This window comes from Bosea sp. Tri-49, from assembly GCF_003952665.1.
GTDB lineage: Bacteria > Pseudomonadota > Alphaproteobacteria > Rhizobiales > Beijerinckiaceae > Allobosea.
In genome coordinates this window covers 4,545,001-4,997,285 of record NZ_CP017946.1, presented here as the reverse complement: position 1 = coordinate 4,997,285, position 452,285 = coordinate 4,545,001, and the positions used below count along the sequence as shown (strand labels likewise).

Below are 452,285 nucleotides of genomic sequence, written 5' to 3'. Positions count from 1 at the left end.
ATCAGTTGCGAGGCGCGCAGATCCGATGGGAAGGCCGTCAGCGTCGTCGACCAGACTTCGGGATTGAGAATCGACGGGCCGGCTGCGAACAGCGCCTTGGCGAAACGGTCGCGTCTGAGATCGGCGATCGAGCTTTGCAGCTGCTCCCCTTGCAGCAGCGTCGCGCGGCCGATTTTGAGCGTCTCGTCGGCTTCCGCGAAGGTTTTGGTGCGGGTCTCGCGCTCACGCGCCACGTCCGGCGTCTCAGGCGGCGCATTGGCGTCCGGCTTTGCCCCGAGCTGGTCGAGCCTGAGCTTGGCCTGCTCGGTGCGCGGTCCCTGCTCATCTGTGAGGATACGCAGCTGGTCGAGCAAGGGCTGCAGCCGCAGGCGCTGGCGCTGCAATTCGCTGTCCGACACATTCGGATTGGTGAGTGACGCCTCGATCTGGGTGAGTTCGCCGCGGATCGAATCCAGGCGGGCGCGGGCACTCGCAGGGTCAGTGGGCTGCGCCAACGCCGCCAGGGGCAGGAACAACAGCGCCAGCGCGAACAGCAGGGCGCCGCCGAACTGGCGGAAAGCTCGGAGAAGGCGGGGGATCATCGGCATCTTTGTCCTGCCGGGCTGATTCGCATCGTCGCGCAGCCTCGCCATTGCAGCGGCGCGAAAGCAAGCATGTCCGACGAAACGACAGTATGGCCGGCTTCGCGGCTTTGCCGCGCCGGCGGACGAAGATCGTGCAAGAGCATCACATTCCTGTGAGAACGCGCCGTCGCCGACGCGCCTGACGCTGTGTGTCTTCGACAGAAAACCGGACAGCATCATGGCGGCGCCAGCAAAAGCCGTCCGGATCGAAGAGTCGATGCCCAGAAACAGCCCAACGGGACCGTGATCGCCGGTGAGCGTACAACCTCTGGCGGTAGACGCGCTTCTGAGTTTGAATTCCTCCAAGGAACATCTCTGGCCGCTGACCGGCCAGCCTGATCGAACGGCGAGGCGCGATGGCTCTCTCGCCGACCTTGGAATCGAAACCGGGAGGTTGCGGTGGCTAAGCTCAGCATTAATGGCAAAACGATCGACGTAGCAGTCGAGGACGACACGCCGCTGCTCTGGGTGATCCGCGAGCAGATCGGCCTGACTGGTACAAAATATGGTTGCGGCGTCGCCCAATGCGGCGCCTGCACGGTGCATATCGACGGCGTCGCCACCCGCTCCTGCACCATGCCGGTAAGCGCTCTCACCGCCGAGCAGAAGATCGTCACCATCGAGGGCCTCTCGCCCGACGGCAACCATCCGATCCAGAAGGCCTGGATCGAGCACGACGTGCCGCAATGCGGCTTCTGCCAGAGCGGCATGATCATGGCCGCGGCCGCCCTGCTCCAGGCAAATCCCAAGCCGAGCGATGCCGATATCGCCGCGGAAATGACCAATATCTGCCGCTGCGGCACCTATAACCGCGTCAAGGCTGCCATCAAGGACGTCGCCGCCGGCGGCCAGCTCGGCCGCGGCTGATCTGATTTTCCCTTTTTTCCTGCGCACGGCTCGAGCGCCACAGCCTCGCCGCAGCGCCATCCGCATCAGGAGGACGCCATGAGTCTAGCCTCTGTGACCGATACGAAGCTCTCCCGCCGCACCATCCTGAAGGGCTCGGCCGCAGCCGCCGGCGCCTTCAGCTTCGGCTTTTCCATCCCCTTCGCCGATGAGGCTCAGGCGCAAGGCGCAGTGCCGGAGATCAACGCCTGGGTCGTGGTCCATCCCGACGACAAGGTGGTGATCCGCATCGCCCGCTCGGAAATGGGTCAGGGCACGCTGACCGGCCTCGCCCAGCTCGTCGCCGAAGAGCTCGACTGCGACTGGGCCAAGGTCACGACCGAATATCCGACGCCAGGCCAGAACCTCGCCCGCAACCGCGTCTGGGGCAATTTCTCGACCGGCGGCAGCCGCGGCGTGCGCGAATCCCATGAATATGTCCGCAAGGGCGGCGCAGCGGCTCGGATGATGCTGGTCCAGGCCGCGGCCGATGGCTGGAAGGTGCCGGCTGCCGAATGCAGCGCCGCCAAGGGCGTGATCACCCACAAGGGTTCCAACCGCTCGATCCGCTATGGCGAGGTCGCCGCAGCGGCCGCCAAGCTCCAGCCTCCGGCCAATGTGCCGCTGAAGGACCCGAAGGACTGGATCATCGCCGGCAAGCCGCTGAAGCGGCTCGACACCGCCGACAAGACCACCGGCAAAAAGGTCTACGGCATGGACTTCACGCTGCCGGGGATGCTCAACGCCGCGATCAAGGACTGCCCGGTTTTCGGCGGCAAGGTGAAGAGCTTCGACGCCGCCAAGGTCAAGGACATGCCGGGCGTCAAGCACGTCCTGCCGGTAGGCGACAGCGCCGTCGCCGTCGTCGCCGATACCTGGTGGCGCGCCAAGACCGCGCTCGACGCGCTGCCGATCACCTGGGACGAGGGCGAGCACGCTAAGGTCTCCAGCGAAAGCATCGCCGCCTGGCTGAAGGAAGGGCTCGATGCGCCGCAAGCGGCGGTCGGCAACCAGAACGGCGACGTCAAAGGCGCTATCGCCAACGCCGCCCGCGTCATCGAGCAGGTCTACTCCTATCCGTTCCAGAACCATGCCTGCATGGAGGTGATGAACGCGACGGCGCTCTACACCCCCGAGCGCTGCGAGGTCTGGACGCCCACGCAGAACGGCGAGGCAGCGCTGGCCGCGACCGCCGAGGCCTCCGGCCTGCCACTCGCCAAATGCGAGGCCTACAAAATCGATCTCGGCGGCGGTTTTGGCCGACGAGGCGCCGTCCATGACTGGGTCCGCCAGGTCGTCGCCATCGCCAAGCAGATCCCGGGCACGCCGGTCAAGCTGATCTGGTCGCGCGAGGAGGACATGCTGCACGGGCGCTTCCACCCGGTGACGCAGTGCAAGCTCACCGGCGCGCTCGACAAGGACGGCAACCTGACCGGTTTGCACCTGCGTATCTCCGGCCAGTCGATCGTCGCCGGCATCTTCCCGCAAAACATCCAGAACGGGCGCGACCCGGCCGTCTTCCAGGGCCTCAACCCGCCGGGGCCGGAGGCCTCGATCGGCTACACCGTGCCGAACCTCTTGATCGACCACGCCATGCGCAACCCGCATGTGCCGCCGGGCTTCTGGCGCGGGGTCAACCTCAACCAGAACACCATCTATCTCGAATGCTTCATGGACGAACTGGCGCATGCGGCGGGCAAGGATCCGCTCGAATTCCGCCGCGCGCTGATGAAGAACCATCCCAAGCATCTCGCGGTGCTCAACGCCGTCGCCGAGAAGGCCGGCTGGGGCACCAAGGCGCCGGAGGGCGTCTATCGCGGCATCTGCCAGACCATGGGCTTCGGCTCTTATGTCGCGGCCGTTGCCGAGGTTTCGGTCGATGCCGCAGGCAAGCTGAAGATTCACAAGATCACCGCCGCGACCGACCCTGGTCACGCCGTCAACCCGGCCCAGATCGAGCGCCAGGTCGAGGGCTCCTTCGTCTACGGGCTCTCCGCTGCGCTCTTCGGGGAGTGCACGGTCAAGGATGGGCGCATGGTCGAGGAGAATTTCGACACCTATCCGGTGATGCGCATGGAGGACATGCCGGCGGTCGAGACGATCATCGTGCCCTCGGGCGGCTTCTGGGGCGGCGTCGGCGAGCCGACCATCGCGGTCGCGGCGCCGGCGGTACTGAACGCGATCTTCGCCGCCACGGGCAAGCGCGTGCGCAACCTGCCGCTGAAGAACACGGATCTGCGCAAGGCGTGAGGCTTGCCGCGATCCGGATCGCACTGATCGTGCTGGCGCTCGCGAGCGCGCCGGCAGGCGCGCTCGAAGCCTACACCGTCGTCGGCGACGCGATCCCCGCGCCGCTCGGCGGCAAGGTCGGCGATCTCAAACGCGGGCGGGCGCTCGTGCTCGACCGCGCTCAGGGCAACTGCCTGATCTGCCACCAGGTGCCGGAGCCGAACGAGCCCTTCCAGGGCACGATCGGTCCGGGCCTTGCCGGCGTCGCTACCCGGCTCGACAGCGGCCAGTTGCGTTTGCGCCTTATCGATGCCGGCCTGCTCAATCCGCAGACGGTGATGCCGCCCTATTTTCGTACCGAAGGATTGCGAGACGTTGCCCCGGCCTTTCGCGATCGGCCGGCGCTCACCGCCCAGGAGATCGAGGATGTCGTCGCTTATCTCGCCAGCCTGCGCACCCCCTGAACAGGCGCTCTCGCGCCGCGAGGTCATGGCGGCCGGCGCCGCCGGCCTCGCGCTCGCCGCCCTGCCCGCCCCCGCTCTGGCTGCTGCACCACCAGCGCTCGCCGAACTGATCGCCCGCATTACCGAAGGCGCGGTGCCGGAGCGCAGCAAGATCACCTTCGACATTCCCCAGCTGGTCGAGAACGGCAACTCGGTCGATGTCGCGATCGAGGTCGAGAGCCCGATGACGCAGGCCGACCATGTCCGCTGGATCCATATCATCGCCGAGAAGAACCCGTTCCCCGACGTGGCGCGCTTTCATCTGTCCCCGCGTAGCGGCCGGGCCGATATCCGCGCCACTTTGCGCCTCGCCACCTCCCAGAAGGTCGTGGCGATCGCCTCGTTGAACAGCGGCGGCTACGTCATGGCCGATGCCGACATCGTGGTGACGCTGAGCGCCTGCATCGACGGAGGCTGACCCGATGGCATCGTTCAACGCCCGCATCACCATGCCGGCAGAGGCCAAGGCCGGCGAGATCGTCGAGATCCGTGTCCTCGTCCGCCATCCGATGGATCGCGGCGGCCAGGTCGATGCCGAAGGGCGCGTGGTGCCACGCAAGATCCTGAATCGCCTGACCGTGACCTATGTCGGCGAGCCGGTGTTCCGCTACGACATGCACACCGGCATCTCGGCCAACCCCTTCGTCAGCTTCACCACCCGCGCCGTCGAGACCGGCGACCTCACCTTCGAATGGCGCGAGGATGGCGGGGCGACCTTCACCCGCACCGCCCGTCTCGTCGTGACATGAGCGCCACCCGCCGCGTCCTTGCGGCAGTCTTGATTGCACTGGCCGGGGCAGCCGGTGCCGACGAAATCAAACCGGGCAGCGCCTTCCTCTCGCCGCAGATGCACCAGCAGCAGGAGGACGAGGCTCGCAATCCCGGCTGGCTCTGGGTCGAGCAGGGCGAGGAACTGTTCAGTCGCCGAGAAGGAGCCGCGCCGAGCTGCATCTCCTGCCATGCCGATCCCAAGCAGAGCCTGCGCGGCGCCGCCGCCCGCTATCCGCAGGTCGATACCGACAGCGGCAAGCTGATCAATCTCGAAGGGCGGATCGAGCAGTGCAGGGTCGGACGGCAGAAGCAGCCTGCCTTCGGCTATGAGAGCCAGGATCTGCTCGGCCTCACCGCCTATGTCGCCTCGCTCTCGAAGGGCATGCCGCTATCGGTCTCAGCCGAGGGCGTGGCGAAACCCTTTTACGAAGCCGGCAAATCTTTCTATGAACGCAGGCAGGGCCAGCTCAACCTCGCCTGCACGCAGTGCCATGACGGCCTCGTAGGTCAAAAACTGCGCGGCGACACGATCAGCCACGGCGTCGGCACCGGTTATCCCGTCTACCGGCTCGAATGGAACGGGCTCGGCTCGCTGCACCGGCGCCTGCGCGCCTGCTCGCTCGGCGTCAGAGCAACGCAGTTCGATTACGGCTCCGACGACTATCTCGCGCTCGAACTCTATCTCGCCGTCCGCGCCAAAGGACTCGCGCTGGAGGCCCCCGGTCTGCGACGATAGGCCTTGGCGACAGTCGCGCGAGCCGTCACGATCCCGGCACAGTCCTGTCGGAGACGTCTTGGATGCTTCGCCTGCCTGCCCTCGTCGCCGCACTCCTGATCGCCACGACCGCCATCGCGCAGCCCGACGCCGAGCCGCCGGCTTCCGCTGCCGCCGGCACCGCGACGCCGCCACCCTTCGTGCTGAAAGGCACCGAGGTCAGGACGATCAAGGCCAAGGCGCTGCAGCGCGACTACGAGATCTTCGTCAGCCTGCCGGAATCCTATCAGTCGCAGCCGCGGCGACGCTTCCCGGTGCTGTTCGTTACCGATGCCGACTATGCCTTCCCGTTGGTGCGCAGCATCGCCCGCCGGGTCGGCAACCGGGCCAAGGGTCTGGAGGAGTTCATCCTGGTCGGTCTGTCCTATTCGGTCGGAGACACCCCCGAATACAGCCGCCGGCGCGACTACACGCCGACGCCGAACGGCGAGAAGACCAGGGATCAGTCGGGCCGCCCGCCGGTATTCGGTGAAGCTGAGGGCTATCGCCGCTTCCTCTCCGAGGAGTTGATGCCCTTCGTCGCCGCGACCTACCGCACCGACACCACCCGCAGCATCTATGCCGGCCATTCCTATGGCGGATTGTTCGGTCTCTACGTCCTGCTGACCGAGCCAAAGCTGTTTCAGCATTATATCATCGGCAGCCCCTCGCTCTGGTTCGACCAGAAGGTGCTGTTCCAGCGCGAGCGCGGCTATGCCGAGGCCAACAAGGAGCTGAAGGCGAACGTGCTGATGGCGATCGCCTCCTATGAGACGATCGACAAGGCTTCGGGCGACCCACGCTACAACGGCAAGACCGACATGATCGCCGATCTCAGGGAATTCGAGCAGGCACTGCGCTCGCGCAGTTATCCCGGCCTCAAGCTCTCGACCGAGATCATCCCCGGCGAAGACCATCTCACCGTCTTCCCGGCGATCGTGACGCGCGGCCTGCTCTGGGCGCTGCCGGCCAGGCGGGACTGAGCCTCAATCCTTCTTGTCCTTGCCGTCCTTCGGCTTGTCTTTGTCTTTTTCCTTGTCCCGGCCTTTCGGCTTGGCGCGGTTGTGGAAGCTCGCATTGCCGAGCCCGGTGCCGATGGTCAGCACCGCCCAGTGCTCGACATCCTGCATGAAGGGCAGTTCGCTTAAGCCTTGCACGACGGCGTCGTTGTGCATGGTGACGACGGTATCGTGCTCGCCGATCTCCGGCGCCATCTCGCGGATGCTCTCGACCAGGTTGAAGCGGCTGCTCGACCAGTTGCCGGGCAAGTTCTGCGCGCCGCGGTCGATCGCGCCATCCGGCTCGATCAGGCCAGGGCAGCCGACACCGATGAAAGGCGCGACGCGCAGGCCCTCCTTTTCAGCGTGCCCGATCTGCTCGCCCAGCATCTTGCCGAGCCGTTGCACCGCCTCCTCGCGACTCGTCTCCTCGTCGGCATGGCGCCAGAGCTCGGTTTCCCAGACGCGGGCCTTGCTGAGGTCGGGCGCCTTGTCCTGACGCAGTTCGACGATGCCGGCGCGGATGTTCGAGCCGCCGATATCGACGGCGACCAGGCTGTCATAGGCTTCGAATATCCATTTCGGCGCGAGATGGGCACTGCCGACCAGCCCGGCCTCGTCCGAGTGATGGCGCACCGGCACGAGCTCGATCGAAAAGCCTTCGGTCTGCAGGATGATGCCGGCCCGCGCGATCGCCAGCTCGCCGATCCGGCTCTGCCGGAAACCGCCGCCGACGACGATGCGCTCGACCGGGCTCCAGGCCTTCTGGCGCAGAAACCGGCGGATGACGAAGGCGAGCGACTGGGCGAAACGCTCGACCGCCGAGAGCACCAGCGCCGCCTCGCGGGCCGTTCCCTCAATAATGAGCTTGTCGAGCTCCGACTTGCTCGGCGTCTTGCCGGCGTCCGCCAGCGGGTCCTCGCCTGCCTCAGCGAGATGGCCGCGCAGTTCGGCGAGATGGTCCATGAAGGCGCCGCGGCTCGCCTTGTCGCCAAGGAAGCCGTCGGCATCACGGATTTCGAGATTGTAGCTGGTGACGATGACCGAGGGCAGTTCCTCCGCCCCATGCGGCCCGTTCGCGCTCGTCTTGCTCGCCGTCGCCACTGCCATCGCATAACCCCCGCCTTGAAAGTACCTGAGGAGAACGAGCAGAGTCCCCTGGCGGTTCCTGCGCCGCTGCGCCGCATGGCCCGCCTGCGCTACGGACAGGCCAATTCAACCTGCTGGCGATTGACCAGGCCGGGCGGTTCCGCCTCCATAGCTGCAAGGTCGGTTTGCGGCCGGGGGGACAGATATGCTCGAAGTGATCAGCCGTTCGCTCGTGATCGGCGTCGGCGCAACCGCGCTGCTCGACCTCTGGGCGCTGTTCCTCAATCGCGCCTTCGGCATCCCGCTCGCGAACTGGGCCGCAGTCGGGCGCTGGTTCGCCTATCTGCCGCGCGGCCGCTTCGCGCACGACACCATCGCCGAGACGCCGCCGGTGCAAGGCGAACTCGCCGTCGGCTGGATCATGCACTACCTCATCGGCGTCCTCTTCGCCGCGATCGTGCTGCTGCTCTGGGGCCTGGACTGGGCTCGCTATCCGACACTGCTTCCCGCCCTGATCGTCGGTGTCGTCACGGTCGGCTGCGGCTGGTTCATCCTGCAGCCCGGCATGGGCTTCGGCCTCGCTGCGAGCAAGCGTCCCAATGCCAGCCAGGTCCGGCTGATCGGCCTGATCAACCACACCGTCTTCGGCTTCGGGCTCTGGCTCACGGCGTTCCTGACCCGCTGAACACGACCGATCGAGACTTCATACGCAAGGACGAAAGCCATGGCCGCGACCCTGTTCCACAATGCCCGCATCGTCGACGGCACCGCGCCCGAGCGCAGCGCGCCGGTCTCCGTCCTGGTCGAGGGCGGGCTGGTCCGCGAGGTCGGCAAGACCGTTCGCTCCGACAAGGCAAAGGCTGTCGATCTCAAGGGCCGCACCCTGATGCCCGGGCTGATCGACGCCCATGTCCACGTCATCGCCGGCCTCGCCGATCTCGGCCGCAACGCCGCCTTGCCCGACTCGCTCGTCACGGTGCGCTCGCTGGTGATCATGCGCGAGATGCTGCTGCGCGGCTTCACCACGGTGCGCGATGTCGGCGGCGCCGATTTCGGCCTGAAGCAGGCGACCGAGGAGAACGACTTCCCGACGCCGCGCCTCGTCATCTCCGGCAAGGCGCTGAGCCAGACCGGCGGCCATGCCGATTTCCGCGGCCGCTATGACGACCGGCTCGCGCCGACGACCCGCCATCGCCTCGGCGCGCTCGGCCGCATCTGCGATGGCGAGGCCGAGGTTCGCCGTGCCGCCCGCGAGGAGCTGAAGGGCGGTGCCGACTTCATCAAGATCATGGCCAATGGCGGCTGCGCCTCGCCGACCGACCCGATCCATTTCCTCGGCTTCTCCGTCGGCGAATTGCAGGCGGTCGTGGAAGAAGCCCGCATGGCCGGCACCTACGTCTCCGCCCATGTCTACACCGACGAGGCGATCCGCCGCTGCGTCGAGGCCGGCGTCCATTCACTCGAGCATTGCAATCTGATCCAGGCAGAGACGGCCAAGCTCGCGGCCAAGAACGGCGCTGTCGCCGTGCCGACGCTCGTCACCTATGACAAGCTCGCCAGCGAAGGCGGCAAGCTCGGCTTCCCGCCCGATTCCGTCGCCAAGGTCGAATATGTCCGCGCCGCCGGCATGGAATCGCTCGCGATCATGAAGAAGGCCGGGCTCGCCATGGCCTATGGCAGCGACCTGCTCGGCGAGATGCATCGCCACCAGTCGGAAGAGTTCGTCATCCGTGGCCGGGCCCTGCCGGCGCATGAGGTGATCGGCGCCGCCACCCATGTCGCGGCCAAGCTGCTGAAGCTCGAGGGCAAGATCGGCGCAATCGCGCCGGGCGCCTATGCCGACCTGGTCGTTGTCGATGGCGACCCGCTGAAGGATCTGGCGCTGCTGACCCGCCAGGGCAAGCACATGCCCGTCATCATGAAGGCCGGTGCCTTCGTCAAACGCGCCCGGCTGGATTGACGCGCCGATGAAGCCGTGGACGCAGCTCGACGCCACCTCGATCCCCGGCGGCGGCACGCTCAAGCTCATGCGCCGCGGCGAGGACGAGTTCTCGATCACGCTCGGCCATAACGAGCTGATGAACTCGCGCCTCAAGGGTTCGGAAGAGGCGTTGGCGACGCTCACCATCGACAGGATCGGACAACGCCCAAAGCCGTGCCTCTTGATCGGCGGGCTCGGCATGGGCTTCACGCTCCGGGCCGCACTCGCAGTGCTGCCGAAAGATGCCGAGATCGTCGTCGCCGAGCTCATCCCGGCGGTGGTCGCCTGGGCGCGCGGTCCGCTCGCTGCGATCTTCGCCGGTTGCCTCGACGATCCACGGGTCAGCGTGCGGGAGGCCGATGTCGCTGACGTCATTCGCGACGGAAGCGACCGCTACGACGCAATCCTGCTCGACGTCGACAATGGGCCGGACGGGCTGATGGTCGAGGCCAATGACCGGCTCTACGACCATGCCGGCCTGTCCCATGCGAAGGCCGCCCTGCGGCCGGGCGGCGTGCTCGCGGTCTGGTCGGCCGGACCGGATCGCAGCTTCACCCAGCGCCTGCGCCAGGCCGGCTTCGCCGTGGAGGAAAAGACGGTGCGCGCTCGCGCCGGAGCGGGCGGCGCGAAGCACATGATCTGGCTGGCCGGCACGGGAGGGTCCGCTTCGACCGCGCAATCTGCACTGCCTCCGTCGAAGCAGCGCCGCTAACGTTCGCCAAGCAGGCGCGCCAAGCCGGCCGAGAGCCCGACATTCGGCACCGCCGCCGGCAGCGCGAGGTCGCCCTGGACCGGCTTTGGCAGCGGGTTGCGTGCCGCTTCCAGTACAGCGGCGAAGCCGGCTTCAGTCGAGCAGATCACCGGCACGCCGACATAAGGCTGGACCCGCGCCGCTAGCCCGGCCAGCCCGGCGCCGCCCAGGATCACCGCTTGTGCTCCATCGCGTTCGACCGTTCGCCGGCTGGCTTCCGCCAGCAGCGTCAGCGAGCCATCCGGGTCGGCGGCGATGTCGCCGCCGGTCGGCGCCACCGTCTCGACGGCGGCGAGCCTACCGTCCAGCCCGAGCGCGGCGACAAACTCGGTCAGGATCGCGCCCCAGCGCTCGCCGCCAGTGACGATGGAAAAGCGTCCGCCCTGCGAAGCAGCCTGCTGACAGGCGGCCTCGGCCATGCCGATGACCGGCACGCCGGCGATCTCCTTCAAGGCCATCAGTCCGGGGTCGCCGAAGCAGGCGAGATAGACCGCATCGCAATCGGCACCCTGTTCGGCGAAAGCGTCGAGCGCCGCATGGCCAGCAATCGCTCCGGCGCTGCGGCTGGAGATGTAGCGCGCCCCGAAGCGGCCGGTGGCCGGCTTCAGCGTCACGCCGGCGGGCGTCAACGGCGCCAGAACGTGCAGGACCAGCTCGGTCATCTCGATGCTGGTGTTGGGATTGAGGATGAGAATGCGCAAGATGATCCCGAGAGACGAGTGTTGGCCGGCCTTGGAGTCTTCTTCAAGAGCCGTGCCATGAGCTTTGCCGCGCCCGCCTCTCACCGGCAAGGGCAGGCACCCCGCAGCGTTCGCATGATCGCCACGTGAAGAGAGCCGGCTTGCAGTGGCGGCGTCAGGAACCATCCTGCTCCGATCGGGTTGCACGCTCAACCGAACCTCATATCGGGAGATTGGATTATGCCAGCCAAATCAAAGGCGCAGCAGAAGGCCGCCGGAGCCGCGCTCGCCGCCAAACGCGGAGACATCCCCAAGAGCGAGCTCAAGGGCGCCTCGAAGTCCATGGCCAAGTCGATGACCGAGAAGGAACTCAACGAGTTGGCCTCCACCAAGCGCAAGGGCAAGCCCGAACACGTGGCGAAGCATTGAGGAAGGCGCCTGCGCCTCTCTATGAGGCGTGCCCGGTTCCCGCACCACGATACCGGTAGACTAGGTCCTCAGGATCTGTCCTGGCGGCGCTGGCGTCGAGTTGAGCACCGAGCCTCTCCGCCACAGCGATCGAGCGCTTGTTGCGCGGATCGACATAGCTGACGAGCGTCTCCAAGCCTAGTTGCTCGAAAGCCCAGTCGCGCAGGGCGGCCGCAGCTTCGCTCGCATAGCCCTGCCCCTCATGTCCGGCATAGATCAGCCAGCCCAGCTCCTTCTCGGGAAAGAGCGGTCCGTGATTGATGCCGACCTGCCCGATACAAATACCGCCGGGCAGATCGATCATCAGGGCGCCATGACCGAATAACGTCCACACCGCCACGTCATGGCAGAACACACCCCAGGCACCGCGCTGATCATAAGGACCGCCCATATGCTGCGCCCGCGATGAGCCCAGGAAATCGGCATAATCAGGAAAATCGGCAATGATCGGCGCACGCAGGATCAGGCGTTCGGTCCGAATCGTCGGCACTAACGTCATGGCAAGGTTGACCTCGACATCGGCAGAATCGACCCCGTCCGTCGGACGGGGTGCTGGCGCTTGTGGCAGGATGAGGAAAACTGGCGTCCCGGAAGGGATTCGAACCCCTGACCTACGGTTTAGGAAACCGTTGCTCTATCCTGCTGAGCTACCGGGACGCACGTTCTTGCGTTTAGCATAAAGCCGATGCGGGTGAAGCCTCCCTTTGCAGCGATCTTGCTGGTCCTCGGCAGCATGGCGGCGTCAACCGCTGTTACGCGGGCCGCGGATGACATTTGCGCAACGCCGGAGGCAACGGAGGTGGTCAGCCTTGCTGGTCTTGACCGGCATGGCGACCCGCTCCTCGCCGACGGCAGGACCGTCAGGCTCGTCGGCCTCGCGCCACGGCAGAACGATGCCGAGCGCGAGCGTTTCACTGCGCAGCTGACGCGTTGGCAGGGTCAGGCTTTCCGTTTGGCGCCGCTTGGTGGTGCGGATCGCTGGGGCCGTCTCCCGGCTCGTCTCCTCGCCGCCGAGGGCGCCACCGATCCATTCGCAGGCCAGCCCGACCTGACCGCGGCCCTCCTCGCCGGAGGCGCCGCACTGCGCCTCGCCGAACCCGGCCTCGCCGCTTGCAACGAACTCTGGCGGAAGGCTGAGCCGCGACCGATAGCGGCCGGCCCCCAGAATCGTTCGCCGGCCACCGCGCAGGGAGGTTTTGCCGCAGTGGCTTTCCCGGTCATCGACGGTCATGATGCTGCTGCGATGCGAGCGCAGGCGGGCCGGATCGTCGTGGTCGAGGGGCGTATCGCTGCGGTGGGAGAGCGGGCGCAGCGAACCTATCTCAATTTCGAACGGCGGCGCGGCGCGGGTGGCAGCATCGTCCTGTCGCGCGCGTTGTGGCGTGAATTGCAGCGCAGCGGCTGGACCGCCGCGACGCTGACGGGTAAACGCGTGCGCGTACGCGGCGTGGTCGAGGGGCGCGATGGCCTCCTGATCGAAGCCGAGACGCGCAGCGCACTGGAATTGATCGACTAGGGGCAGATGCGGAGATTTCAGCGACATCGTCAGCCGTTCCGGGGGCGTCTGGCCGCCGCGGTGCTGCCGGCCCTGTTGCTGGCGGCGTGTTTCGGCGATCAGAACTCCGTCCTGGCGCCGCTCAACCAGCCTGGTGGCGAGCCGGCGCCGCGGGTTGCCAACCTGCAGCGCGGCACCGACCGCGAGCACCAGCGCCTGCTTGCTGCCTTTGGCGGCGAATACCGCGCACCACAGGTCAAGGCCGTACTGGAAGAGATCATCGTCAGGCTCGCCAAGGCTGGCGAGGGCCAGATCGGCACCTATGAGGTGACGATCCTGAACTCGCCGATCGTCAACGCCTTCGCGTTGCCGACGGGACGGCTCTACGTCACGCGCGGCCTGCTCGCTCTGGCGAACGATTCGGCCGAGATCGCCTCGGTGATGGCGCATGAGATCGCCCATGTCACCGCGCGCCATGCCGTCGAGCGCGCCGAGATGGAAGCGGAATCGGCGCTGGTCAGCCAGGTCGTGGCGCAGGTGCTGAACGACCCGACGACCGGCGCGGCCGTGCAGCAGAGCTCGAAGCTCTCGCTCGCCCGCTTCTCGCGGCAGCAGGAGCTGACCGCCGACCAGATCAGCGTGCGCAACATCGCCCGCGCCGGCTACGATCCCTATGGCGCCGGCCGCTTCCTGGTCTCGCTCGGCCGCAACACCAGCTTCCGCGCCGGCCGCCAGGGCGGCGGCGACAAGAAGCTCGACATCCTCTCCAGCCATCCCTCGACGCCAGAACGCGTCGCCGCCGTCACCAATGGCGCTCGCCAGATCGGGGCGCCCGGCATCGGCGAGCGCGAGGCCTCGCGCTGGCTCGCCGCGATCGACGGCATCGCCTTCGGCGACGATCCGGCCGACGGCGTGGTCCGCGGCCGCCGCTATCTCAACAGCGCGCTGCGCATCGCCTTCACCGCGCCTGATGGCTTCGAGCTTGAGGCGGCCCGCGAAATGGTGGTCGGCGTCAGCAATGACGGCACGCAGGCGCTGCGCTTCGACTCGGTCGCACTGAAGGCCGGGCAGACGCTCGAATCCTATGTCGCCTCGGGCTGGATCGATGGCGTCGCCACCGCCGAGGTCCAGTCGCTCACGGTTGGCGACCTGCCGGCGGCGGTGACCTCGGGCAAGGGCGCCGATTGGACCTTCCGCCTCGCCGCGATCCAGGCCGGGCCGCGTGTCTATCGCTTCATCCTCGCCGCCAAGGGCCAGAACGATCCCGAACGCGCTATGCGGGCGCTGCTCGACAGCTTCCGCAACCTGAGCGCCAGCGATGCGCAATCGGTCAGCCCGCTGCGAATCCGGCTCGTCACCGCCAGTGCCGGCGACACGCCCGTCAGCCTCGCCGAGCGCATGGCCTCGACCGACCGGCCGCTCGAACAGTTTCTGATCCTGAACGGGCTGGAGCGCAGCGCGAAGCTGACGCCCGGCCAGCGTTACAAGATCGTGAGCGAATAGCGCGCCGCTCGCCTGCCGCTTTCCTTTCGCCTTGTGGTAGCCTTGCCGCATCCGTCAGGACAGGGAGGCAGCCATGGCGCTCGATCGCCGCATCGTCGAACTCTACGACGAATACACCCACAAGCCGCTCGACCGGCGCAGCTTCATGAACCGGTTGATCGCCATCGCCGGCTCTGCGGCGGCCGCCGAGGCCGCGCTCTCGCTCTTGGAGCCCAACTATGCCCAGGCCCAGCAGGTCACGGCGGACGATGCCCGTATCGAGAGCAAGCGCATCGACGAGACCATCGGCGGCGTGAAACTCAAGGGCTATCTCGTCACGCCGAAGACTCAAGCAAAGCGCGGCGGTGTCCTGGTCATCCATGAGAACCGCGGCTTGAACCCGCATATCGAGGACGTCACCCGGCGCGCTGCACTGGCCGGCTTCAGCGCCCTCGGGGTCGATTTCCTCACTCCGCTCGGCGGCACGCCGGCCGATGCCGATGCCGCCCGCGCCCTGTTCCCGCAACTCAAGCCCGAGGATGTCATCGCGCAAGGGCGCGCAGCACTGGCGTTTCTCAAGGCGCGGCCGGACGCGACCGGCAAGGTCGGCGCAGTCGGCTTCTGCTGGGGCGGTGGCGCGGTCAATGACCTCGCCGTCAACGCGCCGGAGCTCAATGCCGGCGTCGTCTTCTACGGCCGCTCTCCCGACCTCGCCAAAGTCCCGCAAATCAAGGCGCGGCTGCTGATCCAGCACGCCGCCCGCGACACCCGCCTCGTCGAGGGTCTGCCGGCCTATGAGGCCGCGCTGAAAGCGGCCGGCGTCAATTACCAGGCGATCGTCTACCCTGACGTCGACCACGCCTTCCACAACGACACCAGCGCCGAGCGCTACAATGCCGCGGCCGCCAAGCTCGCCTGGGAGCGCACGATCGCCTTCCTCGCCGCCGAGACCGGCGCAGCCTGACACGAAAAAGCCCGGCGGAGCGATCCGCCGGGCTTTTCTGTAATCCAGTGTCGGGAAGCTGCCCTCAAGCGGCCTCTTCCTGCAGGTCCTCGTCGCCCTCTTCGGCTTCGGCCGCTTCGGCGGCCTCACCCTTGCCGGCGCGACGCGGCGACTTGGCGAGCTGGCCCTCGATCTTCTTCAGCGCCTCGGTCTCAGTGATCTCCTCGACCACCGCGATCTCGCGGGTCATCCGATCGATCGCCGCTTCGTAGAGCTGACGCTCGGAATAGGACTGCTCGGGCTGCGCCTCGGAGCGATAGAGATCGCGCACGACCTCGGCGATGGCGACGAGATCGCCCGAATTGATCTTGGCTTCGTATTCCTGGGCCCGGCGCGACCACATGGTGCGCTTGACCCGGGCGCGGCCAGTCAGCGTCGCCAGCGCCTTGCCGACGATCTCGGCATCGGCAAGCTTGCGCAGGCCAACGCTCGCCGCCTTGGCCGTGGGCACGCGCAGGGTCATCTTGTCCTTGGCGAAGCTGACCACGAACAGCTCGAGCTTGAAGCCAGCGACTTCCTGCTCCTCGATCGCCGTGATCTGACCGACGCCATGGGACGGGTAGACGACGAACTCGCCCGTCCTGAAGCCCTGGCGCACAACAGTCTTCTTCGCAGTGGACATGCCGTTTCGACTCCTGATTTCCCCGCCGGAGGCGGAGACGCGACTTTCAGTCGCTGGTCGGGATGACCGGCGACTCTCTGCCTGACACGACGGGAACGACCTTCTGGTCTTGTTTCCCCGACGCAACACGCTCCCTCAGCCGATTGTTTCTTGCTGACCGCCAGCCACGAAGACAGCGACACGCCGAGCCTTCTGGCCGGTGGTGCATTGCTGCCGTCTCAGGGGGTGCCCCGTTTGTGTGACCTCGCAGGGGCAGGCGGAACGAACTCGACTGTGGCTTGTAGATACCACAAAAATCGCGCCGAATCAAAGGTAAACGGAATGCAAACACCACCGGGCCGCGTTGCGGCCGGCCATGGTTAATCGCAATTACCGTCTGACGTAAGGTAAGATTCAGTCGCCTTCGCCGGGTTCCGGCGATAGAAGTTCGAGCTTGCCCGGCACGCCGTCGAACTCCTTGGCGTCGGCGGGGCTGTCCTTCTTTTGTGTGATGTTGGGCCAGCTCGCCGCAAACTTCGCATTGAGCTGCAGCCAATTGTCGAGACCAGGCTCGGTATCTGGCTTGATCGCCTCGGCCGGGCATTCCGGCTCGCAGACGCCGCAGTCGATGCACTCGTCAGGATGGATGACGAGGAAGTTCTCGCCTTCATAGAAACAGTCGACCGGACAGACCTCGACGCAGTCCATGTACTTGCACTTGATGCAGTTCTCGGTGACCACATAGGTCATGACGCTGTCCTTCCGATCGGCCGGCGCTTTTTAGAGCCGGTCGAGAGAATGTTTCAAGGCCCTGTCACGACCGGAAACGAGATCAAACTTCCATCGAAACCAACGTTTCGAGAAGATTTTTCGCGGGCGTGCCAGCGCTCGCCACATCTGACACGCGCTCTATCCCGCGGGCTCGTCGGGCGCAAGCGGCGCATCGCCGCGCTCGGGGCCGCTCAGCACCTCGTAGAGCGTCTGCGCCTGCTCATAGGAGCCACGCCGGGCGGCGAAGGCGGTCACTCGCACCACCAGCGTCGCATGCGGCAAAGCGAGCGTCAGCACATCGCCGGGCTTGAGGCCGAGCGCCGGATTCTCGACGCGCTTGCCTGCGACCCGGACATGCCCCTCCTCCACCAGCTGCACGGCAGCGGGCCGAGTCCGCGCGAAGCGCGCGAACCAGAGCCATTTGTCGAGGCGTTGCCGATCTTCCCGCAAGCGGAACCTCGAAGCTACCTAGAACTCAGCTCTTGCGGCCGTCATTGCCCTCGAGCTGGGCCTTCAGGGCCAGGAGCTTGGCGAAGGGCGAGTCCGGATCGGGCTGACGCTCGGCCGGACGCGGCCTGGGCGGCTGCTGGAAGCGCTGTTCCTTGCCGCCGCGCTCGTCGCGGCGCGGACCGCCACCAGGGCGACCGCCATCACGCTTGAACTCCGGCCTCGGACCACGCTCGGGACGTCCATCGCGTGGCTGGGCGTTGCGGCCCGCTCCCTCCGGCGCCGCTGGCGTGCCCTCGCCGCCAGTTGGGCGCGGCCCGTTCCAGCCGCCTTCACGCCAGCGATTGCGGTTCGGCGGACGCTGTCCGCCCGGCTTGCCCTCGCCACCTTCGGCAGGAGCAGTGGCTTCTGCGCCGGCGCGCCGATCAGGCCGACGGCCACGCTGTCCCTGTTCGGGACGCCGGCCGCCCTGATGACGATGCGGCCGCCAGATCTCGATGAGTTCCGGTTCGGCCGGCGGAGTCGCCTCGACAGCCGCAGCAGGCTCAGCCGCCGCGGTCTCGGCTTCGGCTTGAGACACGGCTTCCGTCGCCGGCTCGTCGCTCGGCAGCACCAGCGTCGGCATCGCATCGGCCGACACCGGCTCGGCCAGGCTGACCAGCTCTTCTTCGACTGGTGGCGCGGCAGCGACATCCGCGTCGGTCAGAACCGGAACATCAGGCGTTTCGCCTACTGGCGCCGCACCGTCGGCGCTCTCGGCCGCGACCTCGCTATCGGACGAGGTAGCTTCGTCCAACGCTTCGACTTGCTCGGTCGCCGAGGCCGTGTCGGCCGCGGGCGCCTCAACTTCCGGCGCAGCAGCGGCAACGGGCTGCGGCGCGACGGCGAGCGCCGCGGTGATCGCAGGGCCCGGCCGCTTCTGCGAGACGTAGCCGAGCGAGCGCAGGATCGAGGCGAAATCCTCGCCGGCGCAGCCGACGAGCGAGGTCATCGCCCCGGTCGCGACGAAGCCGTCCTGATCGGCGGTGCCCGCCGGCGGCTGGCCAAGCGTCAGGCCCGGACGATAGGCGATCGCGGGCCGGATCAGGTCCGCCAGCCGCTCCAGGATGTCGACACGCACAGCCCGCTCGCCGCAGACGCGGTAGCCGGCAGCGCGATAGAGCCCCTTGGGCACGTCCTTGTTGGCCGGGAACGAGGTTCGTCCCGACGAGGCGAGATGCGAGATGTCGTCGAGCCCGGCAGCCTCCGGATTGCCGTGCTTCAACGCCCAGAGCTGGGCGGCAAGCGCGCGCGGCGCCGGTTTCAGCAGGGCCGGGACATAGAGATGGAAGGCGCCGAAGCGGATGCCGAGCTGGCGCAGCGCCGCACGACCTTCCTGGTCGAGCGTCTTCATCTCCTCGGCGACCTTGCTGCGCTCGAGCACGCCGAGCGCCTCGGCCGTCTGATAGGCGATGCCGCGAGCAATGCCGGCGGCACTCTCGGCATTCTCCAGGATCTGGAGCGGGCCGAGCAGCTTGGTGATGTGATGCTTCAGCCAGGCGGCCAGTCGGGTCTCGATCTGCTCGCGGGCCTGTGCCGGCAGATGGTCGTCGACCATCAGGCGCAGGCGCGGCTCCAGCACTTTCTCGCCGGCAGTCAGGCGCGCCACCGGCTCGCCGATCCAGCGCACCAGCCCATCATGCGACAGCACGAAGGCATCGTCGCCGGCCAGCACAACGCGCGAGGCGCGTGCCTCGAGCTCGCCAGCCAGCGCCTTCAGCGCCGCAGCATTCAGCGCCTTCGCTTCCGGCCCACCCGCCTTGGGATCGGCCGTGAAGCGAAAGCCTTGCAGCAATCCGACGTGCTGACCCTCGACCAGGACATCGCCGGTCGCGGTGACTTCGGCCTCCAACATTGCATTCTCCCGCAGGCGACGCATCAACACGCTCGTACGCCGATCGACGAATCGGCTGGCAAGCCGTTCGTGCAAAGCGTCCGACAGCCTGTCCTCTACAAGACGCGCCACCCCCTGCCAATGCTCTGGATCGAGCAACCAGTCCGGCCGGTTGGCAACATAGGTCCAGGTCCGGACCTGGGAGATGCGGGCCGAGAGGGTGTCGATCTCGCCATCAACGCGGTCGAGGGCGGCCAATTGGCCGGCATACCAGTCCGGATCGAGCCGGCCATGACGCATCAGGCGCAGATACAAAGTTGTCGCCAGCTCGGCATGCTGCATCGGTGCGATCTTACGGTAATCGGGCAGTCCGCAGACCTCCCAGAGCCGCGTCACAGCCGGTTTGCCCTGGGCCAGTCGCGCGATGTCCGCGTCGCGCGCGAGGATTTCCAGTGTCGTCATGTCCTCGGCAATCAGGGCGCGGGTCAGTCCCTGCTCCTGCGGCTGGACGTTGAGGCTGTCGATCAGGCCGGCGATCGAACGCAGATCGAGATCGGAATTGCGCCATTGCACTTGCCGGACAGATTCGAAGCGATGGTCCTCGATCGCCTCGACCAGTTCCTGCTCGAAGGGCGGCGAGCGCCCGGTGGTGCCGAAGGTGCCGTCACGCAGATGCCGGCCGGCTCGCCCGGCGATCTGGCCGAACTCGGCCGGATTGAGCTTGCGATAATGATGACCGTCGAACTTGCTGTCGCCCGCAAAGGCGATGTGGTCGACATCGAGATTGAGCCCCATGCCGATCGCGTCGGTGGCGACGAGATAGTCGACATCGCCCGACTGGTAGATTTCGACCTGGGCATTTCGCGTGCGCGGGCTGAGCGCGCCGAGCACGACCGCCGCCCCGCCCTTCTGCCGGCGGATCAGCTCGGCAATGGCGTAGACCTCCTCGGCCGAGAAGGCGACGATCGCCGAACGCCGTGGCAGGCGGGTGATCTTGCGGTCGCCGGCGAAGGAGAGCTTCGACAGGCGCGGCCGCGAGACGACGTTGACACCGGGAATGAGCTGTTCGACCAGCGGCCGCATCGTACCGGCGCCGATCAGCATCGTCTCTTCGCGGCCGCGATGATTGAGGAGGCGATCGGCGAAGACATGGCCACGGTCGAGATCGGCGGCGAGCTGGATCTCGTCGATGGCGACGAAATCAACCGCGAGGTCGCGCGGCATCGCCTCGACCGTGCAGACCCAGAAGCTCGGCCGCTCCGGCTTGATCTTCTCCTCGCCCGTGATCAGCGCGACCGCCTGCGGCCCGACCTTGTCGACCACGCGCTGATAGACCTCGCGCGCCAGCAGGCGCAGCGGCAGGCCGATCATCCCGGTCGGATGCGCGACCATCCGCTCGATAGCGAGATGGGTCTTGCCGGTATTGGTCGGGCCGAGCACCGCCGTGACACCGCGGGCGCGGAGCGAAGGCGGAAGGGAACGAGGTTGGATCAAGACGCTGGAGCTTTCCTGCAGTCCGGGCGGCCGCGAGCCCTATCGAGTCGGGCGGCGTAAAAGCAACCCGATTCGTGAACAGAACGAGTCCGGAACGAAGCGGGGGCGAATCGCTGACTCCCACAGAATCAGGTTTCGTTCACGGCGAGATATTGCGGCAAGCGATTCAAAAACCACAAGATTTTGAATCGCCTTCATTATCCATCCTTCGCCGACTTGCGCGCGCGAGGGCCGCTTTCGCTCATGTAGGCGTCGCGGGCGAGAAGACGAGAGGGGCCGCCGAAGATCGCGGCAGGCAACCACGTCCCGATCAGTCCGCGAAGACCTCGGCAAGGACCTGCGCCGCCTCGTCCGGCGCCTCGACATGAACGAAATGGCCGGCGCTCTCGCAGAAGGTCACTTCGACATCGTCGAAATAATGCGACAGGAAAGTCGACCATTCGGATTTCAGGATCGGATCGTGTCGGCCCCAATGCACCCTTGTGCGCTGATGGATCGGCACGGACGGTGCTGGATGACCGTCGATCGCGGCGATCCGCGCCGCATTCTGGCTGCGATACCAGTCGAATCCCCCACGCAGATTGCCGGGCTTCATGAAATTCTCGACGAAGGCGTCGAAGACTGGCGCGAAAGCCTCCTTGCGATGGCACCAATGCGTCAGGAAGTGCCCGAGATAGAGCGCGCAAGCCTCGCGACTGGAACCGATCAACTGCTCCGCCAGCGGTAATTGCTGGAAGGACTGGTACCAGATCTCGTTGACATGGCCGTCGCGGACCCAGGCGGAGCCGACGCTCGGTGTCGGGCAGTTGAAGAACAGCAGCTTCTCGACCCGCTGCGGATGACGCCGCGCCAGACCCTGCGCGACATAGGCGCCGACATCGTGGCCGACGACGCCGACCCGGCCAAGGCCGAGCCCCTCCAACAGCGCCGCCATGTCGTCGGCATGGCTGTTGGCGCCGACATCGCTGCGCGGTCCCACCGATTTCCCGCTATCGCCGAAGCCGCGCAGATCAGGCGCGATCAGCCGGAATTCACCATGCAGCCGGTTCATTAGCGGCAGCCAACTCATCCAGAACTCCGGCCAGCCATGCAGCAGCAGCACCGCCGGCCCGTCGCCGACCTCGGCGACATGCAAGACGGTATCGCGCACGACGACCTGGCGATGCCTGAGGCCGGGAGGCAAGGCGAAATCGCTGGACATGACGGCTCCGGAGGCGAATCGCCGGAAAGGCTATCCCCTCACCCGGAGATCCTGCAATTCGTCGAACGGCAAAGCCTCCACGAACTGCGAGTCAGATGGCAGCTGAAGCGCCGGCGGGGATAGGAAGCGATCTTATCCCCGGCGGTTCCGGCGGCCTCAGAATGGCGCACTCCAAACCAGGGAGCACGCCATGCCGGACCAGCCGCATCATTCAGCCAGTGACAGCGCGCATTGGCACGAGATCGTTCTTCTGCGCCGCCGGCTTGTCTCGCTGAAGGCGCAGACGCGGCTGCTCCGGCACGAGCTCGCCCGCAAATACAATCCGGACCAGCCGCGCGTACCGGCCGGCAGTGAAGGTGGTGGGCAATGGACCAGCGGCGGAGGCGGCGGCGATCCGACGCTGACCGGAACCGACTGGCTCGGCGATCTCGGCAATGCCCTGTCTACCGCGCTGAGTTTCAGCGACACCGTCGCCGACACCAGCGGCGAGGAGAACTGGGCCTTCTATCAGGACGCAACGCGTCCGGATGGCTCCCTGGCCGAACGTGCCATCGTCAATCGCGACGGCTCGACCATCCAGTCCGAATTCGCCGAGCCCGGCCGTCGCAGCGACTGGGACGAGCGCCACACCGTCACTTTGCCCGAGGGCGGCAAGACCACCTTCGAGACCGCGGGTCGCACCCAGACGATCCGGAACGGCGGCCCGGACGGCGAGGTCGTTTCCCGCTCGACCTGGACCGAGCGCGGGCCGGAGCGTGAGGCGACGGTGCAGGAGGCGTTTGCACCGCTCGTGGTCGCTCCGGCCGCCGCAGAAATCACGATCACGACCGCGCTGACGCTCTTCACCTGGCTGTCGGCGCGGAACAAGATCGATGGACTGCAGGCCGTCGCCGGCTTTAGTGCGCGAGAGTTCCAAGGGGATGGAAGCAGTTCACCAAGGCTGGACTTCGTCGCCAACCTGACCGAGCAAGAAGCCGACCGCGCTTGCAATCGCCGAGAGACCGTCCAGGAGCTATTGGACAAAGCAGCTCGCGACGCCGGAAGCCCAAGCAACTACCCGAATGCTGGAGCTTACGGAACCGCCGTGCATACCCGTGTGAAACGCGGCGTCGATAAGGAGAGCGACCCTAATTTTCGAGCCGAGATTTCCGCGTTCAGAGAGGAGGTAGCTGGTGATGGCGCAAGGCGTTACGGACTCAGACATACATTCCGAGCCGATGTCGTCGAAAGAGCCAGCGAGACGACTGCCTGCGGCTACGATCTCAAGACCGGCAACGCTATACTCGGGCCGAAGCGCGCCGCTGAATTGGTCGTCCTGATGAAACGGCTCTATCCGAACGCTCACCGGTTCATCATCATGCAGATGAAGCCACGCAAATGACGACAGCCCGGCAAATTCGCCAACTCTTTGCGCCGCTGCTCACTGAGAATCCGGATATCGTCCTGCACAAGAACTACATCTACCTCAAACCGGTAAGCCACGTGCACCGATGCATCGGCATCGGTCGATCAGGTGGCCGCGACGCTTTCATCGTAACAGCCGCAGTCAATTTTACATTCAACTTGTCAGGCGTGATCTGGGAATGGCCGCTCGGAATTCGAGGCTATGGCTGGTGCTGGAGCGATCCGGATATGCCAGATTTGTTCAAGCGGTTGGTTGGGCAGGCACTCACGCAGTTACGAACGATCGCCACACTGGAGGATTTTGCCCCATTTGCCTCGCGGGACATGACCTTCATCACGAGTCCGCTTTACGCGCACAAGGATTGCCAACTCCGCGTCGACATCGCCCTAGGCAATCTCGACAAGGCGCTCGCTGATTGTCGCGAGCTCGATCGGTTACGCGGGCCTGCACCTCACACGGAATATTTTGCGCGGCTCTGGAGCAGGGTCGTCGACCCTGCTCTACCTCTCCTTGAACGGCGGGATGTGGCCGGCCTGACAAGGCTGCTGCGCGAATGGCAGGCGACCTACATCGAAGTCACGGGTCTGGGGGGCTCTTTCGACCCCACGCCCTTCCCGCTCGAACTTGCAGCCGGCGCCTGACCTCAATTCCGCGTCGCGGTCGCCGTCACGTCCGGATCGACCTTGAAGCTCGAGGCCTCGATCACCGCGGTGCCGATCATCGTCTTCACCGAGATGCGCACCGGCAGCATCATGTTCGTCCCGGCGACGGGGGCGAGCCAGGTCGAGATCTCCTTGTTCTCGGCCATGAATTTGGTCGAGGGCCGCAGGGAGCGGTGGCCGGCGATCGGCACATAGCGCGCCTGGCAGACCGAAACCGGGCCGCTATAGCCGTCGATCTTGATCTCGCGCGTGCCGGAATAGCTCAGCTTGATGTCGTAGCGCGCCGCGCCGTCGAAGATCGCCAGCGTGCGGTTGCAGGCGGCCGCGCCGCCGCTGCGCCCGGAGGTCTCGACCGGCATCAGGAAGGCGCTGAGCGGATCCATGATGTTGCGCTGGTGCTCGTCCTTGAGCGGGACGCGATCGGGCTTGGCGTCGATCGGCGGCTCGATCGCCAGCGCCTGCACGGCGTTGCGGTCGAGCGCCATGCGCACGGTGCGGCTTTCGCTGGAATTGGCCGAGGAAACGGCAAAGGTCGCCGGCGAGAGCCTGCCGCCATTGAGATTGCCGGTCGCCGCGCCCGAGCCGCGCCCGCCGGTGAAGCTGCCGACGAGCCCGGTCAGCTTCGCATTGGCGTCGAGCTTGTAGCTGCCGCCGTCGATACCACCGGACAGGTTGGCCTTGCCGAGAGACAGGCCGAGCAGCGAGACGTCATAGGTCGCGTCGAGCGAGGCCGCCTGCGCGGCCGGCGCCGACAATGCAAGCATCAGCGCCGCGAGGCGGGCGCTGCTGGCAGACGGCAAAGCGAGCTTCATTGCGCAGGCTCCGGGCGCGACCAAGGACGTCGCATGCACTGAGATTCGGTCCGAATCGTGACTGGCTCGCGCCAGCTTGGCGGGATAATGGTTACCGAGATGTTTCCGCAGGCGTTTCCGCGCACGTGCCTTGACGGGCCGCCAGCCGGCGGCTATAGACCCGCCACTTCAATTTGACTTCCGGTGCTTGCCTGCCGGCACGTCGCGTGTCGGCATTTCGCGTTGAGCATTCGGAGATTTTGGGAACACGATCATGGCCCGCCGTTGCGAACTGACCGGGAAAGCCACCCAGACCGGCCACCTCGTCAGCCACTCGAACCGCAAGACCAAGACGGTCTTCCGGCCGAACCTGGTCAACGTCACGCTGCAGTCCGATGCGCTCGGCCGCTCGGTCCGCCTGCGCGTCTCGGCGAACGCGCTGCGCACCGTCGACCATCGCGGCGGCCTCGACGCCTTCCTGGTCAAGGCTCCGGCCGGTGATCTCTCGACCGGCGCGCTGACGCTGAAGCGCGACATCGAGAAGAAGCTCGCCGCCAACTGAGCGGGCTTTTCCCTCGGGACTGAATGAAGCGGCCGCAAGGCCGCTTTTTTCGTTTACTGCGCGAGCTCGAACTCCAGCAGCACGGTCCGCTGCAGGAAGGTCGAGAAATTATCGTCCGAGATCAGGGTGATGATCGTCCGCCCGTTCTCCAGGTGGACCGCCATCCCCTCCATATTGTCGATCTCCTGGCCGAGATCGGCCTCGATCAGGACAGGACCGTCCAACTGCTCGCCCGGCCGAATCGTGCCGGCGGCGATGCGGCGGATGCGCATGCCGACGCCGCGCAGCGGCTTGTACCAGCGCTCCAGCAGCAGCAAGTCGCCGCCCGGCAGGAAGGCGAGATCGGTGATGTCGTAGCCGTCGCGGCGGATCACCTGCAGCGTGCCCGGCTGGCGCCCGCCGATGATGAAGCCCATGGTCGGCTCGTCCTCACGGCCGGAGCGCTCGGAAATCGCGATCAGCGCACCGGCGAGAGGATGGCCGGCCGGCAGCACCCCGAGCGCCTCAAGCCCGCGATTGCTCGGCAGACGCTTCAGCGCCGGCGGGGTCGGCACCAATTGCGCTCGCGCCTCGACGCCATGACGGGCGAAATCGAAGCGCAGGATGTCATGGGCGCGCTCGACGCCGATGAAGGCGACCCCGCCCTGTATGGCCAGCGATTCGGTATCGTAATAGCGGGAACGATGCAGCGGCTTGCCGGAGGCGCCGAGGATCGGCGCGAGCTCGGCCTCCTCCAGGCCTGAGAGCTTGCCCTGACTGCTGCGCGCAAGCTTGGCGGTCAGCCAGAAACCATTGTCGGTGATCGCGACGATCCGCGCCCCATCGGGCGAACGCCAAAGCCCCGAGAAGCCTCCGAAGCGGGGGTGACTGCCCGAAAGCTGAAGTCCGCCGCGGAAGATCAGCTGGCCGAAGCGGGTCTTCGCGGGATTGCCGGGCTCGAAACTCGCGATCGGCCGCGAAGAGACGCTGACCGGAACGCGCGCCGGCTCGAGGCTCTGCGCCCTTGCAGGCAGGCTGAGAGCCGCCGCGCCGAGGCCGGCGATGACGCTGCGACGGCTCAGGCTCATTGCAGGCGGCGCGAGCCTCGCGAGCCCGATCCGGCGGCGGCATCCTCCTCGAACAGCTCCGCCAGCTTCTCGGTCATCACGCCGCCGAGCTCCTCGGCGTCGACGATGGTGACGGCGCGGCGATAATAGCGCGTGACGTCGTGGCCAATGCCGATCGCGATCAGTTCGACCGGCGAGCGCGTCTCGATCTCGGCGATGATATGGCGAAGATGGCGTTCGAGGTAGCTGCCGGCATTGACCGAGAGCGTCGAATCGTCAACCGGCGCGCCGTCCGAGATCACCATCAGGATCTTGCGCTGCTCCGGCCGGCCAAGCAGGCGCTTATGCGCCCAGTCGAGCGCCTCGCCGTCGATGTTCTCCTTGAGCAGGCCCTCGCGCATCATCAGCCCGAGATTCTTGCGCGCCCGGCGCCAAGGGGCATCAGCCGCCTTGTAGATGATGTGCCGGAGATCGTTGAGCCGGCCGGGATTGGCCGGCTTGCCCGATTGCAGCCAGCTCTCGCGCGAGAGTCCGCCCTTCCAGGCGCGGGTGGTGAAGCCGAGCAATTCGACCTTGACGCCGCAGCGCTCCAGTGTGCGCGCCAGGATGTCGGCGCAGGTCGCTGCGACCGTGATCGGCCGGCCACGCATCGAGCCGGAATTGTCGATCAGCAGCGTCACCACCGTGTCGCGGAAATTCGTGTCCGATTCCTGCCGGAAGGAGAGCGGCTGGAACGGGTCGATGATGATGCGCGGCAGCCGCGAGGGATCGAGCGCGCCCTCCTCCAGATCGAACTGCCAGGAGCGGTTCTGCTGTGCCATCAGCCGGCGCTGCAAGCGGTTTGCCAGCCGGGCGACGACGCCCTGCAGATGCGCCAGCTGCTTGTCGAGATAAGCGCGCAGGCGCGTCAGCTCCTCGGCGTCGCAGAGCTCCTCGGCGGTGACGATCTCGTCGAATTTCTGGGTATAGGCCTTGTAGTCGGTCTGCGGCCGGTCGTTGGCGCGGCTGTCGCGCGGACGCGGCGCCTCGCCGGCCTCCTCGGCCTCGGAGTTCTCGTCCTCCTCGTCCCAGTCGCCAGCCGGCGCGTCGGCAGCCTCGGAGGCGCCCTCCTGCAGCTCCTCGGCAGCGTCCTCGCTGGTCTCGGTCTCGGAGCGCTCGCCCTGGCTCTGCTGCTCAGCCTCGCCCTCTTCCTGCTGCTGCTCCTCGGAGGACTGATCCTGATCGTCCTCGTCCTCATCGGACTCGTCGCCCTGACTGCTCTGCTCGGCCATATCGAGCGAGACCAGCATGTCGCGCACGGTGCGGGCGAACCCGCGCTGATCCTCGATCGTCTTGGCCAGCCGATCGAGATCACCGCCGGCCTTGGCTTCGATTTGCTCGCGCCAGAGATCGACCAGCTTCTCCGCCGCCTTGGGCGGCTTCAGGCCGGTGAGGCGCTCGCGCACCAGCAGCGCAAGCGCGTCCTCAAGCGGGGCGTCGGCGCGATCGGTGATCTCCTCATAACGACCGCCGCGATGATAGCGGTCCTCCAGCATGGCCGAGATGTTGCTGGAAACCCCGCTCATCCGGCGCGAACCAACACATTCGACCCTGGCCTGCTCGACTGCGTCGAAGACCGCGCGCGCCGCATCGCCCTCGGGCGCGGCACGGCGATGGACCGCGGAATCGTGACAGGCGAGGCGCAACGCCATCGAATCAGCATGGCCGCGCAGGATCGCGACATCGTTTGCGGTGAGCTTGCGCGGCGGCTCCGGCAGGCGGGCGCGCTCGCCGACCAGCGAGGGTTTGTCGGCCGCGAAGACGATCTCCATCTCCGGCTTGCGCGCGATCGCCTTCATCGCGCCCGAAACCGCGCGCTTCAGCGGCTCCGCCGGCGCTTCCTTCGGGGTCCCGGGCTTGCGGTTGGAGATGCTCATAGCGCCTTCATGAAGTGATGGAAGGTCTGGCCGGCCACCGGATAGTCGTCCATGCGGCCGCATTCGCGATAGCCCATGCGGGGATAGAAGTCCGGCGCCTGAATGCTCATCGTGCCGAGATAGACACCGCGTGCGCCGTAGTCGCGCGCGGCCTGCTCGGCCATGGCGAGCAGCGCCTCGCCGTGTCCGGCACCGCGATGGCCCTCGTCGATCCAGAACAGATCGACATAGAGCCACTCCCATTTCAGCTCGCCGACGAGACCGCCGACCATGGCGCCGGCCTCATCGCGCAGACTCAAGGCCAGGGGCTGCGTATTGCGCGGCCCGACCTTGGACTCGTTATGCGCAGCAAGGCCGCGCAGGACGACCTCGCGCGTCGCGGCAAAATCCGCCTCGCGCTGGATCGTGGCTCCGCGCGCCTGCGGCTCCTCGGCCATGTCGTGTTTGCGGTTCGAGGTGCTCATAGCGTCTTCGTCAACCAGAACCGCGAATGCCCGAGGGGGAAATTCTCCAGCTCTCCGAAAACACGATAGCCCTGCTTCTGGTAGAAGCCCGGCGCCTGGAAGCTGAACGTGTCGACATAGGCCTGCGTCGCACCGAAGGCCCGCGCCTCGTCCTCCAGCCTGCCGATCAGCTCCGCCCCGCGCTCGGCGCCGCGGAAAGCCTCGTCGATCCAGAAAAGCTGAATGAAGAGCCAGCCGCACCAGAGTTGCCCGACAATGCCGCCGACGATCTCGCCGCCCTCGCGCAATGTGATCGCGACGTCCTTCGCGGAGACGGTACCGAGCTTCGAGCGATTATAGTCGCGCAAGCCCTTCAGGATCGCGCGCCGTGCCGGCCCGACCGCGCGCTCGACCCGGATCGCAGCCGGCTCGCCGGCCGCCCGTGTCGCAGCGCTCGCTTTAGGCTTGGCTGGCTTGCGGCTGGCACTCGGCACGATGCACTCCCGCCCTACCGCGCCCGTCCGTCGTACTGGATCGACGCCAGCTCGGTCGGCTCGACGCCTGCCAGGCACCGTACATTGATCGCGATGGTCAGCGTGCCGTCCGGCGCGTTGGCGCGCGCGAAGGATTCCATGCCGCAAGTCTCGCAGAACAGATGCTGGATCTTCTGCGAGTTGAAGCGGTACTCGGTCAGCGCATCCTCGCCCTTGGTCAGAGTGAAGTTCGTCGCCGGGCTGAAGGCCAGCACCGAACCGCGGCGCTGGCAATAAGAGCAGTTGCAGGTGATCGTCTTGGCAAGGTCGGCCTCGACCTCATAGGCGACCCGCCCGCAGTGACAGCTTCCTTCGTACCTTGCCATGCTCGGCCTCCTGCTCGTTGAGCGCGTTCCGATCGCAAAAGTGGCTCCCACTTTTGCGGAACGTGCTTCAGCTCAGAACGACGTTGACCGCGCTCTCCGGCAACTCCTTGCCGAAGGAACGCTGGAAGAACTCCGCCACCAGCGTGCGCTCCATCTCGTCGCACTTGTTGAGGAAGGTGACGCGGAAGGCGAAGCCGATATCGCCGAAGATCGCCGCGTTCTCGGCCCAGGTGATCACGGTACGCGGGCTCATCACGGTCGACAGGTCGCCGTTCATGAAAGCGTTGCGGGTCAGGTCGGCGACGCGAACCATCTTGTTGACGATGTCCTTGCCTTCCGGCGAGGTCTGATAGTGCTTCGACTTGGCGAGCACGATCGCGACCTCGTTGTCGTGAGGCAGGTAGTTCAGCGTGGTGACGATCGACCAGCGGTCCATCTGGCCCTGGTTGATCTGCTGGGTGCCATGATAGAGGCCCGAGGTGTCGCCGAGGCCGACCGTGTTGGCGGTGGCGAACAGCCGGAAGGCGGGGTGCGGGCGGATGACGCGCTTCTGGTCGAGCAGCGTCAGCTTGCCGGACTGCTCGAGCACGCGCTGGATCACGAACATCACGTCCGGACGGCCGGCATCGTACTCGTCGAAGACCAGCGCGATGTTGTTCTGCAGCGCCCAGGGCAGGATGCCGTCCTGGAACTCGGTGATCTGCTTGCCTTCCTTCAGCACGATCGCGTCCTTGCCGACGAGGTCGAGGCGCGAGACATGGCTGTCGAGGTTGACGCGGACGCAGGGCCAGTTCAGCCGGGCCGCGACCTGCTCGATATGGGTCGACTTGCCGGTGCCGTGATAGCCCGAGATCATCACGCGGCGGTTATGGGCGAAGCCGGCGAGGATCGTGATCGTGGTGTCGCGGTCGAAACGGTAATCCGCGTCGAAGTCGGGGACATGCGCCTCGGGCTTGGAATAGGCCGGCACCTCCAGATCGCTGTCGATCCCGAAGACCTGACGCACGGACAACTTCATGTCCGGCATTCCGGGGGCGGAGGCAGTCGTCGTTGTCATCGTTCTTCTCCGGGCGCAGGACAGGGGCCGGCAGAAGATCCGGTGTCCTGGAGCCGACCGAAAGGGAGGCGTGTGGAACTTCCTTAGATCGAAAGCGGCGGAGCGGCAATTCGCAAGAGGCATGCCGACCCTTCGCCGGCATGCATTCGCGCACGGCTCAGGAGCGGCTTGCGAGCAGTCTTGCGATCGCTGCGACGGTGCCCGCCGCGCCGTCGAGATCGACGTCCATGGTCGGCGGCACAGCGCCTTGAACCAGTGTCGCTTCGACGGCAGCAGCCAGAGCCTGTGGTCCTTCGGCAAGGTTCACAACGCGCGCCAGGCCGGCCCGTTCCAGTGCCGCGGCACGCAGAGCCTGCTCGGTCTCGCTGCCGGCATCGAAGGGGATGAGCAGCGCCGGCCGCCCGGCCTGCAGCAGATCGAGCGTGGTGTTGTAACCGGCCTGGCTGATCGAGAGCGCGCAGCCGGCAAGCAGGGCGGGGAAATCCGGCCGGACCCGCTCGACATGGGCATTGGCCGGAGCCGATTGTCGCAGCCTGGCGAAATCGGCCTCGGCTACGCCGTGGCCGACCAAAAGATGAAAGGGGCGTGCCGGCAGCAATCGCGCCGCCACGAGCGCTGCCTCGAAAAGTGGCAGCGCCGCCGCCGAGCCCCCGCCGGAGACGAGGATTGTTCCCGACGAACCTGCTGCCGCCACCGGCAAGGCGAGAGGCTCCGCCAGATAGCCGGTATAGACCAGCTTGCCCGCGATCTCCGGCGTCACCGGCCAGGAGGCTTCGAGCGGCAGAACGCGCGGGTCACCATGCACGAGCACCGCGTCGAACTGCGTCGCGAGCCGCTCGGCTACTTCGGCGAGCCGCTCCGGCCGTTGCGGCGCGACCAGCACGTCGCGGATCGACGACAGCACGAGCGCGCGCGGATTAGCCGCCCTTGCCGCCGCGATCAGCGCCAGGAACTCACCCGCAAGCTGGCGCCGGCCAAAGGGGAAATGCTCGGTCACGACGATGTCGGGCGAAAGCTCCTGCGCCAGAACTGCAAGTTGTTCCCGCCGCGCGACAAGTCGCTCCGGCGTCGCGGCGTGGCCGTTCTCATCGAGCAGATTGCGGAAATCCGTGCCTTCGGTGCGTACCGGCGGCAATTGCACGAAGCGACAGCCCGCTGCAGCCTTGCCGTCCGGCATGCCGCCGCTGGCGAGCGTGACCGCATGCCCGGCCCCGACCAGAGCGCGCGCCAGCTGCCGCGCCCGCACCAGATGGCCGATCCCCAACAGATGCGTAACCGCAATCAGGATGCGCACGCTCATGGCGCGGCATCTCCCTTGCCAGCGACCGCCACCATCAACGCCCGGTAGACCCGCTCCAGACCGGCCTGCGCCGAGAACTCGGTCCCGAGCCGGGCGAGAGCCGCCGCTCCCAGCTTCGCGCGCCATTGCGGATCGCGGCTTAAGCCGTCCAGCGCCTTGGCCAGGGCCGAGACATCGCCCGGCCGTAGCAGCAATCCCTCGCGCCCATGCTGCACAAATTCCGGGATCCCGGCGAAATCGGTCGCGACGATCGGCAAAGCCTGGCTTGCCGCCTCCATCACCACATTCGGCAGGCCGTCGCGGTCACCGTTCTCCGCCTGCTTCGATGGCAGCACGAAAAGATCGGCCTCGCGTAGCGCGGCGATCACCGCGTCCTGCGCCTGCGCCCCGCGCCATTCGATCCGCGACGCGATGCTGAGCGTCTCGGCCTGCGCTTTCAGTGCCGCAAGCATCTCGCCGCCGCCAATATGGACGAGCCGCCAGTTCAGATCAGCGGGCAGGATCGCAAGCGCCGCGAGCAGGTCATCAAAGCCCTTCTTCGCCACCGCCCGCCCGATCGTGATGAAGCACAGCGGATCGGCCGAGTCGGAACCATCGCGCTGTGGTCGTGCTTCAGGCGGTACAGGGAAGCGCGAGAGATCGAGCCCGTGATAGAGCAGCGCGACCTTGTCCGGCCCGTCAGCGAGACGTTTCAGCTCGGCATAGCCGTCGCGAGTACAGGTCACGCCCCAGCGCGCATCGGCGATCTTCTCGCGCTTCTCCCAGTCGGGCGTCGTCCAGATGTCCTTGGCATGGGCGGAGAACGACCAGGAGAGGCCCCGGCTCAGTGCCGCATAGCGGATCACCGAGGCCGGCGTGTGCAGATAATGGACATGGAGATGGCGAGTTCCCGCCGGCAGTTCGCGGGCCATCGCGCAGGCCTGGCCGAAGCGGCGCAGGCGGTTGCGTGTGCGGTCGCGGGCGAGATCGTACATGAAGACGCCGAGTAGCCGCAGGATGCTCGGGCGCCGGAAGGCGCGTCCGATGCCGCGCAGCACGCGCGGCCAGTCGTCATGCAGATATTCCGGCAGATAGTGCAGCGGCGCTGTGATCTCGCGGTGCATCAAGTGCCGCGCGCCATCTGTGGGGTGACGCAGCGACCAGATCGCGAAGGACAGGCCGAGCCGCTGCAGGCCGATCAGTTCCTGGGCGATGAAGGTCTCCGACAGGCGCGGATAACCCTTCATCGCGATCGCGACCGCCGGCCCGGCGGGCTCCTCGCTGCTCATCTGCGGCCGATCAGCATGAAGCGGGTGTAATTCTTGGTCGGCAGCGCACCGGCGAACCACAGTTCCGAAAGCCCGGCCTGCGCCTTGAAGGCGTCGAGCGAAGGAACGCAGCTGCGGTGGTCGGACTCGCGAAAATAATCATTCGATTGCAGCAGCAGCGGCAGCCCGGCGGGAAGGCCAGTGATCCAGCCTGGGACATCGTCGAGATGCTCGCAGCTGGTATTGATCACCAGCCCCGGCCGCCCGCCTTCGGCCCGTTCGAAGTCAAGGCTCATCATGTCGGCCGTCATCGCCCGGAAGCGTCCGGACGCGACATGGCGATGGTTCAACATCTCGGCCACTGGCGCGCAGTCCGGATCGATGTCGAGGCTCACGACTTGCGGGATCGCCAGTCGCTCATCGGCCAAGAGCATGGCGCCGAGCACACCATGCCAGGCACCGAGCACCCAGACCGGCCCGTCCGGCTTCGGCAGGACCTCGGCGAGCGTCTCAACCAGCCAGCGTTTGGAGGCGATCTGCTTGGGATTGAAGGCGATCGAGATATCGGCGCGCACGCCCTTGCCGACCAGCCGGGCGAGATCGCTTACGATCGCGTCGCCGGTCAGCGCCGCGACGCCGCGCAGGATGTCGTGCAGCGCCTCGCGGGAAATCTCGTCGGTCATCGAAGCTCTGGGCTATGCGGCAGATTGTGAAGCGGCCGGACCATAGGCAGGAGCCCTGGCAATTGCCAGCGCCCGCTCGCGGCGCCTGGCTAGCTGGAGCTGTTCCCATCTGTGGCTGTCGGAGTTTTCTCTTTCGCCACTGGGAGCGCGCCTTCAGCCTTTTGCGGCGTGACCTTGGCGTCCTGATCCCCGTCCGGCTTGGCTTCACCGGCCGGCGTGCTGCCGAAGCCGTAGACCTGCATCGGCTTGTCGCGCCCCTTGACCGCGATCTTGTGGGGCACCGTGTCGCGATAACTGCGTCCCGTCGCGCTCACCGTCTCGGCGGAGACGACGATGTCGGACAAAAGGCGCCGCGTCGCGGCCTCGAGCTGGCTCGCGATCATCACCGTCTCGCCGACCGTGATTTCGCGCCGCCCCATGCTTTCGTTCTCGACGGCGCCGACGATCGTCTGGCCGCCATGGATGCCGATGCCGATGCGCAGCGGCAATGGCAGGGCATTGGCGTATTCGCGGTTGAGCGCCTCGACCGCTCGGACCATGTCCCCGGCCGCGGCGATCGCCGCTGCGCCCGCGCGCGCCGGCGTTGCCTCCAGCCCGAACACCGCCATCAGCCCGTCGCCATAGATCGCCTCGATCCGCCCGCCATGCGCCGCGATCGCCTGGGACATCTCGTCATAGAAGCGGTTGAGCAGGCTCATCAGCTCATGGGGCAACTGCCGCTCGGAGAGCGCGGTGAAGGCTCTGAGGTCCGCGACCATCACCGTCAGCCCCTTCTTGCCGATCCGGTCATCGGAATCGAGAGCGCCGGTGGGACCGGCACCGCGCTGCTTGGCGGCGAGCAGGATCTGGACCTGGAGGTCGCGCTTCGGCCGGATCTGGCAGGCGAGCCGGACATGGTCGCCGGCCGAGATCCGGCGCAGGAGCCGCGCCTCGTTCGGGCCGGGCGGCGGCAGATCGTCGGCGCCGTCGAGCACCAGCACGCGGCAGGTGGCGCAGCGCGCCCGCCCGCCGCAGAGCGCGGCGTGCGGAATGCCGAAGCGACGGAATATCTCGAGCAGGGTCGGGCCGGGAACGACACGGCGCACGCCATGCCCGACGAAACGGACCGCGATCGCACCGAGCGCCCGCGCCCTGAGCTCGCGCAGCACGACGAAGCCGGCGAAGCCGCCAATCAAGCCGAAGAAGGCGCGCTTTGCCCAGGTGACCGAGCGGTTGAAGGTGTCGATCTGGATCTCGGTATAGAGCTCCGGCGGCAGCGCCATCATCTGCGCCTCCCGCCCTGCCACCGAAAAGCCGATAATGGCGAGCAGCGGAATCAATACGGCCACGAGCAGAAACGGGTCGCGCCAGCGCACATAGGCATCGCGCGCCCGGAAGGTGAAATGCAGGCCGATCACGCCATGCGTCCAGACCAGCAGCAGCAGCAGGCTCTGTGACAGAGCAAGACCGGGCCAGAGTCGACGCAGGACGGCATGATAGCTCTCGTCCTGGCCGAACAGTGATCCCTGCACCCGGGTGCCGACGATATGGTCGATCAGGAAGATCGGGATCGCGACGCCGAGCACGATCTGGATCACCTCGCGCGCCGGCATGCGGAAAGTCCGCCGCTGCGCCACGCGCAGCAGAGCGAAGACGGGATGGACGATCAGCGCCCCGTAAAGTCCGACCGTGCCGATCCAGCTGTGCCAGAACCAGTAGCGCCAGTCCTGCACCGCCTCCATCGTCGCGACGCCGAAGATGCCGAGCGCGTGATTGAGGAAATGCGTGGTCGCGAAGACCATCAGGATGCAGCCGGAAGCGAAGCGCACGTCGCGGCTCCAGGACGACATCTGGTCGAAGCCGGAGGCGACGGGCCTGCCCCCGGCTGGCGTGCTCGGAACCGCTGTCATCGGCGCACCCGGCGCTTCAATGTGTCTTCTCACCGTGCAGGACGGAATCCGCCAACCGATAGAGCCGCCCGGCCAGATCGCGCGACAGCGCGACGGAGAACTCAGGAATGTTGTCGAGCAGCTCGAAGAACAGCGCCCGCGGCAGCCGCAGCGCCACCACGTCGGTCTTGGCGGCGGAACGCGCGGCATTGGTCTGGTTGCAGAGCAACGGCACGTCGCCGATGATGCTGCCGGTCGCGAGCCGGAAGCTCTTCTGCCGTCCGTCGGAGAAATCGTGCGAGAGCTCGACCTCCCCTTCCAGGATGCAGTAGACCTCCTCGGGCTTTGCGCCTTCCTCGGTGATCACCGTCCCGGCCGGAAAATAGAGCCGTTCACCCATCAGGGCGAGCAGCTTCAGTCGCGGTCCCGGCAAGCCGCGGAACAGGGGGATCGATTTCAGGCAGCCGATATCGCTCTCGAGTGTCATGTCCTCGCCTCGATCGGAACCGCCCCATTGGGGGGCAGCATCTCGTCCTGCTCGTCCGCCTCGTCGACAGATCCGCCCTTGTTGCTCACCCGGGCCACGGCTCCGTTGAAGATGATCTTCTCAGGGATATCGGCAGCCAACCCCTGGTCGGTCAAGAGCAGGAACACTGTCTTGTCATTGCAATAGCTGCCGATCCGGCGGATCAGGCCGCGAGGATCGGCGCAGGTGATGGCGAAGGCGTCGAGATCGAGCACCAGAATGTCCGGCTGTTTGATCAGCGCCTGGGCCAGCGGCACCATCAATCGCAGGCGCAGCGGCAGCAATCGGCCGCGCAGGCCGACATCGGTGTTGAGCCCCAATCGATAGGCCGCCGCGTCAAGCCCAGCCCGCGACAGCGCCGCCCGGGCGATCTCCGCCACCTTGCGTCCGGCATCGGGAACGCCGAAGCCGATGCGCCCGAACAGCAGGTTGTCGCGCACGCTCGCGCCATGGATCACATCGGCCGGATCGTAGAATTCGACCTCGTCGGCTTTTTCGCCGGGAAGATAGGTCTTAAAGCTGTGCCGGGCGCGCAGCACGCGCCGCCGCAGGGCGATGTCGAGCAGGTTGAGCCGGTGCTTTGGCTCGACATAGCCGAGCGCGAGCGCGACCAGCTCGCGCTGTACCGTCGGGTCGAGCGGGCTGCGCCGGTCGTGCCGACGCAGAGCCTCTGCCAGTTCGCCGAGCTTCTCCAGATCCACCTCACCGCCGAAGGCATAGCGCTCGAACAGGACATGGCCCTGCGGCAGGCCTGCGAAGATCTCGACCAGTGTCGAGGCGATGCGCCCGCCGATCTCGGCCAGCGGCTCATCGAGGGCCTCAGCTTGCAGCACCGAGCGGGCGTAAGGGTCCTCGAGCAGAAAGTCGGCCGGCTGACGGCCATTGCGCATGGCGCCGAAGACGAGGTTCTCCGCGATCGTCGCATTGGCGTTGTAGCGCTCGAGATCGAAGGTCTCGATCAGCCCGGCGAGCTTGGTCTTGGTCAGTTCGGCCGCCACCACCTCGCGCGCTTCGATGATGCGTTCGGCCGCGCCTTCCGGCAGCGGCGCGATCACCTTGGCGTCGAGCCCGAGTTCGTAGATCTCATCGGCACAGCCGAGCGTCTCGAGAATAGAGAGGACGCGCTGCTCGAGCGCTTCCTCGCCGTCGAGCCCCACGCCTTCGTAATCGTTCCAGTCCGCGGCGAAAGGCAGCGGCGTGTTTCCCGCCCGCAGCGCCTCGATGAAGCGGCGATGCTCCTCTTGGTCGACAGCCTTGTCCGGCTTCACCACCGGGCGCCTGCGCTTCAGCGGCAGCAGGATGTTGTCGCGCAGGGATCCGTTGATGATCTCGACCTCGGGGCCGGCATAGCCGATGAAATGGCTCGCGCGCTCGACGCTGATCGCGGAGAGTGGCTCCTTGTCGATCATGACGCGACCGGCATAGCTCATGGTCTGCCGGCCGAGAATGCGCCCTAGCGTGTCGCGGCCACCTCCGGCCCCCCCGATCAGCGCGACCGCCCCCGGCCGGTGCAGAGTCAGGCTTAGCGGCGCCAGGAGCGGCTGCCCGCGATTGTCGACCATCTCGACCTTGTCGAGCCGGATCTCGCCGCGGGACGGCAGCCGCGCGATCTCGCCCTTTTCCTCCAGCGTGACCACCTCGGTCGGGCTGAACTGCGCGATCACCTGCTCGTATTTGATGGTGACGTCGTTGCGCTGCTGCTCCCAGTCGATCAGTTCCTTGATCGGCGGAGGCAGGTCGCGATAGGCCGCGATCACCGCGACCAGCTGGCCGATGTCGAGTCGGCCCTGCAGAGCGAAGAAGCCGCCGATCGCATAGAAAAAGAAGGGTGTGACCTGCGCCAGCAGATTGTTCAGGAACTTGACGGCGAATTTGCGCTTGTAGAGCGCATAGCGGATGTCGAACAGCGTGCCGAGCCGCCCGGCGATGTCCGACTGGATATAGGAGGTCGCGCCATTTCCCTGAATGGTCGGTCCGGCATCGACGATCTCGCCGATCCGCCCCGCGAGCTGGCGCGAGACGATCTGGCGCTCGCGGCCGAGGCGGAGCTGCTCCTTGCGCAGGATCGGGATGATCACCGCCTGCATCAGCACGATGACCAGTGCGATCGAGCCGAGCCAGACGCTCTGCATCATGATGAAGGCGAGCGCGGTCAATGCCTGGCTGAGCAGAAAGGCCGGCTGGATGAAGGCATCGCCGACGAAGCCGCCGATCGGCTCGACCTCGTCCTTGATCATGCTCGCAGCTTCAGCCGGCTTGACCGAGCGGATATCCTCCGGCCGGAAGCGCATCAACTGGCTGAACAAATCGTAGCGCATGCGCCTGAGCATGCGCTCGCCGAGTACGCCCTTCTGCAGGTTGACGACGTATTTGAAGCCGCCGTTGATCAGGACGAGCACGAGGAAATAGAAGCTCAGCGTCAGCAGCAGGCCAAGCTGGCCGACCTTGAATCCCTCAGAGATCTGGAAGCTGCCGCCGCCGAGGAATTCTGGCAGGTGCAGCGCCCAGTCGAACACCGTTGCCGTCGTCTTGCCGTCCTTGAAGGCGCCGCCCTGGATCGCATCGTTGACGATGCGCTTGGGCACATCGAAGGACAGCCAGTTGAACGGGATCGAGACGAGGATCACCAGCAGAACGATGATCTGCTCCCGGCGGCTCTTCTGCCAGACGTAACGGAAGAGGCTTCTCTCCAAGGGGCTTTCCCATCCCGCATCCGGAAGAGCGGAAACTCCGCCGGCTTGTCCCCATATGTGGGCAGTTCACGACGCGGCGCAACATGCCCCGGGACTCGACAAGTCCGGCGATTTCAAGTTCGGTCGAAGCAAGCGGCACTGCCGGGAACGCCGCCATGTTACGCGGTCGTCATTGATTGGAGACAAGGACGACGGGGACGGGAGGAGAAAGAATCGCACCGTAGTGGGCAAGGCGGCTTTAACGGCAAATCGATCCGGATGACGGCGCAGATCGTGCATCCGGCAACACGGACATCAGGGGACGACGGCGTCAGCCGCAGATGAATATTCTCGAGATCAACGACCTGAGGATCGGCTTCACCGTTCACGGCTTCGCTCGCGATGTCGTGAAGGGCGTCGGCTTCCGCATTCCCGCCGGCAAGACGGTCGCGCTCGTCGGCGAGTCCGGCTCGGGGAAATCGGTGATCTCGCAGGCGATCATGGGTTTGCTGCCGCGCGCGGGCGCCATCACCGGCGGGAGCATCCTGTTTCGCGATCCAGAAACACCCGATGCCGTCACCGACATCGCCACCCTTCCCGCCGAGGGCAAGGAGATCCGCGACCTGCGCGGTGGGCGGATCGGCATGATCTTCCAGGAGCCGATGTCATCGCTCTCGCCGGTGCACACGATCGGCAACCAGATCGAGGAAGCGCTGCTGCTGCACCGGCCGGTGCCAAAGACGGAAGCACGCGCCCTGATCGAGGCGATGCTGAAGCGGGTCGGCTTCAAGGATCCCGTCCGCGCTTTCGACTTCTATTCCTTCGAGCTCTCGGGCGGCCTGCGCCAGCGCGCCATGCTCGCCATGGCTCTGATCTGCCAGCCGGCGCTTCTGATTGCCGACGAGCCGACGACGGCGCTCGACGTCACCATCCAGGCTCAGGTGCTCGATCTGATGCGCGATCTCCAGGCCGAGATGGGCATGGCGATCCTCTTGATCACCCACGATCTCGGCGTCGTCGCCAACATGGCCGACGAGGTCGTGGTGATCTACCATGGCGAGATCATGGAGAGCGGCCCGGCCGAGGACATCTTCCGCCGCCCGCAGCACCCCTATCTCAAGGCGCTGCTCAAGGCCTCGCCGCATTTCGACATGCAGGAGGGCGAGCGGCTGGTCGCCCTGCGCGAGGCTCGCCCGCGCGTCGCGGCGACGCCGAAGCCCGCTCCGGCGCAGCAGGCGGTCGAACAGCGGGCGCCGCTGCTCGCGGCGCGCCATCTGCGCAAGACCTATACGACCAATTCCAGCCGCTTCTTCGGCAAGGGTACGACCTCGACCGTCGTCGCCGTCGACGATGTCAGCTTCGATATCGAGCGTGGCGAATGCCTCGGGCTGGTGGGCGAGAGCGGCTGCGGCAAGACCACGCTCAGCAAGCTGATCATGCGGGCGCTGACACCGGACTCAGGCGAGATCCGCTTCGACGACGGCAAGGACTGCATCGACCTTCTCTCGCTGCAGGGCGAGGCGCTGCGCAACTTCAGGCCGAAGCTGCAGATGATCTTCCAGGACCCGGTCTCGTCGCTGTCGCCGCGCATGACCGTGATGAACCTCCTGCGCGAGCCGCTCGTGATCCACGAGCGCGGCGACGGCGCCGAGCAGAAGGCGCGGGTCAAGGCGCTGATGGACGATGTCGGGCTCGATCAGCGCTTCCTCTCGCGCTATCCGCACTCCTTCTCCGGCGGCCAGCGCCAGCGCATCGGCATCGCCCGGGCGCTCGCGCTCGATCCGGAGCTGATCATCTGCGACGAGCCGGTCTCGGCCCTCGACGTCTCCGTCCAGGCGCAGATCCTCAACCTGCTCAAGGATTTGCAGGCCGAGCGCGGCCTCACCTTCCTGTTCATCTCGCACAATCTCGCGGTGGTGAACTACATGGCCGACCGCATCGCGGTGATGGCGAACGGCCGCATCGTCGAGCTCGCGCCGCGCCACACCCTCTTCACCGCGCCGGTCCACCCCTACACCAAGGCGCTGCTGAAATCGGTGCCCTTCGCCGATCTCGACCGCAAGCTCGACTTCAAGCTCGCAGCCCCCGGCGGCGCCTCCGATACGCGCCACTGGCCGGCTGGCTTCAAGCCCGATCCGGATGGCGAACCGCTCGCCCATCTCGATCTCGGCGCCGGCCATCTCGTCCTCGCCAAGCCCGGCGCCAATGTCAGGGAGCTCGCCTGATGCGGATCGCGCGCAGGAGCTTTCTTCTCGGAACCGGCGCCGCCCTCGTCGCCCCGCGGCTGGGCTTTGCCGGTGTCGAGACCCTGATCGACAGCCCTGCGCTCGCCGCCAAGGTCGCTGCCGGTGGACTACCGCCGCTCTCCGAACGCCTGCCGAAATCACCGCGATTGATCGAGGTGGCAGCCATGGGTCGCGCGCCCGGCCGGCATGGCGGCACCATGCGGATGCTGATGGGCGACCAGCGCGACATCCGCATGATGACGATCTATGGCTACACCCGCCTCGTCGTCTACGACGACAAGCTCGAACTTGCGCCCGACCTGCTCGAGAGTTTCGAGGTCGAGCGCGGCCGCGTCTTCACCTTGCGGCTGCGGGCCGGCCATCGCTGGTCGGACGGCCATCCCTTCACCGCCGAGGATTTCCGCTACTGGTGGGAGGACGTCGCCAACAACAAGCGGCTATCGCCGGGGGGACCGCCGCAGGCGATGCTGATCTCCGGCCAGCCTTGCCGCTTCGAGATCCTTGATGAGCTGACCCTGCGCTACACTTGGGCGGAGCCGAACCCGGTCTTCCTGCCGGCGGTCGCCGGCGCCCAGCCGCTCTACATCGCTATGCCGGCGCATTATCTGAAGCAGTTCCACCAGCGCTATGCCGGCAAGGAAGAGCTGGAGCAGAAGATCAAGAGCGCACGCGTCAAGGACTGGGGCTCGCTGCACGAGCGCTTCTCACGCCAGTACCGGCCGGAGAATCCCGACCTGCCGACGCTCGACCCCTGGCGTAACACCACATCGATCCCGGCTGAGCGCTTCACCTTCGTCCGCAACCCGTATTTTCACCGGATCGACGAGAACGGTCGGCAGCTACCCTATGTCGACGAGGTCACGCTGACGATCGGCAGCTCCGCGCTGATCCCGGCCAAGACCGCTGCCGGCGACGCCGACCTGCAGGCCCGCTATTTGCGCTTCGAGGATTATACCTTCCTCAAGGGCGCTGCGAAGCGGATGAACTTCGAGGTCAAGCTCTGGAAACGGGCCGAAGGTGCCTCATTCGCGCTGATGCCCAATTTGAACGCGATCGATCCGACCTGGCGCGATCTCAACCGCGATGTGCGCTATCGCCGCGCGCTCTCGCTGGCGATCAATCGCCGCGACATCAACCGTGTCATCTATTTCGGGCTCGCCAAGGAGAGCGGCAACACCGCTTTGCCCGAGAGTCCGCTTTATGATGCGGCGCTGGCACAGCTCAACATGACGCCGGACCTTGCCGAGGCCAACCGCCTGCTCGACGAGATCGGCCTTTCCAAGCGTGACGGCGAGAAGATCCGCCTGTTCCCGGACGGGCGGCGCCTGGAGTTCACCATCGAGACCGCCGGCGCCTCGACCGAGGAGACCGACATCCTCGACCTGATCAAGCAGGACTTCATCGCGATCGGCATCAAGATCCACCCGCGCTCAAGCCAGCTCGACGTCTTCCGCCGCCGCATCCTCGCCGGCCAGACGATCATGTCCGGCTGGACCGGCATGGACAATGCGCTGGTCGCGGCCGAGATGGAGCCCGACGCGCTGGCGCCGACCTCGCCCGCCCAGTTCAACTGGCCGCGCTGGGGCCAGTATTTCGAGAGCGGAGGCCGCGAAGGCGAGGAGCCTACGATTCAGGAGGCGAAGGAGCTCGTCGAGCTCTACCGCAGCTGGCGGCATTCGACGACGCACGAGGAGCGCCGGGAAATCTGGCAGACAATGCTGAAGATCAACGCCGAGCAGTTGTTCACGATCGGCGTGGTCAATGCCACGCTGCAGCCGATCGTGATCGCGAAGGCACTGCGCAACGTGCCGGACAATGGCCTCTACAGCTTCGAGCCGGGCGCCTTCTTCGGCCGCTATATGCCGGACACGTTCTGGTTCGAGGGGAAGTAGCCGTGCTGCTGAAGTACATCTTCAAGCGCATCCTGGTGATGATCCCGACGCTGTTCGTCACCAGCGTCCTGATCTTCACCGTGATCAACCTCCCCGAGGGGGACTATTTCGAGACCATGGTCGCCGAGATGCAGGCGCAGGGCGAGAAGGCGGACATGAGCCGCGTCGAGTTCCTGAAAAAGGAGTACGGTTTCGACAAGCCGCCGGCCGAGCGCTATTTCTGGTGGGTCACCGGCCTCTTACGCGGCGACATGGGCTACTCCTTCGAGTATCAGCTGCCGGTGCGCGACATCGTCGGCGACCGCCTGCTGCTGACCATGGTGGTCTCGTTCTTCACCATCATCTTCACCTGGATCGTCGCCTTCCCAATCGGCATCTATTCGGCGACGCACCAGTACAGCTGGGGCGATTACGGCCTCACCTTCATCGGCATGCTCGGCCTCGCCATACCGCATTTCCTGCTGGCGCTGATCTTCCTCTATTTCGCCAACGTCTGGTTCGGCACCTCGATCGGCGGTTTGGTCGACCCGCAATACCTCAACCAGCCGATGAGCTGGGCCAAGTTCAAATCGGTGCTGGAGCACCTCTGGATCCCGGTGATCATCATCGGCGCCGGCGGTACCGCCGGCATGATCCGCAAGCTGCGCGCCAATTTGCTCGACGAGCTGCAGAAGCAGTATTACGTCACCGCCCGGGCCAAGGGCCTGCCGCCGGGCAAGGCGCTGCGCAAATATCCGCTGCGCATGGCGCTCAACTTCTTCATCTCGGACATCGGCGACATCCTGCCTTCGATCGTCTCCGGCGCCGAGATCGTCGCGATCGTGCTCTCGCTCCAGACCACCGGCCCGCTGCTGATCCGGGCGCTGCAGAGCCAGGACATGTATCTTGCCGGCTCGTTCCTGATGTTCCTGTCCTTCCTCACCGTGATTGGCGTGCTGATCTCCGACATCGCGCTCGCCATCCTCGATCCGCGCATCCGCCTGCAGGGGACGGCGACCAAGTGACCACGCCTTCCGCCCCACAGGCTTCGGAGCCGCTGCCGCATCGCTGGTCGACCGCGCCGTTCGAGCCCTATGCGATCGAGAAGATGTCGCCCGAGCAGGAGCGCGTCTATCTCGCTCCGCAGTGGAAGCTGATGTGGTGGAAGTTCCGCAAGCACAGGCTCGCGGTGATCTCCGGCGTCGTCATCCTGCTGATGTATCTGTCCGTCGCGATCTGCGAGTTTCTGGCGCCCTATCACTACACGACGCGCAACACCGACTTCATCCGCGCCCCACGCCAGGAGCTGCACCTCTTCCACGAAGGCAGCTTTGTCGGCCCTTTCGTCTATCCATATGTCCAGCGCCTCAACATGGAGAACCTGAAGCGCGAATATGACGTCGACGAAACCAAGCCGCAGAAGCTCCGCTTCTTCTGCCGCGCCGACAATTACGAGTTCTGGGGATTGATTCCCGGCAATCTCCATTTGGTCTGCCCGCCCGAGGGCGGCACACTCTATCTGCTCGGCACCGACCGGCTCGGGCGCGACATGTTCTCGCGCATCCTCTATGGCGGGCGGATCTCGCTGACCATCGGCCTGCTCGGCGTCAGCGTCTCCTTCGTGCTAGGCATCATCATAGGCGGCATCGCCGGCTACTATGGCGGCAAGGTCGATCTCATCGTCCAGCGCGTCATCGAGATCGTGCAGTCGCTGCCGCATATCCCGCTCTGGCTCGCGCTGGGGGCGATCATGCCGCCCTCCTGGAGCCCGCTGCTGGTCTATTTCGGTATCACCGTGATCCTCGGGCTGATGGACTGGACCGGACTCGCCCGCGCCGTGCGCTCGAAGCTGCTGGCGCTGCGCGAGGAGGATTATGTCGTCGCCGCCCAGCTGATGGGCGCCAAGCCCGCCCGAATCATCGGCCTGCATCTCGTGCCGGGCTTCATGAGTCATCTCATTGCCGCCGCGACGATCACCATCCCCAAGACCATTCTGGGCGAGACGGCGCTCTCCTTCCTCGGCCTCGGCCTCCGGCCGCCGATCACCAGCTGGGGCGTGATGCTGAACGAAGCGCAGAACATCAACGTCGTCGCGCTCTATCCCTGGCTGCTCTACCCATGCGTCCCGGTGATCGTGATCATCCTCGCCTTCAACTTCCTCGGCGACGGCCTGCGTGACGCAGCCGACCCGTATCGCTGAAGCCTGCTCGCGCCATCGCAAGACCAGCCGTGAAGATCGCTTTCCATACGCCGCTGAATCGCTATGGCGACGGCGCCCCCTCCGGCGACCGGCTGATGGCGCGCCAGCTCGTGACGTTGCTGGAAGAGCTCGGCCATGCCGTCGAGATCGTTCCGGCCGAGCGCAGCTTCATGCGCGAGCCCGATCCGGCACTGCTCGCCGCTCACAAGAAGGCGGCGCAGAGCGTGATCGCGTCACTGACGGAACGTTGGCAGGCGCCGGACGCCCGGCCCGACCTGTTCTTCACCTATCACTGCCACTACCGCGCCCCGGACCTGATCGGCCCAGCCTTGGTCGAGCATTTCGCCCTGCCCTATCTCGTCGCCGAGGCCAGCGACGCGCAAAAACGCTTCGACGGCCCGTGGGCGGGGGCGGCAGCGCTCGCTCGCGAGGCAATCCTGCGCGCCGATCTGCACCTTTGCATGACGGCGCGCGACCGCGAAGGCTTGAGCCGGCTCATCCCGGAGCCGGACCGCCTGATCGAGCTGCCGCCTTTCCTGCTCGGGGTCGAAGAGGTTCCCGAGCACTCCGCCGCACCGCGCGCGGACGGCGAGCCTCTGCGGCTGATCGCAGTCGCGATGATGCGCCAGGGCAACAAGGCGGCCTGCTACCTCTTTCTCGCCCGCACGCTCGCGCGCATCATCGACCTGCCCTGGACGCTGACCCTGATCGGCGACGGGCCGGAGCGCCCAGCCATCGAGGCCGCCTTCGCCAGCCTTCCACCCGGCAGCGTCCGTTTCCTCGGCCGGCAAGCGCGCGCCGATATCCTCGCTGAACTCGCCTCTCACGACCTCTTCGTCTGGCCAGGCCTGAATGAGGCTTATGGCGTGGTCTATCTCGAAGCGCAGGCCGCGGGGGTTCCCGTGGCAGCGCTCGACAGCGGCGGCGTGCCCGCCGTCGTCGCACGTGACCGCACCGCCCTGCTCGCTCCCCATGACGACGAAGCTGCGCTGGCGGCAACGATCGTGCGACTGATCCGCGATGCCGAACTACGCGCTCGCATGGGCGCCGCCGCTCGACGCTTCGCTCGTGAGGAGCGCAACGGCGAAGATGCGCGCGCAATCCTCGCAACAGCGCTTGATGGCGCGATCGCTCGAAACGGCCGCAGGGATTTGGAGCGCGCGCTGTGACCGAGGAAGCAGCCTGGTCCGCTCTCTTCGCCGAGCTCAATCGCTGGGAAACCACCGGCAAGCGCCTCGATCTCTGGCTGCGCGACGACGATGCGACCGTGCCCAGCGACCAGCTCGACCGGCTCGCCGCCCTTGCCGATCGCTTCGCGATTCCGGTGCTGCTGGCCTCGATCCCGCTACTGGCGCAGGAGACGCTGGCGAGGCGGCTGGAAACCGCGCCGCTGCTGCGCCCCTGCCAGCACGGGACCTGGCACCGCAACCACGCCCCTGCCGGTGAGAAGAAGAGCGAGTTTGGCCTGCACCGGCCGCTTCCCGAGCTTCTCACTGAGATCGCTGCCGGCCAGCAGCGCCTGCGAGAGCTCTTCGGCAGCTCCTTCCTCCCGGTCTTCGTGCCACCCTGGAACCGCATCCATCCGGACGTCGCGGCAGAACTACCTCAACTCGGCTTCGCCGGCCTGTCCTGCTTCCGCAATTTCGCGCTGGGACCAGCCGGCGGGCTCCGTCTCATCAACACCGATCTCGATCTGATCGACTGGCATGGCGGCCGCGTCGGCCGGCAGCCCGGCGATCTCCTGGCCGAGATGGTCCAAACGCTCGCCATTCGCCGCTTGGACCCCGAACCGAACCAGCCCTTCGGCCTGCTGTTGCACCATCACGATCATGACAATACGGCGTGGGATGTCCTCACGAATCTGCTGGCGCGACTGTCCGGTCACGCGGCCGTCGCATTCTCCGGTCCCGATGCTCTCTTCGGCGCGGCAACCTACCTGGCAACGGACTTGGATTGACGCGCCGGCAGCGCTATGGTTTCGGGCAGTTCGGGTGCGTTCTGGCGTCCCCCGAAGGCCATCTGACCTTCAAGCAGAGGACGCGACGCACGTGGGGCTCAGTCTGATCGACGATAGCGGCGTGCGCCGCCCGCCGTGCAGTCCGCATGCACCGCGCGTCCTGATCTATAGCCACGACACCTTCGGTCTCGGCCATATCCGCCGCTGCCGCGCAATCGCCAATTCGCTGGTCGCGAGCTACCCTCATATATCAGTGATCATCGTCTCCGGCTCGTCGATGATCTCGAGCTTCCAGTTCGGCGACGGCGTCGATTATGTCCGCATTCCCGGCATCGAGAAGCAGAGCGACGGCCGCTATCTGCCGCACCATCTCAACCTCGAACTCGCCGACACGATCCGCCTGCGCACCGACCTCATCAAGCAGACGGTGCTCTCCTTCGACCCGGACATCGTCATCGTCGACAAAGAGCCGATCGGCCTGCGCGGCGAGCTCATCCCGTCCCTTGAGATCCTGCGCCGGCGTGGCGCACGCATCGTGCTCGGCCTGCGCGACGTGCTCGACGAGCCGGCCAAGCTGCATGAGGAATGGCGCCAGAGCGGCGCGCTCGACGTGCTCGCCAATACGTATGATGACATCTGGGTCTACGGGCTGGAGAGCATCTACCGGCCGCTCGACGGGCTGCCGAACCAGCCGCTCTTCGCCGACAAGATCCGCTACACCGGCTATCTCAAGCGCGCAGTGCCCTCGCCGATGCCGCCGAACCGGCATCCGCGCATCACCAAAGGCCCGTTCATCCTGGTGACGCCCGGCGGCGGCGGCGACGGCGCCGGCGTGATCGACTGGGTGATCTCGGCCTATGAGACCGATCCGACCATCGAATTGCCATCGCTGATCGTCTTCGGCCCGTTCCTGTCGCGCGAAAAGCGCAAGGAGTTCACCGAACGCATCGCGAAGCTGCCAAAGCTGGAAAGCATCGGCTTCGAGCCGCGTCTCGAACTCCTGATGAACCGGGCCCACTGCGTCGTTGCCATGGGCGGCTACAACACGTTCTGCGAGATCCTGTCCTTCGACAAGCCGGCGCTGATCGTGCCGCGCGTCCGGCCGCGCCTGGAGCAGGCGATCCGGGCCGAACGCGCCGACAATCTGCGCCTGATCGACGTGCTGCTCGATCCGACCCAGACCGGCGCGAGCACGCGTGACCCGTGGCAGATGGCAAAGGCGCTGCACGCGCTGCCCAAGCGGATGCCGCCGTCACAGGCCTTCCTGCCAGACCTGCTCGACGGCCTCCCCGCGATCAATCGCATGCTCGCCAACGACCTGTCTCTGCCCGTCCGCGGCCGGGCGCTGGCGCAGAACGCGGCGGCCGGCTGATCGCGAAAGGCGACTCCATCGCGCCATTACGCGCAGGACGCGATGGACACGGCCTGCGAAGCTCATAATATATCAGGAGCTTCGCCGGGAGACGCCGCCATGACGCAGGTCCTGTTCCGCAATTTCGCGATGCTGGAGCCAGGCCATGGCGAATTGCGCAAGGGTCATGAACTGCTTGTCGAAGGCGAGTTGATCCGCGAAGTTTCCGACAAGCCGATCAAGGCCGACAAGGCTGATGTGATCGACTGCGGCGGGCGCACGCTAATGCCCGGGCTGATCGACAGCCATGTCCACGTCATGCTCTCCGAGGTCTATATCCGCCTGCTGGAGAGCGTGCCGCTGACGCTCGCCACCGCCCGCGCCGCACGCCTGATGAAAGGCATGATCGACCGCGGCTTCACCTCGGTCCGTGACACTGGCGGCGCCGACTGGGGCATCAAGGAAGCGGTCGAGAAGGGCGACATTGCCGGCCCGCGCCTGTTCATCGCCGGCGCCGCGATCGGCCCGACCGGCGGCCATAGCGACCCGCGCCGGCGCACCGATTTCGGCGCACGCTGCCATTGCTGCAACGCGATGGCCTTTACGATGAACATCTCCGACGGCGTCTCTTCGGTCATCAAGTCGACGCGCGAGCAGATGCGGCTCGGTGCCGACCACATCAAGATTATGATGTCCGGCGGCGTCGCCAGTCCTTACGACCCGCTCGACTCCATGCAATTCACCGTCGAGGAGGTCACCGCGGCTGTGACCGAGGCCAAGGCCTTCGGCCGCTATGTCTGCGCCCACGCCTATACGCCAGAAGCCATCACCCGCGCCGCGCAATGCGGCGTGCGTGCCATCGAGCACGGCAACCTGATCGACGACGCCTCGGCCAAGCTGATGGCCGAGAACAACATGTTCCTGACCGCCAACCTCGTCGCCTATTACGCGATGAAGGAACGTGCCGCCGAATTCGGTATGAATGCCGAGATGCTCGCCAAGAACGACCTCGTCATCGATGGCGGCCTGAAGTCGCTGGAGATCTGCAAACGCGCCGGCGTGCCGGTCGCCTATGGCTCGGACCTGCTCGGCCAGCTCCAGGCCGAGCAGTCGCGCGAATTCCTGCTGCGCCGCGAGGTGCTGTCGCCGATCGAGATCATCCGTTCGGCGACTACCGTCGGCGCCCAGCTGCTGCGCATGGAAGGCAAGCTCGGCACGCTGCGTGCAGGGGCTTATGCGGATATCATCTTGGTCGATGGCGATCCGCTGAAGAGCCTGGAGCTGTTCCAGAACCAGGGTGCGAAGCTGCCGCTGATCATGAAAGGTGGCGCATTCCACAAGAATACGCTGCATTGAGGACGGGCACGAGACGATGAAGAGGGCAGCAATTTGAGCGCCGCGCGATTGAGCCTGGGACGCATCGCGCTGAATGGCGCCGCCACGCTCTCGCTCGGCTTCATCCTGCTGCCGCTGTTCTTCGTCTTCTGGCTCGCCTTCTTCCGCCAGGAGATCCCCTCCTTCCCGCCGGAAGGGTACTCGCTGAAGTGGTTCCAGGCGGCCGCGAACAACAAACCCTTCGTCGACGGTTTCCTGCTCAGCCTGCAGGTCGGCGTGTCGGCGACCCTGATCGGTCTCGTGCTGGGTGTGCCCGCGAGCCTTGCCCTGATGCGCCACCGCATCGCGCTGGGCCCCGCCATCAACACGCTGCTGCTGCTGCCGCTGGTGATGCCGGGCATCGTGCTTGGTACCTCGCTCTATGTCTTCCAGATCGAGACCGAGATCGCGACCGGCCTGCCGGTGATGGGCTCAGCTGGCGGTCTCGTCGCCGCCCATAGCCTCGTCGTCATCCCCTGGGTGGTGAAGCTCGTCACGGCGAGCCTCGCCGGCTTCGACCGCACCATCGAGGAAGCCGCGCAGAATCTCGGCGCCGGCCCCTGGACGACCTTTCGCCGCGTCACCCTGCCGAGCATCAGGCCGGGCCTCGTCGCCGGCTCGCTGTTCGGCTTCGTCACCTCCTTCGGCAATCTTGAGATGAGCCTGTTCCTGGTCGGACCTGGGCGCACGACCCTGCCGATCGCGATCCTGCAATATCTCGAATGGAAGATCGATCCGACGGTCGCTGCCGCTTCGGTCATCCAGATCGTCCTGATCGGAGCGGCGATGATCATCACCGACCGTTACGTCAAGCTGAGCCGGGTGGTCTGAACATGGCGAAGCTTTCGATCGAGCATCTGCGCAAGGTCTATGGCGAGTTCACCGCCGTCGACGATTGCAGCATCGACATCGCCGACGGTGAGTTCCTCGTCCTGCTCGGCCCCTCCGGCTGCGGCAAGACCACGACCTTGCGCATGGTCGCCGGTTTCATCCAGCCGACGGCAGGCAAGATCACCATCGGCGAGCGCGACGTCACCAACCTACCGCCCTGGAAGCGCAATTGCGGCCTGGTCTTCCAGTCCTATGCGCTGTTCCCGCATATGACGGTGGCTGAGAACGTCGCCTTCGGGCTGGAGATGCGCAAGATCGCGCCGGCCGATCGCGCACCACGGGTCACCGAGGCCTTGCGGCTCGTCCGCCTGACCGGCCTCGACGAACGCTATCCGCGCCAGCTTTCCGGCGGCCAGCAGCAGCGCGTCGCGCTGGCACGCGCGCTCGCCATCGAGCCCGACGTTCTCCTGCTCGACGAGCCCCTCTCCAATCTCGACGCCAAATTGCGCCAGGAGGTCCGCGTCGAGATCCGCGACCTCCAGCGCAAGCTCGGCCTCACCACGATCATGGTCACGCACGACCAGGAAGAGGCCCTCACCATGGCCGACCGGCTGGTGGTGATGGAGAAGGGCAAGGTCCGCCAGATCGGCACGCAGCGCGAGCTCTACGAGAAACCGGCCGACCGCTTCGTCGCCGGCTTCATTGGCCGCAGCGCTTTCCTCGACGGCGCGATGGCCGAGGCTGGGCGCTTCCGCAGCGGCGGCGGCCTCGACATCAGCTGCAAGGCGACCGCTGCCGGCCCGGCGACATTGGCGCTCCGGCCGGAACGTCTCGCCATCGGCGCGGAGGCTGAAAGCTGCCCCAACCGCTTCCAGGCCCGGGTCGAGCACGTCTCCTATCTCGGCGCGCTGCTCGATATCGACGTCCGGCTGACCGAGCAGGACCGCATCCTGCTGCAGGTGCCCAATCGCCCCGGTGCGGCCGAGCCGAAGCCGGGCGACATGATCACGATAGGCTGGGCCGAAGACGCCGGGCTCGTCTATCCACGCGAGCCTTAGGCCCGCTCGACAGGCGTCCAACGGGGAACGAACATGAAAAAGATCGACAGACGCGATGTCTTGAAGGGCCTGGCCGGCGCCGCGGTCGCGATGCCTGCCCTCGGTGATGCCGCCCAGGCGCAATCCGGCGGCAAGGTCGTGGTCGGCACCTGGGGCGGCGACTATGCCCGCCTGCTGACCAAGAACATCGAGGATCCGCTGCTCAAGCCCAAGGGGCTCGAAGTGGTGCAGGACCAGGCCGGCGATGCGCCGCGCCGCGCCAAGATGGTGGCCGAGCGCCGCCTGCCGCGCGGCACCGTCGACATCCAGGGCTTCTCCGCCGCCAACATGTTCGAGATGAACGAGGCCGGCGCGACGGAGACCCTCGACTACTCGAAGATCCCGAACGCCAAGAACCTCCTGCCGACGATGAAGTATCCGTACGGCATCGGACACATCTATTCCGGCAACGTCGTCATCTATAATCCGAAGCTGATCAGCCCGGCCCCGACCGGCTTCAAGGACTGGCTCGATCCGAAATGGGGCAACAAGATCGGCTTCATCGACATCCAGTACCAGGCGATCATGATCGCCGCCTCGATGGCCGCCACCAATGGCGCCAGCATGAACGACATCGAGAAGGCCAAGGAGGTCCTGCTCGCGGTCAAGAAGGCCGGCGCGCGCGTCTACCCGACCAACGAGGCCTTCGCCCAGGCGATGAAGAACGAAGAGGTCGGCATCAGCGCGATCTGGAAGGCGCGTGTGGTGCAATGGCAAAACGCCGGCATCCCCTGCGAGGCGGTCTCGCCAGTCGAGGGCATCCCGGCTTACGTCTCCGGCTTCGTCATCGCCAAGAACGCCCCGAACAAGGACAATGCCTACGCCTATATGAACGCCATGCTCGCTAAGGAGCCGCAGGAGGCCTTTGCCGTAGACATGGGCTATAATGGTACGGTTTCCGGCCTCTCCGTCGCGCCCGACCTGCAAAAGCGCATCGGTTTCACCCCCGATGAGGAGAAGCGCATCAAGGATCTCGACTACGCCTTCCTCGCCAAGAACGACTCGGCAATGAAGGAATGGTGGGACAAGGTGTTCAAGGGGTGAGCATCGCCCCCGAACCCGTCGCGGGTGCCCGCACCAATCTCGCCGGGATGCTCGTCGTCCCGGCGACGATCTTCGTCGCGATCGGGCTGATCGGCCCGGTCGCGATCCTGTTCCGCTATTCGCTCAACCAGTTCATCCCCGGTCAGTTCATGGTCGACGGGCTGACCATCGAGAACTACGTCAAGTTCTTCACCGACGGCTTCTATCTCAACGTGCTCTGGCGCACGGTCCGCGTCGCGGTGATCTGCACGATCATCTGCCTGATCATGGGCTTCCCGCTCGCCTATGTGCTGGCGCGCACCGAGAGCCGCTTCAAGAACCTGCTGATCATGCTGGTGGTGCTGCCGCTCTTCGTCGGCAATGCCGTGCGCGCTGCCGGCTGGATGACCGCTTTCGGCAGCAAGGGCGCGCTCAACGCCTCGCTGATGGGCCTCGGCCTGATCGATCAGCCGCTCGAGATCATGTTCACCGAGACCGCCGTCATCATCGGCATCATCGCGGTCAACCTGCCCTTCATGGTGCTGACGCTGCAGAGCGTGATCGAGGGCATCAACCGCAATGTCGAGGAGGCCGCCTTCAGCCTCGGCGCCGGACCGGCGGCGATGTTCCGCCGCGTGCTCTGGCCGCTCGCCATGCCCGGCATCCTCGCCGGCACGATCCTGACCTTCATCCTGGCGATGAACGCCTATGCCACGCCGGTCCTGCTCGGCGGACCGAAATTCCAGACCATGGGCCCGCTGGTCTACGGCCAGTTCGCCCAGCAGAACAACTGGCCCTTCGGCGGCGCGATCTCCTTCATCCTGATGACGGCGACGCTGCTGCTCACCATCGCCGCCAACCTGATCGTGCAGCGGCGCTATCGCTAGGTTGAAGGCTTTCTCCACCGCTGTGGCGCTTCGCCGCCACGGCCATGCTGGTCAAGCGCCGCCGCGAGGATTAAAGCACGGCGATGACCGTCTCCTCTGCTCTCGTCCCGATCGCTGTTGGCGCCGTCGCCGTCGTGCTGTTGCTCGGGCTGGTCAACATGCTGCGCGGCGGCAGCTCCAACACCTCGCAGAAGCTGATGCGGCTGCGCGTGGTGCTGCAGTTCATCGCGATTCTGGTGATCCTCGGCGTACTCTGGTGGCGCGCCGGTTGATCGTTTTGCGGTGCACAAGGACAGCGTCGTCACATTGCGGCCACCACTCTCTGCGCTTTTCTAATCTTTAAAAGCTCCGCCGAAAGCCCAAATCACCCGCCATGGTTCGCGTCGCGTCGCTGTTCGTTGCCCTCTCGGTCCTGTCTCCGCCCGCGCTGGCGCAGGGCGACCGCAGCGGCAGCCGCGCGCTCGGCTATGCCCCCGCAGCGGAAGCACCTGCTCCGGCCTGGGAGGCCCGCTTCGGCCTCGGTGCCGCCAATCCCGGCGGACGGGAGAGCGGTCTGCTCAACTTTGGCGGCGAGGTTCTGACACCGCGCGTCGCCACGCTGAACGACCGCTTCACCAACGCCTTCGTGCCGCGCTTCCATCTCGGCTCCAGCCTCAACGTCAACGGCACGCAATACGCCTATGCCGGCGCAACCTGGACCTTCGACGTCTCGCAATCGGTTTTCCTCGAAGCGAGCTTGGGCGCCGCCGTCAACAACGGCAAGGCGGGCTTCGTCGTTCCCGAGAACCGCCTGAATGTCGGCTGCAACACCGGCGCACGCAGCGCCGCCGCCCTCGGCTTCCGCCTCAGCGACCGCTGGAGCCTGATCGCGACGCTGGAGCATTTCAGCACCACCGGCTGCTCCGACAATCCGCTCGCCAATGCCGGCAATCCGCGCGGCCCCTCGAATTTCGGCGCCCGCCTCGGCTATACCTTCTGAAGCCGGTCGCTTTGAGCCGGCCCTGATGGGAGGCGGCATAATGAAGCTGCATGGCTATTTCCGCAGTTCGGCCGCCTGGCGTGTGCGTATCGCGCTCAATCTCAAGGGCCTCAAAGTCGAGCACGTCTCGCACCATCTGCGCCATGGCGAGCAGCGCGACCCAGCCTATCTCGCACTCAATCCGCAAGGGCTGGTGCCGACGCTCGAGCTCGACGACGGCACGGTGCTGACCCAGTCGCTCGCGATCATCGAATGGCTCGAGGAAACCCGTCCTGAACCATCGCTGCTGCCGAAAGATCCGATCGACCGCGCCAAGGTGCGGGCCTTCGCCCAAGCGATCGCCTGCGACACCCATCCGGTCCAGAATCTCAAAGTGCTGAACCGACTGCGCGAGCTAGGACACGATAGCGAGACAGCACTCGCCTGGGCGGCCGCGGTGAATGTCGACGGGCTGTCGGCCGGCGAGCAGCTCGCGGCCAACACTCCCGGCCCGTTCTGCTTCGGCGCGCAGCCCAGCCTCGCCGACATCTGCCTTGTGCCGCAGCTCGGCAATGCCAGGCGCTTCAAGGTCGATGTTACCAAGTTCCCGCGGCTGCTGGGCTCCGAAGCGGCAGCGCTGGAACTCGCCGCCTTCCGCGATGCGGCGCCCGACCGTCAGGCCGACGCGGAATAGCTGCGGCTCACCAGCGCCGATAAGGCCAAGGACCCCAATACGGCCCGTAGAAGCCGGATGCTTCCAGCCGAGCCCGCCGTGAGGCCGAGCGGTCGAGATCGACCTCCATGAGGCAGTTGGCAAAGCCCTCCGCCCCCTTGCGGAAGCCATAGGACCGGCAGCGTTCCTCATCGAGGCTGCGCTGCTCGGCTGCGGTGACGCAGCCGCCGAGGGCGGCTGCCAGCCCCAATGCGATAAGCCATGACGCACGCATCGTCAGATCCTCCAGGCCGTGCGGGTTTCGGAAGGATCATGCCATGAAAGAGGTGTTTTGACGTCACCTTTCAAAGCCAGCTGACGAGCACCCGCGATTTCGGAGGATTTTTCTACAGTTCAGAGCGATACGGCCAACCGCCCGACCTCGGCCAGTACCGCCTCGCGCTCGGCGAACGAGACCTGCGCCTCGGCATAATAAGCGGTCACGACCAGCGGCGCCCGCCCCGGCGGCCAGATCACGCCGACGTCGTTGGTCGCGTTGTTGTTGCCAGTGCCGGTCTTGTCGCCGATCCGCCAACCCTTCGGCGTCCCCGCCCGCAGGCGTTTGTCGCCGGTCTTGTTGGCGACGAGCCAAGCCGTCAGTTGCTGGCGCGAGGCCGGTGACAATGCACCTCCGAGAACGGTCTGACGCAGAACGCTGGCCATGGCGACCGGCGTCGTCGTATCGCGGGGATCGCCGGGTGTGGCCTCGTTGAGCTCCAGTTCACGCCGGTCGAGCCGGGAGGCTTCGTCGCCCAGCGAACGCATATAGCCCGTCAGCCCCTTCGGCCCGCCAAAGGAATCGAGCAGCAGGTTTCCGGCGGTGTTGTCGCTCAGCGTCACCGCCGCCTCACAGATCTCGGCGACCGTGAGGCCCTTCTCGACATGTTTCTCGGTTACCGGCGAGTAGGTGACGAGATCGGCCTTGCTATAGCTGACGCGCCGCTCGAGTTCCTCCTCGCCTCGGTCGACCCGCGCGAGCACGAAGGCTGCGGCGACAAACTTGAACGTACTGCACATTGCGAAGCGCTCTTCCCCACGATGAGCAATGACTCGGCCGGTTCCACTGTCGAGGATCGCGACGCCGAGGCGGCCGCCATGCTTGCGATCGAGCGCGAACAGCGCCTCGCGCACCTCCTCTTCGCGTCCTTGGGCCAAGGCGGGCAACCCGCCCAGTATCGGTGCGCCCATCAGGGAGGCGACCAGCAAATCTCGGCGTCGGATCATCGTTTTCTCCATGCGGAAGCCATCGCGCGAGCGGCATGCTCGCGCCGGAGGGAATCGGGTCTGGCGAAGTCATTACGACGGACGGAAGGCCTACCCAGCGCGTCGTCCGGCCCCTTGTCGCCGTCGGCTTGCCCAATCGCAAACGATGATATCTCTATAGAGCCATTAGATTATCTAAGGCTTGCCATGCTCCGCCCGCATCTGCCCCTGAACGCTTTGCGCGCCTTCGAGGCCTCGGCCCGCCATCTCAGCTTCACCCGCGCCGCGATCGAGCTCTGCGTCACCCAGGCCGCGATCAGCCATCAGGTGAAGAGCCTCGAGGAGCGTCTCGGCATCGAGCTCTTCCGGCGCCTGCCGCGCGGGCTCGCGCTGACGGATGAGGGTCGCAGCCTCCTTCCGACGCTGCGCGACAGCTTCGACCGCATCGCTGGGCTGCTCGAACGCTTTGAGACCGGGCGCCCGGTCGAGGTCCTCAATGTCGGTGCGGTCGGCACCTTCGCGCTCGGCTGGCTGCTGCCGCGCCTTGCCGGTTTCCGCCAGGCCCACCCCGAGATCGATCTGCGCCTCACCACCAACAACAACCGCGTCGACCTCGCCGCCGAAGGGCTCGACTACGCACTGCGCTTTGGCGGCGGCGCCTGGCACGGCACGGCGGTGCTGCGCCTGTTCGACGCGCCGATGACGCCCGTCTGCGCTCCCGCCTTAACCGCCGCTCTGCGCCAGCCCGTCGATCTCATGGAGCAGGTCCTGCTTCGCTCCTATCGCGCCGACGAGTGGAAGCTGTGGAGCGAGGCGGCCGGGATCGAGCCGTTGCAGGCGCGAGGCCCCGTCTTCGACACGTCGATCGCGCTCGCCGAGGTCGCCGCCGGCGGGGAAGGCATAGCCCTCATGCCGGCACTGCTCTTCTCGCGCTACTTCGATGACGGCAGGCTGGTCCGGCCTTTCCCGATCGAGGTCTCGCTCGGCGGCTATTGGCTGACCTGGCTGCAATCGCGCTCGTTGACGCCGGCCATGCTGGCCTTCCGTGACTGGCTGCAGGAGGAAAGCCGCATGCAGCTCGCGTCACAGGCGAACTGAACCGCCAAACGAATCGGCCCAAAAAGCAAAACGGCCGCCCGGGTGGGGCGGCCGTTCGTCCTTGAAATCCAAGGAGAAAATGGTGGGCGCGACAGGGATCGAACCTGTGACCCCTACGATGTCAACGTAGTGCTCTCCCGCTGAGCTACGCGCCCGTTTTGCCCGAAGGCATCCGGAACGACACCGGCCCGAAGGCGGCATCGCTGCGAGGTGGAGGGGCTATAGCGGACGAGTGCGCGCCTTGCAAGGCGCTTCGTCGGCTTCTTTGCAGGAAGCCGACACCCCCAGCCGTCACGCCGCCAGCAGCTTCTCGACCTCGTTGACCAGTTCACGCAGATGGAAGGGCTTCGACAGCACCTTCGCGTCCTTCGGCGTCTGCGAATCCGGATTGAGCGCGACTGCCGCAAACCCGGTGATGAACATCACCTTGATGTCCGGATCGAGCTCGGTGGCGCGCCGCGCCAGCTCGATGCCGTCCATTTCCGGCATGACGATGTCGGTCAGCAGCAGCTCGAACGGCTCCTCGCGCAACCGATTGTAGGCGGATAGCCCGTTGTCGAACGAGGCGACGTCATAGCCCGCATTCTGCAGCGCCTTCACGAGGAAGCGGCGCATGTCGTTATCGTCTTCGGCCAGGAGAATCTTCGTCATGGCGCCTTGCTTCATCCGTGCTGTTGCGCCGAGCCCACGCCACCCCGCCCCGTCTGGCTGGAAGTCGATTCGCTCGCTTCGTCCCTCGTACCGGGTGGCTGTCCCTGCCATTCCGGGCTTCGCCGGTCCAGCCCAGCGCACGCGAACTCACCGCCCGCGCACATCAAGTTGGATCAACCAGTTCTATTTGGCGACATTACGGTAAACAACCAGTGAAGGCGGGCAGCAGGAATGACGATAGGGCATCCCCTTCAATCGGCTGCGGCTTTGTGCTTGAGTTCGGTGACATGACGCAGCCAGCCGGATTTCCTTTTCCCCGCCCCGACGACGTGATCGCCGAGATCGAACGGCCGTTCACGCTCTACCAGCCGGCGCTGCAGATCGTTCCCGTCATCGTCGACGTGCCCCATGCCGGGCGGCGCTATCCGCGGGCCTTCGTCGAGGGCGCGCGCCTGCCGCTCCGGGCGCTGCGCCGCTCGGAGGACGCCTATGTCGACCTGCTCTTCTCGGCAGCTGTCGCGCTTGGCGCCCCATTGCTGGTGGCCGAATTTCCGCGCGCCTATCTCGACGCCAATCGCGAGCCCTATGAGCTCGATCCGCGCATGTTCGAGGGCCGACTACCCGGCTTCGCCAACACCCGGTCCCTGCGCGTCGCCGGCGGCCTCGGCACGATCCCGCGCATCGTCGGCGAGGCCTATGAGATCTATCCGGGCCGCATCCCGGTCGAGAGCGCACTGGCGCGGATCGAAGAACTCTACCGCCCCTACCATGCCGGGCTGCGCCATCTGGTGAACCGGACGCAAGCCAGCTTCGGCAGCTGCATCCTGGTCGACGCGCATTCGATGCCATCGACCGGGCTCGATCGCGACGGCATTGCCAAGGCCGATATCATCCTCGGCGATCGCTTCGGCACCAGTGCCTCGAGCTTCGTCGTCGATGCGGCTGAGGAAGCCTTCGCCCGCGCCGGCCTCAAGGTGACCCGCAACCGCCCCTATGCCGGAGGCTTCATCACCGAGCACTACGGCGCACCCGGCTCTGGGGTGCATGCACTGCAGATCGAGGTCAGCCGCGCGCTCTACATGAACGAGGCGACGCTCGAGCCCAATAGCGGGTTCTCCGCCCTTCAGCAGGTGATCAGCACCGCCATGGCCGAATGTTTCGCGCGCTGGAGCGGCTGGAGCGACGATTGGCGTCAGGCGGCGGAGTAAGCCTCCGCCCCACCAACGCCTTACAACCCAAAAAAGAAAAAGGGCCGCACACTTGCGTGGCGGCCCGAAGTCTAGGGAGGAAACGCCCAAGGAGGGCAACGAAGGTTTGAAGCGATCTCCCCTTCGCAGTGCACCATAGCGCGCTGCATCGCAAAAAAGCAAGCGTTTGCGGGGACAAGAACATGCGCCACACGCATATCACTGCCGCATTTTTGCTCGACACTGAACGATCTTGCGGATCAGGGTAGGGCTGAACTGTCCTCGCTCCATCAGCGTCGAGCCAGCAGCGCTTGTCATCCCGCTCGTCTCGCAGCATGAAGACGGCGGCCGACAGAGCCGAAGGAACCCTCGATGAGCGCGGTCGATTTCGCTGAGTTCGTCGCCCGGCTGGCGACACTGTCAGGCCAGGCGATCCTGCCTTTCTTCCGCGCCAGGCATACGACCGAGGACAAGTCCGGCGGCGGTGTCTTCGATCCCGTCACCGAGGGCGATCGCGCCGGCGAGGACGTGATGCGCAACCTGATCAAGCGCACCTTCCCAGCCCATGGCATCCTCGGCGAGGAGTTCGGCGCCGAGAATGCCGAGGCGGACTATGTCTGGGTGCTCGACCCGATCGACGGCACCCGCGCCTTCATCTCCGGCATCCCGGTCTGGGGCACGCTGATCGGGCTGACCCGCAAGGGCGTACCGGTCTACGGCATGATGAACCAGCCCTTCACCGGCGAGCGCTACTCCGGCGATGGCCGCAAGGCGCGCTATGAGGGGCCGAACGGACCGCGCACGCTGCATACGCGCCAAGTGACGAACCTTGCCGAAGCGACGCTGATGACGACCAGCCCGCACCTCTTCGCCGACGGGCAGAAGGAAGCCTACGGCCGCGTCGAGAGCGCCGTGCGCATGGCCCGCTATGGCTGCGACTGCTATGCCTATTGCATGCTCGCCGCCGGCCATATCGACCTCGTCATCGAGAGCGGGCTGAAGCCCTACGATATCGTCGCGTTGATCCCGATCATCGAGGGCGCTGGCGGCATCGTCACCTCATGGGATGGTGGCAGCGCCGCCCAGGGCGGCACCATCCTCGCCGCCGGCAACCGGACGCTGCACCAGGCCGCGCTCGCCCTCCTCAACGGCTGAAGCCGGCTCGACAACCGTCTCGGTCGGCAAATCCTCGCCTGGCACGAAGGCATCGAAGGCGGCCCAGAACTGCGTCCGGATCGCGTCGCTCTCCATCAGGATCTCGTGACGTGCCGTCGGCAGCACCAGGGCTGAGCCGGTCTTGAGACGCGCCGCAAAACGCTCAATCGCCGGGCTCGACACGACAGGATCGCGCCCGGCGGCAATGATCAGCGTCGGCACCCTGACCTCGAGCGGCGCGCGTGGCTGCGCGAGGCGGTCCATCAGCTGGAAAGCGGCATGGACCCAGCCGACGCTGGGGTCGCCGATGGCAAGTTCGCGCGCTGCTGCGGACAGGGCGGCATTGCGAGCATAACGCACGGGATCGGAACTCAGCCGGTTGCCTTCGAACGGCTTGGTGCCGATCGCGGTATCGCCGCCACCGGGTACGAAGGTCTTGCCGAAGCCGAGCCAGTACAGCACACGCGCCAGCCAGCGGGCGCCGCGCGGATTCTCGATCATGCTGATGCCGAGCATCGGCGCGATCGCGACCAGGCGCACGACCGGCAGCGCCCCGCGCCTGGCTGCATCGAGGCAGAGCGCCGCCCCCATCGAATGGGCCAGGACAAAATAGGGTGGCGGAAAGCGTTCCTGCATCTGTGCCACGACCAGAGCGAGGTCACGCTCGTAGTGCACGAGCCGACCGACATGGCCTCGGCGCTGCCGGCCGGTGAAACGCTGCGAGCCGCCCTGCCCGCGCCAGTCGAAGGTCAGGACATGAAAGCCGCGCCGACGCAATTCGGCGATCACCTCGCTATAGCGCTCGATGAACTCGGCCCGCCCCTGCGCGACAAGGATCGTGCCCTTGCTTTGACGCACGCTCGGGCGCCAGCTTGCCAGGCGCAGGCGCGCACCATCGCTGGTCTCAGAGAACCAGACCTTACCGTGGCCGGGCACCGGATAATCCGGCTGGTGGAAGAATTCGGCCTCGGTCATCAGCGCTCCGGCAGGCTCATCGCCTCGTTATGCCCAGCTGGACCCGGTCTTGAAAAGCCGGAAAACGCCACCCAGATCATTGCTGCGCAGGCCGTCAAGCGGCTGCGCGAGCCTAACCCCCAAGCCCGCGCTCATGATGAGGCGGGTGATCAACTGTCGCTTCTTCTGGAGGACAATCATGCGTTCCTACGATCTTTCCCCACTCTATCGCTCGACCGTCGGCTTCGACCGCCTATTCTCGCTGCTCGACCAGGCCACCAGCGTCGATAACGCGCCGAGCTATCCGCCCTATAATATCGAGCGTACCGCCGAGAACGCCTATCGCATCTCGATCGCGGTCGCCGGCTTCGGTGAATCCGACCTCTCGATCGAGAGCAAGGAGAACGCGTTGACCGTTCGCGGCGAGAAAAAGACCGCCGAGGATGCCGAGAAGCGCGAAGTCCTGCATCAGGGCATCGCCGCCCGCGCCTTCGAGCGCCGCTTCCAGCTCGCCGACTACGTCCAGGTCACTGGCGCCAGCCTCGAGAACGGGCTGCTCCACATCGACCTCGTCCGTGAGATCCCCGAGGCCAAGAAGCCGCGCCTGATTCCGATCGGCGCGCAGGGCGCCAAGGTGATTGAGGCCCGGAAGGCCGCGTAGCATTGCCGGTGTGAAAGCACCGCTTGCCTGAAACGAGAGAGCCTCCCCGGGAAACCGGGGAGGCTCTTTGTCTAGGCGTGCTGCACAGCCCTTAGTTCGGCGGATTGACCGGCGCGATCGGCGTCTCCGGCTTCGGCTGCGCCGTCTTCATCTCCTCGATCTGCACCGGCGGCAGGGTCGTGTCGGGTGTCGGAATGCCGCTCGGATGCGCCCGTGCCAGCGGCGGCAGGCGATCGGGCTCGTCGGCCCCCCGGACATCCTGCGGATTGACCAGCTTCGGCTTGCCGATGTCGCTCGGCGCGACCGACGGCACGGCAGTGGGTTTTGCCGCTGGCGCATCAGGCTTCGGGGCCGCCGGTGACGGCGGAACGACGGTCGCGGGCGCACTCGCCTCAGCCGGTGGCTGGGCAGGCTTCAGGACGGCTGGCCGCTCCGGCGGGCGCGGCGTCAATTTCTTAGGCGCCGGACGGTCTTCTTCGCGCGGGTCGAGCCTGACGGTCCGCGGCGGCGGCTGCAACACGATCCGATCGATCAGCTCGCCATTGAAACGGTCGATGACGAGCCGCACCCGCGAGCCATTCGCCGCCAGGCCGTCGACGATGACGGCCGAACGGGTGCGCACCGTCCGCTGCACTTCGCGCAGGCCGAACTCCTGAGCCGCACCCCGTTCCAGCGCGCGCGGCGGGATCGGCGCAGCCCTGCGCGGCACATAGTCGTAGCGCGGACCGTAGCCGTAACCATCGTCGTAGTCGTAGCCATAGCCGTAGCGCGCATAGCCGCTACCGTAGTCATCGAGTTGCGCCAGGGCTGGGCTGCTCGCGCCCGCCACAACCGCTAAAACGGCAATGCCGGCCAGCCGACGGCGCAACGGGCGCGGCACAGCGGCGGACGAAACGAAAACTGCCATGGTCTGTCCTCTGTCAGACGAAAATCGCAGCCTTCAGTTCTCGGTAAGGATTGCGGCGCGCTTGCGGCGTGAATCGGCTGGGAAACGGACCCTTTTCGGCCTTCAGACTGCAGCCAGCACGGCCGCGAGCCGGTCGACCTCGTCCTGCCGCGTCGCGAAGGAACAAACGAAGCGGCCGACGACCTCGCCTGTCTGAAGCTCTTGTCCCACAGGCAGCGCTCCGTCCGACCAAGCAATGTACTGCGTGCCCTGCGCCGTCAGTGCCGCTTGCACCTGCGGCGGCAGCACCAGGAAGACCTCATTCGCTTCGCAGGCCCAGGCCAGCCGCAGCTTGTCTTCGGCCTTGACGACGTCGGCGAGCCGGGCGGCCATCGCATTGGCGTGGCGGGCAAGGTCGAGCCAGTGGCCACCGGCCAGCAACCCCTCGAACTGCGCGCCGATCAGCCGGCCCTTGGACAAGGTGTGCCCGGCGCGCTTGCGGCGCCACAGCATCTCAACCGCATCAGCCGGATCGAAGACGATCACGGCTTCGGCTGCAAAGGCGCCGTTCTTGGTGCCGCCGAAGGAGAGCACGTCGACGCCTGCTTTCCAGGTGATCTCGGCCGGCGTGGAGCCGAGCGCGACCACGGCATTGGCGAAGCGGGCACCATCCATATGCAGCTTCAATCCGCGCGGCCCGATCGCCTGCTTCAGCGCCGCGATCTCGGCCGGCGTATAGACCAGCCCGCATTCGGTCGCCTGCGTGATCGACAGCATCTGCGGCTGTACCTGGTGCACGGCGCCTGCCCGCATGCGCGTGAGCTGGTCGGTGACGACCCCCGGAGTGAGTTTGCAACCATCGCCCGGCAATCCGACGATCTTGGCGCCGCCGGTAAAGAACTCGGGCGCACCGCATTCGTCAGCGGCGATATGCGCCTCGTGATGGCAGAGCACCGCCCCCCAAGGCTGGACCAGGCTCGCCAGCGCCAGCGCATTCGCCGCCGTGCCGGTCGTGACGAGGAAGACCGCGACCTCGCGCTCGAACAATTCCGCGAACATGGCTTCGACCCGCTTCGTCCAGGCATCATTGCCATAGGCTGTGGCAAAGCCGTCATTGGCGGCCGCCATCGCCTGCATCACCGGTGCGCTCGCCCCGGCCAGATTGTCGCTGATGAAATTCATGGAGCTTGTATCCGGCGGGTGGCTGTGAGGGTCCTGACGGATAAGCAGCCTCCTGTCCCTACGCAATCGGCTCTGGAGCCCGTTCCGATCTGCTTGCACCGCAAGCCGATCGGTAAAACGGTCTCTAAGCTTAAAGTGAGAGACGGGTTCACTGATCAGGTTGACTCAACCTGATCAGATCCGGCTCTTGCGCAGGGCAGCCCCGATCTCGGCTACCGACAACTTCCGGCTTGGCTTGCCGGCCGCAGTGATGTGAAAATGTCGAGACCCGAACAGAGATAGCAACAAAATGTCGTTGCAACGCAAAATCGGCGCTTGTGCCCAGATTGGAATTCTGGCAAGGTCAAGGCAATAGGACAGCGATACTGTCCCATTTTCAGAGTGGGCCTCGCCGAGGCCCCGGCGCAGGCGGATGGAGCGGACGATGACGGGAGGTACGGCGAATAAAGCCAAAGCCAACCGTACGACGCGCGCCGCCCGCAAAACGGCGGCGTAACCAGGCGCGGCAGGGCTCGAAGAGCCCGAGGCGCCTGCGGAGGACGCGGGCGCAAGACCAGACCAGCGCAAGCAACCTTCGCAAACCGAGAATAAAGCCGAACCGGCCCGATCCTTGCTCGGCAGGGAGAAAGCCGGAACGGCAGCGGCGCGGCGGCGCGCGGACTTTGGTTGGCTCCCAAGCAGATGCTGCCGGGGCTGAAGGCGGGCGGAGGTGACGATGAGCGAAGGCAGCAAGGCGAGCGCGATGGCCAAGACCGCCACGACGGCCGCTTTCGAGCGCTTCCCCGAAGTGCGTGACCCGGCCATGCCGGCCCGCCAGGGCCTCTACGATCCGTCCTATGAGAAGGACTCCTGCGGCGTTGGCTTCATCGCCGACATGAAGAACCGCAAGAGCCATGCGATCGTCGCGCAGGGCCTGCAGATCCTGCACAATATCGACCATCGCGGCGCTGTCGGCGCCGATCCCAAGCTCGGCGACGGCTGCGGCATCCTCACCCAGATCCCGCATCGCTTCTTCAAGGAAGAGTGCGCCAGGATCGGCATCGAGCTGCCCGAACCCGGTCACTACGCCATCGGCCAGTTCTTCATGCCGCAGGAGGCCGACAACCGCGCCGTCTGCGAGGAGATCGTCGCCCAGACGGTCGAGGAGGAAGGCCTGGTCTTCCTCGGCTGGCGCGATGTGCCGGTCGACAACAGCGATCTCGGCGACGCGGTCAAGGAGACCGAGCCTTGCCATCGCCAGATCTTCGTCGGCCGCCCGGCCGAGATCACCGATGAGGACGAGTTCGAGCGCCAAGTCTATGTCCTCAGGAAGTCGGTCTCGAACAAGGTCTACAAGCGCCATGACCGGGCGACCGCGACCTATTACCCGGTTTCCTTCTCCTGCCGGACCATCGTCTACAAGGGCATGGTGCTGGTCACCCAGCTCGGCGATTACTTCAAGGACCTGACCGACGAACGCTTCGAGAGCGCGCTCGCCCTCGTCCACCAGCGCTTCGCCACCAACACCTTCCCGTCCTGGCGCCTCGCCCACCCCTACCGGATGGTCGCCCATAACGGCGAGATCAACACGCTGCGCGGCAACGTCAACTGGATGGCGGCCCGCCAGGCCTCGGTCGACTCCGAGCTCTTCGGCGCCGACATCTCCAAGCTCTGGCCGATCTCCTATGAGGGCCAGTCCGACACCGCCTGCTTCGACAACGCCCTCGAATTCCTGGTCCAGGGCGGCTATTCGCTCGCCCACGCCATGATGATGCTGGTGCCGGAGGCTTGGGCCGGCAACCCGCTGATGGACGACAGCCGGCGCGCCTTCTACGAGTATCACGCCGCGCTGATGGAGCCGTGGGACGGCCCGGCCGCGATCGCCTTCACCGATGGCCGCCAGATCGGCGCGACGCTCGACCGCAACGGCCTGCGCCCCGCGCGCTATCTCGTCACCGATGACGGGCTCGTCGTGCTCGCCTCGGAGTTCGGCGTCCTGCCGATCCCGGAGGAGAAGATCGTCCAGAAGTGGCGGCTCCAGCCCGGCAAGATGCTGCTGATCGATCTCGAAGAAGGCCGCATCATCGGTGATGACGAGATCAAGCAGACCCTCTGCCTCGCCAACCCCTACAAGGACTGGCTGAAGCGCACCCAGATCGTGCTCGAGGAGCTGCCACCGGTCGAGGCGCGCGCCTCGCGCACCGACGTCGCCTTGCTCGATCGCCAGCAGGCCTTCGGCTACACCCAGGAAGACACCAAGATCCTGATGGCGCCGATGGCGGTGACCGGCCAGGAAGCGGTCGGCTCGATGGGCACCGACACCCCGATCTCGGCGCTCTCCTCGAAGTCGAAGCTGCTCTACACCTATTTCAAGCAGAACTTCGCCCAGGTCACCAACCCGGCGATCGACCCGATCCGCGAGGAGCTCGTGATGAGCCTCCTCTCCTTCATCGGGCCGCGGCCGAACATTCTCGACCTCGAGGGCACCTCGCGCCGCAAGCGCCTGGAAGTGCGCCAGCCGATTCTGACCAATGACGATCTCGAGAAGATCCGCTGCATCGGTCACTACGAGGATCGTTTCGACACCAAGACGCTCGACATCACCTATCCGACGCGCGAAGGAGCGGCCGGCATGGAGGGCGCCATCGCCCGCCTGTGCGAGCGCGCTGAAGCAGCCGTCCATGGCGGCTACAACATCATCATCCTCTCCGACCGCCAGGTCGGCTCGGACCGCATCCCAATCCCGGCTTTGCTGGCAACGGCAGCAGTCCATCATCACCTGATCCGCAAGGGCCTGCGCACCTCGGTCGGCCTCGTCATCGAATCCGGCGAGCCGCGCGAGATCCACCATTTCGCCCTGCTCGCCGGCTTCGGCGCCGAGGCGATCAACCCCTATCTCGCCTTCGAGACGCTCGAAGCGCTGCTGGAGGCCGGCGAGTTTCCGCCGGAGGTCGACCGCTACGAGGTGGTCAAGCGCTTCATCAAGTCGGTCGGCAAGGGCCTGCTCAAGGTCATGTCCAAGATGGGCATCTCAACCTACCAGTCCTATTGCGGCGCCCAGATCTTCGACGCAGTCGGCCTGCGCAGCGACCTGATCGAGACTTACTTCACCGGTACCATCTCCTCGATCGAGGGCGTCGGCCTCGCCGAGATCGCCGAGGAGAGCGTGCGCCGCCATCGCGATGCATTCGGCGACTCGCCGGTCTATCGCGACACGCTCGACATCGGCGGCGAATACGCCTTCCGCCTACGCGGCGAGGCGCATGCCTGGACGCCGGAGAACATCGCACTGCTGCAGCACGCCGTGCGCGGCAACGCCCGCGACAAGTTCAAGGCCTATTCGGAGCTGGTCAACGACCAGAGCGAGAAGCTCTCGACCATTCGCGGCCTGTTCCACGTTAAGATGGCCGATGAGCTCGGCCGCAAGCCCATGCCGCTCGACGAGGTCGAGAGCGCGGTCTCGATCGTCAAGCGCTTCTCGACCGGCGCGATGTCCTTCGGCTCGATCAGCCATGAGGCGCATTCAACGCTGGCGCTGGCGATGAACGCGATCGGCGGCAAGTCGAACACCGGCGAGGGCGGCGAGGAGCCGGAGCGCTTCAAGCCGCTTCCAGACGGGCGCTCGATGCGCTCGGCGATCAAGCAGGTCGCCTCGGGCCGCTTCGGCGTCACCACCGAATATCTCGTCAACTCGCAGATGATGCAGATCAAGGTCTCGCAGGGCGCCAAGCCCGGCGAGGGCGGCCAGCTGCCTGGCCACAAGGTCGATGCCCGCATCGCCAAGGTCCGCCACTCGACCCCGGGCGTCGGCCTGATCTCGCCGCCGCCGCATCACGACATCTATTCGATCGAGGATCTCGCCCAGCTGATCTTCGACCTGAAGAACGTCAACCCGGCCGCGGACGTCTCGGTCAAGCTCGTCTCCGAGCTCGGCGTCGGCACCGTCGCCGCCGGCGTCGCCAAGGCGCGTGCCGACCACATCACCATTGCCGGCTATGAGGGCGGCACGGGCGCTTCGCCGCTGACCTCGATCAAGCATGCGGGATCACCCTGGGAGATCGGCCTCGCCGAGACCCACCAGATCCTGGTGATGAACAAGCTGCGCGGCCGCATCGCCCTGCAGGTCGATGGCGGGCTGCGTACGGCACGCGACATCGTCATCGGTGCGCTGCTCGGAGCCGATGAGTTCGGCTTCGCCACTGCGCCGCTGATCGCCGCCGGCTGCATCATGATGCGCAAGTGTCATCTCAACACCTGCCCGGTCGGCGTCGCCACCCAAGATCCGGTGCTGCGCAAGCGCTTCAAGGGCATGCCCGAGCACGTCATCAACTTCTTCTTCTTCCTCGCCGAGGACGTGCGCGAGATCATGGCAGAGATGGGCGTGAAGAGCTTCGACGAGCTCGTCGGCCGCTCCGACTGGCTCGACAAGAAGGAGGCGATCGAACACTGGAAGGCCAAGGGGCTCGACTTCGCCCGGATCTTCCACAAGCCGGAGCCGGGCGCGGGCGTCGCCATCCGCAATGTCGAGCGCCAGGTCCATCCGATCGAATCGGTGCTCGACCGCACGCTGATCGCCAAGGCGGGTGCCTCGCTCGACACCGGCGCTCCGGTGGTGATCGAGAGCGCGATCCGCAATGTCGATCGCTCGACCGGCGCGATGATCTCGGGCGAGATCGCCAAGCGCCATGGTGGGCTCGGCCTGCCGGAGGACACGATCACGGTGAAGCTCACCGGCACCGCCGGCCAGAGCTTCGGCGCCTGGGTCGCGGCTGGCGTGACGCTCGATCTCACCGGCCAGGCCAACGACTATGTCGGCAAGGGCCTGTCGGGCGGCAAGCTGATCATCCGGCCCGATCCGAAGTCGCGTGCGCTCGCCGAGGAGGCGATCATCGTCGGCAACACCGTGCTCTACGGCGCGATCTCCGGTGAATGCTACTTCCGCGGCGTCGCCGGCGAGCGCTTCGCCGTGCGCAACTCCGGCGCGATCGCGGTGGTCGAGGGCACCGGCGACCACGGCTGCGAGTACATGACCGGCGGCGTCGTCGTCGTGCTCGGCCAGACCGGCCGCAACTTCGCGGCCGGCATGTCGGGCGGCATCGCCTACGTCCTCAACGAGGACAAGAGCTTCGCCAAACGCTGCAACCTCTCCATGGTCGATCTCGAGCCGGTGCCGGAAGAGGAGGAGCTGACCCAGCGCCTCTACCACCATGGCGGCGACCTCGAGTTCAAGGGCCGCATCGACGTCATGGCCAACATGTCGGGCTACGACGCCGAGCGCCTGCATCAGCTCATCGCCAACCACCTGAAATATACGGGGTCGGCGCGAGCGCAGACGATCCTGGAGAACTGGGCGGAGTACCTGCCCAAATTCGTCAAGGTCATGCCGGTCGAGTACCGGCGCGCACTACTGGAAATCGAGCGGGCCCAGGCCGGCATCTCGGTCGCGGCGGAGTGAGACGATGGGCAAGGTAACCGGTTTCCTCGAGATCGACCGCCGCGACCGGAAGTATCTTCCGGCCTCGGACCGCATTCGCAACTACAAGGAATTCGTGATCCCGCTCGGCCAGGAGGCGACCCGTGACCAGGCGGCGCGCTGCATGAATTGCGGCATCCCGTATTGTCACAATGGCTGCCCGGTCAACAACCAGATCCCGGACTGGAACGACCTCGTCTACAACGACAAGTGGCAGGAGGCGCTGACCAACCTGCACTCGACCAACAACTTCCCCGAGTTCACCGGCCGCGTCTGCCCCGCCCCGTGCGAGGCCTCCTGCACGCTGAACCTCGAGGACACCCCGGTCACGATCAAGTCGATCGAATGCGCGATCGTCGACAAGGGCTGGCAGGAGGGCTGGATCAAGCCCGAACCCTCCACCACGAAGACGGGCAAGAAGATCGCCATCATCGGCTCGGGCCCGGCGGGCCTCGCCGCCGCCCAGCAGCTCGCCCGTGTCGGCCACGAGGTCCATGTCTATGAGCGCCAGGGCCGCGCCGGCGGCCTGCTGCGCTACGGCATTCCCGACTTCAAGATGGAGAAGTCGCATGTCGATCGGCGCGTCACCCAGATGGAGGCCGAAGGCGTCGTCTTCCATTACGGCGTCAATGTCGGCATCGACATCGATCCGCAGGACCTGCTCGCTCAGTATGACGCCATCGGCCTGACCGGCGGCGCCGAGAAGCCGCGCGACCTGCCGATCGAGGGCCGCGACCTCGACGGCGTCCAGTTCGCCATGGACTTCCTGCCGCAGCAGAACCGCCGCAATGGCGGCGAACCAGACACGACGGGCAATGCCCGCCCGATCCTCGCCGGCGGCAAGCATGTCGTCGTCATCGGCGGCGGCGACACCGGCTCCGACTGCATCGGCACCTCAGTACGCCAGGGCGCGCTCTCGGTCACCCAGCTCGAGATCATGCCGCAACCGCCGGAGAAGGAGAACAAGCAGCTGACCTGGCCGAACTGGCCGCTGAAGCTGCGGACCTCCTCCAGCCATGAGGAAGGCGCCGAGCGCGACTTCGCCGTCGGCACCGTCAAGTTCACCGGCGAGAACGGCAAGGTGAAGACGCTGCATTGCGCCAAGGTCGATGCCGGCTTCAAGCCGATCGAGGGCAGCGAGTTCCAGCTCAAGGCCGATCTCGTCCTCCTCGCGATGGGCTTCGTCTCGCCGGTTCACGACGGGCTCATCGCCAAGCTCGGCGTCAAGATCGACGGGCGCGGCAATGTCGAGGCCAACATGCTGGCCTACAAGACCTCGGTCGAGAAGGTCTTCGCCGCCGGCGACATGCGCCGTGGGCAATCGCTGGTGGTCTGGGCGATCCGCGAGGGTCGCCAGATGGCTCACTCAATCGACAAGCACCTGATGGGCGAGACCATCCTGCCGCGTTGAGCGGCAGGTACACCAAGCGTCATGCTCGGGCGAAGCCCCGAGCATCTCAAGCCGGAAGAGGCTCCGGTTTGGCGCCTTCTCGTCCCGAGATTCTCGGGTCGTCGCTACGCGCCACCCGAGAATGGCGGGCTCCGCTCACGCCCCCAGCAGATCGACCAGCGGTGGGATCAGCGGCTCGTCGGCCGGCGGCATGGCGAGCTCGCGCAGCTTGCCGGGGCGGACCCATTTCAACGCCTGCCCCTCGCCCGAGATTACCGTCCCCTCCCAGCGCCGGCAGATATAGAGCGGCATCAGCAGGTGGAATTCGGGATAGGCGTAGCTGGCGAAAGTCAGCGGCGCCAGGCAGGCCTCTTTCACTTCGATGCCGAGTTCCTCGGCGAGCTCGCGGATCAGCGCCGGCTCCGGTCGCTCGCCAGCTTCGAGCTTGCCGCCGGGAAACTCCCACAGGCCCGCCAGGGCTTTTCCTTCGGGGCGTTGGGTGACGAGCACGCGATTATCGGAATCGATCAGCGCACAGGCGACGACGAGCAGCAGCTTCACAGCGAGAACTAATGTCCAGAGAGGATGACCTCGACCGGTTCGGTTTCCTTGCCGGTCAGCGTGACCTCGTCATAGACCGAACCGCCCTCGCGGAAAATCGCATCCTCCTCGCCCCAGATCACCTGAGTCGAGACGAAGTAGGTGCCGGGCGCGACCTTGTCGAAGCTGAAGCGTCCCCTGGCCGTCGACTTGGTCGTGCGGGTGAATTCCGCATAACGCGGATCGATCTGGTCGTTCGGATAACGCCAGTGCGGCAGGAACTTGGTCCTGACGAAGATGCGGCTGAAGCGTTCGCGGGCATAGGCCGTCGCCGGGATCAGCCTGACGACCTCCCCGGCCGCGTTCACGACCTGCCCCTTCGAGCGCGTCCGGAAGGCATGGCCGACGATGACCCCGGTCCCGGACTTGCGGATGAACGCCGCTTCCTCTGCCGAGAAGGAGGGGTCCGTCCCCGACCCCTGCGCGACGCAAGAGCCTAGCAGGGCCGCAAGGCCCAGCACGCATGCGATCCTCTTCATCTGGCACGTCCCCCCGCCGGCGCCGTCGATACCAGAAAGACGCCGACGAGGATGATGCAACCTCCGATAATCTGCCGCAACTCCAGCGTTTCGCCGAGGACGAGCACACCCATGACGGCAGCGACCGCCGGAACCAGATAGCCGGTCATCGCCGCCCGCGTCGGCCCGGCGGCGCGGATCAATCGCATGAAGAACGTCACCGGCAGCGCCGTCGCGAGCACGCCGAGCGCCAACACGGCCTGCCAATGCGGCGCCAGCGCCGCGAGCGCCGCTCCGCCGGAGAAGATCAGCGTCAGTAGCAACGCGCTCGAACCGGAAACCATCTGCTGGCCGAGCGCGAGCCGGATCGGATCGCCGGCCTTCTGCGGCACCACGCGCGTATAGAGGTTGGCGCAGGCATAGGAGAGCATCGCGCCGACCATGGCGAAGACGCTGAGCGCCGAGCCACCACCCTCGACCAGCCGCGGCCCGATCAGGATTGCGACGCCGGCCATGCCGACGAGGACGCCGGCGAGGCGGCGCGGGCTCAGCCGCTCCTCGGCGAACAGCAGATGCGCGAACAGCGCCGTGACCAGCGGTCCAGCCGCCTGGATCATCGCCGCCGGGCCGCTGGCGAGCTGGATCAGCGCATAGGCGACGAGCGCGTTCGGCAGCCAGCCATTGCACGTGCCGAGCACCAGCCAGTGGCGGAACTCGTGCCGACGCGGTAGCGGGCTCTGGCCACGCACCATGACGAAGAGCGCCAGCGTCGCCGCGCCGAGCAGGCCGCGCCCGGCAGCGATCGCCCAGGGCGAGACCTCGCCCGCCATCAGCTTGATAAACAGGTAGCTGCTGCCCCAGAGGAAGGAGCAGGCAGCGAGATTGCCGACGATGAAGGCCTTGCTCGGCCCCGTAGGGCCGGCAGGCTCAGGAGCGATAGTCGCCGTTGATCTCGACATAGGCCTTGGTCAGGTCGCAGGTCCAGACAGTGGCCTTGCCGCGGCCGAGGCCGAGATCGGCGGTGATGACGATGTGCTCGCCCTTCATGTAGTCGGAGACAGCCTGCTCGTCATAGGAGCCGGCGCGTGCACCGGCTTCCGCGACCTTGATCGCGCCGAAGGAGATGTCGAGCCTGTCGCGATCGGCCGGCTCTCCGGCCTTGCCGACCGCCATGACGATGCGGCCCCAATTGGCGTCCTCGCCGGCGACCGCGGTCTTGACCAGCGGCGAATTGGCGATCGACAACGCAACCTTCTTGGCCGAGCGCGCCGATTGCGCTCCGACGACGCGGACTTCGACGAATTTGCGGGCGCCCTCGCCGTCCTTGCAGACCAGGTGCGAGAGCTCGAGCAGCAGCGCGTTCAGCGCCCGCTTGAAGCCCGAGAGCCGGGCATCCGCCGGATCGGTGATCTCCGGCACGCCGCGGGCCTTGGCCTTGCCGGTCGAGAACAGCATCAGCGTGTCGGAGGTCGAGGTGTCGCTGTCGACCGTGATCGCGTTGAACGAGCCTTTGACGCCCTTCGACAGCAGCGCCTGCAGCACGGGCGCTGCGATCGGCGCATCGGTGAAGACGAAGGACAGCATCGTCGCCATGTCAGGCGCGATCATGCCGGCGCCCTTGGCGATACCGGCGATGACGACCTCGTGCCCGTCGATCTTGGCCTTGCGCGAGACGGCCTTGGGGAAGGTGTCGGTGGTCATGATCGCCGTGGCGGCGTCCAACCAGGGTCCGTCGGCGGCACGCTTGGCGCAATCGGCCAGCACACCCTCGAACTTGCTGGCGTCGAGCGGCTCGCCGATCACGCCGGTCGAGGCGATGAAGACCTCTTCCGCCTTGCAGCCCGCGGCCTTGGCCGCGATTTTCGCCGTCAGCGCAACCGAGTCGCGGCCTTTGAGACCCGTGAAAGCATTGGCGTTGCCCGAGTTGACGACGATGGCGCGCGCCTTGCCCTGAGCCAGATTCTCCCGGCACCAATCGACCGGGGCCGACGGGCATTTCGAGCGGGTGAAGACGCCGGCGGCCTGCGAGCCCTCGTCAAGCAGGACGAGCACGACGTCGGTGCGGCCCTTGTAGCGGATGCCGGCCTCGGCGGTGGCGAAGCGCACGCCCGGCACAGCCGGAACCTTGGGCTGGCGCTTCGGCGCGAGCGGAGAAACGGGAACATCCTTGCCGGCCATCATGCGCCTCCTCGAAAAGGTGCCCCGATGTGCCGCAGCGGCGGGACGAAGACAAGGGTCTCAGCTCTGCCAAAACGAAACGCCCGGGCATGGCCCGGGCGCATCGCGACGGTATTGTGAAAGACGTGGCCCGATCAGGGCTTCTTCGGCTCGACCGGAGCCGGCGCAGGCGTCGCCGGGGCAGCCGGCTTGTCGAGGCGCTCGACCTTGGCCTTCTCGCGCAGAGCGACGATGAGGTCCTGCTGCGCCTTGCGGACCAGATACTGGTCGATCTGCGGCTTGACCTCGTCGAAACTCGGCAGCGGCTTGCTGCGCTTGTCCTCGAGCTTGATGACGTGCCAGCCGAACTGGCTCTTCACCGGCTCGGAGACCTGGCCCTTTTCGAGCTTGAAGGCCGCCTCGGCGAATTCCGGCACCATCCGGTCCTTGGCGAACCAGCCGAGATCGCCGCCCTCCTTGCCCGAACCCGGATCCTTGGAGAGCTCGGCCGCGACCTTGGCGAAATCCTCGCCCTTCTTCACCCGATCCAGCGCCGCCTTGGCCTGCGCCTCCTCCGGCACCAGGATGTGGCGGGCGTGGACCTCTTCCTCCGGCTTCATCGCCTTGACGGTGTCCTCGAAGAGCTTCTTCGCCGCCTCCGGCGTCGCCGCCTTCTTGGCTTCGGTCGTCAGATACTCGTCGAGCAGGAGCTTGTCGCGGTTATAGGCGAGGCGCTTGGCGAACTCCGGCCCCTCGCCGACCTTGGCGGCCGTCGCGGTCTTGGCACCGAGCTTGAGGTCGACCAGATAGTTGATCAGCTCCTCGCGCTTGCGCTCCTCCGGCATCTGCGCGGTGCGCTCGGCGAGATCCTCCTCGGCGAGCTTCAGGTCACCCTCCGTGATGGTGATCCCATCGACCTTTGCGATGGGCTTGTCCTGCTGCGCGAGGGCCGGCGCGGCGGCGGCGAGCACGAGGCCGAGCGACAGCGTGGCGAGACGGGACGAAACCATGGATCGGCCTTTCGATGAACGGCGCGGAAATGAATCTCGCAGGCTGAGTGCCAGCAGAACGCGGCCTTGGCAAGATGACGCCTCGCACATCAACGCGAGCCGGCCGGCCTGGTTCAATCCACGGCTCCACATCTCGCAACCATGCAAAGCTCTTGGAACCGAAGCGTCCGGACCCTACATGCGCGCGGATAAGCGCGTGCTGGACCATGCGCCTGCGCACGTCTAAACACGCGCGTGAAATTCTGAGGGTTACCGCTTTCGGCTGCGCCTGCTGGTGCCGGCCGGATTCGCCATTGAAAGGCCAGACATGCTTGGCGCGCTTGCAAAGAAACTCTTCGGCTCGTCGAACGATCGGCGGGTGAAGGGCTACCAACCCCGCGTCGCCGCGATCAACGCGCTCGAAGCCGAGGTGGCGCAGCTCTCCGACGAGGCCCTTCGCGCCCGCACCGAAACCTTCAAGCAGCAGCTCGCCGACGGCGCCAAGCTCGACGACCTGCTCGTTCCCGCCTTTGCGACAGTGCGCGAGGCGGCCAAGCGCACGCTCGGCCAGCGCCATTTCGACGTCCAGCTGGTCGGCGGCATGGTGCTCCACGAGGGCGCCATCGCCGAGATGAAGACCGGCGAAGGCAAGACGCTGGTCGCGACGCTGCCGGTCTATCTCAACGCGCTCGCCGGCAAAGGCGTCCATGTCGTCACCGTCAACGACTACCTCGCCCGCCGGGACGCCGAGTGGATGAACCGGATCTATAGTTTCCTTGGCCTCTCCGTCGGCATCATCGTGCACGGCCTCGACGACGAGGAACGCCAGCGCGCCTATGCCAGCGACATCACCTACGGCACCAACAACGAGTTCGGCTTCGACTATCTGCGCGACAACATGAAGTACGAGGTCGCGCAGATGAGCCAGCGCGGCCACCATTATGCGATCGTCGACGAGGTCGATTCGATCCTGATCGACGAGGCGCGTACGCCGCTGATCATCTCCGGCCCGCTCGACGACAAGTCGGACCTCTATGTCGCGATCGACAAGGTCCTGCCTGGGCTGATCAAGACCGACTACGAGGTCGACGAGAAGCAGCGCACCGTGGCGCTGACCGAGGCCGGCAACGAGCATATCGAGGAATTGCTGAGGGCAGCCGGGCTGCTCAAGGAGGGCGATCTTTACGATTCCGCCAACGTCACCCTGGTGCACCATGTCAACCAGGCGCTGCGGGCGCACGCCCTCTTCAGCCGCGACAAGGACTACATCGTCCGCAACGACGAGGTCGTCATCATCGACGAGTTCAGCGGCCGCATGATGCCCGGGCGCCGCTATTCCGAAGGCCTGCACCAGGCGCTCGAAGCCAAGGAAAACGTCACCGTCCAGCCCGAGAACGCGACGCTGGCCTCGATCACCTTCCAGAACTATTTCCGCCTCTACAAGAAGCTCGCCGGCATGACCGGCACGGCCGCCACCGAGGCCGACGAATTCGAGCAGATCTACAAGCTCGAAGTGGTCGAAATCCCGACCAATGTCCCGGTCGCCCGCATCGACGATGACGACGAGGTCTATCGCAGCTTCCCGGAAAAGGTGAAGTCGATCATCAAGGAGCTCGACCGCGCCAGCGAGCGCCTGCAGCCGGTGCTGGTCGGCACCGCCTCGATCGAGAAGTCCGAGCTCGTTGCCGAAATGCTGGTAGAGGCCGGTTTCAAGCAGATCGACTTCGCTCAGCCCGACGCACTGGACAAGCTCTACGCCGCCGCCCGCTCGGGCAAGAGCGCCAAGCAGTTCGCCGTTCTGAACGCCCGCTTCCACGAGCAGGAGGCCTTCATCGTCGCCGAGGCCGGCGTACCCGGTGCGATCACCATCGCGACCAACATGGCCGGCCGCGGCACCGACATCAAACTCGGTGGCAATGTCGAGATGCGCGTCGCGCACGAGACCGCCGGCATGGAGGACGGGCCCGAGAAGCAGGCGAAAATCAAGGCGATCGAAGAGGAAGTCGCGCGCTTCCGCGAGATCGTGCTCAACGCCTCCGAGACCATCGAGCTCGAGCCGGCCAAGGGCTCGCGCCCGGCCAAGACCATGACCCGCCCCGGCGGCCTCTACATCATCGGCACCGAGCGCCATGAGAGCCGGCGCATCGACAACCAGCTGCGCGGCCGCGGCGGCCGCCAGGGCGATCCGGGCCGCTCCAAGTTCTTCCTGTCGCTGCAGGACGATCTGATGCGCATCTTCGGCTCCGACCGGATGGACGGCATGCTGCAGAAGCTCGGCCTGCAGGAGGACGAGGCCATCGTCCATCCCTGGATCAACAAGGCGGTCGAGAAGGCGCAGGGCAAGGTCGAGGCGCGCAATTTCGACATCCGCAAGAACATCCTGAAATACGACGACGTCATGAACGACCAGCGCAAGGTCGTATTCGAGCAGCGCCGCGAGTTCATGCGCGCCGAGACCGTGCGCGAGACCATCGACGACATGCGTCACGGCGTCGTCGAGGACACCGTCTCGCGGCGGATTCCGGAGGACGCCTATCCCGAGCAGTGGGATGCCGCGGGCCTGCGCGAGGACGTCACGACCTATCTCAATCTCGAATTGCCGATCGAGGACTGGGCCAAGGAAGAAGGCATCGCCGACGCCGAATTGCGCGAGCGCATCCGCAAGACCGCCGATGACGACTACACGGCGCGCATCGAGCGCAACACCGAAGAGGTGATGACCTATATCGAGAAGCAGGTGCTGCTGCAGACGCTCGACCATCTCTGGCGCGAGCACCTCGTCACCCTCGACCATCTGCGCCAGGTCATCGGCTGGCGCGGCTATGCCCAGCGCGATCCGCTGAACGAGTACAAGCAGGAAGCCTTCGAGCTGTTCGACGGGCTGATCGGCCGCCTGCGCGAGCAGGTCACCGGCAATCTGATGCGCGTCGAGGTCCGCTTCGAGGCGCCGCCGGAAGAGGGCCTGGATCTCGCCCAGGGCAGCGGTGGTGCCTTGCCGCCACCGCCAGCCGGCTTCCTTGGTGGCCAACCGCAATTCGCCGCGACCGATGGCGACCTCGCCGTCGCCGAGCGCAATCCGACCGATCCCGAGAGCTGGGGCAAGGTCGGCCGCAACGAGCTCTGCCCCTGCGGCTCCGGCAAGAAGTACAAGCACTGCCACGGCCAGTTCGTCTAAAGCCGGTCTCCGGCACCTCACGACCGGATCGAAAAGCTCCGGCCAACAGCCGGAGCTTTTTTCTTGCGGCCCGGCGAGGTGCCTGCATCCTTGCGAGGACAGATCAAGGGTGTGGAGCCGTCCGTGACCGAGGCAGCGTTCGAGATCCGGCTCGACTATTCCGCCGAGGAATTCGCGCAGTACCAGACCATCGACGCAGGCAGGCGACAGGCTCTGGTGAAACCATCGCCCTTGGAGAGCTGGCCTGCCCTGATCAGCCTGGGCTGCGCGGTGGCCCTGCTCGCAGCGGGACTTGCGGTCGCCGGCGGAGCCTCGGATCTGCGCGCCGGCGGCACGATCGCCGCGCTCGTCTTCGCGGCCTTCTGGCTCGGCCTTTGGGCGCCCTCGCTCGCCGCCCGCGCTTCAGCGGCTGACCGGGAGCAGGCAGCCTTCGATGACTTCATGGCGGAGTGGCGTGATTGCCGCGTCCTCGTCACGCAGGCCGGGCTCTGGACACGAAGCCACGCCATGCGCGGCTTCATGCCGTTCTCTGCCATCCGCTCGGCGACGGTCGCTCACGGCCTGCTGTCGCTGTGGCCGGAGGCTGGAGCGCCGATCAGCCTGCCGCTGCGGCTCCTGAATCCGGACCAGCAGGCGCGGCTCGTCGCCCTTGCCGGCAGGACGGAGAAGGCGATTGCGCCGTCCGGTTCGGCTTGAAGCGGAAGCTCAGCTCCGCACACGCTGTGGCAGACGCGGCAGCAGGATGGTCAGCAGTCCCAACAGCGGCAGATAGGAGCAGACGCGGTAGACGAAGGTGATGCCATAGGCGTCAGCGAAGCCGCCGAGGAAGGCGGCGCCGAGCCCGCCCGCGCCGAAGGCGAAGCCGAAGAACATGCCGGCAATCAGGCCGACGCGGCCCGGAACAAGCTCCTGCGCGAACACCACAATGGCCGAGAAGGCCGAGGCGAAGATCAGCCCGATCACACCGCACAGCACGCCGGTCCAGAACAGGTTGGCGTAGGGCAGCAGCAGCGCGAACGGGATGACGCCCAGGATCGAGAACCAGATCACGAAGCGCGCCCCGAAGCGGTCACCGATCGGGCCGCCGGCAAAGGTGCCGACCGCGGCCGCGCCCAGGAACAGGAACAGCATCAGCTGCGCATCGCGGAAGCCGAGCTGGAATTGCTCGATGACGTAGAAGGTGAAGTAGCTCGATATGCTCGCCATGTAGACGTTCTTCGTCGCGGTCAGCAGCACCAGGACGAACAGGGCGAAGGCGACGCGCCGCCCCGGCAGCGGCAAGGCACGGCTGGCGGCCGGGCGGCCGGCATGCTCGCGGCGATGAGCCGCATACCAATGGCCGACCCGGGTGAGGACGACCACACCCGCCATGGCGATGACCGAGAGCCAGGCGACGCTGCCCTGGCCGAAAGGCAGGACGATAAAGGCGGCCAGCAGCGGCCCCAGCGCCGAGCCGAGATTACCACCGACCTGGAACAGCGACTGCGCCAGACCGTGCCGTCCCCCTGAGGCGAGCCGCGCGACCCGCGACGCCTCCGGATGGAAGATTGCCGATCCCAGGCCAATCAGGCAGGCGGCCACAACCAGCACCGCGAAGTTATGGGCATTGCCGAGCAGGATCAGGCCACCGAAGGTCGAGGCCATTCCGGCGGGCGCCGAATAGGGCATCGGCCAGCGATCGGTCACCAGGCCGACGACCGGCTGCAGCAGCGAAGCCGTGACCTGGAAGGCCATGGTCAGCAGGCCGATCTGGACGAAATCCAGCGCGTAGTTGGCCTTGAACAGCGGATAGAGCGAGGCCAGCAGCGATTGCATCACGTCGTTCAGCAGATGGCAGAAGCTGACCGCCAACAGAACGGAAACCGTCGTCTTCTCGAAGCGGGGGCGGCTCCCCTCCATCGTTGCAACCATTGCGGTATTCCCTGCGCGCAAACCTGTCTCGGCGCTCCTTCTACAGGGCTTGCTCGTGACCTGCTTTCGTGTTTCGGTCTAATTGTTTCGCGTTTGGGCCATTCGGTGAAAAAGCTGCCGCAGCAACAGGTCGATGCCCTTCATGCCGACCATCGCCGCCTTCACGGCCGGGTTTCTGACTCGGATGGCGATATCCTGATCCGCATTTCCGATAACCCGGCCGGGTACAGGATCCCGTCGCACTGCCATCGCCATATCCAGCTGCTCTGCGCCTTCTCCGGCGTCGTACTGATCGAGACCGAACGCGGCTGCTGGATGATCCCGCCGGGGCATGCTCTCCTCATCCCCGCCCAGCTGCAGCACTCCGTCGAGATGCTGAGCGATGTCAGCATCAAGTCGGTCTATCTCCTCACCGGCGATGACGAGCTGGCGCTGCGCATGCTGCAGGTCCTCGGGGTCACCAATCTGGCCCATGCGCTGATCACCGAAGCGATCCGCCTGAGTGACGCCCCGCCCGGCAACCGCAAGCTCGAGCTCGTCCTGGGGCTGCTGACGGCCGAGATCGCCGCGCTGCCGATCCAGCCGCTCGGCCTGCCCTTCCCTGCAGACAGGCGCCTTGCCGCCCTCTGCCGCGCCTATATGGCCGCTCCGTCTGTCAGTGAGCGTCTCGACGACTGGGCCGCGAAGCTGGCGATGAGCCGGCGGACCTTCACACGGCTTTTCCAGCGCGAAACCGGCTTGAGCTTCGTCGCTTGGCGCCAGCAGGCCAGCCTTTTCGCCTGCCTTCCGCGCCTGGCGGAAGGTGTCTCGGTCACGGAGGTCGCCATGCTGGCGGGTTATGACAATGTCGCGGCGTTCACGACCATGTTCAGGCGCCGACTGGGCACCGCGCCACGCAACTATATGAAGGCCTCGCTCGCGCGATAGTGCCCGCTGCTCGGTCGCGGCAACGAAAAAGGGCCGCTCTCGCGAGCGGCCCTGTCTGAAGCAGCCCGTGCAACCGAGCTATTACTTCGGCGCGAAGATGCCGACGCTGCTGGCGGTGATATCGAAGGACAGCGTCGCCACCACGGTCGGGTTGCACCACTTCGAGCGACTCGAGCCCGAGGTAATGCCGCGCGGATCGGCGGTCAGCAGGAAGCAATCGCTCTTCGACAGGTTGGTGTCGTGATAGCGCACATCCGCCGTCAGGTTCTTCCAGGTGTAGGAGACACCGGCGTTCCAGTAGGCGTAATCGGGTAGGTTGGTCGGCGGCACTGTCGACCAGATCGCGAGATTGGTCGTGCCAAGCCAGTAATGGCCGAACTCGCCCGAGACCGACAGGCCTTCCAGGAACGGCAGATTGTATTTCGCCGTCACCGAGGCATAGGTGCCGGAGGCGCCGGTGCCGAGCCAGTCCCAGGCGTAGAAGACGTTAGCGCCGAGGATCAGCTTGTCTTCGAAGTTATAGCTAACCTTGCCATAGACCTCGGTGTAGTCGGTGTTCTTCGGCGTCCAGAACACGCCGGCCGTGTCGATATAGGCCTTCTCACCCGGATAGTAGTACTGCCAGACGCCGACATCGACGGTGACCGGGCCGAACTTCGGCCGAATGCCGCCGTAGAAGTCGATCTCGGCCGGCGGGCTGGTCGCCAGATCGACATTCGAGGCGTAGACGCCGACATAGAACAGGTTGTCGTAAATCTGCAGCTCCGCACCACCCTGGATCGCCGGCTTGCGGTCGGTCTGGGAGATGCCGCGGAAATTATAGTCCGTCATGCCCTTCACGCTGACGGCGATGTCGAACCAGGTGATGCTCGGCGCCACCGGCACCGGCGGCGCGCCCTTGCGGCTGGGCAGGTCCGAGGCGAGCGCCGCGCCCGAAACCGTCAGCGCCATCGAAAGCGCAAAGCCCGTCAGCAAGCCGGAAGTTTTCAAGGCAGCCATCGCGAACTCCATCAAGATCCCTGCACGATTCTCGTCATGCATTCGCCATGATTAAGCCTGCGCAGGCGCAATATCGGCAAGGCGAGGTTTTTTGCAACCTGCTCGCGCAATGAGCAATACCGGTGGATTTCGCTGTTTAGACGCCTAGAAAAGCGCCCGCGGCCATTGCTGGCCGCGGGCGTGACTTTTTTACATCAGGCGATTGCCGGGCCGCTCAGCGCGCCACAGGCTGGCTCGCATAGGAGGCGTCGGGCTGCAGCTGGGACGTGCGCAGGGTTGAAGCCCGGCGCGGCGGCAGCGGCGCAGTCACCGTCTGCGGCGTCTCGGGCACGACGGAGGCGACCGGCGCCTGCTCCTTCGACTCGGAGGAGCCGCTGCCGAGAAGCGGCACGAAGCTCAGCGCCCGCTGATAGAAGGAGGACTGCGCCGGCTCGGCCGCAGCCGTCTGGATCGGAGCGGCAGTCGCGGCACCCGGCGTGGCCTTGGCGACCTGCGTCGCCGCATCGCTCGCCGGCTTGGCGGCGGGTTGGGCAGCCGCAGGCTTGGCCGGCGCGGCGGCAACTACGGACTTGGCTTCCTCCGCCTGCGCGCTGCTGACCGCGGCGAGCACAGCGTCGTTGTCAGCCGATTCGGCCCGGACGGTCGCCTTGGTCCGTCCCTTGTCGTCGAGCACGACGACACGCGGGCCGATCAGCGAGTCGACGCGGCTGATGCCGACATCGCGCGAGCCCCAGGCGACCGACCTGTTCATCGAATCGGCGCCGGACTGGGCCAGCTGGCGCTTGAACGAGGAATGCTGGTCGCCGTCATCATAGATCAGCTTGACCGCGGGCGTCCCCTTCGACACCAGCGCCGCAACCTGAATCTCGTCCTGCTGGCGCTTCTCGGAGAGCGCCTGCGTCAGCGACGGATCGACCTGAACGCCGTCGCGATTGAAGGCGTAACGCCCACCGACCACCGAAACCGAAGGCTCGTCCTTGGCCACCTCGAAGAAATCGGAGCCTTCCTTCAGGTTCTTCCAGAAGGCGATGTTCGGGTCGAGCCGGTGCTTGGCAAGGTTCTCCGGCGTCATCCGGAAGGGAAAGGCCTGCATCTGCACCGCCCGCTGCCCACCATTCTGGGCCTCGCGCACCAGAGCATAGATCTCGCCGATCTGGTCGTCCGTCATCGAATAGCAGCCGGCTGACGAGCAGGCGCCGTGTACCATCAGATGCGCGCCGGTGCGGCCATGCGCCCGGTCATACGCGTTCGGATAGCCCATGTTGAACGAGACGTAGAACGACGAATTCGGGTTCATCTGCGCCGGGGCGATAGCGTAGAAGCCCTCCGGCGCCATGCGGTCGCCCTCGCGGACCTTCGGACCGAGCTGGCCCGACCAGCGGCACATCGGGAAGGTCTTGAGCAGCGCATACTTGCCGTCGGCGCGCTTCTTCCAGACCTCAAGCTCCGACTCCTTCTTGTAGGAGCGAATCACGATCGGCTGGCTCTTGCTCATGCCCTTCTCGGACATCAGCGTGTAGGTCGCGGACGGGATCGGGATGTTATGGCGCGCGGAGCCGCGATAGCGGTCCTCTTCGCAAGCTGCCAAAGTGAGGCCAAGGAGCGCCGCCAGCGCGAAATGTCTCACAGCCACGTCGTCAATCCCATCTCGCGCGGACGTTCGGACCCGACAATGCCCAATACAACGCGGCCGAATTATGCCCGTTGCCCGGTTGTAGGACCGTTAGCCTTGACCGTTCCTTACCACAGGGGTTCTGCAGATGGCCATATGGTGAAGCTGCGGTAAAGCCCCTGCCGAGCCATATGCGCGGTTCCGTGCGGCCACTCCCGGCTATAGTGTCCGGCCGATCGCCAGATACTTCTGCGCCCGCCTGTCGATAATCTCGTCGGCGCTCAGTCCGGCGAGATCGGACAGCGCGGCCGCGATCGCCGCACCGGCCCGCTCGATCGCAGCCTGCGGGTCACGATGGGCGCCGCCGGTTGGCTCGGTGACGATTTTGTCGATCACGCCGAAGCGTAGCAGGTCCTGGGCCGTGATCTTCATACCGGTCGCGGCATCCTGGGCGCGCGCCGTGTCGCGCCAGAGGATCGAGGCCGCGCCTTCCGGCGAGATCACCGAATAGATCGCGTGCTCCAGCATCAGCACCTTGCTGGCAGCGGCGATGGCGATCGCCCCGCCGGAACCACCCTCGCCGATCACCAGCGCGACGCTCGGCGTGCGCAGCGCAAGGCAGGTCTCGGTCGAGCGCGCGATCGCCTCGGCCTGGCCACGCTCCTCCGCCTCGATGCCGGGATAGGCGCCCGCGGTATCGATGAAGCTCAGCACCGGCAGGCCGAAACGGTCGGCCAATTCCATCAGGCGCACCGCCTTGCGATAGCCTTCCGGCTTCGGCATGCCGAAATTGTGCCGGATGCGAGTCTCGGTCGAGTTACCCTTTTCCTGGCCCATCACGCAGACCGGCTCGCCGCGGAAGCGACCGAAGCCACCGACGATCGCCTCGTCCTCGCCGAAGGCACGATCACCCGCGAGCGGGGTGAACTCGTCGATCAGTGCCGAGCAGTAGTCGAGAAAGTGCGGGCGCTGCGGATGGCGCGCCACCAGCGTCTTCTGCCAGGGCGTGAGGGCGCCGTAGAGGTCCTTCAGCGCCTGCGAGGCCTTGGCCTCGAGCTTGCCGACCTCCTCGGCGAGCGAATAGCCGTCGCCCTTGCCGTCGAGTGTACGCAGTTCATCCGCCTTCGCCTCGAGCTCGGCGACCGGCTTTTCGAAATCGAGATAGCTTCGCATCGACATCCAGATCTGGTCCCGCTTTCCCAGGGAAAAGGCGGCGGCACGGGCCGCGACGACGGAACGGTCAAAAAAGGCGGCGGACCTTGTCCGCGCCCCGGCGAAATTGTCAACCCGCCGGCCCACCCCCATCATCCTGCCGCGGCATGTGCGAAGAGGAGTGAGCCTGCGGCAGCAGCACCGGCCGGAAGGCGAAGCTGCGCCGCGTCGCGCGCAAGGGCGCGCGTCGGTAGAACTGCTTGGTCGCGTCGATGACATAGACGCCGGCGAAGGGCAGCGACAGCCCGGCACCGACCTTCTCCCAGGCCATCGCCGAGCGCATGAACAAGCGCCGGCGCAGCGGCGGCACATAGAGCGCTTCGACCCAATGCTCGGGCGAGAACATCGCGCGGCGCATCAGCGCCTCGATCTGCGAGCGGCTGAACGGCCGGCCATGACCGAACGGCGTCGTATCCATTCGCGCCCACAGGCCGCGCCTATTCGGGACAACGACGATCAGGCGCCCGCCGGGGCTGAGCACCCGCGAGATCTCCTCGAGCAGGTCCTCGGGACTCTCGGTCTCTTCCAGAGCGTGCACCATCAGCACGCGGTCGATCGAAGCGGTCGGCAGGGGCAGCAGCGTCGGCTCGACCAGGGCTGAAGCCGAGAGGCCTGGCGAAGGCCAGTTCACCACGCCCTGCGCCGCCGGCATGAAGGCGATGACCCGCTCGGCCTCGCCGCCGAGCAGCGGCAGATAGGGCGTCGCGAACCCCAAACCCAGCAGGCGCTGGCGCCGGCAATCCGGCCAGAGCTTCAGCATCACCTTGCCGACGATCCGGCGCGCCACATGCCCGAGCGGGCTGGCATAGAAGGTGCGCAGGTCGACGACGTCCAAGGCCATGCCAACGGAGATGGCGCAGCGGTAGCGCGAGCGCAAGAGCGGCGTTCGGCAACGCGACCGTCTTGATACCGGCGCGCGCTTGCTTCAAGCAGGCGTCTCGACTGCCGATTGCCGGAGTTTGCCATGCCGCTCGACATCCATGTCTTCCGCACGCTCAGCGACAATGCCGGCGCATTGCTGCGCGACCCCGGCACTGGCGCCTGCGCCACCGTCGATGTCCCCGATGCCGACGAGGTGCTCGCCGCCGCCAAGGCAAAGGGCTGGACGATCAGCCAGGTGCTGGTGACGCATGAGCACGCCGACCACGTCCAGGGCATCGCCGCGCTGAAGCAGGCGACCGGCGCCAAGGTGTTCGCACCGGAAGCGGCTCGCGCCGGCGCCCCCGTCGACGTCGTCCTCGGCGAAGGCGACCGCGTCGCTGTCGGCAGCTACGAATTCGAGACCTGGGCGACGCCTGGCCATGCCGAGGGCCATGTCAGCCTCATCAGCAAGAAAGCCAGCCTCGCACTGGTCGGCGACGTCGTCTTCGTCATGGGCTGCGGCCGCGTCATGCCCGGCCGGATGGATGCGATGTGGACCTCGCTGTCGCGGATCATGGTGCTGCCGGACGCAACCACGCTGATCACCGGCCACGACTACACCCTGTCGAATGCCCGCTTCGCCGCGGCGATGGACCCGAGCAACGCCACCGTCGCCGCCCGCCTCGCCGAGGCCGAAGCGGCCAAGGCTGAAAGCCGCTTCTGGGCTGTGACCACGGTCGGCGAGGAGAAGGCGACCAATCCCTTCTTCCGCGCCGGCGAACAGGCGCTGGCCGCAACGCTCGGCATCGTCGGCAAGCCGGCCGGCGAGGTCTTTACGGCGCTGCGCGAGGCCAAGAACAGGTTCTGATCCGCGATGAATACGCTGAGCGGCCTCAGCGCCGCCGAGGTCATCCGCCTGCTCGAACTGAAGCCCCATCCCGAGGGCGGGCATTATCGCGAGACCTTCCGCGATCCCGCTGGGCCGGAGGGGCGCGGCTTCTCGACCGCGATCTACTATCTGCTCGACGTCGGCGAGACCTCGGAATGGCATCGCGTCGATGCCGCCGAGATCTGGCACCATTATGCTGGCGCCCCTCTGGTGATCACGCTCTCGCCGAACGGGCATGACGCTTCGGCCCACCATCTCGGCAAGGACCTCGCTGCCGGCCAGCGCCCGCAGATCGTCGTGCCGGCCGGGCACTGGCAGAGCGCGACCTCGCTCGGCGCCTGGACCTTGGTCGGCTGCACGGTCGCGCCGGGCTTTGCCTTCTCCGGCTTCGAGATGGCGCCGTCTGACTGGCGGCCTACACCGCGTCCGGCCGGAGGCTGACCGTGGACAAGCCCGTCATTGATATGGCGCTAGTGAGCGCCTGCGAGACCCGTATCGTCAACGCTTGGCCCGCACCGACCACGCTCGTCGTCGACCAATGGGTCGTGCGCTTCGCCAACGGCTATTCCGGCCGGGCCAATTCAGCCTCCTCGCTGCGCGAAGATGGCGACATGGACGAGGCGACGCTCGCCTTCGTCGAGGACCTCTATCGCCAGGCCGGCCTGCCGCCACGCATTCGCTTCACGCCTCTGGTCGCCGAAGGCGCCCGCCAGCGCTTCGCCGAGCGCGGCTACCGCATCGAGACCGCTTCCTTCGGCATGGTCGCCGAGCTCGACCCTGGCCTGCATCCGCCCATTCCCGGCATGATCGCGACCACCCAGGCGGACGACGCCTGGATCGATGGCGTCTGCGCTCACCAGACTGGCGCGAAGCGCAACCGCGAGCATCTCGCCGCCATCGTCTCTGGCGTGCGCCTGCCCGCCGCCTTCGCGACGCTGCTGCATGAGGGACGCCCCGCAGCCTATGCGATGAGCGTCGCCGAGCGCGGCATGGCCGAGATCGGCGCGGTCATCGTCGACGAATCCTTACGCGGCAAGGGCCTCGGCAAGCAGCTGATGCTCGGGCTGATGGGCTGGGCCGCGGCGCAGGGCTGCACCCAGGCCTATCTCCAGGTCGACCAGAGCAACGGCCTCGCCTTCGAGATGTACAAGCGGCTCGGTTTCCGCACGGTCTACGCCTACGAGACGCGCATCCTCGACGTTTGAGGCTAGCCGCCAGCGGTCAGCCTCTTCGGCCCGAAGCTCGCGACCAGCGCGCCGACGACGATCAGCACGCAGGAGATGGCGAGGAGCCAACTCGCCGGCGCATAGCCGGCGATGACCAGGACAACGGTCGAGAGCACCGGCGCGGCATAGGAGGCAACGCCAAGGAAAGCGACGTCGCCCTTCTTCATGCCGATGTCCCAGCAGATGAAGGCGAGCCCGATCGAGCCGAGGCCAAGGCCGAGCACGCCGCCCCATTCGACCGCGTTCGGCGCCCACAGGGTCGTCTCGAAGACAAGATGGCAGGCGAAGGCTGGAATCGCGCAGCCGAGCATGGTGATGGCCAGGCTCTCGGACGGCACCCCGGCGAAGCGCCGCGACAGCACCGAATAGCTCGCCCAGACGAAGGCGCCGAGCGCCGCCAGCACATGGCCGAGCTGGATGCCGGCGCCGCCCGCGCCGAGGCTTCCGGAGATCAGCAGCGCTGTGGCGGCGAGGCCGATCAGCGCCCCGACCAGATGTCGGGCCTTGAGCCCCCCGCCCGGCAGCAGCGCCGCGAACAGCACGATCAATAGCGGCCAGAGATAATGGATCAGGTTGGCCTCGGCCGCCGGCGCCGTCTTCACCGCGGCATAATAGAGCGCAGTGTCGCCGAACGGCCCGTAGAGCCCGAGCAGGAAGGAGGCCGGCGTCGGCCGCGCCAGATGCAGCCGGCCCCGCGCCGCCGCGATCGCCAGCACGAAGACGCCGCCGATGACGAATGTCATGCCGACGAGCTGGAACGGCGGCACCCGCCCGGACATGGCGGTGAACAACGCCAGCGTCGACCAGAGCAGGATGGCGACGGAGCCGGTCGCGGTGGCAGTGGGGGAGGTCATGGGACGCGCTTCGGGATTGTGATTGGAAACCCGTTAAGCGCTGCGCCTCGTCATCGCCAGCCCGTTCGCAGCCTATGGCCGGCAGACCATCGGAATCTCACGCAAAAAGATCGCCGGCAGGCCACTGCAACGACCGTACCGGCAATCCTATCAAGCGGGTGGGGCCGATGACTCTGCCCCACCACTTCGCATCAGCCCTTGATGAAGGCGAGCAGGTCGGCGTTGATCACCTCGGGATGGGTGGTGCACATGCCGTGCGGCAGGCCGGCATAGGTCTTCAGCGTGCCGTTCCTGAGCAGCTTGACCGCGAGCGGCGCCGAGTCGGCATAGGGGACGATCTGGTCGTCGTCGCCATGCATCACCAGTACCGGCACCTCGATCGCCTTGAGATCCTCGGTGAAGTCGGTTTCCGAGAAGGCCTTGATGCAGTCGTAGTGTGCCTTGGTGCCGCCCATCATGCCCTGCCGCCACCAATTGTCGACGACGCCCTGCGAGACCTTGGCGCCTTCGCGATTGAAGCCGTAGAACGGGCCGGCGGGAACGTCGACATAGAACTGGGCGCGGTTGGCAACGAGCGCGGCGCGGAAGCCATCGAAGACCTCGATCGGCAGGCCGCCGGGGTTCTTCTCGGACTTGACCATGACTGGCGGCACCGCGCCGATCAGCACCGCCTTGGCGACGCGGCCAGCTTCAGCCCGGGCGACATAGTGGGCAACCTCGCCGCCGCCGGTGGAATGGCCGATATGGACGGCGTTCTTGAGGTTCAGATGGGCGGCGAGCTCGGCGACGTCGGCGGCGTAGGTGTCCATCTCGTTGCCGGTCGCGGTCTGACTGGAGCGACCGTGGCCGCGGCGGTCATGCGCGATCACCCGAAAACCCTGATGCAGGAAGAACAGCATCTGGTTGTCCCAATCGTCGGCGCTGAGCGGCCAGCCATGGTGGAAGACGATCGGTTGTGCGTCCTTCGAGCCCCAGTCCTTGTAGAAGATCTCGGTGCCGTCCCTGGTGGTGATCGTGCTCATCTGTCGCTTCCTTAGGCTTCGGGCGGCAGGATCGTCGCCCTTCGATGTGGACGGTTATAGGCGTGGCGGTGCATGCTGCCGCTTGGCGGAACCGACAATCAGCGGGGCAAAACTGACAGCATGACGACGGGCAAGCAGATTGTCGCAGAGATCGGGCTCCTGCTCTATCCGGATGTGCAGCTCGCGGCCGTCTACGGGCTGACCGACCTGTTCCGGATCGCTGGGGAGATGAGCCGGGAGCGCGCCGGACCGGACGCGCCCGTCATCCGCATCAGCCATTGGAGCCAGACCGCAGATGGCGCCAATGTGGAGTGCGTCTTCGACAGCCATCCCGGCCCTGCGCATGATCCGAGCCACCTGATCGCGCCGCCCAGCCTGATCATGCCGGCAAAGATGCAGCCGATGAACGGCCTCGCAACGTGGCTCGCCGAGCGCCATGGCGAGGGCACGACGCTATGCTCGGTCTGCGCCGGCGCCTTCCTGCTCGGCGAGGCCGGGCTGCTGGAGGGCCGCGAGGCGACGACGCACTGGGCCTTCGCCAAGGAATTGGCGGCACGCTTTCCGGCCGCGAAAGTCGATACCGACCGCATGGTGATCGACGATGGCGACCTCATCACCGCCGGCGGCATCCTGGCCTGGACCGATCTCGGCCTGACGCTGGTCGAGCGCCTGCTCGGACCGAGCGTGATGCTGGAGACCGCGCGCTTCCTGTTGATCGATCCGCCCGGGCGTACGCAGCAGCCCTACAGCCATTTCGTGCCGCGGCTCGACCATGGCGACGCCGCGATCCTGAAGGTGCAGCACTGGCTGCAGGCGAGCGGGGCGCGGGATCACGACGTGCCGGCGCTGGCAAAGCGGGCGGGCTTAGAGGAGCGCACCTTCCTGCGTCGCTTCCGCAAGGCGACGGGCCTGCGGCCGACCGAATATGCCCAGCAGGTCCGGATCGCCAAGGCGCGCGAAGCGCTGGAACTGAGCCGCCGCCCGGTTGCGCAGATCGCCTGGGATGTCGGCTATGAGGACGCCTCGGCCTTCCGCAAGCTGTTCCAGCGCATCACCGGGCTCGCCCCGGCCGACTACCGCCGCCGCTTCGGCGTCGCCGTCGCCTGAACAGGCAGCCGACCTCGCCGATTGAACCAGCGACTACAGGCCAAGCGCCGCGCGAACGCGGTCGCCCAGCCCGCGCAGGCGTGCAACCGGCTCATTGGCGTAGACGAAGCGGATGTATTGCGCGCCATGCGTCTCGCCCCAGCCGGCCATGGAGGTGGCGCAGACGCCCTGGGCTAGCAGCTTCTCAGACATCGCCGCCCCGTCGAGCCCGAAATCCGAGACGCGCAGTAGCAGCGACCAGCCGCCGCCGGGGACTCCGACCGGCAGGCCGCGCAGTTCCTCCAGCACGCAATCGCGCCGCGCCTGCAGTTCGTCGACATAAGGCGTCAGCGTCGTCGCGGAGTTCTCCAGCGCAGCCGCCACCGCGTCCTGCCCGATGCCCACCGGCACGACGACATTGGCCAGCGACACGGCGACCAGATCGGGCATGAGCGCCTCCGGCGCCACGATCCAGCCGACGCGCCAACCGATCATGCGCAGCTCCTTGGCGGAGGAGCCGACCGTGATCGTCCGCTCCGCCATGCCGGGCAGCCCGGCCGGATGCAGCACCGGGCGGCCGTCGAAGACCAGCCGCTCCATCGCCGTGTCGACGATCAGCAGCAGGTCGTGCGCGACGCAGAGCTCGGCTACGAGCGCCCAGTCGCCGGCGTCGAGGCAGCCGCCGGAAGGCATAGACGGCGACATCAGCAGCATCGCCGTGGTCTTCGGCCCGATGCTGGCACGCAACGCCTCGCGATCGAGCCGCCATTCGCCGCCCGGCTCGAAGATGAAGGGCGTGAAGCGCGGCACCCCGCCTGCAAGCCGCACACGGTTGATCAGCCCGGCATAGGTCGGATCGGTGACGATCACCTCGTCGCCGACCTCGATCGTCGCCAGCAGCACATTGAGGATGCCGGAGAGACCGCCGGCCGAGATCACGCAATTGCGCTCGCCACTATAGCTCACCCCCGCCAGCGCCGAGACATGCCGCACCGCGATCTCGCGCAAGCGCGCCTGGCCAATGAAGGGCAGATAGCTGTTGTGGGCATCCTCGCTGGCGGCGCGTACCGTGCGCGCGATCGCCGCGGGATCGGGAGGGATGTCGGTGTCGAGATTCTCCAACCGCAGGAAATCCTTGCCCGAAGCATCGGCGATTGATCCCATGCGGTCGACGCCGATTCCGGCGATATGGCGCAGGCGTGACGGTCGTTGGCGGAGCATATGGACACCTTAAATCATATATTATCTATGAAATCATACAGACCATGAGCTTGCAAGACCAGAGCGACAGCGATCACTCGCTCGCGGGGCGCATCGCGCGCAGCCTGGCGCAGCGCATCGTCACGGGGGCGCTGGCACCCGGCGCGCCGGTGCGGCAGGACCATGTCGCCGCCGAGTTCGGCGCGAGCCATGTGCCGGTCCGCGAGGCCTTCCGCACGCTCGAAGCGCAAGGATTGCTGGTCAGCGAGCCGCGGCGCGGGGTCCGTGTCGCCCCGCTCGAACCCGACCTCGTGCTCGAAGTCACGACGATGCGGGCGGCACTGGAGGCGCTGGCGTTGCGCCAGGGTTTTGCTCGGTTGACGGCAGCCGATCTGGATGAGGCCGCCGCAGCCCTTGCCGAAGCTGAAGCGAGCGGGGAACTGCTGGTCTGGCAGCGCGCAAACGAACGCTTCCACCGCGCGATCACGGCGTCCTGCCGCATGAAGCGGCTGCTCGCGACCATCGACGATCTGCACCGCACCTCGGCGCGCTTCCTGTTCGCGACCTGGCGAGACTTGGCTTGGCAGCCGCGCTCCGATTCAGAGCACCGGCAAATTCTCGATCATCTTGTGGCGGGCAGGATCGAAGAGGCGGCGCGGACCCTGGAAGCGCATATCCTCAACGCAGGCCAGGCCTTGGCGAAGAGGCTCCAGAGCAATCCTGTCCCCCCGCGCTAGACTGATGCCGCCCAGCTTCGGCGTGATGGCCGGCATGCGCCGGGTGCTTCGCCGAGCGATTGACCGCGCTGACATGCGGAGGCAAGCGTCGGGGCATGACGACGATCCCCCTGCCGAGCGCTTCCCGCCCGCTGATGCCGGTCCTGATGGCGCTCAGTGTCGCCCATCTGCTCAACGACCTGATCCAGTCGATGATCCCGGCGGTCTACCCGCTGATCAAGGACACCTATCAGCTCGACTTCGTGCAGATCGGCCTGATCACGCTGGCTTTCCAGGTCACCTCCTCGCTGCTGCAGCCGATCCTCGGCTACCTGACCGACAAGAAGCCCTGGCCCTATGCGATGGTCGCCGGCATGGGCGCGACGCTGGCCGGCCTGCTCTCGCTTGCCTTCGCCCACAGCTACCCGATGGTGCTGATCGCGGCGGCGCTGGTCGGTACCGGCTCGGCCGTATTCCATCCCGAAGCCACGCGCATGGCCCGCCATGCCGCCGCCGGCCGGCAGGGTCTGGCGCAGGGCGTCTTCCAGGTCGGCGGCCATGCCGGCTATGCGATCGGCCCGCTGCTCGCCGCTGCCGTCGTGGTGCCCAACGGCCAGGAGAGCCTGTCCTGGTTTTCCGGCATCGTGCTCGTCGCCATGATGCTGATGGCCTGGATCGGCGCGCGCTATACCGCCTTCCGCCGCGAGCAGGTCGCTTCGAAAAGCCATGCGGAAGACGTCGCCTCGCATGGCATGCCGCGCCGCCGCGTCCTGCTGGCAATGGCGGTGCTGATCGTCATCCTGTTCTCGAAGAACGCCTATACGGCCTCCTTCACCTCCTACTACACCTTCTACCTCATCGAGCGCTTCCAGGTTTCGCTGCAGCTCTCGCAGATCCTGCTCTTTCTCTATCTTGTCGTCGGCGCCGTCGGCGTGATCATCGGCGGCATGATCGGCGACCGGATCGGCCGCCACCGCGTGATCTGGCTGTCGATCCTGGGCAGCCTGCCCTTCGCGCTCGCTCTGCCCTATGCCGACCTCACCTGGACCGTGATCCTGAGCGTCGTCATCAGCTTCATCATGGCGAGCGCCTTCTCGGCGATCCTGATCTACGCGATCGACCTGGTGCCGCACCGGGTCGGGCTGGTCGGCGGGCTGTTCTATGGCCTTGCCTTCGGCCTCGGTGGCGTGGCAGCGGCGGCGCTCGGCGCACTCGCCGACAAGATCGGCATCATCCAGGTCTTCGCCCTCTGCGCCTGGCTGCCGGCCTTCGGGCTTCTGACCTTCCTGTTGCCGAAGGGCGCACGCTCGTAACAGGTTCGCGCCACCGTCTCGCGACAGCGCAGCTCACCAGATGACACGCAATCCGAGATTGCCACGCAGGCTGTGGCCCTTGTCGTCGCCGAGCGCCGTCACATAGCCGCCGGTCACGTAGAGGCTGACATTGGCGGTAATCTTGGCAACCACGCCACCGCCGACCTCGAGCGAAGTTCCCTTGAATCGCGTCGGGATCACATCGGTCGCATCGAACAGGACTTTGTCCGTACGGCTAAAATTGTGCCAGAGATTCGCCGTCAGATAGGGCTGGAGCTCGGCGGAGCCCCACAGGAAGCTCGTCTGCAGACGGGCGCCGACCCGCCCCGTCAGACTGTCGCCATTGTCGAAGGCGACGGCTGAGAACCTGTCACGGATCCGATCCAGCGACAGGTGCTGCCAGATCAGTTGCGCCTGTGGTTCAAGCGTGATGCCGGCACCCAGCGCGATCGGATAACCGCCCTCGAGCGAGGCGGTCACCGAGCTGCCCTCGATGTCGCCGCGCACGCCGCGATTTGAGCGCGCATCGCCATCGAGCCAGCTGTGCATCAGCACGGCATCGACATACCACCCCGTCGGGCCAAGATGCGTCCAATAGGCTCCGAGACTCTTCGAATCGAGCGTGAGCTTGCCGACCGGGCTGCGCCGCTGGCCGACGGCGAAACCACGGATGTCGCCCTCGGCGCGCCCATAACCGAAGAACAGGCCGAACCGGTCACGGTGGCCGCTCGGGTGGTCGATCCCATAGAGGTCGAGGCCAGTCTGCAGCCCCCAGATACGGCCGTCGAATTCCGGATCGACGGTTCCGGACCAGCGCTGCTCCGTCCGTTCGCCGAAGACCCGCCCCCAACCGGCGGCGAAGCTGCCCTGGCCATCCAGCAGGCCCTGCTCGCCGCGCCGCTGATGGAAGGTGCCGAGCGTCGCCACGCCGAGACGTCGCGCCATGGCCGGAACAGCAGCGTAGGCGGCGACCTCCGGCCGATAGAGCGGAATGGGGTCCGAGCCGGCTGGTACATCGGGCAGCGGCGGCGAGCCCGGCGCGGCTTGCGTATCCGAGCCACCCGTTTCCGCGACGACCGTGTTGCGCAGATACCAGTTCTCGCTCGATCCGCCGGTGGTGCTGCCGTGGAACAGGATATATTCATAGGCGCCGGCCGCGACCGGTCCGGCAAGCGAGAAGGCGGCTGCGCTCGTCGTCGCGCCGTTGATGGCATTGACCACCAGGATTCCGTCCCCGGCCGTGGCGCCGCCCGGCCCGCCGACATTGCGGATCGCGAGCCCTGAGGTCCCGCTTGCCGTGCCGCCATTGATCACCAGCAGGTCCGAAGGCGAGCCGTCGCTGCCGAGATAGGTGTTGAGCCCGACGGTGCCGCCGTGCCCGACATAATTGGACACGGTCAGGGTATTGCCGACGCCGGCGCCGCCAACCTGCGCGAGGCCCGCATTGGTCAGCGTGCCTGCGATCGTGAAGTTGCCCGTGCCGCCACCTGCAAAGGCGGCCACCGCATCGGCCACCGCGATCCGGCCATTATTCGTCACAGAGCCCGCGACCCGGCCATAACCGCCGAATGTCGCGCCTGCGAAGACCGAGACAGGCCCGCCCCCCGCCAGCGCCGCACCGCGATTGGCCGCATCGCCGATCGCTAGCGTGCCGGCCGTGACATTCGTCGCACCGGTATAGGTGTTGACGCTGGTCAGCACCGTCGTGCCGGCGCCGTCCTGCGTGACCGCACCGGTTCCGGAGATGATGCCGGCGAACGTCACAAGATCGGAACGGTTGAAGGCGAGCGTACCGTTGTTCGTGACATTGCCGACGATGCTGCCGCTCGTGCCGCCGGCGCCAAGCTGCAGCGTTCCCTGGGCGATGGTCGTGCCGCCCGTATAGGTGTTGCTGCCGGTCAGCACCGTCGTACCGGAACCCACCTGCGAGACCGCGCCGGCTCCGGAGATGATACCGGCGAACGTCACCGCGTTGGAGCGGTTGAAGACGAGCGTGCCGTTGTTGGTGACATTGCCGACGATGCTGCCGCTCGTGCCGCCGGCGCCGAGTTGCAATGTTCCCTGGGCGATGGTCGTGCCGCCCGTATAGGTGTTAGTGCCGGTCAGCACCGTCGTGCCGCCCCCCACCTGCGTGACCGCGCCGGTTCCGGAGATGGTGCCGGCGAACGTCACCGCGTCGGAGCGGTTGAAGACGAGCGTACCGTTGTTGGTGACATTGCCGACGATGCTGCCGCTCGTGCCGCCGGCGCCGAGTTGCAGCGTTCCCTGGGCGATGGTGGTGCCCCCGGTGTAGGTGTTAGTGCCGGTCAGCACCGTCGTGCCGGCTCCCACCTGCGAGACCGCGCCGGTTCCGGAGATCGTGCCGGCGAACGTCACTGCGTCGGAACGGTTGAAGGCGAGCGTGCCGTTGTTCACGACGTCACCGACGATGCTGCCGCTGGTGCCGCCGGCGCCGAGTTGCAGCGTTCCCTGGGCGATGGTCGTGCCGCCCATATAGGTATTGTTGCCGGTCAGGATCGTCGTGCCGGCCCCCACCTGCGTGACCGCGCCAGTCCCTGAGATGATACCGGCGAACGTCACCGCGTCGGAGCGGTTGAAGGCGAGCGTGCCGTTGTTGGTGACATTGCCGACGATGCTGCCGCTCGTGCCGCCGGCGCCGAGCTGTAGCGTTCCCTGGGCGATGGTGGTGCCACCGGTAAAAGTGTTGGCGCCGGTCAGGATCGTCGTGCCGGCGCCGGTCTTCTCGACCGCTCCGGTGCCACTGATCACCCCGGCATAAGTGCCGACATCAGGCTGGGTGAAGCGGACCAGACCGTTATTGGTGACGGTCGGCGTGATGCCCAGCGCCGGACCTTCGAGGATGCCGGCCGGGTCAACGATCGTCTGGCCCGTGAAAGCGGAATTGTCGCCGATCAGCCGTAGCGTGCCCTGCTGCACGTTGACGGTCTGAAAATCAGTCAGTGAACCGCTCAGCGTCCACGTACCGGGTTCGATCTTGTTCAGCCGCTCGAAACCGGTGACCAGGCTCGCATTCATCGCCGTGGGACCGGCCCCGGCGAGCACCAGGAGGTCAGTACCGTCGCCGCCGGTGATCCGCTGCGTCGCCGAGACATGAGCATCGCCGAGATTGCGCAGCGTCGCAGTGTCGTTGCCATCGCCCATGTCGATCAGGCCGCCGATCGTGCCACCCCCCTGCCAGAGGAAGGTGTCGGTGCCGGTGCTCATGCGGATCTCGCCACCGATCGCCCCGCCCGTCACGGTGACGCTGTCGGTGCCGCCGCTGACGCTGATATTGCCGCCGATCGAACCGCCCGAGACCGTGATCGTGTCGTTGCCGAAGCCCGCCACCAGGTTGCCGATGATCCGGCCGCCCGACATGTCGAAGATGTTGTTGTCGAGCTTCATGTCAACGCGGCCGATCGTGCCACCGCTCATCGTCGCGACGTCGCCGTCCTCGAAGGCACCGACGATGGTGCCCCCGGTCATCAGGAAACTGTCGCGCTGGTCGCCCTGCGCCAGCGAGCCGATCGTACCGCCAGTCATGACGAAAGTGTCGATGCCCAAGCCTTGGCTGACGGCGCCGTTGACCGTCCCGGCATTGATCTCGAACCGGTCGGCGCCGACATCGGTCGTAACACCGCCCGTCACTGTGACAGTGCTGCCGCCGGGCAGCGTGATCAGGCTGGTGCCGTCAGCGTTTGTGTAGTTGGCGATGGTTCCCCCGGCGAAGGTGACGGTCTTGGTTCCGGCGCCGCCAGTGATGCCGCCGCTATAGGTGCCGCTGTTGACGGTCAGCGTGTCATTGCCGGCCTGGAGGTTGATCGGCGCGGCAGTCGGATCAGGCGCCGTGCCGGCGTCACAGACGACAATATCGTTTCCGGCAGTGGTCGCTCCGCAGCCCGCGAGGGCGGTGTCAGCGTAGAACGCACAGGCGATCAGCGACGAAGTCGACAGCAAAGCAAGAGGGCGTGTCCGGGCGAGTCTTTGCATACTTCCCTCCTCGCAATGTCGCTGGCGACTCGCCGGACAACGCTTGCGGAGGAGCGAAGGACGATTCGTCGACTATGCCGCCGATTGTCGAAGTGATTCTAATCACAGGTCCAGCGAAAATTGTCCGCGATCATTAAAGCAACCCTAACGGGCGCCACGGGTCGGTCAGGCCGTCATTGCCGGAAGCAGCTGAAAAGGTTGTGTTTCAAAGGGAGCCAAGCAATCGGCATTTCATGACCTGATTGCATTCAGTGGCAGACAACATCTCGTAAAAAACCCGCTGCGCGCTCTCGAACGCAGCGGGCGGATACGAAAAGGCAGGCGATGCCGCTCAGGCCATGTACTGGCCGCCATTGACCGCAAAGGTCGCGCCCGTGGCGAAAGCGCCATTGTCCGAAGCGAGGAAGACCACCGTCTGCGCGATCTCCTCCGGCTTGCCAAGACGCCCGACCGGGATGCCGGCGACGACGCGCGTCAGCGCCTCCTCCGGCATGGCAGCGACCATGTCGGTGCCGATATAGCCCGGCGTGATCGCGTTGACCGTGATGCCCTTGTTGGCATTCTCCTGCGCCAGCGCCTTGACGAAGCCGATATCGCCGGCCTTGGCCGCCGAATAGTTGACCTGGCCCATCTGGCCCTTCTGGCCGTTGATCGAGGAGATCACGATGATCCGGCCAAAGCCGCGCCCGCGCATGCCTTCGATCACCGGTCGCGTCATGTTGAATAGTGAATCGAGATTGGTGCGGATGACGGCTGACCACTGGTCTTTGGTCATCTTGTGGAAGAAGCCGTCCTTGGTGATGCCGGCATTGTTGACGAGAATATCGACCGGCCCGACCTCGGCCTCGACCTTGGCGATGCCGGCGGCGCAGGCATCGTAGTCGCCGACATCCCATTTATAGACCGGAATTCCGGTTTCGGCCTTGAACTTGGCGGCGGCCTCGTCGTTGCCGGCATAGCTCGCGGCGACCTTGTAGCCCGCTTCATGCAGAGCCTTGCAGATCGCCGCGCCAATGCCGCGTGTGCCCCCCGTAACTAATGCAACTTTAGCCATCGTCGCCTTCTCCCTCTTAGACGCGGCTACGAGGCCGCGTTATTCTTTGCTGAGATCGAGACCGGGCTCGTAAGTCCGGTCGACATCCTTGATGATCGCCTGGCCGCAGATCACCCGACCCACCTTCGCGTCATAGGTCAGGGTCGGGTGACCATAGAGGATCCAGCCCCGGCTCAAAGCTTCCGAGACCCGATGACAGAACGAGGCGTCATCGGGGCCGGTGAGATAGCGATAGAGCGTGGTCTGCTTCGGCATGGCGAGGCGCTGTCAGCGCTCCACTGCAAGGGCGATGCCCATGCCGCCGCCGATGCAGAGCGTCGCGAGCCCCTTCTTGGCGTCGCGCTTGGCCATTTCGTGCAGCAGCGTCACCAGCACGCGCGCGCCGGAGGCGCCGATCGGGTGGCCGATCGCGATCGCGCCGCCATTGACGTTGACGATATCGGGGTCCCAGCCGAGATCCTTGTTCACCGCCAGCGCCTGCGCCGCGAAAGCCTCGTTGGCCTCGACGAGATCGAGATCACCGACCTTCCAGCCGGCCTTCTCGAGCGCCTTGCGCGTCGCCGGGATCGGGCCTGAGCCCATGATCGCCGGATCGACGCCGGCCGTCGCCCAGGAGGCGATGCGGGCCAGCGGGGTGAGGCCGCGCTTGCTCGCTTCCTTCGCCGTCATCAGGACGAGCGCCGCAGCGCCATCATTGATACCCGAGGCATTGCCGGCGGTCACCGTGCCATCCTTCGAGAAGGCGGGCCTGAGCTTGGCCATCGCCTCGAGCGTCGCGCCATCGCGGATGTACTCGTCGGCGTCGACGACGATGTCGCCCTTGCGCGTCGAAACCGTCACGGGCGCGATCTCGTCCTTGAACCGGCCGGCCTTCCTGGCCGCCTCGGCCTTGTTCTGCGAGCCGACGGCGAAGCGGTCCTGCTCCTCGCGGCTGATCTGCCATTTGGTCGCGACGTTCTCAGCCGTGGTGCCCATGTGATAGCCGTGGAAGATATCCCAAAGGCCGTCCTTGATCATCGTGTCGATGAACTTGACGTCGCCCATCTTGGTGCCGGCGCGCATATGGGCGGCATGGGCCGAGAGCGACATCGATTCCTGGCCGCCGGCGACGATGATGTTGGCGTCGCCATTGGCGATCTGCTGCATGCCGATCGCCACCGCGCGCAGGCCCGAACCGCAGACCTGATTGAGGCCCCAGGCGGTCGCGCCCTGCGGCACGCCGGCATCGAAGGCCGCCTTGCGGGCCGGGTTCTGGCCCTGCGCCGCTGTCAGCACCTGGCCAAGGATGACCTCGTCGACCTCTCCGGCTTCGACCTTGGCGCGCTTCAGCACCTCCTTGATCACCGCCGAGCCGAGATCGTGAGCCGGCGTGTTGGCGAAGGCGCCGCTGAAGGAACCCACGGCGGTGCGCGCCGCACCGACGATCACGATGTCATTCTCAGCCATGGGGCCCATCCTCCGGTTCTCTTCCGCCGGCCATCCGGCCGTACGACGTGTCCCGCCCACCTTCGAAGGGGCGGACGACGCCGTCAAGACGGCGAGACGGCTAAGCCCATCATCGAGGCAAACTCGGCGCAGCCCCGCCCTGCGCTCAAAAAACTTGCAGCAGGCAGCCGAAGAGCTATCGTCACATTCGGGACCGATTTCCGGCCTTGCCCGATCCCCGGGTTGTGGCCGCAACAGCCGTGTGGGTGTCGATGGCCAGCGACAAAGAACCGACTGTCATCAAGAAATACGCCAATCGCCGGCTATACCACACGGGTACGAGCTCCTACGTCACATTGGAGGATCTGGCCGGCCTGGTGCGCAACGGCGAGGATTTCGTCGTCTATGACGCCAAGAGCGGCGACGACATCACCCGCTCGGTGCTGGCCCAGATCATCTTCGAGGAAGAGAGCAAGGACGGGCAGAACCTGCTGCCGATCGCCTTTCTGCGTCAGCTGATCCGCTTCTACGGCGACAGCATGCAGGCGCTGGTGCCGCGCTATCTCGAATTCTCGATGGACAATCTGACCCAGGATCAGAACAAAATCCGCGAGCAGATGAGCAAGGCCTTTGGTACCGGCGCCATCGACGCGCTCCAGGCCCAGACCCGCGCCAACATGGCGATGTTCACCGAGGCGTTCAGGCTGTTCAATCCGTTCGCGGCGGCAGCCGCTGCGAAAGGCCGCGGCGAGGCGCCCGCAAAGGGGGGCGAGAACGGCGAGCTCGGCGACCTGAAGCGCGAGCTTAGCGAAATGCGTGAGCGGCTGGACCGGCTCGCCAAGGAGAAATGAGACGCCTCTGGCCGTCATGTCCGCTCGGCTGAACCGCCGAGCGGAAAGAGGCTCAGCCCGCGGCCTGCAGCAGCGGCCTGTCGGGCGCGCCCTCCGAGAGCCACAGTTCGGCCTTGCCGACCATGTGGCCTTGCAGATAGGTCACACCCCAATCGCACAACATCGAAGCCTGCAACTCGTCGTCGACCCATTCGGCGACCGTCTCGACGCCGAGGTGATGAGCCAGTTCGAGTAGGGTACGCACGAAGAAGCGATCGTCGGTCGAACGCCGCAGATTTTGCGTGAAGGCGCCATCGAGCTTGAGGATGTCGATCGGAAAGGCGCGCAGGTGCCTGAGCGAGGTGTGGCCCGCTCCGAAATCATCGATCGCAATGCGGGGACCGCATTGCTTGACTCGGGTGAGCAGCTTCGCCATGCGCGCCGGATCCTCGATCGTAGCGGTCTCGGTGACCTCGACGATCAGACGCTTCGCAGCGGCCGGGTTCGCCCCGACCCCAGCTTCGAAGCCCTCGATCCAGTCCGGATCGGTGAGTGAACGCGGCGAGACGTTGATCGACAGCACCGCTTCCGGCCGATCCGCCAGAAGCGACATGGCAAGCTCGAACACGCGATGGTCGAACAGGCCGACCAGCCCGCGTCTTTCGAGCAGCGGCACCAGCTCCGCTGCGGCAAGGAAGCCGCCAACTTGCGGACGTTCGACCCGCAGCAACGCCTCGCTGAAGGCCAGAGCACGGCCCTTGGCCGTCACCACCGGCTGGAGCGCCAGCCTCACCTTGCGCTCGTTGAGTGCGGCGACAGCCTCGAGGTCGAGACGCGGTGCGACCTCGCCCGCTTCGGCCGCGACAGGGCGTTGCGCGATCACGGCAGCGTCGCGGGCGCCTGCCTCGGCGCCGGCGAGCGCATTCTCGGCGGCCTCGACCAGCACCGAGCCGTGGCGGGATAGATCGGGAGCGATCGCGGCCCCGACGCGCAGCCGCGCCAGCGCGATCCCGCGCGAGGTCTCGACTGCGGAGCGCGCCACGGCTTTGATGAAGCGCTGCGCAGCCGCCTCGATCTGATTGGCCGGGCACGCACCGAGGAGGATGGCGAAACGGTTGCCGGCATAGTGCATCAGCTGGTCGCGCCGGCGCATTACCGAGTGCAGGCGCTGCCTGACCTCTTCGATGATCTCCTCGGTCCCCTCATGGCCGAAATCGTTGTTGAGCCGCGCAAGATCGCCGATCGACGCGATGAGCACGACAACGGAGCGCTCCGCCGGAAGATTCTCCGCCAGAGCCTCGTCGACACGCTCGACCAGGGCATCGCGATCGCAGAGATCGCTGCCCGCCATGGCAAGCTCTTCCGGCCGCACTGCGCGCTCCAGCCTGAGCACGCCACGCGCACTTGCCGGGCGGCCGTCGATGCCGGCGAACCACCGCCCCGCATCCTCGATCCACATCTTGCGGCCGGCGAGATCGGCGGCGTAGCGCGTGCGATAGATCGCCCCATCGCCTAGATCCTGCCCGCCCGAGGAGAAGATCGCGTCATAGCGGCTGCGGCCGCTGCCGGGTTCGACCAGCCCGGCGAAGGCCAGGCCCCGCCCCAGTACTGCTGCCGGCACCGGGCCAAGCACCTCCACCGCGTTCGGACCCCAGCTCAACGTGTCGCTGCCGATGTCCCAGCTATATGCGACTTCGCCGATCGAGGAGAGCAGGCTGCGCGGCTCGACGATCCTCTCGTCGCGGGATCCGAACAGGGACGGCGCAGGCATGGGTGCGGCTGCCTCGGGCGATAGGGAAGAAACCGCCCCGTTCTGGATGTGGGATGGCGGGAACTGTCCCGAAACGATGCATGTACCTGCGTTAACGCTGGGTTAAGATTGGCGTCCGGATTGCAAGGATTCGTTCCCGAACCCTCGAATGTTCCGGAGCGGTACAATGGTCGAGGCAGAACGACCCGAGGCAGCCTTCGCCTACGAGGAGGAGCGCACCCCGTGCGTCTCGGCCGCTTTTCTCGTCCAGCTTGCCGCCAGCCACGCCGGAATCGGCCCGTTCGCCCGCCGCGACCGCGAAACCCCATTCATTGGCGCCCGTCGCTATTATGAAGGGATTGCGAGCCGCGGCCTGCCCCGCAGGCTGCTTCGCTCGGCCTGACGCCCAAACGAAAAAGGCCGGCCTCGCGGCCGGCACTCTTCGGTCATGGAGACGGAGCCCGGATGGGCGCGTCGCCTCAGGCCTCGGTCTTGGCCTTCAGCACCTGACGGCCGCGATACATGCCGGACTTCAGGTCGATATGGTGCGGACGGCGCAGCTCGCCCGAGTTCTTGTCTTCGATATAGGTGGGCTGCTTCAGCGCGTCGGCCGAGCGGCGCATGCCGCGCTTCGACGGCGAGGTCTTTCTCTTCGGAACGGCCATCGGTACTCTCCATCATGCCTTCGCGCGAGGCGGGGCTTCTCACCCGCACCACTGTCGCGACGACGTCACATTCGTGATGAGGGCTGGCCTTTACACGCTCGCGCGGGCTCTGGCTAGACCATGCTGCGGAAAAAGTGGCACCCGACCGCTTCCTCAGGAAGGAAGCGCACAGTTGCCGAGCGGCCCGAGCTGGTTCATCCGCCGCTGCACCCGTCCGGCGGCCGACTGCAGCGCGCGGCTCGGCTGCGAGGGATTGCGCAGGATCGGGTTCGGCAGCGCCCCGGCGAGCTTCGCCGCCTCCGCGGGCGTCAATCGGGAGGCCGGCTTGCCGAAATGGCGCAGGGCTGCGGCTTCTGCCCCGAAGATGCCGTCCCCCCATTCGGCGATGTTGAGATAGACCTCGATCACCCGCCGCTTTGGCCAGGCGAGATCGATCGCCAGCGCCATCGGCAGCTCCATCCCCTTGCGCAGATAGGAACGGCCCGGCCAGAGGAAGAGATTCTTGGCCGTCTGCATGGTCAGCGTCGATGCGCCGCGGCTCGGTCCATCCTCGTCCTGGAGCACGGCGTTGAGCTCGCCCCAGTCGACACCGGCATGCGAGCAGAAGCGCTGATCCTCCGAGGCAATCACGGCGCGGATGAGATACGGCGAGATCTGCGCCAGCGGCACCCAATCGCGCTCGACCGCACGGAAGGTCAGCCAGCGGCCGAGCATCAAAGTCGAGGGCGCCGGCACGAAACGATAGAGCAGCAGCAAGGCGACGAAGACGACCAGCAGCGCCATCACCAGCCGGATCAGCGCACGGATGATCCGGCCCGCGAGACTCCCGCGTCGCGGAGCCGGAGTGTCAGCCATGCGCGTCATTCCCCCACGCTTGACGATTACGACTGCCTCCGGCAAGCCCCGCGCGCCAAACTCCGCCAGCCAACGCGAGAAGTGATCATGAGTTCCGTGGAACGGACCGCCCCCGCCGCGGCTTTGGCCAGCGCCCTGTCGGAAACGGCATCGGCAATCGAGGCACTGCTCGAAGCATTGCTGCAGGATAAGCCCGAGGCCGGCGAAGTCCATCGTCCTGTCCGCCTGCTCGCGGCGATGCGCCATGGCGCGCTCGCCGGCGGCAAGCGCCTGCGACCCTTCCTCGTCGTCGAAACGGCGAAGCTCTTCGACGTCCCCGCCGAGCAGGCGCTGCGCGCCGGAGCGGCCGTCGAGCTCGCCCATTGCTATTCGCTGGTCCATGACGACCTGCCGGCCATGGACGACGACGATACCCGTCGCGGCCGACCGACCGTGCACAAGGCCTTCGATGAGGCGACCGCGATCCTCGCCGGCGACGGCCTGCTGACGCTCGCCTTCGACGTCATCGCGGATCCCAAGACACACTCGGATGGCGAGACCCGTGCCGCGATCATCCTGCAGCTCGCCCGCTCGCTCGGCCTCGGCGGCATGGTCGGCGGCCAGATGCTCGATCTCGCCGCCGAAGGGCGCTTCTCCACCGATGGCGCTCCAGCCAGGCTCGGCGAGGCCGAGATTCGGCAGATGCAGGCGATGAAGACCGGCGCCCTGCTCGCCGGCAGCGTCCTGATCGGTGCCCGCCTCGGCCAAGCCGATCCGGCGCGGATGGCCGCGCTGGAGCGCTATGGCAAGGCGCTCGGCGCCGCCTTCCAGGTCGCCGACGACATCCTCGACATCGAGGCGAGCTCGGAACAGATGGGCAAGGCGACCGCCAAGGACGATGCCAAGGGCAAGGCCACGCTCATCGCGGCGCTCGGGCTCGACGCCGCCAAGCGCGGGCGAGATCGGCTGAGCCAGGAGGCGATCGCAGCCCTCGCGGTGTTCGGGCCGGAGGCGGCCATGCTGCGCGCGGCTGCCGAGTTCACCGCCCAGCGCAAGAGCTGACGCCCCTCAGACCGTCACCTGCGTGCCGACCTCGACGACGCGGCCGGTCGGAATCTGGAAGAAGTTGGTGGCGTCGGTCGCGCTCTTGGTCAGGCCGATATAGAGATTGTCCTGCCAGATCGGCATGCCCGATTGCGGGGACGCCTTGATCGAGCGGCGCGACAGGAAGAACGAGGTCGACATGATGTCGAACTTGAAGCCCTGCTTGCGCAGGATGGCCAGCCCCTTCGGCACGTTCGGGCTCTCCATGTAGCCGTAGATCATCTCGACGCGCCAGAAATCGTCGGTGATGCGCGAGAGCCTGACGCGCTCGCTCTCGGCGACGCGCGGCGTATCGGCCGAGCGCACCGTGAGGATCACGTTGCGCTCGTGCAGCACCTTATTGTGCTTGAGGTTGTGCAGCAGCGAGGCCGGCGCCGTCTCGGGGTCGCTGGTCAGGAACACTGCCATGCCCTTGACCCGGTAGGGCGGGCTCTTGGTCAGCATGCCGACCAATTCGAGCAGCGGCACGTCGGTCTTGCGGGTCTTGTCGAACAGGATCTTGGTGCCGCGCACCCAGGTCCACATCAGGAGAACGAGCGCCATCGCGAACAGCACCGGCACATAGCCGCCGCTGAGCAGCTTCAGCAGGTTCGCCGAGAAGAAGGCGACGTCGATGATGAGGAAGGGCAGAATCACGGCTACAGCGGCCGCCAGCCCCCAGCGCCAACCACGCCAGATCACGATGAAGGCGAGCAGCGAGTCGACCAGCATCGCACCGAACACCGAGATGCCGTAGGCGTGCGAGAGGTTGGACGAGGTCTTGAAGGTCCAGACCAGCAGCAGCACGGTGAAGAGCAGCAGCACGTTGATGCGCGGGATGTAGATCTGCCCGGAGGTGTGCTCGGAGGTGTGGCGGATCTCGAGCCGTGGCAGGAGGCCGAGCTGGATCGCCTGCCGGGTCAGCGAATAGGCGCCGGTGATCACCGCCTGGCTCGCGATGATGGTGGCGAGCGTCGCCATGATCACCAGCGGCAGGATCAGCGCCGGCGGGGCGAGCTTGTAGAACGGATTGTCGATCGCAGTCGGGTCGGACAGGATCAGCGCGCCCTGGCCGAGATAGTTCAGCCACAAGGCCGGGAAGACCAGGTAGATCCAAGCGCTGCGGATCGGCCCGCGACCGAAATGGCCCATATCGGCATAGAGCGCCTCCGCTCCCGTAACCGCCAGGCAGACGCTGCCGAGCACGGCCAGCGACAGGCCCGGATGGTCGATGAAGAAGCGCACGCCCCAATAGGGATTGATCGAGGCGAAAACGCCGAGATCGTCGGAGATGTGGTAGATTCCGAGGCCGGCCAGGGTCAAAAACCAGATCGTCATGACCGGGCCGAAGAAATTGGCGACCTTGCCGGTGCCGCGGCTCTGCACCAGGAACAGCGCGATCAGGATCACCGACGCGATGGTGATGACGTAGTCGTTGAGCACCGGCGTCGCCAGCTTCAGGCCCTCGACCGCCGAGAGCACCGAGATCGCCGGGGTGATCACCGCATCGCCATAAAACAGCGCCGCGCCCGCCATGCCGAGGAAGAGCACGATGCCACCGCGCGTGCGCCCGAGCGCACGCTGCGCCAGCGCCACCAGGGTCAGCGTACCACCCTCGCCGTTATTGTCGGCCCGCAGCAGCAGCACGACATATTTCAGCGTCACCACGATGACCAGCGACCACAGGATCAGCGAAAGTACGCCGATCACCACCTCGCGCGGCAATGGGGCAGCCAGTGTAACCGCCGCGCCACCGCCATGCCCGCCGGAGGCTGCGCCGGTCGCGGCCAGGATCGTCTCGCGCAGCGCATAGAGCGGGCTGGTGCCGATATCGCCGTAGACGACACCCAGCGCTCCCAAGGCGAGCGCGGCATAGCTCTGCGTGGAGTGACCGTTGCCGGCCGGCTCGTCGAGCCCGAAGCGATCACCGTCCGGCTTGGAGGCCGGCGAGTGCTGCTGGTCATGACCCATCAGGGCACTCCGCGGGTGCTGCAATGCAGCGAAAAGGCCGGGGCCTCTAGCACGGCATGTCTTTCAGGCAAAGACGCTAGAGCATGTTCCGCGGAGGTGGGAGCCACTTTCGCCCGGCTCGCGTCGTAAATCGCTTCAAACGATTGAATTGCCGTCGGCGCCTACTCGGCCGCAGCGGCCCGGGCGCCGTAGCGCCGCTCGACGTAAGTCTCGACCATCGTCTTGAACTCGGCGGCGATGGCCGGGCCGCGCAAGGTCGCAACCTTCTTGCCGTCGACGAAGACCGGCGCGGTCGGCGCCTCGCCCGTGCCGGGCAGCGAGATGCCGATATCGGCGTGCTTGGACTCGCCGGGGCCGTTGACGATGCAGCCCATCACCGCGACGTTGAGCGCCTCGATGCCGGGATAGCGCGTCTTCCACTCCGGCATGGAGGTCGAGATCCAGCTTTGGATGTCCATCGCCAGTTCCTGGAACACCGTCGAGGTCGTCCGCCCGCAGCCAGGGCAAGCTGCAACCAGCGGCACGAAGGCGCGAAAGCCCATGGTCTGCAGCAGTTCCTGCGAGGCTTTGACCTCGAGCGTACGGTCGCCACCCGGCTCCGGCGTCAGCGAGAAGCGGATGGTGTCGCCGATCCCGTCCTGCAGCAGCACGCCGAGCGCCGCCGAGGAGGCGACGAGCCCCTTCGAGCCCATGCCGGCCTCGGTCAGGCCGAGATGGATGGCGTAATCGCCGCGTTCCGCCAGCATGCGATAGACGGCGATCAGGTCCTGCACGCCCGAGACCTTGGCCGAGAGGATGATCTTGTCCTTACCGAGCCCGATCTCCTCGGCGCGCTCGGCCGAGAACAGAGCCGACTGCACCATCGCCTCGCGCATCACCGCGCGCGCATCGAGCGGTTTGCGCGCGGCAGCGTTGATGTCCATCAGCGACGTCAACAGCTCCTGGTCGAGCGAGCCCCAGTTGGCGCCGATGCGCACGCTCTTGCCGTGCCTGATCGCGAGCTCGACGATCTGGCCGAACTGCTTGTCCTTCTTGTCCTTGAAGCCGACATTGCCGGGATTGATCCGGTATTTCGCCAGCGCCTGGGCACAGGCCGAATGGTCGGTCAGCAGCTTGTGGCCGATATAGTGGAAATCGCCGATCAGCGGCACGTCGATGCCGAGGATGTCGAGCCGCTCGCGGATATGAGGCACGGCTGCCGCAGCCTCGTCGCGATCGACCGTGATGCGGACCAGCTCCGAACCTGCCCGCGCCAGCGCCGCGACCTGCCCGACCGTCGCCGGAATATCGGCGGTGTCGGTATTGGTCATCGACTGCACCACGATCGGTGCGCCACCGCCGACCTGCACGTGGCCGACCATCACAGGCACGGTACGCTTGCGCGGGGCCGGCGCGGCCTCAGGCCCCTCGGGCAAGCAGGTCAGCGGCTGTTCACTCATGAAATGATCCGGATCCTTGGCCGGCAGCGGCACGTCGCGGTTGCACTGCGCCCTCGCTCGGTGCTCGTCAAGCCGCGGCAGCGTCGCGGCAGTGCTCGCAGCGCCCGACGATCTCGACCACCTGATAGGAAGTCTGGAAGCGGCGCCCCTCAGCCATGCCCTTGATCGCCGCGCGCATCGCCGGCGATGCATCCTCGTCGACGCCACCACAGACTTCGCAGATCAGGAAGGCGACCGTCTCGTTGGCGCCGTGGCCATGCGGACAGGCGATGAAGGCGTTGCGCGAGCTCAGGCGATGCACGAAACCCTGCTCGACCAGGAAGTCGAGCGCCCGGTAGATCGAGATCGGCGCCAGCCGGCGCCCGCCCGGCGGCGAGATTCGGTCGGCGAGATCATAGGCGCCGACCGGCTTGTGGTCGCCATAGAGCGCTTCCAGCGCCTTGCGCCGGATCGGCGTCAGGCGCAGGCCGCGCTCGCGGCAAACCACCTCGGCCCGCGCCAGGCCGGTGGCGGCATGGCGCGAATGATCATGGGCATGCTGGCATTGGCCATGCGCGTGGTCGTGATCGTCGCTTGCAGGCTGCATTTTCGTCATGTTGCGTTGCAATAGCACATCGGGCACCGTCCTGGTGACCGACGCTCCCTCGCTGGCGCAATGCCAGCCTCCGCCGGTAAGTTAAGCGTTCTCAGGCCAAATGTCAGGAGCCGCCCCATGTTCCTCAAGGATCGTACCGCCCTCATCACCGGCTCCACCTCCGGCATCGGCCTGGCCTACGCCCGCGCGCTCGCTGCCGAAGGTGCCAATGTCGTGATCAACGGCTTCGGCGAGGCTGACGCGATCGAGAAGGAGCGTGCCGGCATCGAGAAAGACTTCAAGGTCAAGGCGCGCTACTCGGCCGCCAACATGATGAAGCCGGACGAGATCGCCGCCATGGTCGCCGACGCCGAAAAGGAATTCGGTGCCATCGACATCCTCGTCAACAATGCCGGCATCCAGCATGTCGCCCCGGTCGAAGAATTCCCGATCGAGAAATGGGACCAGATCATCGCGATCAACCTGTCCTCGGCCTTCCACGCCACCCGCGCCGCTTTGCCGAAGATGAAGGCGAAGGGCTGGGGCCGGATCATCAACACGGCTAGCGCCCACGCCTTCGTCGCCTCGCCGTTCAAATCGGCCTATGTCGCGGCCAAGCATGGCATCGCCGGCTTCACCAAGACGGTGGCGCTGGAAGTCGCGACCAATGGCATCACCGTCAACGCGATCGCGCCCGGCTATGTCTGGACGCCTTTGGTCGAGAAGCAGATCCCCGACACGATGAAGGCCCGCAACCTGACCAAGGAGCAGGTCATCAACGACGTGCTGCTGCTGGCCCAGCCGACCAAGGAGTTCGTCACCGTCGAGCAGGTCGCGGCGCTCGCCGTCTTCCTCTGCACCGATGCGGCGAAATCGATCACCGGCACGACCCTGCCGATGGACGGCGGCTGGACCGCCGCGTGACCGGCCGCAGGAAGCGCAAGGTCCCGCAGGTCAAAGGCCTGGCGGGGCCGAAAGCCGAGAAGTCGGTCAACCTCGCGCTCCAGGGCGGGGGCGCGCACGGCGCGTTCACCTGGGGCGTGCTCGACGCGATCCTCTCCGATGGCCGCCTCGCCATCGAGGCGATGACCGGCGCCAGCGCCGGCGCGATGAACGCGGTGGTGCTGACCGAGGGCTGGCTCGACGGCGGCAGCGACGGCGCCCGCACGGCGCTGGAGAATTTCTGGCGCCGGATCAGCGTCGACGGCAAATATGGCGGCTCGGAGCGCTCGCTGCTCGACACCATGCTCGGCGCCTGGACGGATGGGCGCCCGCCGGGGTTGATCTGGTTCGAGCTGCTCTCGAAGGTGGCGAGCCCCTATGACGTCAACCCGCTCAACATCAATCCGTTGCGCGGCGTGATCGCCGACCTGATCGATTTCGACAAGGTCCAGGGCTGCGCCGACGTCAACCTGTTCATCTCGGCAACCAATGTCCGCACCGGCAAGATCAAGATCTTCACCCGGCAGGAACTGACCGCCGACCACCTGATGGCCTCCGCCTGCCTGCCGGCGCTGTTCCAGGCGGTCGAGATCGACGGACAGGCCTATTGGGACGGCGGCTATATGGGCAACCCGCCGCTGTTCCCGCTGTTCTACGAGGCTGCCGGCGACGACATCATGCTCGTCCAGATCAACCCGCTCGAGCGTCGCGACCTGCCGACCAATGCGCGGGCGATCCAGGACCGGCTGAACGAGGTCACGTTCAACGCCTCGCTCCTGCGCGAACTGCGCGCCATCGACTTCGTCAACCGCCTGCTCGACGACGGCAAGCTCTCGACCGGCGACTACAAGCGCGTGCTGATGCATCGGATCGACGGCGGCCTGCCGCTGGCGCAGCTGACCTCATCTTCGCGCCTCAATTCCGAATGGAGCTTCCTGCTCAGCCTGCGCGACATGGGCCGCACCGCGGCCAAGCGCTGGCTGAAGCGTAACTACGATGCCATCGGAGTCCAGGGGACCTTGGATCTGAAGGAAGCGATTTCGTAAGACGTGAGGCCGCTAATGCGGTAAGGGCGCAAGGCTTGCAAGCTAGGGCACATGACGGCAGTCTCGGCCCAGCCAAGACGTTCAACGGATGTATGCCAGCGCAGTCTCTTGCCGGGCTACAGGACACGGGAAGTCCAGGACCATGATCATCGACGATAGCAATGCCGAAGCCGGCAAGATCGCTCCGCTCGGACGTCGTTCAGAGCTTCTCAACCGCCGCTCGTTCTTGGCCGGCTCTGCCGCCGGTCTCGGCGCGCTCGGGCTCGGCGGTTGCGCGACCTCCGACGGGATGAGCCTCGCCGAGGCGCAGAAGCTCTATGGACCGGTGCCGGAAGAGAAGTTCCCGATCCCGGCGATCGATGTCACCCATGTCGATCCGAAATATTTCCGCCGGACGGTCGCCTACGACACCAGGGAAGCGCCGGGCACGGTCATCGTCGATCCCGGCAATTACTACGTCTATCGCGTCGAAGGCGACGGCACCGCGACCCGCTATGGCGCCAATGTCGGCCGCGACGGCTTCCGCTGGAAAGGCGATGCCTATGTCGGGCGCAAGTCCGAATGGGCGACCTGGACGCCGCCCAAGGAGATGATCAAGCGCCAGCCCGAGGCCGCCAAATATGCCCGCGGTATGCCGGGCGGCCTCGACAACCCGCTCGGCGCGCGCACGCTCCATCTCTATCAGAACGGCGCCTACACGCTCTACACGATCTACGCCTCGCTCGACGCGGAATCGATTGGAAACGGTATCACGAGCGGCTGCATCGGCCTGCTCACGCAGGACATGATCCACCTGTACAACAACACGCCGGTCAAGACGAAGGTGGTGGTGCTGGCGGCCTGAGGGCCGCGGCGGCGGCGTTCAGGTCCGGGCGCTGCCGTGTCGGTAGCGCCGGTTCCCTTCTCGTCTCAATCCCAAGCTCAATGGTCACGGCGCGGTAGACCGAATAGTCACGCTTGCCAGCATCGTTGGACTGCGTTTCGCTTTTGCGGCAATCGCGCCTGGGCGTATTGTGGGCCAGGCAGCCCTTTGACCTGAAGGGCGCCGGATCTTCCAATCGGGAGGATGCCATGGGACGCAAATTCATCGACTGCCGTGAATTCCCGAGCGAGATGAACTGCTCAATCGCGATCGGCGCCGATACCGAGGGCGAACTGCTGGAGGCGGCCGTCCAGCATGCTGTTAAGGTTCACGGGCACCAGGATACGCCCGAATTGCGGGATCAACTCAGGGGCGTCATCAAAGACGGCATTCCCTCGGAGAAAGCGCCGAGCCGGGCCGCCTGAACGAGAGCCCCCGCCGTCTAGCGCCCTTCGCCCGTCAGTGCCCAGACCGAGCTCTTCTTGATCTCGGCATCCTCAAGCGCCCGCGTCACCGGTACCTGATAGGTCGCGACTTCGGTGAGCCTGTCCTTCGGCAGATAACTGCGGCCGGGATCGCCGATCAGCACGGTCGCGCCGCGCTGTGACAGGGCGCAAAGCCAGTCGATCACCTGCGCCGCGAGCTCGCGCTCATAGCAGATGTCTCCCGCGAGGATGACGTCCCAGCCCTGGTCGAGGCCGATGAGATCGTCGAGCCGGGCTTCGATGGAAACGCCGTTCACCTGCGCATTGAGCCCGATTGCGGCCGCGGCGAAGGCGTCGATATCGGCCGCGATCACCTGCATCGCGCCTGCCTTCGCTGCAGCGATGGCGACGAGGCCGGAGCCGCTGGCGAAATCGAGCACGCGCCGGCCGCGCACGACGTCCGGATGGTCGAGGATATAGCGCGCCAGCGCCTGCCCGCCGGCCCAGGCGAAAGCCCAGAACGGCGGCGGCAGGCCGATCGTCGCCAACTCCTCTTCGGTTTTCTGCCAGAGCTCGGTCGCCTCCTCAGCGACATGAAGTGAAATCTCCGGCGCATGCGGCACAGGCAGAAGCCGCGTATGGGTGCGAATGAAGGCGAGCCGGTCCAGCGTGGCGTTCACTGCGCTCAAGCGACCAGATCCGCCTGCCGCTGGCCGAGCAGGGACCGGTAGAGGCCCTTCACACCGTCCATGACGTCGCGCTCGGTGTAGCCGGCGAGCAGGCGCTCGCGCGCGCTTTGCCCCATGCGCTCGACCTGACCGGGCGAAGAGGCGAGCGTCACCAGCGCCTGTGCCAACGCGGCAATGTCATTGGCGGGGACGACGAAACCATCCTGGCCGGTGCGGACGAAGGAGCGGCAGCCTGGAACATCGGTCGTCAGCAGCGCCCGCCCACAGGCAGCGCCTTCCAGCAAGGTCCGCGGCAGGCCCTCGCCGCCGCGCGAGGGCAGGCAGCAGACATGATGCTTGCGCCAGACATCCTCGATGTCGCGTGTCGGCCCCGCCCAGGTGATGCCCGGCCGCGCCGACCATTCCCGCAAAGTCGCCTCCGGCACCGCCTTGGGGTTGGAGGGATCGGGCGCACCATGCAGGGTCAATTCGACCCGCGCGCCCTGCTTGCGCGCCAAAGTCACCGCCTCGACCGCGAGATCGACGCCCTTCGACCAGAGCATGCGCGCAACGAGCGCGACCTTGAGCGGCGGCTGCGGCAGCATCGGCTCGGGCATCAGGATCAGCGGATCGACCCCGGCGCCGCCGACGATCGCGACTTTCCCGGCATTGGCCGGATCGAGCCCGAGGGTCACCGGGTCATCGGGATTCTCGAACAGGAAGCGCACCTGCGGCCCGTCGATCGCCTCGCGCAGCCACAGCTTCGCCCCCAGCCGCGCCGCATCGGCGAGCCCGCCCTCGCGTGCGCCGAGGAAGCCGAGCCCGGTCAGCGCATAGACACGCCGCTCGACCCCGGCCAGCCGCCCGGCGAGGCCGGCGAGCACGATCGGCTTCAGCGCGATGCAGTGCAGGATGTCGGGCTTTTCGCGCTCGATCAGGCGCTTCAGCGCCATGACCTGCTTGACCAGCGCGACCGGCGAGAGCGAGCGGCGCTCCGCCTCCAACGCGATCAGGCGCGCACCGGTCGCCTCGATCGCCCTGCGATAATTGCGTTCGCGGGCGATCACGGCGACGTCGAGCCCCATTTCGCCGGCGGCCCGCGCCATCGGCAGGAAATGCGAGGCGAAGAACCAGTCCTCGGTGACGACGAAAAGCAGCTTCTGGCGGGCCATGGCGCGCATCAGGCCGATGCCGCGCCGAAAAGCAAGCGCAGAAGAAAGCCATGAGGCAGAGCCGCCATGCCCCACGGTTGCTGGACGCACGAGCCCGTGCTTGCGACAAGGGGCCCGAGAGGTTCCCTCCAGCGAGAAGAAACATGGACAATCGCAACGACCTCTGGCGTCACGTCGACGCCAGCAAAGAGCGCTTCATCGAACTCAGCGACCGGGTCTGGGCCATTCCCGAGGTCTGCTACACCGAGAAGCGCTCGGTCGCCGAGCATGTCGCCGAGCTCCAGCACCAGGGCTTCCGGATCACCGAGAACGTTGCCGACATCCCGACCGCAGTGGTCGGCGAAGCCGGCGAAGGCGGGCCGGTCATCGCCTTCCTCGGCGAATATGACGCGCTGCCGGGTCTCAGCCAGGAATCCGGCGTCGCCAAGCATAGCGAGATCGAGACCGGCGGCCACGGCCATGGCTGCGGCCACAACCTGCTCGGTTCGGCCGCGCTGCTGGCGGCGACGGCGATGAAGAACTGGCTCGCCGAGAACAAGCTGCCCGGTCGTGTGCGCTATTATGGTTGCCCGGCCGAGGAAGGTGGCGCCGCCAAGGCGTTCATGGTCCGCGCCGGCGCCTTCAAGGATGCCGACATCGCCATCTCCTGGCACCCGAGCAGCTTCTGGGAGGTCACCCCCCCGCTCTCGCTCGCCAATACCCGCGCCGATTTCATCTTCACCGGCCGCGCCTCGCATGCCGCCGCCTCGCCCGAGCTCGGCCGTAGTGCCCTCGACGCCGTCGAACTGATGAGCGTCGGTGTCAACTACATGCGCGAGCACATGCCGAGCGACGCCCGCGTCCACTATGCCCTGCTCGACACCGGCGGCATCGCCCCCAACGTCGTCCAGGCCCATGCCCGCGTGCGCTACTCGATCCGCGCCCGTGACCTGCCGGGCATGCTCGAGCTGGTCGGCCGCGTCAAGAAGATCGCCGAGGGCGCCGCACTGATGACCGAGACGACGATGGAGATGAAGATCGTCAGCGCCGTCTCCAACGTCGTCGGCAATGGCCCGCTGGAAAAGGCACTACAGGGCATCATGGAAGATCTCGGCCCGCCGCATTTCGACGACGCCGACAAGGAGTTCGCCAGGCAGATCCGCTCGACCCTGTCGCAGAAGGACATCGATGCGGTCTGGCGGGCGATCGGCGTGCCGAAGACCGACGCCGAGCTCGCCGATTTCACGGTGCCGCTCGATTCGCCGCGCAACCCGGCGATCGGCTCGACCGATGTCGGCGACGTCAGCTGGGTCGTCCCGACGGTGCAGGCGCATGCACCGACCGTCGCGATCGGCACGCCCTTCCACACCTGGCAGGTCGTGGCGCAGGGCAAGATGCCGGCGGCGCACAAGGCGATGATCCAGGTCGCCAAGGCGATGGCGGCGACCGGCGCCGCCGTACTGACCGATCCCCAGCTGATGGCTGCCGCCAAGGCCGATTTCCAGAAGCGCGTCGCCGCCGATGGCGGCTATACCTCGCCGGTCCCGGCCGAGGTGAAGCCGCCGCTGACCATGTCGACCGGCGGCTGATCCGCGGAAGCGCGAAAAAGGCCCGCCGGGTTAACCGGCGGGCGAACTCGTCAGCGCTGCCACGCGCGCCACATGTGCAGGTGCAGTGCGATGAAGAGCGGCACACCGAACAATGGCAGCAGCGGAAATTCCGGCAGGGCCGGATTCGCGGCCAGCCAGGGTACGACAACGGTGACCGCGAGCCGCATGACGTTGAGCAGGTCGAGAAGACCCACGAGATTCCATAGCCACAGATGAAGCCGCGAAGGCTGATCGCCGCGACGCATACGCCACAATAGAAGCCCGGCCCACAGTCCGACCGTCATGTCGCCGATCGCGGCAGGTAGCGCGAACGCGGTGGGCAGCCCACCGGCCAACCACAGCATCGCCAGCAGGAAACCAAAAACGGCGCGCCAGAGAAACAGCGCAAGTAGCGGCGTCAGGCTCGCGCCCCGGAAGAAGTCCCGCACCGACGGGACCGCGTGCAAAGCAGCCGCGATCGCGATCGTCGACAGGATAAAAGCGGGCTGCACCGCTGCGTTGTCTTGCCGCCACGCGGCCAGGCTGGGCATGAACGCGAAAGCCGCAGCTATCGCGAACCACACGGTGAGAAGAGCTGCGATCGCCCGACCGTGCACGCCGTTCGCCCGCGTCAGCGCGAACCATGTGCTGACGCCGAAAACCGGAATCAGAAATTGAATCGTCGCGGCAATGAATAGGGGTGTCATCGTCACCGCCTTCAATATGCATGCACATTGTCAGCGAGGTGACATCGACGAGCAAGAACCTAACCACCGGGAGGCGCGCGACGAAAAAAGCCCGCCGGACGAACCGGCGGGCCAGGATGTCGGGCCGGGGAGGAAGGCCCTTGGTGAAACTCAGTAATAGGTACGGCAGACGCGGCGGGTGCCGATGACCTCGCCATAGTAATTGACGCGGTCGACGAGATGGCAGCGACGGGCCGGGCCGTAGGCATAGGCCGGGGCATAGCCGTCATCGTAGTAGCCATAGGCCGGGCCGCTGGCAGCGCCGGCGGCAAGGGCGCCGAGGGCGAGCGCGCCGACGATGCCGGCTCCGATCGCGGCGCCGCGATAGCGCGGGCGGGCCTCGGCATCAGAGGTGGCGAAAACGGAAGCGCCCAGCGCCAAAGCGGCGACGGCGGCGGCGAAGCTCTTCTTGGTGCGGGTCATGTTCATTCTCCGAATGGATAGCCGGGTGGCGAACTGTTCGCCATGCTGCGGACTTGTCGGTCGCAGGGCCGGAATCGCGCGGTTCGCAGAAAAAATTCGCGGAAGGCCGCTTGGTTCCGCTCGGCTGCCTGTGAGCAGCGGCTTGCCGGCAGGCGCTGGATGTCGTCGGATCAGTCGCCTCTGAATGGAGAACCCGCGCCATGACGATCGGACGGCTCGCTCTCGCCATCGGCTTTGCGACCCTGCTCGCAGCGCCTCTCCGCGCCGAGCAATGGGCGAGCAGCTACACCGCCCACGACTACGCCAAATGCCGCAAGGACAAGGGTAATGGCGATCCCGTCGCGGTCCATCGCTGCCCGGGCAAGGCTGGCATCACCGTGGTCTGGACCGCCGGCGACGATTCATCCGCCGTCGCGTTCGGTGGGAAGGCGTTGCAGGAGACGATCTCGGACAAGGCCGCCTTTTTCGAGGTCGGCAGGACGATCGAATGGCGCAGCCCGAAGGGCAGCCGGCCGCAGGCGGCTATCGTGCGCTATGCGACCGGCCAGAGCGTCGGCAAGCTCGATGGCAGCCGGCTCGTCGTCTATCGGCTCGCGCCGGATGGTGCGTCCTGCATTCTCGGCAGCGTCGACGCCCGCAAGTCGGACGCCAATAACTCAGCTCGCCGTCTCGCCGACGAGAAGTCTGCGAGCTTCCGGTGCGGGCAGGACGCCCGCACCGAGGGTTGAGCTCTCAGCCGTAGAGATATTTCGGCAGCCAGAGCGCGATGCCCGGGAAGACATAGACCAGCACCATCGCCACCAGCACGATCCAGAGGAAGGGCATCACGCCCGAGAAGATCTGGTTGATGGTGACGTGCGGCGGCGCGATCCCCTTCAGGTAGAACGGCGCCATCGCCACCGGCGGCGACAGGAACGAGGTCTGGATGTTCAAGGCGATCAGGATGCCGAAGAACAGCGGGTCGATCTTGAAGAATTCCAGCAGCGGCAGGAAAATCGGCACGAAGATCACGATGATCTCGGTCCATTCCAGCGGCCAGCCGAGCACGAAGATGATCACTTGCGCCACGATCAGGAACATGGTCGGCGACAGGTTGAGCGCCGTGACGAGGTTCTTGATCGGCTCGTGACCGCCGAGGATGGCGAAGATCGACGAGAAGATGAACGAGCCGACGAAGAGCCAGCAGACCATCGCCGAGGTCCGCGCCGTCAGGATCACAGACTCCTTGACCTTGGTGAATGTCAGCGAGCGATACGCGGCCGCCAGGATCAGGCTGCCGAGCGAGCCGATCGCGGCGGCTTCCGTCGGCGTCGCCAGGCCGAAGAAGATGCAGCCGAGCACCGACATAATCAGGATGGTGAGCGGGAAGAAGCTGGTCAGCAGCGCCCAGGTCACCGTCGTCCAGGGCACATCGGTCTGCTCCTTCGGCAGCTTCGGCGCCAGAGCCGGGTTGAGCCAGCAGCGGATCAGCACATAAAGCATGTAGAGCCCGGCCAGCAGCAGGCCGGGAAACAGCGCGCCGGCATAGAGCTTGGGCACGGAAACACCGGCGGTCGCGCCGTAGAGGATCAGCATCACCGAGGGCGGGATCAGGATGCCGAGGCAGCCGCCGGCGCAGACCACGCCGGCCGAGAGCCTGACGTCGTAGCCGGCGCGCAGCATCGCCGGGAAGGCGAGCAGCCCCATCAGTGTCACCACCGCGCCGACGATGCCGGTCGCGGTCGCGAAGATCGCGCAGGTCGCGAGCGTCGCGATGGCGAGCGAGCCCGGCACGTTGCCGAGCGCGAGCTGGATTGAGTGGAACAGCTTGTCGAGGATGTTCGCCCGCTCGATGATGTAGCCCATGAAGATGAAGAGCGGAATCGAGACCAGGACGTCGTTGGCCATCACCGAATAGGTGCGCTGGACCACCAGGTTGAAGACGATGTCGCCCATCGCCCAGTAGCCGAAGCCGACACCGAGAGCCATCAGCGTGAAGGCGATCGGGAAACCGAGCATGATGAAGAAGATGAACAGGACGAGCATCACCACGCCCAGTTCCGGATTGCCCATGCCCAGCATCAGATCGCTTTCCCCGCATCGGGCGCGCCCTGCGCGGCCGCGGCCTGTTCGAGAATGAGCTTCTCGGTTTCCTCGACGTCGTGCAGGCGCGGCGGCCACTCGCCGGTGCGCAGGCAGATGACGCAGCGCGCCACCTCGGCCAGCCCCTGCACCGTCATCAGCACGCCGGCGATCGGGATCAGCGACTTGAAATGGTAGAGCGGCGGCCCGTTCGGCGAGTTCGAGGAATGCTCGCCGATCATCCAGGAGAAGGCCGCGAACTTGTAGCCGGCCCAGGCCAGCGCGATGATGCCCGGGAAGAAGAAGAGAAAATAGAGCGCAAGATCGAGCCGCGCCTGCGTCCGCGGGCTCCAGGCACGGTAGAGGAAATCGCCGCGGACATGGGCGTTGCGGGCGAGCGCATAGGGTCCGGCCAGCATGAACAGCGTGCCGTAGAGGATATAACTGACGTCGAAGGCCCATTCGGTCGGCGCGCGCAATACGTAGCGGGCGAAGACCTCGTAGCTGATTGCCAGCGTCAGGATCAGGATCGTCCAGCCGGCGAGCTTGCCGATGGCGGTGTTGAACTTGTCGATCGCGAGGATCAGTTTCATCCGCGTCCGTCGCCTGCTGTTCTAAGAATGGCAAAAGCGCCCGCCGTCACAAGGACGGCGGACGCGGCTCCGTCAGGGCAGCGGCCTTCAGGTCTTGAAGAAGTGGTTGAAGGCGAGATCGCGCGAGGGCTCATTCAGGCGCTGGTAGGAGACCGTGCGCTTGACCCAGTCCTTCTGGCTGTCGACCACCTTCTTGAAGAACGGGCTCTCACCGCCGAGCTTCTCCAGCACCTTGTCCCAGGCGGCGAGCTGCGCCTTCAGGATCACCTCCGGTGTCGCGACGACGGTGACGCCCTTGCCCCGCAGCATTTCGAGATCCTTGGAGTAGCGGTCGAGCGCCTTCCAGATCATGTCGGAGGAGGCCGACTCGGCCGAGTACTTCACGATCGCCTTCTGCTCCGGCGAGAGTGCATCGAACTTGGTCTTGTTGAAGAGCAGTTCGAAGCTCTCCGCCGCCTGGTGATAGCTTTGCAGCATGTAGACCTTGGCGACGTCCTGGAAGCCGAGGATCGAATCCGAGGACGGGTTATTGAATTCGGCGCCGTCGATGACGCCGCGCTCCAGCGCCGGCACGATCTCACCGCCGGCCAGGATCGTCACCGCAGCGCCCATCTCGCGCATCAGGTCGGCGGCGAGACCGACGGTCCGGTATTTCAGGCCCTTGAAGTCGTCGGCCGTCTTCAGCTCCTTCTTGAACCAGCCGAGCGGCTGGCACGGCATCGGCCCGGAGAAGAAGCCGACGAGATTGAGCTTGAGCTGGTTCTGGACGAGGTCGTTATAGAGATCGTAGCCGCCGCCATGGTTCATCCAGCCGAGGAAGTTGGTGGCGTCCCAACCCAGCGCCGGCGGCGTGCCGAACAGCGAGAACGCCTTGTTCTTGCCGTACCAATAGGCCGAGACGCCATGGCCGCCATCGAGGATGCCGGCCGCGACCGCATCCTGCATCTGGAAGGCCGGCACGACGGCGCCGGCGGCGAGCACGTCGACCTTGAGCCGCCCGCCCGACATGTCGTTGATGCGCTTGGCGAAATCGCCGGCGAATTCGTGGAAGATGTCCTTGGTCGGCCAGGTTGATTGGAACTTCCAGGTCACGGTCTGCGCCCGGCTGACCTGCGGCATCGCGATTGCGCCTGCACCTGCGAGCCCGGCCACTTTCAGGAAATTGCGCCTATTGGCGCGCGTCTTCGTCGCTTCGGACGTCATGGTTCTCTCCCCAGAGAAACGGCGCCGTTGAAGCCGGCGTGCATTGTTTGCGGCTCTGATGGCCGTCAGCCTTCAGAGTTTCGGCCGCACGGGGAGATAGCAAGCGTAGAAGTCATTGCACTTTAGTTGCAGGCGGAAGGGATAATGTTCCCAAGGGAATGAGTGCTGTTCTCCTGCGGAAAGAAACAGCCTGGCTAACGCCTATGCGCCAAAGAAAACGGCGCCGCACAAAGTGCAGCGCCGCCATCGATCGGACGAGTCTGATCGAGAATTCGTGTTCAGCGGCGCTTACCGGCGACCCGCATCTCCATATACTGCACGGCTTCGAGCAGCACGCGGCGCGGCCGCTCGGCATCGCGCTTGGCCTGCTCGGCCTTGCGCTGCACCTCGCGCTCGATCTCGGCCAGACGCTCGGCCTCCTCCTGGGCTGCACGCTCCAGGGCGGCGAGGCGCTCGGCTTCCAGGCGCTCCGCTTCCTTCTTGGCATCGCGCTCGGCCCGCGCGACGGCGATCGCCTCGCGCTCGGCCCGACGCTGCACCATCACCGGATCGTCCGGCCCAGGGCGCTTCTTGAAGCGCTCGAGCAGGGCCTTCTTCGCATTGGCGGAGTTGGCCTGGCGGTCGGTGAAATGGCGGTCGTTCGGATTCTTCAAGGTTGGCCTTCAGGAGTTGCTCGGGCGAAAATGCCGCCCGCGCGCAGCAGATAATGCAGCGCGCGGGGTTTTTGTAGTGAAATCAGCGCGGGGCGGCTGCGCCGGCAGCGCGGGGCTTGAGCACCTTCGGCTTCGGCGCGGCGATCAGACCTTCGCGCTGAGCCTGCTTGCGGGCGAGCTTGCGGGCGCGGCGGACGGCCTCGGCCTTCTCGCGGGCGCGCTGCTCGGACGGCTTCTCATAGGAAGCGCGACGCTTCATCTCGCGAAACACACCTTCGCGCTGCAATTTCTTCTTAAGAACGCGAATGGCCTGATCGACATTGTTGTCGCGCACGAGAACCTGCATCCGTGTCTCCAGCTTTGCAGGATGGAAGGAAAAAGGGCCAGGCTGAGCCCGACCCTTGATGAATTATGCGCCCCGGTAACAGAAATCGGCGGCCAGCGCCACCCCCGTTTTACCCCGTTTTGCGCATGGCAAACCCGCATCGCCTCGCGCCTCTTGGCATGACACGGCCCGCCATGCACCCTTGAGCCTCCCGTCGATCACGCCGGACGCCAATGGATTCGCAAGCCGCCAACGAGCTCTTCCCCCATATCCGCATCGTTATCGGCATGGTGGTCGGCCTCGGCATCACGCGGCTGCTCACCGGCCTCGCCAGGCTGATCCAGCACCCGAAGCGCTATCGGCTGTCGGCGATCCATCTGCTGTGGGTTTTTTCGCTGCTCGTCGAGCTCGCTCTGTTCTGGTGGTGGGAGTTCGCGCTGTCGCGGCTGCCGAGCCTGACCTTCAGCACCTTCATCTTCCTGATCGTCTACGCGCTGACGCTCTTCCTGCTCTGTGCACTGCTATTCCCGGACGATCTCGACGAATATGCCGATTACGAGGACTATTTCCTCAACCGCAGGCGCTGGTTCTTCGGCCTCTTCGCGCTGACCTTCGCCCTCGATGTCGTCGATACCGCGATCAAGGGCTCCGAGCGCTGGAGCCACTACAGCGCCGATTATCTCGTCCAGGTCCCGCTCGGTCTCGGGCTCTGCCTGCTCGCCTCGCTCTTCGCCAACAAGCGCCTGCAGCTCGCAACGGCGTTGCTGCACATCGCCTACCAGGCCTACTGGATCGTCCGGGTGCTCGGCGCGCCGGTATGACAGGCCTGTACCGCGCGCGGCGTAGCGGCAATGCACCCGCACTGCTTTACAATGCCGGCGATTTGGCCAAGGAACGGCGACAGGCACTGTCTTGCCCGCCTTGAAGCCCGGTCCCGCCGTGAATCTGCCCGCCCTCGACCAGTTCCGCCGCATCGTCGTCAAGGTCGGCTCGTCCCTGCTCGTTGATCGTGCACAGGGGCGTCTGCGCCATGCCTGGCTCGCCGCGCTCGCCGAGGACCTCGCCGAATTGCATGGCCGCGGTGCCGACGTGCTCGTCGTCTCCTCCGGCGCGATCGCGCTCGGCCGCACCGTGCTGAAATTGCCGGCCGGGCCGCTCAAGCTCGAGGAGAGCCAGGCTTCCGCCGCGGTCGGCCAGATCGCGCTCGCCCGCAACTGGGCAGAAGCGCTCGGCCATCACGGACTCAATGCCGGCCAGATCCTGCTGACGCTCGCCGACACTGAGGAACGCCGGCGCTATCTCAATGCTCGTGCGACGCTCGGCCGGCTGCTCGACCTGCGCGCCGTCCCGGTCATCAACGAGAACGACACCGTCGCCACCTCCGAGATCCGCTATGGCGACAATGACCGGCTCGCCGCCCGCGTCGCGACTATGGCGGGCGCCGACCTGCTGGTGCTGTTCTCCGATATCGACGGGCTCTATACCGCCCCGCCTCTGTCCAGCCCGGACGCCAGGCACATCCCGGTCATCCCGGCGATCACGCCTGCGATCGAGGCGATGGCCGGCGGCGCGGCTTCCGAACTCTCCCGTGGCGGCATGCGCACCAAGATCGAGGCCGGCAAGATCGCGACCGCCGGCGGCGCCCATATGCTGATCGCCGATGGCCGCGCCAAGAATCCACTGCGGGCCGTCGCCGAAGGCGCACGCTGCTCCTGGTTCCTCAGCGCCTCTACGCCCGCCACAGCGCGCAAGACCTGGATCGCCGGCTCGCTCGAACCGCGCGGCACGCTCCATCTTGACGACGGTGCCGCCCGTGCCTTGCGCGGCGGCGCAAGCCTGCTGCCGGTCGGCGTGACCCGGATCGAAGGCGCCTTCAGCCGCGGCGACGCCGTGGTGATTCGTGCCGGCGACGGCAGCGAGCTCGGCCGTGGTCTCGTCGCCTATGATGCGGACGAGGCGGCGCGCGTGCTCGGCAAAGCCTCTCGCGATATCGAGGCGGTGCTCGGCTATCCCGGCCGCGCCGAGATGATTCACCGGGACGACATGGCGCTGCGCCTCGGCTACGATCCAGGTGTGTGAGGAAACTTCAGGCCCATAATGACCAGCGAAAGCGCCCGGCGCATGCCCGCGCCTGACAACGAGAACGGCGACGTCGCCGCGCTGATGGCGGCGCTCGGCCGGGGCGCTCGCGCCGCGGCGCGCCGGGTCGGCACTGCCCCGGCGGAGCAGCGTAACCGTGCGCTCGCGGCCATGGCAGTCGCCTTGCGCAAGCGTGCGCAAGCGATCCTCTCTGCCAATCGTCAGGATCTCGCTGATGGGCAGGCCGCCGGCCTCGCCGCCTCGTTCATCGACCGACTCGCTCTCGATGAGGCCCGCTTGGAGGTGATCGCTCAGGCCGTCGCCGACATCGCCGCCTTGCCCGATCCCGTAGGGCGCGTGCTGGCGAGCTGGACACAGCCCAATGGCCTGTTCTTCGAGCGCGTCGCCACCCCGCTCGGCGTCGTTGCCGTGATCTTCGAGAGCCGCCCCAACGTCACGGCCGATGCCGGGGCACTCTGCCTGAAGAGCGGCAATGTCGCGATCCTGCGCGCCGGTTCCGACAGTTTCCGGACCTCGAGCGAGATCGCCGCCGCCATGCAGGATGGGCTCACTGCGGCCGGCCTGCCGCGTGAGGCGATCCAGCTCGTGCCGAGCCGCGACCGCGCCGCCGTCGGCGAGATTCTCAAGGGACTCGATGGCGCGATCGACGTGGTCGTGCCCCGCGGCGGCAAGAGCCTCGTCGCGCGCGTGCAGAAGGAAGCGCGCGTGCCCGTCTTCGCCCATCTCGACGGCAACTGCCATGTCTATATCCATGCCGCGGCTGATCTCGACATGGCCCGCGCGATCCTGCTCAACGCCAAGCTGCGTCGCACCGGCGTCTGCGGCGCAGCCGAGACGCTTCTGGTCGACGAGGCCTGCGCCACGACGCATCTGCAGCCGCTCGTCACCGCCCTGCTCGACGAAGGCTGTGCCGTGCGCGGCGATATGGCGGCGCAGGGCGTCGATCCGCGCGTCACGCCGGCCAGCGAGGAGGATTGGCGTACCGAATATCTCGACCGCATCATCGCGGTGAAGGTCGTGCCCGGCCTCGACGCCGCAATCACGCATATCGAGACCTATGGCTCGCACCATACCGATGCGATCGTGACGGGAGACGAGGCAGCCGCAGCCCGTTTCCTCGCCGAGGTCGATTCGGCGATCGTCCTGCACAACGCCTCGACCCAGTTCGCCGATGGCGGCGAGTTCGGCTTCGGCGCCGAGATCGGCATTGCCACCGGCCGCATGCATGCGCGCGGGCCCGTCGGCGTCGAGCAGCTCTGTTCCTTCAAATATCGGGTCCATGGCCGGGGTCAGGTCCGACCGTGAGCGCCGAGGAGCTGCGCCTGCCGCCGCACGCGCCCGGCCTGCGCATCGGGCTGTTCGGCGGCACCTTCAACCCGGCCCATGACGGCCATCGCATGGCGAGCCTGACGGCGCTGCGCCGGCTCCAGCTCGACCGGGTCTGGTGGCTGGTCACCCCCGGCAACCCCTTGAAGGACAACCACGCCTTGCCGCCGCTGACGCAGCGCATCGCGACCGCTCGCGCGCTTGCCGACCACGGCCACATCAATGTCACCGGCATCGAGGCGACGCTGCGTACACGCTACACCGCCGACACGCTGCGCCAGCTGAAGCGCCGTTGCCCGGGTGTGCGCTTCGTCTGGATCATGGGCTCGGACAATCTGGCGAATTTCCACCGCTGGAACGAATGGCGCACCATCGCCAGGATGATGCCGATCGCGGTGATCGACCGCCCGGGCTCGACCCTCCACTCGGTCGCCTCCCCCGCCGCCAACTGGATGGCGCGCTGGCGGTTGCCGGAGAACCAAGGCGCCGCCCTACCGGTGCGCACCTCGCCCGCCTGGATCTTCCTGCACGGCCGGCGCTCCGAGCTGTCTTCAACCTATCTGCGCGAACTCGCCGAAAGCAATTGAACTCAACCCCTCCGGCGCTTAAATTGGGGGTGTCGCGCTGTGAGCGCGTCGTCACGTGAGGATACGACTCTGAACCGTCAATCGATCGGCGAAGCTGCCACTGCGCCGCTTCCCCCGGCTGCCCTGACCGACAATCCGGCTGCGCCCAGCATTGCGCTCGCCCTGCAGGTCCTGGACGACATGAAGGCCGAGGACGCCACCGTGATCGATCTGGTCGGCAAGACCTCGCTGGCCGACGCCATGATCATCGCCTCCGGCCGGGTCAACCGCCATGTCGCCTCGATCTCCGACAGCCTCGTCGAAGCCTTCAAGAAGGCTGGCCATGACACGCCGAAGGTCGAGGGCTTTCCCGCCTGCGACTGGGTGCTGATCGACACCGGCGACCTGATCATCCACATCTTCCGCCCGGAAGTGCGCCAGTTCTACAATCTCGAAAAGATGTGGGGCGCCGATCGGCCGCGCGAGCGCCTTGACGGCTAGCCCCTAGTTTTCGTGCGCCTTTCGGTCATCGCCGTCGGCCGCCTCAAGGATGGGCCGGAGCGCGATCTTTGCGCCCGTTATCAGGACCGCGCCCAGGGCCTTGCCCGTGGACTCGGCTTGAGCGGGCCCGATGTCGTCGAGCTTGCCGAAAGCCGCGGCCGCCGCACCGAGGAGCGCCGCCGCGACGAAGCCAGGCTGATAGCGGAGCGCCTGCCGCCTTCCGGGCTCGTCATCGCCCTGGACGAGCGCGGCAAGAGCCTGGACAGCGACGCATTCGCCAATAGGCTCGCCATGGCGCGCGATGCCGGAACCCCGGCCGCGACCCTGCTGATCGGCGGCGCCGACGGGCTCGACGCCGAGTTGCGCGAACGCGCCACACTGGTGCTTTCGTTCGGAGCGCTGACCATTCCGCACCAGATCGTCCGGGCCCTTGTGCTCGAACAGCTTTATCGGGCAATGACGATCATGGCCGGACACCCCTATCATCGGGCATGACCCGCCTCTCCCGGCTGATTCGGATCTCGCGCGCGCTCCGGCCTTGGCCGGCGCTGCTGTGCGCTTGCCTCGCCACCGGCACCGCCTTGGCTCAGACGGCTGCCGCTCCTGATTCGGAGCAGACCGCCCGCGAGACAGAACAGAAGCGCGAGGAGAAGCGCGCCCGCGAAGCCGAGCTCAAGGCGATCGAGGAGCGGCTCGCCGGCAGCGCCGAGGCCCGCGCCAAGCTGGAAGCCGAGATCGCCGGCATCCGCGCCGACCGGACCAAGCTCAACCAGGCCCTGCTCGATACCACCGCCCGCACGCAAGGAGCCGAAGGCCGCATCGCCGGACTAGAACAGCGTCTCTCGCTGCTGCAGACCAGCGAGACCGCGATCCGGCGCTCGCTGGAAAGCCGGCGCGGCCTCATCGGCGAGGTGCTGGCCGCGCTCCAGCGCATCGGCCACCGGCCGCCGCCGGCGGTGCTGGTCCGGCCGGAGGACATCCTCGAAGCGGTGCGTGCCTCGATGCTGCTCGGTGCGGTCGTGCCCGATCTGCGCCAGGAGATCGCAATCCTCGGCACCGACCTCGCCGAGCTGGTGCGCCTGCGCGAACGCATCGCCGAAGAGCGCAAGGCTATCGCTGCCGAGATGGAAGGCCTGGCTGGCGAGCGCCAGCGCCTCGCCTCGCTGATCGAGGCGCGGCGCAGCCGCGAGGCGAGCGCCGCGCAGGACATCGAGGCGCAGCGCGCCACCGGCAGTGAGCTCGCAACGCAGGCAAAAACCCTGCGCGACCTCGTCGAGCGCATCGAGAAGGACATCTCCTCCGCCACCCGCGCCGCCGAAGCCGCCCGCCGGGCACTCGAGGCCGAGACGCAGGAGCAGCGCCAGCGCATGGCGCAGCTCGCCTTCCGCGATCCCGCCCGGCTCGCCCCCAAGGCGGCCTTCCAGGAACTGCGCGGCATGCTGCCCCTGCCGGTCGCCGGTTCACAATTGCGTGGATTTGGTTCGAGCGATGAAGTTGGCGCCCCAACACGCGGAATTTCGCTTTCAACCCGGCCAAATGCCGTGGTTTCGTCACCTTCGGATGGCTGGGTGGTCTATGCGGGGCCGTTCCGCTCCTTTGGCCAACTCTTGATCCTCAATGCCGGCAATGGTTACTATGTTCTTCTGGCAGGCATGCAGCGCATCGACGTGTCGTTGAACCAGTTTGTGCTGGCTGGAGAGCCGGTAGCGGTAATGGGCGAGACCGCGGAAGCGGCCGCGACGAATGTGGGAGCGGGAACCGGCGAGCCGGTTCTCTATATCGAGTTCAGGAAAGACGGCGTCTCGATCGATCCGACGCCGTGGTGGACGAAATCGCAAAGCGAAAAGGTTCGCGGATGATGCGCAAGGTTTCTCTCGTTCTGGTCGGCGCTATCGCCGGCGCGGGCCTCACTGGTGTCGCCACGCAGACGAGGCTGTTCTCCTCGACCAGCGCGGTCGCGGCCTCGGCCGAGGTCTACCGCAGCCTCAACCTCTTCGGCGACATCTTCGAGAAGATCCGCACCGACTATGTCGAGAAGCCGGATGAGCAGAAGCTGATCGAGGCCGCCATCAACGGCATGGTCTCCTCGCTCGATCCGCACTCGGCTTATCTCGATGCCAAGAGCTTCCGCGACATGGACATCGACATGCGCGGCCAGTTCGGCGGGCTCGGCATCGAGGTGACGATGGAGGACGGCGTCCTCAAGGTCGCCAAGCCGATTCGCGACACGCCTGCATCCAAGGCCGGCATCCTGGCCGGCGACATGATCCGCCAGATCGACGGTGACGAGGTCAAGGGCCTCAGCCTCAACCAGGCCGTCGAGAAGATGCGCGGCATCATCAACACGCAGGTGAAGCTCAAGATCGAGCGCCCCGGCAAGACCGAGCCGCTGGAATTCACCCTGACCCGGTCCAACATCGTCGTGCCGGCGGTCGAGGAGCGCGTCGAGAACGATGTCGGCTATATCCGCATCGGCACCTTCAGCGAGCAGACCTATGAGGGCCTGCGCAAGGCGCTCGACAAGGTCAATGCCGAGATCGGCTTCGACAAGATCAAGGGTTACGTCATCGACCTGCGCAACAACCGCGGCGGCCGGCTCGATCAGTCGGTGCTGGTCTCCGACGCCTTCCTCGAGCGCGGCAAGATCGTCTCGACGCGCGGCCGCAACGCCGAGGAGACCCAGGTCTTCAACGCCAAGTCGGGCGACCTGACCAAGGGCAAGCCGGTCGTCGTGCTGATCAACGGCTCCTCCGCCTCCGCCGCGGAGATCGTCGCCGGCGCCCTGCAGGACCACAAGCGCGCCACCGTCATGGGCTCGCGTTCCTTCGGCAAGGGCTCGGTGCAGACCGTGATCCGCCTCGGCGACAATGGTGGCCTCAGGCTGACCACGGCGCGCTACTACACCCCGTCCGGCAACTCGATCCAGGCCAAGGGCATCACGCCCGACATCGAGATCATCCAGGATGTGCCGGCCGAGCTGAAGGAGAAGATCGAGAACAAGGGCGAGGCCTCGCTCAAGGGCCATCTGCGCAATGGCGACGGCAAGGAGGAGCAAGCCGGCTCGCCGTCCTACGTTCCGATTGATCCGGCCAAGGACACCCAGCTCGCCGCGGCGCTCAACCTGCTGCGCGGCAAGAAGGACGTGGCATTGCCTGCCACGCCGGCCCCCGCACCCGCTCCGGAAGCCGGCAAGTCCAACTGAGCAAGTCGGACCGAGTCGCCGGGCTTTCCAGCCCGATAACTCGATACTTGTGCAACGGCCGCAGGAGATTGTTTTCCCTGCGGCCGATTGACGATTGATTCCCGCCCGAATCATCCGACTCTAGCGATGCGAACTGATTCGCATGCGTGATGACGTCGAAGAGGACGGCGCTTCTTGGTTGGATTGCCGCTCAGCGAACTCGACCAGCCGCTCGGGCAGGCGAAGCGCGTGCACGCGCCGCGCCCCTATGCGCGCTGGCTCTGGCGCGGCCTGACCAGCGCTCTGGCTGTCATCTTCGCCGGTCTCGCACTCTACGCAGCGCTGAAGCGCGACCCCGTCGGCGGCGAGCCGGTCGCGACCGCCATGATCCGCGAGCGTCCTGCGTCTCCTGATGTCGCCAAGGCCCCGCTTCAGCCCACCACGCCTGAGGAAAGGCGCGGTCCCGCCAGCGCCAGCCAGCTCGAAACCGAATCCGGCGTCACCGTCGTCCGGCCAGGTGCCGACGCCCCCGGCGCTATCATCATCACCGTGCCCGATGACGGGGCGATCAAGCTCGCGCCGTCGCCCGACAAGCGCCTCGTCGAACGCACCCGGCATGGTATCCTGCCGAAGATCGGCCCCGATGGGGCGACGCCGATGCAGGTCTATGCGCGTCCGCTCGGCCCCGCCCCTACCAACAAGCCAGCCGGCCGGATCGCGATCCTCGTCGGCGGCCTCGGCATCAGCCAGAGCTCGACCAGCGAGGCGATCGCGCGCCTGCCAGGGGCCGTGTCGCTCGCTTTCGCCCCCTATGGCGCCGATCTGGAGAAGACCGTGCAGCGGGCGCGCAGCGAGGGCCATGAGGTCTTCCTGCAGGTCCCGATGGAGCCCTTCGACTATCCCGACAACGATCCGGGGCCTCATACCCTGCTCACAGGGCAAAAGGGCAGCGATAATCTCGACCGACTGCAATGGGTGCTCGGCCGCGTCACCGGCTATGTCGGCATCGTCAACTTCCTCGGCGGCCGCCTGACCGCCGACGATACGGCGCTGACGCCGCTTTTGCGTGAGCTCGCCGGACGCGGCCTGATGGTCGTCGACGACGGCTCCTCGCCGCGCAGCCTGCTCGCATCGACGGCGACGCGGGCCCAGATTCCGGCGCTCAAGGCCGACCTCGCGCTCGACGCCGTCCCGCGTGCCGAGGCGATCGACAAGGAATTGCAGCGCCTCGAGACGCTCGCCCGCGACCAGGGCGCAGTCGTCGCCATCGCCAGCGCGCTGCCGGTCACGGTCGAGCGCATCACCCGCTGGGCCCGCACGCTCGAGGGCAAGAACCTGGTCATCGTCCCGGTCAGCGCCGCCCGCGGCTTCCGCAACCCTTCGACCACCGGCTCGCTGCGATGACGAAACCTCCCGCCGGCTACCGCCCCTGCGTCGGCCTCGCCCTGTTCAATCCGGCCGGCCTCGTCTTCATCGGGCGCCGCGCCAATCGCAGCCAGCGTGAGCATGTCGCGCCAGGCCATGAATGGCAGATGCCGCAAGGCGGCATCGATGCCGGCGAGCAGCCGATCGAGGCCGCCTATCGCGAACTGCGCGAGGAGACCAATGTCTCTTCGGTCTCATTGCTCGCCGAGGCGCCGGACTGGCTGAGCTACGACTTGCCGCGCGAGATCGGCAAGGAAGCCTGGCGCGGCCGCTATCGCGGCCAGTCGCAGAAATGGTTCGCCTTCCGCTTCGAGGGCGACGAGAGCGAGATCAACATTCTCGCTCCGGCCGGCGGCCACAAGGCGGAGTTCGATGCCTGGCGCTGGGTCGAGCTGGCGCAGACACCGGAGCTGATCATCCCGTTCAAGCGCGATGTCTACCGCGAGGTGGCGCGCCTCTTCGCAGGGCTGGTGCGATGAGCGCCCGGCGCAAGCGGCGGGACCGTCACGAAACCCTTACATGGCGGCCCGATTCTGCTGCAATGACCGATTCGGTGCAGAAGCTCTACGCCGCCGTCCTCTCGGCCCGTGCTCGTGATCCGGCCTTGTCGCGAACCGCCAAGCTTATCCGCGAAGGCGTGCCAAAAATGGCCAAGAAGCTCGGCGAGGAAGCGGTCGAGGTCGGCATCGAGGCGGTGCAGAACAATCGCCCGGCGGTCGTCCGCGAAAGCGCCGACCTTCTCTACAATCTCGTCGTGCTGTGGAGCGAGCTCGGCATCACACCCGGCGAGATCTGGCGCGAGATGGACCGCCGTGAAGAGCTCTACGGCATCGCCGAGAAGCTGCCGAAGTCCCGGCAGGGCGGCCAGCCGCTGGCCGGCGAGACGAGCAAGCGCGAAGCCCCGCATCCGCTCCTCCTGCACGGCAAGCACCGCTGACGACTTCCTGGCAGCCGCCAGGTCCGGGCTCCAAGAGAAAGCGAACGAAGTCGGCAGAACGGGGCTTGCCAAGCGCGGCGCGAGCCTTTAAGTCGGCTTTCGTCAGCCCCGGCGGCCTTCTAAACCGCTCCGCTGTCATGCGCCCGTAGCTCAGCTGGATAGAGCATCAGACTACGAATCTGAGGGTCAGAGGTTCGAATCCTTTCGGGCGCGCCATTACCTAGCTCGGTTTAGAGCACAGTGTTTCCAGGACATTGCCGGACAGAATGAAACCGAAGCCTAGCGGCTCCGGTTGCGATGCTGTTCCTGGTTCTGATGGCTGCGCTCACCCCGTCCTGAGCCGAAACCGCAAGCTTCCGGCCGCCAAGGATCGCCAGCTGCCTTAGCCTTTTCGCGCCGTCAGCACGAACATCGGCACATCGCCGGGATAGGGCGACGCCGGAAAGAGATGCTGCCAGCTCCGCGCCGGCCCGAAGCCCGCTTCGCTCAGCATCGTGCGAGTCTCGTCCTCGGTCAGGCCGTCATGGCGCGGCAGGCTGGCGGCGAGCCCGTCGGGATAGGTTGAGCGGTATTGCGCCGCGACCGACCAGAGCCCGTCCGAGACGAGCACCAGGCCGCTTGGCCGCAGAATCAGTTGCGCCTTGCGCAGCGCCGCCATCGGGTCGGGAAGCGTCCAGAGCACGTTGCGCAGCGTCACGATATCGGCGGAAGCCGGCGCGAACGTTGCCTCTTCGATCAGGGCCTGTTCGAAGGTGACGTCGAGCCCGGACGCCTCGGCGGCCTTGCGAGCTGCAGCGAGCATCCCCTCGGAGCCATCGCAGGCACGCACCCGGTGTCCCAGCGAGGCGGCGATCAGCGCACAGGCACCCGTCCCGGTACCGAGATCGACGACGTCCTTCGCATCTTCAGTCTCGAAGGCGGCAGCGAGAACATCGCGCCAGAGCGAAGCCTGCGCGACATGGGAGGCCGCGCCATCGAAAGCCGGCGCGCGCCGGGTCCAGTAATCCGAGACCTGAGCCTGCGCCTCAGCTGCTTTCACGACTGCCTCCGTTCCGTCTCAACCAGGTATTCGATATGCCGGCGTCCCGACGCCCCCGTGCGGATCGAGACCGCGACGCCAAAGATGCGCTGGATGGCTTCGGCGGTTAGGACTTGGTCCGGAGACCCCGCTGCTTGCAATCGCCCCTCATGCAGCAGCGCGATCTCGTCGCAGAACATCGCCGCGAGGTTGAGATCGTGCAGCGCCATGATGCAGGTGATGCCGAGGCGACGGACCAGCCCCAGGATCGAGAGCTGGTGCTGGATGTCGAGATGGTTGGTCGGCTCGTCCAGGATGAGCTCGCTCGGCTCCTGAGCGAGTGCACGCGCGATATGGACGCGCTGGCGCTCGCCGCCCGAAAGCGTGTACCAGAACTGGTCGTGCCGCTCGGTGAGTCCGACCCGCGCCAGCGCCTCGTTCACGGCCGCCTCGTCGGCGTCGTTCCACGATGCCAGCGCGGCGCGATGCGGCGTGCGGCCGAGGCGGACGACGTCGCAGACAGATAATTGGATCTCGGTGGTTGCCTGCTGCTCGACGAAGGCGAGCCGGCGGGCGAGATCACGCCGCGGCACGCCGGCGATGTCGCGTCCATCGAGCATGACGACGCCGCTGGCGACATTGCGCAGCCGGCAGAGCAGCCTGAGCAGGCTTGATTTGCCCGAACCGTTCGGCCCGATCAGGCCGAGCACCCGGCCGGGAGCCGCCTGCAGCGTCACCCCGTCGACGATCATCCGGCCGGCGGCGCCCCAGCGCACCTCGCGGGTCGCAAGCGTCATGCCGGCTGCCTCGCGCGGTAGAGGATCAGGGCGAAGACCGGCGCACCGAACAGCGCCGTCACCACGCCGATCGGCAGGATCTGCTGCGGGATCAGGATACGCGACAGGATGTCGGCGAGGATCATGAAGATCGCGCCGATGACGAGGCAGGCCGGCAGCAGACGGGCGTGGCCGGAGCCCACGAGGAAGCGAGCGGCATGGGGAATGATCAAACCGACGAAGCCGACCGTGCCGACGATCGAGACCATCACCGCGGTCATCACCGCGGTCGTCGCGAAGAGAATGACCTTCACCCTGGTGACCGCGACGCCGAGCGAGGCCGCGGCATCGACGCCGAAGGCGAAGGCGTCGAGCACCTTGGCGTGCAGCATACAGATGGCAAAGCCGATGAAGGCGACCGGCGCGGCGATCCACAGATCCGGCCAGCGCACGCCGCCGAAATTCCCCAGGAGCCAGAACATCACGCCGCGCGCCTGCTCGGCGCTGGCCAATGTCGTGACGATCGTCGCCGTCGCCGCATTGAAGAGTTGCGAGGTAGCGACACCTGCGAGGATGACGCGATCGCTCGCGCTGCCGGCGCCCGTCGCCAGCAGCGCGACGACCGCAAGTGCGGCGCAGGAGCCGATAAAGGCGCCGGCAGAGACCGTCAGCGCCGTGCCGCCGATACCGACGCCGAGGATCAGGACCGCGACGGCGCCGGTCGAGGCCCCGGCCGAGATGCCCAGCACATAAGGCTCCGCCAGCGGGTTGCGCAGCAGCGCCTGCAGGATGGCGCCCGAGAGCGCGAGGGCGCCACCGCATAAGCCAGCCATCAGCGCCCGGCTCAGGCGGTAATCGAAGATCACGCCCTGCTGGATCGCGCTGACCGGAAAATCGAGGCTGAACAGGCCGTTGCCGAGCGCCCGTAGCGCCGTCTCCAGCGGAATGCGCATCTCGCCGATCGTCACCGCCAGCGCCACCGAGAAGGTGAGCGCCAGCAGAGCCGCCAGCGCGATGGCGATCCGCGCTGGCCAGTTGGGACCGTGGACGGCGTGGCTCAAGGAGAAAGGCCGAAACCGGCGATCGCCTTGGCTAGCGTCTCGATGCCATCGACCGTGTCGAGGCCGGCGCGGGTCGCACCGACATCGATGATGACGACACGGTTGTTCTTCACCGCATCGAGCTTGCTGGCGACGGGGTCGGTCTTGAGGAAGTCGAGCTTCTTCTCGATGTCGTCGGCCGGGAAGCGGCGGCGATCCATCTTCACCGTGACGATCACCGCGGGGTTGGCGGCAGCGATGCTCTCCCAGCCGACCAGTGGCCATTCCTCATTAGTGGTGATGATGTTGCGGGCGCCAAGCTTCGACAGGATATAGGCGGGCACGCCGTTCTTGCCGGCCATGAAGCCGTCGCCCTTGATGTCCTTGCTGGAGAACCAGACCACGACCGGCACGTCCTTGGCCTTGACGTTCGCCACAGCCTGGACCGCCTTGTTCTCGCGCGCCTTCAGCTCGGCAATGAGCGCATCGGCCCGATCGGCGACGTCGAAGATCTGGCCGAACTCGCGGATATTGCGATAGACCAGCTCCATCGTGAACATTTGCGTGCGCACGCCATCGCCGGCGCCGGAATTGTCCTTGCCGACACAGTCGGTCGGCGAAACGTAAGTCGGCACCTTGACCTTGGCGAACTGGTCGCGCTTGCCGACGATGCCGTTGGGCCCGACATGCCATTCGAACATCGCGGTGACGAGATCCGGTTCCTGGGCGAGCACCGCTTCGAAGCTCGGATCGTTGTCGGCGAGACGCTTCACCTTGGCGTTGACCGCCTGATAGGGCTTGGCGACCGGCGAGAACCAGACCGCGGTGCCGACGACGCGGTCGGCGAGACCGAGCGCGTAGAGGATTTCGGTCTGCGTCTGGCCGATCGCGACGACGCGCTTGGGCGGACCGGCGAAGGTCACGCTCTCGCGGCAGTTCTCCAGTGTCAGCGGATACTGTGTTGGCGCAGCAGAAGCTGCACCCGCAAGCAAAGTGCCGAGAAGCACCGCAGCGGGCCATTGCAGCAGGCGGACAAATCGACGCGCAGTCGGCACAGGACGAGCCTCAAATGTAACAATGTTGCATTTCTGATAGAGGGGACGGCACGCAGCCGTCAAGCTCTGCGCCGTCGCGCGCATGGTGGTCGTTATGGACATGGACTTCATCGCTCCCCGAGATGACGGATGGGAGCTGGCAGGGGATGTGGACAGATGGCGGGCTCGGACGACCGCCACCGATGCACACCTCCGGGACACCCCGCCCGAAAGACGTCTTCGACGATCGGGGCAGGTCTCCTGGCTCGCGGGTCGACGCCGGTTCCGCCCGGCCTTCCCGGCGCAAGGAGCACCAGTGGACGATGGACGGAGAGCTCGCCGCTTACAGTTGCGGGGGCAGCCTCGGCTTTGGAGCAAGCGCGCCTCACCGAATTCCCTCTTAGCTCCGGAAGCAACCCGGAGAACCTCGATCGCGCCCACCCTATAAGGCGGCGCTACATCGTCAAGCGCCGTTCAGAGGCTGGGCGTGCTGTAGAGCCGCTTGCCCTGGACGGAAATCTCGACGTCCTGGAGGTAGCTTTTCAGCGCGGTGGTCGCGACCTCGATGCCGAGGCCGGGCGCATCCGGCGCTGCGACCTGCCCCCGCGCATCGCGCTCCAGATGATTGGCGGAGATCGCCGTGGCGAGCGGCTTCGGCATCGCCGGATATTCGCAGATTTCGTGATCGGCGAGCCCGGCATAGGGCTGCAGCGAGGCCGACAGCGCCAGATGCGAGGTGAACGTGTGGTTGACGAAGGTCACGCCCTTCGCCACCGCGTAATCCGCCACCGCCTTCGAGGGACCGATTCCGCCGATCCGGCCGCAATCGATCTGGACATAGCCGATGCCGCCATAGTCGATCAGCTGCTTGGCCATGGTTTCATTGTGGGCGCCTTCGCCACCGGCGAGGCGCACCTTTGGGCTAAGCTTGGCGAGTGCGCCATAGGCTTCAAGCGCGCTGGCGTGGAAGGGCTCCTCGAACCAGCGGACATCCGCCTTCTCCATCGCCGGCAAGCGGGCGGCCGCGCGCTCGACGTCTTCGATGAAGATCTGGCCGGTATCGACGAGCAGTATCCCGTCGGTTCCCAGCCCTTCCCGAGCCGCAACGAAATGCTCGGCATCGGCCTCGACGCTGCCGCGGCCGATCGGTCCCCAGCCGAACTTGGCGGCACGGAAATTCCGCTTCCTGGCATCCCGCGCACGCTCAAGCGTCTCCTGCGCCGTGCCGCCGAATAGCACCGAGGCATAGGGCGTCTTGGGATGGCTCTGGCGATAGCCGAGCAAGCGCCAGACCGGCTTGGAGCGCAGCTTGCCGAGGATGTCCCACAACGCCATCTCGACGCCGGAGAAGGTATGCGGCGCCTGCAGCAGGTCCATCGAATTGTAGGCGACCGCGGCAGCGATACGGGCGATGTCCTCCGGGCCATCCAGCTTCTGGCCGAGGACGGAATCGGCGACGGGCCGGCAGACCCCGTGCGACATCGGGCAGATGAAGGCGGCGATCGACGGCAGCGGGGCTGCCTCGCATTCGCCCCAGCCGACATGGCCGCCGGCGGCGACCCGCACCAGCAGCGCGTCCTGGCTGCCATCGGCCTCGTCGGTGACGACGGGCATGGCGAGATAGAAGAAGTCGACAGCCTCGATTCTGGGCATGGGCGCAGTCCTCACAGATCGTAGATCGTCGCGCGGGGCGCGAAGGTGACGTTGTCGTCGAGCGGATAGACGGGGCGGGCGCAGATGCGGTGGCCGAGGCTTCTGAGGTTCGCCGAAGTCGCGCCAGGCGCTTCGACGTTGAAATTGCGGGCGCACCACTGGTCGAACATGTGGAATTCGGCGTGGGGCGACTTCACCACGATCAGGTCGAAATCCTCGGGATCGAGCCCGTTGGCGTAGTACATTGCCCGGTCGAACAGGCTGACCGAGCGGCTCATCACCACGACGGTGACATTGTCGTAGGTGAGCACCGCGGTCGGGCCGGCCCGGAGCGGCGCCTTCATCGTCTCGAGCGCGGCTTCGCCGTCCGAAAGCAGCTTGACCGTCGCGGTCACCGGCATCGGCGGGAATCGGGCTGGGTCGATCGAGCCGCCGAGCGTCAACGACAGGCTCGCGCCGACGCCCGCCGCATGCGCCGCGGCCGCAGCCGGCGCATCGACGATCTGCGCCAGCACCCGCTTGCCGTAGCTGGCCTGTCGCAATCCGGCGAGGATCGCATTGCTATCGCCCGAAGCGCCCGAGGAGGTCGCATCGGCGGCATCGGTGAAGATCACCGGCCCATCGATGCTGCGCGCCTGCGCGATGGCGCGTTCAAGCGGCACGAGCTTGCCCTGCATGCGGAAGCGCAACGGCCAGAACTCCTGCGCCAACCTTGTCGCCTCCCGCTCGGCGCTCGCTGCGTCGCCATCGGTGAGGATCAAGACCTGCGAGCACAGCTCCGGCACGTCGGTGAAGGGGTTGCCGATCATGATGCCGGCCGCCAGCGCCCGCCCCTCTTCTTCGAGCCGACGGCATTCGGCGAGCAGTTCGCCATAGCAGCCGGTCTTGGTGATGAGTTCGTCGCCGCGGACCAGTGCCGGGATGACGACGCGGGCCGCGACCGGCCTGATGCCGCCAGCCATCAGTTTCAGCAGCAGTTCGGCCGCGCGTCGCCCGGTGTCGGCGAAGTCAACATGCGGATAGGTCCAGTAGATCGCAAAGCCGTCGACCTGGCGCAGCATGCGGTCGGTCAGGATGCCGTGCAGGTCGAGCGAGATGACGATCGGCATGTCCGGGCCGACGCGCTCGCGCAGCTTCTCCAGCAGATAACCTTCCGGATCGAGCTCGCCATCGGCGCCCATCGCGCCATGCAGCGAGACATAGATGCCGTCGATGCCGTCCAGCTTTGCGAAGATCGCGGCCAGCACCTCCTCGGAAAGTCTCTTCCAGCCCTCCGTCGAGAGCAGCCCGGCGCTGCCGGCGCGCGCGCAGATCGTCGGAACGATCTCGATATCGGGCCGCGCCTCGAAGACCGCGAGCGCGCCGCCGAGCTCCTGGTTCTGGCCGCGCTGCTCGTAGAGCCCGTTGCCATGGCGGATCAGGAAGTTGTCGTACCCTGACGGCAGCGGGTTGAAGGACGAGATCTCCTGCTTGCAGTCGGCGATCAGGATGCGCTTCATCGGCGGGCTCCGGTGGCTCAGAATTTCAGGCGAGGGTCGAGCACGTCGCGCAGGCCATCGCCGAGCAGGTTGAGGCCGAGCACGCAGACGATGATGGCGAGGCCCGGGAACACCGTGATCCACGGCGCTTCGCGCATGAAATCGCGGCCCTGGGCGATGATCGAGCCGAAGGAGGCGGCCGGTGGTGGCGGCCCGGCACCGACGAAAGAGAGCGCCGCCTCGGCCAGCACTGCGATGGCGAAGACATAGGTCAACCGCACGATCAGTGGCCCAGCCGCGTTGCGCAGCACGTGCTTGAACAGGATGGTCAGCTCGCCGGCGCCGATGGAGCGCGCGGCGGAGACATAATCCAATTCCCGTTCCAGCAGCACGGAGGCGCGCACGATCCGGGCGGTGTGCGGCGTCGTGGCGATGGCGAGCGCGATCACGACATTGGTCAGCGACGCGCCGAGCACGGCCGAGACGACCATGGCGAGCACGATCGAGGGGAACGCCATCAGTGCGTCCATCACCCGCATGATCGGCTGGTCGAGGCGCGGGAAGAAGCCGGCGACCGCGCCGCTCAGCGTCCCGGCGATGCCGGCGAGAATGGCGGTGAGGGCCCCGATGGCGAGCGAGATGCGCGCCCCGATCATCACGCGCGAGAGGATGTCGCGGCCAAAATGGTCCGTGCCGAACCAGTGGGCGGCGTCCGGCGCCACCAGCCGGGCGCGGATATTGCTGCGCAGCGGATCGAAGGGAGAAAGCAGGTCGGCGGCGAGCGCGACCAGCACCATGGCCAGCACCAGCACGCCGCCGATCACGAAGGAGCGGTGGCGCAGCAGGCGCCGCAGGGCGGCGCGGCCGACGAGCGGTTCAGCCGTGCTCATGCCAGTCTCACCCGCGGATCGACGACGGCGTAGAGGATGTCGACCACGAGGTTGATCGAGAGATAGACGACCGCGAGGAACAGGAGCCCACCCTGCAGCACGGGAAAATCGCGCGAGGCGATGGCGCCCACGATCAGGCGGCCGATCCCCGGGATCGAGAAGACCTGCTCGACGATGACCGCGCCTCCGAGCAGTGCGCCGGAGACGATGCCGATCACGGTGAGGATCGGGATCAGCGCGTTGGGCAAGGCATGGCCGAGCACAACGCGCAGCTTGGCCAGGCCCTTGGCGTCGGCGGTCCGGACATAGTCCTGGCCGAGCGTGTCGAGCATCGAGGCGCGCGCCATCCGGGCGATGAAGCCGACCTGGACGAGCCCGAGCGTCAGCGCCGGCAGGATCATGCAGCGCAGCCACTCGCTCGGTGATTGCGTGAAGGACGTGAAGCCACCGCTCGGCAACCAGCCGAGCGAGACCGCGAAGACGAGAACCATCACCAGACCGAGCCAGAAATCCGGAACCGAGAGGCCGAGCAGCACCGCCGTCATCACCGCCTGGTCGGGCCAGCGGTTGTGGTTGACCGCCGCGACGAGGCCAGCCGTGACGCCGACCACCACCGCGAAGGCGAGGGCGAGGGCCGCCAGCACCAACGTCACCGGCAGGCGCTCGATAAGCGCGGCGCTGACCGAGCGGTTGAGCAGGATCGACTGGCCGAGATCGCCGCTGAGGATCCGCCCGTACCAGCCCAGCATCTGCTGGGGCAGCGACAAATCGAGCCCGAGCGCGCTGCGCAGGGTGGCGATCTGCTCCGGCGTCGCCGAGGCGTCGAGAAAGGCCGCCGCCGGATCGCCCGGCACCAGCCAGATCAGCGCGAAGGACATCAACGAGACCAGTGCGAGCACGAGGAAGGCGCCCGCGAGCCGGCGGATCAGGAAGCTACCCATGCCGCTCCTCAATCAACGAAATGACGGCAGCCATCGCCGTCGGCGCAGCCTGCGGGATTTGGTCCCGCAGGCTGAAAGTTCAGCCGCTTGGGCTCACGGCTCGAGCCAGACGCCCCACATCCGGGGAATGCGATAGGGCTTGAAGTTCTTGAGCTTGGCCGTGGAGGCTTGGAAGATCCCGTAATTGCCGGCCTTCATAGCGACGGCGGCGTCGTACATGTGCTTCTGGAAGGCGTCGTAGAGCGCCTTGCGTTTGCTCTCGTCGAGCTCTGCGTTGAAGGCGGCGGCGATGCGGTCGATCTCCGGGTCCTTGGCCTGCTGCGAGAGGCCGTTCACCCAGGGCGCCATCACCGAGCCGGGCCCCTCATAGGGCTCGATGCCGAAGCCATGCGTCCAGAACGTCCAGTTCGTCGGCGTGAAGCCGATCTTCGAGACAGTCGGCCAGTCGGAGACGGCGATCTCAACCTCGATCCCGATCTCCTTGAGCTTCTGCTGCACCACGGTTGCGGTGTCGACATTGGCGCGCAGGTTGTCGACGATGAAGGTGACCTTGCCGCCCTTGTAGGAGGACTTGCCGAGCAGCTCCTTGGCGAGCTTCAGGTCAGCCTTGTTGTACTTGTCGCCGCCGATGGTCGAGTGGAAGGCGGCGCCGGGATAGAGCCAGCTCGGATCCATCTGGTAGATGTCGGCATAGGAGATCGCCATGATCTCCTCCATGTCGAGCGCCGCCTGCACGGCAAGGCGGAAATTGACGTCGTTGGCCGGCGGCTGCGCCTGGTTGAACTTGATCACCTGCAGGCCGAACGGCACGACCTTCTGGACAGTGAAGCGCGCATCGGTGCCGAGCCGCTTCGCCGTCGGCCCGTCAACGGTCTCGTTGAACTGGATCTGCCCGGCCTCGAGCGCGGCGGTGCGCGCGCCGCCCTCGGGCATGAAGCGGAAGACGACGCTGTCGAGGAAGGCTTCCTTCTTGCCGGCGAAGCCGTCGCGTCCGGTCCCCTTTGGATTGGGCGCATAGGCGTCATAGCGCGCGAGCTTCACATGGCTGTCCGGCTTGTACTCGACGAACTTGTAGGGGCCGGTGCCGATGATCTCGATCTTGCCGGCCTCCTTGGCGGCCTCGCTCGCCGGATAGATCGCGATCGGCGCACGCGGCGAGGAGAGATTGTCGAGAAAGGTCGACTGGGCCTGCTTCAGCGTGACCGTAACCTCATGCTCGCCGCTCGCCTTGACCGTGTCGATCGCGGCGACGAGCGCAGGCGAGGCGCCGATCTTGCGATAGCGCTCGAGCGAGGCGACGACGTCGGCGGCATCGAGCTTCTTGCCGTTGTGGAAGGCCACGTCCTTGCGGATCGGGAAGACATAGGTCTTGCCGTCCGGCGAGATGGTGACGCCTTCGGCGAGTTCCGGCACCGGCTTGGCGTTCTCGTCGCGGGCGTAGAGCGTCTCGAAGATGTGCAGGGTGACGTTGCGCGCGGCTTGCGCCGAGGTGATCTGGGCATCGAGCGAGGGCGGCGCCTGGCTGATGCCGATGGCGACCTCACCGCCCTTGCGTTGTGCGAGCGCTGCTTGAGCCCCTCCCAGGGCGATGACCGCAATGACAGCTGCTTTGAGAATGATGTGCTTTGCCATGTTCTTATCCCCTCCGGATTGATGGTCAGGCACGAAGGCAGTCAGGCCGCGGCGCGCACGGCGTCGTAATCCTCCATCAGCACGGCCACGGCATCGCCGCGCTGCACGCGGCCGGGTCCCGCCGACATCCACAGCACGCCGTCGCGGCGATAGCGCACCTCCAATGGCGCGCGGTCGATGTCCTCGACGAAATGCAGGTAGCCGGCGAGTTCCCCGGCGCGGCAGGCGTCGCCGACGACGTTACGCGGCTCGAACAGACCGCCAGCGGGCGCGAAGGAGTAGCCGGCTGAATCCCGCACCATCATATGGCGCGTACCTGGAGAACCGTCGCGCTGGCGCGTATCCGGCTCGCCCTCCATCAGCCCGAAATGCTTGAGGATGTTGGTCAGGGCCCGGTCGGCGATGCGCACGCCCTCGACATTGACGCGCCCCCAGCCGCCGAGCTCAGTGCCAAGCGAGAGGATGCCGCGGCGCTCGACCGACGATGTCAGCGTCGCGCCTTCATCGACACCCCAAAACACGACGTTGTAGGGCGCGCCGAAGGCGGCCGCCGCAGCCATGGTGCGCTCGCGCAGGGCGGTGTCGGCAACGTAATGCATGTTGGTCGAGAGCGCGGAATCGCCGGAATGCCCCGCGGTGTGGAGATCGACGGAGATATCGACCAGCGGCAGCAGCACCGCATCGACGAAATGGGCCAGCATCTCCGAGAAGGTGCCCTTCGGGTTGCCGGGAAAGCAGCGGTTCATGTCGCGATTGTCGACCGGCGAGAGCCGCGTGTCGTTCATCACCGCCGGGATGTTGAGCGCCGGGATCATAATGACGCGGCCCTGGATCGCAGCGGGATCGAGGCGGCGGGCGAGCCGCGAGATCGCGATCGGCCCTTCGTATTCATCGCCATGGACGCCGCCGGTGAACAGGATCGTCGGGCCGCTGCCGTTCTTCACGCTGACGACCGGAATTTCGACGACGCCCCAGCCAGAGGTATTGCGGGAGAGCGGCGCACGCAGATAGCCGGCCTGACGGCCGCTCGCCTCGAAATCGATCTCGCAACGAACCCGGCTTGTGGACGACATTGCGAGCCCCTCCTTGCTCTTGCTATCGTATGATTGTATACGATCATACGACGTGTCAAGCGAGAGAGAGTTGCATGCCGGAGGCAAGCGAGCGCATGGAGACGACCGGTATGGCAGAGCGGGCCGGGACTCCGGCTCCCGATTGGCAGCCACTCCAGCCGCAGACCCTCGTTGATCATGCGATCGAGGCGATCATCGCCGGTGCCGCCGCCGGGCTGATCCTGCCGGGCGACCGCATCGTCGAGGTCGATCTTGCCCGCAAGCTAGGGGTCAGCCGCGTGCCGGTGCGCGAAGCCTTGCGCCTGCTGGAGAGCCAGGGCGTTGTCGTCAGCGAGGCCTATAAGGGTATCAGGCTGCGCCCGGTCACCAATGAGCGCGTCTCCGATCTGATCGAGGCGCGCATCGCGCTCGAGGCCAGTGCGACCGCCCGCGCCGTCGCCGCCGGGCGCAATCGCGGCAGTCACCTCGACGAGCTGCGGAACGCCGTCGCCGAGATGGAGCTGATGGCGGCGCGCGGCAGCGCCTATGGCGTCGCCGTCGCCGATACGCGCTTCCACCGCGCGCTCTGCCGGCTTGGCGGCAACAGCGTCACGCTCGACTTGTGGGAGACGCTGGCGCCGCAATGCACGATCATTTTCGGCCTCGCCACCTTCGGCAAGCCGATGGCCGGCGTCGTCGAGGAGCATGTCGATCTCCTCGCCGTGTTCGAGGCCGGCGACATCGAGGCGATCGAGCGCACGCTCGATGAGCACATCACCGTGATGAACCACGCGATGGACTACGAGGCCATCGTCGCCAGGCGCCGCAGGGAAAGGGACGCACAGTGAACGATCAGGCCACCCAGCAGACACGCGCAGGTAATCGGCCGGCAGCGCTGCCGCCGTTCAGGATCACCCGCATCGAGGCCGCCCCGCTTTTCGGCGAGAGCCCGAAAGGCGGCTGGTCAGCCGAGATCCGGCCGGAGGATTCGATCCATGCACTGATCGCGGTTCATACCGACCAGGGCATCACCGGCTATGGCAGCGTCTTCACCGACGGGCGCCTGGTCCAGGCCGGGCTCAAGGTGCTGGAGCCGCTCTTCCTTGGAGCCGATGCGCTCTCCCCCGATTTAGTCAGCGAGAAGCTGCACCAGAACACCTTCTGGATGGGCCGCGGCGGCACGCTGACGCACACGATCAGCGGCATCGACATCGCGCTCTGGGACATTCTCGGCCAGGCCACCGGCCTCAGCGTCGGCCGGCTGCTCGGCGGCCGCTATCGCGAGCGCGTCCAGCCTTATTGCTCGCTCCTGATGGAGGAGCCCGACGCGATGCGGGATGTGGTCGCAAGCTATCGCGACAAGGGCTTCACCGCCTTCAAGATCGGCTGGGGTCCGTTTGGCCGGGCCCTCGACACCAAGCTCGACGAGGCGATCGTGCGCGCCGCGCGCGAGGCGGCCGGCGAGCGCTCAAAACTCTTCGTCGACGCCGGCGCCAGCGACGCGCTCTGGCCGCACGGACTGAAATGGGCCAAGCGCACCGCCGAGATGCTGGCCGATTATGATGTCGGCTGGTTCGAGGAGCCGGTCCGGCCGGACGCGATCGACGATTATCGCGAACTGCGCCGTTCATCGCCGGTACCGATCGCCGGCTGCGAGGTTCTGACGAGGCGCCAGAGCTTCATTCCCTGGCTGACCACCGGCGCCGTCGACATCATCCAGCCGGATGTCACCAAGGTCGGCGGCATCTCCGAGCAGCGCCGCATTGCCTGGATGGCCTATGATCTAGGCATCAGATATGTCGGCCATGGCTGGAACACGGCGCTTGGCCTCGCCGCCGACCTGCAGATGGCGACAGCATTTCCCGATGCCGATCTCGTCGAATTCATCGGCGGCAGCCCCTATGTCGACGGCATCCTCGCGAGGCCCTTCGACCTCGACGCGGAAGGCTGGCTGACGATCCCGGACCTGCCGGGCCTCGGCGTCACCATCGATCGCGACAAGCTCGCCAAGTACACGCCCAACCCAGGAGCGCTCTTCGCCTGACGGCATGAGCCAGGCCTAGAACCGCTTCGTCGAAAGCACGTCGAAAGTCCGGCCGATCGTCGCCACGGCCTTGTCGTAATCGGCGAGCGACAGGCAGGCGATCAGGGCGTCGATGACCGCGAGCTGGGCGATCCGGCTCGTCATCGCCTCGGTGCGGAACTGGGTCTCGCGCGCCATGGTGTTCAAGACGATGTCGGCATAGGCGAGCAGCGGCGACTTGCCGAAATTGGTGATGCAGATCGTCGTCGCTCCGGCTTCTCGGGCGAGCCTGGTCGCGGTGACGGTCTCATGCGTCGAGCCCGAATGCGAGATCGTGATTGTCGCGACATCCGGGCCGGTCAGCGCGGCGCTGATCGCCTGGACGTGCGAATCGACCACGACCTTGGATTCAACGCCGATGCGCAGCAGCCGGTAGTTGGCGTCCTCCGCGATCGGGGCAGCGCTGCCGATGCCGTAGAGCTCGACGCGGCGCGCCCCACGGATCGCGGCGACGGCGCGCTCCATCGCTCCCCGGTCGAGCACCTTCATGGTGTCATGCAGCGCCTGCAGATCGCTGCCGAAGATCTTCTCGATCACGGTGCCGGTGTCGTCGGTGCGGGCGAGATCCTCGTGGATGAACTGCACCGGCTGCACGAGGTCGCGGGCCAGCGCAATCTTGACCTGCTGGAAGCCGCGCGCGCCGAGCTGCCGGCAAAGCGAGATCACGCTGCCTTCGCTCGCTTCCGCCCGTTCGGCCACCTCCGTCACCGACATGTGCACGACCTCGGCCGCATGGGCGAGGAAGACATCGGCGATGCGGGCGGCCGTCGGCGGCAGCGTCGGGCGCAGCGCCGTCAGCCGCTCGATCACGCCATCGAAGCCGTCATGCCCGCCATTGCGCGCCCGATCGGGATTGTCCGTCACTGCGTCAACATCCGGCTTACGTTGAGAGGTGGTCATGCCGGCAAGGCGAACACGCCTTCCTCCCACGGGCAAGCCGTCTCAGCATCCACCTGCGGGAAAACCCCACCGGCGACCTCGACATAGCGCAGGCCGAAGCGGCGCGCGCCCTCGCCATCGGTCCTGGGATTGTCGCCGAGCATCGCGACCATCCGCTTCGGCAGGTCGAGCAAGGCGAGCCCCGCGGCGAACAGGGTCGGTTCCGGCTTGCCGACGAGGCGATAATTCACCGGGCCGGTGCAGGCGAGGAGCGCCGCCAGAAGCGCTCCGGTTTCAGGCACGATCGTGCCGTCAGGGCCTGGATGGACGAGATCAGGATTGGCGACGACGAGTTCGGCCCCCGCCCGCACGGCATTGGCCGCAAGCGCCAGCCGCGCATGGCTGAAGCGCCGATCGCGGCCGAGGAAGACGACATCGGGCCGCATCCGGACCGGAACGAGGCCGCGCTCACGGGCATAACGCACCAGACTGTCGCTCGCCAGCATGAGCACGCGCGCGCCCGGCCGCCGCGAGGCGATATCGTCGAGCGCGACCGACCCCGCGAGCACGATGCGGCCCGCTGGAACCTCGAGCCCAATCCGTCGCAGGCTGCTCGCCAGCTCCGCCGGAGTGTGCTCGGCGTCATTCGAGACCACGACGAAGCGGCCGGCGCAGGCGTCCAGAAAGGCTCTCGCCCCCGGCATCGCCCGGCCACCGCAGATCAATGTGCCGTCGAGATCGATCAGCCAGCCACGAATATCGTCCGCTGCGTGCACCGCAAACTCCGCGTCGAAGTCGGGCATGCATGGACTGAGATTATCTCAGTGTCAAACCTGATATCGAATGAGTTATATTCATAACTCTGTCATGGAAGGCTGCCAGAAGGCTCGGGTCTCGGCTGGCCCAACCGGCCGCGTGGCGACACCCGCAGCCCGTCCCAGAGGACGTCATGCTCGCATTCCTAGGCAGCCGTCTCCTGCGCATGACGATCACGCTCTGGGCGATCGTCACCGCCGTTTTCCTGGCGACGCGACTGACCGGTAATCCGATCGATTTCCTGATGCCGGAGGGTCTCGATGCCGTCTCGCGCGCCGAGATGATCGCCTATTGGGGCCTCGATCGCCCGATCGCCGAGCAATACCTGCTGTACTGGAACTCCCTGCTCTCAGGCGATTTCGGCCTTGGCCTGATGGAGCGGCGGCCGGTCGCCGCGATCTTCGGCGAAAGGCTCTGGCAGAGCGCCTCGCTGCTGCTTGCGACGCTCGCGTTGACCGTCGCCGTCGGCGTCCCGCTCGGCATCCTCGCCGCGCTCTGGCGCGGGCAACCGCGCGGCCAGGGCGTACTCTTCGTCGCCTTCCTCGGCTACGCGGTCCCGAACTTCGTCCTCGCCATCCTGCTGCTGCTCATCTTCTCCTACACGCTGCATTGGCTGCCGAGCGCCGGCTCCGCCACCTTGCTGCATTATGTGATGCCGACTGTGGCGCTCGCCGCCTATTTCGTCGCGGCGCTCACCCGCTACACCCGCAACGCCATGCTCGACGTCCTCTCCGAGGACTATATGCGCACCGCCCGCGCCAAGGGCCTCTCCGAGAGCGCGATCATCCTGCGGCACGGACTGCGCAATGCGCTGATCCCGGTGATCACCGTGCTCGGCCTGCAGATCACAACCCTCGTTTCCGGCGCCGTCGTGGTCGAGACCGTCTTCGCCTGGAACGGGGTCGGCGACCTTCTCGTCGGCGCGACGCTGCGCCGCGACTACCCCGTGCTGCAATTCGGCGTCCTCGTCGTCGCCGGCGCCGTCATCCTCGTCAATTTCGCGATCGATCTCGCCTATGCGGCGTCCGATCCGCGCGTGCGCCTCGTCGGAGCCTGACCCGCCATGACCGAGATCGCAGACGCCAAGCTGATGCTCCCGCCACGCCGGCTGCCGCGGCTCAGGCTTCCCTCCTTGGGCGGCGCCAACATGCTGGTCACGGCCGCGGCGCTGCTTGGGTTGGTGCTGCTCGCGCTCGCCATACTCGCGCCGCTGATCTCGCCCTTCGAGCCCGATCAGCAGCGGCTCTTGGCGCGGCTAAAGCCTCCGATCGGCAGCACCGGCGCCAACCCTCTCTATTGGCTCGGCACCGACCAGCTCGGCCGCGATCTGCTGTCGCGCTGCCTCCATGGCCTGCGCCTGACGCTCGCACTCGCGCTCTTCGGCACCTTGCTCGGCCTTGCGCTGGGCGCGGCGCTCGGCCTCGCTGCCGGGCTGCTGCGCGGCTGGGCCGATGCGCTGATTATGGGTCTCGTCGACATCATGATGTCGTTGCCCTTCACCCTCGTCGCGCTCTTCGTCGTGGCGCTCGCCGGCACCGACGTCACCGTGCTGATCTGCGTGCTCGGCATCGCCTACTGGGCGCATTTCGCCCGGCTGATCCGGGCCCAGGTCCTCAGCCTGCGCGAGATGCCCTTCGTCGAGGCCGCCCGCGCTGCCGGCGCCGGCCCCTGGCGCATCGCCACCGTCCACATGATCCCGAACCTGATCTCGCCGGTCGTGGTCATGGCGAGCCTCAACTTCTCGAACCTGATCCTGCTGGAATCGGCGCTCTCCTTCCTCGGCCTTGGCGTCCAGCCGCCGACGGCGACGCTCGGCTCGATGGTCGGTCAGGGCCGGGACTACATGGCCTCCGCGCCCTGGATCGTCGCCATTCCCGCCCTCTTCATCGTCCTCGTCAGCCTCGTCGCCATGCTGCTCGGGGATGCGTTGCGCGACCGCCTCGACCCACGCCTGCGCGGGCGCTGACTGCCTGCTCCACACGCCTGCCGTTCACCCCAACAAGGGACTGAAAACATGCTCAAGACCCTGAAAACGCTTGCCGCTGCCGCGCTGTCGGCGACCGCGCTCGTCGGCCTCGCCCAGGCACAGGAACTGAAGGTCGGCGTCCAGAACATGGCGCCCTGGCTCGACCCTGGCCGCGACTTCTCGAATGTCGGCTCGCAATTCTACTTCAACGCCTTCGACCCGCTGATCGGCAAGGACGCGACCAAGGCCGAGAGCGTCTGGCAACCGGGCATCGCCATCAGCTGGACCCAAGTGTCGCCGACCGTGATCGAGCTCAAGATCCGCCAGGACGTAAAATTCCACAATGGCGACCCGATGACGGTCGAGGACGTCGTCTTCTCCTTCGACCGCATCATCAACGCGACCTTCCCGCCCTATGGCATCCGCAAGCGCGACACGCTGCCGAACATGGCCAAGGTCGAGGCCGTCGACGGCGAGACCGTGCGCGTCACCGCGACCAGGCCCGAGCCTCTGTTCGAGACATTGCTCAACGTCCAGCAGGGCATGATCGTCCCGAAGAAATACGTGATGGCCCTGACCGGCGATCCGAACGTCGCGGAAGCCTCCGATTTCGAGGCCTTCGCGCTGAAGCCGGTCGGCACCGGCCCCTACAAGATCGCCGAATTCGTGCCGAACCAGCGCCTGGTCTATGAGCGCTTCGACGGATTCTGGGGCGAGAAGGCGCCGTTCCAGAAGGTCACCGTGACCCGCATCCCCGAGCTTTCGGGGCGTCTGACCGCGCTCAAGAACAGCGAGGTCGATCTCATTACCAACGTCCCGCCGGATCAGCTCGAGCCGGTCGCGGCCGATCCGAAACTCAAGGTCGAGGGCATGCAGACGCCGCTCTTCCACGTCGTCATCTTCAACACCCAGAGCCCGAAGATGGCCAATCCCAAGCTGCGCCAGGCCCTGTCCTACGCCATCGACCGCAAGACGCTGAACGAGGCGCTCTGGTTCGGCAAGGCCAAGGTTCCGACCTCTCATAGCTTCGCGCAGTTCGGCCCGCTCTACATGCCGGAGCTCGCAACCTTCGAATACGACCCGGTCAAGGCCAAGGCGCTGCTCAAGGAAGCCGGCTATGACGGTTCGCCGATCCGCTACGACATCCAGGCGGCCTACTACACCAACGGCCTGCTCGCGGCGCAGGCGATCCAGGAAATGTGGGGCGCCGTCGGCGTCAAGATGCAGCTCAATGTCACCGAGCAATGGACCGGTTCCGACCCGACCATGATGGCGCGCGGCTGGTCGAACCCGATGTACTTCCCCGACCCGGCAGGCGCCTTCGGCATCATGTGGGCGCCGACCGGCAACTCAGCCTCGGAAGGTCGCTTCAAGGCCGATGACGCCTATATCGCGCTCTGGGACAAGTTCCGCTACTCGACCGACCTCGCTGAACGCAAGCAGGCCTACGCTTCCCTGATGCAGGCGATCAAGAACGATCCGCCGGTGCTGCCGCTCTACCAGCCCTACGAATCCTACGGCATGAAGCGCTCGCTCGTCTGGCGGCCGCTGCAGGGGCACATCCCCTATGTGCTCGATTTCCGCGCCGGCCGCGTGACGCTCGCTGCACGTTGATGCGACTGCGGGAGCCGGCAGCGCCGGCTCCCGCCCTCTTTTCCTGCCCCTGCTCGACGAGCCTCGCCATGACCCGATCCCTCCGCCTCGCCTTCGTCGCCGACATCCATCACGGCGAAGACCATTTCACCAAGGTCAGCAGCGCAGCCCTGCCGCTGATGGAAGAATTCCGCCGCTTCGTCGCCGAGACCAGGCCCGACGCCGTGATCGATCTCGGCGACCGCATCTCCGATGTCGACCACGCCACCGACCTCCGGCTGGAACGCGAGGTCGCGGAGGCCTTCGCGCCGATCACGACGCCGCGCTTCCACATCTGCGGCAATCACGACCGCGACCATCTCAGCGTCACCGAGAACGAGGAGATCCTTGGCCAGCCGCTCGGCCATCGCACCGTCGATCTCGGCGACTGGCGTCTCGTGCTCTGGGCCGCGGATTCGCGCATCCATCGGCCGGGCGGCTTCGTATTGCGCGAGGCCGACCTGATCTGGCTCGCCGCGACGATCGAGGCGGCCGACCGGCCGCTCGTGGTGATGAGCCATGTTCCCGTCTCCGGCCATGGCCAGACCGGCAACTACTATTTCGAGCGCAATCCGGCCTCATCGACCTATCCCGGCGCCGAGCGCGTCCGTGCCGTGCTGGCCCGGGCGAAGGTGCCGATGGTCTGCATCGCCGGCCATGTCCACTGGAACACGCTGACGACGGTCGACGGCATCCCGCATCTGACCCTGCAGTCGCTGACCGAGAGCTTCACCACCCTGCCGAAGCCGGCCGGCGCCTTCGCCCTGCTCGAGCTCGGCGACACCATCGCCTGGATGGTGCATGGACAGGACCCCTTCACCGCTCGGATCGACAGCAAGCAGACGCTCCGGCGCTGGATGACGCCGCTTCAGCCCTTCGACGAGCATCCCGAATTGCGGCAGAGGCGGGTCGCTCAGGCTGCCCTGTTGGGCACACCGGCCTGACCGCCCTGCCCTAGCGCGGATCGATCGGCGTCTTCGGCAAGGCGAGTTCCCGCTCGATCCAGGCCGCCAGCCGGAACAGATCGGCCTCGCGCCGGGCATGCGACAGGATCTGGATGCCGATCGGCAGGCCTTCGCGCGAGAAGCCGATCGGGATAGCGATGGCCGGCAGGCCGGTGAGCGACCAGATCGCGGTGATCGAGATCCAGTCGACATAGTCCTGCATCGGCCGTCCATCGACGACCGCCGGGAACAGCGTCTCGATGGCAAAAGGCATGGCCTGCGTCGCCGGGCAGATCAGGAAATCATGCTCGTCGAGGAAATCGACTGTCCGGCGATAGAGCTCGCTGCGATAGCGGTTAGCCGCGACGATGGCATGGCCCGGCTGATCGCGGCCGCGCAGCAGATCGGCCAGGACCGGCGCCGGGAACATGGCGCGATGCGTATCGAGAAGCGGCTCGAAGGTCGCGTAGAACCCTTCTCCGCGCAGCACGCGGAAGGCGTCCATCGCGCCCGCCACATCCGGTGCGCTGCGCGTCACCGCGACGCCCGACTTCTCCAGCGTTGCGGCAAAGTCCGAGAGGGCCTGCCTGATCGGCTCCTCGATCGGCAGAAGACCGAGATCGGCCGATATGGCGATGCGCGCCGGTTTGCGCGGCGCCTGCGCGGCTTCGAGGAACGGCCGCTCGCCGGTCGGCGCGGTCAGGATGTCGCCAGGATCATAGCCGGTCATCGCGCCGAAGAAGAGCGCGAGATCGGCGACGTCGCGCGCCATCGGCCCCTCGACGGCGATGGTGTCGAACGGGTCAGCCAGGCGCTTGCGCGGCACCCGGCCCGGCGTCGGCCGCAGGCCCGTCACATTGCAGAACGCAGCCGGGATGCGCAGGCTGCCGCCATAGTCGTTGCCGTGGGCGAGCCAGGCCTCGCCGGTCGCCAGCGCCACCGCCGCGCCGCCCGAGGAGCCACCGCAGGTCAGGCGCCGGTCGTAGGGGTTGCGCGTCGTGCCATGAACGCTGTTGGTGGTCTGCGCGCCGCCAAGCTCCGACAGGTTCGACTTGCCCAGCGTGATGGCGCCGTTCGCCTCCATCAGCGCGACGGTCCGATCCGATTCGGCCGAAATGCGATCGCGGAAGATCGACGTGCCGCCGGTGTTGCGCACGCCCTCCACGTCGTTGTTGTCCTTGACGACGATCGGCAGCCCGCCGAGCAGGCTTGTTCGCCCGGCCCGCCGCGCCGCATCGGCGGCACGCGCCTGCTCCCGCGCCCGGTCGAGGCAGAGCGTCGGCACGGCGTTCAGTTGCGGCTCGACGATGGCGAGGCGCGCCGCGGCGGCTTCGACGAGCTCCACCGAGCTGACCTCACCGGCCATGAGGAGGTCGCGCACGGCGAGCGCGCTGAGCTTGGTGAGTTCATCCGACATGGGCAGGCAATCCGCTGGCAGGTGCACCGCACGAGCGGCGAATGACGAGGCGCGGCGCCATCACGGTGGTCGTTCCGGGGCCGGACAAGCTGCCGGCAAGACGCCGGAGCAGGAGATCGAGCGCCGCCTCGCCCATGGCGCGGACCGGCTGGGCGACGGCGCTGAGCCTGGGCGAGACCGCCTCGGCCCAGGGCAGATCATCGATGCCGATGACGGAGATATCCTGCGGGCAGGCCAGGCCGCGATCCGCTAGCGCCTTCACGACGCCGACCGTCATCAGGTTGTTGGTGGCGAAGACGGCGCTCGGCGGCTGCGGCAAGGCCAGCAATTCGGCCATCGCCTGCTCGGCCGGCTGCTGGCGGAAGCCGGCGTCGCGGATGAGTTCGGGGTCCAAGGAAAGGCCTGCGGCCAGCAGCGCCTCGCGATAGCCCGCAAGACGCTCGGCGGCCGTGCGCAGAACCTCTGGTCCATTGACCAGCCCGATCCGCCTGTGCCCACAGCCGATCAGATGCTGCGTCGCCTCGAAGCCGGCGCGCCGGTTGTCGAGGACGACCGCATCATAGCCCAGCCCCTCCATGGCGCGGTCGACCAGGACGATCGGCACTTCCAACTGCGCCAGCAGCGAAGCCCGGTTCATCGAGACCGCGCCCGTCGGCGCGAGGATGAGCCCATCGATGCGCTGTGTGCGCAGCATGCGCAGATGCGCCTCCTCACGCTCGCTCCGTTCATTGGAATTGCACAGCAGCACGAGCTGGCCGCTGGCGGCCGCGGCATCCTCCACAGCCTCGAACAGGTCGGAAAAGAACGGATTGGTGATGTCGCCGACGACGAGGCCGATCAGCCCGCTGGAACGCTTGCGCAGCGAGCGCGCCCCGGCATGGGGCGTATAGCTCAGCTTCTCCATCGCGGCGCGGACCCGCGCCAGAAGCTCGGGGCTGACGCGATCGGCGCTGTTGAGCACGTTCGACACGGTCGCCACCGACACATCAGCCAGACGCGCAACATCCCGGATCGTCGCCATCCAACCTCACCAGTGAAACGGTTCAAAACTTCGAGCCAGCTTTGCGGAGCATCCTGCAAACCGCAAGCGCAATTTCTCATTCGAAAGCCACTTGCGGCGCTTCTGCCTGTGTGAGAGCTTGATTGAAACGTTACAAAATTAGCCGGGAGGCCAAATATGGTCGCGCATGTTTCCGCCGTGGACAGCCGGGCGCGGTCATGACCTCCTTTGTCCTGCGTCGGCTCACTGCGACGATCCCGGTGCTGGCCTTCGTCGGCCTCTTCGTCTTCTTCCTGCTGCGACTGACACCGGGCGACCCGGCCATCCTGATTGCCGGCGACCAGGCGACGATCGAGCAGATCGCCACGATCCGCACCCAGCTCGGCCTCGACAAGCCGCTGACCGAGCAGCTCTTCGCCTGGGCGGGCCAGCTCGCCCAGGGCAATCTCGGCCGCTCGGTCTTCTCCGACATGGAGGTGACGCGGCTGATCGGGATGCGGATCGAACCGACGGCGATGCTGGCGCTCGTCGCGATCCTGATGGCCCTCGCCATCGCGCTCCCGCTCGGAACCTTGAGCGCGCTCAAGGCCGGCAGCCGGATCGACCGGATGGTCATGGCCTTCGCCATGGTCGGCTTCTCCTCCCCGGTATTCGTCATCGCCTTCTTCCTGGTCTATGTTTTCGCGCTGACACTTGGCTGGTTCCCGACGCAGGGCTATGCGCCGCTCGCCCAGGGCCTGCTGCCCTGCCTGAACAGCCTCGTCCTGCCCGGGCTTGCCCTCGCCATGCTCTATGCGGCGCTGCTGGCGCGCGTCACGCGGGCGAGCCTGCTCGAGATCCTGGCGGAGGACTTTGTCCGCACCGCCCATGCCAAGGGTCTCAAGCCTCGCATGGTCGTGCTGCGCCACGCACTGAAGAACGCTGCGATCCCGGTCGTGACCGTCGTCGGTGTCGGCATCGCTGCGCTGCTCGGCGGCGTGGTGGTGACCGAGACCGTGTTCAACATTCCCGGTCTCGGCCGCCTGACCACCGACGCGATCCTGCGCCGGGACTATCCGGTGGTGCAGGGGCTGATCCTCGTCTTCTCGCTCGTCTACGTCACCGTCAACCTGCTGGTCGACCTCAGCTATGTGCTGTTCGACCCGCGCATCCGCTATTGAGGGCGCCGTGACGATGACCGTGGCCGGCCCCGTCGCGAAGGCGCCCAACGCCCTGGATGCCATGCGCCGCTTCCTGTGCATGAACCCGACCATTCTCGTCGGTCTTGCAGTCCTGGCAGCCTTCACCCTTGTCGCGCTGATCGCGCCCTACATCCTGCCCGACCCGGTGCGGGTGAATCCGATCCAGCGCCTGCGCCCGCCGGGAGCGGAATTCCTGTTCGGGACCGACCAGCTCGGCCGCTCGACCTTGTCGCGAACGCTGAATGGTACCCGGATCTCACTGACGATCGGCGCCCTCGTCACGCTCCTGACCGTCACCTTTGGCCTGCTCATCGGCCTCGTCGCCGGCTATGTGCGCTGGCTCGACGGCACAGTGATGCGCGTCATGGACGGCCTCATGGCGATCCCTGGCATCCTGCTCGCCATCGCGCTGATGTCGCTGTTCGGGTCGAGCGTCCAGAACGTCGTCATCGCGATCGGTGTCGCCGAGATTCCGCGGATGGCCCGCGTCGTCCGCTCCTCGGTGCTGGTGCTGCGCGAGCAGACTTATGTCGAGGCCGCGATCACCAACGGCGCCGGTCTCCCGCGGATGCTGTTGCGCCATATCCTGCCCAATGCGGCCGCGCCCGTGATCGTCCAGGCGACCTATGTTTTCGCCTCCGCGATGATCGTGGAATCGATCCTATCGTTCTTGGGCGCCGGCACGCCGCCGACGATCCCGAGCTGGGGCAACATGCTGGCCGAGGCCCGCCCCTTCATGCAGCGCGCCCCCTGGATGATCGCCTTCCCGGGCGTGGCGCTCGCGCTGCTGGTACTCACCGTCAACGTGCTCGGCGATGCGCTGCGCGATGCCATCGACCCGCGGCTCGCCCGCAAAATCAGGGTGTAGCGCCGCAGCCGACGACAAGAACCGCGAGACAGTTCAGAGGGAGGGAAAAGATGACAAGCCTGACGAGAAGACTGGCGCTGGCAGCGGGCCTCGTGCTGCCGCTGGTGGCGCTGCCGGCCGCAGCCCAGATCGTGCTCAAGGTGCGCCCCTTCGGTGACCTGCGCACGCTCGATCCGATGACCACCTCGGACTATATGGTCCGCAACCACGCCTACATGGTCTACGACACGCTCTTCGCGGTCGACGCCAAGGGCCTGATCAAGCCACAGATGGCGGAGAGCTTCACCACCTCTACCGATGGCCTGACCTGGACCTTCGTGCTGCGCGGGGGCCTCAAATTCCACGACAACGCGCCGGTGACGAGCACGGACGTCGTCGCCTCGCTGAAGCGCTGGGGCGAGCGTGACGGCCTTGGCCAGCAGCTCCTGGCCCACACGGCCTCGCTCACGGCGACAGATCCCAAGACGATCACGCTGGTGCTCAAGGATCGCTGGGGCCTGGTGCTCGATGCACTCGGCAAGCCAAGCTCAATGCTGCCTGTCATTATGCCTGCGCGCATCGCCGCCACGCCTTCGAACCAGAACATCACCGACGCGACCGGGTCGGGGCCCTTCATGCTGGTCAAGGAGCAATGGTCGCCGGGCTCGAAGATCGTCTACGCCAAGGCGCCGACCTACCAGCCGCGCAAGGAAGCGCCCGATGGCCTTTCCGGCGGCAAGCTGGCGAATGTCGATCGCGTCGAATGGCTGATCATGCCGGACGCGCAGACGGCGCTGAACGCGCTGCAGGCCGGCGAGATCGACATCTTCGAGGAGATGCCGCCGGACATGATCTCGCTGGTGAAGGGCAATGCGAAGATCACCGTCTCGAAGCTCGCCGCGCTCCAGGGCGTCTTCCGGATGAACCAGTCGCAGCCGCCGTTCAACAACCCGAAGCTTCGGCAGGCGATGCTGCTCCTCGTCGATCAGGAGCAGGCGGTGCGCGCCTATGTCGACGACAAGGCGCTCTTCACGGTCTGCCCGTCCTTCTACATGTGCGACTCGCCCTATTTCACCGACGCGTCCTGGCCGAAGCCCGATCTCGCAGCAGCCAGGAAGCTGATCGCTGAAAGCGGCTACAAGGGCGAGAAGATCGTGGTGCTCGATGCCACCGAAACCGCGCTCAGCCCCCAGACCCTCGTCATCTCGCAACTGATGCGCGATGCCGGCCTCAACGTCGATTACCAGGCGATGGACTGGGGCACCTTGTCGAGCCGGCGCACCAGCAAGAACCCGGTGACGCAGGGCGGCTGGTCTACCTTCGCCTCCGGGCCGGCCGCGCCCGACATGACCGAGCCGGTCGGCCATTTGGCGTTGCGCTCGAACTGCGAGAATGCGTGGTTCGGCTGGCCTTGCGACGAGGCGATCGAGAAGTTGCGGGCCGAGTTCACGATGGCCCCCGACCTCGATGCCCGCAAGGCGATCGCACGCAAGATCCAGGAGCGCGCCGTCGAGACCGTACCGTATGTGCCCGTCGGGCAGCTCTGGCTGGTGCGCGGCCAGCAGGCGAGCCTCAACGGCCTGCTCTCTCCCGGCGTCCCGGTCTACTGGAATGTCGCGAAAAGCCGCTGAAGCGGAGTGTAACGGGAATGTGAGCCTGCAATCGGCGCGGCGATATTGGAAAGCTCCGAGCGGTGACTAGCTCCTTCGATGGGCGACTAAGTCAAAACAGGAGAGTGTCATGCTCTCACGCAAGACCATCACCATCGCGGCAGCGCTTCTGCTTTCGGGAGCGAGCTCCATGGCTTATGCCACCGAGCTCGGTGCCGAGAGCATTGTGCACGAGCAGGCGCAGAACCAGCGTGCTCTCGCCGAGCAGGCCCAGTACCTCGCCTACCACGAGCACTTCAAAAACGTAGAGGCCGAGCCGGGCCGCGGCGCAGGCGTGTTGCCGCACCACAACTGAGCATTGGACAATCATCAGGAAGGGGCCGCCATAGCGGCCCCTTTTCGTTGCGCCTATCGGAAGCCGCCAGAATCTGGAAAGACTGGCCGCGGCGCGCCGCACGAATTGGGAGTTGGGCCGGAGCTGGCGCCGTTCGACAGGAGCGCCTGAGACACGGCCATGATCATCCGCCAGCTCATCTATCTCGACGCACTCGCCCGCGAGAAGCATTTCCGCAAGGCGGCCGAAGCCTGCCACGTCTCGCAGCCGACGCTGTCGGCCGCGATCGTCCAGCTCGAAGAAGAACTTGGCATCCTGATCGTCGAGCGCGGGCGCCGCTTCCAAGGATTGACCAGGGAAGGCGAGGTCGTGCTCGCCCATGCCCGGCGCATCCTCGCCGAGGCCGATCAGATGAAGGACGCAATCGCCGAATTGCGCGAGGGCGTCAGCGGCCGGATCAGGCTTGGCGCGGTCCCCACCGCACTGCCGATGATCGCCCATATCACTGCACCGTTCTCGACCCGCTATCCCGGCGCCTCGCTGACCGTGCTGTCGCTGACCTCGACCGAAATCCAGAACGGGATCGACAATTTCGAGCTCGATGTCGGCCTGACCTATCTCGACAACGAGCCGCTCGAACGCGTCGTCTCCAAGCCGATCTACCAGGAATCCTATGTGCTGCTGACGCGCGAGGACGGGCCGCTCGGCGCGCGCGAGACCATCACCTGGGCGGAGGCCGCCGAGCTCAAGCTCTGCCTGCTCACCGCCGACATGCAGAACCGGCGCATCATCGACGGTATTTTCCGCTCGGTGGGGCATGCGCCGAAGCCGGCGATCGAGACCAATTCCATCTTCAATCTGTGCTCGCATGCCGGCATCCAGGGCGTTTCCAGTATCGTCTCGATCCAGCTCCTGGAGTTCTTCGGCGTCCCCCTCGGCACCAAGGCGCTGCCGCTCACCGAGCCCGACGCCAAACGCACGATCGGCCTGATCATGGCCGATCGCCAACCCTCGGCACCCCTGGCTCGCAACCTGCTGATGATGTCCGAGACGGTGACCGAAGCAGCCCTGCCGCGGCGCCCGATCATCAAATAGCCAAAGACTATCGAAGGGGCCGAAACATCAGACAGCGAGCCCGGCTGGCTACGTGATAAGCTGAGGTTATCAGCATTTTTCTCGCTCACCGGGACGGCTGGCAGGCTGGCGTCGCCGATGTTGATAGTCTAAAACTATCAATTAGTCAGAACAAACGATTTGAAATCATCCTAAACTTCCCCATCCTTCCTCGAAAGGCGCAGGCCGGGCGAACAGGCTGCGTGGAGGAGGGACGATGGTCCACTACCCAGCCTGGGATCAGGACGAGGCGCGCTCGATTGTGTCGGGCCTGTCTCATCTCGAAGGAGCCACTTTGCCGATCCTGCACGCGCTGCAGGAGGAGTTCGGCTATGTCGATCCGCAGGTCGTGCCGCTGATCGCCGAGGTGCTCAACCTGTCGCGGGCCGATGTGCACGGCACCATCTCGTTCTACCACGACTTTAGGACCGCCCCGCCGCCGCGCCGCATCGTCAAGCTTTGCCGCGCCGAAGCCTGCCAGGCGCTGGGCTGCGACACGGTTGTCGAGGAACTGGCGCGCGAGCACGGCATCGTCGTCGATGATCACGGTAGCCAGGAAGCAGTGGTCGAAACCGTCTATTGCCTCGGCAACTGCGCGCTCGGTCCTTCCGCTTTGATTGAAGGCGAGTTGATCGGACGGGCCAATGCCGACCGCATCGCCGCTTTGTGCGGAGCGCGGCAATGAGCGAGGCGATCCGCATCTTCGTCCCGATCGACGCCGCTGCCCTCTCGGTCGGCGCCGACGCAGTGGCGCAGGCCATCGCCAGGGAGGCACAGGCGCGTAGCGTCGCCGTCGAGATCGTCAGAAACGGCTCGCGCGGATTGCTCTGGCTGGAACCGATGGTCGAGGTCGAGACCCTGGAGGGGCGCATCGCCTACGGCCCGGTCGCGGCCAGGGATGCCGCTGCGCTGTTCGAAGCCGGCTTCCACAAGGGCGATGTGCATGCGTTGCGGCTCGGACCTGTCGACGAGCTCGACTGGCTGAAACGCCAGCAGCGCCTGACCTTCGAACGCGTCGGCGTCACCGACCCGCTCTCGCTCGCCGACTATCGCGCCCATGACGGGCTGAAGGGCCTGGAGAGGGCACTCTCGCTCACCGGCGCCGAGATCGTCGAGGAGGTCCGGGAGTCCGGCCTGCGCGGGCGCGGCGGCGCCGGCTTCCCGACCGGGATCAAGTGGAAGACCGTCCACGACGCCAGCGCGACACAGAAATACATCGTCTGCAATGCCGACGAAGGCGACAGCGGCACCTTCGCCGACCGGATGCTGATGGAGGGCGATCCCTTCCTGCTGATCGAGGGCATGACGATCGCCGCGATCGCCGTCGGCGCGACCCGGGGCTATATCTATCTGCGCTCGGAATATCCGCACGCCCACAAGGCGCTGCAGCGGGCGATCCTCAAGGCGCGCAATGCCGGCCTGCTCGGCGCCTCCGTGCTCGGCTCGGGCAAGGCCTTCGAGCTCGAGGTCCGGCTGGGAGCCGGCGCCTATATCTGCGGCGAGGAAACCTCGCTGCTGGAGAGCCTGGAGGGCAAGCGCGCCATTGTCCGCGCCAAGCCGCCGATCCCGGCGCTGCAGGGCCTGTTCGGCAAGCCGACCATCGTCAACAACGTGCTCTCCTTCGCCGCCGTGCCCTGGATCCTGACCCATGGCGCCAAGGCCTATGCCGATTACGGCATGGGCCGCTCGCGCGGCACGCTACCGGTGCAGCTCGGCGGCAACGTCAAGCGCGGCGGGCTGATCGAGCTCGCCTTCGGCATTTCGCTGCGCGAGATCATCGAGGACATGGGCGGCGGCACATTGTCAGGCCGGCCGATCCGGGCCGTGCAGGTCGGCGGCCCGCTCGGCGCCTATCTCACGGCACAGCAGCTCGACACACCGATGGACTACGAGGCGCTGGCGGGCATCAAGGCGATGCTCGGCCATGGCGGCATCGTCGTCTTCGACGACAGCGTCGACATGGCCAAGCAAGCGCGCTTCGCCTTCGAGTTCTGCGCCAAGGAGAGCTGCGGCAAGTGCACGCCCTGCCGCATCGGCGCGACACGCGGTGTCGAACTGGTCGATAAGATCATCGCCGGTCACGAGCGGCCGAAGAACCTCGCCGTGCTGCGCGATCTCAACAAGCTGATGACCGACGCCTCGCTCTGCGCGATGGGCGGGCTCACCCCCATGCCGGTGATGAGCGCGCTCAACCATTTCTTCGAGGATTTCGACCGTCCGCCGGCCGAGCGCCTGCCGCTGGCGGCCGAGTGAGGAGACATCGATGAGCCTGATCAAGGAAATCGATTTCGGAACGCCGATCCGGGTCGCCGAGAAGACGGTCACGCTGACCATCGACGGCGAGAGCGTCACCGTCCCGGCCGGAACCTCGGTGATGGCGGCGGCGATGAGCCTGGGCACCAAGATCCCCAAGCTCTGCGCCACCGACTCGCTCGAACCTTTCGGCTCCTGCCGGCTCTGCCTGGTCGAGATCGAGGGGCGGCGCGGCACGCCCGCTTCCTGCACGACGCCGGCGGAAGAGGGCATGGTCGTCCGTACCCAGTCGGAGAACCTCGCAGGCCTGCGCAAGGGCGTGATGGAGCTCTACATCTCCGACCATCCGCTCGACTGCCTGACCTGCTCGGCCAATGGCGACTGCGAATTGCAGGACATGGCCGGCGCGGTCGGCCTGCGCGAGGTGCGCTACGGCTATGACGGCGAGAACCACGTCAAGCCGGCGAGCCCCGAGGGCTACGCTAACGAGAACTGGCTGCCCAAGGACACCTCGAACCCTTATTTCACCTACGATCCCAGCAAGTGCATCGTCTGCAATCGCTGCGTGCGCGCCTGCGCCGAGGTGCAGGGCACCTTCGCGCTGACGATCACCGGCCGCGGCTTCGACTCGCGCGTCGCAGCGGGACCGACCCATTTCCTCGGCTCGGAATGCGTCTCCTGCGGTGCCTGCGTCCAGGCCTGCCCGACCGCGACGCTGATGGAGAACAAGGTGATCGAGCTCGGCCAGCCCGAGCATTCCAAGGTCACGACCTGCGCCTATTGCGGCGTCGGCTGCTCGTTCAAGGCCGAGATGCAGGGCGACCGCGTCGTGCGCATGGTGCCCTATAAGGACGGCAAGGCGAACGAGGGCCATTCCTGCGTCAAGGGCCGCTTCGCCTGGGGCTATGCGACCCACAAGGACCGCATGACCAAGCCGATGATCCGCGAGAAGATCACCGATCCCTGGCGTGAGGTCTCCTGGGAGGAGGCGATCAACTACGCCGCCAGCGAGTTCAAGCGCATCCAGGCCAAATATGGCCGGGAGTCGGTCGGCGCCATCACCTCCTCGCGTTGCACCAATGAGGAGGTCTACCTCGTCCAGAAGCTGGTGCGCGCCGGCTTCCGCAACAACAATGTCGACACCTGCGCCCGCGTCTGCCACTCGCCGACCGGCTATGGTCTGAAGACGACGCTCGGCACCTCGGCCGGCACGCAGGACTTCAAGTCGGTCGAGAAGGCCGACATCATCCTGGTCATCGGCGCCAACCCGACCGACGGCCATCCGGTCTTCGCCTCACGGATGAAGAAGCGCATCCGCCAGGGCGCCAAGGTCATCGTCGCCGACCCGCGCCGCATCGACATGGTGAAGTCGCCGCACGTGAAGGCCGAGTACCATCTCCAGCTCAGGCCCGGCACCAATGTCGCGCTGGTCAACGCCCTCGCCCATGTCATCGTCACCGAGGGGCTGATCGACGAGGACTATGTCCGCGAGCGCTGCGATCTCGCCGATTTCGAGATCTGGGCCCGCTTCGTCGCCGAGGAGCGCAACTCGCCGGAGGCGAGCGAGCAATATACCGGCGTGCCGGCGGCCGATCTGCGCGCCGCGGCCCGGCTCTACGCCACCGGCGGCAACGGCGCGATCTTCTACGGCCTCGGCGTCACCGAGCACAGCCAGGGCTCGACCATGGTGATGGGCATGGCGAACATCGCCATGGCGACCGGCAATATCGGGCGCGAGGGCGTCGGCGTGAACCCGCTGCGCGGCCAGAACAATGTCCAGGGCTCCTGCGACATGGGCTCGTTCCCGCACGAATTCACCGGCTATCGCCATGTCTCTGACGATGCCACACGCGACATCTTCGAGAAGCTCTGGGGCGTTGCGCTCGATTCCGAGCAGGGGCTGCGCATCCCCAACATGCTCGACGAGGCGGTCGGGGGCAGCTTCAAGGGCCTCTATGTCCAGGGCGAGGACATCGCCCAGTCCGATCCGAACACCCAGCACGTCACGGCTGGCCTCGCCGCGATGGAATGCGTCGTCATCCAGGATCTCTTCCTGAACGAGACGGCGAAATACGCCCATGTCTTCCTGCCGGGCTCCTCATTCCTGGAGAAGGACGGCACCTTCACCAATGCCGAGCGCCGCATCAACCGCGTCCGCCAGGTGATGGCTCCGCTGTCGGGCAAGGCCGAGTTCCAGGTCACGATCGACTTGGCGCGGGCGCTGGGCCTCGAGATGAATTACGGCCATCCGAGCGAGATCATGGATGAGGTTGCCCTACTGACCCCGACCTTCGCCGGCGTCAGCTACAAGAAGCTCGATGAGCTCGGCTCGGTGCAGTGGCCCTGCAACGACAAGGCCCCGACCGGCACGCCCTTGATGCATGTCGATCGCTTCGTGCGCGGCAAGGGCAAGTTCATGATCACGGAATACGTGCCGACGCAGGAACGCACCGGCCCGCGCTTCCCGCTGATCCTGACCACCGGGCGCATCCTCTCGCAATATAATGTCGGCGCTCAGACCAGGCGCACCGAGAACCAAGCCTGGCATGACGAGGACGTGCTGGAAATCCACCCCTTCGATGCCGAGAGTCGCGGCATCAAGGACGGCGACCTCGTCGCGCTCGCCAGCCGCTCCGGCGACATCTCGCTGCGCGCCGAGATCTCGGAGCGGATGCAGCCGGGCGTGGTCTACACCACCTTCCACCATGCCGAGACCGGCGCCAACGTCATCACCACCGACTATTCCGACTGGGCGACCAACTGCCCGGAATACAAGGTCACGGCGGTCGAGGTCCGGCGGACGAACTATTACTCACAATGGCAGGAGCGCAATCGCGAGGAGGACATCTCGCTGCGCCTGATCGCAGGACGCCTGCCCGATGCCGCGGAGTAGCCCGCCCGCCCAGCCCCCGGCGAGCCATGCGGTCGCGGTCCGGACCATCAGGTTCGGCGCCGCCGAGCATGCAGCTGATGTCAGCGCCGAGGTTGCGATCGAGGCGCCGGTCAACATCGTCTACGGCAACCTGCCCTATGCGGTGATGATGGCGACCCCGTCGGACATCGAGGATTTCGTCGCCGGCTTCAGCCTGACCGAGGGCATCGTCCGCAGCGTCGACGAGATCAGGTCGATCGCGACTGCACCGCAGCAGGACGGCATCATCGTCACGGTCGAACTGGCGCCCGGCCGCTTCCGCGAGCATCTGGCGCGCCGCCGCAATCTTTCGGGCCGCACCTCATGCGGGCTCTGCGGCGTGGAAGCGCTCGCTGAGCTGCCGATGGCCGAGGCTCGCGCCGCCATGGCGACGCCGATCACGCCGGCGGCGATCGGCGCAGCGCTTGCCATGCTCGAACGCCAGCAGCCGCTGCATCGCCTGACCCGTTCGGTCCATGCCGCCGCCTGGTGCGACCGTGATGGGACGATCCTGGCGGTGCGCGAGGATGTCGGCCGTCACAACGCCCTCGACAAGCTGATCGGCGCGCGCCTGCGCGCCGGCCATGATGCGAGCGATGGCTTCGTGCTGGTCACCAGCCGCGCCTCCTTCGAGATGGTCGAGAAGGCGGCGATCTTCGGCGCGGGCACGCTGGTCACGATCTCGGCGCCGACCTCGTTGGCGATCGAGCGGGCGAACGTTCTCGGCCTGACGCTGGTCTGTATCGCGCGCGCCGACTCCGCCACCGTCTTCGCCGGGCGCCTGGCCGACACCGTGGAGAGCGAAGCCAGATGATCGAGGCGAAGAGCAGCGACGTGACGACCCGGGATCATGCAGGCGAGAATCTCGCCAAACTTGCCGCCATGGCCAACCAGATCGGCGACTTCTTCAAGTCTTACCCCGACGAGGAGGCGATCCCCGCGATCGCCGATCACATCAACCAGTTCTGGACGAAGCGGATGCGCGAGGATTTCCGCGCCGGCTTCGACACGGATATGTCGGTCCTGTCACCGCTCGTACGGCAGGCGCGCGACAAGGTCAGGCCCGCGCCAAGCGGGTAGACGGCCGCGGCGGCCGAAATCGCCGCTCTCATCCGCCCGCAGCGTAGCTCGCGCGATCACTTGCGTTGACCGCGCGGACTTCACCCGCCGGCGCGACGCTAGCGCCCGGGCGTTGCCGCAGGCGAACCCGCCGCGGCTCGCCCGGCGCGAGATGGAACCAGTTCCGCTCCGGCCGCCAGCCGTGATCGACGATCTCAACCGATTGCGCGGAGCGCTGGGTGGATAAAACGAGCCACCAATCGTCACCGTCGCGCTCCAGCTGCGCGACAAGCCCGCAGTGATGGCGCTCATGGCCGCGCCCGAGCGGAAAATGGAAAGCTTCCGCCAGCACCTCGCCACTCGCGGCGTCCCGCAGCACCGCCGAGGTCACGTCATGACCGGGCGGGCCGAAGCGATAGGCATAAGCAATGTCAAAGAAGCGGCCAATCAGATCGAAAGCCGAGAGCGTCGTCGCCGAATGCGGAGCGAGCGCAATCTCGCGCTTAGCCTGGATGACCGCGACCTCGCCGGCCCGCCAGCAGATCAACTCGACGGTTGCGGCTAGCGGCTCGGGGCGCTCGTTCAGGACATGCAAGCCAAGCCCGTTGACACCTTCATCGGTGAGCGCAAGCTGGACCGGCCGGAAGGCGCGGGCGAGCCCGTACCAGGCCGATTTAGGCTCACCGTCGCTGGCGATCACGCCCCAGCCGGCGCCGGGCTGGAGATCCTGCAGCAGCCAGACCAGCGCGCCGCGCGTCGGCGAGCCCGGCCGGCGCCATTCAGCGAAGGTCTCCTCCATCACCTCGGCGACGGTCGCGCGCGACAAGGCGAAATAGCGCTCCGGATCCTCGCGCCGCAGACGCGCCGGATCGAGCCCATAGAGCCGCTCCAGATAGTGATCGCGCACATCCTCGAAATCCCAGGAGGCGCCGGCATCGCGCGGCACGCCACGCTTCCAGTCGGGATGGTGGGTGATCGAAGGCGGCTTGCCTGCGCGTAGCGAGACCTCCTCCGGCACATTGGCGAAGGCGAGGCTCTCGGCGGCGAAGCGGACATTGGCGCGGCGGGCATCGTCGAGGCCGCGCATATAGGCGCCGACGCCGTAGTAATGCGTCGCGCCCTTGTCGGCGACGAAAGGCAGCGGCCCGCCCGAAGGCGAATTCGGGACATAGGCGATGTCCGGGCGCAAGCGGCCGACCGCCTCCGGCAGCACCTCGTCGAAGATCGGGCCGGACCAGGCCTCGGGTGGCGCGCCCAGCATCGCCGATTGCTGAAAAACCTCGCTGCCGCCGCAGAGCACGGCGAGGCTCGGCGAGCCCTGCGTCCGGCTGAGCAGTGCTTCAACCTCCGCGGTGATCGCTGCGCGGAAGCCGGCATCGCCCTGCGGATAGTCGAAATTGGCGAGCATCATCTCCTGCCAGACCATGATGCCGAGCTCGTCGCAGAGGGCGAAGAAGGCGTCATCCTCATAGGTCATCACGCCGGGCAGGCGGATCATGTTCATGCCGGCCTCGCGGGCCAGCCTGAGCCAGGGCTCGTAAGCGGCGCGGCCGCCGGCCAGCGTGGTGACGTCGGCATTGCTCCAGCAGGCGCCGCGGCAGAACACCGGAACGCCGTTGACGACGAGGCCGCAGCCCTCGCCGTCGCCGCCGCGATCGACTTCAAGCGAGCGGAAGCCGACGCGGCCGAGCTCGATCGTCTCGCCGCCGAGTTCGAGGGCGAGGTCGTGCAGCGCCGGTTCGCCATGGGTGTGCGGGAACCAGGGCTTGATGCCGGGTAAGGATAATGTGCCGGCTAATCTCCCCTCGCCATCCACTTGCAAAGCCGCCTCGCCATCGGCGCAGCACATGACAGCGCGATCTGGTCGCGGTGCGTTCTCAGACAGCGTCAGGGCGAGCGCAACGGTCCCGGTCTGCCCATCATAGCTCGTCCGTAGATCGACGGCTTCGATCTGCAGCTCATTCACTTCGCTCTCGATCCGCAGCACCGGCCGGTACGGCCCGGTCGGCAGGCCGGGCGGGCACCAGCCCGGCATCGAGCCAAGCGCACTGGTGCGGAACCAGCGCAGGCCGTTGGGCTGGATCATCGCCGGCCGCCAGCGGGAACGGCGCGGGGCAGCGGCGAGCTTCGGCGCCAAGGCGCGGAAGCAGAGCGCGATCTCCGTCCCGGCCGGGCAATCGATGGTGAGCTCGACAGCCGCGAACATCGAGACGCTGTCGGCCTGCTTGATGCCGCCGACCCAGATCTCCGTGACGGTCGCCAGCCCTTCGAAGCGAAGCCGCCCGTTCAGCGGCTCGGTGAGCTGCGTGCGATACCAGTGATCCTGCTGGCCAATCGCATTGGCGCTGGCGTCGTCGAGCCGGCCGAGCGAGCGCAGCGTGCCGGCGACCGTGCCCGGCACGGCGGCGTCCTGCCAGTCGCCGTTCTTCGGCAGATCGGCCGGCGCCGCAGCCACATCGGCCATTGTCGCGAGCCAGGACCAGCCCTCAAGCGGCAGAGCTCGTTCGCCGGTACGCGCGACGATGCGGGCCATGCTCAGCCGGGGAAGCGCTGGACGAGCGCTTCGCTGACTTGATCGTATTCGCCCACGAGGCCGGCAAGCGTCGCGTCGAAGCGCTCGAAGCGCTTCTGCTTCATCGCCCGCGCGAGATGGAACTGCGCCACCTTGGCGCCCTCGGAGATGCGCAAGGCGCCGTCGCGGGCCACGTCCAGCCCTTCGACGCTCTGGCCGAGCCAGGACAGATGGCTGGCGAGCAGCTCGAAATTGGCGCCGAGCTGGCGCAGCGTGTTGAAGGCGTAGTGATGGAAGGCCGCGCCCGGCCGTTCGGCCAGCACCTTGGCCTGCGCGGTGGCGACAGTGCGGAAGGCTGCGACCGGATTGTCCGTCGGCCGGCGCGCGACATGGCGAGCGAGCAGCTTGAGCGCGGTGGCGCGCAGGACTGCCTCGTCGGGCCGACGCTGCGGCAGGCGCACCATCTCCGCATAGGGGAAGAGCGTGTCGTCGCGCATCTGCCCCGGCAGCAGCCGGAACAGCCCGTCGAAGTCCTCGCCTTCGGCGCGGTGCAGGCCGTCATTGTGGAAATAGTCGAGCTCGCGGGCAGCGCGATCGAGCCGGTTCACCGCGATCGTCGTCTTGCCGTGGCTGTCGCGATAGGAGACACCGCGCGTGTCGGGCATGTAGAAGGAATCGAGTTCGAGCAGGACGAGGCGGCCGAGCCCGATCTGCTGCTCGATATGGCCGATCAGATCGTCATAGAGCGCAAGCTCCGTCGCCCGCAGGCCATAGAGCGCTTCGAGATCGTCGAGCGGCGGCTTGAAGAAGGTGAACTGGTCGCCCTCGAAATCCTGCGTGATGGTGAAGCCGAAAGCGGCAGCCGGCTCCAGGCCGAGCGCATGCAGGATCTCGATCCAGAGATCGGCATAGCAATTGGTCTGCGGCCAATGCCGCTCGCCGGCATGCATGGCATGCCTGTCATAGGCGAGCGGATCGACCGGCAGAAGCCGGCCCGCCATGGCGGCGGGCGCAGCGATCTTTTGCTGGGCCGTCATCGCACTCACGGCCAGAGCACGTTGCGGACCGCGACCGGCCAGCGCGCGACGTCATAGCCATGGTGCTTGAACAAAGCGAGCGCGACCCGCTCCATACCGAAGCCGACGCAGGCGGTGTGCGCGGTCTCGCCGGCCGAAGTCTCGATGCCCCAGGTCGTGCCGAAATGGTCCTGATGGTAGTTGAAGGAGAGGCAGGCGGTCGGCTTCTCCTCGCTCTCGATCGGGATCAGGAGCTCGAACTTCAGGCGCTGGTCGCGCTGGTTGTTGGCGAGCATGCGCCCGGCGCGGCCGAAGAACGGATCGTTGGCGACGTCGACATGCAAGGGCACGCCGAGGGAGGCCATCATCTCCTGACCGCGTTCGAGCCAGAGCGCACGGAACTCCGTAACCTGCTCGGGCGTGCCGAAGCGGACATATTCGCGCATCCGGAAGAGCTGCATCCGGGCCGGGTCCTTCGAGGGCTCATGCCGGAAGCAGTAGGATTGCAGGTCGAACAGCGCACCGTCCGGCTTGAGCGGCCCGCGCTTGGCGACGACCGGATAGAGCACGTAGCAGGCGGCCGGCGTCAGCACGACATCGGTCGATTTCTGGCCACCGGTCCAGTCATGGCCCTCGGCGACATTGTGCAGCAATTCGGCATGGGCGCGCTCATCGCCGTCGAAGGAATGCACGGTGCCGGCGAGCTGCGGGAAGCTCTTGAGATAGCCGCTCTTCTCGAAAGCGCTGCGGCTCATCGCGGGCGGGAAGCGCGCGACCTCGGCGCCGTCCTTGCCGCCATAGCGGGTGATCAGCAGGTCGAACTGGGCAATGACCTCCTCGAACAGGCCGCTGCGGCCATAGAGTCCGTCGACGCCGGTGTCGATCAGCAGGCCGTTATCGATCAGTTCCGCAAGGAAGCCCTGCGGCTGGGGGCAATTCTGGCACATGCGATCACCGGGAAAGGCTGGGGTCGTGCTTGTAGACCGCCAGCAGGTTGGAGGTGTTGCCGAGGATTCGGTCGTTGTTGATCATGATCGGCGCCGAGAGCGCATCGCGCATCAGGCGCGCCAGGCTCGCCGGGCTGTCGTTGCGATAGCCCTGGATGCCGCAGATCAGGAAGGCCTGCATCACGATCTCGCCGACGCTCTGCGAGGCCACGACCTTGATGCTGTTCATCGCCACGACGAAGCCCATCGAGGAGAGCTCATCGGCATCGCCGCGGGCGCGCTCGTAACGGTCGAGCCCGGCGACGACCAGCGCCTTGAATTGCTGCAGGCGGGCGAGCAATTCGGCCAGGCGCAGCGCGCTCGGCGGGGTCGAACCCGGGCGCTTGCGTGCCTCGCTGCGCACGAAACCCTCGGCGCGGGCGACGGCCTCGGCCGCGATGCCGTACCAAACCGAAGCCCAGAGCAGATGCGCGTTGGGCAACATCGACTGCGCCGCGATCTCGGCGAAGGATGTCGGGATGATCTGCTCAGCTGGGGCGCGGCCGGCAAAGGTGAAATTGTCGGAGCAGGTGCCGCGCATGCCCATCGTATCCCAGGCCGCGCTGCGCTCGAGCGTGTACTGGTCCTTGGTCAGCACGGACATGACCTGGTCGGAGGGCGGCGCCTCGGGCGTGCGCCGCGAGGTGATCAGGATGGCGTCGGCCTGCGCCCCGTAGGAGATCAGGCAGCCTTCCTTATCCAGCGTGAAGTCGTCGCCCTCGCGCACCACGCCGCAGATCGAGGAGCGCAAATCGCCACCGACGCCGCCGCCCTCGGTCGTGGCCGAGGCGAGCAGGAGTTGCTCGCGGGCGATGCGCGCCATGAAGGAGCCGTGCCAGGGATCGTCGCCACAATGCACCACCAGGCTCGACGCCTTGATCTGGTGCATCGAATAGATCATCCCGGTCGAAGCGCAGGCTTGGGCCAGCACTGCGCAGATCTCGGAAATCGTCGAAAGGCTCGCCTGCTCGCCGCCATAGACAGCCGGGATCATGATGCCGAGCAGGCGTTCGCGCTTCAGGGCCTCGAAGGCCTCATGCGGGAACCGCGAGTTCGCGTCGACGTCGCCAGCGTGCTCGGCCGCAATCTTGGCGATCTTGCGCGCGGTGGCGATCATTGCCTTCTGCGCCTCGGCACTGGCGCCGGGCATTTCGGAGCTGAGCTGGTAACCGGCTTCGGCAAGGCGGGCGAGCGTCGTCATCAGACGTGCTCGCTCTGGATAGTGCGGATCGCGCTCTCGATCGCCGCGATCGAGGCGAAGTTGCGCCGGTTCATCATCATGTCCGGGAATTCGACCTCGAAGGCCTCCTCGAGCGCCATCATCAGCTCGACCGTGCCGAAGGAGGTAAGGCCGGCATTGTAGAGATCGGCCTCGTCGGCGAGCGTGGTAACGTCGACCGGCAGCTTGCCGGTGGTCTTGAGGATTTCGCGGATCCTAGTCTTCATGATCTCGTCCTGCCCTGTAGTGACCGGACCTCGGCGTGCCGCAGCACACGCTGGCGCAGTGCGCTCGCGATCGCTGTCGAGGGGCTTCGGTCGGTTGGTTTGACGCCGTGTCGTTCGTTGCGTCAGGCCTAACGCATAAAATTTAAAGTTACCTTGCGGCCGCCACAGAAAGACTGCGGAATGTATTTCGCAGGCCGAGGTCCGCGGATGTGGTAAACAGCATATTGCTGCGAATACTCGGTTTTTCGAGCATTCAGCCTGCCGCGGCGGTGGAATAGTTCGGCGCCGTAACGCGTTGGTTGGCCGGAGCGGGCTCGGCGCCGGCATCGGCATCGCTCGATCCCGTCATGAACCAGAGCAGCGCCGCCGTCTTGATCGAGTAGACGGAGTCGCTGACGATCATCAGCAGGCAGATATAGGTCGCGACGCAGACCTTGAAGCGCCAGGCGCGGGGCGATCGCTCCGGCGCGAAGATGAACAGGCTCCAGAAGCCGATGACCCCGAGCAGCCCGATCTGGTTGAGCGAATAGGCGTAGCCGGAATCCGAGAGGAAGGGCTTGTCCGGTGATAGGCCCCAGACGGCGGCCGGCGAAAGTGAGGTGATGAGGCGCGCTGTCCAGAGCATGCGCCCCATGAAATTGTTCTGCCAGTTCACCTCGGCGCTGATGAAACCGTAGATCGCAAGCCCGATCAGCGCGACGAAGGGCGCAGCCAGCCAGATGAAACGCGGCGTGCGCGGCGCCACCAAGTAGGCGACCGTCGCGACGATGCAGACATTGGCGCCAAAGCGCGAGTCGCTGAGGACGATCGCCGTCAGCCCCGTGGCCATGGTCAGCCAGCGCTTCGCCATGCCCGGCCGGTTGAGCGTCCAGATATAGAGGATCGCGCCGAAATTGCCGGTTGAGATCGGCTCGAGGAAGACCGAGGAGGCCCGGTGCGGCCCAAGGAACGGCAAGAGCGTGCGCGAGTCTGGTCGCAAGCCGCTGGCGAAGAGCGCGCCGGTCTGGCTACTGACATCACTCGGCGCCACCGTGCCGCGCGCCACATAGTATTTGATGATGTTGAAATAGGAGACGTAGACGTCGAGCGCCAGGAACTCGAACAGGCCGAAGGCGACGACGATGAGCCCACAGACAAGCGCGGCGCGGTCGGCCAGCCGTATATCATTGCAGCTCTTGCCGAGCAGGTAAAAGGCGATCGGGATCAGGAAATCACGCACCGCCTTGGGGTCGATCAGCGGCCGCATCGCCATCAGCAGGACGGCGTAGGATAAGAAGATCGCCAGCAGCAGATAGGGCGCGGCGTTGCGGCCGAGGCCAAGATAGAGCGCGGCCGCGACCAGCACCACCTCGCAGCCCATCACCATGGTATCGTTGATACCCATGACGTTGGTGTTGATGAAGCACAACGCCATGTTGAAGGTGAGCGCGCCGATCAGCAGCGCTATCGGCAGGGTCGGCAGAGGCCGGCCCGGCTCGAAGCCGTCAGCCATGGCCGAGGGCCTGCTCACGCCGCCGCCTGCGCCGGCCGCCGCAGCCAGCGCGCCGCCAGGCCGGAGGCACCGGCCCCCGCATTCTCGGGAACAACGAGCGCAACAATGTGTTCGCCGGCGGGGTCTACCGCCGCAGCCTGATCGACGAGGCTGCGGGTGGTCTCGCCGGCGAGCGAGGCCGTCAGGACAATCGCGTCCGGTCGCGCGCTCGCCTTGCCGTCGGTCGGCGACGTCTGTCGCATGATGATGAAGTTGCGCCGCCGCCCCGGCCGAGCCGGCACGGTTCCGGTCGGCTCGATCCGGCGGATGTTCATGTCGCGGCCGGTCCCCTCCTGGCAGAGCAGCACGCTCTCGCCATGCGCCGCGAGGCTGTTGGCGAGATGCTCGGCCAGCGCCGCATGCGTCGCGTCGTCGGCCGAGCCGGCGATCATCACCGAAGCCGGTAGATGCTGGCCGAGCGTCTTCTGCAATAGCCGCGTCACTGGAACGAGCGCATCTTCGCGGCGAGCAGCGGCGGCAGGCAATGACACCACAGTGCCGACGCCGATCGCCCGGCCGGCTGCTTCCGGCGTAAGCGGCTTTGCCATCTGGGGCAGGAGCCGCGACGTCGGCAGCCATTCGATGAGATAGGCTGCCCCGAGCCCGGCGCAGCTGCCGAAAAGCAGCGCGGCGGCGATCACCAGCAGGGCCGGCGGCTGGCTGGCGACCGCCGGCGCGACCGCCTCGGATAGCATGCGCGAGTTGTTGGTCTCGATCCGCTTCTGCTGTTCGAGCTCCTTGGCGCGCTGCAGCGAGGCGCTATAGACCACGCGGACCGCCTCGGCCTCGCTTTCGAGCTGGCGCAGCTTGATCTGGGCGGCGCCGCTGACCTCCTGCGACTTGGTCAGCTCAGTCGCCCGCTTCCTGAGATTGGCGAGATTGGCCTCGGCCTGACGATAGCCTTCCTGCACTGTGGCGCGCAGGCGGACCAGCTCCCCGGCGAGCAGCCGGCGCGTTTCGGCGAGCTCGGCCCGGATCTCGATGAGGCGCGGATGTTGCGGCGCGAGTGTCTGGGCAAGGCTCGCCGCCTCGCGCGCACTCTGGGCATATTGCCCCCGCAGCGAGGTCACCACCGACGAGGTCAGCGCCTCCGGCAACGTGTCAGAGAGCGGGTCACGGTTCTGATAGCGGGCGAGCTGGTCGCGCCGCGCCTGCTGGCGTGCGAACTCGGCCTCGGCCTGGCTGATCTGGCCGTAGAGATCGCGCAATTGCTGCGAGATGATGAGCCCGCCCTCGCCGGTGCTGACGAGGCCGTGCTGGCTGCGGAAGCCCTGGACGGCGCGCTCCGCCATATCGAGCTGCGTCCGCAGGCCGGAGATCTGGTCGATTAGCGTCACGTTTGCGCGTTCGACGACAGAACGACGCCCGTCATTGCCCTGACGGAAATAGACCTGGGCCAGCCCGTTGGCGATATCAGCCGCCTTCTGCGCCCGCGGATGCGAGACGATGATGCGGAAAACCAGCGAGTTCTCGACGCGCTGGATCACGATCGCCTTCTTGAGCGCATCGACAGTCTGCGCCAGACGCTGGTCGGCCGTCGGCTGCACGAGCCGGCCGAGCAGCCGCGAGATGAGGCCGGGCGGACGGCTGAAGGCGGGATCATTCTCGAGATCGAGATCCTCGATGACCTGGCGCAGCACGCCGGTCGAGGTCATCACCAGCGCCTGGCTGTCGACATTGGCGAAGTCGATCGAGGCCGAGGTGTCGGTGCGCACGATGTCCTTGCCGACGACCTGCAGCGCCTGCGGGTCGACGAGGAGTTCCGCCGTGGCCCGGTAGATCGGGGTCTGGACCGAAAGATAGGCAAGTGCCAGCAACAGGCAGAGGCCTGCGCTCGCGATCACCAGCCAGAGGCGGCGGCGCAGCAGCTGGAGCAGTTCGGGCAGGCTGAAGGCAGCAGCGGGCCGGCCCGGCGCGGGCGCGTCGTCTCTTCCACCTGCCTCGAGCGCAGCCGGCACCGCAAATCTCCTCGAACCATCACGATACCGCGCGCATCCGCGCCCGGATGCGCCGACCGGATCGGCTGGAATTCCACCGCGCATCCTGTCGAGCTGTGGTTAATATTTCGGTAACAAACTAATTACGATTTTAGTCAAATATTATAAGTCACGAATATTTGAAAATTAACTAAATAACCAGCGCATGCAAAAGGAATATTTCGCTTTGCTGCGGTCGATGATAGTTCAATATTTACGAAAGTTGGCGGCATCGGAAGCCTTTTTCGATTGCGCAGCCGCGATCCGCGCGATCCCGTTCACGCCCCGTTTACAACAGGGAGAAATCCCCCGGCCACGCCAACGTTTGCTTAGCTCGTGCCGGGTATCCCTACCCAAGGGAAAGGCCGGCTCAGCAAACGCGCCGTGACGAGGACAGGTCCAGACCATATGCGTATCCTGATGGCCTGTGCAGCATTCCCGCCGTTCATCGACGGCGGCGGACCGATCTCGGCGATGATCGTCGCCAAGCTGCTGCGCGCCGCCGGCCATGACCTGACCGTGGTGAACGTCGCCGGCGAGGATCGGCACGAGATCTATGACGGCGTGCCGGTGCATCGGCTGCGCTCGCTCAATATCGACTGGAACTACCGGCTGCCGCGCCCGGCCTGGAAGAAGGCGATCTGGCATGCTCTGGAGAACTTCAACCCCCGCGCCTTCCTCGTCATGCGGCGCGAAATCCGGCGACTCCAGCCCGACATCGTGCTGACCGACTCGATCGAGAACATCAATGTCGCGACCTGGGCGGCGGCGAAGAGCTGCGGCGTGCCGGTCGCTCACATCCTGCGCAGCACCTTCCTGCTCTGCTGGAGGGGCAGCATGTGGCGCGGCAGCGACAATTGTGGCCGCGCCTGCTCCTCTTGCCAGGCGACGTCGTATGGCAAGAAGCTGTCTTCACGCTTCGTCGACGCCGTGATTGGCGAGACCGATTTCATCATCGGCCGCCACACCGAGCACGGCTATTTCCCGAACGCGACCACGCACGCGATTCCCGGCGCGATCGCGCCCGTTCCCGGCGCCCTGCCCCGCTCTGCGCCGCCGGCGGATCGCCCGCTGCGCGTCGGATTCATCGGTGTCCACGACCCGGTCAAAGGCCTCGACACGCTCGCAGCTACTGCTCATCGTCTCAGAGATCAGCCGGTCGAGTTCCTGATCGCCGGAACCGGTCATGGCGACTACGCCAAGGCGCTGCCCGAGCGCTTCCCGACGGAGAACACCCGTTTCCTCGGCTGGACCAGGCCGGACGAATTCCTGCCGCAGATCGACGTCCTCGCAGTCCCCTCACTGTTCCGCGAGCCCTTCGGCCGCGTGGTGATCGAAGCCTTCGCCCATGGCGTGCCGGTGATCGGCGCTAGGTCCGGTGGCATCCCCGAAACGATTCAGCCGGGCATCAATGGCGCCCTGTTCGCTCCTGGCGATGATACTGCGCTCGCCGCGGAGATCATGAATCTTGTCCAGGACCGCGCGCTGGTCGCGCAGTGGTCGGCCGGCGCGCTCGCCGCCACGGGGCGCTACGCACCTGGCAGGATCGCGGCAGCCTATGGCGCCGTCTTCGACAGCCTCGTCGGCAAGCCGACCGAAGGCGCCCTGCTGCAACCGCAGGAAGCGCGCCCATGAAGGCGCTGCTCGAACTCGCCTGGACCGGCGCGGGTCGCTTCCTTCCCGCCTTCTCGTCGCGCTTCAGCAGCACGCTGCTGAGCTTCCTGGTGCTGCTGGCTGCAAGCCATTTCCTGCCGACGCAGGAATACGGGCTCTATGTCTTCCTGTTCTCGATCGGCAGCGCGCTCGGGCTGATCGCCGTGCTCGGCCAGCAGATCCTCGTGGTGAAGCATTATCGCCGGACCGAGGCGAGCGGTCATCCGCTCAACCAGGCATTGCTCGGCGTCAACGCCCGCTGGCTCGCACTCGGCTGTTTCGCGCTGCTGGCCGCCGCCCTGCCGCTCTGGCTCTTCGCCGAGGAGCTACCTCCAACCTATCGCTATCTCTGGCTCGCCTTCGTCTTCGCCGCGATCTTCGCGCTCAGCGAGTATCTGCAGAACTATTTCCGTATCCACGGCCGGATCAACATGTCGCTGGTGCCACGCGAGATCGTCTGGCGCGGTAGCTCGATCCTGTGCATCGGTGCGGCCGGCCTTGCCGGCATGCTGGTCGGCGGCGCAGGCGCAATGGCGATCGTCACCGGCCTGCTCGCCGCGACCACGCTCTACCAATGCGTCTGCTTCCTGCATGACGAAGGGCTGAGCTGGCTCAAGGCCCGCGAGCAGGTGCCGGCGGAGACCCATGGCGAGTGGCGTCGCGAAAGCGGCTACTTCATCGCCAACAATGTTCTCAACTCCGCCTCGGCCTATCTTGAGACCATTCTGATCGGCGTCCTGATCGGCCTGGATCAGGCCGGCTTCTATTTCGTGGCGCTGCGCATCTCGATGCTGCTGCTCCTGCCGCTCGCGGCAATCGACACCGTCGGCATTCCGATGATCGCCGCCCGCTTCCAGAAATCCGATACGGCCGGCGCACAGCTGCTGATCGGCCGGCTCTCCTTTGCGAGCTTCTGCATCTCGCTGCTGGGGGCGCTGGCGCTCGCCGTCGTCGCGCCCTTCATCCTGCACTTATTCAATCCGGAATTCGTCCAGCATGAGAACGTGTTGGTCGCGCTCTGCGTGCTCTCGGTCTCGCTCGCCTTCTTCGGCCCTGGCTCCTGGCTGCTGATGATTGGCGGCGGCGAGCGCTTCTTCCTGATCGCGCGGGCGATCATGTTCGTCATCTATCTCGGCCTGCTCTACGGGCTGGCCCGGATCGGCGGGCTGATGGGCATCGCCATCGCCGGGCTGATCTTCAATACCGCTTCGAGCCTCGCCGCCTGGTACTGGATCAAGCAGAAATGGCGGATCGACAACATGGCCACCGCCTTCTTCCGGCCCTTCCTTTTCGGTGGCGCGCCGGCCGACAAGACCGCCCCGCCGCCGACGGATCGCGCCAGCGAAGGAGCCGGCCGATGACGGCGGTCGCGGCCTATCGCGTCGACCCAGCCGGCGAGGCGGCGGCCTCGCCCTATGGCACGCCGGTAACCTTTGGCCGCAGCATGGGCGTCCTCCATCCCGGCCAAGCGCCGTTCGCGGTGCTGATGCTCGGCGCCATCGGCTATGAGGAACTCTGCCTGCGCGCCACCTGGCGCAGCCTCGCCCAGGCTCTCGCGGACAAGGGCATCGCCTGCCTGCGCTTCGACTATCCCGGCCAGGGCGATGCGCAGGAAGCTGCCGACCCGCAGGGCCTCGACGACTGGTTCGAGACGATCAGCGCCGCCGCGGATCTGCTGCGGCACGCCAGCGGCTGCGAGCGCCTCGTTCTGCTCGGTCAGGGGCTCGGCGGGACACTGGCGCTCAAGCTCGCCGAAAATCTCGCTCCGGTCGCCGCCAGCGTGCTGATGGCCCCGGTTGGTAATGGCAAGCGCTATCTGCGCGAGCTTGCGGCCTGGACGCGCATCGTCTCGGATCGGATCGGCATCGGCACCGACCCGGACGACGACACGCGCTGCGCCGTAGCGGGCTTGCGCATTGCCCCCGGCCGCCTGCCAGCGATCGCAACCCTCGGAACAAGCGCACCCCGGCAGGCGCCGTCGGAACAGGTTCTGTTGCTGTCCCGGCCCGGCCATTCCGGCGACGCGGCCCTGGCCGAGACCCTCGCCGGCCTTGGCAGCACGGTGACGCAACGTGCCTATGAAGGCTACGAGACGCTGACCACCGACCCGACGGCGGCCCGTCCGCCAAAGGCGACGATCGCCGGTATCGTCGACTGGATCGCCGGGCGAGCCGAAGCGGAGGGCTCTGCTGCCACCGGCAGCAGCATGCCCCGGTTACCTGGCCCGTCAGAAGGCGTGCTCGGCGACGGCTTCACCGAGCGCCCGATCCGTTTCGGCCCGGATGGGCGCCTATTCGGCGTGCTCTGCGAGCCGCTCGGCCCTGCGGCGCGCGAACCCATCGTCTTCGTCAATGCCGGCCGCGATTATCATATCGGCTGGGCCCGGGTCAGCGTGAACCAGGCCCGCGCCTTCGCGGCACGCGGCATCGCCTCGCTGCGCTTCGATGCCAGCAGCGTCGGCGACAGCGGCGTGGCAGCCGACGGGCCGGAGGAGATACTCTATTCCCAGGCGCAGATCGACGATGTCCGCCTCGCCATCGACGCTATGCAGGCCCGCGGTTTCGAGGCGCCGGTCCTGATCGGGCGCTGCAGCGGCGCCTATGCCGCCTTCCATGCCGCCGTCGCCGACGAACGCATCCGCCGCCTCGTCATCGTCAACAATGAGCGCTTCGTCTGGGACCCCGACGAAAGCGTCGAGGATGCGATCCGCTATGCCCATCGCAGCGCCGGCGATCTCGGCGCGACGCTGGCCCGCAAGGACGGCTTGCGCCGCCTGCTCACCGGCAAGCTCCGCGTCGGGCCGGCCGGGCGCTATCTGATCTACCGCTATCGCAAGCGGCTCTCGGTCAAGCTCGCGCCGATCTTTGGACGCCTGACCAAGCATGGCCGGCTCCATCACCAGTGCCATCGCCATTTCGCCACGCTCGCCGCGCGCAAGGTCGAGCTCTCGCTGCTCTATGCCGACGGTGACGTCGGCCTGGCCGAGCTCCAGACCTATTTCGGCGAGGCGGGCAAGGGCCTCGCCGCCTATCCGAACGCCTCGCTGACCATGCTCGCCGACGCCGACCACAACTTCACGCATCTCGCCGCCGGGCGCCGGCTGCTCGATGCGCTCCTGCGGATCGTCGCGCCATGAGGGCGGCCGTGTTCGCCTTGGCGCTGCTCGCCGCTCTGCCCGCATGGGCGGAGACCTGTCTGCGTGGCGTCAACCTGTCGGGCGCCGAGTTCGGCGATACGCCCGGCAAGGTCGACACCGACTACACCTATCCCAGCGAAGCGGCGATCCAGCGCCTCGGCAAGCTCGGTGCGAGCGCCGTCCGCCTGCCCTTCCGCTGGGAGCGCCTCCAGCCGCAACTCAACGGCTCGCTCGACATCATGGAGCTCGCCTATCTCGACCAGACAGTCCGCCGGATCAACGAGGCCGGGCTGGTCGCCATCATCGACCTGCATAATTACGGCTACTACGCCAAGAAGCAGCTCGGCTCGGCCGAACTCCCGGCCGCAGCGCTCGCCGATGTCTGGGGCAAGCTCGCGCAGCATTATCGCGACCGTCCCAAGCTCGTTTTCTCGCTGATGAACGAGCCGCACGACATCAACAGCGCGAACTGGGCCAAGATCCAGAACACCGCCATCGCCGCGATCCGCAAGGCGGGCGCCAAGCAATTGCTGCTCGTCACCGGCACGGCCTTCGGCGGCGCCCATAGCTGGACCTCCGATCTGCCCGTCGGCAACAACGGCCGCGATCTGCTCGGCGTCGTCGACCCGCTCGACCGTTACGCCTACGACTTCCATCAATATCTCGACGCCGACTATTCCGGCCGCGCCTCGGAATGCTCGGCCGCCGCCGGTGCGCTGAAGGGCATCGACGACGTCACCGCCTGGCTCAAGACACATGGCCGCCGCGGCTTCCTCGGCGAGTTCGCCGCTTCGAACCGGCCCGAATGCCTCACTGCGCTGCGGCAGATGGTGACGAAGCTCGATGCCAACCCGCAGCAATGGCTGGGCTGGACCGCCTGGGGGGCCGGGGCTTGGTGGCCGGCGGACTATGTCTTCAACCTCGAGCCCACCCCGGCTGGCGAACGCCCGCAGATGAAGCTGCTAACTCAGCGCTTCAAGGCGAAGAAGCCTACTGCTATTTGCGGTCCGGAGGCCAAACCGTGACCGCTCCCTTCTCCCATCGCTCGGCGTCCGCAGTGCCGGCAGGCACCCGCATCGTCCATGTCGTGCGCCAGTTCCTGCCAAATCGCGGCGGCCTCGAGGACGTCGTCGCCAATCTTTGCCGGGCCCAGCTCGCCGTTGGCCTGCGCCCGTCCGTCGTGACCCTCGATCGCCTGTTCTCACGGCCGGAGCTCGTCCTGCCGGCGAGCGAGGTGATCGACGGCATCCCCGTCAGCCGCATCCCCTTCCGCGGCTCGACGCGCTATCCGGTCGCGCCTGACGTCTTCGCCCATCTGCGCGAGGCCGATCTCGTCCATGTCCATGCGATCGATTTCTTCTTCGACGCGCTGGCGCTCGGCTGGCTGCTGCATCGCAAGCCGCTCGTCGCCACTACCCATGGCGGCTTCTTCCACACCGCCGACTTCGCAGGCTTGAAGAAGCTCTGGTTCAACGGCCCGACCCGGCTCTCGGCGCAGATCTATCGCGGCATCGCCGGCTGCAGCACCAACGATGCCCGCATGTTCGAGCGGCTCGCGCCCGGCAAGGTCCGGGTGATCGAGAACGGCGTCGACCTCGATAAGTTTGCCGGCGCCTCCAGCCCGGAGCCGCAGCGGCGCCTCGTCAGCATCGGCCGCTTCTCCAAGAACAAGCGCCCCGACCGGCTGATTGCGATGATGGCGGCGCTGGCGCGGCGCGAGCCGAGCTGGCAGCTCGATATGCTTGGCGTCACCTCGGACTGGACCGAAGAAGCACTGCGCGGGGCGATCGCCGACGCCGGCATGGAGCAGAATGTGGCGCTCCATCTCAGCCTCGACGATGCCGCGGCGCGAACGGTGATGAGCCGTGCCTCGCTCTTCGTCTCCGCTTCGGAGTTCGAGGGCTTCGGCCTTGCCCTGGTCGAGGCGATGAGCGCCGGCCTCGTCCCGATCGTCCAGCCCAATGCGGCCTTCGCCGGCCTGGCGAGCAAATTCCCTGTCGTCCGCACCGTCGATTTCGCCGATGTGGACGAGGCCGCTCTGGCCGTCGAACAAGCTCATGCCGATCTTGTCCGCTACCCCGGCAATACGCGCCCGCGCCTCTCGGACCTCGCATCCTATTCCTGGCACGAGGTCACGCGCCGCTATCTCGAATTCTACGCCGCCGCACTCTGACCCTCCGACGCCATGGCGCTGTCACCGCGCAAGCCCCTTGCGCGTCGCCCGATTCTAGCTTTGTAATAGTGGATACACTCATACAGAGCGGTTGATCGAGTGCAGACGGCTTGCGAGGGAACGGGATGAGCTTCGCCTCCAAGGGCATGGCCGCGACGGCGCAGGACGAGGCCTATCGCGCCATCCTCCAGGACATCCGCAGCGCGCGCTATCAGCCCGGCGAGCGCTTGATCCCGGAGACGATCGCGCGCGAGCTCGCCATGAGCCGCATGCCGGTGCGCGAGGCTTTCCAGCGCCTCGCCAATGAGGGGCTAGTCCTCATCCGCCCCAATCGCGGCTGCATCGTCTCGGGTCTGACCATCGAGGAAATCTACGAACTCTTCGAGATCCGCTCCGTGCTGGAGGGACTGGCGGTCCGCTTGGCCATGCCGCGCTTCGACGCCGCGGCACTGGCCGACCTCGACGACCATGTCGTCCGCATGCATCGCGCCGGCGCAGCCGGCGGCGCCGACTGGCTCGGCAAACACCAGGAATTCCACGCCTATATCTGTGGCCTGAGCCGGCGACCCAAATTGATCGCCCAGATCGCGGCGCTGCACATCGCCGTCGAGCCCTATATGCGCGTCTGGCTCCACCATGTCGCCCAGCCGGCCCATGCCACCGAGCGCCAGGACGAGGTGGTCGAGGCCATCAGGACCGGCGACGCCGAGCATGCCGAGGCGGTGATGCGCGACCACGTCCTGCGCACCGCACCTCGCCTCGCCGAGTTTCTGCGCAGCCGCGGTCAGGCAGCCGGAGCTCCATCGGCCCTGCCGGCCAGCGCCCAGCTCTGAACCGAACCACGCAGCGGCCCGCCAGAAGGCCGCGCTCCCGAGGACGCCCGAGGGTCAGCCAGAACAATGAGGGGATCAACCATGGATCGACGCCAGTTCCTGAAAGCCTCGGCAGCTGCCGCCTTCCTGCCGGCAGCACCGCATCTCGCCACGGCGCAGGATGCCAAGACCCTGCGCTTCGTGCCCTATTCCGACGTCGCGATCATCGATCCGATCTGGACCAACGGATATTCGACCCGCACCCACGCCCTGCTGGTCTGGGACACGCTCTACGGGCTCGACGACCAGTTCCAGCCCCAGCCGCAAATGGTCGAAGGCCATGTCGTCGAGGATGACGGCAAGCGCTGGATCCTGACGCTGCGGCCAGGCCTCGTCTTCCATGACGGCAGTAAAGTGCTGGCGCGCGATGCTGTCGCCTCGATCAAGCGCTGGGGCGTGCGCGACACCTTCGGGCAGGCGCTGATGGCGGCGACCGACGAGCTCTCGGCGCCTGATGATCGCACTATCGTCTTCCGGCTGAAGACGCCCTTCCCGCAGCTGCCGGCGGCGCTCGCCCGCCCGAGCGCCCTTGTCGCCGCGATCATGCCGGAGCGCCTCGCCGCGACCGACCCGTTCAAGCAGATCCCCGAGGCGATCGGCAGTGGCCCGTATCGCTATCTCACCGCCGAGCGCATCGCCGGCGCCCGCCATGTCTATGCCAGGCACGAGGCTTACGTCCCGCGTTCCGGGGGCACGCCGAGCTTCACCGCCGGCCCGCGCTCGCCCTATCTCGATCGCATTGAATTCGTTGTCATGCCTGATGCCGCGACCGCGGTCGCCGCGCTGCAGACCGGTGCGGTCGACTGGGTCGAGCAGCCGATCATCGACCTCCTGCCGCTGCTGCGGAAGGACCCGAACATCGTGGTCGAGGTCAAGGATCGGACCGGCATGGCCGGGCAGCTCCGGCTCAACCATCTGCAACCGCCCTTCAACAATCCGGCGATCCGGCGCGTCATCCTCCAGGCGATCGACCAGGAAGAGTGCATGAACGCGGTCTGCGGCGGCGACCCGCAGGTCGAGCGCGGCAGCATCGGCTTCTTCCCGAACAATTCGCCGATGGCGTCCGACGTCGCCGCCAAGGCCCTGAAGGGCCCGAAGGATTTCGGAAAGCTCAAGCAGGAGCTCGCTGCCGCCGGCTACAAGGGCGAGCGCGCCGTCTTCCTCGCGGCGCAGGACGTGCCGCGCATCTCTCTGGTCTGCGACGTCGCCGCCGACGCGCTGCGCAAGATCGGCGTCAATGTCGACTTCGTCGCAGCCGACTGGGGCACCGTCCTGCAGCGCATCAGCAATCGCAACCCGGTCGAGCAGGGCGGCTGGAGCTGCTACGTTACCTACTGGGCAGGGCTTGACCTCGGCTCGCCGGCGACGAGTTCGCCCTTGCGCGGCAACGGCGCCAAGGGCAGCCCGGGCTGGCCCGACAGCCCGCAGATCGAGGCCCTGCGCGCCCGCTTCCTAACCGCCGGCGACCCGGCGCAGCAGAAGGCGATCGCCCGCGAGATCGAGCTGCAGGCGATGCAGGACGTGCCCTATGTCCCGGCCGGCCAGTATCTGCAGCCGGTCGCCTATCGCAAGACCCTGACGGGCATGCTCAACGGCGTCCCGGTCTTCACCAATCTGCGCAAGGGCTGAGCGCCCTTCGCTTCCTTCCCCAAAAAGGCCGGCGGCGAACGCCGGCCAGATTGCCACGAAAGCTAGTCCATGCGCGATCTTGAACTTCCCGGTCGGTCCCTCGCCATCAGCCGCAATGCGATGGCGGCGACCTCGCATCCCGCCTCGACGCTCGCCGCGCTCGACATCATGAAGGCCGGCGGCAATGCGATCGATGCGGCGATTGCCGCCTGCGCCGTGCAATGCGTCGTCGAAGCCGGCTCAACCGGGATCGGCGGCGACTGCTTCGTGCTCTATGCGCGCGGCGGCTCGACCGATGTCCTCGCCTATAACGGCTCGGGCCGCACGCCGGCCGCCGCGACGCTGGATTGGTACGAGAAGGCCGGCATCACTACGCTGGAGCGGCATTCGCCGCATGTCGTCACCGTGCCGGGCGCGATCGATGCCTGGACCCAGCTCAACAAGGACCATGGCCGCCTGCCGCTCGCGGAGGTCCTCGCGCCGGCTATCGCCTATGCCCGCGACGGCTATGCCCTGACGCCGCGCGCCGCCTACGACCTCGCCGCCCAGCGCGATCTCCTGATCCAGGACACGAACGCCGCCGCGACCTTCCTCGTCGACGGGCAGGCCCCGCGGGCCGGCACTGTCCAGCGCCAGCCGGCCCTGGCCGAGACGCTCGAAGCGATCGGCCGCGAGGGCCGTGACGCCTTCTATCGCGGCGAGATCACCCTGGAGATGGTCGATTATCTAAAGGCCGCCGGCGGCCTGCACACGGCTGACGACTTCGCCACGGCCGAGGGCGAATACGTCACGCCGATCAGCGCAAGCTTCCGTGGCCGCACCGTCTATGAGTGCCCGCCCAACGGCCAGGGCGTCATCGCCCTGCTGATCATGAAGATCCTCGAGCGCTTCAAGCCCAAGGGCGGCCCGCTCGCGGTCGAAAACCTGCATATCGAACTGGAAGCGACCCGCCTCGCCTACGCCGCCCGCGATCGCTTCCTCGCCGACCCCGCCAAGGCCGAGGTTCCGGTCGAGCACCTGCTCTCGAATAAGCTCGCCGACGAACTCGCCGGCATGATCGATCCGGAGCGCGCGCTCGATCCGCTGCCGGTCGTCCCCGGCGGCGCCGAGCACAAGGACACGGTCTACATCAGCGTCGTCGACAAGGACCGGAACGCCGTCTCCTTCATCAACTCGATCTTCTCGCCCTATGGCAGCGGGTTGATGACCAAAAAGTCCGGCGTGCTCTTCCATAATCGCGGCCAGAGCTTCGTGCTGAAGCAGGGCCATCCCAACGCGATCGCGCCCCGCAAGCGCCCGATGCACACCATCATCCCCGGCATGCTTGCCGAAAACGGCCGCGTCGTCATGCCCTTCGGCGTGATGGGCGGGCACTATCAGGCGATGGGCCAAGCCCATTTCTTGGCCAAGCTGTTCGATCATGGCCTCGATCTGCAGGAGGCGATCGACCTGCCGCGCCTCTTCCCGCTGCCGGGAACGAACACGGTCGAGACCGAAAGCCGCCTGCGCGACAGCGTCGGCGCAGCGCTTACGGCGCGCGGCTTCGACGTCCAGCCGCCGAAATCGCCGATGGGCGGGGCCCAGGCGATCTGGATTGATTGGGAGAAGGGCACGCTGACCGGCGGCTCCGACCCGCGCAAGGACGGCTGCGCCCTCGGCTACTGAACCCAGTGCGAGGCCGTCCTGCATCGGGCGGCCTCGACAGCGCCGGCGATCCCGGCAAGCTTCTCCTCAGAACAAATCCAGGGAGAAGCGGGCATGGCAGGCGAGAAGCCTAAGGGACGCGGCATCGCCGGCGGGCTGACCAACTATGGCGACCCGGACTTCGCCGCTTATCTGCGCCGCTCCTTCGCCCGCTCGATGGGCTATTCCGACGAGGCGCTGGCGCGTCCGATCGTCGGCATCGCCAACACCTATAGCGGCTTCAACAACTGCCACCGGCACTTCCCCGAACTGCTGGAGGCGGTGAAGCGCGGCGTGCTGATGGCCGGTGGCCTGCCGGTCGAATTCCCGACGATCTCGCTCGGCGAGGTCTTCCTCAACCCGACCAGCCTGAAGTTCCGCAACCTGATGGCGATGGGCACGGAGGAGATGATCCGGGCCCAGCCGATCGACGCCGTCGTGCTGATGGGCGGATGCGACAAGACCGTGCCGGCGCAGTTAATGGCGGCGCTCTCGGCCAATGTCCCGACCGTCGAGCTCGTCGCCGGGCCGATGTCGACCGGCCGCCATAAGGGCGAGCGGCTCGGCGCCTGCACCGATTGCCGCCGCTTCTGGGCCCGCTTCCGCGCTGGTGACGTCGACCAGGAAGAGATCGACATGGTCGAGGGCCGGCTCGCCACCACCGCCGGCACCTGTGCCGTGATGGGCACCGCCTCGACCATGGCCTGCATCGCCGAGACGCTGGGCTTGGCCCTGCCGCGCTCGGCTGCGATCCCCGCCGTCCACGCCGACCGGCTGCGCTGCGCCGAGGAAAGCGGCAAACGCGCCGTCGCATTGATCGGCACGCAAACCCTGCTTCCGCGCCAGATCGTCACCGAGCAGGCGATCGAGAATGCCTGGCGCGTGCTGCTGGCGATCTCCGGCTCGACCAATGCGGTGGTCCACCTCACCGCCATCGCTCGCCGCGCCGGCATCAAGGTCGACCTCAATCGCCTCAACCAGCTCTCCGACGAGACGCCGGTGCTGGTGAACCTGAAGCCGGTCGGCGACAACTACATGGAAGACTTCTTCGCCGGCGGCGGCGTGCCGGCTGTGCTCCGCGAACTCCGGGACCTGCTCCATCTCGACTGCATGACGATCACCGGCAAGACGCTGGGCGAATTGATCGACGAACCCCTGCTCGACCAGCTCGACCGCACGATCATCCGCTCGCGCCAGGACCCGGTCGATCCCGATGGCGGGCTCGTCGCGGTGTTCGGCTCGCTTGCGCCGCGCGGCGCCATTGTGAAACGGGCTGCGGCCGAGAAGCGCCTGCTCGAGCATGAGGGCCGCGCCGTCGTCTTCTCGTCATTGGAAGACCTCTCCGCCCGCATCGACGATCCCGATCTCGACGTCACGGCCGACGACATTCTCGTTCTGCAGAATGCCGGTCCCAAGAGCGCCGCCGCCATGCCGGAAGCCGGCTATCTGCCGATCCCGCGCAAGCTCGCGTCCAAGGGCGTCAAGGACATGGTCCGCATCTCCGACGCCCGCATGTCCGGCACCGCCTATGGCGCGATCGTGCTGCATGTCGCACCGGAAGCGGCGGTCGGCGGCCCGCTCGCGCTGGTCCGCAACGGCGACCGGATCAGGCTCAGCGTTGCCGAGCGGCGGCTCGACTTGCCGGTCGACGAGGCCGAGCTCGCGGCGCGCCGGGCCGCACTGTCTCAACCGCCCGCGAAGGCGCGCCGTGGGTATGACCGGCTTTATGACGCGCACGTGCTCCAGGCCGATGAAGGCGTCGATTTCGACTTCTGCTGAGCTTCGGCCGTCTTTCCGGGGCTTCGCGCAGCGAAGAGCCCGGAACCCATGAACACGACCTTCCCGTCATGGTCGGGCTTGTCCCGACCATCCACATCTTCATTTGGGCAAGACGGCGCTCAAGACGTGGATGCTCGCCACAAGGGCGAGCATGACGAGCTGGACCAGCGTCGTGTTCATGGGTTCCGGGCTCACCACTTCGCGGCGCCCCGGAATGACGGCGCAGTTCCGTGATCGGACGAAAGTCGTTCAAGCGAGGTGACAGGCGATTTCGAGCGCGCCTTCGCGGCGCAGCGCCGGTGCCTCGACACGGCAGCGCTCGACCGCCTGCACGCAGCGCGGATGGAAGGCGCAGCCCGGCGGCGGCGCGATCGGGCTCGGCACCTCGCCCGACATCGGCCGGCGCTCGCGGTTCGGCTTTTCAACGTCGGGGATCGTGTCGAGCAGGAGCCGCGTATAGGGATGGCGCGGCCGGGCGAAGACCTCTTCCGCCGGCCCGCTCTCGACGAAGCGGCCGAGATACATGATCGCGAGATGGTCCGACATGTGCCGGACCACCGAGAGATTATGGCTGATGAAGAGATAGGTCAGCCCGAACTCCTTCTGCAGCCGGACCATCAAATTGAGGATCTGCGCCTGCACGGAGACGTCGAGCGCCGAGGTCGGCTCGTCGCAGACCAGGAAGTCCGCCTCGGTCGCCAGCGCCCGAGCGATCGAGATGCGCTGGCGCTGGCCACCGGAGAACTCATGCGGGAAGCGACTCGCATCCGCTCGCGACAGGCCGACGATCTCCAGCAGGTCGCCGACGCGGGTCGCCGTCTCGCTCTCGTCCTTGCGCAGCTTCAGTTCGCGGATCGGCTCGGCGATGATATCGCCGACGCGCCAGCGCGGATTGAGCGAGGCATAGGGGTCCTGGAAGATCATCTGCACGCGCGGCGGCCCGACCGAGCCGTCGGCGCGCTTGATGTCCTTGAAATCCAGCATGCCCTGCGTCGGCCTCTGCAGCCCGACGACCATGCGCGCCAGCGTCGACTTCCCGCAGCCGGACTCGCCGACGATGCTGAAGGTGGTGCCGCGCTGGACGCTGAACGAGACGTTCTCGACAGCGCGTAGCACGCGGCGTGGCTCATGCGAAAACAGCCGCGACAAGGCCGGTGCCGAGACGTCGAAGCGGCAGGAGGCGGCGGAGACTTCGAGGATGGTGTTCGCCTCAACCATGGGCCATCTCCCGCAGCGGGAAATGGCAGGCGGCGGCATGGCCAGAGATCGGCAGGCCGGGCTTGGTCTCGCGGCAGAGATCCGTGGCGAAGCCGCAGCGCGGGTTGAAGGCGCAGCCGGCGGGAATGGCATTCAGCCGCGGCATCGAGCCGTCGATCTGGTTGAGCTGCGCATTGCGGCGATGCACGCTCGGGATCGAGGCCATCAAGCCGGCGGTGTAAGGATGGCGTGGCCGACGCGTCACCTCCTCGACCGGACCGATCTCGACGACGCGCCCGGCATACATCACGGCGACGCGGTCGGCGGTCTCGGCGATCACGCCCATGTCATGGGTCACCAGCATGATCGCGGTGCCATGCTCGCGGCAGAGCCGCTTCAGCAAGGTGGTGATCTGCGCCTGGATGGAGACATCGAGCGCCGTCGTCGGCTCGTCGGCGATGATCAGCGTCGGCTCGGCGCAGAGCGCGAGCGCAATGACGACGCGCTGGCGCATGCCCCCGGAGAACTGGTGCGGGTAATGGTCGATCCGCGTCTCGGCCGCGGGAATGCCGACCTCCTTGAGCAGATCGAGCGCCCGCTTGCGCGCTTCCGCCTTGCCGACCGGCAGATGCGTGGTGATGGTCTCGACCAGTTGTTCGCCGACGGTCAGCAGCGGGTGCAGCGAGGTCAGCGGATCCTGGAAGATCGCGCCGATCCGGCGGCCGCGCAGCTTGCGCATCGCCTCGGCCGGCAGGTTGTCGATGCGCTGGCCCGACAGCCTGATCTCGCCGCCAGCCAGGCGTCCCGGCGGATCGAGCAGGCCGATCACCGCCGTTCCGGTCAATGACTTACCGGCGCCGGACTCGCCGACCACTCCGAGGATTTCGCCCGGTGCGATCTCGAAAGAGACGCCGTCGAGCGCCGTCAGCGGGCCACGCCGCCCGTCGAAGACGATGCGCAGGTCGCGAACCGAGAGCAGCGCTGGCTGGGCGTTCACGCGGCGTCCTCCTGGCGTTCGATCGCGTAGCTGGACGAGAAGATCTCGCTCATCGGCGGGTGCCCCAGGGTGCGCTCCGGATAGCGCGCCATCACGCCTTCGAACTGCTTCTGGGCGCGGATGTTGTCGGCGGCTTCGTCCTGGCCGGGAATGGCCCGGTTCTCCATGACGAAGCGGCCGTCGATCACCACCGCCACGAAGTCGCGACCATGGCCGGTCAGCATCATCGTCTGGATGGGATCGATCACCTGCCCGCTATGCGGCCGGTCAAAGTCGAAGACGGTGATGTCGGCGCGGGAGCCGGGCTGGAGACGGCCGAGATCGGGCCGCTGCAGCGCGTTCGCGCCACCGATGGTAGCGGCGTCGTAATAATCCTCGGAACGTACGGCGCCGACATTGCCGGCCATGGTGCGGGCGAGGATCATGCCGACCTGCAGGTTCGTCACCATGTCCGGCGGGGCGGTATCGGTCCCCATGGCGATGTTGAGGCCCATGGCGCGGTAGCTGCCGAAATGGTTGATGGTGCCGCCATGCCGGCCCGAGACCAGCGGGCAATGGACGATGCTCGCACCGGAATCGCGGATGATTTCGAGGTCGCGGCCAGGGCGGTCGACCAGGCGGCTGCCGGAGACGACCGTGCCATGCGGCAGCAGGCAGCGCTCGTCGAGGAAGCCGAGGCTCTCCAGCCATTCCGGCGAGCTCATGCCGTGCTGGGCGAGGACGAGATCATATTCGATCTTCGACTGGCAGCAGTGGAGCCGGACAGGACTATCGAGTTCGCGCGCCGCGGCGGCGGTGCGGCGCAGCAGCTCGGCCGTCGAGGTCTCGATACGGTCGGGCGCGAACATCGCCCGGATCAGCCCGCCGGCCGCGCCTTCATGACGCCCAGCGAAATCGATGGCGGCGTCGAGCTCGGCGAGGCCGCGGGGCTCGTCGTAATGGGTGACGATGCGCCCGTCCGCCTCGACCAGCTGGTTGCCGGCGCGATAGGCCGGGCCGAGATAGGCGCGCAGGCCGAGATCGGCGGCCGCTTCCGCCGCGTCTTCGAACTCCTGCACCGTCTCGCCCCAGGCGCGGTAGAACAGCGAAGCGATCGGCAGCGCCGTGGTGATGCCGTTGCGGATCAGCTGGGAGAAGGCATAGCGCTTCTGGAAGGCCAGCTCCTCGCGCGAATACATCTCGTAAGGGCCGGCCTCGAGATAGCTGCGCGGCCAGACGCGACCCTTCTTCCAGGCCGGCTGGTTGTCATAGCCGAGGATGGTGGTGTCGAGATCCGAGAGCGCATCGCAATCGATGAAGCCCGGCCCGATCAGAGCATGGCCGTAATCGATACGCCGGGCGACCTCGCGCGGGAAGCCGTGGCCGACGAAGACGATCTCGCCGTTCTCGAACACGACCTCACCGTTCTCATAGAGGCGATGGCGGCCGTCCTTGTGGCCGACGACCCAGCGCGCGGTCAGCAGGATGCGGCCCTCCGGCCGCTTCTTGGCTTGCAGGGTCACGGCGCGGTCCTGATCGAGACGCCGTCGCGGGCGACGACCTTGCCGCGCTTGATCACGCGACGCTGGGCCGGACGGGTCGCGACGGCTTCGGCGATCGACTCGGTCGGCAGCAGGACGAGGTCGGCGACGCAGCCGACATCGAGCCCGTAGCCCTCGATCTCCATCACCTTGGCGCCTTCGGTCGTGCAGACGTCGAGCGCCAACCTGACCTCGTCGTCGCGGCGGAAGTTGTTGCGCAGGCCGACGAACATGGCCCGCTCCAGCATGTCGGCATTGCCATAGGGGCTCCAGGTGTCGCGGATGCCGTCGGAGCCGGAGCAGACGCGCACACCCGCCTGCAGCAACTTCTTCACCGGAGGAGCGGGACGGCTCGCCGGTGCGGTCGTCATGATCGCGATGTCGAGTTCGGCGAACTGATCGATCAGCGGGTCGATCAGGGCCGGGTCGGGCGTGCCCAGGCAGAAGGCGTGGCTGACCGTGACCTTGCCTTTCATGCCGAGCGCGCGGGTACGCTCGATGATCATGTCGAGCGAGAAGGCGCCGACCTCGCCGGGCTCGTGCAGGTGGATGTCGAGCGGCTTGCCATAGCGCTGGCAGAGCTCGAACACGGCGTCGAGATGGCCCTTCGGATCGCGGTCGATCGTGCAGGGGTCGAGCCCGCCGACGATCTCGCAGCCGGCCTTCATCGCCTCGTCCATCAATTCGAGCGTGCCCGGCCGGCGCAGCAGCCCCGATTGCGGGAAGGCGACGAGCTCGATGTCGACGATGTCGCGATACGCATCGCGCGTCTTCATCACGCCCTCGACGCCCCACATGCCATGCTCGGTATCGACATCGACATGGCTGCGGATATGGGTCGTGCCCTTGAGCGAGGAGAGGATGCTCTGGCGGGCGGACTGGCGAGCGGGATCGATGTCGAGCCGCTTCTTGTTCATCCGCTCATTGTCGATCTTGTCGAGCAGCTTCGGGCCGACTTCGTTGGTGTACCAGGGCAGGCCGAGCAGGCTCTTGTCGAGATGGGTATGGGCCTCGACCAGGCCGGGGATGACGATATCGCTCTTGCCGTCCTCGACCGCGACGCCGGCGGGCGCGGCGAGGTTCGCGCCAACCTGCGTGATCTTGCCGTTCTCGATCAGGAGATCGACGGCCTTGCCGGCATAGGGGCGGACATTGCGGAGCAGCAGGGAAGCGGTCATCGCAGGCGGATCCTCGTTTTGGCTTCTTGTCGTCAGCGCAGCTTCGGGTTCAGCGCGTCGCGAAGCCAGTCGCCGAGCAGGTTGACCGAGAGCACGATCAGGCCGAGCTGCAGCGAGGGGAAGACGACGAGCCACCAGGAGCCGGAGAACAGATACTGGTTGCCGATCCGGATCAGCGTGCCGAGCGAGGGCTGGGTGATCGGCATGCCAACGCCGAGGAAGGACAGCGTCGCTTCCGAGAGGATGGCGAGGCCGAGATTGAGCGTCGCTGCGACCATCACCGGGGTCAGCGTGTTCGGCAGGATGTGCCGACGCATGATCCGCCCGGCCGGCACCTTGATGATCCGCGCCGCCAGCACGTATTCCTTGCGCCGCTCGACCATGGTCGATGCCCGCACGGTGCGGGCATACTGCACCCAGCTGGTCAGCGCGATCGAGACAACGAGCACCGCCGCGGCAAAAGGATCGCGCAGCGCCGGCGGCAGCAGTTCGCGGAAGATCGCCGAAACCAGGATCGCCATCAGCAGCGTCGGGATCGACAGCACGGTGTCGCCGAGCCGCATCAGGAGGTTATCGATCCGCCCGCCATAGAAGCCGGAGACCAGGCCGATCGAGACGCCGATCAACATCGAGACCATGACGGCCGAGAAACCGATGATCAGCGACACCCGCGTGCCGTAGAGGATGGCGGAGAAGACGTCGCGCCCCTGCGGGTCTGTGCCGAGCAGGAAGGGCCATTCGCCGTCCGGCGACCAGATCGGCGGGATCTCGGCCTTGTCGATGAAAATCTGCGCGAGGTCGTGCGGGTTCTGCGGGGCGATCAGCGGGCAGAGCAGCGCGGTCAGGATCAGGACCGACAGCACCAGCGCCGAGAGCCAGGCGGCCGGTGTGCGCCGGAAACTCCAGCCGATGTCGCTGTCGAGAAAGCGGCGCAGGCGCCCGGGCTTGGCGGCGGCTTCAGCGGGCATTGGCGCCTCCCGAGAGCGCGTCCTCGCGCAGGCGCGGATCGACCCAGGCATAGGTCAGGTCGACCAGCGTGTTGAGCGAGACGAAGATGAAGGAGACGACGATCAGGTAAGCCGCCATCACCGGGATGTCGACGAAGGTGACGGCCTGGACGAAGAGCATGCCCATGCCCGGCCACTGGAACACCGTCTCGGTCACCAGCGCGAAGGCGATCAGATTGCCGATCTGCAGCCCGGTCACCGTGATCACCGGCATCAGGCAGTTGCGCAGCGCGTGGCGGAAATGCACGGCGCGCGACGGCAGGCCACGCGCCCTGGCGAAGCGAATGAAATCGGTCCGCATCGTCTCCAGCATCTCGGCGCGCACCAGCCGCATCACCAGCGTGATCTGGAACAGCGAGAGCGTGATGCCGGGCAGGATCAGCGCCTTGCGGCCCGACGCCGTCAGGAAGCCGGTGCTCCACCAGCCGATCTGGACGACCTCACCGCGGCCGAAGGCCGGCAGCCATTGCAGGTTCACCGAGAACACCAGGATGAACAGGATGCCGAGCGCGAAGCTCGGCAGAGAGACGCCGAGCACCGAGATGAATTGCAGCGCCTTGGCGAGGAGACTGTCTCGTTTGATCGCGGTGTAGACGCCAAGGGGTATGCCGACCGCCAGCGACAGGAAGGTCGCGACCAACACCAGCTCGAAGGTCGCCGGGAAGCGCTCGGCGATCAGCGTGAACACCTCCTGCTGATTGCGATAGGAGATGCCGAAATCGCCGCGCACGGCATTGCCGACGAAGGTCGCGAACTGCAGGACGAAGCCCTTGTCGAGCCCGAGCCTGGTACGCAGTTCGTCGCGCTGCTGCTGGCTCGCCTGCTCGTTCAGCATCAGTTCGACGGGGTCGCCGACGAAGCGGAAGGTCAGGAAGGCGAGGAACGCCACCGCCAGCATGACGCCGGCGGCGTTGACGAAGCGCTTGAACAGGAAGGCGGGCATTGGGGAAACTCCGCTGCCGAAGGTCTTGACGTCATTCCGGGGCTTCGCGCAGCGAAGAACCCGGAACCCATGACTGGGTGAGATGAGTCAGAGCGGCGATCGCGGCCGCTCGCCCGGTCGTGGGTTCCGGGTTCGCGCCTGCGGCACGCCCCGGAATGACAGGCAGATCACTTCATCATGGTCAGCCACAGGCGCGGCTTGTTGTCCGAAGCCTGGACCGTCGAGGCCATGGTGTTGCGCATCGCCCAGGCCATCGGCTGCTGGTGCAGCGGGATGAAGAGGTGCTCGGCCTTGGCGATCTTCAGCGCCTCCTTCATCATCTCGATGCGCTTTGGCGTATCGAGCTCGACACCGGCCTTGTCGGTCAGCGCATCGATGCGCGAGTCGCCCCAATTGCCCCAGTTGAAGACGCCGCCCGTGCCGCTCTTCGAGCGCAGCACCTGCACCAGCAGCGAATAGGCGTCGATCATCGGCTCATTGGCCCAGCCGAAGGAGATCAGGTCGAAATCGCCCTTCACCCGCTTCGGCGCCTGCTGGCTGCGCGGCGCGAGGCTGAGGTTCGGCTTCAGGCCAGCGCGCGACCACATCGCCGCGACCGCCTGGCAGAATTCCTCTTCGTTGACGAGCGAGTCGCTCTGGCAGTTCATCACAAAGGAGAAGCCGTTCGGATAGCCGGCATCGGCGAGCAGCTTCTTGGCGCCGTTGAGGTCGAAAGGCAGGCGCTGGTCCTGCGACGGCTCGTAGCCGGGGATCGCCGGCGCGACGAGCGCACCGGTGTTGCGCGAGAGGCCGCGCATCGCCCGCTTCTGCACCGCGTCGATGTCGATGGCGCGATAGAGCGCCTCGCGCACCTTGATGTCCTTGAAGGGGTTCTTGTCTTTGACGTCGCTCTCGACCAGCTTGTCGGTCAGGTTGAAGGCGAAGAAGACCGAGCGAAGTTCGTTGGTCTGCAGCACCTTGACCTCGCTCGAGGCCGTGAGGCGCGGCAGGTCCTGCAGCGGCGCGACATTGGTGAAGTCGATCTCGCCGGAGAGCATCGCCGCGACGCGGGTCGAGGACGAGGTGATCGGGATGAACTCGATCACATCGATGTTGTGCTGCGGCTTGTCCCACCAGCTTGGATTCTTGGCGAAGATCGTCTTGGAGTCGGCGCGCCGGCTCTCGACCTTGAACGGACCGGTGCCGTTGGCATTGTCGGTGGCGTAGCCCTTCACGCCCTTGCCGGAATCGGTGGGGAGCAGCGAGTTGTTCGCCTCCATCCACTCCTTGTCGAAGACGAAGATGTTGGTGAGGTCGTTGAGCAGCAACGGATAGGGACCGTTGACCTCGATTTCGACGGTGTAGTCGTCGATCTTCTTTGAGCTCTTATAGGCGGGAAGGTTGCCCTTGAGCGGCGAGGTGTCGTGGGTGACGCGCTGGAGCGAGGCGATGACGTCGTCGGCCGTGAACGGATTGCCGTTGTGGAACTTGACACCTTGGCGCAGCTTGAAGCGCCAGGTCGTCGGCGTCACAGTCTCCCAGGATTCCGCCAAAGCCGGCTCGATCTTGAGATCGCCGGTATAGCGCACCAGCCCCTCATAGACATGGTTCAGGACCGAGAGCGTGAAGGTCTCGCCGAAGGAGTAGGGATCGAGCGAGGCGATCTCGCGCGCCGAGCCCCATTTCAGCGTCTTCGCCTCGACCGCGCCGTTCAATGCGAAAGCGGCGACGGCCGCCAGCAACCAGGCCTTCTTCATCGAACACTCCCCTTTTTTGCTTGCCGCCGGCCCGCTTCGCGCGCCGGGGAATACCGTTCAGTTGCCGCCTCTGTGATCATCGTGGCGCTTTCCGCGCCATCTCGTGTGCGATCATTGAGCAAACTTGCATACGATACAAGCACCGTATTGTATGCGATTATTGAAGACAAGCCGAAACTCAGCCGATGCCGCGCCCGACCCGTCCATCCCGAGCGAAGATGCCGATGACCAATGGCAAGGAGACCGAGACACGCGGGCCGGTGCCGCGCGCGCAAGCGGTCTACAAGGCGTTGCGGCGCGCCATCATCGAGCAGGCGCTGAAGCCGGGCATGAAGCTCCCCGAGGATTCGATCGGCGAGCAGCTCGGCGTCAGCCGGACCCTTGTGCGCGAGGCCTTCGGGCGGCTCGCCGTCGAAGGGCTGGTCGAGCTCAAGCCCAATCGTGGCGCCAATGTCGCCTATCCGACGCTCGAGGAGGCGCGCGACGTCTTCGATGTCCGCCGCGGGCTGGAACGGCTCGTCGCCGAGAACCTGGCGGGGCGGCTGACCGCGGCGCAGGCCACCGAGCTCGAGGCTCATGTCCGGCTCGAGGAAAAGGCGCACGGGCAGGATGGGCCTGAATCGATCCGTCTTTCCGGCGAATTCCATATCAAGCTCGCCGAGATGACCGGCAACGCCCTGCTCCTGCGCTATGTCCAGGAAGCATCGTCACGCTGCTCGCTGATCCTCGCCATCTACGGCCGGCCGCACTCCTCCGAATGCGCCGTCTCCGAGCATCGCCAATTGATCGAGGCGCTGCGCGCTGGTGACGCTGCCCGCGCCGCCGCGCTGATGGACCACCACCTGCAGTCCGTCGTCACACGCGCTCTGCTCGCGCCCCGCGCTGAGCGCGATATCCGCGACGTGCTCGCGCCCTATGCCTTGAGTGAAGGATTGACCCCATCGTGACCCAGACGCTGACGCAGGACCGGCCGGCCGCCGCCGAGATCGTCACCTTCGACTTCGCTGCGTTGACCCCGCGCGAGCGCTACAAGCTCCTGATCGGCGCGGTGGTGCCGCGCCCGATCGCGCTGGTGACGACGATCGATGCCAACGGCATCGTCAACGCAGCGCCGTTCTCCTTCTTCAACTGCCTTTCGGCCGATCCGGCGATCCTGGCGCTCGGCATCGAGTACCGCCAGACCGGCGGGCAAAAGGACACTGGCCGCAATGTCCGCGAGAGCCTCGCCTTCACCGTCAACATCGTCTCCGACGCGCTGCTCGATGGCATGAACGCGTGCGCCGTGCCATTCGAGCCCGGCACGGACGAGCTCGCCGAGGCCGGCCTTACCGCCATGCCCGGCGTCAAGGTGCCCTGCCCCTGGATCGGCGAGGCGCCGGCCGCCTTCGAGTGTCGCCACCACACCACGCTCGGCATCGGCAATTCGCGCGAGATCATCCTGGGCGAAGTCGTCTACGCCCATTTCCGCGCCGACACGGTCGATAAGGTGAAGCACTATGTCGACCCGGTCGCGCTCGACGCGATCGGCCGCATGGGGGGGCATGGCTACGCCACAACGCGCGACTATTTCGACCTGCCGACCATGTCGGTCGCCGATTGGCGCGGCGATCGCTCCAGGGCGCGACGTACCCGGCCCGCCCGGCGCTGAGCGAATGCGTCGTCTGCTCAGGAGCGGTTGACCCGGACAGGATTTCCGCCAGCAATGCGGCCTCGTAAAATCAGTTCGACGAGGCCCCATGAACAAGCACGTCTCCGGCATCGACGCCAACAAGCTCGATCGGTTGGCCGAGGTCGCGATCAAGGTCGGCCTCAACCTGCAGCCGGGCCAGGACCTGTTCCTGACCGCCCCGGTCGCGGCGCTGCCGCTGGTCCGGCGCATCGCCGAGCAGGCCTACAAGGCCGGCGCTGGCCTCGTCACGCCCATCCTCTCTGACGAGGCGCTGACGCTGGCGCGCTATCGCTTCGGCCAGGATGCCAGCTTCGACCGCGCTCCGTCCTGGCTCTATGAGGGCGTCGGCAAGGCTTTTTCGGCCAACACCGCCCGCCTCGCCATCGTCGGCGACAATCCGATGCTGCTCGCCGAGCAGGACCCGGCCAAGGTGGCGCGCGCCAACAAGGCGAACTCGATTGCCTACCAGCCGGCGCTGGAGAAGATCGCCAATTTCGACATCAACTGGAACATCGTTTCCTATCCCGGCGCGGCCTGGGCGAGCCAAGTCTTCCCGGGCGATGCCGAGGAGGTAGCGGTCGCCCGGCTCGCCGAGGCGATCTTCGCCGCATCGCGCGTCGATCGCGACGATCCGATCGCGGCCTGGGCGCAGCACAACGCCGCTTTGGCGCAGCGGACCAAATGGCTGAACGGCCAGCGCTTTTCTGCGCTGCGTTTCACCGGGCCAGGCACGAACCTCACCATCGGCCTCGCCGACGGGCATGATTGGGAAGGCGGCGCCTCGACTGCCAAGAACGGCATCACCTGCAACGCCAACATCCCGACCGAGGAGGTCTTCACCACCCCGCATGCCCGCCGTGTCGAGGGCCATGTCTCCTCGACCAAGCCGCTCTCCTATCAGGGCACGCTGATCGACAACATCCAGGTTCGCTTCGAGGCTGGGGCGATCGTCGAGGCCAAGGCGAGCCGCGGCGAAGAGGTGCTGAACAAGGTGCTCGACACCGACGAGGGAGCGCGCCGGCTCGGCGAAGTCGCGCTGGTGCCGCACTCCTCGCCGATCTCGCAGAGCGGCATCCTGTTCTACAACACGCTCTTCGACGAGAACGCCTCCTGCCACATCGCGCTCGGCCAGTGCTATTCGAAGTGCTTCATCGACGGCACCAAGCTGACACCCGAGCAGATCGCGGCGCAGGGCGGCAACCGCAGCCTGATCCATATCGACTGGATGATCGGCTCCGGCGAGGTCGACATCGACGGCATCAAGCCCGACGGCAGCCGCGTTGCGGTTTTCCGCAAGGGCGAGTGGGCCTGAAGGCAGCCTACCGCCTGAAGCGGTTGCGGTAGGCTGCCGGCGACGTCCGGGCGATCTCGAAGAAGGCCTTGCGGAAGCTCTCCGGCGAGGCGAAGCCGCAGGCGGCGCCGATATCGGCGAGCACCATATCGCTCTCCTCGAGCAGCTTCATCGCTCGGCCGATGCGCTCGCGCCTGAGCCATTTCAGCGGCGTCACGCCGGTGCCATCACGGAAACGGCGCAGGAAGGTGCGCTCGCTGAGGCCGGCATGACGCGCCATCGCGCCGATCTCCAAGGGCTCTGCCACGCGCTCGCGCGCCCAGTCGAGCACCGCGGCGATCGAGCGGCCGGGCCTCGCCTGGATCGGCGCCTCGACATATTGCGCCTGACCGCCATCGCGATGCGGCGGCATCACCAGCCGGCGTGCGACGATATTGGCGATCCTCGCGCCATGATCGGCCCGAATCAGGTGCAGGCAGGCGTCGATGCCGGCACTGCTGCCGGCTGAGGTGACGACGCCTTCATCCTCGACATAGAGCACATCATCGACCAGCGTCGCGCCCGGGCAGGCGGAGGCGAGATGCGGCGCGTGCCGCCAATGGGTCGTTGCCCGCCGCCCGTCGAGCAGGCCGGCCGCCGCCAGCACGAAGGCACCGGAGCAGATCGAGAGCAGACGTGCCCCACGCCGGTGCGCCGCTTGCAGCGCCTCGACCAGCGCAGACGACGGCGGCTCGTCGCGATTGCGCCAGCCGGGGATGACGATGGTCTGGGCTTCGCTAAGGATCTCCAGGCCGGCATCGACCTGCAGCGAGAAGCCGCCCATGGCGCGGATCGGCCGCTCGGCAGCGGCGACGCGGAAGCGGTACCAGGGAAAGTCGAACTCCGGCCGCGGCAAGGCGAAGGCCTCGACGACGATGCCGAACTCGAAGGTGCACAAACCGTCATAGGCGATAGCGACAACCTCGTGCGGCGTAGCGAGACGGTCCATTCCAGCGTCAACATGCATTTGGCGGAAACCTGCCAGACATTGTCATTTCCGCTACTGCCGCAAATCACCGCCGGCCGCTACCCCTGTCGCCATCGCAAGCCCAAGAGGATCGCCATGGCCACTGCAGTCACCGAAATCCCCGCCGCTCCCTCGCACATCGCCCGCGCCCATTTCGAGGCGATGCTGTCCTTCGAGACCGATTGCTGGGATACTCATGAGGCGCTGAAGGCGAATGACCGCGACTTCGTCCTCGTCGACGTGCGCTCGCCCGCGCTCTACGCAGAGGGCCATATCGACGGCGCGATCAACATCCCGCATGGCAAGATGACCGCGTCCAGAATGGCCGAGCAGCCGGAGGGCAAGACCTTCGTGGTCTATTGCGCCGGCCCGCATTGCAACGGCGCCAACCGCGCCGCGGTCCGGCTCTCGCGCCTCGGCCTGCCGGTCAAGCTGCTGATCGGCGGCGTCACCGGCTGGATCGACGAGGGCTTCTCGCTGACCGCTTCCAGTTGATCTAGTCGATCTGCCCCAGCGCCTGCTCGATCGCGGCGAAGATCTCCTCGATCTCGGCAGGCGCGATCAGCAGCGGCGGCGACAGCACCAGCGTGTCGCCGGCATTGCGGATCAGCACGCCGGCGTCGAGGCAGAGCGTGTTGGCCTCCCCGCCCCTTGCGCCATCGGCGCCCGGGCGCGGCGCGAGGTCGATCGCACAGAGCAGGCCGGCGGTGCGGATGTCGACGACATGGGCCGAGCCCTTCAGCCGGTGCGCCCGCTCCTCCCAGAGCGGCAGCACCTTGGCGACTTGCCCCAAGATGTCCTGCTCGGCGAAGACGTCGAGCGTCGCGAGACCGGCGGCGCAGGCGAGCGGGTGGGCCGAATAGGTGTAGCCGTGCAGCAGTTCGATCGCCTCGGGCGGGCCGGCCATGAAAGCCTCGTAGACGTGGCCGGCAACGAGCACGCCGCCCATCGGCACCGCGCCATTGGTCATGCCCTTGGCGCAGCTCATCAGGTCGGGGCTGACGCCATAGGCCTGTGCCGCGAAAGGGCTGCCCAGCCGGCCAAAGCCGGTGATGACCTCGTCGAAGATCAGGAGGATGCCGTGCCGGTCGCAGATCGCGCGCAAGCGTTCGAGATAACCGAGCGGCGGCGGATAGACCCCGCCCGAGCCCGTAACCGGCTCGACGATCACGGCTGCAACCGTCGCGGGATCGTGGATCTGCAGCAAGCTCTCCAGTGCCTCGGCCGCAGCGAGACCGCCGTCCGGCCGCCCGCGCGAGAACGCCATGCTGGCGCGATCGTAAGGCAGCGGCAGATGCGCAACATCGGGCAAGAGCGGCCCGAAGGCGGCCTTGTGCCGGCCGATGCCGGACACCGAGAGCCCGCCCCAGCCCATGCCGTGATAGCCCTTGGCCCGGCCGATCAACTTCGTGCGCCCGGCTTGGCCGCGAGCCTGATGATAGGCGCGCGCGATCTTCAGCGCAGTGTCGACCGCTTCCGAGCCGGAATTGACGAAGAAGACATGGTCGATGCCCTCAGGCGCGAAGTCGCAAAGCCGCGCCGCATAATTCTGCGCGCCCGGGTGGCTCATCTTGAAGGAGGAGACGAAGTCGAGCCGGCCGGCGGCCTCGCGGATCGCTTCGGTGATCCTGGTCTGACCATGCCCGGCATTGACGCACCAGAGCCCGGCCATACCGTCGAGCACGCGCCGCCCGTCCGGCGTGATGTAGTGCATGCCCTCGGCCCGCTCGAACAAGAGTGGCGCCTGGCGGAAGGCGCGCATCGGCGTGAACGGCATCCAGAACGCGTCGGGAGCGTTGTCACGGCGGCTTTCGGCGGTAAATGCATGCGCAGTCATCGGCGGGTCCTCGCTCTAGATCGCCACATGATGTCTTTCTTAATCTCAAAAGACAATAGTGGGATTGCCGAGCAATCTCAGTCAAGCCCATCCGGCCGGCGCAGCTGCATCGCGCGCTGGAGATGGCTGCGCATCAGGGCGCTGGCGAGCTGATAGTCGCCGGCCTCAATCGTCGCGAGCATCTGCAAGTGCTCGCGACTGTTCACCACGACGCGCTCATAGCCATAGGTCCAGTCATAGTTGGAGAGCCGGCGCATCTGGTTCTGCCGGCGTATGGCGGAGTGGATGAAGCGGTTGCCCGAGGCCGCCGCCAGTCCCTCGTGGAAATCGGCGTTCATCTCGTAGAAGCCGATCGCCGAGCTTTCCTTCCAGGGCAGCGACAAGGTCAGCTCGTGCCGGGCCCGCATCTCGTCGATCCAGTCTTGGTCGAGCGAAAAGCCGGGCTCGAGGAAGACCATCGGCTCGATGAGCAGGCGGAAGCGGTAGCGCTCGTCATGGGCCGACTGATCGCGCGCCTCATGCAGGAAACGCCAGCCATAGCCGCGCTTGCGCTCGACCATGTCGAGATCGGCGAGCCGCGCCATCAGGCGCTGCACCTCTGGCCGGCCGAGCTCATAGCGCCGCATCAGTTCGAGCTCGGAGATCTCGTCGGGCAGGCGCCCGCCATGGCGGTCCTGCGCCACCTTGACCATGGTAAACTCGGTCGCATCGGTGCTCGCGCCGGGGTCGGCAGACGCTTCGGGCGCGCTGAGCAGCTCGACGCCCTTGTTCGGATGCCGGCGCACCAGCCCCTGCCGGGCGAGATGATCTATCGCGGCCCGCACTGGCGTGCGCGAGACGTTGAGGCGCCGCGCCGCGCTGTTCTCGTTGAGCCAGGCGCCCGCTTCGAGCCCATCCTCGCGGACCATGCGAAGAATCCGCTCGGCGATCTCCTGCTGCAATCGTGTCGGCGGCGTCATCGAAAGGCTCTTGATTGTCTTAGTTCAAAATGAAATACATTATAGCCAGACACAGCGCCAGCGCGAACCGCGGAGATCCGGTCATGGTCGAGCCCTTTCCCTTCGTCGATGTCTCGGGCACGCCCTATGAGCGCGGTCGCCAGCATGGTCAGGCGGTCCCCAAGCGCGTCAAGCGCTCGATCGAGCTTTATGGCAGCCAGCTCGGCGAGCTCGGCTATGACACCGCCGCAAAGTCGCGACTGATCGGCGAATTCGCCCGCGAGATCGAGGCCTTCGGTAAGCATTACATCGAGGAGATGCGCGGCATCGCGGATGGTGCCGGGGTCGCGCTCGAAGACGTCATCATGATCAATGCCCGCACCGAGGTGATCGCCAAGGCCAAGCTGGAAAAGAGCAAGCCGGTCGGGGCGGAGGAAGAGCTCGACGACGGCTGCACCGGCGCGATCATCCTGCCCGAGCGCAGCGCCTCGGGCGAATTGATCCACGGCCAGAACTGGGACTGGAAGGCCGAATGCGCGGAGACGGCGATCGTGCTGCGCGTACGCCGCGACGACGGCCCGGATTTCCTGACCTTCGTCGAGGCCGGCGGCCTTGCCCGCTGCGGCATGAATGCGGCCGGCATCTCGATCACCGCCAATTATCTCGAAAGCGAGCGCGACTTCACGCAAGTTGGTGTGCCGCTCGCCTTGATCCGCCGCAAGGTGCTGGAGCAGGAGCATTTCGCCTTCGCGATCAAGGCGGTCGCGACGACTCCAAAGGCCTGCTCGAACAACATGATGCTCTCGACCGTCGCCGGCTTCGGCATCGACTTCGAGTGCGCGCCCGACGCCGCCTTCCCGCTCTATCCCGAGGACGGGCTGATCGTTCACGCCAACCATTGGGTCGGACAGGTCGCGCTGACCAAGATCACCGACACCGGCACCCCGCGCGTGCCCGAGAGCTTCTACCGCGACTGGCGCGTCCGGAAGCTGCTGAACGACGCCGGCCGCAAGCTCACGGTCGATGATCTGAAAGAAGCCTTCTTCGACGATTTCCTGACCCCGCATTCGGTCTGCCGGCCGCCGCGGCCGAACGATACCGGCAATCTCTCGGCCACCGTCTCGATGGTGATCATGCAGCCGGCCAAGGGCACGATGGAAGTCGCGCCGCTGCCAGCCCTCAACCGCATTTTCACCCGCTACAGCCTCACCGACGAACCAATGACGCTGGCGCAAGCCGCCGAATAAGGCGGCAACGACAGCATCCAAGCCAAAACCATAAGACAAGGGGAACCAGCCGATGCACAGCCGACGCCGCCTTTCCCTCGCCCTCGCCGGATTGGGTCTTGCGACCGCCGCCGCCTTGCCGGCCGCGGCCGCAACGCTGCGGGTGCACCTCAATGCCGACATCCGCAGCATCAATCCCGGCGTCAACCGCGACGACAACACCGACTCGGTCGTCCTGCACATCGTCGAGGGCCTCGTCGCCTATGGCGAGGACTCCGAGGTCAAGCCGCTTCTGGCTGAGAAGGTCGCGGTCTCGCCGGATGGGCTGAGCTACACATTCACCCTGCGCAAGGGTGTGAAGTTCCACAACGGCGCCGAGCTCACCTCCGCCGACGTGGTCTGGAGCTGGAACCGCTATATCGACCCGAAGATCGACTGGCGCTGCCTGTCGGAGTTCGACGGCCGCGGCCGCGCCAAGGTCGAGGAGGTCACTGCGCCCGATCCGGCGACTGTCGTCTTCAAGCTCGACAAGCCGAGCTCGCTCTTCCTCGCCAACATCGCCCGCACCGACTGCGCGATGACCGCGATCCTGCATAAGGATTCGCTCAAGGCCGACGGCTCCTTCGACAAGCCGATCGGCACCGGCCCTTACAAGCTCACCGAATGGAAGCGCGGCGAGTTCGTCCGCCTGACGCGCAACGAGGCCTATGCCAGCCTGCCCGGCGCGCCGGACGGCTATACCGGCGGCAAGCGCCCACTCGTCGACGAAGTTCGCTTCATGGTCATCCCGGACGGCGCGACCGCCAAGGCGGCGCTGCTGCGCGGCGATATCGACATCGTCCCCGACGTCGCCAATGCCGAGGTCAAGGAACTCAAAAAGGACAAGCGCGTCGAGCTTTCAATCTCGCAGAATATGGGCCTGGTCGGCATTCTCCTGCAGACCCGCGATCCGCTCCTCGCCAACGTCAAGCTGCGCCAGGCGATCGCAGCGGCGATCGACACCGAGGAGCTGGTTGCGCAGGTCACCGACGGGCTCGGCAAGCGCAACAACTCGATCGTGCCGGCGCTGTCGTCCTATTACGATGCGGTCCAGGCCAAGGGTTACAAGCACGACCTCGCCGCCGCGAAGAAGCTGCTCGCGGAAGCCGGCTACAAGGGCGAACCCTTGGTGATGCTCGCCAACAAGCGCTACCCGCAGAGCTTCGACGCCGCCGTGGTCTCGCAGCAGATGCTGCAGGCCGCCGGCATCAACGTCCAGATCGAGGTGCTCGAATGGGCGACGCAGCTCGACCGCTATTCCAAGGGCAATTACCAGCTCCAGGCCTTCCCCTATTCGGCAAGGCTCGATCCCGCGCTGTCGTTCGAATCCGTGACCGGCCCGAAGGCGACCCAGCCGCGCAAGGTCTGGGATAATCCCGAGGCGCAGGCGCTGCTCGACAAGTCGATGGTCGTCTCGGACAAGGCCGAGCGCCAGAAGCTGTTCGACGAACTGCACCAGCGCTTCATCACCGAGGTGCCGATGGTGATGCTCTATAACGGCATCGACGCTGGCGCCTATGGCAAGCGGATCAAGGGCTACAAATCCTCGATCCTGTCGAAGCCGCGGCTCTGGGAGGTCACAGTCGCGGATTAAGCGGCGCCGTTAACCTCTATCAAATCCTTGATGATGTGATGGGCGGTGAGTTCCGCGAGGCGCTCGCGGTCCCCGGCGCGGATCGCCGCGACCATGGCATGGTGGTCGGCGTCGCTGGCGAGCAGGGCCTGATGCGAGGCCCAGACCGTGACCGCCGATCCGCGCGAGCGATCGCGCAGGCTCCAGATCGTCTCGGCCAGCACCGGATTGCCGCAATGGGCGTAGATCAGGCTATGGAAGGCGCGGTTGATCTCGCTCTGCTGCGGACGCGTCCCGCTCCGCACCGCCTCGCTGAATTCATGGGCAAGCGCATCGAGCCTGGCGATCACGTCATCGTCCATCCTGTCGATCACGAGGCGGGACGCAGCACTCTCCAGGATGATGCGGGTGTCGCGGATCGCGCGATAGGTGGCGATATCGATCTCGGCCACCCGATAGCCGCGATTGGGCACATGCTCGATCGTCTTGCGCACCGCGAGTTCGTCAAGCGCGGCGCGGACGTCGAAGCGCGTCGCCTGGAATGCATCTTCGAGATCGATCTGCCGCAGCCACTCGCCCGGCCGATAGGCGCGGCCATGGATCGCCCGGGCAATCTCGTTGGCGAGTTCGCCCTTGGCGCGCTGGGTCTTGGGGCGGGTGGCCATGATGGGTCTCTAGAGCATTTCAACGATGCTTGTGAACAGGTTCAAGCGCATCGCGCACAGCCGACACTGCCCCTGTTGAATCCGACTTGCAGCGCCGATCATATCATGCAACAAAATTGGCGCCAATCTTATAACCAATCAGGAAACGCCGCATGACTGCTCCCGTCGCAAGCCAGGCCAAGCAGGACGATGCGGCAGCGATCGCCCGCGCGCTCTACGATCTCGGTCCGACCCCGGTCACCGCCTGCAAGGCCGATCCGCGCTTCAGCTATTGCCTCTATGTGCCGAAGAGCCTCGGCAAGGGCGGCCAGGCGCCTGAGCTCGTCGTCGCCATGCACGGCACCGGCCGTGGCTTCACCGGCTATCGCGACGCCTTCGAGGCCTTCGGCCGCTGGAACAACTGCATTATCCTCGCCCCGCTCTTCCCGATCGGCGTGATGGGCGACGGCAATCGCAACGGCTTCAAATACATGCGCGAGGGTGAGGTCCGCTACGACCACATCCTGCTCGCCATGGTCGAGGAGGTCGCCCAGCATTACGGCCTGCGCTTCGACCGTTTCGCTTTGTTCGGCTATTCCGGCGGCGGCCATTTCACCCACCGCTTCCTGATGCTGCAGCCCAAGAAGCTCTGGGCTGCTTCAATCGGCGCGCCGGGCTCGGTGACCCTGCTCGACCCGACCCGCGACTGGTGGGTCGGCACCCGCAACATGGCCGAGCTCTTCGGCACCGCCCCCGATATCGAGGCGATGCGCCAGGTCCCGGTCCAGATGATCGTCGGCGCCGCCGATCTCGAGACCTGGGAGATCACCCACCAGCCCGGCAACGCCAGCTGGATGCCGGACGCCAACCATGCCGGTGCGAACCGCCCGGAACGGCTCGACACCTTGCGCCGGAATTTCGAGGAGCACGGCATCACAGTGCGTTTCGACCTGGTGCCGAACATGCCGCATGACGGGCTGAAAGCCGTCTCGCGGGTGGAGGACTTCTTCGCGGATGCCCTCGCCAAGCGCCGCACCGGCGCGGCCAAGGCGGCCTGACCCGCCAGGACCGGGAAGACGGACAACGAGGGGAACGACAATGAACCGCCAGCTCGCCTCCGCCTTCGCCCTGCTTGCTCTCGCAAGTCCCGCTGCGGCGCAAACGATCAATGTCGCGCTCAATGCCGACATCCGCTCGACCAATCCGGGCGTCAACCGCGACGACAATACCGACGCCGTCGTCCTGCATATGGTCGAGGGCTTGGTCGGCTATCGCGAGAACGGCGCGGTCGCGCCATTGCTGGCGGAGAAGATCGCCGTCTCCGCGGACGGGCTGACCTACACGTTCAGCCTGCGCAAGGGCGTCAAGTTCCACAACGGCGCCGAGATGACCTCGGCCGACGTCGTCTGGAACTGGGCCCGCTACATGGAACCCAAGACCGACTGGCGCTGCCGCAGCGAGTTCGACGGCCGCATCGGCATGAAGGTGACCGGTGTCGCCGCGCCCGACCCCTCGACCTTCGTGATGACGCTGGAGAAGCCGAGCGCGCTCTTCCTCGACACCATGGCGCGCACCGACTGTGCCATGGTCGCCATCATCCATAAGGACTCGCTGAAGCAGGACGGCTCCTTCGACAAGCCAATCGGCACCGGCCCCTTCATGCTCGGCGACTGGCGCCGCGGCGAGTTCGTCTCGCTGAAGCGTTTCGATGCTTACGTCTCGCCGGCCGGCGACAAGCGCGACGGCTATGTCGGCCGCAAGAATGCCCTGGTGCCGGAGGTCAAATTCCTCGCCATCGCCGACGGCGCGACCGTCAAGGCCGGGCTGATCTCCGGCGCGCTGCATGTCGCGGATATTCCCGATGCCGACATGCCGGAGATGAGGAAGGTCCCGAATCTGCAGGTGCTGAGCGCCCCCAGCGCGACCAAGCACGCTTTGCTTCTCCAGACCCGCGATCCGTTGCTCGGCGATGTCAGGATGCGCCAGGCGATCGCGGCTGCGCTCGATCTCGACGAACTCGTCGCTCAGGCCTCGAACGAGCTCGGCAACACCAACAACTCCGCGGTCTATGTCAGCTCACCCTATTACAGCGAGGTCCAGCGCCAGCGTTACCGCCACGACCCGGCGCGCGTGAAGACGCTGCTCTCAGAGGCCGGCTACAAGGGCCAGACGATCAAGCTGATCGCCAACAAGCGCTCGACCGTGCCGAGCTTCCCGGTCGCGATCATGGCACAGGCCATGCTGCAGGCAGCCGGCATCAACAGCGAGATCGAAGTGCTGGAATGGGCGACGCAGCTCGACCGCTACAGCAAGGGCAACTACCAGATGATGTCCTTCAGCTATTCCGCCCGCATCGATCCGGCCCAGAGCTACAACCAGTTCAGCGGCCCCAAGGACACCTACCCGTCCAAGGCCTGGGACAGCCGGCGCGCCGACGAGCTGATCGAGAAGGCGACCATCACCGCCGATGAGGGCGAACGCCAGAAGCTGTTCGACGAGCTGCACAAGCTGATGCTGGCCGATGCGCCGCTGATCTTCCTCTACAACCAGGTCGACACGTCCGCCGTCTCCAAGCGGCTAAGCGGCTTCGCGCCCTGGGTTGCCGGGAAGCCGCGGCTCTGGGAGGTCAGCCTCGCCAATTGAACCGTCGCGGACGCGGCGGCCTGACGATCACAACGACAAACGAAAAAACGACAGGGGACCGAGATGAAGTATCTTTTTGCGCCGGCCGCCGCTCTCATCGCTACCGCCGCGCTCGCCGCGCCGGCCATGGCCCAATCCATCACCGTTGCGGTCGCCGCCGATATCCGCAGCAACAATCCCGGCGTCAACCGCGACGACAACACCGACGATTTCGCGCTGCAGCTGGTCGAAGGCCTCGTCGGCTACAATGAGGGCGGCGTCGCGACGCCGCTTCTGGCCGAGAAGGTCGATCTCTCCGCCGACGGCAAGACCTACACCTTCACGCTGCGCCAGGGCGTGAAGTTCCACAACGGCGCCGAGCTCTCCTCGGCCGACGTGCTGTGGAACTGGACCCGCTACATGGACGCCAAGACCGACTGGCGCTGCACTTCGGAATTCGACGGCCGCTCCGGCCTCAAGGTCGAGTCCGTGACGGCGCCCGACGCGCGCACCGTGGTGATGCAGATCGAGAAGCCCAACGCGCTCTTCCTCGACACGCTCGCCCGCACCGACTGCGCCATGACCGCGATCCTGCACAAGGATTCGGTCAAGGCCGACGGGTCCTGGGACAAGCCGATCGGCACCGGCCCCTATAAGTTCGGCGAATGGAAGCGCGGCGAGTATTTCACCATGACCGCCTTCGAGGGCTACAAATCGCCATCGGGCAGTCAACGCGATGGCTATGTCGGCTCCAAGCGGCCGCTGCTCAAGGACGTGAAATTCCTGATCGTCAAAGACCCAGCGACGGTCAAGGCCGGCCTGGTCTCAGGCGCGCTGGATATGGCTGATATCCTGCCAAGCGACGCCGTCGAGTTGCGGAAGAACCCGAAGCTTGCCGTCGCGGTTGAGCCGAACGCCGTCCGCCACGTCTTCCTGATCCAGACCAAGGATGCGGTCATGGGCAACCAGAAGCTGCGCCAGGCGATCGCCGCTTCTCTCGACATGGATGAGATCGTCGCATCCTTCTACAACGACCTCGGCAAACCCAACACCTCGCCGATCTACTCCGGCTCGAGCTATTTCGGCGAGGTCGAGAAGAAGGGCCACAGCTACGATGCGGCCCACGCCAAGAAGCTGCTGCAGGAGGCCGGCTACAAGGGCGAGAAGATCATCATCCTCGCCAACAAGCGTCCGGTCGTTCCGAGCTTCCCAGCCGCGGTGGTGGCGCAGCAGATGCTGCAGGCCGTCGGCGTCAACGCGGAGATCGAGGTGCTCGACTGGGCGACCCAGCTCGACCGCTTCAACAAGGGCAACTACCAGATGCAGTCCTTCTCCTTCTCGGCCCGCTTCGACCCGGCGATCGCCTTCGAGCAGTTCTCGGGACCGAAGGACAAGCAGCCGCGCAAGGCCTGGGACAATCCGGAGGCGCAAAAGCAGATCGATAAGCTCTACGTGACCTCCGACCGGGCCGAACGCCAGAAGATCGTCGACGAGCTGCACAAGCGTGTCATCGACGAAGTCCCGATGATCTTCGCCTTCAACGGCCTCGACATCATCGCTCACGCCAAGCGCGTCCAGGGCTTCAAGCCGTGGCAGTCGAAGCTGCGCATGTGGGAAGTGACGCTGGCGAACTGATCCCGCCCGTATCGTCCGCACACCGGGAGGAAACCGATGCTGCGCTTTGCGCTGACGCGCATTCTGATGTCTGTGCCGACACTGTTGATCGTGTCGGTCTCGGTCTTCGGGTTGATCCGACTGATTCCGGGCGACCCGGCCTCGCTGATGCTGGGCGACCTGGCGACTCCGGCCTCGATCGCCGACCTGCAGGCGAGGCTCGGTCTCGACCAGAGCGTGCCGGTCCAGTTCGGCATCTGGTTCGGCAACCTGCTCAAGGGCGATCTCGGCCAGTCGATCAACTCGCAACAGGCGGTGCTGCCGCTGATCCTGCAGCGCTTCTGGATCTCGGCGCAGATCGTGCTGGTCGCGGTGCTGCTGGCGAGCCTGGTGGCGGTGCCGGCCGGCGTGCTCGCCGCCTGGAAGCAGGACACCTCGCTCGATCTCTCGCTCGTCGCCGTCGCGACGCTGCTGCTCTCGATCCCGACCTTCTGGCTCGGTCTGCTGCTGCTGCTCTTCTTCGGGCTGAAGCTCGAATGGCTGCCGGTGGTCGGCTATGTCTCGATCGCCGAGAACCCGTTGGCCGGCATCCTCTATCTGGTCATGCCGATCTTGACGCTGTTCCTGCATGAGATCGGCGTGATCCTGCGGATGGCGCGCGCCTCGACGCTGGAGGTGCTCAGGCTCGACTACATCACCCATGCCAGAGCCAAGGGCCTGACCGAGAGCGCCGTGCTCTGGAACCACGCCTTCAAGAATGCCTTTGGTCCGACCTGGACGCTGATCGGTCTCGTCCTCGGCAACCTGCTCGGCGGCATCGCGGTGGTCGAGACGGTCTTTACCATCCCCGGCCTCGGCCGCCTGCTGGTCGATTCGATCTTCGCCCGCGACTATCCGGTGATCCAGGGCTGCATGCTCTTCGTCGCCTTCACCTATGTGCTGGTCAATCTCGTGATCGACCTCTGCTATCCGATCTTCGATCCGAGGGTGACGGCGCAATGAGACTGCCAGCTCCCAACGCCCTGGTCGGCGGCACGCTGATCGGCTTCCTCGCCATCGTCGCTTCGGTCAGCGCGCTCTGGACGCCCTATGACCCCTTGCGGCTCTCCTTCCGGGCCAAGCTCGCGGCGCCCTCGGCGATGCATTGGCTCGGCACCGACGAGTTCGGTCGCGATGTGCTCTCGCGGCTGATGGCGGGCGCCGCCACATCAGTCTGGATCAGCCTGCTGACCGTCGCGCTCGCCGTCTCGCTCGGCACGGTGATCGGCCTGTTCTCCGGCTATGTCCGCGGCTGGGTCGACCGCACCATCATGGCCTTCAACGACGCGCTGCTCGCCTTCCCCGGCATCCTCCTGGCGCTCGGCCTGCTCGCCGTGGTCGGCGCCAACAAATATGGCATCATCCTGGCGCTCGGCATCGCCTATGCGCCATCGGTCGCCCGAATCGTGCGCGGCACCGTGCTCTCGCTGCGCGAGCGCGAGTTCATCTCGGCCTCGCGAGTGATGGGCAATTCCGAGGGCTTCACCATGCTGCGCCACATCCTGCCGAACTGCATCGCGCCGCTCACCGTGCTGGCGACCTCGATGTTCGGCTGGGTGCTGCTGGCCGAGAGCTCGCTCTCCTTCCTCGGCCTCGGCGTGCCGCCACCGGCGCCGACCTGGGGCAACATGCTGGCGGGCTCACGCCCCTATATCGGCCAGGCCGTCTGGCTCGGCATCTTCCCGGGCCTCGCCATCTCGCTGACCCTGCTCGGCATCAACCTGCTCGGCGATGCGCTGCGCGACAAGCTCGATCCGCGGATGAGGGGTGCGCGATGACCTCCACCACCAAGCCACTGCTTGAGGTCGAAGGCCTGACGCTACGGATCGGCGCAAGCGGCCGCACCGTCGTCAACGATGTCAGCTTCTCGGTGTCGCCCGGCGAGATCGTCGGCATCGTCGGCGAATCCGGCTCGGGCAAGACGCTCGCCGCCCGCGCCGTGATGGGCTTCATCCCGCCGGCGGTGCGCCTGATCTCCGGCTCGATCCGCTTCGACGGCGAGGAGGTCACGACCATGGCGCAAAAGCGCCTGCGGGCGATCCGCGGCGCCAAGGTCGGCATGGTCTTCCAGGAGCCGATGACCTCGCTCAACCCGTCCATGCTGATCGGGCGGCAGCTCGAAGAGGGCCTCGCGCTGCATCGCAAGCTCGATGCCAACGGCCGGCGCGAGCTCATCCTCGACATGCTCCGCCGCGTCGGCATCCGCGATCCCGAGGGCGCCTTCAACGCCTATCCGCACCAGTATTCCGGCGGCATGCGCCAGCGCATCATGCTGGCCTCGGTGATGCTGCTGAAGCCGGCCTTGCTGCTCGCCGACGAGCCGACCACGGCGCTCGACGCCGTCGTCCAGCGCGACGTCATGGAACTGATGGTCGACCTGACCAAGGAGAACGGCACCGCCGTGCTGCTGATCTCGCATGATCTCGGCATGGTCGCGCGCTATTGCAGCCGCATCGTCGTGATGTGCCAGGGCGACGTCGTCGAACATGGCAACAGCGAGGATATCCTCGCTCGCCCGCAGCACCCCTATACCCGCAAGCTGCTGGCGGCGATGCCGCATCGCGAGCCGGCGCGCGAGGTGCCGGAGGCGGGCACGCCACTCGTCGCGGTCAACGACCTCGTCGTCGACTATGGTGGCCGCCAGGGCTTCTTCCGCAAGGAACAACCCAAGCGCGCGCTGCACGGCATCAGCCTGTCGGTGAAACCCGGCGAGGTCGTCTCGGTCGTCGGCGGCTCGGGCTCGGGCAAGACCACACTCGGCCACGCCATCGCCGGGCTGATCAAGCCCAGCGAGGGCGCGATCCTGTTCAACGGCAAACCGATTGCGAAGAGCGAGACCGCCTATTGGGACTATCGGCTGAACTGCCAGATGGTCTTCCAGGACCCGTATTCCTCGCTCGATCCGCGCATGACCATCGGCGAGCTCGTCGGTGAGCCCTTGCGGCTGGTCAAGGGCATGGGGGCGGCCGAGAAGAAATCGCGGCTCGCCGAGGTGCTGAGCGAGGTCGGGCTCGGCGACGGCTTTGCCGAGCGCTATCCGCATGAGCTCTCCGGCGGCCAGCGCCAGCGCGTCGCCATCGCCCGCGCCATCATCCGCCGGCCGAGTTTCGTCATCGCCGACGAGCCGGTCTCGGCCCTTGACGTGACCGTGCGCGCTCAGGTGCTGGAGCTCTTCGCCGAATTGCAGCGCAAGCACGGCTTCTCCTGCCTGTTCATCAGCCATGATCTCGGCGTGGTCGAGCAGGTCTCGGACCGCGTCATCGTCATGCATGAGGGCCGCATCGTCGAGGAAGGCACGCGCGACCAGATCTTCGACGCGCCCCAGCACGACTATACCCGCAAGCTGCTCTCGGCCGTGCCCGGCCTGGAGAGCACGCAGGATGGCGGCGTCCGCCTGTTCTGGCGACTGGCCGAGACGGCGTGAACCACTATCGGGAATGAGGCCTCCGGCATGAAGAACGGAATGATCGTCGCCCCGCAACCGGAAGCCGTCGAAGCCGGCGCGGCCGTGCTGGAGCGCGGCGGCAATGCGATCGATGCGGCAATCGCCTGCGCCTTCATGCAGGGTGTGGTCGATCCGCTGATGTCGGGCATAGGCGGCTTCGGCTCGATGCAGCTCTACATGCCCGGCAAGGGCGTCCATGAGATCGTCGAGTTCTACGCCCGCGCCTCCTATTCGGCGAAGCCGGACATGTGGCAGGACAAGCTGCGCGGCCAGTCGCGCGACGGCTTCGCCTTCCTGCTCGAGGGCGGCATCAACGAGTTCGGCCATCTCGCCGTCTGCACGCCAGGCAGCGTCAAGGGCTACGACCATGTGCTCTCACGCTTCGGCACGATGGACTGGGCGGATGTCATGGCCCCGGCGATCAAACAGGCACGCGAAGGCGTGCTGGTGCGCCCACACATGCACTGGTTCTGGACGCAGGATCAGAGCGGCTCCGGCCAGGTCAACACATCGGACAAATTGCGCTACAGCGCGACCGGCAAACGCCTCTATTTCCGCCCTGATGGCAGTGCCAAGCGCCCTGGCGACGTGATCGTCAACACCGACATGGCCAACACGCTGGAACGGCTAGCCAAAGGCGGCGCCGACCTGTTCTACCATGGCGAACTCGCCGAGGAGATCGCTGCCGACTTCACAGGGCATGGCGGACTGATCTCGCGCGAGGATCTCGCCCACTACGAGCTCTCCATCGCCGAGCCGATCTGGGGCTCCTATCGCGGGCACCGCATCTCGACCTCGCCGCCGCCGGCGAGCGGCATGTCGATGCTGCAGATCCTCAACATGCTGGAGCCCTTCGACATCGGCTCTCTGCCCCATGGCGGCTCCGAGCATGTCCGCCTGCTCGCCGAGGCGATGAAGCGCATGACCATCGACAAGGACCAGTTCATGGGCGACCCCGCCTATGTCGACGTCCCGGTCGAGCGTCTGATCTCGAAGGAGCATGCTGCGGAGCAGGCGCAGAGCATCCGCCGCGGCGAGCGCGCCGATGTGAAGCGGCTGGAACGCTCCTCCCAGCGCGAGACCACCCATGTCACGGTGGTCGACCGCCACGGCAACGCGGTCGCTTTGACCCATACGCTCGGCAGCCCGTCCGGCGCGATCACGGAAGGGCTCGGCTTCATCTACAACGGCACGATGAGCCGCTTCGACCCGCGCCCCGGCCGCGCCGGTTCGATCGCGCCCGGCAAGCGCCGCTCTTCCTCGGCCGCGCCGACCATCGTCTTCAAGGACGACAAGCCCTTCATCGTCATGGGCGCGCCGGGCGGCAGCTATATCGCCCCGGCGATGGCGCAGGGCATCATGAACGTCATCGATTTCGAGATGTCGATGCTGGAGGCGGTGGCGGCGCCGCGCGTCATGGGCGTCTCCAATTCGATCGACATCAGCAACCGCATCCGTCGCAGCGTCGAGGCCGAGCTCAAGGCCAAGGGCTATGATGTGAAGCGCTCGGCCCAGAGCTATCCCTTCGCCGCGCTCCATGGCGTCAAGATCGAGGACGGACTTGCGACCGGCGGCGCCGACCCGCAACGCGACGGCATGGCGATCTCGGTGCCGGCGTAAGTCTGCTCACACCGGCGCGATCTGCAGCGGATCGACCGAGATCGCCCGCTTCAGCGCGCGCAGGCCAAAGGTCGTGCGCGATTGCCGCATCCCCGGCAGGCGGTAGATTTTCTCGCGCAGGAAGCGCTCATAGTGCTCGGTGCCGCTGACCACGGCCTTGACCAGATAGTCGTAGTCGCCGGTGACGAGATAGGCCTCGACCACCTCGGGAATCCGCGCCAGCGCCTCGCCGAAGCGGTCAAGCAGCTTGTCGTCATGCTTGTCGAGCGTGATCTCGATGAAGACGACGTTGTCGAGCCCGAGCGCGCGGTGGTTCAGCACCGCGACATATTTCTCGATCGCGCCGCTCTCCTCGAGCCGTTTCACCCGCGTCCAGCACGGCGAGGGTGAGAGACCGACCTTCTCGGCCAGCGCATTGATCGTCAGCCGGCCATCCTCGTTCAGGGCCGAGAGGATGCGCCGGTCGATCTGGTCGATCTCCTCGCCGCGCCGCGCTTTGACTGCCATCGATCGAATTTTCCGCCAAATGTCGAGATGGCAGAATAATCCTCTGATCATGGCCGAATCTCAAGGCTACTTCGGCAAGAAATCGACGATGCGCCACCCTAACATGCTCGAATAACGACGGCGGCTCGACAGACGCCCCCGCAGACATGCCTTGCGGCAATGGCCGCATGGCGGAATGCTGGGCAAAGCGAGAGCCTAGGGAGCGCGGACATGACAGACCCCTCACCGCTTCGGTTCCACGTCCCCGTTCCGGCCAGTCGCCCTGGCGAAAAGCCTGATTTCTCGCATGTCGTGATCCCAAAAGCGGGCTCGGTTCAGCGTCCGCCGGTCGATATCGATCCCCGCGAGATCCGCGACCTCGCCTATTCGATCATCCGCGTCCTCGACCGCGAGGGCGAGGCGGTCGGGCCCTGGGTGCCCGATCTCTCCAAGGACGACCTGATCCGGGGCCTGCGCCATATGCTGACGCTGCGCGCCTTCGATGCCCGCATGCAGATGGCCCAGCGCCAGGGCAAGACCTCGTTCTACATGCAGCACACCGGCGAGGAGGCGGTGAGCTGCGCCTTCCGCATCGCGCTCGGCAAGGGCGATATGAACTTCCCGACCTATCGCCAGGCCGGGCTGCTGATCGCGCATGACTACCCGCTCGTCGAGATGATGTGCCAGATCTACTCGAACGAGCGCGACCCGATGAAGGGCCGGCAATTGCCGGTGATGTACTCCTCCAAGGAGAACGGCTTCTTCTCGATCTCGGGCAACCTCACCACCCAGTACATCCAGGCGGTGGGCTGGGCGATGGCCTCGGCGATCAAGGGCGACAACAAGATCGCCGCCGCCTGGGTTGGCGACGGCTCGACGGCGGAATCGGATTTCCACGCCGCGCTCGTCTTCGCTTCGACCTACAAGGCCCCGGTCGTCCTCAACGTCGTCAACAACCAGTGGGCGATCTCGACCTTCCAGGGCATCGCCCGTGGCGGCTCCGGCACCTTCGCCGCCCGCGGCCTCGGCTTCGGCATCCCGGCGCTGCGCGTCGACGGCAATGACTACCTCGCGACCTATGCCGTGGCGCAATGGGCGATCGAGCGCGCCCGCCGCAATCTCGGGCCCACCCTGGTCGAATACGTCACCTACCGCGCCGGCGCGCATTCGACCTCGGACGATCCTTCCGCCTACCGGCCCAAGCACGAATCCGACGACTGGCCGCTCGGCGACCCGGTCGTCCGGCTGAAGCAGCACCTGATCGGGATCGGCGCTTGGTCGGAGGAGCGCCACAAGCAGACCGAGGCCGAGATCCTGGCGACCGTGATCGCCGCGCAGAAGGAAGCGGAGAGCTTCGGCACGCTGCACGCCGGCGGCAAGCCCTCCTCGCGCGACATGTTCGAGGACGTCTATGCCGAGCTGCCGCCGCATCTGCGCCGCCAGCGCCAGCAGATCGGAGTCTGAACCATGGCCCGCATGACCATGATCGAGGCGATCCGCTCGGCCCTCGACGTCTCGATGGGTCGCGACGACAATGTCGTCGTCTATGGCGAGGACGTCGGCTTCTTCGGCGGCGTCTTCCGCTGCACCCACGGCCTCCAGCAGAAATACGGCGTCAACCGCTGCTTCGATGCGCCGATCAGCGAGCTCGGCATCGTCGGCACCGCGGTCGGCATGGCGGCTTACGGCCTTCGCCCCTGCGTCGAGATCCAGTTCGCCGACTACATGTATCCGGCCTATGACCAGATCGTCTCCGAGGCGGCGCGCCTGCGCTACCGCTCGGCCGGCGATTTCACCTGCCCCTTGGTGATCCGGATGCCAACCGGCGGCGGCATCTTCGGCGGCCAGACCCATAGCCAGAGCCCCGAGGCTCTGTTCACCCACGTCGCCGGCCTGAAGACGGTGGTGCCGTCCAATCCACGTGACGCCAAGGGTTTGCTGATCGCTGCGATCGAGGACCCCGATCCGGTGATCTTCCTCGAGCCGAAGCGGCTCTATAACGGCCCCTTCGACGGCCATCACGACCGTCCGGTCACGCCCTGGTCGAAGCATGAGCTCGGCGAGGTCGACGAGGGACATTACACCATCCCGCTCGGCAAGGCGGCGATCCGGCGCGAGGGTCAGGCCGTCACCATCGTCACCTACGGCACCATGGTGCATGTCGCGCAGGCCGCCACCGAGGAGACCGGGATCGATGCCGAGATCATCGACCTGCGCACCCTGGTGCCGCTCGATCTCGATGCGATCGTCGCCTCGGTTTCGAAGACCGGCCGCTGCATCGTCCTGCACGAAGCGACGCTGACCTCCGGGTTCGGTGCGGAGCTGGCCGCACTGGTGCAGCAGCACTGCTTCTACCATCTGGAGGCGCCGGTCGTGCGCGTCACCGGCTGGGACACGCCCTACCCGCACGCCCAGGAATGGGCCTATTTCCCCGGCCCCGGCCGCGTCGGCGCCGCGCTGCGCGAGATCATGGAGAGCCGCTGATGGCCGAGCGCATCATCAAGCTGCCGGATGTCGGCGAGGGCATCGCCGAGGCGGAGCTGGTCGAGTGGCACGTCAAGGTCGGCGACATCGTCCGCGAGGACGACCTGATCGCCGCGGTGATGACCGACAAGGCGACTGTCGAAATCCCCTCGCCGGTCGAAGGCGAGGTCACCTGGGTCGGCGCCGAGATCGGCGACACCGTCGCGATCGGCTCGGCTCTGGTGAAGCTCAAGGTTGCCGGGGGCAGCGCTGCCGCCGAGGAACCGGCGGAGATCGAGACACCGGCCGAAGCACCGAAGGCAAAGCCGGCTGTTGCAGCAACGCCGGAGCCCGCGCCGATATCGGAGCCCGCCCCAAAGCCTATGCCGACCCCGAAGCCGGCTGCGGCTCCCGCGCGCCCGGCGCCGATCCTCGCCACGCCCGGCCCGCGCCGCCCCGTCGGCGAAAAGCCACTGGCATCACCGGCCGTTCGCCTGAAGGCACGTGAGGCCGGCATCGACCTGCGCCAGGTCCAGGGCTCCGGCCCGGCCGGCCGCGTCACCCATGAGGATATCGACGCCTTCATCCAGCGCGGGCCGGAGGCACCGGTCGCGGGCAGACTAGCGCCGAAGACTGCGGTCACCGACGTCAAGGTCGTCGGCCTGCGCCGCCGCATCGCCGAGAAGATGGCGCTGTCGAAATCGCGCATCCCGCACATCACGATTGTCGAAGAAGTCGATGTCTCCGCTCTCGAAGACCTGCGCGCCGCGCTCAACAAGAAGCCGACGGCCGAGCGGCCGAAACTGACGCTACTGCCCTTCCTGATGCGGGCAATGGTCAAGGCGCTGGGCGAACAACCCGGCCTCAATGCGCTCTATGACGACGAGGCCGGCATCGTCCACCAGCATGCCGGCATCCATATCGGCATCGCGACGCAGGCTCCCTCCGGCCTGATGGTCCCGGTCGTCAAGCATGCCGAGGCGCGCGACCTCTGGGGCTGCGCCATCGAGCTCTCGCGCCTCGCCGAGCGGGCACGCGACGGCTCGGCGACCCGCGACGAGCTTACGGGCTCGACCATCACCATCACCTCGCTCGGGGCGCTCGGCGGTATCGCTACCACCCCGGTGATCAACCATCCCGAGGTCGCGATCGTCGGCGTCAACAAGATGATGGTTCGCCCGGTCTGGGACGGCACCACCTTCGTGCCGCGCAAGATGATGAACCTCTCCTCCAGTTTCGACCACCGCGTCATCGACGGCTGGGACGCGGCGGTCTTCGTGCAGCGGCTGAAAGAGCTGCTGGAGACGCCGGCGACGCTGTTCGTGGATATGTGAGCGGCGGGAGAAAGCCATGACCGAGATCACCTGCAAGCTGCTCGTCATCGGCGCCGGTCCCGGCGGCTATGTCTGCGCCATCCGCGCCGGCCAGCTCGGCATCGACACCGTCATCGTCGAGAGCGGCAAGCTCGGGGGCAGCTGCCTCAATGTCGGCTGCATCCCCTCCAAGGCGATGATCCATGTCGCCGAGGAGTTCGAGAAGGCCGCCCACGCCGCTGCCGGCAAGACGCCCTTCGGCCTGACCGCGGCCGAGCCGAAGCTCGACCTGAAGCAGGCCGTCGCCTGGAAAGACGGAATCGTCCAGCGTCTCAACAACGGCGTCGCCGGCCTGCTGCGCAAGGCCAAGGTCAAGATCGTCCACGGCCAGGCCCGCTTCCGTGATGGCAAGACCGTCGCAGTCGAGACCGAGACCGGCCCGAAGGTGATCAAGGCCGAGACGATCGTGATCGCAACCGGCTCCCTTCCGGTCGAATTGCCCTTCCTGCCCTTTGGCGGCAACGTCATCTCCTCGACCGGCGCGCTCGCGCTGACCGAATTGCCCAAGCGCCTCGTCGTGGTCGGCGGCGGCTATATCGGGCTCGAGCTCGGCACCGCTTTCGCCAAGCTCGGCAGCAAGGTCACCGTGGTCGAGGCGCAGGACAAGATCCTGCCGCTCTACGATGCCGAATTGACCGCGCCGGTGGCCAAGAGCCTGTCGGCGCTCGGCGTCGAGGTTCTGCTCGGCGCCAAGGCGCTCGGGTCCACCGCCAAGGGTGACGGCCTGCGCATCGAGACGGCAGACGGCAAGGAGCATGAGCTGCCGGCCGACAAGATCCTGGTCACGGTCGGCCGTGCCCCCGCGACGAGCAAGCTCGGCTTGGAAGAGCTCGTGCTCGACATGGACGGCCGCTTCATCCGCATCGGCGAGCGTTGCGACACCTCGATGCGCGGCATCTACGCCATCGGCGACGTCACCGGCGAGCCGATGCTGGCGCACCGCGCCATAGCGCAGGGCGAGATGGTCGCCGAGATCGTCGCCGGCGAGCTGCGGGTCTGGGACAAAGCCGCGATCCCGGCGATCTGCTTCACCGATCCCGAGATCGTTTCTGCCGGCCTCTCGCCGGCAGAAGCCAAAAGCGCCGGCTTCGAGACCAAGATCGGCCAGTTCCCCTTCCAGGCCAATGGCCGGGCCATGACCCGCCATGGCGAGGCCGGATTCATCCGCGTCATCGCCCGGGCCGACAACCATCTTGTCCTCGGCATCCAGGCGGTCGGGCAGGGAGTCTCGGAGCTTTCCGCCGCTTTCGGCCTCGCCATCGAGATGGGGGCAAGGCTCGAGGACATCGCCGGCACCATCCACGCCCATCCCACATTGGGCGAGGCCTTCCAGGAATCGGCGCTCAAAGCGCTCGGCCACGCCCTGCACATCTGAGGCGAACGCGGGCCGGGACTCAACCCGGCGAGGGTTGACGCGGCGGCTGAGGCCGCTTCGACTGGCAGTGCGGACCGAGACGGGCCCGCGCTGACTGCCGGAGCCTTTTGCCGTGACCGAACCCTGCGATCTCGATGCCGTCACCGCCCGCCGCCTGATCGGCGAAAAGAAGCTCTCCGCCACCGAACTGCTCGAAAGTTGCCTGGCCCAGATCGACGCGGTCGACCCTGCCGTCAACGCCATGGTCGCGCGCGACGACGAGCGGGCGCGGGCGACGGCGAAGGCCGCCGACGCTGCTACCATGCGCGGCGACGAGCTGCCGGCGCTGCACGGCCTGCCGATCGGCATCAAGGATCTCGAGGACGTCGCCGGCCTGCGCACCACCTATGGCAGCCCGCTCTTTGCCGAGCATGTGCCGACGAAGGACCAGGGCATCGTCGCCTCAGTGCGGAAGGCCGGCGCCGTCATCGTCGGCAAGACCAACACCCCTGAATGGGGCGCCGGCGCCAACACCCGCAACGCCGTCTACGGCGTCACCGGCAACCCGTTCGATCCCTCGCGCTCGGCCGCCGGCTCCTCCGGCGGCTCCGGCGTCGCGCTGGCGACCAATATGGTGCCAATCGCCACCGGCTCGGACACCGGCGGCTCGCTGCGCAATCCCGCAGCCTTCAACGGCATCGTCGGCTTCCGGCCGTCGCCGGGGCTGGTGCCGAGCGACAAGCGCGCGCTCGGCTGGAATCCGCTCTCGGTGCTAGGCCCGATGGCGCGCACCGTGCCCGATCTCTGCCTGCTGCTCTCGACCATGGTCAGCGACGACGGCGTCGATCCGCTGGCGACCACGATCCATGGCAAGCAGGTGAGAAGGCGCGAGGACTTCGCCCAACCGGACCACTGCGATCTCGCTTCGCTCAAGGTGGCCCTCACCCCGGATTTCGGCTTCGCGCCGACCGAAAAGCACATCCGCGAGGTCTTCGCCGACAAGGTAGGCCGCTTCAGTAAGGTCTTCGGCCGGGCGGATGAGGCAACGCCCAATTGCGCCGGCACCGACGAGAGCTTTGAGGTGCTGCGCGCCGTCAACTTCCTCGCCGGGCAATATGAGCGTGTACGCGACACGTCCGACAAGGTCGGCCCCAATGTCCGCGCCAATGTCGAGGAAGGCCTCCGCTACAGCGCGCTCGACATCACCCGGGCGCTGAAGCAGCAGACGGTGCTCTACCATGAGTGGCAGCGCTTCTTCGACCGCTACGACGTCATCCTTTCGCCCGCGATGACGCTCTCCCCGCGGCCCTGGTCGGAGCTCTATCCCGCCGAGATCGACGGCAAGCCGACGCGCACCTATTTCCACTGGCTCGCCATGGCCTATGCGGTGACGATCGTCGGCCATCCCGCGATCTCGCTGCCGGTCGGGCTCGATCGCAACGGCATGCCCTTCGGCCTGCAGATCGTCGGCCCGCGCGGCGGTGACGCCAAGGTGCTTGCGGTCGCGGCAGCGCTCGAGTCACTCTTGGCGAGCGATCCGCTGACGGCGCGCCCCGTGCCCGACATCGCCAAGCTGAAGGCCGCGCCGAGGCTCGCGGACAGCCCGAATTTCCTCGGCTTCGACTAGTCGAAGCACGCAACTTTCCAAGCCACAACAGCAGGACGACCGCAGTTTGTAGCCGCACGATCCAACCATAAAAGGGGAGAGACCATATGAAGCGTCGTCAGTTCCTGCAGGGCACGGCCGCCGCCGCCCTGTTCGCTCCAGCGCTCGCTCGGGAGGCGATGGCGCAAGCGCCGAGCGCAACCGTGCTCAAGATGGCGCCACAAGCCAACCTCACCTCGCTCGATCCGATCTGGACGACGGCGACCGTGACCAACAATCACGGCTACTACGTCTACGACACCCTCTATGGCGGCGATCTCGACCTGAAGCCGCAGCCGCAAATGGCCGAGGGCCACGAGATCTCCGCCGACGGCAAGGTCTGGAAGATCAAGCTGCGCGAGGGCCTCGCCTTCCATGACGGCCAGCCGGTCCGCTCGGCCGACTGCATCGAGAGCCTGAAGCGCTGGTGCCAGCGCGACCCCTACGGCCAGCTCCTGATCAAGGCCGTCGAGGCCTGGGGCGCGCCGGACGAGCGCACCATCGAGATCAAGCTGACCCGGCCCTTCCCGATGATGCTCGACTGCATGGCCAAGGCGGACAATCCGCCCTTCGTCATGCCCGAGCGCCTGGCCAAGACCGAGGCGACCAAGCAGGTCACCGAGATGACCGGCTCGGGCCCCTACAAGTTCGTCGCCAGCGAATATGTCTCGGGCAGCCGCGTCGTCTACGAGAAGAACGAGGCCTACAAGCCGCGCAGCGAGCCGCCCAGCCGCAATGCCGGCGGCAAGGTCGCGCATTTCAAGCGGATCGAATGGCCGATCCTGCCCGATCCAGCGACCGCCGCCGCGGCGCTGACCAAGGGCGAGATCGATTGGTGGGAGCGCCCGCTCGCCGACCTGCAGCCGCTGCTGGCCCGGAGCCCGGACGTCGTCCGCGAGGTCATCGACAAGAACGGCCGCGGCTCGATCATGCGGCTGAACCACCTACAGCCGCCCTTCAACAACCCGAAGGTGCGTGCCGCGGTCCGCCTCGCGGTCAACCAGGAAGACTACATGCGGGCGTCGCAGGGCGACGACACCACAGCCTGGCAGGTCTGCCGGAACCTGTGGTGGCGCGGCACGCCCTATTACACCGGCGAGCTCGAGGACCTGATGCCGCAGAGCCTCGACAAGGCTAAGGCAGCGCTGAAGGACTCCGGCTACAAGGGCGAGAAGGTCGTCATCATCAACCCCACCGACTTCCCCGATATCGGCCCGCTCGGCGACGTCACCTACGAGCTGCTGAAGTCGATGGGCATGAATGTCGAGATGGCGGCGAGCGACTGGGGCACGGTGATCCAGCGCCGCAACAGCCGCGAGCCGGTCGAGAAGGGCGGCTGGAGCATCTTCCACACCACCGGCGCAGCGGTCGGCTGGGGCAACCCGGCCCTGTCCAACCTTGTGCGCGGCCCTGGCGAGAAGGGCTGGTTCGGCTGGTGGACCAACGCCAAGGCCGAGGAGATGGCCGAAGAATGGCTCTACGCGCCCGACGAGGCCAAGCAGAAGCAGGTCGCGGTCGCGCTCGGGCGGCTGGCGCTCGAGGAATGCGCCACCATCCCGCTCGGCCAGTTCGTGATCAAGACAGCCTATCGCAAGGGCCTGACCGGCATGCTGCCGGGCTCGGCGCCTTATCCGTGGGGGCTGAAGCGAGTGTGATAGCCCGCCGTCATTCTCGGGCGGCGCGCAGCGCCGACCCGAGAATCTCGTGACGAGAAGACACCGGTTTCAGAGATGCTCGGGCCAAGCCCGAGCATGACGAGTGCTAAGCCGCCGCCACCGCAGCCGACCAAGGCGAGGCGGCGTCGCTGATGCCCTCCTGTCCGTCCTGTCCGGTCCGCACGATGTTCGGGCAGGCGAAGTTGAGCGGCAGCACGCCGTGCTCGACCACCGTCAGCGGGCCGGCCGCCGCCAGCGCATCGAGCGTGCCAACAGGCAGGCGCGCATCGGCGCTGGTGCCGTCGGGGCCGGAGACATCGATGCGCGGCTGGTGCGCGGCATCCTCCAGGCTCATGCCGCTGTCGAGGGTAAAGGCCAGCATCTGGTAGACGCTGGCGAGGATCCGCCGTCCGCCCGAGGCGCCTGCGCCATGGCGCGGAAAGCCGCCATCGGCCGGCGTCACCACCACCGGGCACATGTTGCAGAGCGGGCGGGCGCCGGGTGCGATCGCATTGGCGCTGCCCGGGCGCGGGTCGAACCACATCATGCCGTTGTTCATCAGCACGCCGGTCTCCGGTAGGACTAGACGGCTGCCCATCGAGGAGAGCAGGGTCGTGGTCAGCGCGACGATCGTGCCCTCGCCGTCGACGACGGTGAGATGCGTGGTGCAGGTCTCGGCCGACTCCTTCGCCATCTGCGCCGCGCCGAGCCCTTCGAGCCGGCTGGCATAAGCTTCGCGCATCACCTGCGAGAGCCTCGCAAACCAGGCCGAGTCCGGCCCGCCCTCCGGCGGCGGGCTCGCGGCCATCCCCTCGACCACCGCCTGCAGAGTCGGCGCCGCAGTCAAACCACCGGCCGTGTGGATCCGGTGCGTGCCGCGCCAGTCGATCACCGGCGCCTCGCGCACGGTCGCATGACAGCCGGCCAAATCTTGCGCATCGACCACGCCACCGGCAGCGGCGATGTCGGCAGCCAGCCGCGCTGCCAGCTCGCCGCGGTAGAAATCGTCGAGCCCAGCCCTGGCGAGATGCTCCAGCGTCGCGTCGAGATTGCCAAGCTTCCTGAAACCCGGCACGCCCTGATAGGGCGGCACCGGCGGCAGGCCGTCCGGCAGGTAGATGCGGGCACTCTCTTCATAGAGCCTGAGCACCGAAGCCGAGGAAGCGATCTTCAGCGTCGTGTACCAGTCCTGCGCCAGCCCGCGCCGGGCCAATGCGATCGCAGGCGCGAGCAGTTCGGAGACCGGCATACTCGTCCCGAAACTCTCCTTCAGTTTCGCGTAGCCGGCGACCGAGGACGGGATGCAGAAGGAGAGCGGGCCGTGGATGTTGCGATCGTCGACCACGCCCGGCCAAGCGAACAGGTCGAGCTTCATCTCGCCGGTCAGCGGATAATCGGCCGGATCGGCGCGGCGTGGCGCGACTGGGCCGAAATCGACGACCTGTGCCCGGCTCTCGCCGGCCTTGAGCACGACGCCGAAGCCGATACCACCGAGCCCGCTGTTCCAGGGCTCGACCGCAGCCAGCGCAAAGGCCGCCGCGACCGCGGCATCAGCCGCATTGCCACCGGCTTCGAGGATCGCCACCCCGGCCGCCGCCGCCTCATGGTTTTGCGAGACGACGATGCCATTGCGTCCGCGCGCCGAAGGCTTGGTCAAGCTCCAGTTCTGGGTGCGATAGGCGCGTTGCGACGAAGCAGCAGGCATGGCGGTCTCGGTTGAGGATGAAGGCGACCGGCATCGTGGCACGCATGTTCGGAAAGGTCATCGCCCGGTGATGCGGAGCGGCTCCGCGCCGCGCGTCGGTCCCGCTGCGCCATCCTGCTGGATCGACCGGGGCGTTCTGTGCGAGGTTTGCCACTCCTTCTCTATCGTCTGGAGGGGGAAATCCGGGCGGCGCGGCGATGGCAGTCGGCGCGCCGCCTACTGTTTGCGCCTACTTCGCCGGCGTGACCTTGCCGGGCAGGCTGAGATTGCCCGAGGCGACCTTGAAGACATTGGCGACGCAGAGCAACGGCGCATGCAGGTTGGCGTTGACGCGCAGGCCCGCGGTGACGCCGTCGAAGGAGGCGCCCTTCAGCGCGCCGAGCTTGTCGAGCGGGACATGGACCTCGACCGTGCTGCCGGAAAGCGCGGTCTTGTAGGCCGGGCTGTCGATCAGGAGCGGCACGCCGGGCCAGGTCTCGGGCACACGCGGCTTTGCCCCATCGGGAATATCGCGCACCTTCAGCCCGCCACCGCAGGCCTTGTCCTCGGCTAGCACGACCCAGTGCGGGTGCCAGACGTCGCGATTCCTGGCACCCTTGGCGCCATCGTCGAAATCGGGGTGGAAGGTGACGGCGAGCGCGACGATGCCCTGGCCCTTGTCGAAGCCGACCTCGGCGCTGTCGAGCGAGGTCGGCCAGACATAGGCATAGACCTCGGAGCCGGCGAACTTGCCGGTCGCGGCGGGCTTGGCGGCGCCGGCATCGCCACGCAGGCGGCTGCGGAAGATTGCATGGCCGTGATCGGTGGTGATCGCAGTCTCGACGATGTCGAACGAGGCCTGCACGGCCTGATTGCCGGCGCTCTTGATCTCATGTGCCCCGGCAGCGCCGATAAGGCACAGCGCGGCCGTTGCGGCGAGGCCGATGCCCCGCAGCCCAAATCTCTTCATGGTGTTTGGTCCTTCCTAGCGGTTCGTCTGGAGGGGTGCGGAAGCCGTTGTGAAAGCCCGCCAGGTGGCAGCCTGGGCGGACGGCTCCGCGGTTTCATGCTCGCCGCAATCGAGCCGGAGATGCCGGGTCCCGAAAGCGGCGTTCACGAAGGCGCAATGATGCGGCGTATCAATGCCGGGATGGGCGTTCGGCCGGAAATGGCGGCAGGTCACACACGTCCGCTGCTCCGGCAGGGCGCCTGCAATCTGCAGCGAGCGGATCAGCTTGACGACGAGCAGGAGCAGATCGGCCTGCTCGGCGGCGGACAGGCCAGCCAATGCTGTATCGGTCGCCATGGTGGAAAGCCCGATCGCCTTGACCGCATCGCGTCCCGCCTCGGTGACCCGTACCGCGACGGCACGCGCATCGCTGGCATCCGGCCCCTTGGTGACCAGCCGCTTGCGCTCCAGCGCCGCAATCGAATCCGTCGCGGTCGGTTGCGTCACCCCGAGATGCTCGGCGATCGCCCGGACGCGCATTCCCGCTTCACCGCGACCGGCCAGAAATGAGAGGACATGGGCCTGGGTCGGGTTGAGCCCGGCCGCATTGGCCGCCGACCACTGATCAGCCTTCAGCACGCTCGCCAGCCGCTCCAGCCCATCCCGGAGACGGCGCGGCAGGGGTTCGGAGCTGGCATCGAAGAACGACATGCCTATTGAATAGGATTCCTATTTAAAACCGTCAAGCTGAATAGTAGCCCGCCCGCCCTCAGCCGACAGATTGCTCTAATGCGCCTGGCGCTCCTCGCCCGGCAGATGCACCACCGCCTTGATCGGCAAGTGGTCGGAGGCCAGCCGCGACAATGCGGTGTCGTGGAGTTCAACCTGGGTGATGGTCTCGGCCGGGTAGGCGACGATACGATCGAGCGCCCAGATCGGGAAACGCGAGGGGAAGCTCGGGATCGCAGCCTGCAGCGGCCCGAATTTCGGCGCGAGGCCGTGCAGCGTCGACTTCTTGCCGACCCGCCATTCATTCAGGTCGCCCATCAGGAAGATCGGCCGGCCGTCCGTCGGCTTGGAAGCGGCGATCAAGGTCTCGACCTGACGCGAGCGCGAATGGCGCAGGAGCCCGAGATGGGCGGCGACCACGCGGATCGGCGCGCGGGAGATGGTCAGATCGGCGATCAGCGCGCCACGCGGCTCGACGCCGGGCAGGACAAGCTGCCGAGTCGCGGTGACCGCCCCATCACGGAAGAGCACGACATTGCCGTGCCAGCCATGGCCCTGCCAGGCGCTCTGCACCGGCACCGGCTTCAGCCCGGTGCGACGTTCGAGGCGGACAAGGTCGAGCAGCCCGGAGCGCTCTCCGAAGCGCTGGTCGGCCTCCTGCAGCGCGACGACATCGGCGTCGATCTGCCTGAGCACCTCGATGATCCGGTCCGGATCGAAACGGCGATCGCGCCCCACGGCCTTGTGGATGTTGTAGGAGGCAACCCGCAATTCCGCCGCCGGTGGTGCACTTGCAAGCGCCTGCTGTCCGACGGCCTCGCGCGTCCAGCTCGACATCTGCGGTGGGCGCAGCGCCCGGATCCGGCGCAGACCGCGCCCTTCGAACTCTAGCATCGAGCCGGCATCTCCAATCGTTCGCCCCGGCTCGTTAGCAAGAGCCTTGCCAAGATCAATCCCCGAGAGGCGCGACGGTTCGATCGGCACCGGGCGAACGACTCGCCTGATTGAGCGTTAGCGGAAAAACCGGACCGGCGCAGCTTGCGGTTCGTCACGTCTGCGGCATCGCGGTCGGCCGCCTATGACGCGGCAGCGCTATTTGGTGCGGCAGGCGGGGCTGGCTCGGCCATGGCGGCATTACGCACCAGCCGCGGCGCGATCGCATCGAGCAGGGGCAGCGCCGCAGCCCCGAGCGCCGCCGTGAGCTGTCCGGTCGTGCCGCGTTGGAGGCGGGGCGTGGCTCGGCCATCGCGGCGGGCGACAGACAGGGGCAACGGCTCGACTGCGGCGATCAGGGCATCGATGACGCTGTCCGGCAGCCCACCTCCAAGGATGATCGTCTCCGGGTCGAACAGATTCTCCAGCATGGCGAGCACCGGTGCGAGCAGTGGTCCGGCCTGAGCGATCCACCCCAGCACGGCCGGATGCCCTTCGGCGTGAAGCCCGGCGACGCTGGCCGCATCGACCTGGGTGATCCCCGCCTGCCGCAGCGTGCCCTGCAAGGCCGAAGGCGAGACATAGCTTTCAAGGCAGCCCTGCCGGCCGCAGATGCAGGGCAGCCCCTGCGGCACCACCGGGACATGGCCGAGCTCGCCAGCATTACCGAAGGCGCCGCGATAAGGCTCGCCACCGAGCATCAGCCCAAGGCCGAGCCCGAGCCCGAAATAGACCAGGCAGAAATGCCGGAGGTTCCGGCCAATGCCATAGAGATGCTCGCCGACGGCCGCTGCCGTCGCATCGTTCTCGACCGTCACGGAGGTCGCCAGCGCGGCGCTCATCAGCGCGGTGACGTCGCGTCCCGTCCAGCCAGGCAGCGCCGTCGAGCCGACGGTGATCGTCCCTTCGAAATCGAACGGGCCGGGCATCACCACGCCGCAGCCGAGCAGGCGCTCCGGCAGGCCTCTCGTCGCCCGCGCCCGCTTGAGCTCTGCCGCCGCCAGAGCCTGCACCGCTTCGACCGAGATATCCGGCAAAGGCACGACGCGCTGCGCCCTGATCTCGCCGGTGAGATCGACCAGCACGGTCGTAATGTGGTCGGCAGCGATTTCCATGCCGGCGCTCACGCCGCCATCGGCATTGAGCGCGAACTCGACCGGGGGCTGGCCACGCGCCGTGCGCCGGCGGCCGAGCTCAACCAGAAAGCCCTCTTCCAGCAATTCGGCGACGATGTTCGAGACCGCCTGTGCCGTCAGCCGCGTCAGATTGGCGATGTCGGAGCGGCCGAGCCGGCCATGCTGGCGCAGCGTCTCGAGCACGACGCGCCGGTTATGGTGGCGCGCCCGTTCGGGATTGGCGCCGAGGGCGACGCTCTGCGCGGCTGGAGGTTTGCGGTGCGGCATCGTGGGTCGGCCCGTCCTGTGCGCACAAGCTGCGACGGTCATTAATCAAACTCAAGTGAATTAATCTATTGACAGAGGACGAGCTGCGGGAAAGCATGCCTGCCGAACGTCCGGCAGCCGGGAGCGAGCATGCGATCGGACGTCGCAACGAGACGGGGAGGAAGACCCATGCGCGGCTTTCGTGGACTGGTTCTGGGTGTGTTGATGTCGGTCGGCGCCATTGCTGGCGCCCGCGCCCAGGCGGTCGAGATTGAGTACTGGCAATATGTGTTCGACGCCCGCATCAAGGCGATGAACGAGCTGATCAAACGCTTCGAGGCCGCCAATCCCGGCATCAAGGTCAAGCACACGACCTTCCCCTATGCCGACTACCAGACCAAGATCGCCGCCGCCGTGCCGGCCGGCCAGGGCCCGGACGTGGTCCAGCTCTATTATGGCTGGCTCGACAATTTCGTCGGCGCCAAGTTCATCCAGCCGCTGCCGCGCGACGCCTTCCCGCACGATGTGATCGAGAAGGAATTCTACCCGATCGTCCAGACGATGAAGCGCGACGGCGAGTATTACGGCCTGCCGACCGCGGTCCGCACGCTGGCGCTGTTCTACAACAAGAAGCTGTTCCAGGAGGCCGGGCTCGACCCGAACAAGCCACCGCAGACGCTCGACGAATATCTCGAAGCCGCCAAGAAGACGGTGAAGCGCGATGCCGCTGGCAACATGCTCTCGGCCGGCGCCGTGATCGACATGCCGGGCCAGGACCTGCACTGGTGGCGCGAGGTGCTGCTGCGTCAGATGGGTGGCAAGCCCTATTCCGACGACAACAAGACCGTCGCCTATGACAGCGAGGCCGGTGCCAAGGCACTGAACTGGTATGCCGACCTGCAACGCGTCCATAAGGTCGGCCAGGCCGGCTTCATGGACGAGGGTCAGGCGGCCTTCCGCGCCGGCCGCGCCGCGATGACGGTCGACGGCTCGTTCCGCCTCGGCGCCTTCGGCGGTATCAAGAACTTCGAATGGGGCGTCGCCGAGCTGCCGGCGAGCGCCGACGGCAAGCGCTCGAACTTCGCCAGCTACTGGGTCAACGCCATCACAGCCAAGCCGACCGGCGCCAAGCTCGAAGCCGCCAAGAAGTTCATGGCCTTCACGACCTCGCCGGAGGCCATGCAGGTCTGGCTCGACATGGTCGGCGAGCTCCCCGCCCGCAAGGCGGCGGCCGAAACCGAGAAGAACCTCGCGCACCCCATCTACGGCCCCTTCCTCAAGGCGCTGAACTATTCGCAGGCGACAGTCTTCGTCGACGAACTGGCCCAGCGCCAGGTCGGGCTCGACATGGCCAACCGGGTCTTCATCCAGAACCAGGACGCCAAGGCCTCGCTCGCCGAAGCGGCCAAGGCCGAGCAGGCGATACTCGACCGCTTCTACAAGAAGTGATCGCGGCTGCCTGAAGCCACCCCGACACGGCAGGACACGCCATGACCGCCAATACCGAAGTCGCCCGCTCCAGCGGGCGCCTCTGGCAGGGCCTCACCTTGCAGCAGAAGCAGGTGGTCTGGGCCTGGGGCTTCCTTGCCGTGCCGATCCTGTTCTATGGGCTGATCCGCTTCTACCCGACGGTCGAGGCTTTCGTGATCTCGACCACGAACTGGAACCTGATGAATTCGCCGTCCTTCGTCGGGCTGGCGAACTTCAAGCGACTGATGGCCGATCCGGTGTTCTGGCAGGTGTTCCGCAACACCTTCCTCTATCTCATCATCGGCACGCCGCTCAGCCTCGTCCTCGCCTTTACCATCGCCTACCATCTCGACCGCGTCCGCTTCATGCACGGCTTCATCCGGGCGCTGTATTTCCTGCCGTTCCTGACCACGGCGACGGCGATGGCCTGGGTCTGGCGCTGGTTTTACCAGCCCGTGCCGATCGGCCTGATTAACGACGTCATCTCCTCCCTCGGCTTCTCCCAGCAGCCCTTCCTGCGCTCGACGACACAGGCGCTGCCGGCCGTGCTGGCTCCCGCGATCTGGGCCGGCCTCGGCTTCCAGGTCGTGATCTTCCTCGCCGGCCTGCGCGCCATCCCGACGACCTATTACGAGGCGGCGCGGATCGACGGCGTCTCCGACTTCGCCATCCTGCGCAAGATCACGCTGCCCTTGCTCAAGCCGACGATCATCTTCCTGGTCGTCTTCTCCTCGATCGGCTTCCTGCGCATCTTCGACCAGGTCTACAATATGACCAGCGGCGATCCCGGCGGCCCGCTCAACGCGACCAAGCCGCTGGTGCTGATGATCTATCAGACCGCCTTCTCGTCCTTCGACATGGGCTATGCGGCGGCACAGACCGTCGTGCTCTTCCTCGTCCTGCTCTGCGTCTCGCTGCTGCAGCTGCGCCTGCTGAGGGATCGCTGATGACCGGCTCCTCTCTCATGCAGCGCTTCGCGCCCGGCCGCGTCCTCGTCTGGCTGCTACTGCTGGCCGGCGGCCTCCTGATGCTGACGCCGCTGCTCTTCATGTTCTCGACCTCGCTGAAGGATTCGGCCGATATCTACGATCTCCGGCTGATCCCGGCGGCGCCCACCCTCGACAACTACAAGACAGTGCTCTCGGACGGGCGCTTCCTGCGCTGGTTCTGGAACTCGCTGGCGATCGCGACCATCGTCACCTTGTCGAATGTCTTCTTTGACAGCCTCGTCGGCTACACCCTGGCGAAGTTCCAGTTCCGCGGCCGCTATCTCGTCTTCCTGGCGATCCTCTCGACGCTGATGATCCCGACCGAGATGCTGGTCATCCCCTGGTACGTCATGGCCAAGAACTTCGGCTGGCTCGACAGCTACTGGGGCATCATGTTCCCGGGCATGATGACGGCCTTCGGCACCTTCCTGATGAAGCAGTTCTTCGAGACGGTGCCGAACGACTTCCTCGAGGCGGCGCGCGTCGACGGCCTCAACGAGTTCGCGATCTTCTGGCGCATCGCCCTGCCGCTGGTGACGCCGGCGCTGTCGGCGCTGGCGATCTTCACTTTCCTCAGCAACTGGACGGCCTTCATCTGGCCGCTGATCGTGACGACGAGCAAGGAACTCTACACGCTCCCGGTCGGGCTCGCCTCCTTCGCGGTCGAATCGCAGATCCAGTGGGAGCTGATCATGACCGGCGCGGCGCTGGCGACGATCCCGACGCTCGCCGTCTTCCTGCTGCTCCAGCGCTACATCGTCCGCGGCGTCGTGCTCGCCGGGCTCAAGGGATAGTTGCGATGACCGCCCATACCGATCCGCGCACCAGCGACAGCTCCGTCTTTCCCGATCCGGTCTACAAGGAGACGGTGCTGCGCCCGCTCTTCGACGCGGTGAAAACGCATCATATCGAGGGTTTCCGCGCCGTCGATCGCGCCCATCTCGTCATGCTCGCCGAAACAGGCATCCTCCCGCGCGGCACAGCTGCCGAGATCGCCCGCGCCCTGATCGAGATCGAGCGCGAGATCGACCCGGCGGCGCTGACCTATACCGGCGAGGTTGAGGATTATTTCTTCCTGGTCGAGGCAGAGCTGCGCAAGCGCCTGAAAGCTGATGACAACGGTCGCCTGCACACTGGCCGCTCGCGCAACGATATCGAGCACACCCTGTTCAAGCTGGCGTTGAAGCCCAGGCTCGACAAGCTCGCTGGCCAGCTGCGCGCCCTGATCGGAGCCGCGCTGACGCTGGCAGAGCGCGAGAAGGCGACATTGATCGTCGCTTATACCCATGGCCAGCCGGCTCAGCCCTCGACGCTCGGCCATTACCTTTCGGCCGCGATCGAGGTGATGCTGCGCGACCACCAGCGCCTGGTGCAGGCGCGCGAGCTTCTCGATCTCTGCCCGCTCGGCGCCGCCGCGATCACCACCTCGGGCTTCCCGCTCGACCGCCACCGCACCGCGCATCTGCTCGGCTTCAAGGCGCCCTTGCAGAATTCCTATGGCTGCATCGCCGCCGTCGACTACGTCACCGGCGTGTTCAGCGCGGTCGAGCTGGTCTTCCTGCATCTCGGACGGCTGATCCAGGACCTGCAGTTCTGGACTGCCTTCGAGGTCGGCCAGATCTACGTGCCGAATGCCTTCGTGCAGATCTCCTCGATCATGCCGCAGAAGCGCAATCCGGTGCCGATCGAGCATCTGCGCCACCTCGCCTCGCAAACGGTGAGCCGCGCCCGGCTCGTGCGCGACGTCGTCCACAACACGCCGTTCACCGACATGAACGACAGCGAGGGCGAGACCCAGGAAGCCGGCTACCAGAGCTTCGAGAGCGGCGGACGCGTGCTCGACCTGCTGGCAGCACTGCTGCCGGCGCTGTCGGTCGACGGCCGCCGCGTCGCCGAGACCATCCGACGCTCCTGCATCACCATCACCGAGCTCGCCGACACCCTGGTGCGCAAGGAAAACCTCTCCTTCCGCGCCGCCCACGAGGTCGCTTCGTCCGTGGCGCGCGCTGTCGTCGCTCGCGATGGCGACCTGCCGCGCGATGGCTATGAGCCCTTCGCCGAGGCCTTCCGCCACGTTGCCGGCCGTGAACCGGCCCTGACGCGCGACGACTTCGCCACTGCGGTCTCGCCCGAGAACTTCGTCGCCCTGCGCGAGCGCTTCGGCGGACCGGGTCCCAAGGCACTCGGCGAGGCGCTGGCCGGCTACCGGGCCGAACTCGCCGCGACCGAAGATACCGCCGCAGCCATTGCCAAGCGCGAGCAGGCTGCACGCAACGAACTCGACGCCGCCTTCACCGCCCTTGCAGGAGCCGCCTGATGGCCGGGATCGCGATCGACAAACTGGTCAAGCGCTATGGCGCGACGCAGGTCGTGCACGGCATCGACTTGACGATCGAGGACGGCGAGTTCGTCGTCTTCGTCGGCCCCTCCGGCTGCGGCAAGTCGACGACCTTGCGCATGATCGCCGGGCTCGAGGACATCAACGACGGCACGATCTCGATCGGCGGCCAGGTCGTGAACCGGCTCGAGCCGAAAGAGCGGAACATCGCCATGGTGTTCCAGAACTACGCGATCTACCCGCATATGAGCGTCGCCGAGAACATCGCCTTCGGACTCTACACCTCGGGGCTCGACAAGGCCGCCAAGCGCAAGCGCGTCGAGGAGGTCGGCGAGGTGCTCGGCCTGACGCCGCTGCTGGAACGCCGCCCGTCCGCGCTTTCCGGCGGCCAGCGCCAGCGCGTCGCGATCGGGCGCGCCATGGTGCGCGACCCTGCCGTCTTCCTGTTCGATGAACCGCTCTCCAATCTCGACGCGCAATTGCGCGCGCAGATGCGGCTCGAGATCAAGCGCCTGCACCAGCGGCTCGGCACCACCATCGTCTTCGTCACCCATGACCAGGTCGAAGCGATGACGCTGGCCGACCGGATCGTGGTGATGCGCGATGGCCATATCCTCCAGGTCGGCGCGCCAATGGAGCTTTACGAGAAGCCGGCCGACGTCTTCACCGCCCGCTTCATCGGTTCGCCGACAATGAACGTCGTTCCCGCAAAGGCGACCGCGGAGGCTGGCCGCAGCGTGCTGCAGCTCGGCGAAACACCGCTCGCCTGGCCTGCAGCGCTCCCGACCGATGTCCTCGTCGGCGTCCGGCCGCAGGAACTGCGCGTGCTGGAGCAAGGCGAAGGTGCCGACCTCGTCCTGTCCGGCACGGTCGCGGTCGTCGAGCCGCTCGGCCCGGAGACCTTCGTCCATGTCGAGGCTGAAGGCGGGCTGCTGCTCGCCTCGGCTTCGGCCAAGAACCCGCCCGCCGTCGGCAGCGCCGTCAGGCTCGGCGCCCCGGCTTCGGCGCTGCGCCTGTTCGACGCCAAGAGCGAGCGCGCCTTGTGACGTCCCGGCTATCTCGGCCGGACGGCCTCGTCCTGAGCACCGGCCGGCTCTATTGCGATCTTGTATTCCGCGGGCTCGACGCGATGCCGCGCCTCGGCGAGGAGCGCTTCGCCGACGACATTGCGATCGTACCGGGCGGCGGCGGCTTCATCACCGCCGCACATCTCGTCGGGCTCGGCCGCGCTGCCGCTTTGCTGGCGCGCCTTGGCGAAGACCCATTCTCGCAATCGCTCCTGCCCGCGCTCGAAGGCAGTGGCGTCGATCTCGCCTTTCTGGAGCGTGCCGCCGATGCCGGCCCGCAGCTCACCGTCGCCATGGTGCAGGATGGCGAGCGCGCCTTCCTCTCCAGGCGCGCCGGCTCCGCTCGTCCCGCGACGCTTCCCACCGCACTCGGCGATGTCCGCGCCTGCCACCTCCATATCGCCGAATTCGCGACGCTGGCCGAGATCCCGCCTCTGGTGACCGACGCCCGGCATCATGGCCTCACCGTCTCGCTCGATCCGAGCTGGGACGACACGCTGATCCGCTCGCCCGACCTCGTCGAGCGCTGCACCGGCGTCGATATCTTCCTGCCGAATGCATCCGAAGCCCGCGCGATCGCGGCCTGTAACGATCTAGACGAAGCAGGCCGGCGGCTCGCCCGGCATTTTTCGCTGGTGGCGATCAAGGATGGTGGCGCCGGCGCTCGCCTCTACCAGGGCAATGAGTGCCTTACGCTTCCCGCCGCGCCGTGCCAGGCCGTGCTCGACACCACCGGCGCAGGTGACGCCTTCAACGCCGGCTTCCTCGCCGCATGGCTCGCCGGGAGGATGCCCGAACGCGCCCTCGCCGAAGGCATCGCCTGTGGTACGCTCTCCGTCCAGAGTGTCGGCGGCGCCGGCCGCAAGCTGGACCCGCGCCAGGTCGCTCTCATCGCCGACCAATTGCTCGAAGGGCCCTTGCGCCGCCATGGCTGAAGCCCTGCTCACTTGCGAGGCGGCGGAAGCCGCCGCTGTCGCGCGCCGCCAATTCATGGAGAACGGCGCGATCGTCGCCGATCTCGTCCAGCGCCTGCGCATCAAGCGGCCGGCTTTCGTCGCGACCTGTGCACGCGGTTCCTCAGACCATGCAGCGAGCTATGGCAAATACCTGATCGAGCGCGCGCTCGGCCTGCCCGTCGCTTCGTTGGGGCCGAGCCTCGCCTCGGTCTATGGCGGCGAGCTCGACCTCTCCCGTGCTCTGTTCATCGCTGTCTCGCAATCCGGCCGCAGTCCCGATGCGCTGCTGCTGACCGAGGCGGCTAAGCGCGCCGGTGCACTCGTTGTCGGCTTCGTCAACGACGAGACCTCGCCCCTCGCCGGCATGGTCGACATGCTGGTGCCGCTGCGAGCAGGGCCCGAACGCAGCGTCGCCGCGACCAAGAGCTTCCTCGCGACCTGCCTTGCTTTCCTGCACCTCACAGCGGAATGGGCGCGGGACGACGCCCTGCGCGCCGCGCTTACACAGGCGCCCGAGGCGCTCGACGCCGCCGGGCACTGCGACTGGAAACCGGCTCTGTTGTCCTGGCGCGAGGCCCGCAGCCTCTATCTGATCGGCCGGGGCCTCTCCTTCGGCATCGCCCAGGAGATCGCCCTCAAGTTCAAGGAGACCTGCCGCATCCACGCCGAGGCCTTCAGCGCCGCTGAGGTTCTGCACGGTCCGCTGGCGCTGGTCGAGCCCGGCTTTCCGGCGCTGGCGCTCGATCCGGGGGACGAGGGCAGCGAAAGCGTCTGCGACGCCGCCACCGCCTTCACGGGCCTCGGCGCCGATCTGCGCTATGCCGGCCGCAGGGCCAACCCAGAAGAGAGCCTGCCGCTGCCACCAGACCTGCCAGCGGCTTTGCTGCCGCTGGCGCAGGTTCGCGCCTTCTATGGCGCGGTTGCGGCGCTGGCAGAGAGCCGCGGCCTCGATCCCGACCGTCCGCCCCACCTCTCCAAGGTGACGCGGACAGTCTGAGCCTGCCTCACTTGCCGAGCACCAGGTTCGGCAGCCAGGTCGAAAGCGGCGGCCAGAGCGTGATCGCCACCAGCGTCGCCAGCAGCGGCACCAGCCAGGGCATGATCGCCTTCGACATCGCCTCGAAGCTGATATTGGCGATCTTGGCGGTGACGAAGATGACGACGCCGACCGGCGGATGGATCGTCCCGAGGATCAGGTTGAAGATGAACATCAGCCCGAAATGCACGGGGTCGATGCCGTAGGACAGCGCCGCCGGGACCAGGATCGGGATCAGGATCAGCATCGCCGCCAGCGCTTCCATGAAGCAGCCCACCACCAGGAGGATGATGTTGCAGACCAGCAGGAAGACCAGCGGGTTGGTGATGTTCTCGACGATCGCCGGCGTCAGCGTCTGCGGCACCCGCGAGATCGACATGCACCAGCCGAGTGCACCGGCCACCATGACGAGGCACATCACCACGCCAGTGGTCTCGACGGTGTCGACGATGATCTTCGGCAGGTCCCTCAGATCAAAGTCGCGATAGACGAAGAGGCCGAGGATCAGCGCATAGACGGCCGCGACGGCGGCCGCTTCGGTTGGCGTGAAATAGCCGCTCATCATGCCGCCGAACAGGATCACCGGCGCCATCAGCGCCCAAAAGGCGTCGAGAAAGGCCTTCCAGACCCCGGAGAAGCCGGGCCAGGGATGGCGCGGCAGATTGCGCTTGGTCGCGATGTACCAGACCATCGCCATAAGCGCGGCGGCCATCAGCAGGCCGGGGATGACGCCCGCCAGGAAGAGCGCGCCGATCGAGACGTCGGCGCTGACGCCGTAGATCACCATCGGCAGCGAGGGCGGGATGATCGGCCCGATCGTCGCCGAGGCCGCGGTGATCGCCGCGGCGGTCGGCCGGTCATAGCCCTCGTCGATCATCGCCTTGATCTCGATCGTGCCAACGCCGGCGGCATCCGCCACGGCCGAACCGGACATGCCGGAGAAGATCACGCTGGCGATGATGTTGGCGTGGCAGAGCCCGCCGCGCATCCAGCCGACCACGGCGGTGGCGAAGGCGAAGATCTTCTCGGTGATCCCTGCCGAGTTCAGGATGTTGCCCATCAGGATGAACAGCGGCGCCGCCAGCAGCGGGAAGGAGTTGGCCGCCTGTGCGATCTTCTGCGGTACGATCGAGAGCGTGAGATCGCCGAAGAAGACGAAGGCGAAGGCAGCGAGCCCCATCGAGGCGAAGAGCGGCACCCCCGCCAGCATGGCGAGGAACCAGACCCCGCCGATCTGGAACATCAGCGTGGTCATTCGATCACCTCGCTGGCGACCGGGGAGACAAAACGGCGCCCGGCGAGTGCGTCGCCGCCCTCGACCAGTGCCTGGAGCACCACATAGAGGCCGACCAGCACCATCGGCGCGTAGATCCAGGCGACCGAGATCGGCATCGCCGTCGCCTCGAGATCGTAGTTCCGCTCGACCAACTCGGCTCCCTGCCAGATCATAAGCAGGCCGAACAGCGCGACCGCGAGCTGGATGAGCACCTCCGCCGCCCGATGCAGGCGTTCCGGCAGGAAATCGACGAAAAAGGTGATGCGGATATGGACGCGCCGGCGCGAGGCCAGCACCCAGCCGAGCGCCGCCGCCCAGACCAGGAGATAGCGCGAGAGCTCGTCGGTCCAGATCAGCGGGTCGTCGAGCGCCCTGGTGATCACGCCGAGCATCACCGCCGTCAGCATGGCGATGAGCACGATCACGGCGAGGATTTCGATGGCCCGGTCGGACCATCGGGCGATCTGCTGGAGCATGATGGCTGTTCCGGAGAGGGCGTGGTGTCGTGTCGTCCCGGGCGAGCTCAGTTCGACCCGAGGTCCATGCCGGAACGGTTCGGCGTGGACATCGGGTCGGCGCAGCTATCGCCGCTTGTCCGGGACAACCCGTCTGGTCAAGAGAGGCAAGGTCACAGGCCTTGGATGCGGTCCCAGAGCCCCTTGCCCCATTTGCTTTCGAACTTGGCCGGCAAGGTCGCCAGTACCGGCTTGCGGAAGCTTTCGAGGTCGGGCGTGATCACCGTCATGCCGGCCTTGCCGAGGGTATCGGCGAGGCCGTTCTCCTGCGTGATGATCTCCTTGTCCTGCCAGGCGGCGGAAGCGTCGACCGCCGCCTTCATCGCCGCCTGATCGGCGACCGAGAGCTTCTTCCAGGCCGCCTCGTTCACGATCACCAGCCGCGGCGTGATGATGTGAGCGCTGAGGATCAGGTATTTCTGGACTTCGCCGAGCTTGGCCGAGGCGATGGTCGGCAGCGGATTCTCCTGACCGTCGACCGCGCCTTGCGACAGAGCGAGATAAAGCTCGCTGAAGTTCAGCGGCGTCGGCTTGGCGCCCCAGGCCTCCGCCATCGCCTTGAAGGTGTCGACCTCCGGCACGCGCAGCTTGAAGCCCTTCATGTCCTCGGCCGAGCGGATTTCCTTCTTGCCGCTCGTGATGTGGCGCACGCCGTAATAGTTGACGCCGATGACGCGCATGCCGCGCTTCTCGATCAGAGCCTTGTTGAGCTCCTCCATCAGCGGCGAGGACAATGCGCGCGTCATGTGCGCGGGATCGCGCCAGATATAGGGCGCCTCGATGATGGAGAGCTGCGGCACGAACTGGCCGAGCTGGGCGGCACCTTCCGTCACCATGGTCAGCGCGCCGGAAGCGACCGACTCGACCATATCGCGGGAGGAACCGAGCTGGCCGCCCGGGAAGCTCTGGATCTCGATGCGCCCGCCGGTCTTTTCCTTGATCTCCGCCGCTGCCCTGAGCGCCGCCTGCGGCGAGGGATGCGTCACCGGCTGGCCGTCGCCCCAGCGCATCACGATCGCCTGCGCCCGCAACACGCTCGGCATCGCAATCGCCGTGCCGGCTGCAGCAGAACCCGCGAGAAAGGCGCGTTTCGTCAGCTTCGTCATCGTCGTTCTCCTCCCTGCGCGGCCGGTTTTCCGGCTCGCTTCCAGCGCCTTGTTCTCGATCGGCGCCTGATCGTGGTCAGTAGCTCATCGCCCTCGTCCGGGCGTTGTTGATGTGCGCGCTCATCTCCGCTGCGGCCGCGTCCGGATCGCGCGCCTCGATCGCCGTGATGATCTTGAGATGGTCCTGCATCACCGGGATCAGGATGTGGTTCTGGATGCGCGTCTCGTATTGCCGGATCAGCCTGATCTTCAGCCAGGTGACGCGGAAGGCCTGGCTGACGATGTCGTTGTCGAGATGATCGATGATCATCTCGTGCATCAGCCGGTCGACATCCTCGGCGTCCTCGATCAGCGTCTCGTCGCCACCGGCCTCGGCGCGGCGGATGATCGCCTCGTGCCGCTGGCGCTGCTCGGCGATCTCGGCATCGGTCGCGTTCTTGGTATAGGCGGCGGTCGCCTCCTTTTCGAGGAAGAGGCGGAACTGGAAGGCGTTGCGGATCAAATTGAGGTCGACATGGGCGACCTGCATGCCGCGCTGCGGCACCGTCTTGATCAACCCCTCAGCCTCCAGCCGCGGGATCAGCTCGCGGATCGCGCCGAGCGGAAAGCCCGTCATGGCGACGAGCTCACGCTGGGTGACGAACTGGCCCGGCCGAATCTCGCGGGCGAGCAGCCGCTCGGTGAAGCTGGCATAGGCCCGCTCCCTGAGCTTCAGCGGCTCGCCGTCGCGGTCCGGATCGGGCTGGCTCATCGCGTCCTCCTTTAAGCGGCCTTCGCTCGGGTGATCCGGTCGAAGGCGGCGAACAGCGCCTTGCGCTGCCCCTCGTCGAGCGCGGTGAGCGGCGCCCGCATCGGGCCGTAGCCGTCATCGCCATGGAGATGGCCGACCAGCGCCTTCACCGCCGGCAGCACCGGATAGGAGCAGATCTCGTCGACCAGTTCGTTCACCACCGCATTCTCGGCGCCCTCGTAGACGATCGGGCGGAGCAGATGCGGCACGAGATTGGCGGCGCCGCAGATCGAGCCCTGCGCGCCGGCCCGCACCGCACGGCCGAGCAGGCGCTCATCGCCGACCAGGATGGCAAGCTCGCCATGGGCCTTCAGGAAGGCCTCGGTCGTCGGATAGTCGCAGGAAGAATCCTTGACGCCGGTGACGACGCCCGGAAACGCCTTCTTCAGCCGCTCGACCAGCCCGACCGAGATGTCGACCGCCGTGACCGAGGGGATGTGGTAGAGGATGGTGTTGCGGGCCGCGCCGCCGAGCTTCTCGAAGAACTGCGCGAACCAGGCATAGAGCCCTTCGTCGCCGACGCCCTTGAAGTAGAAGGGCGGCGCGACCAGCAGGCCCTTGGCGCCGACATTGAGCGCCGTCTGTGCCTGATCGACTGCCTCATGCAGCGAGGAAGCGGCGACGCCGGCATAGATCTGCGTCGCCGGGTCGAGGCCGGCGCCGACGAGCGCGCCGAGCATGGCGGTGCGGGCTGGGCTGCCGAGCGCAGCGCCCTCACCGGTGGTGCCGAACAGCGTAACCGAGTCGCAGCCATTGGCGAGGACGTGGCGGGCATGATGGACGAGCCGCGGCAGGTCGACGGCGCCACCCTCCCGCATCGGCGTGGTGATGGCGCAGGAGAGGCCGAAGCGATTGGGGTTCAGAGCCATTGCGAAGCGTCTTTCCGTGAGATGTCCGGTTGAGGCGTTGAGAAGGTCAGGCGCGCAGCAAGATCAGCGCCAGCGAGGTCAGCCATCCTTGAGCCCTCCGGCGGAGAGGCCCGCGACGATCTCGCGCTGGGCGAGGACGGTCAGCAGCAGGACGGGCAAGGTGACGAGCAGCGCGGCGGCTGCGAGCGGCCCCCAGGAGATCTGCTCGAAGGTCAGCGAATTGTAGACGGCCGAGGGCAGCGTCCGGCTCGCCTTGCCCCCTAACACCACCGAGAAGATGAAGTTGTTCCAGGAGAAGATGAAGGCGAGGATGCCGCCGACGACGATGCCCGGCCGGGCCAGCGGCAGCGCGACATGGCGGAAGGCCTGCCAGGTCGTGGCGCCGTCGATGCGCGCCGCGTCCTCGAGCTCCATCGGCACGTTCTCGAAGTACCCGATCATGATCCAGACGATGATCGGGATGGTGATGACGAGATGGGTGATCACCAGCGCCGTGATCGTGCCGACCAGCCCGGTGATCTGGAAGAGCAGGAAGAGCGGGATCAGATAGGACAGCGCCGGCGTCATCCGCGCGACCAGGATCAGGATCGCGAACTTGTGCGCCTTGCCGCGCGCGATGCCGTAGCCGGCGGGCACGCCGACGGCGAGGCCGATCAGCACCGCACCGCCCGTGACCAGGATCGAGTTCCAGAGATAGAGCGCGAAATTGTTCTTCTCGAACACGTCGAGATAGTTGGCGAAGGTCGGCGGATTCGGGATGAACACCGGCGGGAAGGCGGTGTTGTCGAGCTCGTTCTTAAACGAGAGCGAGATCATCCAGAGGAAGACCAGCACCGCCGGCGAGACCAGCACGAAGACGGAGGCATAGAAGCCGAGTTTGGTGGCAAGGCGCTTCATCACGCGTTCCACTTCGACTTCTGGCGCGCATAGAGCAGCAGCAGCGACAGCATGATGATGATCACGAAGAAGATCACCACGACGGCGGAGGCGTAGCCGATCTTGTAGAACTGGAAGGCCTGCAGATAGAGGAAGATGTTGAGCGTCTCGGACGCCGTTCCCGGCCCGCCCTGGGTGATCACGAAGATCGTGTCGAAGGCCTTCAGCGCATCGATGGTGCGGATCACGATCGCCACCATGATGAAGGGCCAGACCAGCGGCAGCGTGATATGGCGGAACATGTGCCAGGCATTGGCGCCGTCGATCAGCGCGGATTCGTAGGGTTCGCGCGGCAGGCCGGCGAGGCCGCCGAGCACGATCAGCATGACCAATGGCGTCCAGTGCCAGACCTCGACCAGGATCAGCGTCGGGATCACGGTATTCGGCGAATAGACCCAGGCCTGCGGGCCGATGCCGACCAGTGAGAGCAGATAGTTCAGCACGCCGAGCTGGGGATGGAACATCATCGTCCAGACCAGCGCGACGGCGACCGGCGTCGCCATCATCGGCATGACGAAGATGGTGCGCAGCAGGCCGCGGAACGGGAATTCGCGATGGAAGACCAGCGCCGCCGCCGTGCCGAACAGGATCGGCAGCACGACGGCGAGCACGGTGAAGTAGAAGGTGTGCCCCATCGATTCGATGAAGCGTGCATCGCGGAAGAGCTCGGCGAAGTTCTGCAGACCGACGAATTCCGGCCCGCCGCCGATCTTCCAATCCTGGCTCGACATGTAGAGCGTGAACAGCCAGGGGAAGACGATCACGCCGGCGATGATCAGCACCGCCGGCAGGGAGAACAGCCAATAGCGCGGCGTGAAATCTGCCGAACCCGCCGCAGGAATCTGCGCCGGGGTCGCGAGGCTGCTGGCTGGCAAGGTGGTGCTGGTCATCTGTGAAACCGTCATGCTCGGGCTTGCCCGGGCATCTCTTCAAGAATGCACTTTGGTCACGTCATGGCCGGGTCGCGCCGGCCATGACGCGTGATGAAACGCCTCAGCCCTGCTCGCTCTTGACCAGCACAGGCGCGAAGGCTTCCGTCGCCTTCTTCAACTCGGCCGCGACATCGGCGCCGCCGATCGCATTGGTCAGCGCCACCCCGAAGACGTCGCGGAACTCGGTGACCGGGACGATCTGCGGCAGCGCGGCGCGGGCGATCTTGGCCGAGTTCAGCAGGCAGTCGAAATACTGCTTGCCGAACTTCGACGCCTCGATCGTCGCCTTGTCGAGATAGGCCGATGACCGTGCCGGGGCGCCGGCACCCGCCTTCAGCATGGCGAGCTGCTGCGCCTTGTTGGTCATGAACTGGATGTAGAGCCAGGCTGCTTCCTTCTTCGAGGAACCGCGCGAAATGCCGATGCCGTCGCCGAACATGCCGGCATGGTGCGCCTTCGGCCCGGGCGGGGTGACGCCGTAGCCGACCTTGCCGACGATGCGCGACTTCGAGGGATCCTCCAGCGGAGTGGCGAAGCCGATGCCGTCGAGCCACATCGCGGCGCGGCCCTGCATGAAGGTGGTCTGGCATTCGTTCCAGTTGAAGCCGACCTGCCCAACCGGGCCGGTATCCTTGTTGAGCTTCTTGTAGAGCTCGCCGGCCCAGATCGCTTCGGGCGTATCGGTCAGCAGCTTACCCTCGGCCGAGGTCGTCTCGATGCCCTGTCCGAGCACCAGGCAGGCCCAGACCGGGACATTGGCGTTCTTCAGGCCGCGCGAGACGAAGCCGGCAACGCCCTTGGCGGGATCGTGCAGCTTGGCGGCAGCGACCGCCATCTCGTCCATGGTCTTGGGATAGGCCACGCCCTTCGCGTCGAAGAGCTCCTTGTTGTAGTAGACCATCCAGTAATCGACGAAGAAGGGTAGCGTATCGAGCGCCCCGTCGCTCTGGCGGGCATAGGCCACGGCGCCGGCGCCGAAATCCTCGAAGTTGAAGTCCGGCGAGGTCAGCGAGGCATCCTTGATGAAGGGCGTCAGGTCCGCGAACCACTTGCCCTTGGCGGCCATGCGCTTCTGCACATGCAGCGAGATGCCGCTGACGTCGAAGCTCGGCTTGCCTGAGGCGAACTCGATCACTGCCTTCTGGCGCTGCTGTTGTTCCGGCACCTGCTCGGCCGAGACCTTGATGCCGGTGAGCTCGGTGAATTCCTTCTCGGCGGCCTGCATCAGGTCGGAGCGAGGATTCTTGACCAGGAGCACGTCGATCGACTGGCCCGAGAAGCGCTTCCAATTGAAGGCCGCCTGGGCACGCGCCTCGCGCAGCACCAGCGGCGAGGCGATGGCGCCGGTCGCACCGAGTGCTGCGGCTCCGCGCAGCAGGCCACGCCGCGTCGGCTTCAAGATCTCGGTCATGGATGTCCTCCCCTGGACTGAATACGCGGCCCTTGCGGGCCGTCTTGATGCGGTTCCCGCAGGCAGGCTCAATGTCGCCCATTGCCCGCCGGAATGGAGCGCACGCTAGTCCGGAACGAAGGCGGTTGCAAGCTAACATGTTGACGTGCACATAGTGACGCAACGCGACCGAGCACCCGGCTTCCGATGACGATTTCCACGCTCCCTGTTCGACCGCTCGGCCGCTCCGGCCTTGAGGTCACGACGCTCGGCTTCGGTGGCGCGCCGCTCGGCGATCTCTATGCAAACCTCGACGAGGCGACCGCGATCGCAACGGTCGAGGCGGCGTTGGCGGCTGGCATCAACCTGATCGATACTTCGCCGCTCTACGGCCACGGCCTCTCCGAGCATCGCATCGGCGCGGCCTTGCGTCGTTCTGGGCGAAAGGACGTGGTGGTCTCGACCAAGGTCGGCCGGGTCGCCGAGCCCTTCGCCGGGCGCGGCGACGGCTCGGGCTATCTCGGCGGTCTGCCGCACGGACTTCGCTTCGACTATTCCTACGATGGCACCATGCGCTCACTGGAGCAGTCGGCACTGCGCCTCGGAGTCGACCGGATAGACGTCGTGCTGATCCACGACGTCGACATCTGGACCCATGGAGCCGATGCGATCGGGACCCGCTTCGTCGAGGCGATGGACGGTGCTTATCGCGCTCTCGACAAGCTGCGCTCCGCCGGAGCGGTCAAGGCGATCGGCGTCGGCGTTAACGAAGCCGAGATGTGCGAGCGCTTCGCACATGCCGGCGATTTCGACACCATGCTGCTGGCCGGGCGCTATTCCCTGCTCGAGCAGCCGGGGCTCGCCTCCTTCATGCCATTGGCGCAGAAAAAGAATATCGGTCTGATGCTGGGCGGCGTCTTCAACTCCGGCATCCTCGCCACCGGGCCCATCGCCGGCGCCAAGTACAACTACCAGCCGGCACCACTCGATATCCTCGCCCGCGTCGCGGCGCTCGAGGCGGTCTGCACCCGCCATGGCGTGCCGCTGCGCCGTGCGGCCCTGCAGTTCCCGCTCGGCCACCCGGCGGTGGCGAGCCTGGTCATGGGCGCGGTCAAGCCGGAGGAGGTCGAGGATCAGGCTGCCGAGCTGTCCGCTCCGATCCCCTCTGCCCTCTGGACAGAATTGAAAGCCGAAGGCCTGCTCGGCGTCGATGTCCCGATTCCGGAATGACGCCATGCGCATCGACGCCCATCAGCACTTCTGGAACCTCGCCCGCGGCGATTATGGCTGGCTGACGCCGGCGCTAGGCGTAATCCATCGCGATTTCGGCCCCGCTGATCTTGCGCCGCTCCTGGCCGCACAGGCCATCGATCGCACCATCCTGGTCCAGGCCGCGCCGACCGACGCTGAAACCGTCTTCCTGCTCGAGATCGCCGCGAAGACGCCCTTCGTCGCCGGCGTCGTCGGCTGGGCCGATTTCGATGCGCCCAATGCGGCGGAACGCATCGCTACCCTGGCCGGCGATCCACTGCTCGTCGGCCTGCGGCCCATGGTCCAGGACATCGCCGACGACAACTGGCTAGCGCGCCCTGAACTGGCGCCAGCCTTCGAAACGATGATTGCTCATGGCCTCGTTTTCGACGCGCTGCTGAAGTCGCACCATATCGCGCCGATGCTCACGGTGCTGGAGCGGCATCCCGAGCTCGCCTGCGTCATCGACCATGGCGCCAAGCCTGATCTCGTCACCGGCGACCTCGCCGGCTGGCGCAACGGCATGAGCGCGCTCGCAGCGCATCCAAGCCTCACCTGCAAACTCTCCGGCCTCGTCACCGAAGCCGGCCCGGACTGGACGCCGGAGACGCTTCGCCCGGTCGTCGAGCATCTCCTCGCCACCTTCGGCCCTGACCGGCTGATCTTCGGCAGCGACTGGCCGGTGGTGACGCTGCGCGCCTCCTATGCACAATGGCTCGAAGCTGCCGAAATTCTCCTCGCCGGCCTCACCGAGGCGCAGCGCGCTGCCGTCTTCGGCGGCAATGCCGCAAAACTCTACCTCTCGCAGCGCGGACGCCAGTGACATGCTCAAGGATATCGACCCTGTCCTGTCCGCCGATCTGCTCTGGGTGCTCGCCGCCATGGGCCATGGCGACGATCTCGCTTTGGTCGATGCCAACCACCCGGCGGAAAAGATCGCGCGCGCCACCACCAGCGGCCGGCTGGTGCGCCTGCCGGGCCTGAGCATGGCACGCGCGGCTCGGGCCATCCTCTCGGTGCTGCCGATCGACGAATTTGAGCCTCAGCCGGCCCGGCGCATGCTGGTGGTCGATGATGCCGCCGCGATCCCGGACGTCCAGCGCCAGGTCCAGGCCGAACTCGATCGCGCGCTCGGCCCCAGCCAGCCGCTCGCCGGCATCGAGCGCTTCGCCTTTTACGAAGCCGCGAAGCAGGCCTTCGCGGTGGTACAGGTCGGCGACCCCCGCCCCTATGGCTGCTTCCTGTTCCGCAAAGGTGTGATCGCGGGTGAGCCCGGCTGAATGGCTCAGCCCTGAGCGATCAGGGCGAGAAAACCGCCCGCGATCGCCAGGTTGGCGACGAAGCCGTTGATGCGGTTGGCCCGGTCCAGACCCTGGTGATCCCAGAAATTGTTGAACATCGGCGTCGCGGCCACGAGGAAGGCGAGCAGCATCACCGCCGCCAGCGCGACCTGAATGCCGCACAGGATCATGACGCCGGCGACGAGCTGCCAGGCGATCCCCAGCCACAATGTCGCGGCCGGCAACGGCACGCCACGCGCGCCGATGAGGCTCGTCAGCAGATTCCTGTTGATGATGTTGCGCAGGCCGGCGAAGGCGAAGGTCCCGCCCAGAAGCAGCCGTCCAGCGACACCCGCCGCATCAGCCAAAAAGTTCTCCGGTCCCATGGTCCGTCCTCGTCTGGTGGCACGCGCTTCCCAAAGGCGACATTGCCGCTGAAGCACTTTCCACAAGGACGAGGCAGCTTGGCCTGTTGTGACATGCCAACAGGAATTTTTCGCGAGGCCGCGGACACCAGCAAGCGCTACGGCTTCGCAGCAGTCCCCGGCATCGAGATCACCTTGCCGTCGGGCAGGATGATGTCGCCCGGCTTCTGGCCCGGCCCGCAATCACCGACGCGCCTGGCCTCGACCACGAGCTTGCGCTCGACCGGCCCCGGCTGCCCGGGCATGCCGGTGAGCTTGGTGCTGCCCTCGGTGCGGACGATCGTCTGGAAGTCGCCGGTGACGACGCTACTGCCAACCGCATTGATCTGGCCGATCGTGCACTCGGTCGCAACAGCATAGCCGGTCGCAGTTTTCTTGACCTCGATTTTCGAACAGGCGCCGCCGGTCATGCCGCCCAGCATGGCGCGGTCCGTTCCGGGGCCGACGCATTGCTTGGCGGTTGTCTCGCCCTCGGCACCCTTCGATCTGGTCTCCCACAACCCGGCTTTGCGCTGCGGAAGCTCCTCGGCGAATACCGGAACGGACCCGAGAATGCCGGCCGCGGCGATGATGGCGTGTGCCCTCATGTCTGTCTCCTCAATACCGGAAGGATCGATTCAGGGCGCAGACAGAGCCGGGGTGGGCGGCGATTTTAGGGCGGCCGACCAGCAACGGTGAGGGAGCGTTCCGGCACCTTGGCGACCACGCAGAGGCGGCGATGCGTCACGACCCCTGTTGACGCTTTTTGTGGCACATGTCTTGCTGCCGCCCCTGACGAAGAAAAAAGAGGCGAAGGCCTCGTTCGGATCAGACTGATCGATATCAGCAGAGGGGATCAACGATGGACGAACACAAGTTGCGCGAGCTGGTTGCGGGCGTGAAGGATGGTGCCGTTTCGCGGCGTGCCTTCATTCAGCGATTGGCTGCCGTCGGCATCACGGCGCCGATCGCGTCGCAGATCCTGGCGTGGAACGACGTCGCCATGGCGCAGGCCTCGCTCGCTTACAAGCCGACCAAGGCCGGCGGCGGCGGGCCGCTCAAAATCCTGCTCTGGCAAGCGCCGACGCTGCTCAACCCGCATTTCGCCAGCGGCACCAAGGATCAGATCGCCGGCCGCATCTTCTTCGAGCCGCTCGCCGGCTGGGACAAGGAAGGCAATCTCACCCCGCAACTCGCGGCCGAGGTCCCGACCCGGGCCAATGGCGGCCTCTCCGCCGACGGCACCGTCGTGACGTGGAAGCTGAAGCAGGGCGTCAAATGGCATGACGGCAAGCCCTTCACCGCCGACGACGTCGTCTTCACCTGGGAATACGCCGCCGATCCGGCGACCGCCGCCTACACCACCGGCTCCTACACCAACATCAAGGTCGAGAAGGTCGACGACCACACGGTCAAGGTCATCTTCAAGGAAGCCACCCCGTTCTGGGCCGACCCCTTTGTCGGCGTCGTCGGCCAGATCATTCCGAAGCACCATTTCGGCGAGTACAAGGGCGCCAAGTCGCGCGAGGCGCCGGCGAACCTCAAGCCGGTCGGCACCGGCCCGTACAAGTTCGTCGACTTCAAACCGGGCGACATCCTCATCGGCGCGCGCAACGAGGACTACCACGTCAAGAACCAGCCGCATTTCGACACGATCGAGGTCAAGGGCGGCGGCGATGCGGTCTCGGCGGCGCGCGCCGTGCTGCAGACCGCCGAGTTCGATTATGCCTGGAACCTGCAGGTCGAGGACGAGGTCCTCAAGCGCATGGAGACCGGCGGCCGCGGCAAGGTCAGCGCGGTCGCCTCGGGCGACATCGAATTCATCATCCTCAACACCACCGATCCCTGGACCGAGGTCGACGGCGAGCGCTCCAGCATCAAGACCAAGCACCCGACCCTGTCTGATCCCAAGGTGCGCGAGGCGATCAACCTGCTGATCGACCGGGATTCGATCCAGAAGTTCATCTATGGCCGTGGCGGCACCGCGACGGCGAGCTTCGTCAACGAGCCCAAGCAGTTCAAGTCGCAGAAGCTGAAATACGAGTTCAACGTCGACAAGGCCAACAAAATCCTCGACGACGCCGGCTACAAGAAGGGCTCCGACGGCATCCGCGAGAAGGACGGCAAGAAGCTCAAATACGTCTACCAGACCTCGATCAATGCCCCGCGTCAGAAGACGCAGGCGATCATCAAGCAGGCCTGCCAGAAGGTCGGCATCGACCTCGAGCTGAAGTCGGTGACCGCGTCGGTGTTCTTCTCCTCCGACGTCGCCAATCCCGACACCTACACCAAGCTCTATGTCGACATGGAGATGTACACGACGACGCAGCCGCAGCCCGATCCGGAGCGGTTCCTCAACCAGTTCGTCTCCTGGGAAATCGCCAACAAGGAGAACAAGTGGCTGGGCCGGAACGTCTCGCGTTATTCCGACCCGGAGGCTGACAAGGCCTACAAGGCTGCCCAGAAGGAGCTCGACCCGGTCAAGCGCGCCGCGCTGCTGATCAAGGTCAACGAGATCTTCTGTGAAGCGAACGTGATCCTGCCGCTGCTCTCGCGCACCCGCGTCGCCGCCTCGGTGACCAACCTGATGCACGACCACAGCGGCTGGGACGTCGACACCTGGAACGTGGCTGCCTGGTATCGCAGCTGAAGCTGGCTAAATCCGCTCGCGGACGACCGATATCGTCCGCGAACGGCCCTCTGCCGCTTCCGCTAGAGCCGATCCGGTCCGTTGGTGTCTCATCGCCATCGGCTCGCTCCGGCGACACCCCGCTTCACGGGAACCCTTGATGGCGACTTATCTTCTACGGCGATTGCTGATCGCCATTCCGAGCCTGCTCGGCATCAGCCTGATCCTGTTCACGGTCCTGGCGCTGGCGCCGGGCGATCCGTTCTCGGAGATGGCGACGAACCCCAACGTCCCGCCCGAAGTACGCGAGGCCCTGCGGGCCAGCTTCGGCCTCAACGACCCGGTCATGGTGCGCTATCTGCGCTGGCTGTCGGCGATGGCGCAGGGTGACTGGGGCTTCTCCTTCGCCAGTCGCATCAATGTCGACGACCTGATCCTGCAGCGCGTGCCAACCACGCTCTTCGTCGTCGGCACCTCGCAGATCCTGGCGCTCTGCATCGCGCTACCGGTCGGGATCTATGCGGCGACGCGGCCCTATTCGGTCTTCGACCAGATCGCCAACACGCTCGCCTTCGTCGGCTTCTCGCTGCCGACCTTCTTCACCGGCCTGCTGCTGATCCTGCTGTTCTCGATCAAGCTCGACTGGTTCCCCTTCGTCTACCGCTCCGACATCGCCGCGAGCGGCTGGCGCTGGTATTGGGAGATGTTCCGCCAGGCGATCATGCCGATCACCGTGCTCGGCCTGTTCCAAGCGGCATCCTATACGCGCTATGTCCGCTCTGCGGTGCTCGACGTGATCCGGCTGGATTATGTCACCACGGCGCGCGCCAAGGGGCTCGGCGAGAAGACCGTCACGCTCCGGCACATCACGCGTAACGCACTGATCCCAGTGGTGACGCTCGTCGCCCTGCAGATGCCGGCCGTCTTCGGCGGCGCCATCGTCACCGAGCAGATCTTCCGGATTCCCGGCATCGGTTCGCTGCTGATCGATGCGATCCTCGCCAACGACACGCCCGTGATCATGGCCGTCACCTTCGTCTTCGCCTGCCTGGTCGTCCTCTTCAACCTCATCGCGGATTTGCTCTATGGCTGGCTCGACCCTCGCATCTCCTTCCGTTGATCCGGTTGCGGCGGTGATCGCGGCAAGCGTATCGGTCTCGCCCGGGCGCGAAACCTGGCGGCGCTTCCGCCGTCATCGCCTTGCGATGGCAAGCACCGTCATCCTCGCCTTGCTGATCCTCGGTGTCGTCGTCGGCCCCTGGCTCTGGCCGGTGCCGATCAATGACATCGACTTCTCGGCACAGCTGCAGGGCCCGTCCTGGGCGCACCCCCTGGGCACCGACGATCTCGGTCAGGATATCCTGGCGCGGATGATGTATGGCGGGCGCATCTCGCTCGCCGTCGGCCTCGCCGCCATGGTGGTCGCGACCATCGTCGGCGTCGTGATCGGCGCCTCGGCCGGCATGTCGCGCAAGATCGCCGACCCCGCGCTGATGTGGGTGACGGATCTCTTCCTGTCGCTGCCGCAGCTGCCGCTGCTGCTGCTGATCATCTACCTGTTCCGCGAGCAGCTGAAGGCGGTCTTCGGCGTCGAGGGTGGTGTCTTCATCCTGATCGTCGTCGTCATCGGCGGCCTGCGCTGGATGCCGGTCGCCCGGCTGGTGCGGGCGCAGTTCCTGTCGCTGCGGGAGAAGGAATTCGTCGAGGCCGCCAAGGCCCAGGGCGCCACCAAGTTCCGCCAGATGACGCGCCATATCCTGCCCAACGCGGTTGGCCCGGTCATCGTCGCCTCGACGATCGAGGTCTCCTCGGCAATCATCGCGGAATCGACGCTCTCCTTCCTCGGCCTCGGCTTCCCACCTGATATTCCGACCTGGGGACGTCTGCTCTTCGACGCCAAGGACCATCTCGATACGGCGCCGCACTGGGCCCTGTTCCCGGGCGCAGCGATCTTCCTGACCGTTCTGTCGATCAACTTCATCGGCGACGGCCTGCGCGATGCGCTCGACCCACGCCGCGTGATCTGAAGGATGGAATGCGAATGCCGGGCCGGCTTTCCGACCCGCCGGTCAGAGCGTCTGCCGCAGATGAAACGTGACATCGCGAAGGCCTGAGATTCAGGCCTTCGCGGCAGGCTACAATGCACCACCCGTCGCCAAAGGTCTCCAGAGTTGCCCTCGATCGGCCTCGGTGGAAAGGTCGATCGTGACCCGCGTGTCGGTTTTGACCCGCCGCCGCAAAATGTCGGCACGGTCCGAATTTGTCCGAAGCGTGCCTCCGTCGTGAAGTGTTTGGAGCCGCGCGCGAGAGATTTTCAGCTCGGACGCCAGCAGACGATCAAGGCGTGTACCGATCGGAAACGGAACCATCAGTTCCAGCTCCAACATCGTCCAGTTGGCTGTTTCGAGCAGGATGTCCTTTTCGATCTTAAACTCGGAGAATTCATCGACGCGTGGCGAATCGCGCCTCAGACCTTCGAGGTTGAACGTCTCCCTCTGGATCCATTGCAGATCATTGGACTGCAGCGCTTCCAGGACGAGAGGATCGATGTCGCGGACATTTCGCCGCTCGAAGATCGGCCGGTTCCACGTCTGCTCGCAGGTCGAGCACTTGTAGATGAGCCACGCATCGAGCTTGCGACCGTTGGCGTTGAGCCGGATTTTGCCGCTGGATTGAAAGGCTCTCAATCCTCCACACCCGCTGCAAACAAACCTAGGCTGAGGAGCTGTCAGGGGAACGATGGTCCATCGGACCCGAAGTACATTGCACATACCGTCTTGGTCTTCCATTCGGAAGTCCACCAAGGCGATGCGCGAGAAAACCCTTGCGGGCGCGGCGTGGCGATGTTTCGGGCGGCTGAAGAGCCGAGACAGCGGAGCTGCTCGAGGCACGGGCTGACAATGCCAAACCGGTCTCTTGCCACCACCCGATGAACAGAATCATGCGCCGACGGCATGTTGCCATCGGACAGCACGGGTGAACCTGGATTGAGACCGGTATTTACTTAGGCAAAGTCGACCTCGATGAGCCACTGCTCTTCACCTGAAGCGATAGCAAATGCTCCGCTCGAAATGGAGTCCCTCGACGCATCCAGACGCTGAATGCTGTGGCAGCGCGGCGATTATGCAACTTTGCGATGCAAACGGGCCCGGTGCTGCTTCGCTTCATCAGCCGGAACGTGCCGACACCACCTCGCCCCGAACCGCATCGCCGATCGCAGCCTGCAGGCGCTCCGGCGCGACCGGCTTGTGCAGCACTGTGTGGCCGGTCGCAGTCAACTCGCGTAAACGCTCCGGCGAGGTATCGCCGGTCACGATCAACGCCGGCACGGGATAGCCGAGGTGCTCGATCAGCTGCGCGATCGCCTCGCTGCCGCTCATCCCGCCCCCGAGCCGATAGTCGGCAATGATTAGGTGCACGGGCTGCTGGCCGGCCCCAGCGTGGCGGCGGCACAGTGCTTCGACATCGCGCCCGGCAAAGGATTCGTAACCCCAGGCCGCCAGCAGCATCGCGATGCCATCGAGCACCGGCATATCGTCGTCCAGCACCATGATGCCGAGCTTCGCGCGTGACGCCCTATTGCGTACAGGCGCCGGATTCACCAAGGCGGGCGGAGCGAACGGCACTCGCACCGAGAAGGTCGAGCCCTTTCCGGGCGCGGAGCTCAGCCCGATCCGGTGCCCAAGCAGGTCCCCGAGGCGTCGCACGATGGCGAGGCCAAGGCCGAGTCCCTGCTCGCGGTCGCGCTGCGGGTTATCGAGCTGGGCGAACTCCTCGAACACGGCTTGATGCTGATCGGCCGCAATGCCTGGTCCGGTATCGACGATCTGGATCTCCATGGCCCCGCCGCGGCGCCGGCAGCCGATCAGCACGCGGCCACCAGGCGCGTAGCGCAGGGCGTTCGAGAGGAAATTGTCGAGGATCCGCTTGAGCAGGACCGGATCGCTCTCCACCCAGGCATTGCTGGCGACAAAGCGCAGATCGATGCCGCGCTGCTGCGCCTGCGGCGAAAACTCCTCGCGCAAGCCGCTCAGCATCCGCAGCAGGGAGATCGGTTCCCGGCGGACCGGGATGAGACTGGCATCGAGCCGCGACACGTCGATCAGCCCGTGGAGCAATCCGCCGAGCGAGGCGAGCGCCGCTTCGAGCTTCTCGGCGATGCCCTTCGCCGCCGCGGCCTTGACGTCGCCGCGGCGGGCAAAGGCCGCAAGGCTCGCCGTGAACAGGGCGGCCGCATTGATCGGCTGGCGCAGATCATGGCTGGCGGCGGCGAGGAAGCGCGTCTTGGCCCGGTCGGCAGCCGTTGCACGGTCGCGCTCGCGCTCGAGCCCCTCGACTAGCGCCAGATTCTCGAAGCGCAGTGATACCGTCTCCCTGAGCGTCCTGTAGGTGATGAGGCTGTAATAGAGATAGACGCCGGCCAGGCAGGCGGCGAAGGTCAGATAAACCGAGTAGATCGCCTCATCCTGCTGCAGGCAGCGCAGCACGAAGGGCAGCTGCATCGCGACGAGTAGGCCGGCATAGGCCGGCGGATAGGCCGAAAGCGACGGCACTGCCCCACCCGACATGCCCGTCAGCACGATGCAGATGAAGGCGATCAGATGTGGCTGCTCTGGCACGAAGCCGATCCAGCCGATCGCCCCCCAGAGCAAGCTCGACAGGATCGAAAGCGCGGCAAAACGACGGGCCCAGACATGCGGGTCACCAGCATCAGCGCCACGCCTGGCATAGCCGCGGGCCAGCAGGAGGCGAGCGCCGGTCAGCGCATAGATCGCGCCGATCCAGACCAGGAGCTGCTCTCCTGGCACCGCCTCGCGCAGCACGTAGGCGACCGGCCAGGGAATGACGAAGTTGGCGAGCAGGATCGCGCGGGACTGGCGAAAGAGCAGATCGACCAGCCCGGCCTGCACACGCCGTTCCCGATCCACGGGCCGCGGGCCTTCCATCATGCATTCGCTCCGGGCCGATGGTTCGGCCGTGCGGGTACCATGCGCAGGTCGATCACGCGACAATCCGTCCGATGATTCGCCGCCCACTATCGACCCCGCCTGCCGGGACGGGGCAGCCTGGTCTTCGCATTGTTCTCGCCGACGATCATGCCCTGATCCGCGAGGGCCTGAAGCTGTTGATCTCGACGCTGGGGGAGCATGAGGTCGTCGGCGAGGCGGCCGACGGCGGAAGCCTGCTGCAGCTGCTGCCGGCAGCCACGCCGGATGTCCTGGTCCTCGATCTCGGTATGCCGGGGCTGACTGGGCTGTCCTACATCCGCGGCCTGCGAGAGGGTTTTCCGCAGCTGAAGATTCTCGTCCTGACAGCCAATGCCGAACCGCGAACCGTGGAAGGCGCGCTCGGTGCCGGCATCGCTGGCTATCTGATCAAGGGCGGGGATCTCGATGAATTTCTTGAAGCGCTTGCAGCCCTCCAGCAGGGAGAAATCTATGTCAGCGCCCCGCTCAAGGCCGTCCTGGCATCCGATGTACAAACCGCGACGCCGGCTGAAGCCCCGTCCGAAGCGCTCTTTCACGTCCCGCTCACCCGCCGGGAACGCGAACTGCTCATGCTGATCGCCAGAGGTGCCAACGCGCGCGAGGCTGGCGCCCTTCTCGGCATCAGCCCGCTGACGGTCCGCAAGCATCGCGAGAATCTCATGCGCAAGCTCGACCTCCACAGCGCAGCCGAACTGGCCGCATTCGCGGTCCGACTCGGGCTTCCCGTCGGATAGAGCAAGGTGCGGGCGCTATCGCCAGCCTCGCAAGCACCGGCCATTGAGGGCAATACGGCAGATTGCGTAGTTGCCGATCGCCAGGCGCACCAAGCGGCGGAATTCTTGTGGCCGCCCTGCTGACGAAAGCCCGTTGAACGCCAGCATCCGGCGTTTTGGTGCGACGAAGCGGAGCGAAGTCGAACCCGCGCGATGGGTTAGTGGGCGGCATCGCGCAAGGAAAAATGGTGCCCCTGGCCGGAATCGAACCAGCACTCCTTGCGGAACTCGATTTTGAGTCGAGCGCGTCTACCAATTCCGCCACAGGGGCCCCTTGCGGGCGGGGCGAACTATAGCGATCGGCAAGGGCCGGTCAATCTCGCGTGAACACTCGTTGATGTAACGTCCGCCCCATGGACGGGCGCACGCGCGCCCGCTAAGGGGCGGCGATGTTCGAACGACTTTACCTCTGGACGCTCTCGCTCGCCGCGCGCCGCAGCGCGCAAGCCTGGCTCGCCGTCGTCGCTTTCATCGAGAGCTCCTTCTTCCTGATTCCAGCCGATGTGCTGTTCGTGCCGATGGCGCTGGCCAAGCCCGAGCGGGCCTACCGCCTTGCCTTGATCGCGACCGCCTTCTCGACCCTCGGCGGCATCGCTGGCTACGCGCTCGGTTACTACGCCTTCGACGCGCTGGCGCGGCCGGTGCTCGCCTTCTACGGCAAGCTCGACGCCTTCGAGCAATTGCGCGCCTGCGCCGGTCCCGACACGACGCTGATCCTTTTGACCACCTCGGGCCTGGCGCATCTGCCGCCGATCAAGGTGGTGACCATCCTGGCCGGCGCCGTCCATATCGGGCTCGGCTTCTTCGTGCTCTCCTGCGTGCTCGCGCGCGGCGCCCGCTTCTTCGCGCTCGCCTTCCTGCTGCGCCGCTATGGCGAAACGATCCGGCATTTCATCGAGAAGCGACTGAAATTGATCGCGCTCGGCGGTGCGGCGGCACTAATCCTGCTCTATTTCGGCCTCAAGCTGCTGACAGGCTCGGGCCAGCTCCTCTCCTGCTGAGTTACGCCATGACCGGCTTTTTCCCGCGCCTCATTACCGATCCTCGCCGCCTGACCGCGCTGATCGGGCTCGCGAGCCTCGCTCTGATCGCCGGCGCCTGGTTCTTCGAGCTGGTCCTGTATCTGCGCCCTTGCAAGCTCTGCCTCGAGCAGCGGGCGCCGCACTACGCTGCGATCGGACTTGCCGCGTTCGCGCTGGTCTTTGCCCGCTCGCGCCGGCTCCAGATCGCGGCGCTGATCGGCCTGGCACTGCTGATGGCCTGGAGCACCGGGCTCGGCATCTACCATTCCGGCGTCGAATGGGGTGTCTTCGCCGGTCCCAATGATTGCGGCGGCACGCCCGCCCCCGCAGCGGCCGGCGTCCAGGACCTGATGAAGCAGCTGCAGACGACCCGGATCGTCTCCTGCACGGAAGCCGCCTGGCGCTTCCTCGGCCTCTCGCTCGCCGGTTGGAACGCACTGGCCTCGCTGGGGCTGCTGATCGCGGCGTTGCTCGGGTTGAAAGCCGGAGTGAAGGGCCTCGGCGGCTCGCAGATTTGAACCGCTAGCGCGGGCTCCTAGACATCGTATCGCAGCGCTGATTGCGGCTGGTCTGCGCCGGCCTCGGCCTTGAGCCAGGCAAGCAGCTTTCGCGTTGCGGCTTTCGGCTCGCGACGACGGTGCGGGAACGCGACGAGCCCACCCTCGACCGTCAGGACGCCGAGTGGCGCGATCAGACGGCCATCGGCGAGTTCAGGTTGTGCGAGACGCGTCTCCACCAAGGTGACGCCGAGGCCGCCGACCGCAGCCTCGATGCACATATGGATGTGAGGAAATCCGAGCGTCCGTTCCGCGATCGGCACGACGAGCGGATGATCGCGATAGGAAGGTTGAATCGTGATCGGCCAGCGGCCGACAAGCTGCGTCTCGGCCAGCAGACGGCCTGCTTCCAGCCGAAACCGGTAATGGGGAGCGCAGACGAGCGCGAAGCTGACATCGCCGAGCACATGGAAGGCCTGATCGTCCGGCAGATTGTAGCCTAAACGATTCCAGCTCGTGACAAGGTCGTAGTCATCCACCTCGAGAATCGACGCGCCGACCATCGTCAACCGCAGCGAAATCTCCGGGTGGAGCGCGTAGAAGCGAGGCAGGCGCGGAACCAGCCAACGCGTCGCAAAGCTCGAACCGATAGCCAGCGTCACGGTCTCGCCGCCTTGGGCCGGCCGGAGTTGCCCCATGCAGCTGTCGAGCGCCTCGAATGCCATGCGCGCCGTGGCATAAAGCGTCTTGCCGGCGGCGGTCAGTCCCAGCGGCGCCGTGCCTCGGTCGAGGAGTTCCAGGCCCAAAGCCTCCTCCAGTGCCTTGATCTGCCGGCTGATCGCACTGTGGGTGCGGCCGAGCTCCTCGGCGGCAAGCGTCATCGACCCCAACCGGGCGGTGGCCTCGAAGGCGGGCAGGGGTGAAAGCGGCGGTAACCGGAGCTGGCCGGCCGCGCTGTTCGCGAAACGCACGCCGATGTTCGAATTCGTCGTGTGCGCGTCGCTCTCGCTGCCGTTACCGGTCATCACATCACGTCTTTCGCCGGGAGGCTGCAATGGGCGACACCCTATCCGCGCAAGTCATTTCAATGGCCACACAGACGGGGATGAAGCGCGGGCGGCTCCTCCATCATGACGCAAGCGTCGTCAACGGCGAGCCCACCACTGTCAAGAGCAGGCGGACAAGTCGCACCGCCAACACCGATCTGCTGCGGCCATCGTTCGAAACCGAGCTCACGGCGAGGCCGCGGCTCTGGCTGCGACGCCTACTCTGGCGCCGCCAACTGCACGCCGCCTTCCATGATGAAGCCGATGCGGTGCTGGAGGATTTCGGCCTGTCACGGGAGCGCCTGGAACGCTATCTGGCGCAGCCCTTCTGGCGCGCATAGGGAGCAGCGCGACTACGGCTCCAGTTCGGAATCCCAGTAGAGATAATCGAGCCAGCTCTCGTGCAGATAATTCGGCGGGAACAGCTTGCCATTGCGGTGCAGGTCGTTGATCGACGGCGCGAACGGCTTCTGCGTCGGGATCATCCCGACCGCAGCCGGCATCTTGTCACCCTTCATCAGATTGCAGGGCGAGCAGGCCGCGACGACGTTCTCCCAAGTGGTGAGCCCGCCCTTGGAGCGCGGCACGACATGGTCGAAGGTCAGTTCCTCGCGCGTGCCGCAATACTGGCAGGCGAATCGGTCGCGCAAGAAGACGTTGAAGCGGGTGAAGGCCGGGGTGCGCGACGGCTTGATGTAGGTCTTGAGTGAGACGACCGAGGGCAGCTTCATGTTGAAGCTCGGGCTGTGCACGACGGTGTCGTATTCGGAGACAATGTTGACGCGGTCCATGAAGACCGCCTTGATCGCGTCCTGCCAGCTCCACAACGAAAGCGGATAGTAGCTCAGCGGCCTGAAATCGGCGTTGAGCACCAGCGCCGGACAACCGTCCGGCGAGGCCATCGGATGCATAACATGCGCCGTCACCCGTATCGCGCCTCCGCCTGCTGGGCCGCACGAATCCTGTAACGCATCAATGTAAGCGCGAGACGACAGGAATGTGAAGCCGCGATGTTGCGGCGCGATGTGCAGGCGTCAGCCGTCATTCCCGGGCGGAGCGCAGCGCCGGCCCGGGAATCTCGTGCAGAAGAAGGAACTGGATTCCGAGATGCTCGGCTCAAAGCCGAGTATGACGTGCGGATCTCAACGTGTCGGAACGGGCTTCTCGCCGCGATAATCATAGAAGCCGCGCCCGGCCTTGCGGCCGAGCCAGCCGGCCTCGACATATTTCACCAGCAGCGGGCAGGGCCGGTATTTCGAATCGGCCAGACCGTCATGCAGCACCTGCATCACCGACAGGCAGGTATCGAGACCGATGAAATCGGCGAGCTGGAGCGGACCCATCGGGTGATTCGCGCCGAGCTTCATCGCCGTGTCGATCGCCTCGACCGAGCCGACGCCCTCATAGAGCGTGTAGACGGCCTCGTTGATCATCGGCAGCAGGATGCGGTTGACGATGAAGGCCGGGAAATCCTCGGAAACCGACGCCGTCTTGTGCAGCTTGGCGACGAAATCCTTGGCACGCTCGAATGTGCCATCGTCCGTGGCGATGCCACGGATCAGCTCGACGAGCTGCATCAGCGGCACCGGGTTCATGAAATGAATGCCGATGAAGTGCTCGGGGCGATCGGTCGCCGCGGCGAGCCGCGTGATCGAGATCGACGAGGTATTCGAGGCCAGGATCGCGTCGGGCCGCAGATGGGGACAGACGGAGGTGAAGATCTTGCGCTTCACCTCCTCGCTCTCGGTCGCGGCCTCGATCACGAGGTCGCAGGAACCCAGATCCTCCAGCTTCGGCGCCGAGACGATCCGGCTCATCGCCGTGCGGCGATCCGCATCGGCGATAGCGCCCTTCGACACTTGCCGGGCCATGTTGCCATCGATCGTCGCCAGCGCCGCGTTGATCCGGTCCTCGGCGATGTCGTGCAACCTGATGTCGAAACCCGCGACCGAAGCGACATGGGCGATGCCGTTGCCCATCTGCCCGGCCCCGATGATGCCGACGGTCTTGATCTGGTGGTCCATGTGACGCTTCTGTTCCCCGAGGGAGCTGGCGCGAGCGGCTCATCGCCGCCCGCGGCGCGACTTACTGTCCGGTTACTTGCCGGCCTTTTCGAGCTCTTTCTCGAGCTCGGGCATGATGGTGAAGAGATCGCCGACGAGGCCGTAATCAGCGATCTGGAAGATCGGCGCCTCCTCGTCCTTGTTGATCGCGACGATGACCTTGGAGTCCTTCATGCCGGCGAGATGCTGGATCGCGCCGGAAATGCCGACCGCGACATAAAGGTCCGGCGCCACCACCTTGCCGGTCTGGCCGACCTGCCAGTCGTTCGGGGCGTAGCCAGCGTCGACCGCGGCACGCGAGGCGCCCATCGCGGCACCGAGCCGATCCGCCACCGGCTCGATGACCTTGGCAAAGTTCTCGGACGAAGCGAGCGCGCGCCCGCCCGAGACGATGATCTTGGCCGAGGCCAGCTCCGGCCGGTCGGACTTGGCGACCTCCTCGCCCTTGAAGGACGAGGTGCCAGGGTTCGCAGCGGCGGCAACGCTCTCGATCGGAGCGGCGGCAGCACCGTCACCGGTCGCCTGGAAGGAGGCACCACGCACGGTGATCACCTTCTTGGCGTCGCCGGACTGCACCATCTGGATGGCGTTGCCGGCATAGATCGGCCGCTCGAAGGTGTCGGCCGAGACGATCTTGGTGACCTCGGAGACCTGCATCACATCGAGCAGCGCGGCGACGCGCGGCATCACGTTCTTGCCGGTGGTGGTGCCGGGCGCGACAAGCGCGTCATAGCCGGGCGCGAGCGAGACGATCAGCGCCGCCAGCGGCTCGGCGAGGCGATTCTCGTAAGATGCGTCGTCGGCGAGCAGCACCTTCTCGACGCCATCGAGCTTGGCCGCCGCCTCGGCGACCGCTTTGGCGCCATGGCCGGCGACCAGCACATGCACGGGCGCGCCGAGCTGCTTGGCCGCAGTCAGCGCCTTGCGGGTGGCTTCGTTCAGGCTCTTGTTGTCGTGCTTGGCGAGCAGAAGGGTCGGCATCAGATCACCCCGGCAGTCTTGAGCTTGGAGACGAGTTCGGCAGCGTTGGCCACCTTGATGCCGGCCGAGCGCCCGGCGGGCTCGCTGGTCTTGATCACCTTGAGACGCGGCGCGATATCGACGCCGAGCGTCTCTGGCGTGGTCTCGTCGAGCGGCTTCTTCTTCGCCTTCATGATGTTGGGCAGCGAGGCATAGCGCGGCTCGTTCAGGCGAAGGTCCGTGGTCACGATCGCCGGCAGCTTCAGCGACACCGTCTGCAGGCCGCCATCGACCTCGCGGGTGACTTCAGCCGAACCGTCGCCGATCACGACCTTCGAGGCGAAGGTGCCTTGCGGCCAGCCGAGCAGCGCGGCCAACATCTGGCCGGTCTGGTTGCTGTCGTCGTCGATCGCTTGCTTGCCCAAAATGACGAGCTCCGGCGTTTCCTGCTCGACGATCTTCTTCAGGAGCTTGGCCACCGCCAGCGGCTCGACGGGAGCGTCGGTCTTCACCAGGATGCCGCGATCGGCGCCCATGGCGAGGCCAGTGCGGATCGTCTCGGCCGCCTGCGCGGGGCCGACCGACACGACGATCACTTCGGTCGCCTTGCCCGCTTCCTTGAGCCGCAGCGCCTCTTCGACCGCGATCTCGTCGAACGGGTTCATCGACATCTTCACATTGGCCAGCTCGACGCCCGAGCCGTCACCCTTCACGCGGATCTTCACATTGAAATCGACTACCCGCTTGACGGGGACAAGAATCTTCATGGGCGCTTCACCGGTTACGGAGAGAGGGAGGCCGATCCGCCCGAGACGGCGATGGTCGGCATCGCGGCTCTCGGCTGAAATGCGGACGGACCGTAGCGATGGGGATTTGGGCTTGTCAACGCCATGAAAGTCACGGCTTGCCCCGCACGAGGCGGCCAAACAGGCGCAGCTCGCGCCGGATCAGCAGCGGCGTCAGCGCCGCTCCGGCACCAAGCCCGCCGAGATGCGCCCACCAGCCGACCGCGCCCTGCTGATCGAACAGCGCCGAGAGCAGCTGGAACAGGATCCAGGCACCGAGCGCGTACATCGCCGGGATGTGCAGCGGGATCCATTTGAAGGCGAGCCCCCAGATCCGCACGCGCGGGTAGAGCATGAGATAGGAGGCGATCACGCCGGAGATGGCGCCCGAGGCGCCGATCAGCGGCTGCTCCGATTCGGGGTTCATCAGCGCGTGCAGCAGCGCCCCGGCCATGCCGCAGAGCAGGAAGAAGATGAGGAAGCGCAGATGCCCCATCGCATCCTCGACATTGTCGCCGAAGACCCAGAGAAACAGCATGTTGCCGATCAGATGGGCGAAGCTGGCGTGCAGCATGATGCCGGTCATGAGCGTCAGCCAGGCCGGCGCCCTGAGCAGCTCCGGCGGCAATTGCGCCTCGCCGAACAGCACCGCGGGAATCGTGCCGAAGCCGGCCATGACCGCAATCTCGCTCGCCTCGCTGGTCCAGTGCATCAGCATGAGCCGCAGCACGATGCAGATCGCGATTAGCGAATAGGTGACATAGGCGACGCGGATGAAGCGCATCGGCACGCCGTCATGCAGTGGCACGAACATGGCGCTAGCGGTTCTGGCCGGGCGTCCAGAGCACGTCGCCCCCTGCCCTGGCATTGAGGTGTCGGGAGGCGACGAACAGGAAATCCGAGAGCCGGTTGATGAACTTCAGCGCCGGCTGGGCGACAGCCTCGCCCTGCGACAATTCGACCATCAGCCGTTCGGCCCGCCGGCTGACCGTGCGGGCGAGATGCAGATGCGCCGCACCGGGCGTGCCGCCCGGCAGGACGAAGGAGCGCAGCGTCCCGAGCGGCCGGTTGAGCTGGTCGATCTCGGCCTCGAGACGGTCGACCTGCGCCTGCACGATCCGCAACGGCTCGAAGGCCGGCTTCTCGCCGGTGTCGGGCGAGGCGAGTTCGGCGCCAAGGTCGAAGAGATCGTTCTGGATGCGGCCGAGCATCGCGTCGAGCTCGGAATCCTCGCCGGCGCAATGCAGCCGTGCCATGCCGATGCAGGCATTGGTCTCATCGACAGTGCCATAGGCGGAGACACGCAGGTCGAACTTGGCCCGGCGCGCGCCTGTGGCGAGCGCCGTGGTGCCGTCGTCGCCGGTGCGGGTGTAGATGCGATTGAGAACGACCATCACTGAGTTATAGCGCGCCGCAGCGCCGGCGGAAGAGGCATCCTCACACCATCGCCAGCGGCAGAAGTCCCGGCTCCTTCAGCGTCTCCAGCGCGATCTCCGAGCGCACCCGCGCGACGCTTTCATGCGGCAGCAGCACCTCGTTAACGAGGCGCGCCAGCTCCTTGAGGTCGCCGACCGCGACTTTCAGCATGTAGTCGGCCTCGCCAGTCAGCGCATGCGCCTCCAGCACCGAGGGCGTCAACTTCACCAGGTCTCGGAAACGCCGGGCATTGTCGCGCGAATGGGTGTTGAGCGCGACATGGATGAAGACGGTGACGGAGAGGCCGATCGCCTCCGGATCGATCAAGGCGCGATAACCACGGATGGCGCCTGAGTTTTCCAGCGCCTGCCGCCGCCGCGAGACCTGGCTGGCAGAGAGGCCGACGCGCTCGGCGAGGGCGCCATTGGTCAGCGAGGCATCCTGCTGCAGGGCTTCGAGCAGGCGCCAGTCGAAAGCATCGAGCTGCGGCATTCCGTGAGCCTTCCTGCGCTTTCATGCACGATCCGTGCAAATTCAATCGCAGAGCGCGGGATTTTGCAAACCCTTCGCCATCCAGATGCGCGAGGATCGGTCAACCAAGCATTCTCAGGAGGACACCGCATGGGACCGTTCCCGCACGATTCAGCCCCGCCGGCCATTTCCGACGCCAATCCGATGGGCACCGACGGCTTCGAGTTCGTCGAATACGCCCATCCCGAGCCGGAGAAGCTCGGCGAGCTCTTCGAGACCATGGGCTTCACCAAGGTCGCCAGGCACCGCTCCAAGAAGGTGACGCTCTACCGCCAGGGCGACGTCAATTTTATTGTCAACGCTGAGCCCGATTCCTTTGCGCAGGGCTTCGCCGCCGAGCACGGCCCTTGCGCCTGCGCCATGGCGTTCCGTGTCGTCGATGCCAAGCATGCCTTCGAGCGAGCGGTGTCGCTCGGCGCCGAGCCCTATGAGAGCAAGGTCGGCCCCGGCGAACTGCAGATCCCGGCCGTGAAAGGCATCGGCGGCTCGCTGCTCTATTTCGTCGACCGCTATGGCGCGAAGGGCTCGATCTACGATGTCGACTTCGAATGGCTCGCCGACAAGGCCCCCCACCCCGAGCAGGCCGGGATGTATTATCTCGACCATCTCACTCACAACGTCATGCGTGGCCGCATGGACCATTGGGCCGACTGGTATGGCGAGCTCTTCAATTTCCGCGAGATCCGCTTCTTCAACATCGAGGGCAAGCTCACCGGCCTGATCTCGCGGGCGCTGACCTCGCCCTGCGGCAAGATCCGCATCCCGATCAATGAATCTCTCGACGACAAGAGCCAGATCGAGGAGTACCTGCGCCAGTACAAGGGCGAGGGCATCCAGCATGTCGCACTCGGCGCGCGCGATATCTACACCAGCGTCGAGCAGCTCCGGCAGAACGGCTTGCCCTTCATGCCCTCGCCGCCCGAGACCTATTACGAGAAGGTCGACGGTCGCGTGCCGAACCATGGCGAGCCGGTGCCGCGGCTCAAGCAGAACGGCATCCTGATCGACGGCGAGGGCGCGGTCGCGCTCGGTGAGAAGGCTGGCCGGATGAGCAAGGTGCTCCTGCAGATATTCTCGGCCACCGTGGTCGGGCCGATCTTCTTCGAGTTCATCCAGCGCAAGGGCGATGACGGCTTCGGCGAGGGCAATTTCCGCGCCCTGTTCGAGTCGATCGAGGAAGACCAGATCCGCCGTGGCGTGCTGAAGCCGCAAGCGGCAGAGTAGCGTATTCGTCCTGCAATGACTTGCGACCTTCTCCCGCGCAAAGGGAGAAGGCTCTCGCTTTCAAGTGATCGTCATGGCTTTGACCTGAACTTGCCGCCTCCCGGGAATGGGCGTAGCCCTTCTCCGACGCGCCGGTCCGACCGACGCGTCAGCAAGAGGAAGCGCCATGGCGACGACGTCGGCGGAGGTCCTGCGGGGCCATCAGGGCCCTTGGTGGACCCATCTTTATGTCCAGGTATTAACCGCGATCGCCATCGGCGTGCTGCTCGGCCATTTCTACCCCCAGACCGGCGAGGCGATGAAGCCGCTGGGCGACGCCTTCATCAAGGCGATCAAGATGATCATCGCGCCGATCATCTTCCTCACCGTCGTCCACGGCGTCGCCTCGATGGACGACATGAAGAAGGTCGGCCGGGTCGGCCTCAAGGCGCTGATCTATTTCGAGGTCGTCACCACGCTGGCGCTGATCGTCGGCCTCGTCGTGGTCAATCTCTGGAAGCCGGGCGCCGGCATGAATGTCGATCCCTCGACGATCAACACCTCCGGGATCGCCGCCTTCACCGCCAAGGCGCATGATCAGAGCACCCTGGCCTTCCTCATGAACATCATCCCGGACACGGTGGTCGGCGCTTTCGCCAACGGCGAGATTCTGCAGGTGCTGTTCTTCGCGCTGCTCTTCGCCTTCGGCCTGCAGATGCTCGGCGAGCGCGGCAAGCCCGTGCTGCACTTCATCGACGACATCGCCCAGATCTTCTTCAAGATCGTCGGCATCATCATGAAGGCCGCCCCGATCGGCGCCTTCGGCGCCATGGCCTTCACCATCGGCAAGTTCGGCGTCGGGACGCTGGTCTCGCTCGGCTCCTTCATGGCCGCGTTCTATGCGACCTGCCTGATCTTCATCTTCCTGGTGCTCGGCACGATCGCGCGGCTGACCGGCTTCTCGATCCTCAAGTTCATCGCCTTCATCAAGGAAGAACTGCTGATCGTGCTCGGCACCTCCTCCTCCGAGAGCGTGCTGCCGCGCATGATCGCCAAGATGACCCATCTCGGCTGCAAAGAGAGCGTCGTCGGCCTGGTCATCCCGACCGGCTACTCGTTCAATCTCGACGGCACCTGCATCTACCTCACCATGGCCGCCGTCTTCCTGGCGCAGGCGACCAACACCGACCTCTCCCTCGCCCAGGAGATCGGCATCATCGCCGTGCTGCTGCTGACCTCGAAGGGCGCCGCCGGCGTCACCGGCTCGGGCTTCATCGTGCTGGCGGCGACGCTCGCCACGGTCGGCCATATCCCGGTCGCCTCGATCGCGCTGATCCTCGGCATCGACCGCTTCATGTCGGAAGCACGCGCCCTCACCAACCTGATCGGCAACGGCGTCGCCACCATCGTCGTCTCGAAATGGGAGAACTCGCTCGACGAGGCCAGGATGCAGCGCATCCTCGCCAAGGAGACCGGCTACGACGCCGACGAGCCGGAGCGGATCGCGGTCTGACCCTAAGCGCTCAGGCTACCAGGCGCGGCGACGCCATCGCCTCGCGCAGCGCCTGCGCGAAGTGGCGCGCCGCGATGCTCGCCTGCGGTGCGATCACCAGCGCGACCGAGAGCTCGAACAGCGACGGCAGGTTCTCGGACGGCTCGAGCCGGCGCAGGGAAGCCGGCGCAGCACTCTCGGTGATCGCGGTGACACACAGGCCAGCCTCCACCGCCGAGAGCAGGCCGGCCATATGCGACGATGAGAACACCAGCCGGTGCGACCGCTCCGCTGCCTGCAACGCATTCAGGATGCGCGGACGGGCCCGGCAGCCCTCGTTGAACAGGCCGAGCGGCAAGACCTCGCTGAGCTCCGGCCGGTGGCCGCGCGCCGCGACCCAGATCAGCGGCTCGCGCCGCAGGCGCTCGCCCTTGGGCCGGCCGGGATCCTGGGTGATCACCGCAAGGTCGAGCTCACCCGCCGCCACCGCCGGCTCGATCCGCTTCGAGAGCTCGCAATGCACCTCGATCTCGACGCGTGGATGCTCCTCGGCGAAGCGGACGATCAGCGGCCTGAGATATGCGTCGACATAGTCGTCGGGCAGGCCGATGCGCAGGCGACCCACGGCCTTGTCGCCCTCGAGCTCGGCCCGCGCCTCGCGCTCGATCGCAAGCAGACGGCGGGCCTGGGCGAGCAATCGCTCGCCGGCCTCGGTCGGCGTGACGCCGCGACGCGAGCGCTCCAGCAGTTGCTTGCCGAGCGTTGCCTCCAGATCCTGGATGCGGCCTGAGACGGCAGATTGCGTGCGTCCGAGCTTTTGGCCCGCCGCAGTAAAGCCGCCGGTCTCGGCGACGGCAACGAGCATGGCGAGCGCATCGAGATCGAGATGGGTCGACATCATCGCTCCAACGGAAATGACGATAGATGAATCAGAATAATCCGTTTTTCCGATTGCCGAAAGCGTCTTATATTCCGGGGATAGGTTGACCGCCCTTCCAGACAGGCCGTGCAGCGGCGCAGCTCCGAAGTCCATCAGGAGGCGTGGAAAGCCTCGGATGGATTCCGGCGCTTGGCTGTGCTCCGGCCGGAATGACGGCGTCCTGTCGCAATCGGTCAATCCTGGCCGCTACCGAAAGCCGTCCGATGTCCGCCCCGAGCCTTGCTGTGCCAGATCGTCCCGCCACGCCGGCGCTCGCCATGTTCCTGGCGCTGCTGCTCGGCGCAACCTGCATCGGCTTCTCCGGCATCTTCGTGCGCTTCGCCGATGTCGGCCCGGCCGCGGCCGGCTTCTGGCGCATGGCCTTCGCACTGCCGGTCCTCGCCGCCTGGATGGCGCTGGAGGATCGCGGCGGCAACGCGGATCGCGTCAGGTCCGGCGCCATGTTGCCGATCGCGCTTGCCGGCCTCGCCTTCGGCGTCGATGTCGTTCTCTACAATGCCTCGATCGGCTTCACCTCGATCGCCAATGCCTCGCTGCTCGGCAATCTCTCGCCGGTCGGCGTCATTCTCGGCGGCTGGCTGCTGTTCCGCGAGAAGCCGACGCGGCGCATCCTCGGCGCCCTGCTTCTCGCCGTCAGCGGCGCAGGCCTGCTGGTGCTGCCGAAATTGTCGGGAAGCGTAGTGACGCCGCTCTCAGGCACCGGCCTGTTCGGTGACGGCCTCGCCATCGGCGCCGCCTTCTCCTACGCGGCCTATATCCTCGCCGTGCGCCGCGCCCGCAACCGCGCCGCCGCCGGCCGTATCAGCCTGATCTCCAGCGCCATCTGCGCCGTGTTCTGCCTCGTCGCAGCGCTCGGCCTCGGCGAGACCATCCTGCCTCAGACGCTGACCGGCTGGCTCGCCGTCGCCGCGCTCGGCCTGGTCTCGCATGCCATGGGCCAGGGCCTGATCACGCTGGCGCTCGGCCATTACGGCGCCAATGCCGCCTCGCTGGTCATGGTCTGGCCGGCGCTGGTCTCGGTGCTGGCGGCCTGGGCGATCTTCGCCGAGCAACCCTCGCCCGCCCAGGCCTTCGGCGGCGTCGCGATCCTGGCTGCGGTGCTGATGGTGCGGAAGGGATAAGCTATCCCTTTAGTGCTGTCGGGCGGTCAGGCCTCGTCTGGCCCCATGTGCAGGGTCGCCCTGCAGTTCCAAGGAGACATGGCGAGAGCAGGTTGCCACCGTCGCCTGACACAGGCATGAAACTCCTGCGAACAGCTGGAGACGTCATGCATCGGAATGCGCGAATCGTAGCGACAGTGGCGATAGCCGCCACTCTCATTCCGAACGTGTCGGTTATCTGCGCATATGCGTACTTCAAGGCCGAGGCGGTTGCAGAGACACAACGCCAGGAGCTCCCGGCCTTTTTTGCGAACAGCATCAAGCACGCCTTCGCTGCCGGCGAGACATATGCGCTGTTGCGCGACGTGGGGGTTCCGCGCGGCCCAGCCTCTTATGCGGTCTACCGCTTGGGGCAGCTCAACGAGTATGCCGAGTTCTACGGTCGCCCTGTTCGCAAGCGGGACCCAACTCGCGAAATCTATAAGGATCTTTGGAACAACGCGTCGGGTGTGCTTGCTGCGGATTGGGTTGATCGACAAGGCCTGAGCGGCAGCAAGAACCGGCTCAAAGCTATTGGCCTGATGTCGGCACGCGACACTCTGCTCGGCACGTTCATGGACTCTCGTATCCCGGAGCGTGTGAGCGGCAAACGCCCAGAAACGTCCGATCTTCAGCAAGCTCTGAAAGCATTCAGGCAGGACCGGTCGCCCGTATACGGCATAATCGAGCGAGCGCTTCCGCCAATACGAGTCCGGGATCGCCCAGGTAGCCAGGCTTTTGCCTGATCAGACTGGCTGAACCCAGCCTCGAACCACGCGATCAAAGGGCGACAGCAGCGAGTTCGCCACCCCACACTCTACCGCTCGCGTAGTCGAATTGGCGCAATGCAAAATAAAATGCTGTTTGACCGCCGACATTTCCGGCGCACAGTTCAACCAGCCTCATCCTGAGGCGGGGGAGAGCTAGCCATGATCGCTCGGGTTTCCGCTTTTATCTTCACTTGCCTCTTGGTCAGCACTCCAGCCGGCGCGCAGCCGCGGCAGTTCGGGCCGGCGACCGGAACCGTCTCGATCCGGCAGGTGCAAGTGGCCTTCATCGGCTCGGGCGCGATCGGCGGCGGCACGCTCCGCTTCAACAAGCGCAATTATGACATCACCGTCGGCGGCCTCGGCATCGGCGGCATCGGCGCCTCGCGCCTGACCGCGACCGGTTCGGTCTACCGCCTGGCCAATGTCGAGGATTTCACCGGCGCCTACATTCAGATCCGCGAGGGCTGGGCGATCGGCGACGAAGGCCGCGGCACACTCTGGCTTCGCAACGCCAAGGGCGTGGTCATGCGCCTCGCCACCAAGCGCCGGGGACTGCAGCTCTCGCTCGGCGCCGACGGCGTGCTGATTGGCTTCAAGCAATAGATCGCCGCGGCCACGCAAGCCCGGCAGGTGGGCGCTGCGGAGGGTTGGAACTCCATCCCGTCCGCAGCGGATCGCCATTCCATCAGTGTTCCGGCGCGTAACGCAGGATCACCGTACCGTTCTTGAGCGGCCGGTTCTCCAGCAGATCGAGCTTCTGGCGCTCGCCACCGGCCTTGAAGAACGGCGTGCCCGCGCCGAGCCGCACCGGCACCACCGCCAGCATCAACTCGTCGATCTGCTTCGCCGCCAACAGCGTATCGATCAGCTCGGCGCTGCCGAAGACCAGGACGTCCTTGCCCGGAGCAGCCCGCAGCTTGGCAATTTCGCCAACGATATCGGCGGTCACCCGCGTATTGTTCCAGTCCGAGCTCGTAACGCTGCGCGAGGCGACCAGCTTGGGCAGCGCGTTCATGTAGCGCGTGACCTCACTGTCCTTGGCGGTGGTCCAGTGTGCCTTCATGCCGTCATGAGTGACACGGCCGAAGACGAGACATTGGGCACGCTGGCCGAACTCCTTGCTGAGCGCGTCGAGTTCTTCGCCCCAGGCTTCGTTGTGAAACGAGAGATCCCACTTCTCCGTCCCTTCGAAATATCCGTCCAGTGTCACGAGGTTCCAGGCGATCACCTTGGCCATCACATCCTCCAGGCAGGCGCCGCCTCGGCGCCGTCAAAACCACTTGCGATTTGCAAGCAGTTGGCTTCTAGCGAAACCGATTGTAGAATGCAAGCGGTTTTGGAGATGCACATGCGAGAGACCGGCCGCTCGGGCTGCCCGATCAATCTGACATTGGAAATCCTCGGGGATCGCTGGAGCCTGATCGTCCTGCGCGACATGATGTTCGGCAATCGCCGGCATTTCCGCGAACTGCTGGCAAAATCGGACGAAGGCATCGCCTCGAACATCCTCGCCGACCGGCTGAAGCGGCTGCTCGAAAACGGCCTGATCTCACGCCGCGACGACGCCTCCCATAAGCAGAAGGGCATCTACAGCCTGACCGAGATGGGGATCTCGCTGGTGCCGGTCTTCGCAGCCATGGCCGACTGGGGCCGGCGCTTCCTGCCCGTGACGCCCGAGATGTCGATCCGCGCCGAGATCCTGGCCGAGGGCGGTCCGGCGCTCTGGCAGAAGTTCATGGCGGAGCTGCGCTTCCTCCATCTCGATGCGCCGCAACCGGCCCAATCCGTGCTCGACGAGCTGACCGAGGCTTATCGCTGCGCGGTGGAGCGCAAGCGTGCGGCCGAAAGCGAGCCGGAAGCGGTGTGAGGCCCGCCGATCGGGCCATCTCGCCGGCAGATTGATCAAAATCCCTCCTGAGACGTTTAGCCGGCAGGAGGAACGATCATGACGCGACATCACCTAGCGAAGGCGGTCGCTGCGGCGGCGCTGTTGGTGCTGGCTCAGCCAAGCACCGCACAGCAGGACACTGGCAGCAGCGAAGTGAGCTTCCTGAGTTCCCTCGAAGGCCGCTTCAGCGGCAATGGCACGCTTCAGAACGCCGGCGGCACCAGCCGTTCGCTGAAATGCCAATTCGATGGCGACCAGCAGGGATCGGGTCTGAGCCTCAACGGCAGCTGCACCACCGCAGCCATCCTCAGCGCCACGATCAAGATCGAGCTGCGCCACGATCCGGATACCGGCCGCTATATCGGCACGTTCAAAGAGAGTACCGGCACAGTGGCGAAGCTCGCCGGCACGCGGCAGGGCCAGCGGCTGACGCTCGCCTTCAACGAGACGGCAGAAAGCGTCCGTCCGAACCCGCCCGCGACCCTGACGATCTCGCGCCAGCAAGACGGCGTGGCGCTCACCTTGCGCGGCAGTCAGCCGGGACAGGGACAGAACCTCGATCTGTCGCTGCGGGAGAATTGATCCGCCAATAAAAAAGAGCCTGCCTTAGGCAGGCCCTTGGTTCTCACTCCGCCGCCAGCCTTGGCGGCGGCAGCTTGCCGGCCATCGCCTTGGCACTGGCTTCGCCGGGGGTCTCCTCGTCGCTCATCGGAGCCCAGGTGCTCTCATCCTCGGCCTTGCCGAGGAAGCGGCCGAAGATCCAGCCGGTGAGTCGGCCGAGATCGTCCATCACCACATAGAAGGACGGCACGAAGACGAGGGAGAGCACGGTCGAGACGATCAGGCCACCGATCACTGCGATCGCCATCGGCGCGCGGAACTCGCCGCCATCGCCGACGCCATAGGCCGAGGGCAGCATGCCGGCGGCCATGGCGATCGTGGTCATCACGATCGGCCGCGCCCGCTTGTGGCCGGCTTCCAGCAGCGCCGTCAGCCGATCCTTGCCGCGCGCGACCTCCTCGACCGCGAAGTCGACGAGCATGATCGCGTTCTTGGTGACGATGCCCATTAGCATCAGCAGGCCGATATAGACCGGCATCGAGACCGGGTTGTGGGTGGCGAGCAGCGCGATTACCACGCCGCCGAACGAGAGCGGCAGCGACAGCAGGATGGTGATCGGCTGGAAGACCGAGCCGAACAGCAGGATCAGCACCGCGAGCACCAGCATCAGGCCGGTGGTCATCGCGGTGACGAAGCCCTCGACCACCTCGCCCTGGATCTCGGCGTCGCCGGTGGCGGCGATGCGCACGCCCTCGGGCAGGCCGACCTCCTTGACGATCTCCTGGAACTTCTCCTGCGCCGTGCCGAGCTCGAAGCCGCGCTTCAGGTCGGCGCCGATGGCGGCGCGGCGGACGCGGTCATAGCGGTCGATCGAGGACGGCCCCTCGCCGAAACCGATCTCGGCCACTGCGGTGAGCGGGATCGAGACGCCGGCCGTGTTGGTCACGCGCAACGCCGCGATGTTGCGGATGTCGGTGCGGGCCTGCTCGTCGAGCTGGACGCGGATCGGCACCAGCCGGTCGCCGGCATTGAACTTGGCGAGGTTGGGGCCGATGTCGCCGATCGTGGCGACGCGCAGCGCCTCCGAGATCGCCTCGGGCGTGACGCCGAGATTCGCGGCCTGCTCCAGCTTCGGCGTGACGCGCATCTCGGGCCGGCTCAGCGAGCCGGCGGTCGCGACGTTGAGGTAGCCGTCGACCTGGCGCATGCGCGCTTCGATCTTCGCCACCGTCTCGTCGAGCGCATCGCCATCCTTGGACAGGATCGAGAACGCCATCTCGCGCTCGCCGCGCTCGTTGACGTACCAGGCGCGGACATCGGGCACACTCGCCAGCTTCTCGGCGATGGTGACCTTGAGCTCCTTCTGCGGGACGTCGCGCTCGGCCTTCGGCGTCAGCAGGATGAAGACCGCGGCGCGGCGGACTTCGCGCTGCCCTGTCGGCGAGGCGCCGCCGAGCACGAAGACGTTCGTGACCTGTGGAATCTCACGCAGCTTGTCGACGATCTTGTCGGTGGCGACGGTGGTGTCCTCCAGCGTCGCGCCGGGCGGCAATTCGACCGAGGCGACGATGCGGGCGGTGTCTTCCTCGGGGAAGAAGCCGGTCGGCAGCAGCGCCGTCGCCTGGATCGAGACGAACAGGAAGCCAAAGCCGGCGATCAGCGTCAGATACGCCGTGTTGAACGGCAGCCTCCGCCATGTCCGCGAACCGTCGAAGCGCGGCAGCACCGGTATGCGCCGCTTCCTGAGCGAGGCCTCGAGCAACCAGGCGTAAGCGCGCATCACGAAGCCGTCCCTGGCATCGTGGTGCTTCACCGGCTTGAACAGATAGGCCGCCATCATCGGCGTGATCAGGCGCGCGACCAGGAGCGAGAACAGCACCGCGATCGCGACCGTCAGGCCGAACTGGCGGAAATACTGGCCGGCGATGCCGCCCATGAACGAGACCGGCGCGAAGATCGCGACGATGGTCAGCGTGATCGCGATGACCGCGAGGCCGATCTCGTCGGCCGCCTCCATCGCGGCGCGATAGGGCGATTTGCCCATCTTCATGTGCCGGACGATGTTCTCGATCTCGACGATGGCATCGTCGACCAGAATGCCGGTCACCAGGGTGATGCCGAGCAGGCTGACCAGGTTGAGCGAGAAGCCGAGCAGCTCCATCGCCCAGAAGGTCGGGATCGCCGAAAGCGGCAGCGCGATCGCGGTGATCAGCGTGGCGCGCCAGTTGCGCAGGAAGATGAAGACGACGAGCACGGCGAGCGCCGCACCCTCGAGCAGCGTCTCCATCGCCGCCTTGTAGTTGCCGTAGGTATAGGCGACGGCATCGTCGATCGGCTTCAGTGCGATCGTCGGATAGCGCTTGTTGAGGTCGTCGAGCTTGGCCGCGACGACGTCCTTGACCGAGAGCTCGCTCGAGCCCTTAGAGCGGAACACGGCGAAGGAGACGACCGGCTGCTTGTTCAGCCGGCCGAAGGCGCGCGGCTCCGAGCTGGAATCCTCAACGCGGCCGAGCTCCTTCAGGCGGACCTCGCGCCCACCGGTGAGCTGGATCTTGCTGTCGGCGAGCTCCGCGACGGTCTTTGCGCTGGCGAGCGTGCGGATCGCCTGCTCCTGGCCACCGACCTCACCGCGTCCACCGGCGAGATCGACATTGGTGGCGCGGATCTGGCGGTTGACCTCGCCGGCGGTGGTGCCGAGCGCCAGCAGCCGGTCGGGATCGAGCGAAATCCGGATCTCGCGGTCGACGCCGCCATAGCGCTCGACCCGGCCGACGCCTTTCAGCCCCTGCAATTCACGCGAGACGACATCGTCGACATGCCAGGAGATCTGCTCCAGCGTCATGCCGGGCGAGGAGGCGCCATAGGTCAGGATCGATTGGCCCTCGACGTCGATGCGCTGGATCACCGGCTCGTCGATGGTACGCGGCAGCTCGGCCCTGATCTTGGCGATCGCATCCTTGACGTCGTTGACGGCGCGGTCGGTATTGGTTTCGAGCCGGAACTCGACCAGCGTCACCGAGGAGCCGTCGGTCAGCGTCGACATAACATGCTTGACGCCGGTGATGTTGGCGACCGCGTCCTCGACGCGCTTGCTGACCTGGCTCTCGAGCTCGGCCGGGGCAGCGCCGGACTGGGTCACCGTCACCGAGACGAAGGGCACGTCGATGTTCGGGAAGCGCGTCACCGGCAGCTTCGAGAACGACAGCAGCCCGAGCACGCAGAGCACGACGAAGAGCAGGATCGACGGAACCGGTTTCCGGATCGACCAGGCGGAGAAATTGACGTTCACGCGAGGCTCCGTCAGTTCGTCGCGATCGGCGTGATCATGTCGCCGTCACGCACGAAGGTGCCGGCGCGTGCAACCACGCTCTCGCCCTCGGCGAGGCCGGAGGCGATCTCGGCGCGCCCGCCGCCGATCAGCCCGAGCGTGACCTTCTTGGTCGTCACCTTGCCGTCCTTGACGGACTGGACCATGGCGCCACCGCGCGCATAGGTGATCGCCGAAAGCGGCAACACGATGCTTGTCTTGCGGCCGGTCTCGATCACGCCCCGCGCGAAGGAGCCAACGGCAACCGGCGGATTGCCCGTCAACGTGATTCGCAGCCGCCCGAGCCGCGATGCCTTGTCGACCTCCGGCGAGATCAGCCGGATCTGGCCGACGAGCGGCTTGTCGGATCCGGCCGGCGTGACCGCGACCGCCTGGCCGACCTTGAGATTGGGCAATTCAACCTCGGCGACATCGGCTTCGAGCTCGATCGCGCCGTCGGCGATGATCTTGAACAGCGGCTCAGCGGCCGCCATCGTCGCCATCGCGCCGAGCCTGGCGTTGCGGCGGCTGACGATACCAGCCTTGGGCGCCTTGATCTCGGTGCGGGCGAGCTTGACGTCGATGTCGCGTCCCTGGGCCTGGGCCAGCGCCAGATCGGCCGTGGTGATCGCCAGCGCCTGCTTCATCGAGTTCAACCGCGCCTGCCCGCCCCGCGCCGCAGCGGCGCGCTGGTCGAAGGTCTCAAGGCTGGCATTGCCATTGTCGCGCAGCGCCTTGGTGCGGTCGAAGGCGTTGTTGGCCTGGACGAGATTGGCCTCGGCCTCGACGATCTGCGCCTTGGCCTGGTCGACCGCCGCCTCGGCACGCTTGATCTGCGCCTCGTTCTGGGAGCGTTGCACTTCGAGCGTGGTGCGCGACAGCCGCGCCAGCACCTGGCCGGCGGCGACGCGATCGCCCTCCTCGGCGAGCAGCTCGGTGATGACGACGCCGTCGATCTCGGGCGCAACCATGATCTCGTCGCGCGCAATCATTGAGCCGGAGACGACGACGCTCTGCACGATCTCGTCGCGCTTGGCCGACGTCACCGTGATTGCAGGTCCAGCAGAGGGTTGCTGTGTGGTGGCGGCGGAGGCCGGCGCCTGGGCAAAGGCTGCCCCGGGCGCGCATGCGAGCGCGACGAGCGGCAGCAGGATCAGGTTTTTGGTCGAGATGGGCATGGTCGGCCTTCTTACGAGGTCTGGCCGTCGGCGGGCGGCAGCAGCATGGTCTGCGCCAGTCCCCGCATCGCGGCGAACAGGGCTTCGGCGCCGGCAGCGGCGTCGAAATCGGGATCGACGGCGCGCCGGCAGAAGAAGCCGTCCGCCATCATGAACAACGCCAGCAGGAAGCGCGCTTGATCGAGATTGCTCGGCAGTTCGCCGCTCGCCTTGGCCGCCTCGACGGCTGCGCCGAGCCCCTGCTCGACCGTCTCGTCGAAGCCGGCACAGATTTTCGCCATCTCGGGGGTACGCGAGGCTTCCGCCCAGATCTGCAGCGCGATGATCGCCTTCTCGCGCGGCTTGCGCACCATGTGCTGACGGCCGAGCTCATCGAGCTGGTCGAGCAACCGACCCTTGCTTGGATCGAGCCCGGCGAAATCGGCCGCGATCTCCATGCGGTCGCGTTCGCTCATACCGGCGATGATCGCGTCCTTCGAGGAGAAGTAGCGGTAGAGGTTGCCCGGGCTCATCCCGGCTTCGACCGCGATGTCATTCATCGTCGCTGCATGGAAGCCGGCGCGCGCGAAGACGCGCTCGGCCGCATCGAGGATGCGGACATGGCGCTCCGAAAGGCCGCGCTCGGCCGGGAATGAGGTGACAACCTGCGACATACTTCTTCTGAGCGGTGAGAATGAACGTTCATTCTCATGCCCAAACCTGACTCGAAAGTCAACCGGCATCGTCACTGGAGGTTGCATTGCCAGAAGACTATTGATGGAAGATTGCACGAAGCATGCACGGCGCTGGCCTCCGTCATGCCTGCCATGGCGCATAATTTGCTTGCCGCGAGGGCCCACAAGCCGCATTCTGAGGCGATCCGGCGCGGAGAATCCGATCTCGGGAGCGCAATCGAACGTCGCGATGAACGACTTGTCCTATCGCTTCCCGACCCGTCGCCGGCTCCGCACCCGCCTCGACGCCCTGCCACCGCGCAAACCGGTGCTGATCGTGCTCCATCAGGAGCATTCGACGCCTGGCCGTGTCGGCCGCCTGATCGCCGAGCGCGGCCATGCCCTCGACATCCGCAGGCCGCGTTTCGGCGACCCGCTGCCGCAGACCATGCAGGGTCATGCCGGCGCGGTGATCTTCGGCGGGCCGATGAGCGCCAACGACTCCGATGATTTCGTCAAGGCCGAGACTGACTGGATCGGCGTCTGCCTCAAGGAGGACGCGCCCTTTCTCGGCCTCTGCCTGGGCGCGCAGATGCTGGCCCGCCATCTCGGCGCGACTGTCTACACCCATGCAGAAGGCAGGGCCGAGATCGGCTATTATCCGCTCAGCCTGACCGAGGCCGGACATGCTGACGCTGCCGCTACCGGCTGCATCTGGCCGGGCACGGTCTACCAATGGCACCGCGAGGGCTTTGACTGCCCGACCGGGGCCGAATGTCTGGCGACCGGCGGCGATTTCCCGGTCCAGGCAGTGCGTGTCGGCAGCAAGGCCTATGGCGTGCAGTTCCACCCCGAGGTGACGCTGGCGATGATGTGCCGCTGGTCGGTGCGCGCTCATGAACGCACGCTGATGCCGGGCGCGCAATTGCGCCACCAGCACCTCGCCGGCTGGTACCAGTACGATCCGGCCGTGCGCACCTGGCTCGACGGCTTCCTCGATCATTGGCTCGCCGAGCCCGCCCTCTCCTCGGACCAATCCAAGTGAGCCGCAGTGTCATCGTCCTCGGCGCCGGCATGGTCGGCGTCTCCTGTGCGCTTGCCCTGCAGAAGCGTGGGCTCAAGGTGACGCTGATCGACCGGCGCGAGCCCGGCCGCGAGACCTCCTACGGCAATGCCGGGGTGATCAGCCGCTCCTCGATCATGCCGCTCAACAATCCCGGCCTGTGGAAGAACCTGCCGAAATACCTGAGCAACCGGCATGCGGCGGTGCGCTATCGGCTCGGCCATCTCCTTGGTAACCCCGGCTGGATCCTCGGCTTCCTCAACGAGGCCAGGCCGGAGCGGCTCAGCCACCGCGTCGCGGCGCTGCAAAGCCTGACCGCGCCCGCCTTGCCCCTGCACAAGCGCTTGATGACCGAAGCCGGGATTGCCTGGCGCTTGCGCGACACCGGCTTCCTCGAGCTCTGGCGCAGCGAGGCCGGCGGGGCCGCCGCCGAAGCGCGCCGAACCTTCCTCGAAGATCACGGCGTCCGCGTCGAGGCGCTCGACCGCCAGGCCCTCTCAGCGCTGGAGCCCAGCCTGAACCCGATCTTCTCGGCGGCCCTGCACCACAAGGACAGCGCTTCGGTCGATTGGCCGGGCGCGGTGGTTGAGGCCTATGCCGCGCTGTTCGCCGCCCGTGGCGGCACGGTCCTGCGCGATGAGGTCACGGGCCTGTCGCAGCAGGGCGATGGCTGGCGCGTCACCGGCAAAAACACGCATTACGACGCCGATCTGGCAGTCGTCGCGCTCGGTCCCTGGAGCGCCGACCTGCTGCGGCCGCTCGGGCTCAAGGTGCCGCTCAATGTCGAGCGCGGCTATCACCGCCATTACAAGCCGGCGCAGGGGCGCTTCCTGAACCGTCCGATCTATGACGTCGAAGCCGCCTACATGCTGGCGCCGATGGAATTGGGCCTGCGCCTGACCAGCGGCGTCGAGCTCGCCCATCGCGACGCGCCCGACGACCACGCCCAGATCGAGCAGGTGCTGCCGCGGGCCCGCGAGGCCTTTCCGCTCACCGAGCCAGCCGAGGACACGACCTGGCGCGGCTCGCGCCCGACCCTGCCGGACTCCTTGCCGATGATCGGCGAGGCGCCGCGCAATCCCGGTCTCTGGCTCGCCTTCGGCAACCAGCATATCGGCTTCTCGACCGGGCCCGTGACGGGGGAGATCCTCGCCGCGCTGGTCTGCGGCGAAGCGGCTCCGGCCGACCCGGCGCCTTTCGCGCCGGGTCGCTACCTGTCTTAGGTGTCATACCGGCGCAGTCGGCCGCGCCGGATCGCTGGTGACAGTTTTCGCCACGCTGTCACCAAGGCCTGACCAGTTGACCCTAGCGGTCGCCAGCATCAGCGTCGCCAGCGCGACGAAGGCGCCGATGGCCCCCGCGAGCAGGGCGAAATCCTCCGATTTCAGTAGGGCGTAGACCAGTCCGTAGCCGGTGGTCAGGATCAGGCCAAGCACCGCGCCGCGTGCGAAACTGCGCAGGACGAGGCCGATATAGAGCGCGATCAGCGCCGTCGTCGCAGCTGCCGCGACGAGATAGGCGGTCAGGAAGCCGAGATGCTCCGCCAGCGACAGCAGCAGCACGTAGAACAGCACCAGCGCGAAGCCGACGAGCGTGTACTGCACGGCATGGAGGTTATCGCGCGCCACCAGCTCCAGCCCGAACACGGCGAGGAAGACCGCCCCGACGAACAGGATCGCGTATTTGATGGCGCGATCGACCAGCTGGTAGAGATCGACAGGCTGGTAGAAGCGCGCGCCGACGCTGCCGGCGAGGAAGGTCGCATCGGTGCGCCGGTTGTCATGGCTGAAGGCCAGCGGCAGGTTGCGCGCCAGATGCGAGACCCGCCATGAGGCCGAAAAGCCGTTGGCGTCAATCACCCGGTCATCCGGCAGATGCGCGCCGGAAAAACTCGGATGCTGCCAGTTGGAGCTCATCCGGATCGCGCTGTTCTTGGCCAGCGGCACGATCGACAAGCTGCGCGAGCCATTGAGATCGAGCGCGACCTGGACCGAGAGTGGCTTGGTCAGGTCGACCTCGCGCAAGGCGGCATGAATGCCGTTGCCTTCGCGGATGCCGGCGCCGAAGGTCGGCTCGAACTCGATTACTGCGCCATCACGGATCTGAGCCGTGGCGCGGTTCTTCAAGCCGCGGACATCGGCGACCCCGACGGCCAGCACCGCCTCGTTCCAGAGCGGCTGTACCGTATCCGAGGTGATCGCCTTGAAATCGGGTGGCAGGAAGCGCGCGTTCAGCGTGACCTTGCCGCGATAGACCGGCACGTCGAAGATCGAGCGGCGCCGGATTTCGGTCTGCGCTTCCGAGCTGGCCTGGAGGTCGTCCGGCAGGAAGACCGCGACCTCGCGCGTCGGCGCGGCATTGGCGATCTTGGGCGGCACTAGATAGGGCACCATCAGCACCGGCCCGCCGACGATCTGCTCGCGGCCCCAGGCCTCGCCGATCTCGCGCGCCGCCTGACTGGCGGTTGCCGAGCGCTCGCTGCGCAGCCCGGAGACGAACATCAACGGGATCAGCAGCAGCAATGCCAGAAAGCCGATGACGAAGAATTTCAGGCCGGGACTGCGCCCGAACCGCCTCGGGTTGATGCCGGCGGGAAAGGCCGGAGGTTCAGGCTTGCTCTCGTTCTGGTGCTCTTGCTCTTGCGACATGATTCGCCCTCATGCAGTGACTTAGCGTCAGCAGGAGAGCGCGGCGTCTTGTCGCGGGCGTGATCGATTGAGGGCCGAAAACGGCGGAATCGGCGGCGGAATTGCGGAAAGCCGCCGGAAGCGCAGGCCGTCACGTCAGACGGCCGCGCCAGTAGATTCAGACCGCCTCAGACCTGGCGGGTCACCATCATCTTCTTCACTTCCGCGATCGCCTTGGCCGGGTTGAGGCCCTTCGGGCAGGCATTGGCGCAGTTCATGATCGTGTGGCAGCGATAGAGCCGGAACGGGTCCTCGAGATCATCGAGGCGCTCACCGGTGGCTTCGTCGCGGCTGTCGATCAGCCAGCGATAGGCCTGCAGCAGCGCCGCAGGGCCGAGATAGCGATCGCCGTTCCACCAATAGCTCGGGCAGGAGGTCGAGCAGCAGGCGCACAGGATGCACTCATAGAGGCCGTCGAGCTTTTCACGGTCCTCCTTGGCCTGCGACCACTCCTTTTCCGGCGCCGGCGTCGTCGTCTTGAGCCAGGGTTCGATCGAGGCGTGCTGGGCGTAGAAGCGGGTCAGGTCCGGAACCAGGTCCTTGACCACCGGCATATGCGGCAGCGGGTAGATCGCGACCTTGCCCTTGGCCCCGCACTCGTCGATGCCGGTGGTGCAGGCGAGGCCGTTCTTGCCGTCCATGTTCATGGCGCAGGAACCGCAAATGCCCTCGCGGCAGGAACGCCGGAAGGTCAGCGTCGGGTCGACCTTGTTCTTGATCCAGATCAGGGCGTCGAGCACCATCGGCCCGCAATCCTCGCGGTCGACATAATAGGTGTCGGTGCGCGGGTTGGCGGTGTCGTCGGGATTCCAGCGATAGATCTTGAACTCGGTGACCTTCTTGGCGGCAGCCGGCTTCGGCCAGGCCTTGCCCTCGGTAAGGCGGGAGTTCTGCGGAAGAGTGAATTCGGCCATCTGTCAGATCGTCCTCAGTACACCCGCGCCTTCGGCTTGATGTATTCGATGTCGTTCGAGAGCGTGTAGGTGTGCACCGGACGGTCATCGAGCGTGACCGTGCGCTTCTCGTCATCGATCCAGGCGAGCGTGTGCTTCATCCAGTCCTTGTCGTCGCGGTCCGGATAGTCCTCGCGGGCATGGGCGCCACGGCTCTCCGGACGCTGCAGGGCCGAGTCCATGGTGACGACCGCCTGGGTGATCAGGTTCTCGAACTCCAGCGTCTCGATCAGGTCCGAGTTCCAGATCAGCGAGCGATCGGTGGTGCCGATGTCGGTGATGCCGCCCCAGACCTCGTGGATCAGCTTGTGGCCCTCTTCCAGCGTCTCGCCGGTGCGGTAGACCGCGCAGTTGGCCTGCATGATCCGCTGCATCTTGTCGCGCAGCACCGCCGTCGGCGTGCCGCCCTTGGCGTTGCGGTACTTGTCGAGGCGGGTGAGCGAGAGATCGGCCGAGTTCGCCGGCAGCTCCGGCTGCTTCTCGCCGGCCCTGACGGTCTCGGCGCAGCGCAGGCCCGCCGCACGGCCGAAGACGACGAGGTCGATCAGCGAGTTTGAGCCGAGGCGGTTGGCGCCGTGCACGGAGACGCAGGCGGCTTCACCGATCGCCATCAGGCCTGGCACGACCCGGTCCGGATCGCCGTCGACCTTGGTCAGCACCTCACCGTGGAAGTTCGTGGGGATGCCGCCCATGTTGTAATGCACCGTCGGAATCACCGGGATCGGCTCGCGGGTGACGTCGACGCCGGCGAAGATCTTGGCGCTCTCCGAAATGCCGGGCAGGCGCTCGTGCAGGATCTTCGGGTCGAGATGGTCGAGGTGCAGGTAGATGTGGTCCTTGTCCTTGCCGACGCCGCGGCCGGCCCGGACCTCCATCGTCATCGAGCGTGAGACGACGTCGCGCGAGGCGAGGTCCTTGGCGCTGGGCGCATAGCGCTCCATGAAGCGCTCGCCCTCGGAATTGGTGAGATAGCCGCCCTCACCGCGCGCGCCCTCGGTGATCAGGCAGCCCGAGCCGTAAATGCCGGTCGGGTGGAATTGCACGAACTCCATGTCCTGCATCGGCAGGCCGGCGCGCAGCACCATGCCGCCGCCGTCGCCGGTGCAGGTATGGGCCGAGGTCGCCGAGAAATAGGCGCGGCCATAGCCGCCGGTCGCCAGGATCGTCTGCTGCGAGCGGAAGCGGTGCAGCGTGCCGTCATCGAGCTTGAGCGCGAGCACGCCGCGGCAATGCCCGTCCTCGTCCATGATCAGGTCGATGGCGAAGTACTCGATGAAGAACTCGGTGTTGTAGCGCAGCGCCTGGCCATAGAGCGTGTGCAGCATGGCGTGGCCGGTACGGTCGGCGGCGGCGCAGGTGCGCTGGGCCGGCGGGCCGTTGCCGAAATCGGTGGTCATGCCGCCGAAGGGGCGCTGGTAGATCTTGCCGCTCTCGGTGCGCGAGAACGGCACGCCCCAGTGCTCGAGCTCGTAGACGGCGGCGGGCGCGTTGCGCACGAGATACTCGATCGCGTCCTGGTCGCCGAGCCAGTCCGACCCCTTGACGGTGTCGTACATGTGCCACTGCCAGGTGTCCTTGCCCATATTGCCGAGCGAGGCGGCGACGCCGCCCTGGGCCGCGACGGTGTGCGAGCGGGTCGGGAAGACCTTGGAGATGCAGGCGGTACGCAGGCCGGCCTGCGAGCAGCCGACCGTGGCGCGCAAGCCCGCGCCGCCGGCGCCGACGACGACGACGTCGAAAGTATGATCGGTGATGGCGTAGACCTGGCCGGTATAGGCCGGGACGGGGCGGGCGCGGGTGATCGCCATGATCAGCCTCCGAACGAGATCTTCAGGAGCGCGAAGGCGCAGGCGGCGCCGACGGCGATCGCAAAGAAGGTGTTGGCCATCACGGCGACGAGCTTCAGCCCCTCATGATGGACGTAGTCCTCGATGACGACCTGCATGCCGAGGCGCATATGGACCGCGCCGGAGATGACGAAGAGAAGCATCAGGATGGCGACGATCGGGTTCGACAGCGTCGCGATGGCGGCGCCGTAGGGCTTGCCGATCAGCGAGATGACGACGCACAGGAAGGCGAGCGTCAGGATGACGTTGGCGACACCCGTGACGCGCTGCAGCCAGAAATGGCCGGTGCCGGACTTCGCCGAACCAAGGCCGCGGACGCGGCCGAGCGGGGTGCGCATCGAGGAGTTGGAGAGCATCTTCGTGTTCCTCAGCGCGTCAGGACGACGAGCCAGACCAGCACAGTGAGCACGCCGGAGGCGACGAGGTTGTACTTGGCCAGGTTCATACGGGTCTGCGGGTCGAAGCCGTAGCCGAGATCCCAGACGAAATGGCGGAGCCCGCCGACCATATGATGCAGCAGCACGAAGGTGTAGCCGAACAGAACGAGGCGGCCGAGGATCGAGCCCGCGATCCACTGCGCAGTTTCGTAGGCGGCTGGGCCGGACGCGGCCGCGATCAGCCAGAGCGCGATCAGCAGGGTGCCGCCATAGAGAGCCACGCCGGTGGCGCGGTGGGCGATCGACGCCGCCATGGTCCAGGACCAGCGGTAGATCTGCAGATGCGGAGAAAGCGGGCGCGCCGCCGGTCTGGACTCGGCCAAGTTCGAAACTCCCGACCCTTCAAGCTCACGAAGCGAAGATCGCTTGGTATCGTTCTAGAGTGAATGGCTGTCTAACGAAACCATCCTCGTGCTGCAATGCGGCAAGCGAATGGTCGGTTACAGAAAATCAAATCTGTAACTTTACCTGATCCTCGACCAGCCCGGAGGCCTGCCGGCGAAAAGCACCTAAAGCCGGACAAGCGCAGCTCGCCACCTTCCTCAGGACCGTATCGCACAGGGCGAGGACCATCCATGAAACTGGGTATAAGCCTTCCACAGTTCGACACCGAACTGAATACCGACACTTGCGATCCCTACAACAATGCTGAGTTGACCCTGACGCTCAAACTCGGCTTCCGGCAGATCAATCCCGCCGGCGGAGCGGCCGACGGCACCTACCACGACTATGGCCGCGCCACCGCGCCGACCCGCAAGATCGTCAAATGGACGGTCGGCAGCTGGAATCTGTGGCGGAAGAATTTTGTCGACACCGCAGCTCGCTTCTGGAACGGCAAGTTCTGGCTGTCCAACAATTTCCCGGTCTACGAACTCGAAAAGAACGGCACGAAATACCGCCCCAACATCTGGTGCCTGCTGAAGATCGAGGATCGCGACATCGCGCTCGGCGGCCACCATCACGTCATTGACGTGGTCCGGCTGCACAAGAGCGAGACCTGGTTCGGCTCGCATGCCAAGCTCTATGACAGCCTCGACACCAACTCGGTGCAGAAGGGCACCAACAGCAAGGGCAAGGCGATCATGCAGCGCGCTCATGTCCACGAGGTCGGCCATCTGCTCGGGCTGGGCCATGTCGACATCGGCAAGGCGCATTGCCCGCCAGGCGGCGATACCAACGCCTCGAATTGCTACGGCGTCGCCGACGTCGACAAGTATTCCGTCATGGGCCAGGGCATGCAGCTGCGCCTGAGCCACGCCATGCCCTGGCGCAAGGCGATGGTCGCGCTCTCCGGCAAGGGCAATGTGCTGACGGCGACCGATTGGGAGGCCAAGATGCAGCGCATCTATCCGCGCATTCCCGCCGAGGTCGCCAGCAATGCCATGCTCACGCACCGGCCCTTGCGCAAGTAAGCTTACTCAACCCGGCTGGACCGCCATGCCACGAACCACCTCACGAAACCTTTCGATGCTCATTCTCGTTCTGAGCGGAATGGCCGGCCTGCTCGGCCCCGCCCACGCCACAGGAAAGCGCTGCCAGATGAACGCGATCGAACGCTCCAAATGCATCATCGAGGCGATCCTCGCCGATATCAGCCGCACCTATAAGCAGGTCGGCGGCGGCGGGATCAGCGCGATCAAGCAGAATTCAACGACCTCCTTCACCGTCTCGATCTCGCAGGAGGAGCGCATCGACCTCTTGACCTACGAGGCGACGGTCGACGGCAAGGGCAAGGTCAGCGTCAAAAAGACAGGCGAAGGCACTCAGTAAGGTTTCCCCTCGGCGTCAGCGCGGCAGCAGCGCCCAGTAGTCGAAGTCGAGGATCACGCCGTCGGCATACTGGTCGCCATGCTTGAGCGGGTGCTCGTTGCAGGGCAGGTTCTTGGTCGCGACGAGGCGCAGGCGCAGCGCCCCGACATCCTCGCGGCCCGGCAGTTCGGCTGCCTCGAGCACTTCGCTCCAGGCGAAGACGGTATCGCCGGCGAACAGCGGCGAGACATGGCGCCCGGCATTGATCGCAGCGATATGGAAGGCGTTGCCGAGCCCATTGAAGGACAGGGCCCGCGCCAGACTGATGACGTGGCCGCCATAGATCAAGCGCTTGCCGAAGCGGGTCTCGCGCGCGCCATAACCGTCGAAATGCACCTTGGCGGTGTTCTGGTAGAGCCGGGTGGCAATCTGGTGCTCCGCCTCCTCGACGGTCATGCCGTCGACATGGTCGATGCGCTCGCCCGCCCGGTAGTCGCCCCAGCGGAAGGGCGAGCCGGCGAGTGCGTCGTCATAGGCTGCCAGATGCAGCGGCGGGCAGCCTTCACCGAGCGCCTCCGGGGCGACGCTCTTCGGCAATTCCGGCACCAGCTCGAAGGCGGCGGGAGTGCCTGGCTGGCGCTTGCGCACCAGCACCCAGCGGGCATAGCTCAGCACGATCTCGGCGTTCTGATTGCGGCCGATCGAGCGGACATAGACGATGCCGGCATCGCCGCCCGAGGTCTGCTTCAGTCCGATCACCTCGGACGTCGTCGAGAGTGTGTCGCCGGGGAAGACCGGTTTGAGGAAGCGCCCATCAGCATAGCCGAGATTGGCGACCGCATTGAGCGAGATGTCCGGCACCGTCTTGCCGAAGACGATGTGGAAGACGAGCAGATCGTCGACCGGAGCCGCCGGATAGCCGACCGCCTTGGCGAAGGCATCTGAGGACTGCACGGCGAAGCGCGGCCCATAGAGTGCGGTGTAGAGCGAGACGTCGCCGGCGGTCACCGTGCGCGGCGTCGCATGCACAATCGTCTCGCCGAGCCGGAAATCCTCGAAGAAGCGGCCGGGATTGGTCTTGCTGGGCGTGTCGGACATCGGCTTAGCTCTCGCGGCGGGCCTTCATTGTGCGCCGCGGCGAGGCTCGCCGTAAAGCTGCCCCGAAGTCGATGACTACCGGAAGTCGCGCGGCCTTAAGCCCGCATGGAACCAGGTGATCATCGAATAGATGTCGTAGACCGGCAGCCCCGTCGCCGCCTGCACCGCCGCCGCATAGGGCGGCATGTTGGTGCATTCGAGCACGATGGCGCCGACCTCGGGGTGTTTCTCGACCAGCCGCAGGGCCGCTTCGACCACGTCCTGCTCGGCAAGATCGATGTCCATCTCCTCCTTCTCGGCCTTGATCAGCACGCGAAAGAATTCACGGCCGTTCTCGGTGCCGGTCACCGGCATGTCGGCGGGAACGCCGACCGCCGTCAGGTGCTGCGGCGTCAGCGTCGCGGCCGAGACGGTGACGAGGCCGACGCGCTTGCCGGGCGGCAAGGTCGCCTGCACCCAGGGCACCTGCATCAGCGAGGAGGTCGCGACCGGCACGCCAACGGCAGCCGCGAGCTCCTGCTGAAACAGCGAGAGGAAACCGCAATTGGTGGTGATCGCCTCGGCGCCGAGCCGGACCAGCTCCTGCGCCGCCGCGATGAAGTCTGGGAGCAGCCCGGCCGCGCCCTTCAGCACCACCTTCTCCGGGCTCGCGCCCGAAACCACGCGATAGAGCACCGGGAAGGGCCAGGTCGCGGCATTGCCCATGTCGCCGAGGATGCGCGGAAAGCGCGCCTCCAGCATCAGCACGCCAAGCGGCGCGCCATAGACCGCCTTGCCACCCTTCGCTATGCCCCGCTTCGTCATGCCGTGATCTCAACCAGCTTCGTCAGATCGATATTGGCACCGCAGACGAGGACACCGAGGCGCTCGCCGGGCTGCGGCTTGTAGGAGCCGCTGATCAACGCACCCAGCGCAGCAGCACCGCCGGGTTCGACCGCCAGCCGGAAATCGCGCCAGAGCACGCGCTGCGCCTCGGTGATCGCCGCATCCGGCACCAGCGCGACATGGTCGACCGTACCTTCACAGACATCATAGACCAGTTGCCCGACATTGCGGGCACCGAGCGAATCCGCCGCGACAGAAGCGACCGTCACCGTCACTGGCGCCTTCGCTTCGAGCGCGGCTTGCAGCGCCCGCGAACCCTCCGGCTCGACGCCAACGACCTTGATGCTCGTACCAGCGAACCAGGCGGCAATGCCTGAGATCAGCCCGCCGCCACCGACCGCGACGAGGACGGTGTCGAGATCGGGCTCCTGGCTCTGCCATTCGCGGCCGAGCGTGCCCTGGCCGGCAACCGTCTCCTTGGCCGAGAAGGGATGGATCTTCAGCGCGCCGGTCTCGGCCACGAACTTGTCGCAGGCGGCCTGGGCGTCATCATATTGCGCGCCGCCGATCCGGACCTCGGCGCCGAAGCGGCGGATCGCCTCGATCTTCGCCGCCGGCGAGATCTCCGGCACGAAGATCGTCGCCTTCACGCCGCGCTTGCCGGCCGCATAGGCGACGGCAGCGCCATGATTGCCGCCGGAGGCCGCGGCGACGCCGGCAGCGGGCACATCCAGCGAGAGCAGGTTGTTGAAGGCGCCGCGTGTCTTGAACGAGCCGGCATGCTGCAAACATTCGAGCTTGAGCGAGACGTCGGCGCGCGAGCCGAAGGCGCCGGTGCCAAGCCGCATCACCGGGGTGGTGCGGGCATGGCCGGCAATACGATCAGCCGCGGCCTCGATCATCGGGCGCGGCACGGGCTTCTCTGTCATGGTGGGATCCTGGACGAGGGAGCGATCCGCGACATAGGTCCAGATCGCGATAGGTAGGCCTTGGCTATCGCGTCCCGGTGGATCGGGGAAGGGCTTGCCGCGCCCGGCGGCAATGTGCCGGGCGACGACCAACGCCGCAAGCGCATCGAGCGCATCGTCGGCCGCAGCGCCGCGCGGCGGTTTCGCTTGGACGATTCCCTCCGGCAGCCCGGCCGTCAGCAGCAAGGCGCGGCGCTCGGCCATCCCGGCCGGGTTGACGACGCCCTTGATCTTCTTGGGATGCACGAGAGGCGCGCCGCGCATGGTCCGAAAGGCGAGTTCCGGATGCGTTTCGAAGATGCGCTCCCGCCATTCCGGTTCGGTCCGCAGCAGCGCATCGATCTCGCGGATGCGCGGGAAGAGATGGAAGCCCTGTTTGGAAACCTTGCGCGGCGGCTCCGAGGTCGCCAGCGCCAGGCCGCAGACCTCGCCATAGTCCTCCGCCTGGACCGCGCTGCGCGAGGGGATCGAGAACACCGAGGATTGCCGCTCGCCAAGCAGCGCCCGCACCGCCTGCTCCGGCCCACGCCCCGAGTCGATGATCCGGTCCGGCAGCCCGATCGGCATGTCCACCGCAATCAGGGCCGGCACAGGCGAGCCGGCAAGCAAATCGGTCCAGCGCTGGAAGATGCGGAAGAAGGGCGGCTCCTGCCCCACCTGGTCGGCGAAGGCCGCGATCCAACCCGCCTTGCAGCCGTCGACACCCGCAATCCAGCCCTTCACCAGTCTGTCATCCATCTTTTGCAGAACTGACATTGCATTGCGGCGCGATCTACTGTGCACTGCAGCGAACCCGGCGACCCTCAATCCGGAGAGACACTATGACTGACATCCGTCCGCGCCGCAGCGTCCTCTATATGCCGGGCTCCAATGCCCGCGCGCTGGAGAAGGCCCGCGAGATCGCCGCCGACGCGCTGATCCTCGACCTCGAGGACGCGGTCGCTCCGGATGCCAAGGAGCTGGCACGCGAGCAGGTCTGCGCCGCGGTGAAGGCCGGCGGCTATGGCCGGCGCGAGCTCGTCATCCGTACCAACGGCATCGACACGCCTTGGTTCGACGCAGACCTCGCCGCCGCCACCGAAGCCGCGCCCGACGCGATCCTGATCCCGAAGGTTTCTTCGCCCGAGACGCTCATCGAGATCGGCCACCGCCTGACCGGACTTTGGGCCAAGCCGGAAACGCAGATCTGGGCGATGATCGAAACGCCTCTCGCCATCCTTGATTGCGAGAAGATCGCCAGTGCTGCCCGCGATCCCTCAACACGCCTCGCCTGCTTCGTCCTCGGCACCAACGATCTCGCCAAGGAGACGCGGGCCCGCTTTGTGCCCGGCCGTGCACCGATGCTGCCCTGGCTGACCACGGCGATCCTCGCCGCCCGCGCCCATGGCGTCGACGTCATCGACGGCGTCTACAACGATCTCAAGGACGAGGCCGGCTTCAAGGCCGAATGCGAGCAGGGGCGCGATCTCGGCTTCGACGGCAAGACCCTGATCCATCCCAACCAAGTCGCGTTGGCGAACACCGTCTTCGCGCCTGAAGAAAGCGAGCTGACCCGCGCCCGCGCCATCATCTCCGCCTTCTCCGAGCCCGAGAACGCCGACAAGGGTGCAATTCAGCTCGACGGCCGCATGGTCGAGCGCCTGCATGCCGAAATGGCCAAGCGGGTCGTCGCGCTGGCCGAGGCGATCGCTGCCTGACCGACCCGACAGAGTGCAGATGCAAAAAAGGGCCGGGAGGAAGCTCCGGCCCTTTCCAATTCTTCCGAAGCGACAGGCGGCTCAGGCGGCCTTGCGCTGCTCGAACACGCCCTTGAACTCGCGCAGCTGCACGAGCTGATCGTGCAGGCGCTTCTTCTCGGCCTCGTCATGCGAGCCTGCATGGCGGGTCTCGGCGGTCAGGATTTCCTGATCGAGCACGGCGTTGTCGACGTCCTCGATGAAACGGGCCTGCTCGGCCAGGATCGTCACGCTCGTCGCGTTGACCTCGGCGAGACCGCCCGAGACGAAGAATTCCTTGCCGTTGCTGGCGCCGGTCTGGACCAGGACGATGCCCGGCTTCAGCACGGCGACGACCGGCGCATGACCGGCGAGCACGGTCATCTCGCCTTCGACCGACGGCACGATGACGCTGACGGCATCACCCGAGAACAGGATGCGCTCCGGCGAGACGAGTTCGAATGTGAAGGTGGCCATCGTATCTCTTTCCTCGGCTCGTCATGGTCGGGCTTGACCCGACCATCTCGGAAACCAGCGCCCTCTGGTCGAGAGATTCTCGGGACAAGCCCGAGAATGACGACCTTAATGACGCGAGTCGGCAGCCTTAGGCCGCTTCGGCGGCCAGGCGCTGAGCCTTCTCGATGGCTTCGTCGATCGAGCCGACCATGTAGAAGGCGGCTTCCGGCAGGTGATCGTACTTGCCCTCGACCAGGCCCTTGAAGCCCTTGATCGTGTCTTCGAGCGCGACGAGCTTGCCCGGCGAACCGGTGAAGACTTCGGCGACGAAGAAGGGCTGCGACAGGAAGCGCTCGATCTTGCGGGCGCGGGCGACGGCGAGCTTGTCCTCTTCCGAGAGCTCGTCCATGCCCAGGATCGCGATGATGTCCTGCAGCGCCTTGTAGCGCTGGAGGATCTGCTGGACCTGACGGGCGACGCCGTAGTGCTCGTCACCGACGATGGCGGCAGAGAGCATGCGCGAGGTCGAGTCGAGCGGGTCGACCGCCGGGTAGATGCCCTTTTCCGCGATCGAGCGCGAAAGCACGGTCGTGGCGTCCAGGTGGGCGAAGGAGGTCGCGGGCGCCGGGTCGGTCAAGTCGTCGGCCGGCACGTAGATCGCCTGCACCGAAGTGATCGAGCCCTTGTTGGTGGTGGTGATCCGCTCCTGCAGGTTGCCCATGTCCGTGGCGAGCGTGGGCTGATAGCCCACCGCCGACGGAATGCGGCCGAGCAGCGCCGACACTTCCGAGCCGGCCTGGGTGAAGCGGAAGATGTTGTCGACGAAGAACAGCACGTCCTGGCCGCGGTCGCGGAAGTCTTCCGCGACGGTCAGGCCGGACAAGGCGACGCGCATGCGGGCGCCCGGAGGCTCGTTCATCTGGCCGTAGACGAGCGCGCACTTCGAGCCTTCGCCGCCGCCCTTCTTGTTCACGCCCGACTCGATCATCTCGTGATAGAGGTCGTTGCCCTCGCGGGTGCGCTCGCCGACGCCGGCGAACACCGAATAACCACCGTGGGCCTTCGCGACGTTGTTGATCAGCTCCATGATCAGAACGGTCTTGCCGACACCGGCGCCGCCGAACAGGCCGATCTTGCCGCCCTTGGCGTAAGGCGCCAGGAGATCGACGACCTTGATGCCGGTGACCAGGATCTGCGCTTCCGTCGCCTGCTCGGCATAGGACGGAGCCGGCTGGTGGATGCCGCGGGTGCCCGAGGTCTTGATCGGACCGGCTTCATCGACCGGCTCGCCGATGACGTTCATGATGCGGCCGAGGCACTCGTCGCCGACCGGAACCGCGATCGGGGCGCCAGTGTCGGTCACCGCCTGGCCGCGGACCAGACCTTCGGTCGAGTCCATGGCGATGGTGCGGACCGTGTTCTCGCCGAGGTGCTGGGCAACCTCGAGGACGAGGCGATTGCCGAGGTTGTCGGTCTCGAGCGCGTTCAGGATCTCCGGCAGCACGCCGTCGAACTGCACGTCGACGACGGCGCCGATGACCTGGGCGACGCGGCCGGTGCCGGTGTTGGCGGACTTGTCGGCGGTCTTGGTCTTGGTAGCGGCTTTGGCCATGGTTCGAACCTCGGATTCGCGTTCAGCGTGTCGGATGGCCGGCACGCCGGCCTGAAATTAGGCGGTTAGAGCGCTTCCGCGCCGGAGATGATCTCGATCAGTTCCTTGGTGATCATCGCCTGGCGCGAGCGGTTGTAGAGCTGCGTCTGCTTCTTGATCATCTCGCCGGCGTTGCGCGTGGCGGAGTCCATCGCCGACATGCGCGCGCCCTGCTCGGAGGCGGCGTTCTCCAGGATCGCCCGCAGCACCTGCACCGTGAGGTTGCGCGGCAGCAGCGTCTCGAGAATCTCGCTCTCTTCCGGCTCGTAGTCGTAGACCGCGTCGGTCGTCTTGGCGCCGGCCGGAATCTCGGCCGGAATGATCTGCTGCGCGGTCGGAATCTGCGAGATCACTGACTTGAACTTCGAGAAGAACAGCGTCGCGACATCGAACTCGCCATTGGCGAAGCGCGTCAGGATGTTCTGCGCGATCGTCTCGGCATTGGCGAAGCCGAGCTGCTTGAAGGCACGCAGGTCGACGACTTCGATGATGTCGGCGGCGAACTGCCTGCGCAGGATATCGAAGCCCTTCTTGCCGACGCAGATGATCTTGACGGTCTTGCCCTCGGCCTTGAGCGCGTTCGCCTTGTCGCGGGCGAGACGGGCGATCGAGGAATTGAAGGCGCCGCACAGGCCGCGCTCGGCCGTGCAGACCACGAGCAGCTGGACCTTGTCGGAGCCCGTGCCGGCGATCAAGCGCGGCGCGCTGCCATTGGCGAGCCCGCCGGCGAGATTGGCCAGCACCGCCTCCATGCGCTCGGCATAGGGACGCGCAGCCTCGGCGGCCGTCTGCGCCCGGCGCAGCTTAGCCGCCGCGACCATCTGCATGGCCTTGGTGATCTTCTGCGTCGCCTTGACCGAGGCGATGCGGTTTCTAAGGTCCTTCAAGGACGGCATTTGGCGCTCTCACCCCGTCATGGCCGACCATAAGCCGACCATTCACGATTTGAACCTCATTCTCGCTCACCACGCCGTCGCGACAGCGACGACGTGACCGGCCGGGCAAGCCCGGCCATGACCTTCGTCAGGCGAACGACTTGGCGTAGCCCTCGACGATGCCCTTCAGCTTCGCCGCATTCGCATCCGAAAGGTCCTTCGACGAGCCGATCTCGCTCAGCAGGTCGGCATGCTTGCCGCGCACCAGCGAAAGCAGGCCGTCCTCGAAGGCACGGACCTTGTTGACCGGCAGCGGATCGAGATAGCCGTTGACGCCGGCATAGATCACGACCGTCTGCTCTTCCATCTTCAGCGGCGAGAACTGGCCCTGCTTCAGGAGCTCGGTCAGGCGGGCGCCGCGGTTGAGCAGGCGCTGCGTGACGGCATCGAGGTCGGAGCCGAACTGGGCGAAAGCGGCCATCTCACGATACTGGGCGAGCTCGCCCTTGATCTTGCCCGCGACCTTCTTGGTCGCCTTGGTCTGCGCGGCCGAGCCGACGCGCGACACCGAGAGACCGACGTTCACCGCCGGGCGGATGCCCTGGTAGAACAGGTCGGTCTCGAGGAAGATCTGGCCGTCGGTGATCGAGATCACGTTGGTCGGGATGTAGGCCGAGACGTCGTTGGCCTGGGTCTCGATGACCGGCAGCGCCGTCAGCGAGCCGTTGCCGGCAGCGTCGCCCATCTTGGCGGCGCGCTCGAGCAGGCGGGAGTGCAGATAGAACACGTCGCCCGGATAGGCCTCGCGGCCCGGCGGGCGGCGCAGCAGCAGCGACATCTGGCGATAGGCGACGGCCTGCTTCGAGAGGTCGTCATAGATGATGACGGCGTGCATGCCGTTGTCGCGGAAATACTCGCCCATGGCGCAGCCGGCGAAGGGCGCCAGGAACTGCATCGGGGCGGCGTCCGAGGCGGTCGCCGCGACGACGATCGAGTACTCGAGCGCGCCGCGCTCTTCGAGCACCTTCACGAACTGGGCGACGGTCGAGCGCTTCTGGCCGATCGCGACATAGACGCAGTAGAGCTTCTGGCTCTCGTCCGTGCCTTCGTTGATCGCCTTCTGGTTCAGGATCGTGTCGAGCGCCACTGCGGTCTTGCCGGTCTGGCGGTCGCCGATGATCAGCTCGCGCTGGCCGCGGCCGATCGGGATCAGGGCGTCGATCGCCTTGAGGCCGGTCGCCATCGGCTCGTGCACCGACTTGCGCGGGATGATGCCGGGCGCCTTCACGTCGACGCGCGAACGGGCCTTGGTCTTGATCGGGCCCTTGCCGTCGATCGGGTTGCCGAGCGCGTCGACGACGCGGCCCAGCATTTCCTTGCCGACCGGCACGTCGACGATGGCGCCGGTGCGCTTGACGGTCTGGCCTTCCTTGATCTCGCGGTCGGAGCCGAAGATCACGACGCCGACATTGTCGCTCTCGAGGTTGAGGGCCATGCCGCGCACGCCCGACTCGAACTCGACCATCTCACCGGCCTGGACCTTGTCGAGGCCGTAGACGCGGGCGATGCCGTCGCCGACGGAGAGAACCTGACCGACCTCGGTAACCGAGGCTTCCGAGCCGAAGTTCGAGATCTGCGACTTCAGAATAGCGGAGATTTCAGCGGCGCGGATGTCCATCAGCCGACCTCTTTCATGGCAAGACGAATAGAATTGAGCTTGGTTTTCAGGGACGCATCGACCATCCGCGAACCCATCTTGACGATGAGGCCGCCGATGATGGCCGGGTCGACCTTCACGGAAACGTCGACATCCTTGCCGGCGACATCCTTGAGGGTCGCGGCGATGTCCTTGAGCTGGGTGGCCGAGGGCTGCTCGGCGAGCGTGACCTCGGCGCTGACCACGCCCTTGGCTTCGGCGACCTTGGCGCGGAAGGCGCGGATCATGCCCGGCAGCGCGAACAGGCGGCGCTTGCTGGCGACGAAGCCGATGAAGTTGGCGGCACTGCCGGAGATGCCGGCCTTGGCGGTGAGCGCGGCGACGGCGGAAACCTGATCCTGGGTGGAGAAGGCGGGGCTTCCGATCAGGCGCTTGAGATCGTCGCTCTCGGCGATCATCGCGCTGAAGGTGTCGAGATCCTTGGCGACGGCGTCGACCGTCTTGGCCTCACTGGCCAGTTCGAACAGAGCCGTCGCATAGCGCTCGGCCACGCCCGAGACAGGGGATTGTTCCTGCGATCCGCCCTCGGCCACGCTCTCGCTCTCTCTTCCAGGGGACTGCTCCGGCGACCTTCTGACGAAGGTGGAGTGCATATCCCCGACGCTGCGGTGATCAAGCGCACGACAAACCTGTTCCAGGGCTTTCGGCGCTTGGATTGCGGCGGTGCGATAGCATGGGGTTTCGGGGGGCGCAACCGACGAAGTACCCGCCTCTCATGCTTTGGATGCGGTCGAAAGAAGCAGCCGGCGCAGTGCGCGGCGGCCAGCACACCCGCACAGCACGAATTCGGCTAAAGGAAGCTTTGCGGATCGACATCGACCGCGACCCTGACCGAGCCCTTCGGCCGCGGCGCGCGCTTCAGCCAGGCGCGCAGGTAATCCTGCAGGTTGATCTCGCGTGAAGTCCTGACGATCAGCCGCATGCGGTGACGCCCGCGCAAGATCGCGAGCGGCGCCTCTGCTGGCCCGAGGACGGCGACGCCGGCTGGCGCCTCGGCGCAGCGGGCCAGCGCCCGCGCATGTGTCTCGGCCTCGGCTTGCGCATTGGCCGAGACGATCAGCGCCGCGAGACGGCCGAAGGGCGGCAGGCCCGCTGCCTCCCGCGACGCCGTCTCGGCGGCATAGAAGCGCTCGGGATCGCCGGAGATCAGCGCTTTCAGCACCGGATGGCCCGGATCGTGCGTCTGCAGCAGCGCCCGCCCCGGCTTCTCGCCGCGCCCGGCCCGGCCAGTGACCTGCCGCAGTACCTGGAAAGTGCGCTCGGCCGCACGCGGGTCGCCCGAGGTCAGACCGAGATCGGCGTCGATCACTCCGACCAGCGTCATTCCCGGGAAATTGTGGCCCTTGGCGACGAGCTGCGTGCCGATGACGATGTCGAACTCACCTTCAGCGACCGCCATCAGCTCCTGCTTCAGGCGCTCGGTGCCACCCGGAAAATCGCTCGACAGCACGATCGAGCGCGCCTGCGGGAACAGGGTCGCAACCTCTTCGGCGAGACGTTCGACGCCCGGTCCGCAAGCGACGAGGCTTTCGGGCTGATGACAGGCCGGGCATTCATGCGGCCTTCGCTCGACATGACCGCAATGATGGCAGACCAGCGCCCTCCGGAAACGGTGGTCAACCAGCCAGGCCGAGCAGTTCTTGCACTGGAAGCGATGGCCGCAATCGCGGCAGAGCGTCAGCGGGGCATAGCCGCGCCGATTGAGGAAGAGCAGTGACTGCTCCTTCGCCTCGAGATTGGCCTCGACCGCCTTGATCAGGCCTGTGGAGAGCCAGCGTCCCCGCTCCGGCTTGTCCTTGCGCAGGTCGACCAGGCCAAGTGTCGGCAATTCGCGCCCGCCATAGCGCTCCGGCAGCTTGAGATGGGTGTAGCGGCCGCGCTCGGCATTGACGCGGGTTTCGAGCGAAGGCGTCGCCGAGGCCAGCACGACCGGCGCGTTCTCGATCTTGCCACGCACCACCGCCATGTCCCGGGCATGATAGGCGACGCCATCCTCCTGCTTGTAGGCGGCCTCGTGCTCCTCATCGACGATGATCAGGCCGAGATCCCGGTAGGGCAGGAACAGCGCCGAGCGCGCGCCCGCCACCACCAGCGCCTCACCCTTGGCGATCGCCGCCTGCAGGCGCTCGCGCCTCCTCCCGCTCACGGCGGAATGCCACAGGCCCGGCCGCACGCCGAAGCGCGCCTCGAAACGGTCGATGAACTGCGCGGTGAGCGCGATCTCCGGCATCAGAATAACGCTCTGGCGCCCGAGCCGGATCGCCTCGGCGACGGCCTCGAAATAGACCTCGGTCTTGCCCGAGCCGGTGACGCCTTCGAGCAGCGCGACCTGCCAGGATTGCTTGCGCACAAGCTCGGCCAGCGCATCGCCGACCGCCCGCTGGTCGTCCGAGAGCTGCGGTCTGGCATGGTCGGGATCGGGCCGCGCCGCGATCGCCTCCTGCGGTAAGGGCTCTACGGAAAACGTGCCGGCATCGACGAGCGAATCGATCACCGCGGTGCTGACCGAGGCCGCCTCGGCCAGCGCCGACTTGCCGATCAGCAGCCCGCCCTCGGCGGCGGCCATGGCGCGCGCCCGGGCCGGCGTCATCCGCGCCGGCGGCGCCCCTACCAACCTGACGCCGAGCTTCGGTCGCTCCGGCGTATCGTCGGGCGGGCGGCGCAAGGCCAGCGCCAGCACCGAGCCCTTGGCGGCGAGCGTGTACCAGGCGACCCAGTCGACCAGCTTGCGCAGCGCCGGATCGAGCGGCGGCATGTCGAGCTTGCCGACGACCTTCTTCAGGTTGCCGCCGCGGCCGGAACCACGCTCCCAGACGACGCCGACCGTCTCGCGCGGGCCGAGCGGCACCTGCACGACATCGCCCGGCGCGAGCGTCAGCCCCGGCGGCACGGCATAGCTATAGGCCTGGTCGAGGCCGAGCGGGATCAGCACCTCGACCGTGCCGCCGCCCTGCCCTTCGTCGAGCGCATCGTCCATGCGCCCGTGTCTAGCACTGATTCGGCGCGAGAGCGGGCAGCAGCCTTCAGGCGGTCGCCGGCCGCTGCGCCATCAGCTTGCGCGTTGCCCAGACGAAGACCGGCCAGAGCAGCGCGCCGAAGGTCATTGCCGCCAGCACCGAGGAGACCGGCCGGCTGAAGAAGGGCAGGATCGAGCCGTCCGACTTGATCAGCGAGGTCACGAAGCTCTGCTCCACCATTGTGCCCATGACGATGCCGAGCACCATCGCCGCGACCGGATAGCCGTTCTTCTCCATCACGAAGCCGATCAGGCCGAAAATGGCGACGCAGTAGACCGCGAACAGGTTGTTGCCTGCCGTGGCGAAGGCGCCGACCGCGCAGAAGATCATGATCACCGGCATCACCGCCGAGCGCGGCGCGCCGACCACCTTGCTCGCCAGCCGGATCATGATGATGCCGAGCGGGATCATGATGATGTTGCCGATGATGAAGATGATGTAGAGCGCGTACATGCTCGACGCCTGCGATGTGAACAGCGTCGGGCCGGGGTTTAGCCCCTTCATGTAGAGCACGCCGATCGCGATCGCGGTGATCGTGTCGCCGGGGATGCCGAAGAGCAGCGCCGGCACCCAGCCCGAGGCGAGCGAGGCGTTGTTGGAGGCGCCGGCCTCGATCAGCCCCTCGGGATGGCCAGTGCCAAACTTCTCCGGCGTCTTCGAGAAGCGTTTGGCCATGGCGTAGCTGACCCAGGCCGCCATGTCAGCGCCGGCGCCTGGCAGCACGCCGATGATGATGCCGATCAGGTTCCCGCGCGCCTGCTGCTTAGGGTATTTCTTGGTCAGCTCCCATTGGCCCTTCAGGATCGAGCCGAGCCGGCGGTTCTCCAGCTTCGGCGGATCGCGCTCGGTCAGCGCGCGCATCACCTCGGCCAGCGCGAAGACCCCGACCAGCGCCGGAATCACCTCGATGCCGCCAAGGAGGTCGGTCGAGCCGAGGGTGAAGCGCGGCACGCCACCGGGATTGTCGATGCCGATGCAGGTGATCAAGAGGCCGAGCAGCATCGCCGCAATCGCCTTGATCGGCGAGGAGCGCGCCACCAGCGTCGAGCACATCAGCCCGAGCATGGCGAGCCAGAAGTTCTCATAGGTTGAGAAGGACAGCGCCATCTCGGCCAGCAGCGGCGCGATCAGCATCAGCGAGAGCGTGCCGGCGATGCCGCCGAGCGCCGAGAACCACAGGCAGATGCCGAGCGCGGTCTCCGCCTCGCCCTTGCGCGTCATCGCATAGGCTTCGTCGGTATAGGCGGCCGAAGCCGGCGTGCCGGGGATGCGCAGCAGGCAGCCGGGAATGTCGCCGGAGAAGATCGCCATCGCCGAAGCCGTGATGATGGTGGCGACTGCGGCGATCGGCGAGAGGTAGAAGGTGACGGGCACGAGCAGCGCCGTCGCCATCGTCGCCGAGAGGCCAGGCAGCGAGCCGACCAGAAGCCCGTAGACGGCGGAAGCGAAGATCGCGATCAGCACATCCGGGGCGAAGACGAGGCCGAAGGCCTGGATGACGGTGTTCATCGCGGCCTCACCAGGGGAAGGGCAGCAGGCCGCCGGGCAAGGGCACGCGCAGCAGCTTGAGGAAGATCAGGTTGATGACGAAGGGCGCGATCAGCGCGAGCGGCACGGCGAGCTTGAGTCTGGCGCCGAAGGCGAGGCTCGCGGTCAGCACCATGATCGCCGCCGTCGGCAGGAAGCCGAGCCGCTCGGAGACGAGCGCATAGAACAGCAGCAGCGCCGGCGGCAGCAGCGCCAGCCAGTTGCGCCAGGCCGGCAGCGGCTCGAGCAGCTCCGGCGCGCTATGACTCGCGACATCAGCCTCGGCGACCTCCTCGAAATGGCGGCCGACACCGAGCACGATCATCACGCCACAGAGCACCAGCCCGGCGCCGACCACCATCGGGAAGGCCGAGGGGCCGACCTGCTGGCCGGGCACGGGCGGCAGTTTCGAACCATAGAAGAAGGCGGCAGCGCCGAGCGTCGCGATGACGCCGCCGGTCACGCGGTCTGACAACAACATGCTGCGAATTCTCGTCGAACTGTGATTGCGCCGCGCCGGCGCCGACTGGAGCGGAGGAACGGGCGGGCGTCGTTCGCCCGTCCGCCCTGCTTGTGAGCGATCAGGCCTTGGCCAGGCCGGCAGCCTTCATCGCCGACGCCATCGAGATGTCGCTGTCGGCCATGAACTTGGCGAAGCCCGGACCGTCGGCGAACTTCATGCCGAAGCCGCGCGAGTTCATGAAGTCCTGGTACTCCTTGGAGTCGAAGGCCTTCTTCAGCGACGCCGTCAGCTTGGCCTGGATGTCGGCAGGCACGGCCTTGGGCGCGCCGATGCCGCGCCAGGCGCCGACCGAGTAGTTGATCCCCAGCGACTCGTTCAGCGTCGGCACGTCCTTGAACTGCGGATTGCGCGCGCTCGCCATGATCGCCAGCGCCTTCGCCTTGCCGGCGTCGATCATCGCCCGTGCTTCCGGCACCGAACAGGTGACGATGTCGATGCCGCCGGCCGCCAGATCCTGCATGCCGGGCGCGGCGCCGTTCGACGGCACCCAGGCGACATGGTCGGGTTTCAGCCCCATCGCGACCAGCCAGCCGACCAGCGCGAGGTGCCAGATGCCGCCCTGGCCGGTGCCGGACGCCTTGAGCTTACCATGCGGCGCAGCCTTGATCGCCGCCGCCAGCTCCTTGATGTCCTTGTAGGGGCTGGAGGCCGAGACCTGCACGCCCGGCGGATCCTCGTTCATCAGGCCGAGCGCGGCATAGTCGCTCGATTTCAGCTCGGTCAGGCCCTGATGGCGCATCATCGCGATCTCGACCGTCAGCATGCCGATCGTGTAGCCGTCCGGCGCTCCGGACGCGATCGCCTGGTGTCCGACGACGCCCGAGCCGCCGGTGCGGTTCACCACGTTGAAGGGCTGGCCGAGATCCTTCTCCAGCAACTGCGCGACGATGCGCGCCGTCGCATCCGTACCGCCGCCCGCACCCCACGGGCAAATCAAGGTCACCGGCCGGCTCGGATACTGTGCCTGGCCGATCGCCGGGCCTGTGATCAGCCCTGCCGCGCTTGCTGCCGCCGCGCCTTTGAGGACCGAACGCCTGCTGATTCTGCTCATTTTATCTCCCTCCCGTTCAATCGATTTAAAATTTGAAAGCTTCTTCGCCTCACGGCGCGGCTTCCTTGGTATTCTCGCTATCAGAGCCGATTGCCGCTGGCGAGGCAACCATCTTTGTATGCTGTATGCACGCCCTGCCCGGCGAGCGTCAAAGCCCGCAGGAGACGGGCACGACGCTCTTGCCGGAGGCCTCCGCGATCGCTCCGGTGCTCAGCTCGCCGCCAGCCGCCGCGGCAGCAGGCTTGGCATCGGCCTTCTCCAGCATTGCCCTGAGCTGCGCGACGCCGGCGATCGTATGATTGCGCTGCGGCGCGACGCCGGCAATCAGCCCTTTGTCCGAGGGGTTGGCGGTGACCAGTCCCGCCAGACGGCCCTGTCGGTCGAAGACCGGGCTGCCAGCCCCACCAGGCTGCAACGGCGCGAGTACCACATCGCTCATCACTTCTCCCGGCAGCGCGACCGCTGTGCGCGCGGCGGCGGTTCCGTCATAGGCGAGCACGACCACGGCCTCCTTCGCCGTCGGCGCAGCCTCCCGCAACCCGGGCACGACCCCGGAAGCCAATCCGGGCACGTCGAGCAGCGCGAGCCCGCTCGCCTGATCCTGCAACCGCAACTTTGCTGGCCGCGAGCCGACCTTGAGCCCCTTGCAGGGATCGACCGCTGCGCGCGCCGTCAGCACGAGCTCCTTGCCGACGAGGAGGCCGACGCCGAAGCGCTCGGTCACCGGCTGGGCTGGTGCAGTGGCAACTGGAGGAGCACCCGGCACTGCAGGCGTCGGAGCGAGAACTGGCGCCGGACCGCTCGGGAACGGCTCGAAACTGTCGGCGATCGCGGTCACCACCTTGTCGAAGGTTGCGGAGACCGCCTTGTCGTAGCCGATCGAGAAGCCGCGCAGGCCCGTTGGCCCCAATGCCTGCCGCCGGAAGAATTTCCCGGTCGGCGTCTCGCCGGCGACGACGAAGAAGCTCGGCTGCAGCAGCTTGTAGGTGACCTTGCGCTGGATGTTCGGATTGACCGCGATCGCCCGGTCGAAGATCGCCTGGAGCGGCTCGGTCGCAGGGCCTGCGCTGACATCGAGCGTGACCTTGCCATCTGCGCTCTGCCAGCGGCTGCCGCCGGCCGCCGTCGCCTCGCGCTTCGGCAGGAGCTTTTGCGGAATGCCGATACGCACGCCGGTCGGCTGGTCGGTGATCACGGCGAAGCCCGCCGCATCGCGCGCCGTCCTGGCGAGACGCGCAAGCTCCTGCCGTTCCGCCGGGGTCAGTTGCCCGTCAGGCTGGCCGCGTCCGGCCTTGAAGCCGTTCACGGCGCGGAAGGTCAGCGATCCGAAATTGCCGGTGGCGGCACTGTTGAGATGTCCGGTCCAGATCAGGTCTGACTGGATCGCCTTGCGCTCGACCTCCGGCAGCGCGGCATAGGCCTGCGTCGCCGCGGCCAAGCGCGGATCGGCCGGCTGCTGCGCCTGCGCGGCATTGAGGCAGGCAAGGATGGCGGCGATGCCGATCAGCGCGGGAACCTTGAACACAACCATCTCCTCGTTCCAGACCGCGCCGCGATGCGGCGCCATTCAGCGTCAGCCTTGCCGCAGAGGCAAGAGGCGAGAAGAGCTCTCCCGGCCGCAAGCCGAGTTGCGCCCGACGCGCCCGGTGCTAGCTTCGCGCAGCGCAATGCGATGACCCGTCATCGCGTCGACGCCTGCCGCGGCAACTATCGAGCCGCCCGCCTTTTCGGAGACCGAGCCATGCGCCATCTCGTCCGTCTCGCCCTCCTGCTCGGCCTGACTGTCGCCGCCGGACCCGCTTTCGCCCAGAAGGCCTATGTCCGGCCCGATCTCGCCAGCGACGGCCAGCGCCTGGAAGAGCGGCTGAAGCGCGAGGTCTCGGTCGGCCAGCGCCCCTTCGCCACCTTGCTGCGAGACGGCAGTGCCGCCCTCAATCGCGGCGACGCCCGCGCTGCCCTGCCGCTCGCCAATGCTGCAGCGGTGGCCGATCCCGCCAACCCCGGCGGCTGGCGCCTGATGGCACAGGCGGCGAGCGGCATCGAGCCGCGCGATTATCGCGAGCGCTACGAACTCCGCGAGCGCGCGATCAGCGCCGCCTATCTCGCCTATCAGCGCTCGACCTCGCGCCCCGACGAGGCCTCTTCGCTCGGCGTGCTCGCCCGCGTCTTCGAGAAGCATGAGCTCTGGCGCCCGGCGCTGACCACCTATCGCCTCAGCCTCGATCTTGCCGACAACGCCTCGCTGCGTACGGATTACGAGGCGCTGCGGGCCCAGCGCGGCTTCCGCCTCATCTCCAACAAGGTCGATTCCGACGCGGCGAGCCCACGCGCCTGCTTCGAATTCTCCGAGCCGCTCTCGCGCGGCCGCGTCGACTTCGCGCCCTATGTCGCCATCACCGGCAAGGGCGATTTCGCCGTCAGCGGCGAGGAGCGCCAGCTCTGCGTCGACGGTCTGCGCCATGGCGAGCGCTACGGCTTCGTCATCCGCCAGGGTGTGCCCTCGGCCATCCCCGACGAAAAGCTGCTGAAATCGGCCGATTACGAGGTCTATGTCCGCGACCGCGCCCCCTCCGTGCGCTTCACCGGCAAGAACTACGTGCTGCCGCGCACCGGCCAGCAGGGCGTGCCGGTCGTCTCGGTCAATGCCGACAGCCTCGATCTCGAAGTGATGCGCATCGGCGACCGCAACCTGATCGGCTCGGTCCATTCCGACGACTTCCTCAGCCAGCTCGGCAGCTACAATGCGGGCCAGATCGCCTCCGACAAGGGTTCGAGCGTCTGGAAAGGCACGATGGCGGTGAAGTCCGAGCTCAACAAGGACGTCACCACCGCCTTCCCGGTGCTGGAGGCGGTCGGCCGGCTCCAGCCCGGCGTCTATGTGATGTTCGCCAAGCCGACCGGCACCAGCCGGACCGCGAGCTCATCGGACGGCGACGGCGACTATGACGACGGCACCACCCGCGCGACGCAATGGTTCGTCGTCTCCGACCTCGGCCTAACCTCCTTTTCCGGGCCGGACGGCGTGCATGTGCTGGTGCGCTCGCTCGCCGATGCCTCGCCCGTCGCCAATGCGGAACTGCGCCTCATCGCCCGCAACAACGAGGTGCTGGCGACCGTCCGCTCCGACGCCAACGGCTATGCCCGCTTCGACGCCGCCCTCGGCAAGGGCCAGGGTGGCAATGCGCCCGGCCTCGTCACTGCCAGCGTCGCCGAGGATTACGGCTTCCTCGACCTGAAGCAGACCGCCTTCGACCTGTCGGATCGCGGCGTGAAGGGCCGCGTCGCCCCGGCCGGGCTCGACGCCTTCCTCTACACCGAGCGCGGGGTCTATCGCTCCGGCGAGACCGTCTACCTGACGACGCTGCTGCGCGATGCCAAGGGTGCCGCCGTCTCCGGCCTGCCGCTGACTCTCGTCGTCAGGCGGCCCGACGGCGTCGAGTACCGCCGCCGCCAGGTCGAGGACCAGGGCGCCGGCGGACGCGCCCATTCGATCCCGCTGATCTCCGGCGCACAGACCGGCACCTGGCGCGTCCAGGCCTATTCCGACCCGAAGGGCGCGTCGATCGGCGAGATCTCCTTCCTGGTCGAGGACTATGTCCCCGAGCGGCTTGAGCTGACGCTTTCGCCGAAGAAGCAGGTGCTGCAGGCCGGCGAGCCGGCCGAGATCGACGTCAACGCCCGCTATCTCTACGGCGCGCCCGGTTCCGATCTCGACGTCACCGGCTCGATGACCGTGCGCTCGGCGGCGCAGACCGCGATCCCCGGCTTCGCCGGCTACGAGGTCGGCCTGACCGACGAGGCCTTCGAGCCGCAGCAGGCCGAGTTCGAGGACGCCGCCAAGACCGGCGCCGACGGCAAGGTCACGATCGCCAACCCGGTTGCCCAGCCTGAGACCAACCGGCCGCTTGAAGTCGAATTGACCGTGCGCGTCGGCGAGCCGGGCGGGCGCGCCATCGCCCGCTCCGTCACCATGCCGATCGTGCCCAAGGGCGCCGCCATCGGCGTGCGCAAGGCCTTCAAGGAGGGTGAGCTCGGCAATGGCCAGACCGCGATTTTCGACGTGATCATGGCCCAGGGCGACGGCCGCCGCATCGCCCGCCAGGGCCTGAAATGGACGCTGTCCAAGGTCTCCCGCAACTATCAGTGGTTCTATCAGGACGGCCGCTGGAACTATGAGGGGGTCAAGACGACCCGCCGCGTCGCCGATGGCGATGTCGCCGTCGCCGTCGCCGAAAACACGCCGGCCCGCATCTCAGCCCCCGTACAATGGGGCAATTACCGGCTCGACGTCAGCGCCGACGGCGCCGAGGCGACCGAGACCAGCGTCTCCTTCAATGTCGGCTACGAGACCGACAAGACTGCCGACCAGCCGGATGTGCTCGACGTCGCCCTCGACAAGCCGTCCTACGGCAATGGCGAGAGCATGCAGGTGCGCCTGACCCCGCGCTTCGCCGGCAAGGCGACGCTCGCGGTGATGAGCGACCGGGTCGCCGAGATCCGCACCGTCGACGTGCCGGCCAATGGCACGACCGTGACCATCCCCGCCAAGTCGGACTGGGGCGCCAGCGCCTATCTCGTCGTGCTCGCCCATCGCCCGATGGACACGGCTGCGCAGCGCATGCCCGGCCGCGCCATCGGCCTCGCCTGGTTCAGCGTCGGCAAGGAGGAGCGCAACCTCGCCATCGATCTCGGCGCGCCCAATCTGGTGCGCCCGCTCTCGACGCTGTCGCTTCCGGTCAAGGTCACGGGTGCGAAAGCAGGCGAAGAAGCCTTCATCACCGTCGCCGCGGTCGATATCGGCATCCTCAACCTCACTCGCTTCGAGAGCCCCGATCCGACCAAGTACTTCTTCGGCCAGCGCCAGCTCGGCCATGAACTGCGCGATCTCTACGGCTATCTGATCGACGGCATGCAGGGCGTTCGCGGCGCGATCCGCTCCGGTGGCGACAGCGCCCCGCAGCTCAATGGCGAGGCGCCGACGCAGGAGCCGCTGGCGCGCTATTCCGGCGTGGTCAAGCTCGGGCCGGATGGCACCGCCAAGGTCGATTTCGAGTTGCCGGCCTTCAATGGCTCGGTCCGCGTCATGGCGGTGGCCTGGAGCGCCGGCCGCACCGGCCAGGCCAGCGCCGACGTCTTCGTGCGCGATCAGATCGTGGCGCAGGCGACGCTGCCGCGTTTCCTGGCGCTCGGCGACCAGTCGCGCTTCCACCTGCAGATCGACAATGTCGAGGGGCCGGCCGGCTCCTATCTCGTCGATCTCGACGTCAAGGGCCCGGTCGTCGTCGCTGCCGACGCGACCCGGCGCAGCATGACCATGGCCGCCGGCGCCAAGAGCTCGCTGACGATCCCCGTCACCGCCGCCGGGCTCGGCCGCGCCAGCTTCGACGTCAAGATCACCGGCCCGAACGGCATCGGCACGGTGCAGAACCTCGCCGTGCGCGTACAGCCCTCGACGCAAACGATCGCGCGCCGGATCGTCCGGCCGATTCCGGGAGGCGGCTCGCTCACCGTCTCCGCCGACCTGATGGCCGATCTCGTGCCGGATTCTGGCGCGGTCTCGGTCTCGGTTTCGCCGGTCGCAGCGCTCGACGTCGCGTCGGTGCTGAAGGCGCTCGACCGCTATCCCTATGGCTGCACCGAGCAGACGATCAGTCGCGCGCTGCCGCTGCTGGTCGTCAACCGGCTCGCCTCGATGGAGCAGCTGGCGCTCGACGGCAACGCCGATGAGCGCGTCACCGCCGCGATCGAACGGGTGCTCGCCCGCCAGGGCAACAATGGCTCCTTCGGCCTCTGGGGCGTCGGCGGCGAGGATCTCTGGCTCGACGCCTTCGTCACCGACTTCCTGACCCGCGCCCGCGAGCGCCAGTTTGCGGTGCCACAGACGGCGTTCAACATGGCGCTCGACCGCCTGCGCAACCAGGTCGTCAACACCAGCGAGATCAACAAGGAGGAAGCGGCTGGCATCGCCTATGCCCTCTACGTGCTCGCCCGCAACGGGCGGCCGGTGATGGGCGATCTGCGCTACCTCGCCGACAACAAGCTCGGCGATTTCGGCTCACCCCTCGCCCGCGCCCAGATCGGCGCCGCGCTCTCGCTGCTCGGCGACCGCACCCGCGGCCGCGCCGCCTTCAGCAGCGCGCTGGGAACGCTTCAGCAAACCAGCGATGACGGCCTGTCGCGCGCCGATTACGGCTCGCGGCTGCGCGACGGCGCCGGCATCCTCACTTTGATCGCCGAGAGCAATGGCGAGCGCGCCGACCTCTCCCGCGCCGCCGATGTCGTCCAGAACGCGCGCCAGAACGCGCGCTACACCTCGACGCAGGAGAACATGTGGATGGCGATGGCCGCCGCCGCCATGGCCAAGGACGCCGAGGGCATGGCGCTGACCGTCGACGGCGCCGAGCGTAAAGGCGCCTTCTACCGCACCATCCCGCAGGCGGCGCTGGAGGCAAAGCCCCTCGTCATCGGCAATCCCGGCACCGCCTCGGCCAATGCTGTGATCACGGTCTCCGGCATCCCATCGACGCCGGAGCCGGCGCTGAACCAGGGCTTTGGGCTGGAGCGCACGCTCTTCACCATGAAGGGCGAGCGGGTCGACCCGTCGCGTTTGCGCCAGAACGAGCGCTATGTCGTCGCGCTCAAGGTGACCGAGCCGGCGGCGCGCTATGGCCGGCTGCTGCTGGTCGACCCCGTCCCGGCCGGCCTGGAGATCGAGAACGCCAAGCTCACCGAGGGCGCCTCGGTCGAGGGCCTCAACTGGCTGAAGCAGGAGGTTTCGCCGGTGCATACCGAGGCGCGCGACGACCGCTTCGTCGCTGCCTTCGAGCGCAGCGGCGGCCGGAATGACCAGCTGAACTACACGGTCGCCTATATCGCCCGGGCCGTCTCGCCCGGCCGCTATGTCGCGCCGGCGGCGGTGATCGAGGACATGTACCGGCCGGATCGCTTCGGGCGGACGGGCTTCGGCACGATCGAGATCACCTCGGCAAGGTGACCTCGTGAAAGCGCGGCCGGACAAGCGGGACGCCTCTTCCTTCTCCCCTTGGGGGAGAAGGTGGCAGCGCGAAGTGCTGACGGATGAGGGAAGTGAGGCGCAAGCCAATAACGGCCTCACCCAGTCGAACGGCCCTCATCCGTCTGCTTCGCAGACACCTTCTCCCTCAAGGGGAGAAGGAAGGCGCGCCTGGCATCGCCGGCTCGCCTATGCCGGCATAGGTGCCGCCGCCTTGATCGCAGCGACTACCGCCTCCCTCTTCTGGTACGCCTCGACCCTTCCCCCGCTCGACTTCGCCGCCGCGCGCGACCGTTCGACCGTGGTGCTCGACCGCGAGGGCAAGCTGTTGCGCCCCTTCGTCACCGCGGACGGGCGCTGGAAGCTGCCGGTCGGTGCTGATGACGTCGATCCGCGCTACCTCGCGATGCTCAAGGCCTTCGAGGACAAGCGCTTCGACGACCATGCCGGCATCGATCCGCTCGGCACTTTGCGGGCCGCGGGGCAGATGCTGGCGAGCGGCCGCATTGTCTCCGGCGGCTCGACGCTGACCATGCAGGTCGCCCGCCTGCTCGAACCGCGCCAGGAGCGCTCGCTCTCGGCCAAGCTCAGACAGGCGGTGCGCGCGATCGAGCTCGAACGGCGCTTCAGCAAGACCGAGATTCTCGACCTCTATCTCACCCTCGCCCCCTTCGGCGGCAATCTCGAAGGCGTGCGAGCCGCGAGCTTCGCCTATTTCGGCAAGGAGCCGAAGCGGCTCTCGACCGCCGAGGCGGCGCTGCTGGTCGCCCTGCCGCAATCGCCCGAGACGCGCCGGCCCGACCGTTTCCCGGAAATCGCACGCAAGGCTCGCGAGCGCGTGCTTGCCCGCGTCGAAGCCGCTGGGCTTGCAACACCGGACGAGGTCGCCGCCGCCCGCGACGAGCCGGTGCCGACGGCGCGCAAGCCCTTCCCCAGCCTCGCGCCGCACACAGCCGAGCAGGTCGTCGCCGAGGTTCCCGAACAACGCAGCCAGCGCCTGACCATCGATGCGCGCTGGCAGGCGAGCCTGGAGCAGCTCGCCCGCGAGCGCGCCATCGGCCAGGGGCCGCAACTCTCGATCGCGATCCTCGTCGCCGACAACGAGACCGGCGAGATCCGCGCCTCGGTCGGCGGCGTCGACTATTTCGACGCCGGGCGCGCCGGCTCGCTCGACCTGACGCAGGCGCTGCGCTCGCCCGGCTCGACGCTGAAGCCCTTCATCTACGCGCTTGCCTTCGACAACGGCCTCGCCCATCCCGAGACGATGCTGGAGGATCGGCCGACCCGTTACGGCCTCTATGTCCCCGAGAATTTCGACCTCGGCTTCCAGGGCATGGTCAGCGCCCGCAAGGCGCTGCAGCTCTCGCTCAATCTGCCGGCGGTGGAACTGCTTTCGGCCGTCGGTCCGCAGCGCTTCCTGTCGCGCTTGAAGGATGCCGGCGCGGCGATCGCCATGCCCAGGGACGGCGGCGCGCCAGGCCTCGCCATCGGCCTCGGCGGTCTCGGCATCACGCTCTCCGACCTGACCCGGCTCTATGTCGGGCTCGCCCGTGGCGGCGAGGTCGTGCCGCTGCATGTGAAGCCGGCGAGCGGCGCAGCCGAGCCGCCTTTGCGCCTCGTCGAGCCGGTCGCCGCCTGGTATGTCGCCGATACCTTGCTCGGCGCGCCGCCGCCGCTCAACGCCCCGCCCGGCCGGATCGCCTACAAGACCGGCACCTCCTACGGCTATCGCGACGCCTGGGCCGTCGGCTTCGACCGCAAGCATACGATCGGCGTCTGGGTCGGCCGCGCCGACAATGGTGCGGTGCCGGGCCTGGTCGGGCGGGTGGTCGCAGCACCGATCCTGTTCGACGCCTTCGCCCGCGTCGGCCTCGATCCCCGGCCGTTCGTGCAGCCGCCGGGCACGATCGCCGCTAGCAGCGCAACGCTGCCGCCGCCGCTCCGCCATCTGCGCCAGGACGTGCCGAAGACGGTCGCCGCGCTGGCAAACCCCAGCCTGAAACTCGCCTTCCCTCCTGAAGGAGCCAAGATCGACCTCGCCGCCTCGACGGTCGATGGCAGCCCTCAGCTCAACCTCAAGGTCTCCGGCGGCGTCGCGCCCTTCACCTGGCTGGTCGACGGCGCGCCGGTGATGGCGGCGGTGAAGCGCCGTGAGACCGCCTGGCAACCGCCCGGCAAGGGCTTCATGCGGATTTCGGTGATCGACGCCGCCGGTGCCAGCGAGAGCGTCTCGGTCAGGCTGCAGTAGCTCTCACTCGATCTTGACGCCGCTCGCCTTGATGATCGGTGCCCAGCGCTCGATCTCGGCTCCGACGAAGGCGCGCAAACCGGCCGGTTCCTGCAGCTCGGCCGAAGGGATTTCCGCTCCGAGCTCGTTGAGTTTCGCCTTCACCGTCACGTCGGCGAGCGCCGCCTTCAGCGCCTGGTTCAGCTTGGCGACCACCGCCGCCGGCGTGTCCTTCGGCGCGAACATCGCGTTCCAGACCTCGACCTTGAAATCGGGAACGCCACCTTCCGTGCTGGTCGGCACGTCCGGCAGCGCCGTGGCGCGAGCGGTCGATGCGACTGCAAGCGTCTTGATCGTGCCGGCGCGGTGCTGCGGCGCGACGTTCACCGCCTGGTCGCAGAGATAGTCGACCTGCCCGGCGACGAGGTCGTTCATCGCCGGGCCGGTACCGCGATAGGGCACGCCGTTCGGCTTGACCCCGACCACGGTATTGAACAGCAGGCAGGTGGTATGGCTGACCGAGCCGACACCGGCATGGGCGTTGCTCGCGGCTTTCTCATTGGCCTTCACCCAGGTGACGAACTCAGCGAGCGTACCGCTCGGGTGGGTCTTGCGTACGGTCAAGAAAATCGGGTTGGTGTTGACCAGCCCGACCGGGGCGAAATCCTCGACCGGGCGGTATTTCAGGTTCGGATTGAGCGAGACGGCTGCGGCATGCGTGCCGGTATGGCCGATCAGGATGACATGGCCGTCGGCAGGCGAGCCCATCAGGCGCTGCCCGGCGAGCGTACCGGCGGCGCCGACCGCGTTCTCGATGATCACCGGCTGGCCGAGCGTGCGGCTCATATGCTCGCCGACCAGGCGCCCGACGACATCGGTCGGCCCGCCCGCCGCGAACGGGATCAGCATGGTGACCGGCTTGCTCGGGAAGTTCTGCGCCTGCGCGATCGAAGCCGCGCTCGCCATGCAGGCGGCAGCCGCCGCCCTCAGCCAGAATCTGGTGCCAGTCCTCATGCCGTTCCTCCCGTTCGTGTCACGGGCGGCAGCCTGAGTTCTTGCTCATTGGGCGCCGCCGCCGGACGGTTAGCCTCGGGCGGCGGCGAAAGCGAATAGACGTTTCCGCTATAGGCTATCCGGATATCCTCTACCCGGACAGCCGATCATTCCGCCGGCTGCGGATGTGCCTCGGCCGAGGCATGGCGCGAGCCATGCTTGGTCCGTGCCATGTAGCTGTAGGCGACCGGCACGACATAGAGCGTGAGCAGCGTGCCGAAGGTCATGCCGCCGACAATCACCCAGCCGATCTGCGAGCGGCTCTCGGCGCCAGCCCCTTCCGCCAGCGCCAGCGGCACGGCGCCCAGCACCATCGCACCTGTCGTCATCAGGATCGGCCGCAGGCGCAGTTCCGCCGCATCGACGAGGGCGTCGATCATCTCATGCCCCTCCTCGCGCAGCTGGTTGGTGAATTCGAGGATCAGGATGCCGTGCTTGGTAATCAGGCCGACCAGGGTGATCAGGCCGATCTGGCTGTAGACGTTGAGCGTGCCGCCGGAGAAATAGAGGGCGGCGAGCGCACCCGTGAGCGAGAGCGGCACCGAGACCATGATCACGACGGGGTCGACGAAGCTCTCGAACTGCGCCGCCAGCACCAGATAGATGAAGCCGAGCGCCAGCAGGAAGACGAGCAGGATCGAGGATCCCGACTGCTTGAACTCGCGGCTCTGGCCGGAATAGTCGGTCTGGAACGAGGCCGGCAGCACCTTCGCGGCACCCTGCTCGAGCACAGCAAGCGCATCGCCAAGCGAATAGCCTGCCCCGGGCACGGCCGTAATCGTCGCCGAGCGCAGCTGGTTGAAGCGGATCAGCTCCTTGGGCGCGACGTTCTCCTCGATCTGGACGAGGCTGGAGAGCTGCACCGCCTGGCCGCCGCGGCCCATCAGATAGATCGACTGCAGCGCCTGCGGCGTGCTGCGCTCCGCGCCGGCGACCTGCAACATGACGTCGTATTGCTCGCCGTTCATGTTGAAGCGGGTGACCTGGCGCCCGCCGAGCAGGGTCTCCATGGTGCGGCCGATCACGTCGACACCGACGCCGAGATCGGAGGCGCGCTGCCGGTCGATCGAGACCTTGATCTGCGGCTTGTCGAGGATGAGGTTGGTCTCGATATTGGTCAGCGCCGGATTGCCCTGCACCTCGGCGATCAGCCGGTCGACGTTTTCCTTGATGGTGACGTAAGGGTCCGAAGACCGCAGCACGAACTCGACCGGCTTGCTGTTGGCGCCGCCCTGGCCGAGCGAGGGCGGATTGGTCGCGAACAGGCGGATGCCAGGGATCTGCGACAGCCCTTTGTTGATCTCGGCGACGAGGTCCTGCTGCTTGCGGTGGCGCTCTTCCCAGGGCTTCAGGCGTGCAAAGGCGATCGCCCGCGTCACATCCGGGAAGCCGACGATGACGAGATAGCTGTCGACCTCCTGGATCTTGCTGAAATAGTCCTCGACACGCCGGGCATAGTCGGCAGTGAAGGCCATGGTGGCGCCTTCCGGCGCCACGCCGATTGCGGTGATCGTGCCGCGATCCTCGACCGGTGCGAGCTCGGAGCGCAGATTGGTAAAGAAGAAATAGCTGCCGCCGGCGACCAGCAGCGCCAGCAGCACGACCACCGGCCTGACCGACAGCGCAAAGCGCAGCGAGCGGCGATAGCCACTGGACAGTGCCTCGAAGAAGCGCTCCAGGATGTTGTAGAGCCAGTTGTGCTTGTCGTGGTGCTTCAGCAGCTTGGCGCACATCATCGGCGTCAGCGTCAGCGCGACAAAACCCGAAACCAGCACCGCGCCGGCCAGCGTCAGCGCGAACTCGACGAAGAGCTTGCCCGTCCGTCCGGTCGAAAACGCCATCGGCGCATAGACCGCGACCAGCGTCAGCGTCATCGCGACCACCGCGAAGGCGATCTCGTTGATGCCCTTGATTGCCGCCTTGGTCGGCTCGACCCCGTCTTCTATATGGCGGTGGACGTTCTCGAGCACGACGATGGCATCGTCGACGACGAGGCCGATGGCGAGCACCATCGAGAGCAGCGTCAGCGTGTTCACGGTGAAGCCGAGCGCATACATCAGCGCGAAGGCGCCGATCAGCGAAACCGGAATCGTTACGAGCGGGATCAGCGTCGCGCGCAGCGAGCGCAGGAACAGGAAGATGATCAGCACGACGAGGACGACCGCCTCGCCGATCGTGGTGTAGACCGCCTTGATCGAGCGATCGATGAAGATCGAGGTATCGTAGGAGGTCGCGATCGACATGCCGTCGGGCAGATCCTCGCGGATGCCCGGCAGCGCTGCGACGACGCCCGAGGAGACGTCGAGCGGATTGGCCGTCGCCTGCTTGACGATGCCGATCGTCACCGAAGGCTGGCCGCCGAACCAGGCCGCGTTGCGCTCCTCGCGGGCACCGAGCTCGACCTTGGCGATGTCGCGCAGCTTGACCGGGAAGCCGTTGGCGTCCTTGACCGTGATCTCGCGGAACTGCTCGGGCGTGTTCAGGCTGGTCTGCGAGAGCACAGTGAATTCGCGGCTGTCGCTCTCGATCCGGCCAGAGGGAATCTCGACGTTCTGCGCTCGCAGCGCCGCCTCGATCTCCTGGACGGTGATGTTGTAGGCAGCGAGCCTCGCGCGATCGAGCCAGATCCGCATGGCGTATTGGCGTTGGCCGAGAATGCGGACCTCGGCGACGCCGGTGATGTTCTGGACACGGTCGGCGATGAAGCGGTCGGCGAAGTCAGTCAGCTCCAGCGGCGAATGCCGCGAGCTGGTCAGCGACAGATACATCACCGGCTGGGCATCGGCCTCGACCTTGGCGATGATCGGCTCGTCGATCTCGTCGGGCATGCGGCCGCGCACGCGGCTGACACGGTCGCGCACGTCGGAGGCTGCAACGTCGGGATCGACGTCCGGCCGGAAGCGCACCGAAATCTGGCTGCGCTCCTGCCGGCTGGTCGAGTTGATGATCTCGATGCCTTCGATGCCGGCGATCGAGTTCTCCAGGATCTGCGTGACCTGTGTCTCGATGATCTCGGCGCTGGCGCCGCGATAGACCGTCTGCACCGAGACGATCGGCTCGTCGATGTTCGGATATTCGCGCACCGTCAGGCGCGTATAGGAGACAAAGCCGATCAGGATGACGAGCAGGCTCAGGACGGTCGAGAGGACCGGCCGGCGGACGAAGAGCTCGAACAGGCTCATCGCTGCACGGCGCCCGGCAGCGAGCTGGTCTGGACCGCAGCTTTCTCCTTGATCAGGACGGTCGCGCCCTCGCGCAGGCGCATCTGCCCGGCGGTGACGATCTGCATGCCGGCTTTGAGCCCCTTGACCACCTCGACCTTGCCTGTCAGGCGCTTGCCGAGTTCGACCGGCACGCGCTTGGCCTTGCCGTTCTCGATGATGAAGACTGTCTTGCCGAGACCGTCCGGCACCACCGCGGTTTCCGGCACGACCAGCGCGTTTTCACGCTTGTCGACCATGATCGTCACGCGGGCGAACAGGCCGGGCTTCAGAACGAGATCGGCATTGGGCACGAGGGCGCGCAGCTTTACCGCCCGGCCATTGACATCGACGACCGGGTCGATCGCGAAGATCTTGCCGGCAAAGGGCCGATCGGGCACCGCATCGACCTTGAGCTGGATCGGCTGGCCGACCTTGAGCTGGGTCAGGTAGATCTCCGGCACGCGGAAATCGACTTTGATCGGATCGATACTGGTCAGCGTGATCAGCTGCTTGCCGATCGAGACATAGTCGCCGACGCCGACGGCGCGCAGGCCGACCACGCCGTTGAACGGCGCCTTGATCGTCGCCAGCGCGAGCTTTGCCTGGGCGAGCTGCAGGCGCGCCTCCTGCGAGGCGAGCTGCGCCGTCGCCTGCTCCAGCGCGACCTGGGTTCCGGCACCGCGCTGAACCAGCGAGCGGTTGCGGTCATAGGTGTCGCGCGCCAGGCTGATATCGGCTTGGGACTGCTTGAGCTCCGCGTCGAGGATGGCGGTGTCGAGCATGACCAGCGGCTGGTCCTTGCTGACCCGCTCACCCTCCTTGAAGCCGAGCGCGACGACGCGGCCGGCGATCTCGGGAGCGATCACGACGGATTCTTCGGCTGCGAGCGTCCCGAGGGCCTCGACCTCTTCGGCGACCGTGGCGAGCTCGATCGTCCCGACTTCCACCGGAATTGCGGGGTTCGGCGCATTGGCGACGCCTTGCGCCTGCGCCTGCTGGTTGGTCGGCTTATAGTGGTAGCGGTAGCCATAGTACCCACCGCCCGCCAGCCCGGCGACAAGGATAAGGAGGAGAAAACGCTTCATCAGGCTGGACGCTCCGGGACCGCGGACATATTCTAGACTGGACGGTCTAGTTTGATAAGCACCCTTTAAGGGCGGAAGCGTGACGGAATGATCAATGCACGGACGCACTAGCGCCCCCGCTGCAGAAGCAAAAGCGATGCCGGCCGAAAAATCACGGCCGGATAAACATGACGCGATCACCCGGGCCGCCTCGGAGACGTTCCTGGCCGAGGGCTTCGACCGCGCCAGCCTCGACCAGATCGCCCAGCGCGCCGGCGTCTCCAAACAGACCATCTACAGCCATTTCGCCGACAAGCAGGCGCTGTTCCTGGCAATCTGCACCGAACTCACTGAAAAGCTGACGATTCCGTTGCGCCGTCCACGCAGCGAAACCGGCGATCTGCGGGCCATCCTCCTGCGTCTCGGCGAGGACGCTCTGGCCATGATGCTGCACCCGGCCTCGCTCGATTTGCATCGCCTGATCGTCGGGGCGGCCGCGCGCTTTCCCGAGCTGGGACAGGCCGCCTACGATACCGGCGCAGGGCGCATGATCTCGGAGCTCTCGGCCTTGCTGGAGCAGCGGTCACGATCCGGTGATGGCATGTCGCGGGCACTCACGCGCGCGGAAGCGGACCGGCTCGCCGAGCAGTTCATCGGCATGCTGCGCGGCTTCCATCAGGTCCGCGGCCTGCTTGGTGTTGCGCCAGTGCCACCGGCCGAGATCCGCTCCTATGTCGGAGCCTGTGTCGACCTGCTCCTGCGCGCAGGCTGACGCTCCTGCCGGAACCCGGTCGCAGGTGACATAATAGTTGATGGTCGATGACGCTTTCCCGCCGGTGCCCGCTGGAAGGCGAATTTGTCACCGCGCTGTCATCTGGCGCCGATACCGCATCATCCCGCAATCGCGGGAGAGCTGTTGATGCTGCGTATCGAGGGTCTGACCAAGCGTTTCGGTGGCAAAGCCGCCGTCGACAACGTCACCCTGTCGATTCCGCGCGGCGAGATGGTCGGCATCATCGGTCGCTCGGGCGCCGGCAAGTCGACGCTGCTGCGTATGCTGAATCGCCTCGCCGATGCCAGCGATGGCCGCATCCTCAGCGAGGAGCGCGACGTCACAGCCCTGCGCGGCGCGGCGCTGCGAGCCTGGCGGCGCGACACGGCGATGATCTTCCAGCAGTTCAACCTGGTCGGCCGCCTCGATGTGCTGACCAACGTTCTGCTCGGCCGCCTGAATCATCGCTCGGCAGCGCTGACGCTGGTCAAGAGCTTCTCGCAAGACGACAAGGTCCGTGCCATCGCCGCGCTCGAACGCCTCGATATGGGGCACTTGCTGGCACAGCGCGCCGAGACCCTCTCCGGCGGTCAGCAGCAGCGCGTCGCCATCGCCCGCGCTTTGGTGCAGGAGCCGAAGATCATTCTCGCCGACGAGCCGATCGCCTCGCTCGATCCGCGCAATACCCAGGTCGTTATGGACGCGCTGTTCCGCATCAATCGCGAGGACGGCATCACCGTGATCTGCAATCTCCACCACCTCGACATCGCCGCGAAGTACTGCGACCGGCTGATCGGCATGGCTGCCGGCAAGGTCGTGTTCGACGGCCCCCCGCATGCGCTGACCAGCGAGCTCGCCGCCGAGCTCTACGGCATCGAGGCCAAGGATGCCGGCGCCGAGGCGCTCGACCAGCTTGACGCCATCGCCATCGAGGAAGCCCAGCGCGCCAAGCAGAACGTCGCCTGAAACAGCCGGCTGCGCGCCCAAGCCTGCACTGAAGCCTGACCTTTCATCGCCGATCTTTTAAAAAGGAGCACTCTCATGCTGACCCGTCGTCATACGTTTACGCTCGCCGCCGCCGGCCTTGCCGCAACGCTCGCCGCCCCGGCTTTCGCGCAGGACTGGAAGGCGAAATATCCCGAGCTGGTCTTCGCCATCATCCCGTCCGAGAACGCCTCGGGCGTCGTCGAGCGCTACACCCCCTTCGTCAACTATCTCGCGAAGGAACTCGGCACCAAGGTGACCCTGCGCATCGCGAACGACTACGCCGCGATCATCGAGGGCCAGCGCGCCGGCAACATCCATATCGGCATGTACGGCCCGGCCTCCTTCGCGCGCGCGCTGATGACCGGCGCCAAGATCGACGCCTTCGCGATCGAGACCAACATCGACGGCACCAAGGGCTACTATTCGGTCTTCTACGTGAAGAAGGATTCGCCCTATCAGAAGATCGAGGACCTCAAGGGCAAGAATCTCGGCCTCGTCGACCCGAACTCGACCTCGGGCAACAATGTGCCGCGCTTCGCGCTTGATGGCATGAAGATCGAGCCCGAGACCTTCTTCGGCAAGGTCGTCTACACCGGCAGCCACGAGAACGCGGTCATCGCACTCGGCCAGGGCACCGTCGACGTCGCCGCCAATTGGTGGAACGACGAGCAGGAATCGAACCTGCTGCGCATGGACCGCAAGAAGATGGTCAAGGCGGACGACTTCCGCATCATCTACAAGTCCGAGCAGATCGTGAACTCGCCGATGGCCTATCTCAGCGAGCTGCCGGAGCCGCTCAAGGCTTCGATCCGCGACGCCGTCCTCAACCTCGCCACCAAGGACAAGGCCGCCTTCGACAAGATCTATGAAGGCAAGCAGGGCCCGCTCGTCGCCGCCGACAACAAGTCCTACGACCCGATCATCGAGCTGAACAAGTTCGTCGACGCCCTCCGCAAGAAGAAGTCGTCGTAACTCTGACAGCCGTCATGCTCGGGCTTGACCCGAGCATCTCCTGATCGAGATTCTCGGGTCTGCGCTTCGCTCTGCCCGAGAATGACGCCCAGTCCAGGACCGGCAACAGCCGGTCCTGCGACATGATGGAAGCGCCCCATGACACTCGCGATCGACCGCAACGATCCTGCCATCGCCGCTCATGCCGATCTCTACCGGCGCGAAATGGCGGCGAAGCGGCTGCAGACCCTGCTGGGTGCGGCGATCTTCGTCGCCTGCGTCGTGCTCGCGGGCATCGGCGCCGAGGTCGACTTCGCGAAATTCGCCGCGAATGCCTGGCGTTTCCCGAAATACATCCTCGAGACCATGCCGATGCTGCGCTTCGCGACGCTCGGCACCGATCTCAAGGAGTGGTACTGGGGCCTCAACGGCTGGCTGAAACTGCTCTGGCAGACCTTGCTGATCGCCTATATCGGCACCGTGCTCGGCGTGGTCGGCGGCTTCCTGCTCTGCTTCACCGCCGCCAGCAATCTTGGCCGCCTACCCTGGCTGCGCTGGGGCACGCGCCGCTTCCTCGAATTCTGCCGCACCGTCCCCGAGATCGTCTTCGCGCTGATCTTCGTGATCGCCTTCGGCCTCGGCCCACTGCCCGGCGTGCTCGCCATCGCCATCCACACCATGGGCGCGATGGGCAAGCTCTTCTCGGAAGTTGTCGAGAACATCGACATGAAGCCGGTCGACGGCTTGACCGCGACCGGCGCCGGCTGGTGGCAGACCATCCGCTTCGCCGTGGTACCTCAGGTGCTGTCGAACTTCGCCAGCTACGCGCTGCTGCGCTTCGAGATCAATGTCCGCGGCGCCTCGATCATGGGCTTCGTCGGCGCCGGCGGCATCGGCCAGGACCTGATCGAGGCGATCCGCAAATTCTACTTCACCGATGTCAGCGCCATCCTGCTGCTGATCATCGTCACGGTGATGCTGATCGATTATGGCACCGAGCGCCTGCGCCATGCGCTGCTCAGCCTGGAGCATGGCAAATGACACTCGCCCTCTCCGCTGCCGACCGCGCCGCGCTGATCGCCCGCCACAAGGCCGCGATCGACGGCTCGCTGAAGACCAAGCTCACGACCATCGCGGTCGTCGGCGGCCTCGTCGGGCTCTTCCTCTATGGTCTGACGACGCTCGAGACCTCGCTCTGGAAGATCATCGCCGGCTTCTCCAACCTCGGCACCTTCGTCGTGCTGATGCTGCCGCCGGATCCCGGCTCGTTCGCCCGCGCCATCATCTTCGTCAAGGCGCTGTTCGAGACCATCGCCATCGCCTTCCTCGGGACAATTCTGGCTGCGATCCTCGCCTTCCCGCTCGGCTTCCTCGCCGCCAAGAATGTCGTCGCCAACCGCGTCGTGCATTTCCTGGCACGGCGCTCGATGGACACGGTGCGCGGCGTCGACGCGCTGATCTGGGCGCTGATCTGGGTCAACGTCGTGGGCCTTGGCCCCTTCGCCGGCATGCTCGCGATCATGACCAGCGATCTTGGCGCCTTCGGCAAGCTGTTCTCCGAGGCGATCGAATCCGCCGATCGCAAGCCCGTCGAGGGCGTCACCTCGGTCGGCGGCGGCAAGCTCCACGAGATCCGCTTCGGCCTGATCCCGCAGGTGCTGCCGGTGATCGCCAGCCAGGTGCTCTACTACATCGAGTCGAACACCCGTTCGTCGACCATCATCGGCATCGTCGGCGCCGGCGGCATCGGCCTCTATCTCGCCGAGACGATCCGCACGCTCGAATGGCAGCAGGTCTCCTTCCTGATCCTGCTGGTCCTGGCGGCGGTGACCGCGATCGACTTCCTCTCGAACAAGCTGCGCTTCGCCATCATCGGCAAGCGGGCGGTCTGAGCCCGGCAGTCAATCCCCGAAGGGCTCGACCACCATCTCCATCCGCTCGCCGGCGAAGACGCTGTTGACGATGTGGATCGGTGTCAGGTCGGGCAGTGCGTCGAGCGCATCCGAGGTCAGCACGGCCGCTCCGGGCTCGATCTTGAGCAGGGCCGCCTCGCGCTCGCTCGCCAGACGCGCCGCCAGTCGCGTCGAGCGCCGGACATAGTCGGCGATCCCGCAGGCCTTGAAGGCGGCGGTGATCGACGAGCCCGCCTCTGTCAGGATCTCGTCGAAGCGCGGGAAGCGCTCGACGCTGAGGTAGTGGATGCCGGTACCGACCGGCGTGCCGCCGGCCCGGCTCAAGGTCTCGATCGCCCAGAGCGGCGTCCCCGCAGGCAGGCCGAGCACGGCGCAGTGCTCCGCCTCGCTGGCCACGACCTCGGAGGCCAGCACGGCGCCGGAGACGGCAATACCCGCAGCGCCAAAATTGGTGCGCATGCTGACCCGGCGACCGAGCTTGTAGGGGAAGCGCGGCGCCGTCACTTGCGTGCCGCGTCCGCGCGAGACCGTCACCAGCCCGCGCTCGGCCAGGTGCCGGAAGGCCTGGCGTACCGTGTGCCGGTGCACGCCATAGCGCTCGGCCAGCGCGACCGAAGCCGGCAGCGTGTCGCCGGGCTCGTATTCGCCCTGCTCGATCGAGGCCGCGAGCGCGTCGGCGATCCGCCGCCAGGCCGTGCCGCCATCGCCGCCCTGATTGTCCGGCAAGCCCGGCGTCATCAAAGTTTCATCCAAAATGTATAGACCTTTTCCAGCAACAGGCTTATTATAGTCTAGACATTAGCGCTTGGCGAGAGGCCGACACGGCATGACGGAAATCGCGACACGCCAGCATTGGATGGCAGTGCTGGCCCGTGCCACGCAAGGCGAGATCGACGCCCTGCTGCAGCAGGCCGGGCCGCTGCCGACGCATGAGCTGCTCAAGGCACCTGAGACCGGCACGGTCATGGTCGAGGGCCGCGCCGGTGGCGCTGGCCGCCGCTTCAATCTCGGCGAGGCCACGGTGACGCGCTGCGTCATCCGTTTGGAAGGCGGTGCCATGGGCTTCTCCTATGCGCTGGGTCGTGACGGCCGCAAGGCGCGGCTCGCCGCTGTCACCGACGCGCTGCTCCAAGGTGAAATCGAGACAGGCCCGCTGCGGCGCGGCGTCTTTGCCCTGGCGCAGAAGCAGCAGGCCGCCCGTGAGCTCGCCTCGCGCAAGGCGGCTGCCACCAAGGTCGATTTCTTCACGCTGGTCAGGGGCGGCTGATGACTCCCAACGACACCCTCATCGGCGCCGGTTTCGCCGATCCCGTCTTCCAGTCGCAAGGCGCCTTCCGCGCTCTGCTGGCGGCGCTGTCCGAGCCGGGCCTTGCTTGCGACATCGGCGTTTCGGTCGAGACGCCCGCAGGGCTTGAGCTAGCGACTGCCGTCGCGCTGCTGACGCTCGCCGACTACGAGACGCCGATCTGGCTGCCGGCCGCCCTGCGCGACGGCGCGGCCGGCGCCTGGCTACGCTTCCATTGCGGCGCCGCCCTGGTCGATGATCCCGCCCGCGCCGCCTTCGCCGTGATCGACGGCGCCGCGGCCGAGCCGAAGCTCGCCGCCTTCAACGCCGGCGACGACCAGTTCCCCGACCGCTCGACCACGGTGCTCATCCAATGCGCCGGGCTCGCAAGTGGCGACACGGTCACGCTTGAAGGTCCCGGCATCGCCGGCCGGCGCACCATCGCCCCCGCTGGCCTGCGCCCGGGCTTCTGGGCCGAGGTCGCGGATAACGCGGTGCTCTACCCGCTCGGCGTCGATCTCCTGCTGGTCCATGGCACGCAGGCGCTCGGCCTGCCGCGCTCGACCCAAATCGCGGAAGCCCGCTGATGCCCCGCCGGGAGCTTTACTAATGTATGTCGCGGTCAAGGGCGGCGAAGCCGCCATCCTCGCAACCCATGATCTCGTCGCCGAAGCGCGTCGCGGCGACGAGAGCGTACCGGAGCTTGCCGTCGCGCAGATCCGCGAGCAGATGGGCCTCGCCTGCGGCCGCGTCATGAACGAAGGCTCGCTCTACGACCCTGATCTCGCCGCGCTGGCGCTGAAGCAGGCGCAAGGCGATGCGATCGAAGCCGCCTTCCTGATGCGCGCCTACCGCACCACCTTGCCGCGCTTCGGCTCCTCCGAGCCGCTCGACACGGCGACAATGGCGATCCGTCGCCGCGTCTCGGCGACCTACAAGGACCTGCCGGGCGGCCAGGTGCTCGGCCCGACCTATGACTACACCCACCGGCTCTTCGACTTCGCCCTGATGGACGAGGCGGCTCCGGCTGAGAGCCCGGCCCGCCCGGCCGCGCAGCCGCTCGACGCTTTCATGCCGCGCGTGCCCGACATCCTCGGCGCCGAGGGCCTGATGGAAGAGGAGGCGCCTCCCGCAGGCGATCCGCGCCCCTTCGATCTGACCCGCGAGCCCGTCACCTTCCCGGCCGACCGCGACGTCCGCCTGCAGGCGATGGCGCGCGGCGACGAAGGCTTCATGCTCGGCCTCGGCTATTCGGTACAGCGCGGCTTCGGCAACAGCCATCCTTTCGTCGGCGAGGTCCGCGTCGGCGAGGTCGCGGTCGAATATGTGCCGGAGGAGCTCGGTTTTGCCGTCGATCTCGGCGAGGTCACCCTGACCGAATGCCAGATGGTCAACCAGTTCGCCGGCTCCAAGGATGTTCCGCCGCAGTTCACCCGTGGCTACGGGCTCTCCTTTGGCCATAGCGAGCGCAAGGCGATGTCGATGTCGCTGGTCGACCGGGCACTGAAGGCGCGGGAGTTCGGCGAGGCGGCGAACTATCCGGCGCAGCAGGACGAATTCGTCCTGTATCACTCCGACAATGTCGAGGCGGCCGGCTTCGTCGAGCATCTCAAGCTGCCGCACTATGTCGATTTCCAGGGCGAACTCGAGCTGATCCGCCGCATCCGGCGGGAGCGCGAGCAGCGCCTTGCCGAGCAACAGGAAGCCCTGCCGGAGGCCGCGGAATGACCGTGCACCAGAGCATAAGCGACGAGACCAGGCCAGCTTACAACTACGCCTATCTCGACGAGCAGACCAAGCGGATGATCCGCCGTTCCCTGCTCAAGGCGGTCGCGATTCCCGGCTACCAGGTACCGTTCGGCTCGCGCGAGATGCCGCTCGCCCGCGGCTGGGGCACCGGCGGCATCCAGGTCACCGCCGCGATCATCGGCCCGGACGATACGCTGAAAGTCATCGACCAGGGCGCCGACGACACCACCAACGCCGTCTCGATCCGCCGCTTCTTCGAGCGCACCGCCGATGCGCGCACCACCGAGGCCACCGATGAGGCAACGATCATCCAGACCCGCCACCGCATTCCCGAGGCGCCGCTCAAGGCCGGCCAGATCATGGTCTACCAGGTGCCGCAGCCCGAGCCGCTCAGGAAGCTCGAGCCGCACGAGGCCGAGACGCGCAAGATGCACGCCTGGGCCGAATACGGGCTGATGCAGGTCAAGCTCTACGAGAACATCGCCCGCTTCGGCGAAGTGACGACGACCTATGACTACCCGGTCATGGTCAATGGCCGCTATGTCATGGCACCGTCGCCGATCCCGAAATTCGACAATCCAAAGATGCAGATGTCGCCGGCGCTGCAGCTCTTCGGCGCCGGCCGCGAGAAGCGCATCTATGCGGTGCCGCCGCACACCAGCGTGCGCAGCCTCGATTTCGACGATCATCCCTTCCGCATCCAGAGCTGGGAGCAGCCCTGCGCGCTCTGCGGCGCCGTTGATTCCTATCTCGACGAGGTTGTGATCGATGACCAGGGCGGGCGCATGTTCGTCTGCTCCGACAGCCATCATTGCGAGACGCGGCGGGCCGAGGGCCATCGCGGCGCCATGCTCGCCGACGCTTCGGCGCTGCATCTGGTCGAAGACGAGGCCAAGCCATGAACATGCAGGTCAATCCGCAGGAGCTCGCCCTCGATCCCGCTCCGCTGCTCTCGGTCGCCGGCGTCTCCCGCTTCTATGGCGAGCGCATCGGCTGCGCCGATGTCTCCTTCGACCTCTGGCCGGGCGAGGTGCTGGGCATCGTCGGCGAATCCGGCTCCGGCAAGTCGACCCTGCTGCGTTGCCTCGCCGGCATCGACAAGCCCGACGAAGGCGAGGTCCTGTTCCGCGGCGGGGTCGAACCGCTCGACATCTATTCGGTCGCCGAGCAGGAGCGGCGCCGGCTGATGCGCACCGCCTGGGGCATCGTTCACCAGAACCCGCGCGACGGCCTGCGCATGGACGTCTCGGCCGGCGGCAATGTCGGCGAGCGGCTGATGGACAATGGCGCCCGCCACTACGGCAGGATCCGCGAGACTGCGCTCGACTGGCTGCAGCGCGTCGAGATCGCCGGCAATCGCGTCGACGACAGGCCGCGCCAGTTCTCCGGCGGCATGCAGCAGCGCCTGCAGATCGCCCGCGTGCTGGTCTCCGAACCGAAGCTGGTCTTCATGGACGAGCCGACCGGCGGCCTCGACGTCTCCGTGCAGGCCCGCCTGCTCGACCTGCTGCGCGTGCTGGTGCGCGATCTCGGCCTCGCCGCGATCATCGTCACCCATGATCTTGCCGTCGCCCGGCTCCTCACCGACCGTCTGATGGTGATGAAGGACGGCCGCGTCGTCGAGCAGGGCCTGACCGACCAGGTCCTCGACGATCCCCAGCATGCCTACACGCAATTGCTGACATCGGCAGTGCTCACCGTATGAGCGCCGTCACAACCGCGTCACCCCGAACCCGCAAGGCATCTCGATCATGACAACGATGATTCACGTCGAGAACGTCGCCAAGGAATTCACCCTGCACAATCAGGGCGGCGTACGCTTGCCGGTGTTCGACAACGTCAACTTTTCGGTCGCCGCCGGCGAGGCGCTGGTGCTGGCGGGCGCGTCCGGCGCCGGCAAGTCGAGCCTGCTGCGCATCCTCTACGGCAATTACCGGCCGACCTCCGGCACCATCGCCATCACCCATGGCGGCCGCCCGATCGACATCGTCTCGGCCGTGCCGCGCACCGTGCTCGACATCCGCCGCCGCACGCTCGGCTTCGTCTCGCAGTTCCTGCGCGTCATCCCCCGCGTCACGGCGCTCGATATCGTCCGCGATCCGCTGCTCGCCCGCGGCGCCACACCCGAGGAAGCGAGCGAGCGCGCCAGGACCATGTTGGCGCGGCTCAACCTGCCGGAGCGGCTTTGGCACCTCGCGCCCGCGACCTTCTCCGGCGGCGAGCAGCAGCGCGTCAACATCGCCCGCTCCTTCGTCGATCCCTCGCCGATCATGCTGATCGACGAGCCGACCGCCTCACTCGACGCCAACAACCGCAATGTCGTAGTCAAGCTGATCGCCGAGGCGCGCGAGCAGGGCTCCGCCATCGTCGGTATCTTCCATGACGAGGCCGTGCGAGAGGCTGTCGCGACCCGCTATCTCGACATCACCGATTTCCGGAAGGCCGCCTGATGTCCACCATCCTGACCAATGCCCGCCTGATCCTCGAGGACGAGGTCGTCACCGGGACCATCGCCTTCGACGAGAACGGCATCCGCTCGGTCGATCAGGGCCGCTCCTCTTTGCCGGAGGCGATCGACGTCGCGGGCGACTATGTCGCGCCCGGCCTCGTCGAGATGCACACCGACAACATGGAAAAGCACTTCATGCCACGCCCGAAGGTCTTCTGGCCGAACGGGCTCGCGGCGGCTTTGGTCCATGACGCTCAGATGGCCGCGGCCGGCGTCACCACCGTCTATGACGCGATCTGCGCCGGCACGCCTTTCTCGGCCAAGGACTACCGCAAGGACATCTTCGCCGACGTCATGGATGCACTCCGGCTCGGCACGGCCGAGAACGTCTTCCGCATCGACCATCGCATCCATATGCGCTGCGAGCTGACCAGCCCGGACCTGCTCCGCGACATCGAGCCCTATCAGGACGACAGCCTCGTCCAGCTCGTCTCGCTGATGGACCACACCCCCGGCCAGCGGCAATGGCGCGATATCGCGCACCTGCGCACCTATGCTCTCGGCAACGGCAAGACCGAATCCGAGTTCGAGGAGGACGTCGTCGTCCGCCAGCGCGAGGGCCAGGCCAATGTCGGCCGCAACTGGAGCGCCGTCGTCGAGATGTTCCAGGCGCGCGGCATCCCGATCGCGACCCATGACGACACCACGATCGAGCATGTCGAGGCCGGCATCGCATCGGGTGCGGTGATCTCGGAGTTCCCGACCACGGTCGAGGCGGCGCAGGCTGCCAAGCAGCGAGGCCTCGCCACCATCGCCGGTGCCCCCAACGTCGTGCGCGGCGGCTCGCATTCCGGCGGTGTCTCGGTCGCCGAGCTCGCCGAAAAGGACCTGCTCGACGGGCTCTCCTCCGACTATGTCCCGGCGAGCCTGCTCCAGGCCGTGCTCAAGCTCAACGACAAGCACGGCATCGCCCTGCCGGCGGCAATGGCCAAGGTGACCTGGAAGGTCGCCGACATCCTAGGCCTCAGGGATCGCGGCCATCTCAAGCCCGGTCTGCGCGCCGATCTCGTGCGCTTCCGGGCGCTGGGCGCGACGCCGGTGATCACCACCGTCTGGTCGCAGGGACACCGGGCCTTCTGAGCGCAGCATGACCCAGACCGCGCCGCGCTACGCGCTCTACTACGCCCCCGCCGCCGACAGTGCCCTCTGGCGCTTCGGCAGCGCGACGCTGGGCTATGACGCCGTCACCGGCGCGGACATCGCTTTCGCCGTCCCGCCCGGCCGCGACGAGCTCGACTGGCCTGAGCTGACGGCCGAACCGCGCCACTACGGCTTCCACGCCACGCTGAAGGCGCCGTTCGAGCTGGCCAGTGGCCGTAACGAAGGCGCTCTGCGCGCCTTTGCGCGCAATTTTGTCGCGGGACGGCCGCCCGTCCGGCTTGCCGGGCTCTCCATCAACGCGCTCGGCCACTTCATCGCCCTCACCCCGTCCGAGCCGAGCGATGAGCTGCAACGCTTCGCCTTCGACATCGTCCAGGCCTTCGAGCCGTTCCGTGCCCCGCTCTCGCAAGCCGACCTGGCGCGACGCCTCCAAAGCCCGCTGACCCCGGCCCACCGCGCCTATCTCGAGGCCTATGGCTACCCCTACGTCGGCGACGCCTTCCGTTTCCATATGACACTGACCGGGTCCCTGACGGACGAGCAGGTTACCCCCGTCAAAGCCTCCCTGATCTGGGCTTACGCCGAGGCCGTGCCTAGCCGACCCGTTGCGGTCGACCGCGTCGCCATCTTCAAGCAGGAGAGCCGTAGCAGTCGCTTCGTCCTGCTCGACAGCTTCCCCCTCGGCTGAAGCCGAGCAGCCACCGTCTCGCGAGGAGTCCCGTCATGGCAGGCAAGAAGCTCGGGCTCGCACCCGTGATCGACCCGACCGCCAGGGTTCGCGACGCCGTACTCGGCCGCTATACCGAGATCGGCGCCCGCACCTCGTTCGCGGAATCGACGCTCGACGACTATTCCTATGTCGTGAACGATTCCGACGTGATCTACACGACGATCGGCAAGTTCTGCTCGATCGCGGCGCACACCCGCATCAACCCCGGCAACCATCCGATGCAGCGGGCGAGCCAGTCGCACTTCACCTACCGCGCCAGCGCCTATTTCGAGGATGCTGAGGACGATGCCGCCTTCTTCGACTGGCGCCGTTCGACGCCCGTGACGATCGGCCACGATGTCTGGATCGGGCATGGCGCCATCGTGCTGGCCGGCCGCAGTATCGGAACCGGCGCGGTCGTCGCGGGCGGCGCGGTCGTAACCAAGGACGTGCCGGACTACACCATCGTTGCCGGCAACCCGGCCCGCATCATCCGCCGGCGGTTTACCGAGGCGGTCGCCGAGCAGCTCAAGGCGCTTGCCTGGTGGGACTGGGAGCACGCGCAACTGCGCACCGCGCTCGACGACTTTCGGGCGTTGTCAGTCGAAGCGTTTTTGGAGAAGCACGAGGGCTGACATCGGACCGGCGTCATGCTCGGGCTTGACCCGAGCATGACGCAAAGTCTCAGCCCTTCTTAGCTGCCTTCGCTCGCTCAATCGCCTCGACGATCAGCTGCTTGGCCTTGGTTGCGTCGCCCCAGCCGGTCAGCTTCACCCATTTGCCGGGCTCGAGATCCTTATAGTGCTCGAAGAAGTGCTGGATCTGATCGAGCGTGATCTGCGGCAGATCGGTGTAGTTCGTCACGTTCTCGTAGCGCTTGGTCAGCTTCGGCACCGGCACCGCGATGATCTTCTCGTCGCCGCCGCCCTCGTCCTCCATCATCATCACGCCGATCGGCCTGACTGCGATATAGGAGCCCGGCACCAGCGGACGCGTATTGGCGACGAGAACGTCGCAAGGATCGCCGTCCTCCGACAGCGTATGCGGGATGAAGCCGTAATTCCCGGGATAGCGCATCGGTGTATAGAGGAAGCGATCGACGAACAGCGTGCCTGCTTCCTTGTCCATTTCGTACTTGATCGGTTCGCCGCCAATGGCGACCTCGATCACGACGTTGACCTCTTCCGGGGGATTCTTGCCGATGGCGATGGCGTCGAGCCGCATGTACCTGACCTATCGATGACAAAACTTCGGGCGCCTTATGCGCGTTCCAGCCGCAAAGGCCAAGCCCGGGCTTTAGTCGCAAGGGGTTACCGATTTGCGCAAGCCGGCCGGCGCTGCTATCGGGCCGGCATGACAGGCGCTATTCCATGCTGAATCACTGGCGGCGGCCGGAAGATCGCTATGCAAGGCGCATGGCGCGGATCGCGCGCTGGGACCGCCCCTTGAGCGGCCGGCTCGATCGCACCCGCGCCTGGGCCAACATGCTGCTGGCCGACCACGGCATTTTCCGGCTCGCCTATCTCAACGCCCATCGCGTCACGCCGCAGCTCTGGCGCGCCGCCCAGCCGGCCCCGACGGACATCGCCTGGTTCGCCCGCCAGGGCGTCAAGACCATCGTCAACCTGCGCGGCGGCCGCGAGCACGGCGCCTGGCCGCTGCAGAAGGAAGCCTGCGAGCGCCACGGCATCGCGCTGGTCGAGTTCGTGCTGCGCTCGCGCGGCGCGCCTGATCGCGACACCCTCCTCGCCGCGCCGGCCTTCTTCGCCGAGCTGAAGACGCCTGCATTGGTTCACTGCAAGTCCGGCGCCGACCGGGCCGGCTTCTTCGCCGCGCTCTATCTGCTGGTCCATGAGAAGCGACCGCTCGCCGAGGCGATGGCAGAGCTCTCGCTGCGCTATGGCCATTTCCGCTTCGCCAAGACCGGCATCCTCGACGCCTTCTTCGAAACTTATGCGCGCGAAGGCGCGAGCAAGGGGATCGCGTTCCTCGATTGGGTCGCCAGCGACTACGATCCCGAACGGCTTGAGCGCGAGTTCAAGCCCGGCTTCTTCTCGTCACTGCTGGCAGACCGGCTGATCCGCCGGGAATAGCCCTCAGGCTGCTGCAGCATCCGCCGGCTCGGCGCCGATCCCGATCCAGGTCAGGCGCAGATGGAGCAGCAGGCGCGCCAGCGAAACCAGCCCGATCGCCGCGAGCAGGGCGAGAGACAAGCTGCCGAATCCCCAGATCACGACCGCGACGGTAGCCAGCGCCGCTGCATTGGCGATCATCTGGTTGTGCGGGCGGGAGGAGAAGGCTCCCATTTCCTGCAATGGCCCGACTAAGGCGCCGCAACCATAGAACAGCGCCATGATCGCCATCACCTCGCCGAGGCCGCCCCATTTGGTGCCGTCGAGGACGATCTCGTCCGCGCCGATCGCGACGAGCGCGATGGCAAGGAACAGCGCCGCCACGATGGCTGCCATCGCCAAAGTGAGCAGGCGTGCCCTCTTCTGACGATCATGGCCTTGATGCTTGCGCAGATCGCTCATCACCATGGGAATCGTCACCGCGCCGAACATCTGCGCCGGCATGTCGAGCAGACGCGTCGCCAGTGCCACATGCGCCGCCAGAACAGGATTGCTCGCCAGCGGCAATGCCAGCAGAGGCGCCGCCGAGAAGCCGAACGAAAGGAGCGCCGACGGCAGCAGATAGGTCGGCGAATTCCGCCATTGCCGGCCGGAGCCGCGCAGTTCGGCGCGCGACCAGCGCGACGAATGCAACAGCGGCAACAGCGAATGGCGCCGGCGCCACGCCACGTAGAGGGCAGCTACGGCGTGGCCGAAGGCGTCCGCGGCGAACAGCGCCAGGGCCGTCGGTCCGAGCGGCCAGATCAGCAGGATCATCATCCCGGGCTGGACCAGCGCCTGGACGATGTTGCTGTTGCCGATCGTGGCGAAATCCCCCTCGGCAGCAGCCTCTCCCAGGATCAGCCGCATCGCCGCACGGCTCGCCAGCGAGATCAGGAAGAGTGCGCCGAAGCCGCGCAGAACCCAGCCCTCCGATGCCGCGAACAGGATCACGATCGCCATCACACCGAGAAAGATCGCACCGGCAGCCAGTGCGAGTCGGAAGGCTCGGCCGAGATGCAAGCGCCCGCTGTTCTGGAAGAAGACCGCCTCGAAGCGCAGCAGCGCGGCGATCGACACGAAATTCGCCAGTGCCGCGAAGATCGCGAAATCGGCGAAGACCTTGGGCGGGCAGAGCGCAGCCGCCAGCAACAGTCCCCAGACGGACAGAAAGCGCGCCTGCACGAAACGTAGCGCCAGCATCGCCCCGTCGCGAAAACCGGCGCGCTTGGTGAGCGATGCGACCACCGCCTTCGGCCCCATCGCCGACGGCGTCAGGCCGATCAGATCCTTGGCCAGGCTGACCCGTGCCAAGGCAAGCTGCGCCGCCATATCCGCGTCCTCCGCCGGAAGCTCGAGCAGGTCATCCGCGCTTGCCGGCTGGCCACGGCGCTCGCCTGCCAGAGCCTGCGCGCGATCGATCGGATCGATCACGTCACATCGCTCCGCCAGCAAGAGGCTGCGCCTTTATGGTTAACGCTTGGTAAATGCTTTGACTTCCATGACATCGCCGGCCGCCCCCGTATCGCACGCGGCTCGTGGCGGAAAAGTGGCGATTGACGTCATTTGTCAGTGATCGGGCTGCGAGCCTTCGGACGCATCAAAGAAGAAGGCCTCCACCAGCAGACGGTGAAGGCCTCGTAGTGTGACGGCCCGGCCGAGAGCCGATTACGATCAGGCGAAGCTGCGCTTCAACGCCTCGAAGCGCTCAACCTGGTCCGGCAGCAATTCGCGGGCCTCGTCGCGGCGGACGAAGACCTTGAACATCGCCTCGCCGGCGCCGTTGAAGAACTGCACCGAGCAGGAGCGGCGGCCATGGAAGGCACGGTCGACGAGATAGATCGCCGCGCAGTTGCCCGCCTTGATATGCCCGCCGATCGGGCTGTCGCCATGGATGTTGTAATAGCCATGGCCAAAGGAGCCGACCGGCAGCGAGCCCTCGCATTCGAGCACGATGTCGGGCGTGTGCACGATGAAAAGCACCGTGCCCCAAGTCGAGAGCTCCTGCCAGAGCGCCTCGAAGCGCTCGGCCGCAATGTAGAGGCGCTGCTCCTCCGGCGTTGCCTCCAGCACCGCGAGGGTCGAAACGCCGTGCTCGCGCGCGACGGCCTCGATCACCCCGTCCGGCTTGGCGGCGAGTGCCGCCCGGACCTTCTCCATAGCGTCGGCGGATGCAGCCGGCGCCAGCGTCTCGGTAAGCGACATGATCCTTTAGCCCCTCACTCGGCGGCCTGGCGCGGCAGACGCGGGTTGTGCTCGGTCAGGATCGTCTCGAAGCCCTCGAACTCCGGATGGCCGAGATAAAGCGGCGTCGGCCTCGGCTGACCGGCACTGCGATGCGACTCGCGGAACTGCTCCGACTTGGTCCAGGCGGTGAAATCGTCCTTCGAGGCCCAGGTGGTGTGCGAGGAATAGAGGGTATGATCCTCCTTCTCCGGCCCCTTGAGCAGATGGAAGGCGATGAAGCCCGGCATCTCGTCGAGGCGCGTCTTGCGCGAGGACCAGACTGTCTCGAAGGCCCCCTCCTCTCCCTTGACGACCTTGAAGCGGTTCATGGCGATGAACATCGGGAAATCCTCGGCGGTTCCGGAACAGGTGATCACGGGCGGCCCGCGCCGCTCTTGACCCTCCTTAGTAAAGCCGAATATCACCGTCAACAACGGCTCGATGATCGCTGTTTTGAACGATTATAAACTGAGCCAATACTTTGGAATGACTGTAGAGTGGGAAGCTGCCGCTATAAGGCCGCTTGCTGCGCTGCGGCGAGCCACGAGATGCTCATGCACGACCTGTCATCCTCTGCACCAAATCCACTCGCCGGCCTGAAGGCGAAACGCCTCGGCCGCGAGCTCGCCGCCGCCATCGCCCTCAGCGCGCTGGCCGCCCTCGGCTTCGCGGGCGATCTCCGTTCCGGCAGCTTCATCGCCACCGCGCAGGCCCAGACCGCGGAGCGCATCGTCGCAGCCGGCGGCATCGTCACCGAAGTGCTCTACGCCCTCGGCCTGAAGGACAATATCGTCGGCGTCGATACCCCCAGCCAATGGCCGCCGGAGGCGCAGAAGGACAAGAAGAGCGTCGGCTATGTCAGGGCGCTCTCGGCCGAAGGCGTGCTCTCGCTGAAGCCCTCGCAGATCATTGCCGTCGAGGGCGCCGGCCCACCTGACGCCCTCGCGCTGCTCAAGGAATCCGGCACGCCGATCACGATGATCCCAGAAGCACTGACGCCGGAGGCGGTGGTCGCCAAGATCGCGGCGATCGGCAAGGCCGCCGGCGCCGCCGAGCCGGCACAGCAGCTCGCCGCCACGGTCAAGACCCGTTTCGACGAGCTCGACCGGCTGCGCACCGGCTTGCCGAAGCAGAAGCGCGTCCTGTTCGTACTCTCTCTCCAAAATGGCCGCACCATGGTCGGTGGGCGCAACAGCACCGCCGATGCGATCATCGCGCTCGCCGGTGGCGTCAACGCCGCCAGCGCGGTCGAAGGCTTCAAGCCGATGACCGACGAGGCGATCATCACGGCGGCCCCCGATGTCGTGCTGATGATGCGCTTCAGCAGCGCCCACAACGCGACGCCCGACGAGCTGTTCGCTATGCCAGCCTTCTCGCAGACGCCTGCCGCAAAGCAGAAGGCGTTGATCCGGATGGACGGGCTCTATCTGCTCGGCTTCGGCCCGCGCACGCCCAACGCGGCCCGCGACCTGATGGCCGAGCTTTATCCCGAAGCCAAGATCGCCCAGCTTTCCGCCGCGAAATGACGCTCGCCGTGAAGCAGACGTCGAGTGCGAGCGCCACCGCGCTGGCTATCCTCGCCGAGGGGCGACGCCGCAAGGGCATCATCGCGGTCGCAGCGCTGGTCGGCTTTTGCCTGCTGCTGATGCTGCTCTCGCTCGGCGCCGGCGCCTTCGCTATCGCGCCCGGCCGGGTCGCCGATATCCTGATGGCCAAGCTCGGCATCGGCCAGGTTGAGCTGCTCGACAGCCGCGAGGCGCTGGTCGTGCTCAACATCCGCATGCCGCGCCTGCTGCTCGGCGCGCTGGTCGGGGCGGCGCTCGCCATCTCGGGCGCCCTGATGCAGGGCCTGTTCCGCAATCCTCTCGCCGATCCCGGCCTCGTCGGCGTCTCGACCGGTGCCGGGCTTGCCGCTGCCGCGACGATCGTGCTCGGCGACCGCTTCTTCCTCTCGAACTTCGCGATGAAGCTGCCCTTCGCGTTGCTGCCCTTCGGCGCCTTCTTCGGCGGGTTGGTCTCGACGCTGGCGCTCTATCTGATCGCGACCCGCCAGGGCCGCACCTCAGTCGCGACCATGCTGCTCGCCGGTGTTGCCCTCGGCGCGCTTGCGGGCTCGCTTACTGGCCTGCTCGCCTTCATCTCCGATGATCGGCAGTTGCGCGACCTGACCTTCTGGTCGCTCGGCAGTCTCGGCGGTGCGAGCTGGACCAAGCTCTCCGTGGTCGCCCCGATCGTGCTGCCGCTGCTGTTTGCCGTGCCCCTGCTGGCGCGCGGCCTCAATGCCCTCATGCTCGGCGAGGCCGAGGCCTATCATCTCGGCGTGCCTGTCCAGCGCATCAAGGCGCTCGCGATCCTGCTGGTTGCGCTCGCCGTCGGTGCCAGCGTCGCCTCGGCCGGCGTGATCGGCTTCGTCGGCATCGTCGTGCCGCATCTGATCCGGCTCTCGATCGGGCCCGATCACCGCCTGCTGCTGCCGCTCTCGGCGATCGGCGGAGCGGCCTTGCTGGTCGGCGCCGACATCGTCGCCCGCCTCGTCGTCGTGCCAGCCGAACTGCCGATCGGCATCGTCACCGCCTTCATCGGCGCGCCCTTCTTCCTCTGGCTGCTGCTGCGTCGTGGCCGGATCGCGGAGCTCTAGCCATGGCCGCGATCCTGGAAGCGGATGATCTTTCCTTCTCGGTGCGTAGCAGCACTCTCGTGCGCGGCGCCTCGCTGACGCTCCAAGAGGGCGCCACCACCATCGTTGTCGGCCCCAACGGCGCCGGCAAGTCGACCCTGCTCAAGCTCCTCACCGGTGAACTTTCGCCCTCGCAGGGCGCGGTCCGCCTGGACGGGATGGCGCTGCCGCAGATTCCCGGCTGGGAGCTCGCCTGCCGCCGCGCGGTCATGGTGCAGAACCAGCGCCTCGCCTTCCCGTTCAGCGTCTACGAGGTCGCGCGGCTCGGCCTCGAAGGTGTCGGCCGGGCACAGTCGCGTGCCCGCAAGGAGCAGATCATCGCTCAGGCGCTCGAGACCGCCGGCGTCATCGGCCTTGCCGGCCGCCAGTACCAGACATTGTCAGGCGGCGAGCAGCAGCGCGTCCAGTTCGCCCGCGCGCTCTGCCAGCTCGAGGCCGGGCGCAGCGTCGCGCAGCGCCAGATCCTCTTCCTCGACGAGCCGATCGCCAGCCTCGACCTCTGCCACCAACTCTCCTTGCTGGACGCAGCGCGCACCATCGCGGCGCAAGGCGCAGCCGTGCTGGTGGTGCTTCATGATCTCAACCTCGCCGTGACCTATGCCGACCGACTGGTGGTGATGCATGAGGGCGCGATCGTCGCCCAGGGCGAGCCGGCGACGATCCTCGACGACAATCTCCTGCGCGGCGTCTTCCGCGTCTCGCTCTCCTTCAGCCGCCTGCCGCCGGCCGGCCAGCCCTTCCTGCTGCCACAGCAGCATCTGACGCCGGTGCCGCCGGGAGGCGTCGTGCCGCTGCGCGCCGCTAGCGCATAGCGCGAGGCAGACGCGACAACTTTGCGGTTGTGCACTGCGACAACAGGTCTATAGCGAGCGCTCCGGCGCCTTCCGCCCGACCAGGCGAGTGGGCGCATCGCTGGATCGTCGAGCGCGCCATGAATCTCCCCACCGACCGGCTTTCCTTCCCGAAGGACCGCCTCCGCGTCCTGCTGCTCGAAGGCATCAATGATTCCGCCGTCGCTGCCCTGCAGCAGGCCGGCTACACCAACCTGACGCGCCTGCCGAAGGCGCTCGACGAGGCCCAACTCGTCGAAGCCATCGAGAAGACCCACATCCTCGGCATCCGTTCGCGCACGCAGCTGACCGAGCCGGTCTTTTCCGCCGCAAAACGCCTCTTCGCCGTCGGCTGCTTCTCGGTTGGCACCAACCAGGTCGATCTCGACGCGGCTCGCCTGCGCGGCATCCCGGTCTTCAACGCGCCCTTCTCCAACACCCGCAGCGTCGCCGAGCTGACCATCGGCGAGATCGTCATGCTGCTGCGCCGGATCACCGACCGCTCGGTCTCGGCCCATGTCGGCGGCTGGGACAAATCGGCCAACGGCTCCTTCGAAGTCCGCGGCAAGGTCCTCGGTATCGTCGGCTACGGCAATATCGGCAGCCAGCTCTCGAACATCGCCGAGGCGATGGGCATGCGCGTGATCTACTACGATCACACCGACCGCCTGCGCCACGGCAACACTGAGCCAGTCGAGAGCCTGAGCGCCCTGCTGGCGAACAGCGACGTGGTCTCGCTGCACGTGCCGGAAACGCCTGCGACGAACGGCATGATCGGCAAGGCCGAGATCGCTGCGATGAAGCAGGGCGCTTATCTCATCAACAATTCGCGTGGCACGGTCATCGATCTCGATGCCCTTGCCGAGGGGCTGAAGAGCGGCCATCTCGCCGGCGCCGCGGTCGACGTCTTCCCGAAGGAGCCGGCGTCCAATGTCGAGCGCTTCGTCACGCCGCTCCAGGGTCTGCCCAACGTCATCCTGACCCCGCATATCGGCGGCTCGACCGAGGAGGCGCAGGAGCGCATTGGCGCCGAGGTGGCGCGCAAGCTGGTCGACTATTCCGATGTCGGCTCGACCGTCGGCGCGGTCAACTTCCCGCAGGTGCAATTGCCGGCGCGCCCGACCGGCACCCGCTTCATCCAGGTCCAACGCAATGCACCCGGCATGCTGCGCCGCCTCAACGACGTCTTCGCCAGCCGCAACATCAACATCGCCGCCCAGAATTTCCAGACCGACGGCGAGATCGGCTATGTCGTGATGGAGGCCGATCCGGTCGGCGAGGTCGCGCGCGAGATCATCGAGGAGATCAGGGCGCTGGACGGCACGATCCGGGCACGGCTGCTGTACGAGCGCGGCTGAGCTAATCCAACGGAATTCCAGCACGTCATGCTCGCCCTTGTGGCGAGCATCCACGTCTTGAACACCTGCAATCAGTGACGCGAAGGCGTGGATGGTCGGGACAAGTCCGACATGACGGGGAAGTACGGACCCATATCACGATCTGTGCAATTTTGCATTTTTATGAAGCCACATCACACATCGTGAGGCGCCATCGCACAGGCTATCTCATCGGCATCCAGACCTCGGAGCAAGCCGATGACCCCGATCGACCTCTATACCTACCAGACCCCGAACGGCCACAAGGCCTCGATCATGCTCGAGGAAACCGGGCTGCCCTACGCCATCAACCTCATCGATATCGAAGCGGGCGACCAGCTCCGGCCGAGCTTCCTGGCGCTCAACCCGAACAACAAGATCCCGGTCATCGTCGACCACGACCATGACCGGACCGTCTTCGAATCCGGCGCGATCCTGCTCTACCTCGCCGAGCGCTCCGGCGTGTTCCAGCCGAACGGCCCGCAGACTCTGGGCAAGACGCTGCAATGGAGCTTCTTCCAGGCGGCCCATATCGGGCCGATGATCGGCCAGCTCTGGCATTTCAAAGTCTTCGCCAAGGAGAAGCTCCCCTACGCGATCGAGCGCTATGAGCGCGAGACCGTCCGCATCCTTGGTGTCCTCAACGGCGAGCTGGCGCTGCGGCCCTATCTGGTCGAGGCCAGCTACGGCATCGCCGACATCATGGTCTGGCCTTGGATCAATGCCCTGCCCCAGCTCGGCGTGAGCCTTGCCGAAACCCCTCATCTCAAGCGCTGGCACGAGACGATCGCAGCCCGCCCCGCCGTGCAGCGCGGACTTGCCGTGCCGGCGCTCGCGTACGCCGGCGCCTGATCGACCTGGCCCGACAGGACTTCTCGTCATGGATACCCTCTTCATCCCCCTGTCCCTTGCGGCCGGCGGCCTGCTGGCAGTCCAGGCCGGCGCCAATGCGCAATTGTCGAAGGCGACCGGCAGCCCCTTCGCCGCGACAACGATCCAGGTCATCCTCGCAGCCATCCTGCTGCTGATCGTCGCGATCGCCACCGGCACAGGCGCCGCCTTCGGCGGACTGCACGCCGTGCCCTGGTGGCACGCGATCGGCGGCGTCGCGACGGCGCTCTATGTCGCCTCGACCATCTTGGTCTTCCCACGGCTCGGCGCGGTCGTCGCGGTCGGGCTGTTTATCGCCGGCCAGATGCTGGCCTCGCTCGGACTCGACAGGTTCGGCGTGCTCGGCGTGCCCCAGCAGCTCCCTAAGCCCGCAACCCTGCTTGGCACGCTTGCCGTGCTCGTCGGTGTGACCGCGATCGTCTTCGGCCAGAAGGGCGCAACCAGGGAGCTCTCCGGCTCCAAGCTCGGCTGGATGCTGCTCGCCCTCATCGCCGGCGCTGTGCTGCCCGTTCAGGGCGCGATCAATGGCCTGCTGCGGCACGATCTCGGCGCGCCCTTCGTCGTCGGCACGATCAGCTTCCTGGTCGCGACCTTGTCGATGCTGGTGGTGCTGCTGGTGACATTGGCCCTGATGAATGGCGCCAAGCCGCAGCTGGACGGCCTCAAGACGATGCCCTGGTGGGGCTGGATCGGCGCTGCTTGCGGCGCCACCTATGTCACCACGGTCTTCACCGCGATCCCCGCGATCGGCACCGCTGCCACGGTCGGCCTGACCGTCGCCGGCCAGCAGATCGTCTCGCTCTTCGTCGATCGCCATGGCTGGTTCCGCCTGCCCCAGCGCGAGATCTCACCCCTGCGCTTTGCCGGCGTCGCGGTCCTGCTGCTTGGCGTCGCCGCGATCAAGCTCTTCTGAACCGCGAAGCCTTCCCGACGATGCCGAACCGACGCCGTCCGCCCTCTTCATGGAGACATCCTATGTCCTGGTTGCTGCTCACCGGAGCCGGATTGCTCGAGATCGTCTGGGCGATCGCGCTGAAGCAGGCCGGCGGCTTCACGCGGCTGGGGCCGAGCGTGATCGGCATCGCCTCGGCGATCGCCAGCTTCGTCATGCTGTCGCTGGCGCTGAAGCAATTGCCGGTTGGCACCGCCTATGCGGTCTGGGTCGGCATCGGGGCGCTCGGCGTCGCGATTGTCGGCATCGTCGCCCTGGGCGAGAGCGCTTCGCCCATGCGCCTCGGCCTGCTCGCGCTGATCCTGGTCGGCGTGATCGGCCTCAAGCTGGTCGAGGCCTGAGCCGCTCAAGCGGAAGGCGTGGGCTCGCCCTCCAGCAAAGCGCGGCGCTTCCGGAAGGCGCCATAGGCGAACTCGGTGAAGGCGCGGACCCGCGCCGCGGCGCGCAGATCCTCATGGGTCAGGATCCAGAGCGCCGTCTCCATCTCCGGTATAGGACGGCGCACGCAAGCGAGAGCCGGAACGCTGTCGCCGAGATAGCAAGGCAGCGCCACCAGCCCGAGCCCCGCCACCGCCGCCTGCTGCATCGCCAACAGCGAGTCGGCCCTGAGTATGATCTCGCTCTTCGGCAGCTTCGCCTGCATCCAGCGCGCCACCGAGGTCCCGCCGAGCGTGTCGTCCGGCCCAACCCAGCGATGCTCGGTGAGGTCGGCGTGATCGTGCCACGAGAGATAGGCGGGCGCAGCATAGATCGCGAAGGCGATCTTGCCGACCCGGCGCCCGACCAGCGTCGCCGGCGGGTTGTCGGCGGTCCGCAAGGCGACATCGGCATCGCGCTTGGTCAGGTTGAACATCAGATTGGAGGCCGCGACCTCCAGGGCGATGCCGGGATGGGTCTCGCTGAATTCCGCGAGGATCTCCGGCAGGATCGAGCCCATCAGCGTGTCGGTGGCGGTAACCCGGAGCGTGCCGGAGAGGCGAAGGTCCTGCCCGGCGATCCTGCGTTCAAGCTCGGTGACGGTGCCGGAGATGCTCCGCGCCGCCGCGACCAATTCCTCGCCGCCGGCCGTCAGCACATAGCCGGTCGGCAGCCGTTCGAAGAGGCGTAAGGCCAATTGCTGCTCGAAGGCGGCAATGCGCCTGAGCACAGTCGAATGGTTGACGCGCAACTCGCGCGCCGCGCCGGCGAGCGAGCCGGCCTCGGCGACGGCGAGGACATAGCGCAGATCATCCCATTCGAGCGCGGCCATGAGCCTCCTCGCAAGATGCTAAGCGCTAGGCGACGCCCAGCGCCAGCAGATCGTGGACATGGACGAGGCCGACCGGCTTGTCGTCGGCATCGGCGACGATCAGCGCGGTGACACGCAGCCGATTGACCATCTCCAGCGCCTCGGCGGTGAGCGCATCCGGCGCGATCCGGCGCGGGTCCTTCGTCATCACGTCGCGCGCCACTCGTCCGCCCCAGCCGGCACCGAGCTTGCGGCGCAAATCGCCATCGGTGACGACGCCGGCGAGCTTGCCGTCGACATCGATGACGATGGCGCAGCCAAAACCCTTGGCCGTGATCATCGCGACGACATCGGCCATCGCCGCCATCTCGCCGACGACCGGCAGGCGTTCGCCGGAATGCATGATGGTCGCGACGGTCTTGAGCTGCGCGCCGAGCTTGCCGCCGGGGTGGTAGACGTAGAAATCCTGGCGCGAGAAGCCGCGCGCCTCGAGCAAGGCCACCGCGAGCGCATCGCCGAGCGCCATCTGCATCGTCGTCGACGTGGTCGGAGCAAGCCCATTCGGGCAGGCCTCCTGCGCCTTCGGCAGAACGAGCGCGATATCGGCCTCGCGGCCGAGGGCGCTGTCGCGGTTGGCGGTGATCGCGATCAGCCCGACACGGAAGCGGCGGGTATAGCCGACGATGGCCGAGAGCTCGGCCGCCTCGCCCGACCAGGACAGGGCAACGACGACATCCTCGGGTTGAACCATGCCGAGATCGCCATGGCTCGCCTCGGCCGGATGGACGAAATACGAGGGCGTGCCGGTCGAGGCGAGCGTCGCCACGATCTTCCTGGCGACATGGCCGGATTTGCCCATGCCGGTAACGATCACCCGGCCAGAGGCCGCGCGGATCATCTCGACGGCGGCGGTGAAGGGTTCGGCGAGGCCATTGCCGATCGCTTCGTGCAAGGCATCGAGCCCGGCGCGTTCGGTGGCGATGGTCCGCAGGGCGGAAGCGCTGATGGTCGCGGTCATGGAGCGCGCCTCTAGCATGGCGGGAGGCCGGCTGGCCACCGCTGCGCCAGCGTTGACGCAGCATTAACCCTCTTCGTTCTAACTCCATTAACCATGCGCGCCCTTCCGGCGCGCGAGAGCCTTTGCCTCGCCGGAGCACCGTCGCGCCAGTGTCCCGTTTTGCCAAGATCTGCTGGCTGGCAGGCGTCGCAAGCTGCGGCGTCGTTGCCGGGCTGACGACTTGGCCGACGCAGGTGGTTGCCCAGACCTCCGACCGGCAGGCGACGTCGTCAAACCGATCCGGCGCGCCGGCTTTGCGCACCGGGACTCCTAGTAATCTCGGGCAGACACAGGCGACCCAGACTTCGACCGGTCGGAACCAGATCGCCTCTCCCGACGCGGTCGACGAGCCTTCCGTCGCAACCCGTCGCCGCTCTGGTGCGATCTCCTCCGGTCAGCCGCCTCGTGCCAGCCAGCCAGTACGGTCCTCGCGCTTGCGCGGCATCACCCAGCGCGATATCCGCGCTCCGCAGCCGACGATAACCGCTCTGCCCCCGCCACTTCCGCCGGCGCCCGAGCCGCGCAAGCGCAAGCGGCCGGAGGAAGACCCCTACGCGCCGCTCGGCCTGCGCCTCGGCAATGTCATCCTGCGCCCGGCAATCACCGGCTCCGGCGGCTATGACAGCAATCCCTCGCGCGTGCCCGGGGCGAGCAAGGGCTCGCTGTTCAGCCGCACCGAGGGCGAGCTCGGCATCCAATCCGACTGGAACGTGCACGAGCTCACCGGCATGCTGCGTGGCGGCTACAGCCGCTACTATCGCGACGACAGCGCCTCGCGCCCGGATGCGGAAGGCAACATGTCGCTGCGCCTCGACGCGACGCGCGACACCCGCATCCTGCTCGAATCGCGCTTGCGTCTCGACACGCAGCGGCCAGGCTCACCCGATCTGTCGGCTGCCGTACAGGGCCGGCCAATCACCTGGAACTATGGCGCCGCGGCCGGCGTCACCCATGACATCAACCGTCTGCAGTTCACCTTGCGCGGCGCGGTCGACCGCCAGGACTACGAGGACGCCGATCTCAGCAACGGGCGTAAGCTGAGCCAGGCCGATCGCAACCAGACCCAATACGGCCTGCGCCTGCGCGCCGCCTACGAGGTGACGCCGGGTTTCAAGCCCTTCGTCCAGGGCGAGATCGACACCCGCCAGTTCGACGAGAAGGTCGATTCCAGCGGCTATATGCGTTCCTCCGACGGCTATACCGCCCGCCTCGGCTCGACCTTCGAGATCAGCCGCCTGCTCACCGCCGAGGTCTCGGTCGGCTATCAGGACCGCAAATACGAGGATGGCCGGCTGAAGAACCTGCGCGGCATCGTCGGCGACGCCGCGATCCTGTGGACGCCGACGCCGCTGACCACTGTGACGCTGCGCGGTGCCTCCGAGCTCGGCGACACTACCATCCCCGGCTCGAGCGGCACGACGGCACGGCGCGTTAATCTCGAAGTGGCGCATGCCCTGCGCCGGAACATCACCGTCACCGGTTTCGCCAGCTATGGCCGCACCGAATATGACGGCCAGGACCTGCGCGAGGACACGTCGACCATCGGCGCCAGGATCGAATACAAGCTGACCCGGACCTTCTCGGTCCGCGCCAGCTTCACCCATGAGCGCCTGAACTCGACCAACCAGGGCTCGGACTACACCGCCAACATCGCGCAGGTCGGGTTGCGGGTGCAGTTCTAATAGCCGCAGCGGTCATGCTCGGGCTTGACCCGAGCATCTCGGGCAGAATGGGCTCTCCCTTGGAGAAAGCCTCTTCCGGCCCGAGATTCCCGGGTCTGCGCTACGCTCCGCCCGGGAATGACGTAGCTGGCTTACCGCCCCAGCAGGCGCTCGATCTCGCCGCGCAATTGCGGGCCGAGATCGCCGCGCTCCAGTGCATAAGCGACATTGGCCGAGAGGAAGCCGATCTTCGAGCCGGTATCGTAGATGTCACCGTCGAAGCGCACCGCGAAGAACTTCTCGAGCTTTGCCAGGGCGATCATCGAATCGGTCAGCTGGATCTCGCCGCCGGCGCCCTTCTCCTGCTTGGCGAGCAGGTCGAAGATCGTCGGCTGCAGGATGTAGCGGCCGGTGATGTGCAGGTTCGACGGCGCCGTGCCCTTCGGCGGCTTCTCGACCATTCCGGTAATCTGCGAAACCTTGGCCTTGGCATCGTGCACGCCGACGATGCCGTATTGATGGGTCTGGTCCTCAGGCACCGGCGCAACGGCGATGTGGTTGCCGCCATGCTCCGCATGGGCCTCGATCATCTCGGCAAGGCAGCCCTTGCCGCTGGTGTGATGCAGCATATCGGGCAGCAGCAGCGCGAAAGGCTCGTCGCCGATGATGTCGCGCGCGCACCAGACGGCATGGCCGAGGCCGAGCGGCGCCTGCTGGCGGGTGAAGCTCGTGGCGCCGGCGGCCGGCAGATCGTGCTTGAGCGCGTCCAGCTCCTTGGTCTTGCCGCGCTTGGCCAGCGTGTCGTCGAGCTCGTAGGCCATGTCGAAATGGTCCTCGATCACGCCCTTGTTGCGGCCGGTGACGAAGACGAAATGCTCGATCCCGGCGGCGCGCGCCTCGTCGACCACGTGCTGGACCACTGGCCGGTCGACGATGGTCAGCATCTCCTTCGGAATCGCCTTGGTGGCGGGCAGGAAACGGGTGCCGAGACCAGCGACGGGAAAGACCGCCTTGCGGATTTTCTTGATCATGCGCGTCCATCTCGCGCGCTTGCCGCGCGCGCCTGCTGAAGATCGGAGGGCTTCGGGAGGAGCCGGCTTCGCCCGTTGATGCCGGTCTTGTTTAGGCTGACCCGCGATTCTGGCGAAAGCCGGGCCGGCCTCATTTTCAATTACCAGTCACGCCTTGCCGATACGTCAATGCTCTTGCTGTAGATTACTGGATTTGCCGCCCTGGCCACCATTCTTGCATGGCTTCACTGAAGCGGTGCCTGAGAATAGCCATGTCGCGCCGACAGGCTGGTTCGAACTGTCGTGATTCCGGTTTATGCGGATCACGTGACGAGGAGACGAAGATGGCGATTCTGGTTTCGGGCGGTGCCGGCTATATCGGCAGCCACATGGTTCTCGAGCTGCTGGACCGTGGCGAGAAGGTCGTGGTGCTCGACGATCTCTCGACCGGCTTCTGGTGGGCGGTGCCGCAGGAAGCGACTCTCGTGCGCGGCGACATGGGCGATCAGGCCCTGGTCGAGCGCACCATCGCCGAGCACGGCATCAGTGAGATCGCGCATTTCGCCGCCCGGATCGTCGTGCCGGACTCGGTATCAGACCCGCTCGGCTATTACCTCAACAACACCGTCAAGACGCGCGCGCTGCTGGAGAGCGCCGTGCGCGGCGGTGTCAAGCATGTGATCTTCTCCTCTACGGCCGCCGTCTATGGCGAGCCGCCGGTCTCGCCGGTGCCGGAGGAGATCGCACTCAATCCGATCAACCCCTATGGCCGCTCCAAACTGATGAGCGAGTGGATGCTCGGCGACGTCGCCCGCGCCCATGGCCTGACCTATGTTGCGCTGCGCTATTTCAATGTCGCCGGCGCCGATCCACGCGGCCGCTCCGGCCAATCCAGCGCCAACGCGACACATCTGATCAAGGTCGCGAGCCAGGCCGCGCTCGGCCAGCGCGCCGGGCTCGACATCTTCGGTACCGATTATGCGACGCCGGACGGCACCTGCGTCCGCGACTATATCCACGTCACCGACCTCGCCCGCGCCCATCTGGCGGCGCTCGACCACTTGCGCACCGGCGGCGAGAACCTGACGCTCAACTGCGGCTACGGCCGCGGCTATTCGGTCAAGGAAGTCGTCGAGGTGGTGAAGCAGGTTTCGGGCGTCGATTTCCCGGTTCGGCTCTCGCCGCGCCGTGACGGCGACCCGGCCGCGCTGGTCGCCAAGGCCGACCGCATCCGCTCTGAACTCGGTTGGCAGCCGGAGCATGACGATCTCACGGAAATCGTCACCCAGGCGCTGGCCTGGGAGGAGAGCCTGCGCAAACGCAACGCCAGCTGACGAGAGTCCGTTCCGATCAGCTTGCACCGCAAGCTGATCGGTAAAACGGTTTCCAAATTAGAAGCGAGAGCGATTTGGCGCGGCGTTAACCCATGGTTAACCTCGTTCGGGCGCTGTGGTGGAAAGAACCCGCGACCGAGCCAGAGGAGCAACCATGCGCCCCGTCACCGTTCTCGCCTTCGCTGTAGCGCTCGGCCTCGGGCCGGCGCTCGCGCAGACGACGGGTTCGATCAATCCGGCACGGGCGCAGACACCAAAACCCGAGGCGCGCCCAGCCGCCCCGGGCTTCGACGGCTTCCTGCGCACGCTCTGGCCCATGGCACAGGCCCGTGGCATCTCGCGCCAGACCTTCGACCTCGCCTTCCAGGGTGTGACACCCGATCCGTCGATCGTGGCATTGACGCAAAAGCAGTCGGAATTCGTCGCGCCGATCTGGAGCTATCTCAACAGCGCTGTCGGCGGCGGCCGGATCTCGCGCGGCCGCGAGATGCTGGAGGCCCATGCCGGCGTGCTGGCGCAGGCCGAGTCCCGCTATGGCGTGCCGAAGGAAATCATCCTCGGCATCTGGGGGATGGAGACCAATTACGGCTCGTTCAAGGGCGACAAGGATGTGATCCGCTCGCTCGCGACGCTGGCCAACATCCGCTATCGCGGCGATTTCTTCCGCGACGAGCTGCTGACCGCGCTGGAGTTGATCGAGAAGGGCCATGTCGAGCGCCGCGAACTGCGCGGCTCCTGGGCCGGTGCCATGGGCCACACCCAGTTCATGCCGTCGAGCTACATGAAGTACGCGGTCGACCAGACCGGCGACGGCCATGCCGATATCTGGACTTCGACCAGCGACGCCATCGCCTCGACCGCCAACTATCTCAAAGGCTATGGCTGGACCCCCGGCCTGCCCTGGGGCATCGAGGTCGTGGTGCCCGATGGCTTCGACCACAATCTCTACCGCGCGAGCTTCTCTTCCTTCCGCTCCGCCGGCGTACGCCGCGCCGATGGCGGCTCGCTGCCCTCCTCGGGCGAAGCGAGGCTGTTCTATCCGGCCGGCCACACCGGGCCCGCCATGCTGCTGACCGCGAATTTCGACGTCATCAAGAAATACAACTCCTCCGACGCCTATGCCCTCGCCGTCGGGCATCTCGGCGACCGGATCGTTGGGCGTCCGGCGTTGCAGGGCGAATGGCCGGTCAAGGCACCGCGGCTCGACAAGGCCGGCACCACCGACGTCCAGCGCCGGCTGAAAGCCCTCGGCCTCTATAATCACGATGCCGACGGCCGTATCGGTACCGGCACGCGCGAAGCGGTCCGGCAGTACCAGCTGAGGGTCGGCATGCTCGCTGACGGCTACCCGACGCCGGCGCTGCTGGCGCGGATGAAGGCACCCCGCTGACGAACCGGGCGATCGCGACTATATTGCCTGGCGGCGCCACCCTCTGACCGGCGCCGATCGAGAGCATGATGCGCACGCGTTCGCTCTTCATGGTTCTGGCCGCGGCCCTGCTCGTGCTCGTCACCGGCGGACCGATCTCGATCGCCCAGAACCCGGTGCCTCCGGGTCGGATACCGCAAGCGCCGCCGCAGGGCCGCAGCCTGTTCAACATGTTCTGGCAGATTCCGGAGAGGCCGGCGGTCCAGCAACGGCAGCCACGCGAGCGCGTCGCGCCGGCCCAACGCCGGGCGCCGACCCGCGTCGTCGTCCGCGACGACCCGGTCATCCCCAAGGTCGACGTCAACCACCATGTTCTCGTCATCGGCGATACGCTGGCAGGGCAGATCGCCGAAGGGCTCGATGACAGCCTGGGCGACCGCGCCGATGTCGCGGTGGTAAACAAGGCCAAGGCCGATAGCGGCTTGGTGCGCACCGATTTTTACGATTGGCCGAAGGCAGCCGGTGAGCTGCTGGCCGCCGACGCCAAGGTGATGGTCGGGGTCATCATTCTCGGCCCGAACGATCGCCAGGTGATCCGTGAAGGAGACGTCACGCACGATCCCTTGAGCGAGCGCTGGCTCCAGCTCTACAAGGCCAGGATCGATGCCGTCGCTGCGGCCTTCGGCACAAAGCGGATACCGCTGATCTGGGTTGGCGCGCCGCCGATGCAGAACCCCCGGCTATCGACAGACCTGATCACGTTGAACGACCTCTTCCGCAAGGGCGCGGAGGCCGGCGGCGGCCAGTATGTCGATCTCTGGGGCGCCTATGTCGACGGCGAGAACCGCTATACGGCGACCGGGCCGGACGTGAACGGGCAGATCGCCAAGCTCCGGCTCGGCGACGGCGTCCATTTCACCAAGGCCGGCGCCCGCAAGGCCGCGCATTTCGTCGACGTCGTCATTCGCCGCCTGCTCGAGGGTGCGCCGACGCAGAACGTCATCGCACTACCGACCTCGCCCGAAACCAGTGCGCCGCTCACACCCGAACTGCAGCCTGGCGGCGTCGAGCGCCTGATCGACCGCATGGTCAGCGGCCTGCCCGCCGATCTCCAGCTCATCCCGGTCGCCCCGCCAAAGCCACTGGCTGGCCCGATCCTACCCTTGACTGGCGCGATTGTGGGCAGCGGTGACACGGCGTTGATCACCTCGGTTCAGGAGGCGCGCGGTCGCGGCGATGTCGCAGCAGGGCTCGACCGCGTCTTCGGCCAGGGCATCGCGCCAGAGCCGCGCCCCGGCCGCGCTGACGATTTCAGCTGGCCTCGATTGAACTGAACCCGCCATCACCAAGCTGAAAGCGTTCGAAGCGCTGCATCTCCTCGTCGACCTGCCGTTTCAACTCCGGCGACAGCTCGGGTTCAAGCCAGGTCCATTGCTGCACCAGAAGCTTGCGCGCTGCCCGGTCGGTCTTGAGATCGGCGACGGCGACGATGCGGTCGCCCGCCAGCACCGGCAGGCCGAAATAGCCGAAGACGCGCTTCTCCTTCGGCAGATAGGCCTCGAAGACGTGGTCATAGCCGAAGAACAGCTTCAGCCGCTTGCGCTGGATGATCAGCGGATCGAAGGGCGAGAGGATGTGGACGAGGCTGTCATCGGCCGGCGCTGATGGCTCCAGCACCTCCGGCCTCGCCCAATGCAGCGTCTTCTCGGCACCTTCGATCGCGACGGGCACCAGCTCCTTGCGCCGCACGCGTCCCGCGATCAGTTCGGCGATCGCCTTCTTGCTGGGTGCATCGAGATGGCAGATCGAGTCGAGACTGACGATACCCTGCGCCTGCAGGGCCCGGTCGAGCTTGTAGGCGGCGATCTGCCGCTCCGAAGCCGGGGTCGGAGACTTCTCCCAGCCAAAATGCCGGTCGAGCAGCTCATAGGTCTTGAGCATGCCGGAGCGAGAGGAGATCGCGAGCTCGCCATCGTAGAAGGCGCGTTCGAGCAGGCCCTTGGACGGCTTCTTGCTCGCCCAGAGATGCGTCTTCTCGACCAGTACGTCGGTATCGATGTCGCGGATGGTGAGCGCGCCGTCCTTGCGGATGCGGCGCAGCAGCTTGCGCGTCTCCTCGCGGCTGCCGACCGAAGCCCAGCGCTTCGGCTCGGCCCGATGCGCCTTCATCGCCGGCAGGAAATAGCGCAGGTCGGCACTCGCCACATAGGACAGCGCATGCGTCCAGTACTCAAAGACCGACTTGTCCAGCGATTGCGCCTGCGCGAGGTCATCACGGCGATAACCTGGAATCCGGCTGTAGAGGATGTGATGGTGACAGCGCTCGACCACGTTGATCGTGTCGATCTGGACATAGCCGAGATGCGCGATGGCCGCCGCTGTCGCTTCCGGTCCAGCGCCGAAAGGTTCGCGCGTGTCGAGCTTCTGGGCCTTGAGCAAGATCCGGCGCGCATTCGCCTTGTCGAGCTTCAATATCTTTCGTGGTCGCGTCGCCATCACAGCAAGTTAGCCATCGCGGCGCCAAAGGTTAAGGCGCTGCCCCGCCACCTGCTGACAGCTCATGGCGGTGGTCTTCACCGACTCAGCCCGCAGCGGACAGCGCCTCCGCCAACGCCTCAGGCCTCAGCTCCGCCAGCCCCATCTGGACCTTGAAGGCCCTGGTTTTCTCGCCCGGCCTCATCACCAGGATCACTGTCTCGGTGCCCGGGCAGGCGGGATCGGCGCAGAGGATCTCGTTGACAGCGATCACAGCGTTGTCGGGCAGGCCGAGCAGCTCGCGCACCTGCCGCTTGATTTGCGCCGAGGCATCGGCCCCGGCGGCGTCGCGCTTGTCCCTGCCGAACAGGCCAAAGCGCATCGCCGCTCAGCCGCCCGGCAGGGTCAGCACGCCGGCAGCGCCATCTTCGGCACCGAAGGCGAGGCGCTTGCCGAGCTTGTCCCAGGCGAAGGCGGTGATGCCGCTGCCGCGCTGCGCCGGCCGCACCAGCAGTTCGGAGGCGTCGGTCAGGCGCACCATCAGGATGCAGCCGTCATCGTAGCCGATCGCCAGTACCAGCGCCTTCGGATGGAAGGCGACGCGGGTGACCTTGGCATGGCGCGCCCCGCATTCGCGCGGCGCCTTGCCGGTCGGCCCATCACCCTGGAAAGGCCAGACGATGGCGGCGTCGGCTCCCGACGACGCAAGCCAAAGTCCGTCATGCGACCAGGACAGCGAGCGAGGCTTGGCTGGATAGCCGGTCATGCGCATATGGCTCGGCTTGTCGCCAAGGCGCCAGCCATGCAGCGCGTTCTCCTGCATCGCACTGACGACGAAGCGCCCGTCGGGCGACCAAGTCACCTCGAGATGCGAGCCCTTCCAGTCGAGGAAATCGGGCTTGGCCTCGGTGTTGGGATACCAGAGCAGAACACCGTTCATCTGGGCGATGGCAAGGCGATAGCCCTTCGGCGCGAAGACGAGGCCCTGGGGCGTCGAGGCGACCTCGATCGACCTGAGCTTGCCCTTGTCGTCGCGGGCATGGACGGTGCGACCAGTGTTCCAAGCAAGGCTGCCGGAAGAGGCGACCGTCACGGCGTCGATCCAACGCCGCTTCGGGTCGAGCGCGAGTTCCTTCGGCTCACCATCGGCTGGTGTCGCGACGACGCGGCCGTCGTCGCCACCGCTGATCAGGCGCTCGCCATCCGAGATGGCGCAGAGCAGTCCACCACGATTGGCCTCGACGCTCACCGTCTCGCCATCGCGCCAGCGCAGCACGCGGCCATCGGCGAGCGCGAAGGCCAGCGTCTGCTTCAGCCAGAAGGCGCCGACGACATGCTCGCCAGCTTCGACGGGAACGACATGCTCGCGCAGCGAGACGGGTTTGGTGATGGTCTCCATGGCCTTGGCTTTAGCTCAAGCCGCGCAGGCCATGAACCCCTTTCGCAACGCCGCCTCGTCGAGATCGCGGCCGATGAAGACCAGGCGCGAATTGCGCTCCTCGCCAGCCTTCCAGTCGCGTTGCAGGTCGCCGTCCAGGATCATGTGCACGCCCTGGAAGACGAAGCGGCGTGGCTCGTCCTTGAAAGCGAGGATGCCCTTGGAACGCAGGATGTTCGGACCCTGCACCTGGCTGATGTCGTTGATCCAGGGCATGAACTTGTCCGGATCGACATCGCCGGGAAGCGTGAACGACATCGAGCGGACATCATCGGAATGGTGATGATGGTGGCCGGATTCGAGGAAGTCCGGCTCGATGTCGAGGATGCGGTCGAGATCGAAGGCGTTGCGGTCGAGCAATTCGGCGATCGGCAGGTCGCAGCGCGTCGTCTTGTGCAGCTTGGCATAGGGGTTGATCGCGCGGATCGCCGCCTCGACCTCGGCGAGCCCTTCCGGCGTCACCAGGTCGGTCTTGTTCAGGATGATCACGTCGGCGAAGGCGATCTGGTTCTTCGCCTCCGGCGCGTCCTTGAGCCGGTCCTGTAGCCATTTCGCGTCGGTGACGGTCACGACCGCGTCGAGCTTGGTGGCGTCGCCGACATCCTGGTCGACGAAGAAGGTCTGCGCGACCGGGGCGGGATCGGCGAGACCGGTGGTCTCGACGATGATCGCGTCGAACTTGCCCTTGCGCTTCATCAAGCCGTCGAGGATGCGGATCAGGTCACCGCGCACCGTGCAGCAGATGCAGCCATTGTTCATCTCGAACACTTCCTCGTCGGCGCCGACGACGAGGTCGCCATCGATACCGGTCTCGCCGAACTCGTTGACGATCACGGCGAATTTCTTGCCGTGGTCCTCGGTGAGGATGCGGTTGAGGAGCGTGGTCTTGCCGGCGCCCAGATAGCCGGTGAGCACCGTGACAGGAATCTTCTCGGACATGACTAGAACCTGGTTGGCGGCGCTGCTGCGATCGCGGCCCGGTCAGGCCGGGCCGGCGACGAGCGCCTTCTCGATCTGGCTTATATTGTGTTTCATCATCGCGATGTAAGTCCCAGCCGGACCGTCTGCGGCCGAGAGCGCATCCGAATAGAGCCGCCCGCCGATCTTCGCCCCGCTCTCTTTGGCGATCTGCTCAGCGAGACGCGGATTGGTGATGTTCTCAAGGAAGACCGCCGGCACCTTCTCCGCCTTGATCTGGCGGATGATGCGGGCGACGTCCTTGGCCGAGGCCTCGGCCTCGGTCGAGACGCCCTGCGGCGCGATGAACGCGATGCCATAGGCTTTGACGAAGTAGCCGAAGGCATCATGCGAGGTGATCGCCTTGCGCCGATCGGCCGGGATGCGCGCAACCGCAGCCTTGATCTCGGCATCGAGCGCATCGAGCTTTGCAAGGTAGGCGGCGGTATTGGCCTCGTAGGTCGACTTGCCGGCCGGATCAGCCGCGATCAGCGCATCGCGGACATTGCCGACATAGATCTTGGCATTGGCGACGCTCTGCCAGGCATGCGGGTCTTCCCCGCCATGGCCGTGGCCGTGATCATCTGCCGTCTTTTGGGGCGTGATACCTGTGGTGGCGGTGGCGATCGTCGCCTTCGTGCCCGACGACTTGATCAGCCGGGTCAGCCAGCCCTCGAACTTCAGCCCGTTGACGACGACGAGCTTCGCCCCTGCCACCGTCTTCGCGTCGGCCGGTGTCGGCGAATAGACATGCGCGTCGCCGTCGGGCCCGACCAGCGCGGTCACGGCGACCCGATCGCCACCGATCTCGCGCACGAAATCGCCGAGGATCGAGAAGCTCGCGACGACGGGCAGCTTCTCCTGGGCGAGGCCCGGTAACGGGAGAGCGACACCGGCAGCAAGGCCGAGGAGAACGGAGCGGCGGTTCAGCATGGCATCTCTCGCGCTATATGAAACACTATAACATAACTAGCGCTGGAGATGGGCCTTCGGCAAGAGCCGTCGTGCAAGGCCGCCCTGCGATCCCAGCAGGAGCGAGCCGAGATAGAGCGCGCCGGCCGACAGAATGATCGCCGGTCCCGCTGGAAGATTGCTGCCGGCGGCGTAGGAGGCGACGAGGCCGATATAGCCGGACGCCATGCCGAAGCCGGAGGCCAACAGGATCAGCCGCGTGATGTCGGCGGTCCAGAAACGTGCCGCCGCCGCCGGCAGCATCATCAGCCCGACTGCGAGCAGCGTACCGAGCGCGTGGAAGCCGGCGACGAGGTTGAGCACTACGAGGCCGAGAAAGGTGAGGTGGACCACGCCACCCGAGCGGCTGACCGAGCGCAGGAAGCCGGGATCGACGCATTCGAGCACAAGCGGCCGATAGACCAGCGCGAGCACACCAAGCGTCAGGCTGGCGACGCTGGACAGCAGCACGAGCACATCGTCGTCGAGCGCCAGCACATTGCCGAACAGCACATGGAAGAGATCAACGGCCGAGCCGCGCAGCGAGACCAGGGTGACGCCGAGCGCCAGCGAGATCAGATAGAAGGCGGCAAGCGATGCGTCTTCCTTGAGCACGGTCAGGCGGGCGACGGCACCGGCGGCGAGCGCGACGGCAAAGCCCGCGGCCAGCCCGCCCAGCGTCATCGCCGGCAGCGAGAAGCCGGCGACGAGATAGCCGAGCGCGGCGCCCGGCAGGATCGCATGCGCCATGGCGTCGCCGGTCAGGCTCATCCGCCGCAGCATCAGGAAGACGCCGATCGGCGCACCGGAAACCGACAGCGCCATCACGCCGACCAGCGCCCGGCGCATGAAGTCGAATTCGGCGAAGGGGCCGATCAGGAGGTCGTAGAGCATCGGCCTTGTCTTATGTCGCTGCGCTCAGGCGGCGCAGGGCGCGGCGTGGCTGTCGAAGGCCTCGACCATGCGGCGCGCCTTGAGCAGGTTGTTCGCCGTCAGCACCTCACCGGTCTCACCCCAAGCGATCGCCTCGCGCGCCAGTAGCAGCGTCTGCGGGAAGGCGCGCTTCACCGTCTCGATATCATGCAGGACCGCAACGACGGTGCGGTTCTCGCCGTGCCAGCGCTGGACCAGCGCCAGCAGATCAGCGCTGGTGCGGGCATCGATCGCCGTGAAGGGCTCGTCGAGCAGGATGATGTCGGCGTCCTGCAGCAGGAGCCGCGCGAACAGCGCCCGCTGCATCTGCCCGCCCGAGAGCGTGCCGATGCTGCGGCCCTCGAAGCCGGTGAGGCCGACGGCGGCGATCGCCGCCTCGATCTTATCGCGCTGACCAAAGCCGATCCGACCGAAGATGCCGGCCGTGCCCCAGAGACCCATGGCAACGAGATCGTAGACATGAATCGGGAAGGAGCGGTCGAGTTCGGCCGACTGCGGAAGATAGGCGAGCCGCTTGCCCTTCTGAAGGCTGACCGTACCGTCGAGCGGCGCGAGCGCGCCGGCGATGGCCTTGAGCAGGGTCGACTTGCCGGCGCCGTTCGGTCCGACGATCGCGGTGAGGCTGCCCGGCGCGATCTCGCCCGAAAGATGATGCACCGCCGGATGGCGGTCGTAGCCGAGCGTCAGATCGCTGAAACGGATTGCGGGCACGGGTTCTGTACTCTTTTTCACGCCAGATTCTTCATCACGCAATGACGGCGAAGGTCGCCGCCCACAGCACCAGGATCACGCCGAGCGCCAGGCCGAGCCGTTGCCCGGCCGAAAGCCGCAGCAGCGACCAGCCGGGCGCTTCCGCCACGGGGCCGCGGTGATGGGCATGATCATGGCTCATAAGGAATGATATAATGTTACGCTCGGCGGCAAGCAAGCTCGGTTTGGCGTAGAACCGAAGCAGGGGCCAATCTCGGATGACGCAAGGTCATCCTTGATGTAACCATGGCGGCACCTTTTCGGAGTGAAGCACGGATGTCGGGAGGAGGTGCGCATGCGTACCGCATTCTGGTTCAGCCTACCGCTTGTCGCGCTCGCGCTGATTTCCTGCCAGACCGCTCCGGACACGGCCATACTCGTCACACCCGGCGCGCCGGGCCAATGCAGCATCGCGAGCGAAAAACGCTTCGTCGCGGGGAATGAGACGGTCCGGCTGGGCCGTGCTCAGGGGCTGCCGCCGGCCGCCAATTTCGCGGTTTTTGCCGCGCCGCTCGCAGTCAATACCGACGGGGCGCCGACCTCATATCACCCTCGCGATTTTCTCGGGACCTCGCTGGCCATCAACCGGATCGACAACGGCATCGCGATATCGAAAGCCGGCGGTCTGACGCAGGCGGAGAAGATCGCGGCCTTCGAGCGTTGGCGCGATTCCGGCTGGACGGTGCCGGCAGGCCATACGATCAGCTGGCGCAATGTGATCGCCCCGGACACCAACGGCAAACCTTGCACGTTCGCCAGCGGGCCCAATGCCGGGTATTTCGGTTCGCTCACAGCCTTGAAGAACGGCTTGTCAGGTGCCGCTGCCGGGGAATGCCAGGTGGCCAACCAGCTTGATCAACGTGTCATCCCTGCCATCGTGCTGCGGGGCAACGCCAATCCCCTCAAGGAGTTCGGGGCCAAGACCGGTGATCTGGTGCTGGCGCTCAATCCTGCCACCGGACGAAGCGTTGCCGCCGTCATCGGCGATACCGGGAACGGCAACCGCATCGGCGAGGGCTCGGTCGCGCTCAATATGGCATTGCTCGGCAGGAGCGAACAGCCGAGAACCTATCAAGACGCGATCAGGCTCGATACCGGCTCGTCCGACATGGTCGTGGCTGTGCTACCCGCCACGGTGGCCTATCAGCGTACGCGCCCCTACACCGCGGAAAACATCGCCCAACGCGTCGAGGCTTGGGCGCTGGAGCGCGGATACGGTTCGACGGCGGGGTTGGCTGCGGCGGCGCAAGCCTGCGGGCGCGGGCTCTGAACTCGACCGGGCAATGCCGAGGCGCGTCCCCGGCGGTATTGATGCACCTGAATTTCGGCTGACATCTTTTACCGGCAAGCACGATTGCGCTTGCGCGGAATGCCTGACGGCGGCGTTATCGACCTCGCCGATGACAGCCGAACGGGAGCGGATAGGTGAGCGCCGAGCGGGTGACCTTCAAAGCGATACGCAACGGCGTCGCGACCGAGATCGCGGCCGATGCGATCGAGATCGGCCTGCCCGACGGGCTGAGCTTCCGGATCATGGCTTTTGCCGGCCGCAAGGGCTCGGCGACCCTGCATATGCCGGCCGACGATCCGCAGGCGCCGAGCTTCGACGTGTTCTGCGTCGAGCCCGGCGCAGCCAACACGCTGTTCATCTCCGTCGACCGGGCCCAGAAGCGCCAGATCGAAGGGTAGGCGTCTCGGCTCAGAAGCCGGTTCGAAACTCGCTGCGGCGCGCCAGATGACGGTGTTTTCGAGAACCGGAGCGCAGCGGACATTGGTCCGTGAGCACCGGAAGCGCAGAAAACGCCGCTAGATGGCCGCCGGAGTAGAGTTTCGGACGGGTTCTCACCCCGGCAGGTACTGGTACAGCCAAGTCTCGGTCAGCACCTTGTCGCCGCCGCGCAGGAAGCAGCGCATCTCGACCGGGTCCGCGCCCTCGACGGTAAGATCGAACTGCGCCCGCCAATGGCCGGGCACGTCGTTCGGCACCGCTTCGGCGAAGGTATAGGAAAAGCTGCCGCGCGAGGCCGAGAGCACGACCTCGGGCTTGACCCCGAACGGGATGTCCTCGAGCGCCGGCCCCTTGAACTCAATCATGAACTTGCGCACGCCCTTGGGCCTCACCGTGCCGGGCTGGCCGCCATTGCCGAGCCTTGTCGCGACGACGCGGCCGAGCGCCGGCGGGAAGGGCTCGTCGGCGAGCCAGTGCAGGCGGTAGCGGAAATTATAGGCGTTACCGGCCTTCGCAGGCACTTCCGGCACCCACATCGCGACGATGTTGTCGTGGATCTCATCGTCCGTCGGGATCTCGATCAGCTGGACAGCACCCTTGCCCCAATTACCCAGCGTCTCGATCCACAGGCTCGGGCGGCGCTCATAGAAGACGCCATCCAGATAGTGGCCGATTTCGCGGTCACGTTGCATCAACCCGAAGCCGCGCGGGTTCTCGTCGACGAAGGACGAGGCGACGGTGCGCTGCGGATTGTTGAGCGGGCGCCAGGCGCGCTCGCCGCGACCCGTCCAGAGCGCCAGCCCGTCGGAATCGTGCACCTCCGGCCGCCAGTCGACCATGGTCGCCTTCGCTGTCTCGGAATACCAGTACATCGAGGTCAGCGGCGCGATGCCGAGCCGCGCCACGTCCTTGCGCAGGTGCAGCTCCTGCTCGATCTCCATGTCGACGCCCTTGCCGCGATGCATGCGGAAGCGGAAGGCCCCGGCCACACTCGGTCCCGAAAGCAGGGCGTAGATGATCACGTACTCGGCGGCCTCGGGCGGCGTCTCCAGCCAGACATGGGTGAAGTCGGGAAACTCCTCCGGCCGATCGCCGACCGCAGGGTCGATCGCGAGGCCGCGGGCCGAGAGCCCGTACTGGTAGAGCTCGCCGATGGCGCGGAAGTAGGAGGCGCCGAGGAAGGCGACCCAGTCGTTCTTCTGCCAATCGAGCTTCTCGCCCTTGCGGCCGGGATGGCCCGAACGGCTCTCCTGAAAGCGGAAACCAGCAAAGCCCGCGCCCGGCGGCAACTGCTTGGCCGGGGAATCGGCCGGCATCTCGAAATAGCTCTCGTCGTAGACGATCTCGCGCGCCTTGCCGTCGTCGAGGACATGCATGCGCACCGGCTTCTGGAAGTAGCGGCCGAGGTGGAAGAAGGTCACCGGCCAGGGCGAGGGCCCGTTGGCCCAGAGCGCCAGCTCCGGCTTGAACCTGATCTTGCCGTGGGCGTCGTAGTCGATCTTCTCGAGCACGTCCGGCTTCGGGTTCGGCGGCAGCTCATAGGGCTTGCTAGCGAGATCACGGGCGCGCGCCTTCAACCCGTCGAAGGAGAAGGCCTCGGCCACGCCGAGCTTCAACCCCTGCTGCGCCAGCGCCGATCCGGAGAAACCCGCTGCGGCGAGAGCGGCCGTACCGGCGGCGCCTGCAAGCAGCGTACGGCGGTCGATCAGGGGCGTGGTCGGCTGTCGCGGCTGCATCGGGCGGGGCGCTCCATCGGGAAGGGTCAGCTGGAAGATGGTGTTTCCGGCTAGCCTGTCCAGCCGGCGAGGGCAATCTCCCGAGCTTCCTGGCGTCAGCAGGGCGGAAATCGCACGCAATCGCGGCAATCCAAGTGGCTAGAGCTTTGGAACAACTTTTCTTTCGCCCCGCGAACGGCCTACAACTAAGGAAAGTCCGGCCGTCCGAGCCTGACCATATATCGGGAGGAACCATGACAACGCTGCTCGCCGGCCGCCGCTTTGCCGGGCTCATGACTGCTGTGCTCATCGCCGTGACCCCGGTCGCTGCCAAGGCGCAAGACTTCATCAACGTCCTGACCGGCGGCACCTCCGGCGTCTACTATCCGATGGGCGTCGCGCTCTCGAAGATCTACGGCGACAAGATCGCGAATACCCGCCCCTCGGTGCAGGCGACCAAGGCCTCGGTCGAGAATCTCGTACTCCTCCAGCAGGGCCGCGGCGAGATCGCCTTCACCCTCGGCGATTCCCTCGACGCCGCCTGGAAAGGCGACGAGGAGGCCGGCTTCAAGACCCCGCTGAAGAAGTTGCGCGGCATCACCGCGATCTATCCGAACTATGTCCAGATCGTCGCCTCGAAGGAGAGCGGCATCAAGACGCTGGGCGATCTCAAGGGCAAGCGCCTCTCGGTCGGCGCGCCGAAATCCGGCACCGAGCTCAACGCCCGCGCCATCCTCGGCGCCGCCGGCATCGCCTACAAGGACCTCGGCAAGATCGAGTACCTGCCCTTCGCCGAGTCGGTCGAGCTGATGAAGAACCGCCAGCTCGACGCCACCCTGCAATCGGCCGGGCTCGGCGTCGCCTCGATCCGCGACCTCGCGAGCTCCGTCGAGATCGTCGTCGTCGAGGTGCCGAAGGCGGTGATCGACAAGGCTGGCCCGCCCTTCATCAGCACGCCGATCCCGGCCAACACCTATGGCGGCCAGACAACGGACGTGAACACGGCCGCCGTCGTGAACTACCTCGTCACGCATGACGGCGTGAAGGAGGAACTGGTCTACCAGATGACCAAAAACATCTTCGAGAATCTCGGCGAACTCGGCTCGTCGCATTCGGCCGGCAAGTCGATCAAGCTCGAGAATGCGCTCGACGGCATGCCGGTGCCGCTGCATCCGGGTGCCGCGCGCTATCTCAAGGAAAAGGGCCTGAAAGTCGGCTCCTGACCCGCTGCATGAGCGAGGAGATAAGCGACGCCGGCTCAACGAGGGCCGGCGTCGTCGCATGACGGGAAATGGGGCAATGACGCAGCAGACCACAGTCGCGGGAGCCGATACCGACCGGCTGCACGAGCTCTCCGGCGCGAGCGGCGCGCCGATCGAGAACGAGGCGCTCGACAATTTCGAGCACGGCTTCCCGCCCGGCTTCGGCCCCGGCAAATGGGGTCTGCTCGCCTATGGCGTCGCGCTCGCTTTCGCCTCGTTCCAGATCCTGATCTCGGCCTGGCATTTCCTGCCGAGTCAGGCGGTGCGCGGCGTCCATGTCGGCTTCCTGCTGCTGCTCTCCTTCGGCCTCGTCGCCAATTTCAAGGCGAAGACCGAGGCTGGGCGCTGGCTCGGCTGGGCGATCGGCCTGCTCGGCTTCCTGATCGGCCTCTACCAGCTGATCTTCTATGCCGACCTGATCCTGCGCGACGGCGACCCGACCACGCTCGACCTCGTCGTCGGCTGTCTGCTCGCCATCCTCGTCTTCGAGGCCGCCAGGCGCCTGATGGGCAACGCCCTGCCGATCATGTGCGGCGTCTGCCTGCTCTACTGGTTCTTCGGCCAGTATCTGCCCTCGCCGTTCAACCATCGCGGCTATGGCTTCGACCAGATCATCGGCCATCTCTCCTTCGGCACAGAAGGGCTCTATGGCGTGCCGACCTATGTCTCGGCCACCTACATCTTCCTCTTCATCGTCTTTGGCGCCTTCCTGGAGAAGGCCGGGATGATCCACCTCTTCAACGACGTCTCGCTCGGCCTGTTCGGCGGCGCGCGCGGCGGCCCGGCCAAAGTCGCGGTGTTCTCCTCCGGTCTGATGGGGATGATCTCGGGCTCCGGCGTCGCCAATGTCGTCACCGTCGGCCAGTTCACCATTCCGCTGATGATCAAGTTCGGCTACCGGCGCGCCTTCGCCGCCGGCGTCGAGGCCACCGCCTCGATGGGCGGCCAGATCATGCCGCCGGTGATGGGCGCCGCTGCCTTCATCATGGCCGAGACGCTGGGCGTCGACTATTCCGAGATCGTCAAGGCGGCCGCGATCCCCGCCGTGCTCTACTTCGCCTCGGCCTTCTGGATGGTGCATCTGGAAGCCGGCAAGCACGGCCTCAAGGGCATCGAGCGCCATCTGCTGCCGAGCCCGCTCCGGGCGCTGCGCGAGCGCTGGTATCTGGCACTGCCGCTCGCCGTGCTCGTCTTCATGCTGTTCCACGGCTTCACGCCGCTCTTCGCCGGCACGATCGGGCTCGCGCTCACCGTCGGCCTGCTGCTCGGCACCGGTGTCGCGCTCGGCTTGAAGACAACGACGCTGCGCGTGATCTTCTGGGTCGGGCTCGGGCTGATCGCCGGCGCACTGCTGCGCGAGGGCATGGATGTCCGCGTCGTCGGCGGCCTGATCCTGGCGCTGATCCTGCTCAACGCCCTGACCATCGGCGGCCGGGCGACACTCGCCATCTGTCGCGACGCGCTCGCCGACGCCGCCAAGACGGCGCTGCCGGTCGGCATCGCCTGCGCCATCGTCGGTACCATCATCGGCCTCATGACCCAAACCGGCATCGGCACCACCTTCGGCGCCTGGATCATCGGCCTCGGCAAGACCAGCCTGTTCCTGGCGCTGGTCCTGACGATGATCCTCTCGATCCTGCTCGGCACCGGCATCCCGACGATCCCGACCTACATCATCGTCGCGGCGCTCGCCGCCCCGGCGCTGGAGAAGCTTGGCGTGCCGCTGATCGTCAGCCACATGTTCGCCTTCTACTACGGCATCATGGCCGACCTCTCGCCGCCGGTGGCGCTGGCCGCGCTGGCGGCCGCGCCGATCGCCAAGGAGAACCCCGACAAGATCGGCTGGGAGGCGATGCGCGTCGCGCTCGCCGGCTACGTCATCCCCTTCATCGCCATCTATTCGCCGGCGCTGATGCTACAGCCGGGCGACCCGATGTCGAACCTGATCGGCTTCTGGCCATCCGTGGTCTACGCGGTGATCAAGGCGAGCATCGCCATCGGCCTGTTCGGCATGGTCGCGATCGGCTTCCTGTTCGGCAGGCTCAGCGTGCTCGAGCGCGTCCTCTGCTTCGCCGCCGCGGTCTTCCTGTTCGGCGAGTTCCCCTATAGCGATCCGCTCGGCTATGCGCTCGCCGCCGCGATCGTCGCCCGCCATTGGTGGGTCAATCGCGAAACGGCAGCGACCAGGCCGGCGTGATCTGCCTTGCCGCCGGAACTCTCGTGATCTCGCTTGGTGCGAGCGAGATCACGCTCTCTTGGCGTCATTCGGTGCAGAAATCGCTGTGGGAAGAAGTCTGGCGAGAAGCGCCTGAGGGCCTCGTCATCACCGAGGCGCGTATCCAAGGCTCCGGCGCCGGCATGGACCCGCCTGATGGCGCCAAGCTCGTCGATGGCTTCTGGCGCTGGAAACCGGATCTGGCGCCCTTGCGCGAGGTCGTGATGCGCCGCTCCGGCGCGACCGCCGACTGGCGGGTCTGCGTGGAGGGCCGCTGCCGATCGCTCGACGAATTGCTGCCGGCCGAAGCCGATCCTGTCGTGATGAAGCCGTGCGGCTGAGCCTCAGCCGCGATGGGTCAGGCGCTCGATCTTCACAACGCGGCGCATGAAATTCACCAGCCCATAGGCGGCGAGCACCGAGAACAGCCCCATCAGCACATAGGCGACGATCGGCCCGAGCTCGAACAGGCCGGCGAGTGCCCAGCCGGACGCCAGCGCGACGCCGAAGATCTCGACCGCGATCAGGATGGCGAGCGAGATCACCATGATCACATTGCGCCAGTTGGTGCGGCCAGCCGCCATGCTTTTACCCTCGGAACCCATGCACGGACCGCCTAGCCTAGGCGGCGGCGGCATGCAACAAAATCGCGCCTTCCGGCAAAATGGTCACGCCTGCCCCAAACGAAAAGAACCTGATGCCCGATTCTCCGGTTTTCAACTCGGCCGCCGTTGCGGCGCCCCATCGCCTCGCCTCGGAAGCCGGCCGCGCCATCCTGACCGAGGGCGGCAACGCGATCGAGGCGATGGTCGCCATGGCCGCGACGATCGCCGTCGTCTACCCGCACATGAACGCGATCGGCGGCGACGGCTTCTGGCTGGTGCACGAGCCCGGCGGCAAGGTCCACGCCATCGAGGCCTGCGGCCCGGCGGGCAGCCTCGCGACGATCGAGCGCTATCGCGAGAAGGGCCACGACACGCTGCCGGCGCGTGGCCCGGACGCGGCGATCACCGTCGCCGGCGCGATCGGCGGCTGGCAGGCAGCGCTAGCACTGTCGAACAGCCTCGGCGGCAGGCTGCCGCTGAAGGACCTGCTCGCCGATGCCATCCGCCATTGCGCCGAGGGCTACGACATCTCGGAGTCCGAGCTGCGCACCTGGCCGCAGGAAGTCGATGCGGTGAAGGCTGCGCCCGGCTTCAGCGAGTTCTTCTGGCCCGGCGGCAAGCGGCCCAAGGCCGGCGACAGACGAAAAGCCACAGCGCTCGGGGAGACGCTGGAGCAGCTTTCCCATGCCGGGCTCGACGATTTCTATCGCGGCGACATTGGCCGCGAGCTCGCCGAGGATCTGGGCCGCCTCGGCGCACCCATCACCCGCGCCGATCTCGAAGCCTTCCGCGCCCGGCCCGTCCAGGCGCTGTCGCTGAAGCTGCCGGGGCTCACCGTCTACAATTTCCCGCCGCCGACGCAGGGGCTCACCGCCCTGATGATCCTCGGCATTTTCGAGAAGCTCGGCGTCACCCGGCCGGAGAGCTTCGACCACCATCACGGGCTGGTCGAGGCTGTGAAGCGGGCGCTCGCCATCCGCGACAAGGTCGTCACCGACCCGGCCTTCATGACGATCGACGCGGCGAGCCTCCTCACAGACACCGCCCTGGAACGCGAAGCCGCGAAGATCGACCGCAAACGTGCCGCGAGCTGGCCGTTCCGACCCGGCGAGGGCGACACGATCTGGATGGGCGCGATCGACGGCTCCGGCCTCGCGGTGTCCTATATCCAGTCGCTCTACTGGGAATACGGCTCCGGCTGCATCCTGCCGAAGACCGGCGTCAACTGGCAGAATCGCGGCGTCTCCTTCTCGCTCGATGCCAAGGCACTGAACCCGCTGACGCCCGGCCGCAAGCCATTCCACACGCTCAACCCGCCGCTCGCCCGCTTCGACGACGGCCGGATCGTGAGCTATGGCGCGATGGGCGGCGACGGCCAGCCGCAGTTCCAGGCGCAGATCCTGTCGCGCTATCGTTTTGGCCAAGGTGTGGCCGATGCGGTCGACGCGCCGCGCTGGCTCTTCGGCCGCACCTGGGGCGCGGGCTCGATCTCGCTCAAGCTGGAGAACCGCTTCGACCCGATGCTGCTGGCACGGCTCACCGCCGCCGGACACCCGGTCGAAGAATACAGCGAGGCCTATTCCGACCAGTTCGGCCATGCCGGCATGCTGGTGAAGCACCAGAAGGGACATGTCGAGGCGACGCATGATCCGCGCTCGGACGGCGACGCCCGCGGCATCTGATTGGGATCTGGGGGGATCTGAGAACACATGATCGAGAACGACCCGTTCCGCTGCTTCGTGCCTTATCCGGACGCGCCGGTGAAGCATGCCTCCTCCGGCCCGCTCTCCGGGCTGACGCTCGCGGTCAAGGACCTGTTCGACGTCAAGGGCTATCCGACCGGCGCGGGCTCGCCGACCGTGCTGGCGCTGTCGGGGATCAAGACGAAGACCGCGCCGATCGTGAAGGCCTTCCTGGAGGCCGGAGCCCGCTTCGTCGGCAAGACCCATACCGACGAGCTCGCCTTCTCGCTCAACGGCAAGAACGCCCATTTCGGCTCACCCGTGAATCCGGCGGCGCCTGACCGTATCACCGGCGGCTCGTCGTCCGGCTCGATGGCGGCGGTCGCCGGCCGGCTCGCCGATATCGGCCTCGGCTCCGACACCGGCGGCTCGGTCCGCGCGCCGGCAAGCTATGGCGGGCTGTTCGGCATCCGCCCGACGCATGGCCGGCTCTCGCTGAAGCGCGCCTGGCCGCTGGCGGAGAGCCTCGACACCGCCGGCTTCTTCGCCCGGGACGGCGAGGTCTTTGCGCGTGCAGCAAATGCCGTTCTCGGCAAGGACCGGGTGACGCTGCCGGAGACGCCGCGCCTCCTGCTCGCCGACGACCTCTTCGCCCAGGCCGTGCCCGAGGCCGAGCGCATCCTGCGCAATGTCGTGCAGCGCATCGTGCCGATCCTCGGCCAGCCCGAGGTGGTGCGCGCCGTCAGCGACATGGACGCGCTCTATTGGGCCTTCCGCTGGATCCAGGGGCGCGAGGGCTGGGAGGCGGACGGCGCAATGATCGAGCGTCATGCCATGCCGCTCGGCCCCGGCGTCGCTGAGCGCTTCGCCTTCGGCAAGGCGGTCAGCGATGCGGAGGTCGCCCGCGGCGACAGCGTGCGCAAGGCTTTCCGGGCGAAGCTCGCCAAGTTGCTCGGCAAGGACGGTGTGCTGATGCTGCCGACCGTGCCCGATGTCGCGCCGCTGGTCAGCGCCGGCGAGCCGGAGCTCGAGGATTTCCGCAACCGTGCCTTGCGCCTGCTCTGTCTTGCGGGGCTCTCCGGCTTCCCGCAGATTTCGATCCCTGTCGCCCATCGCGACGACGCCCCGCTGGGCTTGTCGCTGATCGGGCCGAAGGGCTCCGACAAGTCGCTCGCTGCCTTCGCGGTGAAGTTCGAGCGGGCGGCGCGGATCAGGCTGGCATGACGAGGAGGGCGCGATGAGCGGCCACGACCATCACCACCATCATGACCACGAGCACGACAACCACTTCACCCCGATCGAAGCGCGGGTGAAGGCGCTGGAATCGCTGATGGTCGAGAAGGGCTATGTCGATCCCAGCGCGCTCGACGCGATCATCGACACCTATGAGACCAAGATCGGCCCGCGCAACGGCGCCCGTGTCGTCGCCAAGGCCTGGAGCGATCCGGCCTATGCCGCGCGCCTGAAGGCGGACGGCACCGCCGCCGTCGCCGAGCTCGGCTATGGCGGGCGCGGCGGCGAGCACATCGTCGCCTGCTTCAACACACCGGAGGAGCACAACCTCATCGTCTGCACCCTGTGCTCCTGCTATCCGTGGCCGGTGCTGGGACTGCCGCCGGTCTGGTACAAATCGCCGCCCTATCGCGCCAAGGCAGTGATCGACCCGCGCGGCACCCTCGCCGATTTCGGCGTGAGCCTGCCGGCAGGCCAGCGCATCCGCGTCTGGGACTCGACCGCCGAGACACGTTTCATCGTCATTCCCATGCGGCCTGAAGGCACCGAAGGCTGGAGCGAGGACGAGCTCGCATCCATCGTCAACCGGGACTCGATGATCGGCGTCGGCCTACCCTCCCCGGAGGACAGGCCATGAACAGCGCCCACGATCTCGGCGGCCAGATGGGCTTCGGCCCGGTCGTGCCGGAGAAGGACGAGCCGATCTTCCACGCCGACTGGGAGAAGAAGGTCCTGGCGATCAACGTCGCCGCCGGCGCGATGGGCGCCTGGACGATCGACGGCATCCGCCATGCGCGCGAGAGCCTGCCGCCGGCGCAATACTTGTCGTCGAGCTACTACCAGATCTGGCTGGCGGCGCTCGACAAGGTGCTGGTCCAGCAGGGCTTCCTGAGCAAGGAGGAGCTGGCGTCGGGTGTCGCCGGCAGCACGCGCCGGGAGCCCAAGCGCGTCCTGAAGGGCGAAGAGGTTCCGACCGTCCTGCGCCGCGGCTTCCCCTATGAGCGCGAAGCGCCGGCCCCGGCCCGTTTCAAGGTCGGCGACAAGGTCCGCACCATCGTGATGCATCCGCAGCACCATACCCGCCTGCCGCGCTATGCCCGCGGCAAGCAGGGCGTCGTCGAGCTGGTCACCGGCTGCCATGTCTTCCCCGACACCGGCGCCCATGGTGCGCCCGAGATGGCGCAATGGCTCTACACCGTCGTCTTCACCGGGCCAGAGCTCTGGGGCCGCGACGCCGATCCGACAGCGACCGTCAGCATCGAGGCCTGGGAGAGCTACCTTGAGCCGGCCTGACACCGCACTCGCTGACGCGCTCGCGGCGGGCACGCCGATCCCGCGCGACGCCAAGGGCCCGGTCTTCGCCGAGCCCTGGCAGGCGCAGGCCTTCGCCCTCGTCGTCGCTCTGCAGAATCGCGGTATCTTCAGCGCCGATGAATGGGCGCAGGCACTCGGTGGCGAGATCCGCGAAGCCCTGGCCAATGGCGGCTGCCGCGACGGCTCCGACTATTACGAGCGCTGGTGCGAGGCGCTGGAGCACCTGCTGATCGAAAAGGGCCTTGCCTCGCAGACGAGCGTCGATGCCCGCGCCGCCGCCTGGGAACGCGCCGCCGAGGCAACGCCGCATGGCAAGCCGATCCTGCTGGAGAACGACCCGCAGCGCTGATCCAGGCTTTGCAGCGCCGTCACGAAGCGCGACTATCCCGGCAACGCCCGACGACTGGGCTGCCAATGGAGGATCGCGATGAAGACCGCAGTGATGGCGCTTGCCGCCACGGCGCTGGCGACGACGGCGCAGGCCGCCGACCCCACGCTCAACACGCTACTCCCGAAGCTGACGCGCGCGACGCAATGGACGCAGAAGGCCGCGATCGAGCTGCAGTTCCCGACCCACCATCCGCAGGGCATGGTCAAGATCGGCGACGCCTTCTTCATCTCCTCGGTCGAGATCAAAAAGCCGACGACGCGCTATACCGAGCCGAAGGACGGCTATGACCGCGACACCGGCGAGGGCGCCGGCCATCTCTTCAAGGTCGATGCGCAGGGCAAGCTCCTGGCCAGCGTCACGCTCGGCGAGGGCTCGGTCTACCATCCCGGCGGCATCGATTTCGACGGCAAGGATCTGTGGGTGCCGGTCGCGGAATACCGGCCGAACAGCCAGTCGATCATCTACAAGGTCGATCCGGAGACGCTGAAGGCGACCGAAGTCTTCCGCTTCAAGGACCATGTCGGCGGCATCGTCCACAACACCGACGGCAAGTCGCTGCACGGCGTCAGCTGGGGCTCGCGGCGCTTCTATGCCTGGCCGCTCGGCGCCGACGGCAAGATCACCAACGCCACCGCTGCCCCCGAGACGCTGCGCGTCGCCAATCCGGCGCTCTATATCGACTATCAGGACTGCCATTTCATCGGCATGAGCCGGATGCTCTGCTCCGGCCTCAATAACTACCGCGCCAGCAAGGACGGCCCGGTTTTCCGGCTCGGCGGCTTCGAGATCGTCGATCTCAAGGACAACCGCGCGGTCTTCCAGATGCCGGTCGAGCTCTGGTCGCCGTCCGGCCTGCCGATGACGCAGAACCCGTTCTGGGTCGAACCAGCGGGTGAAGGCGTGCGCGCCTATTTCATGCCGGATGACGATAAATCGACCCTGTTCGTCTACGAGGCAGCCGCGAAATAGAGCCGGTTCGGACGCCTTCTTCGTCATGGTCGGGCTTGTCCCGACCATCCACGTCTTACTTCCTGGAATGCGGTGTTCAAGACGTGGATGCTCGCCACAAGGGCGAGCATGACGGTGAGCTAACTCCCCTGCCCGGCGGCCCACAGGCCGAAGAACAGCGCCGCGCCCAGCACCGCGACGAAGGCGGCCGCCAGCACTTCGAGCCCGGCGATGATCCGGGCTCCACGGAGTGAACCGCCGCCGGCGAAGCGCAAAGCCGCGAATTTGAAGAACACCGCCAGCGCCGCCAGCGCCCCGGTGGTCAGCGCCGTGCCGAGCGCCATGGCGAAGGTCGCGGCAATGCCAGCCCAGAGCAGGCCCTGCGCATTGGCGAAGACGAGGATGATCAGCGCGCCCGCACAGGGCCGCAGGCCCGCCGCCAGCACGACGCCGGCCATCTCGCGGAACGAGCGCAGGCGCGAGACCTCATTGGCACCGGGCATATGGACATGGTCGCAGGTTGCGGGGTCATGCGCCGCGCCGCCGCCGAGCGCGACAAGGTTGCCGGCCTTGCGCCAAAGCACAAAGAGCCCCACCAGCCCCACCAGCGCAAAGCTGCCCTGCTCGATCACCCAGGTGGTCGAGGCCATGGTCTTGGCCGTCGCGTTCAATGCCAGCGTCAGCGCGCCGACCAGCCCGATCGCGACCAGCGCCTGCACGATTGCCGCGGCAAAACTAAGCGCCAGCCCGCGCTTCAGGCTGCGATTATCGGCGACAATGTAGCCTGAGATCACCGCCTTGCCATGGCCGGGTCCGGCGGCGTGGAAGACGCCATAGGCGAAGGCGAGCCCAAGCAGGCCGGGGAGTGCTGCCGGCGATTGCGCGATCGCCTTCAGCGTCGCCGTCAGCTCGCGATAGAAGCTCGACTGCCAGGCGAGGATGACCGCGCCGATGCCGGTCGTTGCCGGCAGCGCCTCGCGCGGCAGCGCCGTGCCAAACGGGTTGCGCGGCGGCGGAGGCGGCGGCGGGAAATAGAGGCTGGCCAGCCAGGCGATCAGCCCGAGCGCGCCGGCGACCAGAGCCAGCGCCAGCAATGCGACCAGCAGCCGGCGCGGCCAGAGCGGCAGGCCCGGCGCGGCGGGGGCGCTCAGGGACATGCCACCAGCGCCCGTGTGGTGACCTGATAGGCGCTCATGTCCGGCGTCGCGGTGATGTCCTCCTGCGCCAGGCGCTGCTGCGTCGCCGCGTCGAGCTTGGGCGGGCGCATGATCCGGACGATGCAGCCCTTGGGCGCATCGCGGGCCGCCACCGCATCGGCCTCCTCGCCGATCTCGAAGGCAACGAAATAGGTGGGGTCACCGACCTCGATGCCGAAGGAGCGGTTGGCCGTCGCCGGGGTCTTCAGCGGCAGCGTATAGGTCAGCGTCAGGATCTTGTTCTCATAGGCGAGCGAGGCTTCGCCCGGCGTGCCGAATTCCTGCACCTTGCCATTCGCCTTGGCGATGGTGAAGAAGCCGACGTCCGGCAGCGATTCCATGTTCACCTTGGCGAGCTCGGCGAGCTCGTCCGAGGTCAGCTTGCCGTCGCCGTTCTTGTCGAGGCCCTGGACCATATAGGCCGAGTAGGCCTCGTCGAAGCTCCAGCGATGCCGCAGCGCCTTCACCGCGCCGTCGGTGCCGTAGAGGATCTCGGTGCGCGACGTCACGAAGACGTGCGGATGCGCCAGCGCCGGCAAGGCGAGGCCGAGCCAGGCGAATGCAGCGGCGAACAGCGTCAAAAGCATCGAGTATCGCGGCACGCGGCAATTTCCTCGAATCTGCGGCGAATCCGGCTGGGCCTTCATACAAAAACGCGCCTTGCGCGCCTACCCTGCAATCTCCTACCGGAGGCCCTGCCGGCATCGCCCGCAAAGGCGGCCAAATCGCGGCGCAGCGCTATCGAGCAGTCTGGAATTAGCCCAGAGTGATTTGACGATATCACGTCGGTTATGTCAGCCTTGTTGACATAATAACGGATTGGAGGCCGGCCCTACCGGTCCCATAGTCGATGGATATGCGATCGTCGGGAGGTCGGCCATGGCCGGTACGCAGCAGACTTCGCAGAGCGCCCCAACGGGCGAGGCGGACCTAAGAGTGGTCGCGCTCGACGACAAATATGACCTCTCCAAGCAGCAGATTTTCCTGACCGGCACGCAGGCCATCGCCCGCATGCTGCTGGTCCAGCATGAACGCGACCGGCAAGCGGGCCTCAACACCGCCGGCTTCGTCTCCGGCTATCGCGGCTCGCCGCTCGGCGGGCTCGACCAGCAGCTCGCCCGAGCTGGCAAGCAGCTGAAGCCCGCCAACATCGTCTTCCAGCCCGGCCTCAACGAGGACCTCGCCGCCACCGCGATCTGGGGCACGCAGCAGGCCGAGCTCTCCGGCGAGGGCAAATATGACGGCGTCTTCGCGCTCTGGTACGGCAAGGGCCCGGGCGTCGACCGCACCGGCGACGTCTTCCGCCACGGCAACATGGCCGGCACCTCGCGCCATGGCGGCGTGCTCTGCCTGCTCGGCGACGACCACACGGCTGAATCCTCGACCAACGCCCACCAGACCGAGTTCGTCCTGGTCGACCGGATGATGCCGATCCTGAACCCGGCCGGCGTCCAGGAGATCATGGATTATTCCCTGCACGGCTTTGCGCTCTCGCGCTTCGCCGGCGTCTGGGTCGGCCTGAAATGCGTCAAGGACAACATCGAATCAACCGCCTCGGTCAATGGCTCGGTCGACCGGGTCAGCATCGCGATCCCCGATGATTTCGTCATGCCGCCGGGGGGCCTCAGCATCCGCCGCGAGCTCGATTTCCTCGACCAGGAGAAGCGACTGCATCTCTACAAGCGCGCCGCGATCCTCGCATACTTGCGCGCCAACAAGCTCAACCAGACCATCCTCTCGGGTGGCGCGAGCCCGCGCATCGGCATCATCACCGTCGGCAAATCCTATCTCGACGTCCGCCAGGCGCTGGAGGAGCTCGGCCTCGACGAGGTCCGCGCCAACGACCTCGGCATCCGCCTGTTCAAGATCGCCTGCCCCTGGCCGCTCGACCCGCAGGAGCTGAAGGATTTCGCCGGAGGACTCGACCTCGTCATGGTGGTCGAGGAGAAGCGCTCGCTGATCGAGGTCCAGCTGCGCGAAGAGCTTTACGGCACCGCTCATCAGCCGATGGTGATCGGCAAGAAGGACGAGCAGGGCGAGTGGCTCTTCCCGGTCCATGGCGCGCTCGACCCCAACGACATCGCCATCGCGCTCGGCGCCCGCCTGCTGCAGTACCGCGACGATCCGGCACTGAGGACCCGCCTCGAGGAGATCGCCGCAGCTCAGGGCCGGCTGGCCGAGGCGATCGAGGTCGCCAAGCGCACGCCCTATTTCTGCTCGGGCTGCCCGCACAACTCCTCGACCGTCGTGCCCGAGGGCTCGCGCGCCTATGCCGGCATCGGCTGCCACTACATGGTGCAGTGGATGGACCGCGACACCGCCGGCTTCACCCAGATGGGTGGCGAGGGAGCCAACTGGGTCGGCGAAGCCCCGTTCTCGAAGCGCGGCCACGTCTTCCAGAACCTTGGCGACGGCACCTATACCCATTCCGGCTCGCTTGCGATCCGCTGGGCCGTCGCCTCCGGCGTCAACATCACCTACAAGCTGCTCTACAACGACGCCGTCGCGATGACCGGCGGCCAGCAGGCGGAAGGGCATCTTTCGCCCGACCAGATGGCCCGCCAGGTCGCGGCCGAGGGCGTCTCGCGCATTGCCGTGGTCTCCGACGATCCCGACAAATATCCGGCCGGCACGCTCTGGCCTCCCGGCACCACCCTGCACCACCGCGACGATCTCGACGCCGTCCAGCGCGAGCTGGCGACCGCCTCCGGTGTCTCGCTTTTGCTCTATGACCAGACCTGCGCCACCGAGAAGCGCCGCCGGCGCAAGCGCGGCGCCTATCCCGACCCGGACAAGCGCATCATCGTCAACGAGCTGGTCTGCGAAGGCTGCGGCGATTGCGGGGTGAAGTCGAACTGCGTCTCGGTCCAGCCGCTCGAAACCGAGTTCGGCCGCAAGCGCCAGATCGACCAGTCGAACTGCAACAAGGACTTTTCCTGCGTGAAGGGTTTTTGCCCCTCCTTCGTCACCGTGCATGGCGCGCGGCCGAAGAAGGCTGAGCCGCGCACGCTGGACGCCTCGGCCCTCGGCGCAAGTGAGCTGCCCGAACCAAAGGTTCCCACGCTCGACCGCAACTTCGCGATCGTCGTCACCGGCGTCGGCGGCACTGGCGTCGTCACCATCGGCGCGATCCTCGGCATGGCCGCGCATCTGGAAGGCAAGGGCTGCGGCATGATCGACATGGCCGGCCTCGCCCAGAAGGGTGGCGCGGTCTTCAGCCATGTCCGCCTTGCGCCGACGCCGGACGAGATCCACGCCATCCGCGTCGCTGCCGGCCAGGCCGATCTCGTACTCGGCTGCGACCTCACCGTCACCGGCTCGAAGAAAGTGCTGGGCGCGATCCGCCCGGGCTCGGCCGTCGTCGTCAACACCGCGGAGAGCATGCCCGGTGACTTCACCCGCAACGCCGACTTCTCGCTGCCGACCGAACGGCTGAAGCGCGCGGTCCTCTCCGCAGCCGGCCGCGACAACACGCATCTCGTCGATGCGACTGCGGCGGCGACCACTTTCCTCGGCAATGCCATCGCCGCCAACATGTTCATGCTCGGCTACGCCTGGCAGTTCGGCGCCGTGCCGCTCTCGCGCGCCTCGCTGCTGCGCGCCATCGAGCTCAACGGCGAAGCCGTCGCGATGAACAAGCAGGCCTTCGAGCTCGGCTGCCGCGCCGCGCATGATCCCGAAGCGCTGGCCGCTACCCTCGCCGAGGCCAAGGCACCGACCGACGCCCGCCAGATCTCGCAGAGCCTCGACGAGATCGTCGCACGCCGTGTCGACTTCCTCACCGGCTATCAGAACGCCGCCTATGCGGCGCGTTATCGCGATCAGGTCGAGAAAGTGCGAACGAAGGAGGCGGGCATCGTTCCTGGTCAGAGCACACTGGCTGAGAGCGTCGCCCGCTATCTCTTCAAGCTGATGGCCTACAAGGACGAATACGAGGTCGCCCGGCTCTACAGCGACGGTGCCTTCCGCAAGCAGCTTGCCGCGACCTTCGAAATGGACAGTGCATCGGGCGAGCCCGTGCGCCTTGAATTCCACCTCGCCCCGCCGCTGCTGGCCAAGCGCGATCCCAACACCGGCCTGCCGCGCAAGATGAGCTTCGGCCCGTGGATGATGGGCGCCTTCGGCCTGCTCGCGAAGCTGAAAGGACTGCGCGGCGGCGCCTTCGACATCTTCGGCTACAGCGAGGAGCGCCGGACCGAGCGCCGTCTGATCACCGACTATGAGGCGCTGGTCGCCGAGATCCTGGGCAAGCTGACCCCGCAGAACCACGCGCTCTGCGTCGTGCTCGCGGCGATCCCCGAAAAGATCCGCGGCTTCGGCCACGTCAAGGAGCGCCATCTCACGGCTGCCAAGGCCGAGGAAGCCGAGTTGCTGAAGCGCCTGCGCGACGGCTCGGCAGAGGCGTTGGCCATGCCGCGGGCGGCAGAGTAGCCCCCGCTCGCGTTCAGCCGAGCCGGGCATGGCGCTTGCGGTATTCCGCCGGAGTCACGCCGACATGGCGGGCAAAGGCCCGCCGCAGCGTATCGGCATCGGCAAAACCGCAGCGGGCGGCGACCTGCTTGGGCGCCTCCTTGCCGCCTTCCAGCAGCTGGCGCGCAACGGAGACGCGTGCAGCCTCGACCCAGGCGGCCGGCGTCAGCCCGACCTCGCTGCGGAACAGCCGGGCGAAATGGCGCGGGCTCAGCTCCATGCGCCGCGCCAGGCTGGCGACGCTGTGGTCCTCGGCCGGGTTGGCGGCGACCCAGCGCTGGACCTCCTGCAGGGCCGAGCGTCCGGCAGGCTCGGCCTCGCCCTTGCGGCTGAACTGCAGCTGGCCGCCCGGCCGCTTGAAGAACATCACGAGCTGGCTCGCGACTTTCAGCGCGACCTCGCGGCCGAGATCCTCCTCGACCAGCGCCAGAGCAAGATCGAGCCCGGCCGTGACGCCCGCCGCCGTGCGCACCCGGCCGTCGCGGACATGGATCGCGTCCGCATCGACCGTCACGGCCGGATAGGCCTGGGCAAGCTGCCCGGCGACGGCCCAGTGCGTGGTGATGCGATGGCCATCGAGCAGCCCGGCCGCGGCAAGGATGAAGGCGCCGCTGCAGACCGAGCCATAGCGCCGAGCACGCTGAGCCTGCGCGCGAAGCCAGGCAAGAAGATCGGGCGCGAGCGCCATCTCCGCCGCCTGCGGCGCGCCAGCGACGAGCAGCGTGTCGATGTCCTCGGCATGGGCATCGGCGATCGACAAATCAGGCAGCAGCCTGGCGCCCGACGAGCTGGAGAGTGGGCCGGCAATGCTGGCGACGACGAGCTGGCGATAGCGCGCTCCGCCAGCCTGCCGGTTCGCTTCGGCGAAAACGTCGAGCGGACCGGAGACGTCCAGCAACTGGACCCCGGGCACAGCGAGGATGGCGATCGTCCTGATCGGCGGCACGGCGGCGCTCCATGTCTCCCTCAATCCGCTTTTGGCAGAAATCGACGTAGTACATCAATTGAGGACAAGCCAGCATCTCACTAGCCTCCGGTCGAACTCATCCGCAGGAGGCCTTGATGACGACGATCCATGGCGTGAGCATTCCCGACAGCAGGCTGGCGCGCGCCGCGACCGAGCTGGTGCGCGATACCGAGACGCCGCTACTGTTCCACCATTCCAGCCGGGTCTATTATTTCGGCGCGCTGGCCGGCCTGAAGCGCAAGCTGAGCTTCGACCGCGAGCTGCTCTATGTCGGCGCGATGTTCCACGACATGGGGCTGATGAAGCAGCATAGCAGCGCCGATGAGCGTTTCGAGGTCGACGGCGCCAATGCCGCGAGCGACTTCCTCCGCGCTCACGGCATCGCGCAGGCGGATATCGACACGGTCTGGACGGCGATCGCGCTGCACACCACGCCCGGCATCCCCAAGCACATGCACCCGATCGTTGCCCTGGTCACAGCCGGCGTCGAGATGGACGTGCTCGGCCTGACCTATGGCGAGTATGGCGATGCCGAGCGCGAGGCCGTCGTCGCCGCCCATCCGCGCGACGAGGCTTTCAAGGAAGACATCATCCAGGCCTTCTTCGACGGCATCAGACACAAGCCGGAGACGACCTTCGGCAACGTCAAGGCGGATGTGCTCGCTGACAAGGACCCGCAGTTCAGGCGGGGCAATTTCTGCTCGGTGATCCGCTGCTCGCACTGGCATGGACCGTCACGGCCGGTTTGCGAGTGACCTAAGGTTCGCACGAACGTTCAAGACTTGCGGCGCTTCTATCGCTCTTCTTTGCGCTCGCTGCAAAGCGATGTGCGGAGACGGATCATGGACGGACTGACCGGCTTCCTCCTCGCCGGCGTCGCTCTCACCGGCAGTCCCGGCCCGGCGACGCTGAGCCTGACCGCGACCGGCGCCGCCTTCGGCACGCGCCGCGGCCTCGGCTATGGCGCCGGCATCACGCTCGGCATGCTCGCGGTGATGGCCCTGACCGCGAGCGGTGTCGTCGCCGTCATCCTGGCGCTGCCTGGCCTAGCACCGGTCGTCACCGTGCTGGCGGCGCTTTATTTTCTCTACCTCGCCTTCCGCATCGCGACGGCACCGCCGCTCGCCGAGGCAAACGGCGATGCCGCCGCGCCCTCCTTCGCGGCCGGCTTTGCGCTCTCGCTCGTCAACCCCAAGGGCTATGCGGCGATGGCCGCGCTGTTCTCGGGCTTCGCTCTCCTGCCGCAGCAGCCGGCGCTCGATGCCAGCCTCAAGATCGGCCTGCTTCTGCTCGTGATCGCCGCGGTCAACATCGTCTGGCTGCTCGCCGGCTCGGGCCTGACCGGCCTGTTCCGCGATCCCAGAAGCAACCGCATCGTCAACCTGATCTTCGCCGCACTGCTGCTCCTGTCGCTCGCCGCCGCGATCAGGCCGTGAGGCGCTGGCGTTCAGGGGGCTCCAACCGACCCAGGAAAGGCCGGATCAGCGCGACGACCTCGGTGAGATTAGTCTCCAGCAGCCAGTGGCCGCCATCGAGCAGATGCAATTCGGCATGCGGCAGGTCGCGCAGATAGGCGCGCGCGGATTTCTCCGGCATGTAGCCGTCCTGCGGCCCCCAGACGATCAGCGTCGGCGGCTGATGCTCGCGCAGATAAGCCTGGTAGCGCGGGAACCACTCGAAATTCTCCTTCCAGACCTCCATCAGGCCGACGCTGATCGCCCGGCGCTTCGGCGTATTCATCAATGGCCAGTGCAGTTTCCAGAGATCGGGAGGGATACGACCGGCGATCTCCGGGCGGACCTCGTTGAGGAACTCTTCGCGAAAACCCTCCTCGCTCACCGCGTCCTCGAGTTTCCGGCGTCCCTCCGGCGTGGGCCTGCGCCAATACTCCTTCATGCCCTCGTATTTCGGCCCCAGCGCATCCTCGTAGATGTCGCCGTTCTGGATGATCAGCCCGGTGATGCGCTCCGGCGCGCGCCTGGCGAGCTTAAGCCCGATCCAGGTGCCGTAATCGTGCAAATAGAGCGCAAAGCGCTTGAGGCCGAGGCGATCGGCGAAGCGTTCGAGCAGCTGCGAATAGCCCTCGTAGTCGTAGCTGAAGCCGTCGGGTGTCGCGCTGTAGCCGAAACCGGGATAATCAGGCGCAATCAGACGCCAGCGATCGGCCAGGGCCGGCAACAGATTGCGGAACTCGTAGGAGGAGCAGGGATAGCCGTGCGGCAGCAGCAGCACCGGTGCGGCGCGCGGCCCGGCCTCGCGATAGAAGATCTCGACGCCATCGATCTCGATAGTGGCATGGCTGACTGCGGGATGGTGGTCGCCGGTGCGAACTGCGTCCTGCATGTCCTGCTCCTTCCTCACTGGCGAGGAAACGCACGACGCGGATGCCGGTTCGACGGCATGGCCCGCCCGGCTTGAGTTTGCGATGAAGCCGGCCGCATAGTGGCGCCATCCGCTTGAACCGAAAGGCCGGCGAACTTTGATTTCCGAGGACGAGCTGCGCCGCATCGCCGCCTGGTCGAACGACCTGACGCCGGAGGAGTTCGAGGAAGCGCGGCGCGGCACCAGCATCAAGGCCTATGGCAAGGGCGCCTATGTCTGCCATGTCGGCGACCGGCTCGAATCCTGGACCGGCGTCGCCGACGGCCTGCTCAAGATGAGCACGACCTCGCGCAGTGGTAAGTCGGCGACGCTCGCCGGCCTGCGCGGCGGCGCCTGGTTCGGCGAGGGCACGATCATCAAGAACGAGGCGCGGCGCTACGACCTCGTCGCGCTGCGCGAGAGCAAGGTCGCGCTGATGCGGCGCCAGACCTTCCTCTGGCTGTTCGAGCACTCGGCCGCCTTCAACCGCTTCCTGGTCCACCAGTTCAATGAGCGCCTGGCGCAGTTCATCGGGCTCGCGGAATATGACCGCATGCTGGGCGCGACCGGGCGCCTCGCCCGTAACCTCGCCTGGCTATTCAACCCAATCCTCTATCCGAACAAGGACCGGACGCTGACGATCTCACAGGAGGAGCTCGGCCTGCTCGCCGGCATCTCCCGGCAAATGGCCAATCAGAGCCTCGCCAAGCTCGCCGAGCTCGGCCTGGTCGAGGTCGGCCACAACGAGGTGACGATCCTCGATCTGGAGCGGCTGGCGAGGTATGAGGGATAGAAAGGCAACTCACCCAGAGCTGCCCTTCCACTCAAACTCGGACCATCAATCGGTAGAGCCCTCCCGATTGATGCGCTCATCATCACTTGATCTTAGACTTTCGAGCAAACAAGCCGAGAGCTATTCCAAGCACCGACCAAATCAAAGCGGGCACAAGGACAACAGTATAATTCTCAAAACTAAAATCAGACCCATCCGTCAGTAAAAACCGCTCAAAGAGCCATGCAATAATAAATACTATAGCGAAAGATAGAAATAAATCTCCAAATACAAATGCTATGAGCCCTGCCCCTAACACAACGGAAATAGATAACCTCGGATCCAAAAATAGGGCCAGCCAACCGAGCAAGATCATAGACTCTCCACAATTTAAATTGGAACCGAAGCCCGCACTCTTGCGCCCGACATGCCCTATCAGTACGCGGCGGGCAAAACGCGTAAGGGCCTCGCTAGAGGCGATGCCTGCTTCCTATCCTAACTTTCAACGTCAGACCCATGGCTGCGGGATATGCTCCTGCGTATGGGCGCGCTGCACGGCTGGCCGAGCGATCATACGTTGCAGGTAAGCGCCCAATTGCGGTCGACTGGCAGCGGGATGACGCATGCCACGCGACCAGCGGGCAAGCGTAAAGAGATATGCGTCTACAGCGGTGTAAGTGCCCCCCAGAAACCAGGCGCCACCATGCCGCGCCAACTCTTCCTCGACACGGTCGAACTGGGTGTTCACGCGTTGCTCGGCTGCGTCTCGCACCTCGGCTTGCGCTCCCGCAGAAGACGCGACCTTGTTGGGGTGCAGATAAAGCGACAGATTGGCGTGTAAGGCGGTCGAGAGCCACATGAGCCACTTGTAAAATTGTGGCCTGAGAGCGCTGCCTTGCTCTGGCAGAAGCGATGCTTCGCTCTTCATTTCGATGAGATGAAGGATGATGGCAACGCTCTCGTAGAGAACCAGATCGCCGTCTTCCAGGACGGGAACAAGGCCGTCGGGGTGTAGCGCTTGATAGGATGAGCTCTTGTTTGGCCCCTTATGCAAATTCACGAACGACAGTTCGTATTCCAGGCCAATTTCTTCAATGACTATGTGTGGGGCGAGGCTGATGAACCCCGGATAATAGTGAAAACGTAGCATCTCGGAGCTACCATTTCGCTCATTGCCTGGATCGCTCTTTGTTCGGCTCCTAACATGCAACGGTCAAGCTCGCATCTGCAAGGCGACGGACGCCCGCTTCTCACCCGTGGCCAGATCAGCACTACGATCCACCACCTGGCGAGTAGAAGCACAGCAGCTCGCCCGCATCGTTCATGCACAAATGGAAGAACCCGTCAGGCGAGAGCCGGGCCTTCTGATAGGGGATGTCGAGCACGGCCGGCTGGCGGCGCTCGCTGGCCCACATCGGATGCCGGCCCGGCATGATCGTCACGACGAAACCGGACGGGGTCTCCCGGACGGCGCTCGCCTCGATCCGCGCGCAATCGGCCTCAGAGCAGCATTCGAACGGATAGTCCCAGCCGCCGGGCGCCCGATGCGCGCGCGTCTGGGTCGCTCCAACAGCGAACAGGATCGCAATCGTGATCGAGGCAGAAGCGCGCATCGGCCGGCCCTCGAGACGAGCTTCCGGCCTGAACACGGCAGATCAAAGGCGCAGCGCCAGCCTGGGCGATGTAAGGAAGCTCGTCATGGTCGGGCTTGTCCCGATCATCCACGTCTTTACTTCACTGATCGAACGCCGTGTTCACGACGTGGATGCTCGCCACAAGGGCGAGCATGACGGCGGTTCGGCGATATCAGAAATCGCCCCGCAAATCGCGGGGCTGAAGGCCAAGTCAAACCTCGGCGGGACAATAACGACCAAATACCATCTTGTCTGTCAAGTGGCTCCTTGCACAGTGATGATGCTCCTGCAAAGCTTGCATGATCGCATAAGGGCCTAGCGTCCGGACAAACCCGCAGCAGACGGGGCGACAGGGTGGAGACGACAATCGTGGCAAGCGCAGCCGCCGGCCAGGCGGATACCTTTCCCAAGCTTGTGCTGCGCAATGCGCAAGAGCGCGGCGCGCGCACGGCGTTCCGTCACAAGGACCTCGGCATCTGGCAGTCCTGGACCTGGGCCGAGGTCGCCGAGCAGGTCCGCGCCTATGCCAAGGGCTTCGAGCAAATCGGCCTGAAGCGCGGCGAGAAGGTCGCCATCATCGGCTACAACCGCCCGCGCCTCTATTGGTCGATGGCGGCCGCGCAATGGCTCGGCGCGATCCCTGTGCCCGTCTATGCCGACAGCGTCGCCGACGAGATGGCCTATGTGCTCGACCATGCCGGCGCGGTCTTCGCCTGCGTGCAGGACCAGGAGCAGGTCGACAAGGTGCTCTCCGTCATCGAGCGCCTGCCAAACCTGCGCCACATGCTCTATGACGAGCCGCGCGGCCTACGTGACTACGATCACGCCAAGCTGCACGACATCGGCGCGGTGATCGAGGCCGGGCGCACCGCGCTCAAGGACCCCACGGTTTCAGCCGCGCATGACCGCGAGATGGAGCAGGGCGCGAGCGATGATCTCGCCATCATCCTCTACACCTCCGGCACGACCGGGCGCCCCAAGGGCGTGATGCTCACCCATTACAACGTCATCACCGCCGCCGAGATCGGCTGCGGCTTCGATGGGCTGAACGAGAACGACGAGATCATCGCCTATCTGCCGATCGCCTGGGTCGGCGACCACGTCTTCTCCTATGCGCAGGCGATCATCGCCGGCTTCTGCGTCAACTGCCCGGAGGGTCCCGAGACGGTCGTCGACGACCGCCGCGAGATCGGCACCACCTACGCCTTCGCCCCGCCGCGCGTCTTCGAGACCATGCTGACGCTGACCATGGTGCGCATGGAGGATGCCGGCCCGCTGATGCGGAAGGTCTTCCACTACTTCCTCGGGGTGGCGAAGCAGCATGGCGAGAAGATCCTGAACGGCGAACCCGTGCCGCTCGGCGCCCGCCTGCTCTACAAGCTCGGCGACATCATCATCTATGCGCCTTTGCGCAACCGCTTCGGCCTGACCAACATAAAGGTCGGCTACACCGCCGGCGAGGCGATCGGCCCGGAGCTCTTCCGCTTCTACCGCTCGATCGGCGTCAACCTGAAGCAGCTCTACGGACAGACCGAGGCCGGCGTCTACATCACCATGCAGCCGGACGGCGAGATCAAGGCCGACACGGTCGGCAAGCCGGCGCCGCAGGTCGAGATCAGGATCGCCGACAATGGCGAGGTGCTCTACCGCTCGCCCTCGATCTTCCGCGGCTACTACAAGGACGACGAGAAGACCGCCGAGACGATGACGGAGGACGGCTATGTCCGCTCCGGCGATGCCGGCTTCTTCGACGAGAGCGGCCATCTCAAGATCATCGACCGCGCCAAGGATGTCGGCAAGCTCAACTCCGGCGAGCTGTTCCCGCCGAAATACATCGAGAACAAGCTGAAGTTCTATCCGAACATCAAGGAGGTCGTCGCCTTCGGCCAGGGCCGCGACTACGCCACCGTCGCGCTCAACATCGACCTCACCGCCGTCGGCAACTGGGCGGAGCGCAACAATGTCGTCTACGCCTCCTATCAGGAGCTCGCCGGCCATCCACAGGTCTACGAGATGATGGCCAAGCATGTCGACGAGGTGAACCGCTCGCTCGCGGCCGAGCCGATGATGGGCGGCGCCCAGATCAAGCGCTTCCTGATCCTGCACAAGGAGCTCGACGCCGACGATGGCGAGCTGACGCGGACCCAGAAGGTCCGCCGCGGCTTCATCGCCGAGCGCTACGCCCCTCTGGTCGAGGCGCTCTACAACGGCGCGACTGAAGCCGACATCTCGACGGAAGTAACCTTCGAGGACGGCCGCAAAGGCGTGATCTCGGCGACGGTCAAGGTCGTCGACTCCAAGGTCTATCCGGTCACGGCCCCGGCAACCGCCCCGGCGACGAAGGAGGCGGCATGAACGCTCACACCATGGCTGTCGCCGGCGCACCGGTTACCCACAAGGGCGAGGTGCTGCTCTCGGTCGAGAACGTCTCGCTCCGCTTCGGCGGCGTGAAGGCGATCAGCGACGTCTCCTTCGACATCCGCAAGGGCGAGGTCCGCGCCATCATCGGCCCTAACGGCGCCGGCAAGACCTCGATGCTCAATTGCATCAACGGCTTCTACCACCCGCAGGAAGGCCGCATCACCTATAAGGGCGTGCGTCGCGACCGGATGCGCCCGCACCGGGCCGCCGCCGCCGGCATCGCCCGCACCTTCCAGAACGTTGCCCTATTCAAAGGCATGTCGACGCTCGACAACATCATGACCGGGCGCACGCTGAAGATGCGCAAAGGCTTCTTCTGGCAGGCGCTGCGACACGGCCCGGCGATGACCGAGGAGATCGAGCATCGCAAGGTCGTCGAGGACATCATCGACTTCCTGCAGATCCAGCACATCCGCAAGCTGCCGGTCGGCAAGCTGCCCTATGGTTTGCAGAAGCGCGTCGAGCTCGGCCGCGCGCTCGCCATGGAGCCGGAGCTCCTGCTGCTCGACGAACCGATGGCCGGCATGAACCTCGAGGAGAAGGAGGACATGTGCCGCTTCATCCTCGACGTGAACAACCAGTTCGGCACGACCATCGCTCTGATCGAGCACGATATGGGGGTCGTCATGGACCTCTCCGACCGGGTCGTCGTGCTCGAATATGGCCGCAAGATCGCCGATGGCACGCCCAGCGAGGTCAAGGCCGACCAGCGCGTGATCGACGCCTATCTCGGAGTGGCGCACTGATGCCCGCCGCAAGCAAGGACAAGAGCGCATGAGCGACGTCGCCGCGCAGCCTACGCCCAATCTCCTGGCCAATGGCTGGATCAAGTCCGGCCTGATCGCGATCGGCCTCATTGCCGCTGCGATCGTCGGCGCCCGCATCGATCCGACCGGCACGATCCACGCCATCTTCGTCGATCCCTTCAATCAGATGGCGCAGGCGCCTGATCTGCTCGCCCAGACCATCTGGGAGGGGCTGGTCTCCGGCGTGCTCTATGCCCTGATCGCGCTCGGCTTCGTGCTGATCTTCAAGGCCTCGGGTGTGTTCAACTTCGCCCAGGGCATCATGGTGGTGTTCGCGGCGCTGACCCTGGTCGGCCTCTATGAAAAGGGCGTGCCGGCCTTCCTCGCCGTCATCCTGACGCTCGGCGTGATGTTCGCCCTCGCCGTGACGATCGAGCGCGTGGTGCTGCGCCCGCTGGTCAACCAGCCCGACATCATCCTGTTCATGGCGACCTTCGGGATCACCTATTTCCTGATCGGCTTCGGCGAATCCGTCTTCGGCGGCAGCCCAAAGCAGATGATCACCGATCAGCTCTATTTGCCCAAGGGCGCGATCGACCTGAAGATCCTCGGCGGCATCGTCTCGCTGCAGAAGATCGACATCGCCGCCGCTATCATCGCATCGCTGATGATCGCCGTGCTGGCGCTGTTCTTCCAGTATACCCGGATCGGCCGCGCGCTGCGCGCCGTCGCCGACAGCCATAAGGCAGCGCTCTCGGTCGGCATCTCGCTTAACCAGATCTGGGTGATCGTCTGGTTCACCGCCGGCATCGTCGCGCTGATTACCGGCATCATGTGGGGGGCGCGCTCTGACGTCTCCTTCGCGCTCGAGATCGTGGCGCTGAAGGCGCTTCCCGTCCTGATCCTCGGCGGTTTCACCTCGATCCCCGGCGCCATCGTCGGCGGGCTGATCATCGGCATCGGCGAGAAGCTCGGCGAGTTCTATTGGGGGCCGCTGATCGGCGGCGGGATCGAGAGCTGGCTCGCCTATTTCATCGCGCTGGGCTTCCTGCTGTTCCGGCCGCAGGGCCTGTTCGGCGACAAGATCATCGAACGCATCTGAGAGGCTGACCCCGTGTTCTACCGCGAAGCCGGCCAATACAAGACCAACTACGCCGCCGACATGGCCGTGTTCCCGCTCCGGCAGGACCGGATCGGCCTTGCGGTCATCTTAGGCATCGCCCTCGTCGGCGTTCCGCTGATCGGCAATGACTTCTTCATCGCCTCGGTGATGATCCCGTTCCTGGTCTTCTCCCTGGCGGCGATCGGGCTCAACATCCTGACCGGCTATACCGGGCTGATCTCGCTCGGTACCGCCGCCTTCATGGGCGTCGGCGCTTACTCCTGCTACAAGCTGACCACCTTCTTCCCGGGCGTGAACATCATCGTCCTGATCCTGGTGTCGGGACTGTTCTCGGCCGCGATCGGCGTGCTGTTCGGCCTGCCTTCGCTGCGGATCAAGGGCTTCTACCTTGCCGTCGCGACGCTCGCCGCGCAGTTCTTCCTGCAATGGGCCTTCGTGCGGGTGCCCTGGCTGTTCAACTACAATGCCTCGGGCGCGATCGAGGTGCCGCAGCGCACGTTGTTCGGCCTACCCATCACCGGCGCCTCCGCGACGCCCGAGACGCGCTATTTCGTCTGCCTCGGCCTCGTCGTGGTGCTGACCTGGTTCGCCTCGAACCTCGTACACGGCAAGCTCGGCCGCTCCTGGATGGCGGTGCGCGACATGGACATCGCTGCCGAGCTGATGGGTATCAAGCTGCTCAACGCCAAGCTCACCGCCTTCGCCGTCTCGTCCTATTTCGCCGGCGTCGCCGGGGCGATGATGATCTTCCTCTGGTATGGCGGCGGCGAAGCCAATGACGTCTTCACCATCCGCCTCTCCTTCAACATCCTGTTCATGGTCATCATCGGCGGCCTAGGCTCGCTGATCGGCTCCTTCTTCGGCGCGGCCTTCATCGCCAGCCTGCCGACGATCCTGAAGTTCGGCCTGCCGGCGCTGGGCGTGCCGCTCACCGGCGCCACCGCCGAGCATGTCACCTTCATGCTGGTCGGCGCCCTGATCATCTTCTTCCTGATCGTCGAGCCGCACGGGCTCGCCCGTCTCTGGCAGATCGCGAAGCAGAAATTGCGGACGTGGCCTTTCCCCTACTGAGGCGGGGAGGAGGTCCAAAGGAAACGACCTGCGGCAAACCTTGAAGCCGCAGGCAGCAAGACGGGGCGGCCCGGCCGCATCCGACTGAAACCAACGGAGGAAGCAATGAAAAAGAGCAGCATGATCAAGGGCGTGGCGCTCGGCGCGCTCCTCGCAGCCGGCGCGCTAGCCGTCCCGGCCAATGCACAGGACAGCGTCTATTTCGCCAACAACGCCTATCGCACTGGCCCGTTCTCGGGCTCGGGCATCCCGATCGGCGACGGCATGCGCGACTACATCTCGATGATCAACGAGCGCGACGGCGGCGTGAACGGCGTCAAGGTGGTCTATGAGGAGTGCGAGACCGGCTACGACACCAAGAAGTCGATCGAGTGCTACGAGCAGGCCAAGTCGAAGAACACCATCGTCTACTCGCCCTGGTCGACCGGCGCGACGCTGGCCGCGATCCCGCGCGCCCATATCGACAAGATCCCGATCCTGTCGATGGCCTACGGTCTCTCGGCCTCGGCCGACGGCACCAACTTCCCCTGGGTCTTCATCCCGCCCTTCACCTATTGGGACGGTGCGTCCCTGATGGTCAAGCACATGGCGGCCGAGCTTGGCGGCATGGACAAGCTCAAGGGCAAGAAGCTCGGCCTGATCCATCTCGATGCGCCCTTCGGCAAGGAGCCGATCCCGGTGCTCGAGAGCCTCGCCAAGAAATACGGCTTCGAACTCAAGATCTTCCCCGTCGCCGCTGCCGACATGCAGAACCAGGGCTCGCTCTGGCTCTCGATCCGCCGCGACCGCCCGGACTATCTCTACAATCAGGGTTGGGGCGCGATGAACCCGACCGCGGTCAAGGAAGCCATCAAGAACAACTTCCCGATCGGCAAGCTGGTCGGCGTCTGGTGGGCGGGCGGCGATGACGATGCGCGCGCCGGCGGGCCGGAGGCCAAGGGCTACAAGTCGCTCAACCTGAACGCGGCCGGCCAGAACTTCCCGGCCATCCAGGACATCCTCAAGCATGTCGTGGAGAAGGGTAAGAGCACCACGCCGAAGGAGAAGGTCGGCGAGAACCTCTACAATCGCGGCGTCTACAACTCGATGCTGGTCGTCGAGGCGATCCGCAACGCCCAGAAGCTGACCGGCAAGAAGGTGATCACCGCCGAGGACATGCGCCGCGGCCTGGAGAGCCTCAACATCACCGAGGCGCGCTTGAAGGAGATCGGCATGGAGGGCTTCGCCACGCCGACTTCGATCTCCTGCACCGACCATTCCGGCCACAGCAAGGCCTATGTCGCCGAATGGGACGGCACCAAGTGGACCAAGCCGGGCGAGTGGCTGGAGCCGCTCAAGGACGAGGTCCGACCGCTGATCGAGGCCAACGCCAAGGACTATGTCGAGAAGGCCGGCAATTGGCCCAAGCGTACCGAGTCCTGCGAGAAGTCCTCCTGATCTGAACCTCCGGGCGGCGGCCTGCGCCGCCGCCCGGTCGCCTTGTCCGAAAGCGGAGCGCAAGATGTCGACCGCCACCCTCGAAAAGCCCACGGCAGCGGCCGCGACGGACACCATCCTGTCGCTCAACAACATTGAGGTGATCTACGATCACGTCATCCTGGTGCTGAAGGGCGTCTCGCTGACCGTGCCGCGCAAGGGCATCGTCGCGATCCTCGGCGCCAACGGCGCCGGCAAGACGACGACGCTCAAGGCGATCTCGAACCTGCTCAAGGCCGAGCGCGGCGAGGTCACCAAGGGTTCGATCGTCTTCGACGGCGAGCGCGTCGACAAGATGTCGCCCAGCGAACTCGTCCGCCGCGGCTGCATCCAGGTGATGGAAGGCCGGCACTGCTTCGGCCATCTCTCGATCGAGGAGAATTTGCTGACCGGCGCCTTCACGCGCCGCGACGGCAACGCCGCGATCAAGCGCGACCTCGAGAAGATCTACGAGCTCTTCCCGCGCCTGAAGCAGCGCCGCAACTCGCAGGCCGGCTACACCTCCGGCGGCGAGCAGCAGATGTGCGCGGTCGGCCGCGCCATGATGTCGAAGCCCAAGATGATCCTGCTCGACGAGCCGTCCATGGGGCTGGCGCCGCAGATCGTCGAGGAGATCTTCGAGATCGTCCGCCGCCTCAACGCCGAGGAGGGCGTCTCCTTCCTCGTCGCCGAGCAGAACACCAACATGGCCCTGCGTTACGCCACCTATGGCTACATCATGGAGACCGGCCGCGTCGTCATGGACGGCGAGGCGAAGATGCTGCGCGAGAACGAGGACGTGAAGGAGTTCTATCTCGGCGTCGCCGAGGGCAACAAGAAGTCCTTCCGTGAGGTCAAGAGCTATAAGCGGCGCAAGCGCTGGCTGTCATAGTCAGGTCGGGATCGGCAGGCAGGGCGATACCATGCTCTACCTCGTCGTCGCCCTCATCATCCTCGCGCTGATCCTCGGTCCGCAATTCTGGGTCCGCCACGTCATGGACAGGCACGCCGCCGACAGGCCCGATCTACCCGGCACCGGAGGAGAGCTCGCGCGCCATCTGCTCGACCGTTACGGGCTGGACAAGGTCGGCGTCGAGACGACCACGCCCGGCGGTGACCACTACGACCCCGATGCCCGAACCGTACGCCTCTCGCCGAAGAACCATGACGGCCGCTCGATCACGGCCGTCGCCGTCGCCGCCCATGAGGTTGCCCATGCCATCCAGCATGCCCAGGGCAGCCAGCTCTTCTCCCTGCGCACCCGCCTCGCCCGCCTGCTCGGCACGGTCGACAAGATCGCCATGGTCGTGCTGGTCGCGGTTCCGATCGTCATGATCTTCACCCGCGTGCCAGCCATCGGCCTGTTCCAGTTCGGCGCCGTCGTTGCCTTGCTCGGCCTCGGCGTCGTCGTTCACCTGCTGACGCTGCCGGTCGAGTTCGATGCCAGCTTCGGCAAGGCGCTGCCGATCCTCGATCACGACAAATACCTCCATCCTGACGACATGCCCGCAGCGCGCGGCGTGCTGCGGGCAGCTGCGATGACCTATGTCGCGGCGTCGCTGATGGGGCTGCTCGACTTCCTGCGCATCCTGCGCGTCATCCGATAGACCGGTCCGCGAGGGCGAAAGCGATGAACCAGCACTATGACGACCTCGAGACCCGGCCGCCCGAGCAGCGCGAGAGCGACCTCTTCACCCGGCTGCCGGCCGTCCTCGCCGCCGCGCTGGCGACGCCGGGCTACGCAGCGCATCTGAAGGGCATCGATCCGGCTGAGGTCACCGATCGCGCCGCGCTCGCCAAGCTCCCGGTGCTACGCAAGGCCGACCTGCCGGTGCTGCACAAGGACAAGCCGCCCTTCGGCGGTTTCGTCGGCGCGCCGCTGGGCTCTTTTGGCCGGCTCTTCACCTCGCCGGGCCCGATCTTCGAGCCTGAGGGCGCCGGCGTCGATCCCTGGGGCACGGCCCGCGGCCTCTACGCCGCCGGCTTCCGCCGGGGAGACGTCGTACTCAACACCTTCGGCTACCATCTGACGCCAGGCGGCTTCGTCATGGACTCGGCCGCGCGTGCCATCGGCTGCGCCGTCATCCCGGCCGGCCCCGGCAACACCGAGCAGCAGATGGAGGTGATCGGCGCCTACCAGCCCAGCGCCTATATCGGCACGCCGGACTTCCTCAAGCTCTTGATAGAGGCGGCCGACAGTCGCGGCGTCGATATCTCCAGCCTGAAACGCGCCATCGTCTCGGGCGCCGCCTTCCCGCCCTCGCTGCAAGCCTGGGTGCGTGAACGCGGCATCGACGCCTACCAGCTCTACGCCACCGCCGATATCGGCCTGATCGCCTATGAGACCAGCGCGCGCGACGGCATGGTCCTGAACGAGAACCTGATCGTCGAGATCGTCCGGCCCGGTACCGGCGATCCCGTCACCGAGGGCGAGGTCGGCGAGATCGTCGTCACCAATCTCGATCCGCATCACCCGCAGATCCGTCTCGCCGTCGGCGACCTCACCGCGATCCTGCCGGGAGTCAGCGCCAGCGGCCGCACCAATGCTAGGATCAAAGGCTGGCTCGGCCGCGCCGACCAGACGGCGAAGGTCAAGGGCATGTTCGTGCGGCCCGAGCAGGTCGCCGAGATCGCCCGTCGCCACAGCGAGATCGCCAAACTGCGCCTTGTCATCGGCCGCGCCAACGAACTCGACACCATGACGCTCAAGGCCGAGATCTATGCCGAGCCGAACGGCTTCGTCGACGCGGTCTCCTCGACCCTGCAGCAGGTCACCAAGCTCAAGGGCGCGGTCGAGGTGCTCCCGCTCGGGGCCCTGCCAAACGACGGCAAGGTCATCGCCGACGAGAGGCCGGTGGGATAGCCCTCACCACGCGATCGGCGTTTCACCTTTCCCCGCCAGCCAGGTATTCGCCTGGCTGAACGGCTTCGAGCCGAAGAAGCCGCGCCGCGCCGAGAGCGGCGAGGGATGGGCGCTGGCGATGACGAAGTGCCTGCTCTCGTCGATCAGCGCGCGCTTGGCTTGCGCCGGTAAGCCCCAAAGCATGAAGGCGACATGCGGCTGCCGCTGCGAGACGGCCGCAAGGATCGCATCCGTCACGGCCCGCCAACCGAGTTTCAGATGCGAGCCGGCCTGTGTCGCCCCCTCGCGGACCGTCAGCGCGGTGTTCAGCAGCAGCACGCCCTGCTTCGCCCAATCAGAGAGATCGCCGCCGGCAGGCGCGGCGAGGTGAAGATCCTCGGCCCGCTCCCTGTAAATGTTGACCAGCGAGCGCGGCAGCGGCGGCGGCCCGACATAGGAGAAGGCGAGGCCGTTGGCATGACCGGGCGTCGGATAGGGATCTTGCCCGAGGATCACCACGCGCACTTGGTCGAGCGGGGTCAGCGCCAAGGCCGCGAGAAACCGCTCCGGCCCCGGCGCCACGACATGGCCCGCAGCGACCTCGGCATCGACGGCCGCGCAAGCGCGTTCGGCCGTGCCGTCACGGAAGACGGCAAGCTCGCTCCAGGAGGCAGAGGCAGGCGAGACCAGAAAGGCGTCGAGCGCCTCGCGAAAGCCGCTCACTTCAGGACGGCCCGCCCCTCGACCTTGGCCTCGACCGTTCCCAGCCGTCGCACATAGACCATGACCTCGTTCGCCATCAGCTTGCCGTCGGTCAGGCCGATCAGCGTCTTGCCGCGCCCGAGCGCGGTATAACCGTCGCCGCCCGAGAGCATGAAGTTGTTGGAGGCGACGGTGTATTTGCCCGCCGGATCGATCTCCTTGCCGTCGACCTTCACGGAGGTGACGCGCGAGCCCTGCGGCTGCTTCAGATCGGCCTCGAAGGTGAGTCCCGACACCACCGGGAAGCGCCCGGCGCCCTGCGGCGCATCGCGCAAGCCGTTCTCGATCGCGTCCTTCACGTCCTTGCCGGTGATCTCTACCATCACGGTGGCATTGCCGAAGGGCATCTCGCTCAGAACATCGCGACGCGTGAGCTTGTGGCCGGGCGCGTACTGCTTGTTGGCGCGGATGCCGCCGGCATTGGTGATGGCGATCTGCGCGCCCGTCGCGGCCCTGATCGCATCGGCGATCAGGTTGCCGATCGCGGTCTCCTGGGTGCGGATCATGGCAGTGCGGGAATCGAGCGGGGTGCCCAGCGTCGCGATCTCGACGTCGAGCTCCTTGGAGAGCTCGCTCTCATAGCCCTTGACGATGGCGGCGACCTCGGGATCGGGCGTCGCGGCGCGGCTGTCGTTGACGCGGAAGGTCGGTGTCCACGAGACCTGCCGCGCCTGGCCCTGGCCGGAGACGCTGACGGCGATGTCGATCGCGGTGACGTAATTGCCCTCCTCGTTCGACTCGACCATCACAACCTTGCCGTCATAGGCGATGGCGAGGTCGTGGTCGTGGCCAGTGAGCAGGATGTCGACCACGCGAGAACGCACGATCTCGTAGTCCATCGCCCGGTCGGCATGGACCACGCCGACCAGGATGTCGGCACCTTCCGACTTCAGCTTGCGCGCCTCGCGCCGCAACGCCTCCATGGTCGAGGAGAATTTCAGGTCGCCGGGATTGGAGAGCTGCGGCGTCGGGTCGAAGGTCGTGCCGATCACGCCGACCTTGATACCGCCGAGCTCGAAGATCTGGGAATCCTTGTGCCCAGGCAGCGGATTGCCGGCGGCGTCGCGCAGATTGGCCGCGAAGGTCGGATAGCTCTGGGCGGCGGCGAGCTTGAGATAGTTCTCCTTGCCGAAGTCGAATTCGTGATTGCCCGGCACGAAGACGTCGATGCCCATCTTGTTCTGCATGGCGACGATATGGGCGCCCTGGTCGAAACCCGACATCAGCGAGGGCGAGTAGCAATCGCCGGCATGGCAGAACAGCACCGGCACGCCGCGCGCCCGCTCGGCCTTGGCGATGCCGGAGGCCCGGGCGAAGCCGCCTTTGCCCTTGTCGTCGCTCATCTTGTAGATGTCGTTGACCAGTAGCAGCGTGAAGGTCGCGGGCGGCGTCTGCGCCTTGGCGACCGGCGCGGTGGCGGCAAGCGCTGCGGGAGCGCCGAGGACGCGAAGTGCGTGGCGGCGGGTCATCTTGGTCATCGGCGCGAACCCCTGCGGTTTTGATTTGGTCGAAGACTAGCAAGAGCCTAGCCGGCTTGCGAGACCCTGCTTACGCAGTGTCGCACCCCGTACGGCCCGACTGGACGAAAACCGTAACTCGTCTAAATCACAGCCGAACGAAAGCGGATGTGATGAGCCTCAAGCCCAGTTTGCCGCCCGATCATGCAACCATCAAAAGCGGCCGCATCGGCGTGCTGCTGATGAACCTCGGCACGCCCGAGGGTACGAGCTACCGCCCGATGCGGGCCTATCTCAAGGAATTCCTCTCCGACCGCCGCGTCATCGAGGAACCGCGCTGGAAATGGTGGCCGATCCTCAACCTGATCATCCTGTCGACGCGCCCCAGCCGGAAGGGCAAGGACTACGCCTCGATCTGGAACAATGAGCGCAACGAAGGCCCGCTCAAGACGATCACACGCGCACAGACCGAAAAGCTCGCCGAGCGCCTGAAGGGCGAGGCTGGCGACCGCATCACCGTCGACTGGGCAATGCGTTACGGCCTGCCCGATGTGAAGAGCCGGTTGAAGGGCCTGCTCGACCAGGGCTGCGACCGCATCCTCCTGGTGCCGCTCTACCCACAATACGCCGCACCGACCTCGGCGACCGCCTGCGACCAGGCGTTTCGCGCTCTCATGGAGATGCGCTGGCAGCCGACCGTGCGGGTCGCCCATCCCTATTATGCCGACCCGACCTATATCGACGCGCTCGCCGCCTCGATCCGGACCTCGCTCGGCAAGCTCTCCTTCGAGCCGGAGGTGATCCTCTGCTCGCTGCACGGCATGCCGAAGGAATATCTGCTCAAGGGCGACCCCTATTACTGCCAGTGCGCCGTCACCGCCCGGCTGCTGGGCGAGAAGCTCGGCCTGTCTGAGGAACGCTTCCGCCTGACCTTCCAGTCGCGCTTCGGACCGGACGAGTGGCTGCAGCCCTATACCGACGAGACGGTGAAGGCGCTGGCCAAGGCAGGTACCAAATCGCTCGCCATCGTCGCGCCCGGCTTCTCGGCCGATTGCCTGGAGACGCTCGAGGAACTCGACGTCGAGAACCGCGAGATCTTCATGCACAATGGCGGCGAGAAGATCGCTTATCTGCCCTGCCTCAACGATTCCGAGGAGGGCATGCAGGTGATCGAGGCGGTGGTCCGCCGGGAGTTGATGGGCTGGGTGTAAGTAGGCGCGAGTTTTCCTTCTCCCCTCGGGGGAGAAGGTGGCAGCGCGAAGCGCTGACGGATGAGGGAAGGGTAGCCGCAACCTTATCCGCTGTTCACCCAGTCGGACCGCCCTCATCCCCCTGCCGGGACCTTCTCCCCCCGAGGGAAGAAGGGAAATCACCCCACCACGAACCGCGTCACGCCCTCCAGCACCGGTTTCGCCTGCAAAATCCGCCGGTGCCCGAGCCCGCTCGTCTCCTGCAGCGTCACGAACGGCCCCGCGGCCGCCAGCGCCTGCGCATGATGGAAATCGAGCTCGCGGTCCTGCCGGTCATGGATCACCAGGGTTGGCAGGCCGATCGCCTCTAGCTGCCCGCGCCCCTCGAAGGCCTCGACCGGATTGCCGGCGACACTATGGATGCGCCGCTCCAGCGCCGCCTGGCCGCGACGACCAAGCCCGATCGTCGCCCCGAAATTGCGGGTGATCGTCGTGACCGAGGACGGCGCCGCGACCAGAGCGAGCCGGTTCGTCCTGACCCGCGGCTGGCCCGGCACGCTGCGGGCGAGTCCAGCCAGCGCAATCGCCCCACCGAAGGAGTGGGCGACGATCGCATGCACCGGGGCAAAGACGCGGGCAACGGCGGCGAGCGCAGCGACGCCGAGCGGAATATTGAGTTCGGCCCCGGTCGAGGTGCCATGCGCCGGCATGTCATAGGCGACGACGCGGAAGCCCTGCGCCAAGAGCGGCTGGATGAAAGCGGTCATGAAGGCCGCCTCGCTGTTCCAGCCATGCAGCAGGATCACTGTCGGCGCCGGACCATCGCCATCTTGCAAGCGAGGCTCTGGTTCGAACAGATAGGTGCTGACCGTCCCGCACGGGTAGGATACCGCCTGTTTGATGGCGGGTGCGAGCCGGAAGCGGGCAGCGATGATCGCCTTGCCGGTCCGAGTCTGCGGACCCGGCTGGCGCGGCGGCGTGCAGAAGAGCTTGAAAGCGGCGCGCCCAGCGGTACGTGGGGCGATGAAGCTGCCGATACGGACGAGAGGACGAATGACGCGAAGGGCTGCGCTTGGCATGATCGGATACCCTGTTCGTTCAGTCTTGAACTATTATGTTCAGCCATGAACAAAATGCAAGAGCCGATTTCTAAATCCGCGGATGAGCCGGAAGGCACCGGCGGATCGCGCCTGCCCTGGGAGCTACCGCGCTTCAAGAACTGGCTCGCAGTCGCACGCATGCACCAGCTCTGGAAGAAGGTCTTCTCGGAGGCGCTGGCGCCGCTCGGTATCCAGCTCGCGCATTACGATGTGCTCGCCAATGTCTTCCGCACACCCGGGTTGACCCAGCAGGCGCTGGCCGAAAAACTGCTCGTCGGCCGTAGTGCCATGAGCATGCTCCTGCCCGAGCTTGAGCGGCGCGGCCTGATCGAGCGCCGCAATGACGACACCGACCGCCGCGTGCGCCGGCTCTGGCTGACGCCGGAAGGCGAGGTGCTGACCCGCAAGGCGCTGGCGATCCACACCAACAAGATCGAGGCGATGATGGGCGTCCTCAACGACGAGGAGTGCAACACCGTCGGCGAGATGATGTGGCGCGTGGTCAAATATCTGGAGAACTGACGCTGCGAGCCTGCATCAGAGCTTCGCAAACATCGCTATGATGAGCGGCTGCTGCGCCGAAGCTGGAGAAGGGATGAGATGGGCTCGCAAGGTTTGGATATCGCCACGGTCGCCCTGATCATGATGGTCGTCGCGGTCGTCATCGCGATCGCGCTCGGCGTGCGCACCGTGCCGCAGGGCTACAACTTCACTGTCGAGCGCTTCGGCCGCTATTCGCGCACGCTCGGCGCCGGCCTCGGGCTGATCATCCCGCTCTTCGACCGGATCGGCCACAAGGTGAATGTGATGGAGCAGGTGCTCGACATTCCCTCGCAGGAAGCGATCACCAAGGACAATGCCGGCGTGCGCATCGACGCCGCCGCCTTCTACCAGATCCTCGACGCAGCCAAGGCGCGCTACGAGGTCTCGGCGCTCGATCAGGCACTGATGGTCCTGACCATGACCAATATCCGCACGGTGGTCGGCTCGATGGACCTCGACCAACTGCTCTCGCATCGCGACGAGATCAATGAGCGGCTGCTGCGCGTGATGGACGCCGCGGCCTCACCTTGGGGCGTCAAGGTCACCCGCATCGAGATCAGGGACATCCTGCCGCCGGCCGATATCGTCGGCGCGATGAACCGGCAGATGAAGGCCGAGCGCGAGAAGCGCGCCGCCGTGCTGGAAGCGGACGGTATGCGCCAGGCCGAGATCCTGAAGGCCGAAGGTCTGAAGCAATCGCAGATTCTCGCCGCCGAGGGTCGGCGGGAAGCCGCCTTCCGCGACGCCGAGGCCCGCGAACGCTCGGCGCAGGCCGAAGCGGCAGCGACCGCCATGGTCAGCGAGGCGATCAGCCGCGGCGACATCCAGGCCGCCAATTTCCTGATCGCCGAACGCTACACCGATGCGCTGAAAGCGATGGCGAGCGCCCCCAATAGCAAGGTGGTGATCGTGCCGATCGAGGCTGCCGCCCTTGCCGGCACCGTCGGCGGTATCGCCCAGCTCACAAAGGCAGTGTTCGGCGATGACGCGATAGCGAATCGTCGGGCAGGCTCCGTTCCCGCGGCCGGCCGCTCCGTGGAGGGCTGACCATGCTCGACTGGTTCGCCTCCCTCGGCGGCTGGGCCTGGGTCGTGCTCGGGCTCGTCCTCATCGGCGGCGAGATGCTGGCACCGGGCGTCTTCCTGCTCTGGTTCGGCCTCGCCGCGCTGCTGACCGGCATCGTCGTCGGGCTCACGGGCGTCGCCTGGCAGGGCGCCTTGCTGGTCTTCGCGGTTCTCGCCGTCGCCAGCGTCCTTGCTGGCCGCGCCATCACCCGCCGCCGGGGCGAAGAGCCCGATGCCGCCTCGGGCCTGAACGATCGCGGCCGTCAGCTGATCGGCAAGGTCTTCAAGCTGGAGGCGACCATGGCCGGCGGCGAAGGCCGCATCCGCGTCGGTGATTCCTCCTGGCGCGTCACCGGCCCCGAACTGCTCGCCGGCACCGAGATCCGCGTCGTGCGGGTCGAGGGGGCAACGCTCGTGGTCGAGAAAGCCTGAATTTCGCCTCCCGTTCAGTTTTCCGTAAACCCCGCACGAGTGCTTAACGGGCCGTTCACGCCGGTCACCTTCGGTCGTGGACCGTACCGACCGGTTCCGTCATGACGGGGCTGGCGCCGCCGGATGTCGGATCGCGGCGCCGGAGGATTCCGTCATGAGCATCCCGCACGGTCCGATCGACCTGCTCCTCGCCGCCCTGCTGTCGCTGCTGCTGGCAACCCTGACCATCGGCGGCGCCATCGCCTGAGGAATCAGCCGGTTAAGCCCGGATTCATGCTGAATCGAGGGTTCACTATGCTGCTGAACCCTCGATTCACCGGCAACCGCCCAAATCCTCCTGAAGCGTTGGGACACGCAGGGAGAGAACCATGGCGGGCCGGCACGAACCGATCGATCTCATCATCGCGGCAGCACTCTCGCTGCTGATGCTGCTGGCGGTGCGCCCCGCCCAGGCGCGCGAGGTCGTCGACTTCCCCGATTATCGCTACCAGCCCGGCACCATCCTGATTCGGACGGCCGAGCGGAAGCTCTATTACATCGCCGCGCCGGGGCAGGCCCTGCGCTACACCATCGCCGTCGGCAAGGCCGGCAAGCAGTGGCGCGGTGTCAAATATGTCGAGGAGCTCATGGTCGATCCGGCCTGGAGCCCACCGGCCGAGGTCAAGCGCGACAATCCGCGGTTGCCGGACGTCATTCCGGGTGGCGCCCCCAACAATCCGATGGGTGCGCGCGTCATCGGCCTCGGCCCCGGCGGCCAATATGCCATCCACGGCACCAACAACCCGCGCTCCGTCGGCACCGCCGCCTCCTATGGCTGCTTTCGCATGCACAACAGCGACGTGATCGATCTGTATGCTCGCGTCCGCATGGGCACCCCGGTCGTCGTCGCGCCCTGACGACTGGAGCAAGCACTGCCTCTTTCGCCGATCGCCTAGATCGCGACCGGCGACAGCAACGGCCGGCCGGCGAAAAACGCCTCCAGATTGGCGAGCAGCAGCTCCTGCTGGGCGATCTGAGCCGATTCTGCGTTCGCCGCGATATGCGGCGTCAGCACTGCGTTCTCCAGCGCCTTGAGCCGATCCGGAACGACAGGCTCGTGCTCGTAAACGTCGAGCGCCGCGCCCGCGATCGTGCCGTTCTCCAGTGCCTCGATCAGCGCCGCTTCATCGACCGCAATGCCACGCGATATGTTGACGAGATGGCCGTGCGGACCGAGCGCGCGCAGGACCGCGGCATCGATCGCGTGCCGCGTCTCAACGCTCGCGCGCACCGAGACCATCAGGATATCGGCCCATTCGGCGAGGCCGACCAAGCTATCGTGATACTGATAGGGCAGCCCCGGCCGTGGCGAGCGGTTGTGATAGCCGACTGTCATGTCGAAAGCGGTTGCCCGCACCGCGATGCGCTGGCCGATGGCGCCCAGCCCGAAAATGCCGAGCTTGCGCCCGGCCAGGCCCGGCACATGCGCCATGCGCTCGATCGCATTGCCTTGCCAACGGCCGGCCCGCACGAAGCGTTCGGCCGCGCCGATCTGCCGGGCACTCGCCAGCATGAGCCCCACCGCGAGTTCGGCGACGCTCGTCGCGTTGGCGTCGGCGGCATTGCTGACCAGGATGCCGCGCGCCTTGGCAGCGGCCCGCTCGACGCCCTCATTGCCCGTGCCGTAGCAGGCGATGAGACCGAGGCTGGGCAAGGCGTCGATCAAGGCAGCGTCGGTTTTCCAGGTACCGACCGTCAGCAGCACGCGCGCCGCGTCCGCCCCCAACGGCAGCGCGTCCGGTGCGGAATGACTCATCGGTCCAAGCACCTGGTATCGCTGCTCCAGGCGCGATACCAGGGGCGCCGGCATGCGCGGCGCCATCAGGATCGTCGGCTTCATGGCTGAAAGACCTCCGGGCGAATTGTTGCATCGCAGCATTTGCCGGCCCCGGCTTCAATGACCCAGAGCGCCGACCTGCCATCTCCCGGACGCAACCCGGATTCACCGAACAATCGACGGGATTTTTCGTAAGCCCGCCTCTCGCCTGCGACAAAAAAGCCGGATATCGTTTTCAAAGGCGTAACGCTGAGTCCAGCACGCCTTTCGAACCGATATGTCTTCAGAGGGGTACCCGATGGATCATCTCGCCGACGTCAAGAAGTTCGCCAAGAAACCCGTCAACGAGGCCGCCTTCGCCGGCATGAGCAAGGCTTATGCCTTGGTCATGAGCAAGCCCGATACGCGCTATGTCGCCTGCTCCGACCCCGCTGAACTCGAGCGCGTCCGCGAGAACTTCCTGAAGAAGAAGCTCGGCCTGAAGACCGCCGACCTCGACGCCTCCATCAAGGCCACCTGCGATCACATGAAGGCCGACAAGACCAAGTCGCGCCTGACCTTCTATTATTTGCTGGCCGAACATTACGGCAAGCTCGACGGCTTCGTGAAGAAATAGGCTCCGCCCCAGGGCACAGCCTGCATGGCGCCCCTTAGGGCGCCATTCGCATTTCTAAGGACAGCGCGAAAAGTGCGCTGAGCGACCCAAGACTGGAGCACACGATCCGACTTGGGGGATTTCGATGTTCACGCTGTCCCGTTCCGCCCTTTCCGGCCACGCCCAGACGCTCTTCACCGTTGCCGAGGCGGCCTTCGCCTCGACGATCGTCTTCGGTGCAGGCCTCGCCCTTGCCACCACGATCGGCTTCTTCTGAGGCTGCCATGCCAACCGCTGCCACCTCAGCCGCCCGTCCGCATTTCAAGATCGGGCGCGACCGCGAGGGCCACTGGATCGCGATCGAGACGCATGGTCGCGGCGGCGGCTATTTCCGCAGCCGGGACGATGCCCTGCACTATGCCCGCGCCGAGGCAGGCGCCGATGCCGTGACGGTCAGCGCTCGCCCGCTCGCACTGCGCCTGTCCTGACTCTGCTCAACGATAGAGGTCGACCCGCGTCAACGGCAGGCCCGACGGTCCCTTGCGCCGCTTCGACACCAGCGTCTGGTTGATCAGCGCTCCACCACGCTCGAAGGCAAGCGAGCAGCCGGCGAGATAAAGCAGCCACATCCGGGTCCGCTCCGGCCCGACTTCCGCTTCCGCCTCAGCCTTGTTCGCATTCAGCCGCTCGAACCACAGCCGCGTCGTGCGCTGATAATGCTCGCGCCAGCCCTCGACATCGTGCACCTCGAAGCCGTAGCGCTCGAGATTGGCGATCGACATGCCGAGATGGTCGAGTTCACCACCCGGGAAGATATAGCGCACCAGGGCACGGTACTCCGCCGGCATCTTGTTGAAGGCCCGCTCGGTCTTCTTGGCACGCCGCGAGATCGAATGGTGCAGATAGAGCCCGCGCGGCTTGAGCAGCCGGTTCACCGCCTGGAAATAGGTCGGGTGATTGCGGATACCGACATGCTCGAACATGCCGATCGAGGAGATCTTGTCGAACTCCCCTTCCATCTGGGTGAAGTCCTTGAGGTGGAGCGTGACCTTGTCCGTGAGGCCGAGCGCCTCGACCTTTTCCTGCGCCAGCTTGAGCTGCTCCTCCGCCAGCGTCACGCCATGCGCCTCGACGCCGTAATGCTGCGCGGCGTAGCAGACCAGCGCCCCCCAGCCACAGCCGATATCGAGCAGCTTGTCGCCCGGCTTCAGGCGCAGCTTGCGGCAGATCATCTCGAGCTTGTCGGACTGCGCCCGCGCGAGATCGTCGTGATCCTCGGTGAAATAGGCGCAGGTGTAGACCATGCGCTCGTCGAGGAAGAGCCGGTAGAATGCGTTCGAGACGTCGTAGTGATGGGCGATATTGGCCTTGTTCGTCGCAGGCTTGCCGTCGCGGGCGATCTCGTCGCCCTTGATGTGCTCCACTGCCTGCGGCGCCGTGCCCGGCGCGAAGATGAAACGTCTGACGACCTCGAATACCGCCGCCTTCGAAATGCCGCGCGCCAGCCTACCGACCTTGCCGTCCGGGCGCGCCGCCGCGAGATCGAAGATCGAGCCGTTCTGGATCGCGATCCGGTCGGAGATGTGCAGGTGCAGCAGCGTATCGAGCTTCGGCTTGCGCAGCAGCGCCGCGACGACACCCGCATCGCGGATCGCGATCCCCAGCCCATCCTGAGGCCAGTCGGCCGGCACGCGCGAGCCATCCCAGAGCGAGAAGCCGAGCTTCAGTCCGAGCTTCTGGTACGCTTCGGTCAGGAGCCGCCGCAGGGCTTCGAGGCGCTTGTCGTCACTCATGCTGGATCAAAGCCCGTTGCAGTCAGCCCCGTCTTTGGCCGGCTGCGGCCCCCTTTGCAACCGCCAGGTCTGCGCAGCTCAGAAATCGCTGGCGATCCCCTTCACTTCCCAATCGTCATAGCGCACCGGTTCGAGCCCGCCGCGGCCGGCGACCTCCTTCTCGCGACGGAGCTCGGCGGCCTTGGCATCGATCGCCGCACGGCGCGCCTCGGCTTCGGCGAGCGCGCGCTGAGCCGCCGGCGACAACGCCTTTGCGGCAGCGGTCGCTCCGCCTTCGTCCGTCTTCGTCTGCGAGCTCATGATCGGCCATTCTCTTGCAGGATCGGCATTGTCCCCACCACATAGGGACGAAAGCGCACTCCGGCGAGCATTTCCGCGCTGGAGCGGCGACGCAAGAAGGGGTTCTCGATGAACTATGCCCGTACCGGCATGCTGATGGCGGCGCTCACCGCGCTGTTCGGCGTGGTCGGCTATCTGCTTGCCGGCGCCGGCGGCATGCTGATCGCGCTCGGCATCGCGGTCGCGACCAACCTGTTCAGCTACTGGAATTCCGACCGGTTGGCGCTGTCGGCCTACAATGCCCAGGAGGCCGATGAGCGCAGCGCGCCCGATCTCTACCGGATGGTGCGCGACCTCGCCCAGCGCGCGGACATGCCGATGCCGCGTGTCTACCTCATCCAGGAGGACCAGCCGAACGCCTTCGCCACCGGCCGCAACCCGCAGAACGCTGCCGTCGCGGCCACCACCGGCATCATGCGCACGCTGTCCTATGACGAGCTCGCCGGCGTGATGGCGCATGAGCTTGCGCACATCAAGAACCACGACACGTTGACCATGACCGTCACCGCGACCATGGCCGGCGCGATCTCGACTCTTGCCTCCTTCGGCATGTTCTTCGGCTCGCGCGACAATCGCCCCAACGCCATCGTCCAGATCGCCCTGATGATCCTCGCTCCGCTCGCCGCGACCATCATCCAGATGGCGGTTTCGCGCTCGCGCGAGTATGAGGCCGATCGCATCGGCGGCGAGATCTGCGGCAACCCGGTGGCGCTCGCCGACGCGCTCGCCAAGATCGCCGGCGGCGTTTCCCATATCCCGAACGAGACGGCGGAGGCGAAGCCTGCTACGGCGCACATGTTCATCATCAACCCGCTCTCTGGCCGCGGCATGGATTCATTGTTCTCGACACATCCCGACACCGGCAACCGCATCGCCGCTTTGATGGAGCAGGCGCGCGCCATGGGCGTAACCTCGAACCGCGGCGGTTTCGCCGGCGGCGCGAGCCAGAATCCTTTTGCCGGTGGGCGCGAGCCCGGGCCGTGGGGCTGAGAATGGCAGCTCCCCACGAAAACCGCGCGCCGGCTGACGAGGCCCCCGGTCTCGCCGCGCGCCGTCTAGCGGCGACGCTGATCGACGAGGTGCTGCGCGCCGGTACCGCTCTCGACGAGACCTTTGAGCGCATGGCGCTGGCGGCTAAGCTTGAGCCGGCCGATGCCGGGCTGGCGCGTGCGATCGCAACCGTCGCCTTCCGCCGTCTCGGCACGATCCGCCAAGTAGTCGGCGCCCGACTCGAGCGCGGCAGCCCGCGCAAATCTGGCCCCTTCGAGCCGATCATGGTCGCCGCCGCGGCGCAGCTGCTTTTTCTCGACGTGCCCGATCATGCGGCAGTCGACCTCGCGATCCGCCAGCTGCACGAGGACGCCCGCTCCTCGCGCTACGCCTCGCTCGGCAATGCTGTGCTGCGGCGACTGGCGCGTGAGCGCGAGGCGATCCTTGCCGGCCTCGATCCGCTCGCCGACACGCCCGACTGGCTGCGCCAAAGCTGGACGGACACCTACGGGCCCGATGTTGCGACGGCGATCGCCGCCGCCCATGCCGAGGAGCCGCCGCTCGACCTGACCGTGAAATCAGACCCGGACGACTGGGCCGCCAAGCTCGACGGCATCGTCCTGCCGACCGGCTCGGTACGCCTGCGCGGACGCGACGCCGTCACCGGATTGCCGGGCTTCGCCGAGGGGCAGTGGTGGGTGCAGGATGCGGCGGCCGCGCTGCCCGCCCGGCTGCTCGGTATCAAGCCGGGCGATCGCGTCGCCGATCTCTGCGCCGCGCCCGGCGGCAAAACCGTGCAGCTCGCGCAAATGGGCGCGCAGGTCGTCGCAGTCGACCGCTCCGGCCCCCGTCTGCGCCGCCTCAAGGCCAATCTCGAGCGGCTCGGGCTGAGCGCCGAGGTCGCCACTGCCGACGCCACGACTTTCGAGGCAGAGCCCTTCGATGCCGTCCTGCTCGACGCGCCCTGCAGCGCCACCGGCACGATCCGGCGCCACCCGGATGTCGCCTGGTCCAAACGCCCCGAGGATATCGCCAAGCTCACAGCCCTGCAGGCCCGCCTGCTCGACCAGGCGGGGCGACTCACCCGGCCGGGTGGACGCCTCGTCTATTGCACCTGCTCGCTGGAGCCGGAGGAGGGCGAGGGACAGGTCGAGGCCTTCCTGGCGCGGACGCCCGGCTTCGTGCGTGCTCCGATCGAACCTGCAGAGATCGGCGGACAGGCCGAAGCGCTGACAGCGCTGGGCGAACTGCGCACGCTGCCGCACCAGCTCGCCGGAGAGACGCCGCGGCTCTCCGGATGGGCGGGATTTTACGCATGTCGCCTGAACAGGGTATGAGTTGATCGGGATTCGCCTCACCGAGGCGGTAGCGGGACGGCGAGGCGGCAGAATTCATTGAGCGGCTGGTCCGAGCGCGGAGGCCTGGCACGAGCAGCCATCGGCAGGGCGGCGCGGCGGACGCGCGGCCAGATTGCCGGGGCGAAACGTGCTCTGTGGCCATTCGGGCGACTACGCTCCAGCCGCCTGCTTTTTGCCCCGCACGACCTGCGCACAGCCGATCCGACCACGGCGAGCGACATCTATGCCGGCTACTTCGCCCTCGCCGGACGTACCGTGAACTGCCATGGCGAATCGCCCTTCCTGGTCACGCCACCGAGCGAGGCCTGGGCGGAGGCGCTCCATAGCTTCGTCTGGCTGCGCCATTTGCGCGCCGCCGATACGGCCATCGCGCGCGCCAATGCCCGCGCCCTCGTCGACGAGTTCATCGCCCGCCAGCACGACCGCGATGAGATCGCGCGGCGCCCGGCGGTGATCGCCCGGCGGCTGATGTCGTTCCTGTCGCATTCGCCACTGCTGCTCGAAGGCGCCGACCATGCCTTCTATGAGCGCTTCATCCGCCATGTCGCCCAGACGGCCGAACGACTGCAGCTCGCGCTCGCCGGCGCTGTCGAGGGCGCGGCGCGGTTGCAATGCCTGATCGCGATCTGCTTTGCGGCCATCTGCCTCGATGGTCAGGAGCGGCGATTGCGCCGCTACGAGATCGCGCTCTCCGACGAATTGGAGCAGCAGATTCTGCCGGATGGCGGCCATCTCAGCCGCAATCCCCGCATCATCATCGACTTGCTGCTCGACCTCTTGCCGCTCCGCGAGACCTTCACGGCCCGCGGGCTCGAAGCGCCGCGCGCCATCATCATGGCGATCGACCGGATGATGCCACACCTCAAGCTGTTCCGACATGGCGACGGCGCGCTCGCTCTGTTCAACGGCATGGGCGCGACGCCGCCCGATCTGATGGCAACGCTGGCCGCCTATGACGATGTTCGCGCCAGGCCGATCGAGCACGCCGCCTATTCCGGCTATGATCGGCTGAACGCCGGAACTAGCATCGTCGTCGTCGAGGCCGGGCCGCCGCCCCGCGGCGCGAATTCTGTCGAGGCCAATGCCGGCTGCCTCAGCTTCGAACTGTCGACCGGCTCGCAGCGCATCGTCGTGAATTGCGGCGCCAGCCGTTTCGGCACGCCAGAGCTCAGGCTCGCCGCCCGCGCCACCGCCGCTCATTCGACCGTGACGCTGGACGACCGCTCCAGCGCCGTCTTCGGGCTGGTGCTCGGCGAAAGGCGGATCACGGCCGGTCCGGCCGATGTCCGCGTCGCCCGCCAGGACAACGAGGACGGGCACGAATGGGTGGCAAGCCATGACGGCTACCGGCGCGCCTTCGGCACCATCCATACCCGCCGCCTGCTGCTCGCTCGCAGCGGCAGCCAGCTTGCCGGCGAGGATTCGTTCAGCGCGCCGGCAGCCCTGGCGAGCCTGCCGGCGACCGCACGCTTCCATTTGCACCCGAACGTCAAGCCGAGCCTGATCCGCGATGGCGAGGGGGCGTTGCTGGCGCTGCCCTCGGGCGAGATCTGGGCTTTCGAAGCTTCCGGCATGCGGGTCGGGCTTGAGGAGAGCGTCTTCTTTGCCGCCGCCGACGGCCGTCACAAGACCGTGCAGCTCGTCATCGAGTTCGACGCCGTAGCGACACCGCAGATCATCTGGCGTTTCGCCCGCCTCGGTACGCCTGCGCAACGCCCGTCCCGGGGAGAAACAGCAGAGCGAGAGCGGGCAGAAGCGGAGCCCGATCTGCCGCTCTGAGCTCTCCGTAGGGCAAGGTAGCAGCGTCTTGTGCTTTGCAGCAAAGCCCGGGCGTGATAGGGCGCGCGCACGTATTCTGCGCGCTACCGCCATCAACCCGGACTTGATCATCCCATGCCGAACGAACTCCGCCGCGTCGAACGCGCGCTGCTTTCCGTTTCCGACAAAACCGGGCTGATCGACTTCGCCCGCGCCCTCTCGCGCATGGGCATCGCCCTGGTCTCGACCGGTGGCACCGCCAAGGCGATCGCCGAAGCGGGTCTTGCCGTCACCGACGTATCGGATCTGACCGGCTTCCCCGAGATGATGGACGGCCGCGTCAAGACGCTGCATCCGAAGGTCCATGGCGGCCTGCTCGCCATCCGCTCGCATCCCGAGCATCAGGCCTCGATGCTCGGCCATGGCATCGCGCCGATCGACCTGCTCGTCGTCAACCTCTACCCGTTCGAGGCAACGGTCGCCGCCGGCAAGCCCTATGATGATTGCATCGAGAACATCGATATCGGCGGCCCCGCGATGATCCGTGCCGCCGCCAAGAACCACAACGACGTCGCCGTCGTGGTCGAGCCGTCCGACTATGCCGCCGTGCTGGCTGATCTCGAGGCGCACAAAAGCGCGACCACGCTGACGCTGCGCCGCAAGCTCGCCCAGAAGGCCTATTCGCGCACCGCGGCCTATGACGCTGCGATCTCCAACTGGTTCGCGAACGAACTCGGCGATACCTCGCCGGCATTCCGGGCGCTCGGCGGCAGCCTTGCCGAGACGATGCGCTATGGCGAGAACCCGCATCAATGGGCCGCCTTCTACCGCACGCCGGAGCAGCGCCCGGGCGTCGCCACCGCCCGCCAGGTCCAGGGCAAGCAGCTCTCCTACAACAACATCAACGACACCGACGCCGCCTTCGAATGCGTCGCCGAGTTCGCTCCCGAGCGCACCGCCGCCTGCGTCATCGTCAAGCATGCCAACCCCTGCGGCGTCGCCGAGGGCGGCTCGCTGCTCGAAGCCTATGAGCGGGCCCTCGCCTGCGACCCCGTCTCGGCCTTCGGCGGCATCGTCGCGCTGAACCGCAAGCTCGACGCGGAAGCGGCGAAGAAGATCGTCGAGATCTTCACCGAGGTGATCATCGCGCCCGATGCCGACGAGGAGGCGATCGCCCTCGTCGCCGCCAAGAAGAACCTGCGCCTGCTCCTGACCGGCGGCCTGCCGGATGTCCGCAAGTCCGGCCTTTCCCTGCGCACCGTCTCCGGCGGCTTCCTGGCGCAGGCGCGCGACAACGCCGTGGTCGACGACATGGAGCTCAAGGTCGTGACCAAGCGCCAGCCGAGCGAGGCCGAGCTCGCCGATCTGCGCTTCGCTTTCCGCGTCGCCAAGCACGTCAAGTCGAACGCCATCGTCTATGCCAAGGCCCTCGCTACCGTCGGAGTCGGCGCCGGCCAGATGAGCCGCGTCGATTCCTCGCGCATCGCCGCCTGGAAAGCCGGCGAGGCCGCCAAAGCCGCCGGCGCGCCAGAAAGCCTCGCCAATGGCGCGGTCGTCGCCTCCGACGCCTTCTTCCCCTTCGCCGACGGCCTGCTCGCCGCGGCCGAGGCCGGCGCCACCGCGGTGATCCAGCCCGGCGGCTCGATGCGCGACGACGAGGTGATCAAGGCGGCGGACGAAGCCGGCCTCGCCATGGTCTTCACCGGCCATCGCCATTTCCGGCACTGAGACGAAAAAGGGGGCGCGGGCATGCACACGGTCAAGGTCATCGCCGCGGGCTTTGCCCTTCTCGGCGCCTTGCTCCTGATCGCGCCGCGGTTGAACACAGGCGGGCGTCATCCGATCGTCTTCGCGATGAAGCTCTTCATCCCGCTCTGGTTCGTCGCCTCGGTGATCAATCTGATCATCGGCATCAACCGCGCCGGCTATACCTTCCTGCAGGAAGTCCCGATCTTGCTCGTTGTCTTCGGCGTGCCGGCGCTAGTCGCAGGACTGGTCTGGTGGCGCTTCGGCAGAGGTGTCTCGTGAGCCTTGAATCCGTCCGCGCCTTCTTCGCCGAGCATGCACCCGATATCGCCATCCTCGAAACCGACGGCAGCAGTGCCACGGTGACGCTGGCGGCGCAGGCCTTCGGCGTCGAGCCAGCCCGCATCGCCAAGACCCTGTCCTTCCGCCTCGGTGAGCGCATCGTCTTGCTGGTGACGCGCGGCGATGCCCGCCTCGACAACAAGAAGACCAAGGCCGCCTTTGGCGCCAAGCCGCGCATGCTCGATCTCGACGAGGTCGTCGCCATCACCGGTCATCCGGTCGGCGGCGTCTGCCCGTTCGGCCTGCCGAGCCCGCTGCCGGTCTATTGCGACGTCTCGCTCAAGGTCTTCGACGAGGTCGTGCCCGCGGCCGGCTCGACCCAGACTGCGGTGCGCATCAGCCCGGACCGCATGGCGGCGCTGACGGGCGCGCAGTGGGTCGATGTCTGCCAGGAGCCCGCGGCCTTGGCCGCGCAGTAAGCCTCAGCTGCCGACGCGCTCGATCAGCGCCATCGCCGCGGCGGGATTGCGGACCTTGTCGCCGCTGATGACATAGAGGAAGACGTCGCGCGGCGTCTTCTCCGCGGCGGGCGCGACCAGCTCCAGATCCTCGGGCGCACCGCCCTTTGCCCAATCTTTCGCGCGGCCGGTCCAGCCATCGAGCTGCTTTCCGGTATAACCCTGCGGCTCCGCCTCTTTGGTCCCCATGATCCGGGCATAGACGAAGGGCGCCGTCACGTCGGCGATCTGCGGAAAGTCGGAATCGCCCGAAATGATCGCCGCGACGCGATACTCGCGCAGCAGGGCGACGAAATCGGGCGAGCGGAAGCTGGGATGGCGCACTTCCACGGCGTGGCGCAACGAAACGCCGTCGACGTCCTTCGGCAGCAGCTTCAGGAAGGCCTCGAAATCGGCCGGGTCGAAGGCCTTGGTCGCCATGAACTGCCAGTTGATCGGACCGAGCTTCTCCTTGAGCTCGCTGAGGCCGGAGGTCACGAACTTCTCAACCGAAGGGCCGGCCTCGGCCAGCACCCGGCGATTGGTGCAGAAGCGCGAGCCCTTCAGCGCGAAGATGAAGCCATCGGGCGTCTCGGCCCGCCATCTGGCGAAGCTTTCGGGCTTCTGCGAGCCGTAATAGGTGCCGTTGATCTCGATCGAGGTCAGCATGCTTGCGGCATATTCGAGCTCGCGCTTCTGCGAGAGCTTGTCCGGATAGAACACGCCGCGCCAGGGCTCGAACACCCAGCCGCCAATGCCGATATGGATCTTCCCGGCTGTGCTGGTGGCCATGGTTCGCATCCTCAACCGTGTCGCTCAAACTGATTGGTAGGGTAGTACGCTGCCGGCACTGTCGATAGGCGGCAGCATGATGCTTCCTGTTGCTGCTGACGTGATCGCAATGCGGACCTCACCTGCTCGGCCCTTGGCGCAGGGCCCTAGCTACAGCTATTGACCGCATCTTATGTCACGATGCACGCTAGGAGAGCGGTATCGAGGAGTGTCGATGGATCGCGATTGGCGGGCGCAGTTCAAGCGTGTTGTTGGCGATCGGATGCGGCGTTTTCGGCTTGCGTCGCGACTGAGCCGAACGCTGGTAGCGCAGGCTCTCAATGTGAGTGAGACGCAATATACCAGCTATGAACGTGGTGTCAGCCACGCGAGCTCCGCACTCCTAATGAAGCTGGCGAGCTTCCTAGATATCCCGCCACGAGAGCTTAGCAGAGGTATGGCGGCACTGGTCGCGGTTGCCGGTTTCACCGACGTCGAACAGGAACGCTACAAGGAAGAGCCAGCTGCTGCATCGCGCTCGAGAGTTAAGCAAGCAACAGCGAACATAAAGGATCAAGGTACGCTGAGCGCCTTGGCGTATCTCACGGAGTTCCTCGCAGAACTCGATGGCCAGGGAACATAGCTCGCTTAGAATCCCGGGCTTTGTGCCCCTCGAACAACAAACCCCGACCGCGAGGCGGTCGGGGTTTTGGTATGCAGGGGTATTTGGTTGCGGGGCCTGAAACCACCGACAGTTTTTTCAAGAGTTCGGTCCTATCCTTGTTGCTCAGGCGAATTCTGCGAACGCCCGCGTCCGCAGCGCGCCATAAGCCGACATCGGCCAGTCGCCAGAAGGCGGACATCCCTGTTCGGGACGCTCTTTGTCTCATGGCGAGCGCCCGATCAGCCGGTCCTCGACGTTCTGAAGATGCCGGCGCATCGCGTCGGCGGCCCCCGCGGGTTCACGGTGGGCGATGGCGTCGACGATCCGGTCATGGTCGTCGAAGCTATGGTGATCGGCGGGCGGGCTGCTGTGGCTCGGCCGTGGCCGCCCCCAGGTGACGGCGCGGCGCACGGCGTTCAGCGCTTCGAGTAGCGCGAGCAAGATCGGGTTATGCGCCGCCTCAGCGATCTGATGGTGGAAGCGCGCGTCGTAAGCCTCGTATTCGCGCCAGGTCGTCGAGGCGCGGCAGGCGGTATTCAGCTCGGCGAGCGTGGTGACCTCGGCCGCGGTGGCGTTGATCGCGGCGAGGCGGGCAAGTTCAGGCTCGAGGCCGATGCGCGCCTTCATCACCTGGAGCGGATTGCTGCGCTGCGCCAGATCCGAGATGTCCAGCAATTGCGGTGGCCGCGGCCCGACGAAGGTGCCCTTGCCGACATGGCGCCAGAGCTGGCCCTCGCGCTCGAGCACCGCCAGGCCCTTGCGCAGTTCGGCGCGCTTGACGCCGAGGAGTTCGGCGAGCTCCCGCTCCGGTGGCAGGCGCCCGTCATCCGGCAGCCTCGCGGCGGAGAGAAAACCATAGAGCTGCGTCAGGACGCCCGAGACGGCGGCATCGGGTGGGGAATCGACTGTCTGATCCATCATGCGGCGACCGGCGGTGAGTGACAATACCTTGATTCCATGGATGGGCGGTGATTGCAACCATTTTGAAATTGGTTGAAACAGTCTGGCTTTCGAGCCGAAATTCCGGCCGTTTCAGAGGTTATCTTTGCCTTGACAGGATCAATACGGGGTATGACACTACCCAAAATAAAATTGGTTGCGACCAGATCGCGCAAAAGACCAAACAGAACTCTGGGAGGAGTCGTCATGAATCTCTTGGGAAGAAGGCTGTCCGCCGTGTTTGCCGTCGCCGCCACCCTGACGATCGGGAGCGTGGCCGCGCAGGCGCAAAGCAAGGTCCGGGTGGCGCTCGGAGACGTGCTGTCGACCGAGACGCTCGCGATGATCGTCGCGCTCGAGCGCGCCAAGGAGAAAGGCGTCGACTATCAGGTGACGCATTTCTCGAAGGAGGATCTCGCCATCCAGGCCGTGATCAACGGCCAGGCGGATCTGGGCATCGGCACGCCCTATGCCGTCGTGCAGAAGAGCAAGGCGCCGCTACGCGTGCTCTTCCAGGGCACGCGGCTCGTCTTCTTCCCGGTCGCCGACAAGTCCTACAAATCGTGGAAGGACATGAACGGCCAGCCGATCACCTTCCATGCCCGTGCGACGGGGACGGAGGCCATCGGCAACATCATCGCCAAGCGCGAAGGCATCCAGTTCGGCGAGCGCAGCTACGTGCCCGGTTCCGAGAACCGGATCATCGGCATGATGAAGGGCCAGATCAAAGCCACCGTCGTCGACCTCGCCAACAAGAACCTGCTGCTGGAGAAGGCGGGCGACCGTTTCCATGTCCTCCCCGGCGTCAGCGAGCCGGCCTCCGACGAGACCCTGTTCGGGCAGATCGAGTGGATCAAGAAGAACGAGAAGCAGGTGGACGTCATCGTCACCGAATTCCTGCGGCTCTGGCAGGAGATGGCGGCCAATCCGGGAATCGTCGAGCAGGAGCGCACCAAGCGCAAGCTGATGGCCGACCAGCCGAAGGAGGTGCTGGAGGGCATCACCAAATTCTACACGATGGCGACCAAGGAGGGCGTCTATGCGCCGACCGGCGGCAGTGCCGAAATCGCGAAGGCCGATTTCGAGTTTTACGCCGAGGCCGGACAGATGCAGGGGCCGGCGGCGGAGCTGAAGGTCGAGGACTTCTGGTATCTCGCGCCGCTCGAGCGGGCACGCAAGGCATTGGGCAGCTAGGCCGAGCTCGCCCCTATCCGGCCAACCGGCATGCCGCGCGATAACAGCCCGGCCTGCCCCTCGCTGCGGCTCTTACAAGCGGAGTGACCTCCCTTGCAGATTTCCGACCTTGCCACTGCCCTCCCGACGCGCCGTGAGCCTCCGGCCAGCTATTGGCGCGACGCGCTGATCCACCCGCTGGTCCTGCGGCTGGTTTCCTTCGCGGCGGTGCTGGCACTTTGGGAATATGCTGGGCGGATTCCATTGAGCCCGGCCTTTCCGACCTTCCTCGAAACCATGGGCGGCCTCAGTGCGATCATCGCCGACGGGACCCTGTTCAAGGCCTTTCTGATCACCCTCCATCCCCTCGTGATCGGTCTCGCCGCCTCGGTCCTGCTCGGCGTGGCGCTCGGCGTGCTGATGGGCCTGCACGAGCCTTCGGAATGGCTGATCGCACCCGTCTTCGTGATCGCCCAGGCGGCGCCGCTGGCCGCGCTCATCCCGGTCCTGACCTTCGCCTACGGCATCGGGCTCACCGCCAAGATCATGACCGTCTGCATCATGGCGATGCCGGTCATCGTGCTGAACACGCTGGGCGCGGTGCGCAACACGCCTAGATCGCTTCTGGAAATGAGCCGGTCCTTTCTCGCCACGCGCAGCCAGAGCATCCGCCTCGTCATCCTGCCCGCCGCGAGCCCGATGATTTTCGCCGGTCTGCGGCTCGGCTGCGCAGCCGCCTTCATCGGCGTGATCCTCGCCGAGTTGCTGATCACGCCGACCGGTATCGGCGACGTGATCTCCTACAACCAGTCGGTCGCCGACTATCCGAAGATGTACGCGGCCATTCTCGCCATCATCGTGTTCTCGGTCCTGTTCATCGAGCTGCTGGAGCGGATCGAGCTCACCCTGTTCCGACCGGAGAGCCGCTTATGACCCCGAACATCGCTCCTGCCGAACCCCGGCAGATGTCAGGTTCCGCGCCGATCCCGCCCCTCGCCACGCGGCCGATCGTCGAGGTCAAAAGCGTCTCGAAGACCTATGCGGGTGGCATCGAGGCGCTCAGCGGCATATCGCTGGATTTTCCGGAGGGGCGGCTGACGACCCTGCTCGGCCCGTCCGGCTGCGGCAAGACCACGCTGCTGAAGATCATCGCCGGCCTGATCCCGGCCAGCGGCGGCCAGGTCTTCGTCGATGGCCGCGAGGTGAAGGGGCCGGGCCCCGAACGCGCCTTCGTCTTCCAGGATTTCGCGCTGATGCCCTGGGCGAGCGTCATCCGCAACGTCGCCTTCGGGCTCGAATTGCGCGGTGTGACCCATGGTGAGCGCGAGGCGATCGCCGAACGCCACATCGCGCGCGTCGGCCTCAAGGGTTTCGAGCGAAAATACCCGCACGAGCTCTCGGGTGGCATGCGCCAGCGCGTCGGCCTTGCCCGTGCGCTCGCGGTCGACGCCAAGGTCGTGCTGATGGACGAGCCCTTCTCGGCCGTCGACGAGCAGACGCGCCGCAAATTCCAGGAGGAGCTGCTCGAGCTCGTCGCCAACGAGGGCAAGTCGTTCATCTTCGTGACGCACAGCATCGAAGAGGCGGTCTATGTCTCCGATCGGATTGCGCTGCTCTCGCGCCGCCCGAGCCGCGTCTCGGCCATCATCGAGCCGAGGATCGTGCGCGGCGGCGATCCGGAGAAGATCCGGCGCGACAGCGCCTATCTCGATGTCGTCGAGGACATCTGGCAGCAGCTCAAGCATTATCTGGATTAGGGGCTGGCCATGGTCATTTCCGGCATTCGCCTTCCCATGATGACGTCGCTGATCGTCTGGGCCGTGATCTGGGAGATTGCCGGCCATACTGACGCCGGCTTCATTCTGCCGCCGCTGTCGCGCATTATCTGGCGTGTCTTCGAGATCGTCCCGACCGCTTCGTTCCTCGACGCGCTCCAGATTACCGGCCGCGCCTTCTTGCTCGGCAATGCCATCGCGATCAGCATCGGCGTCCCGCTCGGGATCCTGATGGGCCGCTCGGTCATCGCCGACCGGCTGCTCCTGCCCTGGGTGAACCTCTTCCTCTCGGCACCGCTCAGCGCACTGGTCCCGGTGATCATGGTGCTGTTCGGGCTCGGCGAGACGACGATTGTCCTCGTCGTCGTGCTGTTCTCGATGTGGATCATCGTCCTCAACACCCGCGCCGGCATCCGCGCCATTTCGCCCTCGCTGGTCGAGATGGCCCGCAGCTTCGGCGCCAATGGCTGGCAGGCCTTCAGCCGGATCTATCTCTGGGCGGCGCTGCCCGAAATCCTGGCGGGCATCCGGCTGGGCATGATCCGCGCGGTCAAGGGGGTGGTCATCGGGCAGTTGCTCGTCTCCGTCGTCGGATTCGGCACGTTGTTCGAGATCTACCAGTCGCACTTCCTGATGGAGCACTTCTGGGCGCTGCTGCTCGTGCTCTTCAGCTTCGCCTTCACCCTCAACGAGTTGCTGGCCGGGCTCGAACGTCGGTTCGCCTATTACGCCGCCTCGCGCTGACCAATCCTCTTGCCAACGAAGGATCATGCAAGATGAACATCGCTACGCCTCAGAACCATGTCGTCCAGGCCCCGGCGCCGGTTTCGCTTTCCGTGCGCGGGACGCAAAGCCGCTTCCCGGTTCACCGCATCTATTGCGTCGGCCGCAACTACGCCGCCCATACGATCGAGATGGGCGGGGACCCGAACCGCGAGGCGCCCTTCTTCTTCCAGAAGAACCCCGACAACGTCGTCCTCGATGGCGGCGACTTCCCCTATCCGCCGCGCAGCAGCAATGTTCACCACGAAATCGAGATGATCGTTGCCCTCGCCAAGGGCGGCAAGGACATTCCCCTCGAAAGCGCGCTCGACCACGTCTACGGCTATGCCGTCGGCCTCGACATGACCCGGCGCGACCTGCAGGACGAGTGCAAGAAGGCGAGCCGGCCCTGGGAGATCGGCAAGGCCTTCGAGCATTCCGCGCCGATGGGCGAGATCGTTCCGGCGAGCACGATCGGCCATCCCGAGAACGGGGCGATCTGGCTCAAGGTCAACGGCGATATCCGCCAGCAGGGCGATCTCAACCACATGATCTGGAAGGTGCCGGAGATGATCTCCTATCTCTCCGGCCTGTTCGAGCTTCAGCCGGGCGACCTGATCATGTCGGGCACCCCCTCCGGCGTCGGTGCGATCGTGCGCGGCGATGTGATGGAAGGTCATATCGAGGGCATCGGCACGTTACACACCAAGGTGACCTGAGCGGCGCCGAATACGGCCGCTGCAGGCAGGCTCGCATTGGCAGTGCAGCGGAAGGAAGGTTTCCAGAAAAGGCGTCGACGGATGCTTGTCGCGAGTGCTCCGTCGGCACCTTCCTCAAACCCAGAAGTCTAGAGAATCAAGCGAGGGCGCTGAGTGTCGGCAGTTAGCCTACTTCGCCACTTGCAACGCGGGAGCCACCCACACAAGGCATTCCAAAAAAGCGCTCCAAGGCTGGCTCAAAGCTGCAACTAACGCCTTCCGCTTTGCCTCTGACGGCCCACCGGGGTCCCATGGCACGCGCGTTGCTAGCTCTCCCTCGATCCGCGCGAACCAACGCCGGGCCTCGAGGGGAGCACCGTCATGTCGTCCAAATCCATCACGCGCGCCGTCATGCTGGCGCTCGGTTTTTCAACCACGCTCGCGGGCGCCTCGCTGGCACAGGAAAAAGTGCTGCGCATTGGCATGACCGCCGCGGATATCCCGCGCACTCATGGCCAACCCGATCAGGGCTTTGAAGGCAACCGCTTCACCGGCATCCCGATGTATGACGGGTTGACCAACTGGGACCTGTCCTCGGCCGACAAGGCGAGCGTCGTCATTCCCGGCCTCGCCACGGAGTGGGCGGTCGACGCCGGCGACAAGACGAAATGGGTGTTCAAGCTGCGCCCGGGCGTGAAGTTCCAGGACGGCTCGGCCTTCGATGCCGCCGCCGTCGTCTGGAATGTCGACAAGGTGCTCAACAAAGAGGCGGCGCAGTTCGCCCCGGACCAGATCGGCGTCACCGTCTCGCGCATGCCGACCCTCAAGACGGCTAAGGTCGTCGACCCGCTGACCGTCGAGCTCACCACCTCGGAGCCCGACGCCTTCCTGCCGATAAACCTGACCAATCTCTACATGGCATCGCCTGCGCATTGGGCAGCCAAGCTCGCGGCGGTGCCGGCCTCGGTGACCGAGCCGGCCGAGCGCGCCAAGCAGGCCTGGGCCGCCTTCTCGGCTGATCCGTCCGGGACCGGCCCGTTCAAGGGCGTCAAGCTCTCGCCGCGCGAGCGCTTCGAGATGGTCGCCAACAAGAGCTATTGGGACCCCAAGCGGGTGCCGAAGATCGACCGCGTCGTGCTGCTGCCGCTGCCGGAGGCGAATGCCCGCACCGCGGCGCTGCTCTCCGGCCAGGTAGACTGGATCGAGGCGCCGTCGCCCGACGCGGTGCCGCAGATCAAGCAGCGCGGCTTCTCGATCTATACCAACGCCCAGCCGCATGTCTGGCCCTGGCAACTCTCCTTCGCCGAAGGCTCGGTCTGGCTCGACAAGAAGGTGCGCCACGCCGCCAATCTCTGCGTCAACCGCGACGAGCTGAAGACCCTGCTCGGCGGGTTGATGGAGGTGCCCAAGGGCACGGTGCCGCCCGGCCATCCCTGGTGGGGCAATCCGAAGTTCGAGATCAAATACGACCTCGACGCCGCCAAGAAGCTGATGACCGAAGCCGGCTTCTCGGCATCGAAGCCGGCGAAGGTGAAGGTGCTGACCTCGGCCTCGGGCTCGGGCCAGATGCAGCCTCTGCCGATGAACGAGTTCATGCAGCAGGCGCTGAAGGACTGCTATTTCGACGTCGCACTCGAGGTCGGCGAATGGAACGCCGTCTTCACCAACTGGCGCGAGGGCGCCAAGCACGCCAATGCGCGCGGCGCCAACGCGACCAACGTCACCTATGCGGCGATGGACCCGTTCTTCGCCATGGTCCGCTTCGTCTCGACCAAGACCTTCCCGCCGGTCTCCAACAACTGGGGCTATTTCGGCAATGACGAGTTCGACAAGCTGATCGCCGACGCCCGCACCTCCTTCGATGGCACCGCCCGCGACGCGGCGCTGGCCAAGCTCCATGCCCGCATCGTCGAGGAGGCTCCCTTCGTCTGGGTGGCGCATGATGTCGGCCCCCGCGCGCTCTCGGCCAAGGTCAAGGGCGTGGTCCAGCCCAAGAGCTGGTTCATCGACCTCGCGCCGATGTCGATGGAGTGACGACGGCGGTTTCCGCACTGAACCGAGCCCCTATCGTCATGGTCGGGCTTGTCCCGACCATCCACGTCTTCCTTCGCCAAGGGCGGCGTCCAAGACGTGGATGCTCGCCACAAGGGCGAGCATGACGGCAAGGGTTGGCGCCTCTGCACATGGCACGGCGCTTGCTGAGCCGATTTCAGAACACGTCCAGATCAAAGGTGGCCGATGATCCGTTCCGCTCTCGCCTTGTCGCTCGCCGCCGGCGTCGCGCTATTCGCGCAGCAGGTTTCCGCCCAGGGCATCCTGCGGATCGGAATGACGGCGTCCGACATCCCGCTGACCACCGGCCAGACCGACCAGGGCGGCGAGGGCCAGCGCTTCATGGGCTATACGGTCTATGACGCGCTGATCAACTGGGACCTCTCCAGCGCCGACAAGCCCTCCGATCTAAAGCCTGGCCTCGCCACCGCCTGGGCGGTCGATGCCGCCGACAAGACCAAATGGGTCTTCACTTTGCGCGAGGGCGTGAAGTTCCATGACGGCTCGGAGTTCACCGCCGAGGCCGTGGTCTGGAACCTCGACAAGCTGCTCAAGACCGACAGCCCGCAATTCGACCAGCGCCAGGCGGCGCAGGGGCGTTCGCGCATCCCGGCCGCCGCCGCCTACAGGGTGATCGACAAATACAAGGTCGAGGTCACCACCAAATCGCCCGACGCGACGCTGCCCTACCAGCTCGCCTGGATCCTCATGTCCTCCCCGGCGCAATGGGAGAAGCTCGGCAAGAGCTGGGAGGCCTTCGCCAAGACCCCGTCCGGCACCGGCCCCTGGCAGCTCACCGCCTTCCAGCCGCGCGAGCGGGCCGAGCTCTCGCCGTTCAAGGACTATTGGGACAAGGCGCGCGTGCCCAAGCTCGACAGGCTCGTGCTGCTGCCGCTGCCGGAGGCCAATGCCCGCGCCGCGGCGCTGCGCGGCGGGCAGGTCGACTGGATCGAGGCGCCGTCGCCGGACCTGATCCCTTCGTTGAAGGGCGCCGGTTTCAAGATCGTCACCAACGCCTATCCGCATAACTGGACCTGGCATCTGTCGCGGGCGGAAGGCTCGCCCTGGAACGACATCCGCGTGCGCAAGGCGGCCAATCTCGCCGTCGATCGCGAGGGGCTGAAAGAGCTGCTCGGTGGCATGATGATCCCGGCCGAGGGCTTCTATCCGCCCGGCCATCAATGGTTCGGCAACCCGAAATTCAAGCTCAGGCTCGACCAGGCCGAGGCCAAGAAGCTGCTCGCCGAGGCCGGCTACTCGCCGGCAAAGCCGCTGCAAACCCGCATCCTGATCGCGCCCTCGGGCTCGGGCCAGATGCAGCCGCTGCCGATGAACGAGTTCGTGCAGCAGAACCTCGCCGAGGTCGGCATCAAGGTCGATTTCGAGGTGGTCGAGTGGAACACGCTGATCAATATCTGGCGCGCCGGCGCCAATCATGAATCTTCGCGCAAGGCGACGGGGATGAACTACACCTACTTCATCCAGGACCCCTTCACCGGGCTGATCCGGCATCTGCAATGCGATCTCAAGCCGCCTGCCGGCACCAATTGGGGCCTCTATTGCGATCCGGAGATGGACGCGCTCTTCACGCAGATCCGCACCACCTTCGACCCGGCCGAGCAGTTGAAGACCCTGCAGAAGACGCATGAGAAATACGTCGACGACGCGCTCTTCCTGATGGTGACGCACGACGTCAACCCGCGGGCGCTCTCGCCCAAGGTCAAGGGGTTCGTCCAGGCCCAGAACTGGTTCCAGGACTTTTCGCCGATCTCGATGGACAAGTGAGGCGGCGATGAAAGCGCGGCGCCGGCCATGCTGATCTATCTCGCCAAGCGCGTCCTCTATGTGCTGCCGGTGGCGCTCGGCGTCAGCGTGTTCTGCTTCCTGCTCGTGCATATCGCGCCGGGCGACCCGCTGACCTCGGTGCTGCCGCCCGACGCCTCGCAGCAGATGCAGGACGAGCTGCGCAAGATCTACGGCTTCGACCGGCCACTGCCGGTGCAGTTCGGGCTCTGGCTGTGGAAGGCGCTGCAGGGCGATCTTGGCACCTCGATCGCAACTGGGCGGCCGGTTGCCGCCGAGGTCTGGCGCGCCGTCGGCAACACCTTGCTGATCGCCTGCCTCGCCACCGTGATCGGCTTCGTGCTCGGCTGCTTCTTCGGCTTCGTCGCCGGCTATTTCCGCGGCTCCTTCCTCGACAAGTTCGCCTCGACGCTGGCGGTGCTCGGCGTCAGCGTGCCGCATTACTGGCTCGGCATGGTGCTGGTCATCGTCTTCTCGGTGCAGCTCGGCTGGTTGCCGCCGGGCGGCGCCGGGCCGGGCGGCTCGGCAGCCTGGAAATGGGACTGGGAGCATGTCAGCCACATGATCCTACCGGCGGTCACCATGTCGGTGATCCCGATGGGCATCATCTCGCGCACGGTCAGGGCGCTGGTCGCCGACATCCTGAACCAGGAATTCGTCCCGGCCCTGCGGGCCAAGGGGCTGATGGATTTCGGCGTCTTCCGCCATGTCGTGAAGAACGCCGCGCCGACCGCACTCGCGGTGATGGGCCTGCAGCTCGGCTACCTGCTCGGCGGCTCGATCCTGATCGAGACGGTGTTCTCCTGGCCGGGTACCGGCTTCCTGCTCGGCAACGCCATCTTCCAGCGTGACCTGCCGCTGCTGCAGGGCACGATCCTGGTGCTGGCGATGTTCTTCGTCGGGCTCAACGTCTTGGTCGACATCGTCCAGGGCCTGCTCGACCCGCGCGTCAGGAGGCGCTGAGATGAGCGCGATCACCACAGGTGCGGTCCCGGTTGCGATCACGCAGCCGCTGCGCTCGCCGGGCTACTGGTCCGGCGTCTTCAGGCGCTTCAAGCGCGACAAGGTCGCGGTCGGCGCCGGCCTCGTCGTGCTGGCGATCATCCTGATGGCGATCTTCGCCGACTATATCGCGCCGGCCGACCCGACCCGCTCCTCGATGCTCCGGCGCCTGCGCCCAATCGGGACGCCGGGCTACCCGCTCGGCGCCGACGAGCTCGGCCGCGACATGCTCTCGCGCCTGATCCATGGCGCGCGGCTGTCCCTGTTCATGGGCGTCGTGCCGGTGTTCATCGCCTTCGCCGTCGGCTCAGTGATCGGCGTCTCGGCCGGCTTCTTCGGCGGCAAGTTCAACACCGTCACGATGCGCACCGTCGACATCTTCTACGCCTTCCCCTCGGTGCTGCTGGCGATCGCACTGTCGGGCGCGCTCGGTGCCGGTGTCTTCAACTCGCTGCTCTCGCTGACCATCGTGTTCATCCCGCCGATCGCGCGCATTGCCGAGAGCGTTACGACGCAGGTGCGCTCGATGGACTATGTCGAGGCGGCGCGTGCCTCGGGCGCGGGCTCCGGCACGATCATCCGCGTCCATGTCCTCGGCAATGTGCTCGGGCCGATCTTCGTCTATGCCACCAGCCTGATCTCGGTCTCGATGATCCTGGCCTCGGGTCTGTCCTTCCTCGGCCTGGGCACCAAGCCGCCGACCCCGGAATGGGGCTTGATGCTGAACACGCTGCGTACCGCGATCTATGTCCAGCCCTGGGTCGCGGCGCTGCCGGGCGTCGCGATCTTCATCACCTCGATCTCCTTCAACCTGTTGTCGGACGGGCTGCGCTCGGCCATGGACGTGAAAGGCTGACCCATGTCGCTCTCGCTCCACGCCGAGGACGGAATCGATCGCGGCGGCGCCGGCACCCCGCTGCTCGAGGCGCGCATGCTGACCAAGCATTTTCCGCTCGGGCGCGGCGCGGTGGTGCGGGCGGTCGACGGCGTCGATTTCCAGGTGCTGAAGGGCGAGACGCTCGGCGTCGTCGGCGAATCCGGCTGCGGCAAGTCGACCACCGCGCGCGTCGTCATGCAGCTGATCGCCCAGGACAAGGGCGAGATGCTGTTCGACGGCGAGGCCGTCGGCAGCAGCGCGCTCTCGCTCAAGGACTATCGCCGCCAGGCGCAGATGGTCTTCCAGGACTCGTTCGCCTCGCTCAACCCGCGGCTGACCATCGAGGATTCGATCGCCTTCGGTCCCACCGTGCATGGTGTCCCGAAATCCGGGGCGATCCTGCGGGCCCGCGACCTGCTCGCCCGCGTCGGGCTCGATCCGGCCCGGTTCGCGGCGCGCTACCCGCACGAACTCTCCGGCGGCCAGCGCCAGCGCGTCAACATCGCCCGCGCGCTGGCTCTGGGGCCGCGCCTCGTCATCCTCGACGAGGCCGTCTCGGCACTCGACAAGTCTGTCGAGGCGCAGGTGCTCAACCTGCTGATGGATCTGCGCGAGGAATTCGGGCTGACCTACATCTTCATCTCGCACGACCTCAACGTCGTCCGCTTCATCAGCGACCGCGTCATGGTGATGTATCTCGGCGAGGTCGTGGAGATCGGGCCGGTCGACGAGCTCTACGACGATCCGCGCCATCCCTATACGAAGGCGTTGCTGTCGGCGATGCCATCGATGGACCCGGACAACCGGACGATGGAGGCGCCTCTCGCCGGCGACCCGCCAAACCCGATCAACCCGCCCGAGGGCTGCCGCTTCCATCCACGCTGCCCGCAGGCGCAGACGGTCTGCTCCAAGGTCAAGCCGGCATTGACGCCGGTCGGCGCCGGCGAGCGGCTTGCCGCCTGCCACATGGAAATCCCCGGCTCCGGCCACAGCCGCGCCCCCGCGCTGGAGGATGCGGCATGAGCCCGCCTCTCGTCGCGATGGAAAACGTCACCGTGCGCTTCAAGGGCGCGCAGACGGTCCATGCGGTCAACGGCGTCTCGCTGACGCTGGAGCCCGGCAAGGTGCTCGGTATCCTCGGCGAATCCGGCTCCGGCAAGAGCGTGACGCTGAAGACGCTGCTCAGGCTGCTGCCGGAGAACCGGACCGATATCGGCGGCAAGGTCATGGTCGACGGCAAGGATGTGCTGGCGCTCGGGCCGCAGGAGCTCGCGGACTATCGCGGCGCCGTCACCTCGATGATCTTCCAGGATCCGGCTCTGGCGCTCGACCCGGTCTATACGGTCGGCGAGCAGATCGCCGAGGCGATCAGGCGGCATGAGAAGCTCTCGGCGAAGCAGGCGATGGCGCGCGCGCTCGAACTGCTCGAACTGGTGCGCATCCCCTCCCCCGAGCGCCGTCTGAAAGCCTATCCGCACGAGATGTCCGGTGGCATGCGCCAGCGCGCCATGATCGCGCTCGCGCTCGCGGCGCGCCCAAAGCTCCTGCTCGCCGACGAGCCGACGACAGCGCTCGACGCGACCGTGCAGATCCAGATCCTGCTGCTGCTGCGCCAACTCCAGCGCGATCTCGGCATGGGCGTGATCTTCGTCACCCACGACATCGGCGTCGCCGTCGAGGTCTCGGACCGTCTCGCCGTGATGTATGCCGGCCAGATCGTCGAGACCGGCACGGTGCGCGAGCTGCTGAGGGATCCGCGCCATCCCTATACGCGCGGCCTCCTCGCCGCCAACCTGCATGGCGCGAAGAAGGGAGAGCGGCTCGAAGCCATCCCCGGCGCGCCGCCGCCGCTGAACGAGGCGCCCTCCTCCTGCTCCTTCGCGCCGCGCTGCAAGCAGGCGGAGGACGCCTGCCGGACGGGCTTGCCGCCGGCAGTGGCGCTCGGCGAAGGCCGGCTCGTGCGCTGCACCCGCGTGGAGGCCGCGCTCGCTCCGGCCTGACCTCGCTCCCGCCGCAGTTGCGCGCGCCTTCGCGACAGGATGGCGCCTGCGTGCAAGCGCGATAAGCTGCCTGGATATGCAGAGAGGCTTGGCAACACAGGACGGCGTGATGTTTCTTTTCGACGGTCCCGAACAAGCCAAAGTGACCATTCTGCTGGCTCACGGAGCCGGAGCCCCGATGGACTCGCCATCCATGACGGCGGCCGCCAAGGCTCTGGGCGGAGCGGGCTTTCTCGTCGCGCGGTTCGAGTTCGACTATATGGCGGGCAGGCGGACGGACGGGCGCCGTGCGCCGCCGCCACGCGCCGAAAAACTGAACCCGCAATACCTCGCCGCCATCGACGCACTCGACAGCAAGGGACCCCTCATCATCGGCGGCAAGTCGATGGGCGGCCGCGTGGCGAGCATGGTTGCCGACGAGCTCCTCGCGGCGGGCCAGATCCATGGTCTTCTATGCCTCGGCTACCCCTTTCATCCACCCGGCAAGCCGGAGCAGCTGAGAACAGCTCACCTAGCCGGTCTGAAGACACCGACGCTTATTGCGCAGGGGACGCGGGACGAATTCGGCACCCGGGAGGATGTATCAGCCTACGCGCTGTCTCCGCTGATCGAGCTTTTATGGCTCGAGGATGGCGATCACGACCTGAAGCCCCGAAAAAGCATCTCCGGCTTTTCGGCAACTGACCATCTCAAGACCATGGCTGAAGCGGTTTCGACCTGGGCTGAGCGCGTGACGAGCCCGGGGGGCTAAGCACAATCAGCGCATTCAACGTTTACCGGTTCTGATCGATGGGCGGTGGATGTCTGCTTGCTGGTCGGGACTGAATGTCCGGTGGCGCCAAACAGAACTGCGAACCCGCTGGCTGGACAGCATACTCAGTTGAAATCGAGGTACAGGTCCAGATCTCGTCGAGACGAGCTTCCGCCGTGTTGTGGCACCTCGCCCTCTCAACGTTGGTCTGGAATATCCGCAGCCTACAGGCGGTCTGGTTTGTTTCGATCTTCTTGGAGATCGGCGGCGGGCGCAGCTAAGCGGCGGGCGGGAGCTGGCCTATGGTGGCCCGCTCGATCAGCCTGACACCGATATTCACGCGCAGGATGCTGGCCTCGGGGTCGGCGATACGGCGCATCAGGGATTGCACGCCGAGTCGTCCGAGCTCGCCCCGGTCGATCCGGATCGTGGTCAAAGGCGGCCGGCTATGGGTCGCGATCGAGATGTCGTCGATTCCGATGATGGAGATGTCGTCGGGAACCCTGACGCCTTCGCTCTGCAATCCCTGCATCACGCTGAGCGCGACCACGTCGGTCGCGCAGAAGAACGCGGTCACGCCATCGAGGCGCCCGTCCTGCAGGGCCTGCCTGATCGCACGCTGCGCCTGGGGCAGCTCGACCCGCATCTGCAGCAGGTCGATCAGGTGCATGTCGGGATCGAAGTCGATCCCGGCCTCCTCCAGCGCCATCTTGAAGCCCTCAAGACGGCGTTGCATCGACAGGCGATGCCGCGAGGCCACATGCACGATGCGCCGGTGGCCGGCCGCCAGCAGCCGGCGCGTCGCCAGCCAGCCGGCGCTCCAATTGTCGGGCAGCACGCAATCGAGCCGCATCGTGCGGTCCATGCCGTTGACCAGCACCGCCGGCAGTTTCGAGGCGACGAGCCTGTCGATGACGACGGGGTCGTCCATGCCGACGGCCATGACCGCCCTTGGCCGGGCACCGAGCAACTCGTCCAGCTCCGCGACGACCCTGCCATCGGCATGTGAGGTCAGCCGGACATCGAGCTTCAGCGAGTTCGCCACAGCTTCCGCAATGACACTCTGGACGACGCCCTCGTAGAACTGCGAGTTCGAATAAGCCTCCGCCGGAATGACGAGCACCGCGCCATCGACGCCAGCCTTCTGCAGCGAGCGGGCGCTGCGATTGCCCTGATAGCCCAGTTGCTCCGCCAGACCGAGAATCCGACGGCGGCTCTCGTCGCTGACGCCACCGCGATTGTTCAGCACCTTGGAGACGGACGCGACCGAGACTCCCGCGGCATCGGCGATGTCGCGCAGCGTCGGCGCCAGGGTCTCGTCTTCACTCATCCGGACCACTTCTGCACACCGCTCCCACACAGGGAGAGACAGGAATTGGAACGCCGCTTTACGACCAGAAGAACTGGTCGTGACCAAGCGAGCGCATCAACGCCTCCATAAAGTAATAATCACCATAGGGAAGCATCGTATCGGCATAGCCGGCCCTGACATGCGAGGCACCGTGGGCGAGGAGCCCAAGCGCCTTTGGATCGCGGGTCAGATCGCAGTGATCGAGCAGGCCGGCGAGCAGCCGGTCGCCCAGTGCGCGCCAGCGCGCCGCCTCCTCAGGCTCGGATTGATCCGCCAGCAGATAGACGCCCGCCGCCATGATCGCGGCGGCCGAACTGTCGCGATGCGTCCCGCGCTGGTCCGGCGCGCCGAAATCCCAGGCCGGCACGGCATCCCCTTCCATCAGCGCCTCGGCCTTGGTCGCCAGCCGCCGGGCCGCGTCGGCATAGGCCGGATTGCCCGTTGTCACGGCCGACTGCGCGAAGCCATGGACCAGCCAGGCCTGCCCGCGCGACCAGCAGGACGCGTCGGCATAGCCCTGATGGGTCTCGCCGCGCAGCGGCTTGCCGCTGGCGATGTCAAAGACGAAGGTGTGGAAGGAGGTGTCGTCGGGCCGGACGATATGTTCGAGCGTGGTCTGTGCATGTGCGTCGGCCGCCTCGCGGAAGTCCGCCCGGCCGGTCTCGCGATGGGCCCAGTAGAGCAGCGCGAGATTCTGCATCGTGTCCGCGATGATCCGGCCATTGGCGAATTCGGCCTGCATGCGCTGGGAATGAACCTGCCTGGCGTTCCAGGCCTGGATGTAGCGCCCGTCGGGCCGGTAGCGGGCGACCAGCTGCCTTGCCGCGGCGAGCGCCATCTCATGCGCCTCGTCGTCTCCCGTCATCAGCCATTCGGCCACGCAGCTCAGCGAAAACTGGAAGCCGAGATCGTGGTTCTGCGCGTTCTGATAGGCAAGGATGCCGCGGAACACCGCCCGCCGCGCCCGAGCCGCGTTGAGGAACACGGGATCTCCCGTCAACTGCAGCGCCAGCCAGAGCTGTCCAGCCTGGAAGCTGACCACCCAGTCATACGGTCCGCAATAGACCCAGCTGTTGCCGGGCAGGCCGATCTTCGGATTGCGCAGGCCGATCACCGGCATGGTCTGACGCAACTTGGCGACGCAGCGCTCCAGCGCCTCCTGGTGAGGCCGCGTGTCGCGCCTCGCGGCGGCGGCAGCCTCAACCGTTGAGAAATAGGTGCTTCGCTCGATGCGCATCGCTCGTCTCCCGTGGACAAGCAGTTTTCGCATCAACAAATTAATTTCGTCAATAACGAAAATTTCTATTGAAGCAGATATTTTTCTTTCCTATCGTTTGACAACACCGAGAGGCCCTGGGGAGGAGCCGATGCCCAACGCCGCAGCTGCGAGTGCGCGCGCCGTCCAACGGGACGACCTCGCCGGCTACGGCTTTCTGCTGCCGTGGCTGCTCGGCTTCCTGCTGCTGACGCTCGGGCCGGTCGCCGCGTCCTTCTACCTATCGCTGACCGACTATAGCGGCCTGTCAGCGCCGAACTGGGTCGGCATCGAGAACTACACCCGGATCGCCACCGACGACCCGCGTTTCGTCACGGCGCTGACGGTGACCTTCACCTTCGTGCTGCTGTCGGTGCCGCTCAAGCTGATCTTCGCCCTCGGCGTGGCGGTTGCCCTGAACAAGGGCCTGACTGGGCTCTCCTTCTTCCGGGCGGTGTTCTACCTGCCCTCGCTGATCGGGGGCAGCGTCGCGATCGCCGTGCTCTGGCGTCAGGTCTTCGCCGGCGACGGGCTGCTCAATCAGGCCCTGCACGCGCTGTTCGGCTATGAAGGGCCAAGCTGGATCGCGAACCCGTCGACCTCGCTCTACACGCTCGTCCTGCTGGCGGTATGGCAGTTCGGCTCGTCGATGATCATCTTCCTCGCGGGCTTACGCCAAATCCCGCAGGACATCTACGAGGCGGCCAGCATTGACGGCGCCCAACCCGTCCGGCAATTCTTCAAGATCACCCTGCCTTTGCTGACGCCGGTGATCTTCTTCAATGCCGTCATCCAGACGATCGACGCGTTCAAGGCCTTCACCTCGGCCTTTGTGATTAGCGACGGCACCGGCGGCCCGATCGACTCGACGCTGTTCTACACCCTCTATCTCTACCAGGAAGCGTTCACGAACTTCCGCTTCGGTTACGCTTCGGCGCTGGCCTGGATCCTGGTGCTGATCATCGCGGCCTTCACCGCGCTTTCGTTCCTGTCGGCGCGCTACTGGGTACACTACGATGACTGAAGTGGTCCGGGCTCCCGCCATCGCGTTTCCGGCGGCGCTGAGCCGGGCCGACAGCGCTTCGCCCTGGCGGCGCGCCTTCGCCTATGCGCTGCTGCTCGCCGTGACCTTCGTGCTGCTCTATCCGCTGCTCTGGATGGTGGCGAGTTCGCTGAGGCCGGACTCCGAGATCTTCCATTCGACCTCGCTGATCCCGCAGGCTCCGACCTTCGACGCCTATCGCCGCGGCTGGAATGGTTTGAGCGTCGGCTTCAGCCAACTCTTCCTCAACTCGCTGCTGATCTCGATGCTGGTCGTCATCGGCAACGTGATGTCCTGCGCGATGGCGGCCTATGCCTTCACGCGGCTGCGTTTCCGGGGCCGGGGCTTCTGGTTCGCCATGATGCTGGGCACGCTGATGCTGCCCCAGCATGCTGTGCTGATCCCGCAATACATCATGTTCCTGAAGCTCGGCTGGGTGAACACCATCCTGCCGCTGACGATCCCGAAATTCCTCGCTGTCGACGCCTTCTTCGTCTTCCTGATGGTGCAGTTCTTCCGCGGCATCCCGCGTGAGCTCGACGAGGCGGCGGTCATGGACGGCTGCGGGCCGCTGCGCATCTTCCTGAAGGTCATCCTGCCGCTGTCGACGCCGGTTCTGGCGACCGCCGCGGTATTCTCTTTCATCTGGACCTGGGACGATTTCTTCGCGCCGCTGATCTACCTGAACGACATCGAGAAATACACGGCCCAGCTCGGTCTGCGCACCTTCGTCGACTCGGCCGGGCAATCGGACTGGGGCGCGCTCTTCGCCATGTCGACGCTCACCGTCCTGCCGATCTTCATCCTGTTCCTGATGTTCCAGCGCCTCCTGATCGAGGGCATCGCCACGACTGGCATGAAACGATGACCCGCCCCCTTTGCCCCACCGGACGACAGCCGAGATGACAACGCTATCGCTCACGCAGGTTCAGAAGCGCTTCGGCGCCGTCGAGGTCATCCGTGGCGTCGATCTGTCGATCACGAGCGGCGAGTTTGTCGTCTTCGTCGGCCCCTCCGGCTGCGGCAAGTCGACCCTGCTCAGGATGATCGCCGGCCTCGAGCCGATCTCCGGCGGCGAATTGTCGATCGGCGGCATCAGGATGAACGACACCGCGGCATCGCAGCGCGGCATCGCCATGGTCTTCCAGTCCTATGCGCTCTATCCGCATATGAGCGTCTACAAGAACATGTCGTTCGGCCTCGAGACGGCACGAATGGCGAAGGCCGAGATCGACAGGCGCGTGCGCAAGGCCGCCGAGATCCTGCAGATCACCCCGCTGCTCGAGCGCAAGCCACGGCAGCTCTCGGGCGGCCAGCGCCAGCGCGTCGCCATTGGCCGCGCCATCGTGCGAGACCCGAAGGTCTTCCTGTTCGACGAGCCGCTGTCCAATCTCGATGCCGAGCTGCGCGTCCAGACCCGGGTCGAGATCGCCAAGCTTCATGCCGATATCGGCGCGACCATGATCTACGTCACGCATGACCAGGTCGAGGCGATGACGCTGGCCGACCGGATCGTGGTGCTGCGGGCCGGCATCGTCGAGCAGCATGGCACGCCGCTCGACATCTACAACAAGCCGGCCAACCGCTTCGTCGCCGGCTTCATCGGCTCGCCGAAGATGAATTTTCTCGATGTCACCGCTGCGAACGGCGGTGGCGATGCCGCCACGATCGGCCTCGGCGCCAGCCGGTTCAGCTTGCCGACCCAGCGCGGGATCGATGGCAGCGAGCCGCTGACGCTCGGAGTCCGGCCGGAACATGTGATCACCGGTGGCATTGCCGAGATCGACCTCGGCACGCTCGCCATCGTCCATGTCGAACAGCTCGGCGGCCAGACCATCGCCTATGGCCGCCTGCCCGACGGCCAAGCTCTCAATGTGGTGCTCGAAGGCCAGCGCCGGATCAGCGCTGGCGACAGCCTGCCGGTCGGCGCCATGGCGGGAGGCTGCCATCTCTTTGGAAGCGACGGACTGCGCCTGAACAGCTGAAACCGGAATCAACGACGACAACAACGATATACGGGGAGGAGAGAGACATGCTCAGCAGACGTGACACCCTGCGCGGTGGTCTGGCGCTCGGCGCCACCGCCCTCGCACCAGCCGCCGGCTTCAACGCCCTGGCCGCTGAGACGGTCATGCGGCTCTACTGGTGGGGCACGCCCACCCGCACGGAGCGGACGCTTGGCGCCGCCCGGCTGTTCGAGGCGGCCAATGCCGGCGTCAAGATCAATGGCGAGGTCGGCGGCGCCGACTACTGGTCGAAGCTGACGACCATGATCGCCGGCGGCAATGCGCCCGACATCTACCAGCTCGAGCCCGGCCGCTTCCCCGATTACAGCCGCCGGGGCGCCACCCGGCCGCTGGACGAATACCTCGGCAAGATCATCCGGACCGACCGGCTCTCGCCCGGCGTGCTGGCGCTCGGCACGGTCGACGGCAAGGTCACCGGCATGCCCCTGTCGCTCAACGCCTTCGCGCTGCTCTATCATGCCGAGCCGTTCAAGGAGACCGGCATCGCGCCGCCCACAGCCACGACGACCTGGGACCAGTTCGCCAAGCTCTGCGTCGACCTGACCAAGGCGATGGGCAAGAAGAACGTATGGGCCGTCGGCAACTGCTCGCGCTATATGCAGACCTTCCAGTCCTGGCTCCTCCAGCGCGGCAAGCTGATCTTCACGGCAGAAGGCCGGCCGGGCTTCGACGCCAAGGACGGCGCCGAGTGGTTCGCCTATTGGGACGCACTCGCCAAGGCAGGCGGCTGCGCCAATGCCGAAGTCCAGGCTCTCGACAAGGCCAATGTCGACAGCAACCAGATGGCGCGCGGAAACGCCGTCATGACGCTGTCCTACTCCAATCTCCTGGCGGCCTATCAGGCGGTCGCCAAAGCACCGCTCGATATCACGTCGCTACCGATCCAGAGCGCATCCACACCGTCCGGCCTGTTCTACCGGCCGGGTCTGCACTGGTCGATCGCGAGCACCGCCAAGTCGCCCGAACTGGCCGCCCGCTTCATCGACTTCTTCGTCAACGACGTCGAAGCCGGTAAGGTGCTTGGGGTTGAGCGCGGCGCCCCGGTCAATCTCGATGTCATGGCGGCTATCGCGCCGACGATCGACCCGCTGGAGCGCAAGGTCCTCGACTACCTCAAGGCGATCGAGGGGCGGGTCGTCCCCTATCCGCCGCCTTATCCGCTCGGCACCTCCGAGTTCGACGAGCGTTCTTTCCGGTCGATTGCCGACAAGGTCGCGTTCGGACAGCTCAGCCCGACCAAGGCCGGCGAGCAGCTGCTCGCCGACGCCTTGCGCATCATCAAGCCGTAGCGCGGCGCATGACCATCGCGGAGCGCAGTCCGGCGCTCCGCTTCGAGAGAAACGCTGGACGGCGCCAGGCGACCATGAGCGATACCATCTACCCGGAAGGGCTCTTCCGCCCCTGGTCCGGCAATCCGCTGCGCAGTCGCGCCGATGTCGAAATGGCGCTGCGCGCCCTGGCGGAGCCGGTCGAGCGCTACCGTTCCGCCGGCGGAGCGCGCTTGCGCCTCTCGGCCACCGCCGCTCATTTCGACCAGGCGCCGGCGGATATGGAAGGCTATGCGCGCCTGCTCTGGGGCCTGGCTCCGGCCCAGGCGGGAGGCGCCGACTGGATCGACTGGGGTCCGATCGCGCGGGGCCTCGCCAATGGCTGCGATCCCGACCATCCGGAATTCTGGGGCTGGCCGGGCCAGGTCGACCAGCGACTGGTCGAACTGGCCGCGATCGGCTTCGCCCTGCGCCTGGTGCCCGACAAGCTCTGGGAGCCTCTCGACGCCCGGGCGAGGGCGCAGGTCACCGACTATCTCCGGCGCGGCCACGGTTGCGACTTCGCCGACAACAACTGGAAGTTCTTCCGGTTGATGATCGGCATGGCGCTGGGCAGCGTCGGCGCCGACTACGACCGCTCGCTCGACGAGCGCTACGCCGAGGAGATCGAAGCGTTCTATCTCGGCGACGGCTGGTACAGCGACGGCAATGTCCGGCGCGCCGACCACTACGTCCCGTTCGCCTTTCACTTCTACGGCCCGCTGCTCGCCGCCCTGCAGGGAGGCAGCCGCGCCGACGCCTATCGCGAGCGCGCCCGGCTGATCGCGCCCGACATCGCGCGCTGGTTCGCCGATGACGGTCCGGCGCTCGCCTTCGGGCGCTCGATGACCTACCGCTTCGCCATCGCCGGCTTCTGGGGGGCGCTCGCGCTGATCGGCGAGGAGGCGCTGCCCTGGGGCCAGATCAAGGGCTTCTACCTGCGCAATCTGCGCTGGTGGGCGCAGCGCCCCATGGCCGAGCGCGACGGCATCCTGCCCGTCGGCTATGGCTATCCCGACCTGCTCATGTGCGAGAGCTACAACTCGCCGCAGTCACCCTACTGGGCCTTCAAGGCCTTCCTGCCGCTCGCCCTGCCGGAGGAGCATCCGTTCTGGGCGGCAAAGGAAGAGGCCTGCCCGCCACGCCCGGCCCCCGCGGTGCTGCGTCATGCCGGCATGGTGGTGGCCAATCCCCCAGGAGATGCCGTCGCGCTGGTCTGCGGCCAGCAGACCGAGCCGACCAATCGCTGGGGTCGCCTCGGCGCGCAGAAATACGCGAAGTTCGCCTATTCCGCGCGCTATGGTTTCAGCGTCGAGAGCGATCCCCTCCGCTTGTCAGAAGCCGTCCTCGACAACATGATCGGCTTCAGCACCGACGGCCAGCATTACCGCTTCCGCGAATACAACGAGGAGGTGCTGCTCGCCGGCGACCTGCTGTTCGCGCGCTGGCGCCCCTACGCCGATGTCACGGTCGAGAGCTGGCTGTACTGGCAGGACGACCACCATGTCCGGGTGCATCGCATCACGACGCCACGCCGGCTCATGACGGTCGAAGGCGGCTTCGCAATCCCGCGTCCACCAGGACCTGTCGAGGGGCACCGCGCGGAGCCCGGAGAAGCCATCATCCGGACGCCGGCGGATCTGTCAGCGCTGTTCGATCTCTCGCCGAGCCTCCGACGCGACGGCAAGGCCCAGATCGCGCCGCCCAACACCAACCTGGTCGCAGCGAAGACGCTGGTCCCGCAGCTGGTCGGAGAGCTGCCGGTGGGAGGGGCGGTCCTGGCCTGCGCCGTGATGGCCGGCCCGCGCTCGGCGGAGCTCGACGTTTCGGTCCAGGCGATCCGGCGGACACCGCCGGACCTGGCCGCACTCAAGGACAGGATCGCGCAGTTCGGCCGGTCGATCAGCCTGATGCGGCGCCCGGGCTGAGCGATGCGGAAGGCCCGAGACCACCGACAGTTGCTGCGAGGGTCTGCTCCTGGCCCATTCCTGACATCAGGAAGGTCCGCTCCGGGACAGCCCGATTGGCGGTGCCGCAGATGGGGCGAAGCTTAGCCTATCTCGAACCTTTTGGTGCGCTCTGAGACAATCGGCAGTGTAACCCGAACAACTCGGAAACCCCGGCTTGCCACGTCAGGGGACTCCGCTTCTCTGTTGTTTTTTCGCCAAGCGGAATTGCCATATATGTTCTGCAGATGTCGCAGTTGGAGCGATCGACTAGCCAAGTCGAGTTGCTTTTCACGCCGATTAGGACGGCTCCAGCGCTAGCAGTAGGCGCTCCATCGAATGATCGGCGTCGATCTCTCGATCCATCAGTCGAACTCCTTGCGGAACTTCTCGCTGACGGTCTGCTCCGTGCCGAAGCGCCCGATCGAGAAGGGCTCCAGCGGCGTCTGTGTCGCCCCGTCCATGATCATCTCGCTGAGGCAGAGCCCGACGCCGGGGCCGATCTGGAAACCGTGGCCGCAGAAGCCGAAGGCATGGAACAGCCCGGCGGTCGTCTCGCTCGGCCCGATCACCGGGATCATGTCGGGCAGATAGGCCTCGATGCCGGACCAGACACGGATGACATGACACTGCGAGAGCATCGGCGCGACACGCGCCAGCGCCCTCATCGCCGCAAGCGTCTTGGCGGGAGGGACCGGCGCCCGGTTTCCCACGGGATCTGCCGCCGTGCGCGGATAGCCGGCCAGGATGATGTTGCCGCGCGGAATCTGACGGAAGATCACCGAGCCGTCGATCGCCTGAACCGACGGGCCGATCAGATAGGGAAACGGCTCCGTCACGAACTGGGGTGGGCCGGCCGGGAAGACCGGCGCAGTCTCGCCGAAACGTTCGGCGATCTTGAGCGCCCAGGCCCCGGCGCAGTTGACGAGCGCGCCGCAGCTCAACGTTTCTCCGTCGGCAAGCGCCAGCGCAAAACCGTCGCCCAAGCGATCCACGGCGGTGACAGGCGTGTTCTCGCGGATGACGGCTCCGTGCCTTGCGGCGGCCCGCGCAATGGCTGGAGTAGCGAGGCGCGGATTGGCGGTGGCGTCGCGTGCGGAGAAGGTCGCAGCGACGGCGCGCTCGCCAAGCCAGGGCCAGCGCCGTTTGAGATCGACGGGGCCAAGACGCTCGATCGCGAGCCCATGGGATTCGGAGACTTCGGCATAGCCCTCGAGCTTGGCGTGCTCCTCCTGGTCATAAGCGAGATAGAGATGGCCGGTCTGCTCGAACTCGCAATCCTCCCCGATCAGCGCGTCGAAATCCTCCCAGAGCGCCTGGGAGCGCAGGGACAGCGGATACTGGCCGGGAAAGCGGCCCTGGAGACGCAGGTTCCCGAAGTTGACGCCGCTCGACTGCGCGCCGACTACGCCTTTTTCGAGCACGGTGACGCTCTGCCCGCGTCGAGCGAGGAAGAAGGCGGTCCAGGCGCCGATCAGCCCGCCGCCGACGATCGCAACACCACAGGTGCGGACGCTCATGCCGGCTCCCCGGCTGCGGAGAGTGCGATCGGCTTGACCGGGGCCTGGCCGCGCAGCCGCCCGGCGCTGGCGCCGTCTTGCCCGGCCGCGACGATCTCCTGCAAGGCGGGGCCGCAAACCCGGCCCTGGCAGCGTCCCATCCCGCAGCGCGTCATGGCCTTGACCCGGTTGACCTCGATCGGGCCGAGCTCCTTGGCCATCGCCGTGCGGACCTCGCCGATCGTCACGTTCTCGCAGCGGCACAGCATGACGGAATCGGACAAGGCAGCGATCTGCGCCGTCGGCCAGGAAAAAGCACGCGCCAGGCCGCGCTGGAACGCGCGCAAGCGCTCGACCTGCCGTGCCAACCGCCTCACGGCCGCGATATCCTGCGGCTGGCCGAGATCGGCGAGGATCGCGCGGGCGGCGAGCGCGCCGCTCGCCTCGGCCGCGTCGGCACCGCCGATCCGCACGCCATCCCCGGCGAGATAGAGGCCGGGCCGGGCCCGCCCGAGGCCATCGATCTTCGGCAGATGCAGCCTGAAATCCGGATCATAGGCGAATTCGGCCTGCGCCAGATCGGCGAGCTGCGTTTCCGGCTTCAAGCCGTAACCGAGCGCGACCGCATCGCAGGCGAAGCGGCGTTCGCGGCCCTGCGCATCGCGCAAGAGCAGAGCCTCGACGCGGCCCACTCCCTCGACGGCAACGGGTGTCACGCCATGCATCATCTGCGTCCCGGCACGCAGCGACGCGCCCATGTAGAGGATGCCACGCAGCAGCGTGCGCGGGGCTCGCAGCAGCGCCGGCAGCGCGGCGGCCTTGGCGGCGAATGGCGTCGTATCGGCGATCACCGCGATGTCCGCCCCCATGTCGCGGTACTGCTTCGCGGCCAGCGCCAAGAGAGGCGACGAACCGAGGAAGGCGACGCGGCTTCCGATCAGGCAGCCCTGATCCTTCAGCACGACCTGCGCTCCGCCGAGGGTGAACACGCCGGGCAAGGTCCAACCAGGCAAGGGCGCCACCCGGTCCATCGCACCACTGGCGATCAACAGCCTGTCGAAGGCAAGCGTCTCGGCCCGTCCGCCCTGCTGCAGATGCAACTGGTTGCCGTCGATGGCCCAGACCAATGTCCGCGGGCGATAGTCGATCTTCGGCCGCAGCATCTCGAAGCGACGATGCAAGGCCGCATATTTCTCGGCCTCCGAGCCCATCAGCCGGTTCATGTCGAGCGCGAGATCGTCGGCCGGCCGACGATAGCCCTGGCCGCCTGCCCGTACGCCCTCATCGACCAGAACGGGCCTCAGCCCCTTCGCGCACAACACCTCAGCGGCGCTGATGCCGGCTGGCCCGGCTCCGACGATGACGATCTCAGCCATCTGCACTGCCCAATGGCTGCGGCTCGGCGAACAGGATCATTCCGTCGGCGACCTCAGTGGTGCAGGCCCTGATCCGGCCGCCTTCCGCGCTCCAGACCCAGCAATCCTGGCAGGCGCCCATCAAGCAGAAGCCGGCCCGCGGCTCACTGCCGAACTCCAGCCGGCGGATCAGGGCGCCGCTCTCCAACAGCGCCGCAAGGACGCTGTCGCCGGTTGTCGCCCGGATGGCCGCGCCCTCGAAGCTGAGCGTCACCGGTTGCCCTGCGCGGACAGCCACGCGGCGGAACTGGGCCCTCGGAGCGTCCATGTGGATCTCAAAGTTATTTCAATGCGATAATAATTCTCGAATATTGATAAAACAGCAGAAGGCGCTGTCAAGCGCCCGCTTGCGGTTCAGACGCGCGAGATCGCGTGCGCGGTGGCGATGACGAGAGAGGAAAAGCGCGAGACGACCTCGGCATGGCTGAAGCGCGAGGTCGAGGTCGCGATGTTCACGGCGGCCTCCGGACGCCCGTGATGATCGACGATCACGGCGGCGATCGAGGCATCGCCGAGATAGACCTCCTCGAAGGCGGTGGCGTAGCCCTGCGCTGCGGACTGACGCAGTTTCTCGCGCAATGCATCGCGCTGCCAGGTCGTCGAGGGCGTGTGCGCCTTGAGGTCGGAAGCGTCGATGATCGCCATCGCCTCTTCTTCAGGCAAGCGCGACAGCATGGCGATGCCGGGCGCGGTGCAATAGGCCGGCATCCGTGTGCCGATGATGACGTCGGTGTTCAGCACATGGCGGCTGAGGAAGCGCGAGACGAAGATGATCTCCGGTCCCTCGCGCACGGTGAGATTGACCGTCTCCTCCGTCTCCTTGCTCAGATGCATGAGGTAGGGCATCGCCCGGTCGAGCAGGCGGCTGCTGCGCACGAAGTGGTAGCCGAGATCGAGCGTCTTCGCGGTCAGTTCGAAGCGCTTGGTTTGCGCGTCCTTGCGCAGATAGCCGAGCTTGGTGAGCGTGTGGGTGAAGCGCTGCGCGGCGCTGACGTCCATCCCCGTCTCGGAGGCGACTTGAGACAGGTTGAGCGTCTGATGCTGGCGGCCGAAGGCCGAGAGCACCCGGAACGCCTTCTCGACCGAATTGACCATGAGCGCATCGTCCTTGCGCACGGCCTCGTCGCCTGCCGTGGCTGCTCGCTTGCGGCCGTTCTGTGTCGCTTCGGGCATCGTCATCGGGGCCTGTTCTCCTGGCTCGATCAATGGCTGCGGCCAACGGCCTTGACAAGGTGAGCCTTTCGCGCAGAATATTCAATAGAAGTTATCGTATTGTAATAAAAACTCATCGGAGAGCGGTATGAAGGATTCTGTTCTGGTCGAGGTGCGCGGCGCGGTAGGCATCCTGACCCTCAACCGCCCGCAGATCCTCAATGCCTGGAATGCGCCGATGCGGTCCCGTCTCGTCGAGGGCCTCGACGAGCTCGAAGCGAACGAGGCCGTGCGGGCCATCATCCTGACAGGCGCCGGCGAGCGCGCCTTCGGAGCCGGCCAGGACCTCAACGAGACCAAGACCTTCGATCCCGACCGCGCCGAATTGTGGATGGGCGAATGGGAGCGGCTCTACGACCGGCTCCGCTCGCTTTCGAAGCCGATCATCGCCGCCTTGAACGGTGTCGCCGCCGGCTCGGCCTTCCAGGTTGCGCTGCTCTGCGACCTGCGCATCGGCCATGACGGCGTCACCATGGGCCAGCCGGAGATCAATTCCGGCATCGCCTCGGTGACCGGCCCCTGGATCATGCGCGAGATGATCGGGATCGCCCGCACCATCGACCTGACCCTGACCGGGCGGATGATGGACGCCGACGAATGCTTCCGGATCGGCCTGATCAACCGGATCGTGCCGAAGCAGAAGGTGATGGAGGCGACCTTGGCGCTGGCCGAGGAATTGGCCGGAAAGCCGCCCGTCGCCATGCGCCTCAACAAGGCCCGCTTCCGGGAGGTCACGGAGGAGAGCTTCCGCGAGTGCCTCAGGGCCGGCATCCGCAATCAGCGCGAGGCCTACGGCACCGGCGAGCCGGCGCGGATGATGGAGCAGTTCCTGGCCGTTCGCGCCGCGCGCAAAAGCGCCTGACGATCTGATCACCCATGGGGAAATGCGGAAAACCGCTTGAAAGGGGAGAAGACGATGACGACCGAAACGACAAAGCCGACGCGACGCACCCTGCTGCAACTGGCCGGCGGCGCAGCCGCTGGCGCCCTCGCAGCGCCCTATCTCACCGGGGCCGCACGAGCCGCGACCCAGATCACGGTCGCCGATCCCGGCGGCCCGTTCGGCCCGGCCTTCCGCAAGGCCTTCTACGATCCCTTCGAGAAGGCGACCGGCAACAAGGTCGTCAACGTCGCCCGCGAAGCGGAGCCGACCGCCCAGTTCAAGGCGATGGTCGAGACCAAGTCCTACACCTGGGACGTCTGCACGCTGACGCTCTCGGCCCGCGACATCCTGAAGGCGCAGGGGCTGCTCGATCCGATCGGTTTCGCGCATGCTGACGTACCGAAATTGATGCCGCAGGCGATCTCGCCGGAGTTCATGGGCACGGACGTCTATTCGACGATCTTCGCCTACCGCACCGACCGGGTGAAGAACGCCCCGGCGAGCTGGGCCGATTTCTTCAATGTCGAGAAGTTCCCGGGCCGGCGCGCGCTGCGCAAGAACCCGATCGACACGATCGAACAGGCGCTGCTCGCCGACGGCGTGCCGCTCGACAAGCTCTATCCGCTCGACATCGACCGCGCCTTCAAGGTTCTCGACAAGATCAAGCCGCATGTCGCGGTTTGGTGGACCGGCGGCGCGCAGTCGACCCAGCTCCTGCAGAGCGGCGAAGTCGACATGCTGCCGGGCTGGAACGCGCGCCTGCAGGCGGCAATCGACGGCGGCACGCCCGCCAAGATCGTCTGGAACCAGGGCCTCTACTCGATCGAGGGCTGGGGCCTGCCGAAGGGCGGACCGAAGGCGGATGTCGCCCGCCAGTTCATTCGTTTCTGCTCGGACCCGAAAGCGCAGGCCGCCTTCACTGAAGCCCTCGCCTATGGCCCGACAAATCTCGACGCCTACCAGACTATTTCCCCCGAACGCGCCAAGGTGCTGCCGACCTCGCCGGAGAACCTGAAGCAGATGGCGATCGCCAACGAGGATTGGTGGAGCGCCAATCGCTCGAAGGTCACCGAGCGCTTCAACTCCTGGCTCCTGACCTGAGCGCCGGGATGACCGCAACCGAGCCGAAGACGGCCAAGCTCGTCGTCGAGGGGAAGCTCGTCGTCGAAGGACTTTGCAAGCGCTATGGCGCGACCACGGCCCTCGAACCGAGTTCGCTCAGCGTCGCCGAGGGCGAGTTCCTGACCTTGCTGGGGCCTTCGGGCTCCGGCAAGACCACGCTGCTGCAGCTGATCTGCGGGCTGGTCGAGGCGAGCGAGGGGCGGGTCGTGATCGACGGACGCGACCAGTCGAGCACACCCGTTCACCAGCGCGATATCGGGCTCGTCTTCCAGCATTATGCGTTGTTCCCGCACCTGACCGTGGCCGAGAACATCGCCTTCCCGCTCAAGATGCGTGGACGCCCCGGCGCGGAGGTCGCAAGCCGCGTCGCGGCGACGCTGGAGATGGTCCATCTCGGCCATCTCGCCGGGCGGTTCCCGCGCGAATTGTCCGGCGGCCAGCAGCAGCGCGTCGCGCTGGCGCGCTGCTTTGTCTACCAGCCCTCGATCATCCTGATGGACGAGCCGCTCGGCGCGCTCGACAAGAAGCTGCGCGAGCACATGCAGATCGAGATCAAGCGGCTGCACCGCGAGAGCGGCGCCACCATCGTCTACGTCACGCATGATCAGGAAGAAGCGCTCGCCATGTCCGACCGCATCTGCCTGATGAACCATGCCAGGATCGAGCAGCTCGGTACTCCGCGCGAGATCTACGAGCGCCCGCGCACCGCCTTCGCGGCCGATTTCATCGGCATATCCAACATCTTCCGTGGGCGCTGGGACGGCAATGGCGCGATCGACACGGCGCATGGGCGCTTCGCCCTGCCGACCGGCGCGCGCTGCCAGAGTGAGGATGCCACCCTCGTCATCCGGCCGGAGAACCTGCGTCTCGGCGCCCGGGACGGCAACGCCGTGAACGGCCGCGTCAGCGAGGTCGTCTACGCCGGCTCCGAGACGCGCGTCATCGCTGCGCTCGACGACGGCAGCCCGCTCGTGCTGCGACTCGGCCCCGACGATTTGGTACCCGCGATCGACGAGAGGATCGTCGCCGGCTGGTCGCGCGACAAGGCGGTGCTGGTCGCATGAGCGCGGTCACCCTCAGCAGCGCGCCGGCGCACTCCAGGAAATTGCGGTTCGGCGCGCTCTGGCTGGCCGTGCCGGGCCTCCTGTTCCTGGCAGTCTTCTTCGTCTATCCGGTCGCGCAGTTGCTCGGCCTGAGCATCGTCGATCCGGAGAGCGGCGCCTTCTCGGCCGGCGCCTATCAGCGCATCGCCGCGACGGACGTCTATCTGCGCGTGCTCGGCATCACCTTCCGTATCGCCGGCTGGACGGCGGTCTGGTCGCTCCTGATCGGCTACCCGCTCGCCTACTGGATAGCGCGGCTGCCCGACCTGTTTCGCGGCCGCATGCTGCTCTTCGTCATGGTGCCGTTCTGGACGAGCTATCTCGTCAAGACCTTCGCCTGGATGATTGTGCTCGGGCGCAGCGGCATCATCAACTCGCTGGCGACCGGCTCCGGCATCGTCGACCAGCCTTTGCCGCTGCTGCACAATCAGTTCGGCGTCATGGTCGGCATGGTGCACGCCATGGTGCCGCTGGCGGTGATGACCATGCTCCCGGTGATGACCGGCATCGACCGCCGGCTGGTCCAGGCGGCGCAGACGCTCGGGGCGGCACCGGCGCGCGCCTTCTGGCTGGTCTATTTCAAGCTCTCGCTACCGGGCGTGGCGGCGGCCGGCCTGCTCGTCTTCATCTCCTCGCTCGGCTTCTTCATCGTTCCCGCCTTCCTCGGAGGGCGCCAGGAAACCATGCTCGCCCAGCTCATCATCACGCAGGTGCAGGAGCTGCTGAACTGGTCCTTCGCCGGCGCGCTGTCCGCGATGATGCTGGCGGCAGCGCTGGTCTCCTGCGTGATCTACGACCGGCTCTTCGGGCTCTCGACCATCGCCGGCGGCTCTGCCCAGGTCGGCACCGGGCGCATCCGCGACCTCGGCCTGGCGATCCTGTCGGGCGTCGCGACCCTTGCCGGCCATCTCGCGACACTGGCGCGATCCCTGCTCGGCAAGCGCGCGTCTGCGCTGCTGCTGCCCGGCTTCTGCTGGCTCGTCATCGCCTTCCTGGTGCTGCCGACGCTGCTCGTCATCCCGCTCGCCTTCACCTCGTCGCAGTTCCTCGAGTTCCCGCCGCCGGGCTATGGCCTGAGCTGGTTCCAGGCCTATTTCAGCTCGCCGCTGTGGATCCAGGCGACAATCCGCTCCTTCGCGGTCGCCTTCGTCACGGCAATTGCCGCAACCGCCATCGGCGGCTTCACGGCTTTGGCGCTGGCGAACAGCCGCACGCGCTGGGGTGGGCTGATATTCGCCTTCTTCCTCGCGCCGATGATCGTGCCGCGCATCGTCATCGCCGTCGGGCTGTTCTACCTTTTTGCGCGGCTCGGGCTGATCGCGACCGATCTCGGCCTCGTCATCGGCCACACCGTGCTGGCGATCCCGTTCACGCTGGTCACCATCGCCGCCGTGCTCAAGACCTATGACCAGCGCCTCGACCAGGCAGCGGCCACGCTTGGTGCCAACCGGCTGCGCACGTTGATGGGCGTCACCATCCCGCTCGTGAAAGGCGGCCTCGTCGCCGCCTTCCTGTTTGCCTTCATCACCTCCTTCGACGAGCTGACCATCGCGATCTTCGTCTCGGGCGGTATCAAGACCACACTGCCGAAGCAGATGTGGGACGACATGATCCTGCAGCTCAACCCGACGCTTGCCGCGGTCTCCGTGGTCGTCTTCGTCGTGGTGACGGTGATGCTGCTGCTTGCGGAACGCTTCCGCTCCTCTTCCTGATCGACCGAGCCGACGACCAAGCATGACCTCCTTCAACGACGACGGCTTCGTGAGCCTTCTGACCGTGCGTGCTGCCGCGCAGCCGGACAGCGTCTATGCGCGCTTCTGCGGCGAGCCGGTGACCTATGCCGGGCTCGAACGCCGCTCGGCCGCCTTCGCCGCGCATCTCAGGGCGCGCGGCATCAAGCCCGGCGACAGGGTCGCCGTGATGATGCGCAACTCGATCGCCACGATCGCGGTGGTCTTCGGGCTCGCTCGTGCCGGTGTCGCCTGGGTGCCGGTCAATGCGCAGCAGCGCGGCGAGGGTTTGCGCTACCTGCTGACGCATTCGCAGCCGCGCCTCGTCGTCGCCGATGCGGAGCTGGCGCCGCAGATCACCGAGGCGATGGGCTCGGAGCCGGAACTGCCACAGCTATTGCATACGCCGGGCGGTGAGCTCGAAGCCATTCTGGCCCGCAACGAGCGCTTCGACGAGCCGGCGCCAACTGCCGACGCGGTCTTCGCCATTATGTACACATCGGGCACCACCGGCCGGCCGAAGGGCGTGATCGTCTCGCATCGCATGCTCCGCCTCGCGGCGGAGAGCGTCGCGAAGCTGTCCGATGCACGGCCGGCAGATGTCTTCTTCGTCTGGGAGCCGCTCTACCACATCGGCGGCGCCCAGCTCCTGCCGCTCCCGATGATCAGCGGCATCACGCTCGCCATGGTCGAGCGCTTCAGCGCCAGTCGCTTCTGGGATCAGGTCAGGGAGGAGGGCGCCAGCCATATCCACTATCTCGGCGGCATCCTGCAGATCCTGCTGAAGCAACCCGCGTCGCCACGTGATCGCGAGCATGGCGTGCGCATCGCCTGGGGCGGCGGTTGCCCGCCCGACATCTGGCCGCAGTTCAGCGACCGCTTCGGCATCGACATTCGCGAATGCTACGGCATGACGGAAGCCTCCAGCCTCACGACCTGCAATGTGACCGGGGTGCCGGGCTCCGTCGGCCGGCCGCTGCCCTGGTTCACGGTGAAGCTGCTCGATGCCGACGGCCAGCCGGCACCTCCCGGCGAGCGCGGCGAGATCGTGATCGAGACCAGCATCCCCGGCGCGATCTTCCCTGGCTATCTCGAGAATCCCGAGGCGACGACGAAGGCGCTGCGCGAGGATGGATTCCACACCGGCGATCTCGGCTCCTTCGATGCCGCCGGCAATCTCTATTTCCATGGCCGGATGACCGACAGCGTGCGGTGCAGGGGCGAGAATGTCTCGGCCTGGGAGGTCGAGCACGTCGCAGCGGAGCATGAGGCGGTCGAGGATTGCGCGATGATCGGCGTCGCAGCCGATGTCGGCGAGCAGGACATCAAGCTCTTCGTCAAGCCGCGCGATGGCATCGTCATCGATCCGCAGGCGCTCTCCGGCTGGCTCAGCCTGCGCCTCGCGCCCTACCAGAACCCGCGCTACATCGCCGTCGTCGACGAATTCGAGCGCACGGCGAGCCAGCGCATCATGAAGCACAAGCTCTCCCCCCGGCTCGATGATTGCTGGGACCGGGCGGCGATGGCGACGAGGTTCTGACATGGCCGGTTGCGACATCCTAATCTCGGGCACCGGCGGCTTTGCCGCGCGCATCGCCTTCGACATCGCCGCGACGGCGGACGAACCTGTCGAGGTGATCATCGCCGGGCGCAATCGCGAGCGCCTGAACTGGCTGCGCACCGCCGCCAATGCCCGCAGCGCGCTGTTCGGCAAGAAGGCGCGCTTCACGACACATGCCGTCGATCTGCTTGCTCCGAACGCGTCGGACGAGATGCTTGCGGCGACCGCTCCGCGCATCGCGGTGCAGGCCGCTTCGATCCAGACCTCGCAGGTCATCGCCCAGAGCGGCAATGCCTGGACGCAGCTCGTCGCCGAAGGCGGCCTGAGCGCCACAGCGGTTTTCCAGGCGCTGCTCAGCTCGCGGGTCGCGGCGGCGATCACGCGCAGCGGCAAGCCCGTGACGCTGGTCAATTGCGGCTTCCCCGACGTGGTCAACGGCATGATCCGCGCGATGGGCCATGATGTCGCGTGCGGCATGGGCAATGTCGCGATCCTGTCCAATGTCTTCGCCGGCTCGGCCGCCACGCCGCCCGGGGCCAAGGTCAAGGTTCTCGCTCACTATCAGAACCTTGCCGCCTGGCGCCGCCGGCCCGAGGAACGTAGCGGGCGGGCGCCCCGCGTCTGGCTGGACGGCATCGAGGTCGAGGATGTCTACGGGCGTTTCGCCGATATCCAGCTCACGCCCGAACCGGTCATCGAGATCTCGGGAGCGAGCGGCGTCCCCATGCTGCTCGCCATGGCGGCCAACCGGTCATGGCGTGGCCATGTCCCTGGCCCGAACGGCCTGCCCGGCGGCTACCCGGTCTGGCTGACGGATGGGACGCTTGAGCTTGATCTTCCGGACGGTGTCGCCCAGGCCGAAGCGATTGCCTGGAACGCGTCATTCGAGGAAGAGAACGGTCTCGTAGTCTCGCCCGAAGGGAAGGTCAGCTTCACTGGCCTCCTCGGCGACAGGCTCGCCGACCATATTCCCGCCCTTCGCGATGGCTTCGCCGTGAGAGAGCTGGAAGCAGTCTGCGAGGAGCTGCTTCAGCTGCGTTCCGCTCTGATGAAGCGCTAACTCGCCTCGATCGCGGGTCGAAGCACGGCTTGCTCGGGAGGCGACGCGGGATGTCAGGTACCGCAGAATGTCGCCAGCACGCGCTCATGGGCGGCCGGCGGCAGTGCGTAGCCTTCGCGCCCAGGCTGCCTGTCATACGGCTTGTCCAGAACGGCGATCAGCTCCTCGAAAGGAGCAAGGTCATCCTGCTCGACTGCTGCTTGGATTGCGGCTTCCACCCGATGATTTCTGGGAATGAACAGCGGATTGATGCGACACATCGCACGCTGTCGCGTCTCGGCTGGCGCAGGCTCCTTCAGCAAGCGCTCGCGCCAGCGGCTTTCCCAGCTGTCGAACTCGGTGGGGTTGCCGAACAGGTCGCGGCAAGCGTGACCATCCGCGGCCGGCAGTGCATCCTCGCTCAACCGCCGGAACACCAGTGTGAAGTCGGCCTGCCCGCGCTGCATGGTTTCGAGGAGCGCCCTGATGAGCGCGATATCATCCGGCTCTTCGGTGGCAAGACCGAGTTTTTGGCGAAATCCGGCGACCAGGTTACTTTGAAACAGCTCATCGAAACGGTTGAGCGCATCCTGTGCGATCGACACGGCTTTGTCCTGGTCGCTCGCCAGGAGCGGCAGCAGGGTTTCGGCGAACCGGGTCAGGTTCCAGCGCGCGATCGGTGGTTGGTTGCCATAGGCATAACGCCCGTGCTCGTCGATAGCGCTGAACACGGTACCTGGATCGTAGGCATCCATGAAGGCGCACGGCCCGTAGTCGATCGTTTCGCCGGCGACCGACATGTTGTCCGTGTTCATCACGCCATGGATGAAGCCGATCAGCATCCAGCGTGCGACGAGTGCGGCTTGCGCGGTGATGACGGCATCCAGCAAGGCAAGGTACGGATCGCCCTTGCCGGCCGCATCCGGATAGTGCCGAGCGATGACGTGGTCGGCAAGCAGGTGCAAGGCCTCGACATCGCCGCGCGCCGCGAAGAACTGGAAGGTGCCGATCCTGATGTGGCTCGAGGCGACACGTGTCAGGACGGCGCCAGGCAATAGCGTCTCTCGCCTGACCGCTTCGCCCGTCAAGACAGCAGCGAGGGCTCGTGTCGTGGGCACGCCCAAGGCCGCCATCGCCTCGCTGACGATATACTCGCGCAGGACCGGCCCCAATGCGGCCCGGCCGTCTCCCCGGCGTGAGAAAGGGGTCAGGCCAGCACCTTTGAGCTGGATGTCGCGGCGCTGGCCGTGGCGGTCCACTACCTCTCCGAGCAAGATGGCACGCCCATCGCCAAGCTGCGGGCTAAAGCCGCCGAACTGGTGGCCGGCATAGGCTGTCGCGATCGGGGCAGCGCCCTCGGCCACGCTATTGCCTACCAGCATCGCGATGCCTTGGGGCCCGCTCAGCCAGTCCGGATCGAGGCCAAGCTGCGACGCCAGCGGTCTGTTCAACTGAATGAGGCGGGGCGCGGCGACTGCAGTCGGATTAACCGATGCGTAAAAGCGCTGCGGAAGCCGAGCATAGGAGTTGTCAAAGGCGATTGCGGTCATCGGCCGTAGATATGCGCGAGAAACTGCACCGCAACACAAGGCTTTGATTGATTGTCAGCACCATGAGCTGTCCAGGTTCGCGGTCAGCCGTGCGTGTCGAATTGTCCCGCCTCGCTCTTCTGATGTAACCGGCCCGGCCGTAGGCGGGAAGCTGTCAGGCGACGCGTTGGGAACGAATGTCGGCTTTCCGGCTGCGCGCCAGCGTTCGATCTTTGGTTAGGGGCGTAGGCGGAAGCTAGTGTCCTAACGGCGGCCGGGATACCACTCCTGCATTCGTTCGAAGACGGTAATCTGACCCGATCCATGAGCAGGGTCACTCGGGCAGCCCGGCCAGCCGCAATCCGTCCGCGAACCGCGCCAAATCTTCCGAGCGATGGATCGGAAGCCAGTCCTTGAGCTTTGCGATGCGCATGGATGGATCGAGCGCCTGCAGGCGTTCCATCGCCTGCCTCGCCTCATCGGCGCGGCCAGAGAGCGCCTGGCTCGCCGCCATCACGGCGGCGGCGACGAGGAGGCTGGGAAGGTTTCCGGCGGCCTTTTCGGCCCAGCCCACGGCGGAATCGAAGTGCCCCGCGAAGAAGTGCGCCAGCGCCATCCCGACCTGCATCCTGAAGATTTCGGGATCCAGCGGGCTCAGGCGAACGGCGTGCTCGAAATGCTCCAGAGCGGCAGCCGGTTCGCCGTTAAGGGCGCGCAGGAAGCCGCCAAGGAACCAGGCGGCAGCGAGGTTCGGATTGAGGAGCACCGCCCTGTCGATGAGCGCTATGCCGCCATCGAGATCGCCGGTGAAATGGCCGAGCGCATGGCCGGCCCGCGTCAGGGCGACCGCATCGTCCCGGCCGAATTCGACGGCAAGCCGCGCCAGCCGCATGCCCTCGGCGATTTCGCCCGGGCGATCGACCATCCAGCCATTCACCTTGCGCCACAGATGGCACCAGGCCGCCATGCCATAGGCCGATGCGAAGTCTGGATCGAGCTCGATAGCCTTGTAGAAGAGCGGCAGCGCCGCCTCGATGGCGTCCCTGGTCCCGGAGTGCAGCTTCGCCGTGCCACGCAGATAATAGTCGTAGGCATCGAGGTTCTCGGTCGGCTTCCGCTTGGCGCGCTCGATCTCGGCCCGTTCGAGCTGCGGCGCGACCGCGCCGACGACGCTTTCGGCGATCTGGTCCTGGAGTTCGAAGATGTCGTCGAGCATGCCTTCGAAACGCTCTGCCCAGAGATGCGCCCCGGTCTTGGCGTCGATGAGCTGTCCGGTGATGCGCACCTTGTTTCCGGACTTCCGGATGCTGCCTTCCAGGACGTAGCGCACGCCGAGCTCCCGGCCGATTTCCTTCACATCCACCGCCCGGCCTTTGAAGGCAAAGCTCGAATTGCGGGCGATGACGAACAGCCAGCGGATGCGGGACAGGGCGGCGATGATGTCCTCCACCACGCCGTCGGCGAAATACTCCTGTTCGGGATCGCCGCTCAGGTTTTGGAACGGCAGGACGGTGATAGAAGGCTTGTCCGGCGGGAGCGGCGCGGAGGGCAGTTCCGTCGCGGGGCTCGCGGCCCGTTCGGGGACGCCTGATCCGATCGGCTCTCGCGCTTCCCCGGACTGCTCGACGTCGCCGACGAAGCGGAACCCCTTGCGGGCGATCGTTCGGATCAGGCGCTGCTCGTCGCCATTGTCGCCGATGGCCTTCCTGACCGCGTTGATGTGACTGGTGATCGTGGATTCGGAGACGATCCGGCCGCCCCACACCGCCTGCAGCAGCTCGTCCTTGCTGACGACCCGGTCGCGATTCCCGATGAGATGCAGCAGCAGGTCGAAGACCTGCGGCCCGACGGTCACCACCTGCGCGCGCAGGGTCAGCTCCCGGCGCCCGGGGTCGAGCAGGTAATCTCCAAACGCGAATTGCACGTCGGTCGTCCCTTGGCCGAATGCCGTCGTTTCGCTGACCGAAGCGGCCGATCGAAAAATAATCCGAGACTGACAGCGCCCTGGCTCGCCCTTCTGCCGCAAGGCGCCGTCTTGGACAAGAAACCAAGCTTCCTCGGAGGGCAATTCAAGCCCGCCGCAAGGACTTCCCGCAAGCGCGGCGGCACTCTCCGGTCCTATCGGCGGCAATGGTTGCGGTCGAAAGAAACGGAGAAAGCCCATGAAGATCGTCGTCATCGGCGGCACCGGCCTCATCGGATCGAAGCTCGTGCAGAACCTCGCCGCGCGCGGCCATCAGGCGCTCGCAGCTGCGCCAAACACTGGCGTCAACACCATCACCCGCGAGGGTCTGGCCGAGGCGCTCGATGGCGCCGCCGTCGTCGTCGACGTGGCGAACGCACCCGTCTGGGAGGACAAGGCCGTCCTCGACTTCTTCGAGACGTCGGGCCGCAACCTGCTGGCCGCGGAAGCCGCCGCCGGCGTGCGCCACCATGTCGCCCTTTCGATCGTCGGCAGCGAGCGGCTGCCCGAGAACGGCTATTTCCGGGCGAAGGTCGCTCAGGAAAACCTGATCAAGGCGTCCGGCATCGCTTACTCCATCTTGCGCGCCACGCAGTTCTTCGAGTTCGTCGGCGCCATCGCCCAATCGGCCACGGTCGGCGAGGAGATTCGCCTGTCGCCGGCCCTGATCCAGCCGATGGCGTCGAGCGACGTCGCGGCGGCGCTCGCCGATGTCGCGCTCGCCCCGCCGATCAATGGCACGACCGAGGTTGCAGGCCCGGAAGCCATGCCGCTCGACGAATTGGCCCGGCGCTTCCTGCGGGCGACGCAGGACCCGCGCAAGGTCGTGCCGGACATCCACGCGCGCTACTACGGCGCTGTTCTCTCCGACCGTTCGCTCACGCCCGGCGAGAGCCCGCGCATCGGCGCGATCCGCTTCGAGGACTGGCTCGCCCAGCCGAAGGCTCAGCCGGCGAGCCGCTGAGCGAAGGTCTCGCTCCCCGATCTCCACTCCCCGACGGCGAACGACAGTCCCGACCAGCAAGGAGAATTGCAATGTTCACACGATTTGTCTTGGTTCTCGCCTTCACCACGCTCGCGATCACCGCGGCGCCGGCTGCCGAGCCCGCTCCGGCCAAGTTGACGACCGTGTTCGATCGCCCGATTCCGAACATCCCCGGCAAGAGCTTGAAGAGCGTACTGGTCGAATACGGGCCGGGTGGCGCGTCGTCTGCCCATACTCATGCGAAATCCGCCTTCATCTATGCAACCGTCCTCGAGGGCGCGGTCCGCAGCAGCGTCAACGGCTCACCGGAGAAGGTCTACAAGGCCGGCGAAAACTGGGTCGAGGCGCCCGGAGCCTTCCACGGCGTCAGCGCGAACGCCAGCGACACGCAGCCGGCACGCATCCTGGCCGTGTTCGTCGTCGACACCGACGACACGGAGCTGACCAGGTTCATCAAGAAGTGACCTGACCGCAGCCTTCGGGCCCGGCGGCAGGTTCCCTGCCGTCGGCGCTGCACCGCAGCCATCGGCATTCAACGGGAATGGGACCATGGACCTCCTCGAAGAGAAGAGCACAGTCGTTACAGACGAGGACTCCGGGAACGCCGCCCCCGCAGCGCGGCCCGGCAAGAAAAAGATCGTCGGGCTGCTGCTGTGCCTCGGCGCCGTCGCGGCAGTGGCCGCAGGATGGGCCAATGCCCGCTCGGGCGGCGAGGCGACCGACAACGCCTATGTCCGCGGCGATCTGACCGCGCTGGCGCCGAAGATTGCCGGCTATGTCACGGCGGTCGAGGTCGGGGACAACCAGACTGTCCGGGCCGGAGATATCCTGTTCCGGATCGACGATGCCGACTATCGCGCCAAGCTCGCGCAGGCCGTGGCGAACGTCGAGGCGGCGCAGGCGCGTGTCACCAATGTCGATGCCGAAACCAAGCTCCAGTACGCTCTGGTCAGGCAGGCCGAAGCCCAGAAGCAGGCCGCCAGCGCCGAGGTGACGCTGGCGACACGGTCGCAAAGCCGGCGCCGCGAGCTGATCCGCAGCAATGCGGTGAGCCAGGCCCTGCTCGACGAGAGCGATGCCGCGCGCTCGCGGGCCGAAGCGAACCTGTCGGGCGCCTCGGCGACGATCGAAGCGCAGCAGCAGCGTATCGCCGTCCTGACCACGCAGCGCGAAGCGGCCGTTGCCGCCGTGGCGCAGACGCAGGCCGCGCGCGATCTCGCTCAGATCGATCTCGACAGCACCGTCGTGCGCGCTCCGGTCGGCGGCATCGTCGGCAACCGCCAGGTCCGGATCGGCCGCCTGGTCGCGCCGGGCGTCGCCCTGCTCGACATCGTCCCGGTCGACGATGTCTGGGTCGTGGCGAATTTCAAGGAAACCCAGCTTGAGCAGATCCGGCCCGGCCAGCACGTCCGCATCAGTGTCGACGGCTATCCGAGCGAGGCGCTCAAAGGCGTGGTCGACAGCTTCGCGCCCGGCAGCGGCTCCGCCTTCAGCCTGCTCCCGGCCGACAATGCGACGGGCAACTTCGTGCGCGTCGTCCAGCGCGTTCCGGTGAAGATCCGCTTCACCGGCAATCCCTTGCCCGGCCGCCTCGTGCCCGGTCTGTCCGCACGTGTCGAGATCGCCCCGGGAGACCGCTAATGACCATGGCCGCCACCGCCATACTGGGCCGCAGCAGCGCCGCGGCCGGCACCCTTCTCCTCACAGGAATCGTGCTCGCCGCGTTGATCGAGGCGATCGCCGGCACCGTTCTGTCGCTCGGGCGCAGCGACATCATCGGCGACACCTCCGCGACGCCCGACGAGTTCGCCTGGCTCGACATCGGCTACATCACGCTGAAGCTCATCGGCTTCCTGACCGCGCCCTGGCTGATGAGCCGGATCGATCCGCGCAGCGTGCTCGTCACTGCGACCCTCACCATGGGCCTGGCTTCGGGCATCGCTGCCATGACTGCCCGGCTCGACCTGCTGATCGGGCTGCGCATCGTCCAGGGCTTCTCCGGCGGCACCCTGCTCGTCGCAGGCCAGGCGATGATTTTTCTGAGCTTCCCGCGCGCGCACCAGCCTCTGCTTCAGGGCCTGTTCGCGGTGGGTGCCGTCGTCGCGCCCGGAACGCTCGCTCCGGCGCTTCAGGGCTGGCTGCTCGATGCCCAGTCCTGGACCTGGATCTTCTTCGGCATCGTGCCGCTCTCCCTCACGGCTGCCGGGCTCCTTTTGATGGCGGACGGCCCGATGTCTGCCAGGGGCGCACCCCGCCCGTTCGACTGGATCGGCGTCGCGCTGATCTCGCTCACCTTCTTCTGCCTCACCTATGTGCTGACGCAGGGCAGCCGCTGGAACTGGTTCGAGGAACCGCGCATCCCCTGGCTGACGCTGATCGGCGCCGCCGCGCTGCTGGCCTTCCTCGGTCAGCAGGCCATGGCCAAGGGCCGGGGCCTGCTCGACGTCTCCCTGTTCGGACCGAACGACTTCACCTTCGCCTTCATCGTCAGCTTCGTCGCCGGCGCCGCCCTGTCCGGCAGCGCCTTCGTGATCCCTGCCTTTGTGATGTCCGTCCTCGCCTTCACTCCGACCGATGCCGGCGAGCTCCTGCTGCCCAGCGGCGCGCCCTTCATCGGCGCGCTCGTCCTTGTCGCCCTGCTCGTGCAGTTCCGCCGCGTGCCGCCCTTCGCCACGGTGCCCTTCGGCATCCTGATCCTGATGAGCGGGATGTGGCTGCTCTCCGGCTCGACCAGCGAGAGCGGGGCTGATGACATGATGGCGGGCGTGCTGCTGCGCGGCCTCGGCCTCGGCTTCCTGTTCCTGTCGATCACGCTGATCGCCTTCGGCCATCTCGACGACCGCAGGCTCGCTGACGGCGTCGGCCTCTTCAACACCGGCCGCCAGCTCGGCGGCCTCATGGGAATCGCGGCGCTCCAGACGCTGATCGACCACCACACCGTCGCCAATTTCGCAGTCCTCGGCGCCAACGTCGCGGCCGGAAAGCCCGCCGTCATCGAGCGGTTGACGGCCATGACGGCGATGTTGACGGCGAAGGGGATGGACGCCGCCGCCGGCC

The 452,285-nt window shown here is 66.4% G+C and carries 421 protein-coding genes, 4 tRNA genes and 1 riboswitch (2 of these 426 only partly in view); of the genes, 235 read left to right on the top strand and 190 right to left on the bottom strand.

The genetic code is table 11. The annotated features are described in order from the left end of the window. On the bottom strand, nt 1-581 hold the 5' end (the start) of the coding sequence (locus tag BLM15_RS24140; RefSeq protein WP_164547624.1) for a DUF3772 domain-containing protein. 2,002 nt of this gene lie to the left of the window's left edge; 581 of the gene's 2,583 nt are visible here — the first part of the coding sequence; it begins with the start codon at nt 579-581; its stop codon lies off the left edge, out of view. Nucleotides 582-1,022: 441 nt separating this feature from the next. On the opposite strand from BLM15_RS24140, the gene BLM15_RS24135 reads away from it, so the two are divergent. The 7 genes from BLM15_RS24135 to BLM15_RS24105 all read left to right on the top strand — a co-directional run bounded on the left by BLM15_RS24135 (nt 1,023) and on the right by BLM15_RS24105 (nt 6,748). Beyond that, nucleotides 1,023-1,490: a (2Fe-2S)-binding protein gene (locus BLM15_RS24135; protein ID WP_126115131.1), complete on the top strand. Its 468-nt coding sequence runs from the start codon at nt 1,023-1,025 to the stop codon at nt 1,488-1,490. Between the two features lie 78 nt (nt 1,491-1,568). After that, nucleotides 1,569-3,758, top strand: a complete 2,190-nt coding sequence (locus BLM15_RS24130; RefSeq protein ID WP_126115130.1) for a xanthine dehydrogenase family protein molybdopterin-binding subunit — start codon at nt 1,569-1,571, stop codon at nt 3,756-3,758. Continuing rightward, nucleotides 3,755-4,201: a sulfur oxidation c-type cytochrome SoxX gene (gene soxX / locus BLM15_RS24125; protein ID WP_236846404.1), complete on the top strand. Its 447-nt coding sequence runs from the start codon at nt 3,755-3,757 to the stop codon at nt 4,199-4,201. The genes BLM15_RS24130 and soxX overlap by 4 nt, the downstream gene beginning before the upstream one ends. After that, a complete protein-coding gene (locus BLM15_RS24120; RefSeq protein WP_126115129.1) occupies nt 4,164-4,658 on the top strand; it encodes a thiosulfate oxidation carrier protein SoxY in 495 nt (164 codons plus the stop codon). The genes soxX and BLM15_RS24120 overlap by 38 nt, the downstream gene beginning before the upstream one ends. 4 nt (nt 4,659-4,662) lie before the next feature. After that, nucleotides 4,663-4,989 (top strand): thiosulfate oxidation carrier complex protein SoxZ, encoded by a 327-nt coding sequence (gene soxZ, locus BLM15_RS24115; protein ID WP_126115128.1) that lies wholly within the window; start codon nt 4,663-4,665, stop codon nt 4,987-4,989. Next, nucleotides 4,986-5,747, top strand: coding sequence for a sulfur oxidation c-type cytochrome SoxA (gene soxA, locus BLM15_RS24110; protein WP_126115127.1), 762 nt, complete (start codon nt 4,986-4,988; stop codon nt 5,745-5,747). The genes soxZ and soxA overlap by 4 nt, the downstream gene beginning before the upstream one ends. 62 nt (nt 5,748-5,809) lie before the next feature. Continuing rightward, entirely contained in the window at nt 5,810-6,748 is a 939-nt protein-coding gene (locus tag BLM15_RS24105; protein WP_126115126.1) for an alpha/beta hydrolase, read from the top strand. 3 nt (nt 6,749-6,751) lie between these two features. On the opposite strand, the gene BLM15_RS24100 is transcribed toward BLM15_RS24105, so the two are convergent. After that, nucleotides 6,752-7,873: an ROK family protein gene (locus BLM15_RS24100; protein WP_126115125.1), complete on the bottom strand. Its 1,122-nt coding sequence runs from the start codon at nt 7,871-7,873 to the stop codon at nt 6,752-6,754. A 184-nt stretch (nt 7,874-8,057) separates the two neighbouring features. Between BLM15_RS24100 and BLM15_RS24095 the strand changes: the two genes are divergently transcribed. From BLM15_RS24095 to BLM15_RS24085, 3 genes are read left to right on the top strand one after another with little or no spacing between them, the layout of a single operon-like run. Further along, a complete protein-coding gene (locus tag BLM15_RS24095; protein ID WP_126115124.1) occupies nt 8,058-8,537 on the top strand; it encodes a DUF2938 domain-containing protein in 480 nt (159 codons plus the stop codon). Between the two features lie 39 nt (nt 8,538-8,576). Continuing rightward, nucleotides 8,577-9,812, top strand: coding sequence for a metal-dependent hydrolase family protein (locus tag BLM15_RS24090; RefSeq protein ID WP_126115123.1), 1,236 nt, complete (start codon nt 8,577-8,579; stop codon nt 9,810-9,812). Between the two features lie 7 nt (nt 9,813-9,819). Further along, the gene (locus tag BLM15_RS24085) at nt 9,820-10,545 is read left to right on the top strand and encodes a spermidine synthase (RefSeq protein ID WP_126115122.1); all 726 of its coding nucleotides are present in this window, start codon (nt 9,820-9,822) and stop codon (nt 10,543-10,545) included. Here the strand turns inward: BLM15_RS24085 and BLM15_RS24080 are convergent. Next, a complete protein-coding gene (locus BLM15_RS24080; protein ID WP_126115121.1) occupies nt 10,542-11,285 on the bottom strand; it encodes an aspartate/glutamate racemase family protein in 744 nt (247 codons plus the stop codon). The genes BLM15_RS24085 and BLM15_RS24080 overlap by 4 nt on opposite strands. A gap of 219 nt (nt 11,286-11,504) precedes the next feature. On the opposite strand from BLM15_RS24080, the gene BLM15_RS24075 reads away from it, so the two are divergent. After that, nucleotides 11,505-11,693 (top strand): DUF3008 family protein, encoded by a 189-nt coding sequence (locus BLM15_RS24075; protein ID WP_126115120.1) that lies wholly within the window; start codon nt 11,505-11,507, stop codon nt 11,691-11,693. Between the two features lie 19 nt (nt 11,694-11,712). Here BLM15_RS24075 and BLM15_RS24070 read toward each other — a convergent pair whose 3' ends face one another. The 3 genes from BLM15_RS24070 to BLM15_RS31460 form a co-directional block, all read right to left on the bottom strand. Next, nucleotides 11,713-12,231 carry a GNAT family N-acetyltransferase gene (locus tag BLM15_RS24070; RefSeq protein ID WP_126115119.1) on the bottom strand — a complete coding sequence of 173 codons (519 nt, stop codon included), beginning with the start codon at nt 12,229-12,231 and terminating at the stop codon, nt 11,713-11,715. 81 nt (nt 12,232-12,312) lie between these two features. Beyond that, nucleotides 12,313-12,389: transfer RNA gene (locus BLM15_RS24065), tRNA-Arg, on the bottom strand. An 85-nt stretch (nt 12,390-12,474) separates the two neighbouring features. Further along, entirely contained in the window at nt 12,475-12,963 is a 489-nt protein-coding gene (locus BLM15_RS31460) for a hypothetical protein (RefSeq protein WP_164547623.1), read from the bottom strand. A gap of 12 nt (nt 12,964-12,975) precedes the next feature. On the opposite strand from BLM15_RS31460, the gene BLM15_RS24055 reads away from it, so the two are divergent. From BLM15_RS24055 to BLM15_RS24045, 3 genes are all read left to right on the top strand, one after another. Next, nucleotides 12,976-13,248 (top strand): hypothetical protein, encoded by a 273-nt coding sequence (locus tag BLM15_RS24055; protein ID WP_164547622.1) that lies wholly within the window; start codon nt 12,976-12,978, stop codon nt 13,246-13,248. A gap of 60 nt (nt 13,249-13,308) precedes the next feature. Beyond that, on the top strand, nt 13,309-14,730 hold the full coding sequence (locus tag BLM15_RS24050) for a M48 family metalloprotease (RefSeq protein WP_335904807.1): 1,422 nt from the start codon (nt 13,309-13,311) through the stop codon (nt 14,728-14,730). 73 nt (nt 14,731-14,803) lie between these two features. Further along, nucleotides 14,804-15,673 (top strand): dienelactone hydrolase family protein, encoded by an 870-nt coding sequence (locus BLM15_RS24045; RefSeq protein WP_126115115.1) that lies wholly within the window; start codon nt 14,804-14,806, stop codon nt 15,671-15,673. A gap of 64 nt (nt 15,674-15,737) precedes the next feature. On the opposite strand, the gene BLM15_RS24040 is transcribed toward BLM15_RS24045, so the two are convergent. From BLM15_RS24040 to BLM15_RS24020, 5 genes are all read right to left on the bottom strand, one after another. Beyond that, entirely contained in the window at nt 15,738-16,334 is a 597-nt protein-coding gene (locus BLM15_RS24040; protein ID WP_126115114.1) for a CarD family transcriptional regulator, read from the bottom strand. Between the two features lie 393 nt (nt 16,335-16,727). Then, nucleotides 16,728-17,063, bottom strand: a complete 336-nt coding sequence (gene fdxA, locus BLM15_RS24035; protein WP_126115113.1) for a ferredoxin FdxA — start codon at nt 17,061-17,063, stop codon at nt 16,728-16,730. A gap of 159 nt (nt 17,064-17,222) precedes the next feature. Further along, the gene (locus BLM15_RS24030; RefSeq protein WP_126115112.1) at nt 17,223-17,534 is read right to left on the bottom strand and encodes an RNA-binding S4 domain-containing protein; all 312 of its coding nucleotides are present in this window, start codon (nt 17,532-17,534) and stop codon (nt 17,223-17,225) included. Nucleotides 17,535-17,559: 25 nt separating this feature from the next. Then, nucleotides 17,560-20,895, bottom strand: coding sequence for a helicase-related protein (locus BLM15_RS24025; RefSeq protein ID WP_126116334.1), 3,336 nt, complete (start codon nt 20,893-20,895; stop codon nt 17,560-17,562). A 313-nt stretch (nt 20,896-21,208) separates the two neighbouring features. After that, nucleotides 21,209-22,099, bottom strand: coding sequence for an alpha/beta fold hydrolase (locus tag BLM15_RS24020; protein ID WP_126115111.1), 891 nt, complete (start codon nt 22,097-22,099; stop codon nt 21,209-21,211). Nucleotides 22,100-22,289: 190 nt separating this feature from the next. Between BLM15_RS24020 and BLM15_RS24015 the strand changes: the two genes are divergently transcribed. Together BLM15_RS24015 and BLM15_RS24010 are read left to right on the top strand one after the other, a co-directional pair. Further along, nucleotides 22,290-23,480 (top strand): hypothetical protein, encoded by a 1,191-nt coding sequence (locus tag BLM15_RS24015; RefSeq protein WP_126115110.1) that lies wholly within the window; start codon nt 22,290-22,292, stop codon nt 23,478-23,480. Continuing rightward, nucleotides 23,477-24,145, top strand: a complete 669-nt coding sequence (locus BLM15_RS24010) for a hypothetical protein (protein ID WP_126115109.1) — start codon at nt 23,477-23,479, stop codon at nt 24,143-24,145. The genes BLM15_RS24015 and BLM15_RS24010 overlap by 4 nt, the downstream gene beginning before the upstream one ends. A 2-nt stretch (nt 24,146-24,147) precedes the next feature. Here BLM15_RS24010 and BLM15_RS24005 read toward each other — a convergent pair whose 3' ends face one another. Continuing rightward, nucleotides 24,148-24,978 (bottom strand): DUF3108 domain-containing protein, encoded by an 831-nt coding sequence (locus tag BLM15_RS24005; protein ID WP_126115108.1) that lies wholly within the window; start codon nt 24,976-24,978, stop codon nt 24,148-24,150. Between the two features lie 253 nt (nt 24,979-25,231). Here BLM15_RS24005 and rpmB point away from each other — a divergent pair, with 253 nt between their 5' ends. Then, nucleotides 25,232-25,519 (top strand): 50S ribosomal protein L28, encoded by a 288-nt coding sequence (gene rpmB, locus BLM15_RS24000; RefSeq protein ID WP_126115107.1) that lies wholly within the window; start codon nt 25,232-25,234, stop codon nt 25,517-25,519. 53 nt (nt 25,520-25,572) lie between these two features. Here rpmB and BLM15_RS23995 read toward each other — a convergent pair whose 3' ends face one another. The 12 genes from BLM15_RS23995 to BLM15_RS23940 all read right to left on the bottom strand — a co-directional run bounded on the left by BLM15_RS23995 (nt 25,573) and on the right by BLM15_RS23940 (nt 39,157). Continuing rightward, nucleotides 25,573-26,586, bottom strand: a complete 1,014-nt coding sequence (locus tag BLM15_RS23995; RefSeq protein ID WP_126115106.1) for an esterase-like activity of phytase family protein — start codon at nt 26,584-26,586, stop codon at nt 25,573-25,575. Further along, nucleotides 26,583-28,481, bottom strand: coding sequence for a cobaltochelatase subunit CobT (cobT, locus tag BLM15_RS23990; protein WP_126115105.1), 1,899 nt, complete (start codon nt 28,479-28,481; stop codon nt 26,583-26,585). Before cobT ends, BLM15_RS23995 begins: the two co-directional genes overlap by 4 nt. After that, complete coding sequence (locus BLM15_RS23985; RefSeq protein ID WP_126115104.1) at nt 28,478-28,945, bottom strand: GNAT family N-acetyltransferase; 468 nt, start codon at nt 28,943-28,945, stop codon at nt 28,478-28,480. The genes cobT and BLM15_RS23985 overlap by 4 nt, the downstream gene beginning before the upstream one ends. Beyond that, complete coding sequence (locus BLM15_RS23980; RefSeq protein ID WP_236846403.1) at nt 28,942-29,418, bottom strand: GNAT family N-acetyltransferase; 477 nt, start codon at nt 29,416-29,418, stop codon at nt 28,942-28,944. The genes BLM15_RS23985 and BLM15_RS23980 overlap by 4 nt, the downstream gene beginning before the upstream one ends. A gap of 14 nt (nt 29,419-29,432) precedes the next feature. Then, nucleotides 29,433-29,783 carry a GFA family protein gene (locus tag BLM15_RS23975; protein WP_126115103.1) on the bottom strand — a complete coding sequence of 117 codons (351 nt, stop codon included), beginning with the start codon at nt 29,781-29,783 and terminating at the stop codon, nt 29,433-29,435. Nucleotides 29,784-29,850: 67 nt separating this feature from the next. Then, nucleotides 29,851-30,840, bottom strand: a complete 990-nt coding sequence (gene cobS, locus BLM15_RS23970; RefSeq protein WP_126115102.1) for a cobaltochelatase subunit CobS — start codon at nt 30,838-30,840, stop codon at nt 29,851-29,853. Between the two features lie 157 nt (nt 30,841-30,997). After that, nucleotides 30,998-32,140, bottom strand: coding sequence for a glycosyltransferase family protein (locus BLM15_RS23965; protein WP_164547621.1), 1,143 nt, complete (start codon nt 32,138-32,140; stop codon nt 30,998-31,000). After that, on the bottom strand, nt 32,137-33,408 hold the full coding sequence (locus BLM15_RS23960) for a glycosyltransferase family 4 protein (RefSeq protein ID WP_126115100.1): 1,272 nt from the start codon (nt 33,406-33,408) through the stop codon (nt 32,137-32,139). The genes BLM15_RS23965 and BLM15_RS23960 overlap by 4 nt, the downstream gene beginning before the upstream one ends. Next, a complete protein-coding gene (locus BLM15_RS23955; protein WP_126115099.1) occupies nt 33,405-34,070 on the bottom strand; it encodes a class I SAM-dependent methyltransferase in 666 nt (221 codons plus the stop codon). The genes BLM15_RS23960 and BLM15_RS23955 overlap by 4 nt, the downstream gene beginning before the upstream one ends. An 89-nt stretch (nt 34,071-34,159) precedes the next feature. Continuing rightward, entirely contained in the window at nt 34,160-35,959 is a 1,800-nt protein-coding gene (locus tag BLM15_RS23950; protein WP_164547620.1) for an adenylate/guanylate cyclase domain-containing protein, read from the bottom strand. Nucleotides 35,960-35,975: 16 nt separating this feature from the next. Then, complete coding sequence (locus BLM15_RS23945; protein WP_110489766.1) at nt 35,976-36,425, bottom strand: cyclic nucleotide-binding domain-containing protein; 450 nt, start codon at nt 36,423-36,425, stop codon at nt 35,976-35,978. Beyond that, nucleotides 36,422-39,157, bottom strand: coding sequence for an ABC transporter transmembrane domain-containing protein (locus tag BLM15_RS23940; RefSeq protein WP_164547619.1), 2,736 nt, complete (start codon nt 39,155-39,157; stop codon nt 36,422-36,424). The genes BLM15_RS23945 and BLM15_RS23940 overlap by 4 nt, the downstream gene beginning before the upstream one ends. A gap of 320 nt (nt 39,158-39,477) precedes the next feature. On the opposite strand from BLM15_RS23940, the gene BLM15_RS23935 reads away from it, so the two are divergent. From BLM15_RS23935 to maiA, 15 genes are all read left to right on the top strand, one after another. Next, nucleotides 39,478-41,361 (top strand): ABC transporter ATP-binding protein, encoded by a 1,884-nt coding sequence (locus BLM15_RS23935; protein WP_126115096.1) that lies wholly within the window; start codon nt 39,478-39,480, stop codon nt 41,359-41,361. Next, a complete protein-coding gene (locus BLM15_RS23930) occupies nt 41,361-43,274 on the top strand; it encodes an ABC transporter substrate-binding protein (protein ID WP_126115095.1) in 1,914 nt (637 codons plus the stop codon). The genes BLM15_RS23935 and BLM15_RS23930 overlap by 1 nt, the downstream gene beginning before the upstream one ends. A 5-nt stretch (nt 43,275-43,279) precedes the next feature. Then, nucleotides 43,280-44,278 carry an ABC transporter permease gene (locus BLM15_RS23925; RefSeq protein WP_110490081.1) on the top strand — a complete coding sequence of 333 codons (999 nt, stop codon included), beginning with the start codon at nt 43,280-43,282 and terminating at the stop codon, nt 44,276-44,278. After that, a complete protein-coding gene (locus tag BLM15_RS23920) occupies nt 44,275-45,453 on the top strand; it encodes an ABC transporter permease (RefSeq protein WP_236846402.1) in 1,179 nt (392 codons plus the stop codon). The genes BLM15_RS23925 and BLM15_RS23920 overlap by 4 nt, the downstream gene beginning before the upstream one ends. Nucleotides 45,454-45,482: 29 nt before the next feature. Next, nucleotides 45,483-46,622 carry a glycosyltransferase family 4 protein gene (locus BLM15_RS23915; protein ID WP_126115094.1) on the top strand — a complete coding sequence of 380 codons (1,140 nt, stop codon included), beginning with the start codon at nt 45,483-45,485 and terminating at the stop codon, nt 46,620-46,622. Continuing rightward, the gene (locus BLM15_RS23910; RefSeq protein ID WP_126115093.1) at nt 46,619-47,410 is read left to right on the top strand and encodes a polysaccharide deacetylase family protein; all 792 of its coding nucleotides are present in this window, start codon (nt 46,619-46,621) and stop codon (nt 47,408-47,410) included. Before BLM15_RS23915 ends, BLM15_RS23910 begins: the two co-directional genes overlap by 4 nt. Nucleotides 47,411-47,501: 91 nt before the next feature. Further along, entirely contained in the window at nt 47,502-48,782 is a 1,281-nt protein-coding gene (locus tag BLM15_RS23905; RefSeq protein WP_236846401.1) for a glycosyltransferase family protein, read from the top strand. 99 nt (nt 48,783-48,881) lie between these two features. Continuing rightward, nucleotides 48,882-50,117 carry a metal-dependent hydrolase family protein gene (locus BLM15_RS23900; RefSeq protein ID WP_126115091.1) on the top strand — a complete coding sequence of 412 codons (1,236 nt, stop codon included), beginning with the start codon at nt 48,882-48,884 and terminating at the stop codon, nt 50,115-50,117. 48 nt (nt 50,118-50,165) lie between these two features. Beyond that, nucleotides 50,166-50,966 (top strand): ABC transporter permease, encoded by an 801-nt coding sequence (locus tag BLM15_RS23895; protein ID WP_206438563.1) that lies wholly within the window; start codon nt 50,166-50,168, stop codon nt 50,964-50,966. A 2-nt stretch (nt 50,967-50,968) separates the two neighbouring features. After that, a complete protein-coding gene (locus BLM15_RS23890; protein WP_126115090.1) occupies nt 50,969-52,024 on the top strand; it encodes an ABC transporter ATP-binding protein in 1,056 nt (351 codons plus the stop codon). 33 nt (nt 52,025-52,057) lie between these two features. After that, on the top strand, nt 52,058-53,107 hold the full coding sequence (locus tag BLM15_RS23885) for an ABC transporter substrate-binding protein (RefSeq protein WP_126115089.1): 1,050 nt from the start codon (nt 52,058-52,060) through the stop codon (nt 53,105-53,107). Next, complete coding sequence (locus tag BLM15_RS23880) at nt 53,104-53,973, top strand: ABC transporter permease (protein WP_236846400.1); 870 nt, start codon at nt 53,104-53,106, stop codon at nt 53,971-53,973. Before BLM15_RS23885 ends, BLM15_RS23880 begins: the two co-directional genes overlap by 4 nt. An 83-nt stretch (nt 53,974-54,056) precedes the next feature. After that, on the top strand, nt 54,057-54,245 hold the full coding sequence (locus BLM15_RS23875; protein WP_126115088.1) for a twin transmembrane helix small protein: 189 nt from the start codon (nt 54,057-54,059) through the stop codon (nt 54,243-54,245). A gap of 101 nt (nt 54,246-54,346) precedes the next feature. After that, nucleotides 54,347-54,952 carry an acyloxyacyl hydrolase gene (locus BLM15_RS23870; protein WP_126115087.1) on the top strand — a complete coding sequence of 202 codons (606 nt, stop codon included), beginning with the start codon at nt 54,347-54,349 and terminating at the stop codon, nt 54,950-54,952. 40 nt (nt 54,953-54,992) lie between these two features. After that, a complete protein-coding gene (gene maiA / locus BLM15_RS23865; RefSeq protein ID WP_126115086.1) occupies nt 54,993-55,625 on the top strand; it encodes a maleylacetoacetate isomerase in 633 nt (210 codons plus the stop codon). Between the two features lie 7 nt (nt 55,626-55,632). On the opposite strand, the gene BLM15_RS23860 is transcribed toward maiA, so the two are convergent. Together BLM15_RS23860 and bla are read right to left on the bottom strand one after the other, a co-directional pair. Continuing rightward, nucleotides 55,633-55,884 (bottom strand): hypothetical protein, encoded by a 252-nt coding sequence (locus BLM15_RS23860; protein ID WP_442859469.1) that lies wholly within the window; start codon nt 55,882-55,884, stop codon nt 55,633-55,635. Between the two features lie 113 nt (nt 55,885-55,997). Then, nucleotides 55,998-56,867: a class A beta-lactamase gene (gene bla / locus BLM15_RS23855; protein ID WP_126115084.1), complete on the bottom strand. Its 870-nt coding sequence runs from the start codon at nt 56,865-56,867 to the stop codon at nt 55,998-56,000. 186 nt (nt 56,868-57,053) lie between these two features. On the opposite strand from bla, the gene BLM15_RS23850 reads away from it, so the two are divergent. Beyond that, entirely contained in the window at nt 57,054-57,944 is an 891-nt protein-coding gene (locus BLM15_RS23850; RefSeq protein ID WP_126115083.1) for a LysR family transcriptional regulator, read from the top strand. 80 nt (nt 57,945-58,024) lie between these two features. On the opposite strand, the gene BLM15_RS23845 is transcribed toward BLM15_RS23850, so the two are convergent. Next, a tRNA-Val gene (locus tag BLM15_RS23845) sits at nt 58,025-58,099 on the bottom strand. Between the two features lie 136 nt (nt 58,100-58,235). Further along, complete coding sequence (cpdR, locus tag BLM15_RS23840; RefSeq protein ID WP_038363805.1) at nt 58,236-58,595, bottom strand: cell cycle two-component system response regulator CpdR; 360 nt, start codon at nt 58,593-58,595, stop codon at nt 58,236-58,238. A gap of 287 nt (nt 58,596-58,882) precedes the next feature. On the opposite strand from cpdR, the gene BLM15_RS23835 reads away from it, so the two are divergent. Together BLM15_RS23835 and hisN are read left to right on the top strand one after the other, a co-directional pair. After that, nucleotides 58,883-59,803, top strand: a complete 921-nt coding sequence (locus BLM15_RS23835) for an N-formylglutamate amidohydrolase (protein ID WP_126115082.1) — start codon at nt 58,883-58,885, stop codon at nt 59,801-59,803. A gap of 351 nt (nt 59,804-60,154) precedes the next feature. Then, the gene (gene hisN / locus BLM15_RS23830; protein ID WP_126115081.1) at nt 60,155-60,937 is read left to right on the top strand and encodes a histidinol-phosphatase; all 783 of its coding nucleotides are present in this window, start codon (nt 60,155-60,157) and stop codon (nt 60,935-60,937) included. Here the strand turns inward: hisN and BLM15_RS23825 are convergent. Next, entirely contained in the window at nt 60,842-61,912 is a 1,071-nt protein-coding gene (locus BLM15_RS23825; protein WP_126115080.1) for an alpha/beta fold hydrolase, read from the bottom strand. The genes hisN and BLM15_RS23825 overlap by 96 nt on opposite strands. 178 nt (nt 61,913-62,090) lie before the next feature. Between BLM15_RS23825 and BLM15_RS23820 the strand changes: the two genes are divergently transcribed. Next, on the top strand, nt 62,091-62,552 hold the full coding sequence (locus BLM15_RS23820) for an Hsp20 family protein (protein ID WP_126115079.1): 462 nt from the start codon (nt 62,091-62,093) through the stop codon (nt 62,550-62,552). 91 nt (nt 62,553-62,643) lie between these two features. Here the strand turns inward: BLM15_RS23820 and BLM15_RS23815 are convergent, their stop codons facing one another. From BLM15_RS23815 to BLM15_RS23805, 3 genes are all read right to left on the bottom strand, one after another. Continuing rightward, a complete protein-coding gene (locus tag BLM15_RS23815) occupies nt 62,644-63,459 on the bottom strand; it encodes a hypothetical protein (protein ID WP_126115078.1) in 816 nt (271 codons plus the stop codon). Nucleotides 63,460-63,561: 102 nt separating this feature from the next. Then, the gene (locus BLM15_RS23810) at nt 63,562-64,620 is read right to left on the bottom strand and encodes a threonine aldolase family protein (protein WP_126115077.1); all 1,059 of its coding nucleotides are present in this window, start codon (nt 64,618-64,620) and stop codon (nt 63,562-63,564) included. 174 nt (nt 64,621-64,794) lie between these two features. After that, nucleotides 64,795-65,370: a hypothetical protein gene (locus BLM15_RS23805; RefSeq protein ID WP_126115076.1), complete on the bottom strand. Its 576-nt coding sequence runs from the start codon at nt 65,368-65,370 to the stop codon at nt 64,795-64,797. Here BLM15_RS23805 and gltB point away from each other — a divergent pair. Together gltB and BLM15_RS23795 are read left to right on the top strand one after the other, a co-directional pair. Beyond that, nucleotides 65,363-70,054 carry a glutamate synthase large subunit gene (gene gltB, locus BLM15_RS23800; RefSeq protein ID WP_126116329.1) on the top strand — a complete coding sequence of 1,564 codons (4,692 nt, stop codon included), beginning with the start codon at nt 65,363-65,365 and terminating at the stop codon, nt 70,052-70,054. The genes BLM15_RS23805 and gltB overlap by 8 nt on opposite strands. 4 nt (nt 70,055-70,058) lie before the next feature. Continuing rightward, nucleotides 70,059-71,483 (top strand): glutamate synthase subunit beta, encoded by a 1,425-nt coding sequence (locus BLM15_RS23795; RefSeq protein WP_126115075.1) that lies wholly within the window; start codon nt 70,059-70,061, stop codon nt 71,481-71,483. Between the two features lie 135 nt (nt 71,484-71,618). Here BLM15_RS23795 and mutT read toward each other — a convergent pair whose 3' ends face one another. The 5 genes from mutT to BLM15_RS23770 all read right to left on the bottom strand — a co-directional run bounded on the left by mutT (nt 71,619) and on the right by BLM15_RS23770 (nt 75,687). Further along, nucleotides 71,619-72,023, bottom strand: coding sequence for an 8-oxo-dGTP diphosphatase MutT (mutT, locus tag BLM15_RS23790; protein WP_126115074.1), 405 nt, complete (start codon nt 72,021-72,023; stop codon nt 71,619-71,621). A gap of 8 nt (nt 72,024-72,031) precedes the next feature. Beyond that, nucleotides 72,032-72,541, bottom strand: coding sequence for a carboxypeptidase regulatory-like domain-containing protein (locus BLM15_RS23785; RefSeq protein WP_126115073.1), 510 nt, complete (start codon nt 72,539-72,541; stop codon nt 72,032-72,034). Continuing rightward, the gene (locus BLM15_RS23780) at nt 72,538-73,479 is read right to left on the bottom strand and encodes a DMT family transporter (protein ID WP_126115072.1); all 942 of its coding nucleotides are present in this window, start codon (nt 73,477-73,479) and stop codon (nt 72,538-72,540) included. Before BLM15_RS23780 ends, BLM15_RS23785 begins: the two co-directional genes overlap by 4 nt. Further along, on the bottom strand, nt 73,448-74,701 hold the full coding sequence (argJ, locus tag BLM15_RS23775) for a bifunctional glutamate N-acetyltransferase/amino-acid acetyltransferase ArgJ (protein WP_126115071.1): 1,254 nt from the start codon (nt 74,699-74,701) through the stop codon (nt 73,448-73,450). The genes BLM15_RS23780 and argJ overlap by 32 nt, the downstream gene beginning before the upstream one ends. A 131-nt stretch (nt 74,702-74,832) precedes the next feature. Then, a complete protein-coding gene (locus BLM15_RS23770) occupies nt 74,833-75,687 on the bottom strand; it encodes a peptidylprolyl isomerase (protein ID WP_126115070.1) in 855 nt (284 codons plus the stop codon). A 307-nt stretch (nt 75,688-75,994) separates the two neighbouring features. On the opposite strand from BLM15_RS23770, the gene secA reads away from it, so the two are divergent. Continuing rightward, entirely contained in the window at nt 75,995-78,841 is a 2,847-nt protein-coding gene (gene secA / locus BLM15_RS23765; protein WP_126115069.1) for a preprotein translocase subunit SecA, read from the top strand. 123 nt (nt 78,842-78,964) lie between these two features. Then, nucleotides 78,965-79,537, top strand: coding sequence for a hypothetical protein (locus BLM15_RS23760; RefSeq protein WP_126115068.1), 573 nt, complete (start codon nt 78,965-78,967; stop codon nt 79,535-79,537). 9 nt (nt 79,538-79,546) lie between these two features. Here BLM15_RS23760 and BLM15_RS23755 read toward each other — a convergent pair whose 3' ends face one another. Continuing rightward, nucleotides 79,547-80,752, bottom strand: a complete 1,206-nt coding sequence (locus BLM15_RS23755) for an MFS transporter (protein WP_126115067.1) — start codon at nt 80,750-80,752, stop codon at nt 79,547-79,549. On the opposite strand from BLM15_RS23755, the gene BLM15_RS23750 reads away from it, so the two are divergent. Next, nucleotides 80,651-81,679 (top strand): AraC family transcriptional regulator, encoded by a 1,029-nt coding sequence (locus BLM15_RS23750; protein ID WP_236846399.1) that lies wholly within the window; start codon nt 80,651-80,653, stop codon nt 81,677-81,679. The two genes, BLM15_RS23755 and BLM15_RS23750, sit on opposite strands and share 102 nt — an antisense overlap. 81 nt (nt 81,680-81,760) lie before the next feature. On the opposite strand, the gene BLM15_RS23745 is transcribed toward BLM15_RS23750, so the two are convergent. The 4 genes from BLM15_RS23745 to BLM15_RS23730 all read right to left on the bottom strand — a co-directional run bounded on the left by BLM15_RS23745 (nt 81,761) and on the right by BLM15_RS23730 (nt 86,343). Continuing rightward, nucleotides 81,761-82,678: a TorF family putative porin gene (locus BLM15_RS23745; protein WP_164547618.1), complete on the bottom strand. Its 918-nt coding sequence runs from the start codon at nt 82,676-82,678 to the stop codon at nt 81,761-81,763. Nucleotides 82,679-82,892: 214 nt separating this feature from the next. Next, nucleotides 82,893-84,311: a L,D-transpeptidase family protein gene (locus tag BLM15_RS23740; protein ID WP_126115064.1), complete on the bottom strand. Its 1,419-nt coding sequence runs from the start codon at nt 84,309-84,311 to the stop codon at nt 82,893-82,895. 198 nt (nt 84,312-84,509) lie between these two features. After that, a complete protein-coding gene (locus BLM15_RS23735) occupies nt 84,510-85,463 on the bottom strand; it encodes an acetyl-CoA carboxylase carboxyltransferase subunit alpha (RefSeq protein ID WP_206438699.1) in 954 nt (317 codons plus the stop codon). Nucleotides 85,464-85,572: 109 nt separating this feature from the next. Beyond that, nucleotides 85,573-86,343: a class I SAM-dependent methyltransferase gene (locus BLM15_RS23730; RefSeq protein WP_126115062.1), complete on the bottom strand. Its 771-nt coding sequence runs from the start codon at nt 86,341-86,343 to the stop codon at nt 85,573-85,575. Between the two features lie 123 nt (nt 86,344-86,466). Here BLM15_RS23730 and gloB point away from each other — a divergent pair, with 123 nt between their 5' ends. Genes gloB through BLM15_RS23715 form a run of 3 tightly spaced genes read left to right on the top strand, consistent with a single transcriptional unit; the run spans nt 86,467 to nt 88,457 of the window. Then, nucleotides 86,467-87,231: a hydroxyacylglutathione hydrolase gene (gene gloB / locus BLM15_RS23725; RefSeq protein WP_126115061.1), complete on the top strand. Its 765-nt coding sequence runs from the start codon at nt 86,467-86,469 to the stop codon at nt 87,229-87,231. 6 nt (nt 87,232-87,237) lie between these two features. Then, the gene (locus BLM15_RS23720; protein ID WP_126115060.1) at nt 87,238-87,693 is read left to right on the top strand and encodes a cupin domain-containing protein; all 456 of its coding nucleotides are present in this window, start codon (nt 87,238-87,240) and stop codon (nt 87,691-87,693) included. 2 nt (nt 87,694-87,695) lie between these two features. Next, nucleotides 87,696-88,457, top strand: coding sequence for a GNAT family N-acetyltransferase (locus tag BLM15_RS23715; protein WP_126115059.1), 762 nt, complete (start codon nt 87,696-87,698; stop codon nt 88,455-88,457). Nucleotides 88,458-88,459: 2 nt separating this feature from the next. On the opposite strand, the gene yddG is transcribed toward BLM15_RS23715, so the two are convergent. Beyond that, complete coding sequence (gene yddG / locus BLM15_RS23710) at nt 88,460-89,332, bottom strand: aromatic amino acid exporter YddG (protein WP_126115058.1); 873 nt, start codon at nt 89,330-89,332, stop codon at nt 88,460-88,462. 191 nt (nt 89,333-89,523) lie between these two features. After that, a complete protein-coding gene (locus BLM15_RS23705; protein WP_126115057.1) occupies nt 89,524-90,354 on the bottom strand; it encodes an alpha/beta fold hydrolase in 831 nt (276 codons plus the stop codon). 120 nt (nt 90,355-90,474) lie between these two features. Here BLM15_RS23705 and BLM15_RS23700 point away from each other — a divergent pair, with 120 nt between their 5' ends. Next, on the top strand, nt 90,475-91,461 hold the full coding sequence (locus BLM15_RS23700; RefSeq protein WP_126115056.1) for a GlxA family transcriptional regulator: 987 nt from the start codon (nt 90,475-90,477) through the stop codon (nt 91,459-91,461). Between the two features lie 33 nt (nt 91,462-91,494). Here BLM15_RS23700 and BLM15_RS23695 read toward each other — a convergent pair whose 3' ends face one another. Beyond that, complete coding sequence (locus BLM15_RS23695; protein ID WP_126115055.1) at nt 91,495-92,661, bottom strand: pyridoxal phosphate-dependent aminotransferase; 1,167 nt, start codon at nt 92,659-92,661, stop codon at nt 91,495-91,497. Between BLM15_RS23695 and BLM15_RS23690 the strand changes: the two genes are divergently transcribed. After that, entirely contained in the window at nt 92,640-93,377 is a 738-nt protein-coding gene (locus BLM15_RS23690; protein ID WP_236846398.1) for a GntR family transcriptional regulator, read from the top strand. The genes BLM15_RS23695 and BLM15_RS23690 overlap by 22 nt on opposite strands. A gap of 95 nt (nt 93,378-93,472) precedes the next feature. Further along, nucleotides 93,473-94,669: an MFS transporter gene (locus BLM15_RS23685; protein ID WP_126115054.1), complete on the top strand. Its 1,197-nt coding sequence runs from the start codon at nt 93,473-93,475 to the stop codon at nt 94,667-94,669. Between the two features lie 33 nt (nt 94,670-94,702). Here BLM15_RS23685 and BLM15_RS23680 read toward each other — a convergent pair whose 3' ends face one another. From BLM15_RS23680 to BLM15_RS23665, 4 genes are all read right to left on the bottom strand, one after another. Beyond that, nucleotides 94,703-98,659, bottom strand: coding sequence for an autotransporter outer membrane beta-barrel domain-containing protein (locus BLM15_RS23680; RefSeq protein WP_126115053.1), 3,957 nt, complete (start codon nt 98,657-98,659; stop codon nt 94,703-94,705). Nucleotides 98,660-98,990: 331 nt separating this feature from the next. Further along, nucleotides 98,991-99,713 carry an acetoacetyl-CoA reductase gene (phbB, locus tag BLM15_RS23675; RefSeq protein WP_126115052.1) on the bottom strand — a complete coding sequence of 241 codons (723 nt, stop codon included), beginning with the start codon at nt 99,711-99,713 and terminating at the stop codon, nt 98,991-98,993. Between the two features lie 39 nt (nt 99,714-99,752). Then, complete coding sequence (locus BLM15_RS23670; RefSeq protein ID WP_126115051.1) at nt 99,753-99,968, bottom strand: DUF1737 domain-containing protein; 216 nt, start codon at nt 99,966-99,968, stop codon at nt 99,753-99,755. Between the two features lie 12 nt (nt 99,969-99,980). After that, nucleotides 99,981-101,159 carry an acetyl-CoA C-acetyltransferase gene (locus tag BLM15_RS23665; RefSeq protein WP_126115050.1) on the bottom strand — a complete coding sequence of 393 codons (1,179 nt, stop codon included), beginning with the start codon at nt 101,157-101,159 and terminating at the stop codon, nt 99,981-99,983. 251 nt (nt 101,160-101,410) lie between these two features. Here BLM15_RS23665 and phaR point away from each other — a divergent pair, with 251 nt between their 5' ends. After that, complete coding sequence (phaR, locus tag BLM15_RS23660) at nt 101,411-101,989, top strand: polyhydroxyalkanoate synthesis repressor PhaR (RefSeq protein WP_126115049.1); 579 nt, start codon at nt 101,411-101,413, stop codon at nt 101,987-101,989. A 52-nt stretch (nt 101,990-102,041) separates the two neighbouring features. Here phaR and BLM15_RS23655 read toward each other — a convergent pair whose 3' ends face one another. Beyond that, complete coding sequence (locus tag BLM15_RS23655; protein ID WP_126115048.1) at nt 102,042-103,739, bottom strand: EAL domain-containing protein; 1,698 nt, start codon at nt 103,737-103,739, stop codon at nt 102,042-102,044. Between the two features lie 166 nt (nt 103,740-103,905). Between BLM15_RS23655 and BLM15_RS23650 the strand changes: the two genes are divergently transcribed. Continuing rightward, nucleotides 103,906-104,121 (top strand): hypothetical protein, encoded by a 216-nt coding sequence (locus tag BLM15_RS23650; RefSeq protein ID WP_126115047.1) that lies wholly within the window; start codon nt 103,906-103,908, stop codon nt 104,119-104,121. Between the two features lie 76 nt (nt 104,122-104,197). Here the strand turns inward: BLM15_RS23650 and rpmF are convergent, their stop codons facing one another. Next, nucleotides 104,198-104,383, bottom strand: coding sequence for a 50S ribosomal protein L32 (rpmF, locus tag BLM15_RS23645; RefSeq protein WP_057189713.1), 186 nt, complete (start codon nt 104,381-104,383; stop codon nt 104,198-104,200). A 153-nt stretch (nt 104,384-104,536) separates the two neighbouring features. Beyond that, nucleotides 104,537-105,238, bottom strand: coding sequence for a monofunctional biosynthetic peptidoglycan transglycosylase (mtgA, locus tag BLM15_RS23640; protein ID WP_236846397.1), 702 nt, complete (start codon nt 105,236-105,238; stop codon nt 104,537-104,539). A gap of 87 nt (nt 105,239-105,325) precedes the next feature. Here mtgA and BLM15_RS23635 point away from each other — a divergent pair, with 87 nt between their 5' ends. Further along, nucleotides 105,326-106,279 carry a polyprenyl synthetase family protein gene (locus BLM15_RS23635; RefSeq protein ID WP_126115045.1) on the top strand — a complete coding sequence of 318 codons (954 nt, stop codon included), beginning with the start codon at nt 105,326-105,328 and terminating at the stop codon, nt 106,277-106,279. 6 nt (nt 106,280-106,285) lie between these two features. Here BLM15_RS23635 and BLM15_RS23630 read toward each other — a convergent pair whose 3' ends face one another. From BLM15_RS23630 to BLM15_RS23620, 3 genes are all read right to left on the bottom strand, one after another. Then, entirely contained in the window at nt 106,286-108,271 is a 1,986-nt protein-coding gene (locus BLM15_RS23630; RefSeq protein WP_126115044.1) for a potassium transporter Kup, read from the bottom strand. A 161-nt stretch (nt 108,272-108,432) separates the two neighbouring features. Then, complete coding sequence (ispG, locus tag BLM15_RS23625) at nt 108,433-109,710, bottom strand: flavodoxin-dependent (E)-4-hydroxy-3-methylbut-2-enyl-diphosphate synthase (RefSeq protein ID WP_126115043.1); 1,278 nt, start codon at nt 109,708-109,710, stop codon at nt 108,433-108,435. Between the two features lie 67 nt (nt 109,711-109,777). Continuing rightward, nucleotides 109,778-110,305 carry a transcriptional repressor gene (locus tag BLM15_RS23620; RefSeq protein ID WP_126115042.1) on the bottom strand — a complete coding sequence of 176 codons (528 nt, stop codon included), beginning with the start codon at nt 110,303-110,305 and terminating at the stop codon, nt 109,778-109,780. 117 nt (nt 110,306-110,422) lie between these two features. Between BLM15_RS23620 and BLM15_RS23615 the strand changes: the two genes are divergently transcribed. From BLM15_RS23615 to BLM15_RS23600, 4 genes are all read left to right on the top strand, one after another. Beyond that, a complete protein-coding gene (locus BLM15_RS23615; RefSeq protein ID WP_126115041.1) occupies nt 110,423-111,208 on the top strand; it encodes a 3-hydroxybutyrate dehydrogenase in 786 nt (261 codons plus the stop codon). Next, nucleotides 111,205-112,272, top strand: coding sequence for a patatin-like phospholipase family protein (locus tag BLM15_RS23610; RefSeq protein WP_206438561.1), 1,068 nt, complete (start codon nt 111,205-111,207; stop codon nt 112,270-112,272). The genes BLM15_RS23615 and BLM15_RS23610 overlap by 4 nt, the downstream gene beginning before the upstream one ends. Nucleotides 112,273-112,414: 142 nt before the next feature. Then, entirely contained in the window at nt 112,415-113,116 is a 702-nt protein-coding gene (locus tag BLM15_RS23605; protein ID WP_126115040.1) for a L,D-transpeptidase, read from the top strand. A 227-nt stretch (nt 113,117-113,343) separates the two neighbouring features. Then, nucleotides 113,344-113,559 carry a DUF1059 domain-containing protein gene (locus tag BLM15_RS23600; RefSeq protein WP_126115039.1) on the top strand — a complete coding sequence of 72 codons (216 nt, stop codon included), beginning with the start codon at nt 113,344-113,346 and terminating at the stop codon, nt 113,557-113,559. Between the two features lie 17 nt (nt 113,560-113,576). Here BLM15_RS23600 and BLM15_RS23595 read toward each other — a convergent pair whose 3' ends face one another. Beyond that, the gene (locus BLM15_RS23595; RefSeq protein WP_126116326.1) at nt 113,577-114,239 is read right to left on the bottom strand and encodes a class I SAM-dependent methyltransferase; all 663 of its coding nucleotides are present in this window, start codon (nt 114,237-114,239) and stop codon (nt 113,577-113,579) included. 5 nt (nt 114,240-114,244) lie between these two features. Next, the gene (locus BLM15_RS23590) at nt 114,245-115,399 is read right to left on the bottom strand and encodes a glycosyltransferase family 4 protein (RefSeq protein WP_236846396.1); all 1,155 of its coding nucleotides are present in this window, start codon (nt 115,397-115,399) and stop codon (nt 114,245-114,247) included. Between the two features lie 143 nt (nt 115,400-115,542). Between BLM15_RS23590 and BLM15_RS23585 the strand changes: the two genes are divergently transcribed. Next, nucleotides 115,543-116,967, top strand: a complete 1,425-nt coding sequence (locus BLM15_RS23585; protein WP_126115037.1) for a M20 family metallopeptidase — start codon at nt 115,543-115,545, stop codon at nt 116,965-116,967. A 50-nt stretch (nt 116,968-117,017) separates the two neighbouring features. Here BLM15_RS23585 and BLM15_RS23580 read toward each other — a convergent pair whose 3' ends face one another. Both BLM15_RS23580 and BLM15_RS23575 read right to left on the bottom strand, forming a co-directional pair. Beyond that, the gene (locus tag BLM15_RS23580; protein ID WP_126115036.1) at nt 117,018-117,674 is read right to left on the bottom strand and encodes a hypothetical protein; all 657 of its coding nucleotides are present in this window, start codon (nt 117,672-117,674) and stop codon (nt 117,018-117,020) included. Nucleotides 117,675-117,824: 150 nt separating this feature from the next. Next, the gene (locus tag BLM15_RS23575) at nt 117,825-118,136 is read right to left on the bottom strand and encodes a hypothetical protein (protein WP_126115035.1); all 312 of its coding nucleotides are present in this window, start codon (nt 118,134-118,136) and stop codon (nt 117,825-117,827) included. Between the two features lie 200 nt (nt 118,137-118,336). Between BLM15_RS23575 and BLM15_RS23570 the strand changes: the two genes are divergently transcribed. Further along, a complete protein-coding gene (locus tag BLM15_RS23570; RefSeq protein WP_126115034.1) occupies nt 118,337-118,864 on the top strand; it encodes a hypothetical protein in 528 nt (175 codons plus the stop codon). 4 nt (nt 118,865-118,868) lie between these two features. On the opposite strand, the gene BLM15_RS23565 is transcribed toward BLM15_RS23570, so the two are convergent. The 5 genes from BLM15_RS23565 to rpsU form a co-directional block, all read right to left on the bottom strand. Then, a complete protein-coding gene (locus BLM15_RS23565) occupies nt 118,869-120,188 on the bottom strand; it encodes a TRAP transporter large permease (RefSeq protein WP_206438697.1) in 1,320 nt (439 codons plus the stop codon). Between the two features lie 8 nt (nt 120,189-120,196). Next, nucleotides 120,197-120,790 (bottom strand): TRAP transporter small permease subunit, encoded by a 594-nt coding sequence (locus tag BLM15_RS23560; RefSeq protein WP_126115033.1) that lies wholly within the window; start codon nt 120,788-120,790, stop codon nt 120,197-120,199. An 87-nt stretch (nt 120,791-120,877) separates the two neighbouring features. Next, a complete protein-coding gene (locus tag BLM15_RS23555) occupies nt 120,878-121,993 on the bottom strand; it encodes a TRAP transporter substrate-binding protein (RefSeq protein ID WP_126115032.1) in 1,116 nt (371 codons plus the stop codon). Nucleotides 121,994-122,271: 278 nt separating this feature from the next. Continuing rightward, nucleotides 122,272-122,646: a DUF6481 family protein gene (locus BLM15_RS23550; RefSeq protein WP_126115031.1), complete on the bottom strand. Its 375-nt coding sequence runs from the start codon at nt 122,644-122,646 to the stop codon at nt 122,272-122,274. 82 nt (nt 122,647-122,728) lie between these two features. Beyond that, on the bottom strand, nt 122,729-122,992 hold the full coding sequence (rpsU, locus tag BLM15_RS23545; RefSeq protein ID WP_110489825.1) for a 30S ribosomal protein S21: 264 nt from the start codon (nt 122,990-122,992) through the stop codon (nt 122,729-122,731). Nucleotides 122,993-123,204: 212 nt separating this feature from the next. Here rpsU and BLM15_RS23540 point away from each other — a divergent pair, with 212 nt between their 5' ends. The 12 genes from BLM15_RS23540 to BLM15_RS23485 all read left to right on the top strand — a co-directional run bounded on the left by BLM15_RS23540 (nt 123,205) and on the right by BLM15_RS23485 (nt 133,223). Then, the gene (locus tag BLM15_RS23540) at nt 123,205-123,792 is read left to right on the top strand and encodes a hypothetical protein (protein ID WP_126115030.1); all 588 of its coding nucleotides are present in this window, start codon (nt 123,205-123,207) and stop codon (nt 123,790-123,792) included. A gap of 118 nt (nt 123,793-123,910) precedes the next feature. After that, entirely contained in the window at nt 123,911-125,050 is a 1,140-nt protein-coding gene (gene proB / locus BLM15_RS23535) for a glutamate 5-kinase (protein WP_206438560.1), read from the top strand. A 42-nt stretch (nt 125,051-125,092) separates the two neighbouring features. Next, nucleotides 125,093-126,376 (top strand): glutamate-5-semialdehyde dehydrogenase, encoded by a 1,284-nt coding sequence (locus tag BLM15_RS23530; protein WP_126116323.1) that lies wholly within the window; start codon nt 125,093-125,095, stop codon nt 126,374-126,376. Continuing rightward, on the top strand, nt 126,373-126,984 hold the full coding sequence (locus BLM15_RS23525) for a nicotinate-nucleotide adenylyltransferase (RefSeq protein ID WP_236846395.1): 612 nt from the start codon (nt 126,373-126,375) through the stop codon (nt 126,982-126,984). The genes BLM15_RS23530 and BLM15_RS23525 overlap by 4 nt, the downstream gene beginning before the upstream one ends. A 39-nt stretch (nt 126,985-127,023) precedes the next feature. Further along, complete coding sequence (rsfS, locus tag BLM15_RS23520; protein ID WP_442859391.1) at nt 127,024-127,464, top strand: ribosome silencing factor; 441 nt, start codon at nt 127,024-127,026, stop codon at nt 127,462-127,464. A gap of 12 nt (nt 127,465-127,476) precedes the next feature. Further along, nucleotides 127,477-127,959, top strand: coding sequence for a 23S rRNA (pseudouridine(1915)-N(3))-methyltransferase RlmH (rlmH, locus tag BLM15_RS23515; RefSeq protein ID WP_126115029.1), 483 nt, complete (start codon nt 127,477-127,479; stop codon nt 127,957-127,959). Beyond that, nucleotides 127,956-129,323: a murein hydrolase activator EnvC family protein gene (locus BLM15_RS23510; RefSeq protein ID WP_126115028.1), complete on the top strand. Its 1,368-nt coding sequence runs from the start codon at nt 127,956-127,958 to the stop codon at nt 129,321-129,323. The genes rlmH and BLM15_RS23510 overlap by 4 nt, the downstream gene beginning before the upstream one ends. Continuing rightward, nucleotides 129,323-130,666 (top strand): S41 family peptidase, encoded by a 1,344-nt coding sequence (locus tag BLM15_RS23505; protein WP_126115027.1) that lies wholly within the window; start codon nt 129,323-129,325, stop codon nt 130,664-130,666. The genes BLM15_RS23510 and BLM15_RS23505 overlap by 1 nt, the downstream gene beginning before the upstream one ends. Before the next feature lie 174 nt (nt 130,667-130,840). Next, complete coding sequence (locus tag BLM15_RS23500; RefSeq protein WP_126115026.1) at nt 130,841-132,049, top strand: divergent polysaccharide deacetylase family protein; 1,209 nt, start codon at nt 130,841-130,843, stop codon at nt 132,047-132,049. Continuing rightward, complete coding sequence (locus BLM15_RS23495) at nt 132,046-132,549, top strand: RNA pyrophosphohydrolase (RefSeq protein ID WP_126115025.1); 504 nt, start codon at nt 132,046-132,048, stop codon at nt 132,547-132,549. The genes BLM15_RS23500 and BLM15_RS23495 overlap by 4 nt, the downstream gene beginning before the upstream one ends. Before the next feature lie 62 nt (nt 132,550-132,611). Then, complete coding sequence (gene hisE / locus BLM15_RS23490; RefSeq protein ID WP_126115024.1) at nt 132,612-133,007, top strand: phosphoribosyl-ATP diphosphatase; 396 nt, start codon at nt 132,612-132,614, stop codon at nt 133,005-133,007. 139 nt (nt 133,008-133,146) lie between these two features. Continuing rightward, nucleotides 133,147-133,223, top strand: a tRNA-Arg gene (locus tag BLM15_RS23485). Between the two features lie 166 nt (nt 133,224-133,389). On the opposite strand, the gene BLM15_RS23480 is transcribed toward BLM15_RS23485, so the two are convergent. From BLM15_RS23480 to BLM15_RS23435, 10 genes are all read right to left on the bottom strand, one after another. After that, nucleotides 133,390-134,046 carry a class I SAM-dependent methyltransferase gene (locus BLM15_RS23480; protein ID WP_126115023.1) on the bottom strand — a complete coding sequence of 219 codons (657 nt, stop codon included), beginning with the start codon at nt 134,044-134,046 and terminating at the stop codon, nt 133,390-133,392. After that, complete coding sequence (locus tag BLM15_RS23475) at nt 134,043-134,822, bottom strand: ABC transporter ATP-binding protein (protein ID WP_126115022.1); 780 nt, start codon at nt 134,820-134,822, stop codon at nt 134,043-134,045. The genes BLM15_RS23480 and BLM15_RS23475 overlap by 4 nt, the downstream gene beginning before the upstream one ends. Beyond that, on the bottom strand, nt 134,819-135,862 hold the full coding sequence (locus BLM15_RS23470) for a FecCD family ABC transporter permease (RefSeq protein ID WP_126115021.1): 1,044 nt from the start codon (nt 135,860-135,862) through the stop codon (nt 134,819-134,821). The genes BLM15_RS23475 and BLM15_RS23470 overlap by 4 nt, the downstream gene beginning before the upstream one ends. Further along, nucleotides 135,859-136,869: an ABC transporter substrate-binding protein gene (locus BLM15_RS31965; RefSeq protein ID WP_236846798.1), complete on the bottom strand. Its 1,011-nt coding sequence runs from the start codon at nt 136,867-136,869 to the stop codon at nt 135,859-135,861. The genes BLM15_RS23470 and BLM15_RS31965 overlap by 4 nt, the downstream gene beginning before the upstream one ends. 240 nt (nt 136,870-137,109) lie before the next feature. After that, nucleotides 137,110-137,320: riboswitch (cobalamin riboswitch) on the bottom strand. A 29-nt stretch (nt 137,321-137,349) separates the two neighbouring features. After that, on the bottom strand, nt 137,350-138,528 hold the full coding sequence (locus tag BLM15_RS23460; protein ID WP_126115020.1) for a mandelate racemase/muconate lactonizing enzyme family protein: 1,179 nt from the start codon (nt 138,526-138,528) through the stop codon (nt 137,350-137,352). An 11-nt stretch (nt 138,529-138,539) separates the two neighbouring features. Further along, a complete protein-coding gene (locus BLM15_RS23455; protein ID WP_126115019.1) occupies nt 138,540-140,027 on the bottom strand; it encodes a M81 family metallopeptidase in 1,488 nt (495 codons plus the stop codon). Between the two features lie 17 nt (nt 140,028-140,044). Beyond that, nucleotides 140,045-140,896 (bottom strand): ABC transporter permease, encoded by an 852-nt coding sequence (locus BLM15_RS23450; RefSeq protein ID WP_126115018.1) that lies wholly within the window; start codon nt 140,894-140,896, stop codon nt 140,045-140,047. After that, the gene (locus tag BLM15_RS23445; protein WP_126115017.1) at nt 140,893-141,837 is read right to left on the bottom strand and encodes an ABC transporter permease; all 945 of its coding nucleotides are present in this window, start codon (nt 141,835-141,837) and stop codon (nt 140,893-140,895) included. Before BLM15_RS23445 ends, BLM15_RS23450 begins: the two co-directional genes overlap by 4 nt. A 93-nt stretch (nt 141,838-141,930) precedes the next feature. Then, complete coding sequence (locus BLM15_RS23440) at nt 141,931-143,469, bottom strand: ABC transporter substrate-binding protein (RefSeq protein WP_126115016.1); 1,539 nt, start codon at nt 143,467-143,469, stop codon at nt 141,931-141,933. Between the two features lie 41 nt (nt 143,470-143,510). Further along, entirely contained in the window at nt 143,511-144,542 is a 1,032-nt protein-coding gene (locus BLM15_RS23435) for a succinylglutamate desuccinylase/aspartoacylase family protein (protein WP_126115015.1), read from the bottom strand. Between the two features lie 74 nt (nt 144,543-144,616). On the opposite strand from BLM15_RS23435, the gene BLM15_RS23430 reads away from it, so the two are divergent. Both BLM15_RS23430 and BLM15_RS23425 read left to right on the top strand, forming a co-directional pair. Then, nucleotides 144,617-145,369 carry a GntR family transcriptional regulator gene (locus tag BLM15_RS23430; RefSeq protein ID WP_236846394.1) on the top strand — a complete coding sequence of 251 codons (753 nt, stop codon included), beginning with the start codon at nt 144,617-144,619 and terminating at the stop codon, nt 145,367-145,369. Then, on the top strand, nt 145,366-146,565 hold the full coding sequence (locus BLM15_RS23425) for a mandelate racemase/muconate lactonizing enzyme family protein (RefSeq protein WP_236846393.1): 1,200 nt from the start codon (nt 145,366-145,368) through the stop codon (nt 146,563-146,565). The genes BLM15_RS23430 and BLM15_RS23425 overlap by 4 nt, the downstream gene beginning before the upstream one ends. Before the next feature lie 15 nt (nt 146,566-146,580). On the opposite strand, the gene BLM15_RS23420 is transcribed toward BLM15_RS23425, so the two are convergent. Further along, nucleotides 146,581-147,468: a MurR/RpiR family transcriptional regulator gene (locus BLM15_RS23420; protein ID WP_236846392.1), complete on the bottom strand. Its 888-nt coding sequence runs from the start codon at nt 147,466-147,468 to the stop codon at nt 146,581-146,583. 32 nt (nt 147,469-147,500) lie between these two features. Further along, a complete protein-coding gene (locus tag BLM15_RS23415) occupies nt 147,501-148,286 on the bottom strand; it encodes an HAD-IIA family hydrolase (protein ID WP_126115013.1) in 786 nt (261 codons plus the stop codon). Between the two features lie 146 nt (nt 148,287-148,432). On the opposite strand from BLM15_RS23415, the gene BLM15_RS23410 reads away from it, so the two are divergent. The 4 genes from BLM15_RS23410 to BLM15_RS23395 all read left to right on the top strand — a co-directional run bounded on the left by BLM15_RS23410 (nt 148,433) and on the right by BLM15_RS23395 (nt 152,841). Next, entirely contained in the window at nt 148,433-149,356 is a 924-nt protein-coding gene (locus tag BLM15_RS23410) for an ABC transporter permease (protein WP_126115012.1), read from the top strand. Nucleotides 149,357-149,362: 6 nt separating this feature from the next. Next, on the top strand, nt 149,363-150,265 hold the full coding sequence (locus tag BLM15_RS23405; protein WP_126115011.1) for an ABC transporter permease: 903 nt from the start codon (nt 149,363-149,365) through the stop codon (nt 150,263-150,265). A gap of 48 nt (nt 150,266-150,313) precedes the next feature. Continuing rightward, a complete protein-coding gene (locus BLM15_RS23400; protein ID WP_126115010.1) occupies nt 150,314-151,879 on the top strand; it encodes an ABC transporter substrate-binding protein in 1,566 nt (521 codons plus the stop codon). A 68-nt stretch (nt 151,880-151,947) separates the two neighbouring features. Then, nucleotides 151,948-152,841 carry a metallophosphoesterase family protein gene (locus BLM15_RS23395; protein ID WP_126115009.1) on the top strand — a complete coding sequence of 298 codons (894 nt, stop codon included), beginning with the start codon at nt 151,948-151,950 and terminating at the stop codon, nt 152,839-152,841. 10 nt (nt 152,842-152,851) lie between these two features. Here BLM15_RS23395 and BLM15_RS23390 read toward each other — a convergent pair whose 3' ends face one another. Together BLM15_RS23390 and BLM15_RS23385 are read right to left on the bottom strand one after the other, a co-directional pair. Continuing rightward, nucleotides 152,852-154,258 (bottom strand): amidase, encoded by a 1,407-nt coding sequence (locus BLM15_RS23390; RefSeq protein ID WP_126115008.1) that lies wholly within the window; start codon nt 154,256-154,258, stop codon nt 152,852-152,854. After that, on the bottom strand, nt 154,248-155,279 hold the full coding sequence (locus tag BLM15_RS23385) for a LacI family DNA-binding transcriptional regulator (RefSeq protein WP_126115007.1): 1,032 nt from the start codon (nt 155,277-155,279) through the stop codon (nt 154,248-154,250). Before BLM15_RS23385 ends, BLM15_RS23390 begins: the two co-directional genes overlap by 11 nt. A 197-nt stretch (nt 155,280-155,476) precedes the next feature. On the opposite strand from BLM15_RS23385, the gene BLM15_RS23380 reads away from it, so the two are divergent. The 10 genes from BLM15_RS23380 (at nt 155,477) to BLM15_RS23335 (ending at nt 166,587) form a co-directional block, all read left to right on the top strand. Next, nucleotides 155,477-156,418, top strand: a complete 942-nt coding sequence (locus BLM15_RS23380) for an ABC transporter permease (RefSeq protein ID WP_126115006.1) — start codon at nt 155,477-155,479, stop codon at nt 156,416-156,418. A 13-nt stretch (nt 156,419-156,431) separates the two neighbouring features. Further along, nucleotides 156,432-157,307, top strand: a complete 876-nt coding sequence (locus BLM15_RS23375; RefSeq protein WP_236846797.1) for an ABC transporter permease — start codon at nt 156,432-156,434, stop codon at nt 157,305-157,307. Between the two features lie 50 nt (nt 157,308-157,357). Next, nucleotides 157,358-158,917 carry an ABC transporter substrate-binding protein gene (locus BLM15_RS23370; RefSeq protein WP_236846391.1) on the top strand — a complete coding sequence of 520 codons (1,560 nt, stop codon included), beginning with the start codon at nt 157,358-157,360 and terminating at the stop codon, nt 158,915-158,917. Between the two features lie 109 nt (nt 158,918-159,026). After that, on the top strand, nt 159,027-159,251 hold the full coding sequence (locus BLM15_RS23365; protein WP_126115004.1) for a hypothetical protein: 225 nt from the start codon (nt 159,027-159,029) through the stop codon (nt 159,249-159,251). Between the two features lie 159 nt (nt 159,252-159,410). Beyond that, nucleotides 159,411-160,325, top strand: coding sequence for a LysR family transcriptional regulator (locus tag BLM15_RS23360; protein WP_236846390.1), 915 nt, complete (start codon nt 159,411-159,413; stop codon nt 160,323-160,325). A gap of 235 nt (nt 160,326-160,560) precedes the next feature. Further along, nucleotides 160,561-161,028 carry an NAD(P)H-dependent oxidoreductase subunit E gene (locus tag BLM15_RS23355; RefSeq protein WP_126115003.1) on the top strand — a complete coding sequence of 156 codons (468 nt, stop codon included), beginning with the start codon at nt 160,561-160,563 and terminating at the stop codon, nt 161,026-161,028. Further along, a complete protein-coding gene (locus tag BLM15_RS23350) occupies nt 161,025-162,596 on the top strand; it encodes a formate dehydrogenase beta subunit (RefSeq protein WP_126115002.1) in 1,572 nt (523 codons plus the stop codon). Before BLM15_RS23355 ends, BLM15_RS23350 begins: the two co-directional genes overlap by 4 nt. 10 nt (nt 162,597-162,606) lie before the next feature. Beyond that, nucleotides 162,607-165,489: a formate dehydrogenase subunit alpha gene (fdhF, locus tag BLM15_RS23345; protein WP_126115001.1), complete on the top strand. Its 2,883-nt coding sequence runs from the start codon at nt 162,607-162,609 to the stop codon at nt 165,487-165,489. After that, nucleotides 165,476-166,321 carry a formate dehydrogenase accessory sulfurtransferase FdhD gene (gene fdhD, locus BLM15_RS23340; RefSeq protein ID WP_126115000.1) on the top strand — a complete coding sequence of 282 codons (846 nt, stop codon included), beginning with the start codon at nt 165,476-165,478 and terminating at the stop codon, nt 166,319-166,321. Before fdhF ends, fdhD begins: the two co-directional genes overlap by 14 nt. Beyond that, nucleotides 166,318-166,587, top strand: coding sequence for a formate dehydrogenase subunit delta (locus BLM15_RS23335; RefSeq protein ID WP_126114999.1), 270 nt, complete (start codon nt 166,318-166,320; stop codon nt 166,585-166,587). Before fdhD ends, BLM15_RS23335 begins: the two co-directional genes overlap by 4 nt. 28 nt (nt 166,588-166,615) lie before the next feature. Here the strand turns inward: BLM15_RS23335 and BLM15_RS23330 are convergent, their stop codons facing one another. The 7 genes from BLM15_RS23330 to BLM15_RS23300 all read right to left on the bottom strand — a co-directional run bounded on the left by BLM15_RS23330 (nt 166,616) and on the right by BLM15_RS23300 (nt 176,015). After that, nucleotides 166,616-169,099 (bottom strand): glycoside hydrolase family 2 protein, encoded by a 2,484-nt coding sequence (locus tag BLM15_RS23330; protein WP_126114998.1) that lies wholly within the window; start codon nt 169,097-169,099, stop codon nt 166,616-166,618. A 2-nt stretch (nt 169,100-169,101) separates the two neighbouring features. Beyond that, on the bottom strand, nt 169,102-170,115 hold the full coding sequence (locus tag BLM15_RS23325) for a DUF1839 family protein (RefSeq protein ID WP_236846389.1): 1,014 nt from the start codon (nt 170,113-170,115) through the stop codon (nt 169,102-169,104). Nucleotides 170,116-170,120: 5 nt separating this feature from the next. Beyond that, entirely contained in the window at nt 170,121-171,041 is a 921-nt protein-coding gene (locus BLM15_RS23320; RefSeq protein WP_126114997.1) for an amino acid--[acyl-carrier-protein] ligase, read from the bottom strand. Nucleotides 171,042-171,045: 4 nt separating this feature from the next. After that, nucleotides 171,046-172,230, bottom strand: a complete 1,185-nt coding sequence (locus BLM15_RS23315) for an acyl-CoA dehydrogenase family protein (protein ID WP_126116314.1) — start codon at nt 172,228-172,230, stop codon at nt 171,046-171,048. Nucleotides 172,231-172,280: 50 nt separating this feature from the next. After that, nucleotides 172,281-172,526, bottom strand: a complete 246-nt coding sequence (locus tag BLM15_RS23310; RefSeq protein WP_126114996.1) for an acyl carrier protein — start codon at nt 172,524-172,526, stop codon at nt 172,281-172,283. A gap of 253 nt (nt 172,527-172,779) precedes the next feature. Next, nucleotides 172,780-174,018 carry a UDP-phosphate alpha N-acetylglucosaminyltransferase gene (locus BLM15_RS23305; protein ID WP_126114995.1) on the bottom strand — a complete coding sequence of 413 codons (1,239 nt, stop codon included), beginning with the start codon at nt 174,016-174,018 and terminating at the stop codon, nt 172,780-172,782. A 14-nt stretch (nt 174,019-174,032) separates the two neighbouring features. Further along, the gene (locus BLM15_RS23300; RefSeq protein ID WP_164547616.1) at nt 174,033-176,015 is read right to left on the bottom strand and encodes a GumC family protein; all 1,983 of its coding nucleotides are present in this window, start codon (nt 176,013-176,015) and stop codon (nt 174,033-174,035) included. A 426-nt stretch (nt 176,016-176,441) separates the two neighbouring features. Here BLM15_RS23300 and BLM15_RS23295 point away from each other — a divergent pair, with 426 nt between their 5' ends. From BLM15_RS23295 to BLM15_RS23255, 9 genes are all read left to right on the top strand, one after another. After that, nucleotides 176,442-177,668 carry a glycosyltransferase family 4 protein gene (locus tag BLM15_RS23295; protein WP_126114993.1) on the top strand — a complete coding sequence of 409 codons (1,227 nt, stop codon included), beginning with the start codon at nt 176,442-176,444 and terminating at the stop codon, nt 177,666-177,668. After that, nucleotides 177,665-179,047, top strand: coding sequence for a lipopolysaccharide biosynthesis protein (locus BLM15_RS23290; protein ID WP_126114992.1), 1,383 nt, complete (start codon nt 177,665-177,667; stop codon nt 179,045-179,047). The genes BLM15_RS23295 and BLM15_RS23290 overlap by 4 nt, the downstream gene beginning before the upstream one ends. Further along, nucleotides 179,044-180,822, top strand: a complete 1,779-nt coding sequence (locus BLM15_RS23285; RefSeq protein WP_126114991.1) for an alpha/beta fold hydrolase — start codon at nt 179,044-179,046, stop codon at nt 180,820-180,822. The genes BLM15_RS23290 and BLM15_RS23285 overlap by 4 nt, the downstream gene beginning before the upstream one ends. Continuing rightward, complete coding sequence (locus BLM15_RS23280; protein ID WP_126114990.1) at nt 180,819-181,847, top strand: glycoside hydrolase family 5 protein; 1,029 nt, start codon at nt 180,819-180,821, stop codon at nt 181,845-181,847. The genes BLM15_RS23285 and BLM15_RS23280 overlap by 4 nt, the downstream gene beginning before the upstream one ends. Continuing rightward, nucleotides 181,844-182,995: a glycosyltransferase family 4 protein gene (locus tag BLM15_RS23275; protein WP_206438558.1), complete on the top strand. Its 1,152-nt coding sequence runs from the start codon at nt 181,844-181,846 to the stop codon at nt 182,993-182,995. Before BLM15_RS23280 ends, BLM15_RS23275 begins: the two co-directional genes overlap by 4 nt. A 125-nt stretch (nt 182,996-183,120) precedes the next feature. Further along, nucleotides 183,121-183,828 (top strand): GntR family transcriptional regulator, encoded by a 708-nt coding sequence (locus BLM15_RS23270; protein WP_126114989.1) that lies wholly within the window; start codon nt 183,121-183,123, stop codon nt 183,826-183,828. 81 nt (nt 183,829-183,909) lie between these two features. Then, nucleotides 183,910-185,496 carry an ABC transporter substrate-binding protein gene (locus BLM15_RS23265; RefSeq protein ID WP_126114988.1) on the top strand — a complete coding sequence of 529 codons (1,587 nt, stop codon included), beginning with the start codon at nt 183,910-183,912 and terminating at the stop codon, nt 185,494-185,496. Between the two features lie 69 nt (nt 185,497-185,565). Then, nucleotides 185,566-187,161: a gamma-glutamyltransferase gene (gene ggt, locus BLM15_RS23260; RefSeq protein WP_126114987.1), complete on the top strand. Its 1,596-nt coding sequence runs from the start codon at nt 185,566-185,568 to the stop codon at nt 187,159-187,161. 93 nt (nt 187,162-187,254) lie between these two features. Next, entirely contained in the window at nt 187,255-188,958 is a 1,704-nt protein-coding gene (locus BLM15_RS23255; protein ID WP_126114986.1) for a dihydroxy-acid dehydratase, read from the top strand. A 249-nt stretch (nt 188,959-189,207) separates the two neighbouring features. Here BLM15_RS23255 and BLM15_RS23250 read toward each other — a convergent pair whose 3' ends face one another. The 7 genes from BLM15_RS23250 to BLM15_RS23220 form a co-directional block, all read right to left on the bottom strand. Beyond that, nucleotides 189,208-190,176: an ABC transporter ATP-binding protein gene (locus tag BLM15_RS23250; protein ID WP_126114985.1), complete on the bottom strand. Its 969-nt coding sequence runs from the start codon at nt 190,174-190,176 to the stop codon at nt 189,208-189,210. Then, nucleotides 190,169-191,152: an ABC transporter ATP-binding protein gene (locus BLM15_RS23245; RefSeq protein ID WP_126114984.1), complete on the bottom strand. Its 984-nt coding sequence runs from the start codon at nt 191,150-191,152 to the stop codon at nt 190,169-190,171. Before BLM15_RS23245 ends, BLM15_RS23250 begins: the two co-directional genes overlap by 8 nt. Further along, complete coding sequence (locus BLM15_RS23240; RefSeq protein ID WP_206438557.1) at nt 191,149-192,654, bottom strand: amidohydrolase family protein; 1,506 nt, start codon at nt 192,652-192,654, stop codon at nt 191,149-191,151. Before BLM15_RS23240 ends, BLM15_RS23245 begins: the two co-directional genes overlap by 4 nt. Next, nucleotides 192,651-193,850: an amidohydrolase family protein gene (locus BLM15_RS23235; RefSeq protein WP_126114983.1), complete on the bottom strand. Its 1,200-nt coding sequence runs from the start codon at nt 193,848-193,850 to the stop codon at nt 192,651-192,653. Before BLM15_RS23235 ends, BLM15_RS23240 begins: the two co-directional genes overlap by 4 nt. 32 nt (nt 193,851-193,882) lie before the next feature. Next, nucleotides 193,883-194,818 carry an ABC transporter permease gene (locus tag BLM15_RS23230; protein WP_126114982.1) on the bottom strand — a complete coding sequence of 312 codons (936 nt, stop codon included), beginning with the start codon at nt 194,816-194,818 and terminating at the stop codon, nt 193,883-193,885. Then, nucleotides 194,808-195,800 carry an ABC transporter permease gene (locus BLM15_RS23225; protein WP_126114981.1) on the bottom strand — a complete coding sequence of 331 codons (993 nt, stop codon included), beginning with the start codon at nt 195,798-195,800 and terminating at the stop codon, nt 194,808-194,810. The genes BLM15_RS23230 and BLM15_RS23225 overlap by 11 nt, the downstream gene beginning before the upstream one ends. Before the next feature lie 167 nt (nt 195,801-195,967). Further along, on the bottom strand, nt 195,968-197,536 hold the full coding sequence (locus tag BLM15_RS23220; protein ID WP_126114980.1) for an ABC transporter substrate-binding protein: 1,569 nt from the start codon (nt 197,534-197,536) through the stop codon (nt 195,968-195,970). A gap of 224 nt (nt 197,537-197,760) precedes the next feature. Between BLM15_RS23220 and BLM15_RS23215 the strand changes: the two genes are divergently transcribed. The 3 genes from BLM15_RS23215 to BLM15_RS23205 all read left to right on the top strand — a co-directional run bounded on the left by BLM15_RS23215 (nt 197,761) and on the right by BLM15_RS23205 (nt 200,517). Further along, complete coding sequence (locus BLM15_RS23215) at nt 197,761-198,483, top strand: GntR family transcriptional regulator (protein ID WP_126114979.1); 723 nt, start codon at nt 197,761-197,763, stop codon at nt 198,481-198,483. Next, nucleotides 198,480-199,184 (top strand): flavin reductase family protein, encoded by a 705-nt coding sequence (locus BLM15_RS23210; RefSeq protein ID WP_236846388.1) that lies wholly within the window; start codon nt 198,480-198,482, stop codon nt 199,182-199,184. Before BLM15_RS23215 ends, BLM15_RS23210 begins: the two co-directional genes overlap by 4 nt. Nucleotides 199,185-199,272: 88 nt before the next feature. Beyond that, a complete protein-coding gene (locus tag BLM15_RS23205; RefSeq protein ID WP_126114978.1) occupies nt 199,273-200,517 on the top strand; it encodes an aminopeptidase in 1,245 nt (414 codons plus the stop codon). A gap of 7 nt (nt 200,518-200,524) precedes the next feature. Here BLM15_RS23205 and ftrA read toward each other — a convergent pair whose 3' ends face one another. Beyond that, nucleotides 200,525-201,484: a transcriptional regulator FtrA gene (ftrA, locus tag BLM15_RS23200; RefSeq protein WP_126114977.1), complete on the bottom strand. Its 960-nt coding sequence runs from the start codon at nt 201,482-201,484 to the stop codon at nt 200,525-200,527. 114 nt (nt 201,485-201,598) lie between these two features. On the opposite strand from ftrA, the gene BLM15_RS23195 reads away from it, so the two are divergent. After that, nucleotides 201,599-201,997: a rhodanese-like domain-containing protein gene (locus BLM15_RS23195; RefSeq protein ID WP_126114976.1), complete on the top strand. Its 399-nt coding sequence runs from the start codon at nt 201,599-201,601 to the stop codon at nt 201,995-201,997. A 1-nt stretch (nt 201,998) separates the two neighbouring features. On the opposite strand, the gene aptA is transcribed toward BLM15_RS23195, so the two are convergent. Further along, complete coding sequence (aptA, locus tag BLM15_RS23190; protein ID WP_126114975.1) at nt 201,999-203,339, bottom strand: omega-aminotransferase AptA; 1,341 nt, start codon at nt 203,337-203,339, stop codon at nt 201,999-202,001. Between the two features lie 77 nt (nt 203,340-203,416). After that, complete coding sequence (locus BLM15_RS23185; protein WP_126114974.1) at nt 203,417-204,298, bottom strand: FCD domain-containing protein; 882 nt, start codon at nt 204,296-204,298, stop codon at nt 203,417-203,419. Nucleotides 204,299-204,381: 83 nt separating this feature from the next. Here BLM15_RS23185 and BLM15_RS23180 point away from each other — a divergent pair, with 83 nt between their 5' ends. After that, nucleotides 204,382-205,524, top strand: coding sequence for a C45 family autoproteolytic acyltransferase/hydolase (locus BLM15_RS23180; RefSeq protein WP_126114973.1), 1,143 nt, complete (start codon nt 204,382-204,384; stop codon nt 205,522-205,524). A gap of 52 nt (nt 205,525-205,576) precedes the next feature. Continuing rightward, the gene (locus tag BLM15_RS23175) at nt 205,577-207,136 is read left to right on the top strand and encodes an ABC transporter substrate-binding protein (protein WP_126114972.1); all 1,560 of its coding nucleotides are present in this window, start codon (nt 205,577-205,579) and stop codon (nt 207,134-207,136) included. Here BLM15_RS23175 and BLM15_RS23170 read toward each other — a convergent pair. Beyond that, nucleotides 207,133-207,780 (bottom strand): GntR family transcriptional regulator, encoded by a 648-nt coding sequence (locus tag BLM15_RS23170; RefSeq protein WP_126114971.1) that lies wholly within the window; start codon nt 207,778-207,780, stop codon nt 207,133-207,135. The genes BLM15_RS23175 and BLM15_RS23170 overlap by 4 nt on opposite strands. A gap of 152 nt (nt 207,781-207,932) precedes the next feature. Between BLM15_RS23170 and BLM15_RS23165 the strand changes: the two genes are divergently transcribed. The 7 genes from BLM15_RS23165 (at nt 207,933) to ggt (BLM15_RS23135) (ending at nt 217,099) form a co-directional block, all read left to right on the top strand. Further along, a complete protein-coding gene (locus tag BLM15_RS23165; RefSeq protein ID WP_126114970.1) occupies nt 207,933-208,817 on the top strand; it encodes an alpha/beta hydrolase family protein in 885 nt (294 codons plus the stop codon). A 40-nt stretch (nt 208,818-208,857) separates the two neighbouring features. Then, a complete protein-coding gene (locus BLM15_RS23160) occupies nt 208,858-210,402 on the top strand; it encodes an ABC transporter substrate-binding protein (protein ID WP_126114969.1) in 1,545 nt (514 codons plus the stop codon). A 63-nt stretch (nt 210,403-210,465) separates the two neighbouring features. Next, the gene (locus tag BLM15_RS23155) at nt 210,466-212,016 is read left to right on the top strand and encodes an ABC transporter substrate-binding protein (protein WP_126114968.1); all 1,551 of its coding nucleotides are present in this window, start codon (nt 210,466-210,468) and stop codon (nt 212,014-212,016) included. Between the two features lie 36 nt (nt 212,017-212,052). After that, a complete protein-coding gene (locus tag BLM15_RS23150; protein WP_126114967.1) occupies nt 212,053-212,997 on the top strand; it encodes an ABC transporter permease in 945 nt (314 codons plus the stop codon). Then, the gene (locus tag BLM15_RS23145; protein WP_126114966.1) at nt 212,994-213,812 is read left to right on the top strand and encodes an ABC transporter permease; all 819 of its coding nucleotides are present in this window, start codon (nt 212,994-212,996) and stop codon (nt 213,810-213,812) included. Before BLM15_RS23150 ends, BLM15_RS23145 begins: the two co-directional genes overlap by 4 nt. Then, complete coding sequence (locus tag BLM15_RS23140) at nt 213,809-215,458, top strand: ABC transporter ATP-binding protein (protein ID WP_126114965.1); 1,650 nt, start codon at nt 213,809-213,811, stop codon at nt 215,456-215,458. Before BLM15_RS23145 ends, BLM15_RS23140 begins: the two co-directional genes overlap by 4 nt. A gap of 27 nt (nt 215,459-215,485) precedes the next feature. Then, entirely contained in the window at nt 215,486-217,099 is a 1,614-nt protein-coding gene (ggt, locus tag BLM15_RS23135) for a gamma-glutamyltransferase (RefSeq protein WP_126114964.1), read from the top strand. 6 nt (nt 217,100-217,105) lie between these two features. Here ggt (BLM15_RS23135) and BLM15_RS23130 read toward each other — a convergent pair whose 3' ends face one another. Further along, nucleotides 217,106-217,606 (bottom strand): Lrp/AsnC family transcriptional regulator, encoded by a 501-nt coding sequence (locus BLM15_RS23130; RefSeq protein WP_126114963.1) that lies wholly within the window; start codon nt 217,604-217,606, stop codon nt 217,106-217,108. Between the two features lie 210 nt (nt 217,607-217,816). Between BLM15_RS23130 and BLM15_RS23125 the strand changes: the two genes are divergently transcribed. From BLM15_RS23125 to BLM15_RS23100, 6 genes are all read left to right on the top strand, one after another. Continuing rightward, on the top strand, nt 217,817-219,049 hold the full coding sequence (locus tag BLM15_RS23125; RefSeq protein ID WP_126114962.1) for a 3-methyl-2-oxobutanoate dehydrogenase (2-methylpropanoyl-transferring) subunit alpha: 1,233 nt from the start codon (nt 217,817-217,819) through the stop codon (nt 219,047-219,049). Nucleotides 219,050-219,052: 3 nt separating this feature from the next. Beyond that, on the top strand, nt 219,053-220,069 hold the full coding sequence (locus BLM15_RS23120) for an alpha-ketoacid dehydrogenase subunit beta (protein WP_126114961.1): 1,017 nt from the start codon (nt 219,053-219,055) through the stop codon (nt 220,067-220,069). Then, the gene (locus BLM15_RS23115; protein ID WP_126114960.1) at nt 220,069-221,382 is read left to right on the top strand and encodes a dihydrolipoamide acetyltransferase family protein; all 1,314 of its coding nucleotides are present in this window, start codon (nt 220,069-220,071) and stop codon (nt 221,380-221,382) included. The genes BLM15_RS23120 and BLM15_RS23115 overlap by 1 nt, the downstream gene beginning before the upstream one ends. A 16-nt stretch (nt 221,383-221,398) precedes the next feature. Further along, on the top strand, nt 221,399-222,796 hold the full coding sequence (lpdA, locus tag BLM15_RS23110; RefSeq protein ID WP_126114959.1) for a dihydrolipoyl dehydrogenase: 1,398 nt from the start codon (nt 221,399-221,401) through the stop codon (nt 222,794-222,796). A gap of 112 nt (nt 222,797-222,908) precedes the next feature. Beyond that, a complete protein-coding gene (locus tag BLM15_RS23105) occupies nt 222,909-224,402 on the top strand; it encodes an amidase (RefSeq protein WP_126114958.1) in 1,494 nt (497 codons plus the stop codon). Nucleotides 224,403-224,488: 86 nt separating this feature from the next. Continuing rightward, a complete protein-coding gene (locus BLM15_RS23100) occupies nt 224,489-226,075 on the top strand; it encodes an ABC transporter substrate-binding protein (RefSeq protein WP_126114957.1) in 1,587 nt (528 codons plus the stop codon). Nucleotides 226,076-226,181: 106 nt separating this feature from the next. Here BLM15_RS23100 and BLM15_RS23095 read toward each other — a convergent pair whose 3' ends face one another. From BLM15_RS23095 to BLM15_RS23075, 5 genes are all read right to left on the bottom strand, one after another. Continuing rightward, nucleotides 226,182-227,780 (bottom strand): gamma-glutamyltransferase, encoded by a 1,599-nt coding sequence (locus BLM15_RS23095; RefSeq protein ID WP_126114956.1) that lies wholly within the window; start codon nt 227,778-227,780, stop codon nt 226,182-226,184. Between the two features lie 229 nt (nt 227,781-228,009). Next, nucleotides 228,010-228,729 (bottom strand): hypothetical protein, encoded by a 720-nt coding sequence (locus BLM15_RS23090; RefSeq protein WP_126114955.1) that lies wholly within the window; start codon nt 228,727-228,729, stop codon nt 228,010-228,012. A gap of 15 nt (nt 228,730-228,744) precedes the next feature. Then, entirely contained in the window at nt 228,745-229,419 is a 675-nt protein-coding gene (locus BLM15_RS23085) for a MarR family winged helix-turn-helix transcriptional regulator (protein WP_126114954.1), read from the bottom strand. Between the two features lie 75 nt (nt 229,420-229,494). Beyond that, a complete protein-coding gene (locus tag BLM15_RS23080; protein ID WP_236846387.1) occupies nt 229,495-230,331 on the bottom strand; it encodes an endonuclease/exonuclease/phosphatase family protein in 837 nt (278 codons plus the stop codon). A 182-nt stretch (nt 230,332-230,513) separates the two neighbouring features. Further along, entirely contained in the window at nt 230,514-231,773 is a 1,260-nt protein-coding gene (locus tag BLM15_RS23075; protein WP_126114953.1) for an ROK family transcriptional regulator, read from the bottom strand. 168 nt (nt 231,774-231,941) lie between these two features. Here BLM15_RS23075 and BLM15_RS23070 point away from each other — a divergent pair, with 168 nt between their 5' ends. Genes BLM15_RS23070 through BLM15_RS23040 form a run of 7 tightly spaced genes read left to right on the top strand, consistent with a single transcriptional unit; the run spans nt 231,942 to nt 239,569 of the window. Then, nucleotides 231,942-233,201: an extracellular solute-binding protein gene (locus BLM15_RS23070; RefSeq protein WP_126114952.1), complete on the top strand. Its 1,260-nt coding sequence runs from the start codon at nt 231,942-231,944 to the stop codon at nt 233,199-233,201. A 41-nt stretch (nt 233,202-233,242) separates the two neighbouring features. Continuing rightward, nucleotides 233,243-234,169 carry a carbohydrate ABC transporter permease gene (locus tag BLM15_RS23065; protein ID WP_126114951.1) on the top strand — a complete coding sequence of 309 codons (927 nt, stop codon included), beginning with the start codon at nt 233,243-233,245 and terminating at the stop codon, nt 234,167-234,169. Further along, nucleotides 234,169-235,005: a carbohydrate ABC transporter permease gene (locus tag BLM15_RS23060; protein ID WP_126114950.1), complete on the top strand. Its 837-nt coding sequence runs from the start codon at nt 234,169-234,171 to the stop codon at nt 235,003-235,005. The genes BLM15_RS23065 and BLM15_RS23060 overlap by 1 nt, the downstream gene beginning before the upstream one ends. A 5-nt stretch (nt 235,006-235,010) precedes the next feature. Beyond that, nucleotides 235,011-236,528, top strand: coding sequence for an argininosuccinate lyase (locus BLM15_RS23055; protein ID WP_126114949.1), 1,518 nt, complete (start codon nt 235,011-235,013; stop codon nt 236,526-236,528). Further along, nucleotides 236,528-237,595, top strand: a complete 1,068-nt coding sequence (locus BLM15_RS23050) for an ABC transporter ATP-binding protein (protein WP_126114948.1) — start codon at nt 236,528-236,530, stop codon at nt 237,593-237,595. The genes BLM15_RS23055 and BLM15_RS23050 overlap by 1 nt, the downstream gene beginning before the upstream one ends. Then, nucleotides 237,592-238,551 carry a carbohydrate kinase family protein gene (locus BLM15_RS23045; RefSeq protein WP_236846385.1) on the top strand — a complete coding sequence of 320 codons (960 nt, stop codon included), beginning with the start codon at nt 237,592-237,594 and terminating at the stop codon, nt 238,549-238,551. The genes BLM15_RS23050 and BLM15_RS23045 overlap by 4 nt, the downstream gene beginning before the upstream one ends. Further along, complete coding sequence (locus BLM15_RS23040; RefSeq protein WP_126114947.1) at nt 238,544-239,569, top strand: SIS domain-containing protein; 1,026 nt, start codon at nt 238,544-238,546, stop codon at nt 239,567-239,569. Before BLM15_RS23045 ends, BLM15_RS23040 begins: the two co-directional genes overlap by 8 nt. A gap of 7 nt (nt 239,570-239,576) precedes the next feature. Here the strand turns inward: BLM15_RS23040 and BLM15_RS23035 are convergent, their stop codons facing one another. From BLM15_RS23035 to BLM15_RS23000, 8 genes are all read right to left on the bottom strand, one after another. Continuing rightward, nucleotides 239,577-240,863, bottom strand: coding sequence for a TRAP transporter large permease (locus BLM15_RS23035; protein ID WP_126114946.1), 1,287 nt, complete (start codon nt 240,861-240,863; stop codon nt 239,577-239,579). Next, entirely contained in the window at nt 240,860-241,360 is a 501-nt protein-coding gene (locus BLM15_RS23030) for a TRAP transporter small permease (protein ID WP_126114945.1), read from the bottom strand. The genes BLM15_RS23035 and BLM15_RS23030 overlap by 4 nt, the downstream gene beginning before the upstream one ends. A 152-nt stretch (nt 241,361-241,512) precedes the next feature. Further along, a complete protein-coding gene (locus BLM15_RS23025; RefSeq protein ID WP_126114944.1) occupies nt 241,513-242,505 on the bottom strand; it encodes a sialic acid TRAP transporter substrate-binding protein SiaP in 993 nt (330 codons plus the stop codon). A 76-nt stretch (nt 242,506-242,581) separates the two neighbouring features. Next, nucleotides 242,582-243,256 (bottom strand): GntR family transcriptional regulator, encoded by a 675-nt coding sequence (locus BLM15_RS23020; protein ID WP_126114943.1) that lies wholly within the window; start codon nt 243,254-243,256, stop codon nt 242,582-242,584. A gap of 11 nt (nt 243,257-243,267) precedes the next feature. Next, nucleotides 243,268-244,164 carry a dihydrodipicolinate synthase family protein gene (locus BLM15_RS23015; protein WP_126114942.1) on the bottom strand — a complete coding sequence of 299 codons (897 nt, stop codon included), beginning with the start codon at nt 244,162-244,164 and terminating at the stop codon, nt 243,268-243,270. A gap of 78 nt (nt 244,165-244,242) precedes the next feature. Continuing rightward, nucleotides 244,243-245,061 carry a carbohydrate ABC transporter permease gene (locus BLM15_RS23010; protein WP_126114941.1) on the bottom strand — a complete coding sequence of 273 codons (819 nt, stop codon included), beginning with the start codon at nt 245,059-245,061 and terminating at the stop codon, nt 244,243-244,245. Beyond that, nucleotides 245,061-245,990 carry a carbohydrate ABC transporter permease gene (locus BLM15_RS23005; RefSeq protein WP_126116308.1) on the bottom strand — a complete coding sequence of 310 codons (930 nt, stop codon included), beginning with the start codon at nt 245,988-245,990 and terminating at the stop codon, nt 245,061-245,063. The genes BLM15_RS23010 and BLM15_RS23005 overlap by 1 nt, the downstream gene beginning before the upstream one ends. Before the next feature lie 103 nt (nt 245,991-246,093). Then, complete coding sequence (locus BLM15_RS23000) at nt 246,094-247,443, bottom strand: ABC transporter substrate-binding protein (protein ID WP_126114940.1); 1,350 nt, start codon at nt 247,441-247,443, stop codon at nt 246,094-246,096. 186 nt (nt 247,444-247,629) lie between these two features. Between BLM15_RS23000 and BLM15_RS22995 the strand changes: the two genes are divergently transcribed. Genes BLM15_RS22995 through BLM15_RS22985 form a run of 3 tightly spaced genes read left to right on the top strand, consistent with a single transcriptional unit; the run spans nt 247,630 to nt 249,953 of the window. Next, the gene (locus BLM15_RS22995) at nt 247,630-248,652 is read left to right on the top strand and encodes an aldo/keto reductase (RefSeq protein ID WP_126114939.1); all 1,023 of its coding nucleotides are present in this window, start codon (nt 247,630-247,632) and stop codon (nt 248,650-248,652) included. Nucleotides 248,653-248,656: 4 nt separating this feature from the next. Continuing rightward, nucleotides 248,657-249,496, top strand: a complete 840-nt coding sequence (locus BLM15_RS22990) for an amidohydrolase family protein (protein ID WP_126114938.1) — start codon at nt 248,657-248,659, stop codon at nt 249,494-249,496. A gap of 1 nt (nt 249,497) precedes the next feature. Then, the gene (locus BLM15_RS22985; RefSeq protein WP_126114937.1) at nt 249,498-249,953 is read left to right on the top strand and encodes an RbsD/FucU family protein; all 456 of its coding nucleotides are present in this window, start codon (nt 249,498-249,500) and stop codon (nt 249,951-249,953) included. 5 nt (nt 249,954-249,958) lie between these two features. Here BLM15_RS22985 and BLM15_RS22980 read toward each other — a convergent pair whose 3' ends face one another. Together BLM15_RS22980 and BLM15_RS22975 are read right to left on the bottom strand one after the other, a co-directional pair. After that, nucleotides 249,959-250,339: a DoxX family protein gene (locus BLM15_RS22980; protein ID WP_126114936.1), complete on the bottom strand. Its 381-nt coding sequence runs from the start codon at nt 250,337-250,339 to the stop codon at nt 249,959-249,961. Nucleotides 250,340-250,476: 137 nt separating this feature from the next. Further along, nucleotides 250,477-250,965, bottom strand: a complete 489-nt coding sequence (locus BLM15_RS22975) for a DUF3617 domain-containing protein (RefSeq protein WP_126114935.1) — start codon at nt 250,963-250,965, stop codon at nt 250,477-250,479. A 254-nt stretch (nt 250,966-251,219) separates the two neighbouring features. On the opposite strand from BLM15_RS22975, the gene BLM15_RS22970 reads away from it, so the two are divergent. From BLM15_RS22970 to BLM15_RS22960, 3 genes are all read left to right on the top strand, one after another. Beyond that, nucleotides 251,220-253,007: a peptide ABC transporter substrate-binding protein gene (locus BLM15_RS22970; RefSeq protein WP_126114934.1), complete on the top strand. Its 1,788-nt coding sequence runs from the start codon at nt 251,220-251,222 to the stop codon at nt 253,005-253,007. A gap of 139 nt (nt 253,008-253,146) precedes the next feature. Continuing rightward, nucleotides 253,147-254,106 carry an ABC transporter permease gene (locus BLM15_RS22965; RefSeq protein WP_126114933.1) on the top strand — a complete coding sequence of 320 codons (960 nt, stop codon included), beginning with the start codon at nt 253,147-253,149 and terminating at the stop codon, nt 254,104-254,106. Next, the gene (locus BLM15_RS22960) at nt 254,072-255,013 is read left to right on the top strand and encodes an ABC transporter permease (protein ID WP_126114932.1); all 942 of its coding nucleotides are present in this window, start codon (nt 254,072-254,074) and stop codon (nt 255,011-255,013) included. The genes BLM15_RS22965 and BLM15_RS22960 overlap by 35 nt, the downstream gene beginning before the upstream one ends. A gap of 108 nt (nt 255,014-255,121) precedes the next feature. Here the strand turns inward: BLM15_RS22960 and BLM15_RS22955 are convergent, their stop codons facing one another. Both BLM15_RS22955 and BLM15_RS22945 read right to left on the bottom strand, forming a co-directional pair. Further along, nucleotides 255,122-255,757 (bottom strand): DUF1062 domain-containing protein, encoded by a 636-nt coding sequence (locus BLM15_RS22955; protein WP_126116307.1) that lies wholly within the window; start codon nt 255,755-255,757, stop codon nt 255,122-255,124. A gap of 396 nt (nt 255,758-256,153) precedes the next feature. After that, complete coding sequence (locus tag BLM15_RS22945; protein ID WP_236846384.1) at nt 256,154-257,935, bottom strand: ATP-binding protein; 1,782 nt, start codon at nt 257,933-257,935, stop codon at nt 256,154-256,156. Nucleotides 257,936-258,006: 71 nt separating this feature from the next. Between BLM15_RS22945 and BLM15_RS22940 the strand changes: the two genes are divergently transcribed. Then, nucleotides 258,007-258,708 (top strand): response regulator, encoded by a 702-nt coding sequence (locus BLM15_RS22940; RefSeq protein WP_126114930.1) that lies wholly within the window; start codon nt 258,007-258,009, stop codon nt 258,706-258,708. Nucleotides 258,709-258,933: 225 nt separating this feature from the next. Here BLM15_RS22940 and BLM15_RS22935 read toward each other — a convergent pair. Further along, nucleotides 258,934-259,018, bottom strand: a tRNA-Leu gene (locus BLM15_RS22935). A 118-nt stretch (nt 259,019-259,136) separates the two neighbouring features. On the opposite strand from BLM15_RS22935, the gene BLM15_RS22930 reads away from it, so the two are divergent. Together BLM15_RS22930 and BLM15_RS22925 are read left to right on the top strand one after the other, a co-directional pair. Further along, nucleotides 259,137-259,748, top strand: a complete 612-nt coding sequence (locus BLM15_RS22930) for a YqaA family protein (protein ID WP_126114929.1) — start codon at nt 259,137-259,139, stop codon at nt 259,746-259,748. 8 nt (nt 259,749-259,756) lie between these two features. Further along, complete coding sequence (locus BLM15_RS22925; protein ID WP_126114928.1) at nt 259,757-260,287, top strand: disulfide bond formation protein B; 531 nt, start codon at nt 259,757-259,759, stop codon at nt 260,285-260,287. Nucleotides 260,288-260,304: 17 nt separating this feature from the next. Here the strand turns inward: BLM15_RS22925 and BLM15_RS22920 are convergent, their stop codons facing one another. Beyond that, nucleotides 260,305-261,291 (bottom strand): LysR family transcriptional regulator, encoded by a 987-nt coding sequence (locus BLM15_RS22920; RefSeq protein WP_126114927.1) that lies wholly within the window; start codon nt 261,289-261,291, stop codon nt 260,305-260,307. Nucleotides 261,292-261,320: 29 nt separating this feature from the next. On the opposite strand from BLM15_RS22920, the gene BLM15_RS22915 reads away from it, so the two are divergent. Next, nucleotides 261,321-261,653: a hypothetical protein gene (locus BLM15_RS22915; RefSeq protein ID WP_126114926.1), complete on the top strand. Its 333-nt coding sequence runs from the start codon at nt 261,321-261,323 to the stop codon at nt 261,651-261,653. A 12-nt stretch (nt 261,654-261,665) separates the two neighbouring features. Here BLM15_RS22915 and BLM15_RS22910 read toward each other — a convergent pair whose 3' ends face one another. The 7 genes from BLM15_RS22910 to BLM15_RS22880 all read right to left on the bottom strand — a co-directional run bounded on the left by BLM15_RS22910 (nt 261,666) and on the right by BLM15_RS22880 (nt 267,028). Further along, on the bottom strand, nt 261,666-262,223 hold the full coding sequence (locus tag BLM15_RS22910; protein WP_126116305.1) for an HNH endonuclease: 558 nt from the start codon (nt 262,221-262,223) through the stop codon (nt 261,666-261,668). A 231-nt stretch (nt 262,224-262,454) separates the two neighbouring features. Beyond that, nucleotides 262,455-263,336: a 3-hydroxybutyryl-CoA dehydrogenase gene (locus BLM15_RS22905; RefSeq protein ID WP_126114925.1), complete on the bottom strand. Its 882-nt coding sequence runs from the start codon at nt 263,334-263,336 to the stop codon at nt 262,455-262,457. A 72-nt stretch (nt 263,337-263,408) separates the two neighbouring features. After that, complete coding sequence (locus tag BLM15_RS22900; RefSeq protein WP_126114924.1) at nt 263,409-264,356, bottom strand: electron transfer flavoprotein subunit alpha/FixB family protein; 948 nt, start codon at nt 264,354-264,356, stop codon at nt 263,409-263,411. Then, a complete protein-coding gene (locus BLM15_RS22895) occupies nt 264,356-265,102 on the bottom strand; it encodes an electron transfer flavoprotein subunit beta/FixA family protein (protein WP_126114923.1) in 747 nt (248 codons plus the stop codon). The genes BLM15_RS22900 and BLM15_RS22895 overlap by 1 nt, the downstream gene beginning before the upstream one ends. A gap of 130 nt (nt 265,103-265,232) precedes the next feature. Beyond that, nucleotides 265,233-265,934: a rhomboid family intramembrane serine protease gene (locus tag BLM15_RS22890; RefSeq protein WP_126114922.1), complete on the bottom strand. Its 702-nt coding sequence runs from the start codon at nt 265,932-265,934 to the stop codon at nt 265,233-265,235. A 4-nt stretch (nt 265,935-265,938) separates the two neighbouring features. Beyond that, nucleotides 265,939-266,514 (bottom strand): cob(I)yrinic acid a,c-diamide adenosyltransferase, encoded by a 576-nt coding sequence (locus tag BLM15_RS22885; RefSeq protein ID WP_126114921.1) that lies wholly within the window; start codon nt 266,512-266,514, stop codon nt 265,939-265,941. A 43-nt stretch (nt 266,515-266,557) separates the two neighbouring features. Further along, on the bottom strand, nt 266,558-267,028 hold the full coding sequence (locus BLM15_RS22880) for an Lrp/AsnC family transcriptional regulator (RefSeq protein WP_126114920.1): 471 nt from the start codon (nt 267,026-267,028) through the stop codon (nt 266,558-266,560). Nucleotides 267,029-267,157: 129 nt separating this feature from the next. Here BLM15_RS22880 and hppD point away from each other — a divergent pair, with 129 nt between their 5' ends. Both hppD and BLM15_RS22870 read left to right on the top strand, forming a co-directional pair. Beyond that, complete coding sequence (gene hppD, locus BLM15_RS22875; protein ID WP_126114919.1) at nt 267,158-268,291, top strand: 4-hydroxyphenylpyruvate dioxygenase; 1,134 nt, start codon at nt 267,158-267,160, stop codon at nt 268,289-268,291. Nucleotides 268,292-268,457: 166 nt separating this feature from the next. After that, nucleotides 268,458-269,783 carry a dicarboxylate/amino acid:cation symporter gene (locus BLM15_RS22870; RefSeq protein ID WP_126114918.1) on the top strand — a complete coding sequence of 442 codons (1,326 nt, stop codon included), beginning with the start codon at nt 268,458-268,460 and terminating at the stop codon, nt 269,781-269,783. A 10-nt stretch (nt 269,784-269,793) separates the two neighbouring features. On the opposite strand, the gene BLM15_RS22865 is transcribed toward BLM15_RS22870, so the two are convergent. After that, nucleotides 269,794-270,660: a LysR family transcriptional regulator gene (locus BLM15_RS22865; RefSeq protein ID WP_126114917.1), complete on the bottom strand. Its 867-nt coding sequence runs from the start codon at nt 270,658-270,660 to the stop codon at nt 269,794-269,796. A 266-nt stretch (nt 270,661-270,926) separates the two neighbouring features. Between BLM15_RS22865 and BLM15_RS22860 the strand changes: the two genes are divergently transcribed. From BLM15_RS22860 to BLM15_RS22850, 3 genes are all read left to right on the top strand, one after another. Beyond that, complete coding sequence (locus BLM15_RS22860; protein WP_164547615.1) at nt 270,927-271,823, top strand: DMT family transporter; 897 nt, start codon at nt 270,927-270,929, stop codon at nt 271,821-271,823. A 146-nt stretch (nt 271,824-271,969) separates the two neighbouring features. Further along, entirely contained in the window at nt 271,970-272,587 is a 618-nt protein-coding gene (locus BLM15_RS22855) for a hypothetical protein (protein ID WP_126114915.1), read from the top strand. Between the two features lie 183 nt (nt 272,588-272,770). Further along, complete coding sequence (locus BLM15_RS22850; RefSeq protein ID WP_126114914.1) at nt 272,771-273,214, top strand: hypothetical protein; 444 nt, start codon at nt 272,771-272,773, stop codon at nt 273,212-273,214. Nucleotides 273,215-273,296: 82 nt separating this feature from the next. Here the strand turns inward: BLM15_RS22850 and BLM15_RS22845 are convergent, their stop codons facing one another. After that, nucleotides 273,297-273,848 (bottom strand): dihydrofolate reductase family protein, encoded by a 552-nt coding sequence (locus BLM15_RS22845; protein WP_126114913.1) that lies wholly within the window; start codon nt 273,846-273,848, stop codon nt 273,297-273,299. A gap of 111 nt (nt 273,849-273,959) precedes the next feature. Between BLM15_RS22845 and BLM15_RS22840 the strand changes: the two genes are divergently transcribed. Together BLM15_RS22840 and BLM15_RS22835 are read left to right on the top strand one after the other, a co-directional pair. Continuing rightward, nucleotides 273,960-274,478, top strand: a complete 519-nt coding sequence (locus tag BLM15_RS22840; RefSeq protein ID WP_126114912.1) for a winged helix-turn-helix transcriptional regulator — start codon at nt 273,960-273,962, stop codon at nt 274,476-274,478. A gap of 123 nt (nt 274,479-274,601) precedes the next feature. Continuing rightward, complete coding sequence (locus BLM15_RS22835; protein WP_126114911.1) at nt 274,602-275,081, top strand: hypothetical protein; 480 nt, start codon at nt 274,602-274,604, stop codon at nt 275,079-275,081. Between the two features lie 43 nt (nt 275,082-275,124). Here BLM15_RS22835 and BLM15_RS22830 read toward each other — a convergent pair whose 3' ends face one another. Genes BLM15_RS22830 through BLM15_RS22820 form a run of 3 tightly spaced genes read right to left on the bottom strand, consistent with a single transcriptional unit; the run spans nt 275,125 to nt 280,198 of the window. Next, complete coding sequence (locus tag BLM15_RS22830) at nt 275,125-278,349, bottom strand: efflux RND transporter permease subunit (protein ID WP_126114910.1); 3,225 nt, start codon at nt 278,347-278,349, stop codon at nt 275,125-275,127. An 11-nt stretch (nt 278,350-278,360) separates the two neighbouring features. After that, nucleotides 278,361-279,545, bottom strand: coding sequence for an efflux RND transporter periplasmic adaptor subunit (locus BLM15_RS22825; RefSeq protein WP_126114909.1), 1,185 nt, complete (start codon nt 279,543-279,545; stop codon nt 278,361-278,363). A gap of 11 nt (nt 279,546-279,556) precedes the next feature. Beyond that, on the bottom strand, nt 279,557-280,198 hold the full coding sequence (locus BLM15_RS22820) for a TetR/AcrR family transcriptional regulator (RefSeq protein ID WP_164547614.1): 642 nt from the start codon (nt 280,196-280,198) through the stop codon (nt 279,557-279,559). A gap of 250 nt (nt 280,199-280,448) precedes the next feature. Here BLM15_RS22820 and BLM15_RS22815 point away from each other — a divergent pair, with 250 nt between their 5' ends. Beyond that, the gene (locus BLM15_RS22815) at nt 280,449-281,243 is read left to right on the top strand and encodes a glutamine amidotransferase (protein ID WP_126114907.1); all 795 of its coding nucleotides are present in this window, start codon (nt 280,449-280,451) and stop codon (nt 281,241-281,243) included. Then, nucleotides 281,240-282,484, top strand: coding sequence for an NAD(P)/FAD-dependent oxidoreductase (locus tag BLM15_RS22810; protein WP_126114906.1), 1,245 nt, complete (start codon nt 281,240-281,242; stop codon nt 282,482-282,484). The genes BLM15_RS22815 and BLM15_RS22810 overlap by 4 nt, the downstream gene beginning before the upstream one ends. 3 nt (nt 282,485-282,487) lie before the next feature. Here the strand turns inward: BLM15_RS22810 and creD are convergent, their stop codons facing one another. From creD to sdhC, 5 genes are all read right to left on the bottom strand, one after another. Beyond that, entirely contained in the window at nt 282,488-283,909 is a 1,422-nt protein-coding gene (creD, locus tag BLM15_RS22805; protein WP_126114905.1) for a cell envelope integrity protein CreD, read from the bottom strand. Between the two features lie 167 nt (nt 283,910-284,076). Next, a complete protein-coding gene (locus tag BLM15_RS22800; protein ID WP_126114904.1) occupies nt 284,077-284,862 on the bottom strand; it encodes a succinate dehydrogenase iron-sulfur subunit in 786 nt (261 codons plus the stop codon). Nucleotides 284,863-284,876: 14 nt separating this feature from the next. Next, the gene (gene sdhA, locus BLM15_RS22795) at nt 284,877-286,709 is read right to left on the bottom strand and encodes a succinate dehydrogenase flavoprotein subunit (RefSeq protein ID WP_126114903.1); all 1,833 of its coding nucleotides are present in this window, start codon (nt 286,707-286,709) and stop codon (nt 284,877-284,879) included. Between the two features lie 2 nt (nt 286,710-286,711). Further along, entirely contained in the window at nt 286,712-287,104 is a 393-nt protein-coding gene (sdhD, locus tag BLM15_RS22790) for a succinate dehydrogenase, hydrophobic membrane anchor protein (protein ID WP_236846383.1), read from the bottom strand. 11 nt (nt 287,105-287,115) lie between these two features. Continuing rightward, a complete protein-coding gene (gene sdhC / locus BLM15_RS22785; RefSeq protein WP_126114902.1) occupies nt 287,116-287,508 on the bottom strand; it encodes a succinate dehydrogenase, cytochrome b556 subunit in 393 nt (130 codons plus the stop codon). Nucleotides 287,509-287,760: 252 nt separating this feature from the next. Between sdhC and BLM15_RS22780 the strand changes: the two genes are divergently transcribed. Then, nucleotides 287,761-288,597: a zinc metalloprotease gene (locus BLM15_RS22780; RefSeq protein WP_126114901.1), complete on the top strand. Its 837-nt coding sequence runs from the start codon at nt 287,761-287,763 to the stop codon at nt 288,595-288,597. A gap of 55 nt (nt 288,598-288,652) precedes the next feature. Continuing rightward, the gene (locus BLM15_RS22775; RefSeq protein WP_126114900.1) at nt 288,653-288,955 is read left to right on the top strand and encodes a hypothetical protein; all 303 of its coding nucleotides are present in this window, start codon (nt 288,653-288,655) and stop codon (nt 288,953-288,955) included. A 15-nt stretch (nt 288,956-288,970) separates the two neighbouring features. Here BLM15_RS22775 and BLM15_RS22770 read toward each other — a convergent pair whose 3' ends face one another. The 3 genes from BLM15_RS22770 to BLM15_RS32245 all read right to left on the bottom strand — a co-directional run bounded on the left by BLM15_RS22770 (nt 288,971) and on the right by BLM15_RS32245 (nt 292,563). Beyond that, a complete protein-coding gene (locus BLM15_RS22770; RefSeq protein WP_126114899.1) occupies nt 288,971-290,032 on the bottom strand; it encodes a MaoC family dehydratase in 1,062 nt (353 codons plus the stop codon). A 75-nt stretch (nt 290,033-290,107) separates the two neighbouring features. After that, complete coding sequence (locus tag BLM15_RS22765; RefSeq protein WP_126114898.1) at nt 290,108-290,836, bottom strand: aspartate/glutamate racemase family protein; 729 nt, start codon at nt 290,834-290,836, stop codon at nt 290,108-290,110. Continuing rightward, nucleotides 290,833-292,563, bottom strand: coding sequence for a serine/threonine dehydratase (locus tag BLM15_RS32245; protein WP_335904806.1), 1,731 nt, complete (start codon nt 292,561-292,563; stop codon nt 290,833-290,835). The genes BLM15_RS22765 and BLM15_RS32245 overlap by 4 nt, the downstream gene beginning before the upstream one ends. Before the next feature lie 83 nt (nt 292,564-292,646). On the opposite strand from BLM15_RS32245, the gene BLM15_RS22755 reads away from it, so the two are divergent. Further along, a complete protein-coding gene (locus tag BLM15_RS22755; RefSeq protein ID WP_126114896.1) occupies nt 292,647-293,522 on the top strand; it encodes an HpcH/HpaI aldolase/citrate lyase family protein in 876 nt (291 codons plus the stop codon). A gap of 81 nt (nt 293,523-293,603) precedes the next feature. Here the strand turns inward: BLM15_RS22755 and BLM15_RS22750 are convergent, their stop codons facing one another. The 10 genes from BLM15_RS22750 to BLM15_RS22705 form a co-directional block, all read right to left on the bottom strand. After that, nucleotides 293,604-294,017: a F0F1 ATP synthase subunit epsilon gene (locus BLM15_RS22750; RefSeq protein WP_110489939.1), complete on the bottom strand. Its 414-nt coding sequence runs from the start codon at nt 294,015-294,017 to the stop codon at nt 293,604-293,606. A gap of 127 nt (nt 294,018-294,144) precedes the next feature. Beyond that, nucleotides 294,145-295,608, bottom strand: a complete 1,464-nt coding sequence (atpD, locus tag BLM15_RS22745; protein WP_126114895.1) for a F0F1 ATP synthase subunit beta — start codon at nt 295,606-295,608, stop codon at nt 294,145-294,147. A 65-nt stretch (nt 295,609-295,673) separates the two neighbouring features. Further along, entirely contained in the window at nt 295,674-296,543 is an 870-nt protein-coding gene (locus BLM15_RS22740; protein WP_126114894.1) for a F0F1 ATP synthase subunit gamma, read from the bottom strand. Nucleotides 296,544-296,670: 127 nt separating this feature from the next. Beyond that, the gene (gene atpA, locus BLM15_RS22735) at nt 296,671-298,200 is read right to left on the bottom strand and encodes a F0F1 ATP synthase subunit alpha (RefSeq protein ID WP_126114893.1); all 1,530 of its coding nucleotides are present in this window, start codon (nt 298,198-298,200) and stop codon (nt 296,671-296,673) included. Continuing rightward, a complete protein-coding gene (locus BLM15_RS22730; RefSeq protein WP_126114892.1) occupies nt 298,200-298,772 on the bottom strand; it encodes a F0F1 ATP synthase subunit delta in 573 nt (190 codons plus the stop codon). The genes atpA and BLM15_RS22730 overlap by 1 nt, the downstream gene beginning before the upstream one ends. A 257-nt stretch (nt 298,773-299,029) precedes the next feature. Then, nucleotides 299,030-301,216, bottom strand: a complete 2,187-nt coding sequence (locus BLM15_RS22725) for a primosomal protein N' (protein WP_126114891.1) — start codon at nt 301,214-301,216, stop codon at nt 299,030-299,032. Nucleotides 301,217-301,262: 46 nt separating this feature from the next. Then, a complete protein-coding gene (locus BLM15_RS22720) occupies nt 301,263-302,765 on the bottom strand; it encodes a tripartite tricarboxylate transporter permease (protein ID WP_126114890.1) in 1,503 nt (500 codons plus the stop codon). A gap of 7 nt (nt 302,766-302,772) precedes the next feature. Further along, the gene (locus BLM15_RS22715; protein WP_126114889.1) at nt 302,773-303,264 is read right to left on the bottom strand and encodes a tripartite tricarboxylate transporter TctB family protein; all 492 of its coding nucleotides are present in this window, start codon (nt 303,262-303,264) and stop codon (nt 302,773-302,775) included. 100 nt (nt 303,265-303,364) lie between these two features. Then, complete coding sequence (locus BLM15_RS22710; RefSeq protein WP_126114888.1) at nt 303,365-304,357, bottom strand: tripartite tricarboxylate transporter substrate binding protein; 993 nt, start codon at nt 304,355-304,357, stop codon at nt 303,365-303,367. Nucleotides 304,358-304,505: 148 nt separating this feature from the next. Then, nucleotides 304,506-305,924 carry a trypsin-like peptidase domain-containing protein gene (locus BLM15_RS22705; RefSeq protein WP_126114887.1) on the bottom strand — a complete coding sequence of 473 codons (1,419 nt, stop codon included), beginning with the start codon at nt 305,922-305,924 and terminating at the stop codon, nt 304,506-304,508. A gap of 174 nt (nt 305,925-306,098) precedes the next feature. On the opposite strand from BLM15_RS22705, the gene BLM15_RS22700 reads away from it, so the two are divergent. Next, on the top strand, nt 306,099-311,351 hold the full coding sequence (locus tag BLM15_RS22700) for an alpha-2-macroglobulin family protein (protein WP_126114886.1): 5,253 nt from the start codon (nt 306,099-306,101) through the stop codon (nt 311,349-311,351). Nucleotides 311,352-311,583: 232 nt separating this feature from the next. Beyond that, nucleotides 311,584-313,617, top strand: coding sequence for a penicillin-binding protein 1C (pbpC, locus tag BLM15_RS22695; RefSeq protein ID WP_236846382.1), 2,034 nt, complete (start codon nt 311,584-311,586; stop codon nt 313,615-313,617). Between the two features lie 3 nt (nt 313,618-313,620). Here pbpC and BLM15_RS22690 read toward each other — a convergent pair whose 3' ends face one another. The 3 genes from BLM15_RS22690 to BLM15_RS22680 form a co-directional block, all read right to left on the bottom strand. After that, nucleotides 313,621-314,610, bottom strand: a complete 990-nt coding sequence (locus BLM15_RS22690; RefSeq protein ID WP_126114884.1) for a tripartite tricarboxylate transporter substrate-binding protein — start codon at nt 314,608-314,610, stop codon at nt 313,621-313,623. Between the two features lie 146 nt (nt 314,611-314,756). Next, nucleotides 314,757-317,831, bottom strand: coding sequence for an efflux RND transporter permease subunit (locus tag BLM15_RS22685; RefSeq protein WP_126114883.1), 3,075 nt, complete (start codon nt 317,829-317,831; stop codon nt 314,757-314,759). Continuing rightward, a complete protein-coding gene (locus BLM15_RS22680) occupies nt 317,828-318,937 on the bottom strand; it encodes an efflux RND transporter periplasmic adaptor subunit (protein ID WP_164547612.1) in 1,110 nt (369 codons plus the stop codon). The genes BLM15_RS22685 and BLM15_RS22680 overlap by 4 nt, the downstream gene beginning before the upstream one ends. Nucleotides 318,938-319,073: 136 nt before the next feature. Here BLM15_RS22680 and BLM15_RS22675 point away from each other — a divergent pair, with 136 nt between their 5' ends. The 5 genes from BLM15_RS22675 (at nt 319,074) to phnE (BLM15_RS22655) (ending at nt 323,518) form a co-directional block, all read left to right on the top strand. Further along, entirely contained in the window at nt 319,074-319,688 is a 615-nt protein-coding gene (locus tag BLM15_RS22675) for a TetR/AcrR family transcriptional regulator (protein WP_164547611.1), read from the top strand. Nucleotides 319,689-319,835: 147 nt separating this feature from the next. Then, on the top strand, nt 319,836-320,654 hold the full coding sequence (gene phnC, locus BLM15_RS22670; protein WP_126114880.1) for a phosphonate ABC transporter ATP-binding protein: 819 nt from the start codon (nt 319,836-319,838) through the stop codon (nt 320,652-320,654). Nucleotides 320,655-320,729: 75 nt separating this feature from the next. Further along, the gene (phnD, locus tag BLM15_RS22665) at nt 320,730-321,647 is read left to right on the top strand and encodes a phosphonate ABC transporter substrate-binding protein (RefSeq protein WP_126114879.1); all 918 of its coding nucleotides are present in this window, start codon (nt 320,730-320,732) and stop codon (nt 321,645-321,647) included. Between the two features lie 138 nt (nt 321,648-321,785). Next, nucleotides 321,786-322,667, top strand: a complete 882-nt coding sequence (gene phnE, locus BLM15_RS22660; RefSeq protein WP_126114878.1) for a phosphonate ABC transporter, permease protein PhnE — start codon at nt 321,786-321,788, stop codon at nt 322,665-322,667. Beyond that, a complete protein-coding gene (gene phnE / locus BLM15_RS22655) occupies nt 322,664-323,518 on the top strand; it encodes a phosphonate ABC transporter, permease protein PhnE (RefSeq protein ID WP_126114877.1) in 855 nt (284 codons plus the stop codon). The genes phnE (BLM15_RS22660) and phnE (BLM15_RS22655) overlap by 4 nt, the downstream gene beginning before the upstream one ends. A 9-nt stretch (nt 323,519-323,527) precedes the next feature. On the opposite strand, the gene phnF is transcribed toward phnE (BLM15_RS22655), so the two are convergent. Next, nucleotides 323,528-324,277 carry a phosphonate metabolism transcriptional regulator PhnF gene (gene phnF / locus BLM15_RS22650; RefSeq protein ID WP_126114876.1) on the bottom strand — a complete coding sequence of 250 codons (750 nt, stop codon included), beginning with the start codon at nt 324,275-324,277 and terminating at the stop codon, nt 323,528-323,530. Nucleotides 324,278-324,365: 88 nt separating this feature from the next. Here phnF and phnG point away from each other — a divergent pair, with 88 nt between their 5' ends. The 9 genes from phnG to BLM15_RS22605 are packed head-to-tail and all read left to right on the top strand — an operon-like array spanning nt 324,366 to nt 331,527. Continuing rightward, a complete protein-coding gene (gene phnG, locus BLM15_RS22645; RefSeq protein WP_126114875.1) occupies nt 324,366-324,806 on the top strand; it encodes a phosphonate C-P lyase system protein PhnG in 441 nt (146 codons plus the stop codon). Further along, on the top strand, nt 324,806-325,411 hold the full coding sequence (gene phnH / locus BLM15_RS22640) for a phosphonate C-P lyase system protein PhnH (RefSeq protein WP_126114874.1): 606 nt from the start codon (nt 324,806-324,808) through the stop codon (nt 325,409-325,411). The genes phnG and phnH overlap by 1 nt, the downstream gene beginning before the upstream one ends. Before the next feature lie 22 nt (nt 325,412-325,433). Then, nucleotides 325,434-326,552, top strand: a complete 1,119-nt coding sequence (locus BLM15_RS22635) for a carbon-phosphorus lyase complex subunit (protein WP_126114873.1) — start codon at nt 325,434-325,436, stop codon at nt 326,550-326,552. Continuing rightward, on the top strand, nt 326,549-327,475 hold the full coding sequence (locus BLM15_RS22630) for an alpha-D-ribose 1-methylphosphonate 5-phosphate C-P-lyase PhnJ (protein ID WP_126114872.1): 927 nt from the start codon (nt 326,549-326,551) through the stop codon (nt 327,473-327,475). The genes BLM15_RS22635 and BLM15_RS22630 overlap by 4 nt, the downstream gene beginning before the upstream one ends. A gap of 2 nt (nt 327,476-327,477) precedes the next feature. Continuing rightward, a complete protein-coding gene (gene phnK / locus BLM15_RS22625) occupies nt 327,478-328,278 on the top strand; it encodes a phosphonate C-P lyase system protein PhnK (protein WP_126116303.1) in 801 nt (266 codons plus the stop codon). Nucleotides 328,279-328,324: 46 nt separating this feature from the next. Continuing rightward, nucleotides 328,325-329,023, top strand: a complete 699-nt coding sequence (phnL, locus tag BLM15_RS22620) for a phosphonate C-P lyase system protein PhnL (RefSeq protein WP_126114871.1) — start codon at nt 328,325-328,327, stop codon at nt 329,021-329,023. Next, nucleotides 329,023-330,162 (top strand): alpha-D-ribose 1-methylphosphonate 5-triphosphate diphosphatase, encoded by a 1,140-nt coding sequence (locus BLM15_RS22615; RefSeq protein ID WP_126114870.1) that lies wholly within the window; start codon nt 329,023-329,025, stop codon nt 330,160-330,162. The genes phnL and BLM15_RS22615 overlap by 1 nt, the downstream gene beginning before the upstream one ends. A 7-nt stretch (nt 330,163-330,169) precedes the next feature. Further along, nucleotides 330,170-330,871: a DUF1045 domain-containing protein gene (locus BLM15_RS22610; RefSeq protein WP_126114869.1), complete on the top strand. Its 702-nt coding sequence runs from the start codon at nt 330,170-330,172 to the stop codon at nt 330,869-330,871. A gap of 35 nt (nt 330,872-330,906) precedes the next feature. Continuing rightward, nucleotides 330,907-331,527, top strand: a complete 621-nt coding sequence (locus tag BLM15_RS22605; RefSeq protein WP_126114868.1) for an LbetaH domain-containing protein — start codon at nt 330,907-330,909, stop codon at nt 331,525-331,527. A gap of 49 nt (nt 331,528-331,576) precedes the next feature. Here BLM15_RS22605 and ppa read toward each other — a convergent pair whose 3' ends face one another. Then, nucleotides 331,577-332,116, bottom strand: coding sequence for an inorganic diphosphatase (gene ppa, locus BLM15_RS22600; RefSeq protein WP_126114867.1), 540 nt, complete (start codon nt 332,114-332,116; stop codon nt 331,577-331,579). A gap of 146 nt (nt 332,117-332,262) precedes the next feature. Here ppa and BLM15_RS22595 point away from each other — a divergent pair, with 146 nt between their 5' ends. Further along, nucleotides 332,263-332,985 carry a fused DSP-PTPase phosphatase/NAD kinase-like protein gene (locus tag BLM15_RS22595; protein ID WP_126114866.1) on the top strand — a complete coding sequence of 241 codons (723 nt, stop codon included), beginning with the start codon at nt 332,263-332,265 and terminating at the stop codon, nt 332,983-332,985. A gap of 3 nt (nt 332,986-332,988) precedes the next feature. On the opposite strand, the gene BLM15_RS22590 is transcribed toward BLM15_RS22595, so the two are convergent. The 3 genes from BLM15_RS22590 to hmuQ form a co-directional block, all read right to left on the bottom strand. Beyond that, a complete protein-coding gene (locus BLM15_RS22590) occupies nt 332,989-334,437 on the bottom strand; it encodes a hypothetical protein (RefSeq protein ID WP_126114865.1) in 1,449 nt (482 codons plus the stop codon). A 240-nt stretch (nt 334,438-334,677) separates the two neighbouring features. Continuing rightward, nucleotides 334,678-335,208, bottom strand: a complete 531-nt coding sequence (gene hutX / locus BLM15_RS22585; protein WP_126114864.1) for a heme utilization cystosolic carrier protein HutX — start codon at nt 335,206-335,208, stop codon at nt 334,678-334,680. A 14-nt stretch (nt 335,209-335,222) separates the two neighbouring features. After that, entirely contained in the window at nt 335,223-335,570 is a 348-nt protein-coding gene (hmuQ, locus tag BLM15_RS22580) for a heme-degrading protein HmuQ (RefSeq protein ID WP_126114863.1), read from the bottom strand. A 213-nt stretch (nt 335,571-335,783) separates the two neighbouring features. Here hmuQ and BLM15_RS22575 point away from each other — a divergent pair, with 213 nt between their 5' ends. The 7 genes from BLM15_RS22575 to sugE all read left to right on the top strand — a co-directional run bounded on the left by BLM15_RS22575 (nt 335,784) and on the right by sugE (nt 342,296). Next, entirely contained in the window at nt 335,784-336,755 is a 972-nt protein-coding gene (locus BLM15_RS22575) for a heme/hemin ABC transporter substrate-binding protein (RefSeq protein ID WP_126114862.1), read from the top strand. Then, nucleotides 336,752-337,867, top strand: coding sequence for a FecCD family ABC transporter permease (locus BLM15_RS22570; RefSeq protein WP_126114861.1), 1,116 nt, complete (start codon nt 336,752-336,754; stop codon nt 337,865-337,867). The genes BLM15_RS22575 and BLM15_RS22570 overlap by 4 nt, the downstream gene beginning before the upstream one ends. A 2-nt stretch (nt 337,868-337,869) precedes the next feature. Then, nucleotides 337,870-338,718, top strand: coding sequence for a heme ABC transporter ATP-binding protein (locus BLM15_RS22565; protein WP_126114860.1), 849 nt, complete (start codon nt 337,870-337,872; stop codon nt 338,716-338,718). Between the two features lie 119 nt (nt 338,719-338,837). Then, nucleotides 338,838-340,094 carry a phosphoglycerate dehydrogenase gene (serA, locus tag BLM15_RS22560; RefSeq protein ID WP_126114859.1) on the top strand — a complete coding sequence of 419 codons (1,257 nt, stop codon included), beginning with the start codon at nt 338,838-338,840 and terminating at the stop codon, nt 340,092-340,094. Between the two features lie 237 nt (nt 340,095-340,331). Then, the gene (locus tag BLM15_RS22555; protein ID WP_126114858.1) at nt 340,332-340,964 is read left to right on the top strand and encodes a glutathione S-transferase family protein; all 633 of its coding nucleotides are present in this window, start codon (nt 340,332-340,334) and stop codon (nt 340,962-340,964) included. Between the two features lie 28 nt (nt 340,965-340,992). Next, on the top strand, nt 340,993-341,916 hold the full coding sequence (locus BLM15_RS22550; RefSeq protein ID WP_126114857.1) for a DMT family transporter: 924 nt from the start codon (nt 340,993-340,995) through the stop codon (nt 341,914-341,916). A 62-nt stretch (nt 341,917-341,978) separates the two neighbouring features. Continuing rightward, nucleotides 341,979-342,296 (top strand): quaternary ammonium compound efflux SMR transporter SugE, encoded by a 318-nt coding sequence (sugE, locus tag BLM15_RS22545; protein WP_126114856.1) that lies wholly within the window; start codon nt 341,979-341,981, stop codon nt 342,294-342,296. Between the two features lie 5 nt (nt 342,297-342,301). Here the strand turns inward: sugE and BLM15_RS22540 are convergent, their stop codons facing one another. Further along, nucleotides 342,302-343,204, bottom strand: coding sequence for a LysR family transcriptional regulator (locus BLM15_RS22540; RefSeq protein WP_126114855.1), 903 nt, complete (start codon nt 343,202-343,204; stop codon nt 342,302-342,304). A 25-nt stretch (nt 343,205-343,229) separates the two neighbouring features. Further along, nucleotides 343,230-344,201: a KpsF/GutQ family sugar-phosphate isomerase gene (locus BLM15_RS22535; protein WP_126114854.1), complete on the bottom strand. Its 972-nt coding sequence runs from the start codon at nt 344,199-344,201 to the stop codon at nt 343,230-343,232. A 149-nt stretch (nt 344,202-344,350) separates the two neighbouring features. Here BLM15_RS22535 and BLM15_RS22530 point away from each other — a divergent pair, with 149 nt between their 5' ends. Beyond that, nucleotides 344,351-345,922, top strand: coding sequence for an outer membrane beta-barrel protein (locus tag BLM15_RS22530; RefSeq protein WP_164547610.1), 1,572 nt, complete (start codon nt 344,351-344,353; stop codon nt 345,920-345,922). 131 nt (nt 345,923-346,053) lie between these two features. Here BLM15_RS22530 and BLM15_RS22525 read toward each other — a convergent pair whose 3' ends face one another. After that, nucleotides 346,054-346,932, bottom strand: coding sequence for a UTP--glucose-1-phosphate uridylyltransferase (locus BLM15_RS22525; RefSeq protein ID WP_126114852.1), 879 nt, complete (start codon nt 346,930-346,932; stop codon nt 346,054-346,056). 323 nt (nt 346,933-347,255) lie between these two features. On the opposite strand from BLM15_RS22525, the gene galE reads away from it, so the two are divergent. The 3 genes from galE to BLM15_RS22510 all read left to right on the top strand — a co-directional run bounded on the left by galE (nt 347,256) and on the right by BLM15_RS22510 (nt 350,948). Next, nucleotides 347,256-348,245 (top strand): UDP-glucose 4-epimerase GalE, encoded by a 990-nt coding sequence (gene galE, locus BLM15_RS22520; protein ID WP_126114851.1) that lies wholly within the window; start codon nt 347,256-347,258, stop codon nt 348,243-348,245. Between the two features lie 154 nt (nt 348,246-348,399). Next, the gene (locus BLM15_RS22515; protein ID WP_126114850.1) at nt 348,400-349,635 is read left to right on the top strand and encodes a lytic murein transglycosylase; all 1,236 of its coding nucleotides are present in this window, start codon (nt 348,400-348,402) and stop codon (nt 349,633-349,635) included. Between the two features lie 65 nt (nt 349,636-349,700). After that, nucleotides 349,701-350,948, top strand: a complete 1,248-nt coding sequence (locus BLM15_RS22510) for an SGNH/GDSL hydrolase family protein (protein WP_126114849.1) — start codon at nt 349,701-349,703, stop codon at nt 350,946-350,948. On the opposite strand, the gene BLM15_RS22505 is transcribed toward BLM15_RS22510, so the two are convergent. From BLM15_RS22505 to BLM15_RS31455, 8 genes are all read right to left on the bottom strand, one after another. Further along, a complete protein-coding gene (locus BLM15_RS22505) occupies nt 350,926-352,110 on the bottom strand; it encodes a winged helix-turn-helix domain-containing protein (RefSeq protein WP_126114848.1) in 1,185 nt (394 codons plus the stop codon). The genes BLM15_RS22510 and BLM15_RS22505 overlap by 23 nt on opposite strands. A gap of 85 nt (nt 352,111-352,195) precedes the next feature. Beyond that, entirely contained in the window at nt 352,196-352,471 is a 276-nt protein-coding gene (locus tag BLM15_RS22500) for a hypothetical protein (RefSeq protein WP_126114847.1), read from the bottom strand. Nucleotides 352,472-352,477: 6 nt separating this feature from the next. After that, nucleotides 352,478-353,488 (bottom strand): WD40 repeat domain-containing protein, encoded by a 1,011-nt coding sequence (locus BLM15_RS22495; protein WP_126114846.1) that lies wholly within the window; start codon nt 353,486-353,488, stop codon nt 352,478-352,480. Nucleotides 353,489-353,503: 15 nt separating this feature from the next. Continuing rightward, the gene (locus BLM15_RS22490) at nt 353,504-354,466 is read right to left on the bottom strand and encodes a CobW family GTP-binding protein (RefSeq protein WP_126114845.1); all 963 of its coding nucleotides are present in this window, start codon (nt 354,464-354,466) and stop codon (nt 353,504-353,506) included. Between the two features lie 42 nt (nt 354,467-354,508). Then, nucleotides 354,509-355,417 (bottom strand): metal ABC transporter substrate-binding protein, encoded by a 909-nt coding sequence (locus tag BLM15_RS22485; protein WP_126114844.1) that lies wholly within the window; start codon nt 355,415-355,417, stop codon nt 354,509-354,511. A gap of 36 nt (nt 355,418-355,453) precedes the next feature. Beyond that, a complete protein-coding gene (locus tag BLM15_RS22480; protein WP_126114843.1) occupies nt 355,454-356,329 on the bottom strand; it encodes a metal ABC transporter permease in 876 nt (291 codons plus the stop codon). Between the two features lie 24 nt (nt 356,330-356,353). Continuing rightward, nucleotides 356,354-357,079 carry a zinc ABC transporter ATP-binding protein AztA gene (aztA, locus tag BLM15_RS22475; RefSeq protein WP_126116302.1) on the bottom strand — a complete coding sequence of 242 codons (726 nt, stop codon included), beginning with the start codon at nt 357,077-357,079 and terminating at the stop codon, nt 356,354-356,356. A 34-nt stretch (nt 357,080-357,113) separates the two neighbouring features. Then, nucleotides 357,114-357,260, bottom strand: coding sequence for a hypothetical protein (locus tag BLM15_RS31455; protein WP_164547608.1), 147 nt, complete (start codon nt 357,258-357,260; stop codon nt 357,114-357,116). Nucleotides 357,261-357,413: 153 nt separating this feature from the next. On the opposite strand from BLM15_RS31455, the gene BLM15_RS22470 reads away from it, so the two are divergent. Beyond that, nucleotides 357,414-358,388: a hypothetical protein gene (locus BLM15_RS22470; RefSeq protein WP_126114842.1), complete on the top strand. Its 975-nt coding sequence runs from the start codon at nt 357,414-357,416 to the stop codon at nt 358,386-358,388. A 155-nt stretch (nt 358,389-358,543) separates the two neighbouring features. After that, the gene (locus tag BLM15_RS22465) at nt 358,544-358,807 is read left to right on the top strand and encodes a hypothetical protein (RefSeq protein ID WP_126114841.1); all 264 of its coding nucleotides are present in this window, start codon (nt 358,544-358,546) and stop codon (nt 358,805-358,807) included. Between the two features lie 153 nt (nt 358,808-358,960). On the opposite strand, the gene BLM15_RS22460 is transcribed toward BLM15_RS22465, so the two are convergent. Further along, complete coding sequence (locus BLM15_RS22460; protein ID WP_206438556.1) at nt 358,961-360,583, bottom strand: OpgD/OpgG family glucan biosynthesis protein; 1,623 nt, start codon at nt 360,581-360,583, stop codon at nt 358,961-358,963. Between the two features lie 272 nt (nt 360,584-360,855). On the opposite strand from BLM15_RS22460, the gene BLM15_RS22455 reads away from it, so the two are divergent. From BLM15_RS22455 to BLM15_RS22445, 3 genes are all read left to right on the top strand, one after another. Next, complete coding sequence (locus BLM15_RS22455) at nt 360,856-361,785, top strand: TAXI family TRAP transporter solute-binding subunit (protein ID WP_164547707.1); 930 nt, start codon at nt 360,856-360,858, stop codon at nt 361,783-361,785. 76 nt (nt 361,786-361,861) lie between these two features. Then, nucleotides 361,862-364,021, top strand: coding sequence for a TRAP transporter permease (locus tag BLM15_RS22450; protein ID WP_126114839.1), 2,160 nt, complete (start codon nt 361,862-361,864; stop codon nt 364,019-364,021). A gap of 23 nt (nt 364,022-364,044) precedes the next feature. Further along, on the top strand, nt 364,045-364,380 hold the full coding sequence (locus BLM15_RS22445; RefSeq protein WP_236846381.1) for a DUF1850 domain-containing protein: 336 nt from the start codon (nt 364,045-364,047) through the stop codon (nt 364,378-364,380). 3 nt (nt 364,381-364,383) lie between these two features. On the opposite strand, the gene BLM15_RS22440 is transcribed toward BLM15_RS22445, so the two are convergent. After that, nucleotides 364,384-364,623 (bottom strand): hypothetical protein, encoded by a 240-nt coding sequence (locus BLM15_RS22440; protein ID WP_126114838.1) that lies wholly within the window; start codon nt 364,621-364,623, stop codon nt 364,384-364,386. A 113-nt stretch (nt 364,624-364,736) separates the two neighbouring features. Between BLM15_RS22440 and BLM15_RS22435 the strand changes: the two genes are divergently transcribed. The 6 genes from BLM15_RS22435 (at nt 364,737) to BLM15_RS22410 (ending at nt 370,233) form a co-directional block, all read left to right on the top strand. Continuing rightward, nucleotides 364,737-366,326, top strand: a complete 1,590-nt coding sequence (locus tag BLM15_RS22435; protein WP_126114837.1) for a gamma-glutamyltransferase family protein — start codon at nt 364,737-364,739, stop codon at nt 366,324-366,326. Between the two features lie 27 nt (nt 366,327-366,353). Then, the gene (locus BLM15_RS22430; RefSeq protein ID WP_126114836.1) at nt 366,354-367,550 is read left to right on the top strand and encodes an amidase; all 1,197 of its coding nucleotides are present in this window, start codon (nt 366,354-366,356) and stop codon (nt 367,548-367,550) included. Between the two features lie 13 nt (nt 367,551-367,563). Further along, the gene (gene nthA, locus BLM15_RS22425) at nt 367,564-368,196 is read left to right on the top strand and encodes a nitrile hydratase subunit alpha (protein ID WP_126114835.1); all 633 of its coding nucleotides are present in this window, start codon (nt 367,564-367,566) and stop codon (nt 368,194-368,196) included. After that, entirely contained in the window at nt 368,193-368,852 is a 660-nt protein-coding gene (nthB, locus tag BLM15_RS22420) for a nitrile hydratase subunit beta (RefSeq protein ID WP_126114834.1), read from the top strand. Before nthA ends, nthB begins: the two co-directional genes overlap by 4 nt. Then, complete coding sequence (locus tag BLM15_RS22415) at nt 368,839-369,222, top strand: nitrile hydratase accessory protein (protein ID WP_164547607.1); 384 nt, start codon at nt 368,839-368,841, stop codon at nt 369,220-369,222. Before nthB ends, BLM15_RS22415 begins: the two co-directional genes overlap by 14 nt. 78 nt (nt 369,223-369,300) lie before the next feature. Further along, nucleotides 369,301-370,233 (top strand): DUF6454 family protein, encoded by a 933-nt coding sequence (locus tag BLM15_RS22410; protein ID WP_126114832.1) that lies wholly within the window; start codon nt 369,301-369,303, stop codon nt 370,231-370,233. Nucleotides 370,234-370,352: 119 nt separating this feature from the next. Here BLM15_RS22410 and BLM15_RS22405 read toward each other — a convergent pair whose 3' ends face one another. Together BLM15_RS22405 and BLM15_RS22400 are read right to left on the bottom strand one after the other, a co-directional pair. Beyond that, nucleotides 370,353-371,369 (bottom strand): nickel/cobalt transporter, encoded by a 1,017-nt coding sequence (locus BLM15_RS22405; RefSeq protein ID WP_126114831.1) that lies wholly within the window; start codon nt 371,367-371,369, stop codon nt 370,353-370,355. Then, a complete protein-coding gene (locus tag BLM15_RS22400; protein WP_164547606.1) occupies nt 371,360-371,995 on the bottom strand; it encodes a DUF1007 family protein in 636 nt (211 codons plus the stop codon). The genes BLM15_RS22405 and BLM15_RS22400 overlap by 10 nt, the downstream gene beginning before the upstream one ends. Nucleotides 371,996-372,287: 292 nt before the next feature. Between BLM15_RS22400 and BLM15_RS22395 the strand changes: the two genes are divergently transcribed. After that, on the top strand, nt 372,288-375,839 hold the full coding sequence (locus BLM15_RS22395; protein WP_126114829.1) for an indolepyruvate ferredoxin oxidoreductase family protein: 3,552 nt from the start codon (nt 372,288-372,290) through the stop codon (nt 375,837-375,839). 13 nt (nt 375,840-375,852) lie between these two features. On the opposite strand, the gene BLM15_RS22390 is transcribed toward BLM15_RS22395, so the two are convergent. Next, nucleotides 375,853-376,815, bottom strand: coding sequence for a GlxA family transcriptional regulator (locus tag BLM15_RS22390; RefSeq protein ID WP_442859468.1), 963 nt, complete (start codon nt 376,813-376,815; stop codon nt 375,853-375,855). 125 nt (nt 376,816-376,940) lie between these two features. On the opposite strand from BLM15_RS22390, the gene BLM15_RS22385 reads away from it, so the two are divergent. Together BLM15_RS22385 and BLM15_RS22380 are read left to right on the top strand one after the other, a co-directional pair. Next, nucleotides 376,941-377,600, top strand: a complete 660-nt coding sequence (locus tag BLM15_RS22385; protein WP_206438555.1) for an HD domain-containing protein — start codon at nt 376,941-376,943, stop codon at nt 377,598-377,600. Between the two features lie 87 nt (nt 377,601-377,687). After that, the gene (locus BLM15_RS22380; protein ID WP_126114826.1) at nt 377,688-378,281 is read left to right on the top strand and encodes a LysE family translocator; all 594 of its coding nucleotides are present in this window, start codon (nt 377,688-377,690) and stop codon (nt 378,279-378,281) included. Here the strand turns inward: BLM15_RS22380 and BLM15_RS22375 are convergent. After that, nucleotides 378,271-379,188 carry an alpha/beta fold hydrolase gene (locus BLM15_RS22375; protein ID WP_126114825.1) on the bottom strand — a complete coding sequence of 306 codons (918 nt, stop codon included), beginning with the start codon at nt 379,186-379,188 and terminating at the stop codon, nt 378,271-378,273. The genes BLM15_RS22380 and BLM15_RS22375 overlap by 11 nt on opposite strands. A gap of 136 nt (nt 379,189-379,324) precedes the next feature. Between BLM15_RS22375 and BLM15_RS22370 the strand changes: the two genes are divergently transcribed. Beyond that, nucleotides 379,325-379,999 carry a Crp/Fnr family transcriptional regulator gene (locus tag BLM15_RS22370; RefSeq protein ID WP_126114824.1) on the top strand — a complete coding sequence of 225 codons (675 nt, stop codon included), beginning with the start codon at nt 379,325-379,327 and terminating at the stop codon, nt 379,997-379,999. A gap of 82 nt (nt 380,000-380,081) precedes the next feature. Here the strand turns inward: BLM15_RS22370 and BLM15_RS22365 are convergent, their stop codons facing one another. The 3 genes from BLM15_RS22365 to BLM15_RS22355 all read right to left on the bottom strand — a co-directional run bounded on the left by BLM15_RS22365 (nt 380,082) and on the right by BLM15_RS22355 (nt 381,591). Then, a complete protein-coding gene (locus BLM15_RS22365) occupies nt 380,082-380,354 on the bottom strand; it encodes a hypothetical protein (RefSeq protein WP_126114823.1) in 273 nt (90 codons plus the stop codon). A 132-nt stretch (nt 380,355-380,486) separates the two neighbouring features. Further along, complete coding sequence (locus BLM15_RS22360; RefSeq protein ID WP_126114822.1) at nt 380,487-381,128, bottom strand: glutathione S-transferase family protein; 642 nt, start codon at nt 381,126-381,128, stop codon at nt 380,487-380,489. A gap of 121 nt (nt 381,129-381,249) precedes the next feature. Continuing rightward, nucleotides 381,250-381,591 (bottom strand): hypothetical protein, encoded by a 342-nt coding sequence (locus BLM15_RS22355; protein WP_126114821.1) that lies wholly within the window; start codon nt 381,589-381,591, stop codon nt 381,250-381,252. Here BLM15_RS22355 and BLM15_RS22350 point away from each other — a divergent pair. The 9 genes from BLM15_RS22350 to BLM15_RS22310 all read left to right on the top strand — a co-directional run bounded on the left by BLM15_RS22350 (nt 381,569) and on the right by BLM15_RS22310 (nt 391,291). Then, on the top strand, nt 381,569-381,931 hold the full coding sequence (locus BLM15_RS22350; protein WP_126114820.1) for a hypothetical protein: 363 nt from the start codon (nt 381,569-381,571) through the stop codon (nt 381,929-381,931). The genes BLM15_RS22355 and BLM15_RS22350 overlap by 23 nt on opposite strands. Nucleotides 381,932-381,981: 50 nt before the next feature. Further along, the gene (locus BLM15_RS22345) at nt 381,982-383,967 is read left to right on the top strand and encodes an AMP-dependent synthetase/ligase (RefSeq protein ID WP_126114819.1); all 1,986 of its coding nucleotides are present in this window, start codon (nt 381,982-381,984) and stop codon (nt 383,965-383,967) included. Next, nucleotides 383,964-384,779: an ABC transporter ATP-binding protein gene (locus BLM15_RS22340; protein ID WP_126114818.1), complete on the top strand. Its 816-nt coding sequence runs from the start codon at nt 383,964-383,966 to the stop codon at nt 384,777-384,779. The genes BLM15_RS22345 and BLM15_RS22340 overlap by 4 nt, the downstream gene beginning before the upstream one ends. Nucleotides 384,780-384,966: 187 nt before the next feature. Next, nucleotides 384,967-385,881, top strand: coding sequence for a branched-chain amino acid ABC transporter permease (locus tag BLM15_RS22335; protein WP_126116299.1), 915 nt, complete (start codon nt 384,967-384,969; stop codon nt 385,879-385,881). A 12-nt stretch (nt 385,882-385,893) separates the two neighbouring features. Beyond that, the gene (locus BLM15_RS22330; protein WP_126114817.1) at nt 385,894-386,973 is read left to right on the top strand and encodes a branched-chain amino acid ABC transporter permease; all 1,080 of its coding nucleotides are present in this window, start codon (nt 385,894-385,896) and stop codon (nt 386,971-386,973) included. Between the two features lie 105 nt (nt 386,974-387,078). Further along, entirely contained in the window at nt 387,079-388,410 is a 1,332-nt protein-coding gene (locus tag BLM15_RS22325) for an ABC transporter substrate-binding protein (protein WP_126114816.1), read from the top strand. 64 nt (nt 388,411-388,474) lie between these two features. Next, nucleotides 388,475-389,320: an ABC transporter ATP-binding protein gene (locus tag BLM15_RS22320; protein ID WP_126114815.1), complete on the top strand. Its 846-nt coding sequence runs from the start codon at nt 388,475-388,477 to the stop codon at nt 389,318-389,320. A 31-nt stretch (nt 389,321-389,351) separates the two neighbouring features. Continuing rightward, a complete protein-coding gene (locus tag BLM15_RS22315) occupies nt 389,352-390,035 on the top strand; it encodes a zinc metallopeptidase (RefSeq protein ID WP_126114814.1) in 684 nt (227 codons plus the stop codon). Between the two features lie 23 nt (nt 390,036-390,058). Next, entirely contained in the window at nt 390,059-391,291 is a 1,233-nt protein-coding gene (locus tag BLM15_RS22310) for a phenylacetate--CoA ligase family protein (RefSeq protein WP_126114813.1), read from the top strand. A 3-nt stretch (nt 391,292-391,294) separates the two neighbouring features. Here the strand turns inward: BLM15_RS22310 and ung are convergent, their stop codons facing one another. Beyond that, complete coding sequence (gene ung, locus BLM15_RS22305) at nt 391,295-391,993, bottom strand: uracil-DNA glycosylase (protein ID WP_126114812.1); 699 nt, start codon at nt 391,991-391,993, stop codon at nt 391,295-391,297. Continuing rightward, complete coding sequence (locus tag BLM15_RS22300; protein WP_126114811.1) at nt 391,990-393,510, bottom strand: bifunctional metallophosphatase/5'-nucleotidase; 1,521 nt, start codon at nt 393,508-393,510, stop codon at nt 391,990-391,992. Before BLM15_RS22300 ends, ung begins: the two co-directional genes overlap by 4 nt. A 152-nt stretch (nt 393,511-393,662) precedes the next feature. Here BLM15_RS22300 and hemH point away from each other — a divergent pair, with 152 nt between their 5' ends. Further along, nucleotides 393,663-394,700 (top strand): ferrochelatase, encoded by a 1,038-nt coding sequence (hemH, locus tag BLM15_RS22295; RefSeq protein ID WP_126114810.1) that lies wholly within the window; start codon nt 393,663-393,665, stop codon nt 394,698-394,700. 158 nt (nt 394,701-394,858) lie between these two features. Here hemH and BLM15_RS22290 read toward each other — a convergent pair whose 3' ends face one another. Beyond that, nucleotides 394,859-395,758: an alpha/beta fold hydrolase gene (locus BLM15_RS22290; RefSeq protein ID WP_126114809.1), complete on the bottom strand. Its 900-nt coding sequence runs from the start codon at nt 395,756-395,758 to the stop codon at nt 394,859-394,861. A 45-nt stretch (nt 395,759-395,803) separates the two neighbouring features. On the opposite strand from BLM15_RS22290, the gene BLM15_RS22285 reads away from it, so the two are divergent. The 4 genes from BLM15_RS22285 to BLM15_RS22270 all read left to right on the top strand — a co-directional run bounded on the left by BLM15_RS22285 (nt 395,804) and on the right by BLM15_RS22270 (nt 398,714). Continuing rightward, nucleotides 395,804-396,301, top strand: a complete 498-nt coding sequence (locus BLM15_RS22285) for a MarR family winged helix-turn-helix transcriptional regulator (RefSeq protein WP_126114808.1) — start codon at nt 395,804-395,806, stop codon at nt 396,299-396,301. Nucleotides 396,302-396,379: 78 nt separating this feature from the next. Then, nucleotides 396,380-397,369 (top strand): SPFH domain-containing protein, encoded by a 990-nt coding sequence (locus BLM15_RS22280; protein WP_126114807.1) that lies wholly within the window; start codon nt 396,380-396,382, stop codon nt 397,367-397,369. 2 nt (nt 397,370-397,371) lie between these two features. Next, a complete protein-coding gene (locus BLM15_RS22275; RefSeq protein WP_126114806.1) occupies nt 397,372-397,818 on the top strand; it encodes an NfeD family protein in 447 nt (148 codons plus the stop codon). Nucleotides 397,819-398,186: 368 nt separating this feature from the next. Next, nucleotides 398,187-398,714: a L,D-transpeptidase gene (locus BLM15_RS22270; RefSeq protein WP_126114805.1), complete on the top strand. Its 528-nt coding sequence runs from the start codon at nt 398,187-398,189 to the stop codon at nt 398,712-398,714. Between the two features lie 35 nt (nt 398,715-398,749). On the opposite strand, the gene BLM15_RS22265 is transcribed toward BLM15_RS22270, so the two are convergent. Further along, nucleotides 398,750-399,697 (bottom strand): 2-hydroxyacid dehydrogenase, encoded by a 948-nt coding sequence (locus tag BLM15_RS22265; protein WP_126114804.1) that lies wholly within the window; start codon nt 399,695-399,697, stop codon nt 398,750-398,752. A 235-nt stretch (nt 399,698-399,932) separates the two neighbouring features. On the opposite strand from BLM15_RS22265, the gene BLM15_RS22260 reads away from it, so the two are divergent. The 3 genes from BLM15_RS22260 to BLM15_RS22255 all read left to right on the top strand — a co-directional run bounded on the left by BLM15_RS22260 (nt 399,933) and on the right by BLM15_RS22255 (nt 400,717). Next, complete coding sequence (locus tag BLM15_RS22260; protein ID WP_126114803.1) at nt 399,933-400,250, top strand: DUF2853 family protein; 318 nt, start codon at nt 399,933-399,935, stop codon at nt 400,248-400,250. Between the two features lie 124 nt (nt 400,251-400,374). Further along, nucleotides 400,375-400,506 (top strand): hypothetical protein, encoded by a 132-nt coding sequence (locus BLM15_RS32160; RefSeq protein WP_257791803.1) that lies wholly within the window; start codon nt 400,375-400,377, stop codon nt 400,504-400,506. Nucleotides 400,507-400,513: 7 nt separating this feature from the next. Beyond that, nucleotides 400,514-400,717, top strand: coding sequence for a hypothetical protein (locus BLM15_RS22255; RefSeq protein ID WP_126114802.1), 204 nt, complete (start codon nt 400,514-400,516; stop codon nt 400,715-400,717). A gap of 6 nt (nt 400,718-400,723) precedes the next feature. Here the strand turns inward: BLM15_RS22255 and BLM15_RS22250 are convergent, their stop codons facing one another. Beyond that, a complete protein-coding gene (locus tag BLM15_RS22250) occupies nt 400,724-402,022 on the bottom strand; it encodes a class I SAM-dependent methyltransferase (protein ID WP_126114801.1) in 1,299 nt (432 codons plus the stop codon). 78 nt (nt 402,023-402,100) lie between these two features. Next, the gene (locus tag BLM15_RS22245; RefSeq protein ID WP_126114800.1) at nt 402,101-402,322 is read right to left on the bottom strand and encodes a DUF1674 domain-containing protein; all 222 of its coding nucleotides are present in this window, start codon (nt 402,320-402,322) and stop codon (nt 402,101-402,103) included. A 108-nt stretch (nt 402,323-402,430) separates the two neighbouring features. Between BLM15_RS22245 and htpX the strand changes: the two genes are divergently transcribed. From htpX to BLM15_RS22215, 6 genes are all read left to right on the top strand, one after another. Continuing rightward, complete coding sequence (gene htpX, locus BLM15_RS22240) at nt 402,431-403,351, top strand: zinc metalloprotease HtpX (protein WP_126114799.1); 921 nt, start codon at nt 402,431-402,433, stop codon at nt 403,349-403,351. Nucleotides 403,352-403,353: 2 nt separating this feature from the next. Further along, nucleotides 403,354-404,688, top strand: coding sequence for an RsmB/NOP family class I SAM-dependent RNA methyltransferase (locus BLM15_RS22235; protein ID WP_126114798.1), 1,335 nt, complete (start codon nt 403,354-403,356; stop codon nt 404,686-404,688). Nucleotides 404,689-404,745: 57 nt separating this feature from the next. Continuing rightward, nucleotides 404,746-406,488, top strand: a complete 1,743-nt coding sequence (locus tag BLM15_RS22230; RefSeq protein WP_126114797.1) for a heparinase II/III family protein — start codon at nt 404,746-404,748, stop codon at nt 406,486-406,488. Between the two features lie 114 nt (nt 406,489-406,602). Further along, entirely contained in the window at nt 406,603-408,195 is a 1,593-nt protein-coding gene (gene purH / locus BLM15_RS22225; RefSeq protein ID WP_126114796.1) for a bifunctional phosphoribosylaminoimidazolecarboxamide formyltransferase/IMP cyclohydrolase, read from the top strand. Nucleotides 408,196-408,216: 21 nt separating this feature from the next. Then, nucleotides 408,217-408,495, top strand: a complete 279-nt coding sequence (locus tag BLM15_RS22220; protein ID WP_126114795.1) for a hypothetical protein — start codon at nt 408,217-408,219, stop codon at nt 408,493-408,495. Continuing rightward, the gene (locus tag BLM15_RS22215) at nt 408,492-408,974 is read left to right on the top strand and encodes a YbaK/EbsC family protein (protein WP_126114794.1); all 483 of its coding nucleotides are present in this window, start codon (nt 408,492-408,494) and stop codon (nt 408,972-408,974) included. The genes BLM15_RS22220 and BLM15_RS22215 overlap by 4 nt, the downstream gene beginning before the upstream one ends. A gap of 3 nt (nt 408,975-408,977) precedes the next feature. Here BLM15_RS22215 and BLM15_RS22210 read toward each other — a convergent pair whose 3' ends face one another. Continuing rightward, nucleotides 408,978-409,784 (bottom strand): DUF72 domain-containing protein, encoded by an 807-nt coding sequence (locus BLM15_RS22210; protein ID WP_126114793.1) that lies wholly within the window; start codon nt 409,782-409,784, stop codon nt 408,978-408,980. Nucleotides 409,785-409,998: 214 nt separating this feature from the next. Between BLM15_RS22210 and BLM15_RS22205 the strand changes: the two genes are divergently transcribed. After that, a complete protein-coding gene (locus BLM15_RS22205; protein WP_164547604.1) occupies nt 409,999-410,406 on the top strand; it encodes a helix-turn-helix domain-containing protein in 408 nt (135 codons plus the stop codon). A gap of 243 nt (nt 410,407-410,649) precedes the next feature. On the opposite strand, the gene BLM15_RS22200 is transcribed toward BLM15_RS22205, so the two are convergent. Next, nucleotides 410,650-411,348, bottom strand: a complete 699-nt coding sequence (locus BLM15_RS22200; RefSeq protein ID WP_126114791.1) for a FadR/GntR family transcriptional regulator — start codon at nt 411,346-411,348, stop codon at nt 410,650-410,652. A gap of 225 nt (nt 411,349-411,573) precedes the next feature. On the opposite strand from BLM15_RS22200, the gene BLM15_RS22195 reads away from it, so the two are divergent. The 12 genes from BLM15_RS22195 to BLM15_RS22140 all read left to right on the top strand — a co-directional run bounded on the left by BLM15_RS22195 (nt 411,574) and on the right by BLM15_RS22140 (nt 424,259). After that, nucleotides 411,574-412,560 carry an ABC transporter substrate-binding protein gene (locus BLM15_RS22195; RefSeq protein WP_126114790.1) on the top strand — a complete coding sequence of 329 codons (987 nt, stop codon included), beginning with the start codon at nt 411,574-411,576 and terminating at the stop codon, nt 412,558-412,560. Between the two features lie 93 nt (nt 412,561-412,653). Continuing rightward, nucleotides 412,654-413,472 carry an ABC transporter permease gene (locus tag BLM15_RS22190; protein ID WP_236846380.1) on the top strand — a complete coding sequence of 273 codons (819 nt, stop codon included), beginning with the start codon at nt 412,654-412,656 and terminating at the stop codon, nt 413,470-413,472. Continuing rightward, a complete protein-coding gene (locus tag BLM15_RS22185) occupies nt 413,469-414,296 on the top strand; it encodes an ABC transporter ATP-binding protein (protein WP_442859390.1) in 828 nt (275 codons plus the stop codon). The genes BLM15_RS22190 and BLM15_RS22185 overlap by 4 nt, the downstream gene beginning before the upstream one ends. A gap of 9 nt (nt 414,297-414,305) precedes the next feature. Further along, nucleotides 414,306-415,058: an ABC transporter permease gene (locus BLM15_RS22180; protein WP_126114789.1), complete on the top strand. Its 753-nt coding sequence runs from the start codon at nt 414,306-414,308 to the stop codon at nt 415,056-415,058. 32 nt (nt 415,059-415,090) lie between these two features. Further along, on the top strand, nt 415,091-415,795 hold the full coding sequence (locus tag BLM15_RS22175) for a fumarylacetoacetate hydrolase family protein (protein WP_126114788.1): 705 nt from the start codon (nt 415,091-415,093) through the stop codon (nt 415,793-415,795). 360 nt (nt 415,796-416,155) lie between these two features. Then, nucleotides 416,156-417,808, top strand: coding sequence for an ABC transporter substrate-binding protein (locus tag BLM15_RS22170; protein WP_126114787.1), 1,653 nt, complete (start codon nt 416,156-416,158; stop codon nt 417,806-417,808). Nucleotides 417,809-418,012: 204 nt separating this feature from the next. Beyond that, complete coding sequence (locus tag BLM15_RS22165; protein WP_126114786.1) at nt 418,013-419,611, top strand: ABC transporter substrate-binding protein; 1,599 nt, start codon at nt 418,013-418,015, stop codon at nt 419,609-419,611. Nucleotides 419,612-419,638: 27 nt separating this feature from the next. Next, nucleotides 419,639-420,592, top strand: coding sequence for an ABC transporter permease (locus BLM15_RS22160; protein ID WP_126114785.1), 954 nt, complete (start codon nt 419,639-419,641; stop codon nt 420,590-420,592). A gap of 1 nt (nt 420,593) precedes the next feature. Next, nucleotides 420,594-421,487 carry an ABC transporter permease gene (locus tag BLM15_RS22155; RefSeq protein ID WP_126114784.1) on the top strand — a complete coding sequence of 298 codons (894 nt, stop codon included), beginning with the start codon at nt 420,594-420,596 and terminating at the stop codon, nt 421,485-421,487. A 3-nt stretch (nt 421,488-421,490) separates the two neighbouring features. Further along, nucleotides 421,491-422,531 (top strand): ABC transporter ATP-binding protein, encoded by a 1,041-nt coding sequence (locus BLM15_RS22150; protein ID WP_206438554.1) that lies wholly within the window; start codon nt 421,491-421,493, stop codon nt 422,529-422,531. Beyond that, nucleotides 422,528-423,508: an ABC transporter ATP-binding protein gene (locus tag BLM15_RS22145; protein WP_126114783.1), complete on the top strand. Its 981-nt coding sequence runs from the start codon at nt 422,528-422,530 to the stop codon at nt 423,506-423,508. Before BLM15_RS22150 ends, BLM15_RS22145 begins: the two co-directional genes overlap by 4 nt. Before the next feature lie 109 nt (nt 423,509-423,617). Further along, nucleotides 423,618-424,259, top strand: a complete 642-nt coding sequence (locus BLM15_RS22140) for an alpha/beta hydrolase family protein (RefSeq protein ID WP_126114782.1) — start codon at nt 423,618-423,620, stop codon at nt 424,257-424,259. Nucleotides 424,260-424,536: 277 nt separating this feature from the next. Here the strand turns inward: BLM15_RS22140 and BLM15_RS22135 are convergent, their stop codons facing one another. Both BLM15_RS22135 and BLM15_RS22130 read right to left on the bottom strand, forming a co-directional pair. After that, on the bottom strand, nt 424,537-425,589 hold the full coding sequence (locus tag BLM15_RS22135) for a LacI family DNA-binding transcriptional regulator (protein ID WP_126114781.1): 1,053 nt from the start codon (nt 425,587-425,589) through the stop codon (nt 424,537-424,539). A 58-nt stretch (nt 425,590-425,647) separates the two neighbouring features. Next, nucleotides 425,648-426,847, bottom strand: a complete 1,200-nt coding sequence (locus tag BLM15_RS22130; protein ID WP_164547603.1) for a YyaL domain-containing protein — start codon at nt 426,845-426,847, stop codon at nt 425,648-425,650. A gap of 130 nt (nt 426,848-426,977) precedes the next feature. Between BLM15_RS22130 and BLM15_RS22125 the strand changes: the two genes are divergently transcribed. From BLM15_RS22125 to BLM15_RS22105, 5 genes are all read left to right on the top strand, one after another. After that, nucleotides 426,978-427,889 carry a carbohydrate ABC transporter permease gene (locus BLM15_RS22125; protein WP_126114779.1) on the top strand — a complete coding sequence of 304 codons (912 nt, stop codon included), beginning with the start codon at nt 426,978-426,980 and terminating at the stop codon, nt 427,887-427,889. A 133-nt stretch (nt 427,890-428,022) separates the two neighbouring features. After that, on the top strand, nt 428,023-428,775 hold the full coding sequence (locus BLM15_RS22120; RefSeq protein ID WP_236846792.1) for a carbohydrate ABC transporter permease: 753 nt from the start codon (nt 428,023-428,025) through the stop codon (nt 428,773-428,775). Nucleotides 428,776-428,809: 34 nt separating this feature from the next. Then, complete coding sequence (locus BLM15_RS22115) at nt 428,810-429,892, top strand: ABC transporter ATP-binding protein (protein ID WP_126114777.1); 1,083 nt, start codon at nt 428,810-428,812, stop codon at nt 429,890-429,892. Between the two features lie 47 nt (nt 429,893-429,939). Next, on the top strand, nt 429,940-431,223 hold the full coding sequence (locus tag BLM15_RS22110; RefSeq protein ID WP_126114776.1) for an ABC transporter substrate-binding protein: 1,284 nt from the start codon (nt 429,940-429,942) through the stop codon (nt 431,221-431,223). A 74-nt stretch (nt 431,224-431,297) separates the two neighbouring features. Continuing rightward, the gene (locus tag BLM15_RS22105; protein ID WP_126114775.1) at nt 431,298-433,169 is read left to right on the top strand and encodes a DUF2264 domain-containing protein; all 1,872 of its coding nucleotides are present in this window, start codon (nt 431,298-431,300) and stop codon (nt 433,167-433,169) included. Between the two features lie 383 nt (nt 433,170-433,552). Here the strand turns inward: BLM15_RS22105 and BLM15_RS22100 are convergent, their stop codons facing one another. From BLM15_RS22100 to BLM15_RS22085, 4 genes are all read right to left on the bottom strand, one after another. Next, nucleotides 433,553-434,707, bottom strand: a complete 1,155-nt coding sequence (locus tag BLM15_RS22100) for an NAD(P)/FAD-dependent oxidoreductase (protein WP_126114774.1) — start codon at nt 434,705-434,707, stop codon at nt 433,553-433,555. Beyond that, nucleotides 434,704-436,062, bottom strand: coding sequence for an NAD(P)/FAD-dependent oxidoreductase (locus BLM15_RS22095; protein ID WP_126114773.1), 1,359 nt, complete (start codon nt 436,060-436,062; stop codon nt 434,704-434,706). Before BLM15_RS22095 ends, BLM15_RS22100 begins: the two co-directional genes overlap by 4 nt. Continuing rightward, nucleotides 436,055-436,369 carry a (2Fe-2S)-binding protein gene (locus BLM15_RS22090; RefSeq protein ID WP_126114772.1) on the bottom strand — a complete coding sequence of 105 codons (315 nt, stop codon included), beginning with the start codon at nt 436,367-436,369 and terminating at the stop codon, nt 436,055-436,057. Before BLM15_RS22090 ends, BLM15_RS22095 begins: the two co-directional genes overlap by 8 nt. An 86-nt stretch (nt 436,370-436,455) precedes the next feature. Continuing rightward, a complete protein-coding gene (locus BLM15_RS22085) occupies nt 436,456-437,280 on the bottom strand; it encodes an IclR family transcriptional regulator (protein WP_236846379.1) in 825 nt (274 codons plus the stop codon). Nucleotides 437,281-437,401: 121 nt separating this feature from the next. On the opposite strand from BLM15_RS22085, the gene BLM15_RS22080 reads away from it, so the two are divergent. The 6 genes from BLM15_RS22080 to BLM15_RS22055 are packed head-to-tail and all read left to right on the top strand — an operon-like array spanning nt 437,402 to nt 444,772. Then, nucleotides 437,402-438,175 carry an enoyl-CoA hydratase/isomerase family protein gene (locus BLM15_RS22080; protein WP_126114771.1) on the top strand — a complete coding sequence of 258 codons (774 nt, stop codon included), beginning with the start codon at nt 437,402-437,404 and terminating at the stop codon, nt 438,173-438,175. A 54-nt stretch (nt 438,176-438,229) separates the two neighbouring features. After that, the gene (locus BLM15_RS22075) at nt 438,230-439,297 is read left to right on the top strand and encodes an ABC transporter substrate-binding protein (RefSeq protein WP_126114770.1); all 1,068 of its coding nucleotides are present in this window, start codon (nt 438,230-438,232) and stop codon (nt 439,295-439,297) included. 8 nt (nt 439,298-439,305) lie between these two features. Further along, the gene (locus BLM15_RS22070; protein WP_126114769.1) at nt 439,306-440,382 is read left to right on the top strand and encodes an ABC transporter ATP-binding protein; all 1,077 of its coding nucleotides are present in this window, start codon (nt 439,306-439,308) and stop codon (nt 440,380-440,382) included. Further along, nucleotides 440,379-442,133: an ABC transporter permease subunit gene (locus BLM15_RS22065; protein WP_126114768.1), complete on the top strand. Its 1,755-nt coding sequence runs from the start codon at nt 440,379-440,381 to the stop codon at nt 442,131-442,133. The genes BLM15_RS22070 and BLM15_RS22065 overlap by 4 nt, the downstream gene beginning before the upstream one ends. 22 nt (nt 442,134-442,155) lie before the next feature. Beyond that, nucleotides 442,156-443,691 carry a class I adenylate-forming enzyme family protein gene (locus BLM15_RS22060; RefSeq protein ID WP_126114767.1) on the top strand — a complete coding sequence of 512 codons (1,536 nt, stop codon included), beginning with the start codon at nt 442,156-442,158 and terminating at the stop codon, nt 443,689-443,691. A gap of 1 nt (nt 443,692) precedes the next feature. Continuing rightward, nucleotides 443,693-444,772, top strand: a complete 1,080-nt coding sequence (locus tag BLM15_RS22055) for a hypothetical protein (RefSeq protein ID WP_126114766.1) — start codon at nt 443,693-443,695, stop codon at nt 444,770-444,772. A gap of 53 nt (nt 444,773-444,825) precedes the next feature. Here the strand turns inward: BLM15_RS22055 and BLM15_RS22050 are convergent, their stop codons facing one another. Together BLM15_RS22050 and BLM15_RS22045 are read right to left on the bottom strand one after the other, a co-directional pair. After that, entirely contained in the window at nt 444,826-446,301 is a 1,476-nt protein-coding gene (locus BLM15_RS22050; RefSeq protein WP_126114765.1) for a protein adenylyltransferase SelO, read from the bottom strand. A gap of 313 nt (nt 446,302-446,614) precedes the next feature. After that, entirely contained in the window at nt 446,615-448,204 is a 1,590-nt protein-coding gene (locus BLM15_RS22045) for a winged helix-turn-helix domain-containing protein (protein WP_126114764.1), read from the bottom strand. Nucleotides 448,205-448,442: 238 nt separating this feature from the next. Here BLM15_RS22045 and BLM15_RS22040 point away from each other — a divergent pair, with 238 nt between their 5' ends. The 4 genes from BLM15_RS22040 to BLM15_RS22025 form a co-directional block, all read left to right on the top strand. Continuing rightward, nucleotides 448,443-449,207 (top strand): SDR family oxidoreductase, encoded by a 765-nt coding sequence (locus tag BLM15_RS22040; RefSeq protein ID WP_126114763.1) that lies wholly within the window; start codon nt 448,443-448,445, stop codon nt 449,205-449,207. A gap of 71 nt (nt 449,208-449,278) precedes the next feature. Beyond that, complete coding sequence (locus BLM15_RS22035) at nt 449,279-449,692, top strand: cupin domain-containing protein (protein WP_126114762.1); 414 nt, start codon at nt 449,279-449,281, stop codon at nt 449,690-449,692. 85 nt (nt 449,693-449,777) lie between these two features. Beyond that, on the top strand, nt 449,778-450,869 hold the full coding sequence (locus BLM15_RS22030; RefSeq protein WP_126114761.1) for an HlyD family secretion protein: 1,092 nt from the start codon (nt 449,778-449,780) through the stop codon (nt 450,867-450,869). Continuing rightward, nucleotides 450,869-452,285, top strand: partial view of an MFS transporter gene (locus BLM15_RS22025; protein WP_126114760.1) — the 5' portion only. It continues 176 nt past the right edge of the window; 1,417 of the gene's 1,593 nt are visible here — the first part of the coding sequence; it begins with the start codon at nt 450,869-450,871; its stop codon lies beyond the right edge, outside the window. The genes BLM15_RS22030 and BLM15_RS22025 overlap by 1 nt, the downstream gene beginning before the upstream one ends.

Excerpts from the sequence above, each read along its gene's own strand:
- BLM15_RS24130 (WP_126115130.1), top strand. The coding sequence starts at position 1,569 with ATGAGTCTAGCCTCTGTGACCGATACGAAGCTCTCCCGCCGCACCATC.
- BLM15_RS24120 (WP_126115129.1), top strand. The coding sequence starts at position 4,164 with ATGTCGTCGCTTATCTCGCCAGCCTGCGCACCCCCTGAACAGGCGCTC.
- soxZ (WP_126115128.1), top strand. The coding sequence starts at position 4,663 with ATGGCATCGTTCAACGCCCGCATCACCATGCCGGCAGAGGCCAAGGCC.
- soxA (WP_126115127.1), top strand. The coding sequence starts at position 4,986 with ATGAGCGCCACCCGCCGCGTCCTTGCGGCAGTCTTGATTGCACTGGCC.
- BLM15_RS24105 (WP_126115126.1), top strand. The coding sequence starts at position 5,810 with ATGCTTCGCCTGCCTGCCCTCGTCGCCGCACTCCTGATCGCCACGACC.
- BLM15_RS24100 (WP_126115125.1), bottom strand. The coding sequence starts at position 7,873 with ATGGCAGTGGCGACGGCGAGCAAGACGAGCGCGAACGGGCCGCATGGG.
- BLM15_RS24095 (WP_126115124.1), top strand. The coding sequence starts at position 8,058 with ATGCTCGAAGTGATCAGCCGTTCGCTCGTGATCGGCGTCGGCGCAACC.
- BLM15_RS24090 (WP_126115123.1), top strand. The coding sequence starts at position 8,577 with ATGGCCGCGACCCTGTTCCACAATGCCCGCATCGTCGACGGCACCGCG.
- BLM15_RS24085 (WP_126115122.1), top strand. The coding sequence starts at position 9,820 with ATGAAGCCGTGGACGCAGCTCGACGCCACCTCGATCCCCGGCGGCGGC.
- BLM15_RS24075 (WP_126115120.1), top strand. The coding sequence starts at position 11,505 with ATGCCAGCCAAATCAAAGGCGCAGCAGAAGGCCGCCGGAGCCGCGCTC.
- BLM15_RS24070 (WP_126115119.1), bottom strand. The coding sequence starts at position 12,231 with ATGACGTTAGTGCCGACGATTCGGACCGAACGCCTGATCCTGCGTGCG.
- BLM15_RS31460 (WP_164547623.1), bottom strand. The coding sequence starts at position 12,963 with ATGACCGTCGATGACCGGGAAAGCCACTGCGGCAAAACCTCCCTGCGC.
- BLM15_RS24055 (WP_164547622.1), top strand. The coding sequence starts at position 12,976 with ATGCGAGCGCAGGCGGGCCGGATCGTCGTGGTCGAGGGGCGTATCGCT.
- BLM15_RS24045 (WP_126115115.1), top strand. The coding sequence starts at position 14,804 with ATGGCGCTCGATCGCCGCATCGTCGAACTCTACGACGAATACACCCAC.
- BLM15_RS24040 (WP_126115114.1), bottom strand. The coding sequence starts at position 16,334 with ATGTCCACTGCGAAGAAGACTGTTGTGCGCCAGGGCTTCAGGACGGGC.
- fdxA (WP_126115113.1), bottom strand. The coding sequence starts at position 17,063 with ATGACCTATGTGGTCACCGAGAACTGCATCAAGTGCAAGTACATGGAC.
- BLM15_RS24020 (WP_126115111.1), bottom strand. The coding sequence starts at position 22,099 with ATGTCCAGCGATTTCGCCTTGCCTCCCGGCCTCAGGCATCGCCAGGTC.
- BLM15_RS24015 (WP_126115110.1), top strand. The coding sequence starts at position 22,290 with ATGCCGGACCAGCCGCATCATTCAGCCAGTGACAGCGCGCATTGGCAC.
- BLM15_RS24010 (WP_126115109.1), top strand. The coding sequence starts at position 23,477 with ATGACGACAGCCCGGCAAATTCGCCAACTCTTTGCGCCGCTGCTCACT.
- BLM15_RS24005 (WP_126115108.1), bottom strand. The coding sequence starts at position 24,978 with ATGAAGCTCGCTTTGCCGTCTGCCAGCAGCGCCCGCCTCGCGGCGCTG.
- rpmB (WP_126115107.1), top strand. The coding sequence starts at position 25,232 with ATGGCCCGCCGTTGCGAACTGACCGGGAAAGCCACCCAGACCGGCCAC.
- BLM15_RS23995 (WP_126115106.1), bottom strand. The coding sequence starts at position 26,586 with ATGAGCCTGAGCCGTCGCAGCGTCATCGCCGGCCTCGGCGCGGCGGCT.
- cobT (WP_126115105.1), bottom strand. The coding sequence starts at position 28,481 with ATGAGCATCTCCAACCGCAAGCCCGGGACCCCGAAGGAAGCGCCGGCG.
- BLM15_RS23985 (WP_126115104.1), bottom strand. The coding sequence starts at position 28,945 with ATGAGCACCTCGAACCGCAAACACGACATGGCCGAGGAGCCGCAGGCG.
- BLM15_RS23975 (WP_126115103.1), bottom strand. The coding sequence starts at position 29,783 with ATGGCAAGGTACGAAGGAAGCTGTCACTGCGGGCGGGTCGCCTATGAG.
- cobS (WP_126115102.1), bottom strand. The coding sequence starts at position 30,840 with ATGACAACGACGACTGCCTCCGCCCCCGGAATGCCGGACATGAAGTTG.
- BLM15_RS23965 (WP_164547621.1), bottom strand. The coding sequence starts at position 32,140 with ATGAGCGTGCGCATCCTGATTGCGGTTACGCATCTGTTGGGGATCGGC.
- BLM15_RS23960 (WP_126115100.1), bottom strand. The coding sequence starts at position 33,408 with ATGAGCAGCGAGGAGCCCGCCGGGCCGGCGGTCGCGATCGCGATGAAG.
- BLM15_RS23955 (WP_126115099.1), bottom strand. The coding sequence starts at position 34,070 with ATGACCGACGAGATTTCCCGCGAGGCGCTGCACGACATCCTGCGCGGC.
- BLM15_RS23950 (WP_164547620.1), bottom strand. The coding sequence starts at position 35,959 with ATGACAGCGGTTCCGAGCACGCCAGCCGGGGGCAGGCCCGTCGCCTCC.
- BLM15_RS23945 (WP_110489766.1), bottom strand. The coding sequence starts at position 36,425 with ATGACACTCGAGAGCGATATCGGCTGCCTGAAATCGATCCCCCTGTTC.
- BLM15_RS23935 (WP_126115096.1), top strand. The coding sequence starts at position 39,478 with ATGAATATTCTCGAGATCAACGACCTGAGGATCGGCTTCACCGTTCAC.
- BLM15_RS23930 (WP_126115095.1), top strand. The coding sequence starts at position 41,361 with ATGCGGATCGCGCGCAGGAGCTTTCTTCTCGGAACCGGCGCCGCCCTC.
- BLM15_RS23900 (WP_126115091.1), top strand. The coding sequence starts at position 48,882 with ATGACGCAGGTCCTGTTCCGCAATTTCGCGATGCTGGAGCCAGGCCAT.
- BLM15_RS23890 (WP_126115090.1), top strand. The coding sequence starts at position 50,969 with ATGGCGAAGCTTTCGATCGAGCATCTGCGCAAGGTCTATGGCGAGTTC.
- BLM15_RS23885 (WP_126115089.1), top strand. The coding sequence starts at position 52,058 with ATGAAAAAGATCGACAGACGCGATGTCTTGAAGGGCCTGGCCGGCGCC.
- BLM15_RS23875 (WP_126115088.1), top strand. The coding sequence starts at position 54,057 with ATGACCGTCTCCTCTGCTCTCGTCCCGATCGCTGTTGGCGCCGTCGCC.
- BLM15_RS23870 (WP_126115087.1), top strand. The coding sequence starts at position 54,347 with ATGGTTCGCGTCGCGTCGCTGTTCGTTGCCCTCTCGGTCCTGTCTCCG.
- maiA (WP_126115086.1), top strand. The coding sequence starts at position 54,993 with ATGAAGCTGCATGGCTATTTCCGCAGTTCGGCCGCCTGGCGTGTGCGT.
- bla (WP_126115084.1), bottom strand. The coding sequence starts at position 56,867 with ATGATCCGACGCCGAGATTTGCTGGTCGCCTCCCTGATGGGCGCACCG.
- BLM15_RS23850 (WP_126115083.1), top strand. The coding sequence starts at position 57,054 with ATGCTCCGCCCGCATCTGCCCCTGAACGCTTTGCGCGCCTTCGAGGCC.
- cpdR (WP_038363805.1), bottom strand. The coding sequence starts at position 58,595 with ATGACGAAGATTCTCCTGGCCGAAGACGATAACGACATGCGCCGCTTC.
- BLM15_RS23835 (WP_126115082.1), top strand. The coding sequence starts at position 58,883 with ATGACGCAGCCAGCCGGATTTCCTTTTCCCCGCCCCGACGACGTGATC.
- hisN (WP_126115081.1), top strand. The coding sequence starts at position 60,155 with ATGAGCGCGGTCGATTTCGCTGAGTTCGTCGCCCGGCTGGCGACACTG.
- BLM15_RS23825 (WP_126115080.1), bottom strand. The coding sequence starts at position 61,912 with ATGACCGAGGCCGAATTCTTCCACCAGCCGGATTATCCGGTGCCCGGC.
- BLM15_RS23820 (WP_126115079.1), top strand. The coding sequence starts at position 62,091 with ATGCGTTCCTACGATCTTTCCCCACTCTATCGCTCGACCGTCGGCTTC.
- BLM15_RS23815 (WP_126115078.1), bottom strand. The coding sequence starts at position 63,459 with ATGGCAGTTTTCGTTTCGTCCGCCGCTGTGCCGCGCCCGTTGCGCCGT.
- BLM15_RS23810 (WP_126115077.1), bottom strand. The coding sequence starts at position 64,620 with ATGAATTTCATCAGCGACAATCTGGCCGGGGCGAGCGCACCGGTGATG.
- gltB (WP_126116329.1), top strand. The coding sequence starts at position 65,363 with ATGGCCAAGACCGCCACGACGGCCGCTTTCGAGCGCTTCCCCGAAGTG.
- BLM15_RS23795 (WP_126115075.1), top strand. The coding sequence starts at position 70,059 with ATGGGCAAGGTAACCGGTTTCCTCGAGATCGACCGCCGCGACCGGAAG.
- BLM15_RS23785 (WP_126115073.1), bottom strand. The coding sequence starts at position 72,541 with ATGAAGAGGATCGCATGCGTGCTGGGCCTTGCGGCCCTGCTAGGCTCT.
- BLM15_RS23780 (WP_126115072.1), bottom strand. The coding sequence starts at position 73,479 with ATGTCGAGATCAACGGCGACTATCGCTCCTGAGCCTGCCGGCCCTACG.
- argJ (WP_126115071.1), bottom strand. The coding sequence starts at position 74,701 with ATGATGGCCGGCAAGGATGTTCCCGTTTCTCCGCTCGCGCCGAAGCGC.
- BLM15_RS23770 (WP_126115070.1), bottom strand. The coding sequence starts at position 75,687 with ATGGTTTCGTCCCGTCTCGCCACGCTGTCGCTCGGCCTCGTGCTCGCC.
- secA (WP_126115069.1), top strand. The coding sequence starts at position 75,995 with ATGCTTGGCGCGCTTGCAAAGAAACTCTTCGGCTCGTCGAACGATCGG.
- BLM15_RS23755 (WP_126115067.1), bottom strand. The coding sequence starts at position 80,752 with ATGGTTGCAACGATGGAGGGGAGCCGCCCCCGCTTCGAGAAGACGACG.
- BLM15_RS23745 (WP_164547618.1), bottom strand. The coding sequence starts at position 82,678 with ATGGCTGCCTTGAAAACTTCCGGCTTGCTGACGGGCTTTGCGCTTTCG.
- BLM15_RS23735 (WP_206438699.1), bottom strand. The coding sequence starts at position 85,463 with ATGCGAAGCTATCTCGATTTCGAAAAGCCGGTCGCCGAGCTCGAGGCG.
- BLM15_RS23730 (WP_126115062.1), bottom strand. The coding sequence starts at position 86,343 with ATGGCCTTGGACGTCGTCGACCTGCGCACCTTCTATGCCAGCCCGCTC.
- gloB (WP_126115061.1), top strand. The coding sequence starts at position 86,467 with ATGCCGCTCGACATCCATGTCTTCCGCACGCTCAGCGACAATGCCGGC.
- BLM15_RS23720 (WP_126115060.1), top strand. The coding sequence starts at position 87,238 with ATGAATACGCTGAGCGGCCTCAGCGCCGCCGAGGTCATCCGCCTGCTC.
- yddG (WP_126115058.1), bottom strand. The coding sequence starts at position 89,332 with ATGACCTCCCCCACTGCCACCGCGACCGGCTCCGTCGCCATCCTGCTC.
- BLM15_RS23705 (WP_126115057.1), bottom strand. The coding sequence starts at position 90,354 with ATGAGCACGATCACCACCAGGGACGGCACCGAGATCTTCTACAAGGAC.
- BLM15_RS23700 (WP_126115056.1), top strand. The coding sequence starts at position 90,475 with ATGACGACGGGCAAGCAGATTGTCGCAGAGATCGGGCTCCTGCTCTAT.
- BLM15_RS23695 (WP_126115055.1), bottom strand. The coding sequence starts at position 92,661 with ATGCTCCGCCAACGACCGTCACGCCTGCGCCATATCGCCGGAATCGGC.
- BLM15_RS23685 (WP_126115054.1), top strand. The coding sequence starts at position 93,473 with ATGACGACGATCCCCCTGCCGAGCGCTTCCCGCCCGCTGATGCCGGTC.
- BLM15_RS23680 (WP_126115053.1), bottom strand. The coding sequence starts at position 98,659 with ATGCAAAGACTCGCCCGGACACGCCCTCTTGCTTTGCTGTCGACTTCG.
- phbB (WP_126115052.1), bottom strand. The coding sequence starts at position 99,713 with ATGGCTAAAGTTGCATTAGTTACGGGGGGCACACGCGGCATTGGCGCG.
- BLM15_RS23670 (WP_126115051.1), bottom strand. The coding sequence starts at position 99,968 with ATGCCGAAGCAGACCACGCTCTATCGCTATCTCACCGGCCCCGATGAC.
- BLM15_RS23665 (WP_126115050.1), bottom strand. The coding sequence starts at position 101,159 with ATGGCTGAGAATGACATCGTGATCGTCGGTGCGGCGCGCACCGCCGTG.
- phaR (WP_126115049.1), top strand. The coding sequence starts at position 101,411 with ATGGCCAGCGACAAAGAACCGACTGTCATCAAGAAATACGCCAATCGC.
- BLM15_RS23655 (WP_126115048.1), bottom strand. The coding sequence starts at position 103,739 with ATGCCTGCGCCGTCCCTGTTCGGATCCCGCGACGAGAGGATCGTCGAG.
- BLM15_RS23650 (WP_126115047.1), top strand. The coding sequence starts at position 103,906 with ATGGTCGAGGCAGAACGACCCGAGGCAGCCTTCGCCTACGAGGAGGAG.
- rpmF (WP_057189713.1), bottom strand. The coding sequence starts at position 104,383 with ATGGCCGTTCCGAAGAGAAAGACCTCGCCGTCGAAGCGCGGCATGCGC.
- mtgA (WP_236846397.1), bottom strand. The coding sequence starts at position 105,238 with ATGGCTGACACTCCGGCTCCGCGACGCGGGAGTCTCGCGGGCCGGATC.
- BLM15_RS23635 (WP_126115045.1), top strand. The coding sequence starts at position 105,326 with ATGAGTTCCGTGGAACGGACCGCCCCCGCCGCGGCTTTGGCCAGCGCC.
- BLM15_RS23630 (WP_126115044.1), bottom strand. The coding sequence starts at position 108,271 with ATGGGTCATGACCAGCAGCACTCGCCGGCCTCCAAGCCGGACGGTGAT.
- ispG (WP_126115043.1), bottom strand. The coding sequence starts at position 109,710 with ATGAGTGAACAGCCGCTGACCTGCTTGCCCGAGGGGCCTGAGGCCGCG.
- BLM15_RS23620 (WP_126115042.1), bottom strand. The coding sequence starts at position 110,305 with ATGACGAAAATGCAGCCTGCAAGCGACGATCACGACCACGCGCATGGC.
- BLM15_RS23615 (WP_126115041.1), top strand. The coding sequence starts at position 110,423 with ATGTTCCTCAAGGATCGTACCGCCCTCATCACCGGCTCCACCTCCGGC.
- BLM15_RS23605 (WP_126115040.1), top strand. The coding sequence starts at position 112,415 with ATGATCATCGACGATAGCAATGCCGAAGCCGGCAAGATCGCTCCGCTC.
- BLM15_RS23600 (WP_126115039.1), top strand. The coding sequence starts at position 113,344 with ATGGGACGCAAATTCATCGACTGCCGTGAATTCCCGAGCGAGATGAAC.
- BLM15_RS23590 (WP_236846396.1), bottom strand. The coding sequence starts at position 115,399 with ATGGCCCGCCAGAAGCTGCTTTTCGTCGTCACCGAGGACTGGTTCTTC.
- BLM15_RS23585 (WP_126115037.1), top strand. The coding sequence starts at position 115,543 with ATGGACAATCGCAACGACCTCTGGCGTCACGTCGACGCCAGCAAAGAG.
- BLM15_RS23580 (WP_126115036.1), bottom strand. The coding sequence starts at position 117,674 with ATGACACCCCTATTCATTGCCGCGACGATTCAATTTCTGATTCCGGTT.
- BLM15_RS23575 (WP_126115035.1), bottom strand. The coding sequence starts at position 118,136 with ATGACCCGCACCAAGAAGAGCTTCGCCGCCGCCGTCGCCGCTTTGGCG.
- BLM15_RS23570 (WP_126115034.1), top strand. The coding sequence starts at position 118,337 with ATGACGATCGGACGGCTCGCTCTCGCCATCGGCTTTGCGACCCTGCTC.
- BLM15_RS23565 (WP_206438697.1), bottom strand. The coding sequence starts at position 120,188 with ATGGGCAATCCGGAACTGGGCGTGGTGATGCTCGTCCTGTTCATCTTC.
- BLM15_RS23560 (WP_126115033.1), bottom strand. The coding sequence starts at position 120,790 with ATGAAACTGATCCTCGCGATCGACAAGTTCAACACCGCCATCGGCAAG.
- BLM15_RS23555 (WP_126115032.1), bottom strand. The coding sequence starts at position 121,993 with ATGACGTCCGAAGCGACGAAGACGCGCGCCAATAGGCGCAATTTCCTG.
- rpsU (WP_110489825.1), bottom strand. The coding sequence starts at position 122,992 with ATGCAGGTTCTCGTGCGCGACAACAATGTCGATCAGGCCATTCGCGTT.
- BLM15_RS23540 (WP_126115030.1), top strand. The coding sequence starts at position 123,205 with ATGGATTCGCAAGCCGCCAACGAGCTCTTCCCCCATATCCGCATCGTT.
- BLM15_RS23530 (WP_126116323.1), top strand. The coding sequence starts at position 125,093 with ATGCCCGCGCCTGACAACGAGAACGGCGACGTCGCCGCGCTGATGGCG.
- BLM15_RS23510 (WP_126115028.1), top strand. The coding sequence starts at position 127,956 with ATGACCCGCCTCTCCCGGCTGATTCGGATCTCGCGCGCGCTCCGGCCT.
- BLM15_RS23505 (WP_126115027.1), top strand. The coding sequence starts at position 129,323 with ATGCGCAAGGTTTCTCTCGTTCTGGTCGGCGCTATCGCCGGCGCGGGC.
- BLM15_RS23495 (WP_126115025.1), top strand. The coding sequence starts at position 132,046 with ATGACGAAACCTCCCGCCGGCTACCGCCCCTGCGTCGGCCTCGCCCTG.
- hisE (WP_126115024.1), top strand. The coding sequence starts at position 132,612 with ATGACCGATTCGGTGCAGAAGCTCTACGCCGCCGTCCTCTCGGCCCGT.
- BLM15_RS23475 (WP_126115022.1), bottom strand. The coding sequence starts at position 134,822 with ATGACGCTTGCGACCCGCGAGGTGCGCTGGGGCGCCGCCGGCCGGATG.
- BLM15_RS23460 (WP_126115020.1), bottom strand. The coding sequence starts at position 138,528 with ATGCCCAGAATCGAGGCTGTCGACTTCTTCTATCTCGCCATGCCCGTC.
- BLM15_RS23455 (WP_126115019.1), bottom strand. The coding sequence starts at position 140,027 with ATGAAGCGCATCCTGATCGCCGACTGCAAGCAGGAGATCTCGTCCTTC.
- BLM15_RS23450 (WP_126115018.1), bottom strand. The coding sequence starts at position 140,896 with ATGAGCACGGCTGAACCGCTCGTCGGCCGCGCCGCCCTGCGGCGCCTG.
- BLM15_RS23445 (WP_126115017.1), bottom strand. The coding sequence starts at position 141,837 with ATGGGTAGCTTCCTGATCCGCCGGCTCGCGGGCGCCTTCCTCGTGCTC.
- BLM15_RS23440 (WP_126115016.1), bottom strand. The coding sequence starts at position 143,469 with ATGGCAAAGCACATCATTCTCAAAGCAGCTGTCATTGCGGTCATCGCC.
- BLM15_RS23435 (WP_126115015.1), bottom strand. The coding sequence starts at position 144,542 with ATGTCGTCCACAAGCCGGGTTCGTTGCGAGATCGATTTCGAGGCGAGC.
- BLM15_RS23430 (WP_236846394.1), top strand. The coding sequence starts at position 144,617 with ATGCCGGAGGCAAGCGAGCGCATGGAGACGACCGGTATGGCAGAGCGG.
- BLM15_RS23415 (WP_126115013.1), bottom strand. The coding sequence starts at position 148,286 with ATGCCCGACTTCGACGCGGAGTTTGCGGTGCACGCAGCGGACGATATT.
- BLM15_RS23410 (WP_126115012.1), top strand. The coding sequence starts at position 148,433 with ATGCTCGCATTCCTAGGCAGCCGTCTCCTGCGCATGACGATCACGCTC.
- BLM15_RS23405 (WP_126115011.1), top strand. The coding sequence starts at position 149,363 with ATGACCGAGATCGCAGACGCCAAGCTGATGCTCCCGCCACGCCGGCTG.
- BLM15_RS23400 (WP_126115010.1), top strand. The coding sequence starts at position 150,314 with ATGCTCAAGACCCTGAAAACGCTTGCCGCTGCCGCGCTGTCGGCGACC.
- BLM15_RS23395 (WP_126115009.1), top strand. The coding sequence starts at position 151,948 with ATGACCCGATCCCTCCGCCTCGCCTTCGTCGCCGACATCCATCACGGC.
- BLM15_RS23390 (WP_126115008.1), bottom strand. The coding sequence starts at position 154,258 with ATGTCGGATGAACTCACCAAGCTCAGCGCGCTCGCCGTGCGCGACCTC.
- BLM15_RS23385 (WP_126115007.1), bottom strand. The coding sequence starts at position 155,279 with ATGGCGACGATCCGGGATGTTGCGCGTCTGGCTGATGTGTCGGTGGCG.
- BLM15_RS23380 (WP_126115006.1), top strand. The coding sequence starts at position 155,477 with ATGACCTCCTTTGTCCTGCGTCGGCTCACTGCGACGATCCCGGTGCTG.
- BLM15_RS23375 (WP_236846797.1), top strand. The coding sequence starts at position 156,432 with ATGACCGTGGCCGGCCCCGTCGCGAAGGCGCCCAACGCCCTGGATGCC.
- BLM15_RS23370 (WP_236846391.1), top strand. The coding sequence starts at position 157,358 with ATGACAAGCCTGACGAGAAGACTGGCGCTGGCAGCGGGCCTCGTGCTG.
- BLM15_RS23365 (WP_126115004.1), top strand. The coding sequence starts at position 159,027 with ATGCTCTCACGCAAGACCATCACCATCGCGGCAGCGCTTCTGCTTTCG.
- BLM15_RS23360 (WP_236846390.1), top strand. The coding sequence starts at position 159,411 with ATGATCATCCGCCAGCTCATCTATCTCGACGCACTCGCCCGCGAGAAG.
- BLM15_RS23355 (WP_126115003.1), top strand. The coding sequence starts at position 160,561 with ATGGTCCACTACCCAGCCTGGGATCAGGACGAGGCGCGCTCGATTGTG.
- BLM15_RS23350 (WP_126115002.1), top strand. The coding sequence starts at position 161,025 with ATGAGCGAGGCGATCCGCATCTTCGTCCCGATCGACGCCGCTGCCCTC.
- fdhF (WP_126115001.1), top strand. The coding sequence starts at position 162,607 with ATGAGCCTGATCAAGGAAATCGATTTCGGAACGCCGATCCGGGTCGCC.
- fdhD (WP_126115000.1), top strand. The coding sequence starts at position 165,476 with ATGCCGCGGAGTAGCCCGCCCGCCCAGCCCCCGGCGAGCCATGCGGTC.
- BLM15_RS23335 (WP_126114999.1), top strand. The coding sequence starts at position 166,318 with ATGATCGAGGCGAAGAGCAGCGACGTGACGACCCGGGATCATGCAGGC.
- BLM15_RS23330 (WP_126114998.1), bottom strand. The coding sequence starts at position 169,099 with ATGGCCCGCATCGTCGCGCGTACCGGCGAACGAGCTCTGCCGCTTGAG.
- BLM15_RS23325 (WP_236846389.1), bottom strand. The coding sequence starts at position 170,115 with ATGACGGCCCAGCAAAAGATCGCTGCGCCCGCCGCCATGGCGGGCCGG.
- BLM15_RS23320 (WP_126114997.1), bottom strand. The coding sequence starts at position 171,041 with ATGTGCCAGAATTGCCCCCAGCCGCAGGGCTTCCTTGCGGAACTGATC.
- BLM15_RS23315 (WP_126116314.1), bottom strand. The coding sequence starts at position 172,230 with ATGCCCGGCGCCAGTGCCGAGGCGCAGAAGGCAATGATCGCCACCGCG.
- BLM15_RS23310 (WP_126114996.1), bottom strand. The coding sequence starts at position 172,526 with ATGAAGACTAGGATCCGCGAAATCCTCAAGACCACCGGCAAGCTGCCG.
- BLM15_RS23305 (WP_126114995.1), bottom strand. The coding sequence starts at position 174,018 with ATGGCTGACGGCTTCGAGCCGGGCCGGCCTCTGCCGACCCTGCCGATA.
- BLM15_RS23295 (WP_126114993.1), top strand. The coding sequence starts at position 176,442 with ATGCGTATCCTGATGGCCTGTGCAGCATTCCCGCCGTTCATCGACGGC.
- BLM15_RS23290 (WP_126114992.1), top strand. The coding sequence starts at position 177,665 with ATGAAGGCGCTGCTCGAACTCGCCTGGACCGGCGCGGGTCGCTTCCTT.
- BLM15_RS23285 (WP_126114991.1), top strand. The coding sequence starts at position 179,044 with ATGACGGCGGTCGCGGCCTATCGCGTCGACCCAGCCGGCGAGGCGGCG.
- BLM15_RS23280 (WP_126114990.1), top strand. The coding sequence starts at position 180,819 with ATGAGGGCGGCCGTGTTCGCCTTGGCGCTGCTCGCCGCTCTGCCCGCA.
- BLM15_RS23270 (WP_126114989.1), top strand. The coding sequence starts at position 183,121 with ATGAGCTTCGCCTCCAAGGGCATGGCCGCGACGGCGCAGGACGAGGCC.
- BLM15_RS23265 (WP_126114988.1), top strand. The coding sequence starts at position 183,910 with ATGGATCGACGCCAGTTCCTGAAAGCCTCGGCAGCTGCCGCCTTCCTG.
- ggt (WP_126114987.1), top strand. The coding sequence starts at position 185,566 with ATGCGCGATCTTGAACTTCCCGGTCGGTCCCTCGCCATCAGCCGCAAT.
- BLM15_RS23255 (WP_126114986.1), top strand. The coding sequence starts at position 187,255 with ATGGCAGGCGAGAAGCCTAAGGGACGCGGCATCGCCGGCGGGCTGACC.
- BLM15_RS23250 (WP_126114985.1), bottom strand. The coding sequence starts at position 190,176 with ATGGTTGAGGCGAACACCATCCTCGAAGTCTCCGCCGCCTCCTGCCGC.
- BLM15_RS23235 (WP_126114983.1), bottom strand. The coding sequence starts at position 193,850 with ATGACCGCTTCCCTGCTGCTCCGCAATGTCCGCCCCTATGCCGGCAAG.
- BLM15_RS23230 (WP_126114982.1), bottom strand. The coding sequence starts at position 194,818 with ATGCCCGCTGAAGCCGCCGCCAAGCCCGGGCGCCTGCGCCGCTTTCTC.
- BLM15_RS23225 (WP_126114981.1), bottom strand. The coding sequence starts at position 195,800 with ATGCCCGCCTTCCTGTTCAAGCGCTTCGTCAACGCCGCCGGCGTCATG.
- BLM15_RS23220 (WP_126114980.1), bottom strand. The coding sequence starts at position 197,536 with ATGAAGAAGGCCTGGTTGCTGGCGGCCGTCGCCGCTTTCGCATTGAAC.
- BLM15_RS23215 (WP_126114979.1), top strand. The coding sequence starts at position 197,761 with ATGACCAATGGCAAGGAGACCGAGACACGCGGGCCGGTGCCGCGCGCG.
- BLM15_RS23205 (WP_126114978.1), top strand. The coding sequence starts at position 199,273 with ATGAACAAGCACGTCTCCGGCATCGACGCCAACAAGCTCGATCGGTTG.
- ftrA (WP_126114977.1), bottom strand. The coding sequence starts at position 201,484 with ATGGACCGTCTCGCTACGCCGCACGAGGTTGTCGCTATCGCCTATGAC.
- BLM15_RS23195 (WP_126114976.1), top strand. The coding sequence starts at position 201,599 with ATGGCCACTGCAGTCACCGAAATCCCCGCCGCTCCCTCGCACATCGCC.
- aptA (WP_126114975.1), bottom strand. The coding sequence starts at position 203,339 with ATGACTGCGCATGCATTTACCGCCGAAAGCCGCCGTGACAACGCTCCC.
- BLM15_RS23185 (WP_126114974.1), bottom strand. The coding sequence starts at position 204,298 with ATGACGCCGCCGACACGATTGCAGCAGGAGATCGCCGAGCGGATTCTT.
- BLM15_RS23180 (WP_126114973.1), top strand. The coding sequence starts at position 204,382 with ATGGTCGAGCCCTTTCCCTTCGTCGATGTCTCGGGCACGCCCTATGAG.
- BLM15_RS23175 (WP_126114972.1), top strand. The coding sequence starts at position 205,577 with ATGCACAGCCGACGCCGCCTTTCCCTCGCCCTCGCCGGATTGGGTCTT.
- BLM15_RS23170 (WP_126114971.1), bottom strand. The coding sequence starts at position 207,780 with ATGGCCACCCGCCCCAAGACCCAGCGCGCCAAGGGCGAACTCGCCAAC.
- BLM15_RS23165 (WP_126114970.1), top strand. The coding sequence starts at position 207,933 with ATGACTGCTCCCGTCGCAAGCCAGGCCAAGCAGGACGATGCGGCAGCG.
- BLM15_RS23160 (WP_126114969.1), top strand. The coding sequence starts at position 208,858 with ATGAACCGCCAGCTCGCCTCCGCCTTCGCCCTGCTTGCTCTCGCAAGT.
- BLM15_RS23155 (WP_126114968.1), top strand. The coding sequence starts at position 210,466 with ATGAAGTATCTTTTTGCGCCGGCCGCCGCTCTCATCGCTACCGCCGCG.
- BLM15_RS23150 (WP_126114967.1), top strand. The coding sequence starts at position 212,053 with ATGCTGCGCTTTGCGCTGACGCGCATTCTGATGTCTGTGCCGACACTG.
- BLM15_RS23145 (WP_126114966.1), top strand. The coding sequence starts at position 212,994 with ATGAGACTGCCAGCTCCCAACGCCCTGGTCGGCGGCACGCTGATCGGC.
- BLM15_RS23140 (WP_126114965.1), top strand. The coding sequence starts at position 213,809 with ATGACCTCCACCACCAAGCCACTGCTTGAGGTCGAAGGCCTGACGCTA.
- ggt (WP_126114964.1), top strand. The coding sequence starts at position 215,486 with ATGAAGAACGGAATGATCGTCGCCCCGCAACCGGAAGCCGTCGAAGCC.
- BLM15_RS23130 (WP_126114963.1), bottom strand. The coding sequence starts at position 217,606 with ATGGCAGTCAAAGCGCGGCGCGGCGAGGAGATCGACCAGATCGACCGG.
- BLM15_RS23125 (WP_126114962.1), top strand. The coding sequence starts at position 217,817 with ATGACAGACCCCTCACCGCTTCGGTTCCACGTCCCCGTTCCGGCCAGT.
- BLM15_RS23120 (WP_126114961.1), top strand. The coding sequence starts at position 219,053 with ATGGCCCGCATGACCATGATCGAGGCGATCCGCTCGGCCCTCGACGTC.
- BLM15_RS23115 (WP_126114960.1), top strand. The coding sequence starts at position 220,069 with ATGGCCGAGCGCATCATCAAGCTGCCGGATGTCGGCGAGGGCATCGCC.
- lpdA (WP_126114959.1), top strand. The coding sequence starts at position 221,399 with ATGACCGAGATCACCTGCAAGCTGCTCGTCATCGGCGCCGGTCCCGGC.
- BLM15_RS23100 (WP_126114957.1), top strand. The coding sequence starts at position 224,489 with ATGAAGCGTCGTCAGTTCCTGCAGGGCACGGCCGCCGCCGCCCTGTTC.
- BLM15_RS23095 (WP_126114956.1), bottom strand. The coding sequence starts at position 227,780 with ATGCCTGCTGCTTCGTCGCAACGCGCCTATCGCACCCAGAACTGGAGC.
- BLM15_RS23090 (WP_126114955.1), bottom strand. The coding sequence starts at position 228,729 with ATGAAGAGATTTGGGCTGCGGGGCATCGGCCTCGCCGCAACGGCCGCG.
- BLM15_RS23085 (WP_126114954.1), bottom strand. The coding sequence starts at position 229,419 with ATGTCGTTCTTCGATGCCAGCTCCGAACCCCTGCCGCGCCGTCTCCGG.
- BLM15_RS23080 (WP_236846387.1), bottom strand. The coding sequence starts at position 230,331 with ATGCTAGAGTTCGAAGGGCGCGGTCTGCGCCGGATCCGGGCGCTGCGC.
- BLM15_RS23075 (WP_126114953.1), bottom strand. The coding sequence starts at position 231,773 with ATGCCGCACCGCAAACCTCCAGCCGCGCAGAGCGTCGCCCTCGGCGCC.
- BLM15_RS23070 (WP_126114952.1), top strand. The coding sequence starts at position 231,942 with ATGCGCGGCTTTCGTGGACTGGTTCTGGGTGTGTTGATGTCGGTCGGC.
- BLM15_RS23065 (WP_126114951.1), top strand. The coding sequence starts at position 233,243 with ATGACCGCCAATACCGAAGTCGCCCGCTCCAGCGGGCGCCTCTGGCAG.
- BLM15_RS23060 (WP_126114950.1), top strand. The coding sequence starts at position 234,169 with ATGACCGGCTCCTCTCTCATGCAGCGCTTCGCGCCCGGCCGCGTCCTC.
- BLM15_RS23055 (WP_126114949.1), top strand. The coding sequence starts at position 235,011 with ATGACCGCCCATACCGATCCGCGCACCAGCGACAGCTCCGTCTTTCCC.
- BLM15_RS23050 (WP_126114948.1), top strand. The coding sequence starts at position 236,528 with ATGGCCGGGATCGCGATCGACAAACTGGTCAAGCGCTATGGCGCGACG.
- BLM15_RS23040 (WP_126114947.1), top strand. The coding sequence starts at position 238,544 with ATGGCTGAAGCCCTGCTCACTTGCGAGGCGGCGGAAGCCGCCGCTGTC.
- BLM15_RS23035 (WP_126114946.1), bottom strand. The coding sequence starts at position 240,863 with ATGACCACGCTGATGTTCCAGATCGGCGGGGTCTGGTTCCTCGCCATG.
- BLM15_RS23030 (WP_126114945.1), bottom strand. The coding sequence starts at position 241,360 with ATGCTCCAGCAGATCGCCCGATGGTCCGACCGGGCCATCGAAATCCTC.
- BLM15_RS23025 (WP_126114944.1), bottom strand. The coding sequence starts at position 242,505 with ATGACGAAGCTGACGAAACGCGCCTTTCTCGCGGGTTCTGCTGCAGCC.
- BLM15_RS23020 (WP_126114943.1), bottom strand. The coding sequence starts at position 243,256 with ATGAGCCAGCCCGATCCGGACCGCGACGGCGAGCCGCTGAAGCTCAGG.
- BLM15_RS23015 (WP_126114942.1), bottom strand. The coding sequence starts at position 244,164 with ATGGCTCTGAACCCCAATCGCTTCGGCCTCTCCTGCGCCATCACCACG.
- BLM15_RS23010 (WP_126114941.1), bottom strand. The coding sequence starts at position 245,061 with ATGAAGCGCCTTGCCACCAAACTCGGCTTCTATGCCTCCGTCTTCGTG.
- BLM15_RS23005 (WP_126116308.1), bottom strand. The coding sequence starts at position 245,990 with ATGACCAGCACCACCTTGCCAGCCAGCAGCCTCGCGACCCCGGCGCAG.
- BLM15_RS23000 (WP_126114940.1), bottom strand. The coding sequence starts at position 247,443 with ATGACCGAGATCTTGAAGCCGACGCGGCGTGGCCTGCTGCGCGGAGCC.
- BLM15_RS22995 (WP_126114939.1), top strand. The coding sequence starts at position 247,630 with ATGACGATTTCCACGCTCCCTGTTCGACCGCTCGGCCGCTCCGGCCTT.
- BLM15_RS22990 (WP_126114938.1), top strand. The coding sequence starts at position 248,657 with ATGCGCATCGACGCCCATCAGCACTTCTGGAACCTCGCCCGCGGCGAT.
- BLM15_RS22985 (WP_126114937.1), top strand. The coding sequence starts at position 249,498 with ATGCTCAAGGATATCGACCCTGTCCTGTCCGCCGATCTGCTCTGGGTG.
- BLM15_RS22980 (WP_126114936.1), bottom strand. The coding sequence starts at position 250,339 with ATGGGACCGGAGAACTTTTTGGCTGATGCGGCGGGTGTCGCTGGACGG.
- BLM15_RS22975 (WP_126114935.1), bottom strand. The coding sequence starts at position 250,965 with ATGAGGGCACACGCCATCATCGCCGCGGCCGGCATTCTCGGGTCCGTT.
- BLM15_RS22970 (WP_126114934.1), top strand. The coding sequence starts at position 251,220 with ATGGACGAACACAAGTTGCGCGAGCTGGTTGCGGGCGTGAAGGATGGT.
- BLM15_RS22965 (WP_126114933.1), top strand. The coding sequence starts at position 253,147 with ATGGCGACTTATCTTCTACGGCGATTGCTGATCGCCATTCCGAGCCTG.
- BLM15_RS22960 (WP_126114932.1), top strand. The coding sequence starts at position 254,072 with ATGGCTGGCTCGACCCTCGCATCTCCTTCCGTTGATCCGGTTGCGGCG.
- BLM15_RS22955 (WP_126116307.1), bottom strand. The coding sequence starts at position 255,757 with ATGTGCAATGTACTTCGGGTCCGATGGACCATCGTTCCCCTGACAGCT.
- BLM15_RS22945 (WP_236846384.1), bottom strand. The coding sequence starts at position 257,935 with ATGATGGAAGGCCCGCGGCCCGTGGATCGGGAACGGCGTGTGCAGGCC.
- BLM15_RS22940 (WP_126114930.1), top strand. The coding sequence starts at position 258,007 with ATGATTCGCCGCCCACTATCGACCCCGCCTGCCGGGACGGGGCAGCCT.
- BLM15_RS22930 (WP_126114929.1), top strand. The coding sequence starts at position 259,137 with ATGTTCGAACGACTTTACCTCTGGACGCTCTCGCTCGCCGCGCGCCGC.
- BLM15_RS22925 (WP_126114928.1), top strand. The coding sequence starts at position 259,757 with ATGACCGGCTTTTTCCCGCGCCTCATTACCGATCCTCGCCGCCTGACC.
- BLM15_RS22920 (WP_126114927.1), bottom strand. The coding sequence starts at position 261,291 with ATGACCGGTAACGGCAGCGAGAGCGACGCGCACACGACGAATTCGAAC.
- BLM15_RS22915 (WP_126114926.1), top strand. The coding sequence starts at position 261,321 with ATGGGCGACACCCTATCCGCGCAAGTCATTTCAATGGCCACACAGACG.
- BLM15_RS22910 (WP_126116305.1), bottom strand. The coding sequence starts at position 262,223 with ATGCATCCGATGGCCTCGCCGGACGGTTGTCCGGCGCTGGTGCTCAAC.
- BLM15_RS22905 (WP_126114925.1), bottom strand. The coding sequence starts at position 263,336 with ATGGACCACCAGATCAAGACCGTCGGCATCATCGGGGCCGGGCAGATG.
- BLM15_RS22900 (WP_126114924.1), bottom strand. The coding sequence starts at position 264,356 with ATGCCGACCCTTCTGCTCGCCAAGCACGACAACAAGAGCCTGAACGAA.
- BLM15_RS22895 (WP_126114923.1), bottom strand. The coding sequence starts at position 265,102 with ATGAAGATTCTTGTCCCCGTCAAGCGGGTAGTCGATTTCAATGTGAAG.
- BLM15_RS22890 (WP_126114922.1), bottom strand. The coding sequence starts at position 265,934 with ATGTTCGTGCCACTGCATGACGGCGTGCCGATGCGCTTCATCCGCGTC.
- BLM15_RS22885 (WP_126114921.1), bottom strand. The coding sequence starts at position 266,514 with ATGGTCGTTCTCAATCGCATCTACACCCGCACCGGCGACGACGGCACC.
- BLM15_RS22880 (WP_126114920.1), bottom strand. The coding sequence starts at position 267,028 with ATGCCGCAGCTCGATGCTTTCGACTGGCGCCTGCTCGAAGCCCTGCAG.
- hppD (WP_126114919.1), top strand. The coding sequence starts at position 267,158 with ATGGGACCGTTCCCGCACGATTCAGCCCCGCCGGCCATTTCCGACGCC.
- BLM15_RS22870 (WP_126114918.1), top strand. The coding sequence starts at position 268,458 with ATGGCGACGACGTCGGCGGAGGTCCTGCGGGGCCATCAGGGCCCTTGG.
- BLM15_RS22865 (WP_126114917.1), bottom strand. The coding sequence starts at position 270,660 with ATGTCGACCCATCTCGATCTCGATGCGCTCGCCATGCTCGTTGCCGTC.
- BLM15_RS22855 (WP_126114915.1), top strand. The coding sequence starts at position 271,970 with ATGCATCGGAATGCGCGAATCGTAGCGACAGTGGCGATAGCCGCCACT.
- BLM15_RS22850 (WP_126114914.1), top strand. The coding sequence starts at position 272,771 with ATGATCGCTCGGGTTTCCGCTTTTATCTTCACTTGCCTCTTGGTCAGC.
- BLM15_RS22845 (WP_126114913.1), bottom strand. The coding sequence starts at position 273,848 with ATGGCCAAGGTGATCGCCTGGAACCTCGTGACACTGGACGGATATTTC.
- BLM15_RS22840 (WP_126114912.1), top strand. The coding sequence starts at position 273,960 with ATGCGAGAGACCGGCCGCTCGGGCTGCCCGATCAATCTGACATTGGAA.
- BLM15_RS22825 (WP_126114909.1), bottom strand. The coding sequence starts at position 279,545 with ATGCCCATCTCGACCAAAAACCTGATCCTGCTGCCGCTCGTCGCGCTC.
- BLM15_RS22820 (WP_164547614.1), bottom strand. The coding sequence starts at position 280,198 with ATGTCGCAGGTTGTCACCTCATTCCCGGCCGAGCGCGGCCTTTCGGAG.
- BLM15_RS22815 (WP_126114907.1), top strand. The coding sequence starts at position 280,449 with ATGAACGACTTGTCCTATCGCTTCCCGACCCGTCGCCGGCTCCGCACC.
- creD (WP_126114905.1), bottom strand. The coding sequence starts at position 283,909 with ATGTCGCAAGAGCAAGAGCACCAGAACGAGAGCAAGCCTGAACCTCCG.
- BLM15_RS22800 (WP_126114904.1), bottom strand. The coding sequence starts at position 284,862 with ATGGCCGAATTCACTCTTCCGCAGAACTCCCGCCTTACCGAGGGCAAG.
- sdhA (WP_126114903.1), bottom strand. The coding sequence starts at position 286,709 with ATGGCGATCACCCGCGCCCGCCCCGTCCCGGCCTATACCGGCCAGGTC.
- sdhD (WP_236846383.1), bottom strand. The coding sequence starts at position 287,104 with ATGCTCTCCAACTCCTCGATGCGCACCCCGCTCGGCCGCGTCCGCGGC.
- BLM15_RS22780 (WP_126114901.1), top strand. The coding sequence starts at position 287,761 with ATGAAACTGGGTATAAGCCTTCCACAGTTCGACACCGAACTGAATACC.
- BLM15_RS22775 (WP_126114900.1), top strand. The coding sequence starts at position 288,653 with ATGCTCATTCTCGTTCTGAGCGGAATGGCCGGCCTGCTCGGCCCCGCC.
- BLM15_RS22770 (WP_126114899.1), bottom strand. The coding sequence starts at position 290,032 with ATGTCCGACACGCCCAGCAAGACCAATCCCGGCCGCTTCTTCGAGGAT.
- BLM15_RS22765 (WP_126114898.1), bottom strand. The coding sequence starts at position 290,836 with ATGACGAAGCGGGGCATAGCGAAGGGTGGCAAGGCGGTCTATGGCGCG.
- BLM15_RS32245 (WP_335904806.1), bottom strand. The coding sequence starts at position 292,563 with ATGGATGACAGACTGGTGAAGGGCTGGATTGCGGGTGTCGACGGCTGC.
- BLM15_RS22755 (WP_126114896.1), top strand. The coding sequence starts at position 292,647 with ATGACTGACATCCGTCCGCGCCGCAGCGTCCTCTATATGCCGGGCTCC.
- BLM15_RS22750 (WP_110489939.1), bottom strand. The coding sequence starts at position 294,017 with ATGGCCACCTTCACATTCGAACTCGTCTCGCCGGAGCGCATCCTGTTC.
- atpD (WP_126114895.1), bottom strand. The coding sequence starts at position 295,608 with ATGGCCAAAGCCGCTACCAAGACCAAGACCGCCGACAAGTCCGCCAAC.
- BLM15_RS22740 (WP_126114894.1), bottom strand. The coding sequence starts at position 296,543 with ATGCCGTCCTTGAAGGACCTTAGAAACCGCATCGCCTCGGTCAAGGCG.
- atpA (WP_126114893.1), bottom strand. The coding sequence starts at position 298,200 with ATGGACATCCGCGCCGCTGAAATCTCCGCTATTCTGAAGTCGCAGATC.
- BLM15_RS22725 (WP_126114891.1), bottom strand. The coding sequence starts at position 301,216 with ATGGACGATGCGCTCGACGAAGGGCAGGGCGGCGGCACGGTCGAGGTG.
- BLM15_RS22720 (WP_126114890.1), bottom strand. The coding sequence starts at position 302,765 with ATGAACACCGTCATCCAGGCCTTCGGCCTCGTCTTCGCCCCGGATGTG.
- BLM15_RS22715 (WP_126114889.1), bottom strand. The coding sequence starts at position 303,264 with ATGTTGTTGTCAGACCGCGTGACCGGCGGCGTCATCGCGACGCTCGGC.
- BLM15_RS22710 (WP_126114888.1), bottom strand. The coding sequence starts at position 304,357 with ATGAGCAGAATCAGCAGGCGTTCGGTCCTCAAAGGCGCGGCGGCAGCA.
- BLM15_RS22705 (WP_126114887.1), bottom strand. The coding sequence starts at position 305,924 with ATGGCGCCGCATCGCGGCGCGGTCTGGAACGAGGAGATGGTTGTGTTC.
- BLM15_RS22700 (WP_126114886.1), top strand. The coding sequence starts at position 306,099 with ATGCGCCATCTCGTCCGTCTCGCCCTCCTGCTCGGCCTGACTGTCGCC.
- BLM15_RS22690 (WP_126114884.1), bottom strand. The coding sequence starts at position 314,610 with ATGAGGACTGGCACCAGATTCTGGCTGAGGGCGGCGGCTGCCGCCTGC.
- BLM15_RS22685 (WP_126114883.1), bottom strand. The coding sequence starts at position 317,831 with ATGAGCCTGTTCGAGCTCTTCGTCCGCCGGCCGGTCCTCTCGACCGTC.
- BLM15_RS22680 (WP_164547612.1), bottom strand. The coding sequence starts at position 318,937 with ATGAAGCGTTTTCTCCTCCTTATCCTTGTCGCCGGGCTGGCGGGCGGT.
- BLM15_RS22675 (WP_164547611.1), top strand. The coding sequence starts at position 319,074 with ATGCCGGCCGAAAAATCACGGCCGGATAAACATGACGCGATCACCCGG.
- phnC (WP_126114880.1), top strand. The coding sequence starts at position 319,836 with ATGCTGCGTATCGAGGGTCTGACCAAGCGTTTCGGTGGCAAAGCCGCC.
- phnD (WP_126114879.1), top strand. The coding sequence starts at position 320,730 with ATGCTGACCCGTCGTCATACGTTTACGCTCGCCGCCGCCGGCCTTGCC.
- phnE (WP_126114878.1), top strand. The coding sequence starts at position 321,786 with ATGACACTCGCGATCGACCGCAACGATCCTGCCATCGCCGCTCATGCC.
- phnE (WP_126114877.1), top strand. The coding sequence starts at position 322,664 with ATGACACTCGCCCTCTCCGCTGCCGACCGCGCCGCGCTGATCGCCCGC.
- phnF (WP_126114876.1), bottom strand. The coding sequence starts at position 324,277 with ATGACGCCGGGCTTGCCGGACAATCAGGGCGGCGATGGCGGCACGGCC.
- phnG (WP_126114875.1), top strand. The coding sequence starts at position 324,366 with ATGACGGAAATCGCGACACGCCAGCATTGGATGGCAGTGCTGGCCCGT.
- phnH (WP_126114874.1), top strand. The coding sequence starts at position 324,806 with ATGACTCCCAACGACACCCTCATCGGCGCCGGTTTCGCCGATCCCGTC.
- BLM15_RS22635 (WP_126114873.1), top strand. The coding sequence starts at position 325,434 with ATGTATGTCGCGGTCAAGGGCGGCGAAGCCGCCATCCTCGCAACCCAT.
- BLM15_RS22630 (WP_126114872.1), top strand. The coding sequence starts at position 326,549 with ATGACCGTGCACCAGAGCATAAGCGACGAGACCAGGCCAGCTTACAAC.
- phnK (WP_126116303.1), top strand. The coding sequence starts at position 327,478 with ATGCAGGTCAATCCGCAGGAGCTCGCCCTCGATCCCGCTCCGCTGCTC.
- phnL (WP_126114871.1), top strand. The coding sequence starts at position 328,325 with ATGACAACGATGATTCACGTCGAGAACGTCGCCAAGGAATTCACCCTG.
- BLM15_RS22615 (WP_126114870.1), top strand. The coding sequence starts at position 329,023 with ATGTCCACCATCCTGACCAATGCCCGCCTGATCCTCGAGGACGAGGTC.
- BLM15_RS22610 (WP_126114869.1), top strand. The coding sequence starts at position 330,170 with ATGACCCAGACCGCGCCGCGCTACGCGCTCTACTACGCCCCCGCCGCC.
- BLM15_RS22605 (WP_126114868.1), top strand. The coding sequence starts at position 330,907 with ATGGCAGGCAAGAAGCTCGGGCTCGCACCCGTGATCGACCCGACCGCC.
- ppa (WP_126114867.1), bottom strand. The coding sequence starts at position 332,116 with ATGCGGCTCGACGCCATCGCCATCGGCAAGAATCCCCCGGAAGAGGTC.
- BLM15_RS22595 (WP_126114866.1), top strand. The coding sequence starts at position 332,263 with ATGCTGAATCACTGGCGGCGGCCGGAAGATCGCTATGCAAGGCGCATG.
- hutX (WP_126114864.1), bottom strand. The coding sequence starts at position 335,208 with ATGTCGCTTACCGAGACGCTGGCGCCGGCTGCATCCGCCGACGCTATG.
- hmuQ (WP_126114863.1), bottom strand. The coding sequence starts at position 335,570 with ATGTTCATCGCCATGAACCGCTTCAAGGTCGTCAAGGGAGAGGAGGGG.
- BLM15_RS22575 (WP_126114862.1), top strand. The coding sequence starts at position 335,784 with ATGCACGACCTGTCATCCTCTGCACCAAATCCACTCGCCGGCCTGAAG.
- BLM15_RS22570 (WP_126114861.1), top strand. The coding sequence starts at position 336,752 with ATGACGCTCGCCGTGAAGCAGACGTCGAGTGCGAGCGCCACCGCGCTG.
- BLM15_RS22565 (WP_126114860.1), top strand. The coding sequence starts at position 337,870 with ATGGCCGCGATCCTGGAAGCGGATGATCTTTCCTTCTCGGTGCGTAGC.
- serA (WP_126114859.1), top strand. The coding sequence starts at position 338,838 with ATGAATCTCCCCACCGACCGGCTTTCCTTCCCGAAGGACCGCCTCCGC.
- BLM15_RS22555 (WP_126114858.1), top strand. The coding sequence starts at position 340,332 with ATGACCCCGATCGACCTCTATACCTACCAGACCCCGAACGGCCACAAG.
- BLM15_RS22550 (WP_126114857.1), top strand. The coding sequence starts at position 340,993 with ATGGATACCCTCTTCATCCCCCTGTCCCTTGCGGCCGGCGGCCTGCTG.
- sugE (WP_126114856.1), top strand. The coding sequence starts at position 341,979 with ATGTCCTGGTTGCTGCTCACCGGAGCCGGATTGCTCGAGATCGTCTGG.
- BLM15_RS22540 (WP_126114855.1), bottom strand. The coding sequence starts at position 343,204 with ATGGCCGCGCTCGAATGGGATGATCTGCGCTATGTCCTCGCCGTCGCC.
- BLM15_RS22535 (WP_126114854.1), bottom strand. The coding sequence starts at position 344,201 with ATGACCGCGACCATCAGCGCTTCCGCCCTGCGGACCATCGCCACCGAA.
- BLM15_RS22525 (WP_126114852.1), bottom strand. The coding sequence starts at position 346,932 with ATGATCAAGAAAATCCGCAAGGCGGTCTTTCCCGTCGCTGGTCTCGGC.
- galE (WP_126114851.1), top strand. The coding sequence starts at position 347,256 with ATGGCGATTCTGGTTTCGGGCGGTGCCGGCTATATCGGCAGCCACATG.
- BLM15_RS22515 (WP_126114850.1), top strand. The coding sequence starts at position 348,400 with ATGCGCCCCGTCACCGTTCTCGCCTTCGCTGTAGCGCTCGGCCTCGGG.
- BLM15_RS22510 (WP_126114849.1), top strand. The coding sequence starts at position 349,701 with ATGATGCGCACGCGTTCGCTCTTCATGGTTCTGGCCGCGGCCCTGCTC.
- BLM15_RS22505 (WP_126114848.1), bottom strand. The coding sequence starts at position 352,110 with ATGGCGACGCGACCACGAAAGATATTGAAGCTCGACAAGGCGAATGCG.
- BLM15_RS22500 (WP_126114847.1), bottom strand. The coding sequence starts at position 352,471 with ATGCGCTTTGGCCTGTTCGGCAGGGACAAGCGCGACGCCGCCGGGGCC.
- BLM15_RS22495 (WP_126114846.1), bottom strand. The coding sequence starts at position 353,488 with ATGGAGACCATCACCAAACCCGTCTCGCTGCGCGAGCATGTCGTTCCC.
- BLM15_RS22490 (WP_126114845.1), bottom strand. The coding sequence starts at position 354,466 with ATGTCCGAGAAGATTCCTGTCACGGTGCTCACCGGCTATCTGGGCGCC.
- BLM15_RS22485 (WP_126114844.1), bottom strand. The coding sequence starts at position 355,417 with ATGCTGAACCGCCGCTCCGTTCTCCTCGGCCTTGCTGCCGGTGTCGCT.
- BLM15_RS22480 (WP_126114843.1), bottom strand. The coding sequence starts at position 356,329 with ATGCTCTACGACCTCCTGATCGGCCCCTTCGCCGAATTCGACTTCATG.
- BLM15_RS31455 (WP_164547608.1), bottom strand. The coding sequence starts at position 357,260 with ATGAGCCATGATCATGCCCATCACCGCGGCCCCGTGGCGGAAGCGCCC.
- BLM15_RS22470 (WP_126114842.1), top strand. The coding sequence starts at position 357,414 with ATGCGTACCGCATTCTGGTTCAGCCTACCGCTTGTCGCGCTCGCGCTG.
- BLM15_RS22460 (WP_206438556.1), bottom strand. The coding sequence starts at position 360,583 with ATGCAGCCGCGACAGCCGACCACGCCCCTGATCGACCGCCGTACGCTG.
- BLM15_RS22455 (WP_164547707.1), top strand. The coding sequence starts at position 360,856 with ATGACTGCTGTGCTCATCGCCGTGACCCCGGTCGCTGCCAAGGCGCAA.
- BLM15_RS22450 (WP_126114839.1), top strand. The coding sequence starts at position 361,862 with ATGACGCAGCAGACCACAGTCGCGGGAGCCGATACCGACCGGCTGCAC.
- BLM15_RS22440 (WP_126114838.1), bottom strand. The coding sequence starts at position 364,623 with ATGGCGGCTGGCCGCACCAACTGGCGCAATGTGATCATGGTGATCTCG.
- BLM15_RS22435 (WP_126114837.1), top strand. The coding sequence starts at position 364,737 with ATGCCCGATTCTCCGGTTTTCAACTCGGCCGCCGTTGCGGCGCCCCAT.
- BLM15_RS22430 (WP_126114836.1), top strand. The coding sequence starts at position 366,354 with ATGATCGAGAACGACCCGTTCCGCTGCTTCGTGCCTTATCCGGACGCG.
- nthA (WP_126114835.1), top strand. The coding sequence starts at position 367,564 with ATGAGCGGCCACGACCATCACCACCATCATGACCACGAGCACGACAAC.
- nthB (WP_126114834.1), top strand. The coding sequence starts at position 368,193 with ATGAACAGCGCCCACGATCTCGGCGGCCAGATGGGCTTCGGCCCGGTC.
- BLM15_RS22410 (WP_126114832.1), top strand. The coding sequence starts at position 369,301 with ATGAAGACCGCAGTGATGGCGCTTGCCGCCACGGCGCTGGCGACGACG.
- BLM15_RS22405 (WP_126114831.1), bottom strand. The coding sequence starts at position 371,369 with ATGTCCCTGAGCGCCCCCGCCGCGCCGGGCCTGCCGCTCTGGCCGCGC.
- BLM15_RS22400 (WP_164547606.1), bottom strand. The coding sequence starts at position 371,995 with ATGCTTTTGACGCTGTTCGCCGCTGCATTCGCCTGGCTCGGCCTCGCC.
- BLM15_RS22395 (WP_126114829.1), top strand. The coding sequence starts at position 372,288 with ATGGCCGGTACGCAGCAGACTTCGCAGAGCGCCCCAACGGGCGAGGCG.
- BLM15_RS22385 (WP_206438555.1), top strand. The coding sequence starts at position 376,941 with ATGACGACGATCCATGGCGTGAGCATTCCCGACAGCAGGCTGGCGCGC.
- BLM15_RS22380 (WP_126114826.1), top strand. The coding sequence starts at position 377,688 with ATGGACGGACTGACCGGCTTCCTCCTCGCCGGCGTCGCTCTCACCGGC.
- BLM15_RS22375 (WP_126114825.1), bottom strand. The coding sequence starts at position 379,188 with ATGCAGGACGCAGTTCGCACCGGCGACCACCATCCCGCAGTCAGCCAT.
- BLM15_RS22365 (WP_126114823.1), bottom strand. The coding sequence starts at position 380,354 with ATGATCTTGCTCGGTTGGCTGGCCCTATTTTTGGATCCGAGGTTATCT.
- BLM15_RS22360 (WP_126114822.1), bottom strand. The coding sequence starts at position 381,128 with ATGCTACGTTTTCACTATTATCCGGGGTTCATCAGCCTCGCCCCACAC.
- BLM15_RS22355 (WP_126114821.1), bottom strand. The coding sequence starts at position 381,591 with ATGCGCGCTTCTGCCTCGATCACGATTGCGATCCTGTTCGCTGTTGGA.
- BLM15_RS22340 (WP_126114818.1), top strand. The coding sequence starts at position 383,964 with ATGAACGCTCACACCATGGCTGTCGCCGGCGCACCGGTTACCCACAAG.
- BLM15_RS22335 (WP_126116299.1), top strand. The coding sequence starts at position 384,967 with ATGGCGCAGGCGCCTGATCTGCTCGCCCAGACCATCTGGGAGGGGCTG.
- BLM15_RS22325 (WP_126114816.1), top strand. The coding sequence starts at position 387,079 with ATGAAAAAGAGCAGCATGATCAAGGGCGTGGCGCTCGGCGCGCTCCTC.
- BLM15_RS22320 (WP_126114815.1), top strand. The coding sequence starts at position 388,475 with ATGTCGACCGCCACCCTCGAAAAGCCCACGGCAGCGGCCGCGACGGAC.
- BLM15_RS22315 (WP_126114814.1), top strand. The coding sequence starts at position 389,352 with ATGCTCTACCTCGTCGTCGCCCTCATCATCCTCGCGCTGATCCTCGGT.
- BLM15_RS22310 (WP_126114813.1), top strand. The coding sequence starts at position 390,059 with ATGAACCAGCACTATGACGACCTCGAGACCCGGCCGCCCGAGCAGCGC.
- BLM15_RS22300 (WP_126114811.1), bottom strand. The coding sequence starts at position 393,510 with ATGACCAAGATGACCCGCCGCCACGCACTTCGCGTCCTCGGCGCTCCC.
- hemH (WP_126114810.1), top strand. The coding sequence starts at position 393,663 with ATGAGCCTCAAGCCCAGTTTGCCGCCCGATCATGCAACCATCAAAAGC.
- BLM15_RS22290 (WP_126114809.1), bottom strand. The coding sequence starts at position 395,758 with ATGCCAAGCGCAGCCCTTCGCGTCATTCGTCCTCTCGTCCGTATCGGC.
- BLM15_RS22285 (WP_126114808.1), top strand. The coding sequence starts at position 395,804 with ATGAACAAAATGCAAGAGCCGATTTCTAAATCCGCGGATGAGCCGGAA.
- BLM15_RS22280 (WP_126114807.1), top strand. The coding sequence starts at position 396,380 with ATGGGCTCGCAAGGTTTGGATATCGCCACGGTCGCCCTGATCATGATG.
- BLM15_RS22275 (WP_126114806.1), top strand. The coding sequence starts at position 397,372 with ATGCTCGACTGGTTCGCCTCCCTCGGCGGCTGGGCCTGGGTCGTGCTC.
- BLM15_RS22270 (WP_126114805.1), top strand. The coding sequence starts at position 398,187 with ATGGCGGGCCGGCACGAACCGATCGATCTCATCATCGCGGCAGCACTC.
- BLM15_RS22265 (WP_126114804.1), bottom strand. The coding sequence starts at position 399,697 with ATGAAGCCGACGATCCTGATGGCGCCGCGCATGCCGGCGCCCCTGGTA.
- BLM15_RS22260 (WP_126114803.1), top strand. The coding sequence starts at position 399,933 with ATGGATCATCTCGCCGACGTCAAGAAGTTCGCCAAGAAACCCGTCAAC.
- BLM15_RS32160 (WP_257791803.1), top strand. The coding sequence starts at position 400,375 with ATGTTCACGCTGTCCCGTTCCGCCCTTTCCGGCCACGCCCAGACGCTC.
- BLM15_RS22255 (WP_126114802.1), top strand. The coding sequence starts at position 400,514 with ATGCCAACCGCTGCCACCTCAGCCGCCCGTCCGCATTTCAAGATCGGG.
- BLM15_RS22250 (WP_126114801.1), bottom strand. The coding sequence starts at position 402,022 with ATGAGTGACGACAAGCGCCTCGAAGCCCTGCGGCGGCTCCTGACCGAA.
- BLM15_RS22245 (WP_126114800.1), bottom strand. The coding sequence starts at position 402,322 with ATGAGCTCGCAGACGAAGACGGACGAAGGCGGAGCGACCGCTGCCGCA.
- htpX (WP_126114799.1), top strand. The coding sequence starts at position 402,431 with ATGAACTATGCCCGTACCGGCATGCTGATGGCGGCGCTCACCGCGCTG.
- BLM15_RS22235 (WP_126114798.1), top strand. The coding sequence starts at position 403,354 with ATGGCAGCTCCCCACGAAAACCGCGCGCCGGCTGACGAGGCCCCCGGT.
- purH (WP_126114796.1), top strand. The coding sequence starts at position 406,603 with ATGCCGAACGAACTCCGCCGCGTCGAACGCGCGCTGCTTTCCGTTTCC.
- BLM15_RS22220 (WP_126114795.1), top strand. The coding sequence starts at position 408,217 with ATGCACACGGTCAAGGTCATCGCCGCGGGCTTTGCCCTTCTCGGCGCC.
- BLM15_RS22210 (WP_126114793.1), bottom strand. The coding sequence starts at position 409,784 with ATGGCCACCAGCACAGCCGGGAAGATCCATATCGGCATTGGCGGCTGG.
- BLM15_RS22205 (WP_164547604.1), top strand. The coding sequence starts at position 409,999 with ATGGATCGCGATTGGCGGGCGCAGTTCAAGCGTGTTGTTGGCGATCGG.
- BLM15_RS22200 (WP_126114791.1), bottom strand. The coding sequence starts at position 411,348 with ATGATGGATCAGACAGTCGATTCCCCACCCGATGCCGCCGTCTCGGGC.
- BLM15_RS22195 (WP_126114790.1), top strand. The coding sequence starts at position 411,574 with ATGAATCTCTTGGGAAGAAGGCTGTCCGCCGTGTTTGCCGTCGCCGCC.
- BLM15_RS22185 (WP_442859390.1), top strand. The coding sequence starts at position 413,469 with ATGACCCCGAACATCGCTCCTGCCGAACCCCGGCAGATGTCAGGTTCC.
- BLM15_RS22180 (WP_126114789.1), top strand. The coding sequence starts at position 414,306 with ATGGTCATTTCCGGCATTCGCCTTCCCATGATGACGTCGCTGATCGTC.
- BLM15_RS22175 (WP_126114788.1), top strand. The coding sequence starts at position 415,091 with ATGAACATCGCTACGCCTCAGAACCATGTCGTCCAGGCCCCGGCGCCG.
- BLM15_RS22170 (WP_126114787.1), top strand. The coding sequence starts at position 416,156 with ATGTCGTCCAAATCCATCACGCGCGCCGTCATGCTGGCGCTCGGTTTT.
- BLM15_RS22165 (WP_126114786.1), top strand. The coding sequence starts at position 418,013 with ATGATCCGTTCCGCTCTCGCCTTGTCGCTCGCCGCCGGCGTCGCGCTA.
- BLM15_RS22160 (WP_126114785.1), top strand. The coding sequence starts at position 419,639 with ATGCTGATCTATCTCGCCAAGCGCGTCCTCTATGTGCTGCCGGTGGCG.
- BLM15_RS22155 (WP_126114784.1), top strand. The coding sequence starts at position 420,594 with ATGAGCGCGATCACCACAGGTGCGGTCCCGGTTGCGATCACGCAGCCG.
- BLM15_RS22150 (WP_206438554.1), top strand. The coding sequence starts at position 421,491 with ATGTCGCTCTCGCTCCACGCCGAGGACGGAATCGATCGCGGCGGCGCC.
- BLM15_RS22145 (WP_126114783.1), top strand. The coding sequence starts at position 422,528 with ATGAGCCCGCCTCTCGTCGCGATGGAAAACGTCACCGTGCGCTTCAAG.
- BLM15_RS22140 (WP_126114782.1), top strand. The coding sequence starts at position 423,618 with ATGTTTCTTTTCGACGGTCCCGAACAAGCCAAAGTGACCATTCTGCTG.
- BLM15_RS22135 (WP_126114781.1), bottom strand. The coding sequence starts at position 425,589 with ATGAGTGAAGACGAGACCCTGGCGCCGACGCTGCGCGACATCGCCGAT.
- BLM15_RS22130 (WP_164547603.1), bottom strand. The coding sequence starts at position 426,847 with ATGCGCATCGAGCGAAGCACCTATTTCTCAACGGTTGAGGCTGCCGCC.
- BLM15_RS22125 (WP_126114779.1), top strand. The coding sequence starts at position 426,978 with ATGCCCAACGCCGCAGCTGCGAGTGCGCGCGCCGTCCAACGGGACGAC.
- BLM15_RS22120 (WP_236846792.1), top strand. The coding sequence starts at position 428,023 with ATGGTGGCGAGTTCGCTGAGGCCGGACTCCGAGATCTTCCATTCGACC.
- BLM15_RS22115 (WP_126114777.1), top strand. The coding sequence starts at position 428,810 with ATGACAACGCTATCGCTCACGCAGGTTCAGAAGCGCTTCGGCGCCGTC.
- BLM15_RS22110 (WP_126114776.1), top strand. The coding sequence starts at position 429,940 with ATGCTCAGCAGACGTGACACCCTGCGCGGTGGTCTGGCGCTCGGCGCC.
- BLM15_RS22105 (WP_126114775.1), top strand. The coding sequence starts at position 431,298 with ATGAGCGATACCATCTACCCGGAAGGGCTCTTCCGCCCCTGGTCCGGC.
- BLM15_RS22100 (WP_126114774.1), bottom strand. The coding sequence starts at position 434,707 with ATGAGCGTCCGCACCTGTGGTGTTGCGATCGTCGGCGGCGGGCTGATC.
- BLM15_RS22095 (WP_126114773.1), bottom strand. The coding sequence starts at position 436,062 with ATGGCTGAGATCGTCATCGTCGGAGCCGGGCCAGCCGGCATCAGCGCC.
- BLM15_RS22090 (WP_126114772.1), bottom strand. The coding sequence starts at position 436,369 with ATGGACGCTCCGAGGGCCCAGTTCCGCCGCGTGGCTGTCCGCGCAGGG.
- BLM15_RS22085 (WP_236846379.1), bottom strand. The coding sequence starts at position 437,280 with ATGACGATGCCCGAAGCGACACAGAACGGCCGCAAGCGAGCAGCCACG.
- BLM15_RS22080 (WP_126114771.1), top strand. The coding sequence starts at position 437,402 with ATGAAGGATTCTGTTCTGGTCGAGGTGCGCGGCGCGGTAGGCATCCTG.
- BLM15_RS22075 (WP_126114770.1), top strand. The coding sequence starts at position 438,230 with ATGACGACCGAAACGACAAAGCCGACGCGACGCACCCTGCTGCAACTG.
- BLM15_RS22070 (WP_126114769.1), top strand. The coding sequence starts at position 439,306 with ATGACCGCAACCGAGCCGAAGACGGCCAAGCTCGTCGTCGAGGGGAAG.
- BLM15_RS22065 (WP_126114768.1), top strand. The coding sequence starts at position 440,379 with ATGAGCGCGGTCACCCTCAGCAGCGCGCCGGCGCACTCCAGGAAATTG.
- BLM15_RS22060 (WP_126114767.1), top strand. The coding sequence starts at position 442,156 with ATGACCTCCTTCAACGACGACGGCTTCGTGAGCCTTCTGACCGTGCGT.
- BLM15_RS22055 (WP_126114766.1), top strand. The coding sequence starts at position 443,693 with ATGGCCGGTTGCGACATCCTAATCTCGGGCACCGGCGGCTTTGCCGCG.
- BLM15_RS22050 (WP_126114765.1), bottom strand. The coding sequence starts at position 446,301 with ATGACCGCAATCGCCTTTGACAACTCCTATGCTCGGCTTCCGCAGCGC.
- BLM15_RS22040 (WP_126114763.1), top strand. The coding sequence starts at position 448,443 with ATGAAGATCGTCGTCATCGGCGGCACCGGCCTCATCGGATCGAAGCTC.
- BLM15_RS22035 (WP_126114762.1), top strand. The coding sequence starts at position 449,279 with ATGTTCACACGATTTGTCTTGGTTCTCGCCTTCACCACGCTCGCGATC.
- BLM15_RS22030 (WP_126114761.1), top strand. The coding sequence starts at position 449,778 with ATGGACCTCCTCGAAGAGAAGAGCACAGTCGTTACAGACGAGGACTCC.